402 protein-coding genes, 23 tRNA genes and 4 pseudogenes (2 of these 429 running past the window's edge) are annotated in these 454,547 nt (G+C 65.0%); 261 read left to right on the top strand and 168 right to left on the bottom strand.

Annotated elements, in window-relative coordinates; genetic code table 11:
* On the bottom strand, positions 1-398 hold the start of the coding sequence (locus K2O50_RS19530) for a benzoate/H(+) symporter BenE family transporter (RefSeq protein WP_050704631.1). The gene continues 793 nt to the left of window position 1, outside the view; the window shows 398 of its 1,191 coding nt (coding positions 1-398); the start codon lies at positions 396-398; the stop codon falls past the left edge of the window.
* A 146-nt stretch (positions 399-544) separates the two neighbouring features.
* Here K2O50_RS19530 and K2O50_RS19525 point away from each other — a divergent pair, with 146 nt between their 5' ends.
* Positions 545-1,147, top strand: a complete 603-nt coding sequence (locus tag K2O50_RS19525) for a glutathione S-transferase family protein (protein WP_050704632.1) — start codon at positions 545-547, stop codon at positions 1,145-1,147.
* 155 nt (positions 1,148-1,302) lie between these two features.
* On the opposite strand, the gene K2O50_RS19520 is transcribed toward K2O50_RS19525, so the two are convergent.
* The 5 genes from K2O50_RS19520 to K2O50_RS19500 all read right to left on the bottom strand — a co-directional run bounded on the left by K2O50_RS19520 (position 1,303) and on the right by K2O50_RS19500 (position 4,115).
* The gene (locus K2O50_RS19520; protein ID WP_050704633.1) at positions 1,303-1,674 is read right to left on the bottom strand and encodes a glutathione S-transferase N-terminal domain-containing protein; all 372 of its coding nucleotides are present in this window, start codon (positions 1,672-1,674) and stop codon (positions 1,303-1,305) included.
* A gap of 58 nt (positions 1,675-1,732) precedes the next feature.
* On the bottom strand, positions 1,733-2,278 hold the full coding sequence (folE, locus tag K2O50_RS19515) for a GTP cyclohydrolase I FolE (protein ID WP_050704634.1): 546 nt from the start codon (positions 2,276-2,278) through the stop codon (positions 1,733-1,735).
* A gap of 69 nt (positions 2,279-2,347) precedes the next feature.
* Complete coding sequence (locus K2O50_RS19510; RefSeq protein WP_050704635.1) at positions 2,348-2,908, bottom strand: Smr/MutS family protein; 561 nt, start codon at positions 2,906-2,908, stop codon at positions 2,348-2,350.
* Between the two features lie 207 nt (positions 2,909-3,115).
* Positions 3,116-3,436, bottom strand: a complete 321-nt coding sequence (locus K2O50_RS19505; protein ID WP_050704636.1) for a hypothetical protein — start codon at positions 3,434-3,436, stop codon at positions 3,116-3,118.
* A gap of 88 nt (positions 3,437-3,524) precedes the next feature.
* Positions 3,525-4,115, bottom strand: coding sequence for a cysteine hydrolase family protein (locus K2O50_RS19500; RefSeq protein ID WP_050704637.1), 591 nt, complete (start codon positions 4,113-4,115; stop codon positions 3,525-3,527).
* 179 nt (positions 4,116-4,294) lie between these two features.
* Here K2O50_RS19500 and prmB point away from each other — a divergent pair, with 179 nt between their 5' ends.
* Entirely contained in the window at positions 4,295-5,203 is a 909-nt protein-coding gene (prmB, locus tag K2O50_RS19495) for a 50S ribosomal protein L3 N(5)-glutamine methyltransferase (RefSeq protein WP_028691769.1), read from the top strand.
* A 141-nt stretch (positions 5,204-5,344) separates the two neighbouring features.
* Here prmB and K2O50_RS19490 read toward each other — a convergent pair whose 3' ends face one another.
* Positions 5,345-6,127 (bottom strand): hypothetical protein, encoded by a 783-nt coding sequence (locus tag K2O50_RS19490; protein WP_050704638.1) that lies wholly within the window; start codon positions 6,125-6,127, stop codon positions 5,345-5,347.
* 151 nt (positions 6,128-6,278) lie between these two features.
* Positions 6,279-7,238, bottom strand: coding sequence for an alpha/beta hydrolase (locus K2O50_RS19485; protein ID WP_050704639.1), 960 nt, complete (start codon positions 7,236-7,238; stop codon positions 6,279-6,281).
* Positions 7,239-7,514: 276 nt separating this feature from the next.
* Here K2O50_RS19485 and aroC point away from each other — a divergent pair, with 276 nt between their 5' ends.
* From aroC to K2O50_RS19470, 3 genes are all read left to right on the top strand, one after another.
* On the top strand, positions 7,515-8,606 hold the full coding sequence (gene aroC / locus K2O50_RS19480; RefSeq protein WP_050704640.1) for a chorismate synthase: 1,092 nt from the start codon (positions 7,515-7,517) through the stop codon (positions 8,604-8,606).
* A 125-nt stretch (positions 8,607-8,731) separates the two neighbouring features.
* The gene (locus K2O50_RS19475) at positions 8,732-9,886 is read left to right on the top strand and encodes an MFS transporter (RefSeq protein ID WP_050704641.1); all 1,155 of its coding nucleotides are present in this window, start codon (positions 8,732-8,734) and stop codon (positions 9,884-9,886) included.
* Entirely contained in the window at positions 9,886-10,422 is a 537-nt protein-coding gene (locus K2O50_RS19470; protein ID WP_050704642.1) for an oxidase, read from the top strand. The genes K2O50_RS19475 and K2O50_RS19470 overlap by 1 nt, the downstream gene beginning before the upstream one ends.
* Before the next feature lie 80 nt (positions 10,423-10,502).
* Here the strand turns inward: K2O50_RS19470 and K2O50_RS19465 are convergent, their stop codons facing one another.
* Complete coding sequence (locus tag K2O50_RS19465; RefSeq protein ID WP_028691763.1) at positions 10,503-10,775, bottom strand: DUF3509 domain-containing protein; 273 nt, start codon at positions 10,773-10,775, stop codon at positions 10,503-10,505.
* A 268-nt stretch (positions 10,776-11,043) separates the two neighbouring features.
* Between K2O50_RS19465 and K2O50_RS19460 the strand changes: the two genes are divergently transcribed.
* Together K2O50_RS19460 and K2O50_RS19455 are read left to right on the top strand one after the other, a co-directional pair.
* Entirely contained in the window at positions 11,044-11,565 is a 522-nt protein-coding gene (locus tag K2O50_RS19460) for an ankyrin repeat domain-containing protein (protein WP_050704643.1), read from the top strand.
* A 60-nt stretch (positions 11,566-11,625) separates the two neighbouring features.
* Positions 11,626-12,156 carry a hypothetical protein gene (locus K2O50_RS19455; RefSeq protein WP_050704644.1) on the top strand — a complete coding sequence of 177 codons (531 nt, stop codon included), beginning with the start codon at positions 11,626-11,628 and terminating at the stop codon, positions 12,154-12,156.
* 114 nt (positions 12,157-12,270) lie between these two features.
* Here the strand turns inward: K2O50_RS19455 and K2O50_RS19450 are convergent, their stop codons facing one another.
* The gene (locus K2O50_RS19450; RefSeq protein WP_050704645.1) at positions 12,271-13,209 is read right to left on the bottom strand and encodes a ZIP family metal transporter; all 939 of its coding nucleotides are present in this window, start codon (positions 13,207-13,209) and stop codon (positions 12,271-12,273) included.
* A gap of 126 nt (positions 13,210-13,335) precedes the next feature.
* Between K2O50_RS19450 and K2O50_RS19445 the strand changes: the two genes are divergently transcribed.
* The 4 genes from K2O50_RS19445 (at position 13,336) to K2O50_RS19430 (ending at position 16,867) form a co-directional block, all read left to right on the top strand.
* The gene (locus K2O50_RS19445) at positions 13,336-13,527 is read left to right on the top strand and encodes a PLDc N-terminal domain-containing protein (protein WP_023629733.1); all 192 of its coding nucleotides are present in this window, start codon (positions 13,336-13,338) and stop codon (positions 13,525-13,527) included.
* A gap of 365 nt (positions 13,528-13,892) precedes the next feature.
* The gene (locus K2O50_RS19440; RefSeq protein WP_050704646.1) at positions 13,893-15,968 is read left to right on the top strand and encodes an LTA synthase family protein; all 2,076 of its coding nucleotides are present in this window, start codon (positions 13,893-13,895) and stop codon (positions 15,966-15,968) included.
* Positions 15,969-16,112: 144 nt separating this feature from the next.
* Complete coding sequence (locus K2O50_RS19435) at positions 16,113-16,349, top strand: hypothetical protein (RefSeq protein ID WP_028691758.1); 237 nt, start codon at positions 16,113-16,115, stop codon at positions 16,347-16,349.
* A gap of 185 nt (positions 16,350-16,534) precedes the next feature.
* Positions 16,535-16,867, top strand: coding sequence for a ribonuclease E inhibitor RraB (locus K2O50_RS19430; protein ID WP_028691757.1), 333 nt, complete (start codon positions 16,535-16,537; stop codon positions 16,865-16,867).
* A 14-nt stretch (positions 16,868-16,881) separates the two neighbouring features.
* On the opposite strand, the gene K2O50_RS19425 is transcribed toward K2O50_RS19430, so the two are convergent.
* Positions 16,882-17,685: a cytochrome c gene (locus K2O50_RS19425; RefSeq protein WP_050704647.1), complete on the bottom strand. Its 804-nt coding sequence runs from the start codon at positions 17,683-17,685 to the stop codon at positions 16,882-16,884.
* Between the two features lie 528 nt (positions 17,686-18,213).
* Between K2O50_RS19425 and K2O50_RS19420 the strand changes: the two genes are divergently transcribed.
* The gene (locus K2O50_RS19420; protein WP_050704648.1) at positions 18,214-18,939 is read left to right on the top strand and encodes an amidotransferase; all 726 of its coding nucleotides are present in this window, start codon (positions 18,214-18,216) and stop codon (positions 18,937-18,939) included.
* Between the two features lie 42 nt (positions 18,940-18,981).
* Here K2O50_RS19420 and K2O50_RS19415 read toward each other — a convergent pair whose 3' ends face one another.
* From K2O50_RS19415 to K2O50_RS19405, 3 genes are all read right to left on the bottom strand, one after another.
* A complete protein-coding gene (locus K2O50_RS19415) occupies positions 18,982-19,953 on the bottom strand; it encodes a magnesium and cobalt transport protein CorA (protein WP_050704649.1) in 972 nt (323 codons plus the stop codon).
* A 75-nt stretch (positions 19,954-20,028) separates the two neighbouring features.
* Positions 20,029-20,748: a 1-acyl-sn-glycerol-3-phosphate acyltransferase gene (locus K2O50_RS19410; protein WP_050704650.1), complete on the bottom strand. Its 720-nt coding sequence runs from the start codon at positions 20,746-20,748 to the stop codon at positions 20,029-20,031.
* A gap of 192 nt (positions 20,749-20,940) precedes the next feature.
* Positions 20,941-21,630 (bottom strand): crotonase/enoyl-CoA hydratase family protein, encoded by a 690-nt coding sequence (locus K2O50_RS19405; RefSeq protein WP_050704651.1) that lies wholly within the window; start codon positions 21,628-21,630, stop codon positions 20,941-20,943.
* Positions 21,631-21,920: 290 nt separating this feature from the next.
* On the opposite strand from K2O50_RS19405, the gene K2O50_RS19400 reads away from it, so the two are divergent.
* A tRNA-Ser gene (locus K2O50_RS19400) sits at positions 21,921-22,010 on the top strand.
* Positions 22,011-22,142: 132 nt separating this feature from the next.
* Here K2O50_RS19400 and K2O50_RS19395 read toward each other — a convergent pair.
* Together K2O50_RS19395 and K2O50_RS19390 are read right to left on the bottom strand one after the other, a co-directional pair.
* Complete coding sequence (locus tag K2O50_RS19395) at positions 22,143-24,275, bottom strand: TonB-dependent siderophore receptor (protein WP_050704652.1); 2,133 nt, start codon at positions 24,273-24,275, stop codon at positions 22,143-22,145.
* 299 nt (positions 24,276-24,574) lie between these two features.
* Positions 24,575-24,952 carry a hypothetical protein gene (locus tag K2O50_RS19390; protein ID WP_050704653.1) on the bottom strand — a complete coding sequence of 126 codons (378 nt, stop codon included), beginning with the start codon at positions 24,950-24,952 and terminating at the stop codon, positions 24,575-24,577.
* Positions 24,953-25,393: 441 nt separating this feature from the next.
* Here K2O50_RS19390 and K2O50_RS19385 point away from each other — a divergent pair, with 441 nt between their 5' ends.
* From K2O50_RS19385 to K2O50_RS19365, 5 genes are read left to right on the top strand one after another with little or no spacing between them, the layout of a single operon-like run.
* On the top strand, positions 25,394-26,851 hold the full coding sequence (locus tag K2O50_RS19385; RefSeq protein WP_050704654.1) for a serralysin family metalloprotease: 1,458 nt from the start codon (positions 25,394-25,396) through the stop codon (positions 26,849-26,851).
* 54 nt (positions 26,852-26,905) lie between these two features.
* Positions 26,906-27,283, top strand: coding sequence for an AprI/Inh family metalloprotease inhibitor (locus K2O50_RS19380; protein ID WP_050704655.1), 378 nt, complete (start codon positions 26,906-26,908; stop codon positions 27,281-27,283).
* Positions 27,284-27,327: 44 nt separating this feature from the next.
* Entirely contained in the window at positions 27,328-29,049 is a 1,722-nt protein-coding gene (locus tag K2O50_RS19375) for a type I secretion system permease/ATPase (protein ID WP_050704656.1), read from the top strand.
* Positions 29,046-30,338, top strand: a complete 1,293-nt coding sequence (locus K2O50_RS19370) for an HlyD family type I secretion periplasmic adaptor subunit (protein ID WP_050704657.1) — start codon at positions 29,046-29,048, stop codon at positions 30,336-30,338. The genes K2O50_RS19375 and K2O50_RS19370 overlap by 4 nt, the downstream gene beginning before the upstream one ends.
* A gap of 9 nt (positions 30,339-30,347) precedes the next feature.
* Entirely contained in the window at positions 30,348-31,700 is a 1,353-nt protein-coding gene (locus tag K2O50_RS19365; RefSeq protein WP_050704658.1) for a TolC family outer membrane protein, read from the top strand.
* 130 nt (positions 31,701-31,830) lie between these two features.
* Here K2O50_RS19365 and K2O50_RS19360 read toward each other — a convergent pair whose 3' ends face one another.
* A complete protein-coding gene (locus K2O50_RS19360; RefSeq protein WP_050704659.1) occupies positions 31,831-33,030 on the bottom strand; it encodes an MFS transporter in 1,200 nt (399 codons plus the stop codon).
* Positions 33,031-33,138: 108 nt separating this feature from the next.
* Between K2O50_RS19360 and K2O50_RS19355 the strand changes: the two genes are divergently transcribed.
* Positions 33,139-34,017, top strand: coding sequence for a LysR family transcriptional regulator (locus K2O50_RS19355; RefSeq protein WP_050704660.1), 879 nt, complete (start codon positions 33,139-33,141; stop codon positions 34,015-34,017).
* A 139-nt stretch (positions 34,018-34,156) separates the two neighbouring features.
* On the opposite strand, the gene K2O50_RS19350 is transcribed toward K2O50_RS19355, so the two are convergent.
* A complete protein-coding gene (locus K2O50_RS19350) occupies positions 34,157-34,906 on the bottom strand; it encodes a 3-oxoacyl-ACP reductase family protein (RefSeq protein WP_050704661.1) in 750 nt (249 codons plus the stop codon).
* A 116-nt stretch (positions 34,907-35,022) separates the two neighbouring features.
* Between K2O50_RS19350 and K2O50_RS19345 the strand changes: the two genes are divergently transcribed.
* Entirely contained in the window at positions 35,023-35,964 is a 942-nt protein-coding gene (locus K2O50_RS19345; protein WP_050704662.1) for a LysR family transcriptional regulator, read from the top strand.
* Positions 35,965-36,091: 127 nt separating this feature from the next.
* Here the strand turns inward: K2O50_RS19345 and K2O50_RS19340 are convergent, their stop codons facing one another.
* A complete protein-coding gene (locus K2O50_RS19340; RefSeq protein ID WP_050704663.1) occupies positions 36,092-36,574 on the bottom strand; it encodes a GreA/GreB family elongation factor in 483 nt (160 codons plus the stop codon).
* Between the two features lie 2 nt (positions 36,575-36,576).
* Positions 36,577-36,975, bottom strand: coding sequence for a hypothetical protein (locus K2O50_RS19335; RefSeq protein WP_050704664.1), 399 nt, complete (start codon positions 36,973-36,975; stop codon positions 36,577-36,579).
* 134 nt (positions 36,976-37,109) lie between these two features.
* On the opposite strand from K2O50_RS19335, the gene earP reads away from it, so the two are divergent.
* On the top strand, positions 37,110-38,243 hold the full coding sequence (gene earP, locus K2O50_RS19330; RefSeq protein ID WP_050704668.1) for an elongation factor P maturation arginine rhamnosyltransferase EarP: 1,134 nt from the start codon (positions 37,110-37,112) through the stop codon (positions 38,241-38,243).
* 48 nt (positions 38,244-38,291) lie between these two features.
* Positions 38,292-38,861 (top strand): elongation factor P, encoded by a 570-nt coding sequence (efp, locus tag K2O50_RS19325; RefSeq protein ID WP_028691737.1) that lies wholly within the window; start codon positions 38,292-38,294, stop codon positions 38,859-38,861.
* A 214-nt stretch (positions 38,862-39,075) separates the two neighbouring features.
* Here the strand turns inward: efp and K2O50_RS19320 are convergent, their stop codons facing one another.
* The 3 genes from K2O50_RS19320 to K2O50_RS19310 form a co-directional block, all read right to left on the bottom strand.
* The gene (locus K2O50_RS19320; RefSeq protein WP_023632623.1) at positions 39,076-39,504 is read right to left on the bottom strand and encodes an organic hydroperoxide resistance protein; all 429 of its coding nucleotides are present in this window, start codon (positions 39,502-39,504) and stop codon (positions 39,076-39,078) included.
* Between the two features lie 130 nt (positions 39,505-39,634).
* Entirely contained in the window at positions 39,635-40,090 is a 456-nt protein-coding gene (locus K2O50_RS19315) for a MarR family winged helix-turn-helix transcriptional regulator (RefSeq protein WP_050704669.1), read from the bottom strand.
* Positions 40,091-40,148: 58 nt separating this feature from the next.
* Complete coding sequence (locus K2O50_RS19310; protein WP_050704670.1) at positions 40,149-41,102, bottom strand: LysR family transcriptional regulator; 954 nt, start codon at positions 41,100-41,102, stop codon at positions 40,149-40,151.
* A gap of 117 nt (positions 41,103-41,219) precedes the next feature.
* On the opposite strand from K2O50_RS19310, the gene K2O50_RS19305 reads away from it, so the two are divergent.
* Positions 41,220-41,969 carry a sulfite exporter TauE/SafE family protein gene (locus K2O50_RS19305; RefSeq protein ID WP_050704671.1) on the top strand — a complete coding sequence of 250 codons (750 nt, stop codon included), beginning with the start codon at positions 41,220-41,222 and terminating at the stop codon, positions 41,967-41,969.
* A gap of 66 nt (positions 41,970-42,035) precedes the next feature.
* On the opposite strand, the gene K2O50_RS19300 is transcribed toward K2O50_RS19305, so the two are convergent.
* On the bottom strand, positions 42,036-42,887 hold the full coding sequence (locus K2O50_RS19300; protein WP_050704686.1) for a LysR substrate-binding domain-containing protein: 852 nt from the start codon (positions 42,885-42,887) through the stop codon (positions 42,036-42,038).
* Between the two features lie 96 nt (positions 42,888-42,983).
* On the opposite strand from K2O50_RS19300, the gene K2O50_RS19295 reads away from it, so the two are divergent.
* Both K2O50_RS19295 and K2O50_RS19290 read left to right on the top strand, forming a co-directional pair.
* Positions 42,984-43,202 carry a DUF1127 domain-containing protein gene (locus K2O50_RS19295; protein WP_028691731.1) on the top strand — a complete coding sequence of 73 codons (219 nt, stop codon included), beginning with the start codon at positions 42,984-42,986 and terminating at the stop codon, positions 43,200-43,202.
* Between the two features lie 106 nt (positions 43,203-43,308).
* Positions 43,309-44,529: a winged helix-turn-helix domain-containing protein gene (locus K2O50_RS19290; RefSeq protein ID WP_050704672.1), complete on the top strand. Its 1,221-nt coding sequence runs from the start codon at positions 43,309-43,311 to the stop codon at positions 44,527-44,529.
* On the opposite strand, the gene K2O50_RS19285 is transcribed toward K2O50_RS19290, so the two are convergent.
* Positions 44,510-45,856, bottom strand: coding sequence for a class II 3-deoxy-7-phosphoheptulonate synthase (locus K2O50_RS19285; protein ID WP_028691729.1), 1,347 nt, complete (start codon positions 45,854-45,856; stop codon positions 44,510-44,512). The genes K2O50_RS19290 and K2O50_RS19285 overlap by 20 nt on opposite strands.
* Positions 45,857-45,972: 116 nt before the next feature.
* On the opposite strand from K2O50_RS19285, the gene K2O50_RS19280 reads away from it, so the two are divergent.
* Positions 45,973-46,728 (top strand): spermidine synthase, encoded by a 756-nt coding sequence (locus K2O50_RS19280; RefSeq protein ID WP_050704673.1) that lies wholly within the window; start codon positions 45,973-45,975, stop codon positions 46,726-46,728.
* A gap of 397 nt (positions 46,729-47,125) precedes the next feature.
* A pseudogene (locus K2O50_RS19275) lies at positions 47,126-48,836 on the top strand (DEAD/DEAH box helicase).
* 130 nt (positions 48,837-48,966) lie between these two features.
* Here the strand turns inward: K2O50_RS19275 and K2O50_RS19270 are convergent.
* Positions 48,967-49,719, bottom strand: coding sequence for a class III extradiol ring-cleavage dioxygenase (locus tag K2O50_RS19270; RefSeq protein WP_050704675.1), 753 nt, complete (start codon positions 49,717-49,719; stop codon positions 48,967-48,969).
* A 101-nt stretch (positions 49,720-49,820) separates the two neighbouring features.
* Here K2O50_RS19270 and K2O50_RS19265 point away from each other — a divergent pair, with 101 nt between their 5' ends.
* Positions 49,821-50,471: a thiopurine S-methyltransferase gene (locus K2O50_RS19265; protein WP_050704676.1), complete on the top strand. Its 651-nt coding sequence runs from the start codon at positions 49,821-49,823 to the stop codon at positions 50,469-50,471.
* A 134-nt stretch (positions 50,472-50,605) separates the two neighbouring features.
* Here the strand turns inward: K2O50_RS19265 and htpX are convergent, their stop codons facing one another.
* A complete protein-coding gene (gene htpX / locus K2O50_RS19260) occupies positions 50,606-51,493 on the bottom strand; it encodes a protease HtpX (protein ID WP_038705666.1) in 888 nt (295 codons plus the stop codon).
* A 253-nt stretch (positions 51,494-51,746) separates the two neighbouring features.
* On the bottom strand, positions 51,747-52,958 hold the full coding sequence (locus K2O50_RS19255) for a pyridoxal phosphate-dependent aminotransferase (protein ID WP_050704677.1): 1,212 nt from the start codon (positions 52,956-52,958) through the stop codon (positions 51,747-51,749).
* A 167-nt stretch (positions 52,959-53,125) separates the two neighbouring features.
* On the opposite strand from K2O50_RS19255, the gene msrB reads away from it, so the two are divergent.
* Together msrB and K2O50_RS19245 are read left to right on the top strand one after the other, a co-directional pair.
* Positions 53,126-53,521: a peptide-methionine (R)-S-oxide reductase MsrB gene (gene msrB / locus K2O50_RS19250; RefSeq protein WP_050704678.1), complete on the top strand. Its 396-nt coding sequence runs from the start codon at positions 53,126-53,128 to the stop codon at positions 53,519-53,521.
* A 12-nt stretch (positions 53,522-53,533) separates the two neighbouring features.
* A complete protein-coding gene (locus K2O50_RS19245) occupies positions 53,534-54,022 on the top strand; it encodes a glutathione peroxidase (protein WP_050704679.1) in 489 nt (162 codons plus the stop codon).
* Here the strand turns inward: K2O50_RS19245 and K2O50_RS19240 are convergent.
* Positions 54,012-56,366 (bottom strand): response regulator, encoded by a 2,355-nt coding sequence (locus K2O50_RS19240; RefSeq protein ID WP_050704680.1) that lies wholly within the window; start codon positions 56,364-56,366, stop codon positions 54,012-54,014. The two genes, K2O50_RS19245 and K2O50_RS19240, sit on opposite strands and share 11 nt — an antisense overlap.
* Positions 56,367-56,533: 167 nt before the next feature.
* Between K2O50_RS19240 and K2O50_RS19235 the strand changes: the two genes are divergently transcribed.
* Both K2O50_RS19235 and K2O50_RS19230 read left to right on the top strand, forming a co-directional pair.
* A complete protein-coding gene (locus K2O50_RS19235) occupies positions 56,534-57,421 on the top strand; it encodes an ATP-binding protein (RefSeq protein ID WP_050704681.1) in 888 nt (295 codons plus the stop codon).
* Positions 57,422-57,904: a GAF domain-containing protein gene (locus tag K2O50_RS19230; protein WP_050704682.1), complete on the top strand. Its 483-nt coding sequence runs from the start codon at positions 57,422-57,424 to the stop codon at positions 57,902-57,904.
* 77 nt (positions 57,905-57,981) lie between these two features.
* On the opposite strand, the gene K2O50_RS19225 is transcribed toward K2O50_RS19230, so the two are convergent.
* Complete coding sequence (locus tag K2O50_RS19225; RefSeq protein WP_050704683.1) at positions 57,982-58,749, bottom strand: hypothetical protein; 768 nt, start codon at positions 58,747-58,749, stop codon at positions 57,982-57,984.
* A gap of 434 nt (positions 58,750-59,183) precedes the next feature.
* Between K2O50_RS19225 and K2O50_RS19220 the strand changes: the two genes are divergently transcribed.
* The 6 genes from K2O50_RS19220 (at position 59,184) to K2O50_RS19195 (ending at position 60,217) form a co-directional block, all read left to right on the top strand.
* Positions 59,184-59,259, top strand: a tRNA-Glu gene (locus K2O50_RS19220).
* Between the two features lie 4 nt (positions 59,260-59,263).
* Positions 59,264-59,339: transfer RNA gene (locus K2O50_RS19215), tRNA-Gly, on the top strand.
* 92 nt (positions 59,340-59,431) lie between these two features.
* Positions 59,432-59,507 (top strand) — tRNA-Glu (locus K2O50_RS19210).
* 5 nt (positions 59,508-59,512) lie between these two features.
* Positions 59,513-59,588, top strand: a tRNA-Gly gene (locus K2O50_RS19205).
* Between the two features lie 80 nt (positions 59,589-59,668).
* Positions 59,669-59,744, top strand: a tRNA-Gly gene (locus K2O50_RS19200).
* Positions 59,745-59,992: 248 nt separating this feature from the next.
* On the top strand, positions 59,993-60,217 hold the full coding sequence (locus K2O50_RS19195; protein WP_220689930.1) for a hypothetical protein: 225 nt from the start codon (positions 59,993-59,995) through the stop codon (positions 60,215-60,217).
* Positions 60,218-60,280: 63 nt separating this feature from the next.
* On the opposite strand, the gene K2O50_RS19190 is transcribed toward K2O50_RS19195, so the two are convergent.
* The 4 genes from K2O50_RS19190 to K2O50_RS19175 all read right to left on the bottom strand — a co-directional run bounded on the left by K2O50_RS19190 (position 60,281) and on the right by K2O50_RS19175 (position 64,004).
* Positions 60,281-60,691, bottom strand: a complete 411-nt coding sequence (locus K2O50_RS19190) for a PA2817 family protein (protein ID WP_050704684.1) — start codon at positions 60,689-60,691, stop codon at positions 60,281-60,283.
* Between the two features lie 183 nt (positions 60,692-60,874).
* Positions 60,875-63,322 carry an acyl-CoA dehydrogenase gene (locus K2O50_RS19185; protein ID WP_050704685.1) on the bottom strand — a complete coding sequence of 816 codons (2,448 nt, stop codon included), beginning with the start codon at positions 63,320-63,322 and terminating at the stop codon, positions 60,875-60,877.
* 206 nt (positions 63,323-63,528) lie between these two features.
* Complete coding sequence (locus K2O50_RS19180; protein WP_050704687.1) at positions 63,529-63,768, bottom strand: DUF3077 domain-containing protein; 240 nt, start codon at positions 63,766-63,768, stop codon at positions 63,529-63,531.
* Positions 63,765-64,004: a hypothetical protein gene (locus tag K2O50_RS19175; RefSeq protein WP_082337677.1), complete on the bottom strand. Its 240-nt coding sequence runs from the start codon at positions 64,002-64,004 to the stop codon at positions 63,765-63,767. The genes K2O50_RS19180 and K2O50_RS19175 overlap by 4 nt, the downstream gene beginning before the upstream one ends.
* Before the next feature lie 786 nt (positions 64,005-64,790).
* Here K2O50_RS19175 and K2O50_RS19170 point away from each other — a divergent pair.
* From K2O50_RS19170 to K2O50_RS19160, 3 genes are all read left to right on the top strand, one after another.
* A complete protein-coding gene (locus K2O50_RS19170; RefSeq protein WP_050704688.1) occupies positions 64,791-65,414 on the top strand; it encodes a glutathione S-transferase in 624 nt (207 codons plus the stop codon).
* A 132-nt stretch (positions 65,415-65,546) separates the two neighbouring features.
* Positions 65,547-66,479, top strand: coding sequence for an ABC transporter ATP-binding protein (locus tag K2O50_RS19165; protein ID WP_028690973.1), 933 nt, complete (start codon positions 65,547-65,549; stop codon positions 66,477-66,479).
* Positions 66,476-67,255: an ABC transporter permease gene (locus K2O50_RS19160; protein ID WP_050704689.1), complete on the top strand. Its 780-nt coding sequence runs from the start codon at positions 66,476-66,478 to the stop codon at positions 67,253-67,255. The genes K2O50_RS19165 and K2O50_RS19160 overlap by 4 nt, the downstream gene beginning before the upstream one ends.
* Here K2O50_RS19160 and K2O50_RS19155 read toward each other — a convergent pair.
* Positions 67,139-67,780 carry a DUF2062 domain-containing protein gene (locus K2O50_RS19155; RefSeq protein WP_052896362.1) on the bottom strand — a complete coding sequence of 214 codons (642 nt, stop codon included), beginning with the start codon at positions 67,778-67,780 and terminating at the stop codon, positions 67,139-67,141. The two genes, K2O50_RS19160 and K2O50_RS19155, sit on opposite strands and share 117 nt — an antisense overlap.
* 144 nt (positions 67,781-67,924) lie before the next feature.
* On the opposite strand from K2O50_RS19155, the gene K2O50_RS19150 reads away from it, so the two are divergent.
* The 8 genes from K2O50_RS19150 to murB all read left to right on the top strand — a co-directional run bounded on the left by K2O50_RS19150 (position 67,925) and on the right by murB (position 74,855).
* Complete coding sequence (locus K2O50_RS19150; RefSeq protein ID WP_220689929.1) at positions 67,925-70,141, top strand: DNA internalization-related competence protein ComEC/Rec2; 2,217 nt, start codon at positions 67,925-67,927, stop codon at positions 70,139-70,141.
* A 182-nt stretch (positions 70,142-70,323) separates the two neighbouring features.
* Positions 70,324-70,959 (top strand): MotA/TolQ/ExbB proton channel family protein, encoded by a 636-nt coding sequence (locus K2O50_RS19145; RefSeq protein WP_028690976.1) that lies wholly within the window; start codon positions 70,324-70,326, stop codon positions 70,957-70,959.
* Positions 70,956-71,390 (top strand): biopolymer transporter ExbD, encoded by a 435-nt coding sequence (locus K2O50_RS19140; RefSeq protein ID WP_028690977.1) that lies wholly within the window; start codon positions 70,956-70,958, stop codon positions 71,388-71,390. Before K2O50_RS19145 ends, K2O50_RS19140 begins: the two co-directional genes overlap by 4 nt.
* Complete coding sequence (lpxK, locus tag K2O50_RS19135; RefSeq protein WP_050704691.1) at positions 71,390-72,394, top strand: tetraacyldisaccharide 4'-kinase; 1,005 nt, start codon at positions 71,390-71,392, stop codon at positions 72,392-72,394. The genes K2O50_RS19140 and lpxK overlap by 1 nt, the downstream gene beginning before the upstream one ends.
* Before the next feature lie 34 nt (positions 72,395-72,428).
* Positions 72,429-72,614, top strand: a complete 186-nt coding sequence (locus K2O50_RS19130) for a Trm112 family protein (RefSeq protein ID WP_011532874.1) — start codon at positions 72,429-72,431, stop codon at positions 72,612-72,614.
* Positions 72,611-73,375, top strand: a complete 765-nt coding sequence (gene kdsB, locus K2O50_RS19125) for a 3-deoxy-manno-octulosonate cytidylyltransferase (protein ID WP_050704692.1) — start codon at positions 72,611-72,613, stop codon at positions 73,373-73,375. Before K2O50_RS19130 ends, kdsB begins: the two co-directional genes overlap by 4 nt.
* Positions 73,375-73,839, top strand: coding sequence for a low molecular weight protein-tyrosine-phosphatase (locus K2O50_RS19120; protein WP_050704693.1), 465 nt, complete (start codon positions 73,375-73,377; stop codon positions 73,837-73,839). The genes kdsB and K2O50_RS19120 overlap by 1 nt, the downstream gene beginning before the upstream one ends.
* Positions 73,836-74,855, top strand: coding sequence for a UDP-N-acetylmuramate dehydrogenase (murB, locus tag K2O50_RS19115; protein WP_050704694.1), 1,020 nt, complete (start codon positions 73,836-73,838; stop codon positions 74,853-74,855). Before K2O50_RS19120 ends, murB begins: the two co-directional genes overlap by 4 nt.
* 174 nt (positions 74,856-75,029) lie before the next feature.
* Here the strand turns inward: murB and rne are convergent, their stop codons facing one another.
* Complete coding sequence (gene rne / locus K2O50_RS19110) at positions 75,030-78,272, bottom strand: ribonuclease E (RefSeq protein WP_050704695.1); 3,243 nt, start codon at positions 78,270-78,272, stop codon at positions 75,030-75,032.
* 796 nt (positions 78,273-79,068) lie between these two features.
* Here rne and rluC point away from each other — a divergent pair.
* The 3 genes from rluC to K2O50_RS19095 are packed head-to-tail and all read left to right on the top strand — an operon-like array spanning position 79,069 to position 81,695.
* Positions 79,069-80,022, top strand: a complete 954-nt coding sequence (gene rluC / locus K2O50_RS19105; protein ID WP_050704696.1) for a 23S rRNA pseudouridine(955/2504/2580) synthase RluC — start codon at positions 79,069-79,071, stop codon at positions 80,020-80,022.
* Between the two features lie 3 nt (positions 80,023-80,025).
* Entirely contained in the window at positions 80,026-80,706 is a 681-nt protein-coding gene (locus K2O50_RS19100) for an HAD family hydrolase (protein WP_050704697.1), read from the top strand.
* Between the two features lie 2 nt (positions 80,707-80,708).
* The gene (locus K2O50_RS19095) at positions 80,709-81,695 is read left to right on the top strand and encodes a S49 family peptidase (protein ID WP_050704698.1); all 987 of its coding nucleotides are present in this window, start codon (positions 80,709-80,711) and stop codon (positions 81,693-81,695) included.
* 93 nt (positions 81,696-81,788) lie between these two features.
* Here K2O50_RS19095 and K2O50_RS19090 read toward each other — a convergent pair whose 3' ends face one another.
* Complete coding sequence (locus K2O50_RS19090) at positions 81,789-82,367, bottom strand: nucleoside triphosphate pyrophosphatase (RefSeq protein WP_050704699.1); 579 nt, start codon at positions 82,365-82,367, stop codon at positions 81,789-81,791.
* A 96-nt stretch (positions 82,368-82,463) separates the two neighbouring features.
* Between K2O50_RS19090 and K2O50_RS19085 the strand changes: the two genes are divergently transcribed.
* The 11 genes from K2O50_RS19085 (at position 82,464) to K2O50_RS19035 (ending at position 92,385) form a co-directional block, all read left to right on the top strand.
* A complete protein-coding gene (locus K2O50_RS19085) occupies positions 82,464-82,991 on the top strand; it encodes a YceD family protein (RefSeq protein ID WP_023630499.1) in 528 nt (175 codons plus the stop codon).
* A gap of 13 nt (positions 82,992-83,004) precedes the next feature.
* Positions 83,005-83,187, top strand: coding sequence for a 50S ribosomal protein L32 (gene rpmF / locus K2O50_RS19080; protein ID WP_028690987.1), 183 nt, complete (start codon positions 83,005-83,007; stop codon positions 83,185-83,187).
* Between the two features lie 3 nt (positions 83,188-83,190).
* Positions 83,191-84,201 carry a phosphate acyltransferase PlsX gene (plsX, locus tag K2O50_RS19075; RefSeq protein ID WP_082337679.1) on the top strand — a complete coding sequence of 337 codons (1,011 nt, stop codon included), beginning with the start codon at positions 83,191-83,193 and terminating at the stop codon, positions 84,199-84,201.
* Between the two features lie 252 nt (positions 84,202-84,453).
* Complete coding sequence (gene fabD, locus K2O50_RS19070) at positions 84,454-85,392, top strand: ACP S-malonyltransferase (RefSeq protein ID WP_050704702.1); 939 nt, start codon at positions 84,454-84,456, stop codon at positions 85,390-85,392.
* A gap of 16 nt (positions 85,393-85,408) precedes the next feature.
* Entirely contained in the window at positions 85,409-86,149 is a 741-nt protein-coding gene (gene fabG / locus K2O50_RS19065; RefSeq protein WP_050704703.1) for a 3-oxoacyl-ACP reductase FabG, read from the top strand.
* A gap of 204 nt (positions 86,150-86,353) precedes the next feature.
* Entirely contained in the window at positions 86,354-86,590 is a 237-nt protein-coding gene (acpP, locus tag K2O50_RS19060; RefSeq protein ID WP_028690990.1) for an acyl carrier protein, read from the top strand.
* Positions 86,591-86,752: 162 nt separating this feature from the next.
* Positions 86,753-87,997: a beta-ketoacyl-ACP synthase II gene (gene fabF / locus K2O50_RS19055; RefSeq protein ID WP_050704704.1), complete on the top strand. Its 1,245-nt coding sequence runs from the start codon at positions 86,753-86,755 to the stop codon at positions 87,995-87,997.
* Entirely contained in the window at positions 87,997-88,812 is an 816-nt protein-coding gene (pabC, locus tag K2O50_RS19050; RefSeq protein ID WP_050704705.1) for an aminodeoxychorismate lyase, read from the top strand. The genes fabF and pabC overlap by 1 nt, the downstream gene beginning before the upstream one ends.
* A gap of 3 nt (positions 88,813-88,815) precedes the next feature.
* Positions 88,816-89,985: an endolytic transglycosylase MltG gene (mltG, locus tag K2O50_RS19045; protein WP_050704706.1), complete on the top strand. Its 1,170-nt coding sequence runs from the start codon at positions 88,816-88,818 to the stop codon at positions 89,983-89,985.
* Between the two features lie 38 nt (positions 89,986-90,023).
* Positions 90,024-91,508: an AAA family ATPase gene (locus K2O50_RS19040; RefSeq protein ID WP_050704707.1), complete on the top strand. Its 1,485-nt coding sequence runs from the start codon at positions 90,024-90,026 to the stop codon at positions 91,506-91,508.
* Position 91,509: 1 nt separating this feature from the next.
* Positions 91,510-92,385, top strand: a complete 876-nt coding sequence (locus K2O50_RS19035) for an HNH endonuclease (protein ID WP_050704708.1) — start codon at positions 91,510-91,512, stop codon at positions 92,383-92,385.
* A 15-nt stretch (positions 92,386-92,400) separates the two neighbouring features.
* On the opposite strand, the gene K2O50_RS19030 is transcribed toward K2O50_RS19035, so the two are convergent.
* A complete protein-coding gene (locus K2O50_RS19030; protein ID WP_052896366.1) occupies positions 92,401-93,207 on the bottom strand; it encodes a deoxynucleotide monophosphate kinase in 807 nt (268 codons plus the stop codon).
* A 137-nt stretch (positions 93,208-93,344) separates the two neighbouring features.
* On the opposite strand from K2O50_RS19030, the gene K2O50_RS19025 reads away from it, so the two are divergent.
* Both K2O50_RS19025 and K2O50_RS19020 read left to right on the top strand, forming a co-directional pair.
* Positions 93,345-94,331, top strand: a complete 987-nt coding sequence (locus K2O50_RS19025) for a DNA polymerase III subunit delta' (RefSeq protein ID WP_050704709.1) — start codon at positions 93,345-93,347, stop codon at positions 94,329-94,331.
* Between the two features lie 33 nt (positions 94,332-94,364).
* On the top strand, positions 94,365-95,147 hold the full coding sequence (locus K2O50_RS19020) for a TatD family hydrolase (RefSeq protein WP_050704710.1): 783 nt from the start codon (positions 94,365-94,367) through the stop codon (positions 95,145-95,147).
* 344 nt (positions 95,148-95,491) lie between these two features.
* Here the strand turns inward: K2O50_RS19020 and K2O50_RS19015 are convergent, their stop codons facing one another.
* Positions 95,492-96,625 carry an aminotransferase class V-fold PLP-dependent enzyme gene (locus K2O50_RS19015; protein ID WP_050704711.1) on the bottom strand — a complete coding sequence of 378 codons (1,134 nt, stop codon included), beginning with the start codon at positions 96,623-96,625 and terminating at the stop codon, positions 95,492-95,494.
* A gap of 74 nt (positions 96,626-96,699) precedes the next feature.
* Between K2O50_RS19015 and K2O50_RS19010 the strand changes: the two genes are divergently transcribed.
* The 5 genes from K2O50_RS19010 to K2O50_RS18990 all read left to right on the top strand — a co-directional run bounded on the left by K2O50_RS19010 (position 96,700) and on the right by K2O50_RS18990 (position 101,154).
* A complete protein-coding gene (locus tag K2O50_RS19010) occupies positions 96,700-97,335 on the top strand; it encodes a TetR/AcrR family transcriptional regulator (RefSeq protein ID WP_011532895.1) in 636 nt (211 codons plus the stop codon).
* A 129-nt stretch (positions 97,336-97,464) separates the two neighbouring features.
* A complete protein-coding gene (locus tag K2O50_RS19005) occupies positions 97,465-98,433 on the top strand; it encodes a GTP 3',8-cyclase MoaA (RefSeq protein ID WP_050704712.1) in 969 nt (322 codons plus the stop codon).
* Between the two features lie 66 nt (positions 98,434-98,499).
* Positions 98,500-99,105: a DUF4823 domain-containing protein gene (locus K2O50_RS19000; protein ID WP_050704713.1), complete on the top strand. Its 606-nt coding sequence runs from the start codon at positions 98,500-98,502 to the stop codon at positions 99,103-99,105.
* 11 nt (positions 99,106-99,116) lie between these two features.
* The gene (locus tag K2O50_RS18995) at positions 99,117-99,677 is read left to right on the top strand and encodes a DUF1285 domain-containing protein (protein ID WP_050704714.1); all 561 of its coding nucleotides are present in this window, start codon (positions 99,117-99,119) and stop codon (positions 99,675-99,677) included.
* 451 nt (positions 99,678-100,128) lie between these two features.
* Positions 100,129-101,154, top strand: a complete 1,026-nt coding sequence (locus tag K2O50_RS18990) for an IS110 family transposase (protein WP_050707629.1) — start codon at positions 100,129-100,131, stop codon at positions 101,152-101,154.
* Between the two features lie 728 nt (positions 101,155-101,882).
* On the opposite strand, the gene K2O50_RS18985 is transcribed toward K2O50_RS18990, so the two are convergent.
* Complete coding sequence (locus tag K2O50_RS18985) at positions 101,883-102,062, bottom strand: hypothetical protein (protein WP_220689928.1); 180 nt, start codon at positions 102,060-102,062, stop codon at positions 101,883-101,885.
* A gap of 57 nt (positions 102,063-102,119) precedes the next feature.
* Between K2O50_RS18985 and K2O50_RS18980 the strand changes: the two genes are divergently transcribed.
* Positions 102,120-102,533 carry a cupin domain-containing protein gene (locus tag K2O50_RS18980; RefSeq protein ID WP_050704716.1) on the top strand — a complete coding sequence of 138 codons (414 nt, stop codon included), beginning with the start codon at positions 102,120-102,122 and terminating at the stop codon, positions 102,531-102,533.
* A gap of 13 nt (positions 102,534-102,546) precedes the next feature.
* Here K2O50_RS18980 and K2O50_RS18975 read toward each other — a convergent pair whose 3' ends face one another.
* From K2O50_RS18975 to K2O50_RS18965, 3 genes are all read right to left on the bottom strand, one after another.
* Complete coding sequence (locus tag K2O50_RS18975; RefSeq protein WP_050704717.1) at positions 102,547-103,791, bottom strand: cytosine deaminase; 1,245 nt, start codon at positions 103,789-103,791, stop codon at positions 102,547-102,549.
* A 127-nt stretch (positions 103,792-103,918) separates the two neighbouring features.
* A tRNA-Asn gene (locus tag K2O50_RS18970) sits at positions 103,919-103,994 on the bottom strand.
* A 62-nt stretch (positions 103,995-104,056) separates the two neighbouring features.
* Complete coding sequence (locus K2O50_RS18965; protein ID WP_050704718.1) at positions 104,057-105,253, bottom strand: amino acid aminotransferase; 1,197 nt, start codon at positions 105,251-105,253, stop codon at positions 104,057-104,059.
* 289 nt (positions 105,254-105,542) lie between these two features.
* Here K2O50_RS18965 and uvrB point away from each other — a divergent pair, with 289 nt between their 5' ends.
* Positions 105,543-107,558, top strand: coding sequence for an excinuclease ABC subunit UvrB (gene uvrB, locus K2O50_RS18960; RefSeq protein WP_050704719.1), 2,016 nt, complete (start codon positions 105,543-105,545; stop codon positions 107,556-107,558).
* Positions 107,559-107,693: 135 nt separating this feature from the next.
* Here the strand turns inward: uvrB and K2O50_RS18955 are convergent, their stop codons facing one another.
* Positions 107,694-109,184 carry an MDR family MFS transporter gene (locus K2O50_RS18955; RefSeq protein ID WP_177330831.1) on the bottom strand — a complete coding sequence of 497 codons (1,491 nt, stop codon included), beginning with the start codon at positions 109,182-109,184 and terminating at the stop codon, positions 107,694-107,696.
* A gap of 49 nt (positions 109,185-109,233) precedes the next feature.
* Entirely contained in the window at positions 109,234-110,283 is a 1,050-nt protein-coding gene (locus K2O50_RS18950; RefSeq protein ID WP_050704721.1) for an HlyD family secretion protein, read from the bottom strand.
* Between the two features lie 142 nt (positions 110,284-110,425).
* On the opposite strand from K2O50_RS18950, the gene gltX reads away from it, so the two are divergent.
* From gltX to K2O50_RS18890, 12 genes are all read left to right on the top strand, one after another.
* Positions 110,426-111,907 carry a glutamate--tRNA ligase gene (gltX, locus tag K2O50_RS18945; protein ID WP_028690423.1) on the top strand — a complete coding sequence of 494 codons (1,482 nt, stop codon included), beginning with the start codon at positions 110,426-110,428 and terminating at the stop codon, positions 111,905-111,907.
* A gap of 324 nt (positions 111,908-112,231) precedes the next feature.
* A tRNA-Ala gene (locus K2O50_RS18940) sits at positions 112,232-112,307 on the top strand.
* Between the two features lie 72 nt (positions 112,308-112,379).
* Positions 112,380-112,455, top strand: a tRNA-Glu gene (locus tag K2O50_RS18935).
* 53 nt (positions 112,456-112,508) lie between these two features.
* Positions 112,509-112,584: transfer RNA gene (locus K2O50_RS18930), tRNA-Ala, on the top strand.
* A 42-nt stretch (positions 112,585-112,626) separates the two neighbouring features.
* Positions 112,627-112,702: transfer RNA gene (locus K2O50_RS18925), tRNA-Glu, on the top strand.
* 66 nt (positions 112,703-112,768) lie between these two features.
* A tRNA-Ala gene (locus K2O50_RS18920) sits at positions 112,769-112,844 on the top strand.
* 42 nt (positions 112,845-112,886) lie between these two features.
* Positions 112,887-112,962: transfer RNA gene (locus tag K2O50_RS18915), tRNA-Glu, on the top strand.
* Positions 112,963-113,133: 171 nt separating this feature from the next.
* Positions 113,134-113,673, top strand: a complete 540-nt coding sequence (locus K2O50_RS18910; RefSeq protein WP_050704722.1) for a TetR/AcrR family transcriptional regulator — start codon at positions 113,134-113,136, stop codon at positions 113,671-113,673.
* A gap of 24 nt (positions 113,674-113,697) precedes the next feature.
* The gene (locus tag K2O50_RS18905) at positions 113,698-114,531 is read left to right on the top strand and encodes an alpha/beta fold hydrolase (protein ID WP_050704723.1); all 834 of its coding nucleotides are present in this window, start codon (positions 113,698-113,700) and stop codon (positions 114,529-114,531) included.
* A gap of 44 nt (positions 114,532-114,575) precedes the next feature.
* Positions 114,576-115,010: a thioesterase family protein gene (locus K2O50_RS18900; RefSeq protein WP_050704724.1), complete on the top strand. Its 435-nt coding sequence runs from the start codon at positions 114,576-114,578 to the stop codon at positions 115,008-115,010.
* Between the two features lie 52 nt (positions 115,011-115,062).
* Entirely contained in the window at positions 115,063-116,034 is a 972-nt protein-coding gene (locus K2O50_RS18895; RefSeq protein WP_050704725.1) for a tRNA-dihydrouridine synthase, read from the top strand.
* Positions 116,035-116,202: 168 nt separating this feature from the next.
* A complete protein-coding gene (locus K2O50_RS18890) occupies positions 116,203-116,646 on the top strand; it encodes an Hsp20 family protein (RefSeq protein ID WP_050704726.1) in 444 nt (147 codons plus the stop codon).
* A gap of 177 nt (positions 116,647-116,823) precedes the next feature.
* Here K2O50_RS18890 and K2O50_RS18885 read toward each other — a convergent pair whose 3' ends face one another.
* Together K2O50_RS18885 and K2O50_RS18880 are read right to left on the bottom strand one after the other, a co-directional pair.
* On the bottom strand, positions 116,824-120,120 hold the full coding sequence (locus K2O50_RS18885) for a PAS domain S-box protein (RefSeq protein ID WP_220689927.1): 3,297 nt from the start codon (positions 120,118-120,120) through the stop codon (positions 116,824-116,826).
* Between the two features lie 61 nt (positions 120,121-120,181).
* Positions 120,182-121,060: a LysR family transcriptional regulator gene (locus K2O50_RS18880; protein ID WP_028690430.1), complete on the bottom strand. Its 879-nt coding sequence runs from the start codon at positions 121,058-121,060 to the stop codon at positions 120,182-120,184.
* A 131-nt stretch (positions 121,061-121,191) separates the two neighbouring features.
* On the opposite strand from K2O50_RS18880, the gene leuC reads away from it, so the two are divergent.
* From leuC to K2O50_RS18775, 21 genes are all read left to right on the top strand, one after another.
* Positions 121,192-122,625, top strand: coding sequence for a 3-isopropylmalate dehydratase large subunit (gene leuC / locus K2O50_RS18875; RefSeq protein ID WP_050704728.1), 1,434 nt, complete (start codon positions 121,192-121,194; stop codon positions 122,623-122,625).
* Entirely contained in the window at positions 122,622-123,263 is a 642-nt protein-coding gene (gene leuD, locus K2O50_RS18870) for a 3-isopropylmalate dehydratase small subunit (RefSeq protein WP_050704729.1), read from the top strand. The genes leuC and leuD overlap by 4 nt, the downstream gene beginning before the upstream one ends.
* A gap of 114 nt (positions 123,264-123,377) precedes the next feature.
* Positions 123,378-124,460, top strand: coding sequence for a 3-isopropylmalate dehydrogenase (leuB, locus tag K2O50_RS18865; protein ID WP_050704730.1), 1,083 nt, complete (start codon positions 123,378-123,380; stop codon positions 124,458-124,460).
* Between the two features lie 63 nt (positions 124,461-124,523).
* Positions 124,524-125,636: an aspartate-semialdehyde dehydrogenase gene (gene asd, locus K2O50_RS18860; protein WP_028690434.1), complete on the top strand. Its 1,113-nt coding sequence runs from the start codon at positions 124,524-124,526 to the stop codon at positions 125,634-125,636.
* 805 nt (positions 125,637-126,441) lie between these two features.
* A protein-coding gene (locus K2O50_RS18855; RefSeq protein WP_409077784.1) for an IS3 family transposase occupies positions 126,442-127,805 on the top strand; the annotation gives its coding sequence in 2 pieces (ribosomal slippage) (positions 126,442-126,927 and positions 126,930-127,805; 1,362 coding nt in all).
* Between the two features lie 241 nt (positions 127,806-128,046).
* Positions 128,047-129,054 (top strand): aspartate-semialdehyde dehydrogenase, encoded by a 1,008-nt coding sequence (locus K2O50_RS18850; protein ID WP_050704768.1) that lies wholly within the window; start codon positions 128,047-128,049, stop codon positions 129,052-129,054.
* Positions 129,055-129,125: 71 nt separating this feature from the next.
* Positions 129,126-131,786 (top strand): FimV/HubP family polar landmark protein, encoded by a 2,661-nt coding sequence (locus K2O50_RS18845; protein ID WP_050704769.1) that lies wholly within the window; start codon positions 129,126-129,128, stop codon positions 131,784-131,786.
* Positions 131,787-131,921: 135 nt separating this feature from the next.
* Entirely contained in the window at positions 131,922-132,776 is an 855-nt protein-coding gene (truA, locus tag K2O50_RS18840) for a tRNA pseudouridine(38-40) synthase TruA (protein ID WP_023632367.1), read from the top strand.
* Positions 132,777-132,835: 59 nt separating this feature from the next.
* Positions 132,836-133,456: a phosphoribosylanthranilate isomerase gene (locus K2O50_RS18835; protein ID WP_050704770.1), complete on the top strand. Its 621-nt coding sequence runs from the start codon at positions 132,836-132,838 to the stop codon at positions 133,454-133,456.
* A gap of 207 nt (positions 133,457-133,663) precedes the next feature.
* Complete coding sequence (accD, locus tag K2O50_RS18830; protein ID WP_028690439.1) at positions 133,664-134,557, top strand: acetyl-CoA carboxylase, carboxyltransferase subunit beta; 894 nt, start codon at positions 133,664-133,666, stop codon at positions 134,555-134,557.
* Positions 134,557-135,864, top strand: a complete 1,308-nt coding sequence (gene folC, locus K2O50_RS18825; RefSeq protein WP_050704771.1) for a bifunctional tetrahydrofolate synthase/dihydrofolate synthase — start codon at positions 134,557-134,559, stop codon at positions 135,862-135,864. The genes accD and folC overlap by 1 nt, the downstream gene beginning before the upstream one ends.
* Entirely contained in the window at positions 135,848-136,519 is a 672-nt protein-coding gene (locus tag K2O50_RS18820; RefSeq protein ID WP_050704772.1) for an SPOR domain-containing protein, read from the top strand. Before folC ends, K2O50_RS18820 begins: the two co-directional genes overlap by 17 nt.
* A gap of 267 nt (positions 136,520-136,786) precedes the next feature.
* Entirely contained in the window at positions 136,787-137,341 is a 555-nt protein-coding gene (locus tag K2O50_RS18815) for a CvpA family protein (RefSeq protein WP_050704773.1), read from the top strand.
* Positions 137,342-137,383: 42 nt separating this feature from the next.
* Positions 137,384-138,889, top strand: a complete 1,506-nt coding sequence (gene purF / locus K2O50_RS18810) for an amidophosphoribosyltransferase (RefSeq protein WP_050704774.1) — start codon at positions 137,384-137,386, stop codon at positions 138,887-138,889.
* Between the two features lie 15 nt (positions 138,890-138,904).
* Complete coding sequence (locus K2O50_RS18805) at positions 138,905-140,116, top strand: O-succinylhomoserine sulfhydrylase (protein WP_028690444.1); 1,212 nt, start codon at positions 138,905-138,907, stop codon at positions 140,114-140,116.
* Positions 140,113-140,886: an SDR family oxidoreductase gene (locus K2O50_RS18800; protein ID WP_050704775.1), complete on the top strand. Its 774-nt coding sequence runs from the start codon at positions 140,113-140,115 to the stop codon at positions 140,884-140,886. The genes K2O50_RS18805 and K2O50_RS18800 overlap by 4 nt, the downstream gene beginning before the upstream one ends.
* 262 nt (positions 140,887-141,148) lie before the next feature.
* Positions 141,149-141,224: transfer RNA gene (locus K2O50_RS18795), tRNA-Val, on the top strand.
* 79 nt (positions 141,225-141,303) lie between these two features.
* Positions 141,304-141,380: transfer RNA gene (locus tag K2O50_RS18790), tRNA-Asp, on the top strand.
* 83 nt (positions 141,381-141,463) lie between these two features.
* Positions 141,464-141,540: transfer RNA gene (locus K2O50_RS18785), tRNA-Asp, on the top strand.
* 141 nt (positions 141,541-141,681) lie between these two features.
* Positions 141,682-141,758 (top strand) — tRNA-Asp (locus K2O50_RS18780).
* A gap of 196 nt (positions 141,759-141,954) precedes the next feature.
* Positions 141,955-142,836, top strand: coding sequence for a DUF2242 domain-containing protein (locus K2O50_RS18775; protein ID WP_050704776.1), 882 nt, complete (start codon positions 141,955-141,957; stop codon positions 142,834-142,836).
* 205 nt (positions 142,837-143,041) lie between these two features.
* On the opposite strand, the gene K2O50_RS18770 is transcribed toward K2O50_RS18775, so the two are convergent.
* Both K2O50_RS18770 and K2O50_RS18765 read right to left on the bottom strand, forming a co-directional pair.
* The gene (locus tag K2O50_RS18770) at positions 143,042-144,082 is read right to left on the bottom strand and encodes an AraC family transcriptional regulator (RefSeq protein WP_050704777.1); all 1,041 of its coding nucleotides are present in this window, start codon (positions 144,080-144,082) and stop codon (positions 143,042-143,044) included.
* 4 nt (positions 144,083-144,086) lie between these two features.
* Positions 144,087-145,205 carry a nitrilase-related carbon-nitrogen hydrolase gene (locus K2O50_RS18765; RefSeq protein WP_050704778.1) on the bottom strand — a complete coding sequence of 373 codons (1,119 nt, stop codon included), beginning with the start codon at positions 145,203-145,205 and terminating at the stop codon, positions 144,087-144,089.
* Between the two features lie 206 nt (positions 145,206-145,411).
* Between K2O50_RS18765 and K2O50_RS18760 the strand changes: the two genes are divergently transcribed.
* From K2O50_RS18760 to K2O50_RS18745, 4 genes are all read left to right on the top strand, one after another.
* Positions 145,412-147,448 (top strand): NADPH-dependent 2,4-dienoyl-CoA reductase, encoded by a 2,037-nt coding sequence (locus K2O50_RS18760; protein WP_050704779.1) that lies wholly within the window; start codon positions 145,412-145,414, stop codon positions 147,446-147,448.
* Between the two features lie 124 nt (positions 147,449-147,572).
* A complete protein-coding gene (locus K2O50_RS18755) occupies positions 147,573-147,887 on the top strand; it encodes a hypothetical protein (RefSeq protein WP_259470163.1) in 315 nt (104 codons plus the stop codon).
* 398 nt (positions 147,888-148,285) lie between these two features.
* On the top strand, positions 148,286-148,525 hold the full coding sequence (locus K2O50_RS18750) for a hypothetical protein (RefSeq protein WP_220689925.1): 240 nt from the start codon (positions 148,286-148,288) through the stop codon (positions 148,523-148,525).
* A gap of 9 nt (positions 148,526-148,534) precedes the next feature.
* Complete coding sequence (locus K2O50_RS18745) at positions 148,535-149,428, top strand: 1-aminocyclopropane-1-carboxylate deaminase/D-cysteine desulfhydrase (protein WP_050704780.1); 894 nt, start codon at positions 148,535-148,537, stop codon at positions 149,426-149,428.
* Here K2O50_RS18745 and K2O50_RS18740 read toward each other — a convergent pair.
* Positions 149,419-149,964, bottom strand: coding sequence for a cytochrome b (locus tag K2O50_RS18740; protein WP_050704781.1), 546 nt, complete (start codon positions 149,962-149,964; stop codon positions 149,419-149,421). The genes K2O50_RS18745 and K2O50_RS18740 overlap by 10 nt on opposite strands.
* A gap of 214 nt (positions 149,965-150,178) precedes the next feature.
* Complete coding sequence (locus K2O50_RS18735) at positions 150,179-151,165, bottom strand: DUF1853 family protein (RefSeq protein ID WP_050704782.1); 987 nt, start codon at positions 151,163-151,165, stop codon at positions 150,179-150,181.
* Between the two features lie 44 nt (positions 151,166-151,209).
* Between K2O50_RS18735 and K2O50_RS18730 the strand changes: the two genes are divergently transcribed.
* From K2O50_RS18730 to pepN, 6 genes are read left to right on the top strand one after another with little or no spacing between them, the layout of a single operon-like run.
* Positions 151,210-152,100, top strand: a complete 891-nt coding sequence (locus K2O50_RS18730) for an NAD(+) kinase (protein ID WP_023632574.1) — start codon at positions 151,210-151,212, stop codon at positions 152,098-152,100.
* Positions 152,100-153,071, top strand: coding sequence for a metallophosphoesterase (locus K2O50_RS18725; RefSeq protein WP_028692913.1), 972 nt, complete (start codon positions 152,100-152,102; stop codon positions 153,069-153,071). The genes K2O50_RS18730 and K2O50_RS18725 overlap by 1 nt, the downstream gene beginning before the upstream one ends.
* A complete protein-coding gene (locus K2O50_RS18720; protein WP_050704783.1) occupies positions 153,068-153,952 on the top strand; it encodes a rhomboid family intramembrane serine protease in 885 nt (294 codons plus the stop codon). Before K2O50_RS18725 ends, K2O50_RS18720 begins: the two co-directional genes overlap by 4 nt.
* A 13-nt stretch (positions 153,953-153,965) precedes the next feature.
* Positions 153,966-154,226 carry a YeaC family protein gene (locus tag K2O50_RS18715; protein ID WP_011532970.1) on the top strand — a complete coding sequence of 87 codons (261 nt, stop codon included), beginning with the start codon at positions 153,966-153,968 and terminating at the stop codon, positions 154,224-154,226.
* Positions 154,223-155,053, top strand: a complete 831-nt coding sequence (locus tag K2O50_RS18710) for a DUF2797 domain-containing protein (protein WP_050704784.1) — start codon at positions 154,223-154,225, stop codon at positions 155,051-155,053. Before K2O50_RS18715 ends, K2O50_RS18710 begins: the two co-directional genes overlap by 4 nt.
* A gap of 13 nt (positions 155,054-155,066) precedes the next feature.
* Positions 155,067-157,724, top strand: coding sequence for an aminopeptidase N (gene pepN / locus K2O50_RS18705; protein WP_050704785.1), 2,658 nt, complete (start codon positions 155,067-155,069; stop codon positions 157,722-157,724).
* 46 nt (positions 157,725-157,770) lie between these two features.
* On the opposite strand, the gene K2O50_RS18700 is transcribed toward pepN, so the two are convergent.
* The 3 genes from K2O50_RS18700 to K2O50_RS18690 are packed head-to-tail and all read right to left on the bottom strand — an operon-like array spanning position 157,771 to position 162,319.
* Entirely contained in the window at positions 157,771-159,174 is a 1,404-nt protein-coding gene (locus tag K2O50_RS18700; protein WP_050704786.1) for an efflux transporter outer membrane subunit, read from the bottom strand.
* Positions 159,175-159,177: 3 nt separating this feature from the next.
* On the bottom strand, positions 159,178-161,139 hold the full coding sequence (locus K2O50_RS18695) for a MacB family efflux pump subunit (protein WP_050704787.1): 1,962 nt from the start codon (positions 161,137-161,139) through the stop codon (positions 159,178-159,180).
* Between the two features lies 1 nt (position 161,140).
* Positions 161,141-162,319, bottom strand: a complete 1,179-nt coding sequence (locus K2O50_RS18690; RefSeq protein ID WP_050704788.1) for an efflux RND transporter periplasmic adaptor subunit — start codon at positions 162,317-162,319, stop codon at positions 161,141-161,143.
* A 215-nt stretch (positions 162,320-162,534) separates the two neighbouring features.
* Between K2O50_RS18690 and K2O50_RS18685 the strand changes: the two genes are divergently transcribed.
* From K2O50_RS18685 to K2O50_RS18660, 6 genes are all read left to right on the top strand, one after another.
* Positions 162,535-163,011, top strand: coding sequence for a sigma-70 family RNA polymerase sigma factor (locus K2O50_RS18685; RefSeq protein WP_050704789.1), 477 nt, complete (start codon positions 162,535-162,537; stop codon positions 163,009-163,011).
* 171 nt (positions 163,012-163,182) lie between these two features.
* Entirely contained in the window at positions 163,183-163,668 is a 486-nt protein-coding gene (locus K2O50_RS18680; RefSeq protein ID WP_050704790.1) for a hypothetical protein, read from the top strand.
* Positions 163,669-163,721: 53 nt separating this feature from the next.
* Positions 163,722-165,047 carry an MFS transporter gene (locus K2O50_RS18675; protein ID WP_050704791.1) on the top strand — a complete coding sequence of 442 codons (1,326 nt, stop codon included), beginning with the start codon at positions 163,722-163,724 and terminating at the stop codon, positions 165,045-165,047.
* 94 nt (positions 165,048-165,141) lie between these two features.
* On the top strand, positions 165,142-165,438 hold the full coding sequence (locus tag K2O50_RS18670) for a type II toxin-antitoxin system MqsR family toxin (protein WP_050704792.1): 297 nt from the start codon (positions 165,142-165,144) through the stop codon (positions 165,436-165,438).
* Between the two features lie 2 nt (positions 165,439-165,440).
* Complete coding sequence (locus K2O50_RS18665; RefSeq protein WP_050704793.1) at positions 165,441-165,842, top strand: type II toxin-antitoxin system MqsA family antitoxin; 402 nt, start codon at positions 165,441-165,443, stop codon at positions 165,840-165,842.
* 149 nt (positions 165,843-165,991) lie between these two features.
* On the top strand, positions 165,992-167,641 hold the full coding sequence (locus tag K2O50_RS18660; RefSeq protein ID WP_050704794.1) for a hypothetical protein: 1,650 nt from the start codon (positions 165,992-165,994) through the stop codon (positions 167,639-167,641).
* A 68-nt stretch (positions 167,642-167,709) separates the two neighbouring features.
* Here the strand turns inward: K2O50_RS18660 and K2O50_RS18655 are convergent, their stop codons facing one another.
* Entirely contained in the window at positions 167,710-169,374 is a 1,665-nt protein-coding gene (locus K2O50_RS18655) for an electron transfer flavoprotein-ubiquinone oxidoreductase (protein WP_050704795.1), read from the bottom strand.
* Between the two features lie 542 nt (positions 169,375-169,916).
* Here K2O50_RS18655 and K2O50_RS18650 point away from each other — a divergent pair.
* From K2O50_RS18650 to K2O50_RS18630, 5 genes are all read left to right on the top strand, one after another.
* On the top strand, positions 169,917-170,666 hold the full coding sequence (locus K2O50_RS18650) for an electron transfer flavoprotein subunit beta/FixA family protein (protein WP_028692905.1): 750 nt from the start codon (positions 169,917-169,919) through the stop codon (positions 170,664-170,666).
* The gene (locus tag K2O50_RS18645; protein WP_028692906.1) at positions 170,667-171,596 is read left to right on the top strand and encodes an electron transfer flavoprotein subunit alpha/FixB family protein; all 930 of its coding nucleotides are present in this window, start codon (positions 170,667-170,669) and stop codon (positions 171,594-171,596) included.
* An 86-nt stretch (positions 171,597-171,682) separates the two neighbouring features.
* Positions 171,683-172,504, top strand: a complete 822-nt coding sequence (locus K2O50_RS18640; protein ID WP_050704796.1) for an ABC transporter substrate-binding protein — start codon at positions 171,683-171,685, stop codon at positions 172,502-172,504.
* 9 nt (positions 172,505-172,513) lie between these two features.
* Positions 172,514-172,867, top strand: a complete 354-nt coding sequence (locus tag K2O50_RS18635; protein ID WP_050704797.1) for a DUF4398 domain-containing protein — start codon at positions 172,514-172,516, stop codon at positions 172,865-172,867.
* Complete coding sequence (locus K2O50_RS18630) at positions 172,864-173,673, top strand: OmpA family protein (RefSeq protein ID WP_050704798.1); 810 nt, start codon at positions 172,864-172,866, stop codon at positions 173,671-173,673. Before K2O50_RS18635 ends, K2O50_RS18630 begins: the two co-directional genes overlap by 4 nt.
* A gap of 549 nt (positions 173,674-174,222) precedes the next feature.
* Here the strand turns inward: K2O50_RS18630 and K2O50_RS18625 are convergent.
* A complete protein-coding gene (locus K2O50_RS18625) occupies positions 174,223-175,248 on the bottom strand; it encodes an IS110 family transposase (RefSeq protein WP_050707629.1) in 1,026 nt (341 codons plus the stop codon).
* An 801-nt stretch (positions 175,249-176,049) separates the two neighbouring features.
* A complete protein-coding gene (gene dacB / locus K2O50_RS18620) occupies positions 176,050-177,513 on the bottom strand; it encodes a D-alanyl-D-alanine carboxypeptidase/D-alanyl-D-alanine-endopeptidase (protein ID WP_050704799.1) in 1,464 nt (487 codons plus the stop codon).
* Between the two features lie 186 nt (positions 177,514-177,699).
* On the opposite strand from dacB, the gene K2O50_RS18615 reads away from it, so the two are divergent.
* Positions 177,700-178,044, top strand: coding sequence for a YggL family protein (locus K2O50_RS18615; protein WP_050704800.1), 345 nt, complete (start codon positions 177,700-177,702; stop codon positions 178,042-178,044).
* 30 nt (positions 178,045-178,074) lie between these two features.
* Here the strand turns inward: K2O50_RS18615 and K2O50_RS18610 are convergent, their stop codons facing one another.
* The 6 genes from K2O50_RS18610 to K2O50_RS18585 form a co-directional block, all read right to left on the bottom strand.
* Entirely contained in the window at positions 178,075-181,701 is a 3,627-nt protein-coding gene (locus K2O50_RS18610; RefSeq protein ID WP_050704843.1) for a transporter substrate-binding domain-containing protein, read from the bottom strand.
* A 7-nt stretch (positions 181,702-181,708) separates the two neighbouring features.
* On the bottom strand, positions 181,709-182,329 hold the full coding sequence (locus K2O50_RS18605; protein ID WP_050704801.1) for a response regulator transcription factor: 621 nt from the start codon (positions 182,327-182,329) through the stop codon (positions 181,709-181,711).
* 281 nt (positions 182,330-182,610) lie between these two features.
* Positions 182,611-183,942 (bottom strand): deoxyguanosinetriphosphate triphosphohydrolase, encoded by a 1,332-nt coding sequence (locus K2O50_RS18600; protein ID WP_050704802.1) that lies wholly within the window; start codon positions 183,940-183,942, stop codon positions 182,611-182,613.
* Between the two features lie 78 nt (positions 183,943-184,020).
* Positions 184,021-184,350, bottom strand: coding sequence for a hypothetical protein (locus K2O50_RS18595; RefSeq protein ID WP_050704803.1), 330 nt, complete (start codon positions 184,348-184,350; stop codon positions 184,021-184,023).
* Positions 184,347-184,721, bottom strand: a complete 375-nt coding sequence (locus tag K2O50_RS18590) for a phage holin family protein (RefSeq protein WP_050704804.1) — start codon at positions 184,719-184,721, stop codon at positions 184,347-184,349. Before K2O50_RS18590 ends, K2O50_RS18595 begins: the two co-directional genes overlap by 4 nt.
* A gap of 9 nt (positions 184,722-184,730) precedes the next feature.
* Positions 184,731-185,042 carry a YqjD family protein gene (locus K2O50_RS18585; protein WP_050704805.1) on the bottom strand — a complete coding sequence of 104 codons (312 nt, stop codon included), beginning with the start codon at positions 185,040-185,042 and terminating at the stop codon, positions 184,731-184,733.
* A 304-nt stretch (positions 185,043-185,346) separates the two neighbouring features.
* Here K2O50_RS18585 and K2O50_RS18580 point away from each other — a divergent pair, with 304 nt between their 5' ends.
* The 4 genes from K2O50_RS18580 (at position 185,347) to K2O50_RS18565 (ending at position 188,175) form a co-directional block, all read left to right on the top strand.
* Positions 185,347-186,555: an ammonium transporter gene (locus tag K2O50_RS18580; RefSeq protein WP_050704844.1), complete on the top strand. Its 1,209-nt coding sequence runs from the start codon at positions 185,347-185,349 to the stop codon at positions 186,553-186,555.
* Positions 186,556-186,627: 72 nt separating this feature from the next.
* Entirely contained in the window at positions 186,628-186,864 is a 237-nt protein-coding gene (locus tag K2O50_RS18575; RefSeq protein ID WP_050704806.1) for a glutaredoxin family protein, read from the top strand.
* A 68-nt stretch (positions 186,865-186,932) separates the two neighbouring features.
* A complete protein-coding gene (locus tag K2O50_RS18570; protein ID WP_050704807.1) occupies positions 186,933-187,241 on the top strand; it encodes a hypothetical protein in 309 nt (102 codons plus the stop codon).
* 49 nt (positions 187,242-187,290) lie between these two features.
* The gene (locus tag K2O50_RS18565; RefSeq protein ID WP_050704808.1) at positions 187,291-188,175 is read left to right on the top strand and encodes a pseudouridine synthase; all 885 of its coding nucleotides are present in this window, start codon (positions 187,291-187,293) and stop codon (positions 188,173-188,175) included.
* Positions 188,176-188,266: 91 nt separating this feature from the next.
* Here the strand turns inward: K2O50_RS18565 and K2O50_RS18560 are convergent, their stop codons facing one another.
* The 3 genes from K2O50_RS18560 to acnA form a co-directional block, all read right to left on the bottom strand.
* On the bottom strand, positions 188,267-189,832 hold the full coding sequence (locus K2O50_RS18560) for a PAS domain-containing methyl-accepting chemotaxis protein (RefSeq protein WP_050704809.1): 1,566 nt from the start codon (positions 189,830-189,832) through the stop codon (positions 188,267-188,269).
* Positions 189,833-190,032: 200 nt separating this feature from the next.
* Complete coding sequence (locus K2O50_RS18555) at positions 190,033-190,809, bottom strand: CPBP family intramembrane glutamic endopeptidase (protein ID WP_050704810.1); 777 nt, start codon at positions 190,807-190,809, stop codon at positions 190,033-190,035.
* Positions 190,810-191,043: 234 nt separating this feature from the next.
* A complete protein-coding gene (acnA, locus tag K2O50_RS18550) occupies positions 191,044-193,785 on the bottom strand; it encodes an aconitate hydratase AcnA (RefSeq protein ID WP_050704811.1) in 2,742 nt (913 codons plus the stop codon).
* Positions 193,786-194,004: 219 nt separating this feature from the next.
* On the opposite strand from acnA, the gene rlmM reads away from it, so the two are divergent.
* The 3 genes from rlmM to pdxB all read left to right on the top strand — a co-directional run bounded on the left by rlmM (position 194,005) and on the right by pdxB (position 196,711).
* On the top strand, positions 194,005-195,069 hold the full coding sequence (rlmM, locus tag K2O50_RS18545) for a 23S rRNA (cytidine(2498)-2'-O)-methyltransferase RlmM (protein WP_050704812.1): 1,065 nt from the start codon (positions 194,005-194,007) through the stop codon (positions 195,067-195,069).
* Between the two features lie 209 nt (positions 195,070-195,278).
* On the top strand, positions 195,279-195,521 hold the full coding sequence (gene tusA, locus K2O50_RS18540) for a sulfurtransferase TusA (RefSeq protein ID WP_050704845.1): 243 nt from the start codon (positions 195,279-195,281) through the stop codon (positions 195,519-195,521).
* Positions 195,522-195,568: 47 nt separating this feature from the next.
* Positions 195,569-196,711, top strand: coding sequence for a 4-phosphoerythronate dehydrogenase PdxB (pdxB, locus tag K2O50_RS18535; protein ID WP_050704813.1), 1,143 nt, complete (start codon positions 195,569-195,571; stop codon positions 196,709-196,711).
* 63 nt (positions 196,712-196,774) lie between these two features.
* Here pdxB and K2O50_RS18530 read toward each other — a convergent pair whose 3' ends face one another.
* Complete coding sequence (locus tag K2O50_RS18530) at positions 196,775-196,945, bottom strand: PA1571 family protein (protein ID WP_177330833.1); 171 nt, start codon at positions 196,943-196,945, stop codon at positions 196,775-196,777.
* Positions 196,946-197,193: 248 nt separating this feature from the next.
* Here K2O50_RS18530 and K2O50_RS18525 point away from each other — a divergent pair, with 248 nt between their 5' ends.
* From K2O50_RS18525 to mqo, 4 genes and pseudogenes are all read left to right on the top strand, one after another.
* The gene (locus K2O50_RS18525; protein ID WP_050704814.1) at positions 197,194-198,957 is read left to right on the top strand and encodes an ABC transporter transmembrane domain-containing protein; all 1,764 of its coding nucleotides are present in this window, start codon (positions 197,194-197,196) and stop codon (positions 198,955-198,957) included.
* 672 nt (positions 198,958-199,629) lie between these two features.
* Positions 199,630-199,839: pseudogene (locus K2O50_RS26950) on the top strand (methyl-accepting chemotaxis protein); the annotation flags it as partial.
* 165 nt (positions 199,840-200,004) lie between these two features.
* Complete coding sequence (locus tag K2O50_RS26945) at positions 200,005-200,772, top strand: methyl-accepting chemotaxis protein (protein WP_409077831.1); 768 nt, start codon at positions 200,005-200,007, stop codon at positions 200,770-200,772.
* A gap of 397 nt (positions 200,773-201,169) precedes the next feature.
* The gene (gene mqo / locus K2O50_RS18515) at positions 201,170-202,735 is read left to right on the top strand and encodes a malate dehydrogenase (quinone) (protein ID WP_050704815.1); all 1,566 of its coding nucleotides are present in this window, start codon (positions 201,170-201,172) and stop codon (positions 202,733-202,735) included.
* A 236-nt stretch (positions 202,736-202,971) separates the two neighbouring features.
* On the opposite strand, the gene K2O50_RS18510 is transcribed toward mqo, so the two are convergent.
* Positions 202,972-203,048 (bottom strand) — tRNA-Pro (locus K2O50_RS18510).
* Positions 203,049-203,129: 81 nt separating this feature from the next.
* Positions 203,130-203,351, bottom strand: coding sequence for a YgdI/YgdR family lipoprotein (locus K2O50_RS18505; protein ID WP_023632528.1), 222 nt, complete (start codon positions 203,349-203,351; stop codon positions 203,130-203,132).
* 170 nt (positions 203,352-203,521) lie between these two features.
* On the opposite strand from K2O50_RS18505, the gene moaB reads away from it, so the two are divergent.
* Both moaB and glp read left to right on the top strand, forming a co-directional pair.
* On the top strand, positions 203,522-204,061 hold the full coding sequence (gene moaB, locus K2O50_RS18500; protein ID WP_028692756.1) for a molybdenum cofactor biosynthesis protein B: 540 nt from the start codon (positions 203,522-203,524) through the stop codon (positions 204,059-204,061).
* Between the two features lie 16 nt (positions 204,062-204,077).
* Positions 204,078-205,265: a gephyrin-like molybdotransferase Glp gene (gene glp, locus K2O50_RS18495; RefSeq protein WP_050704816.1), complete on the top strand. Its 1,188-nt coding sequence runs from the start codon at positions 204,078-204,080 to the stop codon at positions 205,263-205,265.
* On the opposite strand, the gene K2O50_RS18490 is transcribed toward glp, so the two are convergent.
* Both K2O50_RS18490 and K2O50_RS18485 read right to left on the bottom strand, forming a co-directional pair.
* The gene (locus tag K2O50_RS18490; RefSeq protein WP_050704817.1) at positions 205,254-206,489 is read right to left on the bottom strand and encodes a glycosyltransferase family 4 protein; all 1,236 of its coding nucleotides are present in this window, start codon (positions 206,487-206,489) and stop codon (positions 205,254-205,256) included. The genes glp and K2O50_RS18490 overlap by 12 nt on opposite strands.
* Before the next feature lie 63 nt (positions 206,490-206,552).
* A complete protein-coding gene (locus K2O50_RS18485) occupies positions 206,553-208,010 on the bottom strand; it encodes a mannose-1-phosphate guanylyltransferase/mannose-6-phosphate isomerase (RefSeq protein ID WP_050704818.1) in 1,458 nt (485 codons plus the stop codon).
* 266 nt (positions 208,011-208,276) lie between these two features.
* Here K2O50_RS18485 and yegS point away from each other — a divergent pair, with 266 nt between their 5' ends.
* Positions 208,277-209,164, top strand: a complete 888-nt coding sequence (yegS, locus tag K2O50_RS18480; protein ID WP_050704819.1) for a lipid kinase YegS — start codon at positions 208,277-208,279, stop codon at positions 209,162-209,164.
* Here yegS and K2O50_RS18475 read toward each other — a convergent pair.
* From K2O50_RS18475 to K2O50_RS18465, 3 genes are all read right to left on the bottom strand, one after another.
* The gene (locus K2O50_RS18475) at positions 209,148-209,807 is read right to left on the bottom strand and encodes a response regulator transcription factor (protein WP_050704820.1); all 660 of its coding nucleotides are present in this window, start codon (positions 209,805-209,807) and stop codon (positions 209,148-209,150) included. The two genes, yegS and K2O50_RS18475, sit on opposite strands and share 17 nt — an antisense overlap.
* Positions 209,797-210,693 (bottom strand): sensor histidine kinase, encoded by an 897-nt coding sequence (locus K2O50_RS18470; protein WP_050704821.1) that lies wholly within the window; start codon positions 210,691-210,693, stop codon positions 209,797-209,799. Before K2O50_RS18470 ends, K2O50_RS18475 begins: the two co-directional genes overlap by 11 nt.
* A gap of 521 nt (positions 210,694-211,214) precedes the next feature.
* Positions 211,215-211,715, bottom strand: coding sequence for a hypothetical protein (locus K2O50_RS18465; protein ID WP_050704822.1), 501 nt, complete (start codon positions 211,713-211,715; stop codon positions 211,215-211,217).
* A 339-nt stretch (positions 211,716-212,054) separates the two neighbouring features.
* Here K2O50_RS18465 and K2O50_RS18460 point away from each other — a divergent pair, with 339 nt between their 5' ends.
* Positions 212,055-212,984 (top strand): chemotaxis protein CheV, encoded by a 930-nt coding sequence (locus K2O50_RS18460; RefSeq protein WP_050704823.1) that lies wholly within the window; start codon positions 212,055-212,057, stop codon positions 212,982-212,984.
* A gap of 40 nt (positions 212,985-213,024) precedes the next feature.
* Positions 213,025-213,828, top strand: a complete 804-nt coding sequence (locus K2O50_RS18455; RefSeq protein ID WP_050704824.1) for an MOSC domain-containing protein — start codon at positions 213,025-213,027, stop codon at positions 213,826-213,828.
* Between the two features lie 66 nt (positions 213,829-213,894).
* Here K2O50_RS18455 and K2O50_RS18450 read toward each other — a convergent pair whose 3' ends face one another.
* Positions 213,895-215,823: a transglycosylase SLT domain-containing protein gene (locus K2O50_RS18450; protein ID WP_050704825.1), complete on the bottom strand. Its 1,929-nt coding sequence runs from the start codon at positions 215,821-215,823 to the stop codon at positions 213,895-213,897.
* 207 nt (positions 215,824-216,030) lie between these two features.
* On the opposite strand from K2O50_RS18450, the gene K2O50_RS18445 reads away from it, so the two are divergent.
* Entirely contained in the window at positions 216,031-217,962 is a 1,932-nt protein-coding gene (locus K2O50_RS18445) for an ATP-binding cassette domain-containing protein (RefSeq protein ID WP_050704847.1), read from the top strand.
* 117 nt (positions 217,963-218,079) lie between these two features.
* Here K2O50_RS18445 and K2O50_RS18440 read toward each other — a convergent pair whose 3' ends face one another.
* The gene (locus K2O50_RS18440) at positions 218,080-218,520 is read right to left on the bottom strand and encodes a universal stress protein (protein WP_050704826.1); all 441 of its coding nucleotides are present in this window, start codon (positions 218,518-218,520) and stop codon (positions 218,080-218,082) included.
* A 110-nt stretch (positions 218,521-218,630) separates the two neighbouring features.
* Between K2O50_RS18440 and K2O50_RS18435 the strand changes: the two genes are divergently transcribed.
* The 7 genes from K2O50_RS18435 (at position 218,631) to K2O50_RS18405 (ending at position 226,917) form a co-directional block, all read left to right on the top strand.
* Positions 218,631-219,068 (top strand): hypothetical protein, encoded by a 438-nt coding sequence (locus tag K2O50_RS18435; RefSeq protein WP_050704827.1) that lies wholly within the window; start codon positions 218,631-218,633, stop codon positions 219,066-219,068.
* A 474-nt stretch (positions 219,069-219,542) separates the two neighbouring features.
* A complete protein-coding gene (fadB, locus tag K2O50_RS18430; protein WP_050704828.1) occupies positions 219,543-221,690 on the top strand; it encodes a fatty acid oxidation complex subunit alpha FadB in 2,148 nt (715 codons plus the stop codon).
* A 31-nt stretch (positions 221,691-221,721) separates the two neighbouring features.
* A complete protein-coding gene (gene fadA / locus K2O50_RS18425; protein ID WP_050704829.1) occupies positions 221,722-222,897 on the top strand; it encodes an acetyl-CoA C-acyltransferase FadA in 1,176 nt (391 codons plus the stop codon).
* Between the two features lie 78 nt (positions 222,898-222,975).
* The gene (locus K2O50_RS18420; RefSeq protein WP_050704830.1) at positions 222,976-223,227 is read left to right on the top strand and encodes a DUF1653 domain-containing protein; all 252 of its coding nucleotides are present in this window, start codon (positions 222,976-222,978) and stop codon (positions 223,225-223,227) included.
* 100 nt (positions 223,228-223,327) lie between these two features.
* On the top strand, positions 223,328-225,937 hold the full coding sequence (topA, locus tag K2O50_RS18415; RefSeq protein ID WP_050704831.1) for a type I DNA topoisomerase: 2,610 nt from the start codon (positions 223,328-223,330) through the stop codon (positions 225,935-225,937).
* Between the two features lie 173 nt (positions 225,938-226,110).
* Positions 226,111-226,632, top strand: a complete 522-nt coding sequence (locus K2O50_RS18410; protein WP_050704832.1) for a DUF6586 family protein — start codon at positions 226,111-226,113, stop codon at positions 226,630-226,632.
* 51 nt (positions 226,633-226,683) lie between these two features.
* Positions 226,684-226,917, top strand: a complete 234-nt coding sequence (locus K2O50_RS18405) for a hypothetical protein (RefSeq protein WP_023630868.1) — start codon at positions 226,684-226,686, stop codon at positions 226,915-226,917.
* Positions 226,918-226,968: 51 nt separating this feature from the next.
* Here the strand turns inward: K2O50_RS18405 and sulA are convergent, their stop codons facing one another.
* Positions 226,969-227,445, bottom strand: a complete 477-nt coding sequence (sulA, locus tag K2O50_RS18400; protein ID WP_050704833.1) for an SOS-induced cell division inhibitor SulA — start codon at positions 227,443-227,445, stop codon at positions 226,969-226,971.
* Positions 227,446-227,458: 13 nt separating this feature from the next.
* Complete coding sequence (gene lexA, locus K2O50_RS18395; RefSeq protein WP_050704834.1) at positions 227,459-228,067, bottom strand: transcriptional repressor LexA; 609 nt, start codon at positions 228,065-228,067, stop codon at positions 227,459-227,461.
* A 219-nt stretch (positions 228,068-228,286) separates the two neighbouring features.
* On the opposite strand from lexA, the gene K2O50_RS18390 reads away from it, so the two are divergent.
* Entirely contained in the window at positions 228,287-228,991 is a 705-nt protein-coding gene (locus K2O50_RS18390) for a TetR/AcrR family transcriptional regulator (RefSeq protein ID WP_028692735.1), read from the top strand.
* A gap of 191 nt (positions 228,992-229,182) precedes the next feature.
* Positions 229,183-230,181, top strand: a complete 999-nt coding sequence (nagZ, locus tag K2O50_RS18385) for a beta-N-acetylhexosaminidase (protein WP_177330834.1) — start codon at positions 229,183-229,185, stop codon at positions 230,179-230,181.
* Positions 230,182-230,301: 120 nt separating this feature from the next.
* On the opposite strand, the gene K2O50_RS18380 is transcribed toward nagZ, so the two are convergent.
* Genes K2O50_RS18380 through mfd form a run of 3 tightly spaced genes read right to left on the bottom strand, consistent with a single transcriptional unit; the run spans position 230,302 to position 237,640 of the window.
* Entirely contained in the window at positions 230,302-233,616 is a 3,315-nt protein-coding gene (locus tag K2O50_RS18380) for a DEAD/DEAH box helicase (RefSeq protein WP_082337686.1), read from the bottom strand.
* 4 nt (positions 233,617-233,620) lie between these two features.
* A complete protein-coding gene (locus tag K2O50_RS18375; RefSeq protein WP_050704836.1) occupies positions 233,621-234,181 on the bottom strand; it encodes a CsiV family protein in 561 nt (186 codons plus the stop codon).
* 9 nt (positions 234,182-234,190) lie between these two features.
* Positions 234,191-237,640, bottom strand: a complete 3,450-nt coding sequence (mfd, locus tag K2O50_RS18370) for a transcription-repair coupling factor (RefSeq protein WP_050704837.1) — start codon at positions 237,638-237,640, stop codon at positions 234,191-234,193.
* A 167-nt stretch (positions 237,641-237,807) separates the two neighbouring features.
* Between mfd and K2O50_RS18365 the strand changes: the two genes are divergently transcribed.
* The 3 genes from K2O50_RS18365 to sthA all read left to right on the top strand — a co-directional run bounded on the left by K2O50_RS18365 (position 237,808) and on the right by sthA (position 242,095).
* Complete coding sequence (locus K2O50_RS18365) at positions 237,808-239,271, top strand: glyceraldehyde-3-phosphate dehydrogenase (protein WP_050704838.1); 1,464 nt, start codon at positions 237,808-237,810, stop codon at positions 239,269-239,271.
* 227 nt (positions 239,272-239,498) lie between these two features.
* Entirely contained in the window at positions 239,499-240,497 is a 999-nt protein-coding gene (locus K2O50_RS18360; RefSeq protein WP_050704839.1) for an FAD:protein FMN transferase, read from the top strand.
* A 203-nt stretch (positions 240,498-240,700) separates the two neighbouring features.
* Complete coding sequence (sthA, locus tag K2O50_RS18355; protein WP_050704840.1) at positions 240,701-242,095, top strand: Si-specific NAD(P)(+) transhydrogenase; 1,395 nt, start codon at positions 240,701-240,703, stop codon at positions 242,093-242,095.
* A 48-nt stretch (positions 242,096-242,143) separates the two neighbouring features.
* Here the strand turns inward: sthA and K2O50_RS18350 are convergent, their stop codons facing one another.
* On the bottom strand, positions 242,144-242,860 hold the full coding sequence (locus K2O50_RS18350) for a glycerophosphodiester phosphodiesterase family protein (RefSeq protein WP_050704841.1): 717 nt from the start codon (positions 242,858-242,860) through the stop codon (positions 242,144-242,146).
* A gap of 32 nt (positions 242,861-242,892) precedes the next feature.
* On the bottom strand, positions 242,893-243,477 hold the full coding sequence (locus K2O50_RS18345; RefSeq protein ID WP_050704842.1) for a PilZ domain-containing protein: 585 nt from the start codon (positions 243,475-243,477) through the stop codon (positions 242,893-242,895).
* A 93-nt stretch (positions 243,478-243,570) separates the two neighbouring features.
* Here K2O50_RS18345 and K2O50_RS18340 point away from each other — a divergent pair, with 93 nt between their 5' ends.
* From K2O50_RS18340 to K2O50_RS18325, 4 genes are all read left to right on the top strand, one after another.
* Positions 243,571-244,821 carry a lipoprotein-releasing ABC transporter permease subunit gene (locus tag K2O50_RS18340; RefSeq protein ID WP_220689924.1) on the top strand — a complete coding sequence of 417 codons (1,251 nt, stop codon included), beginning with the start codon at positions 243,571-243,573 and terminating at the stop codon, positions 244,819-244,821.
* 7 nt (positions 244,822-244,828) lie between these two features.
* On the top strand, positions 244,829-245,512 hold the full coding sequence (gene lolD, locus K2O50_RS18335) for a lipoprotein-releasing ABC transporter ATP-binding protein LolD (protein WP_177330835.1): 684 nt from the start codon (positions 244,829-244,831) through the stop codon (positions 245,510-245,512).
* 61 nt (positions 245,513-245,573) lie between these two features.
* Entirely contained in the window at positions 245,574-246,818 is a 1,245-nt protein-coding gene (locus tag K2O50_RS18330; protein ID WP_050704851.1) for a lipoprotein-releasing ABC transporter permease subunit, read from the top strand.
* A 184-nt stretch (positions 246,819-247,002) separates the two neighbouring features.
* A complete protein-coding gene (locus tag K2O50_RS18325; RefSeq protein WP_050704852.1) occupies positions 247,003-247,458 on the top strand; it encodes an REP-associated tyrosine transposase in 456 nt (151 codons plus the stop codon).
* 132 nt (positions 247,459-247,590) lie between these two features.
* Here the strand turns inward: K2O50_RS18325 and K2O50_RS18320 are convergent, their stop codons facing one another.
* Together K2O50_RS18320 and K2O50_RS18315 are read right to left on the bottom strand one after the other, a co-directional pair.
* Complete coding sequence (locus K2O50_RS18320; RefSeq protein ID WP_177330836.1) at positions 247,591-248,934, bottom strand: heavy metal sensor histidine kinase; 1,344 nt, start codon at positions 248,932-248,934, stop codon at positions 247,591-247,593.
* Positions 248,934-249,614, bottom strand: a complete 681-nt coding sequence (locus tag K2O50_RS18315) for a heavy metal response regulator transcription factor (protein WP_050704853.1) — start codon at positions 249,612-249,614, stop codon at positions 248,934-248,936. The genes K2O50_RS18320 and K2O50_RS18315 overlap by 1 nt, the downstream gene beginning before the upstream one ends.
* A 157-nt stretch (positions 249,615-249,771) precedes the next feature.
* On the opposite strand from K2O50_RS18315, the gene K2O50_RS18310 reads away from it, so the two are divergent.
* Together K2O50_RS18310 and queF are read left to right on the top strand one after the other, a co-directional pair.
* A complete protein-coding gene (locus K2O50_RS18310; RefSeq protein WP_050704854.1) occupies positions 249,772-250,287 on the top strand; it encodes a plastocyanin/azurin family copper-binding protein in 516 nt (171 codons plus the stop codon).
* Positions 250,288-250,355: 68 nt separating this feature from the next.
* On the top strand, positions 250,356-251,186 hold the full coding sequence (gene queF / locus K2O50_RS18305; protein ID WP_050704855.1) for an NADPH-dependent 7-cyano-7-deazaguanine reductase QueF: 831 nt from the start codon (positions 250,356-250,358) through the stop codon (positions 251,184-251,186).
* Between the two features lie 111 nt (positions 251,187-251,297).
* Here the strand turns inward: queF and K2O50_RS18300 are convergent, their stop codons facing one another.
* Together K2O50_RS18300 and K2O50_RS18295 are read right to left on the bottom strand one after the other, a co-directional pair.
* Complete coding sequence (locus tag K2O50_RS18300) at positions 251,298-251,561, bottom strand: DUF4404 family protein (RefSeq protein WP_050704856.1); 264 nt, start codon at positions 251,559-251,561, stop codon at positions 251,298-251,300.
* 123 nt (positions 251,562-251,684) lie between these two features.
* Positions 251,685-252,236, bottom strand: a complete 552-nt coding sequence (locus K2O50_RS18295; protein WP_050704857.1) for a phosphonoacetaldehyde phosphohydrolase-related protein — start codon at positions 252,234-252,236, stop codon at positions 251,685-251,687.
* A gap of 188 nt (positions 252,237-252,424) precedes the next feature.
* Between K2O50_RS18295 and K2O50_RS18290 the strand changes: the two genes are divergently transcribed.
* Positions 252,425-253,132 carry a VacJ family lipoprotein gene (locus K2O50_RS18290; RefSeq protein ID WP_050704858.1) on the top strand — a complete coding sequence of 236 codons (708 nt, stop codon included), beginning with the start codon at positions 252,425-252,427 and terminating at the stop codon, positions 253,130-253,132.
* 237 nt (positions 253,133-253,369) lie between these two features.
* Here the strand turns inward: K2O50_RS18290 and K2O50_RS18285 are convergent, their stop codons facing one another.
* Positions 253,370-253,669, bottom strand: a complete 300-nt coding sequence (locus tag K2O50_RS18285) for a PilZ domain-containing protein (RefSeq protein ID WP_050704859.1) — start codon at positions 253,667-253,669, stop codon at positions 253,370-253,372.
* 269 nt (positions 253,670-253,938) lie between these two features.
* Between K2O50_RS18285 and rssB the strand changes: the two genes are divergently transcribed.
* Together rssB and rssC are read left to right on the top strand one after the other, a co-directional pair.
* Positions 253,939-255,123 (top strand): two-component system response regulator RssB, encoded by a 1,185-nt coding sequence (gene rssB / locus K2O50_RS18280; protein WP_028692716.1) that lies wholly within the window; start codon positions 253,939-253,941, stop codon positions 255,121-255,123.
* On the top strand, positions 255,120-255,602 hold the full coding sequence (gene rssC, locus K2O50_RS18275; protein ID WP_023631332.1) for an anti-sigma factor antagonist RssC: 483 nt from the start codon (positions 255,120-255,122) through the stop codon (positions 255,600-255,602). Before rssB ends, rssC begins: the two co-directional genes overlap by 4 nt.
* A gap of 111 nt (positions 255,603-255,713) precedes the next feature.
* Here rssC and K2O50_RS18270 read toward each other — a convergent pair whose 3' ends face one another.
* The 5 genes from K2O50_RS18270 to K2O50_RS18250 all read right to left on the bottom strand — a co-directional run bounded on the left by K2O50_RS18270 (position 255,714) and on the right by K2O50_RS18250 (position 260,854).
* Positions 255,714-257,567, bottom strand: coding sequence for an alkaline phosphatase D family protein (locus K2O50_RS18270; RefSeq protein ID WP_050704860.1), 1,854 nt, complete (start codon positions 257,565-257,567; stop codon positions 255,714-255,716).
* A 216-nt stretch (positions 257,568-257,783) separates the two neighbouring features.
* A complete protein-coding gene (gene tal, locus K2O50_RS18265; RefSeq protein ID WP_050704861.1) occupies positions 257,784-258,704 on the bottom strand; it encodes a transaldolase in 921 nt (306 codons plus the stop codon).
* Between the two features lie 214 nt (positions 258,705-258,918).
* The gene (dusA, locus tag K2O50_RS18260; protein ID WP_050704862.1) at positions 258,919-259,926 is read right to left on the bottom strand and encodes a tRNA dihydrouridine(20/20a) synthase DusA; all 1,008 of its coding nucleotides are present in this window, start codon (positions 259,924-259,926) and stop codon (positions 258,919-258,921) included.
* 274 nt (positions 259,927-260,200) lie between these two features.
* A complete protein-coding gene (locus tag K2O50_RS18255; protein ID WP_050704869.1) occupies positions 260,201-260,470 on the bottom strand; it encodes a DUF3077 domain-containing protein in 270 nt (89 codons plus the stop codon).
* A gap of 138 nt (positions 260,471-260,608) precedes the next feature.
* Entirely contained in the window at positions 260,609-260,854 is a 246-nt protein-coding gene (locus tag K2O50_RS18250) for a hypothetical protein (RefSeq protein WP_050704863.1), read from the bottom strand.
* A 266-nt stretch (positions 260,855-261,120) separates the two neighbouring features.
* Between K2O50_RS18250 and K2O50_RS18245 the strand changes: the two genes are divergently transcribed.
* From K2O50_RS18245 to umuC, 3 genes are all read left to right on the top strand, one after another.
* Positions 261,121-261,396 (top strand): hypothetical protein, encoded by a 276-nt coding sequence (locus K2O50_RS18245; RefSeq protein ID WP_156329600.1) that lies wholly within the window; start codon positions 261,121-261,123, stop codon positions 261,394-261,396.
* Positions 261,397-261,458: 62 nt separating this feature from the next.
* Positions 261,459-261,887 (top strand): LexA family transcriptional regulator, encoded by a 429-nt coding sequence (locus K2O50_RS18240; protein ID WP_050704864.1) that lies wholly within the window; start codon positions 261,459-261,461, stop codon positions 261,885-261,887.
* The gene (umuC, locus tag K2O50_RS18235; RefSeq protein ID WP_050704865.1) at positions 261,877-263,148 is read left to right on the top strand and encodes a translesion error-prone DNA polymerase V subunit UmuC; all 1,272 of its coding nucleotides are present in this window, start codon (positions 261,877-261,879) and stop codon (positions 263,146-263,148) included. The genes K2O50_RS18240 and umuC overlap by 11 nt, the downstream gene beginning before the upstream one ends.
* Before the next feature lie 349 nt (positions 263,149-263,497).
* On the opposite strand, the gene K2O50_RS18230 is transcribed toward umuC, so the two are convergent.
* From K2O50_RS18230 to K2O50_RS26720, 3 genes are all read right to left on the bottom strand, one after another.
* A complete protein-coding gene (locus K2O50_RS18230) occupies positions 263,498-264,631 on the bottom strand; it encodes an acyltransferase (RefSeq protein WP_050704866.1) in 1,134 nt (377 codons plus the stop codon).
* Positions 264,632-264,973: 342 nt separating this feature from the next.
* Complete coding sequence (locus K2O50_RS18225) at positions 264,974-265,315, bottom strand: hypothetical protein (RefSeq protein ID WP_050704867.1); 342 nt, start codon at positions 265,313-265,315, stop codon at positions 264,974-264,976.
* Between the two features lie 217 nt (positions 265,316-265,532).
* On the bottom strand, positions 265,533-265,970 hold the full coding sequence (locus tag K2O50_RS26720) for a hypothetical protein (RefSeq protein ID WP_232966582.1): 438 nt from the start codon (positions 265,968-265,970) through the stop codon (positions 265,533-265,535).
* 582 nt (positions 265,971-266,552) lie between these two features.
* Here K2O50_RS26720 and K2O50_RS18215 point away from each other — a divergent pair.
* On the top strand, positions 266,553-267,284 hold the full coding sequence (locus K2O50_RS18215; protein WP_050704870.1) for a hypothetical protein: 732 nt from the start codon (positions 266,553-266,555) through the stop codon (positions 267,282-267,284).
* Positions 267,285-267,382: 98 nt separating this feature from the next.
* Here K2O50_RS18215 and K2O50_RS18210 read toward each other — a convergent pair whose 3' ends face one another.
* Both K2O50_RS18210 and K2O50_RS18205 read right to left on the bottom strand, forming a co-directional pair.
* Positions 267,383-267,646: a DUF3077 domain-containing protein gene (locus K2O50_RS18210; protein WP_050704871.1), complete on the bottom strand. Its 264-nt coding sequence runs from the start codon at positions 267,644-267,646 to the stop codon at positions 267,383-267,385.
* Positions 267,647-267,798: 152 nt separating this feature from the next.
* Positions 267,799-268,041: a hypothetical protein gene (locus tag K2O50_RS18205; RefSeq protein ID WP_050704872.1), complete on the bottom strand. Its 243-nt coding sequence runs from the start codon at positions 268,039-268,041 to the stop codon at positions 267,799-267,801.
* Positions 268,042-268,477: 436 nt separating this feature from the next.
* On the opposite strand from K2O50_RS18205, the gene K2O50_RS18200 reads away from it, so the two are divergent.
* Positions 268,478-268,885 carry a hypothetical protein gene (locus K2O50_RS18200; protein ID WP_050704873.1) on the top strand — a complete coding sequence of 136 codons (408 nt, stop codon included), beginning with the start codon at positions 268,478-268,480 and terminating at the stop codon, positions 268,883-268,885.
* Positions 268,886-268,919: 34 nt separating this feature from the next.
* Here K2O50_RS18200 and K2O50_RS18195 read toward each other — a convergent pair whose 3' ends face one another.
* Entirely contained in the window at positions 268,920-269,570 is a 651-nt protein-coding gene (locus K2O50_RS18195; RefSeq protein ID WP_052896393.1) for a hypothetical protein, read from the bottom strand.
* 77 nt (positions 269,571-269,647) lie between these two features.
* On the opposite strand from K2O50_RS18195, the gene K2O50_RS18190 reads away from it, so the two are divergent.
* The 6 genes from K2O50_RS18190 (at position 269,648) to K2O50_RS18165 (ending at position 276,704) form a co-directional block, all read left to right on the top strand.
* Positions 269,648-270,460, top strand: a complete 813-nt coding sequence (locus K2O50_RS18190; protein ID WP_050704874.1) for an aminoglycoside phosphotransferase family protein — start codon at positions 269,648-269,650, stop codon at positions 270,458-270,460.
* Positions 270,461-270,559: 99 nt separating this feature from the next.
* A complete protein-coding gene (locus K2O50_RS18185; protein ID WP_050704875.1) occupies positions 270,560-271,135 on the top strand; it encodes a hypothetical protein in 576 nt (191 codons plus the stop codon).
* 86 nt (positions 271,136-271,221) lie between these two features.
* Positions 271,222-272,262, top strand: coding sequence for an alpha/beta fold hydrolase (locus K2O50_RS18180; RefSeq protein WP_050704876.1), 1,041 nt, complete (start codon positions 271,222-271,224; stop codon positions 272,260-272,262).
* 176 nt (positions 272,263-272,438) lie between these two features.
* Positions 272,439-272,954 (top strand): sigma-70 family RNA polymerase sigma factor, encoded by a 516-nt coding sequence (locus tag K2O50_RS18175; protein WP_050704877.1) that lies wholly within the window; start codon positions 272,439-272,441, stop codon positions 272,952-272,954.
* Positions 272,951-273,871, top strand: coding sequence for a FecR domain-containing protein (locus tag K2O50_RS18170; RefSeq protein WP_050704878.1), 921 nt, complete (start codon positions 272,951-272,953; stop codon positions 273,869-273,871). Before K2O50_RS18175 ends, K2O50_RS18170 begins: the two co-directional genes overlap by 4 nt.
* 421 nt (positions 273,872-274,292) lie before the next feature.
* Positions 274,293-276,704 (top strand): TonB-dependent receptor, encoded by a 2,412-nt coding sequence (locus K2O50_RS18165; RefSeq protein ID WP_050704879.1) that lies wholly within the window; start codon positions 274,293-274,295, stop codon positions 276,702-276,704.
* A 52-nt stretch (positions 276,705-276,756) separates the two neighbouring features.
* Here the strand turns inward: K2O50_RS18165 and K2O50_RS18160 are convergent, their stop codons facing one another.
* A complete protein-coding gene (locus tag K2O50_RS18160; RefSeq protein ID WP_050704880.1) occupies positions 276,757-279,756 on the bottom strand; it encodes an autotransporter outer membrane beta-barrel domain-containing protein in 3,000 nt (999 codons plus the stop codon).
* A gap of 360 nt (positions 279,757-280,116) precedes the next feature.
* Here K2O50_RS18160 and K2O50_RS18150 point away from each other — a divergent pair, with 360 nt between their 5' ends.
* The 11 genes from K2O50_RS18150 (at position 280,117) to K2O50_RS18100 (ending at position 291,403) form a co-directional block, all read left to right on the top strand.
* Positions 280,117-281,052, top strand: a complete 936-nt coding sequence (locus tag K2O50_RS18150; protein ID WP_256205973.1) for a hypothetical protein — start codon at positions 280,117-280,119, stop codon at positions 281,050-281,052.
* A 76-nt stretch (positions 281,053-281,128) separates the two neighbouring features.
* Positions 281,129-281,743 (top strand): YjfI family protein, encoded by a 615-nt coding sequence (locus K2O50_RS18145; protein ID WP_050704882.1) that lies wholly within the window; start codon positions 281,129-281,131, stop codon positions 281,741-281,743.
* A gap of 16 nt (positions 281,744-281,759) precedes the next feature.
* Positions 281,760-282,461, top strand: a complete 702-nt coding sequence (locus K2O50_RS18140; protein ID WP_028692700.1) for a PspA/IM30 family protein — start codon at positions 281,760-281,762, stop codon at positions 282,459-282,461.
* Positions 282,462-282,829: 368 nt separating this feature from the next.
* Positions 282,830-283,486, top strand: a complete 657-nt coding sequence (locus K2O50_RS18135) for a DUF2491 family protein (protein WP_050704883.1) — start codon at positions 282,830-282,832, stop codon at positions 283,484-283,486.
* A 12-nt stretch (positions 283,487-283,498) separates the two neighbouring features.
* Positions 283,499-283,924, top strand: coding sequence for a DUF350 domain-containing protein (locus tag K2O50_RS18130; protein ID WP_028692698.1), 426 nt, complete (start codon positions 283,499-283,501; stop codon positions 283,922-283,924).
* A gap of 25 nt (positions 283,925-283,949) precedes the next feature.
* A complete protein-coding gene (locus K2O50_RS18125; RefSeq protein ID WP_050704884.1) occupies positions 283,950-284,705 on the top strand; it encodes a DUF1190 domain-containing protein in 756 nt (251 codons plus the stop codon).
* 2 nt (positions 284,706-284,707) lie between these two features.
* On the top strand, positions 284,708-285,865 hold the full coding sequence (locus K2O50_RS18120) for a glutathionylspermidine synthase family protein (protein ID WP_050704885.1): 1,158 nt from the start codon (positions 284,708-284,710) through the stop codon (positions 285,863-285,865).
* 432 nt (positions 285,866-286,297) lie between these two features.
* Positions 286,298-286,783, top strand: a complete 486-nt coding sequence (locus K2O50_RS18115; RefSeq protein ID WP_050704886.1) for a formate dehydrogenase subunit gamma — start codon at positions 286,298-286,300, stop codon at positions 286,781-286,783.
* The gene (locus tag K2O50_RS18110; protein ID WP_220689923.1) at positions 286,777-288,321 is read left to right on the top strand and encodes an NADH-quinone oxidoreductase subunit NuoF; all 1,545 of its coding nucleotides are present in this window, start codon (positions 286,777-286,779) and stop codon (positions 288,319-288,321) included. Before K2O50_RS18115 ends, K2O50_RS18110 begins: the two co-directional genes overlap by 7 nt.
* On the top strand, positions 288,318-291,194 hold the full coding sequence (gene fdhF, locus K2O50_RS18105; RefSeq protein WP_050705009.1) for a formate dehydrogenase subunit alpha: 2,877 nt from the start codon (positions 288,318-288,320) through the stop codon (positions 291,192-291,194). The genes K2O50_RS18110 and fdhF overlap by 4 nt, the downstream gene beginning before the upstream one ends.
* Positions 291,191-291,403: a formate dehydrogenase subunit delta gene (locus K2O50_RS18100; protein ID WP_050705010.1), complete on the top strand. Its 213-nt coding sequence runs from the start codon at positions 291,191-291,193 to the stop codon at positions 291,401-291,403. The genes fdhF and K2O50_RS18100 overlap by 4 nt, the downstream gene beginning before the upstream one ends.
* Before the next feature lie 167 nt (positions 291,404-291,570).
* Here K2O50_RS18100 and K2O50_RS18095 read toward each other — a convergent pair whose 3' ends face one another.
* Positions 291,571-291,990 carry a GNAT family N-acetyltransferase gene (locus K2O50_RS18095; RefSeq protein WP_050705011.1) on the bottom strand — a complete coding sequence of 140 codons (420 nt, stop codon included), beginning with the start codon at positions 291,988-291,990 and terminating at the stop codon, positions 291,571-291,573.
* 161 nt (positions 291,991-292,151) lie between these two features.
* Between K2O50_RS18095 and K2O50_RS18090 the strand changes: the two genes are divergently transcribed.
* The 9 genes and pseudogenes from K2O50_RS18090 to K2O50_RS18050 all read left to right on the top strand — a co-directional run bounded on the left by K2O50_RS18090 (position 292,152) and on the right by K2O50_RS18050 (position 310,290).
* Positions 292,152-293,969 carry an ABC transporter ATP-binding protein/permease gene (locus tag K2O50_RS18090; RefSeq protein ID WP_050705012.1) on the top strand — a complete coding sequence of 606 codons (1,818 nt, stop codon included), beginning with the start codon at positions 292,152-292,154 and terminating at the stop codon, positions 293,967-293,969.
* A 182-nt stretch (positions 293,970-294,151) separates the two neighbouring features.
* Positions 294,152-294,286, top strand: coding sequence for a hypothetical protein (locus K2O50_RS26715; protein WP_256205979.1), 135 nt, complete (start codon positions 294,152-294,154; stop codon positions 294,284-294,286).
* A 113-nt stretch (positions 294,287-294,399) separates the two neighbouring features.
* A complete protein-coding gene (locus K2O50_RS18085) occupies positions 294,400-307,269 on the top strand; it encodes a filamentous hemagglutinin N-terminal domain-containing protein (protein WP_050705013.1) in 12,870 nt (4,289 codons plus the stop codon).
* A complete protein-coding gene (locus K2O50_RS18080; RefSeq protein ID WP_259470162.1) occupies positions 307,266-307,703 on the top strand; it encodes a hypothetical protein in 438 nt (145 codons plus the stop codon). Before K2O50_RS18085 ends, K2O50_RS18080 begins: the two co-directional genes overlap by 4 nt.
* Positions 307,704-308,015: 312 nt before the next feature.
* Complete coding sequence (locus K2O50_RS18070; RefSeq protein ID WP_050705014.1) at positions 308,016-308,288, top strand: colicin immunity domain-containing protein; 273 nt, start codon at positions 308,016-308,018, stop codon at positions 308,286-308,288.
* A 137-nt stretch (positions 308,289-308,425) separates the two neighbouring features.
* Positions 308,426-308,602: a hypothetical protein gene (locus tag K2O50_RS18065; RefSeq protein WP_156329609.1), complete on the top strand. Its 177-nt coding sequence runs from the start codon at positions 308,426-308,428 to the stop codon at positions 308,600-308,602.
* Between the two features lie 74 nt (positions 308,603-308,676).
* A pseudogene (locus tag K2O50_RS18060) lies at positions 308,677-309,450 on the top strand (ABC transporter ATP-binding protein/permease); the annotation flags it as partial.
* A gap of 73 nt (positions 309,451-309,523) precedes the next feature.
* Complete coding sequence (locus K2O50_RS18055; protein ID WP_156329610.1) at positions 309,524-309,691, top strand: YhfG family protein; 168 nt, start codon at positions 309,524-309,526, stop codon at positions 309,689-309,691.
* A gap of 2 nt (positions 309,692-309,693) precedes the next feature.
* Positions 309,694-310,290, top strand: coding sequence for a putative adenosine monophosphate-protein transferase Fic (locus K2O50_RS18050; RefSeq protein ID WP_050705015.1), 597 nt, complete (start codon positions 309,694-309,696; stop codon positions 310,288-310,290).
* 95 nt (positions 310,291-310,385) lie between these two features.
* Here the strand turns inward: K2O50_RS18050 and K2O50_RS18045 are convergent, their stop codons facing one another.
* A complete protein-coding gene (locus tag K2O50_RS18045) occupies positions 310,386-311,552 on the bottom strand; it encodes an MFS transporter (RefSeq protein WP_050705016.1) in 1,167 nt (388 codons plus the stop codon).
* 191 nt (positions 311,553-311,743) lie between these two features.
* Positions 311,744-313,684, bottom strand: coding sequence for a methyl-accepting chemotaxis protein (locus K2O50_RS18040; protein WP_050705017.1), 1,941 nt, complete (start codon positions 313,682-313,684; stop codon positions 311,744-311,746).
* A gap of 621 nt (positions 313,685-314,305) precedes the next feature.
* On the opposite strand from K2O50_RS18040, the gene K2O50_RS18035 reads away from it, so the two are divergent.
* Complete coding sequence (locus tag K2O50_RS18035; protein WP_050705018.1) at positions 314,306-314,593, top strand: hypothetical protein; 288 nt, start codon at positions 314,306-314,308, stop codon at positions 314,591-314,593.
* Between the two features lie 48 nt (positions 314,594-314,641).
* Here the strand turns inward: K2O50_RS18035 and K2O50_RS18030 are convergent, their stop codons facing one another.
* A complete protein-coding gene (locus K2O50_RS18030) occupies positions 314,642-315,091 on the bottom strand; it encodes a GNAT family N-acetyltransferase (protein WP_050705019.1) in 450 nt (149 codons plus the stop codon).
* A gap of 200 nt (positions 315,092-315,291) precedes the next feature.
* On the opposite strand from K2O50_RS18030, the gene K2O50_RS18025 reads away from it, so the two are divergent.
* From K2O50_RS18025 to K2O50_RS18015, 3 genes are all read left to right on the top strand, one after another.
* Entirely contained in the window at positions 315,292-315,450 is a 159-nt protein-coding gene (locus K2O50_RS18025; protein WP_156177521.1) for a hypothetical protein, read from the top strand.
* A gap of 6 nt (positions 315,451-315,456) precedes the next feature.
* Positions 315,457-315,876, top strand: a complete 420-nt coding sequence (locus K2O50_RS18020) for a type II toxin-antitoxin system YafO family toxin (protein ID WP_082337704.1) — start codon at positions 315,457-315,459, stop codon at positions 315,874-315,876.
* Positions 315,877-316,006: 130 nt separating this feature from the next.
* The gene (locus K2O50_RS18015; RefSeq protein WP_050705021.1) at positions 316,007-316,378 is read left to right on the top strand and encodes a hypothetical protein; all 372 of its coding nucleotides are present in this window, start codon (positions 316,007-316,009) and stop codon (positions 316,376-316,378) included.
* A gap of 18 nt (positions 316,379-316,396) precedes the next feature.
* Here the strand turns inward: K2O50_RS18015 and K2O50_RS18010 are convergent, their stop codons facing one another.
* Positions 316,397-316,969: a biliverdin-producing heme oxygenase gene (locus tag K2O50_RS18010; protein ID WP_050705099.1), complete on the bottom strand. Its 573-nt coding sequence runs from the start codon at positions 316,967-316,969 to the stop codon at positions 316,397-316,399.
* A gap of 150 nt (positions 316,970-317,119) precedes the next feature.
* On the opposite strand from K2O50_RS18010, the gene K2O50_RS18005 reads away from it, so the two are divergent.
* Both K2O50_RS18005 and K2O50_RS18000 read left to right on the top strand, forming a co-directional pair.
* A complete protein-coding gene (locus K2O50_RS18005; RefSeq protein WP_052896420.1) occupies positions 317,120-318,160 on the top strand; it encodes a DUF1176 domain-containing protein in 1,041 nt (346 codons plus the stop codon).
* A 30-nt stretch (positions 318,161-318,190) separates the two neighbouring features.
* Positions 318,191-319,240 (top strand): DUF1176 domain-containing protein, encoded by a 1,050-nt coding sequence (locus tag K2O50_RS18000; RefSeq protein ID WP_050705023.1) that lies wholly within the window; start codon positions 318,191-318,193, stop codon positions 319,238-319,240.
* 142 nt (positions 319,241-319,382) lie between these two features.
* Here K2O50_RS18000 and K2O50_RS17995 read toward each other — a convergent pair whose 3' ends face one another.
* From K2O50_RS17995 to K2O50_RS17985, 3 genes are all read right to left on the bottom strand, one after another.
* Positions 319,383-320,168 carry a sulfite exporter TauE/SafE family protein gene (locus tag K2O50_RS17995; protein ID WP_050705024.1) on the bottom strand — a complete coding sequence of 262 codons (786 nt, stop codon included), beginning with the start codon at positions 320,166-320,168 and terminating at the stop codon, positions 319,383-319,385.
* Positions 320,169-320,380: 212 nt separating this feature from the next.
* Positions 320,381-320,788 (bottom strand): hypothetical protein, encoded by a 408-nt coding sequence (locus K2O50_RS17990; RefSeq protein ID WP_156329611.1) that lies wholly within the window; start codon positions 320,786-320,788, stop codon positions 320,381-320,383.
* Positions 320,789-321,108: 320 nt separating this feature from the next.
* Complete coding sequence (locus K2O50_RS17985; RefSeq protein ID WP_050705025.1) at positions 321,109-321,711, bottom strand: helix-turn-helix domain-containing protein; 603 nt, start codon at positions 321,709-321,711, stop codon at positions 321,109-321,111.
* A gap of 113 nt (positions 321,712-321,824) precedes the next feature.
* On the opposite strand from K2O50_RS17985, the gene K2O50_RS17980 reads away from it, so the two are divergent.
* From K2O50_RS17980 to K2O50_RS17970, 3 genes are all read left to right on the top strand, one after another.
* Positions 321,825-322,961 (top strand): FAD-binding oxidoreductase, encoded by a 1,137-nt coding sequence (locus K2O50_RS17980; RefSeq protein WP_050705026.1) that lies wholly within the window; start codon positions 321,825-321,827, stop codon positions 322,959-322,961.
* 12 nt (positions 322,962-322,973) lie between these two features.
* A complete protein-coding gene (locus tag K2O50_RS17975) occupies positions 322,974-323,354 on the top strand; it encodes a RidA family protein (RefSeq protein WP_050705027.1) in 381 nt (126 codons plus the stop codon).
* Positions 323,355-323,458: 104 nt separating this feature from the next.
* Positions 323,459-324,523: a hypothetical protein gene (locus K2O50_RS17970; RefSeq protein WP_050705028.1), complete on the top strand. Its 1,065-nt coding sequence runs from the start codon at positions 323,459-323,461 to the stop codon at positions 324,521-324,523.
* A gap of 42 nt (positions 324,524-324,565) precedes the next feature.
* Here the strand turns inward: K2O50_RS17970 and mcpA are convergent, their stop codons facing one another.
* Both mcpA and K2O50_RS17960 read right to left on the bottom strand, forming a co-directional pair.
* Positions 324,566-326,452 carry a methyl-accepting chemotaxis protein McpA gene (gene mcpA / locus K2O50_RS17965; protein ID WP_028692685.1) on the bottom strand — a complete coding sequence of 629 codons (1,887 nt, stop codon included), beginning with the start codon at positions 326,450-326,452 and terminating at the stop codon, positions 324,566-324,568.
* Positions 326,453-326,587: 135 nt separating this feature from the next.
* Complete coding sequence (locus K2O50_RS17960) at positions 326,588-327,481, bottom strand: LysR family transcriptional regulator (RefSeq protein ID WP_050705029.1); 894 nt, start codon at positions 327,479-327,481, stop codon at positions 326,588-326,590.
* A gap of 100 nt (positions 327,482-327,581) precedes the next feature.
* On the opposite strand from K2O50_RS17960, the gene K2O50_RS17955 reads away from it, so the two are divergent.
* Positions 327,582-328,010 carry a PACE efflux transporter gene (locus K2O50_RS17955; RefSeq protein WP_050705030.1) on the top strand — a complete coding sequence of 143 codons (429 nt, stop codon included), beginning with the start codon at positions 327,582-327,584 and terminating at the stop codon, positions 328,008-328,010.
* Positions 328,011-328,153: 143 nt separating this feature from the next.
* Here the strand turns inward: K2O50_RS17955 and K2O50_RS17950 are convergent, their stop codons facing one another.
* Both K2O50_RS17950 and K2O50_RS17945 read right to left on the bottom strand, forming a co-directional pair.
* Positions 328,154-329,131 (bottom strand): hypothetical protein, encoded by a 978-nt coding sequence (locus tag K2O50_RS17950; RefSeq protein WP_050705031.1) that lies wholly within the window; start codon positions 329,129-329,131, stop codon positions 328,154-328,156.
* A gap of 190 nt (positions 329,132-329,321) precedes the next feature.
* Entirely contained in the window at positions 329,322-329,765 is a 444-nt protein-coding gene (locus K2O50_RS17945; RefSeq protein ID WP_050705032.1) for a GNAT family N-acetyltransferase, read from the bottom strand.
* Between the two features lie 99 nt (positions 329,766-329,864).
* Here K2O50_RS17945 and K2O50_RS17940 point away from each other — a divergent pair, with 99 nt between their 5' ends.
* Entirely contained in the window at positions 329,865-330,449 is a 585-nt protein-coding gene (locus tag K2O50_RS17940; RefSeq protein WP_050705033.1) for an isochorismatase family protein, read from the top strand.
* A gap of 6 nt (positions 330,450-330,455) precedes the next feature.
* Here K2O50_RS17940 and K2O50_RS17935 read toward each other — a convergent pair whose 3' ends face one another.
* The 5 genes from K2O50_RS17935 to K2O50_RS17915 all read right to left on the bottom strand — a co-directional run bounded on the left by K2O50_RS17935 (position 330,456) and on the right by K2O50_RS17915 (position 334,839).
* Positions 330,456-331,313 carry a lectin MOA-related protein gene (locus tag K2O50_RS17935; RefSeq protein WP_050705034.1) on the bottom strand — a complete coding sequence of 286 codons (858 nt, stop codon included), beginning with the start codon at positions 331,311-331,313 and terminating at the stop codon, positions 330,456-330,458.
* Positions 331,314-331,508: 195 nt separating this feature from the next.
* Positions 331,509-332,213 (bottom strand): GntR family transcriptional regulator, encoded by a 705-nt coding sequence (locus tag K2O50_RS17930; protein ID WP_050705035.1) that lies wholly within the window; start codon positions 332,211-332,213, stop codon positions 331,509-331,511.
* 19 nt (positions 332,214-332,232) lie between these two features.
* Complete coding sequence (locus K2O50_RS17925) at positions 332,233-332,934, bottom strand: FadR/GntR family transcriptional regulator (protein WP_050705036.1); 702 nt, start codon at positions 332,932-332,934, stop codon at positions 332,233-332,235.
* 70 nt (positions 332,935-333,004) lie between these two features.
* Positions 333,005-334,315, bottom strand: a complete 1,311-nt coding sequence (locus tag K2O50_RS17920) for a C4-dicarboxylate transporter DctA (protein ID WP_050705037.1) — start codon at positions 334,313-334,315, stop codon at positions 333,005-333,007.
* A gap of 209 nt (positions 334,316-334,524) precedes the next feature.
* Positions 334,525-334,839, bottom strand: a complete 315-nt coding sequence (locus tag K2O50_RS17915) for a helix-turn-helix domain-containing protein (protein ID WP_050705038.1) — start codon at positions 334,837-334,839, stop codon at positions 334,525-334,527.
* Between the two features lie 243 nt (positions 334,840-335,082).
* Between K2O50_RS17915 and K2O50_RS26940 the strand changes: the two are divergent.
* The 3 genes and pseudogenes from K2O50_RS26940 to K2O50_RS17905 form a co-directional block, all read left to right on the top strand.
* Positions 335,083-335,397, top strand: a pseudogene (locus K2O50_RS26940) (PAS domain-containing protein); the annotation flags it as partial.
* A 21-nt stretch (positions 335,398-335,418) separates the two neighbouring features.
* Positions 335,419-336,681 (top strand): methyl-accepting chemotaxis protein, encoded by a 1,263-nt coding sequence (locus tag K2O50_RS17910; protein WP_409077830.1) that lies wholly within the window; start codon positions 335,419-335,421, stop codon positions 336,679-336,681.
* A 12-nt stretch (positions 336,682-336,693) separates the two neighbouring features.
* Positions 336,694-338,376, top strand: coding sequence for a bifunctional diguanylate cyclase/phosphodiesterase (locus tag K2O50_RS17905; protein WP_050705040.1), 1,683 nt, complete (start codon positions 336,694-336,696; stop codon positions 338,374-338,376).
* Positions 338,377-338,427: 51 nt separating this feature from the next.
* On the opposite strand, the gene K2O50_RS17900 is transcribed toward K2O50_RS17905, so the two are convergent.
* The 8 genes from K2O50_RS17900 to folD form a co-directional block, all read right to left on the bottom strand.
* The gene (locus K2O50_RS17900; protein WP_050705041.1) at positions 338,428-338,919 is read right to left on the bottom strand and encodes an Lrp/AsnC family transcriptional regulator; all 492 of its coding nucleotides are present in this window, start codon (positions 338,917-338,919) and stop codon (positions 338,428-338,430) included.
* Between the two features lie 13 nt (positions 338,920-338,932).
* A complete protein-coding gene (locus tag K2O50_RS17895; protein ID WP_052896422.1) occupies positions 338,933-339,745 on the bottom strand; it encodes an ABC transporter ATP-binding protein in 813 nt (270 codons plus the stop codon).
* Between the two features lie 4 nt (positions 339,746-339,749).
* Positions 339,750-340,463, bottom strand: coding sequence for an ABC transporter permease (locus K2O50_RS17890; RefSeq protein WP_050705042.1), 714 nt, complete (start codon positions 340,461-340,463; stop codon positions 339,750-339,752).
* Positions 340,460-341,167, bottom strand: coding sequence for an ABC transporter permease (locus tag K2O50_RS17885; protein WP_050705043.1), 708 nt, complete (start codon positions 341,165-341,167; stop codon positions 340,460-340,462). Before K2O50_RS17885 ends, K2O50_RS17890 begins: the two co-directional genes overlap by 4 nt.
* Positions 341,168-341,239: 72 nt before the next feature.
* Complete coding sequence (locus tag K2O50_RS17880; protein WP_050705044.1) at positions 341,240-342,022, bottom strand: ABC transporter substrate-binding protein; 783 nt, start codon at positions 342,020-342,022, stop codon at positions 341,240-341,242.
* Between the two features lie 385 nt (positions 342,023-342,407).
* The gene (locus K2O50_RS17875) at positions 342,408-343,454 is read right to left on the bottom strand and encodes an ornithine cyclodeaminase (RefSeq protein WP_050705045.1); all 1,047 of its coding nucleotides are present in this window, start codon (positions 343,452-343,454) and stop codon (positions 342,408-342,410) included.
* A 19-nt stretch (positions 343,455-343,473) separates the two neighbouring features.
* Positions 343,474-344,391 (bottom strand): citrulline utilization hydrolase CtlX, encoded by a 918-nt coding sequence (gene ctlX / locus K2O50_RS17870; RefSeq protein WP_050705046.1) that lies wholly within the window; start codon positions 344,389-344,391, stop codon positions 343,474-343,476.
* A gap of 295 nt (positions 344,392-344,686) precedes the next feature.
* Positions 344,687-345,541: a bifunctional methylenetetrahydrofolate dehydrogenase/methenyltetrahydrofolate cyclohydrolase FolD gene (folD, locus tag K2O50_RS17865; RefSeq protein ID WP_050705047.1), complete on the bottom strand. Its 855-nt coding sequence runs from the start codon at positions 345,539-345,541 to the stop codon at positions 344,687-344,689.
* Positions 345,542-345,796: 255 nt separating this feature from the next.
* Between folD and K2O50_RS17860 the strand changes: the two genes are divergently transcribed.
* The 11 genes from K2O50_RS17860 (at position 345,797) to K2O50_RS17810 (ending at position 355,393) form a co-directional block, all read left to right on the top strand.
* Positions 345,797-345,873, top strand: a tRNA-Arg gene (locus K2O50_RS17860).
* A 35-nt stretch (positions 345,874-345,908) separates the two neighbouring features.
* A tRNA-His gene (locus tag K2O50_RS17855) sits at positions 345,909-345,984 on the top strand.
* 56 nt (positions 345,985-346,040) lie between these two features.
* Positions 346,041-346,125, top strand: a tRNA-Leu gene (locus tag K2O50_RS17850).
* A gap of 36 nt (positions 346,126-346,161) precedes the next feature.
* Positions 346,162-346,237, top strand: a tRNA-His gene (locus tag K2O50_RS17845).
* A 150-nt stretch (positions 346,238-346,387) separates the two neighbouring features.
* Entirely contained in the window at positions 346,388-346,687 is a 300-nt protein-coding gene (locus K2O50_RS17840; protein WP_028692638.1) for a DUF6388 family protein, read from the top strand.
* A gap of 248 nt (positions 346,688-346,935) precedes the next feature.
* Positions 346,936-348,249 (top strand): trigger factor, encoded by a 1,314-nt coding sequence (tig, locus tag K2O50_RS17835; RefSeq protein WP_050705048.1) that lies wholly within the window; start codon positions 346,936-346,938, stop codon positions 348,247-348,249.
* Positions 348,250-348,340: 91 nt separating this feature from the next.
* Positions 348,341-348,982, top strand: a complete 642-nt coding sequence (gene clpP, locus K2O50_RS17830; protein WP_043213484.1) for an ATP-dependent Clp endopeptidase proteolytic subunit ClpP — start codon at positions 348,341-348,343, stop codon at positions 348,980-348,982.
* Between the two features lie 108 nt (positions 348,983-349,090).
* The gene (gene clpX / locus K2O50_RS17825) at positions 349,091-350,374 is read left to right on the top strand and encodes an ATP-dependent Clp protease ATP-binding subunit ClpX (RefSeq protein ID WP_050705049.1); all 1,284 of its coding nucleotides are present in this window, start codon (positions 349,091-349,093) and stop codon (positions 350,372-350,374) included.
* 155 nt (positions 350,375-350,529) lie between these two features.
* Positions 350,530-352,926, top strand: coding sequence for an endopeptidase La (gene lon, locus K2O50_RS17820; protein WP_050705050.1), 2,397 nt, complete (start codon positions 350,530-350,532; stop codon positions 352,924-352,926).
* Between the two features lie 154 nt (positions 352,927-353,080).
* Positions 353,081-353,353, top strand: a complete 273-nt coding sequence (hupB, locus tag K2O50_RS17815; protein WP_011533117.1) for a nucleoid-associated protein HU-beta — start codon at positions 353,081-353,083, stop codon at positions 353,351-353,353.
* A gap of 180 nt (positions 353,354-353,533) precedes the next feature.
* Positions 353,534-355,393: a SurA N-terminal domain-containing protein gene (locus tag K2O50_RS17810; RefSeq protein WP_050705051.1), complete on the top strand. Its 1,860-nt coding sequence runs from the start codon at positions 353,534-353,536 to the stop codon at positions 355,391-355,393.
* Between the two features lie 219 nt (positions 355,394-355,612).
* On the opposite strand, the gene K2O50_RS17805 is transcribed toward K2O50_RS17810, so the two are convergent.
* Positions 355,613-356,653 carry a patatin-like phospholipase family protein gene (locus tag K2O50_RS17805; protein WP_050705052.1) on the bottom strand — a complete coding sequence of 347 codons (1,041 nt, stop codon included), beginning with the start codon at positions 356,651-356,653 and terminating at the stop codon, positions 355,613-355,615.
* Positions 356,654-356,811: 158 nt separating this feature from the next.
* Here K2O50_RS17805 and K2O50_RS17800 point away from each other — a divergent pair, with 158 nt between their 5' ends.
* The 3 genes from K2O50_RS17800 to K2O50_RS17790 all read left to right on the top strand — a co-directional run bounded on the left by K2O50_RS17800 (position 356,812) and on the right by K2O50_RS17790 (position 358,753).
* Positions 356,812-357,090 (top strand): hypothetical protein, encoded by a 279-nt coding sequence (locus tag K2O50_RS17800; RefSeq protein WP_046854892.1) that lies wholly within the window; start codon positions 356,812-356,814, stop codon positions 357,088-357,090.
* 14 nt (positions 357,091-357,104) lie between these two features.
* A complete protein-coding gene (locus tag K2O50_RS17795; protein WP_050705053.1) occupies positions 357,105-357,872 on the top strand; it encodes a CHAD domain-containing protein in 768 nt (255 codons plus the stop codon).
* Positions 357,873-357,955: 83 nt separating this feature from the next.
* On the top strand, positions 357,956-358,753 hold the full coding sequence (locus tag K2O50_RS17790; RefSeq protein WP_050705054.1) for an acyl-CoA thioesterase II: 798 nt from the start codon (positions 357,956-357,958) through the stop codon (positions 358,751-358,753).
* 59 nt (positions 358,754-358,812) lie between these two features.
* Here the strand turns inward: K2O50_RS17790 and K2O50_RS17785 are convergent, their stop codons facing one another.
* From K2O50_RS17785 to K2O50_RS17775, 3 genes are all read right to left on the bottom strand, one after another.
* A complete protein-coding gene (locus tag K2O50_RS17785) occupies positions 358,813-359,181 on the bottom strand; it encodes an Mpo1-like protein (RefSeq protein ID WP_050705055.1) in 369 nt (122 codons plus the stop codon).
* A 91-nt stretch (positions 359,182-359,272) separates the two neighbouring features.
* On the bottom strand, positions 359,273-360,751 hold the full coding sequence (locus tag K2O50_RS17780) for a methyl-accepting chemotaxis protein (protein WP_050705056.1): 1,479 nt from the start codon (positions 360,749-360,751) through the stop codon (positions 359,273-359,275).
* Positions 360,752-360,837: 86 nt separating this feature from the next.
* Entirely contained in the window at positions 360,838-361,644 is an 807-nt protein-coding gene (locus K2O50_RS17775) for a TatD family hydrolase (RefSeq protein WP_050705057.1), read from the bottom strand.
* Between the two features lie 158 nt (positions 361,645-361,802).
* On the opposite strand from K2O50_RS17775, the gene K2O50_RS17770 reads away from it, so the two are divergent.
* From K2O50_RS17770 to greB, 4 genes are all read left to right on the top strand, one after another.
* Positions 361,803-363,209: a transglycosylase SLT domain-containing protein gene (locus K2O50_RS17770; RefSeq protein ID WP_050705058.1), complete on the top strand. Its 1,407-nt coding sequence runs from the start codon at positions 361,803-361,805 to the stop codon at positions 363,207-363,209.
* A 111-nt stretch (positions 363,210-363,320) separates the two neighbouring features.
* Entirely contained in the window at positions 363,321-363,755 is a 435-nt protein-coding gene (locus tag K2O50_RS17765; protein ID WP_050705059.1) for a DoxX family protein, read from the top strand.
* A gap of 246 nt (positions 363,756-364,001) precedes the next feature.
* Positions 364,002-364,310: a hypothetical protein gene (locus K2O50_RS17760; protein ID WP_050705060.1), complete on the top strand. Its 309-nt coding sequence runs from the start codon at positions 364,002-364,004 to the stop codon at positions 364,308-364,310.
* Positions 364,311-364,398: 88 nt separating this feature from the next.
* Entirely contained in the window at positions 364,399-364,872 is a 474-nt protein-coding gene (gene greB, locus K2O50_RS17755) for a transcription elongation factor GreB (RefSeq protein WP_050705061.1), read from the top strand.
* A 170-nt stretch (positions 364,873-365,042) separates the two neighbouring features.
* On the opposite strand, the gene K2O50_RS17750 is transcribed toward greB, so the two are convergent.
* Both K2O50_RS17750 and K2O50_RS17745 read right to left on the bottom strand, forming a co-directional pair.
* Positions 365,043-367,550: an ABC transporter permease gene (locus K2O50_RS17750; protein ID WP_050705062.1), complete on the bottom strand. Its 2,508-nt coding sequence runs from the start codon at positions 367,548-367,550 to the stop codon at positions 365,043-365,045.
* On the bottom strand, positions 367,550-368,233 hold the full coding sequence (locus tag K2O50_RS17745; RefSeq protein ID WP_220689922.1) for an ABC transporter ATP-binding protein: 684 nt from the start codon (positions 368,231-368,233) through the stop codon (positions 367,550-367,552). The genes K2O50_RS17750 and K2O50_RS17745 overlap by 1 nt, the downstream gene beginning before the upstream one ends.
* Positions 368,234-368,243: 10 nt before the next feature.
* Between K2O50_RS17745 and K2O50_RS17740 the strand changes: the two genes are divergently transcribed.
* The 3 genes from K2O50_RS17740 to K2O50_RS17730 all read left to right on the top strand — a co-directional run bounded on the left by K2O50_RS17740 (position 368,244) and on the right by K2O50_RS17730 (position 370,259).
* Positions 368,244-368,849 carry an arylesterase gene (locus K2O50_RS17740; protein WP_050705064.1) on the top strand — a complete coding sequence of 202 codons (606 nt, stop codon included), beginning with the start codon at positions 368,244-368,246 and terminating at the stop codon, positions 368,847-368,849.
* A 58-nt stretch (positions 368,850-368,907) separates the two neighbouring features.
* Positions 368,908-369,189, top strand: a complete 282-nt coding sequence (locus K2O50_RS17735; RefSeq protein WP_028692618.1) for a hypothetical protein — start codon at positions 368,908-368,910, stop codon at positions 369,187-369,189.
* A gap of 95 nt (positions 369,190-369,284) precedes the next feature.
* Positions 369,285-370,259, top strand: coding sequence for a L,D-transpeptidase family protein (locus tag K2O50_RS17730; protein WP_050705065.1), 975 nt, complete (start codon positions 369,285-369,287; stop codon positions 370,257-370,259).
* 230 nt (positions 370,260-370,489) lie between these two features.
* Here the strand turns inward: K2O50_RS17730 and oprI are convergent, their stop codons facing one another.
* Positions 370,490-370,741, bottom strand: coding sequence for an outer membrane lipoprotei OprI (gene oprI / locus K2O50_RS17725; protein WP_003259780.1), 252 nt, complete (start codon positions 370,739-370,741; stop codon positions 370,490-370,492).
* A 490-nt stretch (positions 370,742-371,231) separates the two neighbouring features.
* Between oprI and K2O50_RS17720 the strand changes: the two genes are divergently transcribed.
* On the top strand, positions 371,232-371,513 hold the full coding sequence (locus K2O50_RS17720) for a GNAT family N-acetyltransferase (protein WP_028692616.1): 282 nt from the start codon (positions 371,232-371,234) through the stop codon (positions 371,511-371,513).
* A 56-nt stretch (positions 371,514-371,569) separates the two neighbouring features.
* Here the strand turns inward: K2O50_RS17720 and K2O50_RS17715 are convergent, their stop codons facing one another.
* Positions 371,570-372,646, bottom strand: a complete 1,077-nt coding sequence (locus K2O50_RS17715; protein ID WP_028692615.1) for a 3-deoxy-7-phosphoheptulonate synthase — start codon at positions 372,644-372,646, stop codon at positions 371,570-371,572.
* A gap of 223 nt (positions 372,647-372,869) precedes the next feature.
* Here K2O50_RS17715 and K2O50_RS17710 point away from each other — a divergent pair, with 223 nt between their 5' ends.
* The 3 genes from K2O50_RS17710 (at position 372,870) to cysB (ending at position 375,527) form a co-directional block, all read left to right on the top strand.
* A complete protein-coding gene (locus K2O50_RS17710; RefSeq protein WP_050705066.1) occupies positions 372,870-373,832 on the top strand; it encodes a putative 2-dehydropantoate 2-reductase in 963 nt (320 codons plus the stop codon).
* A 95-nt stretch (positions 373,833-373,927) separates the two neighbouring features.
* Complete coding sequence (locus K2O50_RS17705) at positions 373,928-374,425, top strand: universal stress protein (RefSeq protein WP_028692613.1); 498 nt, start codon at positions 373,928-373,930, stop codon at positions 374,423-374,425.
* A 127-nt stretch (positions 374,426-374,552) separates the two neighbouring features.
* Entirely contained in the window at positions 374,553-375,527 is a 975-nt protein-coding gene (gene cysB, locus K2O50_RS17700; protein ID WP_011533140.1) for an HTH-type transcriptional regulator CysB, read from the top strand.
* 123 nt (positions 375,528-375,650) lie between these two features.
* Here cysB and K2O50_RS17695 read toward each other — a convergent pair whose 3' ends face one another.
* From K2O50_RS17695 to K2O50_RS17675, 5 genes are all read right to left on the bottom strand, one after another.
* Positions 375,651-376,385 carry a phosphoadenylyl-sulfate reductase gene (locus K2O50_RS17695; RefSeq protein WP_050705067.1) on the bottom strand — a complete coding sequence of 245 codons (735 nt, stop codon included), beginning with the start codon at positions 376,383-376,385 and terminating at the stop codon, positions 375,651-375,653.
* Between the two features lie 113 nt (positions 376,386-376,498).
* The gene (gene pabB / locus K2O50_RS17690; RefSeq protein WP_050705068.1) at positions 376,499-377,842 is read right to left on the bottom strand and encodes an aminodeoxychorismate synthase component I; all 1,344 of its coding nucleotides are present in this window, start codon (positions 377,840-377,842) and stop codon (positions 376,499-376,501) included.
* A 235-nt stretch (positions 377,843-378,077) separates the two neighbouring features.
* Positions 378,078-379,058, bottom strand: coding sequence for an alpha-L-glutamate ligase-like protein (locus K2O50_RS17685; RefSeq protein WP_028692610.1), 981 nt, complete (start codon positions 379,056-379,058; stop codon positions 378,078-378,080).
* On the bottom strand, positions 379,058-380,593 hold the full coding sequence (locus K2O50_RS17680) for an inactive transglutaminase family protein (RefSeq protein WP_050705069.1): 1,536 nt from the start codon (positions 380,591-380,593) through the stop codon (positions 379,058-379,060). The genes K2O50_RS17685 and K2O50_RS17680 overlap by 1 nt, the downstream gene beginning before the upstream one ends.
* 5 nt (positions 380,594-380,598) lie before the next feature.
* Positions 380,599-381,135, bottom strand: a complete 537-nt coding sequence (locus K2O50_RS17675; RefSeq protein ID WP_050705070.1) for an ATP-dependent zinc protease — start codon at positions 381,133-381,135, stop codon at positions 380,599-380,601.
* A 285-nt stretch (positions 381,136-381,420) separates the two neighbouring features.
* Here K2O50_RS17675 and K2O50_RS17670 point away from each other — a divergent pair, with 285 nt between their 5' ends.
* From K2O50_RS17670 to prpD, 6 genes are all read left to right on the top strand, one after another.
* Complete coding sequence (locus tag K2O50_RS17670) at positions 381,421-382,137, top strand: GntR family transcriptional regulator (protein ID WP_050705071.1); 717 nt, start codon at positions 381,421-381,423, stop codon at positions 382,135-382,137.
* On the top strand, positions 382,134-383,024 hold the full coding sequence (gene prpB / locus K2O50_RS17665; RefSeq protein ID WP_028692606.1) for a methylisocitrate lyase: 891 nt from the start codon (positions 382,134-382,136) through the stop codon (positions 383,022-383,024). Before K2O50_RS17670 ends, prpB begins: the two co-directional genes overlap by 4 nt.
* 114 nt (positions 383,025-383,138) lie before the next feature.
* On the top strand, positions 383,139-384,266 hold the full coding sequence (gene prpC, locus K2O50_RS17660; protein ID WP_050705072.1) for a 2-methylcitrate synthase: 1,128 nt from the start codon (positions 383,139-383,141) through the stop codon (positions 384,264-384,266).
* Between the two features lie 164 nt (positions 384,267-384,430).
* Positions 384,431-387,019 carry a Fe/S-dependent 2-methylisocitrate dehydratase AcnD gene (acnD, locus tag K2O50_RS17655; protein WP_050705073.1) on the top strand — a complete coding sequence of 863 codons (2,589 nt, stop codon included), beginning with the start codon at positions 384,431-384,433 and terminating at the stop codon, positions 387,017-387,019.
* Between the two features lie 150 nt (positions 387,020-387,169).
* A complete protein-coding gene (gene prpF / locus K2O50_RS17650) occupies positions 387,170-388,360 on the top strand; it encodes a 2-methylaconitate cis-trans isomerase PrpF (RefSeq protein WP_050705074.1) in 1,191 nt (396 codons plus the stop codon).
* 132 nt (positions 388,361-388,492) lie between these two features.
* On the top strand, positions 388,493-389,977 hold the full coding sequence (gene prpD, locus K2O50_RS17645) for a 2-methylcitrate dehydratase (RefSeq protein WP_220689921.1): 1,485 nt from the start codon (positions 388,493-388,495) through the stop codon (positions 389,975-389,977).
* Between the two features lie 196 nt (positions 389,978-390,173).
* Here prpD and acnB read toward each other — a convergent pair whose 3' ends face one another.
* Entirely contained in the window at positions 390,174-392,783 is a 2,610-nt protein-coding gene (acnB, locus tag K2O50_RS17640; protein ID WP_050705076.1) for a bifunctional aconitate hydratase 2/2-methylisocitrate dehydratase, read from the bottom strand.
* Positions 392,784-393,192: 409 nt separating this feature from the next.
* Between acnB and K2O50_RS17635 the strand changes: the two genes are divergently transcribed.
* Complete coding sequence (locus K2O50_RS17635; protein WP_050705077.1) at positions 393,193-393,672, top strand: DUF1289 domain-containing protein; 480 nt, start codon at positions 393,193-393,195, stop codon at positions 393,670-393,672.
* A gap of 60 nt (positions 393,673-393,732) precedes the next feature.
* On the opposite strand, the gene queD is transcribed toward K2O50_RS17635, so the two are convergent.
* A complete protein-coding gene (gene queD / locus K2O50_RS17630; RefSeq protein ID WP_023630589.1) occupies positions 393,733-394,089 on the bottom strand; it encodes a 6-carboxytetrahydropterin synthase QueD in 357 nt (118 codons plus the stop codon).
* Positions 394,090-394,142: 53 nt separating this feature from the next.
* Positions 394,143-395,222, bottom strand: a complete 1,080-nt coding sequence (locus K2O50_RS17625; RefSeq protein WP_050705078.1) for a patatin-like phospholipase family protein — start codon at positions 395,220-395,222, stop codon at positions 394,143-394,145.
* A 312-nt stretch (positions 395,223-395,534) separates the two neighbouring features.
* On the opposite strand from K2O50_RS17625, the gene K2O50_RS17620 reads away from it, so the two are divergent.
* The 5 genes from K2O50_RS17620 to K2O50_RS17600 all read left to right on the top strand — a co-directional run bounded on the left by K2O50_RS17620 (position 395,535) and on the right by K2O50_RS17600 (position 399,663).
* Positions 395,535-395,843, top strand: a complete 309-nt coding sequence (locus tag K2O50_RS17620) for a PepSY domain-containing protein (RefSeq protein ID WP_050705079.1) — start codon at positions 395,535-395,537, stop codon at positions 395,841-395,843.
* Positions 395,843-396,157: a PepSY domain-containing protein gene (locus K2O50_RS17615; RefSeq protein ID WP_050705080.1), complete on the top strand. Its 315-nt coding sequence runs from the start codon at positions 395,843-395,845 to the stop codon at positions 396,155-396,157. The genes K2O50_RS17620 and K2O50_RS17615 overlap by 1 nt, the downstream gene beginning before the upstream one ends.
* Entirely contained in the window at positions 396,158-396,826 is a 669-nt protein-coding gene (locus K2O50_RS17610; RefSeq protein ID WP_050705081.1) for a response regulator transcription factor, read from the top strand.
* Positions 396,823-398,142 carry a sensor histidine kinase gene (locus K2O50_RS17605; protein WP_050705082.1) on the top strand — a complete coding sequence of 440 codons (1,320 nt, stop codon included), beginning with the start codon at positions 396,823-396,825 and terminating at the stop codon, positions 398,140-398,142. The genes K2O50_RS17610 and K2O50_RS17605 overlap by 4 nt, the downstream gene beginning before the upstream one ends.
* A 363-nt stretch (positions 398,143-398,505) precedes the next feature.
* Entirely contained in the window at positions 398,506-399,663 is a 1,158-nt protein-coding gene (locus K2O50_RS17600; protein WP_050705083.1) for an HPP family protein, read from the top strand.
* On the opposite strand, the gene K2O50_RS17595 is transcribed toward K2O50_RS17600, so the two are convergent.
* Together K2O50_RS17595 and K2O50_RS17590 are read right to left on the bottom strand one after the other, a co-directional pair.
* A complete protein-coding gene (locus tag K2O50_RS17595) occupies positions 399,637-400,503 on the bottom strand; it encodes a LysR family transcriptional regulator (protein WP_050705084.1) in 867 nt (288 codons plus the stop codon). The genes K2O50_RS17600 and K2O50_RS17595 overlap by 27 nt on opposite strands.
* A gap of 61 nt (positions 400,504-400,564) precedes the next feature.
* On the bottom strand, positions 400,565-401,854 hold the full coding sequence (locus K2O50_RS17590; protein ID WP_050705085.1) for a leucine-rich repeat-containing protein kinase family protein: 1,290 nt from the start codon (positions 401,852-401,854) through the stop codon (positions 400,565-400,567).
* A gap of 153 nt (positions 401,855-402,007) precedes the next feature.
* Here K2O50_RS17590 and K2O50_RS17585 point away from each other — a divergent pair, with 153 nt between their 5' ends.
* The gene (locus tag K2O50_RS17585) at positions 402,008-403,897 is read left to right on the top strand and encodes a propionyl-CoA synthetase (protein WP_050705086.1); all 1,890 of its coding nucleotides are present in this window, start codon (positions 402,008-402,010) and stop codon (positions 403,895-403,897) included.
* A 127-nt stretch (positions 403,898-404,024) separates the two neighbouring features.
* Here the strand turns inward: K2O50_RS17585 and zapE are convergent, their stop codons facing one another.
* Together zapE and K2O50_RS17575 are read right to left on the bottom strand one after the other, a co-directional pair.
* Positions 404,025-405,095, bottom strand: coding sequence for a cell division protein ZapE (zapE, locus tag K2O50_RS17580; protein ID WP_050705087.1), 1,071 nt, complete (start codon positions 405,093-405,095; stop codon positions 404,025-404,027).
* Between the two features lie 106 nt (positions 405,096-405,201).
* Positions 405,202-405,444, bottom strand: coding sequence for a hypothetical protein (locus K2O50_RS17575; RefSeq protein ID WP_050705088.1), 243 nt, complete (start codon positions 405,442-405,444; stop codon positions 405,202-405,204).
* 408 nt (positions 405,445-405,852) lie between these two features.
* On the opposite strand from K2O50_RS17575, the gene K2O50_RS17570 reads away from it, so the two are divergent.
* A tRNA-Gln gene (locus tag K2O50_RS17570) sits at positions 405,853-405,927 on the top strand.
* Positions 405,928-405,982: 55 nt separating this feature from the next.
* Here the strand turns inward: K2O50_RS17570 and K2O50_RS17565 are convergent.
* From K2O50_RS17565 to K2O50_RS17555, 3 genes are read right to left on the bottom strand one after another with little or no spacing between them, the layout of a single operon-like run.
* On the bottom strand, positions 405,983-408,367 hold the full coding sequence (locus K2O50_RS17565; protein ID WP_050705089.1) for a hybrid sensor histidine kinase/response regulator: 2,385 nt from the start codon (positions 408,365-408,367) through the stop codon (positions 405,983-405,985).
* A gap of 10 nt (positions 408,368-408,377) precedes the next feature.
* On the bottom strand, positions 408,378-408,839 hold the full coding sequence (locus K2O50_RS17560) for a response regulator (protein ID WP_050705090.1): 462 nt from the start codon (positions 408,837-408,839) through the stop codon (positions 408,378-408,380).
* An 11-nt stretch (positions 408,840-408,850) separates the two neighbouring features.
* A complete protein-coding gene (locus K2O50_RS17555) occupies positions 408,851-411,133 on the bottom strand; it encodes an ATP-binding protein (protein ID WP_050705091.1) in 2,283 nt (760 codons plus the stop codon).
* Between the two features lie 257 nt (positions 411,134-411,390).
* Here K2O50_RS17555 and K2O50_RS17550 point away from each other — a divergent pair, with 257 nt between their 5' ends.
* The 7 genes from K2O50_RS17550 to K2O50_RS17520 all read left to right on the top strand — a co-directional run bounded on the left by K2O50_RS17550 (position 411,391) and on the right by K2O50_RS17520 (position 417,715).
* Entirely contained in the window at positions 411,391-411,918 is a 528-nt protein-coding gene (locus K2O50_RS17550) for a spore coat U domain-containing protein (protein ID WP_050705093.1), read from the top strand.
* A gap of 24 nt (positions 411,919-411,942) precedes the next feature.
* Positions 411,943-412,476, top strand: a complete 534-nt coding sequence (locus tag K2O50_RS17545; protein ID WP_050705101.1) for a spore coat U domain-containing protein — start codon at positions 411,943-411,945, stop codon at positions 412,474-412,476.
* A gap of 17 nt (positions 412,477-412,493) precedes the next feature.
* Positions 412,494-413,027: a spore coat U domain-containing protein gene (locus K2O50_RS17540; RefSeq protein ID WP_050705094.1), complete on the top strand. Its 534-nt coding sequence runs from the start codon at positions 412,494-412,496 to the stop codon at positions 413,025-413,027.
* A 3-nt stretch (positions 413,028-413,030) separates the two neighbouring features.
* A complete protein-coding gene (locus tag K2O50_RS17535; RefSeq protein WP_052896426.1) occupies positions 413,031-413,534 on the top strand; it encodes a spore coat U domain-containing protein in 504 nt (167 codons plus the stop codon).
* Between the two features lie 34 nt (positions 413,535-413,568).
* On the top strand, positions 413,569-414,348 hold the full coding sequence (locus K2O50_RS17530) for a molecular chaperone (protein ID WP_050705095.1): 780 nt from the start codon (positions 413,569-413,571) through the stop codon (positions 414,346-414,348).
* Positions 414,349-414,416: 68 nt separating this feature from the next.
* Positions 414,417-416,750, top strand: a complete 2,334-nt coding sequence (locus tag K2O50_RS17525; RefSeq protein ID WP_156329613.1) for a fimbria/pilus outer membrane usher protein — start codon at positions 414,417-414,419, stop codon at positions 416,748-416,750.
* Entirely contained in the window at positions 416,747-417,715 is a 969-nt protein-coding gene (locus K2O50_RS17520) for a spore coat U domain-containing protein (protein WP_050705097.1), read from the top strand. The genes K2O50_RS17525 and K2O50_RS17520 overlap by 4 nt, the downstream gene beginning before the upstream one ends.
* A gap of 201 nt (positions 417,716-417,916) precedes the next feature.
* Here K2O50_RS17520 and K2O50_RS17515 read toward each other — a convergent pair whose 3' ends face one another.
* The 6 genes from K2O50_RS17515 to K2O50_RS17495 all read right to left on the bottom strand — a co-directional run bounded on the left by K2O50_RS17515 (position 417,917) and on the right by K2O50_RS17495 (position 424,821).
* Positions 417,917-419,065, bottom strand: coding sequence for a M14-type cytosolic carboxypeptidase (locus K2O50_RS17515; protein ID WP_050705098.1), 1,149 nt, complete (start codon positions 419,063-419,065; stop codon positions 417,917-417,919).
* A 54-nt stretch (positions 419,066-419,119) separates the two neighbouring features.
* Positions 419,120-419,443 carry a DUF6708 domain-containing protein gene (locus K2O50_RS17510; RefSeq protein ID WP_371263134.1) on the bottom strand — a complete coding sequence of 108 codons (324 nt, stop codon included), beginning with the start codon at positions 419,441-419,443 and terminating at the stop codon, positions 419,120-419,122.
* 43 nt (positions 419,444-419,486) lie between these two features.
* On the bottom strand, positions 419,487-419,759 hold the full coding sequence (locus K2O50_RS26790; protein WP_310889556.1) for a DUF6708 domain-containing protein: 273 nt from the start codon (positions 419,757-419,759) through the stop codon (positions 419,487-419,489).
* A gap of 421 nt (positions 419,760-420,180) precedes the next feature.
* On the bottom strand, positions 420,181-423,213 hold the full coding sequence (locus K2O50_RS17505) for a T6SS effector BTH_I2691 family protein (RefSeq protein WP_259470161.1): 3,033 nt from the start codon (positions 423,211-423,213) through the stop codon (positions 420,181-420,183).
* A gap of 345 nt (positions 423,214-423,558) precedes the next feature.
* Complete coding sequence (locus K2O50_RS17500) at positions 423,559-424,074, bottom strand: DUF4880 domain-containing protein (RefSeq protein ID WP_050706482.1); 516 nt, start codon at positions 424,072-424,074, stop codon at positions 423,559-423,561.
* A gap of 432 nt (positions 424,075-424,506) precedes the next feature.
* Positions 424,507-424,821 carry a DUF6124 family protein gene (locus tag K2O50_RS17495; RefSeq protein ID WP_050706480.1) on the bottom strand — a complete coding sequence of 105 codons (315 nt, stop codon included), beginning with the start codon at positions 424,819-424,821 and terminating at the stop codon, positions 424,507-424,509.
* 129 nt (positions 424,822-424,950) lie between these two features.
* On the opposite strand from K2O50_RS17495, the gene K2O50_RS17490 reads away from it, so the two are divergent.
* The gene (locus tag K2O50_RS17490; protein ID WP_050706481.1) at positions 424,951-425,607 is read left to right on the top strand and encodes a LexA family transcriptional regulator; all 657 of its coding nucleotides are present in this window, start codon (positions 424,951-424,953) and stop codon (positions 425,605-425,607) included.
* A 130-nt stretch (positions 425,608-425,737) separates the two neighbouring features.
* Here the strand turns inward: K2O50_RS17490 and K2O50_RS17485 are convergent, their stop codons facing one another.
* The 4 genes from K2O50_RS17485 to K2O50_RS17470 are packed head-to-tail and all read right to left on the bottom strand — an operon-like array spanning position 425,738 to position 431,290.
* Positions 425,738-427,690 carry an acetyl/propionyl/methylcrotonyl-CoA carboxylase subunit alpha gene (locus K2O50_RS17485; protein WP_050706479.1) on the bottom strand — a complete coding sequence of 651 codons (1,953 nt, stop codon included), beginning with the start codon at positions 427,688-427,690 and terminating at the stop codon, positions 425,738-425,740.
* On the bottom strand, positions 427,687-428,496 hold the full coding sequence (locus K2O50_RS17480) for a gamma-carboxygeranoyl-CoA hydratase (protein ID WP_220689920.1): 810 nt from the start codon (positions 428,494-428,496) through the stop codon (positions 427,687-427,689). Before K2O50_RS17480 ends, K2O50_RS17485 begins: the two co-directional genes overlap by 4 nt.
* Positions 428,497-428,499: 3 nt before the next feature.
* The gene (locus tag K2O50_RS17475) at positions 428,500-430,107 is read right to left on the bottom strand and encodes a carboxyl transferase domain-containing protein (protein ID WP_050706478.1); all 1,608 of its coding nucleotides are present in this window, start codon (positions 430,105-430,107) and stop codon (positions 428,500-428,502) included.
* Positions 430,108-430,126: 19 nt separating this feature from the next.
* Positions 430,127-431,290, bottom strand: coding sequence for an isovaleryl-CoA dehydrogenase (locus K2O50_RS17470; RefSeq protein WP_050706477.1), 1,164 nt, complete (start codon positions 431,288-431,290; stop codon positions 430,127-430,129).
* A 285-nt stretch (positions 431,291-431,575) separates the two neighbouring features.
* Between K2O50_RS17470 and K2O50_RS17465 the strand changes: the two genes are divergently transcribed.
* On the top strand, positions 431,576-433,246 hold the full coding sequence (locus K2O50_RS17465; RefSeq protein ID WP_050706476.1) for an AMP-binding protein: 1,671 nt from the start codon (positions 431,576-431,578) through the stop codon (positions 433,244-433,246).
* Here the strand turns inward: K2O50_RS17465 and K2O50_RS17460 are convergent.
* The gene (locus K2O50_RS17460) at positions 433,221-433,481 is read right to left on the bottom strand and encodes an acyl carrier protein (protein ID WP_050706475.1); all 261 of its coding nucleotides are present in this window, start codon (positions 433,479-433,481) and stop codon (positions 433,221-433,223) included. The two genes, K2O50_RS17465 and K2O50_RS17460, sit on opposite strands and share 26 nt — an antisense overlap.
* Before the next feature lie 205 nt (positions 433,482-433,686).
* Complete coding sequence (locus K2O50_RS17455) at positions 433,687-433,854, bottom strand: hypothetical protein (protein ID WP_177330851.1); 168 nt, start codon at positions 433,852-433,854, stop codon at positions 433,687-433,689.
* A 138-nt stretch (positions 433,855-433,992) separates the two neighbouring features.
* Here K2O50_RS17455 and K2O50_RS17450 point away from each other — a divergent pair, with 138 nt between their 5' ends.
* The 3 genes from K2O50_RS17450 (at position 433,993) to glgB (ending at position 441,692) form a co-directional block, all read left to right on the top strand.
* A complete protein-coding gene (locus K2O50_RS17450) occupies positions 433,993-436,011 on the top strand; it encodes an alpha-1,4-glucan--maltose-1-phosphate maltosyltransferase (protein ID WP_050706474.1) in 2,019 nt (672 codons plus the stop codon).
* A 152-nt stretch (positions 436,012-436,163) separates the two neighbouring features.
* A complete protein-coding gene (gene treS, locus K2O50_RS17445; protein WP_050706473.1) occupies positions 436,164-439,481 on the top strand; it encodes a maltose alpha-D-glucosyltransferase in 3,318 nt (1,105 codons plus the stop codon).
* Positions 439,482-441,692 (top strand): 1,4-alpha-glucan branching protein GlgB, encoded by a 2,211-nt coding sequence (gene glgB, locus K2O50_RS17440; RefSeq protein ID WP_050706472.1) that lies wholly within the window; start codon positions 439,482-439,484, stop codon positions 441,690-441,692. It begins immediately after the preceding gene.
* 149 nt (positions 441,693-441,841) lie between these two features.
* On the opposite strand, the gene K2O50_RS17435 is transcribed toward glgB, so the two are convergent.
* The 8 genes from K2O50_RS17435 to glgA all read right to left on the bottom strand — a co-directional run.
* Positions 441,842-442,918: an autotransporter outer membrane beta-barrel domain-containing protein gene (locus K2O50_RS17435; RefSeq protein ID WP_050706471.1), complete on the bottom strand. Its 1,077-nt coding sequence runs from the start codon at positions 442,916-442,918 to the stop codon at positions 441,842-441,844.
* A 321-nt stretch (positions 442,919-443,239) separates the two neighbouring features.
* On the bottom strand, positions 443,240-444,034 hold the full coding sequence (locus K2O50_RS17430; protein ID WP_050706470.1) for an endonuclease/exonuclease/phosphatase family protein: 795 nt from the start codon (positions 444,032-444,034) through the stop codon (positions 443,240-443,242).
* A gap of 125 nt (positions 444,035-444,159) precedes the next feature.
* Positions 444,160-446,313, bottom strand: coding sequence for a glycogen debranching protein GlgX (gene glgX / locus K2O50_RS17425; RefSeq protein ID WP_050706469.1), 2,154 nt, complete (start codon positions 446,311-446,313; stop codon positions 444,160-444,162).
* Positions 446,314-446,438: 125 nt separating this feature from the next.
* Positions 446,439-446,705: a DUF2934 domain-containing protein gene (locus tag K2O50_RS17420; protein ID WP_050706468.1), complete on the bottom strand. Its 267-nt coding sequence runs from the start codon at positions 446,703-446,705 to the stop codon at positions 446,439-446,441.
* 20 nt (positions 446,706-446,725) lie between these two features.
* Positions 446,726-449,500: a malto-oligosyltrehalose synthase gene (locus K2O50_RS17415; protein ID WP_050706467.1), complete on the bottom strand. Its 2,775-nt coding sequence runs from the start codon at positions 449,498-449,500 to the stop codon at positions 446,726-446,728.
* Positions 449,497-451,566 (bottom strand): 4-alpha-glucanotransferase, encoded by a 2,070-nt coding sequence (gene malQ, locus K2O50_RS17410; RefSeq protein WP_050706466.1) that lies wholly within the window; start codon positions 451,564-451,566, stop codon positions 449,497-449,499. The genes K2O50_RS17415 and malQ overlap by 4 nt, the downstream gene beginning before the upstream one ends.
* Positions 451,563-453,305, bottom strand: a complete 1,743-nt coding sequence (gene treZ / locus K2O50_RS17405; protein ID WP_050706465.1) for a malto-oligosyltrehalose trehalohydrolase — start codon at positions 453,303-453,305, stop codon at positions 451,563-451,565. Before treZ ends, malQ begins: the two co-directional genes overlap by 4 nt.
* 14 nt (positions 453,306-453,319) lie before the next feature.
* Positions 453,320-454,547 carry the 3' portion of a glycogen synthase GlgA gene (glgA, locus tag K2O50_RS17400; protein WP_050706464.1) on the bottom strand. It continues 332 nt past the right edge of the window, so the window shows 1,228 of its 1,560 coding nt (coding positions 333-1,560); the start codon falls outside the window, past its right edge; the stop codon is at positions 453,320-453,322.

Below are 454,547 nucleotides of genomic sequence, written 5' to 3'. Positions count from 1 at the left end.
AGCGAGGCGGGGATGCGCCGCACCAGGCGCTCGAAGCTGCCGGTCAGGCCGCATATCAGCACCAGCACGGCGCAGGTGATATAGGCACCGATGGCCTCGCCGTAGGTGACGCCGCCGAGGCTGGTGATCAGCAGCGCCGCGCCGGGTGTCGACCAGGCCACGGTGACCGGGGTACGGTAGCGCAGCGACAGGCCGATGCTGCACACCGCCATGCCGATCGACAGGGCCCAGATCCACGACGAGATCTGCGCGCTGGTCAGGCCGGCGGCCTGGCCGGCCTGGAACATCAGCACCAGCGAGCTGGTATAGCCGGTGAGCATGGCGATGAAGCCGGCGACGACTGCCGACGGGGAGCTGTCCGCCAGCGGCCGCAGGCGCGCGGAGGTGGCATCGGTCATGGGGGAATTCCTTGTACAGGTGTAAGCAGTTTTTTCAGGCTACCGTGCAATGGCGTGATCCTTGCCATACAGCAGGCATTGCATTTAGCCGTACAGTCGCCAACTATGGGGTATTACTGCGCAACTGCGTAAAAAGGGGAGGGGCGATGTACAAGGTGTATGGGGATTACCAGTCGGGCAACTGCTACAAGGTCAAGCTGATGCTGAGCCTGCTCGACCGTCCGTATGAGTGGCACCCGGTGGATATTCTCAAGGGCGAGACCGAAACGCCCGAGTTCCTGGCCATGAACCCCAACGGCAAGGTGCCGGTGCTCAAGCTCGAGGACGGCACCTGCCTGTGGGAGTCCAACGCGATTCTCAACTACCTGGCCGATGGCAGCGAGTTCCTGCCCAGCGAACCACGCCTGCGTACTCAGGTGCTGCAGTGGCAGTTCTTCGAGCAGTACAGCCACGAGCCGTACATCGCGGTGGCGCGCTTCATCCAGTTCTACCTGGGCTTGCCGCAGGACCGGCTGGAGGAATACAAGGGGCTGCACAAGGGCGGCTACAAGGCGCTCAAGGTGATGAACAAACAGCTGGAAATGACGCCCTACCTGGTCGGTGAGCAATATTCGATTGCCGATGTGGCGTTGTATGCCTATACCCATGTGGCGCATCAGGGCGGCTTTGACCTGACTGAATATCCGGCGGTGAAAGCCTGGCTGGCGCGGGTGGCCAGCCATCCACGGCATGTGCCGATGGTGGATTGACTCGCTGCTGCCCCACCCCTGTAGGAGCGGCCTTGTGCCGCGAAAGGGCCGCAAAGCGGCCCCGGCGGCCCATGCGTCAACGCGAAGATCCTGGGGCTGCTTTGCAACCCTTTCGCGGCACAAGGCCGCTCCTACAGTGTGGGGCGTACGTGCTGTCAGACCGCCGCGAAGCGCTTGTCCAGATAGGCAATGATGTCCTTGGACTCATACATCCAGCTCACCTTGCCGTCCTCCTCGATCCGCAGGCACGGCACCTTCACCCGGCCGCCGCCTTCGAGTAGCGCCTGGCGGTGCTGGGCATCGTTCTTGGCATCGCGCAGTGCCACCGGCACGTTCAGGCGGTGCAGGGTACGACGGGTCTTCACGCAGAACGGGCAGGCGTGGAACTGGTACAGCGCCAGGCCCTTGGCCTGTTGCTCGACCTGGGCCTGGGCCGCGGCATCGCGCTGCTTTTTCGCCGGGCGGCTGATCCAGTCGCCGAACACGATTAGCTGGCCGACGCCGACCCGCAGGGCTTTGACGATCATGGGCAACTCCTGAAATGAAAAAGCCGACCCCATGGGGTCGGCTCGGGACACAGGCCGATCACTTGATCAGGCTGAGGAACTCGCTGCGGGTGGCGGCGTTGTCGCGGAATTCGCCGAGCATCACCGAGGTGAGCATGGTCGAGTTCTGCTTTTCGACACCGCGCATCATCATGCACATGTGCTTGGCCTCGATGACCACCGCCACGCCCGCGGCGCCGGTCACCTGCTGCACGGCCTCGGCGATCTGGCGGCTGAGGTTTTCCTGGATCTGCAGGCGACGGGCGTACATGTCGACGATTCGCGCCACCTTGGACAGGCCCAGCACCTTGCCCTTGGGCAGGTAGGCCACATGGGCCTTGCCGATGAACGGCAGCATGTGGTGTTCGCACATCGAGTACAGCTCGATATCCCGGACCAGCACCATTTCGCTGTTGTCGGAGGTGAACAACGCGCCGTTGGTCACTTCTTCCAGGGTTTGCTCATAACCGCGGCAAAGGTACTTCATGGCCTTTGCGGCCCGCTTGGGCGTGTCGAGCAGGCCCTCGCGGGAGACGTCCTCGCCGATCTGGCTGAGGATCGCGGTGTAGTTCTGTTCCAGGGACATGGATCTACCTGTGGAAAATTTCGCAAAGACGAAGGGTACGGCGACGACGGCGGCGCTGCAAGCGCGATGTCACTCGTCGCGGCCTTCGAGCATGGTTCGCTTGAGCATCACGTACACCGCGCCGGTGCCGCCGTGGCGGGCCTGGCACGAGGCGAAGCCGAGCACCTGCGGGTGCTGGCGCAGCCAGGTGTTGACGTGGCTCTTGATCATCGGGCGCTTGCCGTCCAGGCGCGCGGCCTTGCCGTGGGTGACGCGCACGCAGCGTACTTCGAGCTTGGTCGCTTCGGCGATGAAGGCCCACAGTGTCTCGCGGGCCTTCTCGACGCTCATGCCGTGCAGGTCGAGGCTGCCCTCGAAGGCGATCTGGCCGAGCTTGAGCTTGCGGATCTGGGTTTCCTGGACGCCGTCACGGCGCCACATCAGTTCGTCCTCGGCGCCGACGTCGATGACGAACTGGTCGGACAGGCCGTCGATCACCAGCGGCTGGTCGCTGCGGACGGTCGCCGCCTGGCGCAGGCCGGCCAGCTGCTTGCGGTCGGCCTTGGGTTTGCCGACTTCGGCGCGGTCGTGCTTGATCGGCTTGACGCCCTGCACTTGGCTGCGGAAGAGGGAAAAGTCGTCGTCTTGCATGGTGCCTCCACGTGGGCGGCGTAGTTTACGCGACTGTGCGTCGGAGTGAAGCCCTGAGCTGTGTGCGGTTTGTGTAGGAGCGGCCTCGTGCCGCGAAAGGGCCGCAACGCGGCCCCGGCGATCTATGCATCGAAGCGCAAATCCTGGGGCTGCTTTGCACCCCTTTCGCGGTACAAGGCCGCCCCTACACGGGGACGTGTAAGTCTGTCAGTCGTGCTTCTTCATCAGGTGGGGCGACAGGTTCAACTCCCGGCCACGGCGCAGGCGGATGCGGCTGCGTCGCCAGACGCGCACGCCGATCCACAGCAGCAACAACCCGACCACGACGAGAATCGCCGCCAGCGGGCGGTTGGCATTGAGCTCGGCCAGCGCGGCGTAATTGCCCAGCAGGCCAGCGAAACCGGCCATGGCGAGCAGTATGCCCAGGGTGGCCAGCAGCACGGAAAGGGCGGCGGCAACCCGCGCGCCCCAGTTGCTCGGCTCGCGCTGGCGCAGGCGCTTGGCATCGAAACTGCCTTTGAGCTTCATTCGAATTCCTCAGGATCTGGTAGAGCTGATCCGGATTTCGACCTGCGGGTCACCGTGGGGTTCCGCCCGTCCGCCGGGCGGTCGTGGCTCAGACCAGGCTGGCGGTGGGGGCGACGCAGGCGAAGTTGTCGGCCATCACGGCCATTTCGCACTGGTGGATCTGCGCGGCGGGGATCACGGTGTCCTTCAGGGCCAGGTCACGGGTCGCCGAGGCGTCCTCCACCAAGGTGCAGCGATAACCATAGTCCTTGGCGCGGCGCACGGTGGTGCTGACGCTGGAGTGGCTCATGAAACCGCAGACGATCAGGTCCAGCGGGCCGAAGGCCTGCAGCGTCTCGTGCAGCTTGGTGTTCTTGAAGGCGTTGGGCATGCGCTTGTCGATGATGGTTTCACCGGCCAGTGGCTCCAGGCCAGGGATGAACTCGCCCGCCGGGCCCTGGGGGTCGAAGCGACCGCCGACGGTGCCGAGGTGGCGCACGTGGATGATCGGGCGGCCGGCCTTGCGGGCGGCATCGAGCAACCTGGCAATGTTCGCCACGGCCTCGTCCATGCCCGACAGCGCCAGCGGACCGCTCAGGTACTCCTTCTGCGCGTCGATGACGATCAGGCTGGCTTGGCCCAGCTTGGCCGGCGGGTAGTCGCGGCCAGTGAGGCGGAACATCGTGGTTGGAACGGACATCAAGGGCTCCTTGGGTAGGGCTTTTGTATACCTATTCTCCCTTGCCTTGACGTCAATGTGAATGGTTGACAGCGCAGACAGCGTGGTTGCTGGCTTGTGGCTATCGGTTTGGCTATCGGAGGAAACAAATGTGCGGTGTGGGCTGTTAGACTTTTGTCCTGTCTGAAAAGGAGTACCCCGTGATCACATCCCGCCTGCGCACCCTGCGCGACCATATCCGCTGGGCGGTCAGCCGCTTCCATGAACACGAGCTGTTCTTCGGCCACGGTGCCGACAACGCCTGGGACGAAGCCCGCCTGCTGGTGCTCGGCGCGGTGCACCTGCCCTGGGAGGTGGCCGACAGCTACCTGGACTGCGCGCTGGAGGATGACGAAACGGTACGCCTGCAGCACCTGCTCAAGCGCCGCATCGAAGAGCGCGTGCCTACCGCCTACCTGCTGGGCGAGGCCTGGTTCTGCGGCATGTCGTTCATCGTCGACGAGCGGGTGCTGGTGCCGCGCTCGCCCATTGGCGAGCTGATCGAGAAACGCTTCGAGCCGTGGCTGGCCGCGGAGCCTGCGCGCATCCTCGACCTGTGCACCGGCTCAGGCTGCATCGGCATCGTCGCCGCCGAGGTGTTCCAGGACGCCGAGGTGGTGCTGGCCGACCTGTCCTTCGACGCGCTGGAGGTGGCCAACCAGAACATCGAGCGCCATGGCCTGGATGAGCGGGTGTACACCGTGCAGGGCGATGGTTTCGCTGGCCTGCCGGGGCAGCGCTTCGACCTGATCCTGTCCAACCCGCCGTACGTCGATGCCGAGGACTTCGGCGACATGCCGGCCGAGTACCACCACGAGCCCGAGCTGGGCCTGGCCTGCGGCAACGATGGCCTGGACCTGGTGCGGCGCATGCTGGCCGAGGCGGCCGACCACTTGACCGACAAGGGCCTGATGATCGTCGAGGTGGGCAACAGCCAGGTGCACGTCGAGTCGCTCTATCCCGAGGTGGACTTCGCCTGGCTGGAATTCGAGCGCGGTGGCCACGGGGTATTCATGCTGACCGCCGAGCAGTGCCGGCAGCATCAGGAGCTGTTCAAGGCGCGGGTCTGACGGATTCACGCCGCGCCCCTGTAGGAGCGGCCTCGTGCCGCGAAAGGGCCGCAAAGCGGCCCCAGTGATCTTTGCATCTGGGGCTGCTGCGCAGCCCTTTCGCGGCACAAGGCCGCTCCTACAGGGATCGCGCAGGGCGGGTCAGCGGGTGGCAATCCAGATCAGCAACCCGGCCTGGAACACCGCGAACGCCACCAGGCAGGTGATGGTGAAGCGCAGGCCGCTGTCTTCGCGGCGGTACTTGGCCACCCGCTCGTCACGCTCGCGCAGCTGGGCTTCCTTCTCCATCAGGTTCTGCTCGGCCTGCTGCAGCATGCCGGCGGCCTCGAGGTTGTCCACGCGCTGCACCTTCTCGGTGTTCCAGCCGCCCTTGAGCTGGCCCACCGGGGTTTCCACCACGCGGCCTTTGAGCAACTGGCCGTCGGTGTACTCCACCGCCAGGCCGACGCTGCCCAGCACATGGTCGCGGCGCAGGCGGGTGTCTTCGTTCAGGGCGTCCTTGTTCGGCAGGCTCATGCCCTCGACCCGGTAGTGTGAGCAACGCTGCTGCAGCCACTGCACCGCCTGCGCCAGCAGGTAGCGGCCAAGGCCACGGTTCAGCGGCTCCAGCTGCAGGCCAGCCGCGTCGCCGATACGTACCGTGCGCGCTTCGTGGTCGACGCGGATATCCAGCTGGTTCTGTTCCTTGCGCACCTTCTGCCCCGGCAGGCGGATTTCCATGCGCAGCAGGCTGTGGGCCTTGTCGTGGCGCTCGGCGTAGCCGAACTGGACGAAACGCAGCGGGCGGGCGCCGCTGTTGCGGTCGGTCGGCAGCGGCGCCAGGCGCAGCAACTGGAAGTGCTCGGCGGCAAGGTCCGCCCAGGGCAGCGGGGCGCTGTCCGGGGCTTGTTCTTCGGTCGCCTCGGCGGCGGGGGCATCGGTCATCAGGGAATCCTCAGGTGCACGGCGGCCGGGTGCCGGTACCTGCAAGGACATCGCAGATGTGGGCTAGCCCGCGATCGGGGCGCGCATGCCCCCGGATCACTGCCTTCTTAGCCGCGTTATCGGCAGGCCTGGCCAATACCTGAGGGCACTTTCAGGCCTGCGGCAGCCCGTGGATGAACAGGACGATGCGCTCCCCCAGCTCACGGGCCAACGGCAGCTCGGGATTGCGGTAGCTGTCCCGCTGCAGGTCCATCTCCCGCGGGCTGATGCGCAGCATGTGGTTCATGCCGTCGATCAGCGCCAGCTGGGCGTCGGGCTTGGCGGCCTTGAGGCGCTCGGCGTCGGCCACCTCCACCTGGATATCGTTGCGGCCCTGGACGATCAGCGCGGGCACCGTGAGCCGGGCGAATGCGGCCGCCGGGTCCTGGTGCAGCAGGGTGATCAGGTACGGCTGCACGCTGGGGCGAAACACCTGGCGCAGCGGGGCGGGCACGTCGAGGCTGGTCTGCCCGGCCTGCAAACGGTCGATCAGCGCCATGCCACCGGCCAGTTGCGCCGGGGGCAGGCGCTGGGCCAGTTGTTCGCGCAGCACGTCGGCCACCGGCCGGCCGCTGCCGGCCAAGGTGATCACTGCGCTGGCGCCGGCCTGTTCGGCGGCGAGGCTGGCAATCAGCGCGCCTTCGCTGTGGCCGACCAGAATCAGCGGGCCGAAGCGCGGGTCCTGGCGTAGCGCGCGGCCCCAGGCCACCACATCGGCGACATAGCGTTCGACGCTGAGGTCGCGTTCGTCGGGAGTGGCCGGCTGGCTGGCGGCCACGCCGCGCTTGTCGAAGCGCACGCTGGCGATGTGCTCGCCGGCCAGCAGCAGGGCCAGGCGCTTGAGGTTGTCGATGCGTCCGGAGGCGGGGTTGTTGCCATCGCGGTCGGTAGGGCCGGAGCCGGCAATGATCAACACCACCGGCGGCGGGGTGGCTTGTTGCGGCAGCAGCAGGCTGCCATGCAGCACGCCCTGGCCGGTGTCCAGGTCGATGGGGCGCTGCAGCACGGTGGGGGCGGCCTGGGCGAGGCTGGCGCAGAACAGCAGGAGCAGGGCGGCGAGGCGCGACTTCATGGAGGGGTACTACATGGCTAGGTGTCATTGAGACATTGCAGGGCGATGAAGGTTCGCATGGCTCGCTTGCCGTGCCGGCCTCTTCGCGGGTAAACCCGCTCCCACAGTGAGATGGGCCGGCCTGTGGGAGCAACTGTCTTGCTCAATTTTTAGAATCTGGCGCGATCCCTGTGGGAGCGGGTTTACCCGCGAAGAGGCCGGCATGGGCAACCCATCCTGTAGCGTTTTCCGTATACTGCCGCTTTCGATCACCTCAGGCAGATTCGCGGAGCGTCCATGTCCGGCAATACCTACGGCAAGCTGTTCACTGTCACCACCGCTGGCGAGAGCCATGGCCCGGCGTTGGTCGCCATTGTCGACGGCTGCCCGCCAGGCCTGGAAATCTCCCTCGCCGACCTGCAGCACGACCTCGACCGGCGCAAGCCCGGCACCAGCCGGCATACCACCCAGCGCCAGGAGCCGGATGAAGTGGAGATCCTCTCCGGTGTGTTCGAAGGGCGTACCACCGGTTGCTCGATTGGCCTCCTGATCCGCAACACCGACCAGAAGTCCAAGGACTACTCGGCGATCAAGGACCTGTTCCGCCCGGCCCACGCCGACTACACCTACCACCACAAGTACGGCATCCGCGACTACCGCGGCGGTGGCCGCAGCTCGGCACGCGAGACCGCCATGCGCGTGGCGGCCGGCGCCATCGCCAAGAAGTACCTGGCCACCCAGGGTATTCGCGTGCGCGGCTACATGAGCCAGCTCGGCCCGATCGAGATCCCGTTCAAGACCTGGGACTCGGTCGAGCAGAACGCCTTCTTCAGCCCCGACCCGGACAAGGTGCCGGAGCTCGAGGCCTACATGGACCAGCTGCGCCGCGACCAGGACTCGGTGGGGGCGAAGATCACCGTGGTCGCCGAAGGCGTGATGCCGGGCCTGGGCGAGCCGATCTTCGATCGCCTCGACGCCGAGCTTGCCCATGCGCTGATGAGCATCAACGCGGTCAAGGGCGTGGAAATCGGCGCCGGCTTTGCCAGCGTTGCCCAGCGTGGCACCGAGCACCGTGACGAACTGACCCCCGAGGGCTTCCTCGGCAACAATGCCGGCGGCATCCTCGGCGGTATCTCCTCGGGCCAGCCGATCGTCGCCCACCTGGCGCTCAAGCCGACCTCGAGCATCACCACCCCGGGCCGCTCGATCGACGTCGACGGCAACCCGGTCGAGGTGATTACCAAGGGCCGTCACGACCCATGCGTGGGCATCCGCGCCACGCCGATCGCCGAGGCGATGATGGCCATCGCCTTGATGGACCACCTGCTGCGCCACCGGGCGCAGAATGCCGACGTGAAAGTGGGCACCCCGGTACTGGGCCAGCTCTGACTTAGCCAGGGTCGGCCTCTTCGCGGGTAAACCCGCTCCCACAGGGATCTCCAATGCTGTGAGATCCCTGTGGGAGCGGGTTTACCCGCGAAGAGGCCGGTGCAGGCTCACACAAGGCCCATCCCATGCCCCCGATCCCCTACTGGCGCCTCTCCAGCTTCTACCTCTTCTACTTCGCCCTGCTCGGCTCCACCGCGCCGTTCCTGGCCCTGTATTTTGATCACCTGGGCTTCTCCCCGGCGCGCATCGGCGAGCTGGTGGCCATCCCCATGTTGATGCGCTGCATCGCTCCCAACCTGTGGGGCTGGCTGGGCGACCGCAGCGGCCAGCGCCTGCTGATCGTGCGCCTGGGCGCGCTGTCGACACTGGCGACCTTTTCGCTGATCTTCTTCGCCAAGAGCTATGCCTGGCTGGCGATGGTCATGGCCCTGCACGCGTTCTTCTGGCATGCGGTGCTGCCGCAGTTCGAGGTGATCACCCTGGCCCACTTGCATGGCCAGACGGCGCGCTACAGCCAGGTGCGGTTATGGGGCTCGATCGGCTTCATCCTCGCGGTGGTCGGGCTTGGGCGCCTGTTCGAATGGCTGAGTCTGGACATCTACCCGGTGGCGCTGGTGGCGATCATGGCCGGGATTGTCGCCGCCAGCCTCTGGGTGCCCAACGCGCAACCCGTGGAGCAGACCGAGCGTCGCGGGGCAGGGGGCTTCCTCGCGCAGGTGCGGGCACCCGGCGTGCTGGCCTTCTATGTGTGCGTGGCCCTCATGCAGCTCAGCCACGGGCCGTACTACACCTTCCTCACCCTGCACCTGGAGCACCTGGGCTACAGCCGTGGTGCCATCGGTCTGCTGTGGGCGCTCGGAGTGGTGGCCGAGGTACTGGTGTTCATGGCCATGAGCCGGATCTTCGCCCGTTTTTCCGTGCGCAAGGTGCTTCTGGCCAGCTTTGTGCTGGCCGCCTTGCGCTGGCTGCTGCTGGGCAACCTGGCGGATCTCCCGGCAGTGCTGGTGTTCGCCCAGGTGCTGCATGCGGCCACGTTCGGCTGCTTCCACGCCGCGGCCATCGCCTTCGTCCAGGCCAGTTTCGGCGCCCGCCAGCAGGGCCAGGGCCAGGCGCTGTACGCGGCGCTCTCGGGCACCGGCGGCGCGTTGGGCGCCCTGTACTCGGGCTACAGCTGGAAATTGCTGGGCCCGCACTTCACCTTTGGTATGGCCAGCGTCGCGGCGCTCGCGGCAGCCGCTATCATTGCCTTCCGACTCAAAGACAGCAGGAACCACCCCTGATGAGCATCCTCAGCGTATTCGACCCGTCCAGCCCGGAACTGCCGCACAAGGTGCTGACCCACCACGACGACATCGCCGCGACCCTGGCCGAGCAGGGCGTGCGCTTCGGCCGCTGGCAGTCTGGTGCGCGGCTGCGCCCGGGCAGCAGCCAGGATGAGGTGGTCGCCGCGTGCCGTGGGCCGCTCGACCAGTTGATGACTGCCTATGGCAGCGGGGTGTTCGGCGTGCTCAGCCGCGATGGCGTCGACCCGAGCCAGGCTGACCTGCGCGACGAGCATGTGCATGACGGCGAGGAAGTGTTCGCGCTGATCAGCGGGCGCGGCCAGGTCAGCCTGCGCCTGGGGGATGCGGTGTACGCCGTGCTGTGTGAGAAGGATGATGTGCTGGTGGTGCCGGCCGGCACGCGCCGCTGGCTGGACCTGGGCGCCACGCCGTTCTGCCTGGCCCTGCGTCTGTTCGCCAGTGACTCGGCGGTGCAGCCGCGGTTCACCGGCGATGCCACGGCCCGGCAATTTGCCGGACTCGACGAATTCTAAAGGAATTGGCTCGCGGGGCCGCCTGTGCTCACGCTGTCCTTGGGTGAGCGCAGGCGTGCCCCGCGAAGAGGGTTGCGCGATCAGCGGTAGGTCGGCAGGGCGAAGCGCTGCTGGCTCTGCAGCATCGAGATTACCGGCAGCTCGCTTGGCTGCCCGGCCAGGTCACGGCGGATGGCGCTGATCGCCCAGGACAGTTGCTCGGCGCTGTGCAGTTGCGCGTAGGTCAGCACGCGGCGGGTCACCACGCCGTCGCTGGCGCGCAGGGTCAGCAGTACACCCCCGTCCGGACGCGGTTGAGTGGTGACCTGGTAGGCGGCGAAGACCGAGGCGAATTTTTCCTGGATGAGGTCCATATCAACTCCTGACTGTTGTACTGGCAGACTTGAGTTGATGATTGCAGTGACCGTGCCAGCCTTTTATTTGGATAAAATCCTTTTAAATCAATGAGTTAAATTTGTTTGCTCAAGGTTGTGCATTGCAATCTGCACGCCCGTGCATTTTGCACAGTGCATTTTGCACGGTCATAGACTGGCTCTCTGCAGCCGATAGAATCTGAACCTTGGACCGCTCGCCGCTGCCTGATGGACACTTGGCCCATTGCCAGATGCCAGGAGGTTCCCGATGTCCGATCACCAGCCCGCCACCATGACCGCCGAAGAAACCGCGGCCTTCGCCGACGAGGTCTTCGAGCGCGCCCGCCGCGGCGACGCGACGATGCTCGGCCGCTTGCTTGACGGTGGCCTGCCCGCCGACCTGCGCAACCACAAGGGCGACACCTTGTTGATGCTGGCCAGCTACCATGGCCACCACGACGCCGTGCGGGTGCTGCTGGCCCATGGCGCCGATCCGTTGATTGCCAATGACAACGGCCAGTTGCCGATTGCCGGCGCTGCCTTCAAGGGCGACCTGGCCATGATCCGCCTGCTGCTCGAGCACGGCGTGCCGGTGGATGCCGCCGCCGCGGACGGCCGCACCGCGCTGATGCTGGCGGCGATGTTCAACCGCCTGGAGATCATCGACTACCTGCTGGCCCAGGGGGCCGATCCGGCACGGCGTGACGCGGCCGGCGCCACCGCGCTGACGGCCGCGCGCACCATGGGCGCGGTGGATGCCGCCGCACGCCTGGAGGCGAAGGCCGGCTAACCCTTAGGGGGCGTTTGCGGCTATCCTTGGCGCCTTTCACGTCAATCCGCAGGGCCCCCCATGAAAGACCAGTTGCTCGAATTCATCAGCCTCATCGGCGCCGGCTGCATGCGCGACGAGGACATCGAGCGCATCGCCGCCGAGGCCGCCCAGGCCTACGCCGACCCCGCCGCCTTCCTCGCCGCCAACCCGGACATCAACTACGACGACACCTTCCCGTTCCCGCTGGGCGAATGGGTGGTGGTCGGCAGCCTGCCCGATACCGTGCTGTTCCAGGCCGACAGCTACCAGGACCTGTTCCAGCGGATCAGCGACTCGTTCGACAAGAGCGTGCCGTTCACCCTCAAGCCCAAGCAGCTGGCGCGCACCGAGGCGCTGACCGCGCTCAACCGCATCCAGGTGCAGATGGGCGCGCTGAACAAGGAAGCCGGTGGCTACGTGCTGCTGAACTTCAGCCAGCTGCTCGATGACGAGCTGCAGATGGTGATGGTGGGGCAGAACGACCTGGCCCGTGTGCTGGAGTTGGGCGAGGCCGTAGGCATCAAGGTGGAGCCGGCGCTGGAGGCCTTGAAGGTGGCGGTGCACGTCTGAGTCGTGTGCTGGCCTCTTCGCGGGTAAACCCGCTCCCACAGAATCTCCAATGCTGCGAGATCCCTGTGGGAGCGGGTTTACCCGCGAAGAGGCCGGTGCGGATTGTCGACGGCCTCAACCCAACGCGGTATCAAGAAACATCATCACCGCGAACCCGCCCATCAGCCCTAGCGTCGCCGCGGTCTGGTGCCCATTGCGATGGGTCTCCGGGATCACCTCGTGGGACACCACGAAGATCATCGCCCCCGCCGCCAGGCCCATGCTGATCGGATAGGCCAGGGCGAAACCGGTGGAAATGCCCAGGCCGATCACCGCGCCCAGCGGCTCCATCAGGCCCGAGCCGATCGCCACCATCATCGCCTTGAAGTTCGACAGCCCCGTGGCGCGCAGGGCCAGGGCCACGGCCAGGCCTTCGGGGATGTCCTGGATGGCGATGGCGCTGGTCAGCGGCAGGCCGATGTTCATGTCGCCGTTGGCGAAGCTTACACCGATGGCCATGCCCTCGGGCAGGTTGTGCAGGGTGATGGCCAGCACGAACAGCCACACCCGGTTGACCCGCTCGGCCTGCGGGCCACAAGGCCCGGTGCTTTCATGCTCGTGCGGGGTGAAGCGGTCCAGGCCCAGCATCAGCAGCACCCCGAGGCCCATGCCCAGGACCACGGTGAAGGCCGCCGCCGGGCCGTTGCCGGTGATTTCACGGGCGGCGTCCAGGCCCGGCAGGATCAGCGAGAACGAACTGGCGGCGAGCATCATGCCGGCGGCAAAGCCCAGCATCACGTCCTGGGTGCGGGCGTTGACGTCGCGCAGGATCACCGCCAGCACGGCGCCCAGGGCGGTGGCGCCGAAGCCCGACAACCCGCCGAGCAGGGCCAGGTGCAGGTTGTCGGCGTGGTCGCCGTTGACCGCGTTCCACAGGCTCGCCAGCAACAGCGCGGCGACGGCCAGCAGGCTCAGGGCCAGGCCGGCGCTGAGCCAGGGCGTTTCCTGGGCCTGTTGCCGCCAGGCGTTGAATAGTGAGTCGGGGGCGGCGTTTTGGGTGTGGGCAGGGGGCATGCGAACCTCGGAGCAGTGAATGACAGCAGTCTATCCACTGACCTGTGCGCCAGGCCAAGGATTCCCTTCTATCGGGGCCATAGCCAGCTATGCTCTTGAACACATTTACCGTGCGGGAGCGCCACCATGGGGTCCACCTTCAACAGCCTGGTCGGCCTGATCATCCTGGCCCTGGATATCTGGGCCATTCTCAATGTGCTCAAGAGCGGCGCGGAGGTCGGCATCAAGGTGCTGTGGATCCTGCTGATCCTGCTGCTGCCGGTGCTGGGGCTGATCATCTGGGCAATCGCCGGGCCGCGGGGCAATGTGCGGATCTGACTATGGGGACATGGCACCGGCGTTGCTTGTTGATTTAGTTGGTTTAACTGGAGCAGCGTGGGAGCGGGCTTGCCCCGCGATGCGGTGTTGGGCACCGGCTTCGCCGGTGATCGCGGGGCAAGCCCGCTCCCACGCTGGTGATGCTGGCAACCCAGTTCCCTGCGCGACAGCGCAGCCCGAAAGGTTGCGCGATCTCCTACAGGTTATGTAAGCGATAGTTGCTCTCGACAAAATTTTCACACTCGATTTTTGAAAATCCGCGCCGCACAATGCGGCCTTGGTCTCGCCTCGCGTTCGAGGGCCGACCACCAGGCTGTCGGCGACTTCGCCTTCCCGCAAACCGCAATCCTAGGACCTCTCCATTCATGGCTAACACGGACGCCTTGAAGCAACAGGGCGTGCGAGGCTCGTTCTCGCCGACCCTGAAATCCCACCTGGCCTACACATTGCTCAGTGGCCTGGTGATCATGCTGATGCTCAGCCTGGTGCGCCTGGCGCTGCTGGTCTACAACAGCGACATGATCGGCGACACGCCGAACTCGACCGTCGCCGAAGGCTTCCTCAACGGCCTGCGCTTCGACCTGCGGGTGGTGGTGTACATCAGCATCCCGTTGCTGCTGGCGTTGCTCAGCCCCTGGCTGATGGCCCGCCGCGGCTTCTTCCGCTTCTGGCTGACCATCGCCTCGAGCGTGGTGATGTTCCTCGGCCTGATGGAGATGGACTTCTACCGCGAGTTCCACCAGCGCCTGAACGGCCTGGTGTTCCAGTACATCAAGGAAGACCCCAAGACCGTCATGAGCATGCTCTGGTACGGCTTCCCGGTGGTCCGCTACCTGCTGGCCTGGCTGGTCGGCACCTGGCTGCTGAGCCTGCTGTTCAAGGGCATCGATCGCCTGACCCGTGGCGAGCAAAGCCTCCAGCCCGCCGGCAGCCGCAAGCTCGCGCCGTGGTACGGCCGCCTGGCAGTGTTCATGGTCGTGCTGCTGGTGGCCGTGGTCGCCGCCCGCGGCACCCTGCGCCAGGGCCCGCCGATGCGCTGGGGCGATGCCTTCACCACCGACTCGAACTTCGTCAACCAGCTGGGCCTGAACGGCACGCTGACCCTGATCGACGCCGCCAAGAGCCGCTTCGGCGAGGACCGCGCCAACATCTGGAAGCCGGTACTCGAGCAGCCGCTGGCCACCCAGACCGTGCGCGAGCAGCTGCTGACCGCCAACGACACCCTGGTCGATGCCGACGAGGCGGCGATCCGTCGTGACTTCGTGCCGCCTGTGGCGAACACGCTGCCGGTCAAGAACGTCGTGGTCATCCTCATGGAAAGCTTCGCCGGTCACTCGGTGGGCGCCCTGGGCAGCCCGAACAACATCACCCCGTACTTCGACAAGCTGGCCAAGGAGGGTCTGCTGTTCGACCGCTTCTTCTCCAACGGCACCCATACCCACCAGGGCATGTTCGCCACCATGGCCTGCTTCCCCAACCTGCCGGGCTTCGAGTACCTGATGCAGACCCCGGAAGGCGGCCACAAGCTGTCCGGCCTGCCGGCGCTGCTCAGTGCCCGCGACTATGACGATGTCTACGTCTACAACGGTGACTTCGCCTGGGACAACCAGTCCGGGTTCTTCGGCAACCAGGGCATGACCACCTTCATCGGCCGCAACGACTTCGTCGACCCGGTGTTCTCCGACCCGACCTGGGGCGTGTCCGACCAGGACATGTTCAACCGCGGTAACGAAGAGCTGGCCAAGCACGATGGCAAGAAGCCGATCTACGCGCTGCTGCAGACCCTCTCCAACCACACGCCGTACGCCTTGCCCAAGGACCTGCCGGTGGAGAAGGTCACCGGGCAAGGCCGCCTGGACGAGCACCTGACCGCCATGCGCTATTCCGACTGGGCGCTGGGCCAGTTCTTCGAGAAGGCCCGCAAGGAGCCGTACTTCAAGGACACCCTGTTCGTCATCGTCGGCGACCATGGCTTCGGCAACCACCAGCAGGTCACCGAGCTGGACCTGGGCCGCTTCAACGTGCCGCTGCTGCTGATCGCCCCGGGCATCCAGGAGAAGTTCGGCGCGGTCAACCACACCGTGGGTACCCAGGTCGACATCGTGCCGACCATCATGGGCCGTCTCGGTGGCCAGGCCCGTCACCAGTGCTGGGGCCGCGACCTGCTCAACCTGCCTGAGGGCGACCAGGGCGTGGGCATGATCAAACCGTCGGGCAGCGAGCAGATCGTCGGCCTGGTGCAGGGCGACCGCATCCTCATCGAGTCCAAGGACATGACCCCGCGGATGTACCGCTACCAGCTGGGCCGCGAGTTCAAGGCCGAGCTGATCGAAAGCCCGGACCAGCCGGAAATGCTCAAGAAACTCGAGGCCTATATCCAGACCGCGACCAAGAGCCTGCTGGACAACACCGCCGGTGTCGTCCACGGCACGCCGAAGTAAGGCCGCCGTCAGCCTCATGAAGCCCGCCCTGAACCGGCGGGCTTTTTTCATGCGGTTTCATGTGCATGGCTGAACATTCATCCCTGGGCCATGGTCAAGTGAGTACGCCGTTCCATTCACCGTTGCGTCAGCGAGGGTTGATCGATGAAAGCATGGGAAGTCAGCTTTGCCGACCAGAAGGGCGAGCCGCAGACGCTGCTGCTCAATGCCGAGCAATGCCCCAGCGAGGAGGATGCCGCCCGCGCGATCCGTTCGCGGCTGTTTCCGCTCATGGACGAACTGGACCTCAACGACTTCCAGGACCGCAGCTTTTCCCCCACGGCACGTTGGCTCAAGGAACAGAGCGGCGTGACCATCACCACCATTCGCGAAGCGCCCTGAATCGGGTGTCTCTGGCGTAGCGCCAACCCAGGCGCTACGCTCAAGTCAGGCGCCGGCCTTCTCTGCGGGCCGCCGCCGTTTTCATCGCGTCTTGCAATCCGCTCGTATTGTCAGGCATTCCTTGTGTGCCAGGCAGGTGCGTTGTGCACGGAAAGTCTATCCATTGCTTTGCAGGAGGACGTTTCATGAGCAGCCAGAACGACGACATCAGCAGCAGTGTCCTGCGCCAGATGAAAGCTGGCGGTTTCGATTTCACCCGCATCCACCCCATCGAGTTCTATGCCGTGTTCCCCAGCGAGGCCGGTGCCCGCAGGGCGGCGGGGCAATTTCGTGGCGAATCGCTCAACGCCCAGGTGAGCGAGCGCGACGACGGAGCCTGGCACCTGGAACTGAGCAAGGTGATGTACGCCACCCATGGCGGCATCGGCGCCTTCGAGCAGGCCTTCGAACGGGTCGTGTCACCCTATGGCGGCGAAGTCGAGGGCTGGGGCGTCAAGCAGGAAAGGCCGATCGCCTAGGCCCTGCGAGGCCATTAGTGCGTTTTGCGCCCCGCCATATGCTTCAGGTACGCCAGCACGGCATCGAGCGCCGGCTCATCCAGCACCTGGCTGGAAAACCCGGGCATCTTCGCCTGTGGCCAGCGCCGCAGGCTCTGCGGGTCGCGAATGTACTGGCGCAGGTAGGCCGGCTGGAAATACTCGGTGGGGTTGTGCGGCAGGTTCAGGTCCGGGCCCAGGTGCGCGTCGCCGGCGCCATTGAGGCGATGACAGGCCAGGCAGTTCTGCTGGAACAGGGCAAAACCCTGGCGCACCGGGTCGTTCTCGGCCACGGCGGGGTCGGGCAGCAGGGCGGGGAAGCGCGTCTCGACCGGGGGCAGGCGGCGGATGCTGGCGATCTGATACGGCCATTGTTCCGGGCGAATACCGCTGGCCTGGGGTTGGGTCCATACCAGGTAGAACGGCCCTGCGCCTGGCTTGCCTTTGCTCAGCGCGGGCCAAGGGTGGCTGGGGTCTTCGATGGCCAGCCAGGCCTGCGCGGGGCCCGCCTGCAGCAGCGGTCCGGCGGGCATCTCGGCGGCGAAGCCATCGAGGGCCACGGCCTGCAGGTGATCGCTCGGGTTCACGCCCTGCAGCAGCACCGCCAGGGGCACGGCGCGGTAATGCAAGGTGCGCTTGTAGGCCACGTCCTGTTCGATGGTGATGTTTCGCGCCTGCGGATGGGCAAGTAGCTGTTCACTGCTCCAGTGCCGGCTGTCGCCACCCAGTTCGAGGTTCAGCTGCGCCGCCGACAATGTCGGAGCGAGCAGCAGGCAGAGCAGGGCAAGACACAGGCGCATGGGCAATCTCCAACCGTCAAGGTCGGAAGATTACCCACGCGTGGTCGGAAAAGGCCACCGCCGCGTTCAGCCGAACAGCCGGGTGAGGTTCGGCAGGATCAGTAGCAGCGTCGTGGCGAAGAGTATGAGGCCGGCTTGGCGTACCTTGGATTGTCTGAACATGGCGGACCGCCTTCTTGTTGTTATTCCTGAATAACCCTTGGCTTCCTTGTCTAGCGTCGGGTCGATCGCAGCGGCGTGATGCCACGCCGTTCCTGCTTGCCGCGTGTATCTGGATATACAACCAACAGTAGGGCCCGCGTCATCCCTGTTTCAGAACCCTTTGTTCTAAGATTTATCATGTCGATTCCTCATGGCTTTAAGGCCACTGGCCACCCCGCTGGCACGCTCAGGCTAGACGAGTGCGCGGCAGGGGTTACCAAGGGTTACAGGGCCTACCGTTCGTCCGGACATCCTACTTGCTTGTACGGCCCTTTCGCGTCAGTCTCTACAGCAAATCCCACCCACATGTCGTTCAGGACTACCCCTATGTCGTTACGCATCTGCATCCTTGAAACCGATGTCCTGCGACCGGAGTTGATCGCGCAGTACCAGGGCTACGGAAGGATGTTCGAGCAGCTGTTCTCGCGTCAGCCGATCGCGGCCGAATTCGATGTGTACAACGTGATGAACGGCGACTATCCCCCGGACGGCGAACGCTTCGATGCATACCTGGTGACCGGCAGCAAGGCCGACTCGTTCGGCGACGATCCGTGGATCCAGACGCTCAAGGCCTACCTGCTCGAGCTCTACGAACGTGGCGAGAAGCTGCTGGGCGTGTGTTTCGGTCACCAGCTGCTGGCGCTGACCCTCGGCGGCAAGGCCGAGCGCGCCGACAAGGGCTGGGGCGTGGGGGTTCACCGCTACAGCCTGGCGGCCCATGCGCCGTGGATGGACCCGCAGGTGTCCGAGCTGACCTTGTTGATCAGCCACCAGGACCAGGTCACCGAGCTGCCTGAAGGGGCCACAGTGATCGCCTCGAGCGACTTCTGCCCGAACGCCGCCTACCACATCCGTGACCAGGTGCTGTGCTTCCAGGGGCACCCGGAGTTCGTCCATGACTACTCCCGGGCATTGCTCGACGCCCGACAGGCGTCGCTGGGTAATGAAGTCTATGAGAAGGCGGTGGCCAGCCTTGCCACCGAGCACCAGGGGGATCTGGTGGGCGAGTGGATGCTGCGCTTCGTCCAGCAGTCCGGCACTCGCGCGACCTGAGATCCGCATCGACGCCAATCGCGGGCTCGCCCGCGATTGGCGTTACAGCCAGCCCGAACGCTTGAAGCTGTAGTACAACCCCGAACAGCCCAGAGCGATCACCCCCAGCACGCCGAAGTAACCGTAGCGCCATGCAAGCTCCGGCATGTTCTCGAAGTTCATCCCGTAGATGCCGGCGACTGCCGTGGGAAACGCCAGGATCGCCGCCCAGGCCGCGAACTTGCGCTGGGTGATGCTTTGTCGTGACGACTCAAGCAGCATGCCGATCTCGATGGTCTGGCTGGCGATGTCGCGGATCCCGGCCAGGTCTTCCATCTGCCGCGTGACATGGATCTGCACATCGCGAAAGTACGGGCGCATGTTCTTGTCGATGAACGGGAAGCTCAGGCGCTGCAGCTCCTCGCTGATCTCCACCATCGGCGCCACGTAGCGGCGCAGGCGCAGGATGTCGCGGCGCAGGCTGTGCAGGCGCTGGATGTCCTCTTCCTTGAGCGAATTGCTCAGCACGCTCTGTTCCAGCTCTTCGATCTCGCCGTGGATGGCCTCGCTCACCGGCTGGTAGTTCTCGGTGACGAAATCCAGCAGGGCGTAGAGCACGAAGTCCTCGCCGTGTTCGAGCAGCAGCGGGCGCGCCTCGCAGCGCTGGCGCACCAGGGCGTAGGATTTCGAGTGGCCGTTGCGGCAGGTGATGATGTAGCCGTTGCCGGCGAAGATATGGGTCTCGATGAACTCGAGCTTTCCCTCGTGGCGTACCGGCGAGTAGGTGACGATGAACAGTGCGTCGCCGAAGGTCTCGAGCTTTGGCCGGCTGTGTTTTTCCAGGGCGTCCTCGATGGCCAGCTCGTGCAGGCCGAACTGGCGCTGCAGGTTGGCCAGTTCCTCGGCGTTGGGCTCTTCCAGGCCGATCCAGACGAAGTGCCCGGGCTTGCGCGCCCATTCAGCGCCCTCGTCGAGGCTGATATTGGTGACCTTCCTGCCGGCGCTGTACACCGCCGATGCGACGACTCGACCCATGGTTGTCCGCTTATCCGATTGAACACGCTACACAGCTTGGGCTGTGTAGCGGCACGGGGCAAGTCCGCACGCCGATCAGGGCGCGGTGAGCTCGCTTTCCATATGGTCGATGCAATGCTGCATCTGGCTGCGGCATTGCTCGATCAGCGCGGGCAGGTCCTGCTGGGTCAGGCCCGCGGTGGCGATAGGGGCCAGCGAGCGAATCACCACGGTGCGCTGGCGCCAGCTGTTCAGGCCCAGGCGCTGGGTATAGCGGCTGACGCACACCGGCACGATCGGCACACCGGCCTCGATGGCCATGTGGAAAGCGCCTTTCTTGAACGCCAGCAACTGCTCGCCGGGGTTGCGCGTGCCTTCGGGGAAGATCCAGATCGAGGTGTCGTCGCGCAGGGTCCGGGTGGTGGTCTGCATGGCCTTGCGCGCCTGGTAGGCGTTCTTGCGGTCGACCAGCACATTGCCGCCCAACCAGAACAGCTGGCCGAACAGCGGAATCCAGCCCAGGCTCTTCTTGCCGATGGCCACGGTGCGGCGCGGCACGACCTGGCCGAGGATGAACAGGTCATAGTTGGACTGGTGGTTGGCGATGATCACGCAGCCGGGGGGCTGGTCCCACAACGGACCGACCTCGGCCTTGACCTTGATGCGCATGAGCCAGGCGGCCGGCACGCTGTACAGGCGGGCGAACAGGCGGCTGTTGTCGGGATTGAACGGGCGCAGCAGGCCGATCACCAGACCGACGACACCTACGAGCAGGAAGTGCAGCGCCAACAGGAGCATGCGAAGCATAAAAAGCATGGTACGACTCACACCGGACAGTCGCGGCGCAGTGTACGGGTGTGCACTGTCAGGGGCAAATGCTCGACAAGCGTCAGGCAGGCCCTTGTAGGAGCGGGCTTGTCCCGCGAACACCGGCGAAGCCGGTGCCACGCACCGCGTAGATGGTGTTCGCGGGACAAGCCCGCTCCTACAGAGAAGTAGACTCGGCAATCAGCCCAGATGGTTCTGGTCCGCCAGGATCGCCTCGTCCAGCGCCTCCAGCAGCGCCTTGCGTACCTTCAGCTTGGTGTTCTTGTGCGCCAGCATGTTCAGCTTCTTGAATTCACGGGCCGCAGCCAGGGCGGTTTCCTGCAGCTGCTCGGCGGGCACCACCTTGTCGAGGAAGCCGGCTTCACGGGCGCCCTGAGGGTCGAACACCTCGGCGTTGTTCACCGAACGCTGGAACGCCGCGCGGCCCAAACGGTCGCGGGCCAGCTCGATACCGGCGTGGTGCATGGTCATGCCGATCTGCACTTCGTTCAGGCAAATCTTGAAGGGGCCTTCGACCCCGATCCGGTAGTCACCCGACAGCAGCAGGAAGGCGCCCTTGGCCACGGCATTGCCGGGGCAGGCGACGATCACCGGAAACGGGTGCGACAGCAGGCGGCGGGCCAGGGTGGAACCGGCGGTGACCAGGCCGACGGCCTCCTTGGGGCCGGCGGTCATCACCTTGAGGTCGTAGCCGCCGGAAAGAATGCCCGGCTGGCCGGTGATGATCACCACCGCGCGCTCCTCGATGGCGCGATCGAGCGCGGCGTTGAAGGCTTTGATGACATCCGGGGAGATGGCGTTGACCTTGCCGTTGTTCAGGGTCAGGGTGGCGATGCCGTCTTCGGCATGGTAGGTAATCAGCTCGCTCATGGCAGAGTCCTTTGGAGGGCGTGGCGATGACGTTACCCAGCGGCACCGGCCAGGTAAAGCGCCAAGACTGACTGGTCAGTCAGCGCCGCGTCCTTGTGCCCTGTGCCACCGGGGCGGGGGCACGAGGGGCGGGAAAAGCGCTGGGCACAATGGCAGCATTGCCCTGATTGCCCCGGTTTTTCGGTCGATTGGCTTAAGCGCATGAAAATTCTGAAAAAAATGCTTGCCAAAGGAAAAGGCTTCTACTAAATTAGCGCGCCTCGACAGGCTGAATAGCTTGAAGGGAAAACGGTGAAGTGTCCGAGTGGTCGAAGGAGCACGCCTGGAAAGTGTGTATACGAGAAATCGTATCAAGGGTTCAAATCCCTTCTTCACCGCCACATTCTACGAAAAGCCCCCGAATCGAAAGGTTCGGGGGCTTTTTGTTTGTCTCGCGTTTTTGTTGAGGCCCTGATCGCGGGGCAAGTCCGCTCCCTTTGGCGTGGGAGCGGGCTTGCCCCGCGATGGCGCTGTCAGAAACTGACGGAAGCCGACAGGCGTGCCGTGCGCGGCGCCCCCTGGAACAGGTAGTTGTCGCCCAGATAATCGCCCACGTCGCGCCAGTAGCGCTTGTCGAAGACGTTGTCCACGGTCAGGCGCAGCACCGTGTCGTAGCCGCCGATGGTCGTGCGGTAGCGGCTGCCGACGTCGAACACGGTATAGCCGCCGACTTCTGCGTCGCCCGTGTGGCTGGCGTACTTGCTGGCGCTGTAGCGGGCGCCGCCGAGCAGGGCCAGGCCGGGCACGGGCAGGGCGTAGTCGGCCTGCAGCGCCGCGCGCAGGCGCGGGACGTTGATCGCCTGGTGGCCTTCGTAGGCGTCGGTGTCGCTGTTCTGCACGCGGGCGCGGATCGCCGCGGCGCTGGCCTGGATCTGCAAGTTGGAGGTCACCCAGCCGCTGGCGCCGAGTTCGAGACCGGTGTTCTTCTGCTGGCCCGACTGCACGTAGGTCGGCGCCGGGGTGTCGTCGGGGCGGGCATATTGGTAGGCCTGGCGGATCTGGAACAGCGCCGCGCTGAAGCTCATGCCCTGCCAATCGCGCTTGATGCCGACTTCGAGCTGGCGCGACAGGGTGGGGGCGAGGATCTCGGCGGCGTTGCTGGCGAACCAGGGCGCAGTGCCGCCGGCGGAAAGGCCCTTCGAGTAACTGGCATAGAGCGTGGTATCGGGCTGCGGCTTGTAGATCAGTGCCGCATTGGGCAGCAACTGATACTGCCGGGTATGCCGTCCGGCGACACCGTTCTCGTTCCAGGTCTTCTCGTCCAGCCGCACCTCCCGGGCACCGATCACGGTCTGCCAGTGCTCGTCGAAGGTGATGCGGTCGCTGAAGAACAGGCCGTACTGGCGGCTGTCAAGGCGGCGTTCGCTGGCGCCGACCGGTTTGCCGGAGGGCTCGTAGGCTGGCGCATTCGCGTTGATATTGCCGCTGCCGATCCATTCGTTGTAGTACGGCCGCTGATCCAGCGTACGGCGTTGCGCGCTGGTGCCCACGGTGAGCTCATGGCTCACGCCCAGGGCGTCGAAGCGTCCATCGAGTGTGGCCTGTGCCTCGTCGATTCGCCGGGTGTCGTCGGGGCTGCGGAAATCATAGATGTCGTAGTCGCCGTTGCTGCCGAAGAAGGCGCCCTCGCTCGAGCCCCAGGCAAACGCACTGTAGTCATCGATCACCACCTTGCTGCGCGAAGCGCTCAAAGTGCCGTTCCAGTTGTCGTTGATCTGGTACTTGAAGCGCCCGCCCAGGTTCAGCGAGTCGTTCTGCACCGGCTTGGCCCAGGACTGCCAGGCCAGATGGTCCTTGGGGTCGACGCTGTGGGGCAGCTGCTTGCCGCCGAGCAGTTGATAGCCCGGTACCGAGTATTGCTCGCGGTGCTGGTACTCGGCGTCCAGTTCCAGCACGGCATTCGGGTTGATCTGCCAGTCGAGCGCCAGGGAGGCGAAGTCCCGCTTGCCGTCAGCGTGGTCGACATAGGAACGGATGTCCTCGTGGGCCAGGTTCACCCGCAGGCCGAACTGGCGCTCGGCGCCGAACCAGCCACCCAGGTCGGTGGCCAGGTAGCGTTCGCCCTGTTCGTTGGTCGAGACCGTGACCGAGCGCACGTCCTCGGCGCGCTTGGTCACGTAGTTGACCAGCCCGCCGGGCTCCGACACGCCGCTCTGCAGCCCCGACAGCCCCTTCAGCAGCTCCACCTGCTGCTTGTTTTCCAGCGCCACGTTCTGTTCTCCGGCGATGGTCTGGCCGTTGATCCGGTAGCTGCTGGCGGCATTGAGCTCGAAGCCGCGCACGTTGAAGTTCTCGTAGTAGCCGATCGGCGCGTAGCTTTCGCCCACCGAGGCATCGCTTTGCAGCACCTCGCTCAGCTTGCGCACCTGGCGGTCGTCCAGCAGCTGGCGGCTGAACACGCTGACCGAGGCCGGGGTGTCGAGCAGCGGCGCGCTGTGCAGGCCGCCGACCTGGGCTTCGCGTGCCTGGTAGCCGCTGTTGTCCTGAACCTCGGAGATGCGCACCGGGGCGAGGGTCACGCTGTCCTCGGCCAGGCCCTGGCCACTGTGCAGGGCCAGGCCCAGGCCGAGCAGGCCAAGGGGCAGGCGGGGGCGAAGCGGGGTCATGCAAGGCTCCTTGAAAAGTGGACGCGCCGTTATCGCTCGGCAGCTGTCGGGCAGGCAAAAGGGCGCCATGGTAGCAGGCTGCCAAGGGGGGATTCGATGTTTCAGGGGAAACGTTCGTATGGCTGATGCATGCCCTGTGGGAGCGGGCTTGCCCCGCGATTGCCTTGGTGCGTTGCATGGCACCGGCTGCGCCGGGGTTCGTGGGGCAAGCCGGCTCCTACAGATGCATCTGCCCCTGTGGGAGCCGGCTTGCCGGCAATCAGGCCTGTAATGTCAGAACGAACGAAGCAGCCGTGGATTCAGGCCGCGGCCGGCCTCTGGTGTCGGCGCCAGTTGTCGTCGATCTTCGACCAGGTCTTGCCGTCGGTGATGGCCAGCAGCTTGCGGCCATCCTTGAAGGTGGCGAGGAAGGTGACTTCCTCCTCCTTGCCGCCCAGCAGCAGACCGGCCAGCAGGCCGACCGGACCGGCCACCAGGGCACCGGCCACGCCCCAACCAAGGGCGCTACCGAGGCTGCGGGTCGATTCGAGGTTGGCCAGCTTCAGATCCTCGATCCGCGCCAGCGAAATGCGCTCGCCGGGCGAGGGGCTGCGCGGGGTCTTGAGTGTGAGCGCTCCATTGCGATACTCGCCTTCACCTTGCAAGAAATCGCCGGATTGCACCGTGAGTCTTGTCATTGTGTCGTCCTGTCAGGAAGGGGTCGTTGACCAACGCCTACTGAGCGCTTGCCACGCTGGCAAGTCAACGAGCAGGCGACGGAGGGTCGTGTGGCGGGTTGTCGCGCAGTAAAGCGCATAGACGAGCGAGCGGCGGCGCTCAACAAGTGAAAGTCGCATTTTCGAAAGTAAACTTCGAACCGTTGTCTATAACTGCCATGGGGCATGACTGTAACTAATGCTTGTCGCTGGCGCCTTTGATCCATCGCAGTTTGCGCAAATTAGTGCGGCGCAGTTTAATTTTCGAAAACGAAAAAATGACGCCAAAAAACGCTGGACATCAAGTTTCAATGTGTGTCAGTTTTTTTGCGCCTCATAAAGGCGAGTGACAGGAAGTTCTCGCCCGGTGGGAGAACCCTGTCGGACATCAACTGCTTTTTTGTACACAAGGAAGTAATCTGCATGTCGAAAGTCAAAGAAAACGCCATTGTTTCCGCCGTTTCCGCACTGCAACCGAAGGGGCCAAGTTCTTCCTTCGGTCTGATCGACAGCTTTGCCCACCAGTACGACCGCGGCGGCGCGAACATCAATGGCAAGAAGTCCTTCACGGCCGACCAGGCCGCCGATCACATCCTGCGTGACGGCGCTGCCTGGAAAGACCTGAACAAGGACGGCACGATCAGCCTCACCTACACCTTCCTGACCAAGGCACCGGCGGACTTCTACAGCCGCGGACTGGGCACCTTCAGCCAGTTCAGCGACCTGCAGAAGCAACAAGCCAAGCTGTCCATGCAGTCCTGGGCTGACGTGGCCAAGGTCACCTTCACCGAGGCGGCATCGGGTGGCGATGGCCACATGACCTACGGCAACTTCAGTGCCAGCAACGGCGGCGCGGCATTTGCCTACCTGCCGTTCGACGGCCCGGGCTCGCACAAGGGTGAATCCTGGTACCTGATCAACAGCGGCTACCAGGTCAACATCAACCCGGGCACCGGCAACTACGGTCGTCAGACCCTGACCCACGAGATCGGTCACGTACTGGGCCTGTCCCACCCCGGCGACTACAACGCTGGCGAGGGCAACCCGACCTACAAGGACGCCGACTACGCCCAGGACACCCGTGGCTACAGCATCATGAGCTACTGGAGCGAGAGCAATAACGGGCAGAACTTCGTCAAGGGCGGCGGTCAGTACTACGCCTCGGCCCCGCTGATGGACGACATCCTGGCGATCCAGAAGCTCTACGGCGCCAACTACGCCACCCGTGCCAACGACACCACCTACGGCTTCAACTCCACCGCTGATCGCGACTTCTACTCGGCCACCTCGGCCTCGTCGAAGCTGGTGTTCTCGGTGTGGGACGGTGGCGGCAACGACACCTTCGACTTCTCCGGGTTCACCCAGAACCAGAAGATCAACCTCAACGAAGCGTCGTTCTCCGACGTCGGCGGCATGGTCGGCAACGTTTCCATCGCCAAGGGCGTGACCATCGAAAACGCCTTCGGCGGCTCGGGCAACGACCTGCTGATCGGCAACGCGCTGGCCAACGTGCTCAAGGGTGGTGCCGGCAACGACATCATCTACGGCGGCGGCGGTGCAGACCAGCTGTGGGGCGGCACCGGCTCGGACACCTTCGTGTTCGCGGCCGTCAGCGACTCCACCAAGGCGGCGCCGGATCGCATCATGGACTTCACTTCGGGCGTGGACAAGATCGACCTGTCGGCCATCTCCGCGTTCGCCGTGAACAAGCTGCCGCTGCAGTTCGTCAACGCCTTTACCGGTCATGCCGGCGAGGCGCTGCTGACCTACGACCAGGCCACCAACCTGGGCAGCCTGTCCATCGACTTCACCGGAAACAGCTCGGCTGACTTCCTGGTGACCACCGTTGGCCAGGCCGCTGTCACCGACATCGTGGTCTGATGCAACAGGGGGGCGGCGCTCGCGCGTCGCCCCTTTTGCCGGTGAGGCGAAGCAATGAAAGCAAACCTGAGAACGATCGCGCTGGCCGCGGTCCCCATGATGTCGATGACCGAGGTAGTCATGGCGAGCAGCCTGTTACTCCCCAACGCCGCGCAACTGGCCGGCCGTTGGCAGCTTTACCCCGAACAGCAGCAAGCGCAGGCCTGCGACCTGCGTCTTGGCGCCACGGAAGGCGAAATCGAAGGTGATCTGGAGTGTGCCAAAGGGCTGATAGGCCTGCGGCCCGGCAGCTGGCTGGTGACCCCCGACACCCTGGCCCTGGTGGGCGGTGACGGCAGCAGTGTGGTGCATTTCAGCCGCGAAGGCGCCCAGCGCTACGCCTGGACCACCCCGGACGGCAAGCAACTGGTGCTCGAGCGCCTCGACAAATAATTCCCACCTGGAACTAAAAAGTTCCGGGCGAGCCAGGGCGAAACATGAAACTACCGAGCAAAAAGCCCGGGGCGCCTTTGTGGGCGGCACTCGGCGAACATAAGTCGACCTTGATCAGCGTGGGCTGTTTCACGGCATTGATCAACTTGCTCATGCTGGTGCCGTCGATTTATATGCTTCAAGTGTACGACCGTGTACTGAGTTCGCAGAGCACCACAACTTTGTGGGTGCTTACCCTGATGGTGGTCGGCTTCTTCGTTTATATAGGCGGGCTTGAAGCAGTCCGCAGTTTCATTGTCATCCGCGTGGGCAACCAGTTGGAGAAAAGTTTCAACTTGAAGGTCTACCGCGCCGCCTTCGAGCGCAACTTGCGCCAGCGTGACGGCGCCGCCGGCCAGGCCCTGGGTGATCTGACCCAGCTGCGCCAGTTCATCACCGGCCCCGCGCTGTTCGCCTTCTTCGATGCGCCTTGGTTCCCCATCTACCTGGCGGTGATCTTCGCCTTCAACGTCTGGCTGGGGGTGATGGCCACGGTCGGCGCGCTGTTGCTGATCGCCCTGGCGATCCTCAACGAACGCCTCACCCACGCCACCCTGGCCGAGGCCAGTGGCTTCCAGCAGCAATCGACGCAACTGGCCGGCAGCCAGCTGCAAAGCGCCGAGAGCATCCAGGCCATGGGCATGCTCGGTGCCCTGCGCCAGCGCTGGTACACCTTGCATGGGCGCTTCCTCGACCTGCAGAACAAGGCCAGCGACACCTCGGCGGTGATCACCGCCACCAGCAAGGGCCTGCGCCTGTGCCTGCAATCGCTGGTGCTGGGGCTGGGCGCGCTGCTGGTGATCGAGGGGCAGATGACCCCGGGCATGATGATCGCCGGCTCCATCCTGATGGGCCGGGTGCTCGCCCCGATCGACCAGCTGATCGCAGTGTGGAAGCAGTGGAGCGGCGCGCAGCTGGCCTACCAGCGCCTGGACGTCCTGCTGCGCGAGCACCCCGAGCCGCCGACGCCGATGCCCCTGCCGGTGCCCACCGGGCAACTGGCGGTGGAGCAGGTCAGCGCCGGCCCGCCCGGGCGCAACCTGGCCACCCTGCAGCAGGTGAACTTCGCCTTGGCGCCGGGTGAGCTGCTCGGCGTGCTGGGCGCTTCCGGCTCGGGCAAGTCGACCCTGGCCAAGGTGCTGGTCGGCGTGTGGCCGACGATCAGCGGCCATGTGCGCCTCGACGGCGCCGAGCTCAGTCAGTGGGACCGCGATGCCCTGGGCCCGCACATCGGCTACCTGCCGCAGAACATCGAACTGCTGCGCGGCAGTATCGCCGAGAACATCGCCCGCTTCGGCGAGCTGGACGGCGTCAAGGTGGTCGAGGCGGCCCGCTTGGCCGGCGTGCACGAACTGATCCTGCGCCTGCCCCAGGGCTATGACACGCGCCTGGGCGAGGAGGGCGTCGACCTCTCCGGTGGCCAGAAGCAGCGTATCGCGCTGGCCCGCGCCCTGTACGGCGATGCCCGGCTGATCGTGCTCGACGAACCCAACTCCAACCTCGACAGCCACGGCGAAGCCGCGCTGGCCAGCGCTATCGTCCAGCTCAAGGCCCAGGGTCGCACCGTGGTCCTGGTGACCCACCGCAGCGCGGCGCTGGCCCAGGCCGACAAGCTGCTGGTGATGAACGAAGGGCGTATGCAGGGCTTCGGCCCGGCCCGCGACATCCTCCATGCCATGGGCCAGGCCCCGGCGCAACGCCCGCTGCAAGCCGGAGGTGGCGCATGAGCCAGCACACCCGTGATGCACGTTTCCATGTTCGCCTGGGGTGGCTGCTGACCCTGGTCGGTTTTGGTGGTTTCATGGCCTGGGCCAGCCTCGCCCCGCTTGACCAGGGCGTGCCGGTACAGGGCACCGTGGTGGTTTCGGGCAAGCGCAAGGCGGTGCAGTCGATGGCCGCCGGCGTGGTCAGCCGCATTCTGGTCAGCGAAGGCCAGTTGGTGCGCCAGGGCGAACCGCTGTTCCGCCTCGACCGCACCCAGGTGCAGGCCGATGTCGATGCGCTGCAGGCCCAGTACCGCATGACCCGCGCCGCCCTGGCGCGTTGGCAGAGCGAGCGCGACAACCTGGGGCAGGTGCAGTTTCCAGCAGAGTTGCTGGAGGCTTCCGACGCTCGCCTTGCGCTGATCGTCGAAGGCCAGCGCCAGCTGTTCGACAGCCGCCGCCAGGCCCAGGCCCGCGAGCAGGGCGCCCTGGCTGCCAGCATCGACGGCTCCCAGGCCCAGCTGACCGGTATGCGCCGCGCGCGCAGCGACCTGCAGGCCCAGGCCGATTCGCTGCGCGAGCAGCTCGACAGCCTGCGCCCCCTGGCCGGCGACGGCTACATCCCGCGCAACCGTGTGCTCGAGTACCAGCGGCAACTGTCGCAGGTGCAGCGCGACCTGGCGCAGAACGCCGGCGAGAGCGCGCGCCTGGAACAGGTGATCGTCGAGGCGCGGCTCAACCTGCAACAGCGCCGCGAGGAGTACCAGAAGGAAGTGCGCACGCAGCTGGCCGACGCCCAGGTCAAGGCCGCGACCCTGGAGCAGCAGCTCAACTCCGCGCACTTCGAGTTGCAGCACAGCGAGATCCTGGCGCCGGCCGACGGCGTGGCGGTCAACCTCGGCGTGCACACCGAGGGCGCTGTGGTGCGTGCTGGCGATACCCTGCTGGAAATCGTGCCCCAGGGCACCGCGCTGGAGGTGGAAGGGCGCCTGCCGGTGAACCTGGTGGACAAGGTGGCGCCGCAGTTGCCGGTGGACATCCTGTTCACCGCCTTCAACCAGAACCGCACGCCACGGGTGACCGGGGAGGTGGCGCTGGTGTCGGCCGACCAGTTGATCGACGAGCGCAGCGGCCAACCGTACTACGTGCTGCGCAGCACCGTCAGCGAAGAAGCGCTGGCGCGTCTCGAAGGGCTGGCGATCCGCCCGGGCATGCCCGCCGAGCTGTTCGTGCGCACCGGCGAGCGCTCGCTGCTCAACTACCTGTTCAAACCCCTGCTCGACCGTGCAGGCACCGCCTTGACCGAACAATAAGGACCGCCAGTGAAGAAGTTCCCACTGATCGGGCTGCTGCTGGCCTGCGCCTGGCTGCCGACCGCCGCCCAGGCGGCCATGGGGCCGTTCCAGGTGTACGAGCAGGCCCTGCGCCGCGACCCGACCTACCTGGCGGCATTCAAGGCCCGCGAGGCCGGCCAGGAGTACCGGGCCATCGGCCGTGCCGGGTTGCTGCCGAACATCTCGTACAGCTACAACAAGGGGCGCAACGATTCCGAGGTGCGTTACCTCGGTGATTCGCGCCGGCAGAAGGAGGACCGCAACTACAACAGCATGGGTTCGACCTTCATCCTCCAGCAGCCGCTGTTCGACTACGAAGCCTATTCGAGCTACCGCAAGGGCGTGGCCCAGGCGCTGTTCGCCGACGAAAGCTTTCGCGACCAGAGCCAGCAGTTGCTGGTGCGGGTGATGACCAGCTACACCCAGGCGTTGTTCGCCCAGGACCAGATCGCCATCAGCGTGGCCAGCAAGCAGGCCTACCGTCAGCAATTCCAGCAGAACCAGCGCCTGTTCGACGCCGGCGAAGGCACGCGCACGGACATCCTCGAGGCCCAGGCCCGCTACGAGCTGGCCGATGCCGAGGAGATCAAGGCGCGCAACGAGCAGGATGCCGCGCTGCGCGAGCTGGGGGCGCTGATCGGCGAGCCGGCGGTGCGGGTAGAAGACCTGGCGCCGCTGCGCCTGGGCTTCGCCCTGCCGGTGGTCGACCCTAGCGGCTACGAGGCCTGGCAGGAGCGGGCCCTGGCCAACAACCCGCAATTGGCCTCGTCACGCCAGGCGCTGGAAGTGGCGCGGTACGAAGTCGAGCGCAACCGTGCCGGGCACCTGCCCAAGGTCACCGCGTTCGCCACCTCGCGGCGCCAGGAGTCGGACAGCGGCAACACCTACAACCAGCGCTACGACACCAACACCGTGGGCATCGAAGTCAGCGTGCCGATCTTCGCCGGGGGCGGCGTGCTGGCCTCGACCCGCCAGGCCAGCCGCCACCTGGAGCAGGCTGAGTACGAGCTCGACGGCAACACCCGCAGCGCGCTGATCGAGCTGCGCAGGCAGTACAACGCCTGCGAGTCCGGCGCCAGCCGCCTGCGCGCCTACGAGCGGGCGCTGGTGGCGGCCGAGGCGCTGGTGGTGTCGACGCGCAAGAGCGTGCAGGGCGGCGAGCGGGTCAACCTGGATGTGCTTAACGCCGAGCAGCAGCTGGCCACCACCCGCCGCGACCTGGCCCAGGCGCGTTACGACTACCTGCTGGCGTGGATCAAGCTGCACTACCAGGCCGGGGTGTTGAGCGAGACACAGCTGGCGCGGGTGGATGAGGCGTTCATCGAGGGCAAGTCAGGCTGACCAGGCATGCACAAATCCCTGTAGGAGCGGCCTTGTGCCGCGAAAGGGGTGCGAAGCAGCCCCAGGATTCGAGCATCAAGCTGATACTGCCGGGGCCGCTACGCGGCCCTTTCGCGGCACGAGGCCGCTCCTACAGGGGGGACATCCCGGCGCTCAGGCGTTTCCCGCGCTTGCGCTCGGCCAACCCCCATACCACCAGCGCAAGCGCCCCGATCACCAGCCCGGCCACCACGATCCCGTCCCAGCCATGCACCTCGAACAGCTGCGTCCCCAGCAACGACCCCAGCGCCCCGCCGATGAAGTAGCAGGTGATATACCCGGCATTGAGCCGCGTCCGCGCCTCCGGCCGCAGCACGATCACCGCGTTCTGGTTGCTCACGTGCACCAGTTGCACCGCCAGGTCGAGCAGCAGCACCCCCACCAGCAACGCCGCCAGCGACTGCTGCGCAAAGCCCAGCGGCACCCACGACAGCAGCAGCGCTACCAGCCCCACCGTGGTCCCCAGTGGTCCCTTGCCGCGATCAGCCAGGCGCCCGGCCCAGTTGGCCGCCAGCGCGCCGACTGCCCCGGCCAGGCCGAACAGGCCGATCACCGCGTCGGAATAGTGGTAGGGCGCATTGCTCAGCAGGAACGCCAACGGCGTCCAGAACAACGCGAACAGGCTGAACGCCAGCAACCCCAGCAGCGAACGCAGGCGCAGCACTGGTTCCTCGACGAACAGGCGGAACACCGAGCCGATCAGCGCCGGGTACTTGAGCCCCGCATGGCTGTGGTGTTGTGGCAGGCTGCGGTAAAGCGCGAGGGCGCTGATCGCCATCAGCACCGCCGCCAGCACATAGATGCTGCGCCAGCCGCCCAGTTCGGCCATGAACCCGGCGGCGGTGCGCGCCAGCAGGATGCCCAGCAACAGCCCGCTCATCAGCGTGCCCACGGCGCGGCCGCGCTGCTCTGGGGCACTGAGGGCGGCGGCCATGGGCACCAGCACCTGGGCCACCACCGAGAACAGCCCGGTCAGCGCGGTGCCGAACAGCAGCCACGGCAGGCTCGGCGCGCAGGCGCTGATCACCAGCCCGGCAGTGGCGATCAGCACCATGGTGACGATCAGCCGGCGCTGCTCGAACAGGTCGCCCAGTGGCGCCAGCAACAGCAGCCCGGCGCCGTAGCTGAGCTGGGCGGCGATGACGATGGTGCCGGCGCTGGCGGTGCTCAGGCCGAACTGTTGGGCGATGCTGTGCAGCAGCGGTTGGGCGTAGTAATTGCTGGCCACGGCCAGGCCGGTGGCGGTGGCCATCAGCAGGATCAGGGCGCGGCCGAGAGTCGGGGTGTTCATGGGCAGTCTCGTTGCAGGCAAGGTTGTGTGGTGACAAGTATCAGGAAGTGTCTAGCATGACGCCAATGTATAGTTTTCAACTTATCCATCTTGAAAGCAGATAGATCGATGAATCTCAAGCAGCTCGAATATGCCCTGGCCGTGGCCGACACCGGCAGCTTCACCCGCGCCGCCGAGCGCTGCCACGTGGTGCAGTCGGCCCTCAGCCACCAGGTGGCGCGGCTGGAGGCACAGCTGGGGGTGAGCCTGTTCGAGCGCAGTTCGCGGCGGGTGCGCCTGACCCCGGCGGGCGAGGCCTTCGTGCTCAGCGCCCGGCCGGCGGTGGCGGCGGCGCGGCGGGTGGCCGAGGATGTTGCCGCCGCCTGCGGGCAGGTGCGTGGACGGCTGTCGATCGGCGAGATCAGCTCGCTCACCGCGCTGGATCTGGTCGATCTGCTGGCGGTGTTTCATGAGCGTTATCCGGATGTGGACGTGCGCTGGTTGACCGCCAAGAGCGAGTTGCTGATGGCGGATGTCTGCGAGCGGCGCCTGGACGTGGGGTTTATCGGCCTGTGGCAGGGCGAGGCGCTGAACGGCGTGCAGCATCGCCTGCTGGCGCGGGAGGAGCTGGTGGCGGTGCTGCCGCCCGGCCATCGGCTGGCGGGCAGGGCGCAGCTGGCCCTGGCCGACCTGGCCGACGAGGTGCTGGTGGACTTTCCCGAGGGCACCGGGGCGCGCCGGCAGACCGACGAGGCGTTCCAGGCGGCGGGGTTGCGGCATCGGGTGCAGTTCGAGATCGGCCATATTCGCCTGGTGGAAAAGTTCGTCCAGCGCGGGATGGCGCTGGGGTTGGTGCCCGAGCGCATTGCCCGGGGTTTTCAGGGAGTGGCCACGGTGCCACTGGTGGATGCGCCGGTGCGGCATTTGTATGCGGTCTGGTCGCCGAGCCCCACGCCCGCGGCGCGGGCTTTTCTCGACGTCATGGAGCAGAGCCTCCCTTCGACCTGATGCTCCCTCTGTAGGAGCGGCCTTGCGCCGCGAAAGGGCCGCGCAGCGGCCCCGACGATCTATGCGTCGACGCTGAAAACCTGGGGCTGCCTTGCAGCCCCTTCGCGGCACAAGGCCGCTCCTACAGGGGAATGGCACCTCAGGCCGCAAATCCACCATCGGCCAACAGGCTCGCCCCGGTGATGTACCCCGCTTCAGGCCCCGCCAGGTAAGCCACGAAACTGGCGATTTCGTCCGCCTGCCCGTAGCGCCCGATGGCCATCAACGGAATCAGGCTCTCGGCGAACTCGCCGCTGGCCGGGTTCATGTCGGTGTCCACCGGCCCCGGCTGCACATTGTTGACGGTGATCCCCTGCGGCCCCAGGTCCCGGGCCAGGCCCTTGGTCAGGCCGACCAGCGCCGACTTGCTCATGGCATAGGGGGCGCCGCCGGCGAACGGCATGCGCTCGGCGTTGGTGCTGCCGATGTTGATGATCCGCCCACCCTTGCCCATGTGCTTGATCGCTGCCTGGGTGGCCACGAACACGCTGCGCACGTTGATCGCCAGCAGGCGGTCGAAGTCGGCCAGGTCGAACTCGGCCACCGGCGCCACCGCCAGCACGCCGGCGTTGTTGACCAGGATATCGAGGCCGCCGAAGGCCTTGGCGGTGTCGGCCACGGCCTGTTGCACGGCCTGGATATCGGCGCTGTCGGCGCGCAGGGCCAGGGCCTGGCCGCCGGCGTTGTTGATTTCACCGGCCAGGGCCTCGGCGCTGGCGCTGGAACTGACATAAGTGAAGGCGACCTTGGCGCCGTCGCGGGCCAGGCGGCGGACGATGGCGGCACCGATACCGCGCGAACCGCCCTGGACCAGGGCCACCTTGCCGGTGAGAGGAAGTGCTTGGGACATGCTGATCTCCTGCAGTGAAGCAAGGCCGGATGCCTTGGGATGGACGCAGTATCCGCGCTCGATTACCTGTTGATAAGATGGCAATCGAGTTACTCAGAATAAACCAGGAGTTGATAATGGCCGTGGTGGAATCCTTCAGCAGCCTGGAGTGCTTCATTCGCAGCGCCGAAGTCGGCAGCTTTGCCGAGGCGGCCAGGCGCCTGTCGCTCACCCCGGCGGGGGTCGGCAAGAACGTCGCCCAGCTGGAAGCGCGGCTCGGTGTGCGCCTGTTCCTGCGCAGCACGCGCAAGCTGACCCTGACCGAGGCCGGGCAGCGCTTTCTGGCCGAGGTGAGCGAGAGTTTTCGCACCATCCAATACGCCGTGTCTAACCTCGCCAATTGCGAAGGGCATCCGTCGGGCGTGCTGCGGGTCAGCATGGGCACGGTGTTCGGGCGCCTGTATGTGCTGCCGCTGCTGGGCGAGTTCCTGGCCCGTTATCCGGCAGTGACGGCGGACTGGCATTTCGACAACCGCCAGGTCGACCTGATCGGCCAGGGCTTCGACGCCGCCATCGGTGGCGGTTTCGAACTGCCGCCGGGGGTGGTTGCGCGCAAGCTGACCCCGGCGCACAGGGTGCTGGTCGCTTCGCCGGGCTACCTGCAACAGCACGGGCCACTGACCCGCCCTGAGCAGTTGCAGGCATGCGCCGGCATCCTTATCCGCTCGCCGCAGACCGGCCGGGTGCGCAGCTGGCCGCTGACCAGTCGCTGGCAGGAGCAACAGCCGCTGCAATTGCCCCAGCGCCTGACCATGAGTGATTCGGACGCCGCCTGCGCGGTGGCCGAGCAAGGCCTGGGCATCGCCCTGGTCAGCCTGCCGTTCGCCTTGCCCTACCTGACCGCCGGGCGCCTGAGCCGGGTGTTGCCGGACTGGTACGTGGACGATGGACATATCAGCCTGTACTACGCCGAGCGCAAGCTGTTGCCGGGCAAGACCCGGGCCTTCATCGATTTCGTGGTGGAGCAGTTCGCCGAGCAGGGGCTGGCGCAGCGATTCGATGCGTTGCAGCGCCATTGATGGCCTTTCGCGGGGCAAGCCCGCTCTCACGACGGCACTGCATCGAGCTCAGGAGTCACGGTCTTGCATGATGACTCAGGCTCCTGTTGGCTGCGTGGGAGCGGGCTTGCCCCGCGATGGCGCTTGCTCAGGCGATATCGATGATGAACTGCACCTGCGCCACCCCAGCCACCACCAGGCTCACTTCGTCATCCACCCGCTTGCCGAGCAGTTGCTGCCCCAGCGGCGCGCGTGGCGTGATCACCGTCACCAGGCCATCCCCCTCGCCAACCTTCAGCCCAGCCCCTTCCGGCCCGAGGAACAGCCGACGCCGCTGGCCCGCTTCATCTTCCAGGGTCACCAGGCAGCCGATCTGGATCCCCCGCGCCGGGTCGTAATCGCGCAGCGCCAACTGCTGGTAGGTCAGCAACGCCTGGCGGATCTCGGCCGTGCGCCGCGCCTGCCCGGTGGCCAGGTACGACGCCTCCAGCCCCCGGGTGTCGTACTTGTTCTCGGCGATGTTCTCTTCGGCGGTGGCGGCCTCGTAGGCGGTCTGGGCGGCGCGGCGCAGCACCTCCATGTCATGCTCGAGGGTGGCGATGATGCGTCGCAGCAGGCTGGCCTTGTCCATGGTCAGTAGCAGAACTCCAGCACGTTGGCCTGGCTCTTGTCGGTCGGCGCGGTGCGGTTCTGCTGCAGCCAGAACTGGCACTTGGGGCTGTTGAGGTTGCGCGGGTTGCCCTGGGCGGCCTCGGCGGCCTGTTGCAGTTCCTGCTCGTGCAGGATCTCCTTGTAGTGCTCGAACATCTGCGCCTGGGCGTCGGCCGGTTGCGCCGGCGCGGCGGCAGGCGCAGGCTGGACCACGGCGGGGACGGCGGCCTCGACCAGTGGCTGCACCTGTGCCGGCCACAGGCGCAGGGCCAGCCACAGGCTCAAGGCGATGGCCACGGCGCCGAGCCACAGACCCAGGGCGACGCACAGCACCAGTTGCACGGGTCTGAGGGTGATCTTCAATTCGCGGGGGCGGGGCATGGCGGCCTCCTGGCAGGCGGGTCGGGGGTGTCATTCTCGCATGGCGCGACAGGTTTTTTCAGCGCCGCGCTTTTGCTGGCGGGCAAATATCCGCAAAATCCGCGGTCTTTTTTCGCAGGTAACGGAACGTGGCGATGAAAACCACCTGGGACATCTTCTGCACGGTCGTCGACAACTATGGCGACATCGGCGTCACCTGGCGTCTGGCGCGCCAGCTGGTGGCCGAGCACGACCTGGCGGTGCGCCTGTGGGTGGACGACCTGCAGGCCTTCGTGCGCCTGTGTCCCGAGGCAGACAGTCAGGCTCCGCAGCAGTGGCAGCAGGGCGTCGAGATACGCCACTGGCCTGGCACGTGGCAAGGTGCGCAGCCAGCCCAGGTGGTGGTGGGTGCCTTTGCCTGCCAACTGCCAGACGGCTACGTCGAGGCCATGGCCCGTCAGCCCACGCCGCCCTTGTGGTTGAACCTGGACTACCTCAGTGCCGAAGACTGGGTGGAGGGTTGCCATGGCTTGCCGTCGCCCCAGGCCAATGGGCTGCGCAAGTTCTTCTTCTTCCCGGGTTTCACCGAGAACACCGGTGGATTGCTGCGTGAAGCCACCTTGCTGCCGCGTTGCCAGACCTTCCGGCAGTCGCCTGACGAGCGGGCGAAATTCCTGGCGGGGCTGGGTGTGCAGCCCCAGGATGGGGCGCGGTTGATCTCGCTGTTCGCCTACGAGAACCCGCAGCTGGGCAACTGGCTCGATGTGCTGGCCGCCGATGTGCATCCCACCCACCTGCTGGTACCGCAGGGGCGCATCCTGGGTGACCTCGGCAACTGGCTGGGCGAGGCAGACCTGCCTGTGGGCGCGCTGCATCGGCGCGGGGCCTTGACCGTGCAGGTGCTGCCTTTCGTCAGCCAGGACGACTACGACCGGCTGCTGTGGAGCTGCGATTTCAACGCCGTGCGCGGCGAGGATTCCTTCGTGCGCGCGCAATGGGCTGGCGTGCCGATGCTCTGGCACATCTACATCCAGGAAGAGAACGCCCACTGGGAAAAGCTCGAGGCATTCCTCGCCCTTTATCGCCAAGGCCTGTCGGCCGCCGCCGGGGAGGCGCTGACCGAACTGTGGCGCGCCTGGAACATGGATCGCCCGATGGGCCAGGCCTGGCAGGCGCTGCAGCCGCACTGGGACGAAGTGCGCGAACACGCCCGCCAGTGGCAGGCCGCGCAGGCCGCTCGGCCGGACCTTGCCACGAGGCTGGTACAGTTTTACCGAAATTCGCTATGATACGCGGCCTCGATTTTTATAAATCCATCCAGATTCGGATACTTCGTAATGAAAACTGGTAAAGAGCTGAAACCCGGTACCGTACTGCGGATCGACAACGACCCGTGGCTGGTTCAGAAAGCTGAGTTCACCAAGTCGGGCCGTAACAGCGCGATCATGAAGACCAAGCTGAAGAACCTGCTGACCGGCTACAAGACCGAAACCGTATACGGTGCGGACGACAAGCTGGACGACGTGATCCTGGATCGCAAAGAAGCGACCCTGTCGTTCATCAGCGGTGACTCGTACACCTTCATGGACACCACCGACTACACCATGTACGAACTGAACGCCGAAGACATCGACGCCGTTCTGCCGTACATCGAAGAAGGCATGGAAGACGTCTGCGAAGCCGTGTTCTTCGAAGGCCGCCTGGTATCGGTAGAACTGCCGACCACCATCAGCCGCCAGGTCGTCTACACCGAGAACGCCGCACGTGGCGACACCTCGGGCAAGGTCATGAAGCCTGCCAAGCTGAAGAACGGTACCGAGATCTCGGTTGCCGACTTCATCCAGATCGACGAGTGGATCGACATCGACACTCGCGACAACAGCTTCAAGGGCCGTTCCAAGAAGTAATCCTTCTTGCGATGAGCACGAAAAAACCCGGCCTCGGCCGGGTTTTTTTATGGCGGGTTGTCTGGCCCCTGTAGGAGCGGCCTTGTGCCGCGAAAGGGGCGCGAAGCGCCCCCAGCCATGATTCAGGCAAACCGAAGAAGCTGCCCTCGTGCATTCCGGGACCGCTCTGCGGTCCTTTCGCGGCACGAGGCCGCTCCTACACATCGATCGCGTATCACACCGTCACATGCAACCGCACATCCACATTGCCACGGGTGGCGTTGGAGTAAGGGCAGACCTTGTGCGCCTTTTCCACCAGCCCTTCGGCATCGGCCTGGGCCAGGCCCGGCAGGTTGATGTGCAGGTCGATGTCCAGGCCGAAACCGCCCGGGATCTGGCCGATGCCGACCTTGGCGGTGATCGACGCATCCGCCGGCAGGGCCTTTTTCTCCTGGCCGGCGACGAACTTCAGCGCGCCGATGAAGCAGGCCGAGTAGCCGGCGGCGAACATCTGCTCGGGGTTGGTGCCGTCACCACCCGCACCGCCCAGTTCCTTGGGGGTGCTCAGCTTGACTTCCAGCTTGCCGTCGCTGGAGCGGGATTTGCCATCACGACCACCGGTGGAAGTGGCTTCTGCGATGTACAGCGGAGTGACCTTTTGCATCTTGAGCCTCGCTAGGGTGCTGTGCGCCGTCGGCGCTGAGTGGGTATGGAGTTAACTTAGCGCGCAATTATTTAGTGCGCAAGTTAAATATTCGACCATTCATCCGAACAGCCATCTCACAGCTTAGACGTCAGAGGTTTTCTTGCAGCTGCGCACGCAGGGCGAGCAGGTCGGCCTGCAGCTTGCGCAGTTGCTCGGCGCTGTGACCGCTGGCCTGCAGAATGCACGGCGGCACGCGCTGGGCCTCGGCCTGCAGGGCGCGGCCCTGGTCGGTCAACTGCACCAGCACCACCCGTTCGTCCTCGCGGCTGCGGCTGCGCTTGAGCAGGCCTTCGCTTTCCAGGCGCTTGAGCAGCGGCGTCAGCGAGCCGGGGTCGGTGAGCAGGCGCTGGCTGATCTCGCCCACGGTCAGGCCGTCCTGTTCCCACAACACCAGCATGGCCAGGTACTGCGGGTAGGTCAGGCCCAGCGCCTGCAGCAGGGGCTTGTAGACCTTGGTCATCAGCAACGAGGTCGAGTGCAGGGCGAAGCAGACCTGGTTGTCCAGCAGCAGCGCGTCGCAGGGGGCTTGGGTGTCGGCGTTCATGCAGGTCCTTGGAATCGGTAAGGGTTAAAATCTAGCACGCCAAAGCTTGGTGCGCTCATTACCAGCGCAGCTCGCTTCTCAGCGCCAGGTCCCAGGGTGGCACCGGGCTGAAACGGCTCTTGAGGAATTCGAGCAGCAAGCGGCTGCGAGAGTTCGTTTCATGTTCCAGGCGCAGGGCATAGATGCCGCTGGTCTCGGGCTCCGGCACGCCGTTGTCGCAGAACAGCGGGACCAGTTCGCCGCGCAGCAGGTAGTCGCTGATCAGCCAGGTCGGCAGGTGGGCGATGCCCAGGCCGGCCAGGGCGCCGAACAGCAGGGTCTCGGCGTTGTTGGCGGCCATGCGCATGCGTGCCGGGCGGTACAGGCGGGTCTGGCCGTCGACCGCGAAGCGCCAGGCGAACGGCGGGGCCAGCCCGTCCCAGTCGAGGCCGTCGTGTCCGGGCAGCTCGCTGGGGCAGGCCGGCACCCCGCGGCTGGCCAGGTACGCGGGGCTGGCACAGGCGATGCGCACCATGTAGGCCAGCGGCGTGGCCACCAGGCGGGTGTCGGCCAGGGGGCCGGCGCGCAATACCAGGTCCACTTCGCCCAGGTGGCTGCCGTGCAGGTCGACGAAACTGTCGATCAGGCGCAGCTGCACGTCGAGCCCGGGGTAGGCCACCAGGAAGTCGGCGATGGCCGGGGCCAGGTGACGGCGGCCGAAGGCGGCTGGTGCGTCGATGCGGATCAAGCCTTCCGGGGCATTGCTCAGCGACACCGCCTCGGCCCGCGCCAGGCGCAGCTCCTCGATGATGCGTCGGGCCCGCTCTGCAAAGGCGTTGCCAGCCGGCGTCGGGCGCACGGCGTGGGTGCTGCGCGAGAACAGGCGGCTACCCACCGCGCTTTCCAGGTTGTCGATGCGCCGCGCCACGGCGGAGGGCGTCAACGGGTGGCGCCGGGCGGCGGCGGAGAAACTGCCGGTTTCCAGCACGTCGAGGAACAGGCTGAGTTGTTCGGTAAGGATGTCGGGGCTCATGGCGGCTCGATGCTTGTGCGAAATGCGCAAAGCCATTGTGCGCTGCTGTGCGTTTCCCCGCCAGCCGCGACTGGCTAGCATGCCCTCATTCTCTGAAAGCAGGCGGATGAGGCGCTGATGATCGAGTGGGTGATGTATATCGTGCTGGGGGCCGCGCTCGGCACCCTGGGTGGGCTGTTCGGCATCGGCGGCGGATTGATCGCCATTCCGGCGCTGGGCGTGCTGTTCGGCCTTGACCAGCAACTGGCCCAGGGCACCGCCCTGGTGATGGTGGTGCCCAACGTGCTGCTGGCGCTGTGGCGCTATCACCAGCGCAACCGCATCGAACTGCGCCACGCCGTGCCGTTGTCGCTGTGCAGCTTCGTGTTCGCCTGGCTGGGGTCGATCTGGGCGGTGGGCATCGATGCCCAGTCGATGCGCCTGTACTTCGTCGGTTTCCTGGTGGCGCTGGCGATCTGGAACGTGGCGCGGATGTTCCTGCCGGTGCGGCCGCCGAGTAATCAGCTGCGCTATCCGTGGCCCTGGCTTGGCGTGCTGGGCAGTTTCGCCGGGACCATGGGCGGGCTGTTCGGCGTGGGCGGGGCGGTGGTGGCTACGCCGATCCTGACCTCGGTGTTCGGTACTACCCAGGTGGTGGCCCAGGGGCTGTCGCTGGCATTGGCGGCGCCGAGCACCATGGTGACGCTGTTGACCTACGGGGTGCACCAGAGTGTCGACTGGAGCATCGGCGTTCCGCTGGCGGTGGGTGGGTTGCTGAGCATCAGCTGGGGGGTGAAGCTGGCCCATGCGTTGCCGGAGAAGGTGTTGCGCACACTGTTCTGCGGGTTTTTGGTGGTGTGCGCGGTGATGCTTGGGTTCGAGCTCTAGCGAGCCGGGGCCGCGTTGCGGCCCATCGCGGGACAAGCCCGCTCCTACACGGGGCGGGCGGGATGCTTATTTGAACCCTTCGACGATGTATTCGGCCATGCAGTCGGTGATCGGCGAATGCTGCTGGTCGTTGCGCAACAGCATCACATTGGCCATGTGCAGCTGCGGCAGGCCGTCGTCCGCGCCGAGTATGCGCAGGTCGCCGCCGATCAGGCTCTGCAACTGCGCGGTCACCGCCAGCCCGGCATGCACGATGGCGAAGATCGCCGCCAGGCTCGGGCTGGTATAGGCAATGCGGTACTCGATGCCCTGGCGCTCCAGGGCGTTGCAGGTCCAGGCGCGGCAGAAGCAGTCGGTGTTGAACAGCGCCAGCGGCATCGGCCGCTGCTCGTGGGGGCAGAAGCCCTTGGCCGCGGCCCACACCAGGCGCTCCTGGCGCAGCAGTTGGCCGACCTCGTTGCCCGGCTCGCGGGTGACGATGGTCAGGTCCAGGTCCTGGCGCAGCATCAGTTGCCTGGACGAGTCGCAGTGAACCTCGACATGAATCAGCGGGTACGCCTGGGCGAAGCGGGTGAGGATGCCCGGCAGGTAGCGCATGGCGTAGTCGTCCGGGGTGCCGATGCGCACCACCCCGACCATGTGCGGCATGCGCAGGGTGTTGAACACCTCGCCGTGCAGCTTGAGGATGCGCCGGGCATAGCCCAGCAGGACCTGGCCCTCGGCGGTGAGGCGTACCTGGCGGCCGTCGCGCTCGAACAGCTGGCGCTGCAGGATGTCCTCTTCCAGGCGCTTCATCTGCATGCTCACCGCCGACTGGGTGCGGTTGACCACCTCGCCGGCACGGGTGAAGCCGCCTTGCTCGGCGATGGCGACGAAGGTGCGCAGCACGTCCGCGTCGAGGCTCTGATACTGGGACATGGCATCAATCTCCGAGATGCATGACATCAGAAACATTCGTTGGATTGATCTTAGGCCTGGGCAGAGACTGGAGCCATCCACAAGGAGGGCGTCAAGATGAAAGGTCATTTCAACGTTGCTCACCAGCCTGGGTCTACCCTCGGCCACCTGTTGCACGATGCCGGCGGGCGGCTGCTGCGCTGGTACGAGCTGCACCGTCAGCGCGATGAGCTGGCGCGCCTGAGCGATGCCACGCTGCACGACCTGGGGTTGTCGCGGGCCGATATCCAGCAGGAGGCCGACCGGCATTTCTGGGAGGATCCGTTGCGTAAATGAAGAGGGCTACAATCGCGGGACAAGACCGCTTCCACAACCGTGCGTGGGAGCGGGCTTGCCCCGCGATTGCGTCTTTACTGTCTGAACATCAGACGGAGCCCACCTCATGTCCCTCAGCCTGTCCATTTCCCAGGCCCGCCGCCTGGCCTTGTCCGCCCAGGGCTTCGGCAAGTCGCCCGGCGGCCCGCCGACCCTCGCCAGCCTCACGCGGATGTTCCAGCGCCTGGGCGTGGTGCAGATCGACTCGGTCAATGCCCTGGTGCGCTCCCACTACCTGCCGCTGTTCTCGCGCCTGGGCGACTACCCGCACGACCTGCTCGACCAGCTCGCCTGGGGCCAGCGCCGCCAGCGCCGGTTGTTCGAGTACTGGGGCCATGAAGCGTCGCTGCTGCCGCTGGCGTTGTACCCGCTGATGCGCTGGCGCATGGCCCACGCCGCCGACGGCAAGGGTATCTACCGGCAACTGGCCGCGTTCGGCCGCGAGCGGCGCGAGGTGATCGAGCGGGTACTGGCGGCGGTGCGCGACCAGGGTGCGTTGGGCGCGGGCAGCCTGTCCACCCGCGAGGAGCGCGCCGGCCCCTGGTGGGACTGGAGCGAAGAAAAGCACGCGCTGGAATGGCTGTTCGCCGCCGGCGAGGTCACCGTGGCCGGGCGTCGCGGTTTCGAGCGCCTGTACGACCTGCCCGAGCGGGTGCTGCCGGCGGCCATCCTCGAGCAGGCCCAGCCCAGCGAGCTCGAAGCGCACCAGGGCTTGCTGCTGCATGCCGCCGTTGCCCTGGGCGTGGCCACCGAACAGGACCTTCGCGATTACTTTCGCCTTTCGCCGCAGCAGAGCAAGGCCGCCCTGGCGGTGTTGGTCGAGGACGGCCGTCTGCAGGCCTGCACGGTGCAGGGCTGGAAACAACCGGCCTATGTCGCGGGTGTGCCACGGATACCCCGGCGCATCGAAGCCAGCGCCTTGCTCTCGCCGTTCGATTCGCTGGTCTGGGCGCGTGAGCGTACTGAGCGCCTGTTCGATTTCCGCTACCGCCTGGAGATCTATACCCCGGCGCACAAGCGTGTGTACGGTTACTACGTGCTGCCGTTCCTTCATCGGGAGCGCATTGCCGCGCGGGTGGACCTGCGCGCCGAACGCGCCCACGGGCGGTTGGCGGTGCATGCAGTGCACGAGGAACCGGCAGGGCTGGACGGGGAAGGGGATCTGGCGCTGGCGGCCAACTTGCAGCGGCTAGCCGCCTGGCTGGGGCTGGAGAGGGTGCAGCTCAACTGCCCCCGCACCGAGGGCAGCCGGCTGCGTCAGGCATTGCTCAGCGGCGTACCTGCTTGAGGGTTTCGGCGATCAGGAACGCCAGCTCCAGCGACTGGTCGGCGTTCATCCGCGGGTCGCAGTGTGTGTGGTAGCGGTCGGACAGGGCGTCCTCGGTGATCGGCCGGGCGCCGCCGATGCACTCGGTGACGTTCTGCCCGGTCATCTCGATATGGATGCCGCCGGCGTGACTGCCCTCGGCCTGGTGCACCTGGAAGAACTGCTTGACCTCGTCGAGGATCTGCGCGAAATCGCGGGTCTTGTAGCCGCTGCTGGCCTTGATGGTGTTGCCGTGCATCGGGTCGGAGCTCCACAGCACCTGGCGGCCCTCGCGCTGCACGGTGCGGATCAGCCCCGGCAGGTGGTCGCCGACCTTGCCGGCGCCCATGCGCACGATCAGGTTCAGGCGGCCCGGGTCGTTGTCCGGGTTGAGCACGTCGATCAGGCGGATCAGCTCCTCGGGGTTCATGCTCGGGCCGACCTTGACCCCGATCGGGTTGTGCACGCCGCGCAGGAACTCGACATGGGCGCCGTCGAGCTGGCGCGTGCGGTCGCCGATCCACAGCATGTGCGCCGAGCAGTCGTAGTAGTCGCCGGTCAGGCTGTCACTGCGCACGAAGGCTTCCTCGTAGTTGAGCAGCAACGCTTCGTGGGCGGTGAAGAAGCTGGTTTCACGCAGTTGCGGCGCGGTGTCCAGGCCGCAGGCGCGCATGAAGGCCAGGGTCTCGTCGATGCGGTTGGCCAGCTGGTGGTACTTGTCGGCCAGCGCCGAGTTGGCGATGAAATCCAGGTTCCACTTGTGCACCTGGTGCAGGTCGGCGAAGCCGCCCTGGGCGAAGGCGCGCAGCAGGTTGAGGCTGGCGGTGGCCTGGTGGTAGGCCTGCAGCAGGCGCTCCGGGTCGGGGACGCGGCTTTTTTCGTCGAAGCCGATGCCGTTGACGATGTCGCCGCGGTAGGCGGGCAGGGTGATGTCGCCGATGGTCTCGTCATTGGCCGAGCGCGGCTTGGCGAACTGGCCGGCCATGCGCCCGACCTTGACCACCGGGCAGCCGGCGGCGAAGGTCATGACAATGGCCATCTGCAGCAGCACCTTGAAGGTGTCGCGGATCTTCGCCGCGGAGAACTCGGCGAAGCTCTCGGCGCAGTCGCCGCCCTGCAGCAGGAACGCCCGACCCTGGGTCACTTCGGCGAACTGCCGGCGCAGCTCGCGGGCTTCGCCGGCGAACACCAGCGGCGGGTAGCTGGCCAACGTCTGCTCCACCTTCAGCAGGTGCGCAGCGTCGGGGTAGATCGGTTGCTGCTGGATCGGCAGGGCGCGCCAGCTGTCAGGGGTCCATTGTCGGGTCATCGCAAGCTCTATCCATAAGTGTCGTTAAGGCCTGCCAGCCATGGTACGCCCGGGTGTGCTTGTTGCACCACCGGCATTGGCGGACAATGGGCGTTTTGCGCGGGCAGGTGGTAAGGATGGCGACGGAGCGGGAAGAGCGGCTGCTGGCACGGGTCGAGGACGCCTTTGGTGTCATCAGCGTGTACGAGGTGGATGACTATCGCTTCCTCGAGTTCGGCGACGCCATCGAGCAGAGCTGCACCTTCACCGCCGATCCGAGCTGGCTGGAGTACGACTACACCCGCGCCATGCTGGTCGGCGCGCTGTGCCACGGCCAGCCGGAGAGCGCGCTGTTTCTCGGCCTTGGCGCCGGCACCCTGACCCAGGCGTGCCTGAAGTTCCTGCCGCTGGAGGATGTCGAGGCCATCGAGCTGCGCCCCGACGTGCCGCGCCTGGCCATGGAGTACATGGGCCTGGACGACGACCCGCGGCTGTATGTGCGGGTGGGCGACGCCCTCGAGCTTTTGCCCAGCGCGGAGAAGGCCGACCTGCTGTTCGTCGACCTGTATACCGACTATGGCCCTGGTGTCGGCCACCTGGCCTGGGGCTTCCTGGAAAACTGCCAGAAGCAGTTGAATCCCGATGGCTGGCTGGTGATCAACCAGTGGGCCGGGGACGACGGCAAGCCGCTGGGCGCGGCCTTGTTGCGTGGTTTGTACCACCGCCATTACTGGGAGCTGCCGGTGAAGGAGGGCAACGTGATCCTGCTGGTGCCGGCGGACCTGGAGCAGGCGCTGGATATTGATGCCGTGCGGGCCCGGGCTGCAGCCTTGGCGCCGCGCCTGGGCTATTCGCTGGAATACCTGATCAAGGAAATCCGCCCGGCGACCTGATCCGAGTGTGCGCCCCCTGTAGGAGCGGCCTTGTGCCGCGAAAGGGCCGCACAGCGGCCCCGGCGATCTTGAGGTAGGCACACATCCTGGGGCCGCATTGCGGCCCATTCGCGGCACAAGGCCGCTCCTACAGGGAAACGATTCAGCCTGGATCCAATGTGGGTCGTCACTGTCGAAATATTTCTCACAATTCACGGCTATTTCGGGTATAGTACGCGCCGGTCTTTTAGCGGACCTCAAAATCAGGTGGTGCAAATCCTCCGAATCCAGCTTCGGCTGCGCGTCCGCTAGGCGGACCTTCCCAAGACGTTCCTATTTCAATCGTTTTCGCAAATCCCCGCCGCCAAAGCTGCCTGGGTGACCGACTGGTCTTTCAAGGCATGTGCAGCTTTGGAGCATGGGTCTTTGCGGATGCACCTAGAGGCAGACCCATGACCCAGGAAACCGGCGGATTCGCCGCTCTCGAACTCAATCCGAACATCGTTGCTGCCGTCCTGGCCACCGGCTATGAAGAGCCGTCGGCCATCCAGCAACAGTCGATCCCGATCATCCTCGCCGGTCACGACATGATCGGCCAGGCGCAGACTGGCACCGGCAAGACCGCTGCCTTCGCCCTGCCGATCCTCAACAAGATCGACGTGAGCAAGCGCGAACCGCAAGCCCTGATCCTGGCGCCAACCCGTGAGTTGGCGCTGCAAGTAGCCACCGCTTTCGAAACCTACGCCAAGCAGATGCCGGGCGTTAACGTGGTGGCCGTGTACGGTGGTGCCCCGATGGGCCCACAGCTGCGTGCCATTCGCAATGGCGCACAGATCGTCGTCGCCACCCCGGGCCGCCTGTGCGACCACCTGCGCCGCGACGAGAAAGTCCTGTCCACCGTCCAGTACCTGGTACTCGACGAAGCCGACGAGATGCTCAAGCTGGGCTTCATGGATGACCTCGAAGTGATCTTCGACGCCATCCCTGCCACCCGCCAGACCGTGCTGTTCTCCGCCACCCTGCCGGCCTCGATCCGTGCCATCGCCGAGCGCCACCTGCGCGAGCCGAAGCACGTCAAGATCCAGAGCAAGACCCAGACCGTGACCGCGATCGAGCAGGCCCACCTGATGGTCCACGCCGACCAGAAGATCCCGGCCGTGCTGCGCCTGCTGGAAGTGGAAGAGTTCGACGCGCTGATCGCCTTCGTGCGCACCAAGCAGGCCACCCTGGACCTGGCCGCCGCCCTGGAAGCCAAAGGCTACAAGGCTGCCGCGCTGAACGGCGACATCGCCCAGAACCAGCGTGAGCGCGTGATCGACTCGCTCAAGGACGGCCGCCTGGACATCGTCGTCGCCACCGACGTCGCTGCCCGTGGCCTGGACGTGCCGCGTATCACCCACGTGTTCAACGTCGACATGCCGTACGACCCGGAGTCCTACGTGCACCGTATCGGCCGTACCGGCCGTGCTGGTCGCGATGGCCGTGCGCTGCTGCTGGTCACCCCGCGTGAGCGCCGCATGCTGCAGGTGATCGAGCGTGTCACCGGTCAGAAAGTTGCCGAAGCCCGCCTGCCTAACCCGCAAGCCGTGCTGGATGCGCGCATCAAGAAACTGACCAAGAGCCTGGCGCCGCTGGTGGCCGAGTCCGAAGCCAGCCACGGCGAGCTGTTCGACCGCCTGACCGCCGACCTGGGCTGCACCCCGCGCGCGCTGGCCGCGGCCCTGCTGCGCAAGGCCACCAACGGCCAGGCGCTGGACCTGGCTTCGGTGGAGCGCGAGCAGCCGCTGGTGCCGACCTACACCCCGCGTGAGCGTGGTGAGCGTACCGAGCGCGGCGAGCGTCCGGACCGTGGTGACCGCGAGCGCCGCGCGCCGATGCCGCTGGCCGAAGGCCGCGTGCGTTGCCGTACCGCCCTGGGTGCCCGTGACGGCATCGCCGCCAAGAACCTGCTGGGCGCGATCCTCAACGAGGGTGGCCTGGCGCGTGACGCCATCGGTCGTATCCAGGTGCGTGACAGCTTCAGCCTGGTCGAGCTGCCGGAAGACGGCCTCGAGCGCCTGCTGACCAAGCTCAAGGACACCCGCGTGGCCGGCAAGCAGCTGAAGCTGCGTCGCTACCGCGAAGACTGATCCTGGCGCTGCAATAAAAAATCCCCGGCCTTTTGGCCGGGGATTTTTTTTGCCTGACGCTCAACTGAACCCGCCCCCTGTAGGAGCGGCCTTGTGCCGCGAAAGGGGCGCAACGCGCCCCCGGCGCCCTTCAATCGAACCGATAAATATCCATTCCCAACGCCCCCAGCGTAAACCCCTGGTGCACGATGCCAAACCGCCCACCAGCCCCCATGGCGAAGAACAGCGGCAACAGGTGCTCATCACTGGGATGGTTACGCACCGCAAACGGCGCCTGCCGCCGATAATCCACAAGCGCCGCCTCATCCCCCGCGTTCAACCGCTCCACCACCCAATCACGAAACGCCAGCGCCCAGGGCTCGACCGCATCCGGCCCGGCATGCCAGTCAAGCTCGCCCAGGTTATGGGTGATGCTGCCCGAGCCGACCAGCAGGATGCCTTCTTCGCGCAGTGCCGACAGCGCCCGACCAACCTTCAGTTGCAGATCAGGACCGGCCTGGCTGGGCAGCGACACCTGAACCACCGGAATATCCGCCTCGGGATACATCAGCGACAGCGGCACCCAGGCACCATGGTCGAAGGGCCGCTGCTCATCCAGCCGGGCCCCGAGAAGTTCGGACAGCCGCCTGGCCAGCGCCGGTTCGCCGGGCGCCGGGTACTGCACCGCATACAGCGCTGGCGGAAAACCATGGAAGTCATGCCAGGTCGGCGGCTGCGGGTTGCCCATCACCAACAGCTCGCGGCTCTCCCAGTGCGCCGACACCACCACGATCGCCTTCGGCCGGGGCAGGGCGCGGGCCAGCGCGGCCAGGGCCGGGCCGCTGGCGCCGGGTTGCAGGGCGAGCATGGGCGATCCATGGGAGATGAACAGGCTGGGCAGCATGGCGGGGTCCTGGCAGGTAAGATGCAGCCATCTTCGATCAGCCTTTGATCGAGATCCAATATAAGTTTTCACAGGCTTTGATCGAAAAACCGGGAGGAATCATGGAGCCAGCGTTCTGGCACAAGCGGTGGGCGGACAACCAGATCGGCTTTCACCAACCCCAGGTGAACCCGTACCTGCAGGCGCACTGGTCGACGTTGGGGCTGGCCCCTGGCGCGCGGGTGCTGGTGCCGCTGTGTGGCAAGAGCCTGGACCTGCTCTGGCTGGCCGCCCAAGGCTATCGGGTGCTGGGGGTGGAGCTGTCGCGCAGGGCAGTGGCGGACTTCTTCACCGAACATGGTTTGGTGGCGCAAATTTCTCGGCACGGTGCCTTCGAGGTGTGGCGCAGCGACGAGGTGGAGCTGTGGTGCGGGGATGTGTTCGCGCTGCGCGCCGAGGATCTGGCGGATTGCGCGGGGGTGTATGACCGGGCGGCGCTGATCGCCTTGCCGCTGGCGATGCGCGAGCGCTACATGGCGTTGCTGAGCGAGCAACTGCCGGCGACCTGTCGGGGGCTGCTGGTGACCCTGGATTACGACCAGGGATTGATCGACGGACCGCCGTTCTCGGTGCCGGACGCCGAAGTGCGGGCAGGGTTTGCCGGGTGGCGGGTTGATGAGGTCGAGGCGCGGGAGATTCTCGACGAGAGTCCGAAGTTTCTCAAAGCTGGTGTCGAAAGTTTGGTTGAGCGAGTCTACAGCGTTCGGCGTTGAAGCCATCGCGGGGCAAGCCCGCTCCCACGCCTGCACTAAACGGGCTGGCGTGGGAGCGGGCTTGCCCCGCGATGGGGCCGGTACTGGCAATGAAAAAGGGCGACCGAAGTCGCCCTTTCTTGTTGCTGCCTGGATCAACCGCGACGGCGCAGGGCGTCGATGCGGTCTTCCAGCGGCGGGTGGCTCATCAGCAGGCCGGCCAGGCCATGCTTGAGGCCGCCATTGATGCCGAAGGCCTTCATGGTGTCGGGCATGTGCACTGGCAGGCCCTGTTCCGAGCGCAGGCGCTGCAGTGCGCCGATCATCGCGCCGGTGCCGGCCAGGTGGGCGCCGGCTTCGTCGGCGCGGAACTCGCGGCGACGCGAATACCACATGACGATGATGCTGGCGAGGATGCCCAGTACCAGCTCGGCGACGATGGTCGCGATGAAATAGGCGATGCCGTGGCCTTCTTCGTTCTTGAAGATCACCCGGTCGACGAAGTTGCCGATGATGCGGGCGAAGAACATCACGAAGGTGTTCACCACGCCCTGCACCAGCGCCATGGTGACCATGTCGCCGTTGGCCACGTGGCCGATCTCGTGGGCCAGCACCGCACGCACCTCGTCGGGCGAGAAGCGCTCCAGCAGGCCCTGGGAGACGGCGACCAGCGCGTCGTTGCGGTTCCAGCCGGTGGCGAAGGCGTTGGCCTCGTAGGCCGGGAAGATCCCCACCTCGGGCATCTTGATGCCGGCCTCGCGGGACAGCTCCTCGACGGTCTGCAGCAGCCACTGTTCGTGGCGGGTGCGGGGCTGGGTGATGATCTGGGTGCCGGTGGTCATCTTCGCCATCCACTTGGAGATGAACAGCGAGACGAGCGAGCCAGCGAAACCGAACACGGCGCAGAAGACCAGCAGCTGGCCGAGGTTGAGGTCAACCCCGTTGGCCGCCATGAACCCGTTGAAGCCGAACAGGCTCAGGGTAATGCTTGCAACCAGCACCACCGCGAGGTTGGTGGCTACAAACAACAGAATGCGCATCATGGTTGTTACGTTCTCCTGACGGATAAGTTCGTTGCGTACTGCGGGGTATATAAGGGGGAGGGCGCGGCTATTCAACCGGGCGACTATTTCAAACTGTGTACGCGAGGAGTATGGCAGAGGATGCCGGGCGTACCGTGGGATAGAGCGTTGCAGGATGTAAGGCGAAAACATCGCGGGGCAAGCCCGCTCCCACGCTGGGCCGCGTGGGAGCGGCGGTGCGCCGATGCGACTTGCCCCGCGATGACGGTATCGCTTACTGCGAGTAAGTGCGCAGGAAATTACCGATCCGGCCAATAGCCTGTTCCAGGTCATCCACCCGCGGCAGCGTCACCACGCGGAAGTGGTCCGGCCATGGCCAGTTGAATGCCGTGCCCTGGACGATCAGCAGCTTTTCCGACAGCAGCAGGTCGAGCACGAATTTTTCGTCGTTGAAGATCGGGCAGACCTTCGGGTCGATCTTCGGAAACGCGTACAGCGCGCCCATCGGCTTGACGCAGCTCACCCCTGGGATGGCATTGAGCAGCTCGTAGGTGCGGTTGCGCTGCTCCAGCAGGCGGCCCGGCGGCAGTACCAGGTCGTTGATGCTCTGGTAACCGCCCAGGGCTGTCTGGATCGCGTGCTGGGCCGGCACGTTGGCGCACAGGCGCATGTTGGCCAGCATGTCGATGCCTTCGATGTAGCTCTGGGCGTGGTGCTTGGGCCCGGAGATGATCAGCCAGCCGGAGCGGAAGCCCGCCACCCGGTACGACTTGGACAGGCCGTTGAAGGTCAGGCACAGCAGGTCCGGGGCCAGCGACGCGGTGCTGATGTGCACGGCCTCGTCGTAGAGGATCTTGTCGTAGATTTCGTCGGAGAACACCACCAGGTTGTGCTGGCGCGCCAGCTCCAGCATGCCCAGCAGCAGCTCTTTCGAGTAGACCGCGCCCGTCGGGTTGTTCGGGTTGATGATCACCAGGGCCTTGGTGTTCGGGGTGATCTTGGCCTTGATGTCATCCAGGTCCGGGAACCAGTCGGCCTGCTCGTCGCACAGGTAGTGCACCGGCTTGCCGCCGGCCAGGCTCACCGCGGCGGTCCACAGCGGGTAGTCGGGCGCCGGGATCAGCACCTCGTCGCCGTTGTTGAGCAGCGCCTGCATCGACATCACGATCAGCTCGGACACGCCGTTGCCGAGGTAGATGTCCTCGATGGTGACGCCTTCGATTTCCTTCTGCTGGCAGTACTGCATCACCGCCTTGCGCGCGCTGAACAGGCCCTTGGAGTCGCTGTAGCCCTGGGCGGTGGGCAGGTTGCGGATCACGTCCTGGAGGATCTCGTCCGGCGCCTCGAAACCAAACGGCGCCGGGTTGCCGATGTTCAGCTTGAGGATGCGGTGGCCTTCCTCTTCCAGGCGTTTGGCGTGCTTGAGCACTGGGCCGCGAATGTCGTAGCAGACATTGGCGAGCTTGTTCGATTTGCTGAACTGCATGATGAGATCCCGAGTGAGAATACGCGCCGCCCTTGCTCGAAAGGTTTGAAAGGGCGGGAAGCGGGTGCCAGACTGGCTGCCTTGCACACGAAGCCAACTAATATACGTGCCACCCGCGCCAGGGAAAAGCCGGTGCGAGGTGAAAATCAGCCTGCCGAGGTCCCATCATGCAAAAGATCGACAAAACCCTGGACGAATGGCGCGCCATGCTCGATCCGGCCCAGTACCAGGTGTGCCGGCTCAAGGGCACCGAGCGGCCGTTCAGCGGCAAGTACAACAGCGAGCGCCGCGACGGCATCTACCACTGCATCTGTTGTGACCTGCCGCTGTTCGACGCCAAGACCAAGTTCGATTCCGGTTGCGGCTGGCCGAGCTTCTACGCGCCGATCGAGGAGGCCGCGATGATCGAGATCCGCGACACCTCCCACGGCATGATCCGCACCGAAGTCACCTGCGCCCAGTGCGACGCCCATCTGGGCCATGTATTTCCCGACGGCCCGCCGCCGACCGGGCTACGCTACTGCATCAACTCGGTGTGCCTGGACCTCAAGCCACGCGATTGACGGAGAGCGAACATGGCCGATGCGCTGCTGGACATCCCCTGCGTCACCCTCGGTGGCGAACAGAAAGTGCTGGGCGACTTTACCGGCAAGGCGCTGCTGGTGGTCAACACCGCCAGCCAGTGCGGTTTCACCCCGCAGTACAAGGGCCTCGAACGCCTGTGGCAGGAGTACCGCGACCAGGGCCTGGTGGTGCTGGGCTTCCCCTGCAACCAGTTCGGCAAGCAGGAGCCGGGCGACGCCCGCGAGATCGCGCAGTTCTGCGAGCTCAACTTCGGCGTGAGTTTCCCGCTGTTTCGCAAGATCGAGGTCAACGGCCCCGGCGCCCATCCGCTGTTTGCCGAGCTCAAGCGCCGCGCGCCGGGCGTGCTGGGCACGCAGAAGATCAAGTGGAACTTCACCAAGTTCCTGGTCGACCCGCGCACCGGCAAGGTCAGCCGCTTTGCCCCGACCACCAAGCCCGAGGCGCTGAAATCGGCGATCGAGCCGCTGCTCAACCGCTGACCGGCACCCAGTGCTCGATCAGCGCCAGCAGTTCCTCACGGCGGAACGGCTTGGCCAGGTAGTCGTTCATGCCCGCGGCGCGGCAGCGCTCGCGCTCCTCGGGCATGGCGTTGGCGGTCAGCGCGACGATCGGCAACTCCGGCCAGCGGCTGCTCTGGCGAATGCGCCGGCTGGCCTCGTAGCCATCCATCACCGGCATGTTGCAGTCCATCAGCACCAGGTCGAAGCTGCCTTGCTCCAGGCAGTCCAGGGCTTCCTGGCCGTGGGCGGCCACCTGCACCTGACAGCCGAGCTTGCCCAGCATGCCCTTGGCCACCAGCTGGTTCACCGGGTTGTCCTCCACCAGCAGGATGCGCGCCCTGAGCTCGCGCGAGGCCGGCACCTCGTGGGGCAGTGGCGCGTTGGGCTCGCCCTGCAGGGTGCGGCGCAGGGTCTGGTACAAGGCATTGCGTGCCAGGGGCCGGGCCAGTTGCTGCAAGGGCGCCAGTTGCTCGGCCTGCTCGGTGGGCAGGAAGTTGCCGTAGGCGGTCACCAGCAGGATCGGCGCCTCGATGGCCGGGCGCAGGTCGAGCACGTGGTCCAGGTCGTCGGTGATCAGCAGGTCGACGGCCGTGCCGGCCAGGTCCTTGGCATCCTCATGACGCGCGTATTCCAGCCCCCAGCGCGGCAACAGCCCCTCCAGCAGCTCGGCCAGGCCACTGCCGGGGTTGCCCAGGGCCACCACCCGCCCGTTCAATGGCGCCGGCGGGATCGCCTCGGTGTGCGCCGGTAGCGGCAGGTCGGCGCTGAAGCGGCTGCCGAAGCCGGTTTCGGACTGGATATGCAGATGCCCCTGCATGGCCTGGCACAGGTTGCGGGTCAGGGCCAGGCCCAGGCCGGTGCCGCCGTACTGGCGGGTGATGCCGGCGCCGGCCTGGGTGAACGGCTGGAAGATCCGCGCCTGGGCTTCCTCGGGGATGCCGATGCCGGTGTCGCTTACCTCCAGGCGGATGCCGCCGACGATGCTGCTCAGGCGCACGTCGACGCGGCCGAAACGGGTGAACTTGAGGGCGTTGGACAGCAGGTTGCTGACGATCTGCCGCACCCGGGTCGGGTCACCCAGTACCGTGCTGGGGAAGTCCGGGGCGACCAGGCAGGTCAGCTCGACGCTGGGCGCGGCATTTTGCGACAGCAGGTTGGCGGTGTCCTCGACCATGGCGCCGAGGTCGAACGCAATGCGCTCGAGCTCCAGCTGGCCAGCGTCGAACTTCGACAGGTCGAGGATATCGTTGAGCAGCTCCACCAGCACCTTGCCCGAGTCGTGGGCGATGGACAGCTGCTGGCGCTGCTCGGGCGCCAGGCCACTGTCCAGGGCCAGGGCGATCATGCCCAGCATGCCGTTGAGCGGAGTGCGGATCTCGTGGCTCATGTTGGCCAGGAAGGCAGCGCGGGCCTGGGCCATGTCCAGGGCGCGCTGGCGCGCTTCGTCCAGCTCCTGGTTGGACAGGCTCAGGCGGTTGTTGCTGGCCTTGAGCTCGGTGGTGCGCGCCGAGACGATGTCTTCCAGCTCGTTGAGATACTGGGTCAGGCGGTTCTCGGCGGTGCGCCGCTGCTGGATCTCGGTGGCCATGCTGACGAACTGCTGGTTGGCGACCCGCACCAGCACGCCAATCTCGTCGTTCTCGTGGCCCCTGGGGCAGTCCACGCGGTTCTGCCTGGGCGTGCGCGCATCGTTGCCGCTGAGCGCGCCGATCACCGTCACCAGCGGCTTGGTCAGCATCAGGTAGAACAGCCCCAGGAGGATGCCGGTGAGCACCAGGCTGCGGGCGAAGCCGTTGACCAGGGTGACCCCGGCCCGATCGAGGAAGCGCCCACCAAAGGTGTAGGTGTCGACATCCAGGTAGAGGGTGCCGAGGTACTCATCGGGCATGTGGGCGAGGAACAGCCGGTCCTGGAACTGACGTTGCTCGCCGAACAGAAAGTCCGACAAGGCTCGGTAGCGGCTTTCCATGCTGGGCCGTTGCACGTCGGCCAGCACCGTGTCGTTGTTGTCGATCAGCCGCGCGCGGATCAGCGCCGGCGATTTCAAAAGGCCGCCGGTCAGCTCCTGGGCCAGTTCCGTGTCGATGTTGTAGGCGATGCGCGAGGCCGTGTCGTGGCTGATCTTCAGCAGTGCCTGAATTTCACGGTTGATGGACGCGTCTTCGCTGGCATAATCGATGCCGATCTGGATGAGACTGAGCAATGTTCCCAGGATGAAGCCGACCAGGACTGTCAACCGGGCTTGCTTGTATGACAGGCGATTGGTGAACTTGATATCCATGGGTCCCAAGCCGGTTACTTGCTCCGTGCGCTGCGCAAGCATAGCCGATCAGCCCTGGCTGCTGGCGGGTCTGTCGAACATTCAGCTTTTGTCCGTGCCGGCCCCTTCGCGGGTAAACCCGCTCCCACAGCGGGCAGTGGATCCTGTGGGAGCGGGTTTACCCGCGAAGGGGCCGGCACGGTACCGAAACCTGATTTGCAGGAGCCCTCATGGACACCCGCCTTACCGCTTTCCTCGACCGCGCCGAATCGGTCCTCGCCCGCCTCGAACCCTTGCTGCCGGCCCCACGCCCGGACATCGACTGGACCCGCACCCTGGCCGCCCGCTGGCAGCGCGACGGCCGCAGCGGCTACCTGATGCCGCTGGAGGTCAGCCTCGACATCCGCCTGTCCGACCTGATCGGCGTCGACCAGCAGCGTGAACAGCTGGGCCGCAATACCCACCAGTTCATCAACGGCATGCCGGCCAACCATGCTTTGCTGTGGGGTTCGCGCGGCACCGGCAAGTCGTCGCTGGTGCGCGCCCTGCTGGCCGAGCATGCGGGCCAGGGCCTGCGCCTGATCGAAATCGAACGCGACCACCTGGCCGACCTGCCGCGGGTGGTCGAGCAACTGCACAAGCTCGAACAACGCTTCATCCTGTTCTGCGACGACCTGTCGTTCGAAGCCGGGGAGGGCGACTACCGGGTGCTCAAGAGCGTGCTCGACGGCTCGCTGGAGCAGGCCCCGGACAACGTGCTGCTGTACGCCACCTCCAACCGCCGCCACCTGGTGCCGGAGAAACAGAGCGACAACGAGAACTGGAAGATGGTCGACGGCGAGCTGCACCCCAACGAGGCGGTGGAGGACAAGATCGCCCTGTCCGACCGCTTCGGCCTGTGGCTGTCGTTCTACCCGTTCAGCCAGGAGCATTTCCTCAATGTGGTCGAGCACTGGATCGGCCAGCTGGCGCGCCCGGCCGGGCTGCAGTGGCAGCGCAGCGAAGCGCTCGACATCCTCGCCGTGCGCTGGGCCACCGGCCGCGGCAACCGTAATGGCCGTTGTGCCTATCAGTTCGCCCGCTACTGGGTCGGGCTGCAATTGCTGGAGCAGAAATAAATGATCGACCTCAACGCCAGTGGCCAAGGCCTCGACGGCTACGACCTGCTGGCCGCGCAAGTGCAGGCGCTGTTCGCCGACGAGCGCGACTTCATCGCCAACGCCGCGCAGTTCTCGGCGTTTCTCTACAACCAGGTAGAGGACCTGAACTGGGCGGGCTTCTATATCAACCGCAACGAAGAGCTGGTGCTCGGCCCGTTCCAGGGCCAGGTGGCCTGCGTGCGCATCCCGTTCAGCCGGGGCGTGTGCGGCGCCGCGGCGGCCACCCGCACGACCCAGCGGGTCGAGGATGTGCATGCGTTTCCCGGGCATATCGCCTGTGACAGCGCGTCCAACAGCGAGTTGGTGATCCCGTTGGTCAAGGCCGGCAGGCTGATCGGCGTGCTCGACCTGGACAGCCCGAAGCTGGCCCGCTTCAGCGAAGTCGACCAGGCGGGGCTGGAGCGGTTGGTCGAGGTGTTCCTCGAGTTGACCGACTGTTGAAATGAAGAAGGGGCCTGCGAAGGCCCCTATCTTTTGGATTGTGGGAGCGGGCTTGCCCCGCGATAGGGCCAGCGCTGTCAGTCGTAGATGACCTTCTTCTTCCAGGTCTCATCCTCATCAGTCTTGAGCCCCTGGGTCAGCGCATTCTGTTCATTCTCCGCCGGCTCCATCTGGTCCAGCACCTGGGCATTGGCCCGGTTCAGCAGTTTCTCAAGGTAAGTCAGCTGCTCTTCATACTGCTTCGGCTCAGGCTGCTTGCGCAGGTACTGCACGCCGCGCTCGAACGCCAGGCGCGCCTGCCCCGGCTGGTTCTGCTGCAGGGCCTGCTGGCCGAGGTTGTTGAAGAATTCGATATGCAGCAGCACCAGGATATGGCGGATCTCCTTGACCCAGTACTTGCCTTCGTTGGTCGCGAGGAACCCCTCCTGGGTGGCACGCACGATCTGGTTGTGCAGCAGTTCCAGCAAAAAGCGCACGTCCTTGGCCTTTACCTCGGTCTGGATGGGCGAGGGCGGGTTGCTGACCGGGATTCTCTCACCCTGGCCGATCAGCCCTTCAAGCTCGGCGATGCGCGCCTTGAGGTCGCCACTGTGCTTGTCCAGGGCTAGCTGACGCTGGTTGAGGTTCAGTTCGAGGCGGGTCAGCAGCAGCTTGAGCGCGGGCGTCATGAACTGCCCGGGGAAGGTCTCGGTGATTTCGCCGCAGCGGCGCAGGCGGTCAGCCAGCTCGACCTTGAGCCGTGCACGCTCGAGCTTACCGTTCTCGACCACGTTGTTGAGGTAGCCGATCACGATCAGCAGCGCGATACCCGCAACGATAAGCAGGGTGATCAGAAGTGGTGTCACCGTTAACGCCTCATGAAGAAGTTTTGCATCTATCGAGAGTGTAGTGAGTCCGCCCGAAAGCGAACAGTGCAGCCTGGCGGAACAGCCCTGCGCTCCCTTGAATCCGTGAAGCATTCGTGGGAGCGGGCTAGCCCCGCGATGAGGCCCTCAAGCCTTGCCTATATGTATCGGCCCGTAATCCAATACCTACAGATAGTGGCACATCGCTACGAGCTTGCCGAGCCAACGTCAGAAAAGCAACGCCAATCCCCGGACGCATCCTGCACCACCGCCCATGACGACGGGAAGTCATTGATTTAAATAAATTTCTACAAAGGGGTTGACGACCTCCCAAGGCATCCATAGAATGCGCGCCACTTGCAGCGTAAAGCACACAGCGAAACGCGGCAGGGAGTGAAAGCAAGCAGTACTTTAATAGGTAATGCGAGCAGCGTGTCCCCTTCGTCTAGTGGCCTAGGACACCGCCCTTTCACGGCGGTAACAGGGGTTCGAGTCCCCTAGGGGACGCCATATTGCGGGAATAGCTCAGTTGGTAGAGCACGACCTTGCCAAGGTCGGGGTCGCGAGTTCGAGTCTCGTTTCCCGCTCCAGTTTCTCCGGCACTGCTTCGGCAGGGCAGGAAAAGAAAATCCAGGCTGAATCGTGAGGTTCATGTTCTGGTGCGCTGAAAAGCGTCGGCTTAGTCCCCTTCGTCTAGTGGCCTAGGACACCGCCCTTTCACGGCGGTAACAGGGGTTCGAGTCCCCTAGGGGACGCCATATTTGCGGGAATAGCTCAGTTGGTAGAGCACGACCTTGCCAAGGTCGGGGTCGCGAGTTCGAGTCTCGTTTCCCGCTCCAGTTTCAACGCATCGTTCCGACGGTGCCGGTGGTGAAGGTCGTCAAGGCGCTTCACGCCACATGCGGTAAAGCTTCACCCTGCGGGAATAGCTCAGTTGGTAGAGCACGACCTTGCCAAGGTCGGGGTCGCGAGTTCGAGTCTCGTTTCCCGCTCCAAATTGAAAACGCCACTTCGTTTGAAGTGGCGTTTTTTTTTGCTCGCGTGGTTGGTTTTTGGGGCGAGCTGGCTCAGCACACCTATCAATTTTGCTAGTTGGCGAATGTCGTCTGAGGGCGTACAACGGCATGGCGCTACTCGTTACGTGCCCGATGTTCGTACTCATACCATCAGTTATTACTCTGTCGGGGGAGAATGTTGGGCGCGCCTGATCCCACTCCATTCTGCCTTGAACAAGGAAGGAGCAATGACCGTGACGATCGAAAAGACGGATTTGGAAGTCCAGCTGGAGATATGTAAACGGGCGGTCGATGCGTGGAGGCGTTATGAAGAAAGTAAAGGGCAGCAGTCCCCTTCGCAGGTAGAACGACTTCGACTGGAAGCAGAGTTCTTATGTTCTTCGGCGCATCATTTTTTTGGGGGTAAGGCTAGGATTCCCCCTGATTTGCTAGATCGTGATTTGGCGGAGTGAATTCACTTGTCCCGCTCAGGTGATTGGGGTTCCCGGCCCAGATGGGGCCGGGATGCATCTACATCAGTGAATATCACCCTGAGCAGGCTTAGCCAGCAGTTGCTTTTCTTGGTGCCAATCAAACGCTTCACCGTTCTGCTCGGCCTCGTACCGTCGCTCTTCCAGCGTCTGGTAAAGCTCCAGCTCGTCATCCGGCATGAAATGCAAGCAATCCCCGCCAAAGAACCACAGCAGGTCACGTGGCACCAGATGGGCGATCTGCGGATAACGTTGAATCACCTGGCAGATCAGGTCCTGGCCCAGGTACTGGCTTTCCAGCGGGTCCTGGGGCAGCAGGGTGAGCAGTTCGTCGAAGCGCTCGAGGAACAGGGCGTGGCTTTCCTCCGGGACCTGTTCGGCTTCACCCAGCGCGGCCAGGATGGTGCGCAGGTGGTGGAGCAGTTGCAGGTGGTATTCCAGGTGGGGGTTGGCCATGGCGGCGGTCCTCGGGGTGGTTGAAACGGGGGGCGGAGTATACGCCGGTTTTGCATGGGCTGGCAGCGCAGCTGCCTGTGCTGGCGCTATCGCGGGGCAAGCCCGCTCCCACGAAGCGTTAGACGCCTTGTGGGAGCGGCGGTGCGCCGATGCGACTTGCCCCGCGATGCGGTTGACCAATCCTCAGCGCACTTTGCCTGCCTCGGGCAACAGCACGTCCTTGTCGAACGCATCCACATCGATCACCACTCGGCGTGCCTGCTCGGCCTGATGCAGGCGCTGGCCTTCCTCCGCCTGCAAGACGCCCGCTTCGATGGCGGCGTCGATCACCAACTGTCCCGGTGCCGCCTGCACCTTGCCTTCCTTGACCGCCTGATGCAGCGCCTTGTGCAGTGGAGCGGCATCGTCCAGCAGGTCGCAGGCCGTCTGCAGCGCGGCCACCGGGTCGCCCTCGGCCTGGGGCCTGAAGCAACCCGCCAGCAGCTCTTCCAGCGCCGGGTCGCCTTTGCGGCGGCCGATCAGCGCCGCCACCTCGGCATCCAGCTCATCGCTGGGGCCGGTATGCCGGCGGCCGAACGGGAACACCAGCACCCGCAGGGCGCAGCCCAGGAGGCGGTTGGGGAAGTTGTCGAGCAGCGTGTCCAGCGCTTTCTCGGCCTGCCCCAGGCTTTCTTCCAGCGCCCAGCGCAGCAGCGGGCGTAGGTACTCGGGCGAGCCGAGGTCGTGGTAGCGCTTGAGCGCGGCGCTGGACAGGTACAGGTAGCTGAGCACATCGCCCAGCCGGGCGCTCAGCCGTTCGCGGCGCTTGAGCGCGCCGCCCAGCAGCATCATCGACAGGTCGGCCAGCAGGGCGAACGCCGCCGCCTGGCGGTTGAGGGCGCGGAAGTAGCCCTGGCTCAGGGCATCGCCCGGAACCTTCTCGAAATGCCCCAGGCCCAGGCCCAGCACCAGGGTGCTGGCGGCGTTGCCGGCGGCGAACAGGATGTGCTGCAGCAGCAGGTCGTCGAACTCGTTCAGCGCCTGGTCGTGGTCCTCGCGCCCGGCCAGGGCCATTTCCCTGAGCACGAACGGGTGGCAGCGGATCGCGCCCTGGCCGAAGATCATCAGGTTGCGCGACAGGATGTTGGCCCCCTCGACGGTGATGAAGATCGGCGCGCCTTGCCAGTTGCGGCCCAGGTAGTTGTTCGGGCCCATGATGATGCCCTTGCCGCCGTGCACGTCCATGGCGTGCTGGATGCACTCGCGGCCGCGTTCGGTGAGGTGGTACTTGAGGATCGCCGACAGCACCGAGGGTTTTTCCCCGAGGTCCACGGCCTTGGCGGTGAGCAGGCGGGCGCTGTCCATCAGCCAGGCGTTGCCGCCGATGCGCGCCAAGGACTCCTGGATGCCTTCGAAGGCGGCCAGCGGCACGTTGAATTGTTCGCGCACCCGGGCGTACTGGCCGGTGACCAGGCTTGTGTACTTGGCCGCGCCCGTGCCGACCGCCGGCAGGGAGATCGAGCGGCCCACCGACAGGCAGTTCATCAGCATCATCCAGCCCTTGCCGAGCATGGCCTGGCCGCCGATCAGGCAATCCAGCGGCACGAATACGTCCTTGCCGCTGTTGGGGCCGTTCATGAACGCAGCCCCTAGCGGCAGGTGCCGCTGGCCGATTTCCACGCCGGGGAGGTCGGTGGGGATCAGCGCCAGGCTGATGCCCAGCTCGGTCTGCTCGCCCAGCAGGTGGTCGGGGTCGTAGGCCTTGAAGGCCAGGCCCAGCAGGGTGGCGACCGGGCCGAGGGTGATATAGCGCTTTTCCCAGTTCAGGCGCAGGCCGATGACCTCTTCACCCTGCCACTGGCCTTTGCAGATGACGCCGGTGTCGGGCATGGCCCCGGCGTCGGAGCCGGCCAGGGGGCCGGTGAGGGCGAAGCAGGGGATATCGTCGCCACGGGCCAGGCGTGGCAGGTAGTGGCTGCGTTGTTCGTCGGTGCCGTAGTGCAGCAGCAGTTCGGCCGGGCCCAGGGAGTTGGGCACCATCACCGTGGAGGCCAGGTCGCCGCTGCGGGTGGCCAGTTTCATTGCCACCTGGGAGTGGGCGTAGGCCGAGAAGCCCTTGCCGCCGTATTCCTTGGGGATGATCAGAGCGAAGAAGCCGTGCTGCTTGATGAAGTCCCAGGCTTGCGGCGGCAGGTCGAGGTCCTGGCCGATCTGCCAGTCGCTGACCATGGCGCACAGCTGCTCGGTGGGGCCGTCGATGAAGGCCTGCTCTTCCTCGGTGAGCCTGGGCGCGTCGTAGTCGAGCAGGGTGTTCCAGTCGGGGCGGCCGCTGAACAGGTGGCCGTCCCACCACACGGTGCCGGCGTCGATGGCTTCGCGCTCGGTCTGCGACATCGGCGGCAGGGTGCGCTGGAACCAGCTGAACATCGGCGCGGTGAACAGCTTGCGGCGCATCTCGGGCAGGACGAAGAAGGCGGCCTTGAGGGCGATCACCACCCAGATCAGCGTCAGCAGCCAGCCTGGCGCCGTGCTGAACAGGCCCATGAGCAGGGTGTAGGCGGCGATTGCCGCGAGGATCTGCAGTGGCGCCAGGCGCCGATGCAGGAGATACGCGGCGCCTAGCACCAGGACCAGCAACCACAACAGCAGCATGATTCTTCCTCCTTGGAAGCGGGGGGCGGGGGCGATCCACAGAGCTTAGACGTGTTGGGGTGGATGGCCTGCCTAGGAAATGACAGGGTGGGGCGCTGGGAGTTCGGTGGGGAATGTCATGCAGTCATCGCGGGGCAAGCCCGCTCCCACGCCAGATATGCAATGCGGGCGTGGGAGCGGGCTTGCCCCGCGATGCGGTCATCAGATCATCTGGAGCGGTTCAACCCCACCTCCATGTCATCGATCAGCGCCTTGGCCATCGCGCTGAGGATCCGCGCCGAGCTGCCGGCCAGCAGGTCGCCTTCCATCTCCGCCTCGCAGGTCAGGTGGCGGATACAGCCGAGCAGCACCGACAACTCGCTGAAGGCGTCCTCGAACGTAACGCCCGGCTCGACCTTGAACAGGTCCAGGCAGGTGGTGCGGCCCGCGGTATGCCCGCGGGTCATGGCTGCACCTGCGGCTTGTGCTCGAGCAGGGCGCAGGCCAGCTGGCCGAGGTAGTCGCTGGCGGTGAACAGGCGGTCCTGGGCTTCGCCGGGCTCGGTCTTGAAGTAGATGTCGAGGACGTCGGAGATGGCGGTGGCCACTTCGACGGCGGCGGCCATGGCGTCGTCGCGGGGGAGAGTGGGGCGGATGGTGAGGAAGTGGGAGAGACGGGGTGGGTCTGGGACGATTTTTTTCATGATTAGAGCCTTATGCGGGTCATTGAAAACCACCATCCAGGTCTTTTCTCACGAGATGAGGGTGGCGGCCGTGCACGAGGTGAGAAATCCGGGGCATAAGACAAACCCGGCCAGACCGAAGTCTGCCCGTACACGGCCACCATGAAGGGAGCCGTTGTTGTGTTATGCAGCTCGGGTTTCTCACGCCCGGTCACCAAATGCGGCGACCCAGTGAAGTTATCCCTGGGGTATTTCCCCGACAACGCGGCCGCTTCCGGCAAGCGCGTAGGATAGTTCCCAAGCTTTGCTGGCTGAAGCATTTGGTTTCAGGTTCGGAAATGTCTGACATAGGATTTGGGGGCTCAGGGGTGTTCGCCGAGAGAGGTTCTGCGCCTGGGAGATCGAGCGCCGCCCGCGCGGCGCATCGCGGGACAAGCCCGCTCCCACATCTGTTTCGGGCCAGTCAATCCTGTGCCATTACCTGGTCCGCCTTGTTGGCCCGACGTGGTTTCAGCGTGGGCACCACTGCCGCTCCACCTGTCTCAAGACATGCACCAAGGCGGGCAACCATGGCCTGACAGGTTCGGCACGTTGCAACAAATGTAGGAGCGGCCTTGCGTCGCGATGCGCCGCGCGGGCGGCGCTCGATCTCGAACACTCTACAAAGCTATCGTCGAACTCGGCGCTCGATCTCGAACACTCTACAAAGCTATCGTCGAACTCGGCACTCGATCTCGAACACGCTACAAAGCTGTCGTCGAACTTGGAGTAGACTGACCCCCTCCCGCATTCATTAAGGACGTTGCCATGCTGAAGATCTGGGGCCGCAAGAATTCGAGCAATGTGCGCAAGGCGTTGTGGATCGCCCACGAGCTGGGCCTGGACTTCGAGTCCATCGATGCCGGCGGCGCCTTCGGCGTGGTCAACGAACCCCACTACCGGGCGCTCAACCCCAACGGCCTGGTGCCCATGCTCGAAGACGGCGACCTGGTGCTGTGGGAGTCCAACACCATCGTGCGCTACCTGTGTGCCGAGTACGGCGAAGAACAAGGCTGGTACCTCGACGACCCGCGCCAGCGCGCCCTGGCCGACAAGTGGATGGACTGGACCACCTCGTCCTTCGCCGGCCCCTTCCGTCCGCTGTTCTGGGGCCTGCTGCGTACCGCCGAGGACCAGCGCGACTGGGTGGCGATCAACGCCGCGCACAAGCAATGCGCCCAGTTGCTGGCCATCGCCGACGAGACCCTGGCCAAACAGCCGTACCTCTCCGGCGAGCAGATCGGCATGGGCGACATTCCCCTGGGCAGCTTCATCTACGCCTGGTTCGAAATGCCGATTGAACGCCCGGCCATGCGCCACCTCCAAGCCTGGTACGAGCGCCTCAAGCAACGCCCGGCCTACCAGGCGGCGGTGATGAGCGCCCTGACGTGACGCCACTTCGATAGTCATTATCAATAGATGTGACTGTACTTGTGCGGCCAGCCCTTGCACCATGGCCGCACTCACTGCGCCAGTGACTTCACCTGGCGTGTCCCGCACCCTTTTCTCGGTACCCGACCCGCTATGAGTTCCGCCCTGTCCATCCGACAGCTGACCAAGACCTACGGCAACGGTTTCCAGGCCCTCAAGGGCATCGACCTGGACGTTTCCGAAGGCGACTTCTTCGCCTTGCTCGGCCCCAACGGCGCCGGCAAGTCCACCACCATCGGCATTCTCTCGACCCTGGTGAACAAGACCAGCGGCACGGTCAACGTGTTCGGCCACGACCTGGACCGCGAGCCCGCGGCGCTCAAGCGCTGCCTGGGCGTGGTGCCCCAGGAGTTCAACTTCAACCAGTTCGAGAAGACCTTCGACATCGTCGTCACCCAGGCCGGCTACTACGGCATTCCGCCCAAGGTGGCCAAGGAGCGTGCCGAGCAGTACCTGACGCAGCTCGGGCTGTGGGACAAGCGCGACGTGCCGTCGCGTTCGCTGTCCGGCGGCATGAAGCGCCGGCTGATGATCGCCCGGGCGCTGATCCACGAGCCGCGCCTGTTGATCCTCGACGAGCCGACCGCCGGGGTGGACATCGAGCTGCGCCGTTCGATGTGGAGCTTCCTCACCGAGCTCAACCAGAAGGGCATCACCATCATCCTCACCACCCACTACCTCGAAGAGGCCGAGCAGCTGTGCCGCAACATCGGCATCATCGACCACGGCACCATCGTCGAGAACACCAGCATGCGCCAGCTGCTGGGCAAGCTGCATGTCGAGACCTTCGTCCTCGACCTCAAGCACGACCTGCCCGCCGCGCCTGAGCTGCAGGGTTACCCGTGCCGGCTGATCACCCCGCACACCCTGGAGGTGCAGGTGGACAAGGACATCGGCATCACCGCGCTGTTCGGCCAGCTGGCGCTGAAGAACATCGAGGTGCAGAGCCTGCGCAACAAGACCAACCGACTCGAGGAGCTGTTTGTGTCCCTGGTGGAAAAGAACCTGTCGAAGGTGGCCGTATGAGTGTGGAGCTGCGCACCAACTGGGTCGCCCTGAACACCATCGTCTACCGCGAAGTGCGGCGCTTCTTGCGCATCTGGCCGCAGACCCTGCTGCCGCCGGCGATCACGATGGTGTTGTACTTCGTGATCTTCGGCAACCTGATCGGCCGGCAGATCGGCGACATGGGCGGCTTCACCTACATGGAGTACATCGTGCCGGGGCTGATCATGATGTCGGTGATCACCAACTCCTACGGCAACGTGGTGTCTAGCTTCTTCGGCAGCAAGTTCCAGCGCTCCATCGAGGAACTGATGGTATCGCCGGTGTCGCCGCACACCATCCTCGTCGGCTATGTGCTGGGCGGCGTGCTGCGCGGGCTGGCGGTGGGGGTGATCGTGACCATGCTGTCGCTGTTCTTTACCCACTTGCAGGTGCATCACCTGGGCGTGACCATCGTCGTGGTGCTGCTGACCGCGACCATCTTCTCGCTGCTGGGCTTCGTCAACGCGGTGTTCGCCCGCAACTTCGACGACATCTCGATCATCCCGACCTTCGTGCTGACGCCGCTGACCTACCTGGGCGGGGTGTTCTATTCGATCAACCTGCTGCCGCCGTTCTGGCAGACCGTGTCGCTGGCAAACCCCGTGCTGCACATGGTCAACTCGTTCCGCTACGGCATCCTAGGGGTGTCGGACATCAGCATCGGCACGGCGATCAGCTTCATGCTGGTGGCCACCGCGCTGCTCTACCTGCTGTGCGTGCGCCTGCTGGTCAGCGGCCGCGGCATGCGTGCCTGAGCTGCGGGTGAGGGCACAGCGGCACTGGCGCCGGCGCCACTGCCGGCCCACCCACCAGCGCCAGTAGCCCATGGTGGTGAAGTAGGCGAGCACGCCGAGCACCACCCCGCACACCACCGAGCCCAGCAGGAATGGTTGCCAGATCGTCGCCAGCTGGTCGGTGACCCAGTCGACGGTGATCTCGTCGGGCAACGTGCGCGGCGGCACCTGCATCAGCCAGGCGCCGGTCATGTAGGTGACGAAGAACACCGGCGGCATGGTCAGCGGGTTGGTCAGCCACACCAGGCTCACCGCGATCGGCAGGTTGCCGCGCACCGGAATCGCCAGCGCGGCGGCCAGCAGCATCTGCATGGGAATCGGGATCAACGCCGCGAACAGGCCGACGCCCATGGCCCGCGCCACCGAATGGCGATTGAGGTGCCACAGGTTGGGGTCGTGCAGCAGCTTGCCGAAAAAGCGTAAGGACTTGTGTTCGCGGATGCTGGTCGGGTCCGGCATGTAGCGTTTGAACAGACGGCGCGGCATGTGGGCTCCCGGCGGGGTTGAAGGGCGTCAGTATGCCTTGATTGAAGCGCAGCCTCGTTCAGAGTTTGTGACAATTGATTAGCAGGTTTTTCCCGCCGATCGGCTAAGCCTCAGGGGCCGTTTTCGCTTCTGGAGCTCTATCTCATGCGCACAGGGATGCTGGCGCTGGTCCTCGGGCTGTTGAGCCTGCGCTTTTTACCTGCCTTGCCACCGGTCGGATGGCTGATTCCATTGCTGTTGCTGGCCCTGGCCAGCCTGCGTACCCGGGCCTGGCCGCTGGGTTGGTGGGTGCTGGGTGTGTGCTGGGCCTGCTGGTCGGCGCAGCAGGCCCTGGGCGACCGCCTGCCGGCCGCGCTGGACGGTCGCACGCTGTGGCTGGAGGGGCGGGTGGTCGGCCTGCCGACCCGTACCGAGCGCGGCGTGCGTTTCGAGCTTGAGCAGCCGCAGTCGCGCCGGGCCCGGTTGCCCCAACGCGTGCAACTGAGCTGGTTCGACGGGCCGCCGCTGCGGGCGGGGGAGCACTGGCGGCTGGCGGTCAACCTGCGTCGGCCGCAGGGCCTGCTCAACCCCCATGGCCCCGATCAGGAGGCCACGCTGTTGGCGCGGCGGGTCGGTGCCACCGGCACGGTCAAGGCCGGTACGCGCCAGGGCGAGGCGGCCAGCAGTTGGCGCGACGGCCTGCGCCAGCGCTTGCTGGCCACCGATGCCCATGGCCGGGAGGCGGCGTTGGCCGCCCTGGTGCTCGGGGATGGCGCAGGCTTGGCGCGGGAGGACTGGCAGGTGCTGCAGGCCACCGGCACGGTGCACCTGCTGGTGATTTCCGGGCAGCACATCGGCTTGCTGGCTGGATTGATCTACGGGCTGGTGGCGGGGCTGGCGCGCCTGGGGGCCTGGCCCCGGCGGTTGCCGTGGCTGCCCTGGGCCTGCGGCCTGGCGATGGCGGCGGCGCTGGGTTACGGCTGGCTGGCGGGGTTCGGCGTGCCGGTGCAGCGGGCGTGCCTGATGCTGGCGGTGGTGCTGCTCTGGCGCTTGCGCTTTCGCCACTTGGGCGCCTGGGTGCCGTTGCTGATGGCGCTGTCGGGCGTGCTGCTGGTCGAGCCGCTGGCCAGCCTGTTGCCGGGGTTCTGGCTGTCGTTCGCTGCCGTGACGGTGCTGGTGTTGTGCTTCGCCGCCCGGCTGGGCGCCTGGCGGCCCTGGCAGGCCTGGACCCGCGCCCAGTGGGTGATTGCCGTGGGGTTGTTGCCGGTGCTGCTGGCCTTGGGGCTGCCCGTCAGCCTCAGTGCGCCGCTGGCCAATCTGCTGGCCGTGCCGTGGCTCAGCCTGGGCGTGCTGCCGCTGGCGATGCTGGGCACGGCCCTGTTGCCGGTGCCTGGGCTGGGGGAGGGGATGTTGTGGCTGGCGGGCCTGTCGTTGGACGGCTTGTTTGCCGTGCTGACGCGATTGGCGGGCCTGCAGCCGGCCTGGATACCCGAGCCGCTGCCGTTGTGGGCCTGGCTGCTGGTGTGCCTGGGCGCCGTGCTGGTGTTGCTGCCCCGGGGCGTGCCGTTGCGGGCGCCGGGCACGGTCATGCTGCTGGCGCTGTGGGCACCACGCGAGCAGGTGCCTCCGGGGCAAGTGGAGGTCTGGCAGCTGGATGTGGGGCAGGGCCTGGCGGTGCTGCTGCGTACTCGCAATCACGCGCTGCTGTATGACGCAGGCCCGGCCCAGGGTGGCCGTGACCTGGGCGAGACGGTGGTGCTGCCGACCTTGCGCAAGCTGGGGGTGAAGGCGCTGGATGTGATGCTGATCAGCCATGGCCATGCCGACCATGCTGGTGGGGCGGCGGCGGTGCGGCGAGGGGTGCCGGTGGCACGGGTGCTGGCCGGCGAGGTTGCCGGGCTGGAAGCGGCGTCGCTTTGCCGCAGTGGCGAGCGCTGGCAGTGGGATGGCGTCGATTTCGAGCTTTGGCATTGGCCGCAGGGGGCTTCCAGCAACGAGCGTTCCTGTGCGTTGCGGGTGCAGGCCAAGGGCGAGCGCCTGCTGCTGGCCGGGGACATGGAGGCCGGCGCGGAGCGGGCGTGGCTGGCCGCGACCGATGATCCTCGGGTGGACTGGTTGCAGGCGCCGCACCATGGCAGCCGCACGTCGTCCAGCGAGCCGTTCGTCCAGGCCACGGCGCCGCGCGGGGTGTTGGTTTCCCGAGGGCGGCACAATGGTTTCGGGCATCCCCATGGGCAGGTGATCGAGCGCTATCGGCGGCATGGGGTGGCAGTGCATGACACGGCGGTGGAGGGGGCGTTGCGGTTGGTGCTGGGGAGTCGGGGTGGGGTGGAGGGTGTGCGCAGGAAGCGGCGGTTCTGGCGTGAGGTTGACGAGGGCTGAGCCGACGCCATCGCGGGGCAAGCCCGCTCCCACGCAGGTCCGCTCACACGATGGTTTCGCGTTGGCGTGGGAGCGGGCTTGCCCCGCGATTACCCGGACCGAACGTTTCCCTGACCTCCGGCAGATGAGCCCCAGGCGGTCCTATGGTAGAGTGGCGGCCTTTTTCCGAGGGGATGCTAACTGTGTGGGAATTGGTCAAGTCCGGTGGCTGGATGATGCTGCCGATCATCCTGAGCTCCATCGCCGCCATGGCGATCGTCGTCGAGCGCCTGTGGACCCTGCGCGCCAGCCGTGTCACCCCGCCGCACCTGCTGGGCCAGGTGTGGATGTGGATCAAGGACAAGCAACTCACCAGTGACAAGCTCAAGGCCCTGCGCGCCGACTCGCCGCTGGGCGAGATCCTCGCCGCGGGCCTGGCCAACTCGCGCCACGGCCGCGAGATCATGAAGGAGTGCATCGAGGAGGCCGCCTCGCGGGTCATCCACGAGCTGGAACGCTACATCAGCACCCTCGGCACCATCGCCGCCATGGCCCCGCTGCTGGGCCTGCTGGGCACCGTGCTGGGCATGATCGACATCTTCAGCGCCTTCATGGGCTCGCAGATGACCGCCAACGCCGCCGTCCTGGCCGGGGGGATCTCCAAGGCCCTGGTCACCACCGCGGCCGGCCTGATGGTCGGTATCCCGGCGGTGTTCTTCCACCGCTTCCTGCTGCGCCGCATCGATGAGCTGGTGGTGGGCATGGAGCAGGAGGCGATCAAGCTGGTGGAAGTGCTGCAGGGTGACCGCGAAGTGGAAGTGGCCGGAGGCAAGGCGTGAAGTTCCGGCGCAATCGCCAGCGCGAGAACGTCGACATCAACCTGGCGTCGTTGATCGATGTGGTGTTCGTGCTGCTGCTGTTCTTCGTGGTCACCACCACCTTCACCCGCGAGACCCAGCTGCGCGTCGAGCTGCCCGAGGCCAGCAGCGCCGAGCAGCCGCCGGCCGACCAGGGCAAGCTGGTGGAGATCACCATTAGCGCCGACGGCGTGTACTCGGTGAACAACCACCTGCTGCCCAAGAGCGACCTGGACACCCTGACCGAGGCGATCGAGAAGGAATCCGGCGGTGACATCACCCTGCCGCTGGCCATCAGCGCCGACGGCAAGACCCCGCACCAGGCTGTGATCACCGCAATGGACGCGGCCGGCAAGCTCGGCTTCAGCAAGTTGCGCATGACCACCGTCGAGGCCGCGCAGGGCAAGCCCTGATGGCCTTCGCCGACCGTCTGCTCGCCGCCTGGTACGCCGGGCACCCGGCGCTTGCCCTGTTGCGCCCGCTGGAGGCGCTGTACCGCCGCGTGGTGATACGCAAGCGCGCGCGCTTCCTCAGTGGCGAAAGCCCCAGCTACCGTGCCCCGGTACCGGTGATCGTGGTGGGCAACATCACCGTCGGCGGTACCGGCAAGACACCGATGATCCTCTGGCTGATCGAGCACTGCCGCCGGCAGGGGCTCAAGGTCGGCGTGGTCAGCCGTGGCTATGGCGCCAAGCCGCCGCAACATCCTTGGCGTGTCCAGGCTGACCAGCCTGCGGAGCAGGCCGGTGACGAGCCCCTGCTGATCGTCCAGCGCACCGGTGTGCCGCTGGTGATCGACCCCGACCGTTCCCGTGCCGTGCAGGCCTTGCTGGTCAGCGACGCGCCGGACCTGATCCTGTGCGACGACGGCATGCAGCATTACCGCCTGGCCCGCGACCTGGAGCTGGTGCTGATCGACGCCGCCCGGGGCCTTGGCAATCGTCGCTGCCTGCCGGCCGGCCCGTTGCGCGAGCCGGCCGAGCGCCTGGGCGAGGCGGACGCGGTGCTGTTCAACGGCGCTGAGACCGACCGCGACGACGGCTTCGCCTTCCGCCTGCAACCTTCGGCGCTGATCAACCTGCGCAGCGGCGAGCGCCGCGACCTTGACCTGTTCCCGCCTGGCCAGGCGCTGCACGCCGTGGCCGGCATCGGCAATCCGCAACGTTTCTTCAACACCCTGCTGGGGCTACACTGGCAGCCGGTGCCGCACCCTTTCGCCGACCATGCGCCCTACAGCCGTGAAGTGCTGTCGTTCAGCCCACCGCTGCCACTGGTGATGACCGAGAAGGATGCGGTGAAATGCCGGCCCTTCGCCGCCGACGACTGGTGGTACCTGGCGGTCGACGCCGTGCCGACGCCCGCCTTCAGCGACTGGTTCGACGCCCAGCTCGACCGCCTGCTGCCCGGCCGCCCCTGAGCCTTTTTTCATTTTCCGTCGCAAGGACACCTCCATGGACACCAAACTGCTCGATATCCTGGCCTGCCCGATCACCAAGGGCCCGCTCAAGCTCAGCGCCGACAAGACCGAGCTGATCAGCAAGGGCGCGGGCCTGGCCTATCCGATCCGCGACGGCATCCCGGTGATGCTGGAAAGCGAGGCGCGCACCCTGACCGACGAAGAGCGCCTGGACAAATGAGCCTGGACTTCACCGTGGTGATTCCCGCCCGGCTGCGCTCCACGCGCCTGCCGGGCAAGCCATTGCTGCCGATCGCCGGCAAGCCGATGGTCCAGCATGTGTGGGAGCAGGCGCGCAAGAGCGGCGCCAGCCGCGTGGTCATCGCCACCGACGATGCCAGCATCGTCGAGGCCTGCCGGGCGTTCGGCGCCGAGGTGCTGCTGACCCGCGCCGACCATGAGTCGGGCACCGATCGCCTGGCCGAGGTGGCCGCCCAGCTGGGCCTGGCCGCCGATGCCATCGTGGTCAACGTGCAGGGCGACGAGCCGCTGATTCCGCCGGTGATCATCGACCAGGTGGCGGCCAACCTCGCCGCACACCCGGAAGCCGGCATCGCCACCCTGGCCGAGCCGATCCACGCCCCGGAAACCATTTTCAACCCCAATGCGGTCAAGGTGGTCAGCGACAAGCATGGCCTGGCCCTGACCTTCAGCCGCGCGCCGCTGCCCTGGGCGCGGGATGCCTTTGCCAAGGATCGTGAGCAGTTGCCGGAGGGCGTGCCCTATCGCCGCCATATCGGCATGTACGCCTACCGCGTGGGCTTCCTCCAGGACTTCGTCGCCTGGGGCCCGTGCTGGCTGGAGCAGACCGAATCGCTGGAGCAGCTGCGCGCCCTGTGGCACGGCGTGCGCATCCATGTCGCCGACGCCATCGAGGCGCCGGCGGTGGGTGTGGACACCCCTGAAGACCTGGAGCGCGTAAGGCGCTTGCTGGAGGCCTGATGCGCGTCCTGTTCGTCTGCCTCGGCAATATCTGCCGCTCGCCGACCGCCGAAGGCGTGCTGCGCCACCAGCTCGAGGCCGCAGGCCTGGGTGAGGTGGTGCAGGTGGCCTCCGCCGGCACCGGCGACTGGCATGTCGGCAAGGCGCCCGACAGTCGCACCTGCAAGGCGGCCCTGGCCCGTGGCTACGACCTGTCGCGCCAGCGTGCCCAGCAGGTCAAGGCGGCGCACTTCGCCGACTACGACCTGGTCCTGGCCATGGACAAGAGCAACCTGGGCAACCTGCAGGCCCTGCGCCCGCACAACGCCAAGGGCGAGCTCGACCTGTTCCTGCGCCGCTATGGCGCGGCCCTGGACGAAGTGCCGGACCCTTACTACGGCGGTGCCGAAGGCTTCGAGCAGGTCCTGGACCTGATCGAGGCGGCCTGCCGCGAGCTGGTCGTGGAAATCAAGGGGCGGTTATGACGGCGCACTGGCAGGAGCGCGTGTCGCTCAAGCCCTACAACACCTTCGGTATCGATGTCAGTGCCCGCTACTTCACCCAGGTGCATGACGACGACGAAGTCCGCCAGGCCCTGGCCCAGGCCGCCGAGCGGCAGGTACCGGTGCTGGTGATCGGCGGTGGCAGCAACCTGCTGCTGTCCCGCGATGTCGAGGCCCTGGTGCTGCATATGGCCAGTCGTGGCCGACGCCTGCTCAGCGACGATGGTGAGCGGGTGGTGGTGGAGGCCGAGGCCGGCGAGCCTTGGCACCCGTTCGTGCAGTGGAGCCTTGGGCAGGGCTTGTGCGGGTTGGAAAACCTCAGCCTGATCCCCGGCACCGTGGGCGCCGCGCCGATGCAGAACGTCGGTGCCTATGGCGTGGAGATCAAGGATGTGTTCGCCGGCTTGACCGCGCTCGACCGCGAGACAGGCGAGCTGCGGGACTTCTCGCTGGAAGAGTGCGCGTTCGGCTATCGCGACAGCCTGTTCAAGCGCAACCCCGGGCGCTGGCTGATTGTGCGGGTGCGCTTTGCCTTGAATCGCACGTTGCAGGCACACCTGGACTACGGCCCGGTGCGTCAGCGCCTGGCGGAGCAGGGCGTCGAGCAGCCGACCGCGCAGGCAATCAGCGACGCGATCTGCAGTATTCGTCGGGAAAAGCTGCCGGATCCGGCTGAGCTGGGCAACGCCGGGAGCTTCTTCAAGAATCCGGTGGTGTCCGCTGCGTTGGTCGAGCGTATCCGTGCCGGGCATCCCGGCGTGGTGGCCTATCCCCAGGCTGATGGCCAGGTGAAGTTGGCGGCTGGCTGGCTGATCGAGCAGGCGGGGTGGAAAGGCTATCGCGATGGCGATGCCGGGGTGCACCGCTTGCAGTCGCTGGTGCTGGTGAACTACGGCCAGGCGAGCGGGGCGCAGTTGCATGCGCTGGCTCGGCGGATCCAGGCGGATATCCTCGAGCGCTTCGGGGTGGAGCTGGAGATGGAGCCGAACCTGTACTGATGGGTTGGCCTGTGCCAGCCCTATCGCGGGGCAAGCCCGCTCCTACAGGTAGGGTGTTGCCCTTGTAGGAGCGGGCTTGCCCCGCGATCACCGGCGAAGCCGGTGCCATCCACCCGGCAAAGAAAAAGCCCCGCCAGTTCGCACTGGCGGGGCTTTTTCATTCAGCCGAGGCTATCAACCGTGATGAGGCTTGTGCTCGTCAGCGGTTTCCAGGGCTTCGGCCGGGGCGGCGGCGGCCAGGGCAGCAGCGGCTGCTTCGGCTTCACGCTTGCGGCGACGCACTTCACGCGGGTCGTTCGGCGCACGGCCGTTCGGCAGCATGATGGTGGACGGCTCGGCCGGCGCTTCTTCGGCAACCACGGCTGGCGCAGGCTCGGCCACCGGGGCTTCGACCACTTCAGGCTGGGCTTCGACGGCTTCGGCCACCGGAGCAGGTTGCTCGGCGACTGGCGCCTGGGCTTCGACCACTTCGGCAACCGGTGCCTTCTCGATCTCGCCCGCTTCCACCACAGGGGCTTCCAGGACCGCTGCAGGCTCGACAGCTGCCTCGACAACGGCGGCCGGCTGCTCGGCGGCGGCTTCTTCGACCACAGGCTGCGGCGCCACTTCGACGACAGGCTCGATGCTCGGCTCGGCGGCGACCACTGGCTCGCTGACAGGCTGCTCGACCACCGGGGCGATGGCGACCTGCTCGGCCACGACTTCGGTGATTTCCACCTGGGTCTCGGCGACAGCGGCGCTGGCGCGCTCGGCCTGCTGGTTGGCTTCGGCCTCGGCGTCGGCGCTGATGTTGCTGGTGGCAACGGCAGCGATGACGGCAGTGCCGGCGGCCAGTTCGGCACCCAGCTCGGTGGCCTGGTGCTGTTGTGGCTGCTCTTCGCCGGCGTCTTCGTCGCCGCCTTCGATCAGCTCGCCATTGGCGTTGCGCTGGCGCTCACGACGGTTGCTGCGACGACGCTGGCCACGCGAGCGGCGGCGTGGACGCTCGCCATCGGCGCCTTCCTGCTCGTCCTGCAGCAGCTCTTCGTTCGGCAGTTGCTCCTCGGCGAGCTCCACGGCCTGTTCGGCGGCCTGCACCTCAGGGCGCAGCTGGCGCTCTTCGCGTGGGGCGCGTTCCTCACGTGGCGCACGCTCTTCGCGAGGGGCACGTTCTTCACGCGGTGCACGCTCTTCACGAGGGGCGCGTTCTTCACGCGGTGCGCGCTCTTCGCGAGGAGCACGTTCTTCACGCGGTGCGCGCTCTTCGCGAGGAGCACGTTCTTCACGCGGTGCGCGCTCTTCGCGAGGAGCGCGTTCTTCACGCGGTGCACGCTCTTCGCGTGGAGCGCGCTCTTCACGGGCTACGCGCTCTTCACGCGGGGCGCGTTCTTCGCGGGCGACCGGTGCGGCGTCCAGCGGCTCGCGCAGTTCGCGCACGCGCTCTTCGCGGTTGCCGCGGCGGTCTTCACGTGGCTGGCGCGGTTGACGCTCTTCACGTGGCGCGCGTTCTTCACGCGGGGCACGCTCTTCGCGAGGCTGACGCTCTTCACGCGGGGCGCGCTCGCCGCGCTCTTCGCGTGGCTTGCGGTCTTCTTCGCGACGACCGTTGCGGTTGCGGCTCTGCTGGCGACCGTTGCGACGCTCTTCATTGCGTGGCGAGCGCTCGGTGGCAGGCTTCTCGGTGGCGGCGGCCGGTGCGGCGGCAGGTTCTTCCTTGCCGGCGAACAGGCTGACCAGCGACTTCACCAGGCCCTTGAACAGGCTCGGTTCGGCGGCGGCAGGGGCGGCGACCGGCGTGGCAGGTGCCGGCTGCTCTTCAGCGGCGGCTGGCACCGGGGCGTTGGCGCGGGCCGGCGCGGTCTTGACCGCGGCTTCCTGGCGTACCAGGGTGCGGGTGGCGGTCGGCTGCGGCGCTTCTTCGGTCTCGGCCGAGGCGATCTCGTAGCTGGACTGGTTGTTCAGCACGTCCGGGTTGTCGTCGCGCAGGCGCTGGACTTCGAAGTGCGGGGTTTCCAGGTGATCGTTCGGCAGGATGATGATGCGTGCGCGAGTGCGCAGTTCGATCTTGGTGATCGAGTTGCGTTTCTCGTTGAGCAGGAAGGCGGCGACCGGGATCGGCACCTGGGCGCGTACTTCGGCGGTGCGGTCCTTCAGCGCTTCTTCTTCGATCAGGCGCAGGATCGCCAGCGACAGCGACTCGACGTCACGGATGATGCCGGTGCCGGAGCAGCGTGGGCAGACGATGCCGCTGCTTTCGCCCAGCGATGGACGCAGGCGCTGACGGGACATTTCCAGCAGGCCGAAACGCGAGATGCGGCCTACCTGCACGCGGGCACGGTCGGCCTCGAGGCACTCACGCACGCGCTCTTCGACGGCGCGCTGGTTCTTGGCCGGGGTCATGTCGATGAAGTCGATGACGATCAGGCCGCCGATGTCACGCAGGCGCAGCTGGCGGGCGATCTCTTCGGCCGCTTCCAGGTTGGTCTGCAGGGCGGTCTCTTCGATGTCGCTGCCTTTGGTGGCGCGCGCCGAGTTGATGTCGATGGACACCAGGGCTTCGGTCGGGTCGATGACGATCGAGCCGCCGGACGGCAGGTCGACCACGCGCTGGAAGGCGGTTTCGATCTGGCTTTCGATCTGGAAGCGGTTGAACAGCGGCACGCTGTCTTCGTACAGCTTGACCTTGCTGGCGTACTGCGGCATCACCTGGCGGATGAAGGTCAGGGCTTCTTCCTGGGCGTCGATGCTGTCGATCAGCACTTCGCCGATGTCCTGGCGCAGGTAGTCGCGGATGGCGCGGATGATGACGTTGCTTTCCTGGTAGATCAGGAACGGCGCGGCGCGGTCTTGCGAGGCTTCCTTGATGGCGGTCCACAGCTGCAGCAGGTAGTCGAGGTCCCACTGCATTTCTTCGCTGCTGCGGCCCAGGCCCGCGGTGCGCACGATCAGGCCCATGTCGCCCGGAACGGTCAGGCCGTTCAGTGCTTCGCGCAATTCGTTGCGCTCTTCGCCTTCGATGCGGCGGGAGATGCCACCGGCGCGCGGGTTGTTGGGCATCAGTACCAGGTAGCGGCCGGCCAGGCTGATGAAGGTGGTCAGGGCGGCGCCTTTGTTGCCGCGCTCTTCCTTCTCGACCTGGACGATGACTTCCTGGCCTTCGCTCAGGACTTCCTTGATGTTGACCCGGCCTTCAGGGGCTTTCTTGAAGTATTCGCGGGAGATTTCCTTCAGCGGCAGGAAGCCGTGACGTTCGGAGCCGAAGTCGACGAAGGCGGCTTCGAGGCTGGGCTCGATCCGGGTGATCTTGCCTTTGTAGATGTTGGCCTTTTTCTGCTCGCGGGCGCCGGACTCGATGTCCAGGTCGTAGAGACGTTGGCCGTCCACCAGGGCTACACGCAACTCTTCGGGCTGAGTTGCGTTAATCAGCATTCTTTTCATGTTGTACCGTCGGTTTCCGGGCTGCCGGAAACGGCGTGCGGCACACACGACTTCTCAGGGTCGGTGCCAAGGTGCGCAAAGGGTGGCGGGCCACCCCCGTGTCTGGCGACGTTCGGCACCAGCCGGTTGCCCAGCCTGCCGTTGTCGCGACGACGCGTCCTGTTTTGCGGTGCCAAAAGACCTGTCGAGCTTTTCGAAGGTTATCCGAATCAATCGAGCGGGCCTGGTGCACTCAGTCAGGAGGAGGAATCAACCGGTCGTCCGTGGACGCCACGAGGGCGTCTGTTCAGGACCTTGTCCGCTCATCGCCCGTTGAGTGGGGCGCTGGTGCGGGTTCGGTGCCACACGGTCCGAGGGCTGTACGTCTCCACCCTGCACGTATCCCTTGAAAATTCGGTGCTGCCGCGCGCTGAATCCGCAACGGGTTGCATTTTTCGCCAGCCCGGTTCCGGGCTGGCGCCATAACATATCCAAGGCAGGTATTTCCGAAGCATTCGCCCGAATGCGCGGAAACGACGGTGGCGGGCAGAGGTACGGCGAAAAGAATCGGGTAAGCAGGTGAAACACCGCACTTGTCGTTTTTTTTCGGTCTTCTCTACACAGCGCTGGTGGCGATTCCAGGCATTTAGTTAAACTGGCGAACGCTCCGTAGGACGGCCTCGCGTCCTCGGGAATTGCGATGGTCAGGGCCGGCGTAGAGCCTGGTGCCGCTGGCCTGCCGCTTTTGGCGGCGTTCGCGACTATAGCAGTAATGATTAAGTGCTTCAATTCCATAAAAAATTGTTATGATCCCGCCATGACGACCAATACCCCCCCGACTTCCGGCGTTCAGCTGATCGAAGTCCCGCCGGAGCTTGCCGGCCAGCGCATCGACAATTTCCTCATCACGGCCCTCAAGGGCGTGCCCAAGACCCTGGTCTACCGCATCCTGCGCAAGGGTGAGGTGCGGGTCAACAAGGGCCGGATCAAACCCGAGTACAAGCTGCAGGCCGGCGATATCGTGCGCGTGCCGCCGGTGCGCCTGCCCGAGCGCGACGAGCCGGCGCCGGTGGCCCAGGGGCTGCTGCAGCGCCTGGAGGCCGCGATTGTCTACGAGGACAAGGCGCTGATCGTGATGAACAAGCCGGCCGGCATCGCCGTGCACGGCGGCAGCGGCCTGAGCTTCGGCGTGATCGAGGCGCTGCGCCAGCTGCGCCCGGACGCCAAGGAGTTGGAGCTGGTGCATCGCCTGGACCGCGACACCTCGGGCCTGCTGATGATCGCCAAGAAGCGCAGCATGCTGCGCCACCTGCACGCCGCCCTGCGCGGCGATGGCGTCGACAAACGCTACATGGCGCTGGTGCGCGGCCACTGGCCGACCTCCAAGAAGCAGGTCAATGCGCCGCTGCAGAAGAGCAACCTGCGTTCCGGCGAGCGCATGGTCGAGGTCAACGACGAGGGCAAGGACGCGCTGACGATGTTCCGCGTGCTGCGCCGTTTCGGCGAGTTCGCCACCATCGTCGAGGCGCGGCCGATCACCGGGCGTACCCACCAGATCCGTGTGCATACCCTGCATGCCGGGCACATGATCGCCGGCGACAGCAAGTACGGCGATGAAGACTTCACTCGCGAGATCCGCGAGCTGGGCGGCAAGCGTCTGTTCCTGCATGCCTACCAGCTGACCGTGCCGCTGCCCGACGGTGGCGAGCTCAAGCTCGAGGCGCCGGTGGACGAGATGTGGGCCAAGACCATCGAGCGGCTGGCGTCCTGATCCATGAATAAATGTTATGACCTGCTGATTTTCGATTGGGACGGCACCCTGGCCGATTCCATCGGGCGCATCGTCGAGGCGATGAACGTGGCCGCCGGGCGTGCCGGCGAGGCCGCCAGCAGCGACGAGGCGGTCAAGGGCATCATCGGTCTGGCGCTGGGGGAGGCGATCGCCACCCTGTACCCGCACCTCGATGTGCCGCAGGTCGAGGCATTCCGTCAGCACTACGCCGACGTGTACATGGCGCTGGACCAGCAGCCGTCGCCGTTGTTCGACGGCGTGGTCGAGTCGCTGGAAGCGTTCCGTGCCGAGGGGTATCGTCTGGCGGTGGCCACGGGCAAGGCGCGGCGCGGCCTGGATCGCGTGCTCAAGGCCAATGGCTGGGAAGGCTATTTCGACATCACCCGGGCTGCCGACGAAACCCGTGGCAAGCCGCATCCGCTGATGCTCGAAGAGATTCTCGCCCATTGTCGGGTCGAACCCGGGCGGGCGCTGATGGTCGGAGATTCGGCGTTCGACCTGCAGATGGCCAGCAATGCCGGCATGCATTCGGTTGCCGTGGGCTACGGCGCCATGCCGCTGCAGGCCCTGGCCGAATACGGGCCGCAGGTGTGCATCGAGCATTTTTCCCAGTTGCGCGAATGGCTGGCCGAGCCTGCGCAGATCAATTTCCAAGGTAGGTGAGCATGACTGACGAATGGAAGGCGCCCGAGCCGGACGAAACCGGCGAGGAGCGCAAGAGCTGGAAGCTGCTGGAGAAGACCTTGCTGGCCGGCGTCCAGGAGCAACGCCGGGCGCGGCGCTGGGGGATCTTCTTCAAGCTGCTGACCTTCGTTTACCTGTTCGGCATCCTGTTCCTGTTCACGCCGTTGATGGATGTGGACAAGGCGGCCTCGCGCAGCGGCAACCACACCGCGCTGGTCGAGGTGCGCGGGGTGATCGCCGACCAGGAGCCGGCCAGCGCCGACAATATCGTCAAGAGCCTGCGCGAGGCGTTCAAGGATCCGAAGACCAAGGCCGTGGTCATGCGCATCAACAGCCCGGGCGGCAGTCCGGTGCAGTCGGGCTACGTGTATGACGAGATCCGTCGTCTGCGCGCCGAGTATCCGGCCATCAAGCTGTATGCGGTCATCAGTGACCTGGGCGCGTCCGGCGCCTACTACATCGCCAGCGCCGCCGACGAGATCTATGCCGACAAGGCCAGTCTGGTCGGCTCCATCGGTGTCACCGCGGCCGGCTATGGCTTCGTCGGGACCATGGACAAACTGGGGGTGGAGCGTCGCACCTACACCGCCGGCGAGCACAAGGCGTTCCTTGATCCGTTCTCGCCGCAGAAGCCCGAGGAGACCGCGTTCTGGCAGGGCGTGCTGGATACCACGCATCGCCAGTTCATCGCCATGGTCAAGCAGGGGCGGGGTGAGCGGTTGAAGGACAAGGAGCATCCGGAGCTGTTCAGCGGGCTGATCTGGTCCGGCGAGCAGGCCAAGGCGCTGGGGCTGGTGGATGGGCTGGGCAGTGCCAGCTATGTCGCCCGCGACATTGTGGGCGAGAAGGAGCTGGTGGACTTCACCGTGCAGGAGTCGCCATTCGATCGCTTCTCCAAGCGCATTGGTGCCAGCGTGGCTGAGCGTCTGGCGCTGTACATGGGGTTCCAGGGGCCTTCGCTGCGCTGAGCTGAATCGGCGTGGCATTCATCGCGGGGCAAGCCCGCTCCCACGGGGCGCTCATCGGTCTCGTGGGAGCGGGCTTGCCCCGCGATTGCATGTTCAAGGCACCTGCACACCCTCCTTGTGCAGCATGTCCACCAGTCTAATCAGAGGCAGTCCGATCAGGCTCGTGGCATCACAGCCATGGGTGCTCTGGAACAGGCTGACCCCCAATCCCTCCGCCTTGAAGCTGCCGGCGCAGTCCAGCGGCTGCTCGGTCGTCACGTAGCGCTCCACGCGCTCCCGGTCCAGCTCGCGCATCGTCACGGTAAACGGCACGCAATCGACCTGGCAGTGGCCGGTGGCGCTGTTCAGCAGCGCCAGTCCGGTGAGGAAGGTGACCTGCTGCCCGCTAGCCTCCAGCAATTGCTCGCAGGCGCGTTCGAAGGTGTGGGGCTTGCCGAGGATCTGCTCGCCCAGTACCGCCACCTGGTCGGAGCCGATGATCAGGTGGTCGGGGTGGCTGGCGGCCAGGGCCTCGGCCTTCTCTCGGGCCAGGCGACGGACCAGCTCGACGGCGGGCTCGCCATCGAGGCGCCGTTCGTCAAGGTCGGGGCTCGCCCAGGTGAAGGGCAGGCGCAGGCGGGTGAGCAGTTCGCGGCGGTACGCAGAGCTGGAAGCCAGTAACAAGGGAAGCATGGTAGACTCCTGGGCAATTACCCCGAATTCTAACATGCGAGATGACACCTAATTTCCTTTGACAGGGAGGGGGTGCATCCCTAGAATGCTGCGCCTATGTTGAATGACCCGATTCCACCTCACGTTGACCCGCGCAAATTGGCTGATCGTGGCGTAACCCTCGAAGGTTCGCTGCAACTCGCTGATTTGGAAAGACTCTGCGACCCGCTTTCCGACAATGTCGGTACGGTGCAGGCGAAGTTCGATTTTGAACGAGATGAACAGCACGTGGTGGTTATCCACAGCGCGCTGGACGTCGAAGTCAAGATGGTTTGCCAGCGTTGTCTTGAGCTGGTCACCCTGCCGATTCACAGCGAATGCACATACGCCGTGGTGAAGGAGGGTGCGAACACCCAGTCGTTGCCGAAAGGCTATGACGTGCTGGAACTGGGCGAAGATCCTTTGGATCTGCAGGCGTTGGTCGAGGAAGAGCTGTTGCTCGCCCTGCCGATCGTGCCTGCTCATCATCCGGAAGAATGCCAGCAGCCGGCGGGACTCGATGAGCCCGAGCCGAGCAAGGACGAGGTATCGCGGTCCAACCCGTTCAGTGTATTGGCGCAGTTAAAGCGTGACCCAAACGTTTAGGAGTTAATCAATTATGGCTGTTCAGCAGAACAAAAAATCCCGCTCTGCCCGTGACATGCGCCGTTCGCACGACGCCCTGTCGGCAGAAGCTCTGTCGGTAGAGAAGAGCACCGGTGAAGTACACCTGCGTCACCACGTATCGCCAGAAGGCGTATACCGTGGTCGCAAAGTGATCGACAAGGGCGCCGACGAGTAATCCTTGTCCGCTCAGATCATCGCGATTGACGCAATGGGCGGGGACTTCGGTCCCCGCAACATTGTCCAGGCTAGCATTGCCTGCCTTTCGGCTACCCCCTCGCTGCACCTGACCCTCGTCGGTCAACCCTCCCTCCTTGAAGATCTCGTCAGCGGCCTTGCGGCTGCGGATCGCGCGCGCCTGCAGATTGTCGCGGCCAGCGAAGTGATCGGCATGGACGAGCGGCCATCGCAGGCGTTGCGGGGCAAGCCGGACTCGTCGATGCGCGTCGCCCTCGAACTGGTGCGTGATGGCAAGGCCCAGGCCTGCGTGAGCGCCGGCAATACCGGTGCGCTCATGGCCCTGTCGCGCCTGGTGCTCAAGACCCTGCCCGGCATCGATCGCCCGGCGATGGTGGCGGCGATTCCGACCCAGGCCGGCTATTGTCAGCTACTCGACCTCGGCGCCAATGTCGATTGCAGCGCGGAAAACCTCTACCAGTTCGCCGTGATGGGCTCGGTGGCTGCCCAAGCCCTGGGCGTGCACCGGCCGCGGGTGGCGCTGCTCAATATCGGCACCGAGGACATCAAGGGCAACCAGCAGGTCAAGTTGGCCGCCAGTCTGCTGCAGAACGCCCGGGGCCTGAACTACATCGGCTTCGTCGAGGGAGACGGGCTGTACCGTGGCGAGGCGGACGTGGTGGTGTGCGACGGTTTCGTCGGCAATATCCTGCTCAAGTCCAGCGAAGGCCTGGCGACCATGATCGGTGCGCGCATCGAGGCGTTGTTCCGTGGCGGGCTGCTGGCGCGGGCGGCGGGGGCCATGGCCATGCCGTTGCTCAAGCGCCTGCAGGCCGACCTGGCGCCGGCGCGACACAATGGCGCAAGCTTCCTGGGGTTGCAGGGCATCGTCATCAAGAGCCATGGTTCGGCGGGCGTGCAGGGCTTGCAGAGCGCGATCCAGCGGGCGCTGATCGAGATCCAGGAGAACCTGCCGCAGCGCCTGCATGGGCGTCTGGAGGACTTGCTGCCGTAGCCTGTGCCGACCTCTTCGCGGATAAATCCGCTCCCACAGGTACCCTGCAACCTTCAGGCCTGTGGCAATCCTGTGGGAGCGGGTTTACCCGCGAAAGGGCCGGCACAGGCAAACAAAGACCTTAGGCATATCGCCGATGAAGTGCTTAAATGTGACCGCTTGGTCTGTGTATCCATCCAAGCTTTCAGATTGCGCGCCCGGCCCACGGCCCGGCGCACCCTATCCGACGACAAGATCATAAGGGCTTGTTCAATGTCTGCATCCCTCGCATTCGTCTTTCCTGGTCAAGGTTCCCAGTCGCTGGGCATGCTCAAAGAGCTGGGCGCCGAAAAACCGGTAATCGTCGAGACCTTCAAGGAAGCGTCCGAGGCCCTGGGCTACGACCTGTGGAAGCTGGTCCAGGAAGGCCCGGAAGAACAACTCAACCAGACCGACAAGACCCAGCCGGCCATCCTGACCGCCTCGATCGCCCTGTGGCGCCTGTGGCTGGAAGAGGGTGGCGCGCAGCCTGCGTACGTCTCCGGTCACAGCCTGGGTGAATACAGCGCCCTGGTCGCCGCTGGCAGCCTGTCGCTGAAAGACGCCGTGCGCCTTGTCGAGCGCCGCGGTCAGCTGATGCAGGAGGCTGTGCCGGCCGGCCACGGCGCGATGGCCGCGATCCTCGGCCTGGACGACGCGGTCGTGGTCGAGATCTGCGCCAAGGCCGCCGAAGACCAAGTGGTCAGCGCGGTGAACTTCAACTCCCCTGGCCAGGTGGTCATCGCCGGCAACAAGGCGGCGGTGGATCGCGCCATGGAGCTGTGCAAAGAGGCCGGTGCCAAGCGCGCCCTGCCGTTGGCGGTCAGCGTGCCGTCGCACTGCGCGCTGATGAAGCCGGCCGCCGAGCGGTTCGCCGAGTCGGTCAACGCCATCGAATGGAAGGCCCCGCAGATCCCGGTGGTGCAGAACGTCACCGCCGCCATCGCCGCCGACCTCGACGCTCTCAAGCAAGACCTGCTGGCTCAGCTGTACCAGCCGGTACGCTGGGTAGAGTGCGTGCAGGCCCTGGCCGAGCGCGGCGCGGTGAACCTGGTCGAATGCGGCCCGGGCAAGGTCCTGGCCGGCCTGAACAAGCGTTGCGCCGACGGCGTGACCACCTACAACCTCAACACCCCAGACGCCGTCGCCGCCACCCGTGCGGCGCTGGCCTGAATTCGGAGAAGCTTGCATGAGCCTGCAAGGTAAAGTTGCACTGGTCACCGGCGCCAGCCGTGGTATCGGCCAGGCCATCGCCCTCGAGCTGGGCCGTCAGGGCGCGACCGTGATCGGTACCGCCACCACCGCGTCGGGCGCCGAGCGTATTGCCGCCACTCTGAAAGAGCACGGCATCAACGGCACCGGCCTTGAGCTGAACGTCACCAGCGCCGAGTCCGTGGACGCGGTGCTGGGCGCCATCGGCGAGCAGTTCGGTGCACCGGCCATCCTGGTCAACAACGCCGGCATCACCCGCGACAATCTGATGCTGCGGATGAAGGACGACGAGTGGTTCGATGTGATCGACACCAACCTCAACAGTCTCTACCGTCTGTCCAAGGGCGTGCTGCGCGGCATGACCAAGGCCCGCTGGGGTCGTATCATCAGCATCGGCTCGGTAGTGGGTGCCATGGGCAACGCCGGCCAGGCCAACTACGCGGCCGCCAAGGCCGGTCTGGAAGGCTTCAGCCGTGCCCTGGCCCGTGAAGTGGGCTCGCGTGGCATCACCGTCAACTCGGTGACCCCGGGCTTCATCGACACCGACATGACCCGCGAGCTGGCCGAAGCGCAGCGCGAGGCCATGCTGAAAGAGATTCCGCTGGGCCGCCTGGGCCAGGCCGAGGAGATCGCGAAAGTGGTTTCCTTCCTGGCTTCCGACGGCGCAGCCTATGTCACCGGCGCCACCGTGCCGGTGAACGGCGGGATGTACATGTAAAAACCGCAACTCAATGTGACGGATTGCTTCAAAAAAGAGTCATACTGCGAGCCTAAAATCCGTTATAAAGCTGCAACCAGATTCCGGGCAGAGGGCCCGGTGGCCTGGTGGAAGGCGCGTTACGCTTGAAAAGCAGGCGTCTTCCTATAAACTTGGTCACCGGCCAGCTGCCTGACATATGTCCATTAGGAGTGAAAACTAGGTATGAGCACCATCGAAGAACGCGTCAAGAAAATCGTCGCCGAGCAACTGGGCGTCAAGGAAGATGAAGTGAAGAACACCTCTTCCTTCGTTGAGGACCTGGGTGCCGATTCGCTTGACACCGTTGAGCTGGTGATGGCTCTGGAAGAGGAATTCGAGACCGAAATCCCTGACGAAGAAGCCGAGAAGATCACTACCGTTCAAGCTGCCATCGACTACGTCAACGCCCACCAGGCCTAAGACGTTTCAGTCGACGCTACTTGTCGGGAAAAACCGCACTGCCGTCGCCGGCGTGCGGTTTTTTCTTTGCAAGCCCTGCAATCAGCGGAGTCTGTTGCCAGGCCATTGGCCGCGCCAGTGCACTGGCAAGAGACTCTGTAATTTGGAAATGAGGAGAGTACTGTGTCGCGTAGACGCGTCGTGGTCACTGGTATGGGTATGCTGTCGCCACTGGGTACCGATGTACCGAGCACCTGGCAGGGCATTCTGGCTGGCCGCAGTGGCATCGGTCCGATCGAGCATACGGATCTGTCTGCCTACTCCACCCGTTTTGGCGGCTCGGTAAAGGGCTTCGAAGTCGAGCAGTACCTGTCGGCCAAGGAGGCCCGCAAGCTCGATCTGTTCATCCAGTACGGCCTGGCGGCCGGCTTCCAGGCGGTGCGCAACGCCGGCCTGGAAATCACCGACGCCAACCGCGAGCGCATCGGCGTGGCCATGGGCTCGGGCATCGGTGGCCTGACCAACATCGAAGAGACCAGCAAGACCCTGCACGAGCAGGGGCCGCGCCGGATTTCGCCATTCTTCGTGCCGGGCTCGATCATCAACATGATCTCCGGCTTCCTGTCGATCCACCTGGGTCTGCAAGGGCCGAACTACGCGATCGCCACCGCCTGCACCACCGGCACCCACTGCATCGGCATGGCCGCGCGCAACATCGCCTACGGTGAAGCCGACGTGATGATCGCCGGCGGTGCCGAAATGGCCGCCTGCGGCCTGGGCATGGGCGGCTTCGGCGCGTCCCGCGCGCTGTCGACCCGCAACGACGAGCCGGCCCGTGCCAGCCGTCCGTGGGACAAGGGCCGTGACGGCTTCGTGCTGTCCGACGGCGCCGGCGCCCTGGTGCTCGAAGAGCTGGAGCACGCCAAGGCCCGTGGCGCCACCATCTATGCCGAGCTGGTCGGTTTCGGCATGAGCGGCGACGCCTACCACATGACCTCGCCGCCCGATTCCGGCGAAGGCGCCGCCCGCTGCATGGCCAACGCCCTGCGCGATGCCGGCATCCAGCCTGAGGACGTCAGCTACATCAACGCCCACGGTACCTCGACGCCGGCCGGCGACATCGCCGAAGTGGCCGCGATCAAGCGTGTGTTCGGCGAGCACGCCTACAAGCTGGCAGTCAGCTCGACCAAGTCGATGACCGGCCATCTGCTCGGCGCCGCCGGCGCGGTCGAGGCGATCTTCAGCGTTCTGGCGATAAACAGCCAGATGGCGCCGCCGACCATCAACCTGGATGAGCCCGACGAAGGTTGCGACCTGGACTTCGTGCCGCACCAGGCGCGCAGCATGCCGATCGACGTGGTGCTGTCCAACTCGTTCGGTTTCGGTGGCACCAACGGTTCGCTGGTATTCCGTCGGTTCGCCGACTGATGCACAGCTGGATCGATGGCCAGGACGCGGCTGCGGTCAATCTGCAGAACCGCGGCCTGGCCTACGGCGATGGCCTGTTCGAGACCATCGCCGTGCGCGGCGGCAGGCCCAGCCTGCTGGCCCCGCACCTCGACCGCCTGGCGCTGGGTTGCCAGCGCCTGGCGATCGAGGCCGACCTGACGCTGGTTCGCAATGAACTGTTGCAATTCGCCCAGCTGCTGGGCGAGGGCGTCGCCAAGCTGATCCTGACCCGCGGCGACAGCCAGCGCGGCTATGCTCCGGTGGCTGGCGCCCAGGCGCGGCGCATCCTCCAGGGCAGCCCCTTGCCGGCCTATCCCGCCGAACACGCCGAACAGGGCGTGCGCCTGTACGCCTGCCAGACGCGGCTGGCGGAACAACCGCTGCTGGCCGGGCTCAAACACCTCAACCGCCTCGAGCAGGTGCTGGCCCGCGCCGAATGGCAGGATCCGGCGTTTGCCGAAGGCTTGATGCGTGACGGCCAAGGTCGGGTGATCGAAGGGGTGTACAGCAACCTGTTCCTGGTGCGTGACGGCGTGCTGCTGACCGCCGAGCTGAGCCGCTGCGGCGTTGCCGGGGTGATGCGCGCGACGTTGCTGGAGCAGGCGGCGTTGCTGGGCATTCCCACCCAGGTGCGGGACTTGCCGCTGGAGGTGCTGGAGCAGGCCGACGAAGTGTTCGTCTGCAACAGTGTCTACGGCATCTGGCCCGTGCGTGAATTCGCCGCGCTGAACTGGCCGGCAGGGCCGCTCACCCGTAAACTGCAGGCCGTTGCCCGTACGTTACTGGATACCTGATTCGTGAGACGCAAATTCCTGCTGCTGCTGGAAATGAGCTTGATCCTCGCCGGCCTGGCACTGGGCTGGGCCGCCTGGAAGGTCAACTCGGTCCTGGAGCAGCCCCTGCAAGTGGCGCAGGAGCGCCTGCTCGACGTGCCCAGCGGCACGACGCCCAATCGTATGTTTTATCGCATGCAGAGCGAAGGCCTGCTCGACGACCCGCTGTGGCTGCGCCTTTACTGGCGCTTCAACATGGCGGGCACGCCGCTGCATACCGGCGAATACCGCGTGACCCCGGGCATGACCGTGGGGCAGCTGTTCGACGCCTGGAAGCGCGGCGACGTGGTGCAGTACAACATCACCCTGGTCGAGGGCTGGACCTTCCGCCAGGTGCGTGCCGCGGTAGCCAAGCATGAAAAGCTCAAGCACACCCTCGAAGGCTTGTCCGATACCGAGGTGATGGACAGGCTCGGCCATACCGGCGTGTTCCCCGAAGGCCGCTTCTTCCCCGACACCTATCGCTTCGTGCGCGGCATGAGCGACGTCGAGCTGCTGCAGCAGGCCTACATGCGCCTGGACGAAGTGCTGGCCAAGGAGTGGGCCGAGCGCAGCACCGACCTGCCGTATCGCGACCCTTACCAGGCGCTGATCATGGCCTCGCTGGTGGAGAAGGAAACCGGCATTCCCCAGGAACGCGGGCAGATCGCCGGCGTGTTCGTGCGGCGCATGCGCCTGGGCATGATGCTGCAGACCGACCCGACCGTGATCTACGGCATGGGCGAGCGCTACAACGGCAAGATCACCCGCGCCGACCTGCGCGAGCCGACTCCCTACAACACCTACACCATGACCGGCCTGCCGCCGACGCCGATCGCCATGGTCGGGCGCGAGGCGATCCACGCCGCGCTCAACCCCAGCGACGGCTCGAGCCTGTACTTCGTCGCCCGTGGCGACGGCAGTCATGTGTTCTCCGACGACCTGGACGATCACAACAGCGCGGTGCGCGAGTTCCAGCTCAAGCGGCGGGCGGATTACCGTTCCAGCCCAGCGCCGAGGATCGAGCCCAGTGTGGATGAGCATCAAGGTTCCCCTGCAGAGCTTGATCCGCAGGTGGCAGACCCACCTACATCCAGTCAAAGACTCGAGGGGGCTGGCACTACCTCTGAGCCGGCTCCGGAAAGTGGCCGGTAGCACAGGGCTAGGCCCTTCGACCATCAAGGACGATGCAGATGTTCAGGAAAATCACGGTAAACGAGAAGAAAAGCTGTGCGGTCGTGCGATTGCTCGAAGGGGAGTCGCAGCCATCCACCTGGATTACGGTAATGGTCGGCCAGAATGGTGTTCGCAAGAGTTACGTGCTGCGAGCCTTGCTGGATGTCGCCTTGGGACAAAGTGGGGCCCGTACAGGTGGCCGACTGATCGAGGTAGAGGGTGGGGGTAGGCCAAGTTGCGTGGTGTGTCTTTCTGGGACGCCGCTTGACCGTTTTCCGAGGGCGAGCAGTAATAGTTTCTTTGGCGTGCTGAAGGAGTCCCTAGGTGTACCGCTTCTATACTTCGGCGCCAGGGCGACTAACGGGATGGCAGGGACAGCGCAAAGCGAGCGGGCGCTCATTGCCGCGTTACTCAATAATATTGAGGCCGTCCGCCAACGTGGCCACTTGTTGGAGCGGGTGTTTTCACATTTAGGGTTACGCGCTCGTATGGATATTCGGCTGAAGCTCTCCAAGGCTACGGCTGACGATCACAAGTTGTGGCTCAACACGCCGATTGACAAGCAGCACATGGTCAGGGAAGACGTCGAAAAGCGAGCGAGCCAATTACTGGCTCGATTCGCCGAGGCACAGTCGGCGAGGGGCTGGGACGAAACTGTCGAGCGAGCCTATGGCAGGTTCATGGCTCTTGATTACCTTGTCATATACAAACTGCTGACGGGGATCAACAAGAGTCACGCTTTGCCGGTGCTGACCCTGTTGGATGGTGAGCTTTCTGTTGCGCCATCTTACTGGGATGCATACGGATGGGGTGTCGGCGAATGGCTGGTTCTGTTGAAAGCCGGTTTTCTCGATACGGCAGGTACCTCTTTCTTTCGTTTGACCGACGTCGCAGAGAATAGCGGTGACGAGGAAAAGGACGAGGCGCTCAAACTGAAAGGGCAAGATTTGAGCTCTGGACAGTGGGGGTGGCTGGCAGGTTTCGCCGGGTTATGTGCAGAGCTACGGCCAGGCAGCCTGGTGCTGGTGGACGAGCCTGAGAATAGTCTTCATCCCAAATGGCAACAACAATATACCTCCATGCTTAACAGCATCTTCCGAGAGTGCGGGGAGGTACAGGCTGTCATTGCTACCCATTCACCCCTAGTTGCGTCGGGGGTTGATCCTGAGTGGGGTAGCGTCGTCGCGCTGAGGTCCGGAATGAGTTTGGATGATGGCGTGCTCGAAATCCGAAGTGAAGCCATGGAGAGTACGTTCGGGTGGAGTGCCTCAGATGTCTACGAGAATATTTTCGGTATCGATTCGACGCGTGCGCCTGGATTCACTGCCACGGCAGATATCGCGCTGTCGTTGATCAGGGAAAAGAAACCAGTGACGCAACGTGAAATCGAAGTCATCAGAAAGGAATTGTCTGAGGGGCGGGAGACGCTGCCCATGCACGACCCGATGCGTAATGTGATTACCAGCATCCTGCAGCGTTTTTCAGGTCAGCAGGAGTCCTGAGATGGAGCTGTTCGAAACATTGGATTTTGAAGAACAGGATCTGCCTCTGCTAACCGCTGTTCGGGCGCATGGTGTTGCAGGGAGGGCGTGGTCCATCAATACGGATGTCGGTAATCTGCGTTCGAGGTTGCTCACTTTGCAGGGGTATCGTTGTGCTTATTGCCAGGTACCCATCGACAGAGATGAGGTTGGGCATCGAGAGTTGGATCATATTCTACCGAAATCCGCATCAAGCGAATGCACGCAAGCGAAAGGAAAGAGTAATGCGTTTGGTGACCGGCAACATACCTTTGGCTATGGGCAATTCACCTTCGAGCCTTACAACCTGATCCTCACGTGCAAGGCCTGTAACGCCTTCAAGAAGAGCTTTGATCCTATGCGTGATCGGCAGGGTTACGTGGTCTCTGACGACTACCCCGATGGCAGGCAACTGCTATGGTTCTATCCTTACTCGCAGAGATACTCGGATCATATCGAACGGGGTGATGATTGGATTTATAGCAAGGTGACTGACGAAGGCGATGCAGTTATAAGAACCTGCAAGCTTGACAAGGTCGCAGTGCTGACTATCCGTTTTCAGGGGCGCGCACTGGCACTTGCCAGCAACGCAGGAAACCTGCGTCTCGCCCTGATGGCCTTGGGTACCCAAGTAGCGATGGGTAACTGCAGTAAGACAGACGCCCACATTGCCCTTGTCGATGCGCTGCTATTGGATGAAGACCAAGCCATTTATTATCTGAATATAGTCACTAACTACTTGGAGAACGGTAATTTTTCCGATCTGGAAAAGATCGAGCGCTTAATGGCTGCGGCGCTGGAGCGAGCTCATGTGAGTCCACAGGTTGCCGCTGACGTCATCGCCACAGTGACGCATTGATTCAAGCCTGTTCCGTCAGTGCGTTGGCCGGATCTCCTGCCAGGCGTCGGCTACTCGATTCGCCAAGGCCTGGAGCGTGGAGTCGTTCATGATCGTCGTATCCCCCGGCTGTTGCGCGATTCCTGACTCCGAGCTGTGTGGATTCACCAGCTGAGAATTCGGGCGTTTGATGTGCCATATTTTGCCGTTATGGCTACGCAGGTAACTGGCTTCGTTCTCGAAGCGAATATCCTTGATGATGATGGTATGGACGTGGGCCGGTAGGGGCGCAAGCGGACGTGGTGCCACTGTGGGCAGGGTAGCGCGTTTACTTGAGTAGCCCGGGTATAGCAAGTGAGCCTTCCGGGATAGCAGCTCGACGATTTCTTGCGGGCGCACACCCCAATAGGCGTCGAGCTGGATCGAGCATTGCTCGTCCCACACCTGGGCACTGGTGAAGCCGAAAAACGCCTGTGCTGCCAGTCTGAAGGGGGCGTCAATGCTCTCAAGCGTCGTAATGTTGGCCGGCTCAGATGATTCAATCGGCGGGTTGATCGCCAGTTCCGCTCGCTTCAGCCAGTGATCGGCATTGAACTCACGCATCCATTCTGTGCCCACTTGTTGGAAGAGCTCACGGGGAGAGCGCCCCCACAAAGGGATCGTCTGTTCTTTCAGGGCGTCGGACCATGCTTGCTCGTCCGTCAGTCCCCACAGCACCTGGCAGCCCATTTTCAGCGGATCGGCCAAGGCATAGGCTGCGACACCTGGATTATTGAGCAGGATGGCGGCAACAGTGTCCTTGCCTGATCGGGCGGGGGCGGCCAGGCCGATGATTGTCCTCACGGGGTCTCCGGTATGTTTGAGCAGGCGGAAGCGTTAGAATGCGCGATTTAAGGGCGATTTTAGTTTGCCGGGCCGCATGATTGCAAAGATTCGAGCCTGCCTGCGTGGGCACATTCGTAACGCTGAGAGAGGTCTGTATGGCTGATGCCTACCCCTGGCAGCAGGTGCTCTGGCAACAACTGGCCGGGCGCGCCCAGCATGCCCATGCCTACTTGCTGCATGGCCCCCAGGGCATCGGCAAGCGCGCCCTGGCCGAGCGTCTGATGGCACGGCTGCTGTGCCAGCAGCCGCAGGGCCTGGATGCCTGCGGCCAGTGCAAGTCGTGCCTGTTGCTCAAGGCCGGCAGCCACCCGGACAACTTCGTCCTGGAGCCGGAAGAGGCCGACAAGCCGATCAAGATCGACCAGGTGCGTGATCTAGTGTCGTTCGTGGTGCAGACTGCCCAGCAGGGCGGGCGCAAGGTGGTGTTGATCGAGCCGGTGGAGGCGATGAACATCAATGCCTCCAACGCCCTGCTCAAGAGCCTGGAGGAGCCTTCCGGCGATACCGTGCTGCTGCTGGTCAGCCACCAGCCCAGCCGCCTGCTGCCGACCATCAAGAGCCGCTGTCAGCAAGTCGCCTGCCCGCAGCCGAGCCTGGAGCAGAGCCGCGCCTGGCTGGCCGGCGCCCTTGTCGACAGCGGTGAGGAAGAGCGCGAGGAGCTGCTGACCCTGGCCGCCGGTTCACCGCTGATGGCCTTGAGCCTGCAGACCCAGGGCGTGCGCGAGCAGCGGGCGCTGGTGACCGAGGGGGTGAAGAAGCTGCTCAAGCAACAGCAGTCGCCCAGCCAACTGGCCGAGGCCTGGAACAGCGTGCCGTTGCTGCTGCTGTTCGACTGGTTCTGCGACTGGTCGCACCTGATCCTGCGCTACCAGTTGACCCAGGATGAGGAAGGATTAGGCTTGGCCGACATGCGCAAGGTGCTGCAGTACCTGGCGCAGAAAAGCCGCCAGGGCAAGGTGCTGGAGGTCCAGGCGTGGATCCTCGAGCAGCGCCAGAAGGTGCTGGGCAAGGCCAACCTCAACCGTGTACTGCTGCTCGAAGCCTTGCTCGCCCACTGGGTGCAGCTGCCGGGCATGCGCTGATTTCCACCGTTCATTCATGTGTGTCGTGTTCCCATGCTCGTAGATTCCCATTGCCACCTCGACCGTCTCGACCTGAGCGCCCACCAAGGCTCTCTCGACGCCGCCCTGCAGGCGGCCCGTGAACGCGGGGTAGGGCACTTCCTGTGCATCGGCGTGAGCGCCGAGAACGCTGGTGCGGTCAAGGCGCTGAGCGAGCGCTATGCCGACGTGGACTGCTCGGTGGGCGTGCACCCGCTCGACCTGGCGCCCGGCGAGACGCCGGCGCTGGAGTGGCTGTTGCGCGAACTGGCCCATCCGCATGTGGTGGCCATCGGCGAGACCGGGCTGGACTACCACTACGAGCCGGAGGCCGCCGAGCTGCAGCAGGCCTCGTTCCGCCTGCACCTGGAGGCCTCGCGGCAGACCGGCAAGCCAGTCATCGTGCACACCCGGGCGGCCCGCGAGGACACCCTGGCGCTGCTGCGCGAGGCCAACCTGCCCCAGGCCGGGGTGCTGCACTGCTTCACCGAGGACTGGCCGATGGCCAAGGCCGCGCTGGACCTGGGCTACTACATCTCGCTGTCCGGCATCGTCACCTTCCGCAATGCCGACGCCCTGCGCGAAGTGGCCCGGCAGTTGCCGGTGGATCGCCTGCTGGTGGAGACCGACTCGCCGTACCTGGCGCCGATCCCGCATCGCGGCAAGCCGAACCTGCCGCAGTACGTGCGGGAAGTGGCCGAGTATGTGGCGTCGTTGCGTGGGGTGAGTTACGAGCAACTGGCCGAGCAGACGACCAGCAACTTCAAGCGACTTTTCCCGCTGGCAAGGGTGATCTGAAGTCGTTGTGCTGACACTATCGCGGGGCCAGCCCGCTCCCACGCAATGATCGCATTCGCGGGAGCGGGCTTGCCCCGCGATAGCGTTGGCCCAGGTAAACCTGAAACCGCCTCCCGACGCACCCCGAACCGGACAAAAAAAACCCGGGTTCTGGGGGGGGAATCCGGGTTAAGACCATTAGGAGTAAAACAAAGGCACACGGTCCCTGGGCACCTTTATCGGCGCGCCACTTGGGGGGATGCGCCGCGCCAACACTTCAAGTATTGGCCAGGATTGCCGCCCCGCCAGCGGTGATTGATCGTTTTTTAAACAGATTTGGAATACGTCTGCAGCCCCTTGCGCGCTCAATGCATGGCGATTTGCCGGACCTGTCGCAGTACTTCGTCGATCAGGCGGCGGTCGGTATAGAAATGTGGGGAAAACCTTACCCCAGGGCCGCGTACGGCGCACATCACTCCGTTACTGCTCAGGGCTCGATAAATGTCGGCGTTGGCATGGCCGTCCAGGCTGAAACTGACGATGCCGGCCCGCCGTGAAGGATCGCCCGGGCTGTGCAACTGCGCACCAGGGATGGCCGTCAGCCCTCGATGCAGCTGCTCGACCCGCTGCTCCAGCTGTACGGCGACCACCGTCATGCCGACATCCTCCAGCAGCGACAGGCTGGCCTCCAGCGCGCAGGCGCCGAGCATGTTCGGGCTGCCGCACTCGAAGCGCCGCGCACTGCGCGCCGGTTGCCACTGGCGGCGTTCGAAGTCGCCAAGATGTTCGAGCATATGCCAGCCATAGGCATGCAGCTTCAACTGCCGACGCAGCTCGCTACGGCAATAGAACACCCCCAACCCCTCGGGGCCGAGCATCCACTTGTGGCCGTCGGCCATGGCGAAGTCGCATTGGTAGTGCTGCACATCGAAGGGCAGGGCGCCGACCTGCTGGATCGCGTCGACGCAGAACAGCACGCCGCGCTGGCGACAGGCGGTGCCCAGGCGTGCCAGGTCCAGGCGCAGGCCGCTGGCGAACTGCACGGCGCTGACCGACAGCAAGCGCGTTCGCGGGCCGCAGGCGGCGAGCAGCGCCGCTTCCGGGTCGGCGCCGACAAGGCTTTCCTCGAACACCTCGACCCCGCGATCGGACAGGGCCTGCCACACCACGCGGTTGGAGGGGAACTCCTCGTCGCTGATGACGACCTGGTCGCCGGGCCGCCAGTCGAGGCCAAAGGCCACCAGCGACAGCGCCTGGGAGGTGTTGCCCACCAGGGCGATATCGCCGGTGCTGGGCGCATTCAGCAAGCGTGCCAGGCGTTCGCGCAGGCGGCGCTCGGTGGCCAGCCAGGCGGGATACTCGCGGGCCCCCAGGCGGACATTATCCTGGGCGAAGCGCGCCACGGCCTCGGCGGTGCGGCGCGGCCAGGGGGCGATCGCCGCGTGATTCAGGTAGCACAGGCCCGGCGCCTGCTCGAACTCATCAAGAAACACAGACATGGTTGGAAGATCCGTGCAATTTGCCGCCAGTTAGGCATAATAATCCGCTTCGATTGTCATCCCAGTCCTTCTTTATGCAGAAAGAACCTCGCAAGGTCCGTGAGTTTCGCCGTCGCGAACAAGAGATCCTCGACACGGCGCTCAAGCTGTTTCTCGAACAGGGTGAAGACAGCGTCACCGTCGAGATGATCGCCGACGCCGTCGGTATCGGCAAAGGCACGATCTACAAGCACTTCAAGTCCAAGGCGGAGATCTACCTGCGCCTGATGCTCGACTACGAGCGTGACCTGAATGAGCTGTTGCATTCGGCTGACGTCGACCGCGACAAGGAAGCCCTGTCGCGCGCCTACTTCGAGTTCCGCATGCGCGACCCGCAGCGCTACCGGCTGTTCGACCGCCTGGAAGAGAAGGTGGTCAAGGGCAATCAGGTGCCGGAAATGGTCGAGCAGCTGCACAGCATCCGCGCCTCCAACTTCGATCGCCTCACCCAGCTGATCAAGGGGCGCATCAGCGAGGGCAAGCTCGAGGACGTGCCGCCGTACTTCCACTACTGCGCGGCCTGGGCGCTGGTCCACGGCGCGGTGGCGCTGTACCACTCGCCGTTCTGGAGCAATGTGCTCGAGGATCAGGAAGGTTTCTTCCAGTTCCTCATGGACATCGGCGTGCGCATGGGCAACAAGCGCAAGCGCGACCCGGAAGCCGCGAACTAAAGCCGTTCAATGCCCACCCGCCGAGTTTTCGGCGGGCGCGTTGCATCCAGGCTTCGACGGGAGGGCTTGCAAAAACCTGATTTTTGAGTCAGGTTTTGCCCGCCAGAATCTTCCACGCCGGAGTCATCCATGATCGTCGATCGTCAAGGCAGGCGCTTTCGCAACCTGCGCGTCAGCCTGACTGCTGCCTGCAACTATGCCTGCACCTACTGCGTGCCCGATGGCAAGCGCCTGGTGGCGGCGCAGGACGAGCTCACGGCGGATGCCCTGGCTCGGGGCGTGGCCTACCTGGTGGAGGCGGCCGGGGTCGAGCGGCTGCGCATCACCGGCGGCGAGCCGCTGGTCAGCCCGCGACTGCAAGCCTTTCTCGGCGCGGTGGCGGGCCTGGGGCTGGAAGACATCAGCCTGACCACCAACGGTCAGTTGCTCACCCGCAAGCTGCCGCTGCTGCGTGATGCCGGCATCCGCCGGCTCAACGTTTCCCTCGATACCCTCGACGCCAGTGCCTTCCGCCGGATCGCCCGGGGCGGTGACCTGGCCAGCGTCCTGACGGGCATGGAGCAGGCCAGTGCCGCGGGCATGGCGATAAAGGTCAACATGGTGCCCATGCGCGGGCAGAACCTTGATCAGGTGCTGCCGCTGCTCGACTATTGCCTCGAGCGCGGCTACGAGCTGCGCTTCATCGAGCTGATGCGCATGGGCCACCTGGCGCGCGACGGCAATGCCTTCCTGCAGCAGTTCGTCGGCCTTGAGCAACTGCTGGCGCTGATCGGCCAGTCGTACAGCTATGAGCAGGCGCCGCGCCCATTGGATGCCACGGCCCTGCGCTACCGCATTCCCGGCAAGGGCCATTTCGGCGTGATCGCCAACGAGAGCGTGCCGTTCTGCCGCACTTGTTCGCGCCTGCGCCTGTCGTCCACCGGCTGGCTGCATGGCTGTCTGTCGTCGAGTAACCGTCACTTTATCGGCGACCTGCTCGACAAGCCTCGCCATCAGGCGCTTCCGGCGCTGCAACGGCTGCTGGTCAAGGCCCTGGCGGACAAGCAGGATGTGGCGTTTTCCGGCGATGTGATGGTGATGAAGGTGATTGGCGGCTGACTCTGGCGCAAAAGCTGCATCCTGCGGCTATTCGCCGGTTTTTCGTCACCGGTTTCTGGAGGAAAGATGCGTAGCCTGGTCTTGCTGCTGGCGCTGATGGCGTTGGGCGGCTGCATGAATGTCAGCGATATGGGCGAAGGCGTCCGTTACCACATGAGTGATGCGGGCCTGCTGGACCACAGTGACACCACCCGTACCCTGTCGATCCGTCTGCAGCCGGACTCGTTCATCTTCATCGGCCAGGGCGCCTTCGTGCCGCCGGGCAAGGGGCCGGTGCCGCAGCAGAATGCGGTAGCCGAGGAGGCCTTCAAGAGCTTCGTCGAGTACTTCCCGCTGGTGCGCCGCGCCCAGGGCCCGCTGGGTCTGGAAGACGCGATCGCCGAGGCCCGCGCGGTAGGTGCCGACTATGTGCTGTACACCCGTTTCGCCCGCACCGACGACCGTATCGGCAACGGTGACGAGTGGTATGACGAGCAGGCTGTCGATCGCCTGGGCTGGGACCGTGGCGTGGTGCAGATGATGCTGATCGAGACCAGCACGCGTTACCTCATCGACACCGCGCGGATCAAGAGCCGTGGCGGTTTGTTGACGTTCCACGACAACACGCCACAGGATTTGCTTGCCGCGCCGATGCGCGAGTACGCTCGTAGCCTTCTGGGCATGAGCAACTGAGCGAGCGTGTCATGAGCGATTCCGGCAAGGCCAACGATCTGCTGGCGCAGATCCCCGCGCACAAGGGGCTGCCCCCGGTGCACCTGTGGAACCCGGATTTCTGCGGTGACATCGACATGCGAATCGCCCGGGACGGGACCTGGTACTACCTGGGGACGCCGATCGGGCGCAAGCCGATGGTGCGGTTGTTCTCTACCATCATTCGGCGTGACGGGGATGATTACTTCCTGGTTACGCCGGTGGAGAAGGTCGGGATCCGGGTCGATGATGCGCCGTTTGTTGCCGTGCTGCTGGATGTCGAGGGCAGTGGGGAGCAGCAGGTGTTGCGGTTTACCAGCAATGTCGACGAGCAGGTCGAGGCTGGGCCTGAGAATCCTCTGCGGGTCGAGCTTGATCCGGTTACCCAGGAGCCTTCTCCCTATGTGCTTATGCGCGGGAACCTGGAGGCGTTGATTCATCGCAATGTGTTCTATCAGTTGGTGGAACTGGCGGTGGCGCGGGAGATTGATGGGGAAGTTTGGCTTGGGGTTTGGAGTCGGGGTGAGTTTTATCCGATTGGGCGTAGTGTCTAGTACCTGTTTCTGAATCCCCGTTTCATTACAGATACAACAGCCCAGCAATCAACTCATATTTCTTGATCTTGATCTTGATCTTGATCTTGATCTTGATCTTGATCTTGATCTTGATCTTGATCTTGATCTTGATCTTGATCTTGATCTTGATCTTGATCTTGCTTCTAAGCGCGCGATAGTTCAGGCACCGCCAATTGCGACTTCAGGAGGCCGAACGCAGGGCTTGCGGAGGGAGGTGACGGGCATGGATGCCCGTCAAGCGCTGCGCCCCAGGATGGGGCGTTCAGCGCGGTCCTCCCGGGAGCAAGACCGGAGTGAGGGGACCCCGGAGCGAAGCGTAGGGGCCGGATGAATGGAGCGAGGATTTTTTGGTTCCTTAATGAGATGGTCACCCCGGCACCCTGCGAGGCGTACGCTTTCGCAGGGTGTTTTTTCTTCGGAGACCGTCATCATGAGCACCGTGACACTGATCGGCATCGACATCGGCAAACATACCTTCCACCTGCATGCCCAGGACAAGTTCGGCAAAGAGGTATCGCGCAAGAAGTGCTCAAGGCTGCAGATGATGCGGTTTCTGGCCAATCATCCTCCCTGCACGGTGGTGATGGAGGCCTGTGCCGGTTCGCACTATCTGGCTCGAGAACTCACGGCGATGGGGCATGAAGCCAAGCTGATCTCGCCTCAGTTTGTTAAGCCTTTCGTCAAGAGCAACAAAAACGACTTCGTTGATGCGCAAGCCATCTGCGAAGCTGCTTCCCGGCCTTCCATGCGCTTTGTGACGCCAAAATCGCCTGAGCAGCAAACGCTCTCTGTTTCTCATCGGATGCGTGAATCATTGATCCGCGACCGAACCAAGACGGTGAACCAGATGCATGGGTTCCTGCTCGAATTCGGCGTCAGCCTGCCGACCGGACTGGCAGTGGTCAAACGCCTCGCTTCTGTGCTTGAAGAGCACGACTTGCCTGTACGTCTTGTCGCATTGTTGCAGCGGCTACATGAGCATTTCGTCTACCTGAGCGAGCAGATCAAGTTGTTGGACGAAGAGCTGGTGAGCCAGCTGACTGACGATGATCTGGGTAGTCGTTTGCTGAGTATTCCGTGTGTCGGACCGATCACCGCCAGCCTGCTGGCTGTGGAAATGGGCGATGGCCAGCAATACGGCAGTAGCCGGGACTTTGCGGCCTCTGTAGGTCTGGTGCCCCGTCAGTACAGTACCGGTGGCAGACAGAATTTGCTGGGGATTAGCAAGCGCGGCGACAAGAACCTTCGACGCTTGCTGGTGCAATGCGCACGGGTTTACCTGATGCGTTTGAAGTACCAGAAAGGCCCATTAGCCGATTGGGTGCGCTCACTGCTCGCTCGACGTCACTCCAACGTGGTGGCCTGCGCGTTGGCCAACAAACTGGCACGCATCGCTTGGGCCATTACCACTCGGCACACGCAATATAAAACGGAGCCAGGCGCCATGAACGCCTGACCCCGTAGTGCTGCACCGTGTTTCACCATCAGGTTTTGCGATAGCTGTACAACAGATGAAACAAACGGCCGATCGGCCTGACGATGATCCTGGGATCAAAAATGGCTCTTGGAAGCCGCTTACTTTTTAAGGATTGTCAGGTGCGAACGCTCATCGTGGCGCGGGCGGATACGAGCCCATCAGACGCCGGATAGATTTACGCAAGCCATCCATTTCATCTGATGAACAGTATTGCAGAAAACGGGGTGACCATAGATTTTGATCCTTCAAAAAGGGACCCGCCGTAAGGGCGGAAAGGTGACTTTGCGTCACCATCGCAAATGAATGCGCATATAACTTTCAAAACACATGACTCTAAAAGTCAAAGTCAAAGTCAAAGTCAAAGTCAAATGCGAACGGCGTGGGTTTTTACAGGTGTAAGCGCATTCATTAGCTATAATGACGCACAGTCACCCTTTCGCCCCCCGGCGAGTCACTTTTTGTCAAACGCCCGGAGCGCCGGCCGGACAAAAGTAACCAAAAAACGCTGCGCTCCATTCATCCGGCCCTGCGCTACGCTCCGGGTCCCCTCACTCCGGCCTTGCTCCCGGGAGGACCGCGCTGTAGGGCCCATCCTGGGCCCCAGCGCTTGACGGGCATCCATGCCCGTCACCTCCCTCCGCAAGGCCTGCGTTCGGCCTCCTGAAGTCGCGAAGGTACGGGCGGCGCCTGGGCTGACGTAGCTGTCGCTAGTTGGGTATGGCGCTAAACTTTTGATCGGCAACGGCAACGGCAACGGCAACGGCAACGGCAACGGCAACGGCAACGGCAACGGCAACGGCAACGGCAACGGCAACGGCAACGGCAACGGCAACGGCCAAAACGATAAACTGGCAATCGGCCTCCAGTTTTTTCCGCGAATTGGCCATTTGCCCCTCACCACCCTGGGCTTAACCTGCAGGCAGATACCCCTCAGGAGAAACCCCATGCGATCCATCCGTCTGCCCATTGCCCTACTGACGTTAGGCCTGCTCGCCCCGTTGTCACCCACCTGGGCCCACGGCGAGAATCCCGACCAGGTCAAGATTCTCCAGGAGCAACTCCCCACCAACGCCCCCGGCAAGAAAGCCGTGATGCTCACGGTCAGCTATGGCCCCGGCCAGGCGTCGCCCGCCCACCAGCATCCGGGAGCGGTCATGGCTTATGTATTGGACGGGGCGGTGACCTCCAAGCTCAATGACGAACCGGAGAAAACCTACAAGGCCGGCGAGTTCTGGTACGAGGCGCCGGGCACCGTGCACAGCGTGTCGCGCAATGCCAGCAAGACCGAGCCAGCAAAGTTGCTGGTCTGGAGCCTGGTGGACGAGGGGCGGCCAGTGACCGAGCCCCTGTCCCAATGATTGACCGAGGGGCTTACAGCGCGCCCTTCGCAGCCTGGATCAGGGCGTCGTCCAGCACCTGGCTGGGGGCGACCTGGACGCTCTGGGTGTAGAAGGGCGGCAGCTTCTGCGCCAACTGCGCCACGGCCTGCGGCGTCACACCCGGGTGCAGCAGCACGTATTGCAGATTGGACGGGAACGACTGCGGCACAGGCCCCTCCATGGTCGAGCCGTACGCACCGAAGGTCATCACTGCCTCACTGGTGCGCGGATCGGGGATGTACAGGAAGACGAACGTGCCGTACTTGGGATGGGTGAGGTATTGCTGCGCCTCGGCGCGGACCTGTGGGTCGTTGCTGTTCATCAACTGCCAGCGCATCAGGGCATAGCGGCGCGTGGTTTCCATGAACGCCGTGCGGATGGGCGACTGCTTTTCCTGGCCGCCAAGGCAGGCCAGCAGGTTACCGAACGGATCCAGCAAGGCCACGGCATTCATCGTATCGGCATGGCGCGCGGTTTCCGTCAGGGGCTTGGCCAAGGCAGCACCTGGCATGCGCGGGTCGTCGAACTTGACCGTCAATGCCCATGGGCTGAGTTCGGTCAATGCCTTGCGCACCGCGCTGTTGGCCGGCAGCGATGCCGGGTTTTTCAGCTTGTCAGGCGCCAGGCCACTGTTGTTGCTCGCATCGCGTACCGTGTTGACGCTGGCGTCGAAGATCGAGCCGGTCAGGCTGAATACCCGCGCGTCGATGGTCTCCTTCGCAAAGACGGGGCCTGTCGAGCCTTGGTACTGCCGATCGATAGGCTTGTCTACCGCGTAGTAGCCCCAAGTCTGCTGGGCTTTCTGGCGGACTTCCGGCGGCAGGGTCGGGAAGTCGAACTGGCTGTTGTAGTTGACCCCGGCATAGGTGTCTATGGCGCTGACCGCCACATTGAAGCCTGCGGTCAGCAGCGAGCCTGCGCACATCGCGCAGGGATCCAGGGTGGTCACCACGGTGAGCGCGCTGGGCGGCGGCAGGTTCAGGGCCTGGCGATTGTCGTAGTACCACTGCACCAGTTGGCGTTCGCCGTGGGCTGTCGGGTCATGGGGCAGGAACGGGGGTTGTGCGGTGCTGTCGGGGTAGGGCATCAGCACATTGTTGTGCATGGCCTTCAACACCTTGCCGGTGGCATTCTCGATGATGCAGCCGCCTACCGCGAACGTCTTCTGCTGCGCGGCGAGGATGGATTGATCGGCGACCACTTCCACGGCTTGCTGGGCATTGCGAACGGTGTCCATGTTGACTCCCTGTCGTTGCTGCGCGAGGTGCGCAGGCAGACGATAGTCCAGGGCAGTCGGAAAACAAGCGGCAGATCCTGAAAAGAAAAAACCTCCAGTGCTTGCGCATCTGGAGGTTTTCAGTGTTTGGCTCCGCGACCTGGACTCGAACCAGGGACCCAATGATTAACAGTCATTTGCTCTACCGACTGAGCTATCGCGGAATCTGCGCTTATCTTACCGACTGCCCGGGGGAAGTCAAGCTTCCCCCAAGACAATCAAGCAGTTACAGCACTTCGACGATGGCCTTGGTGACCACGTGAATGTTGCTCTGGTTCAGCGCGGCGACCGCGATGCGGCCGGTGTCCAGGGCGTAGATGCCGAAATCGTTCTTCAGGCGCGCCACTTGCTCCACGGTCAGGCCCGAGTAGGAGAACATGCCGCACTGGCGACCGACGAAGCTGAAGTCGCGCTTGGCGCCGTATTCGGCCAGCAGCTCGACCATCTGCTTGCGCATGCCATGGATGCGCTCGCGCATCTCGGCCAGCTCGGTTTCCCACATCTGGCGCAGCTCGGGGCTGTTGAGCACGGCGGCGACGATGCTGGCGCCGTGGGTCGGCGGGTTGGAGTAGGTGGTGCGGATCACACGCTTGACCTGCGACAGCACGCGGGTGCTCTCGTCTTTCGAGGCGGTGACGATCGACAGCGCGCCGACGCGCTCGCCGTACAGCGAGAACGACTTGGAGAACGAGCTGGAAACGAAGAACTCAAGGCCCGATTCGGCGAACAGGCGCACGGCGAAGGCGTCTTCGTCGATGCCGGCACCGAAGCCCTGGTAGGCCATGTCCAGGAACGGGATGTGGCCCTTGGCCTTGACCACTTCCAGGACGTTCTTCCAGTCGTCCAGCGACAGGTCGACACCGGTCGGGTTGTGGCAGCAGGCGTGCAGGACGATGACCGAGCCGGCCGGCAGTTTGTTCAGGTCCTCGAGCATGCCGGTGCGGTTGACGTCGTGGCTGGCGGCATCGTAGTAACGGTAGGTCTGTACCGGGAAGCCGGCGCTCTCGAACAGGGCGCGGTGGTTTTCCCAGCTCGGGTCGCTGATTGCGACCACGGCACCCGGCTGCAGGCGCTTGAGGAAGTCGGCGCCGATCTTCAGCGCGCCGGTGCCGCCCACGGCCTGCACGGTGACCACGCGACCGGCGGCCAGCAGCGGCGACTCGGCGCCGAAGATCAGCTTCTGCACGGCCTGGTCGTACTGGGCGATGCCGTCGATCGGCAGGTAGCCGCGGGAAGCGTGCTGGGCGGCACGGGCAGTCTCGGCCTCGATCACCGCGCGCAGCAGCGGGATGCGGCCTTCCTCATTGCAGTACACGCCCACGCCCAGGTTCACCTTGTCGGTGCGTGGGTCGGCGTTGAATGCTTCGTTGAGGCCCAGGATAGGGTCGCGGGGTGCCAGCTCGACAGCGGAAAACAGGCTCATTGTTACCTTGGCTCTGATAGGAGAGTGATAGGGGTCGCCACGCTCCAGCCGAAGGCACTGAAGCGGTGCGCAAACGGGGAGTCAGTATAGTGATACCGACCGGTCACTGCGACAGTCTGGCGCAGCTTTTCCGGCTGTTTGCGCAAATATTTTTCGACCATTGGTCGAATTGCCCGGTCCATTGACATGAACGTTCACAGGTCGGGCTTGAATCCGGCGCCCAGGGGGCGCATTTGGGTATAGACTACTGGCTAAATTTACAGTTGCCGCGACATCCACGAGGTCCGTCATGTCCGAGTTCCAGCTCGTCACCCGATTCCAGCCGGCCGGCGACCAGCCCGAGGCCATCCGCCAGATGGTCGAGGGCATCGACGCGGGCCTGTCGCACCAGACCCTGCTCGGGGTGACCGGCTCGGGCAAGACCTTCAGCATTGCCAACGTCATCCAGCAGGTGCAGCGCCCGACCATGGTGCTGGCGCCGAACAAGACCCTGGCGGCGCAGTTGTACGGCGAGTTCAAGGCGTTCTTCCCGAACAACGCGGTGGAGTACTTCGTCTCCTACTACGACTACTACCAGCCCGAAGCCTACGTGCCGTCGTCGGACACCTTCATCGAGAAGGACGCGTCGATCAACGACCACATCGAGCAGATGCGCCTGTCGGCGACCAAGGCGCTGCTGGAGCGACGCGACGCGATCATCGTCACCACCGTGTCGTGCATCTACGGTCTGGGCAGCCCCGAGACGTACCTGAAGATGGTCCTGCACGTCGATCGCGGCGACAAGCTCGACCAGCGCGCCCTGCTGCGGCGCCTGGCCGACCTGCAGTACACCCGCAACGAGATGGACTTCGCCCGTGCCACCTTCCGTGTGCGCGGCGACGTGATCGACATCTTCCCGGCCGAATCGGACCTGGAGGCGATCCGCATCGAGCTGTTCGACGACGAGGTGGAGAACATCGCCGCCTTCGACCCGCTCACCGGCGAGGTGATCCGCAAGCTGCCGCGGTTCACCTTCTATCCCAAGAGCCACTACGTGACCCCGCGGGAAACCCTGGTCGAGGCCGTGGACGGGATCAAGGAGGAGCTCAAGGAGCGCCTCGAGTACCTGAATTCGCACAACAAGCTGGTGGAGGCCCAGCGCCTGGAGCAGCGCACCCGTTTCGACCTGGAGATGATCCTCGAACTGGGCTACTGCAACGGCATCGAGAACTACTCGCGCTACCTCTCCGGGCGCCCGGCCGGCGCGCCGCCGCCCACGCTCTACGACTACCTGCCGGATGACGCGCTGCTGGTGATCGACGAATCCCACGTCAGCGTTCCCCAGGTCGGCGCCATGTACAAGGGCGACCGCTCGCGCAAGGAAACCCTGGTGGAGTACGGCTTCCGCCTGCCGTCGGCACTGGACAACCGGCCGATGCGTTTTGATGAATGGGAGGCGGTCAGCCCGCAGACCATCTTCGTTTCCGCCACGCCCGGCCCCTACGAGGCCGAGCACGCCGGGCGGGTGGTGGAGCAGGTGGTGCGGCCGACCGGCCTGGTCGATCCGCAGGTCGAGGTGCGCCCGGCATTGACCCAGGTGGACGACCTGCTGTCGGAGATCGGCAAGCGCGTGGCCATGGGCGAGCGGGTGCTGGCCACCACGCTCACCAAACGCATGGCCGAGGACCTCACCGACTACCTGGCCGACCACGACGTGCGGGTGCGCTACCTGCACTCGGACATCGACACCGTCGAGCGGGTCGAGATCATCCGCGACCTGCGCCTGGGCACCTTCGACGTGCTGGTGGGGATCAACCTGCTGCGCGAGGGCCTGGACATGCCCGAGGTGTCGCTGGTGGCGATCCTCGATGCCGACAAGGAAGGTTTCCTGCGTTCCGAGCGCTCGCTGATCCAGACCATCGGCCGTGCCGCGCGCAACCTCAATGGCAAGGCGATTCTCTACGCCGACAACATCACCGGCTCCATGCAGCGGGCCATCGACGAGACCGAGCGGCGCCGGGCCAAGCAGGTGGCGTTCAACGAAGCCAATGGCATCGTGCCCAAGGGCGTGGTCAAGGACATCACCGACATCATGGAAGGCGCCACGGTGCCTGGAGCGCGGAGCAAGAAGCGCAAGGGCATGGCCAAGGCGGCGGAGGAGGCCGAGCGCTACGAGGCCGAGCTGCAGACCCCGGCGCAGATCACCAAGCGCATCAAGCAGCTGGAAGAAAAGATGTTCCAGTTCGCCCGCGACCTGGAGTTCGAGGCCGCCGCGCAGTTGCGCGACGAGATCGGCAAGCTGCGCGAGCGCCTGCTGACCAGTTGAGCAGTGTCTATCAGTAACGGCCTCTTCGCGGGTAAACCCGCTCCCACAGGTTCAGCGTCAACGCGAATCCTGTGGGAGCGGGTTTACCCGCGAAGAGGCCGGCAGCCGCACGACAGATTCTGTTTGTGAACTGTGTCAGTGCGCCTCACCCGCCTTCAACCCCTGCGGCAACGTGCGCGTCAGCAACACCGCCAGCGTGCTCACCGCCAGCCCGATCCCGACAAAATGGAAGGCATCGTTATAGGCCATGATCAAGGCCTGCTGGTGGGTAATCTCGGACAGCTTGCCCAGCGCCGCGTTATCGCTGCCCAGCCGCTCTGCCAGCTGCGCCAGTCGCTCCGCCACCTGGGGGTTGCTCGGCACCACCGCCTCGCGCAGGTAGTCGAAGTATTCCTTGGTTCGTGCATCCAGCAGCGTCGCCAGCAAGGCAATGCCGATGGCGCCGCCCAGGTTGCGCAGGATATTGAACAGGCTCGACGCCGAGCCCGCGTCCTGGGGCTGGATGTAGGCCGTGGCAATCAGCGAGATGGTCACCATGATCATCGGCTGGCCAAGGGCGCGGATTACCTGGATCTGATTGAACTGCGGGCCGGCGAAGTCCGGGTTGAGCACCCCGGAGCCGAAGCTGGCCGCGCCGAACAGGCAAAAGCCCAGGGCGCACAGCACCTTGGGCGGGATCACCTTCATCAACTGCGGCACCAGCGGGATCAGGAACAGCTGCGGCACCCCCATCCACATGATCACCTCGCCGATCTGCAGGGCGTTGTAGCCCTGGATCTGCGCCAGGTACAGCGGCAGCAGGTAGATCGACCCGTACAGGCCGACGCCCATGCCCAGGCTGGCGATGCTCGACAGGCCGAAATTGCGGTTGCCGAGGATGCGCAGGTTGATCAGCGGGTGCGGGCGGGAGAACTGCAGGATCACGAACAGGATCAGGCTGAGCAGGGCGACGCTGCCGAGGCTTACGATCAGGTTCGATTCCAGCCAGTCCTTGCGATGCCCCTCCTCGAGAAACACCTGCAGGCAGCCCAGGCCCAGGCCGAGGGTGGCGATACCGGCGTAGTCGGTGCTCTTGAGCAGTTCCCAGTGTGCTTCCTTTTTCTCCAGCCCGTAGAGCAGGCCGGCGATCATCACCAGCCCGGGCGGGATGTTGATGTAGAAGATGTATTCCCAGCCCCAGTTCTCGGTCAGCCAGCCGCCCAGGGTCGGGCCGATGGAGGGGGCGAAGGTGGCGGTCATGGCGAACATGGCCATGCCCTTGGCGCGGTGGTGTTCGGGCAGCTTGATCAGGGTCAGGGTGAACGCCAGCGGGATCAGCGCGCCGCCGGTGAAGCCTTGCAGGGCGCGAAACACGATCATGCTCTCGAGGTTCCAGGCCATCGAGCACAGCAGCGACGACACCAGGAAGCCCAGCGACACCCACACCGCCAGGCGCCGGGCCGAGAGCAGCTGCACCAGCCAGGCGGTCAGCGGGATCATGATGATCTCGGCCACCAGGTATGAGGTGGAGATCCACGAGCCTTCCTCCAGGGTCGCCGACAGCGCGCCCTGGATGTCCTTGAGCGAAGAGTTGGTGATCTGGATGTCCAGCACCGCCATGAAGGCGCCGAGCATCACGCTCATCACCGCGATCCAGTCGCGCCGGGTCGGCTCCGCGGTGGGGCGCAGCAGCGGGTCACCGGCCATCCGCATCCCCATCGCGCAGGTCGACCGTGGCGGTGACCGACATGCCTGGGCGGATGCGTCCATGCAACGGGTTGTCGGCGGCGAAGGTCAGCTTGACCGGAATGCGCTGCACCACCTTGGTGAAGTTGCCGGTGGCGTTGTCTGGCGGCAACAGGCTGAACTGCGCGCCGGAAGCGGCGAACAGGCTGTTCACGCGGCCTTCGATCGGGGTGTCGGGGTAGCTGTCGAACAGCAGTTCGGCACGCTGGCCGGGGTGCATCCGGCCGATCTGGGTTTCCTTGAAGTTGGCCTGCACCCAGATGTCCTCGTCGGGGACGATCGACAGCAGGTAGGCGCCGGCCTGCACCACCTGGCCGTTGCGGGCGCTGCGCTGGCCGATGGTGCCGCTGATCGGCGCGTGGATCGCGCAGCGGGTCAGGTTCAGCTCGGCCTGGGCCAGGTCGGCGTGGGCATTGGCGATCTGCGCGTCGAGGCGCTTGAGTTCGGCGTTCAGGGCGTCGACCTGCTGGCGCTGGCCCTTGAGGTCGGCCTGGGCCTTGTCCACCTGGGAGCGGGCGACATGGCTTTCCGCCGACAGGGTGGTGACCCGCTCTTCGGAGACGAAGCCTGGCTTGCGCAGGGCCTGAGCGCGGTTGAGGTCCAGCTGCGAGCGGTCGAGGGTGGCCTGGCTGGCGGCGACCTGGGCTTGGCCGGCGGCGATCAGGCTGCCTTGCTGGGTCAGGCGGCTGCGCGCCTGGGCCAGTTCCGCCTCGCGGGTGGCCAGGGCCGCGCGGGCGCGCTCGACGGCCAGTTCGAAGTCGGCGGCTTCCAGGCGCACCAAAAGGTCGCCCTTGCGCACGTGTTGGTTGTCCTCGACCCGCACCTCGTCGATGCGCGCGCCCAGCTGGCTGGAGATGCGGGTGATCTCGCCCTGCACATAGGCGTTGTCGGTGCTCTCGAAGAAGCGCCCCTTGAAGTACCAGTGGGCCAGGAAGGCGAGGCCGACCAGCAGCACCAGGGAGAGGAAGACCAGCAGGCGACGTTTGAGTGGAGTGGGCATGGGAGGCAGTCATTGCGAAAATGTAAGCAAATATAACAGCGCTCGACCGGACGCTCACAAGTGACGATCGCGCCATTGCTGGAGCCCGGTGCCCGCTCCCTGCTAACATTCCGCCTTTGTTTCTCTTTGTCCGAGACTCTCCATGACCACCGTTCGTACGCGCATCGCGCCATCGCCCACCGGCGACCCCCATGTCGGCACCGCCTACATCGCCCTGTTCAACTACTGCTTCGCCAAGCAGCACGGCGGTGAGTTCATCCTGCGGATCGAAGACACCGACCAGTTGCGCTCCACCCGCGAGTCCGAGCAGCAGATCTTCGACGCCCTGCGCTGGCTCGGCATCGAATGGAACGAAGGCCCGGACGTCGGCGGCCCGCACGGCCCGTACCGGCAGAGCGAGCGTGGCGAGATCTATGCCAAGTACGCCAAGCAGCTGGTCGACGCCGGCCATGCCTTCTACTGCTTCTGCACCGCCGAAGAGCTGGAGCAGATGCGTGCCGAGCAGATGGCCCGCGGCGAAACCCCGCGCTACGACGGCCGCGCCCTGTTGCTGAGCGACGAGGAAGTGCAGCGCCGCCTGGCCGCTGGCGAGCCGCACGTGATCCGCATGAAGGTGCCGAGCGAAGGCGTCTGCGTGGTACCGGACATGCTCCGTGGCGACGTCGAGATCCCGTGGGACCGCATGGACATGCAGGTGCTGATGAAGAACGACGGCCTGCCGACGTACTTCCTGGCCAACGTGGTCGACGACCACCTGATGGGCATCACCCATGTGCTGCGCGGCGAAGAGTGGCTGCCGTCGGCGCCCAAGCTGATCAAGCTGTATGAGTACTTCGGCTGGGAACAGCCCAAGCTGTGCTACATGCCGCTGCTGCGCAACCCCGACAAGAGCAAGCTGTCCAAGCGCAAGAACCCGACCTCGGTGACCTTCTACGAGCGCATGGGCTTCATGCCCGAAGCGATGCTCAACTACCTGGGGCGCATGGGCTGGTCGATGCCGGATGAGCGCGAGAAGTTCTCGCTGGCCGAGATGGTCGAGCACTTCGACCTGTCGCGCATCTCCCTGGGCGGTCCGATCTTCGACATCGAGAAGCTGTCGTGGCTGAACGGCCAGTGGCTGCGTGAGCTGCCGGTGGAAGAGTTCGCCGCGCGCGTGCAGAAGTGGGCGTTCAACAGCGACTACATGATGAAGATCGCCCCGCACGTGCAGGGCCGGGTCGAGACCTTCAGCCAGGTCGCCCCGCTGGGTGGCTTCTTCTTCGAGGGCGCGCTCAAGCTCGACGCCAAGCTGTTCGAGAGCAAGAAGCTGTCGGCCGACCAGGTACGCCAGGTGATGCAGCTGATCCTGTGGAAGCTGGAAAGCCTGCGTCAGTGGGAAAAGGACCGTATCACCGGCTGCATCCAGGCCGTGGTCGAGTCGCTGGAGTTCAAGCTGCGCGATGCCATGCCGCTGATGTTCGCCGCCATCACCGGCCAGGCCAGCTCGGTGTCGGTGCTCGACGCCATGGAAATCCTCGGTCCCGATCTGACCCGCTACCGCCTGCGCCAGGCCATCGACCTGCTCGGTGGCGTGTCGAAGAAGGAAAACAAGGAGTGGGAGAAGCTGCTGGCGAACATCGCCTGATCCAGCTTTCACCGATTCTGTAGGAGCGGCCTTGTGCCGCGAAAGGGCCGCATGGCGGCCCCAGTGATTTATGCACTGATGCTGAAATCGAGGGACCGCTTTGCGGTCCTTTCGCGACACAAGGCCGCTCCTACAAGGGAACGGCGCTCTGATTCAGCAGGGCAGGGCGGTAAGTGATTGTTATCTGTGAAAAAAATTTTGAATATTTTCAAAAATTCGTTTGACAGCCCTGCAATCCGATCTTAATATGCGCCCCGTCCACAGCGATGAGCGAAAACGAAACGCCAGGCACCCAGCCAGCGCTTCGGTTCAGAGCGACATTGTGGGGCTATAGCTCAGCTGGGAGAGCGCCTGCATGGCATGCAGGAGGTCAGCGGTTCGATCCCGCTTAGCTCCACCAAATTCCGACTGATGGCCAAGGCCGTCAGGCAAGACCGGTTCCAGCAAACTGGTCTTGAAGGTAAGAAGGTTCGTCCCCTTCGTCTAGTGGCCTAGGACACCGCCCTTTCACGGCGGTAACAGGGGTTCGAGTCCCCTAGGGGACGCCAGTTTCACACAAGCGATGTTTCACGATGTCGCTGGGCCGCGAGGCTAGAAATCCGGGGCTATAGCTCAGCTGGGAGAGCGCCTGCATGGCATGCAGGAGGTCAGCGGTTCGATCCCGCTTAGCTCCACCAATTTTGCCGCGATTCGCGAAAGCGGGTCGGCACGAAGGTTACGTCCCCTTCGTCTAGTGGCCTAGGACACCGCCCTTTCACGGCGGTAACAGGGGTTCGAGTCCCCTAGGGGACGCCACTTTTACCCGCGTTTGCGGGAGTTGAATGGCTCATCATCCAGATCGGTGAGTCATTTGTTTTACTCGGGGCTATAGCTCAGCTGGGAGAGCGCCTGCATGGCATGCAGGAGGTCAGCGGTTCGATCCCGCTTAGCTCCACCAATTCGCCACGATTCGCAGCAGCGAGTCGGCACGAAGGTTAAAGTCCCCTTCGTCTAGTGGCCTAGGACACCGCCCTTTCACGGCGGTAACAGGGGTTCGAGTCCCCTAGGGGACGCCAATTTTTTACCTGCGTTTTGCAGGACTTATAAGGCTCATTCGATTATTGAATGGGCCTTTTGTTTTTTCTGCCTCCCGAAAACTGTCGCTGCGCCGATCAATGGCCGCAGATTCCGCTTGCCAGAAAATATTATGAGCATAATATGATAGGCATAATGTTTTGAGGTGAGCCATGAGCGACAAGAAGAGCAAGACCCGCGAACGCATCCTTGATGCCGCCCGTAGCGCGCTGGTCCAGCAGGGGCCGGCCGAGCCGAGCGTCAGCCAGGTCATGGGTGCCGCGGGGCTGACAGTCGGCGGCTTCTATGCCCACTTCGACAGCAAGGACGAGCTCATGCTCGAGGCGTTCAGCCAGTTGCTCGGCGAGCGCCGCGCCTTGCTCGCTCAGGTCGATCCCGCCCTTGACGGCGCCGGGCGTCGGGCCCTGGTCGCGGCCTTCTACCTGTCGCGCAAGCACCGAGATTCCGAGGTGCAGGCGTGTCCGATCCCCAATGCGCTGAGCGAGATGCAACGTCTGCCGGAGGCGTTTCGCAACGTGCTGGCCGAACACATCGAGCTGATGACCGCACAGATGGTCGATCGCCCCGAAGACATCGACAAGGCGCTGGCCGATTTCGCCCTGATGGTGGGTGGCCTGGCCGTGGCCCGTGCCCTGGGCGATGGCGAGCTGTCCGACCGTATCCTGCGCGCCGCCAAGTCGGCGGTGATCTGAGCAACCTGACCCTGGAGCAAGGCGATGACTACTTTGAGCTGGATTCGTGGCGTCAATGGCACCCTCGGCCACCTGGTCCCCGAGCATGTCGCCGGCAAGATGCGTCGTGCCTTCATGACGCCGCGCACCTTGCCGCCCAAATCCTGGGAGCTGCCGCTGCTGGCCCGCGCCGAGCGCATTACCCTGCGCTTCGGGCTGTCGGCGCTGCGCTGGGGGCAGGGACCGACGGTGTTGCTGATGCACGGCTGGGAAGGGCGTCCGACCCAGTTCGCGGCGCTGATCGAGCGGCTGGTCGACAGCGGCCACACCGTGGTGTCGCTGGAAGGGCCGGCCCATGGGCGCTCGCCCGGCGAGCAGGCGCATGTGGTGGCGTTTGCCCGGGCCTTGCTGGAGGCCGCCGCCGAGCTGCCGCCGTTGCGGGCAGTGATTGGCCACTCCATGGGCGGCGCCAGCCTGTTGCTGGCCCTGCAATGGGGGCTGCGCACCGATGCGGCGGTCAGCATCGCCGCGCCGGCACGCCTGCTTGGCGTGCTGCGCGGCTTCGCCCGGCGTCTTGGCCTGCCGGCCCGGGCCAGGGCCGCGTTCATCCGTCAGGTGGAGCGGGATGTCGGCGTCCAAGTGGCGCGCCTGGATGTCAGTGGCTATCAGCTGGATGTGCCGGGCCTGGTGGTGCATGCCGAGGACGATCCGGTGGTGCCGGCCGGCGAGGCGCCGGTGATTCACCAGGCCTGGTTCGACAGCCGTTTGCTGCTGCTGGAGGAGGGCGGCCATCAGCGGGTGCTGGCCGACCCGCGCCTGGGCGAGGCGGTGATGGAACTGCTGGCGCGCTCCAGCCAGCGCGCGCGGCAAAGCGCCTGAGCATCCGTTACACTCTGCCCGGTCACTGAACACCGGGAGCGGGCATGAGTTGGGATCTGGCAGCACCATTCATCATCGACCTACGCGTCGGCAGCGAGGACATCGACGGCCTCGGCCACGCCAACAACGCCGTCTATGTCACCTGGCTAGAGCGCTGTGCCTGGCGCCATTCCCAGCGCCTGGGGCTGGACCTGGCCGAGTATCGCCGGCTGGACCGGGCGATGGCCGTGGTCCGCCATGAAATCGACTACCTCGCCGCCGCCTATGAGGACGACGAGCTGCAGCTGGGCACCTGGATCGTCGACTGGGACCAGCGCCTGCGCATGACCCGACGCTTCCAGCTCAAGCGCCCGAGTGATGGCGTCACCTTGCTGCGGGCGCAGACCACCTTCGCCTGCATCGAGCTGTCCAGCGGCAAGCCCAAGCGCATGCCGGCGGAATTCCTCGATGGTTACGGTCCGGCGCTGACCGGCCGCTGAAGCGCGGCGGTTTTTTGCTAGACTGCCGCCTTTTGCGTGGCGAGACCCTGAAATGCAAATTGCCCTGGCCCCGATGGAGGGGCTGGTCGACAACATCCTGCGCGACGTCCTGACCCGGGTGGGCGGCATCGATTGGTGCGTCACCGAGTTCATCCGCGTCTGCGACCGCCTGCTGCCGGCGTCGTCGTTCGACAAGCTGGCGCCAGAGCTGCGCCAGGGCGCGCGCACCGCCGCCGGCGTGCCGATGCGTGTACAGCTGCTCGGCTCGGATCCTGTGTGCCTGGCTGAAAACGCGGCCCTGGCCTGCGAGCTGGGCGCGCCGGTCATCGACCTGAACTTCGGTTGCCCGGCCAAGACCGTCAACAAGTCCCGGGGCGGGGCGGTGCTGCTCAAGGAGCCCGAGCTGCTGCACGCGATCGTCCGCGAGGTGCGTCGCGCGGTGCCGGCGCATATTCCGGTGACCTCGAAGATGCGTCTGGGCTACGACAGCCCCGACGGCGCGCTGGACTGCGCCAGGGCGCTGGCCGAAGGCGGCTCGGCGCACCTGGTGGTGCATGCGCGGACCAAGGTCGAGGGCTACAAGCCGCCGGCCCACTGGGAGTGGGTGGCGCGGGTGCAGGATGTGGTCGCGGTGCCGGTGTTCGCCAATGGCGAGATCTGGACGGTCGATGATTGGCGGCGCTGCCGCGAGGTCAGTGGCGCCAGGGATATCATGCTGGGCCGTGGGCTGGTGTCGCGTCCGGACCTGGCCCTGCAGATCGCCGCGGCCCGCGATGGCGTCGAGTACCAGCCGATGAGCTGGGACGAGTTGCTGCCGCTGCTGCGCGAGTTCTGGCGCCAGGCCCAGGACAAGCTGTCGCCGCGCTACGCGCCGGGGCGGATGAAACAGTGGCTGGCGATGCTGACCCGTGGCTATCCCGAGGCGGTGGCGCTGTTCGCCGAGTTGCGTCGGGAGGATGACTGCCAGCGGATCAGTGGGTTGCTGGGGATGGAGTTGCAGGCCGTCGAGGCTTGTGTCGCCTGAGCTGGCGCGATCGCGGGGCAAGTCCGCTCCCACGAAGCCATACCCAGTCGAAAATTTTTTCAGGCCAGCCCTTGAAAGCCTTTTGGCCGGACATATCTCTTGAGTACGCGATGCCGAAGTCGGGTCGCGTAGTGACTTTACTTGCTGAAATCTCAGGAGTTAATGACCATGACTACCGCTTTCTCTCTCGCACCGCTTTTCCGCAACTCCGTCGGTTTCGACCGTTTCAACGACCTGTTCGAAGCCGCCGCCCGTAACGAGGCTGGTAGCAGCTACCCGCCCTACAACGTGGAAAAGCATGGCGATGACCACTATCGCATCGTGGTTGCCGCAGCCGGCTTCCAGGAACAGGACCTCGACCTGCAGGTCGAAAAGGGCGTTCTGACCGTGACCGGCGGCAAGCGTGACAACACAGGCGAAGGCGTCACCTTCCTGCACCAGGGCATTGCCCAGCGCGCCTTCAAGCTGTCGTTCCGCCTGGCCGACCATATCGAAGTCAAGGGCGCGGGCCTGGCCAACGGCCTGCTCAGCATCGAGCTGCTGCGCATCGTGCCGGAAGAAGCCAAGGCCAAGCGCATCCCGATCAACGGCGAGAAGCCGGCGCTGAACTGAGTTCGGCGGGATGAAACAAAGGGCACCTTCGGGTGCCCTTTCTGCTTTGTGCCGGGGATGAATGCCCTTTGACTGGCGTGGGAGCGGGCTTGCCCCGCGATTGCAATGCTGGGTCTCATACCGCAATCGCGGGGCAAGCCCGCTCCCACGCCATGCGTGAACTGTTACCAGGCCAGTTCAGTAATCCGCCGGCGCCTCCAGCAGCATCTGGCGGAACTCCGGCAACGGTAGCGGCCGGCTGTGCAGGTAGCCCTGGTACAGGTGGCAACCCAGCCGCTCGAGGAATTCCAGCTGCTCGGTCAGCTCCACGCCCTCGGCAATCACCGCCAGTTCCAGGCTGCGGGCCATGGCGACGATGGCGCGGACGATCTCGGCGTCGTTGGGGTCGACCGGCGCGTCGCGCACGAAGGTCTGGTCGATCTTCAGCGCATCCACCGGCAGGCGCTTGAGGTAGGTGAGCGAGGAATACCCGGTGCCGAAGTCGTCCATGGCGAAGCTCACGCCGTAGCCCTTGAGCTCGCGCATCTTGCTGATGGTGTCCTCCAGGTTCTGGATGACGATGCCTTCGGTGATCTCCAGCGTCAGCATGCGCCGCGGCAGGCGGTAGTCGTCGAGGCTGCGCAGCACCCGCTCGACGAAGTCGTTCTGGCGGAACTGCCGCGGGCTGATGTTGACGCACAGGCTGAAGTCGTCGGCGTCGATCAGGCCGTCCGCGAGCATGCGCGCGCAGGCATCGCAGGCCTCGTCGAGGATCCAGCTGCCGACTTCGAGGATCAGGCCGCTTTCCTCCAGCACCTGGATGAACTGCGCCGGCGGTTGCTGGCCCAGTTGCGGGTGGTGCCAGCGCAGCAGCACCTCGGCGCCGACGATGCGGTTGTCGCGGGCATCGACCTGGGGCTGGAAGTGCAAGGCCAGTTCGCCCCGGGCCAGGGCCAGGCGCAGGTCGCTTTCCATGCGCAGGCGCTCGCTGGCGGCCTTCTGCATGGTGGTGTGGAACAGCTGGGTGGTGTTGCGGCCGGAGTCCTTGGCCCGGTACAGGGCGATGTCGGCGCGCTTGAGCAGGTCGGCGGGGGTGGCGCCATGGTCGGGAATCAGCGCCACGCCGATGCTCGGCGTCACCTGCAGGCGCTGGCCGTCCAGCGACATCGGCTCGGCCAGCAGCTCGCGCAGGGTGTCGGCCAGCTCGCGGACCCGGGTCTCGACCACCTCGCGGCTGCCCTCCAGGCCGCTGAGCAGCACCACGAACTCGTCGCCACCCAGGCGCGCCACGGTGTCCTCAAGGCGCACGCTGGCCTCGAGGCGGGCGGTGATGATCTTCAGCACCGTGTCGCCCACCGGATGGCCGAGGGAGTCGTTGATGTGCTTGAAGTGGTCGAGGTCGAGGAACAGCAGCGCGCCGCGCAGGTTGTGGCGCTTGAGCAGGGCGATCTGCTGGCTCAGGCGGTCCATCAGCAGGGCGCGGTTGGGCAGGTTGGTCAGCGGGTCGTGGTAGGCCAGGTGGCGGATCTGCGCCTGGGCGTTCTTCAGCAGGCTGACATCGCGGGCGGTGAGCAGCAGGCAGTCGGTTTCGTTGAGGCTGATCGGCTCCACCGAGACTTCCACGGTGAGGATGTCGCCGCGCTTGTTGCGCCCGAGCATCTCGCGGTGATGCACGCGGCCGCGCTCGCGCAGTTCGTTGAGCAGGGCGGCGCGCTGTTTTTCGTCGGCCCAGATGCCGATCTCGTAGACCGTGCGCCCCACCACTTCCTCGGGGCTGTAGCCGGTCAGCCGGCTGAAGCCGTCGTTGACCTCCACGTAGCGCCCGCTCTGGCGTTCGGTGATGGTGATGGCGTCGGGGCTGGAGTGGAACGCCTTGGCGAATTTCTCTTCGCTGGCCTTGAGCGCCGCCTCGGCGCGTTGCTGCTGGGTGATGTCGCGCAGGGTGGTGACGCTGCAGGGCTGGCTGTCGACGCTGATCAGGCGACTGGAGATCACGCAGGTCAGCGGCGTGCCGTTGCGGTGGTTGACCACCACCGCCACGTTGCTCAGGGCCTGGTCGCGGATCACCCGCTCGATGCGCTGGGCGCGCTCGGCCGATTCGGCCCACAGGCCGATCTCCTCGGCGGTCTGGCCGAGGATCTGCTCCGGGTTCCAGCCGAAGGTCTGGCTGAAGGCCGGGTTGATCTCGATGAACTGGCCGGTGTCCTGGCGGGTCACGCAGATCGGGTCGGGGCTGACCTGGAACAGGCTGGCGAATTTTTCTTCCGAGGCGCTCAGGCGTTGTTCGCGCTCGACCTGGTCGGTGATGTCGAGCAGGGTGCCGGCCATGCGCAGCGGGTTGCCCTGGTCGTCGCGATATAGCCGGGCGCGGCTTTCGATATAGCGCGAGGCGCCGTTGTCCAGTTGCACGCGGTAGGTGATCTGGTAGTTGCCCGCCGGCCCCTCGCGCAGGCTGCGGTAGGCCTGGCGCATGGCGCTGCGCTCGTGTTCGGGCACGCCTTCGAAGAACGCCTCGAACGACTCGTGGAACGGTACCGGGTCCAGCCCGTGCAACTGGGCGGCGCGGGCCGAGCCGTAGAGCATGCCGCTGGGGATGTGCCAGTCCCAGGTGCCGAGCTGGGCCGAGTCCAGGGCCAGGTCGAGGCGCTCCTGGCTGTCCTTGAGCGCCTGTTCGGCGCGTTTGCGCTCGGTGGTGTCGACGAAGGTGCTGATCAGGTAGGTGACGCCTTCGAGTTCGATGCCCTGGGTGCAGAGGATGCCGTCGTGGATCTTGCCGCTGGTGGCACGGAACTGCACCTCCAGGGTGAACGGCCCGCTGCCGGCGCGGGTGGCGTCCATCACCAGGTGGCGCTGTTCGGGATTGACCCACAGGCCCAGCTCCAGGCTGGTCTTGCCGACCACCTGGGCGCCCGGCCAGCCGAACATGTGCTCGAAATGCTGGTTGACCTCGATGATCAGGCCGTCATGGCGGCGGGTCAGGAGGATGGCGTTGGGGCTGAGGTGGAACAGGGTGGCGAAGCGCTTTTCCGAGTTGATCAGCGCGGTTTCCCGCTCGCGCTGGCGGGTGATTTCGCGAATGACCCCGATCATCTGTGGCCGGCCATGGGGGTCGTGGGTCAGGCTGCCGTTGATCTCCAGCCAGTGCACGCTGCCATCGGGCCAGCGGATGCGGTGGCGCATGGCCTGCTCCACCGGCTCGCCGTTGACCACGGCCTGGAATGCCTGGCGGGTGCGGGCGCGGTCTTCCTCGGGAAGCAGGTCCAGGTAGTCGACGTCGTTGGGCAGCGGGCGCTGCGGATCGAAGCCGAACAGTGCCTGGGTGCCCCGTGACCAGCTCACCCGGCCACTCTCGATGTCCCACAGCCAGGCGCCCAGGCGCGCGCCGTTGAGCGCGGCCAGCAGCTGGGGAGCGTTCTGCCAGGCCAGCTCCGATTCCTGGGGATCGGCCGCAGGGATGCGTGGCAGGCGCGGAAAGCGGTTTGCTGATTTGGGCATCGGTACCAGACCTTTGGCGGAAAACGCGTCCTTGTGGATGTCATGCCGTACTGACGAGCGGTCAGGCGGACCCTGCATGGCTGTCGAGCAAGGCCATGAAGGCCCTGGCCGCGTTCGACAGCGTGCGTTCGGTATGCAGTATGTAGCCTAGCTGGCGTGACAGCTGTATGCCGGGCAGGGCGATGGGCGCCACCTGTTCATCGAGCATAGTACGTGGCAGCACGCTCCACGCCAGGCCGATCGACACCATCATCTTGATGGTTTCCAGGTAGTTGGTGCTCATGGCGATGTTCGGCACCAGGCCCTGGCTCTCGAACAGGCGCTGGACGATATGGTGGGTGAAGGTGTTGCCGCCGGGGAACACCGCCGGGTGGCGCGCCACGTCGGCCAGGCTGACCGCGCCGTTGCTGGCCAGCGGGTGCTCGGGCGAGGCGACGAAGTCCAGGGCGTCGTCCCACACCGGCACTGCCCGTACCAGGTGGTGCGGCTCGGGCGCCAGGGTGATCACGGCAATTTCGGCGCGGCCGTGCAGTACTTCGTCGTAGGCCGCCTCCGAGTCTAGGAACTGGATATCCAGGGCCACCGCCGGGTACTGGCGGGTGAAGGCACGCAGCAGCGGCGGCAGGCGGTGCAGGCCGATGTGATGGCTGGTGGCCAGTGTCAGGCGACCGCTCACCGCCCCGGTGAGGTTGGTCAGGGCGCGGCGGGTATCATCGAGTACGTTGAGGATTTGGTAGGCGCGGGGCAGCAGGGCGCGGCCGGCCTCGGTGAGGGTGACCTCGCGGCCCAGGCGGTCGAACAGGCGCACGTCCAGTTGCTGCTCAAGGCCGGCGATGCGTTTGCTGATGGCCGGCTGGGTCAGGTGCAGGCGTTCGCCCGCCCCGGAAAAACTGCCGGTTTCGGCGATGGCGATGAAGGCGCTGAGGTTGGCCAGGTCCATCTATTTGAATTCCTAATGGTTATGCAAAGCATGAAAATTATGAATTTGAGTTATTCAATCTATCGCCATAGCATCGTCCGTACAAGCCAAGGGGTCTTTGGCATAGAAAGACGCTGATGAGGAACAGTCTGATGGCTGGCAAAACGCTCTACGACAAACTCTGGGAAGCTCATGAGGTCAAGCGCCGCGATGACGGCTCGTCCTTGATCTACATCGACCGCCACATCATCCACGAAGTGACTTCGCCCCAGGCTTTCGAAGGCCTGCGCCTGGCCAGCCGCAAACCGTGGCGCATCGACGCCAACATCGCCACCCCCGACCATAACGTGCCGACCACGCCGGAGCGCAAGGGCGGTATCGAGGCCATCGTCGACCAGGTGTCGCGCCTTCAGGTGCAGACCCTCGATGAGAACTGTGACGAATATGGCATCGTCGAATTCAAGATGAATGACGAGCGTCAGGGTATCGTCCATGTCATCAGCCCGGAGCAGGGCGCGACCTTGCCGGGCATGACCGTGGTCTGCGGCGACTCGCACACCTCCACCCACGGTGCGTTCGGCGCCCTGGCCCATGGCATCGGCACCTCCGAGGTCGAGCACGTGCTCGCCACCCAGTGCCTGGTGGCCAAGAAAATGAAGAACATGCTGGTGCGCGTCGAGGGTGAGTTGCCCGCCGGCGTCACCGCCAAGGACATCGTCCTCGCCGTGATCGGCAAGATCGGCACCGCCGGCGGCAACGGCCACGCCATGGAGTTCGCCGGCAGCGCCATCCGCGAGCTGTCGATGGAAGGCCGCATGACCATCTGCAACATGTCCATCGAAGCCGGGGCCCGGGTAGGCCTGGTGGCTGTCGACGGCACTACCGTCGCCTATGTCGAAGGCCGTCCGTACGCGCCGAAGGGCGAGCAGTGGACGCAGGCCGTCGAGGCCTGGAAAGCCCTGGTGTCCGACGCCGATGCCGTATTCGATACCGTGGTCGAACTCGACGCCGCGCAGATCAAGCCGCAGGTCAGCTGGGGTACTTCGCCGGAGATGGTCCTGGCCGTCGACCAGCGCGTGCCGGACCCGGCCGCCGAGCCCGACCTGATCAAGCGCGGCTCGATCGAGCGCGCCCTCAAGTACATGGGTCTGGCCGCCAACCAGGCAATCACCGACATCAAGCTCGACCGCGTGTTCATCGGCTCGTGCACCAACTCGCGCATCGAAGACCTGCGCGCCGCGGCCGAGATCGCCAAGGGCCGCAAGGTCGCCGCCAATGTCAAGCAGGCGCTGGTAGTGCCGGGCTCGGGCCTGGTCAAGGCCCAGGCCGAGCGCGAAGGGTTGGACAAGATCTTCCTCGAGGCCGGTTTCGAGTGGCGTGAACCGGGCTGCTCGATGTGCCTGGCGATGAACCCGGACCGCCTGGAGAGCGGCGAGCACTGCGCGTCCACCTCAAACCGCAACTTCGAAGGCCGCCAGGGCGCCGGTGGTCGTACCCACCTGGTCAGCCCGGCCATGGCCGCCGCCGCCGCGGTGACCGGCCACTTCATCGATGTCCGCGAGTTGATCCAAGGGAGCGCAGCATGAAAGCCTTTACCCAGCACACCGGTCTTGTCGCGCCATTGGATCGTGCCAACGTCGACACCGACCAGATCATTCCCAAGCAGTTCCTCAAATCGATCAAGCGTACCGGCTTCGGCCCCAACCTGTTCGATGAGTGGCGCTACCTGGACGTCGGTCAGCCTTACCAGGACAACAGCAAGCGTCCGTTGAACCAGGATTTCGTGCTCAACCATGCGCGTTACCAGGGTGCCAGCGTGTTGCTGGCGCGGGAAAACTTCGGTTGCGGCTCGAGTCGCGAGCATGCCCCGTGGGCGCTTGACGAGTACGGTTTCCGTAGCGTGATCGCGCCGAGCTTCGCCGACATCTTCTTCAACAACAGCTTCAAGAACGGCCTGCTGCCGATCATTCTCGACGCTGCCGAGGTCGACGAGCTGTTCAAGCAGGTCGAGGCCACCCCGGGTTACCAGCTGACCATCGACCTCGAGGCCCAGGCCGTGACCCGTCCGGACGGCAAGGTACTGAAGTTCGAGATCGACGCGTTCCGCAAGCACTGCCTGCTCAACGGCCTGGACGATATCGGCCTGACCCTGCAGGACAGCGACGCGATCAAGGCGTTCGAGGGCAAGCACCGCGCCAGCCAGCCCTGGTTGTTCCGCGATTGATCGACGGCCTCATCGCCATGCGTGGGAGCGGGCTTGCCCTTCGATGAGGCCCATTGGACACTGAGTTTATCGGCGCGCCGACAGGGCGCGCCGCTTGATTGGATAGAGGAACGCATGAGCAAGCAGATTCTGATTCTCCCAGGTGATGGCATCGGTCCGGAAATCATGGCCGAGGCGGTCAAGGTGCTGGAGCTGGCCAACGACAAGTTCCAGCTCGGCTTCAGCCTCACTCACGACGTGATCGGCGGCGCGGCCATCGACAAGCACGGCGTGCCGCTGGCCGACGAGACCCTGGCGCGCGCGCGCCAGGCCGACGCCGTGCTGCTGGGCGCCGTGGGCGGCCCGAAGTGGGACAAGATCGAGCGTGACATCCGTCCGGAGCGCGGCCTGCTGAAGATCCGTTCGCAACTGGGCCTTTTCGCCAACCTGCGCCCGGCCATCCTCTATCCGCAACTGGCCGATGCCTCGTCGCTCAAGCCCGAGATCGTTTCCGGCCTGGACATCCTCATCGTCCGCGAGCTGACCGGCGGTATCTACTTCGGCGCGCCACGCGGCCAGCGCGAGCTGGAAGGCGGCGAGCGCCAGGCCTACGACACCCTGCCGTACAGCGAGAGCGAAGTGCGCCGCATCGCCCGTGTCGGCTTCGACATGGCCCGCGTGCGCGGCAAGAAGCTGTGTTCGGTGGACAAGGCCAACGTCCTGGCGTCCAGCCAGCTGTGGCGCGAAGTGGTCGAAGAGGTGGCCAAGGACTACCCGGACGTCGAGCTGAGCCACATGTACGTGGACAACGCCGCCATGCAGCTGGTGCGCGCGCCCAAGCAGTTCGACGTGGTGGTGACCGACAACATGTTCGGTGACATCCTGTCGGATGAGGCTTCCATGCTCACCGGCTCCATCGGCATGCTGCCATCGGCGTCGCTGGATGCCGACAACAAGGGCATGTACGAGCCGTGCCACGGTTCGGCGCCGGACATCGCCGGGCAGGGCATCGCCAACCCGCTGGCGACCATTCTCTCGGTGTCGATGATGCTGCGCTACAGCTTCAACCAGACGGCCGCCGCCGAGGCGATCGAGCAGGCGGTGAGCCGGGTGCTGGACCAGGGCCTGCGCACCGGCGACATCTTCTCCGAGGGCTGCCGCAAGGTGGGTACGCAGGAAATGGGCGACGCAGTAGTCGCAGCGCTGCGGAATCTGTAATCTCTCTGGCCCGCCACCAAAAACTCCCGGTGGTGGCCCACTTTTAGCAAAGGTGTAGTTGCGATGAAACGTGTAGGTCTGATCGGTTGGCGTGGAATGGTCGGTTCCGTGCTCATGCAGCGGATGCTCGAAGAGCAGGACTTCGACCTGATCGAGCCAGTGTTCTTCACCACTTCCAACGTCGGTGGCCAAGGCCCGAACGTGGGCAAGGACACTGGCCCGCTCAAGGACGCCTACAGCATCGACGAGCTCAAGACCCTCGACGTGATCCTGACCTGCCAGGGCGGCGACTACACCAACGAAGTCTTCCCCAAGCTGCGCGAAGCCGGCTGGCAGGGCTACTGGATCGACGCGGCCTCGTCCCTGCGCATGCAGGACGATGCGGTGATCATCCTCGATCCGGTCAACCGCAAGGTCATCGACCAGCAGCTGGACGCGGGCACCAAGAACTACATCGGCGGCAACTGCACCGTCAGCCTGATGCTGATGGGCCTGGGCGGCCTGTTCGAGGCTGGCCTGGTCGAGTGGATGAGCGCCATGACCTACCAGGCGGCCTCGGGCGCCGGCGCGCAGAACATGCGTGAGCTGATCAAGCAGATGGGCGGTATCCACGCGGCGGTCGCCGACGACCTGGCCAACCCGGCCAGCGCGATTCTCGACATCGACCGCAAGGTGGCCGAGGCCATGCGTGGAGAGGGCTTCCCGACCGACAACTTCGGCGTGCCGCTGGCGGGCAGCCTGATTCCGTGGATCGACAAGGAGCTGCCGAACGGGCAGAGCCGTGAAGAGTGGAAGGCCCAGGCCGAGACCAACAAGATCCTTGGGCGCTTCAAGAGCCCGATTCCGGTCGACGGCATCTGCGTGCGGATCGGCGCCATGCGTTGCCACAGCCAGGCGCTGACCATCAAGCTGAACAAGGATGTGCCTTTGGCGGATATCGAAGGCATGATCAGTCAGCACAATCCCTGGGTGAAACTGGTGCCGAACCAGCGTGAGATCAGCATGCAGGAGCTGAGTCCTACCCAGGTGACCGGGACCCTGAACGTGCCGGTCGGGCGTTTGCGCAAGCTGAACATGGGGTCGCAGTATCTTGGGGCCTTCACTGTTGGCGACCAGCTGCTGTGGGGGGCTGCGGAGCCGCTGCGGCGGATGTTGCGGATTCTGCTGGAGCGGTGATCAGGGTGGTTTGAGTTTGGATTTTGAAGAGCCCGTGTTGCGTGAGTGATGCGGGTTTTTTTATTGATGTTAGATTGGTTGTTGGTTGTTGGTTGTTTTGAGTGTTTTGTTCGGATTCTTTTTCAGCGGCTACGCTGAGATCGCTGTTTCGCCTTGCGGCGACTTACTTTTGTCTTGGCAAAAGTAAGCAAAACCGCGCGCTCGTTCATCCGGCCCCTGCGCTTCGCTCCGGGGTTCCCTCGCTCCGGCCTTGCTCCCGGGAGGACCGCACTGACGGGCCATCCATGGCCCGCAGTGCTCGACGGCCATCCATGGCCGTCGCCTCCCTCCGCAAGGCCTGCGCTCGGCCTCCTGAAGTCGCGCAAGATGCGGGCGGCGCCTGGGTTGGCGCAGCTGTCGCTAGTTGAAAGTTTAGTTAATCTCTCGATCGTATCGCGAGGTGGCCAATACATATCTAAAAGTCAAACAACTAACTTCGAGCTTCTTGCTCTTGCTCTTGCTCTTGCTCTTGCTTCTAAGCGCGCGGTAGTTCAGGCAACGCCAATTGCGACTTCAGGAGGCCGAGCGGAGTTCTTGCGGAGGGAGGTGACGGCCATGGATGGCCGTCAAGCGCTGCGCCCCAGGATGGGGCGTTCAGCGCGGTCCTCCCGGGAGCAAGAACGGAGCGAGGGAACCCCGGAGCGAAGCGCAGGGGCCGGATGAACGGAGCGGAACGGTTTTGCCTACTTTTCCCACGAGAAAAGTAGGCCGCCCGTTGAACTGACCCCCGAAAGTTGGACGCCTGACTCCAACCGGAGGGTGTTCCATGACGAAATACAATCTAGCGCTCAAGCAAGCACTCATCGAAGAGTGCCTTTCTGCACGGAGTGTTCATGAGGTAGCACTGAAGCATAGCCTGAGTCCATCGTTGCTACGCCGTTGGATAAAGGGCTATGAGCAACACGGCGCAGCAGGTCTGACTACCAAGTACAGCCACTACGACGCCCAGTTCAAGTTGAAGGTTTTGCAGTGCATCGAGCAAGGCGGACTGTCAGCCCAGCAAGCCTGCATACAGTTTGATATCCGAGGTCCGAGTAGCATCAGGCAGTGGAAAAGGCTGTACGATGAAGGCGGAGTAGAAGCACTTCACCCGCATCGTGCCCGAGAATCCCGAATGCCCCGCAAAGCATCAAAACAACCCAGCATAAGCCCGGCTACCCCTGCAGATACCGAGCTGACACCTGAGCAGATGCTCGAAGAGCTGGAGTATCTGCGTGCGGAGAATGCCTATCTAAAAAAGCTCGATGCCTTGATCCAAGCGGACCCCAGCACTGCGCAATCAAGAAAGCGCAGACCGTCCAAGGATTGAGGCATGAGCATCGGCTAGCTCTGCTTTTACGCGCGGCAGGGCTGGCACGCAGCACCTTCTATTACCAAAGCAAAGCGTTGGTGACCGACAAGCATGCGGTTCTCAAAGAGCGCATCAATAGCCTCTATCACAAGCACAAGGGGCGGTACGGCTATCGCCGCATCACCGCAGTGCTTGAGCGGCACGGCGAAGTGATCAATCACAAGAAGGTGCAGCGGTTGATGCAGTTGATGAATCTGAAATCCCTGGTAAAAGTGAAGAAATATCGCTCCTACCGAGGTTCCGAAGGACTTGTTGCATCTGATCTGCTCAAGCGTGAATTCAAGGCGGAAGCCCCTAATCAGAAATGGGTAACCGATGTGACTGAGTTCAAGGTGAAAGGGCAGAAGCTGTATCTTTCACCTGTGATGGACCTGTACAACGGCGAAATTCTTGCCTATCAGATCAATCCGCGCCCTGAGTTCAAGATGGTATCGACGATGTTGGAGCAAGCTTTCGAGCGGCTGAACCCAGATGACAAACCGATATTGCACTCCGATCAAGGTTGGCAATACCGACAGCCTGCTTATCGACATATGCTGGGCGGAAAGGAAATCCAGCAGAGCATGTCGCGTAAGGGCAACTGCCTGGACAATGCCGCGATGGAAAGCTTTTTCGGTACACTCAAGAGCGAGTTTTTCTATCTGGAATCGTTTGACAGTGTTGAGCAACTGGCATCAGGGCTAGAGGACTACATCGCCTACTACAATCAAGAACGTATAAGTCTAAGACTGAATGGCTTGAGCCCGGTACAATTTCGGACTCAAGCGCTGAACCCATAGCGTACCCCGTCCAACTTTCGGGGGTCAGTTCACGTAAGGGCGGAAGGGTGATAATGCGTCGACATCGCCAATGAATGCGCATAAATAAATCAAAACCCACACTCTTAAACCCGAACCCGAACCCGAACCCGAACCCGAACCCGAACCCGAACCCGAACCCGAACCCGAACCTACCTCCCACCCCACAATCCAAGTAAAGTGCCGCTCCCCCGCCGTACCCCCGCAGAAAGGAACCGATCCCATGACCACCCCCGCCCTAGACATCGCCGTAGTCGGCGCCACCGGCATCGTCGGTGAATCCCTCGTCCAGATCCTCGAGGAAGTGGCCTTCCCGGTCTCCACCCTGCACCTGCTGGCCAGCATGGAATCCGCCGGCAGCAGCGTCATGTTCGCCGGCAAGAAGCTGAAAGTCCGCGAAGTGGACAGCTTCGACTTCTCCCAGGCGCAACTGGTGTTCTTCGCCGCCAGCCCCGCCGTGAGCCGCAGCTTCGCGCCCAAGGCCATCGCCGCCGGTTGCGCGGTGATCGACCTGTCCGGCGCCCTGGACGGCGCCACCGCCCTGGTCCCGGAGGCCAACGGCGAGCGCATCGCCGAACTCGCTCGGCCCGCGCTGATCACCAGCCCGAGCGCCGGCGCGGTGGCCCTGGCGGTGGCGCTGGCGCCACTCAAGGGGCTGCTCGATATCGAGCGCGTGCAGGTCAACGCCTGTCTCGCGGTTTCGGAGCAGGGCAGGGAGGCCGTCAGCGAGCTCGCCCGGCAGACCGCCGAGCTGCTCAACGCACGCCCTCTGGAGCCACGCTTCTTCGATCGCCAGGTCGCCTTCAACCTGCTGCCCCAGGTCGGCGCCCCCGACGAACAGGGCCACACAGCGGTGGAGCGCCGCCTGGTCGGCGAACTGCGCCAGGTGCTCGACCTGCCGCAGCTGAAGATTTCCGTGACCTGCATTCAAGTCCCGGTGTTTTTCGGCGATAGCTTCAGTGTGGCGGTGCAAAGCCGTAATCCGGTCGACCTGGCGGCCGTCAACGCCGCGCTGGAGGCCGCCGACGGCATCGAGCTGGTCGAATTGGGGGATTATCCGACACCGGTAGGTGACGCAGTGGGCCAGGACGTGGTCTATGTTGGTCGTGTACGCCATGGCGTCGATGAAGACCAGCAGCTGAACCTGTGGCTGACCACCGACAATGTGCGCAAGGGCGCGGCGCTGAATGCCGTGCAGGCGGCACAATTGTTGATAAAACACATGGCGTAAAAGATACTGCGAGCAATTTTGTCCTGCACCGCGCAAAGGTTTTCGGGACGCTTCATACAAGGGAAGAGTTCATGCTTCGAATTCGCAAACTGGTTCTGGCCATCGCGGCAGCCTCGGCGCTGTCGTCCGGCATGGCTAACGCTCTGGGGTTGGGCGAGCTGACCCTCAAGTCGGCGCAGAACCAGCCGCTGGATGCCGAGATCGAACTGCTCGACGTGCGCGACCTCACCGCAGCGCAGATGGCGCCCAGCCTGGCGTCGCCGGAAGAGTTCGCCAAGGCCGGGGTGGCCTTCCCGCCGTACCTCGAAGACCTCACGTTTACCCCGGTGGTCAACCCCAACGGCAAGAGCGTGCTGCGGGTCACCTCCAGCAAGGCGCTGCCGGAGCCGGTGGTCAAGTTCCTGGTCCAGGTCATGTGGCCCCAGGGCCGCCTGCTGCGCGACTACAGCGTGCTGCTCGACCAGGCACAGGCCCAGGGCAGCCAGCCGACCCAGGCCAATATCAACCCGGCGGTCAGCGCGGGCAGCTACACCACCAAGCGCCGCGACACCCTCTGGCAGATCGCCGCGCGTAACAGCAACGGCGGCTCGATCCAGCAGACCATGCTGGCCATCCAGGCGCTGAACCCGGATGCCTTCATCGGCAACAACATCAACCAGCTCAAGACCGGCCAGGTGCTGCGCCTGCCCGATCAGCAGCAGGCACAGAGCATTCCCCAGGCCCAGGCCAACCGCGAAGTGGCCGAGCAGTACGCCGCCTGGCGCGAAGGCCGTCGCCTCGGCCCGCGCGCACGGCAACTGGACGCCACCCGCCGTGGCGAGGCCGGCGCCGCGCCGGCACGCATCGCCCAGGGCGACAACCTGCGCCTGGTGGCGCCGGGCGGCAAGGGCGCGGCCGGTGAGGCCAAGGCGCTGGGCGACAAGCTGGCCGTGGCCCAGGAAAGCCTCGACACCAGCCGTCGCGACAACGAAGAACTCAAGAGCCGCATGGTCGACCTGCAGAGCCAGCTGGACAAGCTGCAGCGTCTGATCGAGCTGAAGAACGACCAGCTGGCGCGCCTGGAGGCCCAGGGCGCCGCGGCACCGCAGCCGCCGGCCGGCGCGCTGCCGGGCGAGCCGGCGCCGGCACAGCCGGCGGTAAACGCCCAGCTGACCCCGGCCGAACCGGTGGTCGCTCCGGCGCCTGCCGCCGCCGACGCCGTGCCGCAGGATGTGGCCGCCGAAGCGCCGGCCAGCGAAGAGCCGGGCATGCTCGACCAGTTGCTGGGTAATCCGCTGCTGCTGGGCCTGATCGCCGGTTCCGCGTTCCTGGTCCTGCTGTTGCTGCTGCTGCTCCTGGCGCGCAAGCGCAAGGCCCAGCAGGAAGCCGAAAAGCACCTGCGCATGGCGCGTGCCCTGGCCGAGGATGGCGAGCGTGGCCCTGACCTGGAGCTGCCACCCAGCAGCTTCGAAGGCCTCGACGTGTCGGCGCCAAGCGTGACCCTGTCGCCAGCGGTGGTGGCGGCCTCGGCCGCTGCGGCCGTTGCCGCGGAAAAGCCTGCGGCCGCCGTCGAAGCCGCCGCGCCGGCGGTCGATCCGCGTGCCGCGCTGCTGGCCGAAGTGGACGACAGCCTGGCCCGTGGCCGTCTCAACCATGCCGCCGACCTGCTGGAGGCGGCGGTGGCCTCCGAGCCGCAGCGCAGTGACCTGCGCCTGAAGCTGATGGAAGTCTATGCCCGCCAGGGCGACCAGGACGCCTTCGCCGGCCAGGAACGCAAGTTGGCGGTCAATGACGCGAACCAGGCCGAGGTCGCCGCGCTCAAGGAGCGCTTCCCGGCCATGCTGGGTGTCGCGGCGGTGGCGGCAGGCGCTGCCGGGGCTGCAGCCCTGGCCGCCGAGCTGGATGAGCAGTATGTCCAGGACCTGCTGCAGGACAAGGAGCTGGAGCTGGGCGAAAGCGCGCCGGAACTCGTCGTGGAGCCGGAACCTGAGCCTGTCGTGGCGGCCGAGCCGGAACCTGAGCCTGTCGTCGAAGAGGCCGATCTGGACAGCGCCTTCGACCTGAGCCTGGGTGATGACCTGCCGGTAGATGATCACCTGGACATGGCCGGTCTTGAGGACCTGGTTGTCGAGGCGCCCGAGGTCCAGGCCGAGGTCGCGCCTGCGCCTGCGGTTGCCGAAACCGATGCCGACGACGACTTCGAGGCTTTGCTTGCCCAAGCCCAGGCGACGCCGCAGAACGTCGACGACCTGGCCGAATTCGACCTGGATGTCGCCGAACAGCCGGTGGCCCCGGCCAGCAGCGAGGAAGCCCCGGTGGATGTGGCGGCGGAGCTCGCAGCCTTCGAGGCCATCCCGGAGTTCGACCCGATCTCCGAGCTGGAGCTGCCCGAGGACTTCGACCTCTCGCTGTCGCTGGACGACGACTCGCCGGCGGCGAAGAACTTCGCCTCGGAACTCGATGACGTCAACGCCGAACTCGACAAGCTGTCGCAGAACCTCGATGTCCCGGCAGCGGCGCCTGAGCCGCAGTTCACCGCCGACGACGCGGCGCTCGAGCCGGAGCCGCTGGACGACCTGGACTTCGACTTCTTCTCCGGCGCCGACGAGGTGGCCACCAAGCTCGACCTGGCCCGCGCCTACATCGACATGGGCGACCACCAGGGTGCCCGTGACATCCTCGACGAAGTGGTCAAGGACGGCGACGACAGCCAGCGCCAGGAAGCCAACGAGATGCTCTCGCGCCTGGTCTGAGGCGACGTTGCACCGCGCGGGGCAAGCCCATTTCCACAGAACACGTGGGAGCGGGCTTGCCCCGCGATCATTTCGGCCCCTGCACGGTTTGCCGGTATACTCCCGCCTTTCGTTTCAGCATCAGGTTTGCCGCTCTTGGACATCATCGACACCGCCGCCGCCGAATCGGCCGCCGAAGGCTACACCCGCATCGCCCTGGGCGTGGAATACAAAGGCTCGCGTTATCGCGGCTGGCAGCGCCAGGCCAGTGGCGTGCCCAGTGTCCAGCAGGCCCTGGAGCAGGCGCTGTCGACGGTGGCCAACGAGCCGATCTCGGTGATCTGCGCCGGGCGTACCGATGCCGGCGTCCATGGCTGCGGGCAGATCGTGCATTTCGACACCCGCGCCGTGCGCGACGAGCGCGCCTGGACCCTGGGTACCAACTTCAACTTGCCCCACGACATCAGCGTGGTCTGGTCGGCGCCCATGCCTGCGCACTTCCATGCTCGCTTCAAGGCCACCGCGCGTCGCTATCGCTACGTCATCTACAACGACCCGATCCGCCCGGCGCACCTGGCCGAGGAAGTGACCTGGAACCACCGCCCACTGGACGTCGAGCGCATGGCCGAGGCCGCGCAGTATCTGCTGGGTACCCATGACTTCAGCGCCTTCCGCGCCAGCCAGTGCCAGGCCAAGTCGCCGATCAAGCATATCCACCACCTGCGCGTGACCCGTCATGGCCGGATGATCGTGCTGGACGTGCGCGCCACCGCGTTCCTGCACCACATGGTGCGCAACATCGCCGGCGTGCTGATGACCATCGGCGCCGGCGAGCGTCCGGTGGAGTGGGCCCGGGAGGTGCTGGAGGGGCGCAACCGCCGTGACGGCGGGGTGACCGCGCACCCTTACGGCCTCTACCTGGTGCAGGTGGAGTACCCAGAAGAATACGCGCTGCCGCAGCGTTACATCGGCCCACACTTTCTTACCGGCTACGAGGCGCTGGCGGACTGACGGGGCACGGGTCATTTGCTACCATCGACGCTTTCCCGATCACCCAAGGTTCGCCGTCCATGAGCAATGTTCGCAGCAAGATCTGCGGGATTACCCGCATCGAGGATGCCCTGGCCGCGGTCGAGGCCGGCGCCGACGCCCTCGGTTTCGTCTTCTATGCGAAAAGCCCACGGGCGGTGGACGTGCGCCAGGCGCGGGCGATCATCGACGCGCTGCCACCGTTCGTGACCACCGTTGGGTTGTTCGTCAACGCCTCGCGCTGCGAGCTCAACGAGATCCTCGAAGTGGTTTCCCTGGACCTGCTACAGTTCCACGGCGATGAGACCCCGGCCGATTGCGAGGGCTACCACCGGCCCTGGATCAAGGCCCTGCGGGTGCGCCCCGGGGATGACCTGGAGGCCGCCTGCCGGCATTACGCCGGCGCCCGCGGCATCCTGCTGGACGCCTATGTGCCGGGCGTGCCGGGGGGAACCGGCGAGGCCTTCGACTGGTCACTGATTCCGCAGCGCCTGAGCAAACCGATCATTCTTGCCGGTGGTCTTTCGGCCGACAACGTCGCCGCGGCCATTCGCCAGGTGCGCCCGTACGCGGTGGATGTCAGTGGCGGCGTGGAGCAGGCCAAGGGCATCAAGGATGCGGCAAAGATCGAAGCCTTCATGCAGGCGGTGAAACACGCGTGAACGCGGATGTGACGGCTGGCCGCGCGCCATCGTCCATAGCTTTCGCAGCCCGGTGCTGCCAGGCCGCGCCAGAGCGCGGGGCATGCCGGGGAAGAATTGGAGGTGGGGCGGTTGTAGCCGGCCCATCGTCGCTTTACAGAAGAATTTGAGCTCAAGGGCAGGGCGGGGCCGCGCAGGTCTCCCCGGCCAATACTGGAGAAAGCAAGCATGAGCAACTGGTTGGTAGACAAACTGATCCCTTCGATCATGCGTTCCGAGGTGAAGAAGAGCTCGGTGCCGGAAGGGCTGTGGCACAAGTGCCCGTCCTGCGAAGCCGTGCTGTATCGCCCGGAGCTGGAAAAGACCCTCGACGTCTGCCCTAAGTGCAACCACCACATGCGTATCGGCGCCCGCGCGCGTATCGATATCTTCCTCGATCCAGAAGGCCGTGCCGAGCTGGGCGCCGACCTGGAACCGGTCGACCGCCTGAAGTTCCGTGACGGCAAGAAGTACAAGGACCGCCTGACCGCCGCGCAGAAGCAGACCGGCGAGAAGGATGCGCTGATCTCCATGAGCGGCACCCTGATGGGCATGCCGATCGTGGTCAGCGCCTTCGAGTTCTCCTTCATGGGCGGCTCCATGGGTGCCATCGTCGGTGAGCGTTTCGTGCGCGCCGCCAACTACGCCCTGGAAAACCGCTGCCCGATGGTCTGCTTCTCCGCTTCCGGCGGCGCGCGCATGCAGGAAGCGCTGATTTCGCTGATGCAGATGGCCAAGACCTCCGCCGTGCTGGCGCGCCTGCGCGAAGAAGGCATTCCGTTCATCTCGGTGCTGACCGACCCGGTCTACGGCGGCGTTTCGGCCAGCCTGGCGATGCTCGGCGACGTGATCGTCGGCGAGCCGAAGGCGCTGATCGGCTTCGCCGGTCCGCGGGTGATCGAACAGACCGTGCGCGAGAAGCTGCCCGAAGGCTTCCAGCGCAGCGAGTTCCTGCTGGAGCACGGCGCCATCGACCTGATCATCTCCCGTGACGAACTGCGTCCGCGCCTGGCTCGCCTGCTGGCGCAGATGACCGGCCAGCCGACCCCGGAAGCGGCCAAAGAGGTCGCTGCGGTCGCGTGATGAACCAGCGCAGCCTGGGCGACTGGCTCGCCTACCTCGAACAGTTGCACCCCTCGGCCATCGACATGGGCCTGGAGCGCTCGCAACAGGTGCTGGCGCGCCTGGGGCTGGGCAAGCTGGCGCCGCGGGTGGTGACGGTGACCGGCACCAACGGCAAGGGCTCGACCTGCGCCTTCGTGGCTTCGTTGTTGCGCGCCCAGGGGCTCAAGGTCGGGGTGTACAGTTCGCCGCACCTGCTGCGTTACAACGAGCGGGTGCTGATCGAAGGCCGCGAGGCCAGCGATGAGCGCCTGTGTGAAGCGTTCGCCGCGGTGGAAGCGGCACGCGGCGAGATCTCGCTGACCTATTTCGAAATGGGCACCTTGGCGGCGTTCTGGCTGTTCAAGCAGTCCGCGCTGGATGCGGTGGTGCTCGAGGTCGGCCTGGGTGGCCGGCTGGACGCGGTCAACCTGGTGGATGCCGACGTGTCGCTGGTCACCAGCATCGGCGTCGACCACGTTGACTACCTGGGCGATAGCCGCGAGTCGGTGGCCTACGAGAAGGCGGGGATCTTCCGCCAGGGCAGGCCTGCGCTGTGCGGTGACCTGGATCCGCCGCAGCCTTTGCTGGACAAGGTTCGTGAGCTGGATTGCCCGTTCTTCCTGCGCGGGCGTGATTTTGACCTGGATAGCAGTGCCGAACACTGGCATTGGCGTGGTCGCCAGCTCGACGGTTTGCCCGTTGAGCTGCGCGACCTGCCGTTGCTCGACCTGCCCATGGAGAATGCCGCCCTGGCCTTGCAGGCTTTCCTGCTGATGGGCCTGCCGTGGGATGCCGGCACGGTTCGCCAGGCCTTGCTGGATACGCGTATCACCGGCCGTCTCGACCGGCGCGAGCTGCTGCTGCAGGGTAAGCGCGTGGAGCTGCTGCTGGATGTCGGCCACAACCCGCACGCCGCCGAATACCTGGCCCGCCGCCTGGCTGCGCGCCCGGTGAAGGGGCGGCGCCTGGCGGTGTTCGGCCTGTTGGCCGACAAGGACCTGACCGGTGTGCTCGCGCCGCTGCGCGACCAGGTCGCTGACTGGGCGGTGGCGCCGCTGGACACGCCGCGCAGCCGCCCGGCCGCGGAACTGGCGGATGCCTTGACGAACCTCGGTGCGACGGTGAAGTCTTACGCCAGTGTCGCGGCTGCCCTCGAAGGGCAGTGCGCCCAGGCGACGGCGGATGACCAGATCCTGCTGTTCGGTTCGTTTTTCTGCGTCGGCGAGGCCCTGGCCTGGCTCGAGCGGCAGGTCCCCGAGGATGGAGTAGATGGCAGTGCTGGATAAAGGGATGAAGCAGCGCATGGTCGGTGCGCTGGTGCTGGTGGCGCTGGCGGTGATCTTCCTGCCGATGTTGTTCACTCGCGAGGACGAGATGCGCCAGGTGCGTGTTGAGGCGCCGGAGGCGCCGGCCATGCCCAGCCTGCCCCAGGTGCAGGTGGAGCCGGTCCAGGTGCCGGAACCGCAACCGTTGCCGGAGCAGAACGAGCAGCCGCCAGTGGTGGTCAACGAGTCCACGGCGCCGGTGACGACACCGAGCCAGCCGATCGCGCCGGTAGCGAGCGTGGCGCCGCCCGTGCAGCCCAAGCCACAGACGCCAGTGCCGACGCCGCCGGTGGCCAAGGTGGAGGCGCGTCCGGCGCCTGCGCCCGCCGCTCCTGCCGCCAAACCAGCCGCGCCGTCGAAGATCGATGCCAACGGCCTGCCGGTGAGCTGGTCGATCCAGTTGGCCAGCCTGTCCAACCGGGCTGGTGCCGAGAACCTGCAGAAGACCCTGCGCAGCCAGGGCTACAACGCCTATATCCGTTCGGCGGATGGCATGAACCGGGTGTTCGTCGGGCCGCTGATCGAGCGCGCCGAGGCCGAGCGCCTGCGTGATGTGATCAGTCGCCAGCAGAACCTCAAAGGCATCGTGGTGCGCTTCCAGCCGGAGCGTGGCTGACGCTTATCTGACGCCCTCCCTGTAGGAGCGGCCTTGTGCCGCGAAAGGGCCGCAACGCGGCCCTCGCTCACACCTTGGGGCTGCTGCGCAGCCCTTTCGCGGCACAAGGCCGCTCCTACAGAGTCCGCGCAGGCCAGGCGGTCTGTTTCAGGGCGTAAAGCTGTCCCCAGAGTCAGCCCGCAGCCCTTCAAACGCCTGACATTCCGCTTACCCCAAGCCCCCTGCCTCTGGTAAAATGCGCCGCCTCAAACGTCGGCAGGCAACACCGTGGCATTTACCTGGGTTGATTGGGCGATCATTGCGATCGTCGTCATTTCATCACTGATCAGTCTCAAGCGCGGCTTCGTCAAGGAAGCCTTGTCCCTGCTCATCTGGATTGTCGCCGGTGCGGTGGCCTGGATGTTCGGCGGCTCGCTTGCGCAGTATCTTGAAAGCTATATCCAGATGCCTTCAGCACGGGTCATTGCCGGCTGCGCCATTCTTTTCGTCGCCACGCTGCTGGTCGGGGCGATGCTCAATTTCCTCATCGGCGAACTGATCCGCGTGACCGGGTTGTCCGGCACCGATCGCTTCCTCGGCATGGCCTTCGGCGCCGCGCGCGGGGGCCTGCTGGTGGTGGTGGCGGTCGGGCTGCTGAGCCTGGGGCCGGTGCAACAGGATCCGTGGTGGCAGGAATCACGCCTGATACCACAATTTCTATTGGTAGCCGATTGGTCGAAGAACCTCATACTCGGGTTCAGTGGCCAGTGGATGTCCAGTGGGGTCAGCGCACCCGTTGACCTTCCGTTCAAGGAGCAGCTGCTCGGGCCGACCAAGCCCTGAGCGCTCTTCACTCAAGTTTCATCAAAGTAGGGGTTGCGTCGCATGTGTGGCATCGTCGGTATCGTCGGTAAGTCGAACGTCAATCAGGCGCTGTATGACGCGCTTACGGTCCTCCAGCACCGCGGCCAGGACGCTGCCGGTATCGTGACCAGCCATGACGGCCGGTTGTTCCTGCGCAAGGATAACGGCCTGGTGCGCGACGTCTTCCAGCAGCGCCACATGCAGCGCCTGGTCGGCAGCATCGGCATCGGTCACGTGCGTTACCCGACCGCCGGCAGCTCCACCTCGGCCGAGGCCCAGCCGTTCTACGTCAACTCGCCCTACGGCATCACCCTGGCGCACAACGGCAACCTGACCAACGTCGAGCAGCTGGCCAAGGAGATCTACGAGTCCGACCTGCGCCACGTCAACACCAACTCCGACTCCGAAGTGCTGCTGAACGTGTTCGCCCACGAGCTGGCCGTGCGCGGCAAGCTGCAGCCGACCGAAGAGGACGTGTTCGCTGCCGTTTCCCACGTGCACAGCCGCTGCGTCGGTGGCTACGCGGTGGTGGCGATGATCACCGGCTACGGCATCGTCGGCTTCCGCGACCCCAACGGCATCCGTCCGGTGGTGTTCGGCCAGCGTCACACCGACGAAGGCGTCGAGTACATGATCGCCTCGGAAAGCGTGGCCCTGGACGTGCTCGGCTTCACCCTGATCCGCGACCTGGCGCCGGGCGAGGCGGTGTACATCACCGAAGGCGGCCAGATGTTCACCAAGCAGTGCGCCGAGAACCCGAAACTGCAGCCGTGCATCTTCGAGCATGTCTACCTGGCCCGTCCGGACTCGATCATCGACGGCGTCTCGGTATACAAGGCGCGCCTGCGCATGGGCGAGAAGCTGGCCGAGAAGATCCAGCGCGAGCGCCCGGACCACGATATCGACGTGGTCATCCCGATCCCTGACACCAGCCGCACCGCGGCGCTGGAACTGGCCAACCACCTGGGCGTCAAGTTCCGTGAAGGCTTCGTCAAGAACCGTTACATCGGCCGTACCTTCATCATGCCCGGCCAGGCCGCGCGCAAGAAATCGGTACGCCAGAAGCTCAACGCCATCGAGCTGGAATTCCGCGGCAAGAACGTGATGCTGGTGGACGACTCGATCGTGCGCGGCACCACCTGCAAGCAGATCATCCAGATGGCCCGTGAAGCCGGCGCCAAGAACGTCTACTTCTGCTCCGCGGCCCCCGCGGTCCGCTACCCCAACGTCTACGGCATCGACATGCCGAGCGCTCACGAACTGATCGCCCACAACCGTACCACCGAACAGGTGGCCGAGTTGATCGGCGCCGACTGGCTGATCTACCAGGACCTCCCGGACCTGATCGACTCGGTCGGTGGCGGCAAGATCAAGATCGAGCATTTCGATTGCGCGGTGTTCAACGGTGAGTATGTCACCGGCGATATCGACGAAGCCTACCTCGATCGCATCGAGCAGGCCCGTAATGACCTGGCCAAGGTGAAGAACCAGGCAGTCAGCGCGATCATCGACCTGTACAACAACTGATTTGGGAGCGACGGCATGACCGATCAATGGGATGCCGGTCGACTGGACAGTGACCTCGAGGGTGTCGGTTTCGACACCCTGGCGGTGCGCGCCGGTCAGAACCGTACACCGGAGGCCGAGCACAGCGAAGCGCTGTTCCTGACCTCAAGCTATGTCTTCCGCACGGCCGCCGACGCCGCCGCGCGTTTTGCCGGCGAAACGCCGGGCAACGTCTATTCGCGCTACACCAACCCGACCGTGCGCGCCTTCGAGGAGCGCCTGGCGGCCATGGAAGGCGCCGAGCAGGCCGTGGCCACCTCCACCGGCATGGCGGCGATCCTCGCCGTGGTCATGTCGCTGTGCAGCGCCGGTGACCATGTGCTGGTGTCGCAGAGCGTGTTCGGCTCGACCATCAGCCTGTTCGAGAAGTACTTCAAGCGTTTCGGCGTGCAGGTGGATTATGTGCCGCTGGTCGACCTGAACGGCTGGGAAAAGGCCATCAAGGCCAATACCAAGCTGCTGGTCGTCGAGTCGCCGTCCAACCCGCTGGCCGAGCTGGTGGACATCACCGCCCTGGCCGAGATCGCCCATGCCCGAGGCGCCATGCTGGTAGTGGACAATTGCTTCAGCACCCCGGCCTTGCAGCAGCCGCTCAAGCTCGGCGCTGACATCGTGTTCCACTCGGCGACCAAGTTCATCGACGGCCAGGGCCGTTGCATGGGCGGCGTGGTGGCCGGACGTAGCGAGCAGATGAAGGAAGTGGTGGGCTTCCTGCGTACCGCCGGCCCGACCCTCAGCCCGTTCAACGCCTGGGTCTTCACCAAGGGCCTGGAGACCCTCAAGCTGCGCATGCGCGCCCACTGCGAGAGCGCCCAGGCGCTGGCCGAGTGGCTCGAGCAGCAGGATGGCATCGAGAAGGTCCACTACGCCGGCCTGCCAAGCCATCCGCAGCATGAACTGGCCAAGCGCCAGATGAGCGGCTTCGGCGCGGTGGTCAGCTTCGAGGTCAAGGGCGGCAAGGAAGGCGCCTGGCGCTTCATCGATGCCACCCGGGTGATCTCCATCACCACCAACCTCGGTGACAGCAAGACCACCATCGCCCACCCGGCGACCACCTCCCATGGGCGTCTGACGCCGCAGGAGCGCGAGGCGGCGGGTATCCGTGACAGCCTGGTGCGCGTGGCGGTCGGCCTGGAAGACGTGGCCGACCTGCAAGCCGATCTGGCCCGCGGCCTGGCGGCGCTGTGATCGACTGGAAGGGTGGCGAGCCCGGCCATAACGGCCGGGTGGCCCTGGTGACCGGTGCCGCTCGTGGCATTGGCCTGGGTATCGCCGCCTGGTTGATCTGCGAGGGTTGGCAGGTGGTGCTGAGCGACCTGGACCGCCCGCGCGGCACCAAGGTCGCCAAGGCCCTGGGCGACAATGCCTGGTTCATCACCATGGACGTGGCCGACGAGGCCCAGGTCAGTGCCGGGGTGTCCGAGGTGCTCGGGCAGTTCGGCCGGCTGGATGCACTGGTGTGCAACGCGGCGATCGCCAACCCGCATAACCAGACCCTGGAAAGCTTGTCCCTGGCTCAGTGGAACCGGGTGCTGGCGGTCAACCTCAATGGCCCGATGCTGCTGGCCAAGCATTGCGCACCTTACCTGCGCGCCCATGGCGGTGCGATCGTCAACCTGACCTCCACCCGCGCCCGGCAGTCCGAACCGGACACCGAGGCCTATGCCGCCAGCAAGGGCGGCCTGGTCGCCCTGACCCACGCCCTGGCCATGAGCCTGGGGCCGGAAATTCGCGTCAATGCGGTGAGTCCGGGCTGGATCGATGCCCGTGATCCTTCGCAGCGACGCGCCGAGCCCTTGACCGAGGCCGACCATGCCCAGCATCCGACGGGCAGGGTAGGGACGGTCGAGGATGTAGCGGCGCTGGTGGCGTGGCTGCTGTCGCGCCAGGCGGGGTTCGTCACTGGCCAGGAGTTCGTGGTCGATGGCGGGATGACCCGCAAGATGATCTACACCTGAGCTGTAACCTGTTGAGATGAAAGAGAAAGGGGGCGAAAGCCCCCTTTTTTGTCGGTTGTGCCGGCCTTGTCGCGGGGCAAGCCCGCTCCCACGCTGTGAGCATCTGGTTGCAGGAGCGGGCTTGCCCCGCGACAGGGCCGGCAAGAACAACCGGCTTTTTTGCCCTTTTTGAAAAAAACTTCAATGGGGGTATTGACTTAGCATCGGTACCTGCGTAAATTTCGCGGCCTCAGCGAAGCAAACGCAACAAGCAACATCGCGGGGGTGATTAGCTCAGCCGGGAGAGCATCTGCCTTACAAGCAGAGGGTCGGCGGTTCGATCCCGTCATCACCCACCACTTCCTGAGGCGTTCTTGGTTCAGTGGTTTCGAAAGAAACACGCTGGCAGAGAGGAACAGGACGCAAGTCCAACTATGCGCGGCGGTAGTTCAGTCGGTTAGAATACCGGCCTGTCACGCCGGGGGTCGCGGGTTCGAGTCCCGTCCGCCGCGCCATTTTTCTCCAGATGGGTGCTTGCACCGGTCTGAGGCCGCAAGGCCAGATCCCAGTTTCAATCAGGCGCAAGCCTGAACGATACGCAGCGGTAGTTCAGTCGGTTAGAATACCGGCCTGTCACGCCGGGGGTCGCGGGTTCGAGTCCCGTCCGCTGCGCCATCTTCTGCCAAGAGTCCCATGAACGCTCAAGGCAAAACAGAAAAGGCGATATCAAAGTCGCTTTTTTTGTGCCTGGCTTTCGCGCCGCAGCGCTTGAAAGCTCAGATCCCAGTTTCAATCGGGCGCAAGCTCGAACGATACGCAGCGGTAGTTCAGTCGGTTAGAATACCGGCCTGTCACGCCGGGGGTCGCGGGTTCGAGTCCCGTCCGCTGCGCCATCTTCGCCTCGAGGTCCCTAGAACACTTCGAAGCAACGAGAAAGCGACCTTCGGGTCGCTTTTTTCGTTTCAGCGTCTTGCGCAGTCATGGGCAAGGATTTACACCAAGCTGACAGAGTCTTCACTGATCAATGGTTTCAGCCACTGATCGATGTGTTGCACAATACGCCCCATTCGTTTCTTCCCGGAATTGGCAATGTCTAGATCAACCGTCTATGGCGCGCTCGGGCTGGCCCTCGTGCTGGCGGGTGTGTCCGGCTGTTCCTCGAAAAAGGCCGCCGTCTACGAGCACGAGAACTTCGATGACTCGGGCACCTTCTCCCGCAGTTTCGCCACCAGCGAGGCGGGCTCCTGCGAGGCGGCACGGCGCGCGCTGCTCAGCCAGGGCTACATCATCACCAGCAGCGACGCCAACCAGGTCGCTGGCAACAAGAGCTTCCAGCAGAACGCCGAGAACCACCTGCAGATCAGCTTCAACATCACCTGCGTGCCGGATATGAGCGACAAGCAGCGCTCGACCATGTTCGCCAACGCCCTGCAGGACCGCTACACCCTGAAGAAATCCAACACCTCCGCCAGCCTTGGCGTCGGTGTGCTGGGTTCGGTGTCGATGCCGATCGGCTCCACCGACGACTCCATGGTCAAGGTCGCCAGCGAGACGGTCACCGCCGCGCAGTTCTACGATCGTTACTTCGCCTTGGTGGAAAGCTACCTGCCGAAGCCGAAGAAGCCGGAGAAGACCGAACCTGCCGCCGAGCCGAAGGTGGAAAAACCGGCCGCCGACCTGGGCTTGCCGGAACCCGCGCCCGCTGCCCTGGCGCCCGCGCCGCAGTCTGCCGCGCCGGTCGCCGAGAGCGTGGCAGAGGCCCCGGTACCGACTCCGGTTGCCGTCGCCCCTGCCGCTGCGCCCGCGCCTGTTGCCGCTCCAGCGGCTCCTGTACCGGCCAGCGAAGCCCCAGCGGCCCCGATTGTTGACGACAGCAAGGGCTCGCAGCCCATCGCGCCGCCCGTCGAGCCAACGCCGATCCAGGTACAGCAGGAAGCGCCGGCAGTGGAGCAGGCCCCCGCGCCACTCTGACGCGTCGATAACTTCCCGCTCGCCTGCTACGTTTATCGTTCATAGGGCTGTAATCATTTGGTCATTCCGCTGCCTTAGGTTGGCGCAATGACCAAAGAACGATGAATCAAAGGGGCGAGAAGATGGACGATTATCAGGAAGAACTGCTCGAATTCCAGGCCTATGAACTGGACCTGCCGGAGCCGGCCGACGACGCCACCGAGCTCTAGCCCACCTGCCGCTGATGGCGGCGAAATTCCCCCGGTGTCAGCCCCGTCCAGCGCTTGAATGCGCGCTGGAAGGCCTCGGCCGAGGCGAATCCCAACAGATAGGCGATCTCGCCGAAGGCCAGCTCCGTGTCGCGGATATAGGTCTCGGCCAGGTCGCGCCGCGTGTCGTTGAGCAGGTTGCGAAAGCGCGTGCCTTCCTCGGCCAGTTTGCGGCGCAAGGTCCAGGTCGGCAGCTGCAGGTGCCGCGCCACTTCTTCCAGATCCGGCTCGCGCCCACCGTTCAACAGCGGCCCCAGCAGGTGGGTGATGCGTTCGCCCAGGCTGCGCACGCGCGTGCGCTGGGCCAGTTCCGCCTCGCACAACTGCAGCAGGTGCTGCCAGGTGCTGGGGCAGTGCTGCGGGTTGGGCAGGGCCAGGGTGGCTTGGCTCAGGCGCAGCTGGTTGGCTGTGGCGCCGAAATGCACCGGGCCTGCGCACAGGCTTTGGTACTGAGCGGCGTAGGCGGGGGCGTCGAACTCGATTTCCAGGCGCTCGGCCTGCACCGGCCTGGCCGCCAGGGCGCCAAGCTGGGCCAGCCAGCCAGCGAGCAGCGAGTCGACCACGAAACGGTTGTAGTCGTTGTAGGGGCTGATGGAGTAGAACCGCAGCCAGGCGCCCTGGGCGTCTTCGTGAAAGCTCGACTGCCCGCGGTAGTTGGCGGCATAAAGCGGCTCGAAACGTAGCAGGGTACGGGCGGCGTCGCCGAGTGTCGGGGCCTGGGCGGCGGCGACGCCGGCCAGGCCGGCTTGGGCCAGGCGGCTCAGGCGCCCCATGTGCAGGCCCAGCGCCGGCTCGGCGGACAAGGCGATCGCCGCGTGTCCCAGGTGCATGTAGCGCGGGATCGACAGCCGCGCGCCCGGTTCGGCCAGGCGCCTGGCGTCGAGGCCATAGCGCAGCAGCAGGGGGTGCGGATCGTGGTCGAGTGCCGTCAGCGCCTCGGCCAGGGGCTGGACGAAACCGACCGACAGTTCACCCAGGCGTACGCGGGGGCGGGGCATGTCGTCACAGCCACAGGTTGAGCAGGCGCGCGCCGTGGCTGTCGTTGCCGACCCACAGCGTGCCACCCTGGCTGGCGAAGCCCTGTCCGTCGCTGCCCAGCTCCCAGAACTGACCGCGCATGAACACGCTCATGCTCGGGGTGGCGGCGTTGGCGGCCAGGGGCAGTTGCTGCCAGGCGCGCTGTTCGCTCACTGCGCCGCGGCGCAGCGGCAGGTCGGCGGCCTCGGCCTGGTGGCGGTTGCCACGCCAGGGCGCCAGCCAGCTCTGCTTGCCGCTGAGGAATACCGGGTTGGCGACCAGTTGCACCGATTGCGCGGCCAGTTGCCGGTAGTTGGCGGGGTACCAGCTGTCGCTGCCGATCAGTACGCCCAAGCGTCCGGCGGGGGTTTGCAGCACCTGCAGCGGATGCTGCTGGCCGTCGTGGATGTAGCGCCGGCTTTCGCTGTCGGGGTACTGCTGATGCTGGGGCTGCCCGAGCACCGAACCGTCGCTGGCGAACACCAGGCTGCTGTTGTACAGCGGGCCGTTGCCGGTGCGCAACACGCCGTTCTCCACATAGGGTGCGGGCAGGACGATGGAGCCGGCGACCAAGGTGACGCCGAACTCCCGGGCCAGGTTGCCGAACACTTGCTGGTAGTCGGCGGCCATCTGCGCGGCCTTCATGCGCAGGTGCGCGTCCGAGCGGCGATCGTCACCGCTGGCGGCGAGCATCGCCAGGCCGTAGCGCAGCGGGTTGCTCAGCTCCAGCCACTGCCAGGCCTCGTTGCGCTGGGTGACCTGGTACAGCTCGCGTTTCTCGCCCCGGGCCCACAGCCAGGTGCCGATATGCTCCGGCAACACCACCACGGTGCGCGGGTTGACCAGGCCCTGGGCACGGGCCTGCTCCAGGTAGGCCGAGAGCTTGCGGTGCAGGCGCGTGAGGTTCTGGTAGTCCCCCGGATACAGCAGCGGCTCGACTCCCAGCAGGTTGCCGTGCTCGCCCGGCACGCCCTGGTTGAGGGCCAGTTCGATGCGCAGGTCGGACAGGTAATGACCCTCCGGGCGCTGCAGGGTCCAGAAGCCGTAGCCGCAGAGGGCGGCAAGGGTGACCAGCGCCAGGGCGCCGGCTAGCAGTTTTCGCATGGAGCGGTCCAGCGCTGTGCAGAAGGAGTGCCCTAGGGTAGTCCTGCTGTGCAGCAGGATCAATAAGTTGTCAGTTTCGATCATTGAGCGTGTTCAAACGCCTGTTTAATGTCGACCTCAGACAAACGACGGGCCCCGCCACGCTGCTGTAGAGGCTTGGTAGAGGTGCCCGCATTCCGTGATCACGCCACCTGTGGAGTCCATCCATGGCTACCGACCGTTACCCGCACCTGCTGGCCCCCCTCGACCTGGGCTTCACCACCCTGCGCAACCGCACCCTGATGGGCTCGATGCACACCGGCCTCGAGGAGCGCCCGGGCGGCTTCGAGCGCATGGCCGCGTACTTTGCCGAACGCGCACGTGGTGGCGTCGGGCTGATGGTCACCGGTGGCATCGCGCCCAACGATGAAGGCGGCGTGTATTCCGGCGCGGCCAAGCTCAGCACCGAGGAAGAGGCCGACAAGCACCGGATCGTCACCGAGGCGGTGCATGCCGCCGGTGGCAAGATCTGCCTGCAGATCCTGCATGCCGGACGCTATGCCTACAGCCCGAAACAGGTGGCGCCCAGCGCCATCCAGGCGCCGATCAACCCGTTCAAGCCCAAGGAACTGGACGAGGAGGGCATCGAGAAGCAGATCCGCGACTTCGTCACCTGCGCAAGCCTGGCCCAGCGTGCCGGCTACGACGGCGTCGAGATCATGGGTTCGGAAGGTTACTTCATCAACCAGTTCCTCGCCGCCCACACCAACCACCGCACCGATCGCTGGGGCGGCAGCTACGAGAACCGCATGCGCCTGGCGGTGGAAATCGTGAGCCGGGTGCGCGAGGCGGTTGGGCCGAACTTCATCATCATCTTCCGCCTGTCGATGCTCGACCTGGTCGAGGGCGGCAGTACCTGGGACGAGATCGAGCTGCTGGCCAAGGCCATCGAGCAGGCCGGCGCCACGCTGATCAACACTGGTATCGGCTGGCATGAAGCGCGCATCCCGACCATCGCCACCAAGGTGCCGCGCGCGGCGTTCAGCAAGGTCACCGCCAAGCTGCGTGGCGCGGTGAAGATCCCGCTGATCACCACCAACCGCATCAACACCCCGGAGGTGGCCGAGGCGGTGCTGGCCGAGGGCGATGCCGACATGGTCTCGATGGCCCGGCCGTTCCTGGCCGACCCGGACTTCGTCAACAAGGCCGCTGAAGGCCGTGGCGACGAGATCAACACTTGCATCGGCTGCAACCAGGCCTGCCTGGACCACACGTTCGGCGGCAAGCTGACCAGCTGCCTGGTCAATCCGCGAGCCTGTCATGAGACCGAGCTCAACTACCTGCCGGTGCGGGCGGTCAAGCGCATTGCGGTGGTCGGCGCCGGTCCTGCGGGCCTGGCGGCCGCCACCGTGGCCGCCGAGCGCGGCCATGAAGTGACGTTGTTCGATGCTGCCGCTGAGATCGGCGGGCAGTTCAACGTGGCCAAGCGCGTGCCGGGCAAGGAGGAGTTCTACGAGACCTTGCGTTACTTCCGCAACAAGGTGAAGTCCACGGGTGTCGACCTGCGCCTGAATACCCGTGTCGATGTGGCTGCGCTGGTGTCTGGCGAGTTCGACGAGATTATCCTGGCCACCGGCATCGCCCCGCGCACGCCGGCCATTCCCGGTATCGACAACGCCAAGGTGCTGAGCTACCTGGACGTGCTGCTGGAGCGCAAGCCGGTGGGCGAGCGGGTGGCGGTGATCGGTGCCGGTGGCATTGGTTTCGATGTGTCCGAGTACCTGGTGCACAAGGGCGTGGCCACCAGCCAGGACCGTGAGGCGTTCTGGAAGGAGTGGGGCATCGATACGCGTTTGCAGGCCCGTGGTGGTGTGGCCGGGGTCAAGGCCGAGCCTCATGCGCCGGCGCGTCAGGTGTACCTGCTGCAGCGCAAGAAAACCAAGGTCGGCGATGGCCTGGGCAAGACCACCGGCTGGATTCATCGCACGGGGCTGAAGAACAAGCAGGTGCAGATGCTCAACAGCGTCGAGTACCTGAGCGTGGACGATGCCGGCCTGCATGTACGGGTTGGTGAGGGCGAGCCGCAGTTGTTGGCGGTGGACAACATCGTCATCTGCGCTGGGCAGGATCCGCTGCGCGAGTTGCATGATGGCCTTGTTGCGGCCGGGCAGTCGGTGCACCTGATCGGGGGCGCTGATGTGGCGGCTGAGCTTGATGCCAAGCGGGCGATTAACCAAGGGTCGAGGTTGGCGGCGGAACTGTGATTGTTTGAATCGTTGGTGAGTCAACTTCCTCGGTTGAGGTGGTGATACACCTTTTCTTTGGAAGTTGGCTTTCCAACGAGTGGCTGTAACTAAATAAATATTGCCAGCACTCCACACTTACTCCATGTCTGTTGATCTTGATCTTGATCTTGATCTTGATCTTGATCTTGATCTTGATCTTGATCTTGATCTTGATCTTGATCTTGATCTTGATCTTGATCTTGATCTTGATCTTGATCTTGATCTTGTTTCTAAGCGCGCGATAGTTCAGGCGACGCCAATTGCGACTTCAGGAGGCCGAGCGGAGTTCTTGCGGAGGGAGGTGACGGGCATGGATGCCCGTCAAGCGCTGCGCCCCAGGATGGGGCGTTCAGCGCGGTCCTCCCGGGAGCAAGAACGGAGCGAGGGAACCCCGGAGCGAAGCGTAGGGGCCGGATGAATGGAGCGAGGATTTTTTGGTTCCTTTTTGATCCTTCAAAAAGGGACCCGCCGTAAGGGCGGAAAGGTGACTATGCGTCACCATCGCAAATGAATGCGCATATAACTTTCAAAACACATGACTCTAAAAGGCAAAGTCAAAGTCAAATGCGATCGGCGTGGGTTTTTACAGGTGTAAGCGCATTCATTAGCTATAATGACGCACAGTCACCCTTTCGCCCCCCGGCGAGTCACTTTTTGTCAAACGCCCGGAGCGCCGGCCGGACAAAAGTAACCAAAAAACGCTGCGCTCCATTCATCCGGCCCTCCGCTACGCTCCGGGTCCCCTCACTCCGGCCTTGCTCCCGGGAGGACCGCGCTGCAGGGCCCATCCTGGGCCCCAGCGCTTGACGGGCATCCATGCCCGTCACCTCCCTCCGCAAGGCCTGCGTTCGGCCTCCTGAAGTCGCGAAGGTACGAGCGGCGCCTGGGCTGGCGCAGCTGTCGCTAGCTGGGTATGGCGCTAGACTCCTGATCGGCAACGGCAACGGCAACGGCAACGGCAACGGCAACGGCAACGGCAACGGCAACGGCAACGGCAACGGCAACGGCAACGGCAACGGCAACGAGCAGCACATCTGCATCTGCGCGATCAGATAAACTGCCTTCATGTCCGATTTTTCTCTCCCCCAAGCCCCCCTGCAACGTCTCGACCTGCCTTGGTTGCGCCACGCGAGAATCGAAGCCGCGGTCCTGCGCCTGGACCTGATCGACCCGCTGATCAGCGGCAACAAATGGTTCAAGCTGCGTCATCATCTGCTCCAGGCCCGCAAGGCCGATGCCCCGGGCCTGATCAGCCTGGGCGGCAACCATTCCAACCATCTCCATGCCCTGGCGGCGGCCGGCAAACGCTTCGGTTTCGCCACCGCCGGCCTGTTGCGCGGCCACCCCCAGGAAACGCCGACGGTACAGGACCTGCGCGCCCTGGGCATGGAACTTCACTGGCTCGGTTTCGGCGGCTACCGTGCCCGCCATGAGCCCGATTTCTGGCAGCCCTGGCAAGCCCGGTATCCGGGCTGGCACTGCATCCCCGAAGGCGGTGGCGGCCTGGCCGGTGCCCAGGGCTGCGGGTTGATCATCGAGCAGTGCCGGGCGCAACTGGCAACGCTCGGCTGGACCGACTACGACGCCTGGTGGCTGGCAGCGGGAACCGGCACCACCCTGGCAGGGATGGTGCTGGAGGAGGCGGGCAGGCATGCCGTCCATGGCGCTCTCGCCGTGCCGCTTGGCCATGGCGTGCCGGAGACCGTCGCGGCGCTGTCCGGTGTGCACGGCTATCAGTTGCACGACGCCAGCCGCAGCGGCTTTGCCCGTATCGACGATGCGCTGCTGGCGTTCATCGCCGACACCGAACGGCAAACCGGCATGCCGCTGGAGGCGCTCTACACCGGCAAGGCCCTGCTGGCCCTGCGCGACCAGGTCGAGGCCGGGCGTTTCGCCCCCGGCACCCGCCTGGTGTTCCTGCACACCGGAGGCCTGCAGGGACGACGCGGTTACTTGTAGGGCAGCATGCGCAGCAGCGTGTTGTCGCGCCGCACATAGTGGTGATAGAGCCCGGCCAGCGCGTGCAGGCCGATCAGCCAGTAGCCCCAGCTGCCGATGCGCTCGTGCCAGCCCTTGATGAACTTGCTCAGGTCCGGATCGGGGGCGACGATCGCCGGCAGTTCCAGGCCATAGAACGGGATCGGCTTGTCGGCGGCGCTTAGGATCGCCCAACCGGCCAGCGGCAGGCCGATCATCATCAGGTACAGCAGCAGGTGCACCAGGTGCGACAGGCCCGTCTGCCAGGCTGGTGGCCTGGGCACGATCGGCGGAGTGGGGCGCGACAGGCGCAGGGCCAGGCGCAGCCAGACCAGCACGAACACGGTCAGCCCGAGCATGAAGTGCAGGTCTTTCATCAGGTCGCGTTCGGCGCTGCCCTTGGGGAACAGGCCGCGCAGTTCGATGCAGGCGTAGACGGCGGCCAGCAGCACCAGCATCAGCCAGTGCAGGGCGATCGATAGCCGCGCGTAATGTGCCGCGGGAGTGGATGAAACCATGGTAGGTCCTCGTCATCAGGTCGGAAAGGGCGCTCTTGCTGGCGCTCAGGTACAACTGTAATGGCAGTCGGGAGTCGATCCTTGCGCCAGGTCGGTGAAAATTGTGTTGTCTGCTCCGGCCTCTTCGCGGGTAAACCCGCTCCCACAGGATCTTCACCACATTTGAAGGTGACACGATACCTGTGGGAGCGGGTTTACCCGCGAAAGGGCCACCTCAAAGTCCGGGCAAGTACGGCCAGCTGTCCGCCACCAGAAACACACGCTCGGCCTCCTGCCAGGCGCCGTCGCCATCCTGTTCCAGCCGTACCAGCAATTGTGCGGGGGCGAACACATCCAGCTCAGTCAACCAAGCGTCGAACTGGCTCGTGGGCCAGGATGTCTCCACTCGCGCCGGCGCCAACCACCCATGCCGGGGCAGTGGCTGCCAGCGTCCGGGCGGGCAGTGCTCAAGGTATTCCGCCCAATCCCGCCGATGCAGCCAACGCCCACGCAAATGCGCCGGATGAGCACCGACAGGCGCCTCGGCATGCTCGGGCCAGGGGTAGAACAGATAGCCGCCGAGCCACAGGTGGGCCTCGACCTCGGCGATTCCCAGTCCGTCCAGCGCGGCACGGCTATGGGGCTGGCCGGAAATCGTCAGTTGATGCCCGGCCAGGTGCGCCAGCTTGGTCCCGAGGCGGTCGTGGCAACCGGGGCCGAGCCAGTGCGCCGGGTCCTGCCCATCGCCGGCAGGCGGGCCGAGGTAGAGCTTGATGGCCAGCTCCAGGTGATGATCGCCGTCACGGTCGCGCAGCAACAGGTCGAGTTCGCCCAGGGTGTGCCCGCCGTCACGGATCGCCAGGTTGGCCGCCAGCAGCTCGATGCCCGGCGCCTGCTGCAGGGCGAACTGCCACAGGCTTTCGTAGTACAGGCCCAGCCGCCGACTGTTCAGGCGTGCCAGCCAGCTCAGCAGCGGTGCAGGCGCCTGGTCGAGCGCCGCGAGCCAGTGGTCCAGGCGCTGCGGATCATCGGCCCAGGTGCTGCCCTGCAGCGGGTGGCGCTGGGGGCAGCCGGCCTGGGCCAGCAGCGGTGGCGACAGCAGCGCCCAGGCCAGGTCGCGCACGGCAGGGTGGCGCAGCTGGCGGGGCAGGGACTCGAGGTCGGCGAAGGGCATCATCCTGCGAGCATAGCCGGTTTGCCGCTGGCCGGTCCTTTCGCCCATAATCCCGGCATTGTCACCCCGCCGCAGAGCCTTGCAGGAGCACCATGGAGCAATTTCGCAATATCGGTATCATCGGACGCCTTGGCAGCTCCCAGGTGCTCGACACCATTCGCCGACTGAAAAAATTCCTCCTCGAGCGCCACCTGCACGTGATCCTCGAGGACACCATCGCCGAAGTCCTGCCCGGCCACGGCCTGCAGACCTCCACGCGCAAGCTGCTGGGCGAGGTCTGCGACCTGGTCATCGTGGTCGGCGGCGACGGCAGCCTGCTTGGCGCCGCCCGCGCCCTGGCCCGGCACAACATCCCGGTGCTGGGCATCAACCGCGGCAACCTGGGCTTTCTCACCGACATCCGCCCCGACGAGCTGGAAGAGAAGGTCGCCGAGGTACTCGACGGCCACTACCTGGTGGAGAACCGCTTCCTGCTGCAGGCCGAGGTGCGCCGCCACCACGAGGCCATCGGCCAGGGCGATGCGCTCAACGACGTGGTGCTGCACCCAGGCAAGTCGACGCGGATGATCGAGTTCGAGATCTACATCGACGGCCAGTTCGTCTGCAGCCAGAAGGCCGATGGCCTGATCGTCGCTACCCCGACCGGCTCCACCGCCTACGCGCTGTCGGCCGGCGGCCCGATCATGCACCCCAAGCTCGACGCCATCGTCATCGTGCCGATGTACCCGCATACCCTGTCGGGCCGACCGATCGTGGTGGACGGCAACAGCGAGCTGAAGATCGTCGTGTCCAAGGACCTGCAGATCTACCCGCAGGTCTCCTGCGACGGCCAGAACCACTTCACCTGCGCCCCCGGCGACACCATCACGGTCAGCAAGAAGCCGCAGAAGCTGCGCCTGATCCATCCGCTGGACCACAACTACTACGAGGTCTGCCGCACCAAGCTCGGCTGGGGCAGCCGCCTGGGCGGCAGGGACGACTGATGCTCGATCCGGCGCGCAGTTTCGACATCATCGGTGACGTGCACGGCTGTGCGCTCACCCTCGAACGCCTGCTCGACGCGCTCGGCTACAAGCGGGTCGGCGGGGTCTGGCGCCATCCTCGGCGTCAGGCGCTGTTCCTCGGCGACATCGTCGACCGCGGCCCGCGCATCCGCGAGGCGCTGCACATCGTCCACGATATGGTCGAGGCCGGCCAGGCCTTCTGCATCATGGGCAACCACGAGTACAACGCCCTGGGTTGGGTCACCCCGGCACTGCCCGGCAGCGGCAAGGCCTTCGTGCGTGAGCACACCCCGCGCCATGCCCGGCTGATCGACGAGACCCTCACCCAGTTCGCCCAGCACCCCGGCGACTGGCACGATTTCATCCAGTGGTTCTATGAGCTGCCGCTGTTCGTCGACGCCGGACGTTTCCGCCTGGTGCACGCCTGCTGGGACCCGCGGCTGATCGAGCCGCTGCGCCAGCAGTACCCCACGGGCCGCATCGACGAGCACTTCGTGCAGGCGTCGGCGGTGTCCGGCAGTTTCGCCGCCACGGTGTGCAATCGCCTGCTGCGCGGTACCGACATGCGCCTGCCGGACGGCCTGACGCTGACCGGCGGCGACGGCCTGACCCGCGCCTTCTTCCGCACCAAGTTCTGGGAGGAAGACCCGCAGACCTACGGCGACATCGTCTTCCAGCCCGACGCACTGCCCGACGAGGTGGCCCGCACGCCCCTCAGCCACAGCCAGAAGAATGCCCTGCTGCGCTACGACGAGGACGAGCCGCTGCTGTTCGTCGGCCACTACTGGCGCAGCGGACGCCCGGCACCGATCCGCGCCAACCTGGCGTGCCTGGACTACAGCGCAGTGCTCTACGGCAAGCTGGCGGCCTACCGCCTGGATGATGAAACGCGCATCGATCCGCACAAGTTCGTCTGGGTCGACGTCGACCGTCCGCAGGCCAGCCAATGAACGTGATCGAAGTGCTGCGCCTGCCGCTGGCGGTCGATCTCAGTGGTTTCGTTGCCTTGCTGCGGCGCCTGCAGGTGCCGCACCGGGTGGTGGAGGAGGGCGAGGAGCAGGTGCTGTGGGCGCCGCCGGCCATGGCCGGGGATGTGCTCGAGCTGTACCGGCGTTTCCCTGACGGCAATGCCGATCTGCAAGCCATGCCCGAACCTATGGAGGGCGGCCCGACGAATGCCCCGGCGCCGCCTTCGCTGAAGGAGCAGGCCTTGGCCTGCAAGGTCACCGCCGCGGTGCTGATCCTGAGCCTGGTGGTCGCCGGGGTAACCGGCCTGGGCGACAACCTGTCGACCATCGGCTGGTTCACCTTCCTGTCGTTCAAGGTGCAGGGCGACTACCTGTACTTCACGCCGTTGCTCCAGGGCCTGGCCGAAGGCCAATGGTGGCGCCTGGTGTCGCCGATGCTGCTGCACTTCGGCGTGCTGCACCTGGCGATGAACGGCCTGTGGTACTGGGAGCTGGGCAAACGCATCGAGTTGCGCCAGGGCCCGTGGATGTTGCTGGGGTTGACCTTGCTGTTCAGCCTGGTATCCAACCTGGCCCAGCATTTCACCAGCGGCCCGAGCCTGTTCGGTGGCCTGTCCGGGGTGCTCTACGGCTTGCTCGGGCATGTCTGGCTGTACCAGTGGCTGGCGCCCAATCCGCAGTTCAACCTGCCCAAGGGCGTGCTGGTGATGATGCTGATCTGGCTGGTGGTCTGCCTGAGCGGCGTGGTCGGCCAACTGGGATTCGGCCAGATTGCCAACGCCGCCCATGTCGGCGGGTTGCTCATCGGATGCCTGACCGGCCTCTTGGGCGGATGGCTTGCCAGGCGTAGACTGTCGGCCTGACTGAGGAGACACCATGTCCACGTTCGCGCAAATGATCGAAAACATCACCCCCGAGATCTACGAGAGCCTGAAGACGGCCGTGGAGATCGGCAAATGGTCCGACGGCCGCAAGCTGACCGCCGAACAGAAGGAGCTGTCGCTGCAGGCGGTGATCGCCTGGGAGATGAAGAATCTCCCCGAAGAGCAGCGCACTGGCTACATGGGCCCGCAGGAGTGCGCCTCGAAGTCGGCGCCGATCGCCAACATCCTGTTCAAGTCGGACTCGGTACATTGATCGAACTCGCTCGTGGCTCTTTGAGCAAGATGGCGGTGCGCCTGGACGCACCGGTCGTTCAATACAGTTTCCGCCTGGATGACGCCGAGGTGCCGGTCAACCCGCTGATCGGCCAGGCGATCCGCCTGGAATACCTCGGCGCGATCCACTGCACCCATTGCGGCAAACGCACTAAGACCAGCTTCAGCCAGGGGTACTGCTACCCGTGCATGACCAAGCTGGCCCAGTGCGATGTGTGCATCATGGCCCCGGAGAAATGCCACTACGACGCCGGCACCTGCCGGGAGCCTTCGTGGGGCGAGCAGTTCTGCATGACCGACCACGTGGTCTACCTGGCCAACTCGTCGGGCATCAAGGTCGGTATCACCCGTGCCACCCAGCTGCCCACCCGCTGGCTCGACCAGGGCGCCAGCCAGGCGCTGCCGATCATGCGCGTGGCCACCCGCCAGCAATCCGGGCTGGTCGAGGATGTGCTGCGCAGCCAGGTGCCGGACCGCACCAACTGGCGCGCACTGCTCAAGGGTGACGCCGAGGTGCTCGACCTGCCGGCCATCCGCGAACAGATCTTCGACGCCTGCGCCGACGGCATCCGCGCCCTGCAGGAACGCTTTGGGTTGCAGGCCATCCAGCCGCTGCCCGACGCCGAGGTGGTGCAGATGCGCTACCCGGTCGAGGCCTACCCGAAAAAGATCGTCAGCTTCAACCTCGACAAGGACCCGGTCGTGGAAGGCACACTGTTGGGCATCAAGGGCCAGTACCTGATCTTCGACACCGGCGTGATCAACATTCGCAAGTACACGGCCTACCAGCTGGCCGTGCTCCAGTAAAAGGATCGTCACCATGCGTACCGAACAACCGCAAGTGATCTACCTCAAGGACTATCAGGCCCCCGAGTACCTGATCGACGAGACCCACCTGACCTTCGAACTGTTCGAGGACCACAGCCTGGTCCATGCGCAGCTGGTCATGCGCCGCAACCCCGAGCGCGGCGCCGGCCTGCCGCCGCTGGTGCTCGATGGCCAGCACCTGGAACTGCTGAGCGTGCAGCTGGACGACCAGGCGCTGGGCACCGACGACTACCAGCTCGACGACGACAGCCTCACCGTGCAGCCGAAGCGTGAGCGCTTCACTCTGGACACCAGCGTGAAGATCCACCCTGAGAGCAACACCGCGCTGGAAGGCCTGTACAAGTCCGGCAAGATGTTCTGCACCCAGTGCGAGGCCGAGGGCTTTCGCAAGATCACCTACTACCTCGACCGGCCGGACGTGATGAGCACCTTCACCACCACGGTGATCGCCGAGCAGCATCGCTATCCGGTGCTGTTGTCCAACGGCAACCCGGTCGGCAGCGGTCCGGGTGATGACGGCCGCCACTGGGCGACCTGGGAAGACCCGTTCAAGAAGCCGGCCTACCTGTTCGCGCTGGTGGCGGGTGACTTATGGTGCGTCGAGGACACGTTTACCCGTCAGTCTGGCCGTGATGTGGCGCTGCGCATCTATGTCGAGCCGGAAAACCTCGACAAGTGCGACCACGCCATGGTCAGCCTGAAGAAGTCGATGCGCTGGGACGAAGAGGTCTACGGTCGCGAGTACGACCTGGACATCTTCATGATTGTCGCGGTCAACGACTTCAACATGGGTGCCATGGAAAACAAGGGCCTGAACATTTTCAACTCCAGCTGCGTACTGGCCCGCGCCGAGACCGCCACCGACGCCGCCCACCAGCGGGTCGAGGGCGTGGTCGCCCACGAGTACTTCCACAACTGGTCGGGCAACCGTGTGACCTGCCGTGACTGGTTCCAGCTGTCGCTCAAGGAAGGTTTCACGGTGTACCGCGATGCCGAGTTCAGCGCCGACATGAACTCGCGCACGGTCAAGCGCATCGAGGATGTCGCCTACCTGCGCACCCACCAGTTCGCCGAGGACGCCGGCCCCATGGCCCACCCGGTGCGCCCGGCGAGCTTCATCGAGATCTCCAACTTCTACACCCTGACCGTGTACGAGAAGGGCGCCGAGGTCGTGGGCATGGTCCACACCCTGCTGGGCGCCGAGGGCTTCCGCAAGGGCAGTGATCTGTACTTCGAGCGTCATGACGGCCAGGCGGTGACCACCGACGACTTCATCAAGGCCATGGAAGACGCCAACGGCGTCGACCTGACCCAGTTCAAGCGCTGGTACAGCCAGGCCGGCACGCCGCGCCTGGAAGTCAGCGAGGCTTATGACGCCGCCGCGCAGACCTACAGCCTGACCTTCCGCCAGAGCTGCCCGCAGACCCCGGACAAGGTCGAGAAGCTGCCGTTCGTGATCCCGGTGGCCCTGGGCCTGCTGGACGCCGAAGGCAACGACCTGCCGCTGCGCCTGGTGGGCGAGGCGCAGGTCGTCGGCAGCAGCCGCGTGCTGTCGGTGACCGAGGCCGAGCAGACCTTCACCTTCGAGGGGATCACGGCCAAGCCGCTGCCGTCGCTGCTGCGCGGCTTCAGCGCGCCGGTCAAGCTGAGCTTCCCGTACGACCGCGACCAGCTGATGTTCCTCATGCAGCATGACAGCGACGGCTTCAACCGCTGGGAAGCGGGGCAGCAGTTGTCGGTGCAGGTACTGCAGGAACTGATCGGCCAGCACCAGCGTGGTGAAGCGCTCAAGCTCGACCAGCGTCTGATCACCGCCCTGGGCACCGTGCTGGGCAACGAAGCGCTGGACCCGGCCATGGTCGCCGAGATGCTTTCGCTGCCGGGCGAGGCGTACCTCACCGAGATCAGCCAGGTGGCCGATGTCGATGCGATCCACGCCGCCCGCGAGTTCGCCCGCCAGCAGATCGCCGAGCAGCTGTTCGACGCCCTGTGGGCGCGCTACCAGGCCAACCGCGAGGTCTCGCGCAACACCGCCTATGTGGCCTCGGCCGAGCATTTCGCCCGGCGCAGCCTGCAGAACATTGCCCTGTCGTACCTGATGCTGACCGCCAAGGCGCCGGTGCTCGAGGCGACCCTGGAGCAGTTCGAGCACTGCGACAACATGACCGAGCGCCTGACCGCCCTGGCAGTGCTGGTCAATTCGCCGTTCGAAGCCGAGCGGACCAAGGCACTGGAAGCCTTCGCCGAGCACTTCAAGGACAACCCGCTGGTCATGGACCAGTGGTTCAGCGTGCAGGCGGCCAGTGCGCTGCCAGGTGGGCTGGCGCGGGTCAAGGCGCTGATGCAGCACCCTGCCTTCACCCTGAAGAACCCCAACAAGGTGCGGGCGCTGGTCGGCGCCTTCGCCGGGCAGAACCTGGTCAACTTCCACGCTGTCGATGGTTCGGGGTACCGCTTCCTGGCGGACCTGGTGATCGAGCTCAATGCGCTGAACCCGCAGATCGCCTCGCGTCTGCTCGCACCGCTGACCCGCTGGCGCAAGTATGACGATCAGCGCCAGGCGCTGATGAAGGGCGAGCTGGAGCGGATCCTCGCTTCCGGGGCGCTGTCCAGCGATGTGTATGAGGTGGTGAGCAAGAGTCTCGCTTGAGACCCCTGGGGCTGCTGCGCAGCCCCTTCGCGGGACACGCCCGCTCCTACAGTTTCTGTGGCGCCTGCCAGCCTCCACCCAGAGCCTTGTAGAGCGCCACGCTGCCGCGCAACTGCTCCAGGCGCAACTGCGCCTGCTGGTCCTGGGCCAGGTACAGCGTGCGCTGGGTCTCCAGCGCCGTGAGCAAGGTCTCGGCCCCGGCGGCATAGCGTTGCTGGGCCAGGTCGAAGGCGATGCGCGCCTGTTCCACTTCCTGGTCCTGCCAGCGACGTTGACGCTCCACGCCGGCAATGGCGTTCAGGGCTTTCTCGACATCCGCAAATCCCGCGAGAATGCTGGCGCGATACAGCTCCAGCAATTCCTGTTGCTCGGCGCTGGCCTGGTCGCGCGCGGCGCTCAGGCGGCCATTGTTGAAGATCGGCGCGGTGAGACCGGCGGTCAGGGTGTAGTACGGGCTGTCGAAGAGATTGGGCAAGGTCCGGGCGCCACTGCCCAGGTCCGCCCCCAGTATCAGCCGCGGCAGCATCGCCGCCCGCGCCACCTGGACGTTGGCGCTGGCCGCCGCCAGGCGCGCCTCGGCGGCGGCGATGTCCGGACGGCGGCCGAGCAGCTCACTGGGCACGCCGCTGCCGATGCCGGGCCACTGAACGTTGCCGATGGTTTCGCGAGGAACAGGCAGTGCCTGCACCGGGTCGCCCAGCAAGGTGGCGAGGACGATGCGGTTGTCCTGGCGGCGCTGTTCGAGCAGCGGCAGCTGGCGCTCCTGGGCGGCCACCAGGCTGCGCTGCTGGGCCAGTTCCAGGCGGGTGGCCGAGCCCGAGCGTTCGCGGGCTTCGACCAGGCCCAGCACATCGCGGGCGTTGTCCAGGTTGAGGCGGGCGATGCGCAGTTGCTCGTCGAAGGCCAGGCCCTGCAGGTAGCTGTCGGCCACGGCGCTGACCAGGGTCAGCTCCACGGTCTGGCGGTCGAAGCGGCTGGCGTCGAGGCTGCGCAGGGCGCTGTCGCGGGTGGCGCGCAGGCCGCCCCAGAAGTCGATCTCGTAGCTGGCGCTCAGGCGAGTGCCGAACGAGGTGCTGGTGCGTTCGTTGCTGCTGGCGTCAAGCTGGCTGTTGCCTTCGCCGCGCAACAGGCGCTGGCGGCTGCCGTTCAGGCCCAGTTGCACCTCGGGCAGCAGCGGTGCGCCGGCGATCACCGCGCTGGCCTGGGCCTTGCGTACCCGCGCGGCGGCCGCCGCCAGGTCGTGGCTGTTCAGGCGGGCGCGTTCGACCAGACGGTCCAGCTCGGCGCTGGCAAAGGCGCGCCACCACTGGCTGTCGGGCAGGGGCTGGGCCGTGGTCGGCCCCTGCCAGGCGGCTGGCGTGTCGATGTTCGCCGCCGTGGGGGGCGGGCTGCTGCAGGCGGCCAGGCAAAGGCTCAGGGTCAACAGGCTGATGCGGCTGGGGATGGTCATGAACTATTCGCTGGTAAGGGCCTTGACCGGGTCGAGGCGGGCGGCCTTGCGGGCCGGCATGAAACCGAACACCACGCCGGTGATCACGGCGCAGGCGAAGGCGCCGAGGATGGCGGGCAGGGCGAAGGCCACGGCGATGTCGGCCAGCAGCAGGCTGGCGCCGATGGCCAGGGCCAGGACAATGCCGGTCACGCCGCCGACCATCGACAGCATCACCGCCTCGGTGAGGAACTGGCGCAGGATGTCGCGCTGGCGTGCGCCGGTGGCCATGCGGATGCCGATCTCGCGGGTGCGTTCGCGCACGGTCATGAGCATGATGTTCATCACGCCGATGCCGCCGACCAGCAGCGAGATCGCGGCGATCGCCCCGAGCATCAGCGACAGGCTGTTCTGGGTGCGGGCCTCGGCCTGGATCAGCGCGGCGTCGTTGGTCAGGACGAAATCGTACTTGCCCTGGTGACGCTGCAACATGAGGCGTTCGATTGCCTGCTCGGTTTCCTTCACGCGGCTGGAATCCTGGGCGGCGATGGTGACGTACTCAGGGTCGCGGCTGCCGAACAGTCGGATGGAGGCGGCGGAGTAGGGCACCACCACGCGCTCGTCGCTGTCTTCGCTGCCGGAACTGGCACCCTTGCCCTGGAGTACGCCGATCACCTGGAACGGCACATTGCCGATCAGCAGGTACTGGCCGAGCGGGTTGCTCCCTGCGCCGAACATCTTCTCGCGCACCTTCTGGCCGATCACGGCCACGGCGGCGGCGTTGGCTTCGTCGGCCTCGCTGTAGAAGCTGCCTTCGACCACCGGCCAGTTGAAGATCTCGGGGAACCAGGTGTTGTTCCCGCCGACATAGAATTGCTCGCCCTTGTTGCCGTGGCGCACCATGAGCTTGTCGCCGATGACCGGCATGACGCGCTTGACCTGCGGCAGTTCGCCGATGGCGTCGACATCGTCGAGGGTGACGATGCCCATCAGTTCCTCGGAGGAATGCTTGCCATTGAGGTAGAGGATGTTCGAGCCGAAGGCGGCCATCTGCGCCATGACCTGGCGCTTGCTGCCTTCGCCGACCGCCAGCATCACCACCACCGAGGCCACACCGATGATGATGCCAAGCAGGGTAAGAGCGGTGCGGAAGCGGTTGATCCACATTACCCGCCAGGCGGCCTGCAGGGACTCGACCAGCTCGCCCTTCCAGGCGCCGCGCTGGGTGGCGCCGAAGTCCAGGCGCTGGCGCAGGTCGTCCGCCTGCACCTGTCGGGACGGTGCATCGACCGAGGACGGAGTGGCCGAATCGCTGACTACCTCGCCGTCGCGCACCTCGATGATCCGCTGGGCGCGGGCCGCGACTTCACGATCATGGGTGATGAGGATGATCACATGGCCCTGGCTGGCCAGCTCGTCGAGCAGGGTCATCACCTCGGCGCCGCTTTGGCTGTCGAGTGCGCCGGTGGGCTCGTCGGCGAGGATGATGTGCCCGCCGTTCATCAGCGCGCGGGCGATCGACACCCGCTGCTGCTGGCCGCCGGACAACTGGTGCGGACGGTTGCCGGTGCGGCTGGCCAGGCCCAGGCGTTCGAGCAGGGCGTGGGCGCGCGCATGGCGTTCGGCGGGCGGGGTGCCGGCGTAGATGGCCGGCATCTCGACGTTCTCCTGGGCCGAGCCCGAGGGGATCAGGTGATAGCCCTGGAACACGAAACCGAAAGCTTCGCGGCGCAGCCAGGCCAGCTCGTCGCTGTCCAGCTCGGCCACGTCCCGGCCTGCGAAGCGATAGCTGCCCGAGGTGGGGCGGTCGAGGCAGCCGAGGATGTTCATCAGGGTCGACTTGCCGGAACCCGAGGCGCCGACGATGGCGACGAACTCGCCGGGGTGGATGCTCAGGCTGATGCCGCGCAGCACCTCGACCCTGGGCGAATCGACACCGCCGTAGACCTTGCGGATGTCGCACAGCTCGATCAGGGGCGTGGACATCTCAACCCCCACTGGCGGCGGGTAGGCCGATGACCAGGCGCTCGCCTTCGTTCAGGCCGTCGAGGATCTGCACCCGCAGGCGGTCACTCAAGCCGGTGCGTACCTGACGCGCCTCGATCTGGCCCTTGCTGTTCAGCACCTGGGCCAAGCGCAAGCCCTCTTCGGGCGTCTCGTCCAGCGCGGCCAATGGCACGCTGAGCACCTGGCTGGCCTGGCCGGCGACGAAGAACACCTGGGTGGTCATCTCCGCCATCAGGGCGCCGTCGGGGTTGTCCACGTCCAGCAGCACGGTGTACTGGACCACCTTGGTGCCCGTGGTGCCGGCCGTGGCGCTGGCCGGGCTGCCCCCGCCCTGGCTGGATTGGTCCAGGGGCTTGGGTGGCACCGGCAGGATCTGCCGCACGGTGCTGGTCCAGCGCCGCTTGCCGCCGGCCAGGGTGTTGAAGTAGGCGGTCATGCCCGGCTTGACCTTGCCGATGTCGGCTTCGGACACCTGGGCCCATACGGTCATCGGCGACAGCTTGGCGATGCGCAGGATCAGCGGCGTCTGCTGCTGGGCGTTGAGGGTCTGGCCCTCGCGGGCGTCCACCGCCACCACGGTGCCGCTCATGGGCGCGTAGATCCGCGTGTAGCCCAGCTCCGCTTCGTCGCTGCGCAGGCTGGCCTGGGCCTGGCGGATCTGCGCCAGGTACATGTCAATGCGGGCCTGGGTCACCTTCAACTGCGCCGCGGCCGTCTGCAGGTCTTCCTGGCGGCTGGCGCCGGTGGCGGCCAGATCCTGCTGGCGCTTGTACTGCTGCTGGGCGAGCAGATACTGCGCTCGTTGTTCGGCGAGCTGGGCCTTGAGGTTCTCGATCGAGAAGCGTCCGGCATCGAGCTTGGCTTGTTGCGTTGACGGATCGATTTCAACCAGCAACTGGCCCTGACGCACCTCGTCGCCGGCCTCCACATGCAGCTTGCGGATCTGCCCCGAGGCCTGGGCGCCGACATCGACATAGCGACGTGGTTGCAGGGTGCCCAGGGCGGTGACGCTGCTCTCGATATCGGCGCGGGTCACCGGCACGGTGCTGACCGGTGCGCCGCCGAGCGGCAGTACCTGCCAGGCCACCAGGCTGCCGAGGCCGGCCAGGCCCAGGGCGCCGATCAGCAGACGGCGACGAGTATTGGATGTGCGTGTCATGCGGGCTTCCAGCCGGAGGTAGTGGCCGAGTGCCGCGACGGGGCATGCGCTCGGGGGTCCCAGTTAAACGAATGATATCGATGACGATTTAGCGCAGCGCGGGGTGGTCTGCGTGTTGCTGCGAATAATTATAATTTGTAAGATCGCACGCTGATATCATCCAGAACTCTGCCCCTGACTACCAACGTTCGAGCAGGGTGACGCCAGGTGCCGTCGTGGAACATTACTATCGCGAATTGGTGAGCTTCCTGTCCGCCCGACTCGGTAATCGCCAGACGGCCGAAGACGTCGCCCACGATGCCTATATCCGGGTGCTGGAGCGCACGGAGGGCGAGCAGATCGAGCACCCACGCGCCTTCCTGTATCGCACGGCCATGAACCTCGTGGTCGATCATCATCGTCGACATCTGGTGCGTCAAGCCGAGCCGCTGGAGGTACTTGACAGCGATGAGCGCTGGCATACCCCTGCGCTGACGCAGAGCATGCAACTCGACCAGCGTCTGTCGATGATGCAGCAGGCCTTGGGCGAACTGAGCGGGCCTTGCCGCGACAGTTTCCTGCTGCGCAAGCTCGATGGCCTGTCGCACCAGCAGATCGCCGAGCGCTTGGGTATTTCCCGCAGCCTGGTGGAAAAACACATTGTCAACGCCATGAAGCATTGCCGCGTGCGCATGCGCCAGTGGGAGTCCTGAGCGAGCCGTGCGCAGATGTGAAAATTCCGTGAGTGGGCGACTTGATTTCTCCCCGGTTCACGACAACTATCAATAAAGACCCCCCGTTCAGGCGTCCCGCCTGACGTTGCCGTTGCCGGCGCAGTATGGTCATGGAGCTACCGTCACCACCCAACTGCCCAGGTCCGGACGATGCCTAACAAATCCATGCGCATCCTCATCGCCGACGAGCACCCTGGCCAGCGCCTGCAGCTGGAGAAGATGCTCAATGGCCTGGGTTATTACCGGATCGCCCCGGTGGAAAGTTTCGACGACTTGCAGCGCCTGGTGCACAGCGCCCTGGAACCCTTCAACCTGCTGGTGGGCAACATCGAGCTGGCCAGTCATGCCGGGGTCGACCTGGCGCGTTTTTGCCGGGTCAGCTCGCAGATCCAGCACGCGCTGCTGTACCACTCGCCACACCTGAAAGTGCCCGCCGTACCGCCGAGCGATCGCCACGCCGTCAGCATCAGCCTGCCCCATGCCCCCGACAGCGAGGCGCTGGAGTCCTTCATGGCAATCATCGACATGCCCGTGCTGGTCGGGCAGTTGCCCTTGCCGCCGGGGTTGGCGGGGGCGTCAAGCCATGCACGGCGGCGCACCAACCTTGCGCAGACGGTGTTCTGCCGCAATCCCTGAGCAGCAGGGGGATTTGCTATCCTCTGGCCTTTTGCCTCGTTGCGGAAGCTGCCATGACTGCCATCGATACCACCCGCCCGCCACGGTTCAGCCGTCGCGACCACCGGACCCTGGGGTTGGCCGCGCTGGGTGGCGCCCTGGAAATCTACGATTTCATCATCTTCGTGTTCTTCGCGCTGACCCTCAGCCAGCTGTTCTTCCCGCCTGAAATGCCGGAATGGCTGCGCCTGCTGCAGAGCTTCGGGATCTTCGTCACCGGCTACCTGGCCAGACCGCTGGGCGGCATCCTCATGGCCCATTTCGCCGACCACCTGGGGCGCAAGCGGGTGTTCAGCCTGAGCATCCTGATGATGGCGCTGCCGTGCCTGTTGATCGGGGTGATGCCGACCTACGCCGACATCGGCTACGCCGCGCCGCTGATCCTGCTGGCCCTGCGCATCCTGCAAGGGGCGGCGGTCGGCGGCGAGGTGCCCAGCGCCTGGACCTTCGTCGCCGAACATGCGCCGTCTGGTCGTCGCGGTTATGCGCTGGGCTTCCTGCAGGCGGGGCTGACCTTCGGTTATCTGCTCGGGGCGCTGACCGCAACCTTGCTGGCGCAGCTGTTCACGCCCCAGGAAATCCTCGATTACGCCTGGCGCTATCCCTTCCTGCTCGGCGGCGTGTTTGGCGTGATCGGTGTCTGGCTGCGCCGCTGGTTGAGTGAAACTCCGGTGTTCCTGGCCCTGCGGGCGCAGCAGGAACAGCCGGTGGCCTTTCCCCTGCGACGGGTGCTGGGCACTCATCGACGGGCCCTGGTGCCGGCGGCGCTGCTGACCTGTGTACTGACCTCGGCAGTGGTGGTGCTGGTGGTGATCACCCCGACCGTGATGCAACAGCGGTTCGGCATGACGGCCGGGCACACCTTCGCCCTGAGCAGCGTGGGCATCGTCTTCCTCAATATCGGCTGTGTGCTGGCCGGCTTGCTGGTGGACCGTATCGGTGCCTGGCGGGCGCTGATGTTCTACTGCCTGCTGTTGCCGTTGGGCATCGGCGCCTTGTACGCCAGCCTGGTGGGCCAGTGGGGACAGCTCTGGGCGGCCTATGCCCTGGCCGGCCTGTCTTGTGGCGTGGTGGGGGTGGTGCCGTCGGTGATGGTCGGGCTGTTCCCGGCCGAGATCCGGGTATCGGGCATCTCCTTCACCTACAACATCGCCTACGCCTTGTGGGCCAGCACCACGCCGCTGGCGCTGATCGCCCTGATGCCCTGGAGCCCGTGGGTGTGTGTCGGCTTTTGTCTGGTCATGGGCATGGTCGGGTTGCTGACGGCGCTCTATTTCGGACGTCGTGAGCCGTTGGGGTTTGGGGCGGAGCCGTTGGCGCTCATGTGTGGTGACAAATGAAGCGGTAAAGGCCGCAGGGCAGTGAGGCAGACTTCCGGGCGGGGGTTATTGGAATAACCTATTGGCCGAAAATAACCTGGAAGGTTAATTTCTCATGGAGAAAAGAACGCCGCACTGTACGTTGGAGCGAATAAAAGCGCTGCTCGCAGCCGAGCGAGTAAGGGTAACCTCTACCGCGCTTCGAGGAGCCAGGGCTCTGGGGCTGGATTACCCAGGTATGCTTGAGGTGATCAGCAGGCTGGAGCGTGCTGATTTCTACAAGAGCATGACCAGCTATGCCGATCACCTGGTCTGGCAGGACGTCTATCGACCGCTCACAGCAGTGGGGTATGTGTATCTCAAACTGACGGTTGTCGATGATGTTCTTATCGTGTCCTTCAAGGAGCTGTAAACATGAGATGCCCGATTTGTGGTGGTGCCGAGCTTGCACCGGACACTCAGGACATGCCCTATCGCTACAAGGGCATGTCGACGCTTATTCCGCATGTCAGTGGTGATTATTGCCCTGCCTGTGGTGAGGCGGTGTTGAGTCATGCCGAAGCCATGCGTGTCAGTGACCTGATGGTGGAGTTTGATCGGAAGATCAATGCTGAGGCTATTGACCCTGCCTTCATTGTTGCCGTGCGCAAGAAGTTCGACCTCGACCAGCGTGAAGCGGGTGAAATCTTCGGGGGAGGCGTCAATGCGTTCTCTCGTTATGAAAATGGCAAGACCCGGCCGCCGGTCGCTTTGATCAAGCTGTTCAAGCTCCTGGATCGCCATCCGGAACTGTTCGAGGAAGTCAGGACTGCCTGATACGTCCAGGCAGTCAACAGGTCCTACAGGCAGGGTAGGGATTTTGAGCGTCGGCAGCTCTGCCCCCCTACAGCGCCTTCAAGGTTGTGCACGTAATTTCGACTGATCGTTGACGGACCCTTCCGTTCATACAGTCAGGAGAAATATACATGTCCAGTTTCAGCATCACCTGGATGACGCGGGCCCAGCTGCCTGCGTTTCCACCACAGATGAGCTTTTCGGCTGCCAATCCCGCCAGCACGAAACCGGATGATCAGGCCAGGACTCCGGTTATCCGCTGGGGCCGAAGCCTGGCCTGCGTGCTGGAGTCCCGCAACCACCACGACCAGGCCTGGGTGGTGGTCTACGGTGATGGCAAGCAATTGACCGGCGTACACCCGCTACATGACTTTCGCCATATCAGCCGTATCCAGCTGGCCGCCAACAGCCATGCCGTGTTGTTGACCGACAGTGCGCAGCGTCAGCAAACAGTCGAATTCACCCAACTGAAGGCACTGGATGGCAGTGGTGGTGCCGGGAACAATATAAACGGCCTACCCAGTGGTATCCCGTTCATGCTCACCAACGGCCATGATTACCTGATGGCGGATGAGGGCGGCGTGTATCTCGCCGTGAATCCGGATCCCAAGGCCATGCAATGGATCTACAAGGACGGACAACTGGTCAATGTCACCACCGGGCAGGCCTTGGGGCTCGGGATCTGCGGCAAGGTGAGCGCAGCCTCGGGAGATCGCTGGCGGCTGTCTTCCAAGGGCGAGCTTCTCTATGGCGACGGCAGCCGTACGTTGTGCGGTGCACCGACTTCGGGTGAGGTCTGGCTGCAGCGACGCAGCGAGGCGCTGCCTTCCGAAGCCTGGCGGGTGCAACTGCCTCAGCTTCCCAGGCGGGGGCAGGTACCGAGCATGGTCATTGACAAGCTGAGCCTGTGCCTCGCTGTCTCTGCCGACTACAGTGCCGGAACGGGCGATACCCTCTCGTTCTCGATCAATGGCAGTGAGCACCGCCAGCCGTTGGCTGGCAACTTCGAGCGTGGGGCGCACTTCAAGGTCGAGGTCGACCTGGTCAAGATGTTCCAGCGCAGTGTGATCTATGCCGATGAGCTGCATACGGTCGAGATCTACCAGGCCAGTGCCGGGGGGTACGGCCCAGCCTGGAAGATGCAGTCGCTGGACCTGAAGGTCAATGACCAGCTGAGCAACCGCGTCGTTGGGAGCGACAACCGTTGGGTCGAGGCCAGGGACGGCGTGGCATGGCAAGGCCGGGTGAACTGGCTGGACTGGCGCAAGGCTGATATCTCGGCGCCTCTGGACTTTGCCGGTTACACCTACCCGGTGCAATTGCAGCAATGGTTGATCGACGTGCTGAAATGGCGCAGCTATCGGCCTGAAACCCTCGATGGCGTCTGTCAGCTGATCGGTGAAGAACGGGGTCAGATACTGGCTTATGAGCTCAAGAGCGGAAGATTGATCTATCTGCGTCCCAATACTGCCCAGGATGCCTACACCTGGGTCTACACCCCGCAAAAGAGCATTCTGGTCAAATTCTGGGATCAGTCCCTCGATCGGACGCATTACACCCGGCACAGTCAGCTTGGTGGTGGGCAGCCGGTGGTATGCGCCGGAGAAATGCGGATCGACCGCAAGACCACCAGCAATGCGGTGAGCGACATACTTGGCCTGGTCAACGATGCCTCCGGACACTACAAACCCGATGGCGGGCAGTGCCTGGGACATGTCCTGGAGCGGCTCGCGCAGTTGGGGCTGGACACCGCGCACACCGTTGTTTCGTACAAGCGGTAGCGTCTTTGCCATGCAAAAGCCCCCGGGCCTCACGGCCAGGGGGCTTTTGCTTGCCGCAATGGCAGGGCTTACATGTTCGGGTAGTTCGGCCCGCCGGCACCTTCAGGGGTGACCCAGGTGATGTTCTGGGCCGGATCCTTGATATCGCAGGTCTTGCAGTGCACGCAGTTCTGCGCGTTGATCTGGAAGCGCTTGTTGCCGTCTTCCTGGGTGACCACTTCGTACACGCCGGCCGGGCAGTAGCGCTGTGCCGGCTCGTCGTACAATGGCAGGTTGCTGGCGATCGGGATGTTCGGATCGCTCAGCTTCAGGTGGCAGGGTTGTTCCTCTTCATGGTTGGTGCTGGAGAGGAATACCGAGCTGAGCTTGTCGAAGCTGAGCTTGCCGTCTGGTTTCGGGTAGTCGATCTTCTGCGAATCCGCCGCAAGCTTGAGGCAGGCATAGTCCGGCTTGGTGTCGTGCAGGGTGAACGGCAGCTTGCCGCCGAACCAGTTCTGGTCGATGTAGTTGAACGCACCACCGAGCAACGGGCCGAACTTGTGCAGGGCCGGGCCGAAGTTGCGGCTGGCGAACAGCTCTTCATGCAGCCAGCTGGCTTTGAAGGCGCTGACATAGCCGTTGAGCTGGTCACCGCCTTCGCTGCCGGCGATCAATGCGTCAGCCACCGCCTCGGCGGCGAGCATGCCGGATTTCATCGCGGTATGGCTGCCCTTGATCTTGGAGAAGTTCAGGGTGCCCAGGTCGCAGCCGATCAGCGCGCCACCATTGAAGACCATCTTCGGCAGCGAATTCAGGCCGCCTTTGCAGATGGCGCGGGCGCCGTAGCTGATGCGCTTGCCGCCTTCGAGGTACTGGGCCATCACCGGGTGGTGCTTGAGGCGCTGGAACTCGTCGAACGGCGACAGGTAAGCGTTGGAGTAGGACAGGTCGACGATCAGGCCGACCACCACCTGGTTGTTTTCCAGGTGATAAAGGAAGGAGCCGCCGGTGTTCTCGGCGCTCACCACGTCCAGCGGCCAGCCGGCGGTGTGCACCACCAGGCCCTGCTCGTGCTTGGCCGGGTCGATTTCCCAGATTTCCTTGAGGCCGATGCCGTAGTGCTGGACGTCGGATTCATTGTCCAGGTCGAAGCGCTTGATCAGCTGCTTGCCGATATGGCCACGGCAGCCTTCGGCGAACAGGGTGTACTTGGCGCGCAGCTCCATGCCCGGGGTGTACAGGCCGTCCTTCGGGTTGCCTTCGCGGTCGACACCCAGGTCGCCGGTGACGATGCCGCGGACCACGCCGTTCTCATCGAACAGTGCCTCTTGCGCGGCGAAGCCCGGGTAGATCTCGACGCCCAGGTTCTCGGCCTGCTGGGCCAGCCAGCGGCACAGGTTGCCCAGGGAGATGATGTAGTTGCCGTGGTTGTGCATGGTCTTGGGCACGAACAGGTCGGGGACCTTGGTCGAGCTGTCGGCACTTTTCAGCACATAGATGTCGTCGCGCTTCACTTCGGTGTTCAGCGGCGCGCCGAGGTCTTTCCAGTCGGGGAACAGTTCGTTCAGGGCGCGCGGTTCGAACACCGCACCGGAGAGGATGTGGGCGCCGACTTCGGAGCCTTTCTCGACCACGCAGACGCTGATCTCGCTACCGGCTTCGGCGGCCTTCTGCTTCAGGCGGCAGGCGGCGGACAGGCCCGCCGGGCCTGCGCCGACGATGACCACGTCGAATTCCATGTATTCGCGTTCCACAGGTTCTCTCCTACTCAAGGCTCATCGCGTTGCTTGTCTTTTATGGGTGTTCACGGTCACATGCGGCGTGCAGAGGCTGTAGCTTCGCAGGTGATGGACTACACCGTTTTGTCTTGGCCGCGCATTATATCTACACCACTTGGCGGGTCCAATACAAACGTTTGTTTGAATTTGCCGGAGGCCCGTAGAATCGCAGGTAGGCGGCTGGAGGCTGGCCAATTTGCCGTATTGACCGGATTGGGTGTTACGGTCAAGATACGAGCGCTTTCGCGTTCGCCGTAGGCTGACCGTCGGGCGCAGGTGCACCCCTAAAGACCAGGCGTGGAGCAGGGTTTACGGGCCGAATCAGGTTTTGTAGTGGAGTCTACACGCCACGACAGGAAATGACCCGTGGGTTTTGCCCGCAAGGGTCGAAACAGGACTGATCGGTCAATTGAACTTTGTCGGCGTCGGAACGTTTTTAGAGGTGCCCTTGTACCCACGCGCATTCGCCGGGCAGTCCCCAGGCGATCTTCTTTTCACCGGAGAGTAACGAGGAATCCATGAAGGTTCTTGTAGCTGTCAAACGAGTGGTCGACTACAACGTCAAGGTTCGCGTCAAGGCGGACAACTCCGGCGTCGACCTTGCAAACGTCAAGATGTCCATGAACCCCTTCTGCGAAATCGCCGTGGAAGAAGCCGTCCGCCTGAAAGAGAAGGGCGTGGCGAGCGAAATCGTCGTCGTCTCCATCGGCCCGACCGCCGCCCAGGAGCAACTGCGTACCGCCCTGGCCCTGGGCGCCGACCGCGCCATCCTGGTCGAGGCCGCTGACGAACTGAACTCCCTGGCCGTGGCCAAGGCGCTGAAAGCCGTTGTCGACAAGGAGCAGCCGCAGCTGGTGATCCTCGGCAAACAGGCCATCGACAGCGACAACAACCAGACCGGCCAGATGCTGGCCGCGCTGACCGGCTTCGCCCAGGGTACCTTCGCCTCCAAGGTCGAAGTTGCTGGCGACAAGGTCAACGTCACCCGTGAAATCGATGGCGGCCTGCAGACCGTCGCGCTGAACCTGCCAGCCATCGTTACCACCGACCTGCGCCTGAACGAGCCGCGCTACGCGTCGCTGCCGAACATCATGAAGGCCAAGAAGAAGCCGCTGGAGACCATCACTCCAGATGCGCTGGGCGTGTCCATCGCCTCCACCAACAAGACCCTCAAGGTCGAAGCGCCTGCTGCCCGCAGCGCCGGTATCAAGGTCAAGTCGGTGGCCGAACTGGTCGAGAAGCTGAAGAACGAAGCGAAGGTAATCTAAATGACTATCCTGGTTGTCGCTGAACACGAGAACGGTGCCGTAGCCCCGGCCACCCTGAACACTGTCGCCGCTGCCGCCAAGATCGGTGGTGATATCCACGTGCTGGTCGCAGGCCAGAACGTCGGTGGCGTCGCCGAGTCCGCCGCCAAGATCGCTGGCGTAGCCAAGGTGCTGGTTGCCGATAACGCCGCCTACGCCCACGCCCTGCCGGAAAACGTCGCGCCGCTGCTGGTCGAGCTGGCCAAGGGTTACAGCCATGTGCTGGCCCCGGCCACCACCAATGGCAAGAACATCCTGCCGCGCGTTGCCGCGCTGCTGGACGTCGACCAGATCTCCGAGATCATCGCGGTCGAATCCGCCGACACCTTCAAGCGTCCTATCTACGCCGGTAACGCCATTGCCACCGTGCAATCGAGCGCTGCGGTCAAGGTCATCACCGTGCGCACCACCGGCTTCGACGCCGTGGCCGCCGAAGGTGGTTCGGCCGCTGTCGAAGCTGTCGCTGCCGCCCACGACGCCGGCAAGTCGGCCTTCGTTGGCGAAGAGCTGGCCAAGTCCGACCGTCCTGAGCTGACCGCCGCCAAGATCGTCGTTTCCGGCGGCCGCGGCATGGGCAACGGTGACAACTTCAAGCACCTGTACGCCCTGGCCGACAAGCTCGGCGCCGCCGTCGGCGCCTCGCGCGCCGCGGTCGACGCAGGCTTCGTGCCGAACGACATGCAGGTCGGCCAGACCGGCAAGATCGTCGCGCCACAGTTGTACATTGCCGTCGGTATCTCCGGCGCGATCCAGCACCTGGCCGGCATGAAGGACTCGAAAGTGATCGTCGCGATCAACAAGGACGAAGAGGCGCCGATCTTCCAGGTCGCCGACTACGGCCTGGTCGCCGACCTGTTCGAAGCGGTTCCGGAGCTGGAAAAGCTGGTCTGATCCGCCTGCTTCACTTATAAAGAACCCGGCCCGCCCTTGGCGGTCCGGGTTTTTTCATGGTTTTTTCAGGGGCGGGGAGAGGTTGCATGGCGTTTCGCTGGAGCAAGGGAGGGCTGGCCTGTGCGCTGGTGCTGTTGTCGACGCAGGCCTTGGCGCTGGGCAAGTGCGAGCGTCTGGTGGCTACCGGCAGCCCGGATGCGCCGCCGTACTCCTGGCAGGACCCGCAAGACCCGAAACACCTGATCGGCGCCAATGTCGACCTGCTGCGCCAGGTGGCGGCCGAGCTTGGGGTGAAGGTCGAGGTGCTGCACGCAGGCAGGCGCGAGCAGGCCCTGGAAGAGGTGCGCAGCGGGCGCATGGACCTGCTGCTCGACACGCCGATGCAGGTCACCCAGCTGACCAGCCTGGATTACATCCATCCGGCCCTGCAGCTCAATGAATACCTGGTCTGGACCCGCCACGACGCGACTCTGGTGTTCGATGGCCCGGCCGACCTCGCCCAATACCAGGGTGCCCTTTCCGAAAAGGCCCGCCTGACCCCGGCTTTCGACGCCTTCGCCAAGACGCAGCTTAAGCTGGAGCCTGCGCAGAACCTGACGCAGGCCTTCCAGAAGCTGGTGCTCGGCCAGGTCGACTATGTGTTGGCCGGGCGCTACTCGGGCATGGCCATGGCACAGAGCCTGGGCGTGGGCAACGACCTCATCGCCCGGGGCTTGCCGGTGGACCGTCCGGGGTTGTACCTGGCGGTCTCGCACAATTCGGCGTGCAACGACAGCTGGTTGCGCGGACAACTGGCGAAAAAACTGACAGAATTGCCGATCTCCGGGGCGAGCGAAGCTGTGCTGCAGCGCAATGTCGAGCGTTGGAAGGCGCAGATGCAGGCGTCGCAGGGTGCCCCCAAACAGTAGGAAGCGTGAGTGAGAATCCAACCCTTGATGCTCGCCCTGGCCGTGCTTGGCCTGGCCGGCTGTGCCAACGACCCGGCACCCAATGAACAGCTGCGCCTGTCGGAACAGGCGCTGGAGCAGGCCAAGGCGGTCGGTGCCAATGAGCAGGTGCCGGAGTTCAAGCTGGCCGAAGACAAGCTGGCCCGGGCCAAGAGCAACATGCTCGGCGAAAGCCACCGCGATGCGCGCATGCGCGCCGAGCAGGCCGAGCTCGATGCGCGCCTGGCCGAGGCACGGGTGCTGAACCAGAAGAGCGAGGAGCAGCTGCAGGCGATGCAGTCGCGGATCAAGCGCCTGCGCAAGCAGCTGGAGGTGCAGCCATGAAGCGCCTCAAGCCCATGGCGGCCTTGGCCTTGCTGGCCCTGGTCGGTTTGCAGGGTTGCGCCAGCCAGCGCAGCGAGTCGGCGCTGGATGATGCCAGTGCCGCGTTCCAGAAGGTCAAGGACGATTCCGATGTGCTGCGCAGTGCGCCTCGCGATGTGATCCGCGCCGGCGAGTCGTTGGCCCGTGCGGAGCGTCTGGCAGGTTATGTCGGCACTGGCAGTGATGTCCGTCATTACGCCTACCTGAGCCAGCGCTACAGCGAGATTGCCAGTGAGCATACCAAGCTGGCGTTGAATCAGGAGCGTCTGGCCAAGCTTGATCTGGAGCGCCAGCGCCTGCAGTTGGCGCTGCGCGAGGCCAAGTTGGCCAGCGTCCAGCAGCAGGGCAAGTTCGTCGAGGCGCAGATTGTCGCGCTGGCGTCGGAGCAGACCGATCGTGGCCTGGTGATGACTCTGGGTGACGTGCTGTTCGATACCGGCCAGGCCGACCTGAAGAATTCGGCCAGCCGTACTGTACTTAAGCTGGTGCAGTTCCTTCAGCTCAATCCGCGGCGGGTGGTGCGGATCGAGGGTTATACCGATAGCACTGGTGCTGCGGAAGAGAACCTCAAGCTGTCCCGTGATCGCGCCCAGTCGGTCGCCGACATGCTGGTCGATCTGGGGGTAGATGAGAAGCGTATCCAGGTCGAGGGGTATGGCGACCAGTATCCGGTGGAGGCCAACGCCTCGGAGCGGGGCAGGGCGCAGAATCGTCGGGTCGAGATCGTCTTCTCCGATGACAAGGGCAAACTCGCGCCAGCGCGTTGAGTTCTGTTTTGATTTCGAGCAAGCCCGTTCCTACAAGAAGTTATACCTAACTTGTAGAAGCGGGTTTGAGCGCGATAGGACTCATCCAGTCAAATCATTGCCAACCGGCTAGCTACTACTTCGTTTCTCTTGATCTTGATCTTGATCTTGATCTTGATCTTGATCTTGATTTTGGTTGTTTGGTTGTTTGGTTGTTTTAGTTGGTGTTTAGGGTTGTATGTGCATTCATTTGCGATGTCGACGCTTAGTCACCTTTCCGCCCTTACGGCGGGTAACTTTTTGAAGGATCAAAATCTATGGTCACCCCGTTTTCTGCAATACTGTTCATCAGATGAAATGGATGGCTTGCGTAAATCTATCCGGCGTCTGATGGGCTCGTATCCGCCCGCGCCACGATGAGCGTTCGCACCTGACAATCCTTAAAAAGTAAGCGGCTTCCAAGAGCCATTTTTGATCCCAGGATCATCGTCAGGCCGATCGGCCGTTTGTTTCATCTGTTGTACAGCTATCGCAAAACCTGATGGTGAAACACGGTGCAGCACTACGGGGTCAGGCGTTCATGGCGCCTGGCTCCGTTTTATATTGCGTGTGCCGAGTGGTAATGGCCCAAGCGATGCGTGCCAGTTTGTTGGCCAACGCGCAGGCCACCACGTTGGAGTGACGTCGAGCGAGCAGTGAGCGCACCCAATCGGCTAATGGGCCTTTCTGGTACTTCAAACGCATCAGGTAAACCCGTGCGCATTGCACCAGCAAGCGTCGAAGGTTCTTGTCGCCGCGCTTGCTAATCCCCAGCAAATTCTGTCTGCCACCGGTACTGTACTGACGGGGCACCAGACCTACAGAGGCCGCAAAGTCCCGGCTACTGCCGTATTGCTGGCCATCGCCCATTTCCACAGCCAGCAGGCTGGCGGTGATCGGTCCGACACACGGAATACTCAGCAAACGACTACCCAGATCATCGTCAGTCAGCTGGCTCACCAGCTCTTCGTCCAACAACTTGATCTGCTCGCTCAGGTAGACGAAATGCTCATGTAGCCGCTGCAACAATGCGACAAGACGTACAGGCAAGTCGTGCTCTTCAAGCACAGAAGCGAGGCGTTTGACCACTGCCAGTCCGGTCGGCAGGCTGACGCCGAATTCGAGCAGGAACCCATGCATCTGGTTCACCGTCTTGGTTCGGTCGCGGATCAATGATTCACGCATCCGATGAGAAACAGAGAGCGTTTGCTGCTCAGGCGATTTTGGCGTCACAAAGCGCATGGAAGGCCGGGAAGCAGCTTCGCAGATGGCTTGCGCATCAACGAAGTCGTTTTTGTTGCTCTTGACGAAAGGCTTAACAAACTGAGGCGAGATCAGCTTGGCTTCATGCCCCATCGCCGTGAGTTCTCGAGCCAGATAGTGCGAACCGGCACAGGCCTCCATCACCACCGTGCAGGGAGGATGATTGGCCAGAAACCGCATCATCTGCAGCCTTGAGCACTTCTTGCGCGATACCTCTTTGCCGAACTTGTCCTGGGCATGCAGGTGGAAGGTATGTTTGCCGATGTCGATGCCGATCAGTGTCACGGTGCTCATGATGACGGTCTCCGAAGAAAAAACACCCTGCGAAAGCGTACGCCTCGCAGGGTGCCGGGGTGACCATCTCATTAAGTCACCAAAAAATCCTCGCTCCATTCATCCGGCCCTGCGCTTCGCTCCGGGTTCCCTCACTCCGGCCTTGCTCCCGGGAGGACCGCGCTGCAGGGCCCATCCTGGGCCCCAGCGCTTGACGGGCATCCATGCCCGTCACCTCCCTTCGCAAGACCTGCGTTCGGCCTCCTGAAGTCGCGAAGTTACGAGCGGCGCCTGGACTTGCGCAGCTGTCGCTAGTTGCAGCTTAATTAATCTTTCGATCGCATCGCGGGGCAAGCCCGCTCCCACGCAATAGTCGCCGTTATATATGACTCTGTAGGAGCGGGCTTGCCCCGCGAAAGGGCCGGAACAGTCAATACATAATTAACTGTCAAACAACTGAATTCGCATTTCTTGCTCTTGCTCTTGCTTCTAAGCGCGCGATAGTCCAGGCGCCACCAATTGCGACTTCAGTAGGCCGAGCGGAGTTCTTGCGGAGGGAGGTGACGGCCAAGGATGGCCGTCAAGCGCTGCGCCCCAGGATGGGGCGTTCAGCGCGGTCCTCCCGGGAGCAAGAACGGAGCGAGGGAACCCCGAAGCGAAGCGTAGGGGCCGGATGAATGGAGCGAGGATTTTTTGGTTCCTTTTTGATCCTTCAAAAAGGAACTCGCCGTAAGGGCGAAAAGGTGACTATGCGTCACCATCGCCAACGAATGCGCTTACATCCATCAAAACCAACCCCCTGAAAGCCCAAGCCGAATCAAATCAAGGCATCACCCCAACAGTCCCATTCCCCGCCTTAGGCTGCCGATAAAGATCCAGCAACACCTGATCGAGAACCTGCGAAGCCCCCCAAGGCTTTGGATCATTGAGAATGGCCGCCACCGCCCAGGTGTGCCCGTTACTGTCCCGGCTGAACCCGGCAATCGCCCGCACGGTATTGAGGGTCCCGGTCTTGATGTGCCCTTCACCGGTCATGGCCGTGCGCTTGAGCCGCTTGCGCATGGTGCCGTCCATCCCCACCAGCGGCATCGAGCTGATGAACTCGGCCGCGTAAGGGCTCTTCCAGGCCGCCTGCAACAGCGCCGCCATCTCGCGGGTGCTGACCCGCTCGGCACGGGACAGCCCCGAGCCGTTCTCCATCACCAGGTGCGGCGAGGTGATGCCTTTCTTCGCCATCCACTGGCGCACTACGCGCTGGGCGGCACGGGCATCGTCGCCGTCGGCGTCGGTACGGAACTGCGCGCCAAGGCTCAGGAACAGCTGCTGCGCCATGGTGTTGTTGCTGTATTTGTTGATGTCGCGGATGACTTCCACCAGGTCCGGCGAGAAGGCGCGGGCCAGCAGGCGGGCGCTCTTGGGCACGTTCTCGATGCGGTCGCGGCCCTGGATGCTGCCGCCCAGCTCGTTCCAGATCGCCCGCACGGCACCGGCCGCGTAGGTCGGGTGATCCAGCAGCGACAGGTAGGTCTGCGAGTTGCAGCCGTCGGCGAGCTGGCCACTGACCGTCACGCTGACACCGTCCGGCTGGACTACCGGGTTGTAGCGCACCTCGCCGGTGCACTGCTTGCCGGCCACGGCCTTGACCTGGTTGTCGATGCGGATGCTGGCGATCGGTGGCTCGACCGAGACGTTGACCTTGCCACCGTCGTTACGGGCAACGAAGCGCAAGGCCTTGAGGTTGACCAGCAGCGAGTCGGGCTTGACCAGGAACGGTTTGTTCTCGTCGCCGCCGTCGTCATCGAACTGTGGCAGGTTGGGTTGCACGAAGTGACTGCGGTCCAGGGCCAGGTCGCCGGTCACGGTGCGCACACCATTGGCGCGCAGGTCGCGCATCAGCAGCCAGAGCTTTTCCATGTTCAGCTTGGGGTCGCCGCCGCCTTTGAGGTACAGGTTGCCGTTCAGCACGCCGTTGCTCAGGGTGCCGTCGGTGTAGAACTCGGTTTTCCACTGGAAAGTCGGGCCCAGCAGTTCCAGCGCGGCATAGGTGGTGACCAGCTTCATGGTCGAGGCCGGGTTGACCGACACGTCGGCGTTGAACACGGTCGCCGTGCCCGGGCCGTCCAGCGGCAGCATGACCAGCGACAGGGCCGAATCCTGCAGTTTGTTGGTCTTGAGCGCCTGCTGCACCTTAGGCGGCAGGCTGGTGTTGACGGTGGCGGCCTGCACGGACAGCGACAGGGGCAGGAACAGGCCGGCGAGCAGCAGTGGGCGGAGCGTCTTGATCATAAATGGACAAACCCTGCAGGCGAGGGAAAAAGACAACGGGGCTGTAGGAGGTGATGGCCCCAGGACAAAATGTAGCGCGCATTATGCCCCAAGCAGAACGTGCATGGGCTTCATTCGACGGAAAAGCGCCGTTAGGCAGCGGAAACTGGTAAAGTGCCGCGCGTAATTAATTGAGAGGATTGTTTCATGGCTACCAACCGTTCCCGTCGCCTGCGCAAGAAACTGTGCGTGGACGAATTCCAGGAGCTGGGTTTCGAACTGAACCTGGGCTTCAAGGAAGACCTGTCCGATGAAGCCATCGATGCCTTCCTCGACGCCTTCCTGGCTGAAGCCATGGATGCCAACGGCCTGGATTACGTCGGTGGCGACGACTTCGGCCTGGTCTGCAAGGCCACCCGTGGTTCGGTCAACGAAGAACAGCGCGCCGCTGTCGAAGCCTGGCTCAAGGGCCGCAGCGAACTGACCAATATCGAAGTCAGCCCGCTGCTGGACGCCTGGTACCCGGAAAAACCGGTCAACCCGGCTTCCTGATGAATGTCGGCGGTACGCCCTGTACCGCCCTCATCCGGCTTCGGCCAGGCGCTCCCGCTGCCTGGCCAGGGCTTTCTCCACGCGGCGCATATGCCGCGCCAGCGCCTGGCGGCGCCGCTTAAGCTCAGCCTGGGGCAGGCCCGTCTCCTCCAGTGCCTCGCACGCCTCGATCAATGCCTGTGCATCCAGCATCCTTCCCGCGCTGAGGATCTTGTGTGCTTGTAATGCCAGCTCGGCGCTTTCGTGCCTCGGGTCGATGGCCATCAGCACCTGCAGGTCCTGGCGCAGGCTCAGCAGCAGGGTGTCGAGGATACGGTCGCGGTCGGCGAGGTTGTCGCCGACGATCGCTGAAAGACCGTCGAGGTCAAAAGGCACTGCTGGCGTATGGCGCTTGTCAGCCTGGCGGGCAAGCCGCGCAATCGCGTTCAGTCGCTGCCCCAGCACTTGCAGGCCTATGGGTTTGAGCAGGCAGTCGTCCATGCCGGCGTCGAGGCACTGCTGGCGCACCTCGGGCTGGGCGTTGGCGGTGTAGCCGAGGATGGTGCAGGGTGGTCGCTCGTGCAGGCGTTCTTCCATGCGCACGGCCCTGGCCAGTTGGTAGCCATTCATCTGCGGCATGTTGCAATCAACGATCAGCACGTCGAAACAGCCTTCGCGCCATTTGCGCAGCCCCTCGCATCCGTCCTCGGCGCTTTCCTGGCTCAGGCCCAGGTAGTTCAGTTGCTGGGCCATCAGCAACAGGTTGGCCGGGTGGTCGTCGATCACCAGTATGCGCAGTTGCCGGTCGGGCTGGAGGATTTCAGTGGCCGGTCGTGGCAAGGCTGCCACCGGCTCGATGCATTGCAGCGGCATCACCAGGCGCACGCGGGTGCCTACGCCCTGCAGGCTTTGCAGGGTGAGTTCACCGCCCATCATCGCGCACAGGTCGCGGCTGATGACCAGGCCCAGCCCGGTGCCGGCCCGGGCGCCATCGCTGTAGGGGTTGGCCTGCACGAAGGGCGAGAACAGGCGTTGCAGGTCCTGTTCGTGGATCCCTATGCCGCTGTCGCGCACCTCCAGGTCGAGGGTCGGCACCGCCGGCTCGCCGTCGTTGCGCAGGCGGACGCTGATGCGTACCTGACCTTGTTCGGTGAACTTGATCGCATTGCTCACCAGGTTCGACAGCACCTGCTTGAAACGCAGCGGATCGAGCATCGCATGGCAGCGGGCCTCGCGGGCAATCACCACATCCAGCACCAGGCCCTTGTGCCGTGCCAGGCCATCGAACACGCGGCCGACCGACTCGACCAGGGCCGCGAGGTCTACAGGCTCGGGGGCCAGGGACATTTGCCCGGATTCGATCCGGGCGATATCCAGGATGTCGCCGATCAACCCCAGCAGGTCGCTGGCCGAATGATGGGCGACTTCCAGCGCGGGGCGGTCCAGCTTGCCCTGGTCGGCGCGCTTGAGGGCCAGTTCCAGCATGCCGATGAGGGCGTTCATCGGCGTGCGGATCTCATGGCTGATGGTGGCCAGGAAGGTGCTCTTGGCCCGATTGGCGTCATCGGCCTGTTGCTTGGCCAGGCGCAGGTCCTGGACCAGATTGCGGCGTTCGCTGATATCGATCCAGCCACCGATGATGCCCTGCATCTCGCCCAGCGAGTCGCGGTAGGGCAGGATCCAGTGATAGATCGTCAGCTCACGGTCACGCAGGCGCAGGGGGCGATCGAGGATCAAGGGCTTGCCCTGGGCCATCACCCGCTGGTAGTCGTCCTGGACCTGGCGGGTATAGTCGCAGTCGCTGAAGGGGGCTTCGTCCAGGCTCTTGCCCAGGACTTCCTCGAGACTGGCGCCAACGGCCTGCAGGTAGCTGTCGTTGCAGCTTTGCAGGCGCCCGTCACGGTCGCGGACATACATCGGATGGGGCGTGCCATTGAGCAGCGCACCCATGAATTCCAGCTGGTCGTTGAGTGCTCGTTCGGCCCGCTGGCGCTGCTTGATCTGACGGCGCAGCCGGGCATTCCACACCAGTGCGAGGACCAGCAGCACCGCGATACCCCCCGCCACCTGAAGGATCAGCCGACGGTAGCTGCGCCAGTAGGCGTCGTCACGCAGGCCATGGTCGCGCCAACGGCTGTTGATCACCCCCAGTTCCTCCGGCGAAATGCTCAACAGCGCCTTGTCGAGGATCGCCGCCAGTTCGCTGGCACCCGCGGCGGTCGCCATGGCGAAGGCTGCCGGTTCCGTGCCCACGGTGCTGCGGATCACCAGGTTGTTGCTGGTGGCGAGCATGTGGTTGGCGTCGATCAGGGTGGCGATCGCCGCATCCACCGCGCCGCTGCCGAGCAGCACCATGGAGTAGTAGGTGCTTTCGGTGGCGACCTGGTGAATCCGTGGGTGACGTGCCGCGAGCAGGGCGGCCACGCTGCTGTCGCGGGGCACGGCGACGCGTTTGCCCTTGAGTTGCTTGAGGCTGTTGGGCTGGTCGTCGCCGGTGTGGCTGACCAGCACGTAGGCGCTTTCAAGGTACGGGCGGCTGACCTGCAGCGCGCTGCCGCGACGGGCGTCGGTGGAGAGGCTGGCGATGATATCGGCGCGGCCGGACTCGAGCTGGTCGATCATGTCGCCATCGCCACTGGCGCGGCGGATCTCGAAGCGCAGGCCGGTGCGCAGGCGGATGAGTTCGAGCAGGTCGGCGACGATGCCGCGCAGGCGGTCATTGTTGTCGAAGAAGGTCAGGGGCGCGGCGGTGTCGTTGACCACCACGCGCATGATCGGATGCTCGCTCAGCCACTGTTCCTCGCGCGCCGACAACTGCAGCTTGCGATCGGTCAGCAGGCTACCGCTGCTGGCACTCCAGCGCTTGAAGATATCGTTGCGGGTGGTGTTGGGCTGGGCGTCGAGGGCGGCGTCCACCAGGGACTGGAGAGTGAGCGCGTCCTCGCGCATGGCGAAGCTGAAACCCACGGCTTCGTGCTTGCCGAAGTTGGCCATGCGCAGGTGCGGCAGGTGCCCCTGGCTGATGAGGTAGTGGGTGGAAATGGTATCGCCGATGAACACGTCGGCCTGCTCGAAGGCCACGGCATTCAGCGCCTGGGTGGACGATTCGAAGGTCAGCAGCTCGGCCTTGGGGTAGTTGGCGTGAATCTCCCCGGGCGGCAGGTAGTGATACAGCATGCTCAGGCGCATGCCCGTCAGGCCCGTGTCCAACGCCCGGGTTTCATCCTCGCGGGTCACCAGCACCGGTTGGTCGATGGCGTAGGGCCGCGACAGTGCCAGGCCCTGGGTCACCGCTTCGTAGCCGTTGGCGCTGCCCAGCAGGTCGATATGCCCACTCTTGAGCGCGGCGACCGCCGCCGGCCGGCTGGGAAAGCGCTGCACCCGCACTGGCAGGCCCAGGGCGCTGCCGATCAGGCCGGCGTAGTCGGCCGTCAGCCCCTGGTATTCGCGCCCGCCCGTGGCGATGTCGAACGGCGGGTAGTCAGGGGCCGAGGTGCCCAGCACCAGTTCCCGGCGTTGCGCGAGCCAGTCGCGCTGGGCCGGTGTCAGGCCGGGCTGGACCGATGCCGGCGCCGAACGGCTGAGCAGGGTGTAGGTTCGCCCCGTGTCGACGGTCACGCCGGCACCTTGCAGCGGCATGCCCAGGCACAGCAGCGATGTAACGATGCACCTCCACATCATGACCTCAAACCAGCGCGTTGCGTTTGGCGACGTCGATCAATTCCACCAAAGTGCTGGCGCGCAACTTGTGCATGAGACGTTTCTTGTAAGTGCTGACGGTCTTGTTGCTGAGAAACATGCCCTTGGCGATCTCCTTGTTGCTGCGCCCCTGGGCAAAAAGTTGCAGGACCATGAGTTCCCGATCATTGACCTGGCGGAACAGTTCCAGCTCCTGGTTGCTGCCCGTCGGCGGTGGATTGAGTGCCTGGCTGGGGAAATAGTTGTAACCGGACAGTACGGCCTTGATCGCGCTGAGCAGTTCGCTGAGGTCTTCCTGCTTGCACACGTACCCGGCCGCGCCGGAGTGCATGCAGCGCACGGCGAACAGGGCCGGCGATTGGGCTGTGAGCACCAGGACCTTCAGCGGGATGGCCATGGCCTGCAGGCGCGAGAGCATCTCCAGGCCATCGAGCTTGGGAATGCTGATGTCGAGGATGACCAGGTCCGGCGGAGTCTCGCGGATCAACTGCATGGCGTCCACGCCGTTGTCCGATTCCCCGACCACCTTGTATCCCTGGTTTTCCAGCAACATCCGTATCGCCAAACGTATGACGGGATGGTCATCAACTATAAAGACTGAGTGCATATTCAACATTCCATGCGGCGCGTGAAGGCAGCCGGCACATTAGCTCAGTTGAATGTCGACGGGCAGGGAAGTAGCTGCCAAAACCGGGATATAGGAATTTACTTACAGTGTTGGCGAAACATTGCTACGAGTGATGTAGATATTGAGAGGGAATTGTCAGGGTTTGATCGTTTTTGTGGGTTTGCGTGGTGAGCGTGTTTATTGGATATCGACATTACGTGGGAAATTTCATGCGTATTAAACGTGGGTGGCAAACAGGCGCCTGCCACCCCCGTCCGCCCTTATTTCGGACTGGAACGCCCGGTCATTTCCAGAGCCATTTCACTGGCGTAGCTGTCGGTCATGCCGGCGATGAAGTCGATCATGCGCAGGAAGGCGTCGTGCAGCGAACCATGCGGGTCGGGGGCGTTGTTGCCGATCAGGTCCAGCACCCGCCGGCTCTTGAACGATGGGGTACGCCCGCCATGCTGTTCCAGGGCCGCACCGCAGAAGGTATTGAGCAGGATCTCCAGGGTCGTGTAGGCGCCGATCTCGTGCAGGGTCTTGCGCTTGTCCTGGAAGATCTTCTTGCGCGCCATGTCCTTGGCCTGCAGCACGCAGCGTTGCGCCGGGCCGTGCATGTGCTCGACCAGGTCGCCTGCCAGGCTGCCTGCGAGCAGGGCCTGCTGCTGTTCGACGAAAGCCTGGGCGGCGGCGTTGGTCAGGTGCTCGATGGCCTTGCCGCGCAGGATCGCCAGCTTGCGTCGACGTGATTCGCCGGGCCCCAGCAGGCGATAGGTTTCCGGCAGGTCGTCGCCCACCAGGTCCAGCAGCAGTGCCTCGACCTCGGCGTATTGCAGCAGGTCCATCTCCAGCCCGTCCTCGAGGTCGATCAGGGCGTAGCAGATGTCGTCGGCGGCCTCCATCAGGTACACCAGGGGGTGACGGGCCCAGCGCTGGTGCTCCAGCTGCGGCAGGCCCAGTTTGCCGGCGATCTGCTCGAGCAGCCCCAGTTCGCTCTGGTAGCAGCCGAACTTGTGTTTCTTGTAGCCCAGGGCGTCGGCGTGGCGTGCCGCCCACGGGTACTTGAGGTAGGCGCCAAGGGTGGCATAGGTCAGGCGCATGCCGCCGTCGAACTGGTGGTATTCGAGCTGGGTGAGTACGCGAAAGCCCTGGGCGTTGCCTTCGAAGTTGAGGAAGTCGGTACGCTGGTCATCGCTCATGTCATCCAGCCAGCCGCGCCCGGCGGCCTGCTGGAACCAGTGGCGGATGGCGTCCTCGCCGGAATGGCCGAACGGCGGGTTGCCGATGTCGTGGGCCAGGCAGGCTGACTGCACGATCATCCCCAGGTCGCTGGGCTCGCACCAGGCCGGCAGTTGCTCGCGCAGGGTCTCGCCGACGCGCATGCCCAGCGAGCGGCCGACGCAGCTGACCTCCAGGGAGTGGGTCAGGCGGGTGTGGATATGGTCGTTGCTGGATACGGGGTGCACCTGGGTCTTGCGCCCCAGGCGGCGGAAGGCGCCGGAGAAGATGATGCGGTCGTGGTCCTTGTGGAACGGACTGCGGCCGAGTTCCTCGGGGCTGTAGAGGGCCTTGCCCAGTCGTTCGCGGGTCAGCAGGGTGTGCCAGTCCAAGGCGTGATCTCCCATCGTAGAGTAGGGATAGCTTCCTGCGTCCGGCGCGCCCGTGCAAGCGTCAGGCGCGCCGTGATCTCAGGGGCGGCGGCTGTTGCCGAGGAACAGGCGGATCAGCGGCACCAGGCTGGTGCCCAGGCGTACCAGGCGCGTCAGGTTGCCGCTGCGCACGCCCTTGCCGGTGAGAAAACCCAGGGCGACGACGGCGCCGATGCCCCACAGCGAGCCGTGCTTGACCCCCAGGCCCTCGCCGAACGAGCTGCCCATGCCGCGCAGGCGGCGGACCGGTTCGAGCAACTGGCCGGACTCGTGGCGGATTTCCTGGCGGTGCATTTCCATGCGCAGGCGCAGCAGGGCCTTGCGCAGCTCACGTGGGTTACGGGTGTTGGGCAGTTCGGGCAGGCTCATGGCAACAGGCGCTCCCGATTCTTGGCCAATTCCTCGAGGGTGGCGTTGAACGGCGAGGATTCATCGAACACCGCGGCTTTCAGGCGCAGGCCGCAGTACAGCGCGGCGAGCCCGTAGAACACGCACAGGCCGATGATCCCGGCCAGCCGGTAGCTGTCCCACAGCAGCACCAGCAGCAGGCCCGACAGCGCGGTCAGCAGCAGCAGGGCGAACACAAGGGCCAGGCCCGCGAACAACAGCAGGCTGAGGGTGCGGGCCTTCTGCTCCTGCAACTCGATGCCGAACAGCTCGATATGGCTGTGCAGCAGGCCCAATATGGCCGCGCCCAGGCGCCGACCGGAGGCGCCCGTGCCGATGGCGTCGTTGTCCATGCCGGCTCCTCAGCGCTTGGCCAGCAGGCCGATCAGCAGGCCGACGCCGGCGGCGATGCCGATGGCTTGCCACGGGTTCGCCTGCACGTACTCCTCGGCGCTGCCGAGGGCCGCCTGGCCGCGGGCGCGCACCGAGTCCTGGGTCAACTGCAAGGTCTCACGGGCCTGCACCAGGCGTTCGTGGATCTGCTCGCGCAGTTCGTCGGCCTGGTCGCCGGCCAGGTTGGCGGTGTCGGCGAGCAGCTTCTCGGTGTCGCGGACCAGGGCCTGGAAGTCAGCCATTAAAATTTCCTGTGCAGTCTTTGCCGATTTGCTGGCCATGGATGGGCCTCTCCCTGTGGATGTGTACTGGCTATTTCGAGTGATCGGTGGCGCGGAAGGTTCAGCGGGATGTGTTGGTACAGCGCTTGCTAAAAAGCGGTGCGTGTCCGCCGAGGCTTGCGCCGAAACCATGCGCCAGCGCTGCGGATACTGCTAAACCTTAACCCAATCCACGACAAACCCAAGAAAAAACCACGCAGGCGCCGCCCGGCTCACCGAAACGGGGCAGGGGCCTGGCACCGATCCGGTGCATGGATGCCGGTTCTTGAACTGTCCTGGTGCCTTTTTGCAGGTCTGCCTCTTCATGGAAAACATGCACAGCGCGATGGACTCCCTGGTCCATGGCTCCAACACCTTGTTCATCCTCATGGGCGCGATCCTGGTCCTGGCCATGCACGCGGGGTTCGCCTTTCTCGAGGTCGGCACGGTGCGGCACAAGAATCAGGTCAACGCCCTGTCGAAGATCCTCAGCGACTTCGCCATCTCGGCCCTGGTGTATTTCTTCATCGGCTATTGGGTCGCCTATGGCGTGAGCTTCCTGCAGCCGGCGGCGACGCTGGCCAGCGATCACGGCTATGCGCTGGTCAAGTGCTTCTTCCTGCTGACCTTCGCCGCGGCCATTCCGGCGATCATCTCCGGCGGTATCGCCGAGCGCGCGCGCTTTGCGCCGCAACTGTGCGCGACGGCATTGATCGTGGCGCTCATCTACCCGTTCTTCGAAGGCGTGGTGTGGAATGGCAACTTCGGCCTGCAGGCCTGGTTGCAGGCGCGTTTCGGCGCGCCGTTCCATGATTTTGCCGGGTCCGTGGTGGTGCACGCCATGGGCGGCTGGCTGGCGCTGGCGGCGGTACTGCTGCTAGGCGCGCGCCGTGGCCGCTACCGCGAGGGGCGCCTGGTGGCGTTCGCGCCGTCGAGTATTCCGTTCCTGGCGCTGGGCTCGTGGATCCTGATCATCGGCTGGTTCGGCTTCAACGTCATGAGCGCGCAGACCCTGCAGGGGGTGAGCGGGCTGGTGGCGATCAACTCGTTGATGGCCATGGTCGGCGGCACGCTGTCGGCCCTGCTGGCCGGGCGCAACGACCCGGGCTTCCTGCACAACGGCCCACTGGCCGGCCTGGTGGCGGTGTGTGCGGGCTCCGACCTGATGCATCCGGTGGGCGCGCTGGTCACCGGGCTGGTGGCCGGTGGCCTGTTCGTCTGGTGCTTCACCGCCGCGCAGAACCGCTGGAAGATCGACGACGTGCTGGGCGTGTGGCCATTGCACGGCGTGTGTGGCGTATGGGGCGGCATCGCCTGCGGCGTGTTCGGCCAGGCTGCCCTGGGCGGGTTGGGTGGCGTCAGCCTGGTCAGCCAGTTGCTGGGGAGCCTGGCGGGCGTGCTGGTGGCGCTGGCCGGCGGTTTTGCCGTGTATGGCCTGATCAAGGCGCTGCATGGTCTGCGCCTGAGCCATGAGGAGGAGTTCCAGGGAGCGGACCTGGCCGTGCATCGGATCGGCGCCACCAGCCAGGATTGAGCCAGGTCAGGTGCGCGTTGGCGGGGACGGACCTAGAATGAGCATCCATTCATGCGAATTACGGATGTCTGCATGCTCCCTGAAACCCAGTTGTTCGGCACCGTGGGGTGCCACCTGTGCGAAGTGGCCGAGGCTGTGCTGATGCCGTTCGTCGAGCACGGCCTGCTGGTCGAGCTGGTCGATATCGCCGACAGCGAGGCGCTGTTCGAACGCTACGGGCTGAGCATCCCGGTGCTGCGCCGTTGCGATACCGGCGCCGAGCTGGGCTGGCCGTTCGATGCCGAGCAGGTAGTGGCCTTCCTCGGCTGAACCGTGCATTGACGAGCGGGTGGGTCGCTCCGTATGCTGTATATAAATACAGTATCCGAGGTGAAGCCATGCTCAATGTCGAGCAACTCAAGTACAGCATCAATCACATGGCTCCCGAGCGTGTGTGCGAGGCCGTGCTGGAATTGCGCCTCGACGGCATCGTCACCGACGAGCGCACGCCGTTCGGCAAGGTGCATTTCAACACCTGTTTCGCCGAGATCGAGGCGCTGTTCCAGCGCGCCGGCTTCCACCGTCCGCTGGATGTGGTGGGCTACCAGGGCCTGAGCTACGCCCTCTACGATCCGGGGCGCTGGGACGCGGTGCAGGTGCTGCGCTGGCTCAAGGCGCGTTGCGAACCGGCCAGCGAGGCTGGTTGAGGGGCGCGAGCTGGGGGATAATGCCAGCCCCGCAGAACCGAGCCCGACGATGACCACGCCTTTCGACCCCGCCCACCAGCAAGCCAGTACCGTATGCCTGCCTCCGGGGCCCTGGGCAAACGTGCTCGACTGCCTGTGCGATCATTTCAAGGGCATCACGCGTGAGCAATGGCTCGACCGCTTCGCCCGGGGCCGGGTGTTGAATGCCGATGGCCAGCCCATTGCGGCGGATACGCACTATCGGCGAGGCATGCGCTTGCACTATTTCCGTGAAGTGCCCAACGAGAAAGTGATCCCGGTGCAGGAAGAGATCCTGCATGTCGACGAGCACCTGGTGGTGGCGGACAAGCCGCACTTCCTGCCTGTCACCCCCACCGGCGAGTACGTCGAACAGACGCTGCTGCGCCGGCTGATCCGGCGTCTGGACAACCCGCACCTGGTGCCGCTGCACCGCATCGACCGGCACACTGCCGGGCTGGTGCTGTTTTCCGCCAACCCGCAGAGCCGTGGCGCCTATCAGCGCCTGTTCCCTGAGCGGCGCATCGACAAGCACTACCAGGCCATCGCCGCGGCCATGCCGCAGCATGACTACCCGTTGGTGCACCGCAGCCGTTTGGTGCATGGCGAGCCGTTCTTCCGCATGCATGAGGTGCAAGGGGCCGACAACAGTGAAACCCACGCCTGTGTGCTGGAGAAGAATGGCGAGCTGTGGCGCTATGGCCTGTCACCGGTTACCGGCAAGACCCACCAGTTGCGCGTGCACATGGCGGCGTTGGGCGCGGGGATCTGCAACGATCCGTTTTACCCGCAGCTGGTCAACGAGCAGGATGATTACGCACGGCCGCTCAAGCTGCTGGCCCATAGCCTGCGCTTCGAGGATCCATTGACGGGTGAGGTGCGTTATTTCGAGAGCCGGCTGACGCTCGACTGGTAAAAGCATCGCGGGGCAAGCCCGCTCCCACTGGCCTGGCGCTATGCACAGGACTTGTGGGAGAGGGTTTGCCCCGCGATGACGCCTACCGATTTCAGCGGTTGAAGCGCTCCACCAGCGAGTACTGGGTACCCGCCGTGCTGGTCAGCTCTTCGCTGAGCAGCGCCGAGCGCTGGGCCTGGCCGGAGGTCTGGTCGGCCAGGTCGGCGATGGTGCTGATGTTGCGGCTGATCTCCTCGGCCACCGCGCTCTGCTCTTCGGTGGCGGCGGCGATCTGGGTCGCCATGTCGGTGATGTTGGCCACGGCCTCGCTGATGCCCACCAGCGCCTGGTCGGCCTGCATGACCCGCTCGACACCTTCCTGGGCCTGGCGGTGGCCGGTCTCCATGGTCTGCACCGCGTTGTTGGCGGTTTGTTGCAGCTTGGCGATCAGGGTGTGGATCTGCCCGGTGGATTCGGCGGTGCGCTGGGCCAGCTGACGGACCTCGTCGGCGACCACGGCAAAGCCACGGCCCATCTCCCCGGCGCGCGCCGCTTCGATGGCGGCATTGAGCGCCAGCAGGTTGGTCTGGTCGGCAATGCCCTTGATCACATCGACCACGCCGCCGATCTCGTCGCTGTCCTTGGCCAACTGGGTGACGGTCAGCCCGGTCTCGCCCACGGCGGCGGACAGCCGCTCGATGGCGTCACGGGTTTCGCCGGCGATGTTGCGGCCCTGGCTGGTCAGGCGGTTGGCTTCCTGGGTGGCGTCGGCGGTACGCTGGACATGGTTGGCCACTTCCTGGGTGGTGGCGGCCATCTGGTTGACGGCGGCGGCGACCTGCTCGGTCTCCACCCGCTGGCGCTCCAGGCCCGACGAGCTCTGGTGGGCGAGGGCGTCGGACTGGCGGGCCTGGTCGCTGAGCTGCTCGGCGCTGTCCTGCAGGCGGGTCAGGCAGGTCTTCATCCGTGCGTCCTGGCTGAGCATGGCCATTTCCAGGCGTGCCTGGACACCGCGGCTGTCGGTGTACATCTGCGCGATCAGCGGGTCGGAGGTGGTCTGTTCGGCCAGGCGCAGCAGGCGCTTGAGGCCGCGCTGCTGCCAGCTCAGGCCGAGCAGGCCGAGCGGCACCGACAGGCCGGCGGCCAGGGCGAAGCCCCAGGAATGGCCGAGCCAGTTGCCGATCAGGAAGCCGATCTGGCTGACCAGGATGAACGGCAGCCAGTCCTGCAGCACCGGCAGCCACTTGTCACGTTTCGGGATGGCCGAGCGGCCCTGGTTGATGCGCTGGTACAGCGCTTCGGCGCGGCGGATCTGCTCGGCGGTGGGCTTGACCCGCACCGACTCGTAGCCGACCACCTGGTTGCTGTCGAAGATCGGCGTGACGTAGGCATTGACCCAGTAGTGGTCGCCCGACTTGCAGCGGTTCTTGACGATGCCCATCCACGGCAGGCCTTGCTTGAGGGTCTGCCACATGTGGGCGAACACGGCCGGCGGTACATCGGGGTGGCGCACCAGGTTGTGCGGCGCGCCCATCAGTTCCTCGCGGGAAAAACCGCTGATCTCGATGAAGGCATCGTTGCAGTAGGTGATCACGCCCTTGGCGTTGGTGGTGGAAATCAACCGCTGCTGGGCAGGGAAAGTCCGTTCTCTCTGGGTAATCGGCTGGTTGTTACGCATTGGCTGTTCAATCCGCAAGGCTTTCGACGGGTATCGGCAAGCCTCTGGTTTTATTGAATGAATATTTAACTGGCTTGATCTGGGGCAAGGTGCCATCAGTGCGGCTGAGCTAATGCAGCCCACCTGATCGCAGCCGTTGCCGCCAATATTGCAGTTTTCTTTATAAATGATGACGATCAGGTCTGATCATGACCGATTGTTCAATTCGGGGCCAGCATCGGGTAGCTGAAAGCGGCAAAGTGCGCCAGGTTGACGCAGGTGTGGCAGAGCACCGCCGCCGCCAGTCCACCATGGCGATAGGCCAGACCATACCCCACCCCGGCCAGGGTGGCCAGGTAGAACCACTGCCAGCCAGCGGCGAGGTGCGCGAGGCCGAACAACAGCGCGGCCACCAGCAACGCCAGCCCTTCATGCCTGAACAGACGTTGCAGGCCGCCCTGGATATAGCCGCGGAACAGCAGTTCCTCGGTCAGGCTCACCAGCAGCAGGTTGTTCAGCAGCCACAGCCAGGCCTGGTCCGGCCATTTCGGTGCCCAGGCCAGCATGCCCAGGGCCCAGGCGCCGCCCAGGCAGGCGAGCAAGGTCAAGGGCAGGGTCAGCGCCAGGCCCGGCAGCAGGCCGCGTGGGCGCAGCATGACCAGCCACGGGCAGGCCAGCAGCAACCACAGGCCGATCAGGGGCTTGTCCAGGTTCAGATACATCGAGAAAGGCACGGAGCCGTCGCTGAGCACGGCCTTGTCGATCACCTTGGCGCTGTGGAAGCCGGGTAGCCAGTGCAGGGCCAGGGCGAGGGCGAGGAGGATGAACAGCAGGTGGCCGAGGCTTTGTTGCCAGCGCACCGGACGGCGGGCGAGCAATGCACTGCACAGCAGGGCAAGCAAGGCGGGCAGGGCGGTGAGGCCGAGGCTGCCGTAGGTCAGGGCGATCGCATAGCCGAGAGCGAGCAGGATCAGGGCGATCCAGTGGGGAAGAGGCATGACATTTCCTTAGTGCCGGTGAATCCGAGGAGGGTAGGACTTACACCATGGCCTTCAGGACACCTGGATGTTTGTGCGCTTGGGCGGGTAATGCCGGGACCGCGTTGCAGTCCTTTCGCGGCACAAGGCCGCTCCTACAAGAGATCGCGTTCCCCTGTAGGAGCGGCCTTGTGCCGCGAAAGGGCTGCGCAGCAGCCCCAGCAAGCTTCAGGCAAACTTACAGCAAAGCCCGCTTTACTCCGCGATCAATTGCCGCAGCACATAATGCAGGATCCCCCCCGACTTGAAGTACTCCACCTCATTGAGGGTATCGATCCGGCACAGCACCTCGATCTGCTCCTGGCGTCCGTCCTCGCGGGTAATGCGCACCGGCAGGCTCATGCCCGGGCGGATCTGCGCGCCGCCAAGGCCCAGCACATCGATGCGTTCCTTGCCGGTCAGCCCAAGGCGCTTGCGGTCGTCGCCGGCCTTGAACTGCAAGGGCAGCACGCCCATGCCCACCAGGTTGGAGCGGTGGATGCGCTCGAAGCTCTCCGCCAGCACCGCCTTGACCCCCAGCAGGTTGGTGCCCTTGGCCGCCCAGTCGCGGCTGGAGCCGGTGCCGTATTCCTGCCCGGCAATCACCACCAGCGGCGTGCCATCCTGCTGGTAGCGCATGGCGGCATCGTAGATCGACATCTTTTCACCGCTGGGCACGTACAGGGTGTTGCCGCCTTCCTCGCCACCGAGCATTTCGTTGCGGATGCGGATATTGGCGAAGGTGCCGCGCATCATCACCTCATGGTTGCCGCGCCGTGAGCCGTAGGAGTTGAAGTCCCGTGGTTCCACGCCCTTGTCGCGCAAGTAGCGGCCGGCCGGGCTGTCGGCCTTGATGTTGCCGGCCGGAGAGATATGGTCGGTGGTCACCGAGTCGCCGAGCAGGGCAAGGATGCGCGCGCCGTGGATTTCGCCGATTTCCGGCAATGGACCAGCGATGTCGTCGAAGAACGGCGGGTGCTGGATATAGGTGGAGTCGTCCTGCCAGACATAGGTGGCCGCCTGGGGCACCTCGATGGCCTGCCACTGGGTGTCGCCGGCAAACACTTCGGCGTATTCCTTGTGGAACATGCGCGTGTCGACATTGCGCACGGCCTCGGCGATCTCTTGCTGGCTTGGCCAGATATCGCGCAGGTACACGGGCTTGCCGTCCTTGCCGGTGCCCAGGGCGTCCTGGGTCAGGTCCAGGCGCACGCTGCCGGCCAGGGCATAGGCCACCACCAGCGGCGGCGAGGCCAGCCAGTTGGTCTTGACCAGAGGGTGCACCCGGCCTTCGAAGTTGCGGTTGCCCGACAGTACCGAAGCCACGGTGAGGTCGGCGCTGCCGATGGCCTTCTCGATCGCCTCGTCCAGGGGGCCGGAGTTGCCGATGCAGGTGGTGCAGCCATAGCCGACCAGGTCGAAACCGAGCTGATCCAGGTAAGGCGTGAGGCCGGCAGCCTTGAAGTAGTCCGTCACCACCTTGGAGCCTGGGGCCAGCGAGCTCTTGACCCAGGGCTTGCGGGTCAGGCCCTTCTCCACGGCTTTTTTCGCCACCAGCCCTGCGGCCATCATCACGCTGGGGTTGGAGGTGTTGGTGCAGGAAGTGATGGCGGCGATCACCACGGCGCCGTCGCGCAAGGTGTGGGTCTGGCCGGCGTGGCTGTAGTCGATCTCGCCGGCCTGGTCGGCATTGCCCACCGCCACACCGCCGCCGCCTTCGCTTTCCAGGCGGCCGACCTCCTTGGCCAGCGGCTTGGGCTGCAGCTCGATGAAATGGTCGAAGGCCTGGGCGACCTGGCCCAGGGCGACCCGGTCCTGCGGGCGCTTGGGCCCGGCGAGGCTGGCTTCGACGTCGTTCATGTCCAGCGCCAGGGTGTCGCTGAACAGCGGCTCCTGGCCCGGCAGGCGCCACAGGCCCTGGGCCTTGCTGTAGGCCTCGACCAGTTGCACGGCCTCCTCGGGGCGCCCGGACAGGCGCAGGTAGTCCAGGGTCACTTGGTCCACCGGGAAGAAACCGCAGGTGGCGCCGTACTCAGGGGCCATGTTGGCGATGGTGGCGCGGTCGGCCAGCGGCAGGTCGGCCAGGCCGTCGCCGTAGAACTCGACGAACTTGCCCACCACGCCCTTCTTGCGCAGCATCTGCGTCACCGTCAGCACCAGGTCGGTGGCGGTGATGCCCTCGCGCAGCTTGCCGGTGAGCTTGAAGCCGATCACCTCGGGGATCAGCATCGACACCGGCTGGCCGAGCATCGCAGCCTCCGCCTCGATACCACCGACGCCCCAGCCGAGCACGCCCAGGCCGTTGATCATGGTGGTGTGCGAGTCGGTGCCGACCAGGGTGTCGGGGAAGGCGTAGGTGCGCCCGTCCGCTTCACGGGTCCACACGGTGCGCCCCAGGTACTCGAGGTTGACCTGGTGGCAGATGCCGGTGCCCGGCGGTACCACGCGGAAGTTGTCGAAGGCGCTCTGGCCCCAGCGCAGGAAGGCGTAGCGCTCGCCGTTGCGCTGCATCTCGATGTCGACGTTCTGGGCGAAGGCGCTGGGGCTGGCGTAGCGGTCGACCATCACCGAGTGGTCGATCACCAGGTCTACCGGCGACAACGGGTTGATCCGCTGCGGGTCGCCGCCGGCCTTGGCCATCGCCGCGCGCATGGCGGCCAGGTCGACCACCGCCGGCACGCCGGTGAAGTCCTGCATCAGCACCCGCGCCGGGCGGTACTGGATCTCGCGGTCGGAGCGGCGCTCCTGCAGCCACTGGGCCAGGGCGCGCAGGTCGTCGCCGGTGACGGTCTTGCCGTCTTCCCAGCGCAGCAGGTTTTCCAGCAGCACTTTCAGCGACATGGGCAGGCGCTGCAGGTCGCCGAGCTGGCGCGCGGCGTCGGGCAGGCTGAAATAGTGGTAGGCGCGGTCGGCCACCTGGAGGGTCTTGAGGGTTTTCAGGCTATCGAGCGAGGGCATTTACAACTCCTTGTGCTCCGGTGCCCGGCGATTGCGGGTCGCTCGCCGGTGTCACCGCTCTGGACCGGTCCGCACGGCACGGACCTGGCTGAACAGTCAGGTTAGACCGGTTTGCCTGGCCTGACCCTTTTCTGGACCGATGGGGCGTGTCGTCGGTTCCGATCTTCCTTTATCATTCGCCGCCCTGGCGCCGTCTGCGCCAGTGATGTGGAGTGAGAAATGAATACCCTGTTCATGCATTGCCGGCCCGGCTTCGAGGGCGAGGTCTGCGCCGAAATCAGCGAACATGCCGCCCACCTGGGCGTGGCCGGCTATGCCAAGGGCAAGCCGCAGAGCGCTTGCGCCGAGTTCGTCTGCAGCGAGGCGGACGGCGCCGAACGCATGATGCAGACGCTGCGCTTTTCGCAGCTGATCTTCCCGCGCCAGTGGGCCCGCGGCGCCTATGTCGAGCTGCCGGAGACCGACCGCATCAGCGTGCTGCTCGAGCACCTGGCCGGGCTGCCGGTGTGCGGCAGCCTGTGGCTGGAAGTGCTCGACAGCAACGATGGCAAGGAGCTGTCGACCTTCTGCCGCAAGTTCGAGGTGCCGCTGCGCAAGGCCCTGGAAAAGGCCGGGCGGCTGGTGGACGACGCCCGGCGGCCGCGCCTGCTGCTGACCTTCATCAGTGGCCGGCGGGTGTTCCTGGGGCTGGCCGAGGCCGACAATTCGGCGCTCTGGCCGATGGGCATACCGCGCCTGAAGTTCCCCCGCGAGGCCCCCAGCCGCTCGACCCTCAAGCTCGAGGAGGCCTGGCACCAGTTCATCCCCCGCGAGCAGTGGGACCAGCGCCTGAACGACGACATGACCGGCGTCGACCTGGGCGCCGCCCCCGGCGGCTGGACCTACCAGCTGGTCAAGCGCGGCATGCTGGTGACCGCCATCGACAACGGGCCGATGGCCGAAAGCCTGATGGACACCGGCCTGGTCACCCACCTGATGGCCGACGGCTTTACCTGGAAGCCGAAACAGACCGTGGACTGGATGGTCTGCGATATCGTCGAGAAGCCGGCGCGCACCGCGTCGCTGATCGAGACCTGGCTGGGCGAAGGACTGTGCCGCGAGGCGGTGGTCAACCTGAAGCTGCCGATGAAGCAGCGTCACGCCGAGGTGCGCAAGTTGCTCGACCGGATCGAGGAAGGCTTCAAAGCGCGCAAGGTCAAGGTGTCGATCGCCTGCAAGCAGCTGTATCACGACCGCGAGGAAGTGACCTGCCACCTGCGCCGGCTGGACCTGAAACCGCGTTAAACGGGTTTGCCCGGCCACTGTAGGAGCGGCCTTGTGCCGCGAAAGGGCCGCAAAGCGGCCCCAGGATTTCAGCGTGAAAGCAGAAATTGCCGGGGCTGCTCTGCAGCCCTTTCGCGGCACAAGGCCGCTCCTACAGGGGGCTTCGGTTCTCAGCCCTTGGAGCACCTCGACGGATGCGCCACAATGACGATCATTTTGCGGAGCCCTACATGACCGATTTCACCCACGACGCGATCCTCGACGCCACCGGCCTGAACTGCCCGGAGCCGGTGATGATGCTGCACAAGCACGTGCGCGAGCTGGCCGGCGGCGGCGTGCTCAAGGTGATCGCCACCGATCCGTCGACCCGTCGCGACATTCCCAAGTTCTGCATCTTCCTCGGCCACGAGCTGCTAGGCCAGCAGGAAGAGGCCGGCACCTACCTGTACTGGATCCGCAAGAAGGCCGACTGAGCCGCCTGCGATCGCGCTACACTGCGCTCCCCTGACAGGAGAGCGCCATGCTGATAGTTGCCGACGAGAATATCCCGCTGCTCGATGCCTTCTTCGCCGGTTTCGGCGAGATCCGCCGTTACCCCGGCCGGGCCATCGACGCCGCCTGCGTCAAGGACGCCGACGTCCTGTTGGTGCGCTCGGTGACCCGCGTCGACCGGCAACTGCTCGAAGGCAGCCGGGTGCGTTTTGTCGGCACCTGCACCATTGGCACCGATCACCTTGACCTCGAGTACTTCACCCAAGCCGGTATCCACTGGAGCAGCGCGCCGGGCTGCAACGCCCGTGGCGTGGTGGACTACGTGCTGGGCAGCCTGCTGACCCTGGCCGAACTCGAAGGCGTTGACCTGGGCAAGCGGGTCTATGGCGTGGTCGGCGCCGGCGAGGTCGGTGGGCGCCTGGTGCGAGTGCTGCATGGCCTGGGCTGGAAGGTGCTGGTGTGCGACCCGGTGCGCCATGCCAACGAGGGCGGCGACTTTGTCGACCTTCAGACGATCCTCGAACAGTGCGACGTGATCAGCCTGCACACGCCGCTGCAACGCGGCGGCGAGCACCCGACCTGGCACCTGCTCGACCAGCAGCGCCTGGCGCGCCTGCGTGCCGGCGCCTGGCTGATCAACGCCAGCCGCGGCCCGGTGGTGGACAACGCAGCCCTGCGCGAATTGCTGTTGGATCGTGAGGATCTGCACGCGGTGCTGGATGTGTGGGAGGGCGAACCGCAGGTGGACCTGCAGCTGGCCGACCTGTGCACCCTGGCCACGCCGCATATTGCCGGCTACAGCCTGGACGGCAAGCAGCGGGGCACGGCGCAGATCTACCAGGCCTTCTGCCGCTGGCGCGGCGAGCCCGAGCAGGTGCGCCTGGCCGACCTGCTGCCGGCGCCGTGCCTTGCACAGATCGCGTTTGACTCGAGCGCGGATCCGGCATGGGCATTGGCCACCCTGTGCCGGGCGGTCTACGACCCACGTCGTGACGATGCGGATTTCCGTCGCAGCCTCAGCGAAGATCCGGCCGAACAGCGTGCGGCGTTCGACCTGCTGCGCAAGCACTACCCGGTAAGGCGTGAAATCGAGGGATTGCCGGTGCGCATACGCGGGGAAGTACCCCAATTGGCGCAGCTGGTCAGTGCATTGGGCGCGGTGCTGGCCTGAGGACGCAGAAAGGCAGGGCAATAAAAACCCGGCGCGAGCGCCGGGTTGCACGCAATTCGGGGGTCAGGCCTTGCCGACTTTCTTGACCCGGCTCTCTTCCAGGTCCTTGCAGGCCTTCTGGATCATCTGCTCGGTAATCGGGACCTCGCGGCCCTGGGCATCGATGATCGAGCCGCAGACCTGAGGTTGCGGACGGTTCTGGTTCTTGGGCGTATCGGTATGCTGCAAGCTCATGTCCTGTCTCCTCTTTCAGGTTCAAGCTCAAGGTAGCGCTTCGCCGTGACTGGTCTGTGACAGTTTCTTCGGCGTCATGCCGGATCAGTCCAACAGAAACGGCGGTAAACCTCCAGTCGCAGGTTAGAACGAATGGGCATAGTCACTGCCGCCCCGTTCGATCATGGGACGGCGTCGCATTTCCAGACGTTGCACGGGGTCGACGAGTGGTAGTCTTGGTCTGGTCTCAGCACAGAACGACCTTCGCCATGCCCGAGCCGATCTCGCCCCGCCAGCGCCGCGCCCTGCACCTGGGCTGGCGCTTCGTCCGTCCCTATCGCCGCCAGGCGCTGCTGGCCTTGCTGGCACTGGTGGTCACCGCCGCCATCACCCTGTCCATGGGGCAGGGTATCCGCCTGCTGGTCGACCAGGGTTTCATGACCGGCTCGGCGCACCAGCTCAACCAGACCATCGGCCTGTTCCTGCTGCTGGTGCTGGCCCTGGCGGTGGGGACCTTCGCCCGTTTCTATCTGGTGTCGTGGATCGGCGAGCGCTGCGTGGCCGATATTCGCCGGGCAGTGTTCGATCACCTGATCGGCCTGCACCCGGGTTTCTTCGAGGACAACCGCAGTTCTGAGATCCAGTCGCGGCTGACCGCCGACACCACCTTGCTGCAGTCGGTGATCGGCTCGTCGCTGTCGATGTTCCTGCGCAACGCGCTGATGGTGCTGGGCGGGGTGATCCTGCTGTTCGTCACCAACCCCAAGCTGACCAGCATCGTGGTGCTGGCCTTGCCCTTGGTGCTGGCGCCGATCCTGCTGTTCGGGCGGCGCGTGCGCAGCCTGTCGCGGCAGAGCCAAGACCGGGTGGCCGACGTGGGCAGCTATGTCGCCGAGGCCCTTGGCCAGATCAAGACGGTGCAGGCCTACAACCATCAGGGGCATGACCAGGCGCGCTTCGCCGAGACCGTGGAGGCGGCGTTCGGGGTGGCACGCAGACGCATCGCCCAGCGCGCCTGGCTGATCACCCTGGTAATCGTGCTGGTGCTGGGGGCGGTAGGGGTGATGCTCTGGGTCGGTGGCATGGACGTGATCGCCGGGCGCATCTCCGGCGGCGAGCTGGCCGCCTTCGTGTTCTACAGCCTGATCGTCGGCAGCGCCTTCGGCACCCTGAGCGAGGTGATCGGCGAGCTGCAACGGGCTGCCGGCGCCGCCGAGCGCATCGCCGAGCTGCTGGCGGCACAGACGGCGATCCTGGCGCCGGCGCAACCACAGGGGCTGGCGCAGGGCCGTGCCATGGGCGATATCCAGCTGAGCGACGTGCGCTTCGCATACCCATCGCGCCCCACGGCGGCGGCCATCGATGGTCTTAGCCTGCACATCCGCCCGGGCGAGACCGTGGCCCTGGTCGGGCCGTCGGGGGCCGGCAAGTCGACCCTGTTCGACCTGCTGCTGCGTTTCTACGACCCGCAGGGTGGTGCGATTCTGCTCGATGGCCAACCGATCACCGGTCTGGAGCCGGCCGAGCTGCGTCGCCAGTTCGCCCTGGTGGCCCAGCAGCCGGCGCTGTTCCGTGGCACGGTCGAGGCCAACATCCGCTACGGTCGGCCCGACGCCAGCCTGGCCGAGGTCGAGGCGGCGGCGCGCAGCGCCCATGCCCATGAGTTCATCGCCCAGTTGCCCCAGGGCTACCAGACGCTGCTGGGCGAGGGCGGCCTAGGGTTGTCCGGCGGCCAGCGTCAGCGCCTGGCGATCGCCCGGGCGCTGCTGGTGGATGCGCCGATCCTGCTGTTGGACGAAGCCACCAGCGCCCTGGACGCGCAGAGCGAGCACCTGATCCAGCAGGCGTTGCCGCAGCTGATGGCCGGGCGCACCACGCTGGTCATAGCCCACCGCCTGGCGACGGTGCAGCATGCCGATCGCATCGCGGTGATCGACAAAGGCCGACTGGCGGCAGTCGGCAGTCATCGACAATTGATCGAGCAAAGCCCACTCTACGCACGCTTGGCCGCTCTGCAGTTCAACCCGGCCTGAGCGGCCATCGCTGTCACTGTTTTGTAACAATTTTGTAGCAATTGCCTGAGACTATCTGCCTCGGCCGTTGCGCAGGTGCTCGCCCTGGTTGCCATCGCCCGATGGCGGCGTTTTCGGGCCAGCGAACGAGGACAAGGATGCCTCCGTCGGCGGTGCCGTCGTGCGCCGTTTTCCCTCTTCCTTGTTCCGAGATCCGCAATCTTGCGTAAATCCCTCAGAGTGCAAATTCTCTCCCTGCTCGGTGGCAGCCTGGTGGCGATCCTGCTGATCGCCCTGGTGTGCTTCCAGTTCCTGTCGTCCAGCGTGCGCGGCTATGCCGAGCTGGTGGACGGGCCGTTGCGTGCCTCGCAGCTGATCGACGAAGCCAACCTGCAGTTCAAGATCCAGGTGCAGGAGTGGAAGAACGTGCTGCTGCGTGGTCGCCAGCCGGCGGAGCTGGACAAGTACTGGCAGCAGTTCCAGGCCCGCGAGCAGCAGGTGCAGCAGTTGCTGGGGCAATTGATCGACAGCAGCGAGCCGGCGCTCAAGGCGCGCCTGGAGCAGCTCAAGGCCAGCCACCGGCAGTTGGGCTCTGCCTATGCGCAGGGACGCCAGGCGTTCCTGGCCGCCGGCGGCGACCCGGTGGCGGGCGACCTGGCGGTCAAGGGTGTGGACCGTGCCACCAGCGACCAGATGAGCGCGCTGGTGGAGCAGTTGCGCGCCGACGCCCACGGGCGTGCCGGCGCCATCAGCGCCAGCGCCGAACGCACGGTATGGCTGGGTGTGCTGGTGATGCTGGGCTCGGCCGTGCTGGTCGGGCTGTTCAGCCTGTGGCTGGTCAACCGCAGCCTGGTCGAGCCGATTCGCCAGCTGATCGACTATGTCGCCCAGCTCAGCCAGGGGCGTTTCGCCGCCCGTGTCGACAGCCGCCGCGAGGATGAGCTGGGGCGCCTGGCGCTGGCCGCCAACACCCTGCGTGACTTCCTCGCCGACACCGTCGGCCGCCTCAAGGACAATGCCGAGGAGCTGGAAAGCGCCAGCGACCGCCTGCGCAGCATCGCCGGTGACATGGCCCATGGCACCCACGACCAGTTCCAGCGCACCGACCAGGTCGCCACGGCCATGCACGAGATGTCGGCCACCGCCCAGGAAGTGGCGCGCCACGCCGCCGACGCCGCCCGCGCCGCGGACGAGGCCGACCACAGCGCCCAGGCCGGCGAGCAGGTCATGCAGCGGACCATCGACACCATCGCCGTGGTCAACCGCGAAATCGCCGGTACCGCGGCGGTGATCCGTCACCTGGAGCACGACAGCACGCGCATCGGCAAGGTGCTCGAAGTGATTCGCGGCATCGCCGAGCAGACCAACCTGCTGGCGCTCAACGCCGCCATCGAGGCCGCCCGTGCCGGCGAGGCCGGGCGCGGCTTCGCGGTGGTTGCCGACGAGGTGCGCAGCCTGGCCCAGCGCACCGCGGCGTCGATCGCCGAAATCCACCAGATCATCGAAGCGGTGCAGTCGGGCGCGGTGGAGGCGGTCAAGGCCATCGAGAGCGGCCAGCAGCGCAGCGAGGAGGGCGCCGAGCAGGTGCAGCAGGCCGGGCAGATGCTGCAGCGCATCACCACGGCGGTGGAGGCGATCCGCGACATGAACCGGCAGATCGCCACTGCTGCCGAGGAGCAGACCAGCGTCGCCGAGGACATCTCGCGCAACCTGGTCGAGATCACCCGCATCGCCACCGCCAACCAGGAGGCCGTGCAGCATACCGAACAGGCCGGACAGCGCTTGCACGGGTTGTCGGGACAGCTGGGCGAAGTCACTTCCCGCCTCACTGCCTGACAAGCCTGCACGATCCCTGTGTAGGAGCGGCCTTGTGCCGCGAAAGGGCCGTGCAACGGCCCCCGGGATTTCAATGTTGACGCAATGATCGCCGGGGCCGCTTTGCGGCCCTTTCGCGGCACAAGGCCGCTCCTACAGGCGTTCGGGGGAAATCCGCCATTCCTCAGGCAAAGTACCCATCCATTTGGCGGATTGCCGCCAACCCGCCCCTGCCAAGCCCACTGCGCCATTGGCCCAGGCCAACCTGGCACACTCCCTGCTTTACGGCGCCCCGGGCCACGGCCCGAGGCGATCGTGCCCCGATTTCGCAAGACTCCTGCTGACCAGAACAACAACATCCGGGCGTGCACGCCGGGGGCAACGACTGCCAGTCCTTCACTTCAATTGGATTGAGCTAATGAAAAAAATCCTGCTGACGCTCCTGTGCCTGGGCGTCATCGGCTGCTCCAAGCCCGCGGAGCCACAGAAGTCCGTCGATGTCCTGCTGATCGGCGGCGGCATCATGAGTGCGAGTCTTGGGACCTACCTCACCGAGCTGGAACCGAACTGGAAGGTCGACGTCTACGAGCGCATGGACCAGGTCGCCGAGGAAAGCTCCAATGCCTGGAACAACGCCGGCACCGGCCACTCGGCGTTCTGCGAGCTGAACTACACCAGCGTCGGCAAGGACGGCAGCATCGACATCAGCAAGGCGGTCAACGTCAACGAGCAGTTCGAGGTGTCCAAGCAGTTCTGGGCCTACCAGGTCGAGCAGGGCGTGCTGAGCAACCCGCGCTCGTTCATCAACAATGTGCCGCACATGAGCTTCGTCTGGGGTGACGACAACGTCGACTTCCTGCACAAGCGCGTCGAAGCCCTGCAACACAGCTCGCTGTTCCGCGGCATGGAAATCACCGAGGATCACGAGCAGATTCGCAAGTGGGTGCCGCTGGTGATGGAAGGCCGAGATCCTGCGCAGAAGGTGGCCGCGACCCGCATGGCCATCGGCACCGACGTGAACTTCGGCGAGATCACCCGCCAGCTGTTCGCCTCGATGACCCGCAACCCCAATGTGCAACTGCACCTGAGCCATGAAGTGCGCGACATCGTGCGCAATGACGATGGCAGCTGGAACGTGGTGGTGGCCGACCTGGCCAACGGCGGCAAGGAGTCCGCGGTCAAGGCGAAGTTCGTCTTCATCGGTGCCGGTGGTGGCGCGCTCAAGTTGCTGCAGAAGTCCGGCATTCAAGAGGCCGAAGGCTATGCCGGTTTCCCGGTCGGAGGCCAGTTCCTGATGACCGACAATGCCGACCTGGTCGCCCGCCACAAGGCCAAGCTGTACGGCAAGGCCTCGGTCGGCGCGCCGCCGATGTCGGTGCCGCACCTGGACACTCGGGTGATCGATGGCAAGGAAGTGCTGCTGTTCGGCCCGTTCGCGACCTTCTCCACCAAGTACCTCAAGCACGGCTCGCTGCTGGACATGTTCAGTTCGCTGACTACCCACAACATCAGCCCGATGATGCACGCCGGGATCGACAACATTGACCTGAGCACCTACCTGATGGGCCAGCTGATGCTTAGCTTCGATGACCGCATGGCGGCCCTGCGCGAGTACTTCCCCAACGCCAAGAACGAAGACTGGAAGCTGCTCCAGGCCGGCCAGCGGGTGCAGGTGATCAAGAAGGATCCCGAGCACGGTGGCGTGCTGCAGTTCGGCACCGAAGTGGTGGCCGCCGAGGACGGCAGCATTGCCGCGCTGCTGGGTGCCTCGCCCGGTGCCTCGACCGCCGCGCCGATCATGCTGAGCGTGCTGGAGAAGACCTTCAAGGATCGGATCAAGAGTGCCGAGTGGCAAGCCAAGCTCAAGGAGATCGTGCCGACCTACGGCCAGAAGCTGAACAACGACCTCGAGCTGACCAACAAGACCCGTGAGTGGAGCAGTGCGCGCCTGCAACTGCTGTACGTGCCGGTGTTGCCGGAGTAACCGCGTAAGCTAAGCGTGGGAGCGGCGCCAACCTGTAGGAGCGGCCTTGTGCCGCGAAAGGGCCGCAAAGCGGCCCTGGCGATCTTTGCAACAACGCTGAAATCCCGGGGCTGCTGTGCAGCCCTTTCGCGGCACAAGGCCGCTCCTACAGGGCCCAGTGTTGCCTGATGCAGGGCGCCACCTGGCCTTTTCGCAGGCAACAAAAAACCCGCTCGAGGCGGGTTTTTTGCGGGATATGGTCGGAGAGACAGGATTCGAACCTGCGGCCTTCTCGTCCCGAACGAGACGCGCTACCTGGCTGCGCTACACTCCGATGTCCAAAATGCTACTGCATCGCTTTTTTCAACGCAACCCCTTGTTGCAAAAAGGAGTTGCGTCCAAAAGCAATGCTGGATCACAGCTCCTTGACGGTGCGGATCTGGTCCTTGTTGATGCGCGTGCGCTTGCCGTCGAGCTGCTCGAATTCGTAGAAGCCGGAGTCGTCGTCATAGGAAGGGGTGTCCACCGCCTGGATCTCGCGGCCGTCGTTGAGGGTGATGACGGTTGGCGAGGCGCAGCCGGCGAGGGCGCCCAGGCCCAGGGCAAGCAGGAAGGCGGGAAGGGTCCGTTGGATCATCGTGTTTCTCCAGTGCGATGGTGCTAGATGTCATTAAGACGCAGGGCGTCCACGCAAGTTCCTTGCACAGTGCAGCATAGCGCCATCGCGGCGGCATTGACCAAGAACAACGCCGCAGGCGGCCTGTGATATAACAGCGCACATTCCCAGTTACCCTGCGACGGACTCCCATGAAAGCCAAGGCAGATACCCCTTTCGTTGCGCTGAACATCGCCGTGCTGACGGTCAGCGACACCCGCACTTTCGACACCGACACCTCCGGCCAGCTGTTCGTCGATCGCCTGGGCGCCGCCGGCCATCGCCTGGCCGAGCGCGTGCTGCTCAAGGACGACCTGTACAAGATCCGCGCCCAGGTCGCGACCTGGATCGCCGACGACCAGGTGCAGGTGGTGTTGATCACCGGTGGCACCGGCTTCACCGGCCGCGACAGCACCCCGGAAGCCGTGGCGTGCCTGCTGGACAAGCAGGTCGAGGGCTTTGGCGAACTGTTCCGGCAGATCTCGGTGGCCGATATCGGCACCTCCACCGTGCAGTCCCGCGCCCTGGCGGGGCTTGCCAACGGCACCCTGGTCTGCTGCCTGCCGGGTTCGACCAACGCCGTGCGCACCGGTTGGGACGGCATCCTCGCCGAGCAGCTGGACGCCCGTCACCGGCCGTGCAATTTCGTGCCGCACCTGAAGCAGGCGGCGGCCTGTGACAGCCGTGGCTGAGGTGGCCCGGCCCTTGATGCCGGTGGAAGAGGCCCTGGAGCGCCTGCTGGCGCTGGCCGACACGGCGCCCATCGCCGAGACCGAACAGGTAGCGCTGGCCGAGGCCGAAGGGCGGGTCCTGGCCCACGAGCTGGTGGCCGGCCTCGACCTGCCGCCGTGGCCCAACAGCGCCATGGACGGCTACGCCCTGCGCCTGGCCGACTGGCAGGGCGAACCGCTGCGGGTGACCCAGCGCATCTTCGCCGGGCATGCGCCACAGCCGCTGGAGCCTGGCACCTGCGCACGGATCTTCACCGGCGCGCCGCTGCCGGAAGGCGCCGATTGCGTCGAGATGCAGGAAAACACCGAGGTGCTCGAAGACGGCCGGGTGCGCTTTCTCGAGCCCCTGGCGCTGGCGCAGAACGTTCGCCCCAAAGGCCAGGAAACCCGTGTCGGCGAACAGGTGATGAGCGCCGGCACGCGGCTGGGCCCGATCCAGCTCGGCCTGGCCGCGACCCTGGGTTTCGCTACGCTTGAAGTGCGGCGCCGGCCCCGGGTGGCGGTGCTGTCGACCGGCGACGAACTGGTCGAGCCGGGCCTGGCCCTGGGGCCCGGGCAGATCTACAACAGCAACCGACGCCTGCTGGTCAGCTGGCTGCAACGCCTGGGCTGCACGGTGGTCGACGCCGGCATTCTCCCGGACGATCTCGAGCGTACCCGCCAGTGCCTTGGCGGGCTGGGTGATGTCGACCTGATCCTGTCCACCGGCGGCGTGTCGGTGGGCGAAGCCGATTTCCTCGGCCTGGCCCTGCGCGAGGCGGGCGAGCTGGCGCTGTGGAAGCTGGCGATCAAGCCGGGCAAGCCGCTGACCTTCGGCCATTACCAGGGGGTGCCGGTGATCGGCCTGCCGGGCAATCCGGCCTCGACCCTGGTCACCTTCGGCCTGCTGACCCGGCCCTACCTGCTGCGTCGAATGGGCGTGGCCCATGTCGCGCCGTTGCGCTTCAGCGTGCCGGCGGGCTTCGACTGGCCCAAGGCCGGGACGCGCCGCGAGTACCTGAGGGCGCGTATCGAGGAAGGTCGCGTGCGCATCTACAAGAACCAGAGCTCCGGCGTGCTGCGCAGCGCGGCATGGGCCGATGGCGTGGTGGAAGTGCTCGAAGGCACGACGCCGCAACAGGGCGATGCGGTGACGTTCATTCCGTTCAGCGAACTACTTGGCTAGCACGCTACCGGCGGCCGCCGCGCCAGCCGGCGCCAGCTGGGTCAGGCGCATGTGCACGTTCTCCAGCTGCTGGGCGGCGACGCTCCAGTCATGACGCTGGCGGGCGAACTGGCGCCCGGCCTCGCTGAGCTGGCACATGCGCCATGGCTGGTTGAGCAGTTGGGTGACCAGCAGCGCCAGCTGGCCACTGTCGTCGCTGCCCAGGTAGTGCTCGCCGTTGTTCATGGCCAGGCCCGAGGCGCCCTTGCTGGTGGTGATCACCGGCAACCCGGCGGCCATCGCCTCGAGGATCTTCACCTTGGAGCCGCCGGCATGGCGCAGCGGCGCGAAGAACAGCGCCGAGCGCCGTTGCAGTTCGCGCAGGTCGGGGCGATAGCCCACCCACTCGATGCGCGGGTCGTTCCAGTGCAGCTTCCAGCTGGCCGGCAGGGCGTGGCCGGCAATGGCCAGGCGCACCGCCGGGTTGCTCATCCACACCTGGGGCAGGATTTCCTCCAGCGCCCATTCGATGGCCTCCAGGTTGGCGCCGTACTCGAAGTTGCCGACGAACAGCAGGCGCTGGCTGTGCGGCGTGGGGCGCACGTCCTGGTAGTGGTCGCAGTCCACTCCATTGACCACCACGTTCACCGGGCGCCCGCTGATCTGGCCGATCAGCTCGGCGTCGTGGGCGCTGACCGCCACCACCTCGGTGGGCTGGCGCAGTACCCGCTGCTCCCAGCGCCGGTAGCGCCAGCGGTCGAAGGCGTTCAGCGGCCGTAGCCACAGGGGCAGGCGGTCGTGACAGGCGGCGCCCATCACCGACTCCAGGTAGTGCTCGCTGAGCATGTAGGGCAGGCCACGGGCCTGCAAGGCCTTCTCGAACGGCTGGAAGCTGTAGCTGTGCTCGATCTGGATCACGTCCCAGGGTTCGTCCAGCAGTTGCTCGAAGCGGTGCCTCAGGCAGGGCGCCAGGCCATTGATGATGGCCCGCATGGGGTAGTCGATGATGGGCGAGGCCAGCAGGTTCAGCGGGCTGTGCAGTGCGCGCCGGGGCAGCACCACCAGGCGCTCCACCAGGGGTTCCAGGGCCTCGCGCGCCGCGTCGCTCAAGGGTACCTTCGACTGCACCAGCAAGGTGATCCGGTGGCCATGCTGCGCCAGGGCGCGCAGCAGGTGGAATTGCCGGGTCTTGCTGCCGCTGGTGGTGGGCCAGGGCAGGTAGGGCAGGGTCCAGAGTATGCGCATGAGCCCGAATCCTCGCGGTTGGCCGGGTGTCGGCCCTGGATGGCAAAACGCGCCCTCTGGCAGTCAAGCAGGTGCTGCTGCTGCCGGGGCGCGTCCATAGATATCAGTAAAGCGCACGATGTCGTCTTCGCCCAGGTACTCGCCACTCTGCACCTCGATCATCACCAGGTCGATGACGCCGGGATTGGTCAGGCGATGGCTGCGGCCGGGCTTGATGAAGGTCGACTCGTTGGTGTCGAGCAGAAACTCCTCTTCACCGTTGGTCACGCAGGCCATGCCGCTGACCACGATCCAGTGCTCGCTGCGGTGATGGTGCATCTGCAGCGACAGCGATTCGCCGGGGCGGACCATGATGCGCTTGATCTTGAACCGCGGCCCTTCCTCGAGCACGGTGTACAGGCCCCAGGGGCGGGTCACGGTGCGGTGCAGGCGGTAGGCATCGTGGCCCTGGCGCTTGAGTTGCTGGGCGATCACCTTGACCTCCTGGCTGCGCGCGGCATCGGCGATCAGCAGGGCGTCGGGGGTGTCGATGACGATCAGGTTGTCCAGGCCCACCGCGCCTACCAGCCGGCGTGGCGAGTCGATGTAGCAGTTGCTCACGTCGTGCAGCACGGTTTCGCCGTTGCAGTGGTTGCCCTGGCTGTCGGCCGGGCGCAGCTCGCGCACCGCTTCCCAGCTGCCGATGTCGCTCCAGCCGATGGCGCAGGGCACCACGGCCACCTGGGTGGAGGGCTGCATGAGGGCGTAGTCGATGGAGATGTCGGGGGCCAGCGCGAAACTGTCGGCGTCGAGTTCCACCTGCTGGCCGCATGTCCCCTCCTTGAACGGGCTCTGCACCAGGCAGTGGGTCACGTTGTGCAGTACCTCGGGGGCATGGGCCTGCAGCTCCTGCAGCACGGTGCCCGCGCGCAGGCAGAACATGCCGGCGTTCCACAGGTGCCGGCCACCGTCCAGGTAGGCCTGGGCGGTGTCGGCGTCGGGCTTTTCGACGAAGTGGGCGACCCGGTAGCTGTCGCCGTCGAGCGGCTGGCCCAGTTCGACGTAGCCGAAACCGGTTTCGGGGCGGGTCGGCAGCAGGCCGAAGGTGGTCAGCCAGCCTTGTGCGGCCAGGGCCATGGCCCGCTGGACGGCCGCCTCGAAGGCGTCCTGGTCCTGGATCAGGTGGTCGGCGGGCAGTACCAGCAGCAGGCTGTCCTCGCCATGCAGGCGGGCGCAGTGCAGCGCCGCGGCGGCGATGGCCGGGGCGGTGTTGCGCCCGAAGGGTTCGAGGATGAAGTCCAGCGCAATGCGCTGGGTGCCGACCTGGCGATACTCGTCCTGGGTACGGAACACCACTTCGCGGTTGGTCACCGTGAGCACGCGTTCGACGCCGGGCAGGCTGCTGGCGCGGCTGAAGGTCTTCTGCAGCAGGCTCATGCCATCGGGCAGGCGCATGAAGGGCTTTGGCATGGCCTCGCGGGAGACCGGCCACAATCGGGTGCCGGCGCCGCCAGCGATGATGCAGGGGATCAGAACGCTCATAGTCACAGCCTCGAATCAGGGCGCCGGGGGCAGCGCAATGCAAGGAAATCACGACCTGTCAGGCGTCTGGCGGCACAAAGTCAATAAAATGACTTTTCGAGTCGGCTTCGTCCGTGATGGCCAAATATTTGTCAGATGATGCACCTGTGGCGATCAGCTTTCAATGGCAATTGTGTGAAGTGGCGGTTTTTCGGCGTCGTCGGGAGCAATCTGCGTGCGGCAGTGGTCGAGATTGCAGTAGGGCATTTCTATTCGGGGAGAGCGGCATGAGCGAGCGCAAGGCACTGTTGATCCTGCATGGCAAGCAGGCTGGCAACGAAGAGGTGCGAGCTGCGGTGGGCCAACTGCGCGAACGGGGCTGGACCTTGGATGTGCGCCTGACCTGGGAGGGCGGCGACGCCCAGCGCCTGGTCGGCGAAGCCTTGGCGGCGGGCTATGGCCAGGTGGTGGCCGGTGGCGGTGACGGCACCTTGCGCGACGTGGCTGAAGCCATGGGCCTGGCCGCCACCCAGGCCAGCCTGGCGCTGCTGCCACTGGGCACCGCCAACGACTTCGCCAGGGCAGCCGGCGTGCCCCTCGAACCGCAGGCGGCGCTCGACCTGCTGGAGGTGCCGGCGCGGCCGATTGACTTGGGGCGGGTGGGCGACCAGTTGTTCCTGAACATGGCCACCGGGGGCTTCGGCAGCCAGGTCACGGCCAACACCTCGGAAGACCTGAAGAAAGTGCTGGGCGCGGCGGCCTATCTGTTCACCGGCCTGTCACGCTTCAGCGAACTGCAGGCTGCCTCGGTCGAGCTGCAGGGGCCTGGCTTCCAATGGCAGGGCGAGTTGCTGGCGCTGGGCATCGGCAATGGCCGCCAGGCCGGCGGCGGGCACGTGCTGTGCCCGGAGGCAACAGTAGATGACGGCCTGCTGGATATCGGCATCCTGCCGGCGCCGCAGGAGGTAGCGGGGGCCTTGCGCGACCTGCTGGCCGGTGACGGCCTGTTCGTCCGCGCGCGTTTGCCCTGGGTGGAAATCAAGGGCGCCCAGGGGCTGGACATGAATCTCGACGGCGAGCCGCTGCAGGCCGCCAGCCTGCGCTTCGAGGCCATGCCACGAGCGTTGCGCGTGCACCTGCCGACGGACTCGCCGCTGCTCAGTCGTCCAGGCTGATGATCTTCTCGCGTACGGCGAACAGCACCAGCCCCGCCACGTCGTAGATCTGCAGGCGCTTCATGATCTGCGAGCGGTGGGTCTCCACGGTCTTGATCGACAGGCCCAGGCCGGCGGCAATCTCTCGGGTCGACTTGCCGCGCACGATCAGGCGCAGGATCTCCAGCTGGCGACCGGTCAGGTTGTGACCTTCGCTGCTCGGCTGGCGGCCGCTCTGGGCGCGCAGCAGCGCCTGGTTGATGACGGTGTGGGCGATGGCCGGGCTGAGGTAGCGTTCTTCGTTGCGCAGCGCGGTAAGCGCCTGTTCCAGCTCGGTGGCCGTGGTGTCCTTGAGCAGGTAGCCGTGGGCGCCGCTTTCCAGGGCGCGCATGATCATTTCCGGGTCGGTGTGCATCGACAGGATCAGGACCTTGCAGGTGCAACCGTTTGCGCGCAATTGCGTCAGCGCGTCCAGGCCGCTGGTCGAACGCATGGAAATGTCCAGCAGGACGATGTCCGGCGCCAGGCGCAGGACGTGCTCCAGAAGCTGGTCGCCGTCGTCGGCCTCGCCGATCACGGTGTAACCGGGGATGTCCGATACCAGTGCCCTGACGCCTGCGCGAATCAGGGAGTGGTCGTCCACCAGCAGTAATCTACAGGTCATCGGAGGCAGGGGTCCTGGCGCGTTCTTGGCTGCGGGGCGGCCACGGAAAGAGGGCTTCGATCTGGGTGCCCTGGCCGGGCTGGCTGGTGATGGTCAGGCTGCCTTGCAGCGCGGTCACCCGCTCCTGCATGCCGGCCATGCCGCGCTGGCCGTACTCTGCGGGGGACTGGGCCGGTACGAAGCCGCCACCGTCATCGTGGATCGACAGGGCGAGGCCGGCCGAGGTGCGTTGCAGGCGAACCACCAGGTTGCGGGCGTCGGCGTGGCGCAACATGTTGGTGACCGCCTCCTGGGTGATGCGGAAGGCGGCCATGGCCACCTCTTCGCTGATGCCGCCCAGACGCTGCTTGCATTCCAGGCTCCAGTGCACCTCGGTGTTTTCCAGGGTGCGTAGCAGATGCGCGCGCAGGCTCGCCTCCAGGCCCAGGCTGGCCAGCTGGCGCGGGTTGAGAATGGTGGAAACGTCGCGCACGTTGCTCAGGGTCAGGTCCAGGGTACTGCGCAAGGTGCTGCAGTGCTCCTGCAGCTCGGGCGGCACCCGGCGTTGCAGCCAGTCGACCTGAAGCTTGGCGGCAGTCAGCAGCTGGCCGATATCGTCGTGTAGCTCGCGGCTCAGGCGCTGGCGTTCGCTTTCCTGCACCTTGAGCATGCGCGTGGCCAGTTCCGCCGGGCGCAGGCTGATCGAACGCGCCCAGTGGCGCAGGTGCCAGCCGACGCCGATCATCGCCAGCAGTTGCAGCAGCAGCAGGCTGGCCGACAGGGGCTGGGTGCTCAGGTATACCACCAGGTTCGCCGCCAGCGATGCAACGCACAGCAGCGCGGTCGTCCAGCGCAGCAGGGCAACGCTGGAGCGGCAACGCTGGAGAAACTTCAAGCGTGGGAGCATAGATAGGGAAGCCACTGAGTTATAGCGGTTAGGGGCATTGCACACGTCTGACCAGAGGTTTTACCGCCCCGCTTGCAATCAAGTGCGCAATGCGGATCCAATCGCCCGATAACCTGGGCGCGCATGTTCGAATGCGCGCATGTTATCACTTTGATTGAATTTGGTCGCGGGGGGATAACTGCTTGAAACCTCGTATTTTCCGGGCTGTGGCGGGCCTGGTGGTCGAGGGCTTGGCTAGCAGAGTGCCATTATTAAATGATGTTTCCAATGCGCCTGGGGCAACTAATAATCCCGCTGCGCAAAAACATTTGGAAAAACTTGTCCAACTTTGCAAGTTTCACCCTGAGCCGACCTTAGTTGTGACTCAGTTGGCCGCATTAGGGTTTGTACGAAAAGGGCCTGCGCGACGATCATGCTGCGTTGAAAACAGGCTCGGAATGCTCATTTGCACCCAGCAAACTCCGCTTCCTCGCCTGTTTTCGCCTTGCCTGATCGCCGCTCGGCGACTTTTCCTACAAACCCTAGTGTTGCCGGTCGGACGCGTCGATGCCGTTGTCTGCCGTATGAGGGTGGGCGCAGTACACCCCCGTCTGCTGGCAGTCCGCGCACAGCTGCGTGGACGGCTGGCCCAGGGAGGTGGCCAGTTCGCCTAGCAGCAGCCGTTGTTCGTCGGTGTCCATGCCCAGTTGGCCGGTCCGCGGGTCGAGCAGCTCCAGTTGCCAGTCGAGCAGGGTCAGGCAGGCGTCCAGTGCAGGCAGGCTGCTGCCGTGCAGGTGCTGCTGGGCGCAGGTGGGCGCGAGCAGCTTTTGCAGGGCGAACGCATAGTGGGCGACCTCGAGCAGGCCGAGCGCGTCGGCGCGGCGGGCGAGGGTGTCGAGTGCCGTGGTGAGGCTGTGGCAGGCGTCCGGGTCGTTGGCGATCAGTTCCAGGTGCTGCAGGCATTCCTGGGACCTGGCCAGCAGGACCTGCGCATCTTGCAGGAAGGCCGCCACGGCGGCGTTGTGCAGTGGTGTGCTATCCATCATGGCGCCCCGTGGTCAGGGATTGGCCGTACCAAGATGATCGCTCGCAAAAGCCTGACTCCGTTCATGCAGTGAGAATGGCGTCACATTAATGGCTAATGGATATTGCGAACATCAGGTTGCACCCGATTGCTACTAGGGGATTCCCTGATGAGGATTCAGGTGGGTCGTTCGTTGCGAGCGACGGACGCGGTGGGATGTGGCAGCAGTAAAGCATGATGGTAAAGTGATATCAATCACCCGGTGCGGCTTTTTCCATCAGGGGTCAAGCTGCGCGCGCATCCGCCGATACAGGGGGATGCATTCAATTTTTACCGACTCACGCCTGGGGGCTTTCCAATGGCTGGCATTCTCGACACGGTAGACCAACGCACGCAACTGGTGGGTGAGAACCGCCTGGAAATCCTCATGTTCCGCCTGGCCGGCCGACAGTTGTTCGCCATCAACGTGTTCAAGGTCCAGGAGGTGCTGCAGCTGCCCAAGCTGACCCTCATGCCACAGCGTCATTCCTTCGTCTGCGGCGTGGTCAACCTGCGTGGCCAGACGCTGCCGGTGATCGACCTGTCCCAGGCGATCGGCATGCGCCCGCTGCAGCCGGGACCGGACAGCACCATCATCGTCACCGAGTACAACCGTTCGGTGCAGGCGTTCCTGGTGGGCGGCGTCGATCGTATCGTCAACATGAACTGGGAAGCCATCATGCCGCCACCGGCCAGCGCCGGTCGCCAACACTACCTCACGGCGATCACCAAGGTCGACGAGAAGCTGGTGGAGGTCATCGACGTGGAGAAGGTGCTGGCCGAGATCGTGCCGTACAGCGCCAAGGTATCCCGCGACAAGCTGGAAGACCCGGTGCTGGCCCGTGCCCGTGGCCGCGAAGTGCTGCTGGTGGACGACTCCAGCGTGGCCCTGGCGCAGTTGCGCGACACCCTGTCGCAACTGGGGGTGAAGCTGCACGTGGCCAGCGACGGCCTCAAGGCCCTGCGCCTGCTCAAGGGCTGGGCCGACGCCGGGGAGAATGTCTGCGAGAAGCTGCTGATGATCTTCACCGACGCCGAAATGCCCGAGATGGATGGTTACCGGCTGACCACCGAGATCCGCAACGACCCGCGCCTGCGCGGCCTCTACGTGGTGCTGCACACCTCGCTGTCCGGCAGCTTCAACGAATCCATGGTCAAGAAGGTCGGCTGCGACAACTTCCTGTCCAAGTTCCAGCCCGACCGCCTGGTGGATGTGGTGCGTCAGCGTCTGAACATGGATCACGCCTAGGTGTAAGCTTGGCATTTCCACGGATGCCAGGTGAGCAAGGATGTTTCTGAGTGCGTTGTATCGATACCCGGTGAAATCGGGACGGGCCCAGGGCCTGCAGGCGTCCGCGGTCGGCAATCTGGGCCTGGACGGTGACCGCCGCTGGTTGGTGGTGGAGGAGGAGAATGGCCGCTTCCTGACCCAGCGGGCCTGGCCGCGGCTGGGGCAGGTTGGTGCCGATTATGGCGATCAGGGCCAGTTGTTGCTCCAGGCGCCGGGGCAGGCGCCCTTGGAGGTGCCGGTGCCGCCCGCCGACGAGGCGCTGCGCGGCGTCACCATCTGGCGCGACACCTTGCGCGTACCCGATGCCGGCGATGCCGCCGCAGCCTGGCTCAGCGAGCTGCTGGGCAAGGCGGTAAGGCTGGTGCACTGCCCCGAACAGCGGGCCCGCTACCTGCCCAGCGGCTACGGCCTGAACAGTGACCGGGCAGCCTTTCCCGATGGTTTTCCACTGCTGCTGATCGGCCAGGCTTCACTGGATGAGCTGAGCCGTCGGGTGGGGCGCCCCATGGAGATGCTGCGTTTTCGCCCGAACCTGGTGGTCGAGGGGGCCGAGGCTTTTGCCGAGGACCGCTGGAAGCGTATCCGTATCGGCGACATGACCTTTCGCGTGCTCAAGCCGAGCGTGCGCTGCATCCTCACCACCCTTGATCCCGCCACGGGCGAGCGCAGCCCGGACCGTGAGCCGTTGACCACGCTCAAGACGTTCCGCGAGAAGGAGGGGGATGTGCTGTTTGGCCAGAACCTGGCGGTGGATGGCGAGGGGGAGCTGAAGGTGGGTATGGCCGTCCAGGTCCTCGAATAGTGCTATCGCGGGGCAGGCCCGCTCCCACGCACCGTGGGAGCGGGCTTGCCCCGCGATAGGCTCCGATCACATATCGTCGAAATACCGCTCATGCCAATCCACCAGCGGCTGCGGTGAATTGAGCTTCTGCCCGTAGATGACCGAATACGACAGCACGTTCTGCACGTACTGGCGCGTCTCGTCGAACGGAATCGACTCGACCCACACATCGAAGCTCAGGTGCTTGGCGCCCTTGAGCCACTGGCGCACGCGCCCGGGGCCGGCGTTGTAGGCGGCCGAGGCCAGCACGCGGTTGCCGTTGAACTGGCCGTGCACCTGGCTCAGGTAGGCGGCGCCGAGCTGGATGTTCTTGTCCGGGTTGAACACCTGCGCCGGCGAGGCCAGCGGGATACTGAACTTGCGTGCGGTCTCCTTGGCCGTACCCGGCATCAGCTGCATCAGGCCGCTGGCGCCGACGCTGGAGCGGGCGTCCTCCATGAAGGCGCTTTCCTGGCGGGTGATGGCGAACACCCAGCTTGAATGCAGGCCGCGGACCTTGGCTTCGCGCACCAGGGTGTCGCGGTGGGCCATGGGGAAGCGAATGTCCAGGTCGTCCCAGTACTGGGCCTGGCTGATGGTGCGGATGGCCGGGAAGTACCAGCGCATGTCATAGGCCAAGCGGGCCTGGGCGACCATCTCGTCACGGTTGAAGTGGCGGCTGACGTGGTACCACTCGCGGCGTCCCTCGACGATCTGGCCGCGGGCATGGAACTCCAGGGCGCGACGCACGCCCGGGGTATTGCGGACCTTGTTGATCACCGCCTGGCTGAGCGCCAGCGGCTTGTTGTTCAGCTGGTAGGGCGTCTGCGCCCGGTCGGCGGCGAGGAAACCATAGAAGTCGCGCTCGCGGGCGACGGTCTTGTACAGCAGCGGGACCTGCGGGTTGTTCGGCTGCGCCAGCTCCAGGCTGCGCGCCTGCCAGTACTTCCAGCGGTTGCTGCTGGCCAGGTCCTGGGGCAGGCGTTTGGTCAGCTCGTAGGCGTCCTCCCAGCGGCCCAGGCGCAGCAGCAGGCGCAGGCGCCATTCGCTGACGGTGTTGTCGCGCAGCTCGGGGTCGTAGCGGGTCATCAGGTCGAGGGCGCGCGGGTCGTAGCGCCGGGCCAGGGTCAGGCCGATCTCGCGGGCGATGGCGACTTTCTCGTCACGGGAGAAGTGCATGCGCTGGGCGTAGTCGTCGAGCAGCGCCATGGCCTGCTCGGGGTCCTGGCGGGCCAGACGGCGCAGGCCGAGGCTGACCACGTCGGACATGGCCTCGTTGACCGGGGTGAAGCGCGACGGCTGGTTGAGCAGCTCGGGCTTCTGCGCCACATCGATCAGCAGCTTGCCCTGAGGGCCGAGGGTGGTGAGGGTCTTGACCAGGTTGCTGGCCAGGCCGTAGTTGCGTGCCTGGGCCGCCAGCTTGGCGCGCTGCCAGCGCTTGGCCTCGGTCAGCTGGCCTTCGGCCGCCCACATGGAGAACAGGGTATCGCAGGCGGTGGGCTGCGACTTGCCGACGTTCCACAGCTTGTCGGCGGTGGCGAAGCCTTCGGCGCGCAGGCCGTGGGAGAGCTGGTACTGACCGTTGAGGCAGTCCAGTTCGGTGAAGTTGAGCTTGGGGTCGTAGTAGCGGGTGAAGGTGTTCCATTCGCCGCGCTCGGCCAGCCAGCGCAACCAGCGCAGTTTCATCCAGTTGGCCTGGGGCAGGTCGCCGTGGGCCTTGAGGAAGCCCTCGATCTCCTCGTTGCTGGCGCTCTTCAGGCGGGCGGTCAGCTCGTCGTAGGTGAGGTAGGGCGTGAGCGGGTAGTCGCGCAGCGCCTGCGCGTAACGCAGGTAAGGGCCCTTGTCGCCCTTGGCCAGGGCGCGCTTGGCCTCGTCGTAGTACTGACGCTGCTGGGAAATGTCGATGGCCTGTGCGGCGCTCGCGGCGGTGGCGGTGAGCAGCAGGCAGGAAGCAATTTGTAACAGGCGGCTGCGCATGATACGTCCGGGCAGTAGAACCATGGAAAGTGACGGCGGAGCCAGCACTGTTGGGTATTACTGCCTAGCTTAGCCGTTTGCCGGTGGCCGGTGAAAGCACTGTGCTTGTATCGAGTTGTTATCCGATGTCCTGCTGCCGGCGATGGGCTTTTGATGCCGTGAAGGGCCAAGTCGGGTAGAATGCGCGCCCGGTTTTTGGAGATGATCATGACCCTGCTCAAATTCAGCGATGTGTCCCTCGCGTTCGGCGCCATGCCGCTGTTGGACAAAGTGTCCTGGCAGATCGCCCGTGGCGAGCGGGTGTGCATCATCGGCCGCAACGGCACGGGCAAGTCGAGCATGCTGCGCCTTGTCAAGGGCGAGCAGAAGCCCGACGACGGTGATATCTGGCGCGCGCCGGGGCTCAAGATCGGCGAACTGCCACAGGAACTGCCGGTGGCCGACGAGCGCAGCGTCTTTGACGTGGTGGCCGCGGGCCTGGATGGCGTGGGCGAGCTGCTGGCCGAGTACCACCACCTGAGCCAGAACATCCACGGCGACGAGGACCTGGAAAAGCTCATGCACGTCCAGCACGAGCTGGAGGCCCGCGACGGCTGGCGCCTGCAGCAAGTGGTGGAAAGCACCCTGAGCCGCCTGCAGCTACCGGCCGACAAGACCCTGGCCGAGCTCTCCGGCGGCTGGCGCCGTCGCGTGTTGCTGGCCCAGGCACTGGTGTCCGAGCCCGACCTGCTGCTGCTCGACGAGCCGACCAACCACCTGGATATCGGTGCCATCGCCTGGTTGGAAGAAGCCCTTAACGGCTTCAACGGCGCGGTGCTGTTCATCACCCACGACCGTTCCTTCCTGCAGAACCTGGCCACGCGCATCCTCGAGCTGGACCGTGGCGGACTGATCGACTGGAACGGCGACTACGCCAGCTTCCTGGTGCACAAGGAGGCCGAGCTTGCCGCCGAGGCTACCGCCAACGCGCTGTTCGACAAGCGCCTGGCCCAGGAAGAGGTGTGGATCCGCCAGGGTATCAAGGCCCGGCGTACCCGCAACGAAGGCCGTGTACGTGCGTTGAAGGCGTTGCGCGTGGAGCGCGGCGAGCGCCGCGAACGCCAGGGCAAGGCCAACATCCTTATCGAGGTGGCGGACAAGTCCGGCAAGCAGGTGATGGTGCTTGAGGACGTCAGCTTTGCACACAAGGATGGCCCGAAACTGGTCAAGGACTTTTCCATGGTCCTGCAGCGCGAAGACCGCATCGGCCTGCTCGGCGCCAACGGTACCGGCAAGACCACGCTGCTCAAGCTGATGCTCGGTGACCTGGAGCCGACCAGCGGCAAGGTCGAGCGTGGCACCAAGCTTGAAGTGGCCTACTTCGACCAGATGCGTCATCAGCTGGACCTGGAAAAGACCGTCATCGACAACCTGGCCGAAGGTCGCGACTTCATCGAGATCGATGGCCAGAACCGCCACGTGCTGAGCTACCTCGGCGACTTCCTGTTCAGCCCGCAGCGTGCGCGCACGCCGGTCAAGGCGTTGTCCGGTGGCGAGCGTGCGCGCCTGCTGCTGGCCAAGCTGTTCAGCAAGCCCGCCAACCTGCTGGTGCTGGACGAACCGACCAACGACCTCGATGTCGAGACCCTGGAGCTGCTCGAGGAAGTGCTGTCCAACTACAAGGGCACGGTGCTGATGGTCAGCCACGACCGGGCTTTCCTCGACAACGTGGTGACCAGCACCCTGGTGTTCGAGGGTGAGGGGCGCGTGCGCGAGTACGTCGGTGGCTACGAGGACTGGATCCGCCAGGGTGGTTCGCCGAAGCTGCTGGGCGTGACTGAAAGCAAGGGCGGCAAGTCCGAGCTCAACAGCGCGGTGGTCGCCAAGGCGGTTGAAGAGCAAGCGCCTGCGGCCGTCGCCGCGCCCGCTGCCGATGCCAGCAAGAAGAAGCTCAGCTACAAGCTGCAGCGCGAGCTGGAAGCGCTGCCAGGGCAGATCGATGCGCTGGAACAGCAGATGGCCGAGGTGCAGGAAGAGGTCAATGCCTCGAACTTCTACCAGCGTCCGATCGATGAAACCACCGCAGTGCTGGCCAAGCTGGAGAAGCTGCAGGGCGAGCTGGACGTGCTGGTGGAGCGCTGGGCCGAGCTGGAAGGCTGATTTCCTGTCCCGGCCTCTTCGCGGGTAAACCCGCTCCCACAGAGTTACCACTGCCTCAGGAGCGGTGACCAGCCTGTGGGAGCGGGTTTACCCGCGAAGAGGCCGGAGCAGGTTGACTTATTCTTTCTTCTGCAGCCTTACCGCCAGTACATCGCACGGCGCGCCGTGCAGCACGTCATTGGCGGTGGAGCCCAGCAGCAGCGCCAGGCCATGGCGGCCATGGCTGCCGACCACGATCAGGTCGCAGGCTTGTTTCTTGGCAAGTTCATGGATCTCCTGGCGCGGCTGGCCATAGACCAGGTGCGAATCGCCTCGCTGGATGTCCGGGTACTTGTTGAACAGGCGTTCCATGCGCTCCTTGGCCTGGTCGAACTGTTGCTGCTGCAACTGCGAAAGGTCCATCGGCACGTCGCCGCCGAAGGCCATGGCCATGGGTTCGACGATATGCACCAGGGATACCTTGGCGCCGCTGGCCAGGGCGATGGTCTTGGCCCGCTTGATCACCGGGTCGCATTCTTCGGTCAGGTCGACGGCGACCAGAAGATGTTCGTAGGACATGTGCAGTACTCCTGACAATCGCGATAGTAGAAGTATGGTCGCTTTCGGGCCGGGCGTTCGTGAAACCTGGATAACCCGCTCATTTGCAACGCTTTATAAGGTCTACAGATATGACGGTATGGCTGGTGGTGTCAATCCTTGCGCTGATGCTCAGCCCGCTGGCCTGGCTGCGCCAGTCGCGCAAGCAGGGTGAGCAGATGAGCCTGCGCCTTGAAGGGCGGCGCATGGGCCTGGCCATGCAGCTGGCGCCGCAGCAGTGGCCGCACTGGCTGGAAAAGGAGCCGCCCAGCCCCTGTCCGCAATACCATCGGGCGCGGCGCAAGGGCCGCGAGGACTGCTGGTGCTACTGGCAGATCAGCCCAGGCGTGTGGTGGAACCAGTGGCGCGAACCCTGCGAGGACCCGCGCCTGGCCGAGGTCTTCGCCCGCCTGCCGGAAACCGTCTACAAGGTCGAGGCCGACCGGCGCATGATCGCCCTGTACTGGAGCGAGCGGGGCGATAAATCTGTTTTGCAGGATATTGCCCAGGCCCTCGATACCCTCGCCTGAACCTGACCAACGCAAAACGGCGCGCAGGAGCAATCATGCTCTTGCGCGCCGTTTTGCGTTCTGCAGCGCAGAAAAAGGCCAGGCAGGCCGGAAACACTTTCATGCAGACCCAGTGTAGCCATGGTTGGCGGATGCGTTTAGAAAAAAGCGCCGTCCGCGGTCGGTGATGGTCTATCGCTGACATGAATGGTCGGCGATCACTGTCATCATGTTTCGTACCCGGCGGGTAGAAGATGACTGGAAAGTCGCGTTTTCACGGTGTTCGCGAGCATTTGACAACGCCGTTCATTTCGGAGAATGTGTGCACACCCAAGTCAAACGGGCGTATGAATTGAGCGTTTGTATGTCAGACGGCTCTTACAGAATCCCGATTAGCGCGTCGACGGGTGTGCCTGGGGCGAGGGACCGGTAGACCGGCTCTTGCGCCAGCGTTCGACGTGTACTGTTCAGCTTCCATATCGTGGAGATCAGTTGATGATTTACGAAGGTAAAGCCATCACGGTTAAGGCTCTTGAAAGCGGCATCGTCGAACTGAAGTTCGACCTCAAGGGTGAGTCCGTCAACAAGTTCAACCGTCTCACTCTGAACGAGCTGCGTCAGGCCGTGGACGTGATCAAGGGCGATGCCTCGATCAAGGGCGTGATCGTCAGCAGCGGCAAGGACGTGTTCATCGTCGGCGCCGACATCACCGAATTCGTCGACAACTTCAAGCTGCCCGAGGCCGAACTGGTCGCCGGCAACCTGGAAGCCAACCGCATTTTCAATGACTTCGAAGACCTGCAGGTGCCGACTGTCGTCGCCATCAACGGCATCGCCCTGGGTGGCGGCCTGGAGATGTGCCTGGCCGCCGATTACCGGGTCATGTCCAGCAGCGCCAAGATCGGCCTGCCGGAAGTCAAGCTGGGCATCTACCCAGGCTTCGGCGGCACCGTGCGCCTGCCGCGCCTGATCGGCTCGGACAACGCCATCGAGTGGATCGCCTCGGGCAAGGAAAACCGTGCCGAGGACGCCCTGAAGGTCGGCGCCGTCGACGCCGTGGTGGCGCCCGAGCTGCTGCAGGCCGGTGCCCTGGACCTGATCAAGCGCGCCATCAGCGGCGAGCTGGACCACAAGGCCAAGCGCCAGCCCAAGCTGGAAAAACTCAAGCTCAACGCCATCGAGCAGATGATGGCGTTCGAGACCGCCAAGGGCTTCGTCGCCGGCCAGGCCGGCCCGAACTACCCGGCGCCGGTCGAGGCCATCAAGACCATCCAGAAGGCGGCCAACTTCGGCCGTGACAAGGCCCTGGAAGTCGAGGCCGCAGGCTTCGCCAAGCTGGCCAAGACTTCGGTCGCCGAGAGCCTGATCGGCCTGTTCCTGAACGACCAGGAGCTCAAGCGCAAGGCCAAGGCCCACGACGAGATCGCCCACGACGTGAAGCAGGCCGCCGTGCTCGGCGCCGGCATCATGGGTGGCGGCATCGCCTACCAGTCGGCGGTCAAGGGCACGCCGATCCTGATGAAGGACATCCGCGAGGAAGCCATCCAGCTGGGCCTGAACGAGGCCTCCAAGCTGCTCGGCAAGCGCGTCGAGAAGGGTCGCCTGACCCCGGCGAAGATGGCCGAGGCGCTCAACGCCATTCGTCCGACCCTGTCCTACGGCGATTTCGCCAACGTCGACATCGTCGTCGAGGCCGTGGTCGAGAACCCGAAGGTCAAGCAAGCGGTACTGGCTGAAGTGGAAGGCCAGGTGAAGGAAGATGCCATCCTGGCCTCCAACACCTCGACCATCTCCATCAACCTGCTGGCCAAGGCGCTCAAGCGTCCGGAAAACTTCGTCGGCATGCACTTCTTCAACCCGGTGCACATGATGCCGCTGGTCGAAGTCATCCGCGGCGAGAAGTCCAGCGAAGTCGCGGTCGCGACTACCGTTGCCTACGCCAAGAAGATGGGCAAGAACCCGATCGTGGTCAACGACTGCCCGGGCTTCCTGGTCAACCGCGTGCTGTTCCCGTACTTCGGCGGTTTCGCCAAGCTGGTCAGCGCCGGCGTCGACTTCGTGCGCATCGACAAAGTCATGGAGAAGTTCGGCTGGCCGATGGGCCCGGCCTACCTGATGGACGTGGTCGGCATCGACACCGGCCACCACGGCCGCGACGTGATGGCCGAGGGCTTCCCGGACCGCATGAAGGACGACCGTCGCTCCGCCGTCGACGCCCTCTACGAGGCCAACCGCCTGGGCCAGAAGAACGGCAAGGGCTTCTACGCCTACGAGACCGACAAGCGCGGCAAGCCGAAGAAAGTCGCCGACGCCAGCGTGCTCGACGTGCTCAAACCAGTGATCTTCGAGCAGCGTGAAGTCAGCGACGAGGACATCATCAACTGGATGATGGTGCCACTGTGCCTGGAGACCGTGCGCTGCCTGGAAGACGGCATCGTCGAGACCGCCGCCGAAGCCGACATGGGCCTGGTCTACGGCATCGGTTTCCCTCCCTTCCGTGGTGGCGCGCTGCGCTACATCGATTCGATCGGGGTCGCCGAGTTCGTCGCACTGGCCGACAAGTACGCCGACCTGGGGCCGCTGTACCACCCCACTGCGAAGCTGCGCGAAATGGCCAAGAACGGCCAGCGCTTCTTCAACTGAGCGCCCAACGAGCTAGAGCGAGAATATTGATATGAGCCTGAATCCAAGAGACGTGGTGATTGTCGACTTCGGTCGCACGCCGATGGGCCGTTCCAAGGGTGGCATGCACCGCAACACCCGTGCCGAGGACATGTCCGCGCACCTGATCAGCAAGCTGCTGGAGCGCAACGACAAGGTCGATCCGAAGGAAGTCGAGGACGTGATCTGGGGCTGCGTCAACCAGACCCTGGAGCAGGGCTGGAACATCGCCCGCATGGCTTCGCTGATGACCCAGATCCCGCACACCTCCGCCGCCCAGACCGTCAGCCGCCTGTGCGGATCGTCGATGAGCGCGCTGCACACCGCCGCCCAGGCGATCATGACCGGCAACGGTGATGTGTTCGTGGTCGGTGGTGTCGAGCACATGGGGCACGTCAGCATGATGCACGGCGTCGACCCCAACCCGCACATGTCCTTGCACGCCGCCAAGGCTTCCGGGATGATGGGCCTGACCGCCGAGATGCTCGGCAAGATGCACGGCATCACCCGTGAGCAACAAGATCTGTTCGGCCTGCGTTCGCACCAGCTCGCCCACAAGGCGACGGTCGAGGGCAAGTTCAAGGACGAGATCATCCCGATGCAGGGTTACGACGAGAACGGCTTCCTGAAGGTCTTCGACTACGACGAGACCATTCGCCCGGAAACCACCCTCGAAGGCCTGGCGTCGCTCAAGCCGGCGTTCAACCCCAAAGGTGGCACCGTCACCGCAGGTACCTCCTCGCAGATCACCGACGGCGCCTCGTGCATGATCGTCATGTCCGGCCAGCGCGCCATGGACCTGGGGATCCAGCCACTGGCGGTGATCCGCTCGATGGCGGTGGCCGGTGTCGACCCTGCGATCATGGGCTACGGCCCGGTTCCGGCGACGCAGAAAGCCCTCAAGCGCGCTGGCCTGACCATCGCCGACATCGACTTCTTCGAGCTCAACGAAGCCTTCGCCGCACAGGCCCTGCCGGTGCTGAAGGACCTGAAAGTGCTCGACAAGATGGATGAGAAGGTTAACCTGCACGGCGGCGCCATCGCCCTGGGCCACCCGTTCGGTTGCTCCGGTGCGCGGATCTCCGGCACCCTGCTCAACGTCATGAAGCAGAATGGCGGTACCCTGGGCGTCGCCACCATGTGTGTCGGCCTGGGCCAAGGCATCACCACTGTCTTCGAACGCGTCTGATCGCGTCGCGGGACAGCAGCCGGGGCCATGTGCCCCGGTTTTTGTTTTTTACAGGATTTGTTCAAGAGGGCGAGTGACATGCAGATACAACCTGGTGTGTACCGGCATTACAAAGGCCCTGAATACCGCGTGTTCAGCGCGGCGCGGCATTCCGAGAGCGAAGAGTGGATGGTCTTCTACCAGTGCCTGTATGGTGACTACAGCTTCTGGGTCAGGCCACTTTCGATGTTCCAGGAGTCCGTCGAGGTTGACGGCGAGCAGGTGCCACGCTTTGCTTTGGTCAAGGCCGAAGAGGGGCTGGGCGAGCGGCTTGGCAAGGCGCACGAGTGATCGACCACGCTTGACCTCACTCTTTTGCCACTATATATAGCGGTGCCGCGTCCGGCACCTGACGCGTTTTTCATCTTCAGATTCAGGAATACTCCGATCCATGGGCAAATCGCTGGTCATTGTGGAATCCCCGGCCAAGGCCAAGACCATCAACAAGTACCTGGGCAGCCAGTACGTGGTGAAGTCGAGTATCGGCCACATCCGTGACCTTCCCACCAGCGGTTCCGCCAGTGCGAGCAAGGAACCGGCGGCCAAGCGCGGCAAGGCCGCGGCCGAGGCTCCGGCCTTGTCGCCGAAGGAGAAGGCGCGCCGCACCCTGGTCGCGCGCATGGGTGTCGACCCGGAGGCGGGCTGGAAGGCCAAGTACGAGATCCTTCCCGGCAAGGAGAAGGTGATCGAGGAGCTGCGCCGCCTGGCCAAGGATGCCGACACCATCTATCTCGCAACCGACTTGGATCGCGAGGGGGAAGCCATTGCCTGGCACCTGCGCGAAGCCATCGGTGGTGACGACAGCCGCTACAAGCGCGTGGTGTTCAACGAGATCACCAAAAAGGCGATCCAGGAAGCCTTCTCCCAGCCGGGCGAGCTCGATATCGACCGGGTCAACGCCCAGCAGGCGCGGCGCTTCCTCGACCGCGTGGTCGGCTACATGGTCTCGCCGCTGTTGTGGGCCAAGATCGCCCGCGGCCTGTCCGCCGGCCGCGTGCAGTCGGTGGCGGTGAAGCTGGTGGTCGAGCGTGAGCGCGAGATCCGCGCGTTCAACCCGGAAGAGTACTGGGAAGTCCACGCCGACCTGGGCACCGCCAAGAACGCCAAGGTGCGTTTCGAGGTGGCCCGCGAGAAGGGCGAGGCCTTCAAGCCGCTCAACGAAGCCCAGGCCATGGCCGCGCTGGAAAAGCTCAAGGCCTCCAGCTACAGCGTGAGCAAGCGCGAGGACCGGCCGACCAGCAGCAAGCCGTCGGCGCCGTTCATCACCTCCACCCTGCAGCAGGCCGCGAGCAACCGCCTGGGCTTCGGGGTGAAGAAGACCATGATGATGGCCCAGCGTCTGTACGAAGCCGGCTACATCACCTACATGCGTACCGACTCGACCAACCTGTCGACCGACGCCGTCGAGATGGCCCGCAGCTACATCGAGAAAGAATTCGGCAAGCAATACCTGCCCGCCGCGCCGATCGTCTACGGCAGCAAGGAAGGCGCCCAGGAGGCGCACGAGGCGATTCGTCCGTCGGACGTGAACACCCATCCGACCAAACTCAGCGGCATGGAGCGTGACGCCGAGCGCCTGTACGAGCTGATCTGGCGCCAGTTCCTGGCCTGCCAGATGCCGCCGGCGCAATACCTGTCCACCAGCGTCACCGTGGTGGCCGGCGAGTTCGAGCTGCGTGCCAAGGGCCGCATCCTCAAGTTCGACGGTTACACCCGCGTCCTGCCGCAACAGAGCAAGCCGGGCGAGGACGACGTGCTGCCGGAAATGGCCCAGGGCGAGGCGCTCAAGCTGATCCAGCTCGACCCCAGCCAGCACTTCACCAAGCCGCCGGCGCGCTTCACCGAAGCGAGCCTGGTCAAGGAAATGGAAAAGCGCGGCATCGGCCGTCCATCGACCTATGCGGCGATCATCTCGACCATCCAGGATCGCGGTTATGTGACACTGCACAACCGCCGGTTCTACTCCGAGAAGATGGGCGACATCGTCACCGAGCGCCTGTCCGAGAGCTTTGCCAACCTGATGGACTACGGCTTCACCGCCGGCATGGAAGAGAACCTCGACGATGTGGCCCAGGGCGAGCGTGACTGGAAAAACGTCCTCGACGAGTTCTATGGCGACTTCAGCAAGAAGCTGCAGACCGCCGAGTCCAGCGAGCACGGCATGCGCGCCAACCAGCCGACCCTGACCAACATCGCCTGCAAGGAATGCGGCCGGCCGATGATGATCCGTACCGCCTCCACCGGCGTGTTCCTCGGCTGCTCGGGCTACAGCCTGCCGCCGAAGGAGCGCTGCAAGGCCACGGTCAACCTGGTGCCGGGCGACGAGATCGCCGCCGACGACGAAGGTGAGTCCGAGTCGCTGGTGTTGCGCGGCAAGCACCGCTGCCCGATCTGCTCGACGGCGATGGACGCCTACCTGCTCGACGAGAAGCGCAAGCTGCACATCTGTGGCAACAACCCGGATTGCGCTGGCTACGAGATCGAGGAGGGCAGCTACCGCATCAAGGGCTACGAAGGCCCGAGCCTGGAATGCGACAAGTGCGGCAGCGAGATGCAGCTCAAGACCGGCCGTTTCGGCAAGTTCTTCGGCTGCACCAACCCCACCTGCAAGAACACCCGCAAGTTGCTCAAGAGCGGCGAGGCAGCGCCGCCGAAGATGGACAAGGTGGACATGCCGGAGCTCAAGTGCGAAAAGGTCGACGACACCTATGTGCTGCGCGACGGCGCCTCGGGCCTGTTCCTGGCCGCCAGCCAGTTCCCGAAGAACCGTGAAACCCGCGCGCCACTGGTGCTGGAGATCGTCCCGCACAAGCACGAGATCGATCCGAAGTACCACTTCCTCTGCGAAGCGCCGCAGAAGGACCCGGACGGTCGCCCGACGGTGATTCGCTACAGCCGCAAGACCAAGGAGCAGTACGTGCAATCCGAGGTCGACGGCAAGCCGACCGGCTGGAAGGCGTTCTACGACGGCAAGGCGTGGAAGGTCGAAGACAAGCGCTGATCTGAGTCTCAGGCTCATCGCGGGGCAAGTCGCATCGGCGCACCGCCGCTCCCACGAGGTTCTGCTTGGACCTCGTGGGAGCGGGCTTGCCCCGCGATCGTTTGTGCTTGCGGTAACGCTTGGCAGCCCCGAAACTGCGATATCGCCTTGCTGCCCATGGGAGGTCATGGAAAATGGCCCAGGAACTCTACACCCGCACCAACCAGAAACTGTTCTTCGCCGGCCTTGCCCTGGAATCCATGGCCAAGGCCGCCGACAGCCAGGCCATGAACGCCCAGGGCCTGCTCCAGGCCGAGCGCGAATCGGCGCTGTTCCACCTGTATGGCGCGCTGCTGGGGCTGTGTCACGAGATCGCCGGTTTCTACCGCTTGCCCCAGGCCTCGGCGTCACGGGCCGAGCTGCTGTTCAGCGACGAGGTGCTGCAGAGCGTGGCGATACCGGAAATGGCCGAGTTGCTGGAGCTGGCCCGTCAGCCGGAAACCTGGCTGGCGCGCCTGCTGGCCGCTTATGCCGATTTGTTCCGACCGCCGGTCGCGAAGAAAGCCGTGAAGGGCGACGTCACCCAGCCGCTGATCCAGGCCGTCAATCTGGACGAGCCCGAGCCGGCCGAGCTTTCCCGCGAGGAGCTTGAAGCCTGGCGGCAGAACCTGAAAAGCCTGGTGAGACGATTCCGCGAAGCGCTGAGTGAGTGCTGACCGCCGCCATGGCTGGTACACTGATGGCCTTTCGTGAAAAGTAGGCCCTTTATGTCAACGTCCTTTCTAGAAATTGTCGAGTTGCCTGATGGCCGGATCGAGCTGCGCCGTGCCGAGGATGAAGGCTCCCTGGTGACCTTGGATTTCTCCGAGGATGCCAAGGCATTCCTGCAAGGACAGCATGTGGAAGTGGCCAAGGCCATGCTCAGCGTCGGCGTGCAGATGGCCGGCCGCCTCGTCGAGGGTGACTTCGAGCGTGAAGAGGGGCCGCGCGTCCTTCACTGAGGCAGGTTACCTGCCCAGGGTTTCAAGCGTTTGACAGGCAAAGCCTGAACATCAGCCGAGGCGGATGTTCAGGCTTTGTGCGTTTCCGCTGGCGGCGGCGCGCTGCAGCTGTTGGCGAGCGCTGCCGTTGAGGGTGCCCAGCCAGCTGACCACGGTGTGGCTATGGCCCAGGCGCAGCGCTTCGCAGGCCAGTTGCAGGGCGGTCTGGTTGCCACCGGGTTGCAGCAGCAGGATACGTTCACGGTTGAGACCTGCATCGCGCAACCAGGCCTGGGTGAGGCTGCCGGGCGGGGCGATGAGCGTCAGCCAGCGGCTGTCGTCTTCTTCGCTGAGTTCGCGCAGGACCGGCGCCAGCAGGCTCTGGCAATGCCCGGGCGCGCCGCGCAGGGCCAGTTCGCTGAACAGCTCGGGCTGGCTGCTCTTGCGCGCTGCCGGAGCGGGCTTGAGGCCGGGTAGCACCGGCTGGGCGAGAAAGGCCTCGAACAGCGGCAGCTGGGCTTGCTGGGGTGCATGGGTGAACGGCTGCATGACGCCTCCTGGTTCAGCGGCGCAGGACGCCGACGCTCAAGCCCTCGATCACCAGCTCCTGTTCCTTCAGGTCGACTTCGATGGGGGCGAATTCGGGGTTTTCGGCGATCAGCCAGACCTTGCTGCCTTCGCGCTTGAAGCGCTTGACGGTCACTTCGTCGCCGATGCGGGCCACCACCACCTGGCCGTTGCGGGCTTCGCGGGTGGTGTGCACGGCCAGCAGGTCGCCGTCGAAGATGCCGATGTCCTTCATGCTCATGCCGTGCACGCGCAACAGGTAGTCGGCGCGGGGATGGAAGAAGGCCGGGTTGATGTTGCAGGATTCCTCGATGTGTTGCTCGGCGAGGATCGGCGCGCCGGCGGCGACCCGGCCGATGATGGGCAGGCCGCTGTCGTCGCTTTTCGGCTCCAGGCCGGGAATGCGGATGCCGCGGGAGGCGCCGGGGGTCATCTCGATGGCACCCTTGCGGGCCAGGGCCTTCAGGTGTTCCTCGGCGGCGTTGGGCGACTTGAAGCCCAGCTCCTGGGCGATCTCGGCGCGGGTCGGCGGGAAGCCGTTGTCTTCGAGGCAGCGCTTGATGAAGGCCAGAATCTCGGCTTGGCGTGGCGTCAGTTTCAGCATGGGCGAGGGCTCTGTCTTTTTATACAGTGACTGGAATTATATACAGTGGCTCGCGGCCTGCAACCCACCCGGACCAAGAAAGATCGAAACGCCGACGCATCTTGTCGCTTGCAGCCTGACTCTTGGCGCTTTTAAATGGCGACCGACCGGTCACCCAGCCTTGACATCGGCAGGCCTGAAACGTATGTTTCAAACAACTGTTTGTCAGGCGGAGTAGTCATGGCCCAATCGGAAACCGTTGAACGCATCCTCGATGCGGCGGAGCAGCTGTTCGCGGAGCGCGGGTTCGCGGAAACCTCATTGCGGCTGATCACCAGCAAGGCCGGGGTCAACCTGGCGGCGGTGAACTACCATTTCGGTTCGAAGAAGGCCCTGATCCAGGCGGTGTTCTCGCGCTTCCTGGGGCCGTTCTGCGCGAGCCTGGAGCGCGAGCTGGAGCGTCGTCAGGCGCGTCCCGAGCAGAAGGCCTCGCTCGAAGAGCTGCTGGAGATGCTGGTGGAACAGGCCCTGGCCGTGCAGCCGCGCAGCAACAACGACCTGTCGATCTTCATGCGCCTGCTGGGCCTGGCCTTCAGCCAGAGCCAGGGGCACCTGCGGCGCTACCTGGAAGACATGTACGGCAAGGTGTTCCGCCGCTACATGCTGCTGGTCAACGAGGCCGCGCCGCGCATCCCGCCGCTGGAGCTGTTCTGGCGCGTGCACTTCATGCTCGGCGCCGCAGCGTTCAGCATGTCGGGGATCAAGGCCCTGCGGGCCATCGCCGAGACCGATTTCGGCATCAACACCTCGATCGAGCAGGTCATGCGCCTGATGGTGCCGTTCCTGGCCGCCGGCATGCGCGCCGACAGCGGCGTCACCGACGAGGCCATGGCCACGGCGCAGTTGCGTCCGCGCAGCAAGTCCGCCGCCCCCGCCAAGGCCTGAGCACTGGGCGGGGCAGGGCGCTTGCGCTAAGCTAGCGCGCATGTCTGACCTTGTCTCTCGCCGCATTTTCCGCCAGCACGGCCGCTTCGCCACTGAACCATCGGGCACTTCGTTGTCCGATGCTTGCGTGCGCCCGCGCCACGGCGAAGCGCCCCTGGACCTCCCATGAAGGACTCCCTATGACTGCCAGCCTGCAAGGCTCCCTGATGGTGGATATCGCCGGTAAATGGCTGACCGCCGAAGACCGCCATCTGCTGCGCCAGCCCGAAGTGGCCGGCCTGATCATCTTCGCCCGCAACGTCGACAGCCCGCGCCAGGTGCGCGAGCTGTGCGCGTCGATCCGCGCGATTCGCCCCGAGCTGATCCTCGCCGTGGACCAGGAAGGCGGGCGGGTCCAGCGCCTGCGCCAGGGCTTCGTGCGCCTGCCGGCCATGCGCGCGATCGCCGACAACGCCAATGCCGAGTACCTGGCCGAGCAGTGCGGCTGGCTGATGGCCACCGAGGTGCTGGCGGTGGGCCTGGACCTGAGCTTCGCTCCGGTGCTGGACCTCGATCACCAGCGCAGCGCCGTGGTTGGCAGCCGCGCCTTCGAAGGCAATCCACAGCGTGCCACCGAGCTGGCCGGTGCGTTCATCCGCGGCATGAACGCCGCGGGCATGGCTGCCTGCGGCAAGCATTTCCCCGGCCACGGCTGGGCCGAAGCCGACTCCCATGTGGCGATCCCGGTCGACGAGCGCAGCCTGGAGCAGCTGCGCGCCGCCGACCTGGTGCCGTTCACCCGCCTGGGTGGCCAGTTGGCGGCGGTGATGCCGGCCCATGTGATCTATCCGCAGGTCGACAACCAGCCGGCCGGCTTCTCCCGGCGCTGGCTGCAGGACATCCTGCGGGGCGAGCTGGGCTTTGACGGGGTGATCTTCAGCGACGACCTGTCCATGGCCGGCGCCCATGTGGTGGGCGATGCCGCCAGTCGTATCGAGGCGGCCCTGAGCGCCGGCTGCGACATGGGCCTGGTGTGCAACGACCGGGCGGCGGCGGAGCTGGCGTTGAGCGCGGCGCAGCGGATGAAGGTCAAGCCGTCGCCACGGATCGCGCGGATGCGCGGGCAGGGCTTCGCGCGTACCGATTACCGCCAGCAGCCGCGTTGGCTGGAGGCGCTGGGGGCGTTGAAGGAAGCCCAGCTGGTCGATTGACCGCGTTGGCTTCTTCGCGGGTAAACCCGCTCCCACAGGTAAGGCGTCACCCTCAAGGAATACGCCGTCCCTGTGGGAGCGGGTTTACCCGCGAAGAGGCCGGCACGGGAAAAGCCTGGCTTAACGCCCGCGCTTACCCGGCAGCGGCGCGAACAGCGCCTCGATCTCGTCATCCCCCAGCCGCCATTGCCCGGCCTGCCCGCCATCGAGCAACCCGGCCGCCAGCGCCGCCTTCTCCTGTTGCAACTGCTGGATCTTCTCCTCCACCGTGCCCCGGGTGATCAGCTTGAACACGAACACCGGCTTGTCCTGGCCGATGCGGTAGGCGCGGTCGGTGGCCTGGTTCTCGCTGGCCGGGTTCCACCACGGGTCGTAGTGGATCACGGTGTCGGCGGCGGTCAGGTTCAGCCCGGTGCCGCCGGCCTTGAGGCTGATCAGGAACACCTCGCTGTCGCCGTTCTGGAACTGTTGCACCGGCGCGCGGCGGTCGCGGGTGTCGCCGGTCAGCAGGCTGTAGCGGATGCCGCGCTTCTCCAGCTCGAACTCGATCAGCGCCAGCATCGAGGTGAACTGCGAGAACAGCAGCACCTTGCGCCCCTCGCTGAGCAGCTCCTCGAGCATTTCCAGCAGGCTGCCCAGCTTGCCCTTGTCGGCGAACGTGCCCTTGGTCTCGGTGCCCTTGACCAGGCGCAGGTCGCAGCACACCTGGCGCAGCTTGAGCAGCGCGTCGAGGATGACGATCTGGCTGCGGGCGGCGCCATTGCGGGCGATCTCGTCGCGGACCTTCTTGTCCATCGCCACCCGCACCGCTTCGTAGGTGTCGCGCTGGGCGTCGCTGAGCTCGACCCAGTGGATCATCTCGGTCTTGGCCGGCAGTTCGGTGGCCACCTGCTCCTTGGTGCGGCGCAGCAGGAACGGGCGGATGCGGCTGGCCAGGTGGGCCATGCGCTCGGCATCGCCGTGGCGTTCGATCGGGGTGCGGTAGTCCTGGGTGAAGCGCTTGCTGTCACCCAGCCAGCCGGGCATCAGGAAGTGGAAGATCGACCACAGCTCGCCGAGGTTGTTCTCCATCGGCGTGCCGGTCAGGCACAGCCGCTGGCTGGCCTGCAGCTCGCGCACGGCCTGGGCGGCCTTGCTGGTGCTGCTCTTGATGTTCTGCGCCTCGTCCAGCACCAGCAGGTGCCAGGGCTGGGCCTTGAGGTGTTCCAGGTCGCGGGGGACGAGGGCGTAGGTGGTCAGCACCAGGTCGTAGTCGGCCAGGTTGGCGAAGTGCTTGTTGCGGCCGGGGCCGTGCAGGGCCAGGACGCGCAGGTCGGGGGCGAAGCGCCGGGCTTCGTCTAGCCAGTTCGGTACCAGGCTGGTGGGCATCACCGCCAGTGCCGGGTGGGCCAGGCGTCCGGCTTCCTTCTCCAGCAGCAGGTGGGCCAGGGTCTGCAGGGTCTTGCCCAGGCCCATGTCGTCGCCGAGGATGCCGCCGGTGCCCATCTCGCGCAGGGCCTGCAGCCAGTTCAGGCCTTGCTGCTGGTAGGGGCGCAGGGTGGCGTTCAGGCCCTTGGGCGGTGCCACCTGCAGATCGCGGGCGTCGCGCAGGCGCCGGCCCAGGTCGCGCACCTGGCTGCCCCCTTCCCACTGCAGCGGCAGGTGGTCGATGTCGTTCAGTCGCGCCGCGTCGGCGCGCTCCAGACGCAGGCTCGGGCCGCTGACGTCGTCGTGCAGGTACAACTCGCCCAAGGTGCCCATCACCGCCTTGATTCGCCCATAGGGCAGGGCGACACGCAGCGCCGGGCTGTCGTGGCGGGCGCGGTTGAGGTCGATCAGCAGGTGTTCATCGTCACTGCGCCGCGCCAGTTCGCTGGGGCGCAGCAGCTCGGGGCTGGCGCGCAGCAGCTGCAGGACGATCGGCAGAAGGCTGTGGCGCTGGCCCTCGACGACGATGCCCAGTTCCAGGTCGAACCATTCGTGGCCCGGTGCTTCATCGATGGTGGCGTACCAGTCGTCGACCTCGTGCAGGTTGAAGGCGAAGTCGCGGTGCACATCGATGGCCCAGCCGGCCTCACGCAGGCGCGGCAGGCCTTCGCGGGCGAAGCGCAGCCAGGCTTCGTCGTCAGGCAACTGGAGCATCTCGCCGGCGCTGTCGGGCAGGGCCTTGCTCTGGCGGGTGGCGGGCTTGAAGCCATGCTCGCGCAACACCTTGCGCAGGGCCTGCTCGGTCTGGGGCTGGCGGCGGATGCGCTGGCTGGTGCTGCCCACCAGGCGGCTCAGTGGCTTGTCGTCGCCGCCACTGGCGCGCAGGCCGTCGTAGTCGAACGCCAGCGCGGCGCGGTGCTGCATCTGCCGTTGCATGCGTCCGGTCTTGGGCGTGTAGGCGCTGAATTCGAGGCTGCCGAGGGTCAGGTGCGGGGTCGGCTGGATGTCGTCGAGCTGCTCCTGCTGCACGGTGGTGGGCGTCGGCAGGTGATGATTGAGGGCGTTGAGCTTGTGGCTGAGGGGCACGATGAGGTGTTCCGGTACATCGGGAGCAAGGGACAGCTGCAGGGCAGTGTGCGGATCCAGGTCGTGGCCGACGGTGCCGACTTCCTTGGTATCGATATCGAAATAGAACAGCGGTATCAGCGGCAGTATGCAATTTAGCGGCTGCTCGCCGCAGTACCACATGCCCCGGTAGTCACCGTTGTCCAGGCGAACCCAGCGGAACTGTGCCCGGCGCTCTGCGCCCTGCAGCAGCAGCGGCAGCTCTTCAATGAACATCAGGCGCCCGGTGTCCAGCACCCGCTGCAGCAATTCGCCGCCTTCATGACCTTTGAGCGTGTAGCCGCGTTCCTGGCCATAGGGCGCGTTCTGCGCGGAGAGCTGGCGCAGGATGCGCAGGTCTTCCTCCTTGACGTACTTCGGCGGCTCGTAAAGTAATTCGTATAACGAATGGATGCGGCTGTAGCGGATGCCGTGCTCTTCGCGAGTACCCTTGCGCACGCGCAGCGCGCAGCTGCTGTGGTCATCGACGAGCATCAACTCGTAGCAGACCATGCGCCCGCGCCGGTCTTCAGCGCCGTCTTGCCTGGGCGCAGGCGGCTCCAGCCCCTGCAGCCAGTGCTGCAGGTGATGGGGCAACTGGTCGCCGTTGGCCGCGACGTGTCCGTAGCTGTTGGCCAGGGTATAGAGCGCGGCGGCGCAGTGCTTGCAGTTGGTGCCGACCGGGCAGGAGCAGTCGCCGCGCACATGGCACTGCCCGGAGGGGCCGGCAGTGATGATGATCCGCTGGCGATAGACATTGCCGCCGCTGCCGTGGCAGGTGGACGCGATGCGCGAGTCGCCGTGGGACTGGATCTGCACCAGGCCCTGTTCGGCGTACCGTTCACCACGTTGCAGGGTGGCCGCGGAAAAATCGCGCTTCCAGCTCGGGTTCTCGGCCGCCAGCTTCTGCACATCGGCGTTCACGGTTTCACTGCTCCATCATTTCCGGATCCGGCAGCGGGATCTTGCGCATGCCGGCCGGCGAAACCCTGAGCAGCAGCGCCAGATGCCCGCCATCGAAGAAGGTCAGCTGGCCGGCCTTCATGTTGCTGTTGCTCTGCTTGAGCTGTTCGCTCTGCATCACGCTGCCGTTGCCGTCGAGCTGGTTGACCCAGAAGTTGGCGTCGACGGCGATGAAGCGATCTTCGCTGATGCTCAGGTTGCCTTCGATGGGGAAATGGCCGAATTGCTCGTCACCGGCGCTCACGGCGACGGTATCGCCGTCCTGCTGCCAGGCCTTGTGCAGCAGCACGGTGTAGTCGGCGGTGGCCTGCAGGCGGGTGACTTCGTCACCCAGGCCGGTCGGGCGCTCGGCGCCTTTTTCCAGGCGCGGCGCGCCGGCGCTCCAGTCTTCCGGGGCGAACGGGCTGGTGATCGCCGGCACGGCGTTCTGCCGCACCAGGATCATTTCCACCTGGTAGGGGCCTGCGGCGAAGGCAGCTGGCGCGAGCAGGGCCAGCAGCAGGGTCAGGCAACGGATGGCACGCATGAAGCTTCCTTATGGATTTTGTGGGGTGAGGCGCTCGAACAGCGCTTCCAGGGTGTTGAAACGTTCTTCGGGGCGTTCCATCGGTACCAGGAAGCGGAACTGGGTCGCGCCTTCGAACTTGTAGCGTTTGGGCTGGCCCTGGATCAGCTTGATCAGGGTCAGTGGGTCGACCGGGGTCTCGGCCTCGAACTCGAGCTTGCCGCCATTGGGGCCGGCATCGACTTTCTTGATACCGAGCTTTTCCGCCTGCAGCTTGAGCAGGGTCAGGCGCATCAGGTTCTTGGTCGGCTCGGGCAGCAGGCCGAAGCGGTCGATCATTTCCACCTGCAGGTCCTTGAGGCCCTCTTCGTCGGCCGCCGAGGCGATGCGCTTGTAGAGGATCAGGCGCGCATGCACGTCGGGCAGGTAGTCCTCGGGGATCAGCGCCGGCAGGCGCAGGTTGATCTCCGGGCCGCCGCCGAGCGGCTGCTCGAGGTTCGGCTGGGTGCCCTTGCGGATGGCCTTGACCGCGCGCTCGAGCATTTCCATGTACAGGGTGAAGCCAACCGCCTGGATCTGCCCGCTCTGGCCTTCGCCGAGCAGCTCGCCGGCGCCGCGGATCTCCAGGTCGTTGGTGGCCAGGACAAAACCTGCGCCCAGGTCCTGGGTGTTGGCGATGGCCTCCAGGCGCTTTTCGGCATCGGCACTGATCTGCTGGCGCGGCGGCGTCAGCAGGTAGGCGTAGGCCTGGTGGTGGCTACGACCTACCCGGCCGCGCAGCTGGTGCAGCTGGGCCAGGCCGAACTTGTCGGCGCGTTCGATGACGATGGTGTTGGCGCTGGGCACGTCGATGCCGGTCTCGATGATGGTCGAGGCGATCAGCACGTTGAAGCGCTTGTGATAGAAGTCGCTCATCACCTGTTCGAGTTCGCGCTCGCGCATCTGCCCGTGACCGATGCCGATGCGCGCCTCGGGCACCAGTTCGGCCAGTTCCGCGGCGCACTTCTCGATGGTCTTGACGTCGTTGTGCAGGTAGTACACCTGGCCACCGCGCAGCAGTTCACGCAGCAGCGCCTCCTTGACCGTGCTCTTGTTCTGCTCCATGACGAAGGTGCGCACCGACAGGCGCCGGGCCGGCGGGGTGGCGATGATCGACAGGTCGCGCATGCCCGACACCGCCATGTTCAGCGTCCGTGGAATGGGCGTTGCGGTCAAGGTGAGGATGTCCACCTCGCTGCGCAGGGCCTTGAGCTGCTCTTTCTGGCGCACGCCGAAGCGGTGTTCCTCGTCGATGATGGCCAGGCCCAGGTCCTTGAAGCGCACGTCGTCCTGCAACAGCTTGTGAGTGCCGATGAGGATGTCGATCTTGCCTTCGGCCAGGTCCGCCGCGGCGCTGGCGACTTCCTTGGCCGACTTGAAGCGGCTCATCACCTCGACCTTCACCGGCCAGTCGGCGAAGCGGTCGCGGAAGCTGTTGTAGTGCTGCTGGGCGAGCAGGGTGGTGGGTACCAGCAATGCGACCTGGCGTCCGCCGTGCACGGCGATGAAGGCGGCGCGCATGGCCACCTCGGTCTTGCCGAAGCCGACGTCGCCACACACCAGGCGGTCCATCGGCTGGCTGGCGAGCATGTCGGCGCGTACCGCCTCGATGGCGGCTTGCTGGTCGGGGGTTTCCTCGAACGGGAAGCCGGCGCTGAAGGTGGCGTAGTCGGCGGCCGGATCGGCGAAGGCATAGCCTTTGCGCGCGGCGCGGCGGGCATAGATGTCGAGCAGCTCGGCGGCAACGTCGCGCACCTGTTCGGCAGCCTTGCGCTTGGCTTTCTGCCAGGCTTCGGAGCCCAGCCGGTGCAGTGGCGCCAGGGCGTCGTCGCTGCCGGTGTAGCGGGCGATCAGGTGCAGGTTGGCGACCGGCACGTAGAGCTTGGCGCCCTCGGCGTATTCGAGGGTGAGGAACTCGGCGGCCTGGCCGTCGATCTCCAGGGTCGCCAGGCCCAGGTAGCGGCCCACGCCGTGGTCGATGTGCACCACCGGGGCGCCTTCGCGCAGCTCGGTGAGGTTCTTGATCACCGCGTCGTTGGCCGCCTCGCCACGTTTCTCGCGGCGCCGGCGCTGCATCACGCGCTGGCCGAACAGCGGGCTTTCGGCGACCAGGGCCAGGCTGGGGTCGTCCAGCAGCAGGCCGTCGTCCAGCGGCGCGATGGTGATCGCCAGGCGTTCACCGCCACTGACGAAGTCGGCCCAGCCGTCGACGGTGTGCGGGCGCAGCTTCAGGCGTTCGAGCAGTTCCAGCAGCACTTCGCGCCGGCCCGCCGATTCCGCCGTGAATAGCACGCGGCCGGGGAACTGGTCGAGGAAGCTCGCCAGCTCCGCCAGCGGCTGGTTGGCCTTGGCTTCGATGGCCAGGTTGGGCAGGGCGCGGGCCGGGAAGCGCTCGCGGCCGACGCCGGGCTCGACGTCGTCGGCACCGATCACCACCCGTGGCCATTGCTTGAGGCGGGCGAAGCAGTCCTCCACCGGCATGAACAGCTCCGCCGGCGGCAGCAGCGGCCGGCTGAGGTCGCCGCGACGCTCTTCATAGCGCCCGCGCACGTCGTTCCAGAAGTGCTCGGCGGCCTGCTCCACGCCCGGCAGGGAGAACACCTGGGTGTCCGTCGGCAGGTAGTCGAACAGGGTGGCGGTCTCTTCGAAGAACAGCGGCAGGTAGTACTCGATGCCGGCGGGGATGATGCCGCTTGTCAGGTCCTGGAAGATCGCGCTGCGGCGAAAATCCACGTCGAACCGTTCACGGAAGCGCGCCTTGAAGCGCGTCACCTCGTCCTTCTGCATGGGGAACTCGCGCGCCGGCAGCAGGCGAATCGAGTCGACCTTGTCGATCGAACGCTGCGACTCCGGGTCGAAGGTGCGCAGGGTCTCGATCTCGTCGTCGAACAGGTCGATGCGGTACGGCTGCTTGCTGCCCATGGGGAACAGGTCGATCAGCGCGCCGCGCACGGCGAACTCGCCATGCTCGTAGACCGTGTCGACGCAGCGGTAGCCGCTGGCCTCGAGGCGCGTGCGCATCTGCTCGACGTCGATCTTCTGGCCGACGTCCAGCACCAGGCTGCTGCCCAGCAGGAAGCGCGTGGGGGCCAGGCGGTGCAGGGCGGTGGTGATCGGCACGACGAGGATGCCGTGGTCCAGTTCCGGCAGCCGGTAGAGGCTGGCGATGCGCTGGGAGATGATGTCCTGGTGCGGCGAGAACAGGTCGTAGGGCAGGGTTTCCCAATCGGGGAACGGCAGCACCGGCAGCGCCGGCGCGAAGAAGCGCAGCTCCTGCTCGAGGCGATCGGCCGCCTGGCTGTCGGCGGTCAGCAGCAAGGTGAAGCGACCGGCGGTACTGGCCGCCTCGGCGATGGCCAGGCTCAAGGCGGCGCCGGGCAGGTTGCCCCAGGTTTGTTTGCCGGCCGTGGCCGACATTTGCGGTAGGCGCAGAACTGACACGGGAGATCGGACTCCAAGCGTTGCGGCAAAGAGGTCGATTGTACCGGTGCCGGGGCTCGCTGTCAGGCTCGCGAGGGCATGACGACGGGGTCTGGCGTCGGCGACAGGCGCTCATTGCCCGATACGCCGAGGGGCGTCATAATGTAGCCCCTTTTTTGTTCCCCTACATGTGGAAGGTTACCGTGACTCAGAAGCCCGACCAGTGTCTTGGTGAGTGGATCGATCGTGAAGCCCTGGCTGAAGCGATGATCCCGCTTATCGGTCAGCTCTACCGCAACAACAACGTGGTGAGCTCGATCTATGGCCGCAGCCTGATCAACCGTTCGGTTATCTCGATCCTCAAAGCCCACCGCTTTGCCCGTCACCGTCAGACCGACGAGACCGAGCTGTCCGTCCACGAGACATTCCCCCTGCTCAAGGCCATGAGCGAGCTGAAGCTGGGCGCCGCCTCGGTGGACCTGGGCAAGCTGGCCAACAAGTTCAAGGTCGAAGGCAATGGCCGCAGCGCCGAGCAGTTCGTCCGTGACGAACTGGCCGATGTCGTGGGTCAGCAGAACGCTTCCGCACGCAAGGGCACCGACGTCGTCCTGTACGGCTTTGGCCGCATCGGCCGCCTGCTGGCGCGCATCCTCATCGAGAAGACCGGTGGCGGCGACGGCCTGCGCCTGCGCGCCATCGTCGTGCGCAAGGGCGCCGAGAACGACCTGGTCAAGCGCGCCAGCCTGCTGCGCCGCGACTCGGTGCACGGTCCGTTCGACGGCACCATCGTCATCGATGAAGCCAACAACACCATCACCGCCAACGGCAACCTGATCCAGGTGATCTACGCCAAGAGCCCGAGCGAAGTCGACTACACCCAGTACGGCATCCACGATGCGCTGATCGTCGACAACACCGGCGTATGGCGTGACGCCGATGGCCTGGGCCAGCACCTGGCCTGCCCGGGCGCTGCCCGCGTGATCCTCACCGCACCTGGCAAGGGCGCGCTGAAGAACATCGTGCACGGCATCAACCACGGCGACATCAGCGCCGACGACAAGATCATCTCGGCGGCGTCCTGCACCACCAACGCCATCGTGCCGGTGCTCAAGGCCATCAACGACCAGTACGGCATCGTCAACGGTCACGTCGAAACCGTTCACTCGTTCACCAACGACCAGAACCTGATCGACAACTTCCACAAGGGCAGCCGTCGTGGCCGCGCCGCGCCGCTGAACATGGTCATCACCGAGACCGGTGCCGCCACCGCCGCCGCCAAGGCCCTGCCGGTGCTCAAGGGCAAGCTGACCGGCAACGCCATCCGTGTGCCGACGCCGAACGTGTCGATGGCCATTCTCAACCTGAACCTCGAGAAGGCCACCACCCGCGAAGAGCTGAACGAGTACCTGCGCCAGACCGCCATGCACTCCGAGCTGCACAAGCAGATCGACTACGTCAGCTCCCAGGAAGTGGTATCGACCGACTTCGTCGGCTCGCGCCACGCCGGTGTGGTCGACGCCGAGGCGACCATCTGCAACGACAACCGCGTTGTCCTGTACGTCTGGTACGACAACGAATTCGGTTACAGCTGCCAGGTGGTGCGCGTGATGGAAGACATGGCCGGTGTGAACCCGCCAGCGTTTCCACGCTGATCCGCTTGTAATGCGTTGAAAAAACGGGAACCTTCGGGTTCCCGTTTTTTTTCAGGATTCGATGGCCCTATCGCGGGGCAAGCCCGCTCCCACGCCGGCCGATGTGCGATCTTAGTAAGTAGTGAGCCGGCAGTGCAGCCGCGCAGGAAATAGAGCGACAAGCATCACCAGCGTGGGAGCGGGCTTGCCCCGCGATAGGGTCAGTCCTGACAGTCGAGATCTAGAGATTGCGTGCGCTTTTAATCTTCATCCTCATCCTGATGTCCGCCTGCGAGCCAACTCCCACCCTAGAACGCTTCGGCGGCCCTACCATGGGCAGCAGCTACAGCATCCAGTACGTGCGCCAACCCGGCGGTCCGGCGCCCGAGCAGGTCCAGGCCGAGGTCGAGGCCATCCTCCAGGCCATCGATGCCCGCTACTCCACCTACCGCGGCGACTCCACCGTCAGCCGTTTCAACCAGCTTGCGGCCAACCAGTGCCTGCCCATCGACGCCGACCTGTTCGAGCTGGCCAGCTTCGGCCAGCACCTGGCCGAGCAGAGCCAGGGCGCCTTCGACCTCACCGTCGAGCCGCTGCTCGACCTCTGGGGCTTCGGCCCCCAGGCCCGCGAGATGCACGTGCCCGACCCGCAGGCGCTGGCCCGTGCTCGCCAGCGCGTGGGCTACCGCCACCTGCGCATCGAGGGCGAGGCCCTGTGCAAGGACGCCGCCATCGAGCTGGATTTCAACAGCATCGCCGCCGGCCACGCCGTCGACCTGATCGCCCAGCGCCTGCGCGCCATGGGTATCGAGGCGTTTCTCGCCGAAGCCACCGGCGAGCTCAAGGCCGTGGGCCGCAAGCCCGACGGCAGTGCCTGGCGGGTGGCCCTGGAGTTGCCGCGCGAGGACCGCCAGATCGCCCGCCAGGTCATCGACGTGGAGGACATGGCCGTGTCGACCTCGGGTGACTATCGGCATTATTTCGAGGACAATGGCCGGCGCTATTCGCACACCTTCGACGCCCGTCTCGGGCGCCCGGTCGAGCACGACCTGGCGGCGGTGACGGTGCTCGACGCCTCGGCGCTGCAGGCCGACGGCTACTCGACCGTGCTGTTGATCCTCGGGCCGCAGCAGGGCTGGGACTTCGCCATCGCCCACGGCATCGCCGCGGTGCTGGTGACCCGGGTCGAGGGTGGTTTCGTCTCCCGTTCCACGCCGGCCTTCGAGCGGCTGGTGAAAGGCGAGTGAAAGGCAAGCCACGGATGATCAATGCCATGGATACGGTGAAACGACATGTAGTGCAGGCAATAATGGCCTACGACGCGACCAAGGGTTAATGTGCGCGGCGTTCACGCTTGATTAGACTGCACCCGAATTTTCTCATGGCGCCCCGGCGACATGATCGCGCCCCGCGGCCATCCGGCCGGCGGGCCAGTTCTGAAGGAGTACGCATGGCTGTCTACAACTACGACGTAGTGGTGCTGGGTTCCGGTCCGGCCGGAGAAGGCGCGGCAATGAACGCCGCCAAAGCAGGGCGCAAGGTGGCCATGGTCGACAGCCGTCGCCAGGTCGGCGGCAACTGCACCCACCTGGGCACCATCCCGTCCAAGGCGCTGCGTCACTCCGTGCGGCAGATCATGCAGTTCAACACCAACCCGATGTTCCGCGCCATCGGCGAGCCGCGCTGGTTCTCCTTCCCCGACGTGCTCAAGAGCGCCGAGAAGGTCATCAGCAAGCAGGTTGCCTCGCGCACCGGCTACTACGCGCGCAACCGCGTCGACGTGTTCGTCGGCACCGGCAGCTTCGCCGACGAGCAGACCGTCGAAGTGGTCTGCCCCAACGGCGTGGTCGAGAAGCTCAACGCCAAGCACATCATCATCGCCACCGGCTCGCGCCCGTACCGCCCGGCCGACATCGACTTCCACCACCCGCGCGTCTACGACAGCGACACCATCCTCAGCCTGAGCCACACCCCGCGCAAGCTGATCGTCTACGGTGCCGGGGTGATCGGTTGCGAATACGCCTCGATCTTCAGCGGCCTGGGCGTGCTGGTCGAGCTGGTCGACAACCGCGGCCAGCTGCTGAGCTTCCTCGACTCGGAAATCTCCCAGGCGCTGAGCTACCACTTCAGCAACAACAACATCACCGTGCGCCACAACGAGGAATACGACCGCGTCGAAGGCCTGGACAACGGGGTGATCCTGCACCTGAAGTCGGGCAAGAAGATCAAGGCCGACGCCTTGCTGTGGTGCAACGGTCGTACCGGCAACACCGACAAGCTGGGCCTGGAGAACATCGGCATCAAGGTCAACAGCCGTGGCCAGATAGAGGTCGACGAGACCTACCGCACCAGCGTGTCGAACATCTATGGCGCCGGTGACGTGATCGGCTGGCCGAGCCTGGCCAGCGCCGCCCACGACCAGGGCCGCTCGGCCGCCGGCAGCATCGTCGACAACGGCAGCTGGCGCTTCGTCAACGACGTGCCGACCGGCATCTACACCATTCCGGAGATCAGCTCGATCGGCAAGAACGAGCAGGAACTGACCCAGGCCAAGGTGCCCTACGAAGTGGGCAAGGCCTTCTTCAAGAGCATGGCCCGCGCGCAGATCGCCGGCGAGCCGCAAGGCATGCTGAAGATCCTGTTCCACCGCGAGACCCTCGAGGTCCTCGGCGTGCACTGCTTCGGCTACCAGGCTTCGGAGATCGTCCACATCGGCCAGGCGGTGATGAACCAGCCGGGCGAACAGAACAACCTGAAGTACTTCGTCAACACCACCTTCAACTACCCGACCATGGCCGAAGCCTATCGGGTAGCCGCCTACGATGGTCTGAACCGGCTTTTTTGAGCGGCTCCGACCGGTGGCCTGAGCCGGTCGGGGAGACCGATTTCAGCCCTACCCGAGGGTGGTCCTGGCCAAACCGGGAAAGTCTGTAATCAGGCTGTCCACGCCAAAGTCGGCGAGCCGGCGCATCAGCGCCGGTTCGTTGACCGTCCATACCGACACGTGCAAGCCCTGGCGCTGCGCCTTGATCAGGCGCTCGGGGGTGCACAGCGTCCAGTTCAACGCCAGCATCTCGCAGTCGTAGTTCTGCGCGACCTTCAGCGGGTCGAGCCAGGCGTACTCGGCAACCAGTCCGCGCTTGATGTCGGGCACCAGCTCCTGGGCGGCACCCAGCACTTCCCGTGAGCTCGAGGTGATGGTGACCTTGTCCAGCAGCCCGTATTGCTGGGCCAGTTCGCGGATCGCCAGCACGGTGCTGGCGGCACGGGTGCGCGAGGCGCTCTTGACCTCCAGCTGCCAGTGCTCGAACGGGCACTTCTCGAACAATTCCTCGAGCCGTGGGATGGGGCAGGGCTGCACATGCCCCGGGCCGCCCTTGCGCGCATCATAGGTGACCAGCTCGGCCGCCGTGTGCTCGACCACCTTGCCGCGCCGGCCGGTGGTGCGCTTGAGGGTCGGATCGTGGATCACCATCAGCTCGTTGTCGGCCGACAGGTGCAGGTCGAGTTCGCAGCGGTCCACGCCATGGGACAGGCACTGGCGGAAACTCTGCAGGGTATTCTCGGGCGCTTCGCCCTTGGCGCCGCGGTGGCCATAGATCAAGGTCACGTTCGTTCCTTCAAATCAGAGAGAAAAGGGCTTCAGGAAGCGGGGTCGTTCTGTTCCAGCGCCTGGCGTCGTTGCTGTTGCTGGCGCTGCAAAATGTAGCGGGCCAGCAACTGACGCTGGGCGTCGGTCATGTCGATGAACTCGGTACCGACCTCGAAGTCGCCGTCGGGGCGCGGGTCGCAGTGGGTGACCCGGCCGCGCAGGAGCAGGCCGTGGGCGCGGGGCATCAGCACCATCTTCACCTTGACCCGGGTGCCAGTGGCGATCTTCTGCGCCTGGGCGAACTCGATGCCGCCTTCAGAGATGATCACCGGCTGCGGCTGGCCGATTTCGCCGATCAGGGTCTGGGCGACCACGGCGCTGAGCAAGTCGAGACGTTTGTTCTGGGCGCGCAGGAAGGCGGCCAGGGTGCGGTCTTTTTCGCTCAGCTGGCGCAACAGGTGCTGCGACTCGAAGTCCGAAAGGTGCAGCTCGCTGAGCAGGTTGAACAGCTCGGAATCATCCTGCAACAGTTCTGTTTCAAGGGCTTCGGCCGCGCTGAGGGGGCTGATTTGAAGTGCGATCCGATCTTCGATGCGGTAGTATTCGCGGCGATCTTCTTCGTCTAATGTCGTCATGGCGAACCCAAGGTTACGGCGGTGGTCCGAGTGTAAAGCCGCCGTAGGCGCCTCGCCACAAGGACGTTCCCTTTCATCCGAACAAGCCCCGACATGTTCAGACCTCTATTCGTATTCATTGGTACGCGCTACACCCGTGCCAAGCGCCGCAATCACTTCGTCTCGTTCATTTCGCTCACCTCGATGATCGGCCTCGCCCTGGGCGTGGTGGTGATGATCGTGGTGCTCTCGGTGATGAACGGGTTCGACCACGAGATGCGTACCCGCGTGCTGGGGATGATCCCCCACGCCACGCTGGAGACCGGCCAGCCGATCGACGACTGGCAGGCCCTCGCCTCTAAAGTAAAGCAGAATCCGCAGGTGCTGGCGGTCGCGCCGTTCACCCAGATGCAGGGCCTGCTGACCCATGAAGGCAAGGTGCAGAAGGTGCTGCTCAACGGCATCGACCCGGCCCGCGAGCGCGAGGTGTCGATCATCGACAAGTTCGTCCTCGACGGCAGCCTCGACAAGCTGGCCCCGGGCGAGTGGGGCATCATGATCGGCGACAGGGCCGCGCAGAAGCTGGGCGTGGGTATCGGCGACAAGCTGACCTTCGTCGCCCCCGAGGTCAGCGTCACCCCGGCGGGGATGTTCCCGCGCATGAAGCGCTTCACCGTGGTCGGCACCTTCCACGTCGGCGCCGGCGAGATCGACGGCTACCTGGGGCTGACCAACATCGCCGACCTGTCGCGCCTGCACCGCTGGAAGGCCGACCAGGTCCAGGGCGTGCGCCTGAAGTTCGACGACCTGTTCCAGGCCCCGCGGGCCGCCTGGGCCATCGCCCAGCAGTTGGGCGAGCAGGAGTTCTACCCGCGTGACTGGACCCGCACCCACGGCAACCTGTACCAGGCGATCCGCATGGAGAAATCCATGATCGGCCTGCTGTTGCTGCTGATCGTCGCGGTGGCGGCGTTCAACATCATTTCCACCCTGGTGATGGTGGTCAACGACAAGCGCGGCGACATCGCCATCCTGCGCACCCTGGGCGCCACGCCTGGGCAGATCATGGCCATCTTCATGGTCCAGGGCACGGTGATCGGCGTGGTCGGCACGCTGATCGGCGCGGTGCTGGGCATCCTCGGCGCGCTCAACGTGAGCGCGGCCATCGCCGGCATCGAGACCCTGATCGGGCACAAGTTCCTCAATGCCGACGTGTACTTCATCGATTACCTGCCGTCGCAGATCCAGGCCCAGGACGTGTACATGGTCTGTGGTGCGGCGCTGGTCCTGAGTTTCTTCGCCACCCTGTATCCGGCCTGGCGCGCCTCGCGCACCCAGCCGGCGGAGGCGCTACGTTATGAGTGAGTCGCGCATGAGTGATAAAGCCGTGTTGAGCTGCCGCAACCTGGGCAAGAGCTACGAGGAAGGCCCGGAGTCTGTTCAGGTATTGTCGGGGTTGAACCTCGAGCTGCACCCGGGCGAGCGGGTGGCCATCGTCGGCAGCTCGGGCTCGGGCAAGAGTACCTTGCTCAATCTGCTCGGCGGCCTCGACACGCCGACCCAGGGCAGTGTCTGGCTGGCCGGCGAGGAGCTGTCGGCGCTGGGCGAGCGGGCCCGTGGCCTGCTGCGCAACCGCGCACTGGGCTTCGTCTACCAGTTCCACCACCTGCTGGCGGAGTTCACCGCCCTGGAAAACGCCTGCATGCCGCTGCTGATCGGCAAGACGCCGATCGCCGAGGCCCGCGAGCGCGCCGAGGCACTGCTCAAGCGCGTCGGCCTGGGGCACCGGCTGAATCACAAGCCCGCCGAGCTGTCCGGTGGTGAGCGTCAGCGCGTGGCGATCGCCCGCGCCCTGGTCAATCGTCCGGGCCTGGTGATGCTCGACGAGCCCACCGGCAACCTCGACCACCATACGGCCATGGGTATCCAGGAATTGATGCGCGAGCTGTCCACGCATTCGCAGACCGCCTTCCTGGTGGTGACCCACGACCTCAACCTGGCGCGCCAGATGGACCGCGTGCTGAGCCTGGAAGACGGGCGCCTGGTGGCGATCTGAATCGCTTGCGCGGGGCGCCTTGAGGCGCTCCGGTTCACACTTAGATTGGGTATCCCTGTTCATGTTCAGACCCTTGTCCTTGTTCATCGGTGCTCGCTACACCCGTGCCAAGCGCCGCAACCACTTCATCTCGTTCATCTCCATGACCTCGATGATCGGGCTGTCGCTTGGCGTGCTGGCGATGATCACGGTGCTGTCGGTGATGAACGGCTTCCAGCGCGAGATGAGCTCGCGCGTGCTCGGCCTGGTGCCCCATGCCGCGATCCTCGGCGCGCAGCCGCTGGACGACTGGCGCAAGGTCGCCAGCACCGCCGAAGGCAATCCGGCGGTGATGGCCGCGGCGCCGATCACCGAGATGGAGGGCATGCTCTCGTACAAGGGGGCGATGCAGCCGATCCAGGTCGCGGGCATCGACCCGGCCGAGGAGGGCAAGGTCTCCATCGTCACCCAGCATATCGTCCAGGGCAGCCTGCAGGACCTGGTGCCGGGCGAGTACGGGGTGGTCATCGGTGAGCTGACGGCGCGACGCTTTCGCCTGAACACCGGCGACAAGCTGACCCTGATCGTTCCGGAGATCAGCAAGGAGCCGGGCGGCATCACCCCGCGCATGCAGCGCCTGACCGTGGTCGGGATCTTCAAGGTCGGCGCCGAACTGGATGGCTCCCAGGCCTATATCCATATCGCCGACGCCGGCGAGATGCAGCGCTGGGCACCGGGCCAGGTGCAGGGCGTGCGCCTGAAACTGCACGACCTGTACGCCGCGCCGCAGGTGTCCAAGGCCATCGCCGCCGGGCTGGGCGACGGCTACCGCGCCGACGACTGGTCGCACACCCAGGGCAGCCTGTTCAGCGCAATGAAGATGGAAAAGACCATGATCGGCCTGCTGCTGATGATGATCATCGCCGTGGCCGCCTTCAACATCATCGCCACCCTGGTGATGGTGGTGAACGACAAGGGCGCGGACATCGCCATCCTGCGCACCATCGGCGCGACGCCGGCGCAGATCATGGGCACGTTCATGGTCCAGGGCAGCCTGATCGGCATCGTCGGCACCTTGATCGGCGGCGTGCTCGGGGTGCTCCTGGCGTTGAACGTCAGCGCCGTGGTCGGCTGGGTCGAGCGGGTCAGCGGGCAGCACATCTTCACCTCCGACATCTACTTCATCAGCAGCCTGCCGTCGGAGCTGCAGTGGGGCGACGTGGCGATCATCTGCGTGGCCGGGCTGGTGATGAGCTTCCTGGCGACCATCTATCCTGCCTACCGGGCCTCGCAGATCGAACCGGCGATGGCGTTGCGTTACGAGTAAGCGCTATCGCGGGGCAAGCCCGCTCCCACGCCGGTCTTTGATGCCTGCAAGTATGAGGTCTGGCGTGGGAGCGGGCTTGCCCCGCGATGCTTGTACACGAACCATGAAACATCCGGTACCGCTTCCCTTCGCTGTCGCTTGCATTGGCCATCTACCTTGAGAATTTTACTTCAAGGAGATCGACATGGATCGTCCCGCTTCCCACCGCCTGCGCCACGGCAGGTGTTCCGAGCCTAGCCGGGTCTACTTGCTGACTAGCACGACCAGGGACCGCTTTCCATTTTTTGAAGATTTCCAAGCTGCTCGTTGCTTGCCTTTCCATTTCAATCAGGCTGAGCAGGAGGGGTCTTTGTGCAGCCTCGCATGGGTGGTCATGCCTGATCACTTTCACTGGCTGATCAAGTTGGGAGATGACACGCTCGCTACGATTATGCGGCGATTCAAGTCGCGCAGCCGATGTTCGCTGTTCAAGCTTGGAAAACTGAAAGGACCATTATGGCAGCCGGGCTATCACGACAGAGCGCTGAGGCGGGAGGAAGATCTTCGCGAATTTGCCAGGTATGTGGTGGCTAATCCCTTGAGGGCAGGTTTGGTCAGGCGGCTGGGGGATTATCCTCATTGGGATGCTATCTGGCTATAGTCCATCGCGGGGCAAGCCCGCTCCCACGCCAGACCTCCTGTTTCCAGGCATCATAATCTGGCTCCCACGCCAGACCTCCTATTTCCAGCCATCATAATATGGCGTGGGAGCGGGCTTGCCCCGCGATGAGGGCTACGCAGGCAACTCGATCACGAACCGCGTCCACCCACCTTCGCACTCCGCCCGAATCTTCCCGCCGTGGGCCTGCACGATCGAGCGGGTGATGGCCAGCCCGAGCCCTGCATGCTCACTGCTGCCCTCCTGGCGCGCCGGGTCTGCCCGATAGAAACGGTCGAACAGCCGCTCCAGCAGTTGCGGGGCGATCGCCGGGCCACTGTTGGCCACCTCGATGCGCAACCCCGGCGCAAGGCTCACACGGATCTCGCCGCCCGCCGGGGTGAAGCGCAGGGCGTTGTCCAGCAGGTTCGACAAGGCCCGGCGCAGCATGTGTCGGTCGCCCTCGGTATGCGCCTGACCCTCGCGAGACAGCCTGACCTCGGCTTCCTCAGCCAGCGGCGCGTAATACTCCAGCAGCGCATCGACCTCGGTCGCCAGGTCCAGCGCCTGACTATTGGGCATCAGCAGGCCATGGTCGGCCTTGGCCAGGTAGAGCATGTCGTTGACCAGCTGGGCCATCCACTGCAGTTCCTCGAGATTGCCATGCAGGGCCTCGCGGTATTCCTCGAGGCTGCGCGGGCGGGTGAGGGTGACCTGGGTGTGGGTCAGCAGGTTGGACAGCGGCGTGCGCAACTCGTGGGCGATGTCGGCGGAGAATGCCGACAGGCGCTGGAAGGCGTCGTCCAGGCGCTGCAGCATGGCGTTGACCGTGCCGGCCAGTTCGGCCAGCTCTTCGGGCATCTCGGCGGCCGGCAGGCGGATGGTCAGCGAGCGGGCGTTGACGCTGGCGGCGACCTTGCCCATCCGCCGCAGCGGCTTCAGGCCACGGCGCACGGCCCAGGCACCCAGCAGCGCGGTGACCAGCGCGCTGAGGCCGACCGTGAGCCAGATCAGGCGCTGCATGCCTTGCAGGAAGTGCTGGTGATGGGTGATGTCGAGGAACAGGGTCAGCTGCGGCGAGGCGGGTCGGGTTTCGTCCAGCGGCAGGCTCAGCCCGCGGTAGTCGATGCCCTGGGTATGCAGGGTGGCCAGGCCGGGCTGATCCGGGGCGTCGGGCAGGTCGCTGCGGCTGGCGAACCAGGTGGTGCCGTCGACCGCGCGCACGCGCAAGGCCAGGTCGGACTGGTGGCTCAGCTCATTGAGCAGTCCCGGCAGGCGCGTGGCCAGTTGCTCGGGGCTGGTGACGCCGTCGAGCAGGCTGCGCATCAGCGACAGGCGGCCGCTGAGCAGCTGCTGGTCGAGTTCGACGAAATGCTGCTCGCTGGCGCGGCTGAACAGCAGGCCGGCGCCCAGCGAGACACTGGCGGTGCAGGCGGCGAACAGCAGCGCCAGGCGGCTGCCGAGTGACAGGCGGCGCATCAGTCCTGGCGCTCCTCGAGCACATAGCCCATGCCGCGCACGGTATGGATCAGCTTGGTGGCGTGGTGGTCGTCGATCTTCAGGCGCAGGCGGCGGATGGCCACCTCGATGACGTTGGTGTCGCTGTCGAAGTTCATGTCCCACACCTGCGAGGCGATCAGCGACTTGGGCAGCACCTCGCCCTGGCGGCGCAGCAGCAGTTCGAGCAGGGCGAATTCCTTGGCGGTCAGGTCGACGCGCTGGCCGGCCCGCTCGGCGCGCCGGCGAATCAGGTCAAGGCGCAGGTCGGCCAGGCTCAGGCAGGTGTCCTGGCTGGCGCTGGCACCCCGGCGCAGCAGGCTGCGCACGCGGGCCAGCAGCTCGGAGAAGGCGAACGGCTTGACCAGATAGTCGTCGGCACCCAGCTCCAGGCCATGGACACGGTCCTCGACGGCATCGCGGGCGGTGAGAAACAGCACCGGCGTGTCCAGTCCGGCCTGGCGCACGGCCTGGAGGATCTGCCAGCCGTTACGCCCCGGCAGCATCACATCGAGGATCAGCAGGTCGTGGTCACCGGTCAGGGCCAGGTGCTGGCCTGTGTCGCCGTCGATGGCCAGCTCCGTGGCGAAACCGGCTTCGCTCAGGCCCTGGCTCAGGTATTGGCCGGTCTTGGCCTGGTCTTCGACGATCAGCAGTTTCATGTGTTTACCAACGGTTAGGGCCAACGTGATGCCGAAATGATACGTGACGATCCGGCGGCCTGCCCAAGCTGACAAAGTTGTAATCTTCCCGTCAGCCAGCTGCCAGCCAGCCTTTTCGAGAATGGCCTCATTCTCCCAGAACGACCCGGAGTCACCCATGAAACACCTGTTCATCGCCGCCGCCCTCGCACTGGTCAGCCTGCCGAGCTTCGCCGACAGCGGCAAACCCTTCGCCTTCGGCGAGCCGGCCGAGGCGGCCAAGGCCACCCGCACCGTCGAGGTGGTGCTCAAGGACATCGCCTTCGAACCCAAGAGCATCAAGGTCAAGGCCGGCGAGACCGTGCGCTTCGTGCTGGTCAACCAAGGCAAGCTGCCCCACGAGTTCAACCTGGGCGACAAGGCCATGCACGCCGAGCACCAGAAGGAAATGATCGCCATGCAGGGCAAGATGTTCACCGCCGGCATGAACCACGAAGGCATGGACCATGGCCAGATGGATCACGGCCAGATGGGCGCTGGCCACGGCCATGACGGCGGCAATACCGTGCTGGTGCAGCCCGGCCAGCGCGCCGAGCTGACCTGGACCTTCCGCAAGTCGGCGCCCATCGAGTTCGCCTGCAACGTGCCGGGCCACTATCAGGCAGGCATGGTCGGCCCGCTGACCATCGAGTGACAACGGCTCCAAGGCGGGGTGCAAAACCGGTAGACTAGGGGCAATTTCGAACCTTCAGGTCAGTTTCCATGCATCCCGCCGCCGAACACTCCCCGCTGGGCAAGTCCAGCGAATACATCGCCACCTACACCCCCTCGCTGCTGTTCCCGATTCCCCGCCTGGCCAAATGGACCGAGCTGGGCGTGAGCGGCGATGCGCTGCCGTGGCAGGGCGTGGACTTCTGGAACTGCTTCGAGCTGTCCTGGCTGCTGCCCTCGGGCAAGCCGGTGGTGGCCATCGGTGAGTTCGCCATCCCGTGCGATTCGCCGAACATCATCGAGTCCAAGTCGTTCAAGCTGTACCTCAACTCGCTGAACCAGACGGTGTTCGAGTCGCTGGAGGCATTGCAGGCGTGCCTGGTGCAGGACCTGTCCGCCGCAGCCGGCAAGCCTGTCGGGGTCAAGGTCAGCACCCTGGCCGAGGTCGAGGGGCAGGGCGTGACTGCGCTGCCGGGCGAGTGCATCGATGCGCTGGATGTGAACATCAGCAACTACGAGCAGCCGCAACCGGAGCTGCTGCGTTGCGCGTCGGAGCGCGTGGTGGAAGAGACCGTGCATAGCCACCTGCTCAAATCCAACTGCCCGGTCACCGGCCAGCCGGACTGGGGTAGCGTGGTGGTGGAGTACAAGGGGCAGGCGCTGGATCATGCCAGCCTGCTGACCTACCTGATCAGCTTCCGTCAGCATGCCGACTTCCACGAACAATGCGTGGAGCGGATCTACCTGGACCTGAAGAACCTGCTCAAGCCTGAGCACCTGACGGTGTATGCGCGGTATGTGCGCCGGGGTGGGCTGGATATCAACCCGTACCGCAGCACCGGGGCGATCAGCCCGCAGAATCTGCGACTGGTGCGTCAGTAGTACGGGCATCGTGGGAGCGGGCTTGCCCCGCGATGGATGGCACCGGCTACGCCGGTCTCGCGGGGCAAGCCCGCTCCCACGTCCCTGTTTGTGCGCGACAGCGCAATGTGATCAGATCCCCATGCTGTGCAGGTGATTGGCGATATTGCGCAGGATGGCGGTAAGGTCTGGGTGATCGGCCTCGAAGCGTTCGACGGCGGTATTGACCCCATCGACCAGGTTGTTGTCCTTGGTCGCTTCTTCGAGTTTGATCTGGGCTTCGATCTGCTGCATCAGTTCATGCAGGTGGTCGCGCTCTTCCAGCGAGAGCGGTGGATTGCGGTCCAGTTGCTCGCGCAGGCTATCGAGTTGCTCTTGCAGTTCGCGGGCAGGCATTGTTCGTTCTCCATCAATGACTTGGCAAGCCATGGACCTCGGCGACACGGTAAAGGTTCTGGCCTGCCTTCTAGCGTAATCCACCTGCCGCTGCTTTGCATGACCCGTATCAACGGGGATGTATCAGGGTTTCTCGCCCTTGTGCCGGCGCTGGGCGATGTCCGCCAGGCACGTGTCGAGGGATTCCAGGTGATCGATCACCGAGTGCACGCCCAGGCCGAACAGCGCCAGGGTCGCCTTGCCACGGGTGCGCTCCTGTTCCTGCCGGGTCATGGCCTGCCATTGGCTGGAGCCCAGGTCGCAGGCCGCCAGACCCACCGTCCACAGGCCGGCGTTGAGCCCGGCCTGCAGCAGCCGCGGCTCGCCGCTGACCAGCACGCAGCCTTCCAGGCGTTGGCTGTCGAGGCTCATCAGCGCCTGCCAGCAGGCGTTGGGCGCCGGCCACTTGCAGCCATTGACCAGATGGCCCGGCAGCCAGTCGGGCAGCACGCTGCTCAGGCGCTTGCCCTGGTTGGCGCTGAGTTCGTCGAGCCAGATGCACGGCACCGCCTGTGAGCGCAGGCGGTGAAGGGAATCGAGGGCGCCGGGGGCGGGCAGGGGGCCGCCGTCGGTTGCCTGGACCAGGCAGCCGCGCAGTCCGAACAGCACGGCGGTGAAGGCGGGTGCGTCTTGCATGGCAACGTCCCTAAATACCCCGCAAGCTACCCGGCGATTGTGACCAAGGGATGACGACTACAGTTGTTCACGAAATATTGACAGAGATATGTAAAACTACCGTTCAGCCAGCAAGCCAGTATACTTGCGCCCTATCGAGCAGCGCGCCAAAGGCCGTTGCCGCCGTGAAATCCGATGGAGAAACATCTATGCGTAGGATCGGTGCCGGAGTGATCGAGCGAGTCACCCAGGCCTGTGTCTGCGCCAGCTTGCTGCTGGCGCCCGTGGCAGTCACCCAGGCGGCCACCGAGGAGGATCCGTGGGAGTCGGTCAACCGACCGATCTTCAAGTTCAACGACGTCCTCGACACCTATGCCCTCAAGCCGCTGGCCCAGGGTTACCAGTATGTCACCCCGCAGTTCCTCGAGGATGGCATCCACAACGTCTTCCGCAACCTGGGCGACGTCACCAACCTGGCCAACAACGTGCTGCAGCTCAAGCCTCGAGCGGCGGGTATCGACACGGCGCGGCTGATCGTCAACACCACCTTCGGCCTGGGCGGCTTCTTCGATGTCGGCACCAAGATGGGCCTGCAGCGCAACGACGAGGACTTCGGCCAGACCCTCGGCTACTGGGGCGTGCCCAGCGGGCCGTACGTGGTCATTCCGTTCCTTGGCCCGAGCACCGTGCGTGACGGCCTGGCCAAGTACCCGGACACCTACACCGAACCCTACCGCTACATCGACCATGTGCCGACCCGCAACTCGCTCATGGCAGTGGACGTGATCGACACCCGCGCCAGCCTGCTGTCGGCGGAGAAACTGATCCAGGGCGACAAGTACATCTTCCTGCGCAACGCCTACCTGCAGAACCGCGAGTTCAAGGTCAAGGACGGCCAGGTCGAAGACGACTTCTGATCGACCGGCTCACGTAAAAGGCGACCTTCGGGTTAATGCCAGTCAGTTAGCGCTTCATCGCACTTATTGGGGCTGCTTTGCAGCCCTTCGCGGGTAAACCCGCTCCCACAGGATCGCGCAAACGCTGAATCGAGCGCTGTACCTGTGGGAGCGGGTTTACCCGCGAAGGGTCGCGCAGCGACCCCAATTGGTTTAACTGACTGGCATTAACCTTCGGGTCGCCTTTTTCGTAACAGTTCAATGCATGGCCAGGATGCGCAGGCCGAACTTCTGCGCGCCGCCGGGCTGGTCGGCGATCCACACCACCTCGGTGCTGGCATGCAGGCCGGCAAGGGCGGCATGGTCGGAGTCGATGCGCACCTCGAGCTGGTCGCCCACCTTGAACCGCTGCGGTGCCTGGACCTGCATGCCGCTGCTGGAGAGGTCGATGCACACGGCGCTGATCACCTGGCCGGCGTGCAGCAGGCTGACCTCGGTTTCAATGCGCATGCGTATGAAATCGCGTTTTTCGCTGTAATCCACGGGGGGCTGGGACATGCTTGCATCCTTTCGTCAGGTTGCGCCGATGTGCTTTCTTATAACGCCGGGTGATTTGCCCTGTAAAGTGCGCGGAAGTCTTCCTTGCCATGCTTGAAACGCCAGGCGGATGGGAGTACCGTCAGCGCCTTACAGGGCACCTCGCTATTTGCCGGACCAGTCTTCTTGTCCTACAACTCAAATAGAGAGTGGCTAGAGAGCATTCCAGTAGCCGTCTGTCGGTCCTTCGCAGCCGCTACGCCAACCCAAATCTGGCGCCGTTCGCCCACATGCAGAAACCCAGTGCAACGCTGCTGATCATCGATGACGACGAGGTGGTCCGTGCCAGTCTCGCCGCCTATCTGGAAGACAGCGGCTTCAGCGTCCTCCAGGCCGGCAACGGCCAGCAGGGCCTCCAGGTCTTCGAAGCACACCAGCCCGACCTCGTGATCTGCGATCTGCGCATGCCGCAGATGGGCGGCCTCGAACTGATCCGCCGGATCAGCGAGCGCGCGCCGCAGTTGCCGGTGATCGTGGTGTCCGGTGCCGGCGTCATGAGCGACGCGGTCGAAGCCCTGCGCCTGGGCGCGGCGGACTACCTGATCAAGCCCCTGGAAGACCTGGCCGTGCTCGAGCACTCGGTGCGCCGCGCCCTCGACCGCTCGCGCCTGGTGCTGGAGAACCAGCGCTACCGGGAGAAGCTCGAAGCCGCCAACCGCGAGCTGGAGGCCAGCCTGCACCTGCTGCAGGAGGACCAGACCGCCGGTCGCCAGGTGCAGATGAACATGCTCCCGGAAAACCCCTGGGTGGCCGGCGAGTTCGCCTTCGAGCACCAGATCATCCCGTCGCTGTACCTGTCGGGTGATTTCGCCGACTACTTCCGCGTGGATGACCGGCGCATCGCCTTCTACCTGGCGGACGTCTCCGGCCACGGTGCCTCGTCGGCATTCGTCACGGTGCTGCTCAAGTTCATGACCACGCGCCTGCTGTTCGAATTCAAGCGTGGCGGCAAGATGCGCGAGTTCAAGCCTTCGCAGGTGCTCAGCCACATCAACCGCGGGCTGATCAACTGCAAGCTGGGCAAGCATGTGACCATGGTCGGTGGCGTCATCGACGAGGACACCGGCCTGCTCACCTACAGCGTCGGCGGCCACTTGCCGCTGCCGGTGCTGTACACCCCGGGCCAGGCCCGCTACCTGGAAGGCCGCGGCCTGCCGGTGGGGTTGTTCGACGAGGCCAGCTACCAGGACCAGGTGCTGGAGCTGCCACCGCAGTTCAGCCTCACCCTGATGTCCGATGGCATTCTGGACCTTTTGCCTGGGGACACACTCAAAGATAAGGAAGCGGCCTTGCCGGAAATCGTCAAGGCGGCGGGTGGTAGCCTGGAGGGGCTGCGCCAACGATTCGAATTGGCTACGCTTGGGGAGATGCCGGATGATATCGCCCTATTGGTGTTGAGCAGGAACCTTGAATGAGTACTGGTAGAATCCAGTTCGCCGAGCAGAGCGGGACCTTCGTTCTGAAATTTGTCGGTGAAGTGCGCCTGACCCTGTGTTCGGCGCTGGATGCGACGATCGAGAAGATCTTCACCGCGCTGAACTTCTCGGCCATCGTCATCGACCTGACCGAAACCGAGAGCATCGACAGCACCACCCTCGGCCTGCTGGCCAAGCTGTCGATCCTGTCCCGGCAGAAAGTCGGCCTGCTGCCGACCGTGGTCACCACCAACCCGGATATTTCCCGCCTGCTGCAGTCCATGGGCTTCGACCAGGTGTTCAACATCGTCGACCGCCCGGTGCCGTGCCCGGAATGCCTGACCGACCTGCCGTCCCAGGACCAGGACGAGAGCGTGGTGCGTTCCAAGGTGCTGGAGGCGCACAAGATCCTCATGGGCTTGAATGACTCCAACCGTGAGGCGTTCCATGACCTGGTGAGCGCGCTCGAGCGGTCTTGATCCTGCACTGGACCTGCCGACGCCATCGCGGGGCAAGTCGCATCGGCGCACCGCCGCTCCCACAGGAAACAATGGTGTTCATTGTGGGAGCGGGCTTGCCCCGCGATGGCGTCACTCCTGGATGAACGCCGTAGCCGGCGAACCATCCGCATTCAACTGATACACCCGCTCCGGCCGCCCCTGGCCATCGAAGAACACCTGCCCCAACCCCGCGCTGTTCCACAACCGCTCCCCTGCCTTGCTCCGGCTGGGCGTGCGCGGCACCACCTCCATTTCCCGGCGCTTGGTAAACCAGTTGAGCGGCGATCGCGGCGAGTACAGCCAGCGATTGAGCCGGTCGAGCACATCCAGCAGGCGCCGGGGAAACTCGTTCTTGATCCCGCTGCTGGTCACCTGCCACAGGTGCGGGCTGCGCTGGCGGTGGCGGATAAGCACCTCATAGACGAACGAGTAGTGCACGTCGCCCGACAGCACCACGTAGTGCCCCGGCGTGCGCGAATGGCGGAAGATGTTGAGGATCACCTGCGCCGCGCCGCGATGGGCCATCCAGTTCTCCGCATCCACCAGCAGCGGGTAGCCCAGGGCGCTGAACACCCGCTGCACGGTCTCGATCAGCTTGACCCCGAAGATCGGCGCCGGCGAGACGATGATCGCCGAAGGATGGTCGAGCAGCGCCTGCTGCAGTTCGCTCAGCGCCTCCCAGTCCAGCAGGCCGGAGGGCTTGGCCAGGCTGCTTTCGCTGCGCCAGCGGCGGGTGCGGGTATCGAGCACCAGCAGCGGCGGGTTGCTGGGCAGCGCGTACTGCCAGCCCTGGAAGCGCAGCAGCTCGCCGATCAGCTCGTCCCGTGCCTCGTTCAGTTGCCGGCATTGCCCGACCAGCGCCGCGCAACCGTCCGGGTCGTTGCCCCAGCCCTGGCACAGCAGGTAGCCGAGCAGGGCGTTGCCGATGATGCGCCGCGAGAACGGGTGGCCGTAGGCGGTCTGTTCCCATTGCGCCGACAGGTTCCAGTCGTCGGTGATGTCGTGGTCGTCGAAGATCATCAGGCAGGGCAGGTGAGCCATTACCCGCGCCACCTGGCCGAGGCCGTCGCAAAAAGCCTCGATCAGCGGCAGTTCGCACTGATAACGGGCCTGGCGCTGCTCGGTCAGGCCCTCTGGCATGTCCATCCGCACCAGGGTCCACGGCAGCGGCGACCAGACCAGCAGGTACATGGCCATGACCTCGGCGAAGGTCACCAGGTGATTGTCGGCGTTGCTGGACGAGAAGATCGGCTTGCGCTTGCCGCCGAAGAAGCGTTCGCGCAGGGTCTCGTTGCCTTCCTGGGCCGGCAGCAGGTCGGCGCGGTGGTAGTAGCAGGCCGGGTGGCGATAGAGTTCGGCGCCGCTGTCGACCAGGGCGCCGTCGAGGGCTTCGTCGAACAGGCCCAGGCGCTCGATCAGTGCGTGGATGGCACGCAGCATGGGGCCGGCGACATCGTCGGCATAGACCTGGTCGCCGCTCATCAGCAGCACGGCGGGGCGTTCTTCTGGGCGCGGGTTGGCGGCAAGCAGGCGGTCGGCGCACAGCAGGCCGTCGGCAGCCGGGTGATGGGGCTTGCGGCAGGATCCGTGGAGCAATTGGTCGAGGCGCTCGCGCAGCACGAAGCTGGGGCGGCTGGCGCCGGGGTAGAGCAGGTGCGGGGCCCAGTCGGCGATGCCCTGGCCGTTGGCCAGGCGCAGGTCGTAGTCGAGCGCCACGTTGCTGGGCAGTGGGTGGTCGAAGTGGATGTCCAGCAGATGGATGAAGGCGTGCACACCGACCGCGATCACCTCGCAGCGCGTGGTGACGCCTATGCCGGCCTGGTCGAGGAGGAACTCGGGTTGCAGCGGTTGCGAGCCGACCAGCCAGATGGCCAGGCGTTGCGGTTCCAGGCGGCGGAGGATGGGGCCGGCGAGGACGAGGGGGAGCGACGGGGTAGGTGTCATCTATCTTGAGCAAAACATGAGAGGTGGGTCTGGCTCAGGCCCTGTGGGAGCGGGTTTACCCGCGAAGAAGGCACTGCGGTGGCTGGCACCGGCTGCGCCGGTGTTCGCGGGTAAACCCGCTCCCACAGGGTGCGTGTTATGGCCTGGTACGAAAACGGGCGGGAAATGCTCTGCATTAACCGCCCGTCGATCAAGCCGAAGATGTATCAGGCTTTGTCAGCCAGCCATCAGCGCTTCCAGCTTCTCCTGGTCGCGGGCGAACTGGCGGATGCCTTCGGCCAGCTTCTCGGTGGCCATGGCGTCTTCGTTCATCGCCCAGCGGAACTGGCTTTCGTTCAACTGCTGCTTGGCTTCGCCGGCATTGCCCGGCTTGAGCAGGCGTGGCAGTTCGCCCTGGTCGTCCGACAGTTGCTGCAGCAGTTCGGGGCTGATGGTCAGGCGGTCGCAGCCGGCCAGTTGCTCGATCTGGCCGATGTTGCGGAAGCTCGCGCCCATGACCACGGTGTCGTAGCCGTTTGTCTTGTAGTAGTCGTAGATGCGGGTGACCGACTGCACGCCCGGATCCTCGGCGCCGACGTATTCCTTGCCGGTGCTCTTCTTGTACCAGTCGTAGATGCGCCCCACGAACGGCGAGATCAGGAACACCCCGGCATCGGCGCAGGCCTGGGCCTGGGCGAAGGAGAACAGCAGGGTGAGGTTGGTCTGGATGCCTTCCTTCTCCAGCTTCTCGGCGGCGCGGATGCCTTCCCAGGTGGAGGCCAGCTTGATCAGCACGCGGTCTTTCGGCACGCCGGCCGCTTCATACAGCTCGATCAGCTGACGGGCCTTTTTCAGCAGCGCCGGCTCGTCGAACGACAGTCGCGCGTCCACCTCGGTGGAGATGCGCCCCGGAATGACCTTGAGAATGCCCGAGCCCACCGACACGGCGAACTTGTCGCAGGCCAGGTCGACATTGCCCTTGGCATCGGCCTTGACCTGCTTGAGCAGGTCGGCGTAACCCGGGATGGCGGCGGCTTTGAGCAGCAGTGAAGGGTTGGTGGTGGCGTCGACCGGCTTGAGGCGGGTGATGGCGTCCAGGTCGCCGGTGTCGGCGACCACGGTGGTGAACTGCTTGAGTTGTTCCAGCTTGGAGGTCATGGGCGTGCTCTGTCCTGTGCAATGACTCGACATTACCCGAGCCCCGACAGCCACTCAAGGCCCGTCGCAGGCGTATCGGGAAACCCTTCGAAGCAGCCCGCTCCCGTGTGTAGGAGCGGGCTTGCCCCGCGAAGGGCTGCAAAGCAGCCCCGGCCAACGCCAGGGCCACGGTAAAAGGCTAACCCTTCGAGTGCCAACCCCGCCCCAGGTTCCCTCAGCGCCCCTGCAACAGCTCGGCGGCCTGGTCCAGCACCTTCAGCGGTTCGCTGGTCTTGTGAATGTCCGCCGACAGCAACTGCCGGAAGCGCCGCGCTCCCGGGAAGCCCTGGCCCAGCCCAAGGATATGCCGGGTGATGTGATGCATCGCGCCGCCGCTTTGCATGTGCGCGACGATGTACGGACGCAGCTTTTCCATCGCCTCGGCCCGGCTGACCACCGGCGCCGTGCTGCCGAACAGTTGCTGGTCGACCTCGGCCAGCAGGTACGGGTTGTGGTACGCCTCGCGCCCCAGCATCACGCCGTCGAAGGTCTGCAGGTGGGTGCGGCACTCGTCGAGGGTCTTGATACCGCCGTTGAGCACCAGCTCCAGGTCCGGGAAGTCGGCCTTCAGCTGCGCCGCCACGTCGTAGCGCAGCGGTGGGATCTCGCGGTTCTCCTTGGGCGACAGGCCTTCGAGGATGGCGATGCGCGCATGCACGGTGAAGCTGCGGCACCCGGCGTCGCGCACCTGGCCGACGAAGTCGCACAGCTCGGCGTAGCTGTCGCGGCCGTTGATGCCGATGCGGTGCTTGACCGTGACCGGAATGCCGCCCGCGTCCTGCATGGCCTTGACGCAATCGGCCACCAGCGCCGGATGGCCCATCAGGCAGGCGCCGATCATGTTGTTCTGCACCCGGTCGCTGGGGCAGCCGACGTTGAGGTTGACCTCGTCGTAGCCGGCCTCCTCGGCCAGGCGCGCGCAGGCGGCCAGGTCCGCCGGCACGCTGCCGCCCAACTGCAGGGCCAGCGGGTGCTCGGATTGGTCATGGCGCAGGAAACGCTGGGCGTCGTTGTGCAGCAGGGCGCCGGTGGTGACCATTTCGGTGTAGAGCAGCGCATGCTGGGAGAGCAGGCGCAGGAAGAACCTACAGTGTCTATCTGTCCAGTCCATCATGGGTGCCACGGAGAAGCGGCGGGATGGCTCGGGGCGCAGGGTGGCGGGTGTGGCGGCTTGAGAATGCATAAGTCTGGGACACGAACTCAGCGAAGCCAGGCGGCGGGGTGCGCTGGCTGGCGATGGAAAGAGTGAATGGCTGCCAGTTTACCAAGCATGGCGGGATTCGTCCGGTTTGATCGGCGATCAGCCTCTGCGGCTTTCCCATCTTTCGCGACACAAGGCCGCTCGTACAGGTGACCGCGCCCCTGTAGGAGCGGCCTTGTGCCGCGAAAGGGTCGCAAAGCGACCCCGGCAGTTCCAAGCCGAACACCAATGCTCAACACCTTGAAAGGGCTGACCTTCAGCGGCTCATCCCCAACTCCGCATCATCCATCAGCGCCTTGGCCAATGCGCTCAGGTAATACGCCGCCCAGAGCATCTGCGGCTTCTCCTCCATGATCCCGCTGATGGTCAGGTCGCGCACGCAGCCCATCAGTTCCGAGGCCTGATCCCGCGCATGCTGGCAAGGGATCCCGGGTTCGATGCAGAACAGCGGGTCGGTCTGGCCTTCGCCCTGGTAGAACTTGGTCTTGCCCACGGTGGTATGGGGCGTGGTGGTCTCTGTGGTCATCATTGAATCTCCCTGAAGTGTTCCGCTGCCTGGTCTGTCGCTATCGCGGGGCAAGCCCGCTCCCACGTCGGGACGCAATGGCGTGGGAGCGGGCTTGCCCCGCGATGACGTCAACTCAGGCGCCATATGCCTTGTGATCTAGTGCAACGGACGCGGCTGTGGGTTCGGCATCTGTACCTGGATCAATGCCGATTCCAGTAGCACGCGCAGTGCCTCCATCTCATGCATGGAGGCCAGCATCAGAATTGAGGCCGGTGACTTGGGCTGCAGCAGAACAGCCTGATGCGCCACGCTTTGCGCGCACAGGGCGTACTCGGTGGCCTGGATGAGGGTGTCTTCGAGGGAGTGGTGGTTGTGGGGTGGGTCGGGGACGATCTTCAACATCACGATTTTTCTCAATGATGCGGTCACCTGCCTGCTGTCAAACAGAAGGGTGGCAGCTGTACGTGGGTTGACAGACCGGCGAAAATCGTAAAATTCCGGCGCACGCAAGCGTGCCCGCACATACAGCCGCCATAAACGGCAAGCCATACACGATTATTCGTCACAGCCTGTCAAAGCTGTGTCGTTGATATTCAACGACAGCCCGAGACTAGAGCTCTGCCCAAGAGGTCGCAACGGAAAAAACGCGGCAGGAGTATGTTTGGGAAATGGACTACAAGGAAGGGGTTAAATCTGATTTCTGCCGCTATTCCAGCAGCTACAACTGCAGCGGGTCGATCAACTGCGGTCCTTCGTTGCGTGCGTTCCCTACCGGTTTACCAACGGGGGTACCACTTGAAATACGCGGCAGACGCGCACCCATTGATGACAACCAGATCGAGGGCCAACTGCCGGAGGTCGTCGTCCATGCTCTCGTAGATCGCGTACCGCCCACCCATACCCCACCTCGCTCGTTTGTCGGCTACATCGCATCCGCGCATTGACCTAGGAAAGGTCTGACAGTTTACTGTATGAATATACAGTCATTCATTTGAGTTGATCTGCCATGACCATCACCTTCCTCGGCGCGCCGACGGGCGGCCCTGCGCTGCTGCCGGTGTATTCGTTCCGTGTGCCGGCCGGATTCCCTTCGCCGGCGGCGGATCATCTGGAGCGTCATATCTCCCTCGACGAGCTTTTCGACCTGCGTGCCCCTCACGTGTACCTGGTGCAGGTGGAGGGCGACAGCATGCAGGGCGCTGGCATCTTCTCGGGCGACCTTCTCATCGTAGACCGCAGCAAGGAGGCTGAGCACGGCGACATCGTGATCGCCGCGATCAACGCCGAGCCCGTCTGCAAGCGCCTGTATCGGCGCAATGGCGTGCTGATCCTGCAGTCGGAGAATCCCGCCTACCCACCGCGGCACGTCATGGAAGGCGACGACCTGGTCATCTGGGGTGTGGTTCGCTACAGCGTGCGCGACCATGCCCAGTGACCAGGTGTTCGCGCTGATCGACTGCAACTCGTTCTACGCGAGCTGCGAGCGCGTGTTCCGGCCGGATCTGGCCAAGACCCCTATCGTGGTGCTGAGCAACAATGACGGCTGTGTGATCGCCAGGTCATACGATGCCAAGCCCTACGTGAAGATGGGCGAGCCCTACTTCCAGGCCAAGGAGAAGCTGCGGCGGCATGGCATTGTGGCGTTCTCGTCCAACTATGCGCTGTATGGCGACATGAGCGAGCGGGTCATGTCGCTGATCGAGTCGATGGTGCCGGCAGCCGAGGTCTACTCGATCGACGAATGCTTCGCTGACCTCACGGGCGTGCAGGGGAGCTTGACCCAGTTCGGCCGGGATGTGCGCGCCAAGGTGCTGCGCTGTACCGGCATCCCCGTCGGTGTAGGGATCGCCCGCACCAAGACCCTGGCAAAGCTCGCCAACCACACTGCGAAGCGCCTGCAGGCGCATACGGGTGGGGTGGTCGATATCACCGATGACTTCAAGCGCGATTGGGTATTGCGCAACACCGAGGTGAAAGAGGTCTGGGGCATCGGCCGGCGAATGACGGCGCACCTCGAGGCGATGGGCATCCGCATGGCCATGGACTTGGCGAAGGCAGATCCGCAGATGCTGCGCGGCAAATTCAGCGTGGTGGTGGAGAAGACCGCACGCGAGCTCGCCGGCACCCCTTGCCTCGAGCTGGATGAGGCTGACCCGCCGAAGCAGGAGATCTGCTGTAGTCGGATGTTCGGCAAGCGGCTGACGGAGCTGGCACCGATCAAGCAGGCGGTGGCCACCTACGCGGCGCGAGCGGCGGAGAAGCTGCGCACCCAGGGATCGGTATGCAAGCGCATGCGGGTCAGCATCCGTACCGGGATGTTCAATCCCGGCGAAGCCAAGTATGCCAAGGGCGCCTTGGTTGAGCTGCCATACCCAACCAACGACACGCTGCTGCTCACCAGGGCGGCCACCGAAGCGGCGGGGCAGGTCTACCGCTCAGGCTTCCGCTATAGCAAGGCCGAGGTTCTGTTGATGGATCTGCGTCAGCCGGGTGAGTTCAGCGATGATCTATTCGCCGTGACGCAGCCGGCGGCATGCGATCGGTTGATGTCAATGCTGGACGAGATCAATGGCAAGTACGGCCGAGGGACGATGCGTACGGCCAGCGTCCCCGACACCCCTGACTGGGGAATGCGGCGCGAGATGATGAGCCGTTCGTACACCACGCGGATCGATCAGCTATGGCGAGTCCGGTAGGAAGGCAGCCCAGGTCATGGGGTAAAAATGGGGCAAACTGAGCACCATTCCATGCCCCTCTATGCCCTTTGGACTCTTCACCGGCAGGTAGAGAAATGCGCCCAAGCCCTTTGCGTATGGGGTTTGGGCGCATTTTCTCGTCAATACTCCAGCACAATCTGGGTGTGCTTGTGTAGACCTCCCGCTTAAGGTAGGCCGGGGATGGTCGAATGACAAGGCCCGAAGCCGTTTAGCCTGACCTTCAGAAGCCCAGCTGAGAGCTGGGCTTTTTCTGGTTATCGTAAAAGGTGGTTGGTGCAAAATTGGTACGAATAAATGTTTGGTGTGCTGAGGCCCCCAATATACAAGCTCAGACACTGTGCGTGGCAGAGCTGGTGGAGGTGGATGTTTCAGTGCGCCGGGACGTCCATTTGTTCCGGACGATCCGCCTAGCAGGCTCTTCAATCAAATAATACCCTGCGGCCGATAGCACGATGAGGCATATAAACGCACAAACAATAAGGGTTTTTCCTTCTGCTAACGCTGGAATCATGGTTGTGATTTCTTTGTGATAGCTAATCATTGATAGCACAATCAATGCTTGGAATGAGTAGAAGCAGTAACTGACCTTGCCGAGCCAAACGAACAAGGGGCGCGAAAGGACCCACGCGACAGGGCCGCGCCCGGTCGCCAACGTACAAAGAGTAATGGCGACAACTGGGATGACTATCCAGTTATGCCCAGTGTAAATCGGCATCACCGCGCCGAAATGACCCAGGTAGGCAAAAAACACTGCGATGCTGGCAAGCTGAATGATCCAAGTAGATGGAGGCAAAGGATGCCTTTTGGAAAGTATGAATACGCAGGCTCCGATGACGAACTCTGGGAAACGGAAAACAGGCATCGCGTAGAAAACCGGAATTCCATATTGACCGTACGCCTTTACGGATATTCCTGGCATCAGGGACACGCAGTAGCAGGCAAAAATGACCATCAATACTGTGCGGGTGGATGACCGACAGATGAATTTTACAAGCAGGGGGAACATGGCATAGCAGAAGGCTTCTACTGATATCGACCAGCTGCCGCCATTGTTCCAGAGGCTGAATAGTTGCGGGAACCAAGCTTGGATCAGAAAAATGTTAGCGATAAAAATAAAAAAGATCCTGAGGGTAGATAGGGCTATTTCCGCAGTGTCACCAGCCAAGCTAACTCCAAGCCATGGGAGTGTTACAAGTCCAGCAACGAAATAGATGGGGTAAATCCTGGCTACGCGATTGACAAAATATTCTCTAATGCTGCTTGAGTTGCTATAGGTCAGCATTAAGAGATAGCCCGAGAGCATGAAGAATGCACTCATGCCAATGGCCCCTTCATTGAAAATGTTACTTAGGAAGGTAGTGTCGGTTACGGGCCAGCGAATCTGTATGTGGAAAATGAAAACATACAATGCTGCGATAAATCTCAATCCTGTCAGGGGCAGGATTTCCCTTTGATGTTCCACGCTTTGTCCTTGTTATCAATATTATCAGTCGCGCATATTACTATAGATAGACGACCGGTTCACCGTCGAGCGGACCTTAGTGTGGTGTTTAAGAAGAACCTTTAAAAATTTGGGCTAGTGGCCTGTCTCGGAAATACGTTCTCCTTTAGCGAGTGGCTTGGGTGTTCGGCCAAGACGCCGCGACGAGTCATAGCAGGGCTATGGCGAGGAGTGGCAACGCGGGCCGGGCGCCCAAGACGCCGCCAAAAGTGAACAGCTTATTTCCGAGACAGGACACCCAGTCAAAGCAGGCACGATGATGGCACCAAGCGTGGCTCGGCCACAAGGGACTGCAGATTCACCTCATAAGATGGCGAAAAATGACGGGGCTTCGATGAGCGATATGATATTCGCGGGAAAAAAGATGAAGCGGCGCGGGCAAAGCTCGGGATCGTTGGGGAGGAGCTTGGTACAAAATTGGTACGAGATCGGAGCTGGTGCTGTGAGGGCTATAGAATATGTGGGCTTGGAGGTGTATATGCCCAATCCATCATCGGTGCCACGGAGAAGCGGCGTGATGGCTAGGTGCGCAAGGAGGAAGCGGCTTGAGATTGCATAAGTCTGGGACACGAACTCAGCGAAGCCAGGCGGTGGGTCCCGCTGGCAAGCGATGGAAAGGTTGATGGCCCCCAGTTCACCAAGCATGGCGGGACTCGTCCGGTCCGATTGGCGATAAGGTACCGGCTGGTACGCAGGGCGTTATTCCCGTCCTCCTTAGGAGCCGGGCTGCCGGCGAACAGGGCCCGGCCCTGCTTCAACATTCCAAGCGCTACCCGGCTGGGCGCCTCCAGGCCAGGAATGCTCTGAAGCTAATGCAAAAAGCCCAGCACGAGGCTGGGCATGGAATCGTGGATCTCTCAGCTTACCGATCGTTCTTGGACGAAGACCGGACCGCGTTGCTCAGGCCCTTCTGGTTATGATCCCCAGGGGTTGTCTGCGAGACGGCGGTGGATTTGGACAGGCCGCGGGTATCCTTGGAGTGGGCTACGCCAGAGGTAACGGAACCATGGCCATTGTCATCATTGCGCAGGCTGCCGTATCGGTTGCCGCTGACGCCGTGATCGCGACTGGCCTTGCCTGCGTGATCACCACCAAAGCCGGAACGACCACCCTCGTGTCCACCCATGCCGCCGCCGTGGCCGCCACCGTTCCCACCACCATGACCGCCACCGCCACCGCCACCGCCACCGCCACCGCCTTTGGCATAGGCTGAGCCAATGGGTGAGACATCCGCAGGCAACAACGCAGTAGCGCCAAGCGCCAATGTACAAGCGAAGATGGCCACCAGTTTATGTTTCATGGTCTGTACGCCTCCGAGGGGCGAGGGTTTGGGGTGCAAATCAGACCCAGGGCCGTACTTTTAGTTCTCATGGTCCGACGGAGTGCGTGCTCCCCATGGCAACGCCTGTTATTCAGGCCCAGCTTTGAAATCGTGTAGCGCCTGGAGACTGAGCGCTACCCCAGCCCGCTCGCTCTCACAGAGGGGGTGCTGTGGGGTGGGCGGGGGAGGATCTTCAGCATTACGGTTTTTCGATGATGCTGGGACAATCGGGAGGGTGGGACGGGAGTTCGAATAAAGCGTTCAACTGCTATCGCGCAAATTTCTATCGTGAAAGCCAGCAGGCCTAATATCTTCAGCGGGTGCTGAAAGGTAATGGATTTCAGCCTGTTGTAGAAAGTGCTATTCTGGCTATTACTTTAGTGTGATTGTTACTTAAGTTTTAATTGAGGGGTGAATAGCTTTTAGCCACTACTCACTAATTCCCAATGATTCTAAGCACTCCGTAGCATATTTTTTTGTGATGGCTAAGCTCGTAGTCGCGCAACGGATGTTAGGGACGTACGCGCGTCTATCATGCTGCATCTACTAAAGGACTATCCCATGGAAAGCTTCGCTATCGCAGCCTCACAAATAAACTGGAACGGTGGCCAACGGATCACTTTGACTCCGGGTGATACGGCTACCTGCACGACGTTGCGCCCTGGCCAGATTTACGGGATTTTCATCTATAACTCTGCGGGTAGTGACAACAATGCCACTGTCAATGTGGTATGGAGCAATAGCCAACCCCCTGCACGCATTACTGTTCCAGGCACCACTGCCAATGCCGGCTTGGCCTCGATGGGCTTTGTTTCGGGTACCGACACCCAGACCATTTCGGTTTCGCTGCCCAGCAACAGTGGCATCGCACAGGTCGAACTGTGGCTGGGCAGTACCAGCATGCCGACCAATACAAGCGGGCTGAACAATAATCAGCTGCAGGCTAATGGTGAGCAGTATCCGTTCAACAAATATAATCGCTATTATTCGGTGCCTCCGTCAAAGTGGATGAATCTGACCATCGTTAGCAAAATTACTCAGTTTATCTCGTGCCAGTTCCGGGAAGCGGCTGCTACTGTGTTTGTTGTTAATGAAACCTCCAATGGCCTGCTGTCTGGTCAAGTCACCAATATTGGGCCTACGGCTTCGGAACAAGGAGCCGTCACCATTGTTGCGACTCAGATTCAAAGTGTGAGTAATAACTTGCAAGGCGACGGTACGCAGTGGGTCTGGATGGATGCTGATAGTCAGCAAGACTCTACGAGCGCTAGTATTTCTCTGCAATCACTTTAAGAGGGTGGCAAGCTGAAATAAAAGAGCCACGCAGTGCGTGGCTCTTTTATTTTGAGAGGGCTTACCTGTTGCAAGGTAAGCCCAAGTCTTCTCCCGCTTCAGTGGCTCATGCCCAGTTCCGCATCATCCATCAGCGCCTTGGCCAACGCGCTCAGGTAGTACGCCGCCCAGAGCATCTGCGGTTTCTCCTCCATGATCCCGGTGATGGTCAGGTCGCGTACGCAGCCCATCAGTTCCGAGGCCTGGTCGCGGGCGTGCTGGCAAGGGATACCGGGTTCGATGCAGAACAGTGGGTCGGTCTGGCCTTCGCCCTGGTAGAACTTGGTCTTGCCGACAGTGGTGGGGGTGTCGTCTGTAATCATGATTCTCTCCCTGAGATGGTCGGTGCCTGTGCGGACCTCTTCGCGGGTAAACCCGCTCCCACAGGTACAGCGCTGGCTCCAAGGCACAGGTGATCCTGTGGGAGCGGGTTTACCCGCGAAAGGGCCCGACCAGGCAACACATGCCTTGCTGTCTAGTGCAATGTCGGCGCCTGTGCTGGCATCTGCACCTGGATCAATGCCGCTTCGAGCAACACACGCAGCGACTCCATCTCATGCATCGACGCCATCATCAGGATCGCGGCGGGCGACCTGGGTTTTAGCTGTACGGCATGATGGGCCACGGTCAATGCACACAGGGCGTACTCGGTGGCCTGGATGAGGGTGTCTTCGAGGGAGTGGTGGTTGTGGGGTGGGTCGGGGACGATCTTGAGCATGTACTTATTCCTTTCGAAGGGCTGCCACCTGCCTGCTGTCAAACAGTAGGGTGGCAGCTGTACGTGGGTTGACAGACCGGCGGAATAAGCAAAGTTCCGGCGCACGCAAGCGTGCCCGCACGTACAGCCACCATCGAAGGCTAGCCGTATGCTTAATACCGTTGCGGCCTGTCAAAGCCGGTCGCTGAACACCAGCGACTCGCCCGAGACTAGAGCCCGATCAGAGCAGTCGCAACGGAAAAAAGGCGGCAGCAGTATGTTTGGGAAATGGACTACAAGGAAGGGGCTTAATCTGATTCTCGCTGTCTTTCTGAGCGTTCTATAAGTTGTGACTGGCAAAGGGCTTGGGCAATGGGTGTACATCGCATGTAAGGTGGTGTTCCATGCCGAACACCCGTGTTCCTGCTGATGCACCTCAACCTCAAAGGCCAGCGAGATGCCTGATTTTGTCGACCTGATTTGCCAGTGGTATGGCGCAGACGAACTGGAGTCTGTCGACGCGATAGCACGTTTGATTCCGGCGCTGGAGTTCGTTGCCATGACCGCAACACAGCAGGAGCAAGCGCTGCCGGGTTGCTTGGCCTGCGAGGTGTGGAACGCCAGGATGCGTCATGTACAGGACGCGCTTCAGGTCGTCGGTAATGCCTTGCCTGATTCGATTGCGGCGCCATTGAACCGCGTATGGGCGCTCTATGCGTCGATGGGCGACGGCGACCTGCCTTGCCATGATCGGTCGATCTTTCAGCGTGGCCACTGGCAACCGATGCGCGAGGCCGCCACGCAGGTTTTGAGTGCCATGGGGCCTGAGGCGGTCAAGACGTTACTGGCAGACCTCTCCCGTTGAGGCAGTTGCAGGGCAGGTTATATCGAACAAAACATCATTCAGTAGCTTCGCCATGGTGAAGTGGCTTCCTGCGAAGCGCATTGAATACCGCCTCGGTGTACCAGATTTGCGGCCCGATCAGGATGGCGTCCAGTGGGTCGGCATGTAGCTCGATCTGTGTCGTGATACCTTCGATGGCGAGCAATTGCCGGGCATCTTCAAGTTGCCGGCGGATACCCTTGAACCACAGCCGGCCTGCCCCCTTCAGAAGGAACAGGGTGTCGGGATAGGAGTAGGCGAGCTTCTGTCGCAGATTGATCACCGCCGTTCTGCTCTCACGAGTAAACGAAGGCGCCAGCACATAGGTTTTGCCCGCTGCGGCATGGAGGTCATCCTTGTCCTGCAGGTACTCCTCGATAGTGAAGCAGTTGGCGACCGTTTCGAGCGCGCCGCTGTTCACATCGACCAGATGGGCGTTGACGCCGACATAGCAATACTCGGTCTTGCCATGCACCACGCAGCCCTCGCTGTTGCAACGAACTACCCAGTAGTCACCCTTCGCGGTGAGTTCACAGGACTGAATGACGAACCGTTCCGGGCGGCCATCTCGGATGACGTCTTTAAGAAAGTTGAGGACGATGGCGCTGGCTTGGTGTGCGGATAGCATCTGCTGGTACTCGGGTAATCGTCGCGTCAGGATAGTCATTTCCGAATGAACGGCATCGATGGATGTTCACCGGCTCATCGAGCCCCGTTCACAAGTGAATCGCGAGTAATGAAACCATGTTTGACCACTACCTGAAACGATGGGGGCTGACCCTCGACGGGGACGCGTTCGAGTCGTTGAACGGCCATCTTCTCCCGGTTCGCCAGGGCGATACACCCGCCATGCTGAAAATCGCGCAATCACCTGAAGAGCAGGCCGGCAACCAGCTCATGGCCTGGTGGGGCGGTGATGGTGCGGCTCCGGTGCTGGCTCACGACTGCGAAGCGTTGTTGATGAAGCGGGCGCAAGGCTCGGCATCATTGGCGCAGATGGCTGCCGATGGCCGGGATGACCAGGCCACACGCATCCTCTGCGCGGTGGTAGCCCGCCTACACGCCCCACGCGCTGAGCCAATGCCTGCGCTGGTTCCGCTGGCGCAATGGTTCGAAGCGTTGTGGAGTGCGGCGGCGACTCACGGCGGGGTGTTGGAACACAGTGCCAGGGCGGCGAGGGCGCTTTTGGCCGAACCGCAGGATGTGGTGGTGCTGCACGGTGATATCCATCACGGCAACGTGCTGGATTTCGGGTCGGCTGGATGGCTCGCCATCGATCCCAAAGGGTTGTACGGCGAGCGCGGCTTCGATTACGCCAACATCCTCTGCAACCCGGACGATGCGAGCGCGCTGGCACCGGGGGTCTTTGCACGTCGGATAGCGATTATCTCGGCTGCTGCCGGTATTGATCGTCGCAGGCTTTTGCAATGGGTGCTGGCATGGGCAGGGTTGTCAGCGACCTGGATGATAGAGGACGGTATCGAGCCGGACAGCAGGCTTGAGATGGCCAAGCTGGCAGCTTCGGCGCTCGACTGCGGCGTCCAGATTTCTGATTGAGCCGGTGCCTCAAAAAATAAACGAGTTGCTATGCTGCTGGCGGTCCGGGCATACGCATTCGCCAGCGCCGGATGGTATTGCCAATACAAGGAGGTTCACATGCAAGTCACATTACCCCTGAGTGTCAGCGACTGGAAATACAAGACGGCCAGCGGTGGTGGTCTGACGGTGATGTTCGCCGCCGCCAGCGGCGGTCTGCTCACCCTGACCGATCCCGACAAGGCCGAACAACAGTTTCGCTACGGCTCGCTCGGGATCGGGGTGGGCGTCGGCGCGCGCCTGCCGCGGGTCGGCAAGATCAACTTGCTGGTACGTGGCAAGAGCGTCGGCGCGGTGGGCGCGAACGAAGACTTCCCGGCGATCGGCACGGTGCTGGTGGCTGACTCGGTCGCTGGCCGTGGCCTGGTCCGCGACGATTTCAAAGGTGGATGCGTGTTCCTCGAAGGCGGGCTGGGCCTGGTCGGTGGTGGCAGCGGGTCGGGCGTGCTGTTCGGTCTGGACCCCAAATTGCTGATCATGAGCACCGCCGCAGTGGGGGCGGGTGGTGCGCTTCTGCCACAGGACACCCTGCCGCGTCTTCTGCGCTCGGCAAAGGGTGTGATCTTCTCCGCCGGATTCAACATCGGGGTGCAGGCTGGTGGCGGCTTGACGTTGACCATGGGCGGGCTGTTCTGATCGAGGGCAACGTGAGGGGGCGATACGTTCCCCACGCACCCGATCGCGCCCTGCTGGCGCTGATCCCATCAAGGAAGATAAAAACAATGAAAACACTGCTCGGCTTCTTGCTCTCCATCTGTTTCAGCCTACCGGCGTTTGCCGGCGAAACACCCATCGGTTTCCGGACCTCGACCCTGGCAGACCAGCAAAATAACCGCCCGCTGGAGCTGGCGGTCTGGTACCCGGCTACAACCACCGCCACGCCGCAACTGATCGGTGATACACCGGTGTTCGTCGGCGATCCCGCCGTGCCCGATGCGCCTCCGGCCAAAGGCGCACACCCCTTGGTGGTGTTGTCCCATGGCTACCGCGGCAACTGGGGAAACCAGTCATGGCTGGCCAGCGCGCTGGTTCGGCAGGGTTACATCGTGGCGGCGGTCAACCATCCCGGCACCACCACCCGCGATCGCGACCCTGAAGCCGCGGCACAGTTGTGGCAGCGTCCCATCGACCTGCAACGGGCCATTGATGCGGTGATGGCTCAGCCGGCAAAGTTCGGAGCGGTGGCGGTGGGCAAGATCGCGGTGGCAGGCCATTCGCTGGGCGGCTGGACGGCCCTGGAAATCGCCGGTGCCCGGTTCGACGCCGAGCGCTTTGCCCAGGACTGCATTGCCCATCCGCAGCTGGCCAGTTGCAACGTATACAAACAGATCAACCCCGACCGCAGCCCGGCATCGAAAGCCCGATTGGACGACGATCTGCGTGACAAGCGTGTCACGGCCATCGTGACCCTGGATCTGGGCCTGTCACGGGGCATGACCAATGCCAGTCTGGCGGCATTGCCGGTACCGACGTTGGTGATCGCGGCGGGCGCGCCCTCCGAAGACCTTCCGGCGCAGCTGGAGTCCGCCGACCTGGCCAAGCGTTTGCCTCAGGCGACGAGTCGTTATGTCGAGATCGAGGACGCCAGCCACTTCAGCTTCTTGTCCATGTGCAAACCCGGCGCATTGGCGTTGCTCGAAGAGGACGCGCCCGGTGATGGCGTCATTTGCCGGGATGGCGATAACGCTCGGCCACGGGCGCTGATCCAGCAGCAGCTTGCCTTGCAGATCACCGAGTTTCTGGCGCAGTCATTTCATGACTGAAGACGATCCATCATGGGCGGATCAATGGTTGCGCAGCTGATGCAGGCAATCGATCCGTTCATGAAAGGCTATCCAGCAATGTGAGCGTACCTGCCACCATTCCCAATCCTGCCCTCACTGAGTACACTTGCGACAAATTCTTATTCGCACCTGGTAATCTTTTGGGGGAGGGCGTGATGTCCACCGTTGTTCCCGCCGGCACTGTCCACTGCGGCCTGGAAACGCTCTACCGCGAGCACAGCACCTGGCTTCACGGCTGGCTGCGCCAACGCCTGAACAGCTCCGCCGATGCCGCCGACCTGGCCCAGGATACCTTCATCCGCGTGCTGCTGGCGCGCACTGCCGGCACCCTCAACCAGCCCCGTCACTACCTGGCCACCATCGCCCGGGGCCTGGTCATCGACCTCTATCGCCGCCGCAGCCTGGAAACCGCCTATCTCGAAGCCCTGGCGCTGCAGCCGGAGAACTACGCACCTTCCGCCGAAACCCACGCCGCCATCCTCGATACCCTGATGGCCATCGACCGGATGCTCGACGGCCTCGGCCCGCGCACCCGGGCGATCTTCCTTGCCGTGCAGCTGGACGGATTGAGCTACGAAAAGGCCGCCGAACGCCTCGGCGTTTCGGTGAGCACCGTGCGCAAGCACCTCGCTCGCGGGCTGATGCATTGCCTGCTGGTCGAGGGGGCATGAAGGCCATTCTTGCCGAGGCCGTGGACTGGTACGTGCGCTTGCACGACAGCAACGTCGACGCCGCCACCCGCGCCTCCTGGCAAGCCTGGCGCGCCGCCGACCCTCGCCATGCCGCCGCCTGGGCGCGGCTGGAGGAGCTGCAAGGCCGCCTGGGCAATGCCCCCGGCGGCGCCGCGCAGACCCTGGAAATCGCCCGACGGGATCGGCGCCATGCCGTGAAGGCACTGGTGCTGTTGCTCGGTGCCGGTGTGGTGGGTTGGCAGGGCTATCGGATTTCGCCGTGGAGCACCGATTACTCGACCCGGACCGGCGAGCGGCGCCGAGTGACCTTGGCCGATGGCACGCGCCTGGACCTCAATACCAACAGCCGCGTCGATATCCGCTTCGACGCTGGCCAGCGGCTGATCCACCTGCGCCAGGGCGAGATCCTGGTGGAGACCGCCAAGGACCCGCGCCCGCTCAGTGTGCGCACCGCTGAGGGCGTGATCCTTGCCCTCGGGACCCGCTTCAGCGTGCGTCAGGACGCGGGTACGAGCCACGTGGCGGTGGCTGCCCATGCCGTGGAAGTGCGGCCAGGGCAAACGTCGCAAGTGGTGCGTATCGATGCCGGGTATGGGCTGAGCTTCGCTGCCGATAGCATCGGGCCGTTGCGTCCCTTGGCGCCCGGTACCCAGGCCTGGGCGCAGGGCATGCTGGTCAGCGTTGATTGGCGCCTGGGCGATGTGGTTCGTGAGTTGGGGCGCTATCGGCCTGGGTATCTGGGGTGTGCGCAGGAGGTTGCCGGGTTGCGGCTGTCGGGGGCGTTCAATCTTGATGATACCGATGTCGCGTTGGCCAGTCTGGAAGACGCGTTGCCGGTTCGGGCAAGGCGGGTGACGCGCTATTGGGTGCGGCTGGAGCCATGGGGTATGGGGTAGGGCGATTTCAGGCTATTGCAACCCATCCACCCGACAACCTATTCGTGGGAGCGGGCTTGCCTCCTATGGAACAACACGTAACCCATTGATTTAGCTAGACCCTGTGGGAGCGGCTTTAGCCGCGAAGAATCCAGCACGGTGCCTGGCACCGGCTCCGCCGGTGTTCGCGGGTAAACCCGCTCCCACAGAGATAACAGTTCCCTGCGCGACAGCCCAGCCCCAAAGGGCTGGGCGATCTCTCATCCTTCCACGCCTCGAATCCTGTGCGACAACACAGGTTGAAAGTCTGGGTGATTGCTCATCCTCTCTCAACATTCGAGAATTTTTCGCATTTGGGGTAGCAGATTTTTCGTGCTGCTTCGGCTCTTCAGGGCGCGCGCTTCAAGCGTGCCCATGCCAACCAGTACAGGAACCCCTTTTCATGTCCGCACGCCGTACCTCGCTAGCCTGCAGTATCCGCCAGGCGACCCTCGCATTGAGCCTTTGCGCTGGCGCACTGGCGACCTCGACCGCTTGGGCCGCCCCGCAGCGCTACGATATCCCGGCCGGCAGCCTGGCCGCTGCGATCAGCCAGTTCGCCGCCGCCAGCGGCGTGACCATCAGTTTCAGCAACGACGAAACCAGCGGGCTGCATTCATCGGGGCTGCAGGGCAGCTTCGAGCTGGAGCAAGGGTTTGCGACGCTGCTGCAGGGCTCCGGGTTGCGGGTGCAGCAGGTGGGCGAAAAGCGCTATGTGCTGAGCAAGGTGCAGAACGACGGCGCCGTCGAACTTGGCGCGACCAGTGTCGATGCCCTGGGCCTGGGCAGCACCACCGAAGGCACCGGCAGCTACACCACGGGTTCCGCCAGCACCGCGACCGGCCTGCGCCTGTCAGCGCGAGAGACGCCGCAGTCCGTCAGCGTGGTGACCCGCCAGCAGATCGAAGACCAGAACCTCACGGACGTGACCCAGGTGCTCGAGCAGACGCCGGGTGTGGTCGTCGACAGCATGGGGCCGGCCGGTAGCGACGCCAACCATATCTACGTGCGGGGTTTCCAGGTCGGCAGCATCCAGGTCGATGGCGTCAACCGCCCGGATAGCTACGGGTTCCGTGACGACCTGGCCGACATGGTGTCGTATGACCGGGTGGAAGTGGTGCGCGGGGCCACCGGCCTGATGTCGGGCACCGGCGATCCCGGCGCCACGGTCAACCTGATTCGCAAGAAGCCGACCGTCGAGACCCAACGCAAACTGACCCTCAAGGCCGGCTCCTGGGACAACTACCGCACCGAGCTGGATGTGTCCGGCAAGCTGTCGGAAAGCGGCCATGTGCGTGGGCGTTTCGTGGCCTCGACCACCGACAGCAAGAGCAATGTCGACCGCCAGTCGCTGGACCGGCAGGTGGCCTACGGCGTGGTGGAATGGGACGTCACCGACAGCACCCTGCTGACCGTGGGCGCGGAATACCAGGAGATGGACAACGACGGCGCGGGCAACCACGGTTTTCCGATGTACAACGCCGATGGCAGCCACTTCAAGCCGTCGCGCTCGTTCAACTCGGCGTCCGACTGGAGCTACCACAAGCGCAGCGCGAAAACCCTGTTCACCACCCTGGAGCACCAGCTGGACAACGGCTGGCAACTGAAGCTGAACGCCGAGCACAGTCGGCGCAGCTATGATGACGCCTTTGCCACCGCCGCCAGCGGCACCGTCAAGCCCGACGGCAGCGGCATCAGCACCTGGACGGGGCGTTGGGCAGGGGACCCGCGGCAGACGTCGTTCGACCTGTCGGCGTCCGGTCCGTTCGAGCTGTTTTCCCGTGAGCATCAGGGGTACCTGGGAGCCAGCCACTATCGCGCCTACTACCGTAACAACGGTTACCCGCTGTGGTCGTTCCAGACCATCGACAATATCCACACCTGGGACGGTTCGCTGGCAATCCCGGCGGCCATCCACACCAAGTCCACGGAGGATGCGCTGGATGAAACCCAGGACGGCCTGGTGGCCTCGGTACGCTGGAGCCTGACCGATGAACTGGCGCTGATTACTGGTGCGCGGCTGATCGACTGGAAACGCGACGAAAGCCATACCACCCTGGCCACCGGCGCCACCACGCGCACCTCGCGCAGCGAGACCGGGGTGGTCACGCCCTATGTGGGGCTGGTCTACGACTTCGCCGAGAACTGGTCGGCCTACGCCAGCTATACCGCCATCTTCAAACCGCAGAGCCGGCAGGATGCCAATGGTGGCTATATCGAACCGCTGGAGGGCGTGAACTACGAGCTGGGCATCAAGAGCGAGTTCTGGGACAAGCGCCTGACCACCGCCTTCAGTGTCTTCGAAGTGCAGCAGGACAACCTGGCTGTTGCCGACGGCGACAAGCTGGCACCGGACGGCAACCAGGCCTACCGCGCCGAGTCCGGCACCAAGACCCGTGGTTTCGAGATGGAGGCGGCCGGGCAGATCCTGCCCGACTGGCAAGTTTCTGCCAGCTACACCTATGCCCAGGCCGAGGACGCCGAAGGCAAGCGCCTGCTCACCGAAGTACCCCGCGATACCTTCAAGCTCTTCACCAGCTACCAACTGCAGTCCCTGCCGCAGCTGAAAGTCGGCGGCGGCGTGCGCTGGCAGGGCATGGAGTACAAGAAGAAAGCGGGGCCCCATGGCGAGACGTTCACCCAGGACGCCTACAGCGTGGTCGACCTGATGGCGCAGTACGCGATCACGCCGCAGACCAGCGTCTCGTTGAACCTCAACAACGTGCTGGACGAGAAGTACTACTCGGCGATCGGCGCGCGTGGTTGGTATGGCACCCCGCGTAGCGCCACGGCGACGTTGGTCTACGCGTTCTGATACAGATGAGGCGTGGCTGATGGCCCCTGTGTGGGGCCATCGACCGCTACCGTCAGAACATCATCTGCCACTGCGCCGTCAGCGCCTGGTTGCGGCTATCGCTGCCCAGTTCGCCGCTGTACCCCAGGTTCAGGCTGTGCCGTGCCGACAGGCCAATCCCCACCCCGGCCTCGAGCATCAGGCTGTCACGATCCAGCGCGGTGCCTTCGACGCTGAAGGCGCTGCCGCCGGAAACGAAGGCCTGGCGCACCTCACTGTCCACGCCGCCATACACATGCCGCCAGCCGAGGCTGGCCCGTGGCGTCAGGCTGATGCCGTTGTCCAGTTGGCTCAAGTGTGCCAGGCGTACGCCGAAGGTGCTGCTGAAGTTGTCCTGGCTCTGCCCGTCGACGTCCAGCGCGGCGATGCCGCCTTTCTCCCGATAGCTGTCGCGGTGATAGCGCTGGTAGCCGAGGTTGGCGAAGGGCTCGACATTCAGGCGGCCGCTGCCGAGGTTGTAACCCAGCTCGACGAAGGCCTGCTGGCTGTCGGCGTCGTAGTCGCCCTTGGGGCGCTCGCTGAAGCGCTCGAATTCGATGCGCCGCTTGCTGTCGCCGTCGTGCCGGCTGTAGGCGGCGCCCAGGCGCAGGGCCAGCGGACCGCTTTGGCGCAAGGCATAGAGGCCGGCGTGCCAGCTGTCCAGGGTGCCCTCGTCGGCACCGCTGTCCAGGCGGGTTTTCGAATAGCCGCCCAGCACGCCCAGGCGCCAGGTGTCGTCCAGCGCCCAGTCGACGCCGAGCAGGGTGCCCTGGGTGCGTTGCTCCAGGCCGGCGCTGCCGTGGGCGCCATCCAGTTTGCCGTAGCCGCCGATGCCCTGCAGCCACACCCGGCCACGGGCGTGCGGGTCGTTGAGGTTGCGCAGCTCGCTGGGCACGCCGGTGGCGGCGACGCTCGGGGCCTGCACCGGGTCGAGCGCCAGGGCCAGGCCGGCGCCACTGCCCATCTGGTACATGGCCGCGAGCATGCTCGTGCCGACCTGGGCGCTGCTGCCGAGAATCGCGGCACCGAGGTTGGCGTTGCCGCTGCCGGCCAGTTGCTCCAGGGCCGAACTGGCCGTGGCGGGGCTGGCGTAGAGCAGGGCGCCGTAAACCGGAGTGTTGGGATCGCTCTCCCACCAGTTGTAGTTCGGTCGGATGCTCTCGGCCAGCCGCTGGCTGTTAGGCGTGGTGGCGTACTCGGTCATCTCCACGTCGTTGCGCGTCAAGGTCATGTTCACGCGGGTGTCGGTGTAGCTTAGCTCCGGAGTCAGGAACGCATAGTAAGTATCCTGAACCTGAGCGAAACGGCCGACGACCTGGCCGGCTTCGAGCAAGGTGTAGTGGCTGTGCCATGGCCATGGCGTATCACCGAAATTGGGGGTGATACGCAGGCTGGCGTCATTGAGGTAGGCGGTGCCGCCCACCCGCAGCGTGCCGCTGCTGCCCTCCGGGTTGACGCCGATGTCGACGGTAGCCTGGTTGCCCAGGGTCAGGTTGCCGATGACCCGGGTGGCGCCTTCGGGTTTGCTGTACAGCGTGCCATTGACATTGAGATGGCCGACCGAGCCGCCGCCGGCATAGGTGCCCAGTTGATCGACATCCACGGTGCCGCTGAGGGCGCCCTGGTTGACCAGGTGCGCGTAGTCGAACACCCGGCTGGTGTCGCTGAAGTCGCCCTGGCTGGTGACGGTCCAGGTTCCGCCCAGGACCTGCAGGGACTCGAAATTGCGGCTGTTGCCGAAGCTGCCGCTGCCTGACCAGTCGTATTTGCGCCCCAGCTCCACGGTGTCATGGCCGCCGCCCCCGTCGACGAGGCCTTCGAAGCGGCCCCGCGTGGAGACCTGGAGGAGGTCGTTGCCGCCGCCCAGGTCCAGCGCCAGGCCGTTGTTGCCCCTTATCAGGCCATCGTTGACAAGCCTGTCGTCGAACGCGCCGACGAACTTGACGCCATGGCCGTTCAGTCCCTGGATGGTGCCGACGTTGCTCACCCAGGTGCCGCCCAGCGCCGCGCCATCGCGGTTGCGCGCGCTGCCGATCGTCACGCCGTTGTCAGCGCCGACGATCAGGGCGTCCGGGCCGTTGACCAGCCGGCCGCCACCCAGAACGACGCCCTCGCTGGTGTTCGCGAGGCCGTTGCGATCAAGGCCAGCGGCACCTTCGCCGCGAATCGTGCCGCTGTTGGAGACCTCGCCGATGCCGGCGATACGCACGCCATCCCCGTCACCGTAGGCCTGCGCGCCATTGGCGCCACCGACGATCAGGCCACCATAGTTGAAGACGTTGCTGTCGCCAGACGAATTGAACCCGGCGTCGTTGCGGCCAATGACCGTGCCGAAGGTGCTGAGCGTTCCATTTGCATCAGCGTTGACGCCATGCCGACCGCCATCGATCTGTCCATGGTTGGTGACATAGGTACCGGTTGCGGCGCGCAGGTTGACGCCGTCGAAGCCATCGCTGGAGATCTCGCCGAAGTTGTCGATCCTGGCATTCGAGCCTGTGGTCATGCCGTCGGCGGCATAGGCACGAATCACGCCGCCGCGTGCATTGGTGACGTAGGTGGTGTAGTAGCTGCTGCCGACCATTGCATCAAGGTTGATGCCCTGGCCGAAGGCGGAGCTGATAGTGCCGCTGTTGACGATATCCAGGGAGCCGTAGGAGGTGGTGTTGTTGATGCGGATGGCATCGCCGTTACCCTGGATCAGTCCGCCGGCGTGGTTGTTGATATGGTAGTGCCCCCCGGTGTCAGGCAGGTCGAGGGTGTCGATAGCCCGGGCGACGGTGGAGGTGATCGTGCCCGCGTTGTCGACCCAAACCGAAGGGACGTAGTTGCGGTTGTTCAATGTCACCGCCGGTCCGGTGGTGACGATGACGCTGCCGGCGCTGCCGACATTCAGCCTGTCGGTACTGCCTAGCTCCTGGGTGAAATAGGTGGCGGTGTCGATGAAATACTCCGCCCCTTGGGCGTGCAGTGAAGTGCCACTGGAGACGACAAGGGCAATCTGCAGGGCAAGACGGTTTTTACGGGAACGGTGCATTTGAAGTAAACGGTCCATGTTTGCCAGATTCGGATCCGATATTCCTGCTGGCGATTTGCTATTGCAAGCCGCTCTTTTATAAAAAATCGAAATAATTCTCTGGTGAGTGAGGCGGGGGCGATAGGACCCGCGGCGAAGGTGATATTGCTGACCGCCCAGCCTTGATGAAACATCCAGCTAATCCTCGAAAGCACCTGTTACACACACGTCTAACGCAGCTAATCCCGTCAAGCCATAGTTCATCCGCACGTGTCATCCGCATCTCGACATGGCTGATGCGCCGCTGGTCGGGTGAATCGACCTGAAGGTGGATTCATTCAGGGTTTTGTACGAATATTTTCGTATTGGCGAGGAAGGATCATGCCAAAGGGTTTCAGGGCCGTCAGGAGCGCAGTAGTCGCCGCACTCGAGTCCGGCAACTATCTGCACGTTTCAAGGGGCGATATCGAGGTCAAGAACCTGCTGGCCATTGGGGAGGTCGGCGCAGGTGAAGTCATCGACATCATCCATTCCTGCGACGGTAGCCACTACAGCAGCCGTCCGCATCATGTCGTGCCGGCCATCGAGGTCCATGTGCTCAAGCGTCGGGGCTGGGTACATCAAGTTCTATTTCATCGAACCGCAGACGTGGTTCATCAGCGTTCACCAATGAGTAATCCGACCATGAAGATCCTGTTTGAAGGCGACACCGGCCAAGCCCTGTGCGAGCGCTGCCAGGCGCTGGTCGGCATGCATTACACCCGGCGTGACGTGCCCTTCAGCGATGGCCAGGGCATTGCGCGGGATATCCTGGTGGGCGTTTGCGATGGCTGCGACACGGTGGTGGCCATCCCGCCGCAGTCCACCCCGGCGATTCGCGAGGCACGCAAGCAGCAGCTCAAGTCCATCGAGGCGCGGCTGCCGGCGGTCTATCTTGATGTGCTGGATGCGGCGATGCAGGCCGTATGCAGTGAGGCGGGGGCGCACCTGCGCAAGCTGTTCCTGGCCCATTACTTCCAGTGGCTGGTGCAGGCGCGCCAGGGCATGGGTTTGCAGCCTGGCCACGAGGCCTTCGTGACGGCCCTGGAGGCGCAGCAGCGTCAGCGTGGGTTGCAGGCATCGGGGGCTACCCGGCGCCTGTCGATGAAGGTCAACACGCACATGGCCGAGGACTTTCTGGCACTGCTGCAGCAGACCCGGATGAGCCAGACCGAGCTGCTCAAGGCGGTGATTGCGCGGATTCAAATGGATGTGCTCGAAGTGCGCGATCCGCAGGTGATCGAGGTGTTACAGCGGTTGGTGCGGGTGGCGGGGTAGGGGCTCACATGTGAGACTTGCGAACGTCACAATCCAGGCGTAACGTACCTCACATGTGAGACAAGGACACCCCTCGATGGCAGGCAAGAAAAGCTCCACCGACTACATGCGCGACATGCGCGCCCGCCTCAAGGCCGCGGGCCTGGTCAAGCGTGAGTTGTGGATCCTGCCAGAGCATGCCGCCGCCTTGCGCGGTATCGAGAAGGCTTTACGTCAGCCCCTCGCGGGCAAACAGGTCAGAACGGAGGATTTCATGACCGAGCACAACCATTGGACGATCGAATCGCTGCACGGCGCCCTCCAGGGTCTCGAGGATGTACGCGGCGGCGCGATCGGCCTGTCCCTGCAACAGGGCGCCGAACCCAGCCTGAAGCTGACAATGCACGAGCTGGACGGGCTGCCGCTGTACATCGCCGTGGCCGGCGAGCAGATCCTGGTCGACACGCTGCTGGTTGAAGCCAGCCAGGTGAAGGACGCGGCAGCCTTCAACGATGCGGTGCTGCGCACCCGCGACGTGTTCCCGCTGTCGTCCATCGGCCTGCACAGGCTGCCCTCGGGCGAGTCGGTGTACACCATGTTCGGCGCCCTGAGCGCGGCCTCGTCACTGGACAACATCGTCCAGGAGATCCACACCCTGGCCGACAACGTCATCACCGCCGCCGAAGACTTCGAAGACTACTTCACCCACTGATTCCGGAGATTGCCCCATGAGCCTGTTGAAAAAGATCGTCACCGCCCTGCGTGGCGGCGCTTCGGAAGTCGGTGAGGCGATCGTCGACTCCCAGGCCCTGCGCATCCTCGACCAGGAGATCCGCGACGCGGACAACAACCTGATCGATGCACGCAACCAGCTGGTCAAGATCATGGCCAAGCACAAGACCGCGCAGCAGCGCATCACCGAGTTCGACAAGACCATCGGCGACTGGGAACAGAAGGCCATCGCCGCCCTGGACAAGGGCGAGGAAGGGCTGGCCCACGAGTGCGCGGCGCGCATCGCCGACCTGACCAACCAGCGCGATTCCGAGCAGGCGCTGGCCGACCAGTTCGGCGCGTCGGTGGCGACCCTGACCGCCACCGTGAGCAAGACCGAGGCGCAGATCAAGGGCCTCAAGCAGCAGGTGGACCTGGTCAAGGCCCGCGAGAGCGTGCAGCGCGCCCAGGTGAGCGCGGCGTCGGCCACCGGCGGCGCCAATGGCAGCCTGGAGACGGCGGTCGGCTCGCTGGACCGCATCAAGAAGCGCCAAAGCGAGCGCGCGGCCGAGCTGGAAGCGGCGGCGGAGCTGGCCGGCAAGGCCGATGGCAGCGACCTGGAGGCACGCCTGAAGGCGGCCGGGATCGGCGCCAGCAACAGCGGCGCCGATGATGTGCTGGCGCGCTTGAAGGCCAAGGCGGCGAAGCCGGCGGAGTGATCCGCTGAGTGGGCCGGCCCCATCGCGGGGCAAGCCCGCTCCCACGGGTAAAATCTGCAGCGGCTTTGTGGGAGCAGGCTCCCAAGGGTAAAATCTGCACCGGCTTTGTGGGAGCAGGCTCCCAACGGTAAAATCTGCAGCGGCTTTGTGGGAGCGGGCTTGCCCCGCGATGAGGCCGGTCCGGCTGGCGCAAAACCTTGCCCCAGACCCGTTGGCGGCGCGCACGAAAAGCAGTATCGTGTCGCCCCCGCCAAAGGACTGCCGCGACCCAAGGGATCTTCAATGTCGCCTTCTCCCCGCAGGCCCTGCCTGTTCGCTTCAGCACCTGGATTGGCTCCGGTTCCGTCACCCTCTCAAGGAAATGCCCCGTGGGTTGGTTGAAACGCTTCATGGGCTTCGAAGCCCCCAAACCTGCCGCCGGCAGCCAGGCCCAAGGCAACCTGCCGTTCGGCCTGGGCAGCGGGCGCATGCTCAAGCTCGACCCCTCGCTCAAGCTGCTGCTCGACGGCCACTCCGAGCTGGAAGTCCCCGAGCAGGAAGTGGTCTGGGCCGTCGGCGAGGTCGACCTCGGCCAGTCGGTGCGCCTGGCGCGCTTCTACATGGAAGACGAAGACTACTGGCTGCAGGTGGTGATGAGCGGCACTTCCGCCGAGGACGTGCGCGATATCATCCTGTTCGGCTACTACAGTGTGCTGCCGATCAACAGTGACGCCGAACTCAAGCGCCTGGTGGGCCCTGAGTCGACCATCGGCCTGCCGTACTACGAGCACGAAGGCTACGAGTTCGTCCGCCAGTGGGGCAGCGAAGAAGGGCAGACCGAGCTGACGCCGATCAGCGAGCGGGTCACCAGCCCCGAGACCAGCTACCGCATCCAGCACCTGTCCATGCTGTATGCCCGCGAGACCGGCCTGACCGATCGCCGCGAGTTCCTCCTGCTGTCGGTGGAGGAGGACGAAGAAGGCAATGTCAGCCTGACCACTTCGGTGGGTGTCACCCTGCAATCAACGGACTTCAACGTCATCTGACAAGGATTCACCATGCTCGACGCTCTTCGCATGTCGCTCAATGCCCAGGCAGTGATCGGCTTCATCCTCTACATCAGCGTGGCGCTGGTGCTGTTCTGGGTGTTCCAGTTCATCTACACGCACCTCACCCCGCACCGCGAGTTCGCCCTGATCCGCGACAACAACAGCGCCGCGGCCATCGCCCTGGGCGGCGCGCTGATCGGCTTCTCGCTGCCGGCCAGCAACATCATCGCCTACAGCGTCAGCCTGCTCGATTTCGTGGTCTGGGTGGTGATCGCCGCGGTGGTGCAGTTGCTCGCCTTCGGCATCACCAGCCTGGTGCTCAAGGGCCTGGCCAGCCGGATCGCCAAGGGCGAGATGGCCGCCGCGATCTACGCCGCCGCCGTGGCGATCAGCGTGGGCTTCCTCAACTCGGCCTGCATGACCCCGTCGGTCTGAGCCGTTTGCGCGCAAGGAGCCCTACATGAGACGAAGTTCCGTCAAGCTGGTGCTGGCCAGCTCCCTGCCGCTGGCGCTTACCGCGTGCAGCGCGCCCGAGGAGACCTACACGGTCAGCAAGCGCAGCAACTACACCACCGTCCAGGCCTGCGTCGATGACAAGATGCCGGTGGATGTGTGTTCCGACGCCTACATGGAGGCGCTGGCCGATCACCGTCGAGTCGCCCCGACCTATGGCGACAAGGCAGCCTGCGAGGCCGATTTCGTGCCCGATTACTGCCAGGTCACCAGCGACGGCCGCTACATGCCGCGCCTGGGTGGCTTCGAGTTGGCGGTGTCGGGTGAAGTAAGCCAGTCGCAGGTTGACGCGGCCCGCGCCCAGGTCGAGAACAGCGGCCAGGCCGTCAGCGGTGGCAGCAACTTCAACGGCCTGCTCACCGGCCTGTTGCTGGGCCAGATGATGAGTGGCGGGAGCCGCCAGTATTATTCGCAGCCGGTGTACCAGTACCGCGACAGCCGCGGCGACTACCGCACCACCACACTCGGCCAGCAGATCGACCAGGGCAAGCGCTTCGAGCGCTCCGACCAGGCCCAGCAGAGTGGCGGCAGCTACAGCAGCTACTACTCCGGCAACTCCGGCGGTGGTAGCAGCTACAGGTCCAAAACCTCGACCCGCTCCAGTGTGTCCTCGTCGATCTCCCGCGGCGGCTTCGGCAGCCAGGCCACTGCGCGCAGCGGCTGGGGCGGCAAGAGCAGCGGCGGCTTCAGCTTCGGCGGTTGAGCATGCGCAAGATCAGCATCGACGAACGCCCGGACTGGCGCGCCACCGCCGAACGCGAAGGTTTTTCCTTCCACACCATCGACGGTGAGCGCTACTGGGACGAGCGCGGCTACTACCAGTTCAGCGAGGCCCAGGTCAGCCGTGACCTGGAGGCGCCCACGCAGGAACTGCACGCCATGTGCCTGGATGCGGTCGAGCGCATCGTCGACAGCGAGGCATTGATGACCCGCCTGGCGATCCCGCCGGCGTTCTTCGACCTGGTGCGCCGTTCGTGGAAAGAGGGGCATCCACACCTCTACGGGCGCTTCGACTTCAGTTACGACGGCCACGGCCCGGCCAAGCTGATCGAGGCCAACTACGACACGCCGACCTCGCTGTACGAGGCGGCGGCGTTCCAGCTGATCTGGCTGGAGCAGCAGATCGAGCGCGGCGTGCTGCCGGCCCATGCCAGCCAGTTCAACACCCTGGCCGAGGACTTGGTGCAAGCCTTCGGCACCTTCGAGCGCGAAAGCCCGTTCTACTTCTCGGCCATCGCCGGCTCGGTCGAGGACCGTGGCACCACGGATTTTCTGCGCAAGATGGCCGGGCACGTAGGTATCAGCACCCGGCATATCGATGTGGAGGACATCGGCCTGAATGGCGAAGGGCGTTTCGTCGACCTCGAAGGCCGGCCGATTCCACGCCTGTTCAAGCTGCACGCCTGGGAGCATATCTTCCACGAAGACTTCGGCCAGGCCATCGCCGGTTGCGATACCCAGTTCGTGGAACCGGCGTGGAAGGCGCTGATCTCCAACAAGGGCATCCTGCCGCTGCTGTGGGAATGGCACGAAGGGCACCCGAACCTGCTGCCGGCGCTCCTCGACGAAGACCCGCAACGCCCGGTACCCAAGGGCTGGGTGCGCAAACCGTACTTCTCCCGCGAGGGGGCCAACGTGGATATCCGCACCGTCGACGACCAGCGGGTGTTCGAGGACGGGCCCTACGACGATGCGCCTTACATCCTCCAGGGCTTTGCGCCGTTGCCGAAGTTCGGCGACAGCTACACCCTGATCGGCTCCTGGGTGATCGGTGACCTGGCCTCGGGGATCGGCATTCGGGAAGACGACACGCTGATCACCAAGGACAGCTCGCGCTTCCTGCCTCATGTAGTGGTGGACTGATCGCCTGCGCTGTCGCGCAGGGAACGATGATTGCGCAGCCAGCACGCACCCTGTGGGAGCGGGTTTACCCGCGAACACCGGCGGAGCCGGTGCCATACACCGCGCTGGATTCTTCGCGGGTAAACCCGCTCCCACAGGGTCAAGCTAAATCAATGGGTTACGTGTTGTTCCAAAGGGGCGGCCAGCTCGTGGCCCAGTTTGCCCCCTCCGGTGGTCGGTTTCAGGACGCGCCGGGTCGCCCGCGCACAACCCCCTCGCGCAATAACTGCCATGCTCTGAGGATGCCCGTGGACCGAGCGCAGCAAGACGCCCGGCCACGGACAAGGAGGGTGCCCGGCCTGCCGCCACCGTGACCTGGCCCGCGCACCGCAGCTGAACACCGCCGGACCGCCGCCCGCCAACGGGCCGCCCCGGGATGCCGAGGTCTGCTGTATGCCTGATGACTTGAACCACCTGCCGTTGATCCAACGCGTCCTGGCCCGTGAGCAGGATACCCCCGGCGCCCTGTTGCCGATCCTCCACGCCATCCAGGCCGGCGCCGGCTACATTCCCGACAGCGCCGTCGCCGAGATCGCCCATGCCCTCAACCTCAGCCAGGCCGAGGTGCGCGGGGTGATCAGCTTCTACCACGACTTTCGCACCACGCCAGCGGCCCGCCATACCCTGCGCCTGTGCCGCGCCGAGTCTTGCCAGAGCCGTGGCGCCGAGGCGCTGGCCGCGCAGTTGCGCGAGCAGCTCGGGCTGGAGGATCACGGCCGCACCGAGGATGGCGCGCTCGACCTGCGCCCGGTGTATTGCCTGGGCGCCTGCGCCTGCTCGCCGGCCCTGGAGCTCGATGGCCGGCTCTACGCCCGCGTCACCCCCGAACGCCTGCGAGCGCTGGTGGACGCTTGCCGCGAGGAGGTGAAAGCATGCTGAGCCTGTGCATCCCCTGCGATTCGCTGGCCTGCGCCGTCGGCGCCGACCAGGTGGCCGAGGCATTGACCCGCGAAGCCGCGCAGCGGCGCCTGCCGCTGCATATCAAACGCACCAGTTCCCGTGGCCTGTACTGGCTGGAGCCGCTGGTGGAGCTGGACACCGCCCAGGGCCGCCTGGGCTTCGGGCCGGTCACCCCCGAGGATGTGCCCGGGCTGCTCGACGCCCTGGCGGGCGACCCCGGCAGCCATGCCCTGGCGCTGGGGCCGGTGGAAGCGATTCCCTACCTGAAGACGCAGCAACGCCTGTTGTTCGCCCGCGCCGGCATCACCCGGCCGCTGTCGCTGGACGACTATCACGCCAACGGCGGTTTCGAAGGCCTGCGCCAGGCCACGTTGCTGGACGGCGACGAGGTGGTCGCCGCGGTGCTCGACTCCGGGCTGCGGGGCAGGGGCGGCGCGGCGTTTCCGGCGGGCATCAAGTGGCGCACCGTGCGCCAGGCGCCGGCCGGGCAGAAGTACGTGGTGTGCAACGCCGACGAAGGCGACTCCGGCACCTTTGCCGACCGCATGCTGATGGAGGGCGATCCGTTCCTGCTGATCGAGGGCATGATCATCGCCGGCCTCGCCGTGGGGGCGAACAAGGGCTACATCTATGTGCGCTCGGAATACCCGGATGCCGTGCGTGCCCTGAACGAGGCCATCCTGCTGGCCCGCGAGGCCGGTTACCTGGATGTCGCCGGCAACGGCGTGGCCTTCGACCTGCAGGTGCGGGTGGGGGCGGGGGCGTACATCTGCGGGGAGGAAACCGCGTTGCTCGAATCCCTCGAGGGCAAGCGCGGCATCGTCCGGGCCAAGCCGCCGCTGCCGGCGCTCGAAGGCCTGTTCGGCCAGCCGACGCTGGTGCACAACGTGCTCACCTTGGCCTCGGTGCCGATCATCCTGGCCAGGGGCGCGGCGTTCTACCGCGATTTCGGCATGGGCCGCTCGACGGGCACCTTGCCGTTCCAGCTGGCCGGCAATGTCCGCCATGGCGGCTTGGTGGAGCGCGCCTTCGGCCTGACCCTGCGCGAGCTGGTGGAAGGCTACGGCGGCGGCACCGCCAGTGGCCGGCCGATCAAGGCGGCGCAGGTCGGCGGCCCGCTGGGCGCCTGGGTGCCGCCCGCGCAGTTCGACACCCCGCTGGACTACGAGGCCTTCGCCGCCCTGGGCGCGATGCTCGGCCACGGTGGTGTGGTGCTGGCCGACGACACCCTGAACATGGCGGGCATGGCCCGCTTCGCCCTGCAGTTCTGCGCCGAGGAGTCCTGCGGCAAGTGCACTCCGTGCCGGATCGGCTCGACCCGTGGCGTGGAGGTGGTCGATCGATTGATCGCCAGTACCGACCCGGCCTACCGCGCCAGCCAGGCCGGCCTGCTGCGCGACCTGTGCGACACGATGCAGTACGGCTCGCTGTGCGCCATGGGCGGGATGACCCCGTACCCCGTGGTCAGCGCCCTCAAGCACTTCCCCGCCGATTTCGGCCTGGAGGCCGCGCAATGATCAACTACTTCGATCCCCGCAACGACATCGACCTGGGCACCCCGGAACGGGTCAGCGAGGTGCAGGTCAGCCTGGTCATCGATGGCCGATCGATCAGCGTGCCCGGCGGCACCTCGGTGATGCGCGCCGCCGCCATGCTCGGTACCAGCATTCCCAAGCTGTGCGCCACCGACAGCCTCGAGGCCTTCGGCTCGTGCCGTATGTGCATGGTCGAGATCGACGGCATGCGCGGCTACCCGGCCTCGTGCACCACGCCGGTCAGCGAGGGCATGGTGGTGCGAACCCAGACGCCGCGCCTGGCCGACCTGCGGCGCAATGTGATGGAGCTGTACATCTCCGACCATCCGCTGGACTGCCTGACCTGCTCGGCCAACGGCAACTGTGAGCTGCAGAGCGTCGCCGGACAGGTTGGCCTGCGCGAGGTCCGCTACGGCTATGACGGTGCCAATCACCTGAGCGAACAGAAGGACGTGTCCAACCCGTACTTCGACTACGAGCCGAGCAAGTGCATTGTCTGCAACCGCTGTGTGCGTGCCTGCGAGGAGATCCAGGGCACCTTCGCCCTGACCATCACCGGGCGTGGCTTTGATTCGCGGGTAGCGGCGGCCGGCGGCGACGATTTCCTCAGTTCCGAATGCGTATCGTGCGGCGCCTGCGTGCAGGCCTGCCCGACCGCCACCCTGAGCGAGAAGAGCCTGGTTCAGCTGGGCCAGCCCGAGCGGGCAGTGATCACCACCTGCGCCTATTGCGGCGTGGGTTGTTCGTTCCGCGCCGAGATGAAGGGCGAGCAGCTGGTGCGCATGGTCCCGGACAAGAACGGCGGCGCCAACCATGGCCATGCCTGCGTCAAGGGGCGTTTCGCCTGGGGCTACGCGACCCACCCGGACCGCATCACCAAGCCGATGATCCGCAAGCACCTGGAAGACCCGTGGCAGGAGGTCAGCTGGGACGAGGCGGTCACCTATGCCGCCAGCGAGTTCCGGCGGATCCAGCTCAAGTACGGGCGCGATTCCATTGGTGGCATCACCTCCAGCCGCTGCACCAACGAAGAGGCGTACCTGGTGCAGAAGCTGGTGCGCACGGCCTTCGGCAACAACAACGTCGACACCTGTGCGCGAGTCTGCCATTCGCCGACCGGCTATGGCCTGAAGCAGACCCTGGGCGAGTCCGCCGGTACCCAGAGCTTCGACTCGGTGATGCAGGCCGACGTGGTGCTGGTGATCGGCGCCAACCCCACCGACGCGCACCCGGTGTTCGGCTCGCAGCTCAAGCGTCGCCTGCGCCAGGGTGCCCGGTTGATCGTCATCGACCCGCGGCGCATCGACCTGGTCGATTCGCCCCACGCCCGCGCCGAGCTGCACCTGCAGCTGCGACCGGGCACCAACGTGGCCATGCTCAACGCCCTGGCCCATGTGATCGTCACCGAAGGTCTGCTGGCCCAGCGCTTCGTCGATGCCCGCTGCGAGCCCGAGGACTTCGCCCGCTGGCGCGATTTCGTCGCCCAGCCCGACAACGCCCCTGAAGTGCTCGGCCCGGTGTGCGGCGTGCCCCCCGAGCAGATCCGCGCCGCCGCCCGGCTTTACGCCACCGGCGGCAACGCGGCGATCTACTACGGCCTGGGCGTGACCGAGCACAGTCAGGGCAGCACTGCGGTGATGGGCATCGCCAACCTGGCCATGGCCACCGGCAACATCGGCCGCGAAGGGGTGGGGGTCAACCCGTTGCGCGGGCAGAACAACGTGCAGGGTTCGTGCGACATGGGCTCGTTCCCCCACGAGCTGCCCGGCTACCGGCATATCTCCAACGAAAGCGTGCGTGCCGAGTTCGAGCAGGCCTGGGGCGTGACCTTGCAGCCCGATCCGGGCCTGCGCATCCCCAACATGTTCGAGGCCGCGCTGGACGGCAGTTTCAAGGCGCTGTACTGCCAGGGCGAGGACATCGCCCAGAGCGATCCCAACACCCAGCACGTCACCGCCGCGCTGCTGGCGATGGAGTGCGTGGTGGTGCAGGACATCTTCCTCAACGAGACCGCCAAGTTCGCCCATGTGTTCCTGCCGGGCAGCTCGTTCCTGGAGAAGGACGGCACCTTCACCAACGCCGAGCGGCGCATCTCGAGGGTGCGCAAGGTGATGGAGCCGCTGGCCGGCAAGGCCGACTGGGAGGCCACCGTGGCCTTGGCCGGTGCCTTGGGTTACCCCATGCACTACCGCCATCCCTCCGAGATCATGGACGAAATCGCCCGCTTGACCCCGACCTTCCGCCGGGTCAGCTATGCCGAGCTCGACCGTCACGGCAGCCTGCAATGGCCCTGCAACGACGCCGCGCCCGACGGCACGCCGACCATGCACATCGACCAGTTCGTGCGCGGCAAGGGGCGCTTCATGCTCACCGGCTATGTGCCCACCGACGAGAAGGTCAACAGCCGCTACCCGCTGCTGCTGACCACCGGGCGCATCCTCAGCCAGTACAACGTCGGCGCGCAGACCCGGCGCACCGACAACGTCGCCTGGCACGACGAGGATCGCCTGGAGATCCACCCCAGCGATGCCGAGAGTCGGGGTATCAGCGACGGTGACTGGGTGGGCATCGGCAGCCGCTCCGGGCAGAGCGTGCTGCGCGCCAGGGTCAGCGGCCGGGTGGCGCCGGGTGTGGTGTATACCACCTTCCACTTCCCCGAGTCCGGCGCCAACGTGATCACCACCGACAACTCCGACTGGGCCACCAACTGCCCGGAATACAAGGTCACTGCGGTGGAGGTGGCGAAGGTGTTCCAGCCGTCGGAGTGGCAGAAACGCTACCAGCGCTTCAGTGACGAGCAGCGCAGGTTGCTCAAGGAGCGGCGGCAAGCGGAAGCGGCGGAGGTGCGTCGATGAGCAGTGACAACCTGGTGAAGATGGCCAACCAGATCGCCCATTATTTCGACAGCGAGCCGGATCATGCCAAGGCGGTGCAGGGGATGAGGCAGCATCTGCAGAGCTTCTGGACGCCGGCCATGCGCCGGCAGTTGGGTGAACGATTGCTGGCCAAGGGAGACGAGGGGCTGGATGCGTTGGTGCGCGAGGCACTTCAGCCGGTGGTTTGATTGCGCAATTCACGCCTGCCCATGTAGGAGCGGCCTTGTGCCGCGAAAGGGCCGCAAAGCGGCCCCAGCGATCTTTGTTCGGCAGTGAAATCCTGGGGCCGCTACGCAGCCCTTCGCGGCACAAGGCCGCTCCTACAGGGCGCGCGATAGGGCCCTAGAATTCTGGCTCAATCGCATCGCCAGAAATAGACCTGCTCCGGGTCCCCTTCGTCGAGGTGCTCGACAACGCCACTCTCGACAAAGCCCCGGTGCTCCAGCAAGCGGCGCATTGGATCATTGGAGCGGTTGGTCGAGGTGAACAGCTTCTGCCCCGCGTAATCGGCCTGTATGCGGGCCAGTAGCGCGGCCCCCAGCCCACTGCGTCGATGGTCCTGGCTAACCATCAGCATCTCGATGAAAGCGCAACCGAAGAAGTGTTGGTGTATCACCGCGTAGGCAGCCACCGAACCTCGCACCTCGGCCACCAGGCAGGCGTACTGCCCGAGCCAGTCGGCAATCTGTTCGGCACGCAGCGGGTCCTGGTGGACGACGCTGTCGATGGCGATCAGGGCGGGTAGATCCTGTAGTCCAGCAAGACGAATGTTCATGGCCTGGTTCTGCGGTGACGGTGCCGCGATTATCCGCGCCCTGACAAGTCCTGCGCAGATGCTGGCGCAGCGCATGGCCAGGATGAAATGTCCGTCATGTTTGCAGGGTTAATGCATGTCCGGTGCTACGCTCGCAAAAATAGCCTCTACGGACGCGCACCATGGACATGAACTGGCACCAGGCCCTGCAAGAGAGCCTGAGCTGGCTGGCAATCGCCTCGTTGGTCACCCTTGTCTGCTTCACCATTACCGCCTTGCTGGCGGTGCGCTACACCCGCTGGGGGGCTCAGTTCTGGCAACTGGCCGGACCCTATTTCAGCTTGCGTCGCAGTTGGCGGCCCTTGCTGGCCTTCGCCCTGCTGCTGGTCCTGACGCTGTTCGCGGTGCGCCTGAACGTGCTGTTCTCGTTCTGGTACAACGGCTTCTACAGCGCCTTGCAGGCACTGGACCAGACCGCGTTCTGGTACCTGCTCGGGGTGTTCGCGGTGCTGGCGACCATTCATGTATTGCGCTCGCTGTTCGCCTTCTACGTCACCCAGGCGTTCAACATCCGTTGGCGGGTGTGGCTCACCGAGCGCCTGACCGCCGACTGGATGCACGGCGATGCCTACTACCGTGGGCAGTTCCTCACCGAGCCGGTGGACAACCCCGACCAGCGTATCGAACTGGATGTGAACGCCTTCGTCACCGGCTCCGTGTCGCTGGCGCTGGGGGCGGTGAGCGCACTGGTGTCGCTGGTGGCCTTCACCGGCATTCTCTGGGGCCTCTCCGCGCCGCTGGCGGTGGCCGGCATCGAAGTCCCCCGGGCGATGGTATTCGCCGTGTATGTCTATGTGCTGATCGCCACCTGGATTGCCTTCCGCCTTGGCCAGCCGCTGATCCGCCTCAACTTCCTCAACGAGAAACTCACCGCCAACTTCCGTTACGCCTTGATGCGCCTGCGCGAGAACGCCGAGAACATCGCTTTCTACCAGGGCGCGCAGGTGGAGCGGGGCACCTTGCTCGGGCGCTTCTTCGCGCTGATCGGCAACGCTTGGGCGCTGGTGTTCCGGAACCTCAAGTTCAGCGGCTTCAACCTGGGCGTCAGCCAGGTGGCGGTGGTGTTCCCGTTCATCCTCCAGGCTCCGCGCTTCTTCAGCGGCGCGATCAAGCTCGGCGACGTGATGCAGACCGCCCAGGCGTTCGGCCAGGTGCAGGATTCGCTGTCGTTCTTCCGTGAGTCCTACGACACCTTTGCCCAGTACCGCGCCACTTTGGATCGTCTGACCGGTTTTCTCGACGCCAACCAGCAGGCCAGTGAGTTGCCGCGCGTAGTCAGCGTGGATCAGGAGCACGCATTGAGGATCCAGGGCTTGCAGGTGCGTCGCCCCGACGGCCACGCGTTGATCGCCGATCTCGACCTGAATTTGCACAGCGGTCAGGCGCTGCTGATCAAAGGGCCATCGGGCAGCGGCAAGACCACCTTGCTGCGCGCCCTGGCGGGCCTGTGGCCTTATGCCGAGGGCGAGGTCAGGCGGCCGTTGGGGACGCAGGCGCTGTTCCTTTCGCAGCGCCCGTACCTGCCGCTGGGCGACCTGCGCACCGCCATCGCCTACCCGGCACAGGGCGCCCCAGGGGACGATGCGCGCATGCAGCAGGCCCTGCGCCAGGTCAACCTCGCCCATCTGGCCGAACGGCTGGACGAGCAGCGCGACTGGTCGCGGATCCTGTCGCTGGGCGAACAGCAGCGCCTGGCGTTTTCCCGGGTGCTGTTCAACCGGCCGCAGGTGGTGTTCCTCGACGAGTCCACCTCGGCGATGGACGAAGGGCTGGAACATGCGCTGTATTCGCTGCTGCGCGCGGAGCTGCCGGCGACGCTGCTGGTCAGTGTCGGGCACCGCAGCACCCTGGCGGGGTTCCATTCTCATCGGCTGGAGGTGGATGGGCAGGGGGGATGGTCGTTGCTGGAGCAGCAGCCTGCGGTCGGTACGCCTGCCTGATTCCGCGATTGTGCCGGCTCAGTCATGGGGGCCGGTTTTGATGGTTTTCGTACGGTGCTGGCTCATTTCTCCACGGCCCAGGATGCCTGGTCTTGTCGATGTTTAATTGACGTCAAATTGATGTCAATTTAACATCATTCGCTTTATCGATTTTGCACCAGCATTTTTTCGAAGGATCGAGGATGTACTTTTCCACCTCAGGCGCACGCCTGTGCGCCGATGGCCCCTCCAATCGCCGCGGTGGCTGCCTGCGCCACCCGCCTACCTGCCGTTGCATCGACATGGCCACGCACCTGCAGCTGGCCAGTCTGCCCTGAACGGCTGCGCATGCCCGCGCCTGATGTGCTCCAGCCACTGTGGCTGGCGCGATGGCCTGCGCTGAAACTTCGTTCTGCTGCTCCAACACCGTTTTACAACCGAGATGCCCGACATGGATGTTCGTCAGTTCACCTTCCTGGCCCGCCAGCCTTCCGCTGCCCTGAAACCGCGTGACACGTTCTGGGGCCTGTCCAAGCGTGGCCTGGCCTTCATGTTGGCGAACATGATGTTTTGGCAGCCGCTGGTGGCCATGGCCGACGGCATCGTGGTCAACGGCGGCGCGACGCAACTGGGTCAGGCCGGCAACGGCGTGCCCATCGTCAACATCGCCACGCCCACGGCGAGCGGCTTGTCGCACAACACGTTCAACGACTACAACGTCGGCCAGCAGGGGGTGATCCTCAACAACGCCACCGGACGCACCCAGTCCACGCAGTTGGGCGGGATCATTCTTGGCAACCCCAACCTGGCCGGCCGCGCAGCCAACGTTATCCTCAACGAGGTCACCGGCAGCAATCCCAGCCAGCTCAAGGGCTACACCGAAGTGGCCGGACAGTCGGCCCATGTCATCGTCGCCAACCCCTACGGCGTATCTTGCAACGGTTGCGGTTTCATCAATACCCCGCATGTCACCCTGACTACCGGCAAACCGGTGATCGAAAACGGCCAGTTGCAGCGTTACCAGGTGGAACAGGGCAGCGTCGCCATTGAGGGGGGCGGCCTCAATGCCGGCAATGTCGAGCAATTCGAGATCGTCACCCGCAGCGCAAAGATCAACGCCGAGATCCAGGCCCGAAACCTGGCGGTGATCGCCGGTGCCAATGATGTTGACGCCGCCACGCTGCAAGCCACCGCGCGCGCCGCCAACCCGACGGACGCGCCGCGATTGGCGATCGACTCCTCGGCCCTGGGCGGCATGTATGCCGGGGCCATCAAGCTGGTGGGCACCGAGGACGGTGTCGGGGTAAAGCTCGACGGTCAACTGATCGCCAGTGGCGGCGATATCCGGCTGGATGCCAATGGTCAGTTGCACATGGCCGAAGTCAAAGCCGAAAAAGGCGCGGTGGATATCACCGCCCGCCAGCTCGAAGCCCAGGGCGCGGTGTACGCCGGTACCGAGCTGCGGGTAGCGACCCAGGGTGACCTGGATAACCGTCAGGCCCTCGCCGCCGCCGGGCGCATCAGCCTCGACAGCGGCGGCCGCCTGACCAACCACGGCATCATCGAAGCCGGGGTCAACCTCGACAACAGCCGTAATGCCAGCGGCGATGTGCAACTGAACGCGCAAACCGTGGACAACCGCGGCAAGCATGTGGTGGCCAGCCGCGACCTGGCCGTCAGCGCCGCCCAGCGCCTGGACAACCAGGGCGGGAGCTTGAGCGCTCAGCGCCAGCTGACAGCCAACGGCGGGGCACTGGCCAACCGCGAGGGTCGCCTGATAGCCGGTCAGGCACTGACACTCACTGCCGCCAGCCTCGACAACAGCCACGGCACGCTCACCAGCGAGGGCGCGCTGCAGGCCGTGATCCAGGGGCAAATGCTCAACCAGGCCGGGTTGCTGGCGGCCAACAGCCACCTGAGCCTGAACGCCTCCAGCCTGGACAACCAGGTCAAAGGCCGGATCACCGGCCAGCACACCCTGGCTCTCAGTGTCGGCCACTTCGACAACCGCAATGGCATCGTTTCGGCCCACGATGCGCTGACGGTCGAGAGTGCGCGACTGGACAACCGCGAAGGTGGCCTGGTCAATTCGGGGCAGGCCATGAACCTGGCTGTGCAGACCCTGGACAACCGTGAGGGCGAAGTCTCCAGTGTCACCGACCTGACCTTGGCCGGCAGCGAGCTCGACAACAGCACCGGCGGTCGTCTGTTGGCCAACGGCGATATGCACCTGACCTTGCAGCGGCTGGACAACCACCTCAAAGGTCTCGTATCCGCGCAGCAGACGGTCGATCTGCATGCGGTGCAGTTGGACAACAGCGAGCAGGGCAGTCTGTATGCCAGGCAAGGCCTGTCGATGCAACTGCGCGCCGGGCTGAACAACCGCCAAGGGACGCTGCGCAGCGATGGTGGCCTGACCTTGCAAGCCGCCAGTGCCGACAATGACAGTGGCCGTACCAGCAGCGCCGCGTCCCTGGTGCTGGGCACCACCGGAGCATTCAGCAACCAGAAGGGCGAACTGCTCGGCGCGGGTGCCGTGAGCCTGACCAGTGCAAGCCTCGACAACCGCGGCGGGACCCTGAGCGGCGACGGCGACGTGCAGGTTACCACCGGCACTCTGGACAACCGCCAAGGGCGGTTCACCAGTGCCGAGCGGCTGACGCTGGTGGCGGCACAGGTGGACAATCGCCAGGCCGGCCGTATTGCCGGCAGCCAGGTGCTCGATGCCCGCATCAAAGGCCTCGATCAGCGAGATGGCGGCAAGCTCTACAGCACCGGGGCCCTGACCCTCGACCTGCAAGGCGAGTACCTGAACAACGCCACCGGCCTGATCAACGCCCATGGCCCGCTGCTGTTCAAGCACCTGGCCCAGGTCGACAACCAGGGCGGCGAAATCTCCAGCCTGCAAGGCTTCACCCTGGCCGCACGCGGTCTCGACAACAGTGGTGGCAAGCTGCTCAGCGACCAGGCCCTGTACATTCGCCTCAAGCAGGCGCTGCGCAACGTCAAAGGGCAGGTGTCGGCGGCCGGGTTGAATGCCACGGCCACGAGCATGGACAACAGCGACGGCGTGTTCGGCAGCCGCCAAGGGCTCGACCTGACCCTGGCGGGAGAACTGCTCAACATCGACGGCGAAGTCTCGAGCAGCGGCGCCGGCGTAATCAACGTCGCGACCCTGAACAACCGGGCTGGCCAGGTCATGGCCGATGCCGGCCTCGCCCTGACCAGCCGTGGCGCGTTGCTCAACCAAGCCGGCACCCTGGGGGGCAAGCAACAGTTGCACGTGGGCGCGGCGAGCCTGGACAACAGCCAGGCCGGCAGTCTGGTGAGTGATGGCGGCCTGACCGTGAAGGTGGATGGCCTGCTGGACAACCAGGCCAAGGGCAGCATCCAGGCCAAAGGCGCGATCGACCTGCAGGCCACGCACCTGGACAACCGTGGCGGGACTCTGCGCACCAACCAGGGCCAGGTATTGCAGGTCGGCCTGCTGGACAATCGTGAAGGCGTGCTCAACAGCAAGCAGGGCCTGACCCTGACCGGCCAGCATCTGCGCAACCAGCAGGGGCTGGTCAATGCCGAGGGGCCGGTGACCCTGACCCTGGACGCCATCGACAATGGCAAGGGCCGAATCTCCAGCAAGAACGACCTGCGAGCTACCGTGGGAGTGCTGGCGCAGCAGGGTGGCGAACTGGTCGCCCAAGGCGACCTGGACCTCACAGGCAGCAGCCTCGACAACCGTGATGGCGGCATGGTCGGGGCGAAAAAGGCACTTAAACTCAAGGTCGAGCACATCGACAACCGCGCCGGCGAGCTGTCCAGCCAGGCCGGCGCCGAGGTCGCTGGCCAGCATCTGGACAACAGCGCAGGCAAGTTGATCGCCGGCACGAACCTGCAACTGACCGTCGCCGCGCTGATCAACCAGGCCAAGGGGCTGGTGTTCGCCAAGGATGTCCACCACACCGGCAGCCGCCTGGACAATGCCGGGGGCCGTTTCGGCGCCGGGCAGGCCCTGGCGGTGCAACTGACGGCGGGGCTGGACAATACGGCGGGCAAGCTCAGCAGCGAAGGTACCCTGAGTCTGCACGGCCAGCGCATCGACAACAGCGACGGTCGTCTCTCCAGTGATGGTGTGCTGAATATTGTCAGCGCCAGCGAGTTGATCAACCAGGGCGGCGTCATCGAGAGCGCCAATGCCCTTACGTTGACCAGCGCCAGTCTCGACAACCGTGGCCAGGGGCTTCTCAAGAGCGAGAGCTTTGCCACCTTGGGCCTCGACCACTTCGACAACCGCGACGGCGGGCGCGTGATTGTCGCCGGCAGCCTCGACCTCAAGGCCAAGCAACTCGACAATGACGGCCGCATTGCCAGTGCCGGCATGTTGACCGCCAACCTCGGCGGCCTCGCGCAGCAAGGTGGCGAGCTGAGCAGCAGCGCCCAGCTCGATCTGGACATGAACGGCGCCGACCTGCACAACGCCGGTGTGATCACTGCGCCGCTGCTGGTACTCAAGCAGCTCGGCGGTATCGACAACCAGCACGGTGAGATCTCCAGCCAGCACGCCTTCACCCTGGCAGCCCGAAGCCTGGACAACAGCAACGGCAAGCTGGTCAGCGACCAGGCCCTGACCCTGCGTGTCGAGCGGGTGTTGAGCAACCTCAAAGGCCGTATCAGCGCCAACGGCCTGGACAGCCGCAGCGCCAGCGTGGCCAACGCCGATGGCGTGATCAGCAGCCTGGACGGCCTGCAGGTCGCCGTCGACGGCCTGCTGGACAACCAGCGCGGCACCCTTGTCGGCGATGGCGCGGCGCAGGTGCGCGCCAGTCACCTCGACAACCAAGGCGGCAGCCTGCACGGCAAGGGTGCGCTGAGCGTCGAAGCCGCGCGCCTGGACAACCAGGACGGCAAGCTGATCGGCACCGACACCCTGCGCATCAGTGCTGCCAACCTGGATAACCGCAACGGCCTGATCGGCGCTACAAAAGCGCTGGAACTCGACGTTGCCAGCCTCGACAACCGAGCGGGCGAACTGACCAGCAACGCCGACCTCAGCGTGACCGGCCAGACCCTGGACAACAGCGACGGTGGATTGCTGAAGGCCGACCAGCACCTCAACCTGGGTGTCGCCCAGTTGCTGAACGGCAATGGCGGTAAACTCAACGGCCAGCGCCTCACGCTCACCGGCACCGGGTTGGACAACCGCGGTGGCAGCCTGCGCAGCCAGCAGCCCCTGGTGCTGCGATTGGCGGGCGAATTGGACAACCGCGACGGCCTGCTGAGCAGCGAAGGCACCCTGGTGCTCGAAGCTGCCAGCCTCGACAACCGCCAGGGCCAACTGTCCAGCGCCAAGGACCTGAAGGTCGAAGTCACCGGCCAAGTGCTCAACCAGCACGGCGAGCTGGCCACCGACGGCACCCTGGCCCTGCGCAGCGCCGGCCTGGAAAACCAGGACGGGCGCCTGAGCGGCAAAGGCGCGACGACGCTGACCACCGGCACCCTGAACAACCAGGGCGGCCGCCTCGACAGCGGCGACACCCTGAACCTGACCACCGGGCAACTGAACAACGGTGGCAGCATCGGCAGCGCCAAGGCCCTGACCGCCAGCGTCAGCGGCCTCGACCAGCAGGGTGGCAAGCTGTTCAGCGATGCCGGCCTGACCCTCGACCTGCACAACGGCCAGTTGAACAACCAGGGCGGCCTGATCAACGCGCTCGGCCCGCTGCAACTCGACAACCTCGCCGGCGTCAGCAACCACGAGGGCGAGATATCCAGCGCCCAGGCCTTCACCTTCGCCGCCCGGCACCTGGACAACGCCCAGGGCAAGCTGCTGAGCAACCAGGGCCTGACCCTGCGTATCGCCCAGTTGCTGGACAACACCAAGGGCCTGGTTGGCGCCGCCAGCCTCGATGCCCGCGCCGCGTCCGTGGACAACCGCGGCGGCACCTTGAGCAGCCGTGGCGACCTGCTGCTGAGCAGCGACGGCCGCCTCGACAACCGCGACCAGGGCCTGATCAGCGCCAGCCAGGCCCTGACTCTGCGCGCCATGGCCCTGGACAACAGCGCCAACGGCCTGGTCAACAGCCAGGGCCGACTCGAGCTGCACGCCGGCAACCTCGACACCGGCAGCGGCGGCGAAGTCTCCGCCAAGGGCGCGATGGCCCTGGACCTCGGTGCGATCACCCTGGCGGGCGGCCGCCTGGTCGGTGAGGGCGCCGTCACCCTGGACCTGAACGGCAATGACCTGGATAACCGCAAGGGCAAGATCCTCGTCCAGGGGCCGCTGACCCTGGAGCGCCTGCGCGCCATCAACAACCAAGGCGGCGAGCTCTCCAGCCAGCACGCGCTGGCCCTGAACACCGGCCTGCTCGACAACACCGACGGCAAGCTGATCAGCAGCCAGGAGCTGACCGTCAACGCCGCCAGCCTGCTCAACCAGAACGGCCTGGTGTCCGGCTGGCAAGGCCTGGCCGTGACCGGCGCGAGCCTCGACAACCGCAACCAGGGCACGCTGTCCAGCCGCAACGGCGCGCTGGACGTGCAGTTGTCCGGCACCCTGCTCAACAGCACGGCCGGCGCCCTGGTCAGCCAGGGCCGGCTGAGCGTCGCGGCCGCCAGCCTCGACAACAGCGCTGGCATCCTCTCCAGCGGCGCCGGCCAGCGCCTGACAATTGCCGGTGAGATGAACAACAGCGCCGGCGGCCTGATCGACAGCGGTGCCGATCTCGACCTGCAAGCCGCCACCCTCGACAACCAGGGCGGCACCGTCAATGGCCAGCAGGCCATGACCGTCACCGCCACCGACCTGCGCAACCAGGCCGGCACGCTGGCCAGCAACGGCGGCCTGACCCTCGACCTGCTCGGCAAACTGGAAAACGCCAACGGCAAGCTCGCCAGCGGCGGCCCGTTGCTGCTGCAGCGAGCGACCCAGGTCGACAACCAGGGCGGCCAGATCGCCAGCCAGGGCCTGCTGACCCTGCGAGCCGGCGGCATCGACAACCGCCAGCGCGGCACGCTGGTGAGCAACGGCCGGATGGCGATCACCACCACCGGCATCCTGCGCAACGACGCCGACGGCCTGATCTACAGCGAAGGCGCCGAGCTGCAGGTAACGGCGGCCGGGATGAGCAACCTCGGCGGCCTGATGCAAGGCCAGGGCGGCCTGAACTTCGCCACTGATGGCGAGCTCGACAACCAGGGCGGCAAGCTGCTGGCCAGCACCGGGGACGTCGACGTCAAAGCCAGCACCTTGAGCAACCAGGGTGGCACCCTGGCCAGCCTCAAGGGGCTGCTGCGCATCGAGGCCGACCAGAAGCTGCTCAATGGCCAGGACGGCGTCGGCAAGGGCGGTGCCCTGCATGGCCAGCGCCTGGACCTGACCGCAGGCAGCCTCGACAACCAGCACGGTCGTATCGCCGCCCAGAATGGCGATGCGCTGATCAAGACCGCCGCCTTGGTCAACACCAACGGCGGCCTGTACGCCAGCAACCTGGTGCAGCTCAAAGGCACGACCCTTGACAACAGCGCCGGCCAGATCGCCGCCGGGCGGGTCGAACTGGGGCTGAGTGGCCAGCTCGGCAACCGTGCCGGGGTGATCGAAAGCGACAGCACCCTTGCCGTGAAGGCCAGCGGCGTCGACAACCAGGATGGCCAGTTGCGCGCCCTGGGCATCGATGGCAAGACCGACCTGCAGATCGGCGGCGTGTTCGACAACCGCAACGGCCACCTGGAAACACGCAACAGCGACTTCACCCTGAAAGTCGCCGGCCTGCGCAACCAGGGCGGCAGCCTGTTGCACGGCGGCGCCGGCACCTTCGACGTCGCCACCGCCAACCTGCTCGATGCCGGCGGCAGCGTGCTGACCCGAGGCGGACTGACGCTGACTGCGGACATCTGGACCAACAGCAGCGTGATCCAGGCCGGGCGCCTGACCCTCAACGTCAAACAGCTGAACCAGACCACCCAAGGCCAGTTGCTGGCCTCGGACAGCCTGGTCGGCACCGGCGGCAACTGGAGCAACGACGGCCTGATCGCCAGTGATGGCTCGGCACAGTTGACCCTTACCGATAGTTACACCGGCAACGGCCGCTACAGCAGCCTGGGCAATCTTGGCCTGAACGCTCGGCAACTGGAGCTGGGCGCCACCGGTAGTGTGGCGAGCGGGCGGGACGCCACCCTCAACCTCGCTGGCCAGCTCAACAACGCCGGCCGCCTGACCGCCGCCGACAACCTCACGCTGACGGCAGCCGGCGTCAATAACAGCGGCACCCTGGCCAGCGGCGAAGACCTGACCCTGACCACCCCGGCGCTGCTCAACAGCAAGGGCCTGATCACCAGCGGCGGCGACATGCGCCTGCTGGCTGCCACATTCACCAACAGCTACGCCGACGTCTATGGCCTGGGCAACGTCCTGATCGCCGGCGACGCGGGCCAGGCCAAGGCCGACCTGCTGGACAACCGCTCGGGCACCATCGAGAGCGGCCGTAACCTGACGATCAACGCCACTACCGTCAACAATGTGCGTGACGTGCTGGAGCATACGAAGCCGGAAAAAGTCTCGGTTACCATCAGAGAACTCGATTGCAACCTGATCCCCGGCCCCGGCTGCGATTTCCGCAAGAAAGGCCGGCGCAACGGCCTGTGGCAGATCGATGAAATCGACCGCCTGACCGTCACCCGCAGCAGTGCCGCCGCCAACCTCAACAGCGGCGCCGACCTGCTGATTGACGCCCAGACGTTGAGCAACCACAGCAGTGCGATCAGTGCCACCGGCAACCTCACAGCCAACGCCGTCACCATCAACAACGAAGGTTTGCAAGCCCAGGAGATCAAGACCACCCGCAAATACTGGAACTTCGTCAAGCAGATCCACTCGGCGTTACCGGCCGCGGCCAATTTCAACGCCCGCAACAGCCCCACGCCATCGGCGACGGTCGAGGCCGAGCTCAGCAGTTTCCTGAGCCTGATGGGCGGTGGCATGTTGTCGAAGGTAGTCACCAACAGCAACGGCGATGGCCAGGCCTATGACGCGGTGATCCAGGCCGGCGGCAACGTTGCCCTGAATGCCGCGCAGAACATCAGCAACAGCGTGATCCGCCCGCACTATGCCTACGTCTCGGCGGGGCGCACCAAGACCGACACCGGCGCTGGCAGTGGCTACTCGACCGCGGTCTCGATCAACACCCAGCTACCACCGGACCTGGCCCAGCAGCAGGTCAATCCGGTGACCCTGCCGGGCTTCAGCCTGCCTACAAGTCAGAATGGCCTGTTCCGCCTGAGCGAGCAGGGTGCCGACAGCGCGCAGGCGGCCCAGGGCAGCAGCAGGTCGCAGAACTGGACCCTTGGCGGGGCCAGCGTCGACCTGGCCCAACGCCAGCAATTGCCCGACAGCCAAGGCCGGACCCTCCAGTTGGACGCGGTCACGCCGCTGGCCGCCAGTACCCGCACGGTGACCGTCGAGGCGCGCGAAACCGGTGACATCGATGCCGCCGCCCATGCGATCGAGGTTCCCAGCGTGGGTGGCATCGACGTCGGCACGCTGCAGCCGGTGCGCGCCCAAATGGGTGATATCGCCTCCGTCGAAGGGATCGAGGCGCTGCCACCGCAGGTCGATGGCGTGCAGAGGCCGCAGGTCTCGCGGCCAAGCAGCGAACCGTCGCTCACACTCGTCAGCCAGACCGTCAGCCGCGTCCAGGGCCTGCCCGAACGCCAGTCGCAACCGCAGCCGCACAAGTACCTGGTCGAAACCAACCCGGTACTCACCGACCTCAAGCAGTTCATGAGTTCGGACTACCTGCTCGCTAACCTGGGCTACAACCCCGACCAGAGCGCCAAACGCCTGGGAGATGGCTTCTACGAGCAACGCCTGATCCGCGACGCGGTAATGGCCCGCACCGGTCAGCGCTTCATCGACGGCCAGAACACCGACGAGAAGCTGTTCAAGTACCTGATGGACAACGCCATCAAGAGCAAGCAGCAGCTCAACCTGGCCGTGGGCGTGAGCCTGAGCGCCGAGCAGGTCGCGGCCCTGACCCACGACATCGTCTGGCTGGAAAAGACCACGGTGCGCGGCGAGGAAGTGCTGGCGCCGGTGCTCTACCTGGCCCACGCCAAGCAACGCCTGGCGCCCAACGGCGCGCTGATCGCCGGTAACAACGTCAACCTGATCGCCGGCCACAACCTCGACAACGCCGGCACCCTGCGCGCCCTCGAAAAGCTCACCGGCACGGTCGGCAACGACCTGGTGAACAGCGGCCTGATCGAAGCGGGCGGCCGCCTGGACCTGCTGGCCGGCAACAACATCGTCAACAAGGCCGGCGGCATCATCGCCGGGCGTGACGTGTCGCTGGTCGCGGCTAACGGCAGTGTGCTCAACGAACGCAGCGTCACCGTGCACCAAAGCAGCGACGGTGTGATCAGCGAGCGCACCGACTTCCTGGACAGCGCGGCCCGCATCGAGGCGGCCAACGACCTGAGCGTCAAGGCCGGGCGCGACCTCATCAGCAGCGCCAGCGTGTTGCAGAGCGGACGCGACCTGACCTTGCAGGCCGGGCGCGACCTGAGCCTGGGCGTGGTCGAGCAAGTGGGCAGCAATGCCAACGCTGCGGCGCGCCACAGCAGCTCGACGATCACCCAGCACGGCTCTTCTATCACGGCCGGGCGTGACCTGTCGGCGGTCGCCGGCCGGGACCTGGCGGCGATCGCCAGCCAGATCGAGGCCAAGCGCGACGTGGCGATGTCGGCCGGCGCTGGCCTGAGCCTGATCTCGGCGGCCAACGAGCAGCATTGGGCGGCGAACACCAAGAAAGTCAAGGTGCTCGAAGATCACGTGCAACAGGTGTCCACCACCGTCAAGGCAGGTGGCGACGTGGCCCTGGTCGCCGGCCAGGACCTGGCGATGAGCGCCAGCCGGGTCGAGGCCGGGGACGAGGCCTACCTGGTCGCCGGTGGCCGGCTGGGCCTGCTGGCGGCCGAAGACAGTGATTACTCGCTGTATGACAAGAAGAAGAAAGGCAGCTTCGGCAGCAAGAAGACCCAGCGTGATGAAGTGACCAAGGTGACCCAGGTTGGCAGTGCCGTCAGCGCGGGTGGCAACTTGACCATCAAGAGCGAGGGCGATCAGCAGTACCAGGCTGCCAAGCTGAATAGTGGCGAGGACCTGACGCTGGAGAGCGGCGGCGACATCACCTTCGAAGCTGTAAAGGACTTGCGCCAGGAAAGTCACGAGAAGTCCAAAAGCAGCATGGCCTGGACCAGCATGAAGGGCAAAGGCAGCACGGATGAGACCCTGCGCCAGAGCGAATTGATCGCCCAGGGTCAGTTGGCCATTCGTGCTGCGGGGAAGATCCACATCGACATTAAGCAGGTTGACCAGCAGACGGTCAGCCAGACGATCGATGCAATGGTCGCAGCAGAACCTGGCCTCGCTTGGCTCAAGGATGCAGAGGCGCGTGGTGATGTCGACTGGAGGCTGGTCAAGGAGGTTCACGAGAGCTGGAAGTATAACCAGTCGAGTCTGGGCGCTGCCCCTGCGCTGATCATTTCGATCATCGCCAGCTTCTACCTTGGGCCTTTGGCTGGCGCTTTCGCTAGCAACCTCGCCGTGGGTACCATCAACGGTGGTGGCGATCTCGGTGCCGGCTTGAAGTCCGCCACCAGCATGCAAGCCATCAAGGGCTACGCCACGCAGTGGGCTACCGGAATGGCCTTGGGCAAGCTGGATAGCCTGGTGAGTGGCTGGAATACCGATGGCGCGTTGATCCTGACCAAGAGTGGCGTCAACAACCCAGGCTATACCTCGCAGATGCTCAGCCTGGACAACATCGGGCAGAACCTGTTGCGTAGCGGCAGCCATGCCTTGGTGGCCGGTACCATCAGTACGGCGATCAATGGCGGTAGTCTCAAGGACAACCTGGGCGGAGCCCTGGTTTCGGAGGGCTTCGACCTGCTCGCCGCAGGCAGCAACAAGGAACTGGGTGACTTCGCGGATTCGCTGGGGATCGACCCCGGGACGGCCTCGAAGGTCATGATGCATGCGGTGCTGGGTGGGGCGTTGGCCGAGGCACGTGGTGGCGACTTCACGAGTGGCGCCATGGCGGCCGCAGCGTCGGAAGGCCTGACGTCCATTGCAAGCGACAAGCTGGGCAAGTACCTGGATCAGCGCTTTGCCACCAACGATCAGTTCCGTGTTGGTACCGCGCAGGTCATCGGTGTACTCGCCGGCGCATTGGCAGGCAGCGATCCGCAGATCGCCAGTTGGGTTGCCGGTAACGCCGAGCGTTATAACCGCCAGTTGCACAACGACGACAAGTCCCTTGCCACGCGCTTGGCGGCGCGTAGTAATGGGCGTTTCACGGTCGGGCAGATCGAAGAGCAGTTACGCCTGGCCTCGACCCGGGACGGTGTGCTCAACCCGGCCAGCGACATTGTGGCTTCCGCTGGGCAGATCTACGACAAAGATGGCCATTGGGTGAGGACGGGCGCGGATACCTACGTCCAGACCCTCGCCAGGCTTGACCCTGCTGTCATCGATTACATCAAGGCCAACTCGGACCGCTACAGTTGGACGACGCCATCGGCGCAGCCCTACGAAGGGCAGGCTGGTGTGGGGGCTGGCAATGGTCGGGATCGTCTGACCGGTTATGTGCTCGATGAAAAGGGTGGCTATCGCGCCAGTGTGGAAGTCGAGGGCAAGGTCTTCACTCCGCGGTATTTTCCTTGTGGCAGCGCGGAATGTATTGCGGCGGGAAGTAACGTTGACCCGAATGATCCGGAGACGCAGCGCTGGATTGAGGCAACAAATGCCAAGGCGATCAGTGATGCCAGTGTGGCGGCGACGCTGTTGCCTGTACCTGGCGGTCCTTTGCTTGGGAAATTGTTGGGGCCGTTGCTTGAGCGGATAGGGGTGAAAAGCGCTGCAGAGGTTGTGGGGGCAAAAAGTGCGGTAGAGACCAGTAAGCTTCTTGATGACGCGACCCGACAGCTGGAAGCGTATATCGGTACTTTTGGGAAATACAAGCCACCTACCGCAATTGGCGCTGTAGACCCTCTGACAGGTAAGATAGTAACGGCATCGAATGGGGCCGTTCCGGATATAATCGCGCCCGAGCTGGTTGCATATGCTGAACGTTTGGGGGGGTTGGGCGTTAAAACAGCTTGTGGCAACACGCTGGGTCGTTGTGCTGAGTTTAGGGCTGCTAATGAGTTGCTATTGAATAATTCAAGATTGAAATTGAGTGACATTAAATTTACTTCTGCGATACGTCCGCGAACAGGCGAGGTGGTTCCTCGTTGTGATAATTGCATTGGCATGTTTGGAGTTGAATGATGGAAATGGATGATGAGTTCTTAGAGGTTAATGATCTCGACTGGTTTGCTTCCTTTCAAGATGGCATGCTGGCGCATTTCGCGACGGGAGGGCGAGGCTACATTCCTGTGCAGATAAGGGAGTCAATTGCTGCATATGAGAAAAGTCTTGATTATTTTTTGTCCGTAGAGGGCGGCGTCGGGGTATTGGTTATTGAGGAAAATTTGCCGAAATTTAATAGCGCCCTGCAGCGGGAGCGATACTTGAAATCATTTATCGCTATGGCTGGTAGAGGTTTGTTTAGTTATGATGTTAATCAGTTGGGGGGGTACAGTTTGATCGCTAGACCTCAAGCGGGACTACGTCTTTGTGAATTGCCTGGGGATATTAGGGGTGTTATTCATGTTCTATCACTGCGCTTTTCTTCTCGTATAGATGTCAGTAGTATGATTTAATGCTTGGGGCGATGGTTGGGTTGGAGGAAAAGGGGACAGATTTATTTTTCCTACTCTAAATTCGGTTCCTGGAGCGTAGCGATCTAGCTGTTAGGCAGGGTAGGCCGAAATTAGAGTAGAGAAAATACATCTGTCCCCTTTTTCTCCTTTTTTCTCCTTTTTTCTCCGATTTGTAAAAGACTCCAAGGTGTTCTTTAATTCGACCACCAACAACGCTGTTGTGCTCGATGCGTCAGGAGGTTTTGTGACGGGCTTTAAGCTCTCGCCAGGAACTCAGCAGTTTGATAACTTTGTTAAAAATGGAGTTCTACGATGAGTCTTACTCTCTTGGAGTTTGCAAGATCGTATGTGGCCGGAAGGCTGACAGCCGAAGTTTTTTCTGAGGCGTATATTGAACTTTGGAAAATTGAGCGAGATAGGAATCTCCTTCAACTAGATGAGCCTTCGCTGAGCGAGTGCTTGTCCAGCATTTTTTGTGCTGCGGATATGTACGAGTCAGATGAATCAAGGGAAGAGTATGAGTTCGACGATGTAATGCTTAAATCCAAAGTCGCGAGCTTGATGCAAGAAATAGTCGCTGGTTAGTTGGTGCAAAAGGAGAATTGTGGAGAATTCAGTCACCTATTCCAAAAGTAGATGTCAAAAATGATTTTATGATGAGTGTGTCCAATGGGGGTGCTACTCTTAGGTACGGTAATCCTGAGGGCGTAGCAGGATTGGTCGTGAATGTGGATAAAACGGGAGTGCTGGGGTTTGAGATTCGTGCAGCACAAAATCACCCCTATTACGATGCATCAGGCACTGATATGTTCGCGAGCGCAATGCAAGAAGGAAAAGGGGACGAAGGAAAAGGGGGCAGATTTATTTTTCCTACTCTAAATTTGGTTCCTGGAGCGTAGCGATCTAGCTGTTAGGCAGGGTAGGCCGAAATTAGAGTAGAGAAAATAAATCTGTCCCCTTTTTCGCTTTTTCGTCATTCTTCCGTGAGTCCTACGACACCTTCGCCCAGTACCGCGCCACCCTCGACCGCCTGACCGGTTTTCTCGACGCCAACCAGCAGGCCAGCGAGTTGCCGCGCGTAGTCAGCGTGGATCAGGAACACGCATTGGGGATCCAGGGCTTGCAGGTGCGCCGCCCCGACGGCCACGCGCTGATCGCCGATCTTGACCTGAATTTGCACAGCGGCCAGGCGCTGCTGATCAAAGGGCCATCGGGCAGTGGCAAGACCACCTTGCTGCGTGCCCTGGCGGGCCTGTGGCCGTATGCCGAGGGCGAGGTCAGGCGGCCACTGGGGACGCAGGCGCTGTTCCTCTCGCAGCGCCCATACCTGCCGCTGGGCGACCTGCGCACCGCCATCGCCTATCCAGCGCAGGGCGCGTCCGGCGATGATGCGCGCATGCAGCAGGCCCTGCGCCAGGTCAACCTCGCCCATCTGGCCGAGCGGCTGGACGAGCAGCGCGACTGGTCACGGATCCTGTCACTCGGCGAACAGCAGCGCCTGGCGTTTTCCCGGGTGCTGTTCAACCGGCCGCAGGTGGTGTTCCTCGACGAGTCCACCTCGGCGATGGACGAAGGGCTGGAGCATGCGCTGTATTCGCTGCTGCGTACGGAGCTGCCGGCGACGCTGCTGGTCAGTGTCGGGCACCGCAGTACCCTGGCGGGGTTCCACTCTCATCGGCTGGTGGTGGACGGGCAGGGGGGATGGTCGTTGCTGGAGCAGCAGCCTGCGACGGAGGTGCCTGCCTAGCGTCTATACGTAGCACGGTGCTTCTTTCGATCCGCTATAATCGCGATGTGTTCACCCATCAAGGTGTGTAAAGGTGAAAGGGATCAGCCTGGAAACCAAGAAGGCTTACTGTGCCAAGACACGTCGCTCTAACTATGTAGCCAGCCTGCGGCTAGAGGGCTTCACCGTGTCACCGGACGCGGCTGAGCGTGAGCTTCCCACCCGGGAGGAACTGCTGCGTAAATACCGCAAGCAGAGCTGACGTTGGATAAATACGGGGTCGGGCAGGATGCTTATTGCTATGCCGGCACCTCGGTTTTGCGCAATCGGCTCGGTATTCATGATGACGATGAGCTGTGCAGGGCCGAGCGGGACTTCTCCGAGCTGGCCGCGAGCGAGATCGAATTCAGTCTGCCACCCTATGATCTTGCCTACTTGAAGCAGATTCATCGTTCGCTTTTTCGGGATGTCTACGATTGGGCGGGCGAGCTGCGTGTTCTCGATATTTCGAAAGGCCAGACCCGTTTTTGCAATCTAAGTCGGATCGAGCCCGAAGCCGGCAAGGTCTTCGCCAGGATGGCAAACAGGCAGTGGTTCGAGGGGCATGATCGTGGCGCCTTGGTGGCCGCTGTTGCTGAAAGCTTTGGGGATCTGAATATGATTCATCCCTTCCGAGAGGGCAATGGGCGGGCACAGCGCATACTGTTCGAGCATCTACTGCTCAATGCGGGTTTTCAGATCGATTGGTGGCAGGTTGAACCCGATGCATGGGTCGAAGCGAACATTGCCGCAGTTGTTTGTGATTACTCGGCGCTGGAGCGCATTTTTCACCAATCCCTGGGTTTGTCGGCAATCAAGTGAAGTCCGATTTCCGCGAGCTGATTTAAACCTTTGTAGGAGCGGGCTTGTCCCGCGACAGCTTCAGCACAGGTAACGAGGCTGCTCTTCATGGCCTATCACCGGGTAAGCCATAGCCCCATCAGCGTGACCAGCGCGAAAGCGCCCCCCACCATGAACGTCGCCTGATATCCCACCCAGTCCCACAGCCCTCCGGCCAGCACACTGGCCACCAGCAACGCCACCCCCGTCACCAGGTTGAACACGCCAAACGCAGTCCCGCGCAGATCCTCGGGTGCACTGTCGGCGATCAAAGCGCTGAACACGCCTTGGGTGAACCCCATGTGCAGCCCCCACAGGATCACGCCCAGTGTCAGGCCGGACAGGCCCGGCAACCAGGCCAGCAGCAGATCGGCCAGTACCAGCAGGGCCAGCCCGAGCATCAACACACCGCGTCGCCCAACCTTGTCGGAGAGTGCCCCGGCAGGATAGGCCGACAGTGAATACGCCAGCGACATCAGCACCAGCACCGCTGGTGCCCACAACGGGGCAAGGCCAAGCGCCTGGCCGCGCAGCAGCAGAAATGCTTCGCTGAAGCGCGCCAGGGTGAACAGCGTGGCCAGGATGAGCAGGCGCCAGTAACCGTTGCCCAGCCGGGCCAGTTCGCGAAGTGCCAGAGGCACGGCCACTGTGTCGAGCGCAGCCGGTTTTTCGGGCTCGCGGACGAAGGCTACCAGCACATAGAGCGCCATGAACGCCGGAATCACCGCCACCCAGAACACCGTCTGGAAGTGGCTGGCGGTCAGCCACATCAACAGGATCGCCAGCAATGGCCCGAGAAACGCCCCGACCGTATCCAGCGCCTGGCGCAGGCCGAATGCCGCGCCGCGCAGTGCGGCGGGGGTGACATCGGCGATCAGCGCGTCCCGTGGCGCGCCGCGGATGCCCTTGCCGACGCGGTCGACGAAGCGTGCCGCGGTCAGCCATTCCAGCCCGGGGGCCAGCGGGAAGATCGGCTTGGTCACGGCGGCCAGGCCGTAGCCGATCACCGTCAGCCGCTTGCGCTTGCCCAGGCGGTCGCTGAGGGCGCCGGAGAACACCTTGGTGATCGCCGCCGTCGCCTCGGCGATGCCTTCGATCAGGCCCACGGCCAGCACCGAGGTGCCGAGCACGGTGACCATGTACAGCGGGAGCAGGGCGTGGATCATCTCGGAGGAGATGTCCATCAGCAGCGAGACGAAGCCTAAAGCCCAGACGCTGCGGGGGATGGGGCTGTGGTTGGGCATGGTGCTCTCGAGGATGGTGTCGAGTTCACTGTAGCCGAGCCATGCGCAACCCCTGTAGGAGCGGCCTTGTGCCGCGAAAGGGGCGCGTAGCGGCCCCAGGATTTCAGCGGTGATGCAGAAATTGCCGGGGCCGCTTTGCGGCCCTTTCGCGGCACAAGGCCGCTCCTACAGGGCCCGCGTGAAGCCAAAGGTCACGACTTGAAGCGTCCCACCAACCCGTTCAACTCGTCTGACAGCTGCGCCAGCCTGCCGGAGTCGGCCTGGGCGGAACTGGCCAGCCCCTCCACCAGCCGTGCCTCGTCGTAGATCTGCTGGATATGCCGGTTGATCTCCTCGGCCACGCTGTGCTGCTCCTCGGCGGCGGCAGAGATCTGCAGGTTCTGGTCGCGGATCTCGTTCACCGAGAGCTGGATGCCCTCGAAGCTGTCCCGCGCGCTTTCGATCGACGACACGCTGGCCCGCGACAGGTCCAGGCAGCTTTCCATCTTCTGCGAGACCTCCTGGGTCTTGCCGCCCAAGGTGTTGAGCAACTGGTCGATCTCGCCGGTGGAGTCGGCGGTGCGCTTGGCCAGCGCCCGCACCTCGTCCGCCACCACCGCAAAGCCACGGCCCTGGTCGCCGGCCCGGGCCGCCTCGATGGCGGCGTTGAGCGCCAGAAGGTTGGTCTGCTCGGCGATGGCGCGGATGGTGCCGAGGATCTGGTTGATGCTGCGGCTGCCTTCCTCCAGCTCGACCATGGCCTGGGACGACTCGCTCAGGCGCCGGCCCAGGCGATTGACGTTGTCGGTGGTCGCCTCGATCTGCTGCTTGCCCTCGGCCACCCGGCGGTGGCCGTGCTCGGCGGCGTCGGCGGCGCTGCTGCACGAGCGCGCCACTTCGTTGGCGGTGGCGACCATCTCGTTGAACGCGGTGGATACCAGCTCCACTGCCTCGCGCTGACGCCCGGCGGCCTCGTTCATGTTGCCGGCCATCTCGCTGTTACTGCGCGAGGCTTCGTGCAGGTTGGTCGAGGCCGCGCCAATGCGCTGGATCAGCTGGCGGATGGCGGCGAGGAACTTGTTGAACCAGCCGGCCAGCTCGGCGGTTTCATCCTTGCCCTGGACCTGCAGGTCGCGGCGCAGGTCGCCTTCGCCCTCGGCGATCGACTGCAGGCCGATGCTGACCTGGCCGATCGGCTTGACGATCACCCGCGAGAACGCCGCGGCCACCAGGGCGAAGATCAGGGCCAGCACCACCACGATCAACGCGGTGACATAGGTCATGCGCGTCGCCGCGGCCATCACCTCGTCGTACTCGATCAGGCCGATAAAGCGCCAGCCCAGGCCCGGTGAGGTCCACACATTGGCCATGTAGCGCACACCGTCGATCACCACGTCGGTGGATCCCTGGGAAGTGGCGGCCAGTTGCGCGTAGGGCGCGCCGAGGTCCTTGAGCTGCTTGAAGCCGTGGCTGGCGTTGCGCGGGTCGACCAGCACGGTGCCGTCCTCGATCAGCATCACGTAGCCGCTGTCGCCCAGCTTGATGCTCTTGACCAGCTCGGTGAGATTCTTCAACGACACGCTGACCACGAACACGCCCTTGGCCTTGCCGGCCTCGTCGAGCAGTGCCCGGGCGGTGCCGACCAGGGCCACGTCATCCTTGTCGTAGTAGTAGGCGGCGGTGCGCACGGTCTTGTCCGGGCTGGCCATGGCAGCCTTGTACCAGGGGCGGGTGCGCGGGTCGTACTTGGCCAGTTGCGGGTCGTCCGGCCATTTGGCGTAGCTGCCGTCCTCGAGGCCGATGGACAGGATCGCCGCGGCCGGGTGAGTGGTGCCGTAGCGGGCGAAGGCGTCGATCACCTTCTGCGCGGCTTCGGGCATTGGCTGGCGGGCGGCATCGGCGCCGGTGTAGTCCTTGAGCGAGGTGACCGAGGTGTATACAGGATCCTTGGCCATTTGATCGACGTTCTGCAGCGTGCCATCGAAGAACTGGCGCATGTTGCCGTCGATCTGGCGGATTTCCCGGGTGCTGCCGTCGAGGAACTGGTCCACCGCCTCGCTGCGGATGTTCAGCACCGAGATCCCGCCGACCAGGGCCACCGGGATGAAGGCCACCAGTACGAAGGCCAGGATCAGTTTGTTTTTTATTTTCATGGTGACGCCCATCCGTGAGAGTGAAGGGTGTACATGGCCGCTTCGATGGAGTGGTGGCCACTTGCTACCTTTTCTGTTTCGGCGGGCGGAATATAAACCTTTAGTAGATATTTCGTGTACAGGAAAATAAGAAATTGTCCTGACTTTCAGGGCAAGTAGCAGGGCAAATAGGAGGAAATGCGTGGGAGCGGGCTTGCCCCGCGATGAGGCCAGGACAGTTGTTTCAAGCGGATTACTAAGACTTTCCCTATTTCACGTAGGACGTTTCCCAAGCATGCTTTTACGGCCTTTCAGCTGTTGTTCTGGCCAGTCGCATTCCTTAGTCTCGGCCTGTCGTTGCTGATTCAACGACCGGGTGTGCAAGCCCGTACAGGTACAACGCGAAAGCGCTTTTGGGCCTTGCCGGCAGTCTGCGGTTCGGGCCCTCCAATGGCGGCTATGCGTGGGAGGCCCTTGGGCCTGCCGAGTTCCTGTACCCTCGGTCTTGCACACCTGCGTATAGCTGCCACCTATTCGAGTGCAAGCGGATTCAGGCAGTTTTCCCATGACGGTACAGGAGTGCTGAACCATGCTGAAAATCGTGCCCGACCCACCCCGCATCTTGCCCCGGGAGGTTCGCCCATGACCCTCGATACGACCCCTCGAACCTCCCGCCCCACCACGGCCCACGCCAATTTCGGCACCTGCCACGACGCCCATCCACCGATGTTCTCGGTGCATGCCGGTATTGATGGCGAGGATGCGCTGGTGTGCGCGGTGGCGGCCTTGCAGGCGGCCTACGAAACCAATGCCATGGCCCTGGAGAAAGCCAGCGAACCACTGCGCAGTCTGCTGGTGGCGACGGAGAACTCCCTGGAAAAAGGGCTGGCCTTGGCGTCGGCTGTGCTGGATGGGATAGAGCGGGGTTAGTCGATGGCAGCGAGGGCCGCCTGTGCGGCCCGACCCTGCACCTGCCCGTCAGTGATCGAGCATCTTGTGATAGGTCACGAAGTCCTGCTCGGCCACATACCCCAGTGACTCATACAGCGCCCGGGCGGCGAGGTTGGTCCGGGCGGTGTCCAGGCTCAACCGCTGCGCGCCCTCGGCCTGGAAAATCTCGGTCAGTTGCTGCATCAGGTAGCGGGCATGACCGCCCCTGCGGGCGTGCGGGGCAACGAACAGGTCATACAGCCAGTAGAAGCGCTTCATCGCCAGCGAACAGGTGGCCGGGTACAGCTGGGCAAAGGCGATGGCCTGGCCGTCGGCGTCCAGCAGCAGGTAGATACGCGAGTTGCCGGTTTCGAGGTTGGTCTTGAGGAATGCGCGGGAAGCGGGGAGGTCATCCGCCTCCTGGTAGAACATCCGGTACTGGTTGAAGAGGTCCGCGGCGGCGTCCAGGTGGTGCAGATCACAGGCAATGACGTTCATGTCGGGGCTCGCAGGAGGGTGGTGCACCGTGTGGCGCAGTGCGTGAAGAAAGGATCTGTTGCAAATCCCACGGCCAGTGGCCGCTGGTGCGGACTACGCTTTCGACTGTGGCGTGGGCAGGGGCTTCCGATGGTCGCAAGACATTTGAGGCGGGCGCCCCGAGCACGTAGCATCAACTCATCAGCGTACTGGAGGTAGTCATGGCTCGATACGCACCTGCAAAGCAGGACAATACCTTTGTTCCCAAGCAAAAGCGAAGCGGCAAAAGTGATGAAGAGGTTCTTCGACAGGGTGCCCGTTCAAGCGAGGCGCTGCTTGATTATGTCGAAAAGCATGGAAAGCTGCCTGTAACCAAGTGAGGGGCCGTGCCGTCTGTCAAAGTCTCTGAGCTGTTCAAGCTGGGATTTGAAGATTGGTACGATCTCTACGTCGATTTCCATGCCTACAAAGTCGGTGGCATTCAGCCGAAGACGTTTGGCAGGGACGCACCACTTGAAGATAAATTCCAGCTTTACCATATCCATCTGGCCACCTCCCAACCGGTCATGCTGCGTTGGGCGTCAATCGACGAGCCATTTCGTCGGACACATCGCGTCGATGAGCCCGAAAACGACTATTGGCTGATTTATGCCTATGACGAGTACCTGGACGAGTACTTGATGTTGAGGCTGATGGGACCCGGTGCACACAATCGCAAAGGATGGGGTTCATTGCTGCGCAACATCGTGAGTGAAATCGTAGAGCCCTGGTCATTGGGTCGGGTCACTTACGATGAGCCAGATTAGCGCTCTGGTAGAGGGGCCGCAGGTGCGGCCCGGTTCTTCAAGGCTTGTGCCAGGATGCCTGCCCCCTTAAATTCGTCCCCTTCATTTACGGCCATACACAACCCATGGCCGGCTCCAGGATCAAGGACGAATGTTGCCGTTGCTTTCCCGTTTCCTGCTGCACGCATTGGCCTGTGTGGCGTTTCCCTTCCTCTTGGGCCTGGGCTTCGACCTGTACCGACAGCATGTCGGCCCGCCCATGGCGCGAGGCGTCAGCGTCGGCTTGGCGACGATGATGGTGTTCTACGCCTTCGTGCTCTTCAACCTGCTGATGGTGGCCATTCCAAGGGCGGCAATCCGCTACGGCTTGGCGCTGTTGCTGGTGCTGTTGGTGCTGGCGTTCTTCAATACCCTGCACCCGTTGCGGGCGCTGGGTTTCGCACTGTTATGCGGTGGTTTGTGCGCAGCGGCGATCAGCATGACGCCCACAGTGACATCGCTGTTGAACAAGTGCCGCAAGTGAGGACCCCAGCGCAGTGGATCAGCAGACCAGCACGCGTCGCTCTTCGAGCCATCGTTCGAAGCAGGTGAAGGTCTCGACCGCTGCCTTTACCGTCTGGGCCTGGGCGGCAGGCTCCTGCTCGGCGCCAGCCAGTCGATCGAGGAAGCTGCGCCAGCGTGCGCCGGTCTGCGCGCCGTAGACGTCGAGAAACGCACCGCCGCTGTCGGCGTCGATGCCCAGGCGTTCAGCCATGGCTCGCTTGAGTACCTGGCCGCCCAGGGTGGAGCCTTCAAGTACATACATCACACCGAGTGCACTGGCTTCATCGTCGATGCGAGGCAGGGCGTGGCACAGCGGCAGTGCTTCGACATCGATGGCCAGGGCGCTCAGGTCGCGGGACAAGGCGGGTGTCTTGTTGCGTTCGGCGGCCTGGTACCCGGCCAGCAAGGTATCCAGCGGCGCATGGAAACCGTGGTAAGCCGCAAGCAGGCGCGCATAGGCCGTCCGGTCGAAGCCTTCGCTGAAAAACGGCAGGCGCGCCTCCAGCCCTTCGTGGCAGGCGCGGGTACCCTCGCGCAAGGCAAGCAACAGCGGGCTGACGGTAGCGGACATGACGCAGGCTCTGAACAGGACGCAACCGATACTGCCAGATCCCATGGCGCCACCACCACTGCCGATTTTCCGCACCTGGCATTTGATCTGTGGAATCATTGCGCCGCCTCTGGAGTGAGGCTTTCACGGCTAAGACAGGAATGCAGCACGATGCGCGCAACAACAAGGAACTGGCTGGCCCTGGGGCTGGCGTTGCTACCGGGCCTGGTCGGCGCGGCGGAGCCAGAGCCGGTACCGGTGTACCGGGAGATCAAGGACTGGGTGGTGGGCTGCGACAACACGCGTTTTTGCACCGCGGTGCTGGCCGATCATCCGGAGTTAATGCGGGTGGGCATGCTGGTGCAGCGCGAGGCGGGTGCCTGGGGCAACCTGCACCTGACCCTGGTGGGCAGCACCGACTGGTCGGGCGAGCCCCTGCTCGACGGCCAGCTGCTGGTCGCCCCTTGGCGCATGACCCGCGGCGTCGAGACCACCCTGGAGCTGGAGGGCGCCGATGCCTATGCCGTGTTGCGGCAATTGCGCAATGGCCAGCGCCTGGTGGACGACACCCGGCCAGGGGAGCGCGTGAGTTCGCTGCAAGGCCTGAGCGCCGCCTTGCTGCTGATGGATGCGGTGCAGGGCCGGGTCGGCCACTACAGCGCGCTGGTGCGACCCGGTGACAGCGTCGCCGACGCCCAGTTGCCCATTCCGGCCAAGCCCCGGGGGCCGGCCTTTGTGGCAGCCACGCCGCTTAGCGAGCAGGAACTGGCGGGCATCAATCCGGTGGTGATGGCCAAGGCGGCCGCCGAAGACCAGCTGAAGAACGAATACGATGTCGCTCCCAAGCTAGAGCTGCATGCCCTGGACGACCAGCACGCCCTGGCGCTGCTCAGCTACAACTGCAACGATTTCCATTGCCTCTACGCGTTGTACAAGGTGTCGCGCAAGGCGCCTTATGCCCTTGGGCCGCTGGAGTTCGAGGCACCGTCCAGCCCGGTACTGATCAGCCGGATGCGCGACGCCATCGAGTTCTACCCCAAAAAGGGCGAGCTCCACAGCTATGCCAAGGACGACTATCCCGGCAGTTGCGGGGTCGAGGAAAGCTGGCGCTACGACGGCATGCGCATGCGCCTGGTCAGGTTGGCGCGGATGGACCGATGCGCCGAAGTGGGCACTGACAGTTGGCCGGTACTATGGCGCAGCGAAGGCTGAAAACGTGAAAGGGACGTCAGGGGCAACCCCATGCAATGGATGAAACACCATCGTGCGGCACTGCTGCTGGTGCTCGTGGCGCCACTGGCCGCGCAGGCTGAAAGCACCCAGGCAGCGCTCGAAGCGGTGCCGCTGTACCGGCAGGTCAAGGACTGGGCGGTCGGCTGCGACAACACCCGTGCCTGCACCGCGCTGCTGGCCATCGACGACGAGCTGATGAGCGGCCTGCAGACCATCGTCCGGCGCGAGGCGGGGCCGCAGGGCAAGCTCGAGCTGACGCTGCGTGTCGGGCCGGCGTTTGCCGACCAGGTGCTGCTCGATGGCCAGGAACTGCCGGCTCAATGGCGGCGGATCCAAGGTGAGTACGATTTCGACCTGCAGCTCGAAGGCGATGCGGCTCTGGCGCTGATCCGTCAGATACGCAACGGCAATCGCCTGAGTTCGTTGACCGAGGATGGCGAGCTGGTCGCGTCGTTGCAGGGGATCAGTGGCGCGTTGCTGGCCATCGATGCGGTCCAGGGGCGGGTAGGGCATGTCGATGCGCTGGTGCGGGTGGGTGACGCCCCGGCTGCCGAGGTGCCTGACGCTCCTGTCGCGGCGGCGTTGCCACGGTTCGTCGCCGCGCCGGGCATGAACGACGAGCAGGCTCATGAAATCGGCAGGACGGTGAAGCACCAGGCGGATGTCGAGGGTGATGTGCCGGGCCTCAGCTTCAGCCACTATGAGGTGTACCCGCTTGACGCTGACAGCGCCCTGGTCATTCTCAATGTCGGGTGCAGTGGCGAGTTCTGCGCCAATTACCTGTATCGGGTGTCCCGCACCGCCCCTTACCAGATCAACAAGATAGCGTTCGAGACCCCGATGCCGTTACTGGCGCCGCTGCTCAGTGGTCATGTTGCGTTCGATCCGCAAAGTGGCCAATTGCAGGCCACTGATAAAAGCCTGTTGGAGCGTGGTTGCGGGCTGGTCCAGCAATGGCGCTATGACGGTGAGCGCATGCGCCTGGAGCGCGTGGCCCGGCTGGATCGCTGTGGGTATGTGAAACCGGAGTTCTGGCCGGTGCTATGGCGCCGTGGTTGACGCGTTCCCTGTAGGAGCGGCCTTGTGCCGCGAAAGGGGCGCGAAGCGGCCCCGGCGATCTTTGCGTCAACGCTGAAATCCTGGGGCCGCTGCGCAGCCCTTTCGCGGCACAAGGCCGCTCCTACAGGGTCTGAGGGACGGTTCAGAACGCCAGCTTGTAGCCGATCAGCAACAGCATGGTCGCCAGGCAAGGCCGCAGCACGCGGTCGGAGATGCGCCCGGTCAGGTGGCTGCCCAGGTAGATCCCCGGCAACGAGCCCAGTAGCAGGTAGCCCAACAGCGACCAGTCCATGTTGCCCATGCCGGCATGACCCAGGCCCGCCACCAGGGTCAGCGGCACGGCGTGGGCGATCTCGGTGCCGACCAGGCGGCGGGTGACCAGGAACGGATACAGCAGGAACAGCGCCACGGTCCCCAGCGCGCCAGCGCCGATGGAGGTGAGGGTGACCATCACGCCCAGCACCACGCCGGTGATCACGGTGAGGATGTTCAGGGTGCGGTCGCTGAGGTGGTAGTGATCGCCGGCATGCTTGCTGGCGAAGGCCTGCAGGCGCGACTTGAACAGGATTGCCAGGGCGGTGAGGATCAGCACCACCGCCAGGCCTTGCTTGATGATGGCGTTGAGCGCGGAGGTGTCGGCGTGCAGGGTGCTGAGGAACCACAGGGTCAGCGCGGCGGCCGGGACGCTGCCCAGGCTCAGCCAGCCGGTGATCTTCCAGTCGATGTTCTTGTTGCGGCCATGCACCCAGACGCCACTGGCCTTGGTGATGGCGGCGTAGAGCAGGTCGGTGCCCACGGCGGTGGCCGGGTTGATGCCGAACCACAGCAGGATCGGGGTCATCAGCGAACCGCCGCCGACGCCGGTCATGCCGACGATGAAGCCCACAACCAGGCCCGCAATGGTGAAACCGAAAGAACCTACATCCATACGCTACTCGACGCCCAGCTTGCCCGTGATCGGATGCATGCCAGCATATAGGTTTTTTTATAGCCAAATAGACTTGTTGGTTATTAGGTTATAACCGATGACCGAAACAAGCCCGAGCGTGCTTCCCAGTGGTGCCCGAGTGGTCGATGTCGCCAGCGTGAAGCGAACTCGTAGGCCAAGGGTGCAATGCGGCGTTTATTCATGTGAGGTGATTAGGAGTCTCCCCGAGTATCGAAGATGACATGGGGGCCGGAAGTGCTTTCTTCCATACCATTGACAGACCACACGGAATGTCCATGGCCGACGTGACTTCCTGCGAGCAGATTATGTTTTGGGATAATGACTTTCCATTCCTTGCCTACATCGCTACTCGTAACGATGTGCTCGAATTCGAATAATGTTTGAGGAACCTCGGATTCGTTTCCTTCTTCGTGATTGCTTCTGCTAATTTGAACCTGGCGGAGCTTTAATTTATCACCCACCTTTAGATTTGGGTATGGAGGTGCGATAAATGCGACCTCATGTGCCATGATGAAATCTCGGGTGAATTTTCCGAGTTCCGGCATCGGGCTGTATTGCCCTTCTGGCAGATTTTTCCTGCTGGTGACAGCTTCTGACATGATTCTTCTCCTGGGGTTTTCCGAACGGTCTAAATACAAGAGTCTTCATCTTCACTCGGGAGGCATCTATTGACCGTTCTGCTCTTGTGGTTTCTTATGGCCGCCAGGCGATAGTCGCGTAATTGTCCCAAGTTGTAACCTGATAAAATTACTAGGTAGGGTAGCGGCGGATCTGACTAACACCATAAGTATTACAAACGGTTCAACACATCTTCGGTTGGAGGCTGATGGCGCCATACGGTCGAGGTACCATCACCTGCGTCATTCGTGTTGACCTTTCCTTGGGTTGTCGACGACAGGGGGATTTCAGAGGAACTGCACTAACGATCGGTCATCACCACCATCACCTGCGCATCGCCGCCATCCTCGCTCTCCGACAGGTATATATGCCCCACCTGGCTGTCGAAATACGCCGTCTCCTGCGGGCCGATACTGACCGTTTCGCCGGTCTCGAACTCGATACGCACGCGTCCGCTGATGACCATGGCGAACTCCTGGCCGGGGTGGCGGATAAAATCGTCGAACTGGCCGCGTTCACGGGCGATGATGCGGGCATAGGCCGGGGTCATGCGCCGCTCGGGGAAGGCGCCGGCGATCGGGTAGTAGTCGTAGGTGCCGGTGGAATAGCCCGCCACCGTTGCCAGCGAATCGACCACCACGGTGGCCGGCTGCGGTGCGCCCACCGGGCCGCTGGCGCGGAACAGCTGGGCAATGTCCAGGTTCAGGGCGCGGGCGGCGGCGGCCAGTTTTTCATAGCTTACAGAGACCTGCGCCAGCTCCATTTTCGACAGCGTGGACAGCGGCACGCCGCTGAGCGCCGACAGCTGCTTGAGCGTCATCTGCCTGGCCTTGCGCACCTGGCGCAGGCGCGCGCCGACTTCACTGCGGTCGAGCGGGGGGCGGGTGGAGGGGACGTCGGGCATCGGGGCTCTCGGGCTGTGCTTTGGTCGGGCATCTTACCTTGGCGCCTTGCGCAATCCTAAATTCTCATATATTAGAATTCTCACAAATGATAATTAGCGCCGGAGGAGCGTGCATGGGACAGGTCCACGACATTCTGATCATCGGTGCCGGCATCGCTGGCGCCTCCCTGGGTTACCGCCTGGCCGGCCAGCGCCAGGTGCTGCTGCTCGAGCGCGAGGCGCAGCCGGGCTATCACGCCACCGGGCGCTCGGCGGCGATGTTCATGGAGGCCTACGGCACCCCGCAGATCCAGGCCCTGACCCGCGCCAGCCGGGCGTTCTACGAGCAGCCGCCGGCGGGCTTCTGTGAACACCCGCTGCTAGAACCCCGCGGTTGCCTGTATGTCGCCAGCCATGAGCAGCACGATCTGCTGGAAAGCACCTACGCCCAGAACCTGGCCAATGGCACCGCCGTCAGCCTGCTCGACAGCGCGGCGGCGCTCGAACTGGTGCCGAGCCTGCGCGGCGAACTGCTGGCCGGCGCCGTGCACGAGACCGGGGCGATGGACCTCGATGTGCACGCCCTGCACCAGGGCTTCCTGCGCGGCCTGCGCCAGGCCGGTGGCGAGCTGCGCTGCAATGCCGAGCTGGTGCAGGCGTACTATCGGGATGACCTGTGGCATGTCGAGCTGGCCGACGGCAGCCGCCTGCGTGCGCGGCTGCTGGTCAATGCCGCCGGCGCCTGGGCCGATCAGGTGGCGGGGCAGTGCGGGGTCGGCAAGGTCGGCCTGCAGCCGTGTCGACGCAGCGCGTTCACCTTCCCCGGCCCTGCGCAGCACGACTTCGCCCGCTGGCCGGCGGTGATCGGTGTCGACGAGAGCTTCTACTTCAAGCCCGACGCCGGCCAACTGCTGGGCTCGCCCGCCAACGCCGACCCGGTCGAACCCCAGGACGCGGCGCCCGAAGAGCTGGACCTGGCGCTGGGGATCTACAACATCGAAGCGATGACGACCCTCGAGATCCGCCGGCCCAGCCACAGCTGGGCGGGGCTGCGTTCGTTCGTCGCCGATGGCGACCTGGTGATCGGCTTCGACCCGGTTTCACCCGCGTTCTTCTGGCTGGCGGCCCAGGGCGGCTATGGTATCCAGTCCGCCGCCGGGGCCTCGCGCCTGGCGGCCGACCTGTTGCTGGGCCTACCGCTGTGCGCCAGCCTTGTCAGCCAGGGGGTCGAGCCAGCACGGCTGTCCCCGGCCCGTTTCATCCAACCCTGAATGGAGCATCCCATGAGCAATGAAATCCAGCGTTTCCCCAGCAGCCTGCCGTTTCCCTTTTCCCGCGCAGTGAAGGCCGGGGGTTTCCTGTTCCTGTCCGGGCAGGTGCCGATGAGCCCGGGCGGTGAGGTGGTGCGTGGCGATATCCAGGCACAGACCCGGGCGGCCTGCGAGCGTATCGCCGAGAGCCTGGCGGCGTGCGGCGCGCGCTTCGACCAGGTGGTGAAGTGCACCGTGTGGCTGTCGGACATGAGCCATTTCGCCGGTTTCAACGAGGTCTACAAGGAGTTCTTCGGCGCGGCGCTGCCGGTGCGTTCGACGGTGGCCTCGGCACTGGCGCTGGGCGTGGATGTCGAGATCGAGGTGCAGGCCTACCTCGGTCAGGACAACTGACACCGTGGCAGCGGGCTTGCCCCGCGATGGCTGTATCGCGGGGCAAGCCCGCTGCCACGACAACCTGCTACGACCCGACACAACAATAAAAACCAGAGGTGCACATGCAAGGGCAGCTGAAGATCGCCGGCGCATTCGTCGGCGTGATCGTGGGGGCGGGCTTCGCGTCCGGGCGGGAACTGCTGTTGTTCTTCGTCGATTTCGGCGTCTGGGGCCTGGTCGGCGCGCTGGTCAGCGCCGCGTTGTTCACGTTCCTCGGCATGGCCCTGGCGGGGCTGGGCAACCGCCTCCAGGCCACCTCGCACAAGGCGGTGATACAGGCCATCTGCGGTCGCCACCTGGGCGTGCTGGTCGACTGGCTCATCACCTTCTTCATGTTCGGCGTGACCGTGGTCATGCTCGCCGGTGGCGGCGCGCTGCTCGAACAGCAGTTCGGCATCCCGGCGCTGGCCGGCAGCGTGCTGGTCACCGTGCTGGTGGTGGCCATCGTCTGCCTGGATGTGCAGAAGGTGATGGTGGCCATTGGCGCGATCACTCCATTGCTGATCCTGGTGGCCTCGGCCATCGCGCTGTATGCGGTGTGCACCCGCAGCTTAAGTTTCGCGGCGCTCGACCAGGTGGCCAGCCAGCAGGAGGCGGGCACCCATCACTGGTTGCTTGGGGCGTTCCTGTATGTCTCCTACAACATCGTTGCCGGGGCGCCGATCCTGGCAATCCTCGGCGGCTCGGCGCGTAACGGGCGGGTCGCCGTGGTCGGCGGCCTGCTGGGCGGCGCGGCGCTCGGCGGGTTGATGCTGGTGATGAGCGCGGGGCTGCTGTCGCGCCTGGACAGCGTGGCCGCGCTGCCGATGCCGATGCTGTCGATCGCTGGCGAAGTGTCGCCGCTGCTGGGGCTGGTGATGTGCCTGATCATCTTCGGGATGATCGTCAACACGGCGGTGGGGACGCTGTTCTCGTTCCTGTCGCGGCTGTTGCCGGCGGGCACGGTGAAGTTCCGCTGGGGAGCGGTGGCGGCCGGTGGGGTAGGGTACGTCTGCAGCCTGGTGGGGTTCATCAGCCTGGTCGGGCAGGTGTATCCGCTGTTCGGCTACCTGGGATTCGTGCTGATGGCGGCGGTGCTGGTGGGATGGTTACGGCGGGGCAGGGGGGCTAAGGTGGCGGTGGCCTGAGGCAAGCCCGCCCCCGCAGTGCATGCGGGAGCGGGCGGCAGGTCAGATGCGGAAGCTGCCGACCAGTTGCTTCAGGCGCCCGGCCTGCTGGCTCAGGGCGTCGCAGTGGCGCAGGGTTTCGTTGAGGTTCTCCACCCCTTGCTGGTTCAGCGCGTTGATCTGGGTGATGTCCAGGTTCAGGCTTTCGACCACGGCGGTCTGCTCTTCGGTGGCGGTGGCCACCGACTGGTTCATGCCGTCGATCTCGCCGATGCGCTGGGTGACGCTGGCCAGGCGCTCGCCGGCCTCGTTGGCCACCTGCACGGTCTCTTCGCTGGAGACCTGGCTGGTGTTCATGGTGTGCACCGCCTCGCGCGAGCCGACCTGCAGGCTGGTGATCATGCGGTGGATCTCTTCGGCCGACTCCTGGGTGCGGTGGGCCAGGTTGCGCACTTCGTCGGCGACCACGGCGAAGCCACGGCCGGCCTCACCGGCACGGGCGGCCTCGATGGCGGCGTTGAGCGCCAGCAGGTTGGTCTGCTGGGAGATGCCCTTGATCACGTCGAGGATCTTGCCGATCTCGTCGGTGCTGGCGTTGAGGGTCTCGATCTGCTCGCAGGACTCGCTGATGCGCTCGGACAGGGCGGTCATGGCGCTGATGGCCTCTTCGACCACCTGGCGGCCACCGTTGGCCTGTTCGCTGGCGCCACTGGCGTGTTGCGAGGCATCGGCGGCGTTGCGGGCGATTTCCTGGGTGGCGGCGCCCAGTTCGTTGATGGCGGCAGCGACGCTGTTGGTGCGCATGCTCTGCTCTTCGGAGCCAGTGAGCGAGGCGTTGGAGGCGACCACGACCTTTTCCGACAGGTCATGCACCAGGCGGGTGGCCGAGGACACTTCGCTGATCGAGGCGTGGATACGCTCGACGAAACGGTTGAACGAGATGGCCAGCTCGCCGAACTCGTCCTTCTGCTCGACAGTCAGGCGGCGGGTCAGATCACCTTCGCCTTCGGCGATGTCCTGCATGGCGCGGCCCATGGTGGTCAGCGGGCGCATCAGCACCGGGATCAGCAGGCCGAGCAGGCCGGCGATGACGGCCACGGCGATGAGCATGGCGATGATGGCCGAAGTGCGGAACTGGCTCAGCGGGGCGTAGGCCTTTTCTTTGTCGATCGACAGGCCGATGTACCACTGCGCCGACGGCAGGCCGTCGACCGGGGCGAAGGAGATGATGCGTTCCTTGCCATCCAGGCTCACTTCCTGGATGCCGGTTTCCACGCGCAGCGGCGAGCCCGGGTAGATGTCCTTGAGGTTCTTCATCACCCGGTCCTTGTCCGGGCTGACGATCACCTGGCCATTGCGGTCGACCAGGAAGGCGTGGCCGATGCCGCCGAAGTCGACGGCGTTGATGATGTCGACCAGGGTGTTCAGGCTCAGGTCACCGCCGACCACGCCGATCAGCTCGCCGCTGCCCTTGGCCTTGACCGGCATGGCGATGGTCACCACCAGGCCACCTACCGCCGCCATGTAGGGCGGGGTCAGCATGGTCTGGTTGGCGGCCACGGCCTGGGTGTACCAGGGGCGCTGACGCGGGTCGTAGCCATCGGGCATCTTGGCGTCGGGGCGCTGGGTGAACAGGCCGGTGTTCTGGCCGAAGTAGGTGAACTGGAAGTTGCTGGTGTACGACGGTTGGTCGACCAGGCCCGGCACGTTGCTGCCGGCACCCTGCTGGGCGATGTCCTGGGCCAGGTTCTCCAGCACCAGGATGCGTCCGCTCATCCAGTTCTGCACACTGCTGGCGGTCTGCGCGCCGGCCTGGCGCACCGAGGACTCGATGTTCTGGCGGATGGTGTTGCGTTGCAGGTAGTCGTTGTAGAGGGTGAACAGCGCAAAGGCCAGTACGACGACGGCGCAGGCACTGAGCAGGATCTTGTGGCGGAATTTCAGGTTCATGTTTCGAGACCTTGAGCCAGTGAAAGGAGGGCGCCGCGTGCTTGTGGCACGAATGGCGGAGCCTGTTGCAACGCTATCGGCCGAGTCTGAAAAATGTTGAAAGACTAAATGTCGCAATGCTTGGCCGAATCGCCTTCAGTGGGTGACAAGTTGTTTCGATGCCAGCAAGCCAACCAGCGCTCTGGCCGCCTGACCGAGGGGTTGCTGCTTGAGCCAGAAGGCATTCACCGGCAGTTGCAGTTCGTTGCGGGTATTGTGGAATTCCAGTCGCACCAGGCGCCCGGCGTCGATCAGCGGCGCAACCCGCGACAGGGGCAAATCGCCCCAGCCCAGGCCCGCCTCGACCATCTGCACGGCGAGGTCCAGGCTGTCGGTGCGCCAGTGCGAGGTGCCGATCAGCGAGCGTGGGTCGGACAGCGGCAGGTCGCGGCTGCGTACCAGGATCTGGCGCAGGTTGACCAAGTCTTCAAGGTGACGGATGCGCCCTTCGCGCAGGGCGGGGTGCTGCGGCGACAGCGTGGCCACCAGCGATTCCATGGCGATGTGCTGGAAGCTGCGCCGCGGGTCCACCTGCAACCCGGCGAAGGCCAGGCACAGGCCGGCGCGACCGCTGTCGAGCAACTGCAGGGCCTCTTCCTGAGGCGCGGCGAGCAGTTCGATGTCCAGCAGCGGATAGCGCTCGCCAAGGCGGGTGATGGCGTCGAGCAGCGGGCGCTGGTCGATGTCCGGGACCACGGCGATGGCCAGGCTGCTTTCCAGCCCGCGCGACAGCTCCAGCGCGTGCACCTCCAGCAGCCCAAGCTGTTCGGCGATCAGCCGGGCATGGGGTTCCAGGGCCTGGGCCTGGGCGGTCGGGCGTGCTTCGCGCGAGCCGCGCTCGAACAACGGGTAGCCGAGTTCCGCCTCGAGGTTGCCGATGGCCATGCTCACCGCCGAGGGCACGCGCCCGAGGGCCCGCGCGGCGGCGGAAAACGAGCCGCGGTCGAGCACGGCGAGAAACAGCAGGATGGTGTCGCTGGAAAAGTTCATGGCAGTCTCCTTTCAGTAAATCTGAAGGCTGCCGACTTTTTCTGTCAAGTGTGTTGATGCATTCTGCGCGCCTTCGTCATACCCGCAGCAAGGTAATCCCGTGCAAGGACTCAAACGCAAACTGGTCTACGTGACCTTCTATGAACTGATCGGCCTGTGCATGTCGACCCTGGGCCTGGCCTACCTGTCCGACACCCAGGCCTCGCACACCGGCCCCCTGGCGGTAATGATCACCACCATCGCCATGCTCTGGAATCTCATCTACAACACCTTGTTCGAACGCTGGGAGAGCCGCCAGGCCAAGCGCGGCCGCAGCCTGGGCCGGCGGGTGGCGCATGCCATCGGCTTCCAGCTGACCCTGGTGGTGTACCTGATCCCGCTTATCGCCTGGTGGCTGGACATGACCCTGCTGGAGGCACTGTTGGTGGACCTGGCGTTCATTATCCTGGTGCCGTGCTACACGTTCGTCTACAACTGGGCGTTCGACCGGATCTTTGGGCTGCCGAACTCGGCGTTGGCGACAGCGTGAGCCTTTTGTAGGAGCGGCCTTGTGCCGCGATAGGGCTGCGAAGCAGCCCCGGCGATCTATGAATAAATGCTGAAATCCAGGGGCCGCTTCGCGCCCCTTTCGCGGCACAAGGCCGCTCCTACAGGGGGTGCGTTGCCTGCAGATCATGGCGTTCGGTAACCCAGCAAACTGTCCTCCACCTGCCCCGACAGGTAATACACCCCGGCCATGGCCCCGCTCTGGCGGTTCTCCATCAGCTCCTGCCATTCCTGGTTCAGCGCCACATTGAGGATCACCCGCAGCTGCTCGACCATCTGCGGCTGCTCGCGGTCATGGGTGATGATGCCGTAGCCGGTTGCCGCCACCGAGATCAACGCCCCCGCCGCCTTGCCCACCGCCGCCGCGATCGCGCTGGCAGCGCCGCGCGGGGCCAGGGTGGCGCCGAGTTTTTCGCTGGCCTGGGTGGCCACCGACGACAGCCCCGCCTCGGTCTGCCCGGGGCCCTTGGCGGCCTGCTGGTGCAGGTGCTGGCGCAGCGACTGCCAGGCCGGTTGCTGGTCCAGCGACTTGGCCCGCAGCAGTTGGTAGAGCGAGGCGTTGCGTGCGTCCGGCGGCCCCAGGGCGATGATCGGGATGCGATTCAGGCGCTGACTGAACTGCTCGGGCGGCGCGTTGTAGCGCTGGATGATCGCCGGTAGCTGCTGGCCGAGCAGTTGCAGGTAAAGCTCGCTGGCGCGGTCGCGGATGCCCTCGGGGTTGATCTGCTCGGCCACCGGGTCGATCACCCGTTCGCGGTATTGTGCCTGCAGATACAAGCCCAGGCGCTTTTCCGGCGGCTCGTTGCCGTTGCCGCTGTTCATCGTGTACCAGGCCACCTTGAGCGTGAGCCATTGTTGGGTCCAGTAGCCGGTGAACCAGGGGATGAAGTCGTTCTCGGTGCGTTGTTGCACCTGCTCTTTCCACACGCGCATGGAGCGTCGGGCGTAGTCGTTGGCCGAGCCTGCGGCAGCGACCGAGGCCTCGATGATTTCCTGGTCGATGCGTTGCCAGACGGCGGGGGGCAGGTTCTGCGGTGGCGGTGGGGCCGTGGGGCGTTTGCCGGCGCAGCCGGCGAGGGCCAGCAGGAGGCAGAGCGCAAACATCACGAGGATTGATTTCACGCGGATTGCCCCCTTGGCGAGAGGCTGGGTGGTTATCCGAAGTATAGGTTTGTCTTGAAGGCCTCATCGCGGGGCAAGCCCGCTCCTACAGGTACTGCACAATACCTGTAGGAGCGGGCTCGTCCCGCGATGGGCCGCAAAGCGGCCCCCTTTGCAGGCGTGAATGACATGCTCACCCCTCCAGCTTCAAGTGCAGCAATGGATACGGATCGCCCTGGCCATCCACCTCGGAACGGCCGACCTGGACGAACCCCTGTTTCAGGTAGAACCCCACCGCCTGCGGGTTCTGTTCATTGACGTCCACCTCACGCACGTCCAACTCCTCGACCACAGTGGCCAGCAGCGCCTTGCCGATGCCCTGGCCGCGGCAGGCGGGGTCGATGAAGAGCATTTCCAGCTTGCCGTCATGCACCCCGGCAAACCCCTGGATATGGCCGTCGCTGTCGCGCCAGGCACGCAGTTCGACAAACCCCAGGTACTGCTCGCGCACCAGCGGCCGCAAACGTTCGATGTAGCCATCGGGAAGAAAGTCATGGGTCGCCCGTACCGAGGCTTCCCACAGATCGGCCAGCCGATCGAAATGTTCCGCGCCCACCGGCGCGATAGCGTGTTTCATGTTGGCCTCCAAGGCACTGTGATGAATCGGCGGTCATGGTACGGCGCGCCTTGGGGCTGCGCTATGCTCGGCCTTTCATCTCTCGCCGTGGAGCGCCGCATGCCCGCTGAACCGATCCCCCGGGCCGAGGCCCTGTTGCTGGTGGACGTGCAATGCGCGTTCATGGAAGGGGCCAACGCCGTCCCCGGTCACCTCGCCCTGCAGGCAAGCATCGCCCGCTTGCTGGCGCGGGCACGGCAGGCTGGCGTGCCGGTGATCTTCCTGCAGAACGACGGCGCGCCCGACAGCCCGGACGCCCCGCACACAGCGGGCTGGCAGCTGTATTTTCCGGCGGGCCGGGGTGAGCACGTGCTGTTCAAGACCGAGGATGACGGCTTTGTCGAGACCAGGCTGCAGGCCTTGCTGGATGAGCTGGGTGTCCAGTGCCTGGCCCTGTGCGGCCTGCTCTCTGAAATGTGCCTGGCCGCCACCGCGCGCGCCGCGCTGCAACGGGGTTTCGAGGTGTTGTTGGCGCACGACGCCCACGCCACCTACGACGTGCCGCCCGGCCCAGGCGGCTCGCCGGGTGTGCCCGCCGCCCTGGCGGCGCGGGCGGCGGAATGGTCGCTGGGGGACGAAGTGCTGATCCTGCCTGGCGTCGACTCGGTGGCGTTCAGCCCGGTCGATGCAGCAGGTGGAACGTGACAGGTCTCAGATCAGCACCTGGTACGGCGCATAGGGCCAGTCTTGCGCCAGCATGATCTCGCCGGTCTGAGGCTCCAGGGTCTTGAGATGGCCATCCAGGTCCAGGAACAGGTTCACCGCGTGCGCCTCGTCGCCGCACGTGCCAGCAATCCAGCCCACGGCGTAGGGGTAAGTTGCATTGCCGTGGTAGGCGTCGAGTGAGGCCTGGCCTTTGTAGACGAAGGCGAAGTCATCGCAGTCGAAGCTTTCGCTGCGCCAGCGGCAACGGCCAAGGCCCGTGTCTTGCCAGATTTGCCTGGCGTGGTATGACGAGATGGCCTGGTAAGCGCTGTCGGCTTCACAAAGCGCGTCGGCGGCAACCGTCGGCCAGGTCGTCTTGATGAGGTCGAACAGGCGTTGGCCGGTGATATGGTAACGATGCAGGGTGAAACGCGTGGGTTCCTTTGCGGGGCTTGCCAGGTACAGCCAGTCCCAGGTGCTGTTGCCGGCCTTGAAGGCTTTGCGGTCACCGTCGATTTCGACCTGCAGGGTGAATTGCTGGGCGTCGTTGCCGTGGCTGACGGGGCACAGCTTGATGCGCGGATAGCCTGGCCAGTTTTGGCCGGAGGCGAACAGCCAAGGGTCCCTGCCGATGGGACCATTGGCGTAAAGGCTCCAGGGGCGATCGTTCGCCGAGACGTCCAGTGTGGCTAGGCGCCTGTGGCCAGTGGCCGACACGGCGATGTAGAGCACATCCGAGTTGTAGGTGTCGAAGTCGCCCAGGTAGGCCCAGCCCCAGGATCCTTGCTGCTGGGCGCACAGGACTCGCCCGTGTTCGTCGAACAGTACATACGACTCGTCACTGGCCAGTGTGTCCAGCGACATTGCCGCGCTGAGTTCACCACCCGCCGGGCTTGGTCTTGGCGTTGGCGCGGCCTCCGGCGGGGCCGTGGGAATGCGATCGGGTGAATGGCTGACTGATTGGGCAAGGGTTGCAGTTGTGTTCATGGCACCTTCGGCTGGACAAGCCCGACGGGATGTCGGGATGCCCTGGAGTCTCGCCCGGATCCCGCCGCACGATCATACGGCACGGCTTCCCTTGGGCCCGTCCAGTTCCAGCTTGTCCTCCAGGCGATCCAGGTGCTCGTGCATCAGGCTCAGGGCGGTCTGGCCGTCGCCACTTTCCACTGCATCGATGATCGCCGCGTGCTCCTGCCACGCGCAGTGCTCGCAGTACGGTGACTCATAGCGGGCGATGATCAGCGAGGTCATCGGCACCAGGCCGTTGAGAAAACGTGCCAGCGGCGCGTTGGCGGCCATCTGCGCCAGCTTCATGTGAAACTCGCCGCCCAGGCGGATCGCCGTGCAGCGTTCGCCGCGCTCATGGTGCTGGCGCTCGCGCTCGACCAGCTGGCGCAGTTGGCGGATCTGCGCCGGTCGGGCGCGCTGGGTGGCCAGGCCGATCAATGTGGTCTCGGCCAGGCGCCGGGCGCTGAGCACCTGGCGCGCCTGCTCGGGGTCGGGCGCGGCCAGGTGCGCGGTATGGCTGGGGCGCTGCACCACCACCTGCTGGTCGGACAGACGCCCGAGCACCCGGCGGATCACCGTGCGGCTGACGCCGAAGGCATTGCCCAGCGCCTGCTCGGGCAGGGCGCTGCCGGGTGGCAGGCGCTGTTCGAGGATGGCGTCGAACAGCCGGGGGTAGATCTGCTCCGCCGACAGGCGGGTCTCGCCGGCACCGAGCAGGGCAGGCAGGCGGGGGGCGGCTTGGGCGCAGGCGGTCATGGTCGCTCTCCTTCTTTGTTCAGGTGCCTGGTTGGTCGTCCGGGATGTTCAGGGCGATGCCCATGCGCTGGCCTTCGGCGAGGATGTGCTGGCGCATCTGCTGGCTGGCCTTGGCGCTGTTGCGCTCGCGGATCGCGCGCACCACCGCCTCGTTTTCGCTCAGGCGTGCGGCCAGGTGCTCGGGGGAGTTGCGCAGCATGGCGGCGCTCTGCTTGAGGGCATTGCCGGTCTGCTGCACCACGCTCTGGAAGATCGGGTTGGTGGTCAGGGCGAACAGCGCTTCGTGGAAAGTGATGTAGGCGTTGATGCCGGCCTCGCTGTCACCGGCCTCGAGGGCTTCGCGCATGTCCATCAGGGTCAGGCGCAGCTGGCCGATGTCCTGGCTGCCGGCCGATTGCGCCACCAGCCCGGCGATGAAGGGCTCGAGGGTGTAGCGCAGCTCCAGCACGTCGGCCAGGCTGGCCTCGGCGACGGTGTCCGCTTCCTGCGCCTGGGCGGCGTCGGCATCCAGCACCAGTACGCCCTTGCCGGGCATCGAGCGCACCAGGCCCAGGGTTTCCAGGACGATCACCGCCTCGCGCAGGCTTGGTCGGCTTATCCCCAGTTGTTCGGCCAGCTCGCGCTGGCCGGGCAGCATGTCGCCGCTGCGCCACTGGCCGCGGGCCAGGGCCTGGCGGAGTTTCTCCACCACTGAATTGACTACGGTCGAAGAGCTGATCACGGTTCGCTCCTTGGTTGACGCGGCATCTTTGCGCTTGGCCGGCCGGCGCTGGGCGCCGTCGGCCTTGGGCTTAGAATTCCTGTTGATGGGGTTGGCCCTGCTTGCGGGTGATCGGGGCGAAGCCAGGCTTGTTGGCCAGCACGTTATGGGCGCGCTCCAGGTCGATGTCCTTCTCCCAGCGGGCGATGGCCACGGTGGCGACGCAGTTGCCGATGAGGTTGGTCAGCGCCCGGCCGATGCCCATGAACCAGTCCACGGCCAGCACCAGCACCAGGCCCACCACCGGAATCGCCGGTACCGCGGTCAGGGTGGCGGCCAGGATCACCAGGGCCGAGCCTGGGATGCCGTGGGCACCCTTGGAAGTCACCAGCGACACCAGAAGAATGGTCAGCAGGTCGGTCATCGCCAGCGGCGTGCCGGTGGCGTTGGCGATGAACACGATGGCCAGGGTCAGGTAGATGGAGAAGCCATCGAGGTTGAACGAGTAGCCGGTGGGGATCACCAGGCCGACGGTGGAGCTGCCGATGCCGAGGTGCTCGAGCTTGCGCATCACCTGGGGCAGCACGGCGTCGGAGGAGGCGGTGCCGAGGACGATGGACAGCTCCTCGCGCAGGTACTTGATGAGCGGCAGCAGCCTCAGGCCCGACAGGCGCATCACCGTGCCGAGGATGATCAGCACGAAGCCGGCGCAGGTCAGGTAGAACAGCGCCACCAGGCCGCCCAGGTGCTGCAGCGAGCTCAGGCCGTATTTGCTGGTGGTGAAGGCGATGGCGCCGAACACGCCGATCGGGGCCAGGCGCACGATCATGCCCATGATGCGGAAGATCACGTGGCTGAGTTCGTTGATCAGCCGCGAAATGCCCGAGGCCGACTCGCCCACCAGGTTCAGCGCGCTGCCGAACAGCACCGAGAACAGCAGCACCTGGAGGATGTTGTTGTCGGCGAAGGCGCCCACCACCGAGGTGGGGATCAGGTCCATCAGGAAGGTGGTGGTGTTGTGGATGTGCGCGCCGCGCTCGGCCAGGGCGCCGGCGTCGGCGCTGGACAACTGGTCGAGGTGGATGTTGGCGCCGCTGCCGATGCCGGTGGAGAAGGCGAACACCAGGCCGATCACCAGGGCCAGGGTGGTCAGCACTTCGAAGTAGATCACCGACTTCAGGCCGATGCGTCCGACCTTCTTCAGGTCGCCGGCGCCGGAAATACCGCTGACCACCACGCAGAACACGATCAGGCCGATGAGCATCTTGATCAGCTTGATGAAGCCGTCGCCCAGGGGTTTGAGTTGCAGGGACAGGTCGGGGAAGCTCAGGCCGCAGACAATGCCGAGGGCAAGGCCGAGCACAACCTGGAGGAAGATCGAACGCGAACACCATTTGAGCATGGGAGGAGTCTCTGGTCGGTGTCCTTGCCCCCCAAGCCACACGGAGCGAAAGAGCGCAGGACTTAATTATTGTGGTCTTACCGGTTTGTTCACTGCCAAGCCATAAAACGCCGATTTTTTTCACTTTGCAAGTGATTTCGGCCTTACCGGTCTGACCAGTTGTGGTGCAGTGAAGAGGCTTCTGCTCTAGTGTGGTGCGTGGGGGGATTTCAGGGCTTGGAAAGCACCTGATCGACGGCGGCGATCAATTTGCCGAGGTCCTTGGGAGGGGCGTTGTGGATCACGCCGAAGAGGTAGGCGCGCTGTTCGTCTTCGTCGTCGGGATCGCTGAAGAACACTTTCGGCTTGACTCCCAGGGCCTCGGCGAAGCTTACCAACGACTCGATGCTGGGGTAGTAGGTACCGGTTTCGAAACGGCTGATGGTCTTGGGGTCGAAGCCGGTTCGCTCGCCCAGTTGCGCCTGAGTGAGGCCCGCCAGTTTGCGGTAGCGGCGCAGGGCTGGACCTAGACCTGTTCTCGTCATCGCTCAATTCCCATTTAGAATCAAGCACTTAACGATATATGTCGATATGGCGCAACGCCATGATTCGTCACCTTTATTTGCAAAATGTGATGGAATTCGTAGAATTCGCCGCTTTGATTGATCAGTCATTCAAGTTGTCGTCCAGGGCGATCCGGCCATTTGCCGGCTCGTGTGCAAGCGTTGTCGGACATTGGAACTGATCCAGGATGAACGGTTCCGGCGCCCCTGGCCTCCTGTCAGGCCATGCGTCGGGCCGTGTATGAACGGAGTCTCATCGTGCGTCAGAACCTGCCGGTCAATCCGGTCGAGCAAAGCTTTCCCGAGCACCAGCGGCTCATTTCGGCGACCGACACGGCCAGCCTGATCACCTACTGCAACGCCGAATTCGCCGCCATCAGCGGCTACAGCCAGGACGAGCTGATCGGCAGCCCGCACAACCTGGTGCGTCACCCGGACATGCCCGAGGCGGTGTTCGAGCTGATGTGGCAGTACCTCAAGGCTGGCCGCAGCTGGATGGGCATCGTCAAGAACCGCTGTCGCAACGGCAACTTCTATTGGGTCAACGCCTACGTCACGCCGATGCTCGACAACGGCCAGGTGGTCGGCTACGAGTCGGTGCGCGTGCGTCCGACCCGCGAGCAGGTGGCCCGCGCCGAAGCCCTGTACGCCCGGCTGCGTGAAGGCAAGGCGGCGCTGTCGCCGACTCGGCGCCTGGCCCTGCTGGGGCGGGCCATGGCGCTGCCGCTGCTGGCGGGGGCCGTGGCCATTGGCGCCGGTCAGGTATTGCCGGACCTGCCCGCCCAAGGCCTGACCCTGGCGCTGTTCGCCGGCGTCGGCCTGTGGGCGCAGAGCCGCATGGGGCGCCACTTGCGGCGCATCGTTCAGGTTGCGGACAACACCTTCAGCGACCCGGTCGCGGCCTTGACCTATAGCGACCTGCCCGGTGCCGCCGGGCAGCTGGAGCTGATCCTGGTCAGCGAGGAGGCGCGTCTGAAGACCGCGCTCACCCGCCTGAGCGACCTCGCCGTGCAGATGGCTGGCGCCGCCCAGGATGCCGGGCGCTTGTCGCGCAGTACCGAGTCGGCGCTGCTCGAACAGCGAGCCGAGACTGACCTCACCGCCACCGCCATGACCGAGATGGCCGCCTCCATCGGCGAGGTCGCCGGCCACGTGCAACTGACCGCCGAGCAGGCGCACACCGCGCACCTGCTGGCCGGGCAGGGCAGCCAGGTGGCCGACGCCAGCGGCGCGGCGATCCAGAGCCTGGCCGGCACGGTCGGGCAGATCAACCAGGCGGTCAACGATCTGGCCGGTCAGACCGGTGCCATTGCCGAGGCAGCCGGAATGATCCGCGCCATCGCCGAGCAGACCAACCTGCTGGCGCTCAACGCCGCCATCGAAGCGGCCCGCGCCGGCGAGCAGGGGCGCGGCTTCGCGGTGGTCGCCGACGAGGTCCGCGCCCTGGCCGACAAGACCCGCCAGTCGACCCTGCATATCCAGTCGATCATCGACAGCCTGCGCGGCGGTGCAGAGCAGGCGGTGAGCATCGCCAGCCAGGGCCTGGAAGGCGCGCAGCAGGGCGTGACCCAGGTCGCCCTGACCCGGGAGGCCCTGCAGGGCATCCAGCACGCGGTGCAGCGCATCAGCGACATGAGCCAGCAGATGGCCGCGGCCTCGCAGGAGCAGTCCAGCGTGGCCGAGGATGTCTCGCGGCAGATCAACGGCGTGGCCGGCACGGTGCAGCAAAGTGCCCGCCGCGCCAATGCCGCGGCTGTGCGCGGCGCGGAACTGGAGCAAGTGTGCGCCGGGCTGCGCGCCCTGGTGGAGCGCTTCAACCGCTAGGTTGCGAGGCTTATGGACGATAACTACCGCGCGGCCGTCGATGCGGCCGCGATCTTTTCCGAAACCGACCTGCGCGGTTGCATCACCTACGTCAACCAGCAGTTCTGCAGCATCTCCGGCTACAGCCGCGAGGAACTGCTGGGGGCCAACCACCGCATCCTCAATTCCGGGTTGCACGAGCCGACCTTTTTCCTCGAGATGTGGCGCGCCCTGGCCGCGGGCCGGGTGTGGAAGGGCGAGATCTGCAACCGCGCCAAGGACGGCTCGCTGTACTGGGTGGACAGCACCATGGTGCCGCTGATCGACCCGCACACCGGCCAGGTGCGCAAGTACGTGTCGATCCGCTTCGACGTCACCGAGAAGCGCCAGTTGCTGCACACCCTGCAGTGGCGCGTGGGGCATGACGTGCTGACCGGCCTGCCGAACCGCGCCTACCTGTCCGACCTGCTCAACCAGGCCTTGGCGTTCTCCCGGCGGGAAAGTATTCCGTTGGCGGTGTGCATGCTCGACCTCGATGGCTTCAAGGCGGTCAACGACGGCTACGGCCATGCCACCGGCGACCTGCTGTTGGTGGAAGTCGCCCAGCGCCTGCAGAACATCCTGCGCGGCGGCGATGCAGTGGCGCGGCTGTCGGGCGACGAGTTCGTGCTGATCTTGCGCCATATCGAAGGCCCGCAGCAGTTGCATGCGGCGTTGCAGCGCATTCTCCAGGCGCTGGCCGCGCCCTATGTGGTGCGCGAGCAGTCGCTGAGCCTGAGCGCGAGCATCGGCGTGACCCTGTTCCCGCAGGATGACGAGGATGCCGACACCCTGGTGCGCCACGCCGACCAGGCCATGTACGTGGCCAAGCAGCGCGGGCGCAACCGCTACCACCTGTTCGACGTGTCCCAGGAGCTCGAGCTCAAGGCCACCCACCAGACCGTGGCGCGGGTGCGCCAGGCCCTGCGCCAGGGCGAGCTGTGCCTGCACTACCAGCCCAAGGTGAACATGCGCAGCGGCCAGGTGATTGGTTTCGAGGCGTTGCTGCGCTGGATGCATCCGTCCAAGGGGCCGGTACCGCCAGGGGAGTTCCTGCCTTTCGTGGAGCAGACCGACCTGATCGTCGAGCTGGGCGAGTGGGTCATCGACCAGGCCCTGACCCAGTTGCAGCAGTGGCAGCTGTCCGGGCGTGACTGGTCACTGAGCGTCAACATCGCCGCTCGCCAGCTGCAACGCGGCGACTTCGCCCAGCGCCTTGAGCGCCTGCTGGCGCGTCACCCCGGGGTGTCGCCCGGGCATCTGGACCTGGAGATCGTCGAGTCGGTAGCGATCGACAACCTGCCGCGGGTTGGCCGTTGCCTGGATGCCTGCCGAGCCCTGGGTGTGCGTTTTTCCCTGGACGACTTCGGTACCGGCTATTCCTCGTTGAGCTACCTCAAGCGCCTGCCGGCGCAGACCATCAAGATCGACAAGTCCTTCGTGCGCGACATCCTTCATGACCATGACGACCTGGCCCTGACCGGAGCGGTGATCGGCCTGGCGCGGGCGTTCGGGCGTGAAGTGATCGCCGAGGGGGTGGAGACTGTCGAACACGGGCGGGTGCTGATGGGGCTGGGCTGCGAGCTGGCCCAGGGTTACGGCATCGCCCGGCCGATGCCGGTGGAGGCGGTGGCGCAGTGGGTGGCGGACTATCGGCAGCCGCAGCAGTGGTGCTGAGCGTGCCCCTGCAGGAACGGACAAACCCATTCCTGCAGGGGGAGTGCCTGTTCACGCCTGCGGCGCCGTGCTCTTCACCGCCGCCAGCTCAGGATGCGCCACCAGCTTGTCGATATGCAGCTCGTCGTTGTTCATCCAGGTCTCGGTCAGCACCCGGTAATGCTCCATGTCGCGGCAGCGCATGCGCAGGCTGTAGTCGAAGTGCCCGCTGATCAGCTGGCACTCGTAGACCTGCGGGCAGGCGCGCACGGTGGCCTCGAAGGCCCGTTGCGCCGAGCGCCCGCTCTGGTTGGACAAGGCCACCAGCACCAGTAACGACAACCCGGGGGAGACCTGCTGCAGGTCGATGATTGCCCCGTAACCGCGGATCACCCCGCGCCGCTCCAGCTTGCGCACCCGTTCCAGGCAGGGCCTGGGGGTCAGGTGCACGAGGGTGGAGAGCTTCTCGTAGGTGATCCTTCCTTGGTGTCGCAGCACGTCGATGATCGCTTCGTCGATGCGATCCAGCGGTGCGGCGGCGGGGGTGATGGCCTTGGTATCCATATGCGGCGTGACTTCACTTCAGACGATTGGAGAGGAACTGCCGCAGGCGCTCGCTCTGTGGCCGGTCGAGGATCTCGGCGCTGCCGCTTTCCTCGACCAGGCCCTGGTGCAGGAACAGCACCTGGCTCGACACCTGGCGGGCGAACCCCATTTCATGGGTGACCATGAGCATGGTACGTCCTTCCTCGGCGAGCGTCTGTATCACCTTGAGCACTTCGCCGACCAACTCGGGGTCCAGCGCCGAGGTGGGCTCGTCGAACAGGATGATCTCCGGCTCCATCGCCAGCGCCCGGGCGATGGCCACGCGCTGCTGCTGGCCACCGGAGAGAAACGCCGGGTACTGGTCGGCGGCGCGGGCCGGCAGGCCGACCTTGTCCAGGTACTTGCGCGCCCGCGCCTCGGCTTCGCCGGCGCTGATGCCCAGCACCTTGCGCGGCGCCAGGCAGATGTTCTCCAGCACCGTCAGGTGGCTCCACAGGTTGAAGTGCTGGAATACCATGGCCAGGCGCGTGCGCAGGTTCTGCAGCTGGGCCACTGGCGGGGTGCCCTTGCTCAGGTCGAGGGTCTGGCCGTCGAGGGTGATGCTGCCGGCGTTGGGCTTTTCGAGGAAGTTGATGCAGCGCAGGAAGGTGCTCTTGCCCGAGCCGCTGGCGCCGATCAGGCTGATCACGTCGCCCTTGCGCGCCTGCAGCGAGACGCCCTTGAGCACCTGGTGCTCGCCGTAATGCTTGTGCAGCCCCTCGACGCTGAGCTTGGTGGCGCCGGCATGGGCGCGCGCCTGGGGAGCCTGTTCGAAGGTGGTGAGTGGCAGTGCGGTAGCGGTCATGGGTTCAGCCTCGTACAGGGTCAAGGAAGCGCATCCAGCGACGTTCGGCCACGCGGAACAGGCCGACCAGGGCGAAGGACAGCAGCATGTACAGCAGGGCGGCCACGCCGAAGGCCTGGAAGGTCAGGAAGGTCGCGGCGTTGGCGTCGCGGGCCACCTTGAGGATGTCGGCGACGGTGGCGGTGAAGGCCAGCGAGGTGGCGTGCAGCATCAGGATCAGCTCGTTGCTGTAGGCCGGCAGCGAACGGCGCAGGGCCGCCGGCAACACCAGGAACAGGTTGAGCCTCCAGCCACGCAGGCCATAGGCCTGGGCCGCTTCCAGCTCGCCGGCGGGCAGATTGCGGATGGCCCCGGCGAAGATCTCCACGGTGTAGGCGCAGGTGTTGAGCACGAACGCCAGCAGGGTGCAGTTGAGCGCGTTGCGGAAAAACTGGTCGAGCAGGGCATGCTCGCGCACCACCTGCAGGCCGTAGAGCCCGGTGTAGCAGATCAGCAGCTGGATATACAGCGGCGTGCCGCGGAACACGAAGGTGTACAGCTGCACCGGCAGGCGCAGCCAGGCATGGCGCGAGGTACGCGCCAGGGCCAGCGGCAGCGACAGGGCGAAGCCCAGCACCATGCTGGCCAGGAACAGCCAGAGGGTCATGGCCAGGCCCGACAGGCCGCTGCCGTCGTGGTACAGGTAAGCCAGGCCGTATTCCTGAAGGAGTTCGATCATCGCGCCAGCTCCTTGATGCCGATGTTGTAGCGCCGCTCCAGGTGCTTGAGCAGGCGGTTGGACAAGGTGGTGATGAGCAGGTACACCAGGCCCGCCAGGCACAGGAAGAACAACACGTCGTTGGTGCTCTTGCCGGCGTTCTGCGCGGCCTTGACCAGGTCGGCCAGGCCGATGATCGACACCAGCGCGGTGGACTTGAGCAGCACCAGCCAGTTGTTGCCCAGCCCCGGCAGGGCGAAGCGCATCAGTTGCGGGAACAGCACCAGCCGAAACCGCTGTGCCCGGCTCAGGCCGTAGGCGGTGGCGGCCTCCAGCTGGCCGACGGGCACGCTGAGGATGGCGCCGCGAAAGTTTTCGGTGAAATACGCGCCGTAGATGAAGCCCAGGGTGATGACCCCGGCGCCGAACGGATCGATCTCGACATAGTCCCAGCCCAGCGCCTCGGTGAGGTCGTTGAGCCAGATCTGCATGCTGTAGAAGATCAGCAGGATCAGCACCAGGTCCGGGACGCTGCGGATCAGCGTGGTGTAGAGGGTGGCCGGCAGCCGCAGCAGCCGGGATCGCGACAGCTTGGCGCTGGCGCCGATCAGGCCGAGCGCGAGGCTCAGCGCCAGCGACAGCAGGGCCAGCTTGACGGTCATCCAGGTGCCCTGGGCCAGCAGCGGGCCGAAGCCTTGCAGGCCGCTTGTGAGGAAGTCGTGCATGGGAGGGATCTCGCGGGGAGGCTATCGCGGGGCCAGCCCGCTCCCACAGGGGAAGGCGGGCGGCCTGCCGGGTCACTCGTTGTAGATGTCCAGGTCGCCGACGTATTTCTTCTGGATCTCGGCATAGGTGCCGTCGGCGTGGATCATGGCGATGCCCTTGTCGAGCAGGGCCTTGAGCTCGGGGTCGGTCTTGCGCAGGCCCATGGCGATGTCCAGCGGCAGTGTCGGGTCCTTGATCGCCGGGCCGCTCCTGAAGTCGGCGCCCTCGGGCTTGGAGAGGAAGTTCAGCTGGGCTTCGAGCTTGTCGGTGACGGTGGCGTCGAGGCGGCCGTTGAGCAGGTCGGCGTAGTTCTGGTCCTGGCCCTGGTAGGCCTTGACCTGCGCGCCCAGCGGCGCCAGCACGGCGCGGGCGTAGGCCTCCTGCAGCGAGCCCTGGAGCACGCCGACCTGCTTGCCCTTGAGCGATTCGGCGCTGTCGCCGAAGTCGGCCGACTTGCGCACGATGACCGAGGTGGGGCTGAGGAACAGGCGGTTACTGAAATCGATCTGCTTCAACCGCGCCGGGGTAACGGCCATCGACGACATGATGGCGTCGAACTTGCGGGCGCGCAGGGCGGGGATCATGCCGTCGAATTCGTTATGCACCCAGGTGCACTTGACCTGCAGCTTGGCGCAGATGGCATTGCCCAGGTCGATGTCGAAGCCTTGCAGGCTGCCATCGGCGGCGACGGATTCGAACGGTGGGTATTCGGGGAACACGCCGAAGCGGATCTCGGTCCACTCCTTGGCCTGGGTGAGGGTGGTGGCGCACAACGAGAACAGCAGCACGCCGAGGCGTTTTCGCATGGTGGGCATGGTCTTGGGTCCCTGGGTGTTGTTATTGGTAGTAGGGCGATTAGCGCGTGTAGGTCCGTCGGTGACTCATGGGTCGGGCTCAGAATGCGCGAGATAGACAGGTTTTTTGTGTCGTTTGCCTGCGCGTGGGCTGCCGGATTCGGCTGTAAAGTTTCTTTTTGCAGCCGAATCGGCTGTCCCGACAAAGATTTATGGAAGTGCGACAGCGGTTTCTGTCATTGGTACCGCCCAAGTGGCGTCCATTGGGCTTATGCGTACCCTGTAGGAGCGGCCTTGTGCCGCGAAAGGGCCGCATCGCGGCCCCAGGATCTCAATATTGAACACAGATTGCCGGGGCCGCTTTGCGGCCCTTTCGCGGCACAAGGCCGCTCCTACAGGGGGGCGGTCAGGCGGCGTTGACCTTACGTGCCGCCGCTTTGGGCTGCAGCAGGGCAAACAGATCCTTCGGATTCTCAAGCGCCGGCACCAGCGCGATATCGCGCCCGATGTCCAGCGCCCTGGCCACATCCAGCACATAGCGCAGCGCCGAGTAGTCCTCCAGGGCGAAGCCGACCGAGTCGAACAGCGTCACCTGTGCGGCACTCTCGCGCCCGGCAGCGATCCCCTCGACCACCTGCCAGAACTCGGTGGTCGGCGAGTCCGCCGGCATCTGCTGGATCTCGCCCTCGATCCGGCTCTGCGGTTCGTACTCGACGATCACCCGCGCCCGCTCGACGATGTCGCGGTGCAGCTCGGTCTTGCCCGGGCAGTCGCCGCCCACGGCATTGAGGTGCATGCCCGGCTCGATCATCCCTGGGGTGAGGATGGTGGCGTAGGCCTTGTCGGCGGTGACCGTGGTGACGATGTCGGCGCCGCGTACCGCCTCGGCCACGCTGTTGGCGATGATCAGCTTCAACTGTGGGAAGTCGGCCAGGTTGGTCGCCAGTTTCTCCGAGGCCTTGCGGTCGATATCGAACAGGCGAATCTCCTCGATGCCGAGCAGCGCATGGAAGGCGATGGCCTGGAACTCGCTCTGCGAGCCGTTGCCGATCAACGCCATGCGTTTGCTGTCCGGGCGCGCCAGGTAGCGGGCGGCCAGGGCCGAGGTGGCGGCGGTGCGGATGGCGGTGGTCAGGGTCATCTCGCTGAGCAGCACCGGCGCGCCGGTGTCGACATCGCCCAGGGCGCCGAAGGCCATCACGGTGAGCATCCCGTTGCGGGTGTTCTTCGGGTGGCCGTTGACGTACTTGAAGGCGTACAGGTTGGCGTCGGACACTGGCATCAGTTCGATCACCCCGTCCGCCGAGTGGTTGGCCAGGCGTGGGCATTTCTCGAAGTCGTGCCAGCGCAGGTAGTCCTGGCGGATGTATTCGGCCATCTCGGCCAGGCAGGTGGGCAATCCCTTGCGGTTGACCAGGTGAGCGAGGTCGTGCACGTCGATGTAGCGGGTCATGATGATTCTCCTTGTCGAGTCAGTGGCGCGAGGGCAGGTGGACTTCGGCGAGCATGCAGCGCGCGCTGCCGCCACCGATGCGTTCGATATGGTCGATGTTCACCACCAGTGGGTGACTGTGCCGCTCGACCTGGCGGCGCTGCTCGGCGTCGAGGGCATTCCAGGCGCTGCGCGACATGACCAGCAGGGAGCGGCCGTCACGGTCATGGACTTCGAGCATGTTGCCGGCGAAGTTCTCCAACTGGTCGAAGTTCAGCGCCAGCACCTGCTTGCCGGTATCGCGCAGCGAATGCTCCAGGGCGCGGCGTTCATCGTGGCGGGGCAGGGCGTCGAGGCAGGCCACGGCGAGCTGGCGGCCGACGTTCATCATCACGTTGCTGTGGTAGATCGGCGCCTGGCGGCGGTCGACGGCGTGGAACAGGCACAGGCGGTAGTCCAGGCGCTCGGCGAACTGGCGCAGGGCGTGTTCATGGGTGCGCCCGGAGTGGCAGGCGTAGCTGATGCGGTGTTCACGGTCCAGGACCATGCTGCCGGTGCCTTCGAGGAACAGATTCTGCTGTTCCAGCGGGCTCAGGTCGATGGTGCGCTGGATGGCGAAGCGCTCCTGCAGCACGCCCAGCACGCCCTTGCTGCGTTCCAGGCGGCGGTTCTCGCCCTCCATCGGGTACAGCACCAGGCTGCCATCGGCGTGGCTGCTCCACCAGTTGTTGGGGAAGATCGAGTCGGGCGTGTGGGGTTCGGGGGTGTCCTGCACCACCAGCACGTCGACGCCGTGCTGGCGCAGGGTGTCGACATAGCCGTCGAATTCTTCCAGGGCCTTCTCGCTGGCGGCCTGCGGGTCCGGCGGCGCCTGCTGGAAGCGGTTGTTGGCGGCGGTGTCGGGGTTGAAGGCGAACCGCGCCGGGCGAATCATGAGGACGGTATTTGTTGTTTGCATTGGGCACGCATCCACGGGTGGGCTGTGTGACCATTGTGTGGTGGTTTGCGGTGAGATCCCGGCTGAAGCGGGCGGGGCGGGCAGCGGGTCCAGCTGAAATGGCTTGTTTGACAGCGGAATCGGCTGACGCTGCAGGAAAGGTCGCCATCCTCGTGGGAGCGGCGATGCGGCGACCCGACTTGCCCCGCGATGGCGTCGACAGATCCATCGCTATCGCGGGGCAAGCCCGCTCCCACGAAGTGCGCAAATGAAAACGGCGCCTCGAGAGGCGCCGTTGCGTCATTGCCGGAACAACCTACTTGTGCAGCTCTTCAGCCGCATACAGGGTGTTCTCCAGCAGGCAGGCGCGGGTCATCGGGCCCACGCCGCCCGGCACCGGGGTGATCCAGCCGGCGCGGGGCAGGGCGGTCTCGTAGACCACGTCGCCGACCAGCTTGCCGTCGTCCTGGCGGTTGATGCCGACGTCGATGACGATGGCGCCTTCCTTGACCCACTCACCCTTGACCAGGCCCGGCTTGCCGGCGGCGACCACCACCAGGTCGGCGCGGCCGACGTGGCCGGCCAGGTCCTTGGTGAAGCGGTGGCAGACGGTGACGGTGCAGCCGGCCAGCAGCAGTTCCATGGCCATCGGCCGGCCGACGATGTTGGACGCGCCGACGATTACCGCGTTCATGCCGTACAGGTCCTGGCCGGTGCTGTGCAGCAGGGTCATGATGCCCTTCGGCGTGCACGGGCGCAGCAGCGGGATGCGCTGGGCCAGACGGCCGATGTTGTAGGGGTGGAAACCGTCCACGTCCTTGTCCGGGCGGATGCGCTCGAGCAGCAGGGAGGCGTCCAGGTGCTCAGGCAGCGGCAACTGCAGCAGGATGCCGTCGACGGCCGGGTCATCGTTGAGGCGATCGATCAGGTCGGTCAGGGCTTGCTGCGTGGTCTCGCTGGGCAGGTCGAACGCCTGGGAGATGAAGCCGACCTCTTCGCAGTCCTTGCGCTTGTGCGAGACATAGACTTGGGAGGCCGGGTCGGTGCCGACCAGGATCACCGCCAGGCCTGGCGTGCGCAGGCCCTGCTGGCGGCGCTCGGCGACACGTTGGGCGATCTGCTGGCGCAGGTTGGCGGCGATCGCCTTGCCATCGATTAGGTGTGCAGTCATAGACGCGTGATTAACCATCGAGAAGGGAACATATATAAGAAGCGCGCATTCTCGCACGACATGGCCCAAGGGCAAAGGCGCGTGGTCGGGCAAATCCCCTAACCCCTTCAATAATTTAAATTTTTTTGCGAAAGGTGTTGACGACCTGCAGGGTCGCCTATAAGATTCGCCGCACTTGTCGGGCACTGCCTGGCACGGGTTGGCAAAGTCGGGCAGAATAAGCGGTTAGTTTGTTCGGCTGGACTGTAAGCTTAAGCGCCCGTAGCTCAGCTGGATAGAGCATCCGCCTTCTAAGCGGATGGTCGCAGGTTCGAGTCCTGCCGGGTGCGCCATCAAGGCCTGGGCAAGTAAGCAGTACCGCAATATGGTGGGCGTAGCTCAGTTGGTAGAGCGCCGGATTGTGATTCCGGTTGTCGTGGGTTCGATTCCCATCGTCCACCCCAGATTCTGCAGGGGCGCCTCGATTGAATGATCCGGCGCCTTTGTTTTTGAGTTTCATGCGGACGTGGTGAAATTGGTAGACACACTGGATTTAGGTTCCAGCGGCGCAAGCTGTAAGAGTTCGAGTCTCTTCGTCCGCACCATGTTTCTGTAAGGCTGTACCGCAACACTGCATTATGGTGGGCGTAGCTCAGTTGGTAGAGCGCCGGATTGTGATTCCGGTTGTCGTGGGTTCGATTCCCATCGTCCACCCCATATTTGAAGAAGGCGCCCGGATCGGATGATCGGGCGCCTTTTTCGTTTTCGCCGTACGGCCCTCGTGGCTACTGGTGGTGGAGCGATAAAAGCTGATAGATTTCAGCCGGTTGAAGGGCTGGCCGAGATGCCGGTAGAGGAATAGCGCAGATGATCGCAAAAGAAGCGCGCCAGGCCCTGGCGCTGCAACGTTTCGCCGAGGCCAATCCGCAGCTGCTCGAGGAGATCCGCGAGCTGGATGCCCGCGAGCAGGCCCAGCAGATCGAGTGGGCGTTCGAGGATGCGGCGCAGGAGCAGGGCGTCGAGCCCTGGGAGTACGCCTTGCAACTGATCGCCGAGTCGCCGGAGCAACTGCAGGCCATGCGCCTGGAGACTCATCGCGAGGTGGCCGAGGCGCTGGGCATGGCCTGGGAAGAATACTGCCAGTTCAACGACCTCGATCCGCAGTAAGGCGGGCGATCGTCCTGGCTGTTGTTTGTTTGACAAGGTTTTACAACCGCGCGGGCCAAAAGGGTCTGCGCGGCCGTGAATGAGACAGGCTTGACGCCAAGGCGGGCGGGCCTTTCAAGGAAATCGACCGGCGCGGTCCGCCGACAATCCGGGTGGGGTGACTTCTGCTTGATGAGTCACTAGAATGTTTGCCCTTGATTCTGGAGTCGGGCTATCGCCGGCTAACGTCTGTGCAACGAGGAATATCCATGCAAGTTTCTGTTGAAAACACTTCCGCTCTCGAGCGCCGCATGACCATCGCCGTTCCGGCCGAGCGCGTCGAGAACGAAGTCAACAAGCGTCTGCAGCAGACTGCCAAGCGCGCCAAGGTTGCCGGCTTCCGTCCGGGCAAGGTGCCAATGAGCGTGATCCGCCAGCGTTTCGAGGCCGATGCCCGCCAAGAGGCCTTCGGTGATCTGGTCCAGGCTTCCTTCTACGAAGCCATCGTCGAGCAGAAGCTGAACCCGGCTGGCGCACCTGCCGTCGAGCCAAAGTCGTTCGAGAAGGGCAAGGACCTCGAGTTCGTCGCCATCTTCGAAGTCTTCCCTGAGTTCACCGTTGCCGGTTTCGAGTCGATCGCCGTCGAGCGCCTGAGCGCCGAAGTGGCTGACGCCGACCTGGACAACATGCTGGAAGTCCTGCGCAAGCAGAACACCCGTTTCGAGGCCGTCGAACGCGCCGCTGCCAATGACGACCAGGTCAACATCGACTTCGTCGGCAAGATCGACGGTGAAGCCTTCGCCGGTGGTTCGGCCAAGGGCACCCAGCTGGTGCTGGGTTCCGGCCGCATGATCCCGGGCTTCGAAGAAGGCCTGGTCGGTGCCAAGGCCGGTGAAGAGCGCGTGGTTAACGTGACCTTCCCGGAGGACTACCAGAACCTCGACCTGGCCGGCAAGGCCGCCGAGTTCACCATCACCGTCAACAGCGTTTCCGCCCCAGTGCTGCCTGAGCTGAACGAAGCCTTCTTCGCCCAGTTCGGCATCAAGGAATCGACCCTGGAAGGTTTCCGCGCCGAAGTTCGCAAGAACATGGAGCGTGAGCTGCGCCAGGCCATCAAGGCCAAGGTCAAGAACCAGGTCATGGACGGTCTGCTGGCCGCCAACCCGGTCGACGTGCCGAAAGCCCTGCTGGAAAACGAAGTCAACCGTCTGCGCGTGCAGGCCGTCCAGCAGTTCGGTGGCAACATCAAGCCTGACCAACTGCCGGCCGAGCTGTTCGAAGAGCAAGCCAAGCGCCGCGTCGTGCTGGGCCTGATCGTCGCCGAAGTGGTCAAGCAGTTCGACCTGAAGCCGGACGAAGCCAAGGTTCGCGAAGTCATCGAAGAGATGGCCTCGGCCTACCAGGAGCCTGAGCAGGTCATCGCCTGGTACTACAAGAACGACCAGCAACTGAACGAAGTTCGTTCGGTTGTGCTGGAAGAGCAAGTTGTAGATACTGTCCTGCAGAAAGCGACTGTGACCGACAAATCGGTCTCGTACGAAGAAGCCGTCAAACCAGCACAGGCTCCTGCCGCCGCTGAGTAACAGGCTACTCTCGTAGGAAACCCCCACAAGCCAGCCTTCGCGCTGGCTTGTGCGTATTCAAGCCATGACTATTTGGGAGCGAGTGCAGGACATGTCCCGCAATTCTTATATTCAGCAAAGCTCTGACATCCAGGCCGCAGGCGGCCTGGTCCCGATGGTTATCGAGCAGTCCGCCCGTGGCGAACGTGCCTACGACATCTACTCGCGCCTCCTCAAGGAGCGCGTGATCTTCCTGGTCGGCCCCGTAGAAGACTACATGGCCAACCTGGTGGTGGCGCAGCTGCTGTTCCTTGAGGCGGAAAACCCGGACAAGGATATCCATCTTTATATCAACTCCCCGGGCGGCTCGGTAACTGCCGGCATGTCGATCTACGACACCATGCAGTTCATCAAGCCGGACGTCTCGACCATCTGCATCGGCCAGGCCTGCAGCATGGGCGCCTTCCTGCTCGCGGCCGGTGCCGCCGGCAAGCGCCACTGCCTGCCCAACTCGCGGGTGATGATTCACCAGCCGCTGGGTGGCTTCCAAGGCCAGGCGACCGACATCGAGATCCACGCCCAGGAAATCCTCAACATCAAGGCGCGCCTGAACGAGCTGCTGGCTCATCACACCGGCCAGGACCTCGAGACCATCAAGCGCGACACCGAGCGCGACAACTTCATGAGCGCCGCGCGCGCGGCCGAGTACGGCCTGATCGACTCGGTCTACGACAAGCGGCAACTGGCATCCTGAAGCAATGCGCCAGAGCGCGCGGGCGCGGATTGCGCCCGTGCGCGGACTTGAAAAAGCCAGCGATTGCCTTCATCTTGTGTTTCAAGCCTACCGGATTGGATCGATCGAATGACTGACACCCGTAACGGCGAGGACAACGGCAAATTGCTCTACTGCTCTTTCTGCGGCAAAAGCCAGCATGAAGTGCGTAAATTGATTGCCGGCCCCTCGGTATTTATCTGCGACGAGTGCGTCGACCTGTGCAATGACATCATCCGTGAGGAGGTGCAGGAAGCCCAGGCCGAGAGCAACGCGCACAAGTTACCCTCGCCGAAAGAAATCAGCGGCATCCTGGACCAGTACGTCATTGGTCAGGAGCGCGCGAAAAAGGTCCTGGCAGTAGCGGTGTACAACCACTACAAGCGCCTGAACCAGCGTGACAAGAAAGGCGACGAAGTCGAACTGGGCAAGAGCAACATCCTGCTGATCGGGCCGACCGGCTCGGGCAAGACGCTGCTCGCCGAGACGCTCGCGCGCCTGTTGAACGTGCCGTTCACCATTGCCGACGCCACCACCCTGACCGAAGCCGGTTATGTCGGTGAGGACGTCGAGAACATCATTCAGAAGTTGCTGCAGAAGTGCGACTACGATGTGGAAAAGGCCCAGATGGGCATCGTCTACATCGACGAGATCGACAAGATCTCGCGCAAGTCGGACAACCCGTCCATCACCCGTGACGTCTCGGGCGAGGGCGTGCAGCAGGCGCTGCTGAAACTGATCGAAGGCACCGTGGCCTCCGTGCCGCCGCAAGGGGGGCGCAAGCACCCGCAACAGGAGTTCCTGCAGGTCGATACCCGCAATATCCTGTTCATCTGCGGTGGCGCCTTCTCGGGCCTGGAAAAGGTCATCCAGAACCGCTCGACCAAAGGCGGCATCGGCTTCAGTGCCGAAGTGCGCAGCAAGGAAGAGGGCAAGAAGGTCGGCGAGTCGCTGCGTGAGGTCGAGCCGGACGATCTGGTCAAGTTCGGCCTGATTCCGGAGTTCGTCGGCCGCCTGCCGGTGCTGGCGACCCTGGACGAGCTGGACGAGGCTGCGCTGATGCAGATCCTCACCGAGCCGAAGAACGCGCTGACCAAGCAGTACGCCAGGCTGTTCGAGATGGAAGACGTCGACCTCGAGTTCCGCAGCGATGCACTCAAGGCCGTGGCGCGCAAGGCCCTGGAGCGCAAGACCGGCGCCCGTGGCCTGCGTTCGATCCTCGAGGGCGTGCTGCTCGACACCATGTACGAGATTCCTTCGCAGAAGGATGTCAGCAAGGTGGTGATCGACGAAAGCGTCATCGAAGGCTCGTCGCAGCCGCTGCTCATCTACGAGAACAGCGAGCCGCAAGCCAAGGCCGCTCCCGACGCCTGATCGGGCAAGGGGCAGCACGCACGAAGGGGCCTTTTTGGCCCCTTTTTGCATTTCATGGCCTGGGCGCTTGTATTTTGCCAGGCCTGCCCCCACATTAGCCCCAAGCACCATTTCCAACGGTTTCCGGCCACCACGGCCGCTGTAGAGGCGAAATCATGAAGACCACCCTCGACTTGCCTCTTTTGCCATTGCGCGACGTCGTCGTCTATCCGCACATGGTCATCCCACTGTTCGTGGGGCGTGAGAAGTCCATCGAAGCCCTTGAGGCGGCGATGACGGGCGAGAAGCAGATCCTCCTGCTGGCCCAGAAGAATCCGGCCGACGATGATCCGGGCGAAGATGCCCTGTATCGCGTCGGTACCGTCGCCACTGTGCTGCAACTGCTCAAGCTGCCCGATGGCACCGTCAAGGTGCTGGTCGAGGGTGAGCAGCGTGGCGCCGTGGAGCGTTTCAACGAAGTCGACGGCCATATCCGCGCCGAAGTCAGCCTGATCGACGAAGCCGAGACCGCCGAGCGCGAGTCCGAAGTGTTCGTGCGGACCTTGCTGTCGCAGTTCGAGCAGTACGTGCAGCTGGGCAAGAAGGTCCCGGCCGAAGTGCTGTCCTCGCTCAACAGCATCGAGGAACCGGGCCGCCTGGTCGACACCATGGCCGCGCACATGGCGCTGAAGATCGAGCAGAAGCAGGAGATCCTCGAGATCGTCGACCTGCAGGCCCGCGTCGAGCACGTGCTGGCGCTGCTGGACGCCGAGATCGACCTGCTGCAGGTCGAGAAGCGCATCCGTGGCCGGGTCAAGAAGCAGATGGAGCGCAGCCAGCGCGAGTACTACCTGAATGAGCAGATGAAGGCCATTCAGAAGGAGCTCGGCGATGGCGACGAAGGCCACAACGAAGTCGAGGAGCTGAAAAAGCGCATCGATGCCGCCGGCCTGCCGAAAGATGCCCTGGCCAAGGCCCAGGCCGAGCTGAACAAGCTCAAGCAGATGTCGCCGATGTCGGCCGAGGCCACCGTGGTGCGCTCGTACCTCGACTGGCTGGTGCAGGTGCCGTGGAAGGCCCAGAGCAAGGTGCGCCTGGACCTGGCCAAGGCCGAGGAAATCCTCGATGCCGACCACTACGGCCTGGAAGAGGTCAAGGAACGTATCCTCGAGTACCTCGCCGTACAGAAGCGCGTGAAGAAGATCCGTGGCCCGGTGCTGTGCCTGGTCGGTCCGCCCGGTGTGGGCAAGACCTCGCTGGCCGAATCGATCGCCGCCGCCACCAACCGCAAGTTCGTGCGCATGGCCCTGGGCGGCGTGCGTGACGAGGCCGAGATCCGTGGCCACCGCCGTACCTACATCGGTTCGATGCCCGGTCGTCTGATTCAGAAAATGACCAAGGTCGGTGTACGCAATCCGCTGTTCCTGCTCGACGAGATCGACAAGATGGGCAGCGACATGCGCGGCGATCCGGCCTCGGCGTTGCTGGAGGTGCTCGACCCCGAGCAGAACCACAACTTCAACGACCACTACCTGGAAGTCGACTACGACCTCTCGGACGTGATGTTCCTGTGCACCTCGAACTCGATGAACATCCCGCCGGCGCTGCTCGACCGCATGGAAGTCATCCGCCTGCCGGGTTACACCGAGGACGAGAAGATCAACATCGCGGTCAAGTACCTGGTGCCCAAGCAGGTCAAGGCCAACGGCCTGAAGAAGGACGAGCTGGAGGTCGAGGTCTCGGCCATCCGCGACATCATCCGCTACTACACCCGCGAAGCCGGGGTGCGTGGCCTGGAGCGCCAGATCGCCAAGGTCTGCCGCAAGGTGGTCAAGGAGCACACCGGGGCCAAGCAGGTGAAGGTCAAGGTCAGCGGCGAGCAGCTCGAGCAACTGCTGGGCGTGCGCAAGTTCCGCTACGGCCTGGCCGAGCAGCAGGACCAGATCGGCCAGGTAACGGGCCTGGCCTGGACCCAGGTGGGCGGCGAGCTGCTGACCATCGAGGCCGTGGTGATCCCGGGCAAGGGCCAGCTGATCAAGACCGGCTCGCTCGGCGACGTCATGGTCGAGTCGATCACCGCCGCGCAGACGGTGGTGCGCAGCCGTGCCCAGAGCCTGGGGATCGCTGCAGACTTCCACGAGAAACGCGACGTTCACATCCATATGCCCGAAGGCGCCACGCCCAAGGACGGCCCGAGCGCCGGTATCGGCATGTGCACCGCGCTGGTGTCGGCCCTGACCCAGATCCCGGTACGCGCCGACGTGGCGATGACCGGTGAGATCACCCTGCGCGGCCAGGTCCTGGCCATCGGTGGCCTCAAGGAAAAACTGCTGGCGGCACACCGGGGCGGGATCAAGACGGTGATCATTCCCGAGGAGAATGTTCGCGATCTGAAGGAGATTCCGGAAAATATCAAACAGGATCTTCAGATCAAACCGGTCAAATGGATTGACGAAGTCCTCCAAATTGCGCTGCAATACGCCCCGGAGCCCTTGCCAGATGTGGCTCCGGAGATTGTCGCGAAAGATGAGAAGCGCGACGGCGATGCTAAGGAAAGAATCAGCACGCACTAGTACGTATTTCGCTGGGGGGCTTTGGTTGACAGCATTTTCGGCCCCTTGCTATAAAACGGCACGCCAGTGTCAACAGGCCACCCAGCGCTCGTTTCATTAAGCTTTTCATTACATACTTAGAAACAAACTCAATAGAGAAATAAGGGGACTTAGAGTGAACAAGTCGGAACTGATTGACGCTATCGCCGCATCTGCTGACATCCCGAAAGCTGTAGCCGGCCGTGCGCTGGACGCAGTCATCGAATCCGTCACCGGCGCCCTGAAGCAAGGTGACGATGTGGTACTGGTTGGTTTCGGTACCTTCTCGGTCAAGGAGCGCGCCGAGCGCACCGGCCGCAACCCGCAAACCGGCAAGGCGATCAAGATCGCTGCCGCCAAGGTTCCAGGTTTCAAGGCTGGCAAGGGCCTGAAAGACGCCGTCAACTAAGTCGTCTTTCAGCCGGCCCGGGCATCGTCAGGGCCGACCGCGTGACGGCGGGTCGCAAACGTTCCCGCTGGCACGCTCGCTTCGAAAAGGCGCATCCACTGGATGCGCCTTTCTTCTATCAGGATTCTACCCACGCTCCGCGGTTGTCGACGCAGTGGTACAGCCGTTTCTGGGGGACGCATGCTGCAGAATATCAGGGACAATTCACAAGGTTGGATTGCCAAGACCATCATCGGCCTTATCGTCGTGTTGATGGCGTTGACCGGCTTCGAGGCCATTTTCCAGGCCGCCAGCCATAGCCAGGACGCCGCCAAGGTGAACGGCCAGACCATCAGCCAGAACGAGCTGAGCCAGGCCGTGGACATGCAGCGCCGCCAGCTGATGCAACAGCTGGGCAAGGATTTCGACCCTGCGCTGCTGGACGAGAAGATGCTGCGCGAAGCCGCGCTCAAGGGGCTGATCGATCGCAAGCTGCTGTTGCAGGGTGCCGAAGATGCCAAGTTCGCTTTTTCCGAGGCCGCGCTGGATCAGCTGATCCTGCAGACGCCTGAATTCCAGGTCGATGGCAAGTTCAGCGCCGAGCGCTTCGACTCGGTCATCCGCCAGATGGGCTACGGCCGCATGCAGTTCCGCGAGATGCTCGCCCAGGAAATGCTGATCGGCCAGCTGCGCACCGGCCTTGCCGGCAGCAGCTTCGTCACCGACAAGCAGGTCGAGGCCTTCGCCCGCCTCGAGAAGCAGACCCGTGATTTCGCTTCGCAGACCTTCAAGGCCGACCCGGCCGCGGTCAAGGTGAGCGATGACGAAGTCAAGGCGCACTATGACCAGCACGCCAAGGAATTCATGACCCCGGACCAGGTGGTCATCGATTACCTCGAGCTGAAGAAGTCGGCCTTCTTCGACCAGGTCAAGGTCGACGACGGCGAGCTCAAGGCCCTGTACGAGAAGGAGATCGCCAACCTGGGCGAGCAGCGCCATGCCGCGCACATCCTGATCGAGGTCAACGACAAGACCGACGATGCCAAGGCCAAGGCCCGTATCGAAGAGATCCAGCAGCGCCTGGACAAGGGTGAGGACTTCGCCAAGCTGGCCAAGGAATTCTCCCAGGACCCGGGTTCGGCCAATACTGGCGGCGACCTCGGCTTCGCCGGCCCTGGCGTGTATGACCCGGCCTTCGAGGACGCGCTGTACAAGCTGAACAAGGACCAGGTGTCCGCACCGGTGCGCACCGAGTTCGGCTACCACCTGATCAAGCTGCTGGGCGTGCAGGCGCCGGACGTGCCGAGCTTCGCCAGCCTGAAGGACAAGCTGACCCACGAGCTGAAGACCCAGCAGGTGGAGCAGCGCTTCGTCGAGGCCACCAAGCAGCTCGAGGACACCGCCTTCGAAGCCTCGGACCTGGCCCAGCCGGCCCAGGACCTGGGTCTGAAGGTGCACACCTCGGCGGCCTTCGGTCGTGAGGGTGGCGAAGGCATCACCGCCAACCGTGCAGTGATACAGGCCGCGTTCGGCGAGCAGGTGCTGGAAGAAGGCGCCAACAGCAACGCCATCGAGCTGGATCCGGAGACCGTTGTGGTGCTGCGCGTCAAGGAGCACCGCAAGCCTGAGCAACTGCCGCTGGAGGCCGTGGCCAAGAACATCAGCGAGCACCTGGCCAAGGAGAAGGCGATTGCCGAACTCAAGGCCAAGGCTGACAAGCTGATCGCCGGCCTGCGCGAGGGTTCGGCCAAGGCCGAGGGCCAGGGCTGGAAAGTCCACGAAGCGGTCACCCGCGGCCAGGACGGTATCGACCCGGCCGAGCTGCAGGCGGTGTTCCGCCTCGGCAAGCCTGCGGCCAAGGACAAGCCGGTCTACGGCAGCGTGGTCCTGGCCGACGGCAGCCTGGTGGTCCTGCAGCTCAAGGGCGTCAACGAAGGCGCCGCCGCCACCGACGAAGAGAAGGCGCAGATCCGTCGCTACCTCGCTTCGCGTGCCGGCTCGCAGGACTTCGCGGCCTATCGCAAGCTGCTTGAAGGCAGTGCCGACATCACGCGCTACTGAGTGGCGCGCTGATCACGAAACAGGCCGCGTATGCGGCCTGTTTTGTTTCCGATGATCTGAACGCTCTGCTGCCTCAACTCTCTTTCTCTGTAGGAGCGGCCTTGTGCCGCGAATGGGCCGCAAGGCGGCCCCAGGATTTCAGCGTTGACGCTGCAATTGCCGGGACTGCTGCGCAGCCCTCTCGCGGCACAAGGCCGCTCCTACAGGGCGCGCGCATAGCTACCGCCGAACCCCTTCATGATTGTCCAGCGTATCCCGCGCAACCTCCCGCCCCAGGGCGATCAGCTCCGGCGCCTTGTAGAACTCGAAGAACCGGCACACGCGCTTGGGCACGTTGATCAGCACGTCCGGCGGGTAGCCGGCGATCTTGTATTGCGCCAGTGACGTCTGCATCACCTCGAAGCTCTGGTTGATCAGGTCGAGCAGGGAGGCGGGCCCGACGTTGTCGACGATGAAGGATCCGGTAGCCGATTTCGGCGCCCCCTCGCTCTGCGGCGCGGCCGCCGGCTGTTGGCCCTCGGGGGCGGCGCTTTCAGCGAGCCACGGGTTGGGGCTGGCCAGCCCCTCGGCGGTGATTTCCTGCTCCAGGCGGATCAATTGCTCGGCCGGCTTGCGGCGAAACGGCAGGCGCGAGCCGAGCGAACTGATCAAGGCATCGAAGCGCATCTTGAACGCCGCCGGGCGTTCGATCACCGGCAGTTGGTATTGTTTCTGGTTGGTGGCGTTGAGGTTGACGGCGATGATCAGGTCGCAGTGGCTGGACACCACCGGCACGATCGGCAGCGGGTTGAGGATGCCGCCATCGACCAGCGTGCGGTTGCCTTGCACCACCGGGGTGAACAGGCTGGGAATGGCTGCCGAGGCGCGCATGGCCTGGTGCAGACAGCCCTCCTGGAACCAGATCTCCTGCTGGTTGGTGAGGTCGGTGGCGACCGCCGTGTAGGGGATGCGCAACTGCTCGATGTTGATCTCGCCAACGATCTTGCGGATCTGCCCGAACACCTTGTCGCCGCGAATCGCCCCCAGGCGGAAGCTGACGTCCACCAGGCGCAGCACGTCGAGGTAGTCCAGGCTCTCGATCCAGCTGCGGTATTCGTCGAGTTTGCCGGCAGCGTAGATGCCGCCGATCACCGCGCCCATCGAGCAGCCGGCGATGCAGCCGATCTCGTAGCCGCGCCGTTCGATCTCCTCGATCACGCCGATGTGCGCGTACCCCCGGGCACCACCGGAGCCCAGCACCAATGCCACGCGTTTGCCCATGACCTTTTCCCCCGCAGCTGTGCCACCATGGTCCAACAATGCACCCATTACCACCTGTGCTTCAATGTAGTCCGCGCTGGACTACGCTGAGCAGGGCACTTTTCGTTTGCTTTGCCGTCGAACGGCCACCTTAGTTTTTCACCCTCGAGGTATTACCGATGAAAGCCTGGATCACCCTTCCTCTGATTGCCCTGGCCCTGGCCGGCTGCGCGGGCAAGACGGCCTATCGCGACAGTTGCGCGACCCAGCTCGATGCCGCCTGGAAGGAACTGGACCTGGCCAAGGCCGAAGGCTTTGCCGGCACCGTGAGTTACTCCAAGGCGCTGTCGCTGTTGACCGGCGCCAAGACCCAGCAGCAGTTCGAGGGTTTCGAGGGCTGCACCCGCAAGGCCGAGAAGGCCCGTTTCTACATTCGTGAATCCCGCGCCGGGCGTTGACCGAGGAGCTGCCCATGTCCGCCATGCTCGATCATGTGGTCGGCCAGATCCTGACGCTGCAGGTGCGCCTGCTGGCCTGCCGCGAACGCCTGGCCGCCGACACCGACCGTGAGGCGTTGCACGACCTGCGCATCACCTTGCGGCGTCTGCGCAGCCTGCTGCGGCCGTTGCGTGGCCTGCCGGGCGTCGAGCAGCTCGAGCAGGCGGCCGGGGCGCTGGGCACGCTGACCACGCCGCTGCGTGACCGCGAGGTGCTGGCGGCGCAGCTGATCGGCCGTGGGCACGTGCAGGCAGGCGAACGTCGCCAGGAGGGCAGGGCGCGCACCTATGCCGGTGTCGCGGCCAGCGCCCAGCTCAACCGCGTGCTGGCGATTCTCGATGCGTTCCCGATGTTCCTGCGTGCCGCCGGCCGTGAGGGGTTGGCGGCGAAGCTGGGACTGCGCATCGACAAGCGCCTGCACAAGCAATGGCACAAGCTGCAGGCGGCCCTGGCGGACCCTGCCCACGACCGCCACCGCCTGCGCCTGCTGATCAAGCGGGTGCGCTATGGCGACCAGGCCTACCCACAGCTCGAACACGCCGGCAACAAGCTGCAGCGCCTGCTCAAGGCGGCCCAGGGCGACCTGGGCGACTGGCACGACCGCATGCAGTGGTTGCTGCAGGTGCGCGAGCACAGCGACCTGCTCGGCTGCAAGGTGGCCTGGGAGCATGAGCTGCATGCCGCCGAGGCGCGTTCCGACCTCACCCTCGAAGCACTGCAAAAGGCTCTGGCGCGCCGTTAGTCCCGGCAAATGACCGATATGCGGGCTGTGGCTGGCGTGATCGCTGGTTACTATCGGTTCTTTTCCCGCAGGAGCCCTGGCACATGAACTTCACAGAATTGCTGACAGCCGCCCGCGCGCACCCCGAGGCCATCAGCGTGCCCGCCGGCTGGGCCCAGGGGCGCGCGGTATTCGGCGGCCTGATGGCAGCGATGGTGCACGAAGCGATGCGCCAGAAGCTGGGCGACGACCGACCGGTGCGTTCGCTGGCCATTACCTTCGTCGGCCCGGCGGCGCCGGATCTGCCGATCAGCCTGGAGGTCGAGGTGCTGCGCGAGGGCAAGGCGGTCAGCACCTTGCTCGGACGCGCCGTGCAGGATGGCCAGGTAGTGACCCTGGTGCAGGGCAGCTTCGGTGCCGGCCGCCCTTCGGTGGTGGCGGTCGACGCGCCCGCCGCGATGCCGATGAAGCCGTTGCAGGAGGCGGCGCCGGAGTTGCCCTTCATCAAGGGCATCACACCGCAGTTCATGCAGCACGTGGCGTTTCGCTGGGCGGTGGGCGGCCTGCCGTTCAGTGGCAACGACTCACGCCATATGGGTGGTTGGGTACGCCTGCGCGATGTCGCCGAGGAGCCGGTCGGGGTGGCGCACCTGCTGGCATTGGTCGATGCCTGGCCGCCCAGCCTGCTACCGTATCTCAAGCAGCCCGCCGCGGGCAGCACGCTGACCTGGACCATCGAGTTCGTGCAGCCCACGCCGCAGCTGTCGACCCTCGACTGGTGCCGCTATGTGGTCGAGACCGAGTATGCCCGTGATGGCTATGGGCATGCGGCCGCAGCGTTGTGGACGGCAGAGGGTGAGCTCCTGGCGTTGAGCCGGCAGACGGTGACCGTGTTCGCCTGAACCATCTCATCAAGTCAATCGCGGGGCAAGCCCGCTCCCACGCCGGGTGATGTTTTCAGTCAGTGGCGGTGCTTGTGGCGCTCGCGCCAGGCCCGCCACCAGGCGCCGCTCAGCACGAAGCGCGGGAAGGTGATGAACTGCTCGGTGAGCAGGCGCTGCACGGCGTCCTTGCGGTCGGTGAACGGCTCGGGTTGCTCGGCTTCCAGGCGGTGCCCCTGGCGTTGCAGGCCCAGCCCGGCCGCCAGGGCGATGATGCCCACGGCGATCTGCGACAGGTCCAGCGCGAACAGCCCCGACAGTACCAGCAGCGCGCCGAGGATGAACAGCGGCACGGCGATCAGGTGCAGCACCAGGTTGGCGGGGTGGCGATGGTTGTGGTGATAGCCGCGCCATTGCCAGGCGGGCAGGTTGGGCAGTCGTTTGCTCATGGACAGATCCTCTGGGGCCTGACCAAAGCTTAGTGCGGCCCCCGGGCGGGGGCCAATCGAGGCTGGCTATGGTGGCCATAGCCGGCGAAGGTCACAGCTTGAGCTGGCCGATCGCCTTGTTCAGCTCACCGGCGAGGGTTGCCAGCTCGCTGCTGGTGGTGGCCGAGCCCACCGTCTGCTGCACGGTTTCCTCGGTCACGTCGCGGATACTGACCACGGCGCGGTTCATCTCCTCGGCCACCTGGCTCTGCTGCTCGGCAGCCACGGCGATCTGGGTGTTGCTTTCGCGCATCTGCGCCACGGCGCTGGTGATCTCGGCCAGGGCTTCGCCGGCTTCGCGGGCCTGCTTGACGCAATCGTCGGCCTTGTACGAGCTTTCCTGCATGAAATCCACCGCATCGCGGGTACCGGCCTGCAGGTCGGCGACCATGGTGGTGATCTCGTCGGTGGAGGTCTGCACGCGCTTGGCCAGGTTGCGCACCTCGTCGGCGACCACGGCGAAACCGCGGCCCAGGTCACCGGCGCGGGCCGCCTCGATGGCGGCGTTGAGGGCGAGCAGGTTGGTCTGTTCGGCGATGCTGTGGATGACCCCGACCACGCCGTTGATCTTCTGGCTGTCGTCGGCCAGCTGGCGGATCATCTCGGCGGTCTGCTGCACGCCGCTGGACAGCCCGGCAATCGAGTCCTGCACCCGGCTGACCACGGCTTGGCCGCTGCCGGCCAGGGTGTCGGCGGTCTGCGACAGGTCGCGGGTGGCGCCGGCATGCTGGGCGATGTGGTGGACGGTGGCGGTCATCTCGTTGATGGCGGTGGCTGCCTGGTCGGTCTCGCTCTGCTGGCCGATCATGCCGTGGCGCACCTCGTCCATGCTGCCGGCCAGGCGCGCAGCGCCAGAGTCCAGCTGCGCGGCGGTGCGCGCCACGGTGCTGACCACGCGGTGGTAGGTGGTCTGCATGGCGTTGAACGCGCCGGCCATCTGCCCGACTTCGTCGCCGCAGGCCAGTGGCACCCGGGCCGAGAGGTCGCCGGTCTTCTCCACGTGCAGCATCACGTCCTTGAGGGTGTTGAGCTGGCTGAGCAGGAAACGGATCAACAGCTGCGAGGCGCAGAGCATCGCCAGCATCAGAATCAGCACGCACACGGCGTAGTTGCTGAAGCGGTCGAAATAGACCTGGCGCAGGCTCGGCGACTGGGCGATCAGCGCGAGCTGCTGGTCGCCCCGGCGCAGTACCTGGGCGCCGCGCAGCGGGTTGTCGCCGAGGATCCAGGCACCGGGCAGCTCGACCCAGCCCTGGCCGTCGCGCAGGGCTTCGAGGGGTTCGCCGGCGAACTGTGGCGTTTGCCCATTGCGCCAGGTGATCAGGTTGGCCTGGGCGGGCAGGGCCTGCCCGGCGGGCCAGGCCGCCAGCAGTTCGGCCTGGGCCTGGACTTTTGCCTGGGCGCCGGTGGCGCGGGCCTGCTGCTCCAGGTACACAGCGTAGAGCACCAGCATCAGGGTGGTGACGAAGGCCACGGCATTGACGGCCCAGAACTTGTATTTGAGGGAAACGTTGCTAAGCCAGGCACCCATGGCAGGTCTTCTCTGAGTTGGCGGAAACATTATTGGCAAGGTGCCATCATTGTGCCCGCCAAGGCCAGGGGCCTTGTTGATATGCGTCAAGAAACCTCAGGCAGGCCAAAGAACGCGCGGGCGCAGGCGCTGGTGTGGGCGGCGGTGTGCGCTGCGGTTTCATGGCGATGCAGGGCCACTTCGCGCAGCACCTCGGGCAGGAAGGCCGGCTCGTTGCGACCGTTCTTCGGCTTGGGCCGCAGGCTGCGGGGCAGCAGGTAGGGCGCGTCGCTTTCGAGCATCAGGCGGCCCTCGGGGATGTTGCCGACCAGGGGATGCAGGTGGGTGCCGCGGCGCTCGTCGCAGATCCAGCCAGTGATGCCGATGTGCAGGTCGAGGTCGAGGTAGGCGAACAGTGCCTGGCGCTCGCCGGTGAAGCAGTGCACAACGGCGGCGGGCAACTGGTCGCGGTAGTCCTTGAGGATTGCCAGCAGGCGCTCGCTGGCCTCGCGCTCGTGGAGGAACACTGGCAGGCGCAGCTCGACCGCCAGCGCCAGCTGCGCTTCCAGGGCCTTTTCCTGGGCTGGGCGCGGGGAAAAGTCGCGATTGAAGTCCAGGCCGCATTCGCCCACGGCCACCACCCGTGGCTGGGCGAGCAGTTCGCGCAGCTGGCGCTCGCTGCCGCTGTTCCAGTGGCTGGCGTCGTGGGGGTGCACACCGGCGGTGCTGAACAGGCGCTGACCGGGCTCGTCCAGGCGCTGGCACAGTTCCAGGGCTTCGGCGCTGACGTCCAGGCTGGTGCCGGTAAGGACCATCTGCGCCACGCCGGCTTCCACGGCGCGCTCGACGATGGCGGCCTGCTGGTCGTGGAAACTGCTGTTGGTCAGGTTGACGCCGATATCGATCAGTTGCATGGTGCTACCTCGTGCCGCGGGGCGGCCAGCATAGCAAAAACCGGGATATCGAGAAAAAACCAAGAACTTCAAACGTTTGCCGTGGTCTGTTGCGGTCATTTATCACGGATCGATCACAGCACATGGTGCCCGCCAACCGCTCTCGGACCCTTTTCCCCATGTTGCGAACCTTTTTGACTGGCCTGTTGCTGTCCGGGCTGCTGGCCGGCGGGCCTGCCGCTGCCGCTGATGCCGGGCCGCAGCAACATGTACCGACCAGCCAGGCGCGCGACCTGGCGCAGATCCGTTCGAGCAAGGTGCTGCGGGTGCTGGTCAACCAGAGCCGCAACAGCTCCGGCGAGGTCAAGGGCGAGCCGGTGGGCGTCGAGTACTACCGCTTGCGCGCCCTGGAGCACGCCCTCAATGCCCGGGTCGCCGACGGCCAGGAAATCACCCTGAAGATCATCCCCCGCGCCAAGGAGCAGCTGCTCGCGGCCTTGCAGCGCGGCGAGGGCGATCTCGCCGCCCCCGGCGAGCTGCTCGACCCGAGCGTGGTGCGCGGAGTCGGCGTCAGTGCCCCGGTGGTCGACCAGGTGCCGCTGCAACTGGTCGGGCGCAAGGGCGAACGCGGCTACAGCCGCCCCGAGCAGCTGTCCGGGCGCACCGTCGCGCTGACCACCGCCAGTGCCGCGGGCGCGGCGATCCAGGCGATCAACCAGCAGTTGGCCTTGCGCAAGCGGGCGCCGATCAAGGTGGAATGGGTCGACCCGACGCTGGCGGTGGAGGATGTGCTGGAGATGGTCCAGGCCGGCATCTACCCGCTGACCGTGGTGGAGCGACCGATCGCCCAGCGCTGGGCGCGGGTGATGCCGCGCCTGCGGGTGGACAGCAAGCTGCAGCTGGCCCCGCCCCAGGCCATGCGCTGGTATGTGCGCCAGGACGCGCCGATGCTGCAGGCGGCGGTGGATCGCTTTCTCGCCACCTACCGCGCGCCCGACAATCAGGACGCGGCCTTCGAGCGCATCTATCGGCGCCAGTACCGGGTGCACAACCCGCTGGCTCGACAGGATCGCCAGCGCCTGGAGTCGGTGCGCCCGGTGCTGCAGAAGCACGGTGGCGACCAACAGTTCGACTGGCTCAACCTGGCCGCCCTGGCGTTCAAGGAGTCGACCCTCGATCCCAAGGCGCGTGGTACCGGTGGCGCCCACGGGCTGATGCAGATCACCCCGTCGGCGGCCCAGCGGGTGGGGGTGAGCAACACCACCACGGTGGACGGCAATGTCCAGGCCAGCGCCCGCTACCTGGCGCTGATCCGCCGCAAGTTCTTCGCCAGCCCGCAGCTCAACGAGCGTGAGCGCATGGCCTTCATCCTGGCCGCCTACAACCTCGGCCCGGAGCGGGTCCAGGCCATGCGTGCCGAGGCCCGGCGACGGGGTCTCAATGGCAACCAGTGGTTCTTCCAGACCGAGCGCATCGCGATGGAGCAGGTGGGCATGGGGCCGGTGAACTTCGTCAACAGCGTCAACAAGTACTTCCTCGCGTTCAACCGCGAGCGGGCTTCCCTGGAGCGTGTGGCGAAGCGCTAAACAAATCGAATTACTCGATAGAATTTACGCGATTATTGCGATTTTCTTATTCGATGATTTGATTAAGATGGCGCTCATCCAACACACACCTGCTCAAACAAGGAAGCAAACATGAATCACTCCCTCAAAGCCCTGTTCACCACCCGCGCCGGTTATGGCCTGAGCGTCGTGCGTATCCTGGTCGGCATCATCTTCATGGCCCATGGCGCACAGAAACTGTTTGGCCTGTTCGGCGGCTACGGCCTGGAAGGCACCGGCCAGTGGATGGAAAGCATCGGCCTGGCCCCGGGCTACCTGATGGCCCTGCTGTCCGGCAGCGCCGAGTTCTTCGGCGGTCTGGCCCTGGTGGTCGGCCTGCTGGCCCGCCCGGCGGCGCTGGCGTTGAGCGTGACCCTGGTGGTGGCGATCTTCTCGGTGCATATCGGCAACGGGCTGTTCATGTCCAACAACGGTTACGAGTTCGCCCTGGCGCTGATGGCCGGTACCGTGGCGGTGCTGATCGAGGGCGCGGGTCGCCTGTCGCTGGACCGCCTGATCGCACGCTGATTATCGATTGCGGGCCCAGCCCGCTCCCACGAAACGTGTGGGAGCGGGCTGGGCCCGCGATTGCGTTTGCACAAGCGCTTGTAACTTCCTGCGTCAGCCTCTAGCATACCGATTGCGCCGATTTAAACAGCTACTTGCGGGGCGCAGGAGAGGCCCCGACGGGTCATCCGAAATACCGCTAAAGCGCTGGTTCGGTGACGCCTCCCACCGCTGCCCAGCGGGAACAGCGAGGCGGAGAGAGACTCCATGAGTTGCCCACGTACCAGTGTCTGCTTGACCCCCCTGGCCAAGAACCAGGCTTCCCGTACCCCGCGCATCCTGCTCGGCGGCCAGCATCAACCCACGCTTTTGCGCAATCTCGACGGCTTTTCCCGGCGCAAGGGCCAGGCCTGTGCCTTCCTCATCCAGTTCTCCGACAGCTGTGAACAGCTCGACCAGTACGGCAATGATCGCTTCGACTTGGCCGTGATCCAGGCGCCCGCGGCAGAAGAGGCTGCCGAGGTCATCGGCCAGCTCACCCGCATCGCTCGCCAGGGCCTGATCACCCGCCGTTGAGGGCGTGTCGCGTCCAGTCGTTTTTCGTTAAGCTCGGTCTCCCGGTGGGCGCATGACGCTCGCCGTGGATGCACTGAGGAGACAGTCGTTGAGCACCAACATCATCACCGTAGAAGGCCATGCCGCGCTGAAGCAGGAGCTTGATCACCTGTGGCGGGTCTATCGCCCGGAAATCACCCAGAAGGTCACCTGGGCGGCCTCGCTGGGCGATCGCAGCGAGAACGCCGACTACCAGTACAACAAGAAGCTGCTGCGCGAGATCGACCGCCGCGTGCGCTACCTGCGCAAGCGTCTGGAAGACGTCAAGGTGGTCGAGTACTCGCCCCAGCAGGAAGGCAAGGTGTTCTTCGGTGCCTGGGTGGAGATCGAGAACGATGACGGCGAGCAGCTGCGCTTTCGCATCGTCGGCTATGACGAGATCCACGGGCGCAACGACTACATCTCCATCGACTCGCCCATGGCCCGGGCCCTGCTCAAGAAGGGGGAGGGCGACGAAGTGCTGGTGCACACGCCCACGGGCGAGGCGACCTGGTATGTGAACAGCATCCGCTACAACCTCTAGCTGGCGATTCCTGTAGGAGCGGCCTTGCGCCGCGAAAGGGCCGCGCAGCGGCCCCAGCAATCGTTGCCTTGGTGCTGATATCCCGGGGCTGCTTCGCAGCCCTTTCGCGGCGCGAGGCCGCTCCTACAGGAGAAAGCGTAAGCCTCCGATCACTGCGCAAGGCTTCATTTTCAACCCTCGCGCAACACCGCCAGCGGGCTGGCATTGAGCGCGCGACGCGTGCCGACCACTCCGGCCCCGCCCACCAGTACCGCCCCGGCCAGCGGCAGCGCCAGCAGCCACGGGTGCGGTGCCCAGTGCAGGTCGAAAGCATAGCGGTACAGCGCCCAGGTGATCAGCTCGCACCCCAGCGCCGCCAGCACGCCGCTGGCCGCGCCGAGCAGGCCGAACTCGATGCGCCGCGCCTTGACCAGCAACGGGCGCGCCGCCCCCAGCGCCCGCAGCAGGGCGCCCTGGCGGATGCGCTCGTCGAGGGTCGCCTGCAGGCCGGCAAACAGCACCGCCAGCCCCGCCGCCAGTACGAACAGCAGCACGTACTCCACCGCCAGGGTGACCTGGGCGAGGATGCTGCGCAGCTGCGCCAGCAACGCGTCGACCTGCAGCACGGTCACCGCCGGGAAGGCCCGGGACAGCGCGACGATCTCCTGGTCGTGGCCCGGCGCCAGGTAGAAGCTGGTCAGGTAGGTGGTGGGCAGGCCTTGCAGGGTGCCTGGCTGGAAGATCATGTAGAAGTTGGGCTGGAAGCTGTCCCAGTGCACGCTGCGCAGGCTGCTGACCCGCGCCTGGCGCTGCTGGCCGCCGATGTCGAAGGTCAGCAGGTCGCCCAGTTGCAGGTGCAGGCTCTGCGCGAGCTCCGCCTCCACGGAAACTCCGGGGACTTCATCGTCGGCGGGCGTTTGTTGCCACCATTGGCCGGCGCTCAGGGCGTTGCCCTGGGGCAGCTCGGCGGCCCAGGTCAGACTGAGGTCACGCTGGATGGCGCGCTCGCCGGTGGACTCCTTGCTGACCAGCTGGCGTACCGGCTGCTCGTTGATATGGGTCAGGCGGCCGGGGATCACCGGGTACAGCGGCGCGGCGCTGGCGTTGATCTGGGCCAGGCGCTCGGCGAACGGCTGGCGCTCGTCGGGCAGGATGTTCAGGGCGAAATGGTTGGGCGCGTCCTTGGGCAACTGCGCCTGCCAGGTGTCGAGCAGTTCCGCGCGCAGCAAGGCGACCAGGCCCATCGCCAGGAGGATCAGGCCGAAGGCCAGGGCCTGGCCGGCGGCGGCCAGCGGGTGGCGCAGCAATTGCCCAAGGCCCAGGCGCCAGGCCAGCGGCGCGCCGGCCAGCAAGCGGCGCAGGCTGCGCAGGCCGAGCAACAGCAAGCCACCCAGCAGCAAGGCGGCGATCAGCCCGCCGCCGAGCAGGGCGAAGGTCAGCAGCAGGTCCAGGCTCAGGCGCCACATGATCAGACCCAGGGCAAGCAGGGCGGCGCCGTACACCAGCCAGCTGCTTGGTGGCAGCGGCAGCAGGTCGCGGCGCAGCACGCGCAGCGGCGGCACCCGACCCAGGGCCGCCAGCGGCGGTAGGGCGAAGCCGGCCAGGGCCACCAGCCCGGTGCCGATGCCGGCCAGCGCCGGGGTAAGGCCGCCGGGTGGCACCTGGCTGGGCAGCAGGCCCTCGAGCAGGCGGAACAGCCCCAGCTGCGCCAGCCAGCCGAGCAGGGCGCCGGCCAGCGCGGCGGCGACGCCGAGCATGGCCAGTTGCAGGCTGTAGAGGCCGAGGGCCTGGTGGCGGGACAATCCCAGGCAGCGCAACAGGGCGCTGGCGTCCAGGCGCCGCGCGGCATAGCGGCTGGCCGACAGGGCCACGGCGACGCCGGCCAGCAGCACTGCCACCAGGCTGGCCATGTTCAGGTAGCGTTCGGCCTTGCCCAGGGCGCCGCCGATCTGCCGGTTGCCGTCGCGGGTGTCGAGCAGGCGCTGGTTGGCGGCCAGGCTTTTTTCCGCCGTCTGCCGGTACTGTTGCAGGGCATCGATATCGCCGCGCCACAGGTCGCGGTAGCTGACCCGGCTGCCGGGCTGGATCACCCCGGTGGCGTCGAGGTCGGCGAGGTTCATCAGCACCCTTGGGGTCAGGCTGTAGAAATTGTTGGCGCGGTCGGGCTCGTAGGTCAGCACGCGGCTCATGCGCAGCGTCTTCATGCCCACGTCGATGCTGTCGCCGATGGCCAGGCCCAGCGCCGCGAGCAGGCGCGGCTCGACCCAGGCCTCGCCCGGCGCGGGGCCGCCGCCGGGCGTTTCCTCGGCGTAGGGCGCCGCCGCGCTGCGCAGCTGGCCACGCAAGGGATAGGCGGGGTCGGCGGCCTTGATGCTGGACAGTTGGATGCCGCTGTCGCCGCCGACCACGCTGGTGAACTCCACCACCCGCGCATGGCTCAGGCCCAGCGCCGTGCCATCGGCGATCTGCTGCGCGCTGGGCGGGGCGCTGCCCTGCAGGACCAGGTCGGCGCCGAGGAACTCGCTGGCGCGCAACTGCATGGCGCCATTGAGGCGGGCGCCGAAGTAGCCGATGGCGGTACTGGCCGCCACCGCCACCAGCAGCGCGAAGAACAGCACGCGCACTTCGCTGGCGCGAGCATCGCGCAGTAACTGGCGCAGGGCCAGGACACACAGTCGCGGGAACGATAGGCGGGTCATCAGGGCTCCAGGGGCGCCACCAGGCGACCGGCATCCAGGCGGATCAGGCGGCGGCAGCGCTTGGCCAGGCGCTCGTCGTGGGTCACCAGCACCAGGGTGGTGCCGCGCTCCTGGTTCAGTTCGAACAACAGGTCGCTGATGCGCTCGCCGGTGTGGCTGTCGAGGTTGCCGGTGGGCTCGTCGGCGAACAGCACCGCCGGCTGCGCGGCGAAGGCGCGGGCGATCGCCACCCGCTGCTGCTCGCCGCCGGAGAGCTGGCGCGGGGTGTGGCTCAGGCGCTTGCCCAGACCGACCCGCTCGAGCAGGTCGCGGGCGTGTTCGCGGGCATCGCGCCGACCGTCGAGTTCCAGCGGCAGCATGACGTTCTCCAGCGCGTTGAGGCTGTCGAGCAACTGGAACGACTGGAACACGAAGCCCACGTGCTCGGCGCGCACCCGGGCGCGCTGGTCCTCGTCGAGCGGGCCGAGGTCGTGGCCGGCGAGGATCACCTTGCCGGCGCTGGGTCGGTCGAGCCCGGCAAGCAGGCCCAGCAGCGTGGACTTGCCGGAGCCGGAGGCACCGACGATGGCCAGGCTGTCGCCCTGGGCGAGGTCGAGGGAGAGGGCGTGGAGGATGGTCAGGTCGCCTTCCGCGCTGGGGACCACTTTGCTAAGGTTCTGCGCAACGAGAATGCTGGGGGCCATGGAGAATCCGATGCGAATGTGGTGGTTGAGTGCCGGTCTGGCCCTGTGTTGCCTGGCCCAGGGCGCGGCGGCGGGAACGCTGCTGGTCGTCGGCGATAGTATCAGCGCCGGTTTTGGCCTGGATACCCGCCAGGGGTGGGTCAGCCTGCTGCAACAGCAGTTGAAGAAGGAGGGTTTCGACGACCAGGTGGTCAATGCCTCGATCAGCGGCGACACCAGCGTAGGTGGCCAGGCGCGGCTGCCTGCGCTGCTTGCGGCGCACAAGCCGGACCTGGTGGTGCTGGAGCTGGGAGGCAACGACGGCCTGCGCGGACAGCCGCCGCAACAATTGCAACAGAATCTTGCCGCGATGATCGATCAGTCCCGCCAGGCCGGTGCCAAGGTGGTACTGCTGGGCATGCGCCTGCCGCCGAACTATGGCGTGCGCTACACCACGGCGTTCGCCCAGGTCTATGAACAGCTGGCCACCGATAAAAAGGTGCCGCTGGTGCCGTTCTTCCTCGAAGGCGTGGGCGGGGTGCCGGAGTTGATGCAGGCCGATGGCATCCACCCGGCGGCGGCTGCCCAGCAGCGCCTGCTGGAAAATGCCTGGCCGACGATAAAACCCTTGCTGTGACGCTTTTATCGGGGGCCGCTTTCGGCTAATGTTGCGCCCCCCGTTTCGAGTGCCCCCGATGCCGCGCCCCGCCTGGTCCCTGTACGCCTACCAACTGATCGAGCCCGATGAGCAGCTCGACCTGTTTGCCTGCCAGGAAGTGCGCATCCACCTGGCCGCCCGCCAGCTCGAGCTGGGCGTGCCGGTCGACCGTACCTTGTGCGGCGGCCTGCTGCCGGCGCAACCGCGCTGGTCGGGGGTGGAGCGGGCGATCTACCGCGACGAGCGCCTATGCCCGCTGTGCCGGGCGATCCTCGATGCCCAGCGGCGCGGCATGCGTCCGGTGTGGCCGGAACTCTGAACGCCTTTCATCATCTGAAACGCATGCGCCTCCCGCTCTTTATAGGCGCGGGTGTACAATCGTCGTCTTGACTGATCTTTCGAAGGATTTCCCGGATGTTGCCGCGCTTTCCCGCCGTCACCCGTAGCCTGACCCTGGCCGCCATGCTGGCGACAGGCCCCGCTGTTGCGCTGGAACTGCCGTTGCCACCTCCCGGTGAAGACGTCGTCGGCCAGGTCCACACCATCAAGGCCAAGTACGAAGACACCTTCGCCGATATCGGCACCGCCAACGACCTCGGCTACCTCGAGATGATAGCCGCCAACCCGGGCGTCGACCCCTGGCTGCCGGGCGCCGGCACCGAGATCGTCCTGCCGACCCGCTACATCCTGCCGCCGGGCCCGCGTGAAGGCATCGTCATCAACCTGGCCGAGTACCGCCTGTACTACTACCCGAAAGGGCAGAACGTGGTGCACACCTTCCCGCTGGGCATCGGCCGCGAGGGTTGGGGTTCGCCGATCGCCAACACCAAGATCACCGCCAAGACCCCGAACCCGACCTGGACCCCGCCAGCCTCGATCCGCGCCGAGCATGCCGCCGATGGCGACATCCTGCCGGCCGTGGTGCCGGCCGGGCCGGACAACCCGCTGGGGCCATTCAAGTTCACCCTGGGTGTGCCGGGTTACCTGATCCACGGCTCGAACAAGAAGTTCGGCATCGGCATGCGCACCAGCCACGGCTGCTTCCGCATGCTCAACAACAACGTGCTTACCTTGTCGAAGATGGTTCCGGTGGGCACTCCGGTGCGCATCATCAACGAGCCGTACAAGTTCGGTATCAGCGCCGGCAAGGTCTACCTTGAAGCGCACACGCCGCTGGACGACCACGGCAACCCGTCGGTGGTCGACAAGCACACCGCGGTCATCAACGCCCTGCTCAAGCGTGAAGACCTGGCCAACAACTTGCGCATGAACTGGGACATGGTTCGCGATGTGGTGGCGGCCGAGGACGGCATGCCGGTCGAGATCGCGGTGCCAACCAATGGCGCAAGCGCGCCGATGGTATCGAGCATTCCGCCAGAACTGCAGTAAGCGATTGCCCGCTGGCAACTAGCGGGGCACTTTGGGGCCGCTTTGCGGCCCATCGCGGGACAAGCCCGCTCCTACAGGTACGGCGAACGCCATGCCTTTAGGCGTAGGCTTGTCCCGGGGTGGGTCGCCAGGCGGCCCCAGTTGTTTGGGTGGCACCGTCCGGCTTTTGTCCAGGCAATAAAAAAGCCGACCCACAAGTGGGTCGGCTCCATAACAATCCGTGAGGATTATTACTTGCGGCTGGCTTTGTCCAGCATACGCAGAGCGCGCTCGTTGGCTTCGTCAGCGGTCTGCTGAGCCTTCTGAGCAGCTGCCAGAGCGTCGTCAGCTTTGCGGTAGGCTTCGTCTGCACGAGCCTGGGCGCGAGCTGCTGCGTCTTCGGTAGCAGTCAGGCGAGCTTCGGTTTCTTTGGATACGCTGCTGCAACCGGTAGCCAGAACTGCGGCCAGAGCCAGAGCAGAGAATTTCAGAACGTTGTTCATCGTGTTCCCCTTCAAGGACTTTCTATTAAATAGCCATCTCTCGGAAAAGAGAAACTGGCCGGCGTACATAGTACCCATTACTTGTAGTAAGTAAACTGACTGAGCGCAAGAACTGCAAAAAAAATGCTGCGCAGGCCTCCGGCGACGGGGTTTGTAAACAAACTGTGAAAATCCGGGCTAGCCTTCGCAAGCGATTGTAGTACAGGAACTTTTTGTTGAACTAAGGGTGACTTTAACTGTCGGCGGGCGTCATAGCCCAAGAACATCCGGTTGCTGTTGCCGGGCCTTGGGCGGGAGGCTGTCAGCATTTTCATTCTGCGCAGCTTGAGCATTCTCGCCGGCGGCGCCTACTATTTGAGGGTGCCATCGACGCAGAACGATCCCAGTCGCGCTGCTGTCCAAGGGGCAACAGGTGGCGTAGAGGTTCCTCCGCCGGATAAACCACATCGGTAAGGTAAGGGTCTGCCGACAAGACCTGCGAGGAGTAGTGATGAGCGAAACGCTGACCATCCACCATGACCAGGCCGGTCATCAGTTCGAGACCACCGTGGACGGTCACCGGGCCTATCTGACGTACATGGACCTGGGCAAGCAGACGCTGGACATCTATCGCACCTTCGTGCCCAACGCCTTGCGTGGTCGCGGAATCGCCGCGGCGCTCACCGAGCAGGCCCTGGCCTATGCCGAGCAGATGGGCTACACCGTGATTCCGTCGTGCTCCTACGTCGAGCGCTACATGGAGCGCCAGCAGCGCCATTCAAGCAAGGTCTAAGCTACCCACACATGAAAACGCCGGGCATTGCCCGGCGTTTTCGTTTGCGCAAGAAGTCAGCCGCGCTGACGCTTGGGCAGCACGTCCTTGAGCTTGGCGTGCATGCTGCGCAGGGTCTTCTCGGTGGCCGCCCAGTCGATGCAGGCATCGGTGACCGACACGCCGTACTGCAGCTCGTCGAGGTTCTTCGGAATGGCCTGGCAGCCCCAGTTCAGGTGGCTCTCGACCATCAGGCCGATGATCGACTGGTTGCCTTCGAGTATCTGGTTGGCGACGTTCTCCATGACCAGCGGCTGCAGGGCTGGGTCCTTGTTGGAGTTGGCGTGGCTGCAGTCGACCATGATGTTGGGCTTGATCTTGGCCTTGACCAGGTCCTGCTCGCACAGGGCGACGCTGACCGAGTCGTAGTTGGGCTTGCCGTTGCCGCCGCGCAGCACTACGTGGCCGTAGGCATTGCCCTTGGTGGTGACGATGGACACGCCGCCTTCCTGGTTGATGCCCAGGAATCGGTGCGGCTTGGATACCGACTGCAGGGCGTTGATGGCCACGGTCAGGCCGCCATCGGTGCCGTTCTTGAAGCCGACCGCCGAGGACAGGCCCGAAGCCATTTCACGGTGGGTCTGGGATTCGGTGGTGCGGGCGCCGATGGCCGACCAGCTGATCAGGTCCTGCAGGTATTGCGGGGAGATCGGGTCGAGCGCTTCGGTGGCGGTGGGCAGGCCCTTCTCGGCCAGGTCCAGCAGCAGTTGGCGACCGATGTGCAGGCCGTCCTGGATCTTGAACGAGTCGTCCAGGTACGGGTCGTTGATCAGGCCTTTCCAGCCGACGGTGGTCCGCGGCTTCTCGAAGTACACACGCATGACCAGGTACAGGGTGTCGGAGACTTCCTCGGCCAGCACCTTCAGGCGCTCGGCATACTCGTGGGCGGCCTTGATGTCGTGGATCGAGCAGGGGCCGACCACCACGAACAGGCGATGGTCCTTGCCGTCGAGGATGTTGCGCACCACTTCACGGCCGGCAGTCACGGTCTGCAGGGCCTTGGCGCTGAGGGGAATTTCCTTCTTGAGCTGATCGGGGGTGATCAAGGTCTCGTTGGAGGCAACGTTAAGGTCATCGATCGGTAAATCAGCCATCGTGTTACTCGTCAGGTCACGGGTGCCGGCCGCCAACGTTCCCCGTGCGGCCCAGCAGCAGATTATTCGCAGCGGGGAGGCCGAACCTTAGCGCGTTAGCGGGGGCGCGACAATGGGCTGGGGCCCGTCGATACGGGGTTTTTGCCCATCGGCTGGCAAATGCGGGCAGGTACGCAGGTATAGTGGCTGTCCAACAACAATGACTCTCGACCAGGAGCACGGCATGGCGTCCCTCGACCCTCGCATTGGCAATCCCCGCATCGGCATCATCGGCAGCGGCGCAATCGGTGGCTTCTACGGCCTGATGCTGGCTCGCGCCGGCTTCGACGTGCACTTTCTGCTGCGCAGCGAGTACCAGATTGTGCATGAGCAGGGGCTGCGGCTCGACAGCACGGTACACGGCCAGGTGCACATGCCGGTGCAGGCGTACGCCCGTGCCGCCGACATGCCGCCCTGCGACTGGCTGCTGGTAGGCGCCAAGGCCACCAGCAACGCGGAGCTGGCGCCCCTGATCGTGCAGGCAGCGGCGCCCGACGCCCGGGTGGTGTTGCTGCAGAACGGCCTTGGGGTCGAGGAGCAGTTGCGCCCGGCCTTGCGCCCGGACCTGCACCTGCTCGGCGGCCTGTGCTTCATCTGCGTCAACCGCGAGGGCCCAGGCGAAATCCGCCACCAGTCGCTGGGCGCGGTGAACCTGGGCTATCACAGTGGCCCGGCGAAGGATGGCGGGGCCGCCGTGGTGGAGGAGGGTGCCGGGCTGTTCCGGGCCGCGGGCATCGACTCCCAGGCCATGGCCGACCTCGACCAGGCGCGCTGGCAGAAGCTGGTGTGGAACGTGCCCTACAACGGCCTTTCGGTGTTGCTGCAGGCCAGCACCACGCCCTTGATGGGCGATGCCGACAGCCGCACGCTGATCCAGGCGCTGATGGCCGAAGTGGTGACGGGCGCCAAGGCCTGTGGCCGCGAGCTGCCGGCGGGCTACGCCGAGCACCTGTTCCGCATCACCGAGAAGATGCCGGACTACTGGCCGAGCATGTACCACGACCATGTCCAGCAGCGGCCGCTTGAGCTGCAGGCGATCTATGCCGAGCCCCTGGCCCGGGCCCGTGCGGCCGGTTGCGCGTTGCCGCGCATGGAGGCGTTGTACCAGGCCCTGGCGTTCATCGACCGGCGCAGTCGGCAGGCCTGAAGCCCGCGGCAGCTGTGCGCCGGACGGCCAGGCGACCGCCGATGGCGCTGCTAAGCTCAAGCTTGCTCTGCCGTCGCGGCAGTCGAGGAGGTCGAATGATCCGTTCCATGCTGTTTGCCACTGACCTCGGTGTCTATGCGCCCTTTGTCATGCAGCACGCCCTGGCCCTGGCGCGGACCTTCAACGCAGAGCTGTATGTGATCCATGCCGTGGAGCCCATGGGCCAGTTCGCCGAATCGTTGCTGCAGAGCTACCTCGATGAGCAGACCCTCGATGCGCTGCACAGCGAGGGCGTCAACACGGTCATGGCCAATATCGAGCAGCGGGTGCTGGAGAACTTTCGCGACGAGATGACCGAGCCGGCCGACCTGGCATTGATCCGCGCGGTGCGGGTGCGCCAGGGCGACCCGGCCCAGGTGATCCTCGAGCAGGCCCAGCGGTTGTCGGTCGACCTGCTGATCTTCGGCAGTCACAGCGCCGGCGCGGGAGTGGATGTGCCGATCGGTCGCACGGCGGTGCGGCTGCTGCAACTGTCACCGGTGCCGGTGTACATGGTGCCGTTGGCTCACCATCTTGGACGTAGGAAATCGTGAACCTAGCGGTAGGACTTTTTCCAGCGAACGTAACAAAATAGTTCTAGATTTATTTCTCAAGCCACTAATATAGTTATAACTCGTCGCTGCCGGCGCGCCGGTGACCTACCGCCTTTGAGGGATATCTATGAAGCTTCAGCAACTGCGCTACATCTGGGAAGTGGCGCACCATGACCTCAACGTTTCCGCGACGGCGCAGAGCCTGTACACCTCCCAGCCGGGCATCAGCAAGCAGATCCGCCTGCTCGAGGACGAGCTGGGCGTCGAGGTCTTCGCCCGCAGCGGCAAGCACCTGACCCGTGTCACCCCGGCGGGCGAGCGCATCATCAATACCGCCGGCGAGATCCTGCGCAAGGTCGAAAGCATCAAGCAGATTGCCCAGGAATTCTCCAACGAGAAAAAGGGCACCCTGTCGATCGCCACCACCCACACCCAGGCGCGCTACGCGCTGCCGCCGGTGATCAGCAACTTCATCAAGCAGTACCCGGAAGTCGCCCTGCACATGCACCAGGGCTCGCCGATGCAGATCGCCGAGATGGCGGCCGACGGCACCGTCGACTTCGCCATCGCCACCGAGGCCCTGGAGCTGTTCGGCGACCTGATCATGATGCCGTGCTACAAGTGGAACCGCTGCGTGGTGGTGCCCCAGGGCCACCCGCTGACCAAGCTGCCGAAGCTGACCCTGGAAGCGGTGGCCGAGTACCCGATCGTCACCTACGTGTTCGGCTTCACCGGCCGTTCCAAGCTCGACGAGGCGTTCAACCACCGCGGCCTGACGCCGAAGGTGGTGTTCACCGCCGCCGACGCCGACGTGATCAAGACCTATGTGCGCCTGGGTCTGGGCGTGGGCATCGTGGCCAAGATGGCGGTCGACCCGAAGCTCGACAGCGATCTGGTGTGCCTGGATGCCAGCGAGCTGTTCGAGGCCAGCATCACCAAGATCGGCTTCCGTCGTGGCACCTTCCTGCGTGGCTTCATGTGCGACTTCATCGAGAAGTTCGCGCCGCACTTGACCCGTGAGGTGATGGCCAAGGCGATCCAGTGCCATAACAAGCAGGAACTCGAAGAGCTGTTCGAGGGTGTTGAGCTGCCGGTGCACTGATCTGAAATAGCTGGGGCCGCTTTGCGGCCCTTTCGCGGCACAAGGCCGCTCCTACAGGGGATCACGTTTCCTTGTAGGAGCGGCCTTGTGCCGCGAAAGGGGCGCGAAGCGGCCCCAACTATTTCAAGCCTTGCTGATCAGGTTGCCGGCGTGCAGCCCACATTCCTTCTGCGTCGACTCTTCCCACCACCAACGTCCTTCGCGCTCGTGCTGGTTCGGCAGTACCGGGCGGGTGCACGGCTCGCAGCCGATACTGATGAAGCCGCGCTCGTGCAGGCTGTTGTAGGGCAGCTCGAGCATGCGGATGTAGCCCCAGACTTCCTCGCTGGTCATCTGCGCCAGCGGGTTGAACTTGTACAGGGTGCGCTCCGGGGTGGAGAAGGCGCTGTCGATCTCCAGCGCCGCCACCTGGCTGCGGGTGCCGGGGCTCTGGTCGCGGCGCTGGCCGGTGGCCCAGGCGCTGACGGTGGCCAGCTTGCGGCGCAGCGGCTCGATCTTGCGGATGCCGCAGCACTCGCCGTGACCATCCTTGTAGAAGCTGAACAGGCCTTTTTCCTTGACGAACGGGTCGAGCTTGTCGCGGTCTGGGCTGAGGATCTCGATGGGCAGGTTGTACTGCTCGCGCACCTGGTCGATGAACCGGTAGGTCTCCGGGTGCAGGCGCCCGGTGTCGAGGCTGAACACCTTGACCTGCTTGTTCAGCTTCCAGGCCATGTCCACCAGCACCACATCCTCGGCACCGCTGAAGGAGATCCACAGGTCATCGCCAAAATGCTCGAAGGCGAGCTTGAGGATCTCCTGCGGGGACTTGCTGGCGTAGGTCGCGGCCAGGGCGGCGACGTCGAAGGGTTGGCTCATCAGGCGGTTTCCATCGGTTGAGTGGCGCTGTGCGCTCGTAGTGGTCAGATGGTAACAAAAAATGGCGGGGCAGACGCCTGGCGATCGCGGGGCAAGCCCGCTCCCACGGAGTCTTACAGGGCCTGCAGTGTTTCCATCAGCACCCGCACCTTGGCGATCGACTCCTCGTACTCGGCCTGCCAGTCCGAATCGGCCACTACCGCGCCGCCGCCCCAGCAACTGACCTGGCCATCCTTGACCAGCAGGCTGCGGATGGCGATGGAGCTGTCCATCTCGCCGCGCACATCGAGATACAGCAGCGAGCCGCAGTACAGCGCCCGGCGCGCCGGCTCCAGCTCGTCGATGATCTGCATGGCGCGGATCTTCGGGGCGCCGGTGATCGAGCCGCCGGGGAAGCTGCCGGCGATCAGGTCCAGGGCGTCCTTGTCGGCGGCCAGGCGGCCGACCACGCTGCTGACCAGGTGATGAACGTTGGGGTAGCTCTCCAGGCTGAACAGCTCCGGCACCTTCACCGAGCCGGTCTGGCAGGTGCGGCCGATGTCGTTGCGCAGCAGGTCGACGATCATCAGGTTTTCCGAGCGGTCCTTGGGGCTGGCCAGCAGCTCGGCGGCGTTGCGCGCGTCCTCGGCCGGGTCGGCGGCGCGTGGGCGGGTGCCCTTGATCGGGCGGGTCTCGACCGCGCCCTGGCTGACGCGGATGAAGCGCTCGGGGGAGAAGCTCAGCAGCGCCGTGCCTTCATCCAACTGCTGGTAGCCGGAGAACGGCGTCGGGCAGGCGGCGCGCAGGGCCTGGTAGGCGCGCCACGGGTCGCCCTGGCAGGGGGCGCGAAAGCGCTGGGTGAGGTTGATCTGGTAGCAGTCGCCGGCCTGGATGTAGCGCTGCACCTGGTCGAACGCCGCCCGGTACTGCTCGGGGCGAAGGTCACCGGTCATGGGCGCGAGCAGGTGGAAGTCGCCGCTATCGCCGGGGATGCTGTTCTCGAACAACGTGATGAGCCGTTGTTGCTCGGCCTCGGGCAGGCTCGGGTGGAACACCAGCTGGCTGCTGCACAGCCGATGGTCGGACACCAGTGCCCAGGCATACAGCCCCAACCGAGCGTCGGGCAGGCCGAGGTCGTCGACCGCGTGCGTCGGCAACTGCTCCAGGCGCCGGCCGAAGTCGTAGCTCAGGTAGCCGATCAGGCCGCCGGCGAACGGCAGCTCGATGCCCTCGGGCAGTTGTGCCGTCCCCAGGTCGGCCAGGGCCTGGCGCAGGCGCTGCAGGTAGTCGCGACCGTCTTCCTCGGGGTGTGCCTGCAACTGCTGCAGCGGCCAGGCGCTGAGCAGGTCGTAGCGGCCGCGTTCGGCGCCTGGTCGGGCGCTGTCGAGCAGGATCGCACCGGGCGCGCGGCGCAGGCGTTCGAAGTAGAAGGCGGGGTCGGGCTGGTAGGGCAGGGGGTGGAGCGTACAGGTCGGCATCAGGATGGACGGCGATGAACAAGCGAGGTGGGCGATTGTAGACCTGTGGGGGAAATGCGCCTAGCGCTGGCAACGACATTCGCCATCCGGATTTGCGCAATCCCCCTGTAGGAGCGGCCTTGCGCCGCGAAAGGGCTGCAAAGCAGCCCCGGCGATCTTCGCATCAACGCTGAGATCCTGGGGCCGCTTCGCGGCCCTTTCGCGGCGCAAGGCCGCTTCTACACGGGAAGCGCGGTTAGAGCGGATTGACGTGCCCGAACAACCCCTGCGAGACCTTCACGCGCTGTTCGGCATCCTCGCTGCGACCTTCCTTGGCCAGCATCTCCAGGTGCGCCTCGATGGCGTGGGTGCGCTGGGTCAGGCCGCAGTCATTGGCGATCTGGATGTTCAGGCCGGGACGTGCGTTGAGCTCGAGGATCAGCGGACCCTTGTCCTGGTCCAGAACCATGTCCACGCCGATGTAGCCCAAGCCGCACAACTCGTAGCAGCTGGCGGCGAGCTTCATGAAACCGTCCCAGTTCGGCAGTTGCACGCCGTCCACCGCGTTGGTGGTGTCCGGGTGCTTGCTGATGATCTTGTTCAGCCAGGTGCCGCGCAAGGTCAGGCCGGTGGCCAGGTCCACGCCCACGCCGATGGCGCCCTGGTGCAGGTTGGCCTTGCCGCCGGACTGGCGGGTCGGCAGGCGCAGCATGGCCATCACCGGGTAGCCCATCAGCACGATGATGCGGATGTCCGGCACGCCTTCGTAGCTGATGCTCTTGAAGATCTGGTCCGGGGTGACCCGGTACTCGATCAGCGCGCGGTCGCGGTGCCCGCCCAGCGAGTACAGGCCGGTGAGGATGCTGGAGATCTGGTGCTCGATCTCCTCGTGGCTGATGATCTTGCCCGACACCGTGCGGTAGCGGTCCTCGAAGCGGTCGGCGATCACCAGGATGCCGTCACCGCCGGCGCCCTGGGCCGGCTTGATGACGAAGTCGCTGCGCCCGCCGATGATCTCGTCGAGTTTCTCGATCTGCTTCTCGGTCTCGATGATGCCGTACATTTCCGGCACATGGATGCCGGCCGCCAGGGCGCGCTCCTTGGTGATGATCTTGTCGTCGACGATCGGGTACAGGTGGCGCTTGTTGTACTTCAACACGTAGTCCGCGTTGCGCCGGTTGATACCCATGATGCCCCGGGCCTCCAGGGCTTTCCACGTCTTGATCAGGCCAAACATCAGGCGTCAGCCTTCTTCAGGAATGCCTTGAAGCGCACGAGCTCGGTCAGGCGGTAGCCGCGGTAGCGACCCATCGCCAGCATGAAGCCCACCAGGATCAGCAGCACCGCCGGGAAGGTGAAGACGAAGTACACCGCTTCCGGCACGGTCATCAGCAGGTGCGCGATGGAGGCGGCGAACAGGGTGCCGACGGCCACTTTCATGGCATGGCCGCCGCCACGCTCTTCCCAGGTGATCGACAGGCGCTCGATGGTCATGGTCAGGATCACCATCGGGAACAGTGCCACCGACAGCCCGCGCTCCAGGCCCAGCTTGTGGCTGAACAGGCTGATGGCGGCGATCAGCACCACGACGAAGGTCAGTACCACCGACAGGCGCGGCAGCATCTGCAGCTTGAGGTGCTCAAGGTATGAGCGCAGCGACAGGCCCAGGGCGGTGATCACCGTGAACAGGATGATGCCAAAGCCCAGCTGGGTCTCGCGGAAGGCCAGGGCGATCAGCACCGGGGTGAACGTACCCAGGGTCTGGATGCCGATCAGGTTGCGCAGCACCAGGATCACCAGCACGCCGATCGGGATCATCACCATGATCATGAAGGTCTGCTGGGTCTGCAACGGCAGGCCGTACAGCGAGTATTCGAGGAAGTCGGCGTCGGTGTTCTCGTCGGTCAGCTTGGCCAGGCGGATGGCGTTCATCTCGCTGTTGTTCATGCTGAAGGTGACGGTGGCCTTCTTGCCGCCATCGACGGTGATCAGGTTGTCGTCACCGGTCCACCACAGCAGGCGGTCGCTGGGCAGGCCCTGCTCGCCGGTCTCTGGGTTGAAGTACAGCCAGTCGTTGCCGTTGAAGCTGCGCAGCCACAGTTCGGGGCTCTGCGGGGTATCGGCCACCAGGCGGATGGTGTGGACCTTCTCCAGCGGCACGTGGGCGATGGACAGCAGCAGGTCGATGACCTGGGCTTTTTTCAGCGGCGAGTTGTCGCCGGCCAGCAGCAGCTTGGCGTTGTCGTCGTTGGCATTGTTGACCCGCTTGATGGTCTCGCTGACGAAGGTCTCGACGTCGGCCGAGTGCTGGCGGATCGGTGCCATCAGCGCATCGGCGGCGATTTTCTCCGGGCCCTCGACGGCCAGGCTGTCGCGGAAGGTCGGGCCCTTGATCTTGGTCTTTTCGTTGCTGTAGCGCTTGGTCAGCACCAGGCGGTAGTAGAGGGTCTGGTTGCCGCTGGCGCGACGGGCCGACCAGGTCACCTTGCGGTTGCCGTCGGCGCGGTTGACGCTGACCCCGTAGTTGTTGGAGATGAAGCTCTCGTTGAGGCTGACGTAGTCACGGTTCAGCGGGGGCACGAACATCTGCACCTTGACCGGGTCCTTGGCGCTGGCGACGAACTCGACCTTGGCGTCGATGTTCCACAGGTCGTCGGTCTCGTCCTCGGTCACCGGGATGCCGAGGGCGAAGATCTGGTAGGCCGTGATCGCGATGCCCAGCACTACCAGGACGGTGATCAGGACTTTCAGGTGAAGGGTAAGAGAGCGCATCGGAATTACTCTGCTTTGGGAGCTTCGGTGGCGCAGGCAGGTTTGCCGGCCGCGTATTTAAGGCTTGGGTCGACCAGCGCACCGAAGTGCTTGAGGGCCTCGGAACCGATCAGCAGCGGGAACTGGAAGGCGCTGCGGTCGGTGAGGTTGACCTCGATGGTGCGTTGCGTCTGGCCCATGCAGATCTCGAGTTCGATGACCGGACGGGCGGTGTAGGCCTTGCCGGATTCGGCATCATAGTCCCCGGCGCGGCGCTTGATCTTGCTGACGCGGGCCAGGGGGCGTTCGATGGGGTGTTTGTGCGCGGCGTCGATGGCCAGGTAGAAGCGCACCCAGCTCTCGCCGTTGCGCTTGAAACGCTTGATGTCGCGGGCGCTGAGCGAGGCGGTCTTGGCGCCGGTGTCGAGCTTGGCCGCCACTTCCAGGTCAAGGTCGCCCAGGCGGGCGTACTCGTTCAGACCGTACACGGTCTTCTCGGCCGCGGGCGCGAGCGCCGGCAGCAGGGTCAGGCAGAGCAGCAATAAAGCGGGTTTGAGTCTCATAATCCTGGCGCGGTGCTGTGCAGGTTTCAGGGCAAGGCGACTGGCCAAGCGTCCTCATTGATCTGTCAACAACATGAAATGATGACAGACACACTATCCATGCTCCCGAAGGAGCGCGGCATTCTATCACGCCGATGTCTTGACGCCAGCGCGCCCGCGATCAGACCCCATGAAAGCGGGGTAAGTTCGTTATTAGACGATTGTCGACAATATTCTTTTTGTCTTTGACTCCAGTCCTCTATTTGGCTAGTTTTGGCGTCACTGATTCTGAAGGTGTCGACAATCATGCTGGACACAGCCCCGGCCACCCCATTGCCCCAGGACGAGACCGAGACCCTCTCGGAGCACGTCTTCCGCTGCATCCAGGCCGCCATCGTCAAGGGCGACATCGCGCCCGGCAGCAAGATCTCCGAGCCGGAGCTGGCGCGCACCTACGGCATCAGTCGCGGCCCGCTGCGCGAGGCGATCCATCGCCTGGAGGGCCAGCGCCTGCTGGTGCGCGTGCCCCATGTCGGCGCCCGGGTGGTGTCGCTGAGCCATGCCGAGCTGATCGAACTGTACGAAATCCGCGAATCCCTAGAAGGCATGGCCTGTCGCCTGGCCGCCGAGCGCATGAGCCAGGCGGCCATCGACGAGCTGCGCCACGTGCTCGACACCCACGAGCGCGATGCCGCGTTCCAGGCCGGGCAGGGCTACTACCAGCAGGAAGGCGACTACGACTTCCACTACCGGATCATCCAGGGCAGCGGCAACCAGACGCTGTACAAGATGCTCTGCGGCGAGCTGTACCAGCTGGTGCGCATGTACCGCATCCAGTTCTCCAGCACGCCCAACCGCCCGCGCCAAGCCTTCGCCGAGCACCACCGCATCCTCGATGCCATCGAAGCTCGCGACGGCGAACTGGCAGAACTCCTGATGCGTCGCCACATCGGCGCATCCAAACGCAATATCGAGCGCCACTACCAAGGTGCCGACAACAATAGCCCACGAGGTGAGTCATGACAGTGAAGAGCACGCCCGGCCAGCGTTTCCGTGACGCGGTCGCCGCCGAACATCCGCTGCAGGTGGTCGGGACCATCAACGCCAACCACGCCCTGCTGGCCAAGCGCGCCGGCTTCAAGGCCATCTACCTGTCCGGCGGCGGTGTCGCCGCCGGCTCCCTGGGCCTGCCGGACCTGGGCATCAGCGGCCTGGACGACGTGCTCACCGACGTACGGCGCATCACCGACGTCTGCGACCTGCCGCTGCTGGTGGATGTCGACACCGGCTTCGGCGCCTCGGCCTTCAACGTCGCCCGCACCGTCAAGTCGATGAGCAAGTTCGGCGCCGCCGCCATTCATATCGAGGACCAGGTCGGCGCCAAGCGCTGCGGCCACCGCCCGAACAAGGAGATCGTCTCGCAGCAGGAGATGGTCGACCGCATCAAGGCCGCCGTGGATGCCCGCAGCGACGACAGCTTCGTGATCATGGCGCGCACCGACGCGCTGGCAGTGGAAGGCCTGAACGCCGCCCTGGACCGCGCTGCCGCCTGCATCGAGGCCGGCGCCGACATGATCTTCCCGGAAGCCATTACCGAGCTGTCGATGTACAAGACCTTCGCCGACCGGGTGAAGGCACCGATCCTGGCCAACATCACCGAGTTCGGCGCCACGCCGCTGTACACCACCGAGGAACTGGCTTCGGTCGACGTGTCGCTGGTGCTGTACCCGCTGTCGGCCTTCCGCGCCATGAACAAGGCGGCCGAGAACGTCTACACCGCGCTGCGCCGCGACGGCACCCAGAAAAACGTGATCGACACCATGCAGACCCGCATGGAGCTCTACGATGCCATCGGCTACCACGCCTTCGAGCAGAGCCTCGATGCATTGTTCGCCCAGAAGAAAGGGTAGAAAGGCCTGACGCTGTACCTGTAGGAGCGGGCTTGCCCCGCGAATGCGCTGGTACAGCCACCCCTGATTAGCCAGAAAAGACTTCGATAACAAATTCAAGAAAGGAGAAACACCATGGCCGAAGCAAAAGTACTCAGTGGCGCGGGCCTGCGTGGCCAGGTGGCCGGCCAGACCGCGCTGTCGACCGTCGGCCAGGCCGGGGCCGGCCTGACCTACCGCGGCTATGACGTGCGTGACCTGGCCGCCGGCGCCGAGTTCGAGGAAGTCGCCTACCTGCTGCTGTACGGCGAGCTGCCGAGCAAGGCGGAGCTTGCCGACTACAAGCGCAAGCTCAAGGGCCTGCGCGACCTGCCGCAAGCGCTGAAGGAAGTGCTCGAGCGCATCCCGCGCGACGCCCACCCGATGGACGTGATGCGCACTGGCTGCTCGGTGCTCGGCACCCTGGAGCCGGAACTGACCTTCGACGCCCAGCGCGAGAAGACCGACCGCCTGCTGGCGCTGTTCCCGGCGGTGATGTGCTACTGGTACCGCTTCACCCACCACGGCGTGCGCATCGACTGCACCAGCGACGAGGACACCCTCGGCGGCCACTTCCTGCACCTGCTGCACGGCAAGAAACCGAGCGCGCTGCACGTCAAGGTGATGAACGTCTCGCTGATCCTCTACGCCGAGCACGAGTTCAACGCCTCGACCTTCACCGCCCGGGTCTGCGCCTCGACCCTGTCCGACCTGTACTCCTGCGTGACCGCGGCCATCGGCTCGCTGCGCGGCCCGCTGCACGGCGGCGCCAACGAAGCGGCGATGGAACTGATCGAACGCTTCCAGACTCCGCAGGAAGCCACCGCCGAGCTGCTGCGCATGCTCGAGCGCAAGGACAAGATCATGGGCTTCGGCCATGCCATCTATAAAGAGTCCGATCCGCGCAACGAGGTGATCAAGGGCTGGTCGAAGCAACTCGCCGACGAAGTCGGTGACAAGGTCCTGTACCCGGTTTCCGAAGCCATCGACAAGACCATGTGGGAGCAGAAGCGCCTGTTCCCCAACGCCGACTTCTACCATGCCTCGGCGTACCACTTCATGGGCATCCCGACCAAGCTGTTCACCCCGATCTTCGTCTGCTCGCGCCTGACCGGCTGGGCCGCGCACGTGTTCGAACAGCGCGCCAACAACCGCATCATCCGCCCGAGCGCCGAGTACGTCGGCGTCGAGCAGCGCCAGTTCGTGCCGATCGAGCAGCGTTGATTAGAAGAGTCAGGCTGTAGGTCTGTTGTGGGAGCGGGCTTGCCCCGCGATTGCGCCAGCAGGTTCAACCTCGCTGGCGCATGCGACGCAATCGCGGGGCAAGCCCGCTCCCACGAATCTGCCGATGCCTGCCCAGGTAAACCGTGACCGAGCCCGATAACGATATGAACACCGCATTCCGCAAGAACCTGCCAGGCACCGCCCTGGACTACTTCGACGCCCGTGCCGCGGTCGAGGCGATCAAGCCCGGCGCCTACGACGGCCTGCCGTACACCTCCCGCGTGCTGGCCGAGAACCTGGTGCGCCGCTGTGACCCAGCCACCCTCAACGCCTCGCTGGAACAACTGATCGAGCGCAAGCGCGACCTCGACTTCCCCTGGTTCCCGGCCCGCGTCGTGTGCCACGACATCCTCGGCCAGACCGCCCTGGTCGACCTGGCCGGCCTGCGCGACGCCATCGCCGACAAGGGCGGCGATCCGGCCCAGGTCAACCCGGTGGTGCCGGTGCAGCTGATCGTCGACCACTCGCTGGCCGTCGAATGCGGCGGCTTCGACCCGCAGGCGTTCGAGAAGAACCGCGCCATCGAGGACCGCCGTAACGAAGACCGTTTCCACTTCATCAACTGGACCAAGCAGGCGTTCAAGAACGTCGACGTGATCCAGCCGGGCAACGGCATCATGCACCAGATCAACCTGGAGAAGATGTCGCCGGTGATCCACAACGATCGCGGCGTGGCCTACCCGGACACCTGCGTCGGCACCGACAGCCACACCCCGCACGTGGATGCCCTGGGTGTGATCGCCATCGGCGTCGGCGGCCTGGAAGCCGAGAACGTGATGCTCGGCCGCGCCTCGTGGATGCGCCTGCCGGAGATCGTCGGTGTCGAGCTGACCGGTCGCCTGGCACCGAACATCACCGCCACCGACCTGGTGCTGGCGCTCACCGAGTTCCTGCGCAAGCAGAAGGTGGTCGGCGCCTACCTGGAGTTCCACGGTGCCGGCGCCAGCGCGTTGACCCTGGGCGACCGCGCCACCATTTCGAACATGGCCCCGGAATACGGCGCCACCGCGGCGATGTTCGCCATTGACCAGCAGACCATCGACTATCTCAAACTCACCGGCCGCGATGACCAGCAAGTGCAGTTGGTGGAAACCTACGCCAAGGCCACCGGCCTGTGGGCCGACAGCCTGGCCAAGGCCGAGTACGAGCGCACCCTGAGCTTCGACCTGTCGAGCGTGGTGCGCAACATGGCCGGCCCGTCCAACCCGCACGCCCGGGTGGCCACCAGCGACCTGGCGGCCAAGGGCATCGCCGGCCAGTGGCAAGAAGTGCCGGGGCAGATGCCGGATGGCGCGGTGATCATCGCCGCCATCACCAGCTGCACCAACACCAGCAACCCGCGAAACGTGATCGCCGCCGGCCTGCTGGCGCGCAACGCCAACAAGCTCGGCCTGGTCCGCAAGCCATGGGTCAAGTCGTCGCTGGCGCCGGGCTCCAAGGCCGTGCAGCTGTACCTCAAGGAAGCAGGGCTGGAGCAGGAACTGGAGCAACTGGGCTTCGGTATCGTCGCCTTCGCCTGCACCACCTGCAACGGCATGTCCGGCGCGCTGGACCCGGTGATCCAGCAGGAAATCATCGACCGCGACCTGTACGCCACCGCCGTGCTTTCGGGCAACCGCAACTTCGACGGGCGCATCCACCCGTACGCCAAGCAGGCGTTCCTGGCTTCGCCGCCCTTGGTGGTGGCCTACGCCATTGCCGGCACCATCCGCTTCGATATCGAGAAGGATGTGCTGGGCGTGGTCGACGGCAAGGAGATCCGCCTGAAGGACATCTGGCCGAGCGATGAAGAGATCGACGCCGTGGTGCGTGCCTCGGTCAAGCCCGAGCAGTTCCGCCAGGTGTACATCCCGATGTTCACCATCGAGGAAGACAAGGGGCCGAAAGTCGCGCCGCTGTATGAATGGCGCCCGATGAGCACCTACATCCGTCGCCCGCCGTATTGGGAAGGCGCCCTGGCCGGTGAGCGTACCCTGCGTGGCATGCGCCCGCTGGCGGTGCTGCCGGACAACATCACCACCGACCACCTGTCACCGTCCAATGCCATCATGCTCGACAGCGCTGCTGGTGAGTATCTGGCGAAGATGGGCCTGCCGGAGGAGGACTTCAACTCCTACGCCACCCACCGCGGTGACCACCTGACCGCCCAGCGCGCCACCTTCGCCAACCCCAAACTGTTCAACGAAATGGTGCGCAAGGACGACGGCAGCGTGAAGCAGGGTTCGCTGGCGCGCCTGGAGCCGGAAGGCAAGGTGACCCGCATGTGGGAGGCCATCGAGACCTACATGGAGCGCAAGCAGCCGCTGATCATCGTTGCCGGTGCCGACTACGGCCAGGGCTCGTCCCGTGACTGGGCGGCCAAGGGCGTGCGCCTGGCTGGTGTCGAGGCCATCGTCGCCGAAGGCTTCGAGCGTATCCACCGCACCAACCTGGTGGGCATGGGCGTGCTGCCGCTGGAGTTCAAGCCGGGCACCGACCGCAAGACCCTGGGCCTGGACGGCAGCGAGACCTACGACGTGCTCGGCGAGCGCACGCCACGGGCGACGCTGACCCTGGTGGTGACGCGGCGCAACGGCGAACGTGTCGAGGTGCCGGTGACCTGCCGCCTGGATACCGCCGAAGAGGTGTCGATCTACGAGGCGGGTGGCGTGTTGCAGCGCTTTGCCCAGGACTTCCTGGAAGGCGCGGCCTGAGTGAGCGGGGCCGCGTTGCGGCCCTTTCGCGGCACAAGGCCGCTCCTACAGGTGATCGCGTGTCTCTGTAGGAGCGGCCTTGTGCCGCGAAAGGGCTGCAACGCAGCCCCAGGGATGTTCGCCGAAACGAAAAGATCAGGAAACACGACAATGGCCCACGTACCCCAAGTAAGAATCCCCGCCACCTATATTCGTGGCGGCACCAGCAAAGGCGTTTTCTTCCGCCTCCAGGACCTGCCCGAGCGCGCCCAGGTCCCGGGCCCGGCCCGTGACGCCCTGCTGCTGCGGGTAATCGGCAGCCCCGACCCGTACGGCAAGCAGATCGACGGCATGGGCGGCGCCACCTCCAGCACCAGCAAGACGGTGATCCTGTCGAAGAGCCTCAAGGCCGACCACGACGTCGACTACCTGTTCGGCCAGGTGTCGATCGACAAGGCCTTCGTCGACTGGAGCGGCAACTGCGGCAACCTGTCCGCCGCGGTCGGCTCGTTCGCCATCAGCGGCGGGCTGGTCGATGCCAGCCGCATCCCGCGCAATGGCATCGCCACCGTGCGGATCTGGCAGGCCAACATCGGCAAGACCATCATCGCCCATGTGCCGATCACCGAAGGCGAGGTGCAGGAAACCGGCGATTTCGAGCTCGATGGCGTGACCTTCCCGGCCGCCGAGGTGCAGCTGGAGTTCCTCGACCCGGCCGCTGACGATGACGGTGACGGCGGGGCGATGTTCCCCACCGGCAATCTGGTCGACGACCTCGAGGTGCCGGGTGTCGGCACCTTCAAGGCGACCCTGATCAACGCCGGCATCCCGACCATCTTCGTCAATGCCGCCGATATCGGCTATACCGGTACCGAGCTGCAGGACGCCATCAATGGCGATGCCGCGGCATTGCAGCGTTTCGAGACCATCCGTGCCCATGGCGCGGTGCGCATGGGGCTGATCGAGCACATCGACCAGGCCGCCGGGCGCCAGCACACGCCAAAGGTGGCGTTCGTCGCGGCGCCGACCGGCTATACCTCCTCCAGTGGCAAGGTTGTCGCCGCCGAGGACGTCGACCTGCTGGTGCGCGCGCTGTCGATGGGCAAGCTGCACCACGCGATGATGGGTACCGCGGCAGTCGCCATCGGCACCGCCGCGGCGATCCCGGGTACGTTGGTCAACCTTGCCGCCGGTGGCGGCGAACGAAGTGCCGTGCGTTTCGGTCATCCGTCCGGGACGTTGCGGGTCGGGGCCGAGGCGCGTCGAGTGGACGGGCAATGGACCGTGACCAAGGCAATCATGAGCCGAAGTGCTCGGGTGCTGATGGAGGGCTGGGTGCGCGTGCCCGGTGATAGCTTCTAAACGCACCATCAGCGCTCGGCTTTTCTGGCCCATCGCGGGGCAAGCCCGCTCCCACGCAAAATATACGGTTGGCGTGGGAGCGGGCTTGCCCCGCGATGGGCTGCACAGCAGCCCTTTTTCAAGGAGCCACGAATGAGCGCAAACGTAGACCTCAACACCCGCCCTGACTACGACCAGGTCCTGCAGACCCTCGCCGACTACGTGCTCGGCTACCACGTGGATTCCCCCGAAGCCCTCAGCACCGCCCGCCATTGCCTGATGGACACCCTGGGCTGCGGCCTGCTGGCCCTGCGCTTCCCCGAATGCACCAAACACCTCGGCCCGCTGGTCGAGGGCACCATTGTTCCACATGGCGCCCGCGTGCCCGGCACCAGCTACCGCCTCGACCCGGTCAAGGCCGCCTGGGACATCGGCTGCATTGTCCGCTGGCTGGACTACAACGACACCTGGCTGGCGGCGGAGTGGGGCCATCCCTCGGACAACCTCGGCGGCATCCTGGCGGTCACCGACCACCTGTCGCAACAGCGCGTGGCTAATGGCGAGGCGCCCCTGGTCATGCGCGAGGTGCTCGATGCCATGGTCATGGCCCACGAGATCCAGGGCGTGCTGGCGCTGGAGAACTCCTTCAACCGGGTCGGCCTGGACCATGTGCTGTTGGTCAAGGTCGCCTCCACCGCGGTCTGCGCCAAGCTGATGGGCGCCAATCGCGAGCAACTGCTGTCGGCGCTGTCCCACGCCTTCGTCGATGGCCAGGCCCTGCGCACCTACCGCCATGCGCCCAATGCCGGCTCGCGCAAGTCATGGGCGGCGGGGGATGCCTCCAGTCGCGGCGTGCGCCTGGCCGATATCGCCCTGCGTGGCGAGATGGGCGTGCCCGGTGCGCTGACCGCCAGACAGTGGGGCTTCTACGATGTGTCGTTCAGCCACACCAACAAGGACCTGGCGCTCAAGCCCGAACCGCTGCGTGAACTGCGCCTGCCGCAGCCATTGGGCAGCTACGTGATGGAAAACGTGCTGTTCAAGATCAGCTTCCCCGCCGAGTTCCACGCCCAGACCGCCTGCGAAGCCGCGGTGACCCTGCACCCGCAGGTGCGCAACCGCCTGCACGAGATCGACCGGATCGTCATCACCACCCATGAGTCGGCGATTCGCATCATTTCCAAGGAAGGGCCGCTGGCCAATGCTGCGGACCGTGATCACTGCCTGCAGTACATGACCGCCGTGCCGCTGATCTTCGGCGACCTGGTGGCTGAGCACTACGAGGATGCCTTCCATGCCGCGCACCCGAGCATCGACCGGCTGCGCGAGAAGATGGTGATCGTCGAGGAGCCGCGCTTCAGTCGCGAGTACCTGGAGGCCGACAAACGCTCCATCGCCAATGGCGTGCAGGTGTTCTTCAAGGACGGCTCGCACACGCCGCAGGTGGTGGTGGAGTACCCGATCGGGCATCGGCGTCGGCGGGAGGAGGGGATGCCGTTGCTCGAGGCCAAGTTCCGCGAGAACCTGGCGACGCGATTTGCGCGGCAGCGCTGTGAGCAAATCTTCGAACTGTGCAGGGATCAGCAGGCGCTTGAGCAGATGGCGGTGCACTGCTTTGTTGAACTGTTCGTGATCTGAGCTGGCCTGTACCGGCCTCTTCGCGGCTAAAGCCGCTCCCACAGAAGACCCGAAATCTTCAAGATTCCGATGGGCCTGTGGGAGCGGCTTTAGCCGCGAAGAGGCCAGCAAAGCCAGCACAAACAGCACAAAAAAGCCCCGGCATTTCTGCCGGGGCTTCTTCTTGTAGTTTGCAGCTTACAACTTGCCGCTCAGCTTACGCCTGAACCACCGGGATCTTGGCGTTGGCGGCCGCTTCGCGGAACTCGGCGATCTGGTCGAAGCTCAGGTAGCGGTAGACGTCGGCAGCCATGCTGTCGATGTCTTTCGCGTACTGCATGTACTCCTCGACGGTCGGCAGCTTGCCGATGATCGAAGCGACCGCAGCCAGCTCGGCCGAGGCCAGGTACACGTTGGTGGCGTCGCCCAGACGGTTCGGGAAGTTACGGGTCGAGGTGGAGACCACGGTGGAACCGGTCTGCACACGTGCCTGGTTACCCATGCACAGCGAGCAGCCTGGCATTTCCATGCGCGCGCCAGCCTTGCCGTAGATGCCGTAGTAGCCTTCCTCGGTCAGCTGGTGGGCGTCCATCTTGGTTGGCGGAGCCAGCCACAGACGGGTCGGAATGCCACCCTTGACCTTGTCCAGCAGCTTGCCGGCGGCGCGGAAGTGACCGATGTTGGTCATGCACGAGCCGATGAACACTTCGTCGATCTTCTCGCCCTGTACCGAGGACAGCAGGCGGGCATCGTCCGGGTCGTTCGGCGCGCAGAGCACAGGCTCCTTGACGTCGGCCAGGTCGATCTCGATGATCTCGGCGTATTCGGCATCGGCGTCGGCCGACAGCAGCTCAGGCTTGGCCAGCCAGGCTTCCATGGCCTGGGCGCGGCGCTCCAGGGTGCGGGCATCGCCGTAGCCTTCGCCGATCATCCAGCGCAGCAGGGTGATGTTGGACTGCAGGTACTCGGCGATGGCCTTCTCTGGCAGCTTGATGGTGCAACCGGCGGCGGAACGTTCGGCCGAGGCGTCGGACAGCTCGAAGGCTTGCTCGACGGTCAGGTCGTTCAGGCCTTCGATCTCCAGGATGCGGCCGGAGAAGGCGTTCTTCTTGCCTTTCTTCTCGACGGTCAGCAGGCCTTTCTGGATGGCGTAGTAAGGGATGGCATGGACCAGGTCACGCAGGGTGATGCCAGGCTGCAGCTTGCCCTTGAAGCGAACCAGGATCGACTCCGGCATGTCCAGCGGCATGACGCCGGTGGCGGCGGCGAAGGCTACCAGGCCGGAACCGGCCGGGAACGAGATGCCGATCGGGAAGCGGGTGTGCGAGTCGCCACCGGTGCCGACGGTGTCAGGCATCAGCATGCGGTTCAGCCAGCTGTGGATGATGCCGTCGCCTGGACGCAGCGACACGCCGCCACGGGTGCGGATGAAGTCTGGCAGGGTGTGGTGGGTGGTGACGTCGATCGGCTTCGGATAGGCCGCGGTGTGGCAGAACGACTGCATCACCAGGTCGGCGGAGAAGCCCAGGCACGCCAGGTCTTTCAGCTCGTCGCGGGTCATCGGGCCCGTGGTGTCCTGGGAACCGACGGTGGTCATCTTCGGCTCGCAGTAGGCACCTGGACGCACGCCCTGGCCTTCCGGCAGGCCGCAGGCGCGACCGACCATCTTCTGCGCCAGGGTGAAGCCCTTGGTCGAAGCGGCTGGCTGCTCGGGTTTCTTGAACAGGTCCGATGGGGCCTGGCCCAGTTCGGCGCGGGCTTTCTCGGTCAGGCCACGGCCGACGATCAGCGGGATACGGCCACCGGCGCGAACTTCGTCGAGCAGTACTTCGGTTTTCAGCTCGAAGTTGGTGACCAGTTCGTCGCTGCCGTGACGGCGTACTTCACCCTTGAACGGGTAGACGTCGATGACGTCGCCCATGGCCAGGTTGGTGCAGTCGAATTCGATCGGCAGGGCGCCGGCGTCTTCCATGGTGTTGTAGAAGATCGGAGCGATCTTGGTGCCGAAGCAGAAACCACCGGCGCGCTTGTTCGGAACAAACGGGATGTCGTCGCCGAAGAACCACAGCACCGAGTTGGTGGCGGATTTACGCGAGGAGCCGGTACCGACCACGTCACCGACGTAGGCAACCGGGAAGCCTTTGGCCTTGACCGCTTCGATCTGGGCCAGCGGGCCGACCGAACCTGGCTGCTGCGGCTCGATGCCGTCGCGGGCCATTTTCAGCATGGCCAGGGCGTGCAGCGGGATGTCAGGGCGCGACCAGGCGTCCGGGGCAGGGGACAGGTCGTCGGTGTTGGTTTCGCCAGGTACCTTGAACACGGTCAGGGTGTACTTGTCGGCGATCGCCGGACGGCTGGTGAACCACTCGCCGGCAGCCCAGGACTCCAGTACGGCCTTGGCGTGGGCGTTGCCCGCCTTGGCTTTTTCGGCCACATCGTGGAAGGCATCGAACATCAGCAGGGTGTGCTTGAGCTGTTCGGCCGCGACGGCGCCCAGTTCGGCGTCGTCCAGCAGCGCGACCAGCGTCTCGATGTTGTAGCCGCCCTGCATGGTGCCCAGCAGCTCGGTGGCGTGCTTGCGGTCGATCAGCGGGGACTTGGCTTCACCCTTGGCGACGGCGGAGAGGAACGCGGCCTTGACGTAGGCGGCTTCGTCCACCCCTGGCGGAACGCGGTTGGTGATCAGGTCTACGAGGAAGGCTTCTTCGCCGGCCGGCGGGTTTTTCAGCAGCTCGACCAGGCCTGCAGTTTGTTCGGCGTTCAGCGGCTGGGGCACGATACCCAGAGCGGCACGCTCTTCGATGTGTTTGCGGTAGGCTTCAAGCACAGTTATTACCCTCATCAGTGGTCCCTAAAGGGAGTCCGGGACGCTCATCCAGCATTCCCATGCACCCATGCGCTCAAGACGGCTTTTTGGGCCGGCAAGCCAGGGTCGCAGAGAATCCTTACAGAAGCTGCTTTCAAAGTTTTACGCCTGTAGAACGGAAGGCTGATGAGGGGTTGGCCGTGACCATGCGCGCTTGCATGGACAGGGCCAACGCCGTTCTACCGGATGAACTGTGCTCGTGACGCTTTGAAAACAGCTTCCAACGGACATTGTTGCCTTGAAAAGGCGGAGTGATTCTACGGCAAAAATAAGCCGAAAGTAAGGCGGCGTAGATGACTTTAACGGGTGACCCTGGTTAGACAAAGGGCTAACATGAACCGGTGTTCCACCGCCAAGCCGTTGTTTCTACATGTCCAACCAATCCATCAAGACCCCTTGCGTCGGCCTGTGCTCCACGGTCTACGGCGACCTGGTGTGCCGCGGCTGCAAGCGCTTTCACCACGAAGTGATCCACTGGAACGGTTACGACGACGAGCAGAAGCGCGCGGTCTGGCTGCGCCTGGAGCAACTGCTGGTGCAGGTGATGATGGCCAAGCTGGAAGTGTTCGACAAAGCGCTGCTGCGCCAGCAACTGGAGCAGCGTTCGATCCGCTTCGTGGCGCATCAGTCGGAGTATTGCTGGGCGTATCAGCTGATCGCCCGCGGGGCGCGGATGATCCGTGACCTGGAGGCGTACGGGATGGCGCTGCTGCCGGAGTTCCGCGATTGGGAGTTGCCGCAGTTGCGCGATGCCATCGACCGGGAGTTCTTCCTGTTGTCGGAGGCGCATTACCAGCGCTATATCGCGCCGAGCTTTTTGCGTGATGCCCTGGATCGCGGGCAGGACTGAAGCGCTGGAGTGATAGTGCTGGCCTCTTCGCGGGTTTACCCGCGAAAAGGCCGGTGCAGATCAGTCGCCAGTGTACTCGCAACCGCTGGTGCAGGTCTCGTGGATACGCACCTTCGACAGCTCCGGCAGCAGCGGCTTGACCTGGTCCCAGATCCACTTGGCGATCACTTCGCTGGTGGGGTTTTCCAAGCCGGGAATATCGTTCAGGTAGTTGTGGTCCAGTTGCTCGTAGATCGGCTTGAAGATCGCCTTGATCTCGGAGAAGTCGCGGATCCAGCCGGTGTGCGGATCGAGCGGGCCGGTCAGGTGCAGGGCGACCTTGAACGAGTGACCATGCAGGCGACCGCACTTGTGGCCGGCAGGGACGTTGGGCAGGCGGTGAGCCGATTCGAAGGTAAATTCCTTAAAGATTTCCACGCTGGCATAACTCTGTGTGAATCAACGATGCGCGCAGTCTACCAGCATGCCCGCTACAAGGCTTGCAACCGATCCTGCAACCGCCCGGTGGCGATCAGCTCCAGCAGTTCGTCGCCCAGGCGCCGGCTTTCGGCCATGGCCTGGTACCAGTAGCGCCTGCGGCCCGGCGCATCGCCCATGAAGCGCTTGAAGTCGTTGCGGTCCGGCAGCTTGCCGTAGGGCAGGGCGGCCAGGTACTGCGGCGACGGGGTCATCAGCAGCACGTTCTGCAGGCGCGTGGCGTCGCCCTTGCGCCAGGGCAGGGCCTTGTCGAACCAGCCGGGCACCACCTTGTCGGTGAAGTGCGGGTAGAGCACCAGGTCGTCGCCCTGGTAGGGCAGGTCCAGGTGATAGTCGAGCAGGCCGCCGTCGCGGTAGGTGCCAGCGCCGGCGCCGGGGATGTCGCGCACGCCTTCCATGACCATGGGGATCGAGCCCGAGGCGAGCAGGGCGTGGCGCAGGTTGGCCAGGTCCAGCGGCAGGCTGCGCGACGGGAAGTCGGTCAGTGGCTCAAGCGGCGGGGCGGCGCGTTGGTCGTGGAGGATGACCCGCTCGAAATGCCGGCCCAGGCGCGAGCGCCCCAGCAGGTTGCTGGCAATCACCGAGGACAGGCCCATGCCCAGGCGGCCGCGGTGGTCGTGGGCGAGCTGGCCATGGCTCTTCACCACCAGGATGTTCAGGCGATAGTGCGGGTTGGCCAGGACCTGCCCGTCGCGGCCTTGCAGCAGGTCGTCGAGCATGCGCTGGCAGCTCTGGCTGATTTCTTTAGGTGTCACGCCCTTGGCGAAGTCCTGCTCGGTGTACAGCTCGCCCAGACGGCGGATGCCGGCGACCGGGTCGTCGAGGCAGGCGCTGGCGAAGCGCCAGGCACCGATCGAGGCGCCGATCAGCGCACGCTGGCGCGGCGCGCTGGGCAGCCATTCACCGAACAACGCCAAGTCCAGGCCCTGGATCCCCAGCGGCTTGGGGCCACCGGCGGCGCCCGGCAGCACACCGACATCTTCGGCCCGCAGGCCGCGCTCGCGGATCTGGCGCAGGGCACGCTGGCCGGCCTTGAAGGTCAGGGCGGGGTACTTGATGTGGATGGCGCTCATGGCGGGGTCTCGGGTGGGGCAGGCGGGCAGTATAGAGTGTATCGCTGGGCTGGACGTACACATCCCCCTCTGTAGGAGCGGCCTTGTGCCGCGAAAGGGCTGCGCAGCAGCCCCGGCGATCTTTGCATCAACGCTGAAATCCCGGGGCTGCTTTGCAGCCCTTTCGCGGCACAAGGCCGCTCCTACAAAGGGACTGCGCATGGGCACCAAGAGCTGCGCTATCATGCGGCCAGCTGTTTTCAGGTTGAGTTAAGGACCGGTGGTTAATCTTAACCCCGTAGACAAATTACATATCTCGCTGGAGAGAACCTCATGAAAACGTTGACTGCCCTGTTCACCGCCGCTGCCCTCGCTTTTGGTGCCAACGCCGCCTTCGCCAAGGACGTGCAGCCCGACGAAGTGGTCAAGCTGGTGAACGCCAAGACCATCAAGTCGCTGGACGAGCTCAAGGCCGCCGCCGTCGCCAAGCACCCCGGCGCCACCGTGACCGACTCGGAACTCGAAAACGAGTATGGCCGCTACATCTACAAGGTCGACCTGCGCGATGCCCAGAACGTCGAATGGGATGTGGACCTTGACGCCAAGACCGGTGAAGTCCTGAAGGACGAGCGAGACAACTGATGCCTGCACTACCGCGAACGGCACGCTACCTGGCCTTGGCCCTGATGGTCGTGTGTTCGCTGGCCGCCGCGCGCGACCTGGATCAGGATGAAGCCCTGGCCCTTCGGCAAAAGGGCATCATCCTGCCGCTGGAGCAACTGCTCGAGTCCGCCCTGGGGCGTTACCCCGGGGCGCGGCTGTTGGAAGCGGAGCTGGAAGAGAAGCACGAGCGCTACGAGTACGAGGTTGAACTGCTGACCCCGGCTGGCGTGGTGCGCGAGATCAAGCTCGATGCCCGCACCGGCGAGTTGCTCAAAGACGAGGAAGACGACTGAATGCGCCTGCTGCTTGTCGAGGACAATGTCCCCCTGGCCGACGAACTGACCGCCGCCCTGCAACGCCAGGGCTACGCCGTGGACTGGCTGGCCGATGGCCGCGATGCGGTGTACCAGGGCCAGAGCGAACCCTACGACCTGATCATCCTCGACCTCGGCCTGCCCGGCTTGCCGGGGCTCGAGGTGCTGGCGCAGTGGCGCGCGGCCGGCCTGGCCACCCCGGTGCTGATCCTCACCGCCCGCGGCTCCTGGGCCGAGCGGATCGAGGGGCTCAAGGCAGGCGCCGACGACTACTTGAGCAAGCCGTTCCACCCCGAGGAGCTGCAACTGCGCATCCAGGCCCTGCTGCGTCGGGCCAAGGGGCTGGCCAACCAGCCGAAGCTGGAAGCGGCCGGCCTGCACCTGGACGAATCGCGCCAGTGCGTGAGCCGCGAGGGTGTCGATGTCCAGCTCACCGCCGCCGAGTTCCGACTGCTGCGCTACTTCATGCTGCACCCGGGGCAGGTGCTGTCCAAGAGCCACCTGGCCGAGCACCTGTATGACGGCGAAACCGAGCGCGACTCCAACGTGCTGGAAGTGCACGTCAATCACCTGCGACGCAAACTCGGCCGCAGCGTGATCGAGACCCGTCGCGGCCAGGGCTACGTGTACGCCGGGAGCGCCGCGTGAAGTCGATCCAGGCGCGCCTGAGCCTGGGCCTGGTGGCGGTGCTGGTGGTGGTGGGGCTGGCCCTGGCGCAGTTGACCCTGTGGCTGTTCGAGGCTGGCCTGCAACGCTACCTGGAAGCCGGCCTGCGCAAGGAAAGCGAGAACCTGCTGGTGGCGCTGGTGCGTGGCCCGTCCGGCCTGCAACTGGACGAGCGACGGCTGTCGGCGGCTTATCAGCAGCCGTTCTCGGGCTATTACTTCCGTATCGATTTCGACCAGGGCACCTGGCGCTCGCGTTCGTTGTGGGACATGGATATGCCCAAGCCCGGCAAGCCGGGGCTGGACGATGGCCACGAGCTGGGCCCCGAGGGTCAGCAACTGCTGGCCTATCGTGGTGATTACCGGCGCCTGGGGCAGGACATCTCGATCAGCGTGGCCCAGGATTATTCGCCGGTGCGCGAGGGCTTCCGGCACATGCAGCAGATCGGCCTGGGCCTGGGCCTGGTGGCGTTGCTGCTGGTGCTGGTGCTGCAGCGCATCACCGTGACCCGCTCGCTGCGCCCGCTGGAGCGGGCGCGCCAGCAGATCGCCCAACTGCAGCAGGGCCAGCGTTCGCAACTGGACGCCGAGGTGCCCAGCGAGCTGCAACCACTGGTGGACCAGATCAACCACCTGCTGGCCCACACCGAGGACAGCCTGCGCCGCTCGCGCAATGCCCTGGGCAACCTCGGCCATGCCTTGAAGACGCCACTGGCGGTACTGCTCAGCCTGGCCGCCAGCGAGCGCCTGCAGGGGTTGCCCGAGGTGCGGGCACAAATGCGCGAGCAGCTGGAGCAGATCCAGCAGCGCCTGGCACGCGAGCTCAACCGTGCGCGCCTGGCCGGCGACGCGCTGCCGGGCGCGCAGTTCGACTGCGACGCCGAGTTGCCGGGGCTGCTGGCGACCCTGGGCATGATCCATGGCGAAGGCCTGCTGCTCGAACGCGATGTACCGCCCGGGTTGTTGCTGCCCTGGGACCGTGAGGACCTGCTGGAGTTGCTCGGCAACCTGCTGGACAACGCCTGCAAATGGGCCGACAGCGAGGTGCGCCTGGGTATCGCGCCGATCGCCGAGGGTTACCAACTGTGGGTGGACGACGATGGCCCGGGCATCCCCGAGACGCAGCGGCTGCAGGTGCTCGAGCGCGGCTCGCGGCTGGACGAGCAGGTCGACGGCCATGGCCTGGGGCTGGGCATCGTGCGCGATATCGTCGAGGCCTGGGGCGGGCGGATTGCGCTGCTGGAAAGCCCACAGGGCGGGCTGCGGGTCAGCATTGATCTGCCGCGCAAAGGACGTTGATCCGGGCTATGCAAGGCCCTGTAGGAGCGGCCTTGTGCCGCGAAAGGGCTGCGCAGCAGCCCCGACGATTTTGCATGATGTAGAGATCGTGGGGCCGCTACGCGCCCCTTTCGCGGCACAAGGCCGCTCCTACAGGGGATGCGCATAAGCGGATCAACCCTGCAAAAAAATTGCAGCACAGCCGCAGTTTTTTGAATTGGCCCGTCACTGTCCACTCCCGGCACAATCCCTCCCCACGAAACCCTGCGGTTTCCATCTCTCCATGGACGGAGTCCCTTGCGCCATTGCATTGCGCAACACAGGGCCCAGGCCGGTCGCGCTGGGCTTTCTTTTTCCGCACAAGAACACGATCCGAATACCTCGATGCCTGCCTCGCGTCCCCCATCCCGCTTGCAGCGCCTGCTTCCGGCGCCCCTGAACATTCCCCCAAAAGAGTGGCTGCGCGCTGGCCTCGGCGCGCTGCTCGGCCTGTTTCTCGCCGGCTACCTGTGCAGCCTGGCCTACGGCCCATCCATCGCCCTGCACCTGCTTGGCCCGTTGGCCGCCTCGGCGGTGCTGGTGTTCGCCGTGCACTCCGGGCCCCTGGCCCAGCCCTGGCCGGTGCTGGGCAGCTATGCCGTGGCCGGCGTGGTGGGCCTGGCCATGCGCCACGGTTTCGGTGATGGCCTGTGGGTGGCGGCCGCCGCGCTGGGTGTCGCGATCCTGGTGATGTGCCTGCTGCGCTGCCTGCACCCGCCCGGTGGCGGCGTGGCGGTGAGCGCGGTGCTGGCCGATCCGGGCCTGGTGGCCATGGGCGACCACCTGCTCGAACCGGTACTGCTCAATGCGCTGGTGCTGGTGGGCGTGGCTGTGCTGTACAACCGCCTGACCGGGGTTCGTTACCCCAAGGGAGCGGCGCCGCGCAAGGACCTGCACCATACCCACGATCCATTGCCAGGTGAGCGGGTCGGTATCCGTGGCGAAGACCTGGACCAGGCCCTGGCAGAGATCGGTGAATTCGTCGACGTCACCCGCGACGAGCTGGAACGCATCATCCTGGCCACCGAGCAGCATGCCCTGCAGCGCAGCCTGGGCGGCATCACCGCGCGCTCGGTGATGTCCCGTGACGTACAGGCCGCCACCCCGGCCACCACCCTGGAGCAGGCCTGGCGGATACTCGCCGATCATCACCTGAAGACCCTGCCGGTGCTGGAAGATGGCCGCCTGGTCGGCATCGTCAGCCTCAGCGACCTGATCGGCGCGGCAATGGCCCGTGGGCGGTTCAGCTGGCGTGGTCTGTTCCGTCGCCAGCCCGTGCGCCTGGAACAGGTGATGAGCCGCCAAGTGGTCAGTGTCGACGGCGAGCAACCCCTGGAACGCTTGCTGCCGTTGCTCAGTGAACAAGGCTTGCACTGCCTGCCGGTACTCGACGGCGAGCGTCTGGTGGGAGTGATCACCCAGACCGACCTGATCGCCGGCCTCAAGCGACACCTGCTCAGGGCCGCCGCGTCGGGCTTAGATCAGCGGGTCCCAGCGTTGTGACCAGTCACTCTCGCCGGCGGCCACCAGCCGGCGCAGTACCGCGAAGGCCCGCTGCAGCGCCTCGCTGTCACGCTCGCGGGCATGCACCAGGAAGGTCGGGTAGGTGAACTCCGGCGCCTGGGGCACGCGCTCGAACACGCCGCTTTGCAGGTAGGCCTGCACCACTCGCGTGCGGAAATAGCCGCTGCCGCCGCGGTCGAGGATGAACTGCAGGGCCAGTGGCCCAAGGTTGAAGCTCAAGGCCGGGCGTGACAGGTCGGGTAGGGCGGCATCGTGCTGGCGGCGGAATGCCTCGCCCCAGTCGATATAGACATACGGATCGGGTGCATCGACCCGACGCACGCGGATCAGCTTCTCTTCCATCAGTTGCTCGACCTGCAGGCCCGGGCCATAGGTCGGTTGGTAGACCAGCGCGGCATCGAGCAGCCCCATCTGCACCTTGCGCAACAGCGATTCGCCGTCGCTGACCTCGCTGCGGATGGCGTGGCTGGGCAGCTCGCAATGCAGGGCGCTGACCCAGTCGAGCAGCATCGGATTGCCCAGGCTCACCTCGGCGCCCACGTGCAGCACCTGCTGGCAGCCCTGGGGCAGCGGCAGGTCGCGGCGTGCCGCTTCCCAGGTCTGCACCAGCTGGTTGGCATAGCTGACGAACGCCTCGCCGTCGCTGGTGAGGCTGGCGCCATTGCGGCTGCGCACGAACAGCTGGCAGCCCAGTTGCTGCTCCAGGCGCTGGACCCGGGCGCTGATCGCGGTCTGCGACACGAACAGGCGCTCGGCGGCGGCGACCAGGCTGCCGCAGCGGACGATTTCCAGGAAGGTGCGGGCCTGCTCGATATCCATGGGGCGGTTCTGTGGCGGGAGGGGTGGCCTATTCTAGAGGCTTTGCACCGTTGTGGGGCGCTTAACCGCGCAATTGCGCCTCCAGGCTGGCGAAGGACGGGCGAGCCATCACATCGGCCTGTTGGCAGCTTAGCGCCAGTGCCAGCAACACGTGCTCCTGCGCGGCGCACTGCTGCAGCAGTTCCTCCAGGAGGATGCCGAAGGCGCGCACCTCCAGGCGTTCGAGCGCCTGGGCCTGGGCGCCGCCGTCCTGCGGATGGAACGAGGCGGCGCCGAAGTCACCCAGCAGGCACTGGCCATCGTCGTCGAACAGGATGTTGTGGGCATAGAGGTCGCCATGGCTCAAGCCACGCTCATGCAGGTGGGCGCAGACCGAGGCGATGCCACCGACCAGGCGGCGCAGGGCGGGCAGGGTCAGGGGGCGGTTGTCCGGGTAGCGGTCGCGGGTGCAGCTGTCGAGGCTGGGAGGACCGGCCAGGTTCGACCAGTGCGCGTCGATCAGTTGCATCACCAGGGCCGGTAGCTGTTGCGGGTGGTCGTCGATGCGTCCGGCCAGGCGCACCAGTTGCGGGTGGTCACCGGCGGCGATGCAGGCGCTCATTTCCGCCAGCGGCGAGCCATCGCTGGTGATCGCGCCCTTGTACAGCTTGACCGCCACCGGGGCATCCTGGTCGCGCAGGTGGGCACGGTGAATCACCCCGGAGGCGCCGCGGCCGAGTTCCTGCCCAAGGTCGATGTCCTGCCAGTGCAGCACAGGGCAGTGCCCGTCCGCGGCGGGCGCCACCAGGCCCGGCGGCAGTGGGTTGTCGGCATACGCCAGCCAGGCCAGGCGTGGCATGCGCAGCAGCCAGTCGGGCAGGGCCTGCAGGCGGTTGCTGGCGATGCGCAGCAGCTCCAGCCGTTCGCAGCGCGCCAGGCTTTGCGGCAGGCCGCGCAGGCGATTGCCGGCGAGCATCAGTTTCTGCAACTGAGCACAGTCGCCCAAGGCTTCGGGCAGTTGCTCCAGCGCGTTGTCGGTGAGCACCAGCGAACGCAGCGAGGGCGGCAGCGCCTGTGCGTCGACCCGGGTGATGCGGTTGCCCCTGAAACCTGCGGTCTCGAGCACCTGGCAACGGCCGATGGCGTGGGGCAGGTGGGTGAAGCGGTTGTTGGAGCAGAACAGCACCTTGAGCCGGGTCAGGCGGTGCAGGTCTGCGGGCAGGTCGCTCAGCCTGTTGCCGGTGAGGTCGAGCACCTCGAGGCTGTCGGCCAGGTCGAAGATCTCCCGGGGGAAATCGGTCAGTTCCTGGCAGAGGTTCAGGCGGGTGATGCCGCGCAGGCGGCCGGCGCGCAGGTCGTCGAGGGTATGCATGGGACTGTTCTGTGTTCGGGGCCGAGCATTGTAAGCGCTCGGGTGCGGCAAATCTGCATATGGGTTGCGACTTAAGTCCGATGGCGGCGCTGTCACCCCGGTCCATACTCAAGGTTCGCCCTTCAATAACAACAAGTACCGGGTTGCGAAACAATGACCTATCAGCACAGCTACGCCCATTCCATTTCCGATCCCGCCGCCTTCTGGCAGGCCCAGGCCGAGCAGCTGGCCTGGCAGCGCAAGCCGACCCAGGCCCTGCAGCAGAACGCCGACGGCACCCACCGCTGGTTCGCCGACGGCCGCCTCAACAGCTGCCACCTGGCCCTCGACCACCAGATCGAGCAGGGCCGTGGCGAACAGCTGGCGCTGATCTACGATTCGCCGGTGACCGGCGTGCAGCAGACCTTCACCTACCACCAGCTGCGCGACGAGGTGGCGCGTCTGGCCGGGCTGCTGCGTTCGCTGGGCGTGGGCAAGGGCGACGGGGTGATCATCTATATGCCGATGGTGCCCCAGGCGGCCATGGCCATGCTCGCCTGCGCCCGCATCGGCGCGGTGCATTCGGTGGTATTCGGCGGCTTTGCCGCCAACGAGCTGGCCCTGCGCATCGACGATGCCCGGCCGGCACTGCTGCTCACGGCCTCGTGCGGGCTGGAGTTCGACCGGGTGATCGAATACAAGCCCCTGGTCGACCGCGCCCTGCAGCTGGCCCTCCATCAGCCGCGGCATGTACTGGTGCTGCAACGCCCGCAGGCGCGTGCTGAGCTGCAGGCCGGGCGCGACCTGGACTGGCAGCAGGCGCTGGTCGGCGCCGAGCCGGTGGCACCAGTGGAGCTGGACGCGGGTGACCCGCTGTACATCATGTACACCTCCGGCACCACCGGCAAACCCAAGGGCATCGTTCGCGAGAACGGCGGCAACGCGGTCGCCCTGTGCTATGCCATGCGCCATGTCTACGGCATGCAGGCGGGTGATGTGTGGTGGGGGATTTCCGATGTGGGCTGGGTGGTCGGCCATTCGCTGATCGTCTATGGGCCGCTGATGAGCGGCTGTACCACGGTGTTCTACGAGGGCAAGCCGATCCGCACCCCGGATGCCTCGGCCTACTGGCGGGTGGTGGAGCAGTACAAGGTCAACGGCTTGTTCTGCGCACCCACCGCCATGCGTGCGATCCGCAAGGAGGATCCGGAAGGCGAGCTGATCCGCCGTCATGACCTCGGCTCGCTGCGCCAGCTGTTCCTGGCCGGAGAGAAGCTTGATTCGAGTACCCATGAATGGCTCGAGCGGGTCAGCGGCAAGCCGGTGCACGACCACTGGTGGCAGACCGAGACCGGCTGGCCGGTGACCGCGCCCTGCGTCGGCCTCGAAGGCAGCGCGGCGCGGCCGGGGTCGAGCAACCGCGCGGTACCGGGTTATCACGTGCAGGTGCTGGACGACGACGGCAAGCCGCTGGGGCCCAACCAGCAGGGCGCGATCGTCATCGCCCTGCCGTTGCCGCCGGGGTGCAGCCAGACGCTGTGGGGCGACCACGAGCGCTACCTGCAGGCGTACCTGCACAGCTACCCTGGCTATTACCACACCGGTGACGGTGGCTACCTGGACGAGGACGGCTTCGTCTACATCATGGGGCGCACCGATGATGTGATCAACGTCTCCGGGCATCGGTTGTCCACCGGTGAAATGGAGGACCTGGTGGCGCGTCATCCGGCAGTGGCCGAGTGCGCGGTGATCGGCGTGCACGACGAGATCAAGGGCCAGGTGCCGTTGGCACTGGTGGTGCTCAAGGACGGCCAGGGCATTGGCGAGGCGCAGTTGCAGGGCGAACTGGTGGCCAGCGTGCGCGAACAGATCGGTGCGCTGGCCTGCTTCAACCGGGTGCGCCTGGTCAAGCGCCTGCCCAAGACCCGCTCGGGCAAGATCCTGCGGGCGGTGCTGCGCAAGATCGCCGATGGGCAGGACTATGTGCCGCCCTCGACACTGGATGATCCGGCGGTGCTGGCTGAAATTGAAGGCGTGCTGGCAGACCTGCCCAGGGCAGGTTGAAGTCATCGCGGGGCAAGCCCGCTCCTACAGGGGGAGTGCAATCCTCTGTAGGAGCGGCCTTGTGCCGCGAAAGGCTGCAAAGCAGCCCTGGCAACTCCAAGCCGGGCGCCCTTGAAAAGGCTGGTGCTTAGGCCCCCACCTGATGCAACTGCCCCAACCGGCTGCGGGTACGCATCAGGTCGGCCAGCGACCCGCCCAGGCTCTGCTCCAACGGCCGTTTGCCGATCACCGTCACCTGGCGATCCTGGTCATACAGCACATCCACCAGGTTGACGAAGCGCTGCTGCGCCGCCAGCGAGCATTCGGCCAGGTCGTCCAGGCCCACGATGATCCAGTGGTCATAGTGCTCGGCCAGCGCCAGGTAGTCGATCACCGCGGTGGGCTGCTCGCAGAGGTCGTCGAAGGCAAACATTACCAGCCGTTCCTCGCAGGCCAGGGCGCGCAGCGGCCGTTTGTTGATCTCCAGCACGCATGGCGAAGTTGTCGGCAGCGCCATCGCCTGACACTGCTCCGGGGTGCCCGGCCAGACATAATGCCCCTGGGTAAACCGCTGATGCGCGCGGTTGGCCGGCAGGCTGCGAAAATCCGTGTCCCCGTTCACTTCCAGCACCTGCATGCGGCTGTTGATCAGGCGGATCACCGGCAGGAAGCGCTGGTGGTACAGCGGATTGGGCAGCAGCCCCTCGGGGGCGTAGTTGGAGGTGACCAGCAGGAACACGCCACGGGCGAACAGGGCATCGAACAGCCGGGTGAGCAGCATGGCGTCGCCGATGTCGTGGACGTGGAACTCGTCGAAACACAATACCCGGCAATCCCCCAGTAGCTCGTCGAGGGTCGCCTCCAGGGCATCGTCCAGCGCCCGATGGCGATGCATCCCCTGGTGCAGGCGGGCGAAGAAATCATGGAAGTGCAGGCGACGCTTGGCCACGGTCGGCACGGCCTGGAAGAAACCATCGAGCAGCCAGCTCTTGCCGCGTCCGACCGCACCGTGCAGGTACAGGCTGCGTGCCTGGCCCGTCGCGAGTGCGGCCAACAGCGTGGCCATTGCCGCGATTACCCGGCGTTGCCCGTCACTCAGGGTGTAGCCGCGTTCGGCCGCGCGGTCCTGGAAGTAGCCCGCAAGGGCGGTGTCCGCAGGTGGTTCGTGGCGCAGGCGCTGGCCGAGCAGGCGCAAGGGCGCGGGAATCCAGGTGGACAAGTGGCGGGCTCCTCGGGGCGGATCTGGGGCAGGGCGCAGCTTGCGCGACGCCGGGCATTTTGACCAATCGAGAATGTGCCGGGCAATGATCGTGAAATGCGATAGGTCAGGCCTTGTGCTCCAGCTGTCGCTCGATCATGTACTTGATCGCCAGGCGGCGCTCCTTGAGGTGGCGCAGGTCGTCGTCCTGGAAATTGCCCGCCGAGATCGACTCGGCGGCCAGCACCTGGTTGTCGATGTCCATGTACTCGTCGAGCAGGCGGTCGAGCTGCGGGTCGTGCTGGCGTCGCTGCTGGACGATCTCGCGGGGGTAGTGCAGGTCCTGGTAGAGGTCGTGGGAAACAGGCATGGCGTCCTCCTTGTGATGCGCCGATGGGGTCTATCTGGTTGGAAGGGAGGAATGCGATTGTGTTGAAGCGAGGCGGGGGAATTGCGACGAATGGTTGTCGTGGGGACTGTCGCGGGGCAAGCCCGCTCCCACGCCAAAACACTTTGGCTGTGGGTAATATTGCGCAGAGCATGGCGCTAAAAGCATCGGCAGCGTGGGAGCGGGCTTGCCCCGCGATAGGGCCGGCAGAAACAACACAAAATCGGGCTGGCATAACTAACCTTCTGTTTTTCTGCGTATTTTTCAAAAAAAAGCTTCCCACCTCGAAAAAAGGTTGTTAAAGTGCCGGCCATTCCCGAGCAGCAACACACGGAGCTGCAAAGGGGTTGTCAGTGAGGCGGTGAATCAGTCACTCGCCAGATCCGATACAGGGGCGTCGCCAAGCGGTAAGGCAGCAGGTTTTGATCCTGCCATGCGTTGGTTCGAATCCAGCCGCCCCTGCCATTTTCAAGCTATACCATCTCCCTAAATCGCCTCTCGGCGATTTTTTCGTTTCTGCCTACCGGTTTTCCAGCAACTCGGCCAGCGTCTGGGCGAGGGCGTGTTCGTGCACCGGTTTCTGCAGCACCTGGCACCCCGGCAACTCCAGCCCCTGCAACTGCGCGTAGCCGGTGAGGAACACCACGGGCAGCCGTGGGTAGCGCTCGCGGGCCGCCAGGGCCAACTGGGCGCCGTTGAACTCGGGCATGGCGAAGTCGGTAAGCAGCAGGTCGATGCGCTCGTCGAGCAGCGCCATGGCCTGCTTGCCGTCGTGTGCCTGTTGCACCTCGTAGCCTTGGCGTTGCAGCAGGTCGCAGATCATTTCGCGCACCAAGTGGTCGTCATCCACCAGCAGAATGCGCCGTTCGCTGCCTTGCCTGGACAGCGGACGCAGTTCGTCCTGTCCCACCGTCAAGGTGTCGGCGCGGGCCTTGACCGCCGGCAGGTAGACACTGACCAGGGTACCGCGGCCCGGTGTCGTGTCGATGCGTACGCCGCCGCCGGACTGTTTGGCGAAGCCGAACACCTGCGCCAGCCCCAGCCCCGAGCCCTTGCCGATGTCCTTGGTGGTGAAGAACGGCTCGAACGCCTTGGCCAGCACGTCCTCGCTCATGCCGCAACCGTTGTCGCGGATGTTCAGCACCACGTAGTCGCCGGGCTCCGGTTCTTCCGGACGTTGCGCACGGGTGCTGACCCGGGTGTTGCGTGTGGCCAGGGTCAGTTGGCCACCTTCGGGCATGGCGTCGCGGGCGTTGATCGCCAGGTTGAGGATGATCATCTCGGTCTGGGTCGGGTCGGTCAGGGCCTGCCACAGACCGGCGTCCAGCTCCAGGCGCACGGTGATGCTGCCGCCCAGGGTGCGGCGCAGCAGCTCTTCCAATCCTGCGAGGGTCTGATTGAGGTTCAGCGGCACCGGTTCCAGGCGCTGCTTGCGGGAGAACGCCAGTAGCTGGGCGGTTAGCTTGGCCCCGCGCTCGCCGGCCTCGCGGATATGCTGCAGACGCTTGCTGGCCTTCTCCAGCTGGCCCTTGTCCAGGTCGCTCTGCAGGAAACTGGCGCCGGTGAGAATCACCGTCAGCAGGTTGTTGAAATCGTGCGCCACCCCGGCGGTGAGCTGGCCGACTGCTTCCAGGCGCTGCATCTGCTGTAGCGCGGCCTCGATGCGTTCACGCTCGGCGATCTGCTCGCGCAGGCGCTTGTTGGCCTCGGCCAGGTCCAACACCGCCTCGCGTTCGCTGGAGATGTCGCGGGCGACCACGTGCAGCAGGTTGTCGTCCGCCACCACCACCCACGACAGCCAGCGCTGCTGGCCTTCGGCATGCAGGATGCGGCCGACGAAGCGAGCGCTGGTGCGTCCCTGGGACAGCGTGGCCAGTTCGGTGAGGAAGCTTTCCTGGTCGGCCTCCGGCAGCAGATGCAGCAGCGAGATCTGCGCCAGGCGCTCGCGAGGGAAGCCCAGCGCCGTCTCCCAGGCCGGATTCAGCGCGACGGGGGTCAGGTCCTTGTTGAGCACGGCCAGTAGATCCTGGGACAACTCCCACGCACGGTCGCGTTCGCGGGTGCGACGCTCGACCCGTTCGCCGAGCATCTCGTTGAGCTGCTCCAGCGCCTGGGTGGCCTGGCGTTGCGGGTGGATGTCCTGCAGCACGCCGGAAAAGCGCACGCACAGGCCGTCGACGAACTGGGTCTGGCCGGTGGACAGCAGCCAGCGGGGCTCCAGCGCGCCGGCCGGGGCAATGCGGAACTCGGCGCGGTAATGGCCGTCGCTGTCCGGGCGCATGGCCTGCTCCACAGCGTCGCGCACGCGCGGCAGGTCTTCGGGATGGATGCCGGCGTAAAACACCTCGAGGTTCATCCGCGTGTCGCTGGGCAGCCCGAACAGCATCTTGCAGCGATCATCCCAGACCATCTGCCCATCCTGCGGACGGTAGTCCCAGGTGCCCATGCCGGCGGCGTCGATGGCGATGCGCGCGCGCGCCTCGGCCTCGGCCAGGGCTTCCTCGGCGCGGCGCCGGCGCTGGCGCTCCTGCACCTCGGTCAGTGCCCGGCGCACCGCCTTGGGCAGCAGCGGCAGGTTCTTCTTCAGCACGTAGTCGGTGGCACCGAGGCGGATCATCTCCACCGCGTGCTCCTCACCATAGATGCCCGAGAGGAAGATGAACGGTATGTGCGGGGCGATGCGCTGGGCGGTGGCCAGCACGTCGGCGCCGGAGGAGCCCGGCAGCACACAGTCGCACAGGATCAGGTCGTAGGGGGCTTCGCGCAGGGCGTGCTCGGCGCCCACATGGTCGAACACCAGCCGCGACTGCACCTGCAGCCCGCTGCGCTCCAGGCGCACCAGGATCAGCTCGGCATCCATGGCGCTGTCTTCGACCATCAACAGCTTCAGCGGGGTGTGCTGCATCGTGTTCGCCTCAATTGCTGCCGCGTCGGTTCAGGCGCAGCGAACCGGGTGGTGGTTCATTGAGCACCGCCCAGAACATGCCGAGGTCGGAAATGGCGGTGACGAACTCCTTGAATTCCACCGGCTTGACCACGTAGGCGTTGACCCCCAGCTCATAGGCCCGGCGCAGGTCGGGGCCTTCCCGCGAGGAGGTCAGCATGACGATGGGGATGCTGCGCAGCTCGGCGGTGTCGCGCACCACCTTGAGCACTTCCAGGCCATCGACCTTGGGCAGCTTGAGGTCCAGCAGCATCACCGCCGGGTTGCCGTCATCGCGTTCGGCATAGGCGTTGCGTCGCAGCAGGTAGTCCAGCGCGTCGGCGCCGTCGCGCACGACGATGACCTCGTTGGCCAGCTGGCTGCGCTCCAGGGCGAGCAGCGTCAGTTCGAGGTCCCTTGGATTGTCTTCGACCAGCAGGATGGGCTTGAGCATGGTGTCCGGCCTCAGGCAGACGTGGGGTGGAGGGGGAGGGTGAAGTGGAAGCTGGCGCCTTGGTCGATGCGGCCCTCGGCCCAGACCCGGCCATCGTGGCGCTCGATGATCCGCCTTACGCTGGCCAGGCCGATGCCGGTGCCCTCGAACTCGTCCATGCGGTGCAGGCGCTGGAACACGCCGAACAGCTTGTCGACGTAGGCCATGTCGAAACCCACGCCGTTGTCGCGCACCAGGAATTCGATCTCGTGCCGGTGGCGCACGGCGGCGATCTCGATGCGCGCCGGGTCGCGGCCACGGGTGTACTTGATGGCGTTGGCGATCAGGTTGTGCAGGACCATGTTGATGAAGGCCGGGTCGGCGATGACCTTGGGCAGCTCGGCGATTTCCCAGGTGACGGCGCGGCCTGCGTAGTCCGGGGCCAGCTCCGTGCGGATGGCATCGATCAGGGTGTTGAGGTCGACGTCGGTCAGGCGCAGCGCCGAGCGGCCCATCTGCGAGAAGTTCAGCAGATTGTCCACCAGGGTGCCGGCAAACTGCGCGGCGTCCTCGATATGGCCGAGAAAGCGCTTTCCGCGTTCCGACAGTTTCGCGCCCTCGATCTCGCCGAGCAGTTCGCTGTAGCCGGCGATGTGCCGCAAGGGTGCGCGCAGGTCGTGGGACACACTGTAGGAGAACGCTTCGAGTTCCTTGTTCGAGCGCCTCAGTTCGCCGGCCAGTTGCGCCATTTCCTCGGCCTTGCGCAGGACGATGCCGAGCACCGCGCCGCGCAGTTCCTGCACGCCTTCGATGATCAGCGGATCCCAGGGCGCGCTGAAGCCGCGCACTTCCTCCTGCCAGCGCTCGAAGCTGTGCCGTGGGTTGAGGTTGCCCTGGGGCGCCACGGTCTTTTCCGGGCGGCCGGCCCAATTCACCGTGTGGGCCTGCTCGGGGCGGAACCACAGCAGGTAATGCGAATGGATCTGCGAGATCGCCACCGCCAGCACGCCGGCGGCATGCCGGGCCAGCTCCGGCAGCTCGTCGACGTCGCGCCGCACGTTTTCGGTATGGAACACTGCGTCGCCGCCACGCTGTGCCAGCCAGTGCGCCAAGGCGTTGACTTGCGCCGCCGGCGGCGTGGCGCCGATCAGGTCGCAGCGCTCGGCGCTGATGATCGCCGCGCCCGTGGCCCCGGCGAACTGCAGCATCACCTCGGGCAGGGCCAGCAGGCCGTCGCTGACACTGTCGTGGTCGGCCATCGCGGCGAGCATGCGCACGATGCGCTGGCGCAGGTCGAGCAGCTGGCGGGTGCTGTCGTGCGACTCGATGGCCTCGATCTGCAGCGACAGCACGTTGGCCAGCAATTCGCAGGCGGTGCGGGTCTTGAAGTCCACCGGGCGCGGTTGCTCGTGGTGGCAGGACACCAGCCCCCAGAGCTGGTCGTTGACGACGATGGACAGCGACATCGAGGCCAGGGTGCCCATGTTGCGCATGTACTGCAGGTGCACCGGCGAGACGCTGCGCAGGGCGGCGAAGCTCATGTCCAGGGCCTTGCCGGTGCGCGGGTTGGCGGCCGGCACCAGGGGCGAGGGCTGGTAGTTCGCGTCCTCGATCACCCGGATACGGTTGATCCGGTACAGCTCGCGGGCCTGGCGCGGGATGTCCGAGGCCGGGAAGCACAGGCCCAGGTAGCTGGGGTAGCCAGGGTCGGCGTCCTCGGCCAGGACCGTGCCGGTGCCCTCGCTGTCGAAGCGGTAGGCCTTGACCCGGCCGAAGCCGGTGATGCGCTTGATCTGCCGCACCGACTGCTGCAACAGCTCGTCGATTCGGGTGGCCTGGTGCAGGGTGCTGACGAAGGCGCGGACCAGGGGGTAGTAGTCGTCCTTGCCAGCGTTGCCCGGCGAATCGCGGTGGGGTTCGAACTCGAGGATCAGCACCTGGTCGTGACGGTGGGCCAGCACCCGCAGTGCGGCGGGCCAGGGGGCGCCTTGGTGCAGCCGTGCATCGCCGATGTGGAACGGGAAGATTTCATCGTCGGGCAGGTTCGCCAACTGTTGGCGCAGGTCGAAACCTTCGCCGACCAGTTCGGCGAAGGCCTGGCCGATCAGGGCGCGGGCCGGCACGCCCAGCCAGCGCTCGGCGTTCTCGCTGGCCTGCAGCACGCGCAGGTCGGTCTCGTCCAGCACCAGCAGGAAACCCTGGGGCTGAATGCTGCCCGGAACCTGGATCGGCTCCTGGGCACAGCGCTCGATTGCCTGGTCGAGCGAGGTCGGGTCGGTCGTCACGGGACTCTCCTGTAGGGTCCGTCCACGCATGGGGCATGCGTTTGCACAGGATGTTGCTGCTGAACGGTATCAGAATGGCGGCCGCTTTGCCGGGGTCTGGTTATTTGAAAGGTGATGGGCGCCAGGGTTTCGTGGTCGGGGCGGGAAATTTTCTGGGGCGCCTGTGCACTGGCCTGGCTACCGACTCCGTCCTTTTCATTAATGCCAAAGAGGGGTAGGCCCACCCCGGCCCGGATCCAATCGCGCTGCTACGCTCAAGCTCAACCCATACGCACAAGGATCGACCGGTGACGGAGCGCTTAGTGGCCATGCTGTTGGGCCTGTGGTTGAGTGGCAACGCCATGGCAGCGGATTTTCTCGTTGAAGTGCAGGTGCGCGTGCAGCGCGGCTGCATGCTGGTCACCCAGCAGCGCGAGGCCGGCCCGCAGGCGCTGGGGCGCATCGACCTGGGCAGCGTGGCGCGCCTGGACGGCCCAGGTGCGCCGGCCAGCGGCGTGCTGCTCGCCCAGCGCCCGCCGCGCCTGGAGTGCAACCCGGACACCCCGTACCAGGTGCGTGTCGATGGCGGCCAGCATGGTGGCGTCGGCGAAGTGCGCTACCTCGCCAGCCCCGATGCCCAAGCCCGACCGATTCCCTACCGCCTGTTCCGTGACGCCGCCTGGCGCCAGCCGCTGGCGGTGGACGTGGCGCAATCGGCACGGGTGCCGGACAGCGGCTCGGCGGAGCTGCCCCTCTACGCACGGATCGACACGCTGGCCTGGGCGCCCCGCGCCGGGCTGTACGCCGACCTGCTCAAAGTCACGGTCACCTGGTAGGGAGGCTGCATGCTCATGGACGCGTTGCACCGTGGTTCGATCCTGCTGCTGACCCTCGGCCCGCTGCTGCTGCCCAGTGGCGCGGCCCACGGCACCACCACCGGCTTCATCCAGGCGCGGCTGGTGATCAGCGCCGCCTGCCAGATCAGCAGCGACCCGCAACCGGCCACCCTGGGCAACCCGGGCCTGATGGACTTCGGCGCCCGCGGGCCGACCTGGGACCAGCCGCTGACCAGCCGGGTCGACGAGGCCGGCGGCGAGGGCAGCCTGCAGATCAGCTGCTCGCCGCAGGTGCGCGCCTTCAGCGTGCGCATCAACGGCGGGCAGAACGGCAATGACGGCGTGCGCCGCCTGAGCAACGGCCGCGAACTCATTCCCTATCAACTGGCCATCGATCCCGGTGGCAACAGCCGCTACGGCATCGGCCAGGCCCGTACCTTCACCATCAGCGGCACCCAGCAGGTGCCCGTGCCCATCTACGGCGTGGTGGTCGCGCAACCGCGCGCGCTGCCTGCCGGGCTGTATCGCGACACCCTCAGGGTGACCCTGGACTGGTAACACGCAAGGAGATTCCGATGCCCAAGCACCTCACCCGCTGCATCTTCGCCGGCCTTGGCCTGGCCCTGGCCGCCCAGGCCCAGGCCGCCACCGTGACCGGCACCATCAGCTCGACCCTGACACTGACCGCCGCCTGCCAGGTCAACGGCAGCGGCGGCACCTCGGGGCTGAACTTCGGCAGCCTCAACTTCGGCACTCAGGACTCGCTGTTCACCACCGCCAATGGCCAGGTGCTCGGCGGCGGTGGCGGGGCCATGAGCATTCTCTGCTCGGCAGGCACGGTGCCGACGATCAAGGTGCGTGCCGGTACCCACGACTCGCAGTCCGCCGGCGGGACCCGGGCCCTGGCCGATGGCGCGGGCAATTTCGTGCCCTACGACTTCTACACCGACGCCGGGCACACTCAGCTGCTGGCGATCGACGGCACCATCACCCTGCCGACCAGCACCGGCGTGGCGCAGACCGTCAACCTGTACGGCCAGGCCCGCGGCAAGGCCGGCCTGCCGGCCGGGGTGTACACCGACACGGTGGCGGTCGAGCTGAGTTTCTGAGCCATGCCGGGCACGGCGCGGCTGCTGGCCGTCGGGCTGTGCCTGGCGCTGACCCAGGGTGCCCACGCGGTCACCACCAGCACCTTCCAGGTGACGGCGCAGATCGTCGCCGGCTGCCTGGTGGTCGGCGGCGTGACGGCCTATGGCGTGCTCGACTACGGCACCAGCTCGGCGCTGTCCACCGCCACCCTGAGCACCTCGCTCGGCGGCAGCACGGTGACCTTCCAGTGCACCCCCGGCGTGGCCCTGAGCATGAGCCTGGATGGCGGCCAGAACAGCACCAGCGGCACGCGCAACCTCAAGCGTTCGGGGGGCACGCAGCTGCTGGCCTACCAGCTGTACCGCGACGCCGCGTTCAGTCAGAGCCTGGGCATCGGCAGCAGCGTGGCGGTGAGCTACAGCGACCCGACGGCGATCAAGCTGCCGGTCTATGGCCGTACCACCCTGACCGGCACCCTGCCGGCCGGGACCTATACCGATGTCGTGCAAGTGACGGTGACCTGGTGACAGGCCACTGCGGATAACCGAGAAGGAGAGGGGCATGGGGGCAGGCGCGAAACGGGCGCGTGGGATCATCGGGCTGCTGCTGTTGGCCAGCTGCGCATCGGCCTTCGCGGCCACTTCGGTGCTGATCTGGCCGATCGACCCGGTGCTGGAGGCCGACCAGAAGGCCGGCGCACTGTGGCTGGAAAACCGTGGCTCGGCGCCGACCAGCCTGCAGGTGCGGGTGTTCGCCTGGCGCCAGGGCGAGTACCAGGAGCAGTTCCAGGCCCAGCGCGAGATCATCGGCAGCCCGCCGGTGGCCACTATCGCGCCGGGGCAGAAGCAGCTGATCCGCCTGACCCGCACCGGCAGCTCGCCGGCAGGGCAGGAGCAAGCCTACCGCATCATCATCGACGAGATCCCTTCGCCGCTGCCGGCCGATGCCGCCAGCGAAGGGCCAAAGGCGGCGATCCGCCTGCAGATGCGCTACTCGGTGCCGCTGTTCGTCTACGGCGAGGGGCTGTGGGGCAAGCCCGACCCTGAGGGCAAGCGCAGCGTCGAAGGCGTGGGCAAGCCGCAGTTGAGCTGGCGCGCGGTGACGGTGCAGGGCAAGCCCTATGTCGAGCTGCGCAACACGGGGCCGGTGCATGCGCGGCTGACCGACGTGGTGTTGCAGCAGGCCGGCCAGGACCGGCCGCTGGTCGAGGGGCTGCTCGGCTACGTGCTGCCTGGCGCCAGCATGCGCTGGCCGGCACCGGCCGCGCCGGGCGCCGCCAGCGTGCTCAAGGGGCGGGTCAACGGCCAGGAGGTGGCCCAGGCCATCAAACAGGGGCAATGAGCCGCGCTTGAACGGATCACAGGGGCCAGGGAGGACCCGGTAATGGTTGGAAGTCGTGTGTGAGCTGGGTGCGGGTGGCAACGCACCGATTGTGCCTGGGCCTGGCGGTGCTGGGGCCCGGCCTGGGCGTGGCCGACGACCTGCCGCCGCCGCCCTCGGAACAGGCCGCCATCGCCGACGCCACGCTGTACCTCGACCTGCAGGTGAACCAGGTGGCCAAGGCTGAGCTGGTGCCGGTGCAGCAGCGCGCCGGGCGCCTGTACCTGGCCAGCGAAGTGTTGCGCGAGGCGGGCATCAGGCTGCCGGGCGAACCCCAGGGCGAAGTGGCCCTGGACGAGATCCCCGGCCTGCACAGCGACTACGACAGCCAGAACCAGCGCCTGCTGCTGCAGGTGCCGCCGGCCTGGCTGCCCAACCAGCAGGTCGGCGAGCGCAACCTGTACCCGGCCAGCGACGCGCGCAGCAGCTTCGGTGCCTTGCTCAACTACGATGCCTACCTCAACGATACCGACGAGGGCGGCAGCTACCTGGCCGCCTGGAACGAGCTGCGCCTGTTCGACGACTGGGGTACCTTTTCCACCACCGGGCAGTGGCGCCAGTCGTTCAATGGCGCCCAGGCCCAGGGCCGCCAGGGTTTCCTGCGCTACGACACCACCTTCCGCTACACCGACGAGCAGCGCCTGCTCACCTATGAGGCCGGCGACCTGGTGACCGGTGCGCTGCCCTGGACCACCTCGGTGCGGGTGGGCGGCCTGCAACTGTCCCGCGACTTCGGCGCCCGTCCCGACCTGGTCACCTATCCGCTGCCGGCCTTTGCCGGCGAAGCCGCCGTGCCGACCTCGCTGGACCTGTTCATCAACGGCTACAAGAGCAGCAGCACCGAGCTGCAGCCGGGCCCCTATACCTTGACCAACGTGCCGTTCATCAACGGCGCTGGCGAGGCGGTGGTGGTGACCACCGACGCCCTCGGCCGCCAGGTGTCGACCACCTTGCCGTTCTATGTCACCAGCAGCCTGCTGGCCAAGGGGCTGTCGGACTTCTCGGTGGCTGCCGGCAGCCTGCGCCGCGACTATGCCGTGCGCGATTTCGCCTATGGCCCGGGCGTGGCCTCGGCGACCTTGCGCCACGGGGTGTCCGACTACTTCACCCTGGAAACCCATGCCGAGAGCGCCGAGTCGATGATGCTCGGCGGCCTGGGCGGCAACCTGCGCCTGGGCACCTTCGGCGTGCTCAACGCGGCGCTGACCCAGAGCCGTTTCGAAGGCGATACGGGTCAGCAGGTGGCGCTGGGCTACCAGTACAACAGCCGGCGCATCGGCTTCAACTACCAGCGCGTGCAGCGCCACGGCGACTACGCCGACCTGTCGCTGGTCGACAGCCCCTTCACCCGCCTGAGCCAGCGCAGCGAGCAGGCCACCCTGAGCCTCAACCTGGACCGCTATGGCAGCCTTGGTGCCGGCTATTTCGACGTGCGCGCCGGCGACGGCACGCGCACGCGGCTGATCAACCTGAGCTGGAGCAAGCCGCTGTGGCGCAACAGCAGCCTGTACCTGTCGGCCAACCGCGAGGTCGGTGACAGCCAGTGGGCGGTGCAGGCGCAGCTGGTGATCCCCTTCGACCTGCGCGGCACCCTGGCCTTCAGCGCCGAGCGCAGCAAGGACGGCCAGGACCTGCAGCGGGTCAACTACAGCCAGGCGGTGCCGGTGGGCGGCGGGGTGGGCTACAACCTGGGCTACGCCACCGGCGGCAACCGCGACGACTACCGCCAGGCCGACCTGACCTGGCGCCTGCAGTCGGTGCAGTTGCAGGTGGGCGCCTACGGCAGCGGCGGCGAGATGACCCGTTGGGCCGACGCCAGCGGCTCGCTGGTGTTGATGGACGCAGGCTTGTTCGCCGCCAACCGCATCGACGACGCTTTCGTGGTGGTCAGCACCAGCGGCTACGCTGACGTGCCGGTGCGCTACGAGAACCAGCAGATCGGCCGCACCGACCGCAACGGCCACCTGTTGGTGCCGTACAGCAGCGGCTACTACCGCGGCAAGTACGAGATCGACCCGATGGACCTGCCCGCCGATGTGCTGGCGCCGCAGGTGGAGCAGCGCGTGGCGGTACGCCGTGGCAGCGGCTATCTGCTGGAATTCCCGCTCAAGCGAGTGCTGGCGGCGAGCCTGGTGCTGGTCGATGCTGACCAGCAGGAACTCAAGCTGGGCAGCCGGGTACGCCATCAGGAAAGCGGCGGCGAGGCGGTGGTGGGGTGGGATGGGCTGGTCTACCTGGAGAACCTGGCGCCGCACAATCGCCTGCAGGTGGACAAGGCCGATGGCGGCCAGTGCCAGGTGGCGTTCGACCTGCCTGAAGGGCAGGGGCCGATCCCGCTGATCGGCCCGCTGGTGTGCCGATGAACCGGCTGGCCAGCGGTTGCCTGGCGGGGTTGCTGTCGCTGCCGGGGACCGCCTGGGCGCTGTGCTCGGCGGTGGCCACCGCGCCGGCGGCGTTCGGTTCGGTCAACTCGACGCTGGTGCGCACCACGGTACAGAGCGCCTCGAGCACCAACGCCGGCCTGCAATGTACCGGTTCGCTGTTGTCGTTGCTGGTCAGCAGCGACCATTTCTACGCCACCATCACCTCTTCCAGCAGCGGCCTGGTGGGGCCGACCGGCGATGTGATCCCCTATACGATCTACGCCAACAACACCACCAGTTACCCTATCAGCCGGGGCGTGCAGTTCGACTTTGCCCGCAATGGCATCATCGACGCACTGGGCCTGCTCAACGGCAGTACGCCCAGGACCGTGCCGCTGTACCTGAAGACCGTGGTCGGCGCCAACGTCGCCGCCGGCCTGTACCAGGAAACCCTGAACATCGCCTGGAGCTGGAACTACTGCTCGGGTATCGGTATCGGCAACATTTGCCTGGGGCGTGACATCGGCAGTGGTAACCAAACCCTGCTGGTCAGCCTTACGGTGACCAACGACTGCCAGATCACCACGCCCAACATCAGCTTCGCCAGCGCGCCGGTGGTGGCCGGGTTTGGCACGGTGAACCAGAGCGTGAGCGTGTCGTGCACCAAGGGCAGCAACTACACGGTAGGGCTGGATGACGGGCAGAACGTCTCGGGCGGGCGGCGGCGGATGAAGTCCAGCGCCAACAACTACCTGGCCTACGATATCTTCAAAAGCGCCGGCGTGGTGCGCTGGGGCTCGGTGGGCGCGGCGCGGCGTTCGAGCAGCGATGCCGAGGTGAACCCCGGGGCGGGGACCGGGACGGGGAGCCAGGTGTTCAACTACAACGCCAAGGTGTACACCGACCAGGCCACGCCGCCGGCGGCGACCTATACCGACAGTGTGATCCTGGATGTGCAGTTCTGAGTAGGCTTCCTCGCCTTCCACGGAACAGAACGTAACGGGGCAGCGTGGGAGCGGGCTTGCCCCGCGATGTGGTGTATGGCACCGGCTACGCCGGTGATCGCGGGGCAAGCCCGCTCCCACGCTGGTGATGTTCCAACATTGCTCTCTGTACGACAGCGCAGCCTGAAGGGCAGGGCGATTTCCGATAGGAGATCGCGTTGCTCAGCGCAAATCGTCGACCATCTTCAGCAACGTCTCCAGCACCGCCCCGGCCAACGCCTTCGAGCGCTCGCCCGACCAGCCGGTGCGCGGGTTCGGCGCATCGTCGTGGTCCTTGAACGGCATCTCCAGGGTCAGCGACAGGCAGTCATGGGCCTGGCCCACGGCATTGCAGGCCAGGGTCATGTTGGCCTGGCCCGGCTCGTCGCGGGTGTAGCCGTACTTGGTCTGGAAGTCCGGCGTCAGGCTGCACAGGGTGCTGCGGAACTGCTCTTCCAGTTTGGCGATGCGCGGCGTGTAGCCGGGGTTGCCCTCGCAGGCCGCGGTGAACACATGGGGGATCTCCTCGTCGCCATGGGCATCGATGAAGGCATCCACGCCATGCAGCTTCATCTGGCTCTGGGCGAAGAACACTTCGGGGCTCAGTTCAACGCTGGCGTCCTGCCAGGCGCGGTTCAGGTCCTTGCCCTTGAAGTTGGTGCGCAGGTGGCCAAGGAAGGCGCCGTCCGGGTTCATGTTGGGGATCAGGTACAGGTCGGCCTTGGCCAGCAGTTGCCGGATGACCGGGCCGTTGGCTTCGAGGGCGTCGATCACGCCTTCCATGAACCATTCGGCCATGTGCTCGCCCGGGTGCTGCTGGGCGATGATCCACAGCTTGCGCTTGCCGTCCGCGCCATTGCCCGCGCGCAGCAGCGGAATGTCGCGCCCCTGCACGCTGCGCCCGCTGGCCAGCAGTTCGACGCCCGGGATCTGCTTGGCGCGCTCGATCAGCTGGTTGTGACGGGCGCGCGGGTAGGGCTCGAAGTAGGCGAACCAGGCCTGCGCCTGTTCAGCCTTGAAGTCGAAGCTCAGGGCCTTGCCGTCGAACTGGCTGGGCACGCGGAACCAGGTCTGCTGGTCGTAGGAGGCCACGGCGTGGTAGCCGGTCCAGGCGTTCTTGTAGGAGGACTCGGCAGCGTTGTCCAGGCTGAAGCGATGGACCTGGCCCGGGGTCAGGCCGCTGGCCTTGAAGTGGAACCACTGGAAGTGGCCACTGTTGGTGTCCGGGCGGATGTTCAGGTGGACATGCGCAGGGTTGCTGGCGTCCAGGACCAGGATGTTGCCGGAGTCGAAATCGCAGTCAATGTGCAGCGGGGAGAGCGTCACGGTCATTGCCAGCCTCCTGTTGGCGTTGTTGTGGGAGGTACTCTACACCGCGAAAGGTGTTCAGGGTGTCACTTTGTTCGTGGCCTGTGAGTCGGTGGAGGGCTCAGGGGCGGTGCGGGATTCGCGGTCTATGGCTTCCGGCCATTGCACCCTGGGGGCTAATCGGCGAATGGGGGTGAGTTCGAAGTCATTGTCCCAATCGCGGGGTGGGCGAACAAAGGTGGGAAGTGCGTCTGGGCCCTGTTGCATGAACAGTCTGATGATCTCCCAGTATTGCTTGCCATCCTCAAGGTCATGACTGAAGAACAGGCGGTCGATTATTTCGTTGGTACCTGTCTTGCGTACGGCGATGACGATATTCTCAACGAGTCCGCCGTTGCCCATCGGGGCATAAAGGCTATAGACCTCGGCGATGAGGTCGCTCCAGTTATAAACGACAGGGCGTACCCCCCCAGTGCTTTTTGCTGAGTACCCGAACCCTGTCTTGTCTGTACTCGTAAAAATAAACTTTTTGTCGGAGCCGGTTAAAACGGATTGGCTCGTCGCGCGGTAGCTCAATGTCCAGGCGTACGAGAGGTATCGTTACCCAGTAGGCAGCGGTAATTATGGTTAGAATTATTGCGAAGTCTAATCCAATTTTCTCTCCTTCGATTAATGTGGTATGAACTAAGGTTAAGATTGGTAGTAAACCCAGCAGCATGGCGATGCTTCCACCGATGAGGCCGATGCCCCTGATTTTTAGTGTTGATCTTGGGATCTCTATATAAATATTATTTATTTTGTTTGGAGTGGGTGGTAGTAAGGTTGCGTTGAGTTTCTGTGTGGGCTCCTCATTGGGAGGAGGTAGGTCATACTTCCAGCCTAGAATACGCTCAGGTAAGTCGTCATTGGAGGTAGTCATTTGTGGGTTTCCAGGATTTCCAGATTTGCATAGGCCTCTGGGGAATTACGATCTGGCCAGTAAGTGACGTTTAAAGTTGCAGCCTGTATGCTGTGCCTGCCAAGGCTTGGGGTGAGTTCTATGTGGCCGGTTATGAACTCGGTGGTAGTGGAATCACCGGAGTGCAACACTGCGGATTTTTTGCTGGTGTTTTGGATGAGGGTATCTGCTCTGTAGTCTTTCACTTTGCGAGAGGGGCGCGACGACGGCTTTTTTGCGAGGTTGGCAATGGATGTAAAACTGCATGGGATCCTGTGGCGATGATCTCGCCGCTCGTGTAGTTGGACGGAACCCCATCGCCATGTCGGTGAACGGTCAGGGACCAGTGATAGCTGTAGCTTGAAGCATTGATATTGGGCAGCAATATCTTGAATGTTAGTTTTTGCTCGGTGGCTGCCTGAGCAATCCATCCTATTTTAGCCGTGAGCGTGGGGTCGGCTCTTTGGGATTCGAATTTTACGCCCGCCTCAACACCCAATGTGGCGGCGTTTAACGCTGCAAAAGCGATGTCAGCATGCTCAGGGAACTCCCAGTGGATGGCAGGGGTTTCATTGGCTTTGCCGAAATAACACCGTCTTGCCCAACGCTCTAATGGGGTTGATTCTTTGCCCTCTGCCCACTTTTTAGTGCTGTAAGCACCTATTGCAAGGGTGATTGCTATACCTAGTGGGCCAAATAGTGCTGGGCTGAAAACTGCATAAATAGCATAGATTGTTCCGGCTAATGATATAAATGCCGTCGCACTATAAGCATTCCGAGCGGTTGTATCCCCATTCGCCCATGTTCGCCTTGAGGCAAACACTGCCTGTGCCGTATCGTAAATTCCGGCCACGGCTCCCATGACGGCACCTACCCTGACCGTTGCCCGCCCCATTTCTATGACAGTGGCCATCCGGGCCGTCCCCGCAGGTGTCATGGGTATCCTGGTGTTGATCTGCGTGGCGCCGGTCCTGATGATTAAACCCAGTGCCTCGATCCCTCCGCCAAGAATCGCCAGCTTGGACCCATGCAACGCCATCACCGCTTCCCTGGATTTCTCGCCGATCTCGATTTCCGCTTTTTCCAGATTCTTCGCCAGGCTATCGTGGGTCAGGTACAAGCCGCCCAGGGCCAGCAGGAGCTCCCAGCTGCCGGCCACGCCGCGCAAGCCGGTGAAGCTGGTGTGCACCAGCTGCGCCGCCTGCTTCGCGGTGATGCGCATACCGTGGAGCAGTTGGCGGGCGTTGGCGTCGAGGGTTCCTGCGGCGACCGAGAGGTTGACCAGGCTGATCTGCGCGGCGTCGCTGAGCTGGTTGACGCGCAGACCGGCTTCCTGGGCCAGGCGCTCCTGCAGCACGTCGGCGGTGCCCTCGACCCAGACGCTGACGGTGACGACGCTGTGCGCCAGCTTCGGGTCGAGCACTGCCAGGCTCAGCAGCCCGTGCTGGATGACCGGCCGCACCCAGCGCCTGGACGCGCTCACCTCGGCATCGAATTCGCGCAGGCCCAGGAGCATGCGCTCGCGGGCCTTGGCGGTCTGCGCGCTGGCCTTGTGCTGCAGTTCGCGCAGGTGGGCGCTCTGCAGGGCGTAGTACTCGCTGAGCTTCATCTGCACCTGTAGCTCGATCAGTTGCACGCCGTTGTACAGCCACTGGCTGGCGCTGTTCAGGCGCATCACGGCGCGCTGCACGCCGGGCGGCAGCAGGGGCTTCAGGCGCAGGCTGGCGCCATTGATCGCGCCTTGCGTCTCGGCGATGGCCTGGCGCAGGGTGTCACGCAGGTTCAAGCCGGCATCGTCACTGGCGATGACCTTGCTCAGCGCCCCATAGAGCTTCTCGCTGTCGCCCCAGTCGGTGGGGTCGGTGGTGGAGAAACTGGGCAGCAGCGCGGCGAGCACGGCCCGGTCGCGCAGGAGCACGGCGCGGTAGGGCGGGCTGTTGGGATCCTGCAGCCAGCGCTGCCACAGCGCCGCGCTGCTGCCCGGGTCAGGGGCGCGGGCTTCGCCGTCCGCGTCGGGGGCCTCGGTGACGCCGCCGGCCAGGCACAGGGCCATGGTCTTGCTGTAGGCGATGCCGGACTCGCGGTCGTCGCCGTCGTAGTCGTGTTCCTCGATGGCGTGGAACAGGCTGCTGTCGCAGAGCTGGGTGTAGGCCTGGGTATTCAGGTCGATGTAGCGCTGGTACTCGGCTTCCTGGCGCTCGTACTCGGCTTGAAAACCCGCGCGCAGGGGCTCGTGGTAGCGCTCCTCGAGCCGGGCGACGCCGTCCCGGGCGCGCCGTTCGACCTCGCGCTGGCGCTCCACCTGCGGGTCGACGAACACCGGCGGGCCATCGCCGCTGTGGGGCTCGAAGGACGGGGTCCGCTGCTCGGCCCAGGGCCATTGCATGGCGCGCAGGGTCAGCAGGATCTGCGAGGTCTGCAGCTGATAGGCGCGCAGCGGGTCCTCGCGCCATTGCTGGCGTCGGGCGATCCAGTTGAGGCGCTGGTGGTTGTACTCCTGGACCAGGCCGACGGTGTCGTCGAGCACCAGGGCGAGCACGCCGTGTTCGAGCTGGTGGCGGGCAATGGCGTTGATCAGGTAGCCGCGGGTGGCGGTCTGGCGCAGGAGGCGGCTGTGAAAGCCATGGACACTGTCGAAGGCGCCGGGCAGTTGCTGGTTGTACTCGAAGACCTGGCGGTCCACCTGCAGCTCGCTGAGGGTCATGGCCATGCCCACCTGGGCGGGGGCGCTGCGGGCGAGGGCGAGGTCCAGCACTTGGAAGCGCTCGGGCGGGGTCTTGGCGTTGCGGTAGGCATTGAGCACGCTGGGCGGCCAGGCGTCGCTGCTGAAGGCGATCCAGGCAGTGGAGAAGGCCTCGGTGTCGACGGTGAGGAAGGAAGAGGGGATGTCGTGGTTTTCGCCCAGGCACTGGCGGGCGAGCAGGCGCGGCGGCGCGGGTGGCGGCTCGAGGGGGTTGAAGCGGCGCAGGTGGGCCTCGTCGGTGACTTCGTAGGCGTACCAGATGCGCTGGTCGAGCAGGACATACAGGTAGCCGGTGCGCAGGGTGCGCAGCCCCATGCGGGTGGCGACCTGGTCACCGCCGGCCAAGGGGTAGCGGTAGGCCGGGCGCAGGTCCGGGACCAGGGCGCGACGCAGGGGCAGGATGGGCAGGCCCTTGCGTTCGCAGGCCTGGCACTGGTCGTGGGGCAGGACGGATTCGGCGATGACGTGGGCGATTCGCTTGCTGAGGGTCATGGGCGTACCCCCTTTGAGTATCGTTGGGGCAGCATGAGTCGCTGGCGCGGATAGCAGGAAGGCGCAATCTCGCAGTTGGTTGTAGCGATGAAGGGGTTTGACCTGTAGCGCAGGTCGGAATGGTTAAGCATGGCGGTCCCTGTCCATTGTTGTCGGGCGCCTCAATGTGGAGAAGCGCGCTCGATGCGTGGCACAAGGCTAGGACCATAGGGGGCGTGCGGGAGGAAGTCTTGCCAACGGCTTCCTACATTGCTGTAGGAAAGTTCTCTTTGAAGGGCTGTTATGACTTCAAACCACCGGCTAGAGCGGTCGGGGCAGGAATTTTCGGGGGGCTGCGCCCCGGGTTCAGGTCAGCAGTCCCAAAGCCACGAGGGCGGCAACACCAAGCCCGACGGCAATCGAGCAGCCACCCAGCGACAGCGCCGCACGCCCTTGCCGGTACCAGCCGTCATGGCCGAGCTGTCGCGCCGGGGCGAGCAGGCTGCGCCAGCGCAGTTCGGTTTCGTGGAAGGCACGCAGGTGGTCGGGGTCGGCATCCAGCCAGCGGCGGAAGTCGATGCGTTCGCTGGCGGTCACCTGCGGGCTCTGCAGGCGCACGTACCATTGGCCGGCGATGCTGGCCAGCGCGTCGCCGGGGGCGCGGGCGGTCTGCAGGGCCTGGTTCATGTGGCGCTCGATGCTGATCAGCGGCAGGTCCAGGCGTTCGGCGATGGCGGCGAAGCCCTGTTGGTCGAGGCGGTTGAGCAGGAAGACTTGCTGGACCCGGCGCGGCAGGCGCTTGAGCGCGTGCAGCAGCGCGTCTTCGCCATGCTGTTCGGCGGTGTGCGGGTCATGCTCGAGGGGCAGCAGCAGGCGGGTCATGGACAGCTCCTTGCTCATGAAGGAAAGGGGTGGGGGCGTCTTCCTTGACGCGAAACCAGCTTAGGCTAAACGAGATTGATTCTCAAGTGCTGATTCCGCAAAGATTTGTAATGAGCGTTCACGTCCTGACACAGTTTTGCTATCATCGCCGCCATCAACGATCTTCATTAGCCTGAAGAGCCAAAAAAAATGACCCGGCAAAAAGCCGGGTCAAAAACCGTGATTAGCCTGATGAGGAGATAATCTGAGCGTCCGACCTGAGGACGTTGCAGGTTATCCAGCGGGTCTCGCGACCTGCTGAGTGCAATAATAATCGTTATCATTTGCCAGTCAAATGATTTTTCCGCGATTTGCAAAAAATTATCTAACTGACGCACGCCTCGTCCCCGGCAATCGGGGCTTTTGCCGTTCGTCGGCCATCACGTTCTCCCTTCAGATCGATGCCTTTTCCGTGGCGTGGCACTGCTCCAGCAGGGCCCGGGCCATGTTGACCATGTGCATCAGCGCAAACACCACTTCCCGCGTCGTGCCCTGCAGATGATTGCCGGTTTCCTGTGCCGTGGCCGACGCGCAGCGCAGCAGGGCCATGGCATGGTCGCAGGCCTGGGCGTTGCTGACGCCATCGCGCAGGGTCCATAGAGAACGCTCCAGGTCGCGGGGCGTGGGGGTGGGGTTGAGGTAGAAATCGAGGGCGCGGCGGGCTGCTTCTTCGTCGAGATCTGTTTCTTCTTTTGTCGAGTTGCTCATGACTGCTCCTGTGAAATCCCTTCGAGGACAATGAGCGTTGATGTTAGGTCAATTTGTATTATTTTTGAGTTCTGAGATAATTCAGGATGTGTATTGATGCCGTTCATCCAGTCCGTATCGTTCACAGCCATGGAAAACTGGATCGAATTTCTCTCGCGCTACCAGCGCGAGCACAACCTCAAGCAGCATCAACTGGCCGAACGCCTGGGCATGACCCAAGGCGGTGTCGGCCATTGGCTGCGTGGCACGCGCAGACCCACCCTGGTGACAGTCAACGAGAAGCTGGAAAAGCTCGGGCTGGTGTGCCTCGAAGCGCGGGTGATGGTGGTCGAGCGTGACACCACGGTTCGCGAGACCAGAGGTGTCTATGCCGTAGAGCGGCCGCAATCGGTCAATGCCTTGCGCCATGCCAGTTTTCGCTTTCCAGTGCTGGGCTGGGCCGATCTGGACGGGCCTTTGCCGCAATCCAGTGAAATTCACGAGTTGACCGATTACATGCCTGCGGGCAACGCGTTCTGGTTGCCGGTCGAGAACGATTCGATGAATGCCGCCAGTGGCAGGAGCGTGCCGCAGGGGATGCGGGTGCTGGTGGATGCCGGGGTCGAGGTGACGCCGGGCAGGCTGGTGGTGGCTCGGCAGCCCGGTAAGCCGGCGGTGTTGCGTGAGTTGATCGAGGAGGGTGGGCAGCGGATGCTCAGGCCGCTCAATACCTTGTATCCGACGGTGTTGTGCGAGGAGGGGTGCGAGTTCCTTGGTGTTGTGGTGCGGATGCACGGGGTGCTCTAGATCGCCGGGGCTGCTGTGCAGCCCTTTCGCGGCACAAGGCCGCTCCTACAGGAAACCGAGCTTCCCTGTAGGAGCGGCCTTGTGCCGCGAAAGGGGCGCAAAGCGCCCCTATCTCAACCTTGAAAGCTCGTTATGCCTCCAGCTCGACCAGCACTGTCCCTTCGCTAACCATATCCCCCTCCTGGCAGAACAGTGCCTTCACCGTCCCGGAGTGGGGCGCCCGAATGCTGTGCTCCATCTTCATCGCCTCCAGCACCACCAGCGCGGTACCGGCCTCGACCACCTGCTCCGGCTCCACCAGCACTCGCACGATGCTGCCATTCATGGGCGCGCCCAGCCCGCCCTGATGGCTGTGGCTGGCTTCCGCCGCTGCAATCGGGTCATGGACGCTGATGGCGTGCAACTCGCCGGCCCACTGCAGGTATAACGTGCCACCTCGACGCACCGCCAGATGCCGACGGCGCAGGCCGTCCTGGTCATGACACAGCTGCTCCCCCTCCAGCCGATAGGTCGAAGGCGCGATGCGCTCCAATGCCACCGCCTGTTCATGCCCTTCGCACTGCAAGTGCAGGCTGCTGCGCGCCGGCAAGCCCAGGCGCAGGCCGTCGCGGGCCGCCCACGGTGAAGCGCGGTCGTCCTGGCGCTGCAGTGCAGGCTCGCCTTGCAGCCACGCCTCGGCAGCAGCCTCCCAGAACTGCGCCGGCAGCGCCTGCGGCGCCGGCAGCAACACGTCCTGGTGACGCGGAATGAATCCGGTGTCCAGCTCCGCCTCGGCAAACGCCGGGTGCGCAAGGATGCGGCGCAGGAAGGCGATATTGGTCTTCACCCCGCCAATGGCGAACTCATCGAGCATCGCCAGCAAGCGCAGGCGCGCCTGCTCGCGGTCCTGCCCCCAGGCAATCAGCTTGCCCAGCATCGGGTCATAGAACGGCGACACCACGTCGCCTTCGCTGACGCCGCTGTCCACCCGACGGCCTTCGCCCGGCGCCGACTCGCGGTACAGCGCCAGGGTGCCGGTGGCCGGCAGGAACTCGTTGGCCGGATCCTCCGCATACAGCCGCACCTCGATGGCATGGCCGATCAGCGGCACCTGCTCCTGGGTGATCGGCAGCGACTCGCCGCAGGCCACGCGGATCTGCCAGGCCACCAGGTCGAGCCCGGTGATGGCCTCGGTGACCGGGTGCTCCACCTGCAGGCGGGTGTTCATTTCCATGAAGAAGAACTCGCCACGGGCATCGAGCAGGAACTCGACGGTGCCGGCGCCCACGTAGCCGATGGCCTGGGCGGCGCGCACCGCGGCCTCGCCCATGGCCTTGCGCAGCTCGGGAGAGAGGCCCGGTGCCGGGGCTTCCTCGACCACCTTCTGGTGGCGACGCTGGATCGAGCAGTCACGCTCGTTGAGGTACAGGCAGTTGCCGTGCTGGTCGGCGAACACCTGGATCTCCACATGACGCGGCTTGAGCACGTACTTCTCGACCAGCATCCGCGCATCGCCGAACGACGACTGCGCCTCGCGCTGCGCCGAGGCCAGGGCGTCGGCCAGCTGGCTCTCGTCCTCGACCACCTTCATGCCCTTGCCGCCACCCCCGGCGCTGGCCTTGAGCAGCACCGGGTAGCCGATGCGCTCGGCGGCGGCGCGGAAGGTCTCCAGGTCCTGAGCCTCGCCGTGGTAGCCCGGCACCAGCGGCACGCCGGCGGACTCCATCAGAGCCTTGGCCGCCGACTTGCTGCCCATGGCATCGATGGCGCTGGCCGGTGGGCCGAGGAAGATCAGCCCGGCCTGTTCGATGGCGCGGGCAAAACCGGCGTTCTCCGACAGGAAACCATAGCCCGGGTGGATCGCCTGGGCGCCGCTGGCCTTGGCGGCGGCGAGCAGCTTGTCGATCACCAGGTAGCTTTCGGCGGCCTTGGTGCCACCGAGATCGACACGGATATCGGCCTCGCGGCTGTGGCGCGCGTCGCGGTCGGTGGCGCTGTGCACGGCCACGGTGGTCAGGCCCATGGCCTTGGCGGTGCGCATCACCCGGCAGGCGATCTCGCCGCGGTTGGCGACCAGCAGGGTGGTCAGCGTGGGTCGGCTCATGGGCGCGGCTCCTTGTTGTCTTGCCAGGCGGGGCGGCGTTTTTCCAGGAAGGCGCGCAGGCCCTCCTGGCCTTCGGCGCTGACGCGGATGCGGGCAATGGTGTTCTCGCAGTAGCGGCGCAGGGCCGGGCTCAGCTCGCCGGCGTCCACCTCGCGCAGCAGGTCCTTGGTGGCGCGCAGCGCCTGCGGGCTGTTGTGCAGCAGGTTGTCGACCCAGGCTTCGACCTGGGCGTCCAGCTCGCTGGCCGGGTACACCTCGGCCAGCAGGCCCAGCTCACGGGCGCGCACGCCGCTGAAACGCTCGGCGGTGAGGGCGTAGCGGCGGGCAGCGCGCTCGCCGATGGCCTTGACCACGAACGGGCTGATCACCGCCGGGGCCAGGCCGATGCGCACTTCCGACAGGCACAGCTGCGCGTCCTCGGCGCCGATGGCCATGTCGCAGCAGCTGATCAGCCCCAGCGCGCCGCCGAAAGCGGCGCCTTGCACCACGGCCAGGGTCGGCACCTTGAGCCGGTGCAGGGCGTACATCAGTTCGCCCAGTTCGTGGGCGTCGTCGAGGTTGGTGTTGAAGTCCAGCTGCGCCGACTGCTGCATCCAGGCAAGGTCCGCGCCGGCGCTGAAGTGCCGGCCACGGCCGCGCAGCACCACGAAGCGCAGGCTGGCGTCCTCGGCCAGGCGGTCGAGGGCGACGATCAGTTCGCGGATCATCTGCGCGTTGAAGGCGTTGTTCTTGTCTTCCCGGCTCAGCCACAGGGTGGCGAAGCCGCGAGGGTCCTTGACCAGTTCAAGGGTGGCGAATTCGCTCATGGGTCACATCCGGAAAATGCCGAAGCGGCTCTGTTCGATCGGGGCGTTCAGCGCGGCGGACAACGCCAGGCCGAGCACATCGCGGGTCTGCGCCGGGTCGATGACGCCGTCGTCCCACAGCCGGGCGCTGGAGTAGTAGGGGTGGCCCTGGCGCTCGTACTGGTCGAGGATCGGCTGCTTGAGCTTCTTCTCGTCTTCGCTGCTGAACACTTCGCCACTGCGCTCGCTCTGCTCGCGCTTGACCTGGGCCAGCACGCCGGCCGCCTGTTCGGCGCCCATCACGCCGATGCGGGCGTTGGGCCACATCCACAGGAAGCGCGGGTCGTAGGCGCGGCCGCACATGCCGTAGTTGCCGGCGCCAAAGCTGCCGCCGATGATCACCGTGAACTTCGGCACCTGGGCGCAGGCCACTGCGGTCACCAGCTTGGCGCCGTGCTTGGCGATGCCACCTTCCTCGTACTTCTTGCCGACCATGAAGCCGGTGATGTTCTGCAGGAACAGCAGCGGGATGCCGCGCTGGCAGGCCAGCTCGATGAAGTGCGCGCCTTTTTGCGCAGCTTCGGCGAAGAGGATGCCGTTGTTGGCCAGGATCGCCACCGGGTAGCCGTGCAGGTGGGCGAAGCCGCACACCAGGGTGGTGCCGAACAGCGCCTTGAACTCATCGAACACCGAGCCGTCGACCAGGCGGGCGATCACCTCGCGCACATCGAACGGCTGCTTGGCGTCGGCCGGGACCACGCCGTACAGCTCTTCGGCGTCGTACAGAGGCGCGATCGGCGCCTGGCACTGCAGCTTGCCCTGCTTGTGCCAGTTGAGGTTGGCGACGCTGCGCCGGGCGATGGCCAGGGCGTGCTCGTCGTTGTCGGCGTAATGGTCGGCCACGCCGCTGGTGCGGCAGTGCACGTCCGCGCCGCCGAGGTCCTCGGCGCTGACCACTTCACCGGTCGCGGCTTTCACCAGCGGTGGGCCGGCGAGGAAGATGGTCGCCTGCTGGCGCACCATGATCGCTTCGTCAGCCATGGCCGGCACATAGGCGCCGCCTGCGGTGCACGAGCCCATCACCACGGCGATCTGCGGGATGCCCAGGGCGCTCATGTTGGCCTGGTTGAAGAAGATCCGCCCGAAGTGCTCGCGGTCGGGGAATACCTCGTCCTGGCGCGGCAGGTTGGCGCCGCCGGAGTCCACCAGGTAGATGCACGGCAGGCGGTTCTGCAGGGCGATGGTCTGGGCGCGCAGGTGCTTCTTCACCGTCAGCGGGTAGTAGGAGCCGCCTTTGACCGTGGCGTCGTTGGCCACGATCATGCACTCCACGCCTTCGACACGGCCGATGCCGGCGATCACGCCGGCGGCCGGCACGTCTTCGCCGTAGACTTCATGGGCGGCCAGCTGGCCGATCTCGAGAAACGCCGAGCCCGGGTCGAGCAGGCGGTCGATACGCTCGCGGGGCAGCAGCTTGCCGCGCGAGGTGTGCCGCTCCTGGGCTTTCGGCCCGCCGCCCTGGCTGACCTGGGCGAGCAGGCCGCGCAGGGCCTGGACCTGTTCGAGCATGGCCGCGCTGTTGCAGGCGAATTCCGCCGAGCGCGGGTTGATCTGGGTATGCAAGGTAGCCATGTGCGCCCGTTCCTTGTGCTCAGCGGGTTTCGTTGAACAGTTCGCGGCCGATCAGCATCCGGCGGATCTCGCTGGTGCCGGCGCCGATTTCGTACAGCTTGGCGTCGCGCAGCAGGCGGCCGGCCGGGAACTCGTTGATGTAGCCGTTGCCGCCGAGGATCTGGATCGCCTCCAGGGCCATCTGCGTGGCGCGCTCGGCGGTGTACAGGATCACCCCGGCGGCGTCCTTGCGGGTGGTTTCGCTGCGGTCGCAAGCCTGGGCCACGGCGTACAGGTAGGCGCGGCTGGCGTTGAGCTGGGTGTACATGTCGGCGATCTTGCCCTGGATCAGTTGGAACTCGCCGATGCTCTGGCCGAATTGCTTGCGGTCGTGGATGTACGGGACGACCAGGTCCATGCAGCTCTGCATGATGCCGGTGGGGCCGCCGGCGAGCACCACGCGCTCGTAGTCCAGGCCGCTCATCAGCACGCGCACGCCGCCGTTGAGCTGGCCGAGGATGTTCTCCTCCGGCACTTCGACGTCGTCGAAGAACAGTTCACAGGTGTTGGAACCGCGCATGCCGAGCTTGTCGAACTTGTTGCTGCGGGTGAAGCCTTTCCAGTCGCGCTCGACGATGAACGCGGTGATGCCGTGGGGGCCCTTGTCCAGGTCGGTCTTGGCGTAGATCACGTAGGTGTTGGCGTCGGGGCCGTTGGTGATCCAGGTCTTGCTGCCGTTGAGCACGTAGCGGTCGCCGCGTTTTTCGGCGCGCAGCTTCATCGACACCACGTCGGAGCCGGCGTTGGGCTCGCTCATGGCCAGGGCGCCGATGTGCTCGCCGCTGATCAGCTTGGGCAGGTACTTGAGCTTCTGCTCGTGGGTGCCGTTGCGGTTGATCTGGTTGACGCACAGGTTGGAGTGGGCGCCGTACGACAGGGCCACCGAGGCCGAGGCGCGGCTGATCTCTTCCATCGACACCACGTGGGCCAGGTAGCCCAGGCCGGCGCCGCCGTATTCTTCCGGCACGGTGATGCCCAAGAGGCCCATGTCGCCGAACTTGCGCCACATGTCGGCGGGGAACAGGTTGTCGTGGTCGATCTGCGCGGCGCGCGGCGCCAGCTCGGCGGCGACGAAGGTGCGCACCTGGTCGCGGAGCATGTCGATGGTCTCGCCCAGGGCGAAGTTCAGGCTGGGGTAATGCATGTGCGGGCACCTTCTTGTTCTTGAAATGGGAGCGGTTGCTGCGGCGTTGTGGGAGCGGGCTTGCCCCGCGATGCCCGTCAGAACGGCCAGCGGTATTGCCTGGTCCGGCCTCATCGCGGGGCAAGCCCGCTCCCACAACGCCGTCATGTCTGCGGTTGACGTTAACGTAAACCTGCCTTCCAGGACTGTCAATCGGAACATCACCTTTACGTAAACGTAAATCTGCGCCAGAGTAATTGCCGCCTGCTTCAGTCATGCCCAGAACAACCACAAGAAGGGACAACCATGCCTCAACCAAGCTACACGCGCGGCCGTCAAGACAAATCATTGCTCACCCTGACCATCGGCCAGGCCTTCGATGCCACCGTCGCCCGCCACGGCGAGCGCGAGGCGCTGGTGGTGCGCCACCAGGGAGTGCGCTACAGCTGGCGCGAGCTGGCCGCCGAGGTCGACGTGCATGCCCGGGCCTTGATGGCGCTGGGCGTGGAGGTCGGCGAGCGGGTCGGCATCTGGGCGCCCAACTGCGCCCAGTGGTGCATCCTGCAACTGGCCACGGCCAAGGTCGGCGGGATCCTGGTCAATATCAACCCGGCCTATCGGGTGGGTGAGCTTGAATACGTGCTGCGCCAGTCCGGCTGCCGCTGGCTGGTGTGCGCCGATGCCTTCAAGACCTCCGACTACCACGCGATGGTGCAGGAATTGGTACCTGAGCTGGCGGTCCATGCCTTGGGCGAGCTGGCCAGTGAGCGCCTGCCCGAGCTGCGCGGGGTGATCAGCCTGGCCGTCGAGCCGCCCACGGGCTTCCTGCCCTGGACCGCGCTGGCCGGGCGGGCAGGGCAGGTGCAGCTCACCGCCTACGAGGCCCGGCAACAGGGCCTGCAGTTCGACCAGCCGGTGAACATCCAGTACACCTCCGGCACCACCGGCGCCCCCAAGGGCGCGACCCTGAGCCACTACAACCTGCTCAACAACGGCTACATGGTCGGCGAGAGCCTGGGCCTGACCGAGCACGACCGCATGGTGATCCCGGTGCCGCTGTACCACTGTTTCGGCATGGTCATGGGCAACCTCGGTTGCATCACCCATGGCAGCACCCTGATCTACCCCAACGACGCCTTCGACGCCGAACTCACCCTGCGCGCCGTGGCCGAGGAGCGGGCCAGCATCCTCTATGGCGTGCCGACCATGTTCATCGCCATGCTCGACCACCCCAGCCGCGCCGCGCTGGACCTGTCCAGCCTGCGCAGCGGCATCATGGCCGGCGCCACCTGCCCGATCGAGGTGATGCGCAAGGTCATCGAGCAGATGCACATGGCCGAGGTGCAGATCGCCTATGGCATGACCGAGACCAGCCCGGTGTCGCTGCAGACCGGACCCGACGACGGCCTGGAGCTTCGCGTGACCACCGTGGGCCGCACCCAGCCGCAGCTGGAGACCAAGCTGGTGGACGCCGACGGGCGCATCGTTGCCCGGGGCGAGATCGGCGAATTGTGCACCCGGGGCTACAGCGTGATGCTCGGTTACTGGGACAACCTGCAGGCCACCCATGACGCCATCGATCCAGCCGGCTGGATGCACACCGGCGACCTGGCGGTGATGGACGACGAGGGTTACGTGCGCATCGTCGGGCGCAACAAGGACATGATCATTCGCGGTGGCGAGAACATCTATCCGCGCGAGCTTGAGGAGTTCTTCCACACCCACCCGGCGGTGGCCGAGGCGCAGGTGGTGGGGATTCCGTGCAGCAAGTATGGCGAGGAGGTGGTGGCGTGGATTCGCCTGCACCCCGGGCACAGTGCCAGTGCCGAGGAACTGCAGCTGTGGTGCAAGGCGCGGTTGGCACACTTCAAGACACCGCGGCATTTCCGCTTCGTCGATGAGTTTCCGATGACGGTGACGGGGAAGGTGCAGAAGTTCCGGATGCGCGAGATCAGCGTGGAGGAGCTGGGGGGCTAGGTATCGCCTTGAAGACCAGGTCAACCAGTTCGGCAAAGGTGGTGTAGGTCTGGACTTGATCGGGGATGAAGATGCCGAATGTCTCCTCCACGATGGCTTGCAGCTCCACCACGTCGAAACTGTCGGCGCCCAGTTCGTCCATGGCGATGTTCGGCCGGATCCGGTGCAAGCTCTGTTCAAGGAAGCAGGCGAGGATCCATTGCAGATGGAAGGCGATGTAGAGGCGCGAGCGCATGCCGGAGGTGACCGTCAGAGGGCGGTGCTTCTCTTTACGTGGCTTTATGAGCGGGCGCCACTGGCAGAAATGCCAGGTGCATCGGGCGCAGCTTTGTGCTGTCAGGACCGGCCTCATCGCGGGGCAAGCCCGCTCCCACGCAGGCGACACGGCACTTGTGGGAGCGGGCTTGCCGGTTCAGGCGGTCAACATTCCACAACCTTGTCTATCCTCTACCTTTCACCGGCGGCTCCTCGCTCGGCGGGTCGCCCACGGTCGGCGGCACGGTCGGCTTGATCGGCAGCTCGTCCGGATCCTCCTCGGGCACCGGCGGCGGCAAGGTCGGGTCGTCGATGTTCGGGTCGGGTGTCTCCGGTGGAATGGGAATGTTCATGGGCCTGGCCTCGCGGGATGAATGAAGAGGTGTCGCAGGCTTTGACCCAGGCCTGCGCCCGACGCTCATTTTTTTTGAACCCCCGCGCGCCAACACGGCTCTGAACCCTTACCGCCACCAGCCCAGGGGAGCAGGTCGATGTCTGGTAAAGAGCCGTTCGAAAGCGTGCCCATGGCCAACGATCACCCGGACCAGGCCATCAGCCTGTCCCAGGCGCTGCTGGCGCCGCGCATCGTGATCGAGGACGCAAGCCCGGTACTCGACGGTGGCACCTTCGCCGCCAAGGCGGTGCGCGGGCACAAGGTCGAGGTGACGGCCAAGGTCTACAGCGATGGCCACGACCGCCTGGCGGTGAGCCTGAACTGGCGCCAGGCCCACAGTCGGCGCTGGCACTGCGTGGCGATGCACTCGCCGGGTAACGACCTGTGGCTGGCAGACTTCACCCCCACCGAGCTGGGCTTGCACCTGTTCAGCATCGAGGCCTGGATCGACCCTTTCGCCACCTACTGCCACGACCTGGAGAAGAAGTACGCCGCCGGTGTGGATGTGAAGCTCGAACTGGAGGAGGGCCGGCTGCTGCTGGGCCAGGGCATCGAGCGCAGCGACGGGTTGCTGCGCGAGCAGCTTGAGACCTTGCAACAGCGCCTGCCGGATTTGCCGGTGGATGACCAGGTGATGTTGCTGTTGCACCCCGACGCGGCCCAGCTGATGGCCGAGGCCGAGCACCGCAGCTACCTCACCCGCAGCCGCGAGTTTCCCCTGGATGTGGACCGCGAGGCGGCGCTGTTCGCCAGCTGGTACGAACTGTTCCCGCGCTCGATCACCGACGATGCCGAACGCCACGGTACCTTCGACGATGTGCACCAGCGCCTGCCGATGATCCGCGACATGGGCTTCGACGTACTGTACTTCCCGCCGATCCACCCCATCGGCATGAAGCACCGCAAGGGCCGCAACAACGCCTTGCAGGCCGAGCCCGGCGACCCCGGCAGTCCCTACGCCATCGGCAGCCCGGAGGGCGGGCACGATGCCATCCACCCACAGCTGGGCAGTCGCGAGGACTTCCGCCGGCTGGTCGCCGCCGCCGCCGAGCATGGCCTGGAGATCGCCCTGGATTTCGCCATCCAGTGCTCCCAGGACCACCCCTGGCTCACGGAGCACCCCGGCTGGTTCAGTTGGCGCCCCGACGGCAGCATCCGTTACGCCGAGAACCCGCCGAAGAAGTACCAGGACATCGTCAACGTCGACTTCTACGCCCCCGAATCGGTGCCGAGCCTGTGGCTGGCCTTGCGCGACGTGGTGGTCGGCTGGGTGGAGGAGGGCGTGAAGACCTTTCGCGTCGACAACCCGCACACCAAGCCGCTGCCGTTCTGGCAATGGCTGATCGCCAATGTGCGCAGTCAGCACCCCGAGGTGATCTTCCTCGCCGAGGCCTTCACCCGCCCGGCGATGATGGCGCGCCTGGGCAAGGTCGGTTATGCGCAGAGCTACACCTATTTCACCTGGCGCAACAGCAAGCAGGAACTGCGCGAGTACTTCGAGCAGCTCAACCAGCCGCCGTGGAGCCAATGCTACCGGCCCAACTTCTTCGTCAACACGCCGGACATCAACCCATTCTTCCTGCAGACCTCGGGCCGTCCCGGCTTTCTCATCCGCGCCGCGCTGGCGACCATGGGCTCGGGCTTGTGGGGCATGTACTCGGGCTTCGAGCTGTGCGAGGGCACGCCGCTGCCGGGCAAGGAGGAGTATCTGGATTCGGAGAAGTACGAGATCCGCCCGCGCGACTTCACCCAGCCCGGCAACATCGTCGCCGAGATCGCCCAGCTCAACCGCATCCGCCGGCAGAACCGCGCCCTGCAGACTCACCTGGGGGTGGTGTTCCTCAACTGCTGGAACGATCAGATCCTGTATTTCGCCAAGCGCACGCCAGAGCGTGACAACGTGATCCTGGTGGCCATCAGTCTCGACCCGTACAACGCCCAGGAGGCCAGCTTCGAGCTGCCGCTGTGGGAGCTGGGGCTGGACGACAACGCCGACACCCAGGGCGAGGACCTGATGAATGGCCACCGCTGGACCTGGCATGGCAAGACCCAGTGGATGCGCATCGAACCGTGGCACCAGCCGTTTGGTATCTGGCGCATCGAAAGGGCCCAGTGATGGCCTTGCGCGATCCCTGTGGGAGCGGGTTCACCCGCGAACACCGGCAAAGCCGGTGCCATGCACCGCGGTGTCTGTTTCGCGGGTGAACCCGCTCCCACAGGGATCGTGCAAGGCCGAGCAAGCAAATCTGCAATTGAAAGGAGTCGCACATGGCCAAGCGTTCCCGCCCGGCAGCCTTCATCGACGATCCGCTGTGGTACAAGGACGCGGTGATCTACCAGTTGCACGTGAAATCGTTCTTCGATTCGAACAACGACGGCATCGGCGATTTCGCAGGGCTCATCGGCAAGCTCGACTACATCGCCGAACTTGGCGTCAACACCCTCTGGTTGCTGCCGTTCTACCCTTCGCCCCGGCGCGACGACGGCTACGACATCGCCGAGTACAAGGCCGTGCACCCGGACTACGGCAGCATGGCCGATGCCAAGCGCTTCATCGCCGAGGCGCACAAGCGCGGCCTGCGGGTGATCACCGAGCTTGTCATCAACCACACCTCCGACCAGCATCCCTGGTTCCAGCGCGCCCGCCACGCCAGGCGCGGCAGCAAGGCCCGGGACTTCTACGTGTGGTCCGACGACGACCAGAAATACGATGGCACGCGGATCATCTTCCTCGATACCGAGAAGTCCAACTGGACCTGGGACCCGGTCGCCGGCCAGTACTTCTGGCACCGCTTCTACTCGCACCAGCCGGACCTGAACTTCGACAACCCGCAAGTGCTCAAGGCGGTGATCGGCGTGATGCGCTACTGGCTCGACATCGGCGTCGACGGCCTGCGCCTGGATGCCATCCCGTACCTGATCGAGCGCGACGGCACCAACAACGAGAACCTTCCCGAAACCCACACCGTGCTCAAGGCGATCCGCGCCGAGATCGACGCCAACTACCCCGACCGCATGCTGCTGGCCGAGGCCAACCAGTGGCCGGAAGACACCCGCCCGTACTTCGGCGAAGGCGACGGCGACGAGTGCCACATGGCCTTCCACTTCCCGCTGATGCCGCGCATGTACATGGCCCTGGCCATGGAGGACCGCTTCCCGATCACCGATATCCTGCGCCAGACCCCGGAGATCCCGGCCAACTGCCAGTGGGCGATCTTCCTGCGCAACCACGATGAACTGACCCTGGAGATGGTCACCGACCGCGAGCGCGACTACCTGTGGAACTACTACGCCGAGGACCGCCGCGCGCGCATCAACCTTGGCATTCGCCGACGCCTGGCGCCGCTGCTGCAGCGCGACCGGCGGCGCATCGAACTGCTCACCAGCCTGCTGCTGTCGATGCCCGGCACCCCGACCCTGTACTACGGCGACGAGCTGGGCATGGGCGACAACATCTACCTGGGCGACCGCGACGGCGTGCGCACGCCCATGCAGTGGTCGCCGGACCGCAACGGCGGTTTCTCCCGGGCCGATCCGCAGCGCCTGGTGCTGCCGCCGATCATGGACCCGCTGTACGGCTACCAGACCATCAACGTCGAGGCCCAGGCCCACGACCCGCATTCGCTGCTCAACTGGAACCGCCGGCTGCTGGCGGTGCGCAAGCAGCAGAAGGCCTTTGGCCGTGGCAGCCTGAAGATGCTCACGCCGAGCAATCGCCGGGTGCTGGCGTATATCCGCGAATACACCGATGCCGACGGCAACGGCGAAATCGTGCTGTGCGTGGCCAACGTCTCGCGGGCGGCCCAGGCGGCGGAGCTGGACCTGGCGCAGTACGCCGACAAGGTGCCGGTGGAGATGCTCGGCGGCAGCGCCTTCCCACCCATCGGCCAACTGCCGTTCCTGCTGACCCTGCCACCCTATGGCTTCTACTGGTTCCTGCTGGCCAGCCACGACCGCATGCCCAGCTGGCATGTCCAGCCCGCCGAGGGGCTGCCCGAGTTGACCACCCTGGTGCTGCGCAAGCGCATGGAGGAGTTGCTCGAAACGCCGGCCCGCGAGGCATTGCAAGGCGCGATCCTGCCGCAGTACCTGCCCAAGCGCCGCTGGTTTGCCGGCAAGGAAGGACCGATCGACCAGGTGCGCCTGAGCTATGGCGTGCGCTTCGCCACCACGGCGCTGCCGGTGCTGCTCGCCGAGCTGGAGGTGCACAGCGAGGGCGTCGTCACTCACTACCAGTTGCCCTTTGGCCTGCTGCCCGAAGAGCAGATCAACGCGGCGCTGCCTCAGCAACTGGCGCTGTCGCGGGTGCGTCGTGGCCGCCAGGTGGGGTTGATCACCGACGCCTTCGTGCTTGAACCGTTCATTCGCGCCGTGCTCAAGGGCTGCCAGGAGGGCCTGCGCCTGCCCTGTGGTGATGGCCTGGGCGAGCTGCATTTCCATCGCACCGAGGCCTTGGCCGCGCTGCAGCTCGATGAGCAGAGCGAGGTGCGCTACCTGGGCGCCGAGCAGTCCAACAGCTCGGTGGTGGTCGGCGGCAGCCTGGTGCTCAAGCTGATTCGCCGGGTGAACCCAGGGGTGCATCCGGAGCTCGAGATGAGCGCGTACCTGACCGCCGCGGGCTTTGCCAATATCTCGCCCCTGCTGGCCTGGGTCAGTCGTGTCGATGACAGTGGCCAGCCCCATCTGCTGATGATCGCCCAGGGCTACCTGAGCAACCAGGGCGATGCCTGGGACTGGACGCAGAACACCCTGGAGCGGGCGATCCGCGACCAGATGGAGCCCGGCAGCGCCGAGCCGGAGGCGCATACCGATGCCCTGGCCGAGCTGACAGGTTTTGCCGCCTTGCTCGGCCAACGCCTGGGCGAGATGCACCTGCTGCTGGCCGCGCCGAGTGATGATGTGGCGTTCCAGTCTCGTCCGAGCGATGCCCGGGACAGCGAGCGCTGGAGCCGGCAGATCAGCGCCGAGCTGACCCGTGCTCTCGACCTGCTGGCCCAGCACCGCGACACCCTGGACCGCGACAGCCAGGCGCTGGTCGACGACCTGCAGCAACAGCGTGAAGGCTTGCAGCAGCACGTCGACAACCTCGCCCGGCAGGCCCGGGGCGGCCTGCTGATGCGCGTGCACGGCGACCTGCACCTGGGCCAGGTGCTGGTGGTGCAGGGCGACGCCTACCTGATCGATTTCGAGGGCGAGCCGGCGCGCCCGCTCGACGAGCGGCGGGCGAAACACAGCCCGTACAAGGATGTCAGCGGCGTACTGCGCTCCTTCGACTATGCTGCTGCGATGATCCTGCGCAGCGCCTCGGCGGTCGACCTGTCCGACGCGGCGCGCCAGGCCCGGCAGCGGGTCGCCCGGCAGTACCTGCACCAGTCGCGTCACGCCTTCGTCGAAGCCTACGGGCTGGCCACCGCCGCCATGCCCCACGCCTGGCAGCAGGCCGAGGGCGAGCGCGCGGCGCTGGAGCTGTTCTGCCTGGAGAAGGCCGCCTACGAAATCACCTATGAAGCCGAAAACCGGCCAAGCTGGCTGGCCGTGCCTTTGCATGGCCTGCATGGACTGATCAGTACCTGGGGAGAGTCATAAATGAACGCAACCACGCGTGACAACGGCGGCCTTCGGCAACGGGACCTCGATGCCCTGGCCCGCGCCGAGCACGCCGATCCATTTGCCGTGCTCGGCCCCCATGGCGACGGCGCGGGCGGCCTGTTCGTCCGCGCTTTCCTGCCCAATGCCCTGAACGCACGACTGCTGGCGCGCGACGATGGGCAGGTACTTGCCGAAATGGTGCAGGGCAGCGTACCGGGGCTGTTCACCGCGCACCTCGATGAAGCACGGGCCTACCTGCTGCAGATCGGCTGGGCCGGCGGCGAGCAGGTCACCGAGGACCCTTACAGCTTCGGCCCGCAATTGGGCGACATGGACCTCTACCTGTTCGCTGAAGGCAATCACCGCGACCTGTCTGGGCGTTTCGGCGCCCAGCCGACCGTTGCCGACGGTGTCGCGGGCGTCTGCTTCTCGGTGTGGGCGCCCAACGCCCGGCGGGTCTCGGTGGTCGGCGATTTCAACAACTGGGACGGTCGCCGCCACCCCATGCGTCTGCGCCACAGCGCCGGGGTGTGGGAGCTGTTCGTGCCCAGGCTCGGCGTGGGCGAGACCTACAAGTTCGAAGTGCTGGGCGCGGACGGCGTGCTGCCGCTCAAGGCCGACCCCCTGGCCCGCGCCACGGAGCTTCCGCCGAGCACTGCCTCGAAGGTGGCCGGGGCCCTGGCCCACGACTGGCGCGACGGCCAGTGGATGGAGCAGCGGTCCCAGCGCCACGCCTACAGCGCGCCACTGTCGATCTACGAACTGCACGCCGGCTCCTGGCGTTGCGAGCTGGACGATGTCGGCGAAGTCGCGCGCTTCTACAACTGGCGCGAGCTGGCCGAGCGCCTGGTGCCCTACGTGCAGGAGCTGGGCTTCACCCATATCGAGCTGATGCCGATCATGGAGCACCCCTTCGGCGGCTCCTGGGGCTACCAGCCGCTGTCGCTGTTCGCGCCGACCTCGCGCTATGGCAGCGCCGAGGACTTCGCCTTCTTCGTCGATGCCTGCCATCAGGGCGGCATCGGCGTGATCCTCGACTGGGTGCCGGCGCATTTTCCTACCGACGAGCATGGCCTGGCGCGTTTCGACGGCACCGCCCTGTACGAATACGACAACCCGCTGGAAGGCTTCCACCAGGACTGGAACACGCTGATCTACAACCTCGGCCGCAACGAGGTGCGCGGCTTCATGCTGGCCTCGGCGCTGCACTGGCTCAAGCACTTCCATATCGACGGCCTGCGCGTGGACGCGGTGGCCTCGATGCTCTACCGCGACTATTCGCGCAAGGCCGGCGAATGGGTGCCCAACCGCCACGGCGGGCGCGAGAACCTCGAGGCCATCGATTTCATCCGCCACCTCAATGGCGTCGCGGCCCATGAAGCGCCGGGCGCGCTGATCATCGCCGAGGAGTCCACCGCCTGGCCCGGCGTCAGCCAGCCGGTGCAGCAGGGCGGCCTGGGCTTTGCCTACAAGTGGAACATGGGCTGGATGCACGACACCCTGCATTACATCCAGAACGACCCGGTGCACCGCACCTATCACCACAACGAAATGAGCTTCGGGCTGATCTACGCCTATTCCGAGCATTTCATCCTGCCGATCTCCCACGACGAGGTGGTCCACGGCAAGCATTCGCTGATCGACAAGATGCCCGGCGATCGCTGGCAGAAGTTCGCCAACCTGCGGGCGTACCTGGCGTTCATGTGGACCCATCCGGGCAAGAAGCTGCTGTTCATGGGCTGCGAGTTCGGCCAGTGGCGCGAGTGGAACCACGACCAGCAACTGGACTGGTACCTGCTGCAGTACTCCGAGCACCAGGGCGTGCAGAAGCTGGTGGCCGACCTCAACCGCCTGTACCGCGAACTGCCGGCGCTGCACGAGCAGGACTGCCGGGCCCAGGGCTTTCAGTGGCTGATCGGCGACGACGCGCAAAACAGCGTGTATGCCTGGCTGCGCTGGAGCAGCCAGGGCGAGCCCTTGCTGGTGGTGGCCAACTTCACCCCGGTGCCGCGGGAGGGTTACCGCATTGGCGTGCCGTTTGGCGAGCACTGGCAAGAATTGCTCAATAGCGATGCCGAGTTGTATGCCGGGTCGAACGTGGGGAATCTGGGGGCGGTGGCCAGTGAGGTGATCGCCAGCCATGGCCAGCCGTTGTCGCTGGCGCTGAACCTGCCGCCGTTGGGGGTGTTGGTGATGAAGCCGGCCTGATGGTTTCCTCTCTCCCTGTAGGAGCGGCCTTGTGCCGCGAAAGGGCCGCAAAGCGGCCCCAGGGTTTCAGCGTTTACGCGTCGATCGCCGGGGCCGCTTTGCGGCCCTTTCGCGGCACAAGGCCGCTCCTACAGGAGTGCGGTGGTCGTCTACCAACGCATCCTGACCCCCAGGCTACCAATCAACCCATTCAGGTCATTGTCATCCACATCGGAGCTGTAGTCGGCACTGACGAACAGCGCCACGTTTGGCGTCACCCGGGCCACCAGGCCCAAGCCCAGTTCAACCGTGGCGGCGCTGCGCGAGCTGGAGATCTTGTCGACCTGGTCCAGCTTCACCGGGTCGGCGTTGCTGAAGTCGTACCAGACGTTGGTGCGCACATAGGGTTCGATGGGCATGCCGCGCACTTCGTAGCGCGCCGACAGCCTGGCGCCGACCCGGCCGCTCCAGCTGGGCTGGCTGTCGAAGGCCTGCAGGGTTTCTTCCTGCACCTGGCTACCGGGGAAGAACTGCTGGTTGATCAACTGCGCCTGGGGCTCGATCACCCAGCCGGCGCCCAGGCCGATGGGGTAGCCGCCTTCCACCGAGAAGGTCATCGCGTGGCCGCTGTCGTCGAGCCGCTGGCCGGCCTGGGAGCGGCCGTTGACGTCGATGCGCGTGCCCATGGCCACGGCGTCCACGTGCCAGCCCTGCTCGTGGGTCATGCTCCAGTACACGCCCAGGCTCTCGCCGCTGAGGTTGACCGCGTCACGCTGCTTGTCGCCCAAAAGCGGGCGCATGCCGTTGAAGGTGCTCTGCAGGTTGTTGTGGCCGACGAAGATCCCCGCGCGGTGCACGTTGCCGCCACTGGTTTCACGCACGAACAGGTCCGGGCCGATCATCATCTGCTGGCTGGGCGCCTCCACCTGCGCCGGCGGCTGGGCGCCCTGGCGCGGCGCGCCGGGGAAGAACTGCGCCCACTGGCTGGCGATATGGTCGCCGTCGGGCTGGCCGTGGCGTTCACCCATGCGCTCGGAGAACGCGCTGAGCAGGCCCTGGTTGAGGCCGCTGGCGCTGACCGGATCGAGCGACAATCGCGGCACCTCGGGCTGCGCCAGGACAGGGGCGAAGGGTTCACCCTCCTGCGATTCGAAGGCGAAGGTTTCCACCGGGGTTGCCAAGAGCAGCGACGTGGAAACCGCACAGAAAAAAGCGTCGAAGCGCGAGGGATTCGAGGTGCTTTTCATGGCGGATCTCCTGTTGATGTATGAGATGAACAGCCCAAGACCTGGCCTGATGTCACGAGCTGTACGACAAGAACAGGGGGCGACCCAAACCAGCGCGCCAGCTTCTTGGAACGCGCACGAGGGCGCGAGCTAGAGGCCCGGCACGAGATTTTCCATCTGGTGATTACTGTTCAGCTAAGGAGAGGACGGCACTTGCGTCAAGAAATCGTGAAAGGATCGAAAAATGCCTGTTTGACCAATTAACTTATTGAATAATGACAAGTTTTAAGTCGGTATATCGACAATGGCGATTTCCCGCCGCGTGGCTATGCCGAATCGTTGCTACAACCGCACTTCCACCGCCAGCGGCAGGTGATCGGACAGGTGGGTCCAGGGCTTGTTGCTGAGGATTCTCGGCGCGTGGCTGTCGGCATTGCGCAGGTACACGCGGTCCAGGCGCAGCAGGGGCAGGCGGGCGGGGTAGGTGCGGGCGAGCAGGCCATGATGGCGCTCGAACGCCTCGTGCAGGTCGCGGTGCAGGTGCAGGGTACGGTTGCCGCGCAGCTGCCAGTCGTTGAAGTCGCCGGCGATGATCACCGGGGCGTCGGCGGGCAGGGCGTCGAGCAGCCTGCGCAGCAGTTGCAGCTGTTGCTGGCGGTGGCGCTCGAGCAACGACAGGTGCACGCAGATGGCATGCACCTGGCGCTGCCCGGGCACGTCCAGCACGCAGTGCAACAGGCCGCGGCGCTCGGGGCCGGTGATCGACACGTCGAGGTTGCGGTGCTCGATGATCGGGTACTTGGACAGCAGCGCGTTGCCGTGGTGGCCGTCGGGGTAGACCGCGTTGCGGCCGTAGGCGAAGTCGCTCCACATGCTGTCGGCGAGGAATTCATACTGCGAGGTCCGTGGCCAGCCGGGGTAGCGCGCGGCGTGGCGGTCGTGGCTGCCGAGCACTTCCTGGAGGAACACGATGTCGGCCTCGGTGCTGCGCACCGCCTCGCGCAGCTCCGGCAGGATGAAGCGCCGGTTGAAGGCGGTGAAGCCCTTGTGGGTGTTGACCGTCAGCACCTTGACCCGGTGCACGGCCGGGGCCTGGTTGACGTTGGCGAAACCTGGACTGCCGGCTTCGAGTTTCACAGGCGCTCCTCTGGGTAACGTGTGCGTCGTGGGAGCGGGCTTGCCCCGCGATGACGGCAGAGGCCCTATCGCGGGGCAAGCCCGCTCCCACGGTACAAATTAGGACCGGACGTCCGCTCCTGGGTTCACTCCTCCTCGCGCTGCAGCACCATCAGCAGCAACGACCGCCCCTTGACCTCGAACACCGTGTCGAACGCCAGGTGCTGCGGCTTGCGCAGCTCGGGCCGGTCGGTGTCCACCAGGCAGCTCCAGTAGTCGCCCTCCGGCACCGCCGGCAGGGTGAACGGCACCACGTCGTGGTAGGCGTTGACGATCAGCAGCATGGTCGCCTCGGCACCGGGCCGGGCGATGCCGCTGACCTGGGCGCGGCCGTCCATGAGCATGCCCAGGCAGCGCCCGTGCGGGTCCTCCCACTGCTCGACGGTCATCTCGCTGGCGTCCGGGGCCAGCCAGGTGACGTCCTTGACCCCGATCGCCTCGTTGTAGTCGCCGACCAGAAAACGCGAGCGCCTCAGGATCGGGTAGGCCAGGCGCAGGCGGGTCAGGCGCTTGACGAAGGCCATCAGCGCCTTGCCGTCCTCGTCCAGGTCCCAGTTCACCCAGCCGATCTCGCTGTCCTGGCAGTAGGCGTTGTTGTTGCCGTGCTGGGTGCGGCTGAACTCGTCGCCGGCGACGATCATCGGCGTGCCCTGGGCCAGCAGCAAGGTGGCGAAGTAGTTGCGCATCTGGCGCATGCGCAGGGCGTTGATCGCCGGGTCGTCGGTGGGGCCTTCGACGCCGCAGTTCCACGACAGGTTGTTGTCGGTGCCGTCCTGGTTGTTCTCGTCGTTGTCCTCGTTGTGCTTGTCGTTGTACGACACCAGGTCGCGCAGGGTGAAGCCGTCGTGGGCGGTGACGAAGTTGACCGAGGCGTAGGGGCGTCGGCCGCGGTTGTTGAACAGGTCGCCCGAGGCGGTGATGCGCGCGGCGAAGTCGGCGAGCATGCCTTCGTCGCCTTTCCAGAAGCTGCGCACGGTGTCGCGGAAGCGGTCGTTCCATTCGGCCCAGCCGGGGGCGAAGTTGCCCACCTGGTAGCCGCCCGGGCCACAGTCCCAGGGTTCGGCGATCAGCTTGGTCTGGCTGAGCATCGGGTCCTGGCGGCAGGCGACGAGGAAGCCGTGGCGCTCGCTGTAGCCGTCGTGATAGCGGCCGAGAATGGTCGCCAGGTCGAAGCGAAAACCGTCCACGTGCATCTCGCCGGCCCAGTAGCGCAGCGAGTCGGTGACCAGTTGCAGCACCCGTGGATGGCTCATGTCGAGGGTATTGCCGGTGCCCGAATCGTTGATGTAGAAACGCCGGTCGTCGGGCATCAGGCGGTAGTAAGAGGCATTATCGATGCCACGCATCGACAGAGTCGGGCCGCGCTCGTTGCCCTCGGCGGTGTGGTTGTAGACCACGTCGAGGATTACCTCGAGCCCGGCGTCGTGCAGGTGCGCGACCATCTCCTTGAACTCGGCGATCTTGCCGCTGGCCAGGTAGCGCGGATGGGGCGCGAAGAAGGCGATGCTGTTGTAGCCCCAGTAGTTGTTCAGGCCCTTGTCCAGCAGGTGCTGGTCGTTGACGAAAGCGTGGATCGGCAGCAGCTCGATGCTCGATACGCCGAGTTCCTTGATATGCGCCAGCAGCTCGTCGTTGGCCAGCCCCGCGAAGGTGCCGCGCAGGTGCTCGGGCACCGCCGGGTGGCGCATGCTGATGCCGCGGGTATGGGCTTCATAGATGATGGTGTGCTCCCACGGGATCGACACGCGCTGGTCGCGACCCCAGGTGAAGGCCGGGTCGATGACCTTGCACTTGGGCACGAACGCTGCGCTGTCGCGCTCATCGAACGACAGGTCGGCATCGGGGTGGCCGATGGTGTAGCCGAACAGCGCCTCGGACCATTTCAGCGTGCCCACCAATTGCTTGGCATAGGGGTCGATCAGCAGCTTGTTGGGGTTGAAACGGTGGCCGTTCTCCGGCTCGTAGGGACCGTACACCCGGTAACCGTAGACCAGGCCCGGGTGGGCGTCGGGCAGGTAGCCGTGGTAGATCTCGTCGGTGTACTCGGGCAGCTCGATGCGCTCGATTTCGTTTTCGCCGCTGGCGTCGAACAGGCACAGCTCGACCTTGGTGGCGTTGGCCGAGAACAGCGCGAAGTTGACCCCCAGGCCGTCCCAGGTGGCGCCGAGTGGAAAGGGCAGGCCCTCGCGAATGCGCGACGGGGCGACGGAGCGGGTCTTCTTCGGGGTGCGGGGGCTCATGGCGGTCCTCATGGTCCGGGGATAGGGATCGCGGGGCAAGCCCGCTCCCACGTTCTGATCGCGTCACATTCCATGGTGGGAGCGGGCTTGCCCCGCGATAAGGCCGGTACAGGCTTGCAAAAGCCTCAACCAGCAGCAGGCTTCTTCGCCGCTCGCGGTTTTTTAGCCGCAGCAGCCGGCTTCACGCCTGGCAACGCCGCCACCTTGGGGTCTGCCGGTGGCTTGGGCTTGGCCGCGGTCTTCTTGCGTGGTGGCGCCTTGGGGGCGAGCGCCTCGGCTTCGGCCAGCTTGCGCGCCTTGTCCCAATGTTCCTCCTCGCGCCCCTCGGGCTTACCCTCCGACTCCCAGATCTGATAGGCGAACTCGCGAATACGCTTTTCTTCGACACTCATCTCGACGCTCCTGAATGCAGTTAGGCATGTTCAATCAACACATTGACCGGAAACTCCATCAGCACGGTGCTCAACATCAGCTCCCTTGAAGGGGTGACAGCACCGCCGCCGAAAAGTCCCGAACAGTTGGCAGGCGACAAGGCAAACGGCAGTACAAGCCGGGTATCGTCCCAGTTCGGAGCCGGGATCAACGGGGTGGCGGCCGCGCCCAGCAGCGCGCTGGCCAGCCGTGGTACGACGATGATGGCGCGTTCGCCCTGGCCCAGGCGGGCGAAGGCCAGCACTTGGTTGGCGTGGCGACCCTGCACGGTCAGCGGCAGGTAGGCGCCGCGCTGGAACAGCTCGGGATGGGCCTGGCGCGCGTCCAGCACGCGGGCCACCAGGGCCTGCTTGATGCGGCCATCGCGCCAGTGGGCGAGCAGCTCGGTCAGGGGGGTGCCGTCGTCGAGGCTGGCGCGCCTTGCCGGGTAGTCCACCGGGCGGCGGTTGTCCGGGTCGACCAGCGAGAAGTCCCAGTACTCGTTGCCCTGGTACAGGTCCGGCACGCCGGGCGTGGTCATGCGCAGCAGGCACTGCACCAGGCCGTTCAAGGCGCCAGGGCATGCCAGGCGGCGCGCCGCCTCGTGCAGGGACTGACGCAGCTGCTGGTTCTCGTCGTCCAGCAGCAGGCCGTCGACATAGGCCGCGCAGGCCTGCTCGTAGCGTTCGTTCGGCGCGGCCCAGCTGCTGCGCAGCTTGGCTTCGCGCAGGGCCTTGCGCTGCCATTGACGGATGCGTTCGGCATAGGCGCGCAGGGCCGGTGTGTCATGCAGGTCGAGGGACAGCGGCCAGCTGCCGAGCAAAGTCTGCAACAGCAGCAGTTCGTCAGCGGGGCTGGGGGCCTCGCCGTCGTCCAGCGCTTCGCGCAGCGGCGCGGCCAGCTCGCGCCAGTGCTCGACGCGGCTGGCCAGCCAGGGACCGTGCTCGCTGAGCACGGCCAGGCGCGCCCGGCAGTCCTCGCCGCGCTTGTGGTCGTGGGTGGCGGTGGCCAGCAGGTTGTCGGGGAAGTCGCGCAGGCGGCGCTGGGCCTCGTTGTGGAACCAGGCCGGCGCGGCGCTGAAACGCTCGGCGTCGAAGCCCACATCGTTGCGCGACAGCAGGCGGGCCGAACGATAGAACGCGGTGTCCTCGACGGCCTTGGCGGCGCTGGGCGCGGTCAGTTGCTGGAAGCGCACGCAGGCATGGCGCAGGTGCTTGCGCGGTCGGCCCGGCGGCAGGCGGCGCCACGGCTGGCCACCGAGCCAGCGCTCGAGCTGCTCGAGCAGCGGCCAGTCGGCTTCACCCAGCGACTGTCGCGCCCCGGCCAGCGCCTGCTGGAAAAACGCCTCGTCCTCGGCGGGGCGGCCACAGGCGTTGATGTAGGTGCGGTACACCGGGTAGTGCTCGACCAGCGCCTGCAGCGCCCGGCGAATGGCGCCGAGGGTGAGGTCGCGGGTCATCAGGTCGTCGCGGGCCACCTGCAGCAGGGCCTGGGCCACCGACTCGCAGTCGCCGGCCAGGCTGGCGTTGAGCACCAGATGGCGGGCCGTGCGCACCTCCTCGGCGAATTCAGGGCGCTCGCTGACGGCGCTCCACAGCTCGCCCAGCGGCCCCTCGCCGGCGGGATCGTGCTGCAGCAGCGACACCTGGTTCATGAACTCGTAGCCGGTGGTGCCGTCGGTGAGCCAGTCACGGTGCAGGTGTTCGTCGGCGCCGAGGATCTTCTCCACATAGATCGGGAAGTGCGCCAGCGCGGCATCCAGCGGCCGTCGCGCCAGCAAGCGGTCGACCCGGCGGCGCAGGTTGCGGCAGTAGCGGCGCGGGTCGGCCAGGCCGTCGATATGGTCGATGCGCAGGCCGTCCACCAGGCCACGTTCGATCAGCTCGAACAGCTTGGCATGGGTGGCCTCGAACACCACCGCGCGTTCCACGCGCAGGCCGCCGAGTTCGTTGATGTCGAAGAAGCGCCGCCAGTTGATGTCGTCGGCGGCAGTGCGCCAGCTGGCCAGGCGGTACGTCTGGCGTTCCAGCAGCAGGTGCAGGTGCTTGAAACCGGCCTCGGTGCGGCTGTCGAAGGCGCCGAGGGCCGATTGCAGGTTCGCGCCGGCAGCGCTCAGGCGGGCCAGTTCGCGGTGCAGGGGCAGGGCCTCGGCCAGTGGGTCGTCGGCCTCGCCGAGGGCGCTGAAGTGCGCGGCCAGTGCCTGCAAGCGTGGGTCCCCGGCCTGACCGAGGATGCGCCCGTAGTCCAGCGGGCAGATCGGGAAGCGATGTTCATGGTGGGCCACCTCGAAACGCCCCTGTGGCGCGTCGAAGGTCAGCGGGATCTCGCCGTTCTGCAGGGCCGCGCCGTAGTCGCTGCCAAGGAACGGCAGTAACAGCTGCCCGGCCAGCAACGGGTCGCTGGAATGCCACTGGATATCGAAGAATTCCGCATAGGGGCTGCGCCGCCCCCAGGCCAGCAGGCTCTGCCACCAGGGATTGTCGGCGCCGCCCACGGCCATGTGGTTGGACACGGTGTCGAGGATCAGTCCCATGCCGTGCTGGCGCAGGGCGGCCACCAGGCGTTCGAGCGCCGCCTCGCCGCCGAGCTCGGGGTTGACCCGGGTCGGGTCGACCACGTCGTAGCCATGCCGGGAACCGGCGCGGGCGGTGAGGATCGGCGAGGCATACAGGTGGCTGATGCCAAGGCGGGCGAAGTAGGGCACCAGCGGCACCGCGTCATCCAGGGTGAAGTCGCTGTGCAGTTGCAGGCGCAGGGTCGCGGTCAAGGGTTTCATCGATCACGCTCCCAGGCCTGTTCGCGGGCCTGGGCCAGCAGCTCCAGGCGGCGGGCGGCGTCCTCGTCGTCGAGCAGGTCGCGTACTGGCGCCTGGAAGCGCCGGCGCCAATTGGGGTGGCCTTCGGTGGTGCCGGGCAGATTGGCTTGCTCGTCGCTGCCCAGCAGGTCCTCCAGCGGCACCAGCACCAGCGGCGCGCGGGTATGGCCAACATAGCGGATCGCCGCATCGATCAGCGCGTCGTCGCCGCGCAGTGGCCCGTAGTTCTGCTCCAGGGTGCGGCGCAGGCCATCGCGTTCCAGGGCCCGGGTATGGCGCCAGTGCAGTTCGGTGGCGGCGTCGATCAGTTGCAGGCGATGGCTCCAGTCGATGTCGCGGCCTGCCAGCCAGCCGGCCAGGGGCGCCAGGTCATGGGTGCCGGTGGTGGCCAGGGCGTTGTCCGGCCAGTCGAGGATCGGCTTGAACTGCCCGGGCGCGGCCTGCTCGAACGGCAGCACGCGCATGCCCAGCACGGCCTTGTCGGCCAGGCGTTCGCGCAGGCCCTCGGGCACGGTGCCCAGGTCCTCGCCGAGGATGATCGCCTGGTGCCGCGCCGACTCCAGCGCCAGCAGGCGCAGCAGGTCGTCCAGCGGATAGTCCAGGTAGGCGCCTTCGCTCGGCTTGGCGCCACGGGGGATCAGCCACAGCCGGCGCAGGCCCATCACATGGTCGATGCGCAGGCCGCCGGCATGGGCCAGGTTGGCCCGCAGCATCTCGATGAAGGCGCGGTAGCCGTTGCGCCTGAGGCCCTCGGGGGAGAAGGCGCAGATGCCCCAGTCCTGGCCGGAGCGGTTGAGGATGTCCGGCGGCGCGCCGACCTTGAGCTCGGCCAGCAGTTCGTCCTGGCGGCTCCAGGCCTGGCTGCCGGCGCCGTCGGCCCCCACCGCCAGGTCGGCGATCAGACCCACCGCCATGCCGTTGCCGCGCGCCGCGTCCTGGGCCCGTTGCAGGCTGCGTTCGGTCAACCACTGGCAGAAGGCGTGGAACTCGACCCGCGCCGGGTAGGCGTTGGCGAAGGCCTCGACCTCAGGGTGATAGGGATCGTGCCAGGCCTTGGGCCAGCGGCGCCAGTCGGCGCCAAGGCCCGTGCTGACCGCTTCGGCCTGCAGCACTTCGAAGCGGCAATGGTGCTCCAGCTGCTCGCCGGCGCTGGCGCGGAAACTGTCGAAGTCCTGGCGAAGCGGGTGCTCGCCCTGGCTGAACTGCCGGTAGAGCGCCTCGAGCAGGCGCAGGCGGGCATCGGCGGCCCGTGGCCAGTCCACCAGCGCCTGCTGCTCCAGCGTGTCGAGAGTCGCCTGCAGGTCGCAGGCCTCGATGGCCATGCGCACCTCGCGCTCGCCAAAGACGACACCGGGGCTGGCGTAGAGCACATTACGCAGCAGCCGGCTGGAGGGCGAGTAGGGGCTGAAGTGGCGCTGGTCGAACGCCGACAGGGCGTGGATCGGGCTGATCGCCAGGGCATCGGCGCCGCGCTCGGCGGCGTTGCGCGCCAGTTGCTCCAGGGCCAGGCAGTCGCCGTAGCCGCCGTCGCCGGGGCGACGCAGGCTGTACAGCTGCGCCGCGATGCCCCAGCAGCGCGGCGGTTGCTGCTCGACGCGGTCCTCCAGGGCATGGCAGCGCGGCGGCGCCACGGCCACGCTGAAGCTGCGGCCATCGATGTCCACGCGGTGGTAGCCCAATGGCAGCTCGCCCGGCAGGCGCGCCTGGGCGTCCAGGGCCAGGTTGCGCTGGCTGCCGTCCTCCAGGGTGCAATGTGCCTGGCGACCGGCGCTGAAATAGCGCTGCAGGTCCAGGGGCTGGCCGACATCGACGGTCAGCAGCGGCGGCAGGTGTTCGCTGTCCTCGGCCTGCTCGACGGCGCGCAGGCTGGCGGCGATGGCGGCGGCATCGTCGGCCGGGTGGCCGAGGCCTGCTAGCACCCGGCGCAATGCCTCGTCGCTGACCTGCTGCGGGCGGTTGTTGGCGTCGATCCAGTCGCGGGCCAGGCCGACCCGCGCGGCCAGGCGGTGGAGGGGCTGTTCGCTCATGGCGTCTCCTGGTCGGGGGGCAGCAGGCTGACCACGCAGCTGTGCGCGGCAAGGGTCGAATCGGGGTGGGCGTTGTCGCTGCTGTCATACAGGCGCCGTTGCAGGGCGGGCAGCGCGACCGGCTGGGGCTGGGCGGCGAGGTTGAGGTCGATGCGCAGCTCGCAGCCGTTGCCCAGGCGCCAGCGGGCGGTCAGCGCCTGGTCGCCGAGCACCTCGGCGCCGAGGGCGCGGGTGCCGGGCAGGTACGCGATGATATGGCGCCGGCGCAGGTCGAGCAGTTGCTGGTACAGGCCGTGCCAGCCGGCCAGCACATCCTGGTGCCGGGGCCGGGACGAGGTGAAGGTCGCCTCGGCATTCGGGTCGGGGATCTGTTCGCGTTTGTGCGGGTCGGCAAAGGCGTCGAAATGGGCGAACTCGCCGCGCCGCCCCTCACGCACCGCGTCGGCCAGCTCATCGTGAAAGTCGGTGAAGAACAGGAACGGCTCGCGGCTGCCGTCCTCGTCGCCCATGAACAGCAGCGGGATCATCGGCGCCAGTAGCAACAGCGCGGTGGCAGCGCGCAGGGCCGGCGGCGGGCAGAGGCGGGTAAGGCGTTCGCCCAGGGCGCGGTTGCCGACCTGGTCGTGGTTCTGCAAAAACAGCACGAAGGCGCTCGGTGGCAGGTGGCCGCTGGGTTCGCCCCGTGGCGTGCCGTGGCGGTCGGGCTGGCCCTGGAACACGAAGCCTTCGGCCAGGCAGCGGGCCAGCTGGTCGATCGGCCGGTCCTTGTAGTCGGCGTAGTAGCCTTCGGTCTCGCCGGTCAGCAGCACATGCAGGGCGTTGTGGCCGTCGTCGTTCCACTGCGCGTCGAAACCCTGTTGCAGCAGCCCGGCCTGGTTGTGCTCGTTTTCCAGCACCAGCCATACGTGGCGGCCCGGCTCCACAGCCGCGCGTACCCTTTGTGCCAACTCGATCAGGAAGTCGGGCTGGTCGATGGCGTGCACGGCATCCAGGCGCAGCCCATCAAAGCGGTAGTCGCACAACCACATCAGGGCGTTCTGGATGAAGTACTCGCGCACCTGCGGGCGACGGAAGTCGATGGCTGCACCCCAGGGAGTCTGCCGATCCTCGCGAAAGAATGGGCTGGCGTACTGCTGCAGGTAATTGCCGTCGGGGCCAAAATGGTTGTACACCACATCGACCAGCACCATCAGCCCATGGCCATGTGCCTGGTCGACCAGCTCACACAATTGCTCGGGACTGCCATAGGTGTTTTGCGGCGCATAGGGCAGCACGCCGTCGTAACCCCAGTTCCGCTCGCCAGGGAACTGTCCCAGCGGCATCAGTTCGACGGCGCTGATGCCCAGTTCGGCCAGACGCGGCAGGTGCCGGGCCACCCCGACATAGCCGTCGAGCAAGCCGACATGTAGCTCCTGGATGACCGCCTCGTGCCAGGGGAGGCCTTGCCAGGGGTGTCGCCAGGCGTAGCTGGCCACATCCACCACCTGGCTTGGGCCCTGTACGCCATCGGGCTGGTAGCGCGAGGCCGGGTCGGCCACCTTCAGTGCACCGTCGATACGGTAGTGGTAACGGTCACCGGCCCGGCACGGGGCCACGCCGGTGTACCAGCCGTCACCGTCGGGCAACAGCTCGATCGCCGGCTGATGCTCCAGTTCCACGCTCACGCTGCGCGCATCCGGCGCCCAGAGGGCGAAGCGCGCCGACGTGGCGTCCAGCAGGTGTGCGCCATGCTTGTGCATCGCCAGCTCTCCGCTCAGTAGTGGACGTGCTGCGCCTGCTTGACCAAGTCCTCGTATAGGCGTGCATAGGGCTCCACCGCCTGGCACCAGTTGAACGGCTGGGTCATCGACAGGCAGCGCATGGCGTTCAGCAGGTTCTTCTTGCCGTACACATAGAAGGCGCGGGCCAGGGCCTCGCGGTAGCTGTCGACGGTCGAGTCGTCGAACAGAAAGCCTGTTACACCGTTCTCGATGGTGTCGGCCAGCCCGCCGGTGTTGCGCGCCACCGGCAGCGAGCCGTAGCGCTGGGCGTACATCTGGCTCAGGCCGCAGGGCTCGTAGCGCGACGGCATCAGCAGGAAATCGCTGCCTGCGAACATGCGCCGGGCGTCGGTCTCGTTGAAGCCGATGCGCACGCCGATACGGCCCGGATGACGCAGGGCCAGCTCGCGCATGGCCTGTTCCTCCTCGGGTTCGCCGCGGCCGATGATGGCGATCTGGCCGCCCTGCTGGACGATGTAGTCGGCCACCCCCAGGGTCAGGTCCAGGCCTTTCTGGTAGACCAGCCGCGACACCACGGCGAACAGCGGCCCGTCCGACGGCTCCAGTTCGAACAGCTCGCGCACCTGCTGGGCATTGCGTGCCTTGCCGGCCCAGTCGTTGAGGCTGAAATTGTGTTTCAGGTGCTGGTCGGTGGCCGAGTCCCAGCTTTCGTCGATGCCGTTGGGGATGCCGCCGAGCAGCCCTTGCTGGGCCTTGCTGGCGAGGAAGCCGTCCAGGCCGCAGCCGAACTCGGGGGTGGTGATCTCCCGGGCGTAGGTGGCGCTGACCGTGGTGATGTGGCTGGAGTAGGCCAGGCCGGCCTTGAGGAATGACAGCTTGCCGTAGAACTCCATGCCTTCCTGCTGCATGGCGTGGTCGGGGATCGCCAGCTCCGGGCTGCAGCCGCGGCTGTACACGCCCTGGTAGGCCAGGTTGTGGATGGTGAACAGGGTCGGCGTGCTCAGGCCGCGCCAGTGCATGTAGGCCGGGGCCAGCCCGGCCGGCCAGTCGTGGGCGTGCACCAGGTCGGGGCGCCAGTGGGCCATGCCTTCGCCGGCGGCGATTTCCGCCGCCGCCAGGCCCAGGCGGGCGAAGCGGATATGGTTGTCGGGCCAGTCGCGGCCGTTGTTGGCGCCGTAGGGCGTGCCGTCGCGCTGGTACAGCTCGGGGCAGATCAGCACGTAGATCACCAGGCCGTCGGCCAGGTCCATGCGCCCGATC

This window comes from Pseudomonas sp. 2hn, from assembly GCF_019646095.1.
In the GTDB taxonomy this organism is placed as follows: domain Bacteria; phylum Pseudomonadota; class Gammaproteobacteria; order Pseudomonadales; family Pseudomonadaceae; genus Aquipseudomonas; species Aquipseudomonas peradeniyensis.
Note: the sequence above shows the minus strand (reverse complement) of the source record. Positions and strands in the feature narration are given on the sequence as shown.

Coding starts and splice junctions, on each gene's coding strand:
- K2O50_RS19525 (WP_050704632.1), top strand. CDS start 545: ATGTACAAGGTGTATGGGGATTACCAGTCGGGCAACTGCTACAAGGTC.
- K2O50_RS19520 (WP_050704633.1), bottom strand. CDS start 1,674: ATGATCGTCAAAGCCCTGCGGGTCGGCGTCGGCCAGCTAATCGTGTTC.
- folE (WP_050704634.1), bottom strand. CDS start 2,278: ATGTCCCTGGAACAGAACTACACCGCGATCCTCAGCCAGATCGGCGAG.
- K2O50_RS19510 (WP_050704635.1), bottom strand. CDS start 2,908: ATGCAAGACGACGACTTTTCCCTCTTCCGCAGCCAAGTGCAGGGCGTC.
- K2O50_RS19505 (WP_050704636.1), bottom strand. CDS start 3,436: ATGAAGCTCAAAGGCAGTTTCGATGCCAAGCGCCTGCGCCAGCGCGAG.
- K2O50_RS19500 (WP_050704637.1), bottom strand. CDS start 4,115: ATGTCCGTTCCAACCACGATGTTCCGCCTCACTGGCCGCGACTACCCG.
- K2O50_RS19490 (WP_050704638.1), bottom strand. CDS start 6,127: ATGACCGATGCCCCCGCCGCCGAGGCGACCGAAGAACAAGCCCCGGAC.
- K2O50_RS19485 (WP_050704639.1), bottom strand. CDS start 7,238: ATGAAGTCGCGCCTCGCCGCCCTGCTCCTGCTGTTCTGCGCCAGCCTC.
- aroC (WP_050704640.1), top strand. CDS start 7,515: ATGTCCGGCAATACCTACGGCAAGCTGTTCACTGTCACCACCGCTGGC.
- K2O50_RS19475 (WP_050704641.1), top strand. CDS start 8,732: ATGCCCCCGATCCCCTACTGGCGCCTCTCCAGCTTCTACCTCTTCTAC.
- K2O50_RS19470 (WP_050704642.1), top strand. CDS start 9,886: ATGAGCATCCTCAGCGTATTCGACCCGTCCAGCCCGGAACTGCCGCAC.
- K2O50_RS19465 (WP_028691763.1), bottom strand. CDS start 10,775: ATGGACCTCATCCAGGAAAAATTCGCCTCGGTCTTCGCCGCCTACCAG.
- K2O50_RS19460 (WP_050704643.1), top strand. CDS start 11,044: ATGTCCGATCACCAGCCCGCCACCATGACCGCCGAAGAAACCGCGGCC.
- K2O50_RS19455 (WP_050704644.1), top strand. CDS start 11,626: ATGAAAGACCAGTTGCTCGAATTCATCAGCCTCATCGGCGCCGGCTGC.
- K2O50_RS19450 (WP_050704645.1), bottom strand. CDS start 13,209: ATGCCCCCTGCCCACACCCAAAACGCCGCCCCCGACTCACTATTCAAC.
- K2O50_RS19445 (WP_023629733.1), top strand. CDS start 13,336: ATGGGGTCCACCTTCAACAGCCTGGTCGGCCTGATCATCCTGGCCCTG.
- K2O50_RS19440 (WP_050704646.1), top strand. CDS start 13,893: ATGGCTAACACGGACGCCTTGAAGCAACAGGGCGTGCGAGGCTCGTTC.
- K2O50_RS19435 (WP_028691758.1), top strand. CDS start 16,113: ATGAAAGCATGGGAAGTCAGCTTTGCCGACCAGAAGGGCGAGCCGCAG.
- K2O50_RS19430 (WP_028691757.1), top strand. CDS start 16,535: ATGAGCAGCCAGAACGACGACATCAGCAGCAGTGTCCTGCGCCAGATG.
- K2O50_RS19425 (WP_050704647.1), bottom strand. CDS start 17,685: ATGCGCCTGTGTCTTGCCCTGCTCTGCCTGCTGCTCGCTCCGACATTG.
- K2O50_RS19420 (WP_050704648.1), top strand. CDS start 18,214: ATGTCGTTACGCATCTGCATCCTTGAAACCGATGTCCTGCGACCGGAG.
- K2O50_RS19415 (WP_050704649.1), bottom strand. CDS start 19,953: ATGGGTCGAGTCGTCGCATCGGCGGTGTACAGCGCCGGCAGGAAGGTC.
- K2O50_RS19410 (WP_050704650.1), bottom strand. CDS start 20,748: ATGCTTTTTATGCTTCGCATGCTCCTGTTGGCGCTGCACTTCCTGCTC.
- K2O50_RS19405 (WP_050704651.1), bottom strand. CDS start 21,630: ATGAGCGAGCTGATTACCTACCATGCCGAAGACGGCATCGCCACCCTG.
- K2O50_RS19395 (WP_050704652.1), bottom strand. CDS start 24,275: ATGACCCCGCTTCGCCCCCGCCTGCCCCTTGGCCTGCTCGGCCTGGGC.
- K2O50_RS19390 (WP_050704653.1), bottom strand. CDS start 24,952: ATGACAAGACTCACGGTGCAATCCGGCGATTTCTTGCAAGGTGAAGGC.
- K2O50_RS19385 (WP_050704654.1), top strand. CDS start 25,394: ATGTCGAAAGTCAAAGAAAACGCCATTGTTTCCGCCGTTTCCGCACTG.
- K2O50_RS19380 (WP_050704655.1), top strand. CDS start 26,906: ATGAAAGCAAACCTGAGAACGATCGCGCTGGCCGCGGTCCCCATGATG.
- K2O50_RS19375 (WP_050704656.1), top strand. CDS start 27,328: ATGAAACTACCGAGCAAAAAGCCCGGGGCGCCTTTGTGGGCGGCACTC.
- K2O50_RS19370 (WP_050704657.1), top strand. CDS start 29,046: ATGAGCCAGCACACCCGTGATGCACGTTTCCATGTTCGCCTGGGGTGG.
- K2O50_RS19360 (WP_050704659.1), bottom strand. CDS start 33,030: ATGAACACCCCGACTCTCGGCCGCGCCCTGATCCTGCTGATGGCCACC.
- K2O50_RS19355 (WP_050704660.1), top strand. CDS start 33,139: ATGAATCTCAAGCAGCTCGAATATGCCCTGGCCGTGGCCGACACCGGC.
- K2O50_RS19350 (WP_050704661.1), bottom strand. CDS start 34,906: ATGTCCCAAGCACTTCCTCTCACCGGCAAGGTGGCCCTGGTCCAGGGC.
- K2O50_RS19345 (WP_050704662.1), top strand. CDS start 35,023: ATGGCCGTGGTGGAATCCTTCAGCAGCCTGGAGTGCTTCATTCGCAGC.
- K2O50_RS19340 (WP_050704663.1), bottom strand. CDS start 36,574: ATGGACAAGGCCAGCCTGCTGCGACGCATCATCGCCACCCTCGAGCAT.
- K2O50_RS19335 (WP_050704664.1), bottom strand. CDS start 36,975: ATGCCCCGCCCCCGCGAATTGAAGATCACCCTCAGACCCGTGCAACTG.
- earP (WP_050704668.1), top strand. CDS start 37,110: ATGAAAACCACCTGGGACATCTTCTGCACGGTCGTCGACAACTATGGC.
- efp (WP_028691737.1), top strand. CDS start 38,292: ATGAAAACTGGTAAAGAGCTGAAACCCGGTACCGTACTGCGGATCGAC.
- K2O50_RS19320 (WP_023632623.1), bottom strand. CDS start 39,504: ATGCAAAAGGTCACTCCGCTGTACATCGCAGAAGCCACTTCCACCGGT.
- K2O50_RS19315 (WP_050704669.1), bottom strand. CDS start 40,090: ATGAACGCCGACACCCAAGCCCCCTGCGACGCGCTGCTGCTGGACAAC.
- K2O50_RS19310 (WP_050704670.1), bottom strand. CDS start 41,102: ATGAGCCCCGACATCCTTACCGAACAACTCAGCCTGTTCCTCGACGTG.
- K2O50_RS19305 (WP_050704671.1), top strand. CDS start 41,220: ATGATCGAGTGGGTGATGTATATCGTGCTGGGGGCCGCGCTCGGCACC.
- K2O50_RS19300 (WP_050704686.1), bottom strand. CDS start 42,887: ATGTCCCAGTATCAGAGCCTCGACGCGGACGTGCTGCGCACCTTCGTC.
- K2O50_RS19295 (WP_028691731.1), top strand. CDS start 42,984: ATGAAAGGTCATTTCAACGTTGCTCACCAGCCTGGGTCTACCCTCGGC.
- K2O50_RS19290 (WP_050704672.1), top strand. CDS start 43,309: ATGTCCCTCAGCCTGTCCATTTCCCAGGCCCGCCGCCTGGCCTTGTCC.
- K2O50_RS19285 (WP_028691729.1), bottom strand. CDS start 45,856: ATGACCCGACAATGGACCCCTGACAGCTGGCGCGCCCTGCCGATCCAG.
- K2O50_RS19280 (WP_050704673.1), top strand. CDS start 45,973: ATGGCGACGGAGCGGGAAGAGCGGCTGCTGGCACGGGTCGAGGACGCC.
- K2O50_RS19270 (WP_050704675.1), bottom strand. CDS start 49,719: ATGCTGCCCAGCCTGTTCATCTCCCATGGATCGCCCATGCTCGCCCTG.
- K2O50_RS19265 (WP_050704676.1), top strand. CDS start 49,821: ATGGAGCCAGCGTTCTGGCACAAGCGGTGGGCGGACAACCAGATCGGC.
- htpX (WP_038705666.1), bottom strand. CDS start 51,493: ATGATGCGCATTCTGTTGTTTGTAGCCACCAACCTCGCGGTGGTGCTG.
- K2O50_RS19255 (WP_050704677.1), bottom strand. CDS start 52,958: ATGCAGTTCAGCAAATCGAACAAGCTCGCCAATGTCTGCTACGACATT.
- msrB (WP_050704678.1), top strand. CDS start 53,126: ATGCAAAAGATCGACAAAACCCTGGACGAATGGCGCGCCATGCTCGAT.
- K2O50_RS19245 (WP_050704679.1), top strand. CDS start 53,534: ATGGCCGATGCGCTGCTGGACATCCCCTGCGTCACCCTCGGTGGCGAA.
- K2O50_RS19240 (WP_050704680.1), bottom strand. CDS start 56,366: ATGCTTGCGCAGCGCACGGAGCAAGTAACCGGCTTGGGACCCATGGAT.
- K2O50_RS19235 (WP_050704681.1), top strand. CDS start 56,534: ATGGACACCCGCCTTACCGCTTTCCTCGACCGCGCCGAATCGGTCCTC.
- K2O50_RS19230 (WP_050704682.1), top strand. CDS start 57,422: ATGATCGACCTCAACGCCAGTGGCCAAGGCCTCGACGGCTACGACCTG.
- K2O50_RS19195 (WP_220689930.1), top strand. CDS start 59,993: ATGACCGTGACGATCGAAAAGACGGATTTGGAAGTCCAGCTGGAGATA.
- K2O50_RS19190 (WP_050704684.1), bottom strand. CDS start 60,691: ATGGCCAACCCCCACCTGGAATACCACCTGCAACTGCTCCACCACCTG.
- K2O50_RS19185 (WP_050704685.1), bottom strand. CDS start 63,322: ATGCTGCTGTTGTGGTTGCTGGTCCTGGTGCTAGGCGCCGCGTATCTC.
- K2O50_RS19180 (WP_050704687.1), bottom strand. CDS start 63,768: ATGACCCGCGGGCATACCGCGGGCCGCACCACCTGCCTGGACCTGTTC.
- K2O50_RS19175 (WP_082337677.1), bottom strand. CDS start 64,004: ATGAAAAAAATCGTCCCAGACCCACCCCGTCTCTCCCACTTCCTCACC.
- K2O50_RS19170 (WP_050704688.1), top strand. CDS start 64,791: ATGCTGAAGATCTGGGGCCGCAAGAATTCGAGCAATGTGCGCAAGGCG.
- K2O50_RS19165 (WP_028690973.1), top strand. CDS start 65,547: ATGAGTTCCGCCCTGTCCATCCGACAGCTGACCAAGACCTACGGCAAC.
- K2O50_RS19160 (WP_050704689.1), top strand. CDS start 66,476: ATGAGTGTGGAGCTGCGCACCAACTGGGTCGCCCTGAACACCATCGTC.
- K2O50_RS19155 (WP_052896362.1), bottom strand. CDS start 67,780: ATGCCGCGCCGTCTGTTCAAACGCTACATGCCGGACCCGACCAGCATC.
- K2O50_RS19150 (WP_220689929.1), top strand. CDS start 67,925: ATGCGCACAGGGATGCTGGCGCTGGTCCTCGGGCTGTTGAGCCTGCGC.
- lpxK (WP_050704691.1), top strand. CDS start 71,390: ATGGCCTTCGCCGACCGTCTGCTCGCCGCCTGGTACGCCGGGCACCCG.
- K2O50_RS19130 (WP_011532874.1), top strand. CDS start 72,429: ATGGACACCAAACTGCTCGATATCCTGGCCTGCCCGATCACCAAGGGC.
- kdsB (WP_050704692.1), top strand. CDS start 72,611: ATGAGCCTGGACTTCACCGTGGTGATTCCCGCCCGGCTGCGCTCCACG.
- K2O50_RS19120 (WP_050704693.1), top strand. CDS start 73,375: ATGCGCGTCCTGTTCGTCTGCCTCGGCAATATCTGCCGCTCGCCGACC.
- murB (WP_050704694.1), top strand. CDS start 73,836: ATGACGGCGCACTGGCAGGAGCGCGTGTCGCTCAAGCCCTACAACACC.
- rne (WP_050704695.1), bottom strand. CDS start 78,272: ATGAAAAGAATGCTGATTAACGCAACTCAGCCCGAAGAGTTGCGTGTA.
- rluC (WP_050704696.1), top strand. CDS start 79,069: ATGACGACCAATACCCCCCCGACTTCCGGCGTTCAGCTGATCGAAGTC.
- K2O50_RS19100 (WP_050704697.1), top strand. CDS start 80,026: ATGAATAAATGTTATGACCTGCTGATTTTCGATTGGGACGGCACCCTG.
- K2O50_RS19095 (WP_050704698.1), top strand. CDS start 80,709: ATGACTGACGAATGGAAGGCGCCCGAGCCGGACGAAACCGGCGAGGAG.
- K2O50_RS19090 (WP_050704699.1), bottom strand. CDS start 82,367: ATGCTTCCCTTGTTACTGGCTTCCAGCTCTGCGTACCGCCGCGAACTG.
- K2O50_RS19085 (WP_023630499.1), top strand. CDS start 82,464: ATGTTGAATGACCCGATTCCACCTCACGTTGACCCGCGCAAATTGGCT.
- rpmF (WP_028690987.1), top strand. CDS start 83,005: ATGGCTGTTCAGCAGAACAAAAAATCCCGCTCTGCCCGTGACATGCGC.
- fabD (WP_050704702.1), top strand. CDS start 84,454: ATGTCTGCATCCCTCGCATTCGTCTTTCCTGGTCAAGGTTCCCAGTCG.
- fabG (WP_050704703.1), top strand. CDS start 85,409: ATGAGCCTGCAAGGTAAAGTTGCACTGGTCACCGGCGCCAGCCGTGGT.
- acpP (WP_028690990.1), top strand. CDS start 86,354: ATGAGCACCATCGAAGAACGCGTCAAGAAAATCGTCGCCGAGCAACTG.
- pabC (WP_050704705.1), top strand. CDS start 87,997: ATGCACAGCTGGATCGATGGCCAGGACGCGGCTGCGGTCAATCTGCAG.
- K2O50_RS19040 (WP_050704707.1), top strand. CDS start 90,024: ATGTTCAGGAAAATCACGGTAAACGAGAAGAAAAGCTGTGCGGTCGTG.
- K2O50_RS19035 (WP_050704708.1), top strand. CDS start 91,510: ATGGAGCTGTTCGAAACATTGGATTTTGAAGAACAGGATCTGCCTCTG.
- K2O50_RS19025 (WP_050704709.1), top strand. CDS start 93,345: ATGGCTGATGCCTACCCCTGGCAGCAGGTGCTCTGGCAACAACTGGCC.
- K2O50_RS19020 (WP_050704710.1), top strand. CDS start 94,365: ATGCTCGTAGATTCCCATTGCCACCTCGACCGTCTCGACCTGAGCGCC.
- K2O50_RS19015 (WP_050704711.1), bottom strand. CDS start 96,625: ATGTCTGTGTTTCTTGATGAGTTCGAGCAGGCGCCGGGCCTGTGCTAC.
- K2O50_RS19010 (WP_011532895.1), top strand. CDS start 96,700: ATGCAGAAAGAACCTCGCAAGGTCCGTGAGTTTCGCCGTCGCGAACAA.
- K2O50_RS19005 (WP_050704712.1), top strand. CDS start 97,465: ATGATCGTCGATCGTCAAGGCAGGCGCTTTCGCAACCTGCGCGTCAGC.
- K2O50_RS19000 (WP_050704713.1), top strand. CDS start 98,500: ATGCGTAGCCTGGTCTTGCTGCTGGCGCTGATGGCGTTGGGCGGCTGC.
- K2O50_RS18995 (WP_050704714.1), top strand. CDS start 99,117: ATGAGCGATTCCGGCAAGGCCAACGATCTGCTGGCGCAGATCCCCGCG.
- K2O50_RS18990 (WP_050707629.1), top strand. CDS start 100,129: ATGAGCACCGTGACACTGATCGGCATCGACATCGGCAAACATACCTTC.
- K2O50_RS18985 (WP_220689928.1), bottom strand. CDS start 102,062: ATGGCCAATTCGCGGAAAAAACTGGAGGCCGATTGCCAGTTTATCGTT.
- K2O50_RS18980 (WP_050704716.1), top strand. CDS start 102,120: ATGCGATCCATCCGTCTGCCCATTGCCCTACTGACGTTAGGCCTGCTC.
- K2O50_RS18975 (WP_050704717.1), bottom strand. CDS start 103,791: ATGGACACCGTTCGCAATGCCCAGCAAGCCGTGGAAGTGGTCGCCGAT.
- K2O50_RS18965 (WP_050704718.1), bottom strand. CDS start 105,253: ATGAGCCTGTTTTCCGCTGTCGAGCTGGCACCCCGCGACCCTATCCTG.
- uvrB (WP_050704719.1), top strand. CDS start 105,543: ATGTCCGAGTTCCAGCTCGTCACCCGATTCCAGCCGGCCGGCGACCAG.
- K2O50_RS18950 (WP_050704721.1), bottom strand. CDS start 110,283: ATGCCCACTCCACTCAAACGTCGCCTGCTGGTCTTCCTCTCCCTGGTG.
- gltX (WP_028690423.1), top strand. CDS start 110,426: ATGACCACCGTTCGTACGCGCATCGCGCCATCGCCCACCGGCGACCCC.
- K2O50_RS18910 (WP_050704722.1), top strand. CDS start 113,134: ATGAGCGACAAGAAGAGCAAGACCCGCGAACGCATCCTTGATGCCGCC.
- K2O50_RS18905 (WP_050704723.1), top strand. CDS start 113,698: ATGACTACTTTGAGCTGGATTCGTGGCGTCAATGGCACCCTCGGCCAC.
- K2O50_RS18900 (WP_050704724.1), top strand. CDS start 114,576: ATGAGTTGGGATCTGGCAGCACCATTCATCATCGACCTACGCGTCGGC.
- K2O50_RS18895 (WP_050704725.1), top strand. CDS start 115,063: ATGCAAATTGCCCTGGCCCCGATGGAGGGGCTGGTCGACAACATCCTG.
- K2O50_RS18890 (WP_050704726.1), top strand. CDS start 116,203: ATGACTACCGCTTTCTCTCTCGCACCGCTTTTCCGCAACTCCGTCGGT.
- K2O50_RS18885 (WP_220689927.1), bottom strand. CDS start 120,120: ATGCCCAAATCAGCAAACCGCTTTCCGCGCCTGCCACGCATCCCTGCG.
- K2O50_RS18880 (WP_028690430.1), bottom strand. CDS start 121,060: ATGGACCTGGCCAACCTCAGCGCCTTCATCGCCATCGCCGAAACCGGC.
- leuC (WP_050704728.1), top strand. CDS start 121,192: ATGGCTGGCAAAACGCTCTACGACAAACTCTGGGAAGCTCATGAGGTC.
- leuD (WP_050704729.1), top strand. CDS start 122,622: ATGAAAGCCTTTACCCAGCACACCGGTCTTGTCGCGCCATTGGATCGT.
- leuB (WP_050704730.1), top strand. CDS start 123,378: ATGAGCAAGCAGATTCTGATTCTCCCAGGTGATGGCATCGGTCCGGAA.
- asd (WP_028690434.1), top strand. CDS start 124,524: ATGAAACGTGTAGGTCTGATCGGTTGGCGTGGAATGGTCGGTTCCGTG.
- K2O50_RS18850 (WP_050704768.1), top strand. CDS start 128,047: ATGACCACCCCCGCCCTAGACATCGCCGTAGTCGGCGCCACCGGCATC.
- K2O50_RS18845 (WP_050704769.1), top strand. CDS start 129,126: ATGCTTCGAATTCGCAAACTGGTTCTGGCCATCGCGGCAGCCTCGGCG.
- K2O50_RS18835 (WP_050704770.1), top strand. CDS start 132,836: ATGAGCAATGTTCGCAGCAAGATCTGCGGGATTACCCGCATCGAGGAT.
- accD (WP_028690439.1), top strand. CDS start 133,664: ATGAGCAACTGGTTGGTAGACAAACTGATCCCTTCGATCATGCGTTCC.
- folC (WP_050704771.1), top strand. CDS start 134,557: ATGAACCAGCGCAGCCTGGGCGACTGGCTCGCCTACCTCGAACAGTTG.
- K2O50_RS18820 (WP_050704772.1), top strand. CDS start 135,848: ATGGCAGTGCTGGATAAAGGGATGAAGCAGCGCATGGTCGGTGCGCTG.
- purF (WP_050704774.1), top strand. CDS start 137,384: ATGTGTGGCATCGTCGGTATCGTCGGTAAGTCGAACGTCAATCAGGCG.
- K2O50_RS18805 (WP_028690444.1), top strand. CDS start 138,905: ATGACCGATCAATGGGATGCCGGTCGACTGGACAGTGACCTCGAGGGT.
- K2O50_RS18775 (WP_050704776.1), top strand. CDS start 141,955: ATGTCTAGATCAACCGTCTATGGCGCGCTCGGGCTGGCCCTCGTGCTG.
- K2O50_RS18770 (WP_050704777.1), bottom strand. CDS start 144,082: ATGCCCCGCCCCCGCGTACGCCTGGGTGAACTGTCGGTCGGTTTCGTC.
- K2O50_RS18765 (WP_050704778.1), bottom strand. CDS start 145,205: ATGCGAAAACTGCTAGCCGGCGCCCTGGCGCTGGTCACCCTTGCCGCC.
- K2O50_RS18760 (WP_050704779.1), top strand. CDS start 145,412: ATGGCTACCGACCGTTACCCGCACCTGCTGGCCCCCCTCGACCTGGGC.
- K2O50_RS18755 (WP_259470163.1), top strand. CDS start 147,573: ATGTCTGTTGATCTTGATCTTGATCTTGATCTTGATCTTGATCTTGAT.
- K2O50_RS18750 (WP_220689925.1), top strand. CDS start 148,286: ATGCCCGTCACCTCCCTCCGCAAGGCCTGCGTTCGGCCTCCTGAAGTC.
- K2O50_RS18745 (WP_050704780.1), top strand. CDS start 148,535: ATGTCCGATTTTTCTCTCCCCCAAGCCCCCCTGCAACGTCTCGACCTG.
- K2O50_RS18740 (WP_050704781.1), bottom strand. CDS start 149,964: ATGGTTTCATCCACTCCCGCGGCACATTACGCGCGGCTATCGATCGCC.
- K2O50_RS18735 (WP_050704782.1), bottom strand. CDS start 151,165: ATGGGCGAAAGGACCGGCCAGCGGCAAACCGGCTATGCTCGCAGGATG.
- K2O50_RS18730 (WP_023632574.1), top strand. CDS start 151,210: ATGGAGCAATTTCGCAATATCGGTATCATCGGACGCCTTGGCAGCTCC.
- K2O50_RS18725 (WP_028692913.1), top strand. CDS start 152,100: ATGCTCGATCCGGCGCGCAGTTTCGACATCATCGGTGACGTGCACGGC.
- K2O50_RS18720 (WP_050704783.1), top strand. CDS start 153,068: ATGAACGTGATCGAAGTGCTGCGCCTGCCGCTGGCGGTCGATCTCAGT.
- K2O50_RS18715 (WP_011532970.1), top strand. CDS start 153,966: ATGTCCACGTTCGCGCAAATGATCGAAAACATCACCCCCGAGATCTAC.
- pepN (WP_050704785.1), top strand. CDS start 155,067: ATGCGTACCGAACAACCGCAAGTGATCTACCTCAAGGACTATCAGGCC.
- K2O50_RS18700 (WP_050704786.1), bottom strand. CDS start 159,174: ATGACCATCCCCAGCCGCATCAGCCTGTTGACCCTGAGCCTTTGCCTG.
- K2O50_RS18695 (WP_050704787.1), bottom strand. CDS start 161,139: ATGTCCACGCCCCTGATCGAGCTGTGCGACATCCGCAAGGTCTACGGC.
- K2O50_RS18690 (WP_050704788.1), bottom strand. CDS start 162,319: ATGACACGCACATCCAATACTCGTCGCCGTCTGCTGATCGGCGCCCTG.
- K2O50_RS18680 (WP_050704790.1), top strand. CDS start 163,183: ATGCCTAACAAATCCATGCGCATCCTCATCGCCGACGAGCACCCTGGC.
- K2O50_RS18675 (WP_050704791.1), top strand. CDS start 163,722: ATGACTGCCATCGATACCACCCGCCCGCCACGGTTCAGCCGTCGCGAC.
- K2O50_RS18670 (WP_050704792.1), top strand. CDS start 165,142: ATGGAGAAAAGAACGCCGCACTGTACGTTGGAGCGAATAAAAGCGCTG.
- K2O50_RS18665 (WP_050704793.1), top strand. CDS start 165,441: ATGAGATGCCCGATTTGTGGTGGTGCCGAGCTTGCACCGGACACTCAG.
- K2O50_RS18660 (WP_050704794.1), top strand. CDS start 165,992: ATGTCCAGTTTCAGCATCACCTGGATGACGCGGGCCCAGCTGCCTGCG.
- K2O50_RS18650 (WP_028692905.1), top strand. CDS start 169,917: ATGAAGGTTCTTGTAGCTGTCAAACGAGTGGTCGACTACAACGTCAAG.
- K2O50_RS18645 (WP_028692906.1), top strand. CDS start 170,667: ATGACTATCCTGGTTGTCGCTGAACACGAGAACGGTGCCGTAGCCCCG.
- K2O50_RS18640 (WP_050704796.1), top strand. CDS start 171,683: ATGGCGTTTCGCTGGAGCAAGGGAGGGCTGGCCTGTGCGCTGGTGCTG.
- K2O50_RS18630 (WP_050704798.1), top strand. CDS start 172,864: ATGAAGCGCCTCAAGCCCATGGCGGCCTTGGCCTTGCTGGCCCTGGTC.
- K2O50_RS18625 (WP_050707629.1), bottom strand. CDS start 175,248: ATGAGCACCGTGACACTGATCGGCATCGACATCGGCAAACATACCTTC.
- dacB (WP_050704799.1), bottom strand. CDS start 177,513: ATGATCAAGACGCTCCGCCCACTGCTGCTCGCCGGCCTGTTCCTGCCC.
- K2O50_RS18615 (WP_050704800.1), top strand. CDS start 177,700: ATGGCTACCAACCGTTCCCGTCGCCTGCGCAAGAAACTGTGCGTGGAC.
- K2O50_RS18610 (WP_050704843.1), bottom strand. CDS start 181,701: ATGTGGAGGTGCATCGTTACATCGCTGCTGTGCCTGGGCATGCCGCTG.
- K2O50_RS18605 (WP_050704801.1), bottom strand. CDS start 182,329: ATGCACTCAGTCTTTATAGTTGATGACCATCCCGTCATACGTTTGGCG.
- K2O50_RS18595 (WP_050704803.1), bottom strand. CDS start 184,350: ATGAGCCTGCCCGAACTGCCCAACACCCGTAACCCACGTGAGCTGCGC.
- K2O50_RS18590 (WP_050704804.1), bottom strand. CDS start 184,721: ATGGACAACGACGCCATCGGCACGGGCGCCTCCGGTCGGCGCCTGGGC.
- K2O50_RS18585 (WP_050704805.1), bottom strand. CDS start 185,042: ATGGCCAGCAAATCGGCAAAGACTGCACAGGAAATTTTAATGGCTGAC.
- K2O50_RS18580 (WP_050704844.1), top strand. CDS start 185,347: ATGGAAAACATGCACAGCGCGATGGACTCCCTGGTCCATGGCTCCAAC.
- K2O50_RS18575 (WP_050704806.1), top strand. CDS start 186,628: ATGCTCCCTGAAACCCAGTTGTTCGGCACCGTGGGGTGCCACCTGTGC.
- K2O50_RS18570 (WP_050704807.1), top strand. CDS start 186,933: ATGCTCAATGTCGAGCAACTCAAGTACAGCATCAATCACATGGCTCCC.
- K2O50_RS18565 (WP_050704808.1), top strand. CDS start 187,291: ATGACCACGCCTTTCGACCCCGCCCACCAGCAAGCCAGTACCGTATGC.
- K2O50_RS18560 (WP_050704809.1), bottom strand. CDS start 189,832: ATGCGTAACAACCAGCCGATTACCCAGAGAGAACGGACTTTCCCTGCC.
- K2O50_RS18555 (WP_050704810.1), bottom strand. CDS start 190,809: ATGCCTCTTCCCCACTGGATCGCCCTGATCCTGCTCGCTCTCGGCTAT.
- acnA (WP_050704811.1), bottom strand. CDS start 193,785: ATGCCCTCGCTCGATAGCCTGAAAACCCTCAAGACCCTCCAGGTGGCC.
- rlmM (WP_050704812.1), top strand. CDS start 194,005: ATGAATACCCTGTTCATGCATTGCCGGCCCGGCTTCGAGGGCGAGGTC.
- tusA (WP_050704845.1), top strand. CDS start 195,279: ATGACCGATTTCACCCACGACGCGATCCTCGACGCCACCGGCCTGAAC.
- pdxB (WP_050704813.1), top strand. CDS start 195,569: ATGCTGATAGTTGCCGACGAGAATATCCCGCTGCTCGATGCCTTCTTC.
- K2O50_RS18530 (WP_177330833.1), bottom strand. CDS start 196,945: ATGAGCTTGCAGCATACCGATACGCCCAAGAACCAGAACCGTCCGCAA.
- K2O50_RS18525 (WP_050704814.1), top strand. CDS start 197,194: ATGCCCGAGCCGATCTCGCCCCGCCAGCGCCGCGCCCTGCACCTGGGC.
- K2O50_RS26945 (WP_409077831.1), top strand. CDS start 200,005: ATGGCCCATGGCACCCACGACCAGTTCCAGCGCACCGACCAGGTCGCC.
- mqo (WP_050704815.1), top strand. CDS start 201,170: ATGAAAAAAATCCTGCTGACGCTCCTGTGCCTGGGCGTCATCGGCTGC.
- K2O50_RS18505 (WP_023632528.1), bottom strand. CDS start 203,351: ATGATCCAACGGACCCTTCCCGCCTTCCTGCTTGCCCTGGGCCTGGGC.
- moaB (WP_028692756.1), top strand. CDS start 203,522: ATGAAAGCCAAGGCAGATACCCCTTTCGTTGCGCTGAACATCGCCGTG.
- glp (WP_050704816.1), top strand. CDS start 204,078: ATGCCGGTGGAAGAGGCCCTGGAGCGCCTGCTGGCGCTGGCCGACACG.
- K2O50_RS18490 (WP_050704817.1), bottom strand. CDS start 206,489: ATGCGCATACTCTGGACCCTGCCCTACCTGCCCTGGCCCACCACCAGC.
- K2O50_RS18485 (WP_050704818.1), bottom strand. CDS start 208,010: ATGAGCGTTCTGATCCCCTGCATCATCGCTGGCGGCGCCGGCACCCGA.
- yegS (WP_050704819.1), top strand. CDS start 208,277: ATGAGCGAGCGCAAGGCACTGTTGATCCTGCATGGCAAGCAGGCTGGC.
- K2O50_RS18475 (WP_050704820.1), bottom strand. CDS start 209,807: ATGACCTGTAGATTACTGCTGGTGGACGACCACTCCCTGATTCGCGCA.
- K2O50_RS18470 (WP_050704821.1), bottom strand. CDS start 210,693: ATGCTCCCACGCTTGAAGTTTCTCCAGCGTTGCCGCTCCAGCGTTGCC.
- K2O50_RS18465 (WP_050704822.1), bottom strand. CDS start 211,715: ATGGATAGCACACCACTGCACAACGCCGCCGTGGCGGCCTTCCTGCAA.
- K2O50_RS18460 (WP_050704823.1), top strand. CDS start 212,055: ATGGCTGGCATTCTCGACACGGTAGACCAACGCACGCAACTGGTGGGT.
- K2O50_RS18455 (WP_050704824.1), top strand. CDS start 213,025: ATGTTTCTGAGTGCGTTGTATCGATACCCGGTGAAATCGGGACGGGCC.
- K2O50_RS18450 (WP_050704825.1), bottom strand. CDS start 215,823: ATGCGCAGCCGCCTGTTACAAATTGCTTCCTGCCTGCTGCTCACCGCC.
- K2O50_RS18445 (WP_050704847.1), top strand. CDS start 216,031: ATGACCCTGCTCAAATTCAGCGATGTGTCCCTCGCGTTCGGCGCCATG.
- K2O50_RS18440 (WP_050704826.1), bottom strand. CDS start 218,520: ATGTCCTACGAACATCTTCTGGTCGCCGTCGACCTGACCGAAGAATGC.
- K2O50_RS18435 (WP_050704827.1), top strand. CDS start 218,631: ATGACGGTATGGCTGGTGGTGTCAATCCTTGCGCTGATGCTCAGCCCG.
- fadB (WP_050704828.1), top strand. CDS start 219,543: ATGATTTACGAAGGTAAAGCCATCACGGTTAAGGCTCTTGAAAGCGGC.
- fadA (WP_050704829.1), top strand. CDS start 221,722: ATGAGCCTGAATCCAAGAGACGTGGTGATTGTCGACTTCGGTCGCACG.
- K2O50_RS18420 (WP_050704830.1), top strand. CDS start 222,976: ATGCAGATACAACCTGGTGTGTACCGGCATTACAAAGGCCCTGAATAC.
- topA (WP_050704831.1), top strand. CDS start 223,328: ATGGGCAAATCGCTGGTCATTGTGGAATCCCCGGCCAAGGCCAAGACC.
- K2O50_RS18410 (WP_050704832.1), top strand. CDS start 226,111: ATGGCCCAGGAACTCTACACCCGCACCAACCAGAAACTGTTCTTCGCC.
- K2O50_RS18405 (WP_023630868.1), top strand. CDS start 226,684: ATGTCAACGTCCTTTCTAGAAATTGTCGAGTTGCCTGATGGCCGGATC.
- sulA (WP_050704833.1), bottom strand. CDS start 227,445: ATGCAGCCGTTCACCCATGCACCCCAGCAAGCCCAGCTGCCGCTGTTC.
- lexA (WP_050704834.1), bottom strand. CDS start 228,067: ATGCTGAAACTGACGCCACGCCAAGCCGAGATTCTGGCCTTCATCAAG.
- K2O50_RS18390 (WP_028692735.1), top strand. CDS start 228,287: ATGGCCCAATCGGAAACCGTTGAACGCATCCTCGATGCGGCGGAGCAG.
- K2O50_RS18375 (WP_050704836.1), bottom strand. CDS start 234,181: ATGCGTGCCATCCGTTGCCTGACCCTGCTGCTGGCCCTGCTCGCGCCA.
- K2O50_RS18365 (WP_050704838.1), top strand. CDS start 237,808: ATGTGGAAGGTTACCGTGACTCAGAAGCCCGACCAGTGTCTTGGTGAG.
- sthA (WP_050704840.1), top strand. CDS start 240,701: ATGGCTGTCTACAACTACGACGTAGTGGTGCTGGGTTCCGGTCCGGCC.
- K2O50_RS18345 (WP_050704842.1), bottom strand. CDS start 243,477: ATGACGACATTAGACGAAGAAGATCGCCGCGAATACTACCGCATCGAA.
- K2O50_RS18340 (WP_220689924.1), top strand. CDS start 243,571: ATGTTCAGACCTCTATTCGTATTCATTGGTACGCGCTACACCCGTGCC.
- lolD (WP_177330835.1), top strand. CDS start 244,829: ATGAGTGATAAAGCCGTGTTGAGCTGCCGCAACCTGGGCAAGAGCTAC.
- K2O50_RS18330 (WP_050704851.1), top strand. CDS start 245,574: ATGTTCAGACCCTTGTCCTTGTTCATCGGTGCTCGCTACACCCGTGCC.
- K2O50_RS18325 (WP_050704852.1), top strand. CDS start 247,003: ATGGATCGTCCCGCTTCCCACCGCCTGCGCCACGGCAGGTGTTCCGAG.
- K2O50_RS18320 (WP_177330836.1), bottom strand. CDS start 248,934: ATGCGCCGCCTGTCACTCGGCAGCCGCCTGGCGCTGCTGTTCGCCGCC.
- K2O50_RS18315 (WP_050704853.1), bottom strand. CDS start 249,614: ATGAAACTGCTGATCGTCGAAGACCAGGCCAAGACCGGCCAATACCTG.
- K2O50_RS18310 (WP_050704854.1), top strand. CDS start 249,772: ATGAAACACCTGTTCATCGCCGCCGCCCTCGCACTGGTCAGCCTGCCG.
- queF (WP_050704855.1), top strand. CDS start 250,356: ATGCATCCCGCCGCCGAACACTCCCCGCTGGGCAAGTCCAGCGAATAC.
- K2O50_RS18300 (WP_050704856.1), bottom strand. CDS start 251,561: ATGCCTGCCCGCGAACTGCAAGAGCAACTCGATAGCCTGCGCGAGCAA.
- K2O50_RS18295 (WP_050704857.1), bottom strand. CDS start 252,236: ATGCAAGACGCACCCGCCTTCACCGCCGTGCTGTTCGGACTGCGCGGC.
- K2O50_RS18290 (WP_050704858.1), top strand. CDS start 252,425: ATGCGTAGGATCGGTGCCGGAGTGATCGAGCGAGTCACCCAGGCCTGT.
- K2O50_RS18285 (WP_050704859.1), bottom strand. CDS start 253,669: ATGTCCCAGCCCCCCGTGGATTACAGCGAAAAACGCGATTTCATACGC.
- rssB (WP_028692716.1), top strand. CDS start 253,939: ATGCAGAAACCCAGTGCAACGCTGCTGATCATCGATGACGACGAGGTG.
- rssC (WP_023631332.1), top strand. CDS start 255,120: ATGAGTACTGGTAGAATCCAGTTCGCCGAGCAGAGCGGGACCTTCGTT.
- K2O50_RS18270 (WP_050704860.1), bottom strand. CDS start 257,567: ATGACACCTACCCCGTCGCTCCCCCTCGTCCTCGCCGGCCCCATCCTC.
- tal (WP_050704861.1), bottom strand. CDS start 258,704: ATGACCTCCAAGCTGGAACAACTCAAGCAGTTCACCACCGTGGTCGCC.
- dusA (WP_050704862.1), bottom strand. CDS start 259,926: ATGCATTCTCAAGCCGCCACACCCGCCACCCTGCGCCCCGAGCCATCC.
- K2O50_RS18255 (WP_050704869.1), bottom strand. CDS start 260,470: ATGACCACAGAGACCACCACGCCCCATACCACCGTGGGCAAGACCAAG.
- K2O50_RS18250 (WP_050704863.1), bottom strand. CDS start 260,854: ATGTTGAAGATCGTCCCCGACCCACCCCACAACCACCACTCCCTCGAA.
- K2O50_RS18245 (WP_156329600.1), top strand. CDS start 261,121: ATGGACTACAAGGAAGGGGTTAAATCTGATTTCTGCCGCTATTCCAGC.
- K2O50_RS18240 (WP_050704864.1), top strand. CDS start 261,459: ATGACCATCACCTTCCTCGGCGCGCCGACGGGCGGCCCTGCGCTGCTG.
- umuC (WP_050704865.1), top strand. CDS start 261,877: ATGCCCAGTGACCAGGTGTTCGCGCTGATCGACTGCAACTCGTTCTAC.
- K2O50_RS18225 (WP_050704867.1), bottom strand. CDS start 265,315: ATGCTTGGTGAACTGGGGGCCATCAACCTTTCCATCGCTTGCCAGCGG.
- K2O50_RS26720 (WP_232966582.1), bottom strand. CDS start 265,970: ATGAAACATAAACTGGTGGCCATCTTCGCTTGTACATTGGCGCTTGGC.
- K2O50_RS18215 (WP_050704870.1), top strand. CDS start 266,553: ATGGAAAGCTTCGCTATCGCAGCCTCACAAATAAACTGGAACGGTGGC.
- K2O50_RS18210 (WP_050704871.1), bottom strand. CDS start 267,646: ATGATTACAGACGACACCCCCACCACTGTCGGCAAGACCAAGTTCTAC.
- K2O50_RS18205 (WP_050704872.1), bottom strand. CDS start 268,041: ATGCTCAAGATCGTCCCCGACCCACCCCACAACCACCACTCCCTCGAA.
- K2O50_RS18200 (WP_050704873.1), top strand. CDS start 268,478: ATGCCTGATTTTGTCGACCTGATTTGCCAGTGGTATGGCGCAGACGAA.
- K2O50_RS18195 (WP_052896393.1), bottom strand. CDS start 269,570: ATGACTATCCTGACGCGACGATTACCCGAGTACCAGCAGATGCTATCC.
- K2O50_RS18190 (WP_050704874.1), top strand. CDS start 269,648: ATGTTTGACCACTACCTGAAACGATGGGGGCTGACCCTCGACGGGGAC.
- K2O50_RS18185 (WP_050704875.1), top strand. CDS start 270,560: ATGCAAGTCACATTACCCCTGAGTGTCAGCGACTGGAAATACAAGACG.
- K2O50_RS18180 (WP_050704876.1), top strand. CDS start 271,222: ATGAAAACACTGCTCGGCTTCTTGCTCTCCATCTGTTTCAGCCTACCG.
- K2O50_RS18175 (WP_050704877.1), top strand. CDS start 272,439: ATGTCCACCGTTGTTCCCGCCGGCACTGTCCACTGCGGCCTGGAAACG.
- K2O50_RS18170 (WP_050704878.1), top strand. CDS start 272,951: ATGAAGGCCATTCTTGCCGAGGCCGTGGACTGGTACGTGCGCTTGCAC.
- K2O50_RS18165 (WP_050704879.1), top strand. CDS start 274,293: ATGTCCGCACGCCGTACCTCGCTAGCCTGCAGTATCCGCCAGGCGACC.
- K2O50_RS18160 (WP_050704880.1), bottom strand. CDS start 279,756: ATGCACCGTTCCCGTAAAAACCGTCTTGCCCTGCAGATTGCCCTTGTC.
- K2O50_RS18150 (WP_256205973.1), top strand. CDS start 280,117: ATGCCAAAGGGTTTCAGGGCCGTCAGGAGCGCAGTAGTCGCCGCACTC.
- K2O50_RS18145 (WP_050704882.1), top strand. CDS start 281,129: ATGGCAGGCAAGAAAAGCTCCACCGACTACATGCGCGACATGCGCGCC.
- K2O50_RS18140 (WP_028692700.1), top strand. CDS start 281,760: ATGAGCCTGTTGAAAAAGATCGTCACCGCCCTGCGTGGCGGCGCTTCG.
- K2O50_RS18130 (WP_028692698.1), top strand. CDS start 283,499: ATGCTCGACGCTCTTCGCATGTCGCTCAATGCCCAGGCAGTGATCGGC.
- K2O50_RS18125 (WP_050704884.1), top strand. CDS start 283,950: ATGAGACGAAGTTCCGTCAAGCTGGTGCTGGCCAGCTCCCTGCCGCTG.
- K2O50_RS18120 (WP_050704885.1), top strand. CDS start 284,708: ATGCGCAAGATCAGCATCGACGAACGCCCGGACTGGCGCGCCACCGCC.
- K2O50_RS18115 (WP_050704886.1), top strand. CDS start 286,298: ATGCCTGATGACTTGAACCACCTGCCGTTGATCCAACGCGTCCTGGCC.
- K2O50_RS18110 (WP_220689923.1), top strand. CDS start 286,777: ATGCTGAGCCTGTGCATCCCCTGCGATTCGCTGGCCTGCGCCGTCGGC.
- fdhF (WP_050705009.1), top strand. CDS start 288,318: ATGATCAACTACTTCGATCCCCGCAACGACATCGACCTGGGCACCCCG.
- K2O50_RS18100 (WP_050705010.1), top strand. CDS start 291,191: ATGAGCAGTGACAACCTGGTGAAGATGGCCAACCAGATCGCCCATTAT.
- K2O50_RS18095 (WP_050705011.1), bottom strand. CDS start 291,990: ATGAACATTCGTCTTGCTGGACTACAGGATCTACCCGCCCTGATCGCC.
- K2O50_RS18090 (WP_050705012.1), top strand. CDS start 292,152: ATGGACATGAACTGGCACCAGGCCCTGCAAGAGAGCCTGAGCTGGCTG.
- K2O50_RS26715 (WP_256205979.1), top strand. CDS start 294,152: ATGTACTTTTCCACCTCAGGCGCACGCCTGTGCGCCGATGGCCCCTCC.
- K2O50_RS18085 (WP_050705013.1), top strand. CDS start 294,400: ATGGATGTTCGTCAGTTCACCTTCCTGGCCCGCCAGCCTTCCGCTGCC.
- K2O50_RS18080 (WP_259470162.1), top strand. CDS start 307,266: ATGATGGAAATGGATGATGAGTTCTTAGAGGTTAATGATCTCGACTGG.
- K2O50_RS18070 (WP_050705014.1), top strand. CDS start 308,016: ATGAGTCTTACTCTCTTGGAGTTTGCAAGATCGTATGTGGCCGGAAGG.
- K2O50_RS18045 (WP_050705016.1), bottom strand. CDS start 311,552: ATGCCCAACCACAGCCCCATCCCCCGCAGCGTCTGGGCTTTAGGCTTC.
- K2O50_RS18040 (WP_050705017.1), bottom strand. CDS start 313,684: ATGAAAATAAAAAACAAACTGATCCTGGCCTTCGTACTGGTGGCCTTC.
- K2O50_RS18035 (WP_050705018.1), top strand. CDS start 314,306: ATGACCCTCGATACGACCCCTCGAACCTCCCGCCCCACCACGGCCCAC.
- K2O50_RS18030 (WP_050705019.1), bottom strand. CDS start 315,091: ATGAACGTCATTGCCTGTGATCTGCACCACCTGGACGCCGCCGCGGAC.
- K2O50_RS18025 (WP_156177521.1), top strand. CDS start 315,292: ATGGCTCGATACGCACCTGCAAAGCAGGACAATACCTTTGTTCCCAAG.
- K2O50_RS18015 (WP_050705021.1), top strand. CDS start 316,007: ATGTTGCCGTTGCTTTCCCGTTTCCTGCTGCACGCATTGGCCTGTGTG.
- K2O50_RS18010 (WP_050705099.1), bottom strand. CDS start 316,969: ATGTCCGCTACCGTCAGCCCGCTGTTGCTTGCCTTGCGCGAGGGTACC.
- K2O50_RS18005 (WP_052896420.1), top strand. CDS start 317,120: ATGCGCGCAACAACAAGGAACTGGCTGGCCCTGGGGCTGGCGTTGCTA.
- K2O50_RS18000 (WP_050705023.1), top strand. CDS start 318,191: ATGCAATGGATGAAACACCATCGTGCGGCACTGCTGCTGGTGCTCGTG.
- K2O50_RS17995 (WP_050705024.1), bottom strand. CDS start 320,168: ATGGATGTAGGTTCTTTCGGTTTCACCATTGCGGGCCTGGTTGTGGGC.
- K2O50_RS17990 (WP_156329611.1), bottom strand. CDS start 320,788: ATGTCAGAAGCTGTCACCAGCAGGAAAAATCTGCCAGAAGGGCAATAC.
- K2O50_RS17985 (WP_050705025.1), bottom strand. CDS start 321,711: ATGCCCGACGTCCCCTCCACCCGCCCCCCGCTCGACCGCAGTGAAGTC.
- K2O50_RS17980 (WP_050705026.1), top strand. CDS start 321,825: ATGGGACAGGTCCACGACATTCTGATCATCGGTGCCGGCATCGCTGGC.
- K2O50_RS17975 (WP_050705027.1), top strand. CDS start 322,974: ATGAGCAATGAAATCCAGCGTTTCCCCAGCAGCCTGCCGTTTCCCTTT.
- K2O50_RS17970 (WP_050705028.1), top strand. CDS start 323,459: ATGCAAGGGCAGCTGAAGATCGCCGGCGCATTCGTCGGCGTGATCGTG.
- mcpA (WP_028692685.1), bottom strand. CDS start 326,452: ATGAACCTGAAATTCCGCCACAAGATCCTGCTCAGTGCCTGCGCCGTC.
- K2O50_RS17960 (WP_050705029.1), bottom strand. CDS start 327,481: ATGAACTTTTCCAGCGACACCATCCTGCTGTTTCTCGCCGTGCTCGAC.
- K2O50_RS17950 (WP_050705031.1), bottom strand. CDS start 329,131: ATGTTTGCGCTCTGCCTCCTGCTGGCCCTCGCCGGCTGCGCCGGCAAA.
- K2O50_RS17945 (WP_050705032.1), bottom strand. CDS start 329,765: ATGAAACACGCTATCGCGCCGGTGGGCGCGGAACATTTCGATCGGCTG.
- K2O50_RS17940 (WP_050705033.1), top strand. CDS start 329,865: ATGCCCGCTGAACCGATCCCCCGGGCCGAGGCCCTGTTGCTGGTGGAC.
- K2O50_RS17935 (WP_050705034.1), bottom strand. CDS start 331,313: ATGTCGCTGGACACACTGGCCAGTGACGAGTCGTATGTACTGTTCGAC.
- K2O50_RS17930 (WP_050705035.1), bottom strand. CDS start 332,213: ATGACCGCCTGCGCCCAAGCCGCCCCCCGCCTGCCTGCCCTGCTCGGT.
- K2O50_RS17920 (WP_050705037.1), bottom strand. CDS start 334,315: ATGCTCAAATGGTGTTCGCGTTCGATCTTCCTCCAGGTTGTGCTCGGC.
- K2O50_RS17915 (WP_050705038.1), bottom strand. CDS start 334,839: ATGACGAGAACAGGTCTAGGTCCAGCCCTGCGCCGCTACCGCAAACTG.
- K2O50_RS17910 (WP_409077830.1), top strand. CDS start 335,419: ATGCTCGACAACGGCCAGGTGGTCGGCTACGAGTCGGTGCGCGTGCGT.
- K2O50_RS17905 (WP_050705040.1), top strand. CDS start 336,694: ATGGACGATAACTACCGCGCGGCCGTCGATGCGGCCGCGATCTTTTCC.
- K2O50_RS17900 (WP_050705041.1), bottom strand. CDS start 338,919: ATGGATACCAAGGCCATCACCCCCGCCGCCGCACCGCTGGATCGCATC.
- K2O50_RS17895 (WP_052896422.1), bottom strand. CDS start 339,745: ATGACCGCTACCGCACTGCCACTCACCACCTTCGAACAGGCTCCCCAG.
- K2O50_RS17890 (WP_050705042.1), bottom strand. CDS start 340,463: ATGATCGAACTCCTTCAGGAATACGGCCTGGCTTACCTGTACCACGAC.
- K2O50_RS17885 (WP_050705043.1), bottom strand. CDS start 341,167: ATGCACGACTTCCTCACAAGCGGCCTGCAAGGCTTCGGCCCGCTGCTG.
- K2O50_RS17880 (WP_050705044.1), bottom strand. CDS start 342,022: ATGCCCACCATGCGAAAACGCCTCGGCGTGCTGCTGTTCTCGTTGTGC.
- K2O50_RS17875 (WP_050705045.1), bottom strand. CDS start 343,454: ATGACCCGCTACATCGACGTGCACGACCTCGCTCACCTGGTCAACCGC.
- ctlX (WP_050705046.1), bottom strand. CDS start 344,391: ATGCAAACAACAAATACCGTCCTCATGATTCGCCCGGCGCGGTTCGCC.
- folD (WP_050705047.1), bottom strand. CDS start 345,541: ATGACTGCACACCTAATCGATGGCAAGGCGATCGCCGCCAACCTGCGC.
- K2O50_RS17840 (WP_028692638.1), top strand. CDS start 346,388: ATGATCGCAAAAGAAGCGCGCCAGGCCCTGGCGCTGCAACGTTTCGCC.
- tig (WP_050705048.1), top strand. CDS start 346,936: ATGCAAGTTTCTGTTGAAAACACTTCCGCTCTCGAGCGCCGCATGACC.
- clpP (WP_043213484.1), top strand. CDS start 348,341: ATGTCCCGCAATTCTTATATTCAGCAAAGCTCTGACATCCAGGCCGCA.
- clpX (WP_050705049.1), top strand. CDS start 349,091: ATGACTGACACCCGTAACGGCGAGGACAACGGCAAATTGCTCTACTGC.
- lon (WP_050705050.1), top strand. CDS start 350,530: ATGAAGACCACCCTCGACTTGCCTCTTTTGCCATTGCGCGACGTCGTC.
- K2O50_RS17810 (WP_050705051.1), top strand. CDS start 353,534: ATGCTGCAGAATATCAGGGACAATTCACAAGGTTGGATTGCCAAGACC.
- K2O50_RS17805 (WP_050705052.1), bottom strand. CDS start 356,653: ATGGGCAAACGCGTGGCATTGGTGCTGGGCTCCGGTGGTGCCCGGGGG.
- K2O50_RS17800 (WP_046854892.1), top strand. CDS start 356,812: ATGAAAGCCTGGATCACCCTTCCTCTGATTGCCCTGGCCCTGGCCGGC.
- K2O50_RS17795 (WP_050705053.1), top strand. CDS start 357,105: ATGTCCGCCATGCTCGATCATGTGGTCGGCCAGATCCTGACGCTGCAG.
- K2O50_RS17790 (WP_050705054.1), top strand. CDS start 357,956: ATGAACTTCACAGAATTGCTGACAGCCGCCCGCGCGCACCCCGAGGCC.
- K2O50_RS17785 (WP_050705055.1), bottom strand. CDS start 359,181: ATGAGCAAACGACTGCCCAACCTGCCCGCCTGGCAATGGCGCGGCTAT.
- K2O50_RS17780 (WP_050705056.1), bottom strand. CDS start 360,751: ATGGGTGCCTGGCTTAGCAACGTTTCCCTCAAATACAAGTTCTGGGCC.
- K2O50_RS17775 (WP_050705057.1), bottom strand. CDS start 361,644: ATGCAACTGATCGATATCGGCGTCAACCTGACCAACAGCAGTTTCCAC.
- K2O50_RS17770 (WP_050705058.1), top strand. CDS start 361,803: ATGTTGCGAACCTTTTTGACTGGCCTGTTGCTGTCCGGGCTGCTGGCC.
- K2O50_RS17765 (WP_050705059.1), top strand. CDS start 363,321: ATGAATCACTCCCTCAAAGCCCTGTTCACCACCCGCGCCGGTTATGGC.
- K2O50_RS17760 (WP_050705060.1), top strand. CDS start 364,002: ATGAGTTGCCCACGTACCAGTGTCTGCTTGACCCCCCTGGCCAAGAAC.
- K2O50_RS17750 (WP_050705062.1), bottom strand. CDS start 367,550: ATGACCCGCCTATCGTTCCCGCGACTGTGTGTCCTGGCCCTGCGCCAG.
- K2O50_RS17745 (WP_220689922.1), bottom strand. CDS start 368,233: ATGGCCCCCAGCATTCTCGTTGCGCAGAACCTTAGCAAAGTGGTCCCC.
- K2O50_RS17740 (WP_050705064.1), top strand. CDS start 368,244: ATGCGAATGTGGTGGTTGAGTGCCGGTCTGGCCCTGTGTTGCCTGGCC.
- K2O50_RS17735 (WP_028692618.1), top strand. CDS start 368,908: ATGCCGCGCCCCGCCTGGTCCCTGTACGCCTACCAACTGATCGAGCCC.
- K2O50_RS17730 (WP_050705065.1), top strand. CDS start 369,285: ATGTTGCCGCGCTTTCCCGCCGTCACCCGTAGCCTGACCCTGGCCGCC.
- oprI (WP_003259780.1), bottom strand. CDS start 370,741: ATGAACAACGTTCTGAAATTCTCTGCTCTGGCTCTGGCCGCAGTTCTG.
- K2O50_RS17720 (WP_028692616.1), top strand. CDS start 371,232: ATGAGCGAAACGCTGACCATCCACCATGACCAGGCCGGTCATCAGTTC.
- K2O50_RS17715 (WP_028692615.1), bottom strand. CDS start 372,646: ATGGCTGATTTACCGATCGATGACCTTAACGTTGCCTCCAACGAGACC.
- K2O50_RS17710 (WP_050705066.1), top strand. CDS start 372,870: ATGGCGTCCCTCGACCCTCGCATTGGCAATCCCCGCATCGGCATCATC.
- K2O50_RS17705 (WP_028692613.1), top strand. CDS start 373,928: ATGATCCGTTCCATGCTGTTTGCCACTGACCTCGGTGTCTATGCGCCC.
- cysB (WP_011533140.1), top strand. CDS start 374,553: ATGAAGCTTCAGCAACTGCGCTACATCTGGGAAGTGGCGCACCATGAC.
- K2O50_RS17695 (WP_050705067.1), bottom strand. CDS start 376,385: ATGAGCCAACCCTTCGACGTCGCCGCCCTGGCCGCGACCTACGCCAGC.
- pabB (WP_050705068.1), bottom strand. CDS start 377,842: ATGCCGACCTGTACGCTCCACCCCCTGCCCTACCAGCCCGACCCCGCC.
- K2O50_RS17685 (WP_028692610.1), bottom strand. CDS start 379,058: ATGTTTGGCCTGATCAAGACGTGGAAAGCCCTGGAGGCCCGGGGCATC.
- K2O50_RS17680 (WP_050705069.1), bottom strand. CDS start 380,593: ATGCGCTCTCTTACCCTTCACCTGAAAGTCCTGATCACCGTCCTGGTA.
- K2O50_RS17675 (WP_050705070.1), bottom strand. CDS start 381,135: ATGAGACTCAAACCCGCTTTATTGCTGCTCTGCCTGACCCTGCTGCCG.
- K2O50_RS17670 (WP_050705071.1), top strand. CDS start 381,421: ATGCTGGACACAGCCCCGGCCACCCCATTGCCCCAGGACGAGACCGAG.
- prpB (WP_028692606.1), top strand. CDS start 382,134: ATGACAGTGAAGAGCACGCCCGGCCAGCGTTTCCGTGACGCGGTCGCC.
- prpC (WP_050705072.1), top strand. CDS start 383,139: ATGGCCGAAGCAAAAGTACTCAGTGGCGCGGGCCTGCGTGGCCAGGTG.
- acnD (WP_050705073.1), top strand. CDS start 384,431: ATGAACACCGCATTCCGCAAGAACCTGCCAGGCACCGCCCTGGACTAC.
- prpF (WP_050705074.1), top strand. CDS start 387,170: ATGGCCCACGTACCCCAAGTAAGAATCCCCGCCACCTATATTCGTGGC.
- prpD (WP_220689921.1), top strand. CDS start 388,493: ATGAGCGCAAACGTAGACCTCAACACCCGCCCTGACTACGACCAGGTC.
- K2O50_RS17635 (WP_050705077.1), top strand. CDS start 393,193: ATGTCCAACCAATCCATCAAGACCCCTTGCGTCGGCCTGTGCTCCACG.
- K2O50_RS17625 (WP_050705078.1), bottom strand. CDS start 395,222: ATGAGCGCCATCCACATCAAGTACCCCGCCCTGACCTTCAAGGCCGGC.
- K2O50_RS17620 (WP_050705079.1), top strand. CDS start 395,535: ATGAAAACGTTGACTGCCCTGTTCACCGCCGCTGCCCTCGCTTTTGGT.
- K2O50_RS17615 (WP_050705080.1), top strand. CDS start 395,843: ATGCCTGCACTACCGCGAACGGCACGCTACCTGGCCTTGGCCCTGATG.
- K2O50_RS17610 (WP_050705081.1), top strand. CDS start 396,158: ATGCGCCTGCTGCTTGTCGAGGACAATGTCCCCCTGGCCGACGAACTG.
- K2O50_RS17600 (WP_050705083.1), top strand. CDS start 398,506: ATGCCTGCCTCGCGTCCCCCATCCCGCTTGCAGCGCCTGCTTCCGGCG.
- K2O50_RS17595 (WP_050705084.1), bottom strand. CDS start 400,503: ATGGATATCGAGCAGGCCCGCACCTTCCTGGAAATCGTCCGCTGCGGC.
- K2O50_RS17590 (WP_050705085.1), bottom strand. CDS start 401,854: ATGCATACCCTCGACGACCTGCGCGCCGGCCGCCTGCGCGGCATCACC.
- K2O50_RS17585 (WP_050705086.1), top strand. CDS start 402,008: ATGACCTATCAGCACAGCTACGCCCATTCCATTTCCGATCCCGCCGCC.
- K2O50_RS17575 (WP_050705088.1), bottom strand. CDS start 405,444: ATGCCTGTTTCCCACGACCTCTACCAGGACCTGCACTACCCCCGCGAG.
- K2O50_RS17565 (WP_050705089.1), bottom strand. CDS start 408,367: ATGCAGCACACCCCGCTGAAGCTGTTGATGGTCGAAGACAGCGCCATG.
- K2O50_RS17560 (WP_050705090.1), bottom strand. CDS start 408,839: ATGCTCAAGCCCATCCTGCTGGTCGAAGACAATCCAAGGGACCTCGAA.
- K2O50_RS17555 (WP_050705091.1), bottom strand. CDS start 411,133: ATGCGTGGACGGACCCTACAGGAGAGTCCCGTGACGACCGACCCGACC.
- K2O50_RS17540 (WP_050705094.1), top strand. CDS start 412,494: ATGCCCAAGCACCTCACCCGCTGCATCTTCGCCGGCCTTGGCCTGGCC.
- K2O50_RS17535 (WP_052896426.1), top strand. CDS start 413,031: ATGCCGGGCACGGCGCGGCTGCTGGCCGTCGGGCTGTGCCTGGCGCTG.
- K2O50_RS17530 (WP_050705095.1), top strand. CDS start 413,569: ATGGGGGCAGGCGCGAAACGGGCGCGTGGGATCATCGGGCTGCTGCTG.
- K2O50_RS17520 (WP_050705097.1), top strand. CDS start 416,747: ATGAACCGGCTGGCCAGCGGTTGCCTGGCGGGGTTGCTGTCGCTGCCG.
- K2O50_RS17515 (WP_050705098.1), bottom strand. CDS start 419,065: ATGACCGTGACGCTCTCCCCGCTGCACATTGACTGCGATTTCGACTCC.
- K2O50_RS17510 (WP_371263134.1), bottom strand. CDS start 419,443: ATGGGCAACGGCGGACTCGTTGAGAATATCGTCATCGCCGTACGCAAG.
- K2O50_RS26790 (WP_310889556.1), bottom strand. CDS start 419,759: ATGCTGCTGGGTTTACTACCAATCTTAACCTTAGTTCATACCACATTA.
- K2O50_RS17505 (WP_259470161.1), bottom strand. CDS start 423,213: ATGACCCTCAGCAAGCGAATCGCCCACGTCATCGCCGAATCCGTCCTG.
- K2O50_RS17500 (WP_050706482.1), bottom strand. CDS start 424,074: ATGACCCGCCTGCTGCTGCCCCTCGAGCATGACCCGCACACCGCCGAA.
- K2O50_RS17495 (WP_050706480.1), bottom strand. CDS start 424,821: ATGAGCAACTCGACAAAAGAAGAAACAGATCTCGACGAAGAAGCAGCC.
- K2O50_RS17490 (WP_050706481.1), top strand. CDS start 424,951: ATGGAAAACTGGATCGAATTTCTCTCGCGCTACCAGCGCGAGCACAAC.
- K2O50_RS17485 (WP_050706479.1), bottom strand. CDS start 427,690: ATGAGCCGACCCACGCTGACCACCCTGCTGGTCGCCAACCGCGGCGAG.
- K2O50_RS17480 (WP_220689920.1), bottom strand. CDS start 428,496: ATGAGCGAATTCGCCACCCTTGAACTGGTCAAGGACCCTCGCGGCTTC.
- K2O50_RS17475 (WP_050706478.1), bottom strand. CDS start 430,107: ATGGCTACCTTGCATACCCAGATCAACCCGCGCTCGGCGGAATTCGCC.
- K2O50_RS17470 (WP_050706477.1), bottom strand. CDS start 431,290: ATGCATTACCCCAGCCTGAACTTCGCCCTGGGCGAGACCATCGACATG.
- K2O50_RS17465 (WP_050706476.1), top strand. CDS start 431,576: ATGCCTCAACCAAGCTACACGCGCGGCCGTCAAGACAAATCATTGCTC.
- K2O50_RS17460 (WP_050706475.1), bottom strand. CDS start 433,481: ATGCGCTCGCGCCTCTACATCGCCTTCCATCTGCAATGGATCCTCGCC.
- K2O50_RS17455 (WP_177330851.1), bottom strand. CDS start 433,854: ATGAACATTCCCATTCCACCGGAGACACCCGACCCGAACATCGACGAC.
- K2O50_RS17450 (WP_050706474.1), top strand. CDS start 433,993: ATGTCTGGTAAAGAGCCGTTCGAAAGCGTGCCCATGGCCAACGATCAC.
- treS (WP_050706473.1), top strand. CDS start 436,164: ATGGCCAAGCGTTCCCGCCCGGCAGCCTTCATCGACGATCCGCTGTGG.
- glgB (WP_050706472.1), top strand. CDS start 439,482: ATGAACGCAACCACGCGTGACAACGGCGGCCTTCGGCAACGGGACCTC.
- K2O50_RS17435 (WP_050706471.1), bottom strand. CDS start 442,918: ATGAAAAGCACCTCGAATCCCTCGCGCTTCGACGCTTTTTTCTGTGCG.
- glgX (WP_050706469.1), bottom strand. CDS start 446,313: ATGAGCCCCCGCACCCCGAAGAAGACCCGCTCCGTCGCCCCGTCGCGC.
- K2O50_RS17420 (WP_050706468.1), bottom strand. CDS start 446,705: ATGAGTGTCGAAGAAAAGCGTATTCGCGAGTTCGCCTATCAGATCTGG.
- K2O50_RS17415 (WP_050706467.1), bottom strand. CDS start 449,500: ATGAAACCCTTGACCGCGACCCTGCGCCTGCAACTGCACAGCGACTTC.
- malQ (WP_050706466.1), bottom strand. CDS start 451,566: ATGAGCGAACAGCCCCTCCACCGCCTGGCCGCGCGGGTCGGCCTGGCC.
- treZ (WP_050706465.1), bottom strand. CDS start 453,305: ATGCACAAGCATGGCGCACACCTGCTGGACGCCACGTCGGCGCGCTTC.